Source organism: Fundidesulfovibrio sp. YSD1 (assembly GCF_055397115.1).
Genome location: NZ_AP043666.1, coordinates 1,227,140 through 1,673,660, shown reverse-complemented (window position 1 = coordinate 1,673,660; position 446,521 = coordinate 1,227,140). Strand labels below are relative to the sequence as shown.

Sequence of the window (446,521 nt, the reverse complement as noted above, 5' to 3'; positions counted from 1 at the left end):
TCCTCGTCGCGGGCGATGTACTTGAGGTACGTGTTGCCTATGAGCAGGTCCACGGGCTCCTGCTTGATCCACTGGTGCAGGATGAACATGTCGCCCGGGCACTTCACCTTGGTCACGCCCTCGGCCGGGGTGCCCTTGATTATCTCGCGGATGGCGCGCTCGAACTTGTTGCCGGGCGTTCCGGAGACCAGGTAGGCCGGGATCATGTCCAGCTCGACGAGCAGCTTGGTCAGGCCGATGAGCTGGTCGGGGTCGCCGGCCAGGGCCACGCGCTTGCCGTGGAAGTACTGGTGGTAGTCGCTGATCACGTCCACCAGCTGGCCGCGCTCGAAGTCGATGGAGGCGGGCACGGGCTTGCCCGAGAGCTTGGACAGGGCCATGACGTAGGCGTCCGTGTCCTCGAGGCCGAAGGGCAGGCCCAGGATCTCGCAGGGCACCTTGTGCTCCGAGTCCAGGTACTTGGCGGCCTGGGCCGTGGCCCAGCGGCCGAGGCCGATGGTGCCCACGGAGTCGCCTGAGGAGATGATGTCCTCCACGCGGGCGCCGCCCGCCGGGAACATCTCGTACTTGCCGGTCAGGGGCGCGTTGAGCACGCCGGAGGTGTCCGGGAACACGATGGCCGGGACGCCCATCATCTGGGCAAGGCGCTTGATCTCGGCCATGTCCGAGGGCTCGCAAAACCCGGGGATGACGTTGACCTTGCCGTTCTTCACCCCGGTGGACTTGGCCAGGTTCTTCACCATGCCGTTGACCATGTTGGAGAAGCCCGTGACGTGCGAACCCACGTAGGAGGGGGTGTTGCAGTAGATCACGTGCTTGCCCGCGGGCACCTTGCCTTCCTGGCGGGCCTTCTCCACGATCTGGGTCATGTCGTCGCCGATGGTCTCGGAGAGGCAGGTGGTGTGCACGGCGATCAGGTCCGGCTCGTACACGGAGAAGATGTTCTGGATGGCGGTGAGCAGGTTGGCCTGCCCGCCGAACACCGAGGAGCCTTCCGTGAAGGAGCTGGTGGCGGCCGGGACGGGCTCCTTGGTGTGCCTGGTCAGCGCGGAGCGGTGGTAGGCGCAGCAGCCCTGTGAGCCGTGGGAGTGGGGCAGGCATCCGTGGATGCCGAGCGCCGCGTACATCGCGCCCACGGGCTGGCAGGTCTTGGCCGGGTTGATGGAGAGGGCCTGCCGCTCCACCGTTATTTCAGCGGGGGTGTGCCTTAAGAGTGCCATGACGTATTCCTCCTAGCCGGCCACGAAGCAGGCGGTGAGTTCGGGGTCGTTGGCGTGCCAGGGGGCCTTCACCTTCGACCAGACCTTGGAATTCACCATCCTGTCGATATCCTTGTAGTAGTTGATCGCGCCCTTGAACCCGGCGTAGGGGCCGCCGTAGTCGTAGGAGTGAAGCTGCTTGAGCGGCACGCCCATCTTCTGCACGGAGTACTTCTCCTTGATGCCGGCGCAGAAGATGTCGGGCTTGTACATCTCGATGAGCTTGTCGGCCTCGAACTGGTTGAGGTCGTCGATGATCAGGGTCTTCTTGGGCATGTCGGCGATCAGGCCTTCGTACTCCTTGAACTTCCAGCCGGACGCCTCGCGGGCCTTGATCTCGTCCTCGGTCAGGCGGGCCTTGTACTTCTCGGGGTCGGCCTCGATCTCCAGTTCCTCGATGTTGCGCGAGTCGGCGTCCACCTTGATGGTGGGGATGACGTGGCGGCCTTCGTAGTCGTCGCGGTGGGCGAACTCGTATCCGGCGGCCAGGGTGGTCATGCCGAGCTCGGTGAAGAGCTCCTGGTAGTGGTGCGCGCGCGACCCGCCCACGAAGAGCATGGCGGTCTTGCCGGCGGTGCGCGGCTTGATGTCGGCCAGGGCGGCCTCCACCTCGGGCATCTCCTCGGCGATGACCTCCTCCACGCGCTTGATGAGCTCCTCGTCGCCGAAGTGGTTGGCGATGCGGCGAAGCGACTTGGCCGTGGCGTTGGCGCCGATGAAGTTCACCTTGATCCAGGGGATGCCGTACTTGGTCTCCAGCATGTCCGCCACGTAGTTGATGGAGCGGTGGCACATGACGCAGGAGAGGTCGGCCAGCTGGGCGGCGGCGAAGTCGTTGTAGGTCGAGTTGCCGGAGAAGGTGGCGTTCAGGGTGATGCCGCACTTCTCCAGGATACGCTCGATCTCGAAGGCGTCGCCGCCGATGTTGTACTCGCCCAGCATGTTGATGGTGTACTTGCCCGAGCGCACCGGCGTGTCGGAGGTGCCCACCACCTCGGTGAAGATCTTGTTGTTGGCGATGTGGTGGCCCGCCGACTGGGACACTCCCTTGTAGCCCTCGCAGGAGAAGCCGAAGATGCTGATGCCGAGCTTGGCCTTCATCTCGCGGGCCACGGCGTGCACGTCGTCGCCGATGAGGCCCACGGGGCAGGTGGCGAAGATGGCGATGGCCTTGGGCTTGAAGATGTCGTAGGCCTCCTGGATGGCGATCTTGAGCTTCTTCTCGCCGCCGAAGATGATGTCCTCGTCCTGCATGTCCGTGGAGAACGCGTAGGGGATGAAGTTCTCGGCGCCCGGGGCCGAGGCGTCGGTCTGGTTGCGCCTGGTCAGCCAGGAGTAGAAGCCGCAGCCGATGGGTCCGTGCGTGATGTTGATGATGTCGCGCGTGGGACCCAGGATGACGCCCTTGCAGCCTGCGTAGGTGCATCCGCGCATGGTGATGATGCCGGGAACGGTGCGCACGTTGGAAAGGATCTCGCGGTCCTCCATGCCCTCCTGTTCCTTGATGTATATCTGCTGGGAGCGCTTGCGGCCGACCTTGGGCGGATACTTGGCCAGAAGCTCCTTCTTGGCCTCTTCCGGATCGACGTCCGGCATGGTCAAGGGATCTTTGATTGGGGCGTCCATGATGCTTTCCTCTCTACAAGCCGTTTATTCGATGGCGCAGGCGCCGGTTTCGCCGGTGCGGACCCTGACGGAGTCGCCGAGGGGCAGCACGAAGATCTTCCCGTCGCCGGGCTTGCCGGTCTTGTTGGCGGCGCTGATGGCCTCGACCACCGTGGCCACCTTCTCGTCGGGCACCACCACGGTGACCATGCGCTTGGCGAAGAGCTTACCCTTGCTTCCCAGGACCTCGGCGGCCTCCTGGTTGCCCGCGGCCGCCGCGGCGGCCACTTCCGCGTTGACCAGGCCCTTGCCCCGGCCCCAGGCCTCGTGGGCGAAGAAGGCGGCGATTCCGGCGTCGGTCAGGGCCTTCTTGGTCTGGTTCATCTTGTTCATGCGAACGACGGCGATGACTTCCTTCATGGCCTGGCCTCCCCGATGGAGGAGAGGTCGGTCTCCTTCACGCCGGAGCTGATGGTGTACATCTCCTCGACGGGGGAGACGAAGATCTTGCCGTCGCCGAAGTTGCCCTTGCCGCCGGTGCGCGCGGCGTCCACGATGGTCTTGACCACGAACTCCTTGTCCTTCTCGGACACGACGGTCATGATCTGGACCTTGGGGATCTCGTCGTAGGTCACTTCGCCGATTTTGATGCCGCGCTGCTTGCCGCGCCCGGCCACCGCGAGCTTGGTCGCGGCGGGGAAGCCCGCTTCCATGAGGGCGGCCATCACGTCGTCGGCCTTCTCGGGGCGGACGATGGAACGGATCATGATGAGGGACATGCGTGTATCTCCTGGATTCTCTTGTTGTTGCGCGAAGGCCTAGTTGGCGATGCCGTACTTCACGAGCAGGGCTTCCAGCTCGTCGATGGGCAGCGGCGTGGGGATGACGAACTTCTGGTTCTCCTGGATCTTGGAGGCCAGGGTCAGGTACTCGTTGGCCTGCGGGTGCTCGGGAGAGAAGTCGATGACGGTCTTGCGGTTGAGCTCGGCGCGCTGCACCTGGTTCTCGCGGGGCACGAAGTGGATCATCTGGGTGCCAAGGCGCTCGGCCAGGGCGTTGATCAGGTCCTCCTCGCGGTCGACCTTGCGGGAGTTGCAGATCAGTCCGCCCAGGCGCACGCCGCCGCCCTCGGCGAACTTGACGATGCCCTTGCAGATGTTGTTGGCCGCGTACATGGCCATCATCTCGCCGGACACGACGATGTAGATCTCCTGGGCCTTGCCTTCGCGGATGGGCATGGCGAAGCCGCCGCAGACCACGTCGCCCAGGACGTCGTAGAAGACGTAGTCCAGGTTCTTGTCGTCCTTGTAGGCGCCAAGCTGCTCGAGCAGGTTGATGGAGGTGATGATGCCGCGTCCGGCGCAGCCCACGCCGGGCTCGGGGCCGCCGGATTCGGTGCACATGGTGCCCTTGAAGCCGGGCTTCAGGATGTCCTCGAGTTCGACGTCCTCGCCTTCCTCGCGCAGGGTGTCGAGCACGGTCTTCTGCTGCAGGCCGCCCAGGAGCAGGCGGGTGGAGTCGGCCTTGGGGTCGCAGCCCACGACCATGACCTTCTTGCCCAGGGTGGCGAGTCCGGCCACGGTGTTCTGGGTGGTGGTGGACTTGCCGATGCCGCCCTTGCCGTAAATAGCGATCTTTCTCATTGTCATGCCTCCGAACGGGGATTGGGTTCGCGTTATGTACGGAGGTCAAGGCAAGGGGCGTGCCAGAATGAGCTAAATTTACCAAAAATGGCAAAAATCGTGATTTTGCGCGGACTGGCGGGGGGCGCCCGGGACGCCGGGGGCAGGTGTCCGGCTTCGTGACGACACAGATGCTACACGATTGGCTACAAAAATGTTTCCCTTTTTGTAAGCCCATTTGCCGCGCGAGTGCTGCATCCGTGAAGGCCCGCGCCGGGGCCTGTCGACAATCACGGGCAAAGGGGATACAGCGCGGCCTTCGGGCCGTAAGCCAACGCTCAGGCCCCTCGCGGACGCTCCAGGCGCCCGGCTCGGCCGGCCCCGCCTGACCTCAGGGGATGTCCTAATCCTAAAGAAAGCGGGAGAGAGCCTATCATGATGGTCCTGTATTTTCTCCTCTACGCGCTGGCGGGCGCGGCCGCCGGAATCCTGGCCGGGCTTCTGGGCGTGGGCGGCGGCATCGTCATCGTGCCGGTGCTGACTGTCCTCTTCGCGTGGCAGGGGCTGCCCCCGGAGTACATGATGCAGATGGCCCTGGGCACGTCCCTGGCCTCGATCATGTTCACCTCCGTCTCCAGCATGCGCGCCCACCACAAGCACGGGGCCGTGCGCTGGAACATCGTCTGGCTGATCACCCCGGGCATCGTGCTGGGCACCCTGGCCGGGTCCAAGCTGGCGGCCTGGCTCTCCTCGGGCTTCCTCAAGGGCTTCTTCGTCTGCTTCCTCTACTACGTGGCCCTGCAGATGTTCCTGAACTTCAAGCCCAAACCCACCCGCGAGATTCCGGGCATCGGGCCCATGACCGGCGTGGGCGGCTTCATCGGCGTCATCTCCGCTCTGGTGGGCATCGGCGGCGGCACGCTCACCGTGCCCTTCATGACTTTCTGCAACGTGCCCATGCACCAGGCCGTGGGCACGGGCGCGGCCATCGGCTTCCCCATTGCCGTGGCCGGGACCGTGGGCTACATCTTCGGTGGCATGGGCAAGGCCGGGCTGCCGGACATGACCCTGGGCTTCATCTACCTGCCCGCCATGGTCGGGCTGGTGATCTGCAGCATGCTCACCGCGCCCACCGGGGCCAAGATCGCGCACAAGCTTCCCGTGCCCATGCTCAAGAAGGTCTTCGCGGGCTTTCTGCTGATAATGGCCACGAGAATGCTTTTCCAGATTCTGTAATCCTGTTAGGCTTCGGGGAAGAAAGCTGGAGTTGTACATGAAGCCTTCTTCCCCGAATCTTCCCTCCGACTTCTCCTGCGAGTGCGCCCTGCGCCTGTTCGAGGCCCTCATGGACCTCTGCGGCGAGGGCGTGGCCGTGGTCTCCCCCCGCGGCGAGATAGAGCGCGTGAACAAGGCCTTCACGGCCATCACGGGCTACGAGCCCGCCGAGGCCCTGGGCGCCAACCCGCGCATCCTCAAGTCCGACCGCCACGATAGGGCCTTCTACGAGGCCATGTGGGCCTCGATACTCGAAACCGGCGGCTGGGAAGGCGAGATCTGGAACCGCCGCAAGTCCGGCGAGGCCTACCCGGAGCGGCTTCGCATCCGCGCCGTGCGCGACGCCTCCGGGGCCGTGGCGCGCTACGTCTCGGTCTTCAGGGACCTAAGCGACGTGGAGCGCCTGAAGCAGTCGATCCTGGACGACGCCTACCAGGACGCCCTGACCGGCCTGCCCAACCGCCACCTCTTCCAGGACCGCCTAGGCGTGGCCCTCAGGCGCGTGCGCCAGGAGGGCGGGATACTGGGCGTGGTCTGCCTGGACCTAGACCGCTTCAAGTCCGTCAACGACAGCCTGGGCCACGTGGCGGGCGACATCGCCCTCACCGAGGTGGCAGCGCGCCTGGCCAGGCTCCTGCGCCAGGGCGACACGCTCTCGCGCTTCGACGGCGACTCCTTCTTCATGATGCTCACCGGGTTGCGCGACCCCGAGGACGCGGCCCACGTGGCCGGGCGCGTGCTGGCCTGCCTCGCGGAGCCCTTGGAGATACAGGGCCGCGAGGTGCACATCGGCGCGAGCCTGGGCATCACCATCGCCCCTGCCGACGGCGGGGAGCCCGCCGACCTGATGCGCAACGCCGAGATGGCCATGTACCGCTCCAAGGAGGCCGGGCGAAACAACTTCAGCTTCTTCACCGAGGAGCTCGGCAGCCGCGTGCTCAAGGGCCTGCAGATGGAGAACGACCTGCGCAAGGCCTTGTCGCGCGGGGAGTTCCTGCTGCACTACCAGCCGCGCGTGGACGTGCTCTCGGGCAAGGTGGCGGGCATGGAGGCCCTGGTGCGCTGGGCGGGCGCGGACGGGCGTCTGGTGCCCCCGGCGGAGTTCATCCCCCTGGCCGAGGAGGCCGGGCTCATCTCGCGCCTGGGCTCCTGGGTGATCGAGGAGGCCTGCCGCCAGACCAGGCAGTGGGCCGACGAGGGCCTGGAGGGGCTCAGGGTCTCCGTGAACTTCTCCCCCAGGCAGTTCGAGCACCCGGGCCTGGCGGATCACGTGGCCGGGATCCTTACGCGCACGGGCCTGGCCCCGGAGTTCTTCGAGGTGGAAGTCACCGAGAGCGTGTTCATCAAGGGCTTCGAGCTGGCCCGCGAGGCCCTGCTCAAGCTCACGGCGCTCGGCGTGAGCGTGGCCCTGGACGACTTCGGCACGGGCTACTCCTCGCTGGCGTACCTGAAGCGCCTGCCCATCTCCACGCTCAAGATCGACAAGTCCTTCGTGGCGGGCCTGCCCCAGGACAAGGATGACGCGGCCATCGTCACCTCCATCGTGTCCATCGCCAACACCCTCTCGCTGGAGGTGGTGGCCGAGGGCGTTGAGACCGAGGCCCAGCTGGAGTTCCTGCGCTCGCTGGGCTGCTGCGGCGGCTTCCAGGGCTACCTCTTCTCGAGGCCCGTGCCCGCGCACGAGTTCGCCGCGCTGGTGGCGCGCGGCGGCGTGGCCAAGGCCAGGGCCTGCCGCCCGTGAGGATCATCGACTCCACCCTGCGCGAGGGCGAGCAGTGCTTCGGCGTGTACCTCTCCCCGGAGGCCAGGCGCGACGTGCTCGCGCGCCTGGTGCGCCTGGGCGTGGACGAGGCCGAGCTCGGCGTGGCCGGGCGCGACGCCTCCCTGGCCGCGCTGGTGGCGCACGCCCGGGAACTTGCCGGGGACGGGCCCACGCGCTTCTCGGTCTGGGCCGCCTGCCGCGAAGACACCATCCGCGCCGGGGCGGCCCTCGGCGCGCACTGGCTGCACATCGGCCTGCCCGCGTCCGGGGCGCACATGCGAAAGCGCCTCGGGCTCTCCCCGGACGAAACCCTCGACCACCTGCGCCGCCACGTGGAGCTGGCCCTCCGGGCCGGGGCCGGGCTGGTGTCGCTTGGCCTGGAGGACGCCTCGCGCGCGGACCCGGACTTCCTTCTGCGCGCGGCCCTGGCTGCCCAGTCCGCCGGGGCCTCGCGGGTGCGCCTGTCCGACACGGTGGGGCTGTGGAACCCTTCGGGAGTGGCCGGGCTCGTCTCGCGGCTGAAATCCGCCCTGGACATCGCCGTGGGCGTGCACTGCCACAACGATTTCGGCATGGCCACGGCCAACGCCCTCTCCGGGCTCATGGCCGGGGCCGACTACGCCGACGCCTCGGTGCTGGGGCTCGGCGAGCGCGCCGGGCTCTCGGCCCTGGAGGAGCTCGCGGCCTACCTGCATTTCCGCCTGGGCGCGCCCTACCGCGTGGAGGAGCTCCCCGGGCTGTGCCGCGCCGTGGCCTCCGCCGCCGGGATGGACATCCCGCCGCGCAAGCCCGTGGCCGGTTCCGGCCAGTTCGCCTGCGAGACGGGCCTGCACGTGCACGGCCTGGCCCGCGATCCCTCCCTGTTCGAGCCTTACGACCCGGCCAGCCTGGGCTTCACGCGCGTCACGGCCCTGGGCGGGAAGAGCGGGCGCGCCGCCGTGGCCGCAAAGCTCGCGCAGATGGGCCAGGACCCGGCCTCGCGCGACCTGGAGGCCCTCACCAGGAAGGTGAGGCAGCGCTCCGAGGCGCTGGGCAGGCCGCTCACCGACGAGGAGGCGGGGGAGCTGCTGGCTGGGGCGTGACCCGCCGTGATCCTCCCCGGAACGGCCGTCCCGCAATCCGGACTTGTCCGTTTTTCCGGACGGGGCGGCGGCCAGCCTCCCCTTGACCCGCCCCGGACGCCTTGCTAGCTAAAAGGCGTCTAACCGCTCGATTTGCCAGCCTGCCCGCGTTTTTCTTCCTCCCGGCATCTTTTTTTGCGCGCTCTGGCCTGGAAGCTGGTTTTGTCCGGAAAATCAGGCTATCTTATGCACACGAAGCAACTCATCTGCTTGGAATTGATGATGATCAACGTTTTTCGCTTTCTGGCACGGTCCTTGTTAGGGTCCTCGATCCAGCCTTGCCGGGGTTTTGCCCCGGCCGGGCGCGAACTTCCGTGTGAACGCTCATGACAACCCCCGCCATGCCGGAGGCCGCAAACCCCTCCGGAACACCATACCTATACCGACAAGACCCGGCAGGGGCCGCCTCCGCGCGCACCCGCCGGCAGCACGTTTCCCTGGCCGCCACCCGGCCGCATCCCAGGTTCACCCTCTCGTCCGGCGGCATCCTTCCCTTCCCGCCGGCGCGTTCCACCACCCCCTATTCTCCAGGAGACACGCATGGCTAAGAATCTCTACATCATCGCCACCGAAGCCCGCAGCGGCAAATCCGCCATCTGCCTCGGCGTGATGCAGCTTCTGCTCAAGGACTTCCAGCGCGTCGCCTTCTTCAGGCCGATCATCTCCGGTTCCGCCCAGGGCAAGAAGGACCACGACATCAACCTGATCCTCTCGCAGTTCTACCTGAACATGCGCTACGAGGACACCTTCGTCTACACCCTGGACCAGGCCCGGGACATGATCAACCAGGGCAAGCACACGGTGATGCTCGAGAACATCCTGGCCAAGTTCAAGGAACTGGAGTCGCGCTACGACTTCGTGCTCTGCGAGGGCACCGACTTCGTGGGCACGGACTCGGCCTTCGAGTTCGACATCAACGCCGAGATCGCGGCCAACCTGGGCTGCCCGGTGATCCTGGTGGCCAACGGCCACGACAAGCCCGCGGACAAGCTGGTGGCCGCCACCCAGATCGCCATCGACACCTTCCAGGAAAAGAACCTGGACATCTTCGCCACCATCGTGAACCGCGTGGGCCCGGGCATCGAGCAGAGGGTGCTCGACGGGCTGACCTGCAAGTACATCGGCGGCCAGGACTGCCTGACCTACGCCATCCCCGAGGAAGCCACCCTTGGCAAGCCCACCGTGGGCGACGTGTCCAAGTGGCTGGGCGCGCAGGTGCTCTACGGAGCGGACCTCATGGACACCCCCATCGACGACTACATCGTGGCGGCCATGCAGGTGGGCAACTTCCTGGACTACATCAAGAAGGGCGCGCTGGTGATCACCCCCGGCGACCGCGCCGACGTGGTGCTCGGCTGCTACGCCTCGCGGCTCTCCAGCGCCTACCAGGACGTGGCGGGCATCGTGCTCACCGGCGGGCTCGAACCCCACGTGAACATCAAGAAGCTCATCGAGGGCTGGACCGGCGTGCCCCTGCCGGTGCTCCTGGCCGAGGGCCACACCTACAAGGTGGCGCGCATCCTCATGGACCTGTACGGGCGCATCGAGGCCGACGACCAGAAGAAGATCGCCACGGCCCTGGGCACCTTCGAGGCCCACGTGAAGGGCGACGACTTCCGCGCCCGCCTGGAGGCCAAGCGCTCCTCCAAGATCACGCCCAAGATGTTCGAGTACAGCCTCATCGACAAGGCCAAGCACCAGAAGCAGCACATCGTCCTGCCCGAGGGCACCAGCGGCCGCATCCTGCGCGCCGCCGACATCCTGCTGCGGCGCGGCGTGGCCGACCTCTCCATCCTGGGCAAGGAGGACGAGGTCGGGACGCTCATCAGCCAGCTGGGCCTGGACCTCTCGGGCGCGAAGATCATCGACCCTGCCAAGGCTCCCCACTACGAGGAGTACTGGAAGACCTACTACGAGATGCGCAAGGCCAAGGGCGTCACCGAGGAGATGGCCCGCGACCAGATGCTCTCGCCCACCTACTTCGGCACGATGATGGTGCAGATGGGCCACGCCAGCGGCATGGTCTCCGGCTCCATCACCACCACCCAGGAGACGATCCGCCCGGCCCTGCAGATCATCAAGACCAAGCCCGGCATGTCCATCGTCAGCTCGGTGTTCCTCATGTGCCTCTCCGACCGCGTGCTGGTCTTCGGCGACTGCGCCGTGAACCCCAACCCCAACGCCCAGCAGCTGGCGGAAATCGCCATCCAGTCCGCGCACACGGCCATGGCCTTCGGCGTGGAGCCGCGCATCGCCATGCTCTCCTACTCCACGGGAGCCTCGGGCTCGGGCGCGGAGGTGGACAAGGTCCGCGAGGCCACCAAGATCGCCAAGGAGATGCACCCCGAGTTCAAGCTCGAGGGCCCGCTCCAGTACGACGCGGCCATCGACCCCGAGGTGGCGGCGCTCAAGATGCCCGGCTCGGAAGTGGCGGGCAAGGCCACCGTGTTCATCTTCCCGGACCTGAACACCGGCAACAACACCTACAAGGCCGTTCAGCGCGCCGCCCAGGCCGTGGCCATCGGCCCGGTGCTTCAGGGCCTGAACAAGCCCGTGAACGACCTCTCCCGCGGCTGCACCGTGGAAGACATCGTCAATACCGTCGCAATCACCGCCATCCAGGCGCAACACTAATATAGCGTAAGGAGACGTCCCCCAATGAAGGTACTCGTTCTCAACTGCGGCAGCTCGTCGCTGAAATACCAGCTCATCGACATGGACTCCGACGCGGTGCTCTGCTCCGGCCTGGCCGAGCGCATCGGCGAGTCCATGGGCAAGATCACCCACAAGACCTACCCCGGCGCGGGCAACCAGCAGGTCATCACCGTGGAGGAGCCCTTCGCGGACCACACCGTGGCCCTGGGCCGCTGCGCCGGGCTGATCACCGGCGGCGAGGCCCCCGTGGCCGCCCCGGCCGAGATCGGCGCCATCGGCCACCGCGTGGTGCACGGCGGCGAGGCCTTCCGCCAGCCCACGGTCATCACCAAGGACGTGGTGGAGACCATCAAGAAGTTCTGCGCCCTGGCCCCGTTGCACAACCCCGCCGGGCTCATGGGCATCGAGGCCGCCACCAAGCTCTTCCCGGGCGTGGCCCAGGTGGCCGTGTTCGACACCGCCTTCCACGGCACCATCCCGGATTACGCCTACCTCTTCGCCATCCCCTACGGGCTCTACGAGGAACTGGGCATCCGCCGCTACGGCTTCCACGGCACCTCCCACGGGTACGTGGCCAAGAAGCTGGCCCAGGTGATCGGCAAGCCCGCCGACAAGACCAGCTGCGTCACCGTGCACCTGGGCAACGGCTGCTCCATGGCCGCCGTGAAGAACGGCCAGTGCGTGGACACCTCCATGGGCCTGACCCCGCTCATGGGCCTGATGATGGGCACCCGCTCCGGCGACGTGGACCCCTCCCTGCACGCCTTCCTGGCCGCCAACAAGGGCATGACCATCGACCAGGTGGACACCCTGCTGAATAAGCAGAGCGGCCTCAAGGGCATCTGCGGGCTCAACGACATGCGCGACATCCACGCCGCGCGCGAATCCGGCGACACCAAGGCCGAACTGGCCCTCAAGATGTTCTGCTACCGCGTGAAGCACTACATCGGCGCGTACCTGGCCGCCCTCGACGGCTGCGACGCCGTGGTCTTCACCGCCGGCATCGGCGAGAACGACCCGGACGTGCGCCAGTACAGCTGCGACACCCTGGGCGGCGTGGGCGTGAAGATCGACCGCGACCGCAACTACGGGTTCAAGCGCGGCCAGATCACCAAGATCTCCACCGACGATTCCCCGGTGGCCGTGTACATCATCCCCACCAACGAAGAACTCGAAATCGCCACTCAGACCTATTCGCTGGTCAACGGCAAGTAGTCTTTACAAGCGGACACGTTCGTGATGAAAAAGGGGAGCCATTGGATTGGCTCCCTTTTTTATGGTTCGCGGCCCGCGAGCAGTACCGGTGAAAGATATGTGCCCACTTTCCGTGATTGCAGGAGCGGCCCTGGCCGCATCGGGATACGACGCCCAGGACGCGCCCGTCTGGGACGAGGATCTGCGCCTGGCTTACCTGAGGAGGATGAACATGTCCGAGTCCGAGCAGTTGCGCATCCACCTGAAGAACACCTTCCCGGCGTTCTCCGCCGAGGCGGTGGAGGACCTGGCCGCGAAGATCGAGACCGTGCGCGAGAACTACAAGTTCCGCTACGGCAAGCTCATGGATTACGCGAATTTCTTCTCCGGCGTGCTCATAAACGTGGAACTGGAGAACCACAGCTCCTTCCCCAGGGCCGTGGAGCTCGAGGACATCGCCACGGGCAAGCCGCTCGGGCGCGTCTTCTTCAACCCCTGGCAGCGCAAGACCGTGACCATCGCGGCCTTGTGCGGCGGGTTCGGGCGCCTGCGCTACAAGACCCCCAAGATGGAGGCCTTCGTGGAGACCCCCTTCCTCCAGGAGGGCGAGGTCTACCGCTTCACCCACGCCAGGGCCAACATCGCCGGTCCCCACGCCTAGGGGCCGGACTGGGCGTTTTTCGTTCCGCCCGCGCGCACGCCCGGCGTGCGCGCGGGCGGTTCTTCATTGTCCGGGCCGTCGCCCCGCGGGGATTGTGCGCCCCGGCCGTTCATGGCATTGACTTTCATCCCCGCAAGAGAAAGCAGCAGGAGGTCCCGCCAGTGCCCGACCCCAAGCCCGCCTACGAGATCGCGGACAAGCAGAGCATCGTCATGACCCCGGACGTGCGCGCCACGGTCATGACCCTGGACCCGGGCCAGGAAATCCCCTGGCACTCCCACACCAAGGTCACGGACACGTCCTTTTGCCTCGAAGGGCGCATCGAGATCACCTTCAAGGGCCCCGACGAGGCCATGATGCTGCCGCCCGGCCAATGGGTGAGCATCCCCCCCGGGCGCCTGCACCGCGTGCGCTGCCTGGGGCCCAACCAGGGCAGGGTGCTCCTGGTCCAGGGCGTGGGCGCCTACGACTTCGTGCCCGCGTGATGCGGCCGCGCTGGAGATTGCTGAACAAAAATTCATTTTGGCCCCCGGGCCGGGTGCGGTAGAAATCCCGGTCGCGCTTTTCGCGCAAAAGGCCGCACGCACGGGGGATCGGCCGCGCCGGGCCGCGTCTTGCGGCCCGCGGCGGCGTGTTTATCTTTCTCGCGCAAGGTTCGAAGGAGCACTCATGTTCTGGAAGAAGGACAAGCCCAAACAGGCCCATCCCGGTTTCCCCGGCCTGCCCGAGCCGTTGCGCCTGGGCGCGATCCTGGCCCTGGAGCCGGGCGAGGCCCTGCGCTACGAAGGGCTCGACCTGGCCCTGCCCCTGCCCAGGGGCGAGATGGTGGTGGAGGCCGTGTCCTCCATGGAGCTCTTCGGGCTCAAGGTCAGCCGGGCCTACGTCAAGACCGGGGACCGCCAGGCCCTGTTCCAGTTCCACCAGCAGAAGGACGGCACGCTCTTGGACGTGAACTGCTTCCAGGTCTATCAGGAGATCTTCCCTGCCTCCGAGGCCGACTGGGACGCCTGGCTGGGGGAGAACGGCCTGATAGGCGGCCCGGACCTGACCACGCCCTCGGGCGTGACCTACGCGCGCGACTGGGGCGACGGGGCCAGGGCCGAGCCCGTGGAGGCCCTGGAGCGGGTCTTCACCGCCCAGGACGCCGCGCCCATCGAAGTGCGCCACCAGATGATGCTCTATCGCCGCGAGATCGGCGAGGACCAGGAGTTCATGCTCGTGAGCGCCGACGAGGAGCCCGGGCAGGCCCTGATCCGCTGCCTGGCCGGGGTGGTCATGACCCCCCAGGCCCTGAAGATTTACTGACCAACGCGCGCGGGACCGGGCTGCGAGCCCGGCCCGCGCGGCAAGACACGGCCGGACGCGCCCAGGCGGCACACGCCGCGCGCCCGGCAGGGAGACACGCCATGCGCGCGCGTTCGTTGCTTGCAGTCGCGGCGGTGCTGCTTCTGATCCTGGCCCCGGCCCTGGAGGCCTCGGCCGCCAAGAGGGGAGGGGGCTCCTTCTCCGGGGGCGGCTCGCGTTCCGGCTCGTCCGGCTGGTCCAGTTCCACCAGGCCCTCGCAGCCTTCCGCGCCGTCTTCGGGCAGCGCCTCGGGCTGGTCGTCGGGCACGTCCAAGCCGTCCCAGCCCGCGACGACGCCCTCGGCCCAGGGCGCTCCGGCCCAGAGCCAGGGGGCGGGCCCGGGCTGGTCCAACTCCACGGGGGCCGCGTCCTCCCAGGCGTCCAGGCCGGCCGGGACCTCGGCCTTCTCGTCCTCGGGCGCGGACGCGGCCAAGCGCCAGGCGGCCACCACCTCCTACCAGGGCTACCAGGGGCTGTACTCCAAGCCCGGCAACCCGGTGAGCCCGGGCCAGGTCGGCACCAGCAAGCCCATCCTGAACCAGAGCCGCACGTTCGGCTCCTACCAGGACTACAACAGATACCGGGACAACTACTACTCCGGGCGCGGCTGGTCCGCTCCGGGCTACGCCTACCGCAGCTTCTCGGGCTTCGGCATGTGGGACGCCATGTTCATGTGGTTCATGCTCTCCAACCTGACCTCGGGCGCGGGCTTCTTCCACAACCACCAGGCCGACCCCGGCGTGCAGGCCTTCAAGCAGGAGGCGGCCAAGCTGGCCGAGTCCAACGCGGACCTCAAGAAGCAGCTGGACGACATGAACGCCAAGCTCGACCAGATGAAGAAAGACGGCGTGCCCGTGGACCCCTCGGCCATGCCCAAGGACGTTGACCCCGACATCGCCCTGGCCCAGCCCAAGATCGAGGAGCAGGGCGGCTCTTCCTCCTCGCTGCTGGGGCCCGTGGCCGCGGTGGTGCTCCTGGGCGGAGCCGCGTACCTCTTTTTCAACCGCAGACGACACGCCTAGCGCCGGGCGGCGCCAGGCCGGTCCGTGACGACGGAGGCCGGGCGCTTCGGCCGCGCGGCAAGGGAGACCTGAACGATGCTCAATTTCGTGAAGCACTTTTTCGTGAAGAAGGCCCAGGAGGCCCAGTCCGGTTTCGTGAAGATGCTCGTGGAGTTCGACCCCTCCACGGCCTCCGAGGCCGAGATCGGCGAACTCGACGAGGCCCTGACCAAGCTCACCCGGCAGATGCTCGAGGCCAAGCAGGCCTGGGAGCGCGAGGACCGCGAGGCCAGGGAGATCCAGAAGAACTACGACCTGCGCCTGGCCGCGGCCGAGCGCCTCCAGGCCAAGGCCGAGTCCGCCGCGCCCGAGGAGAAGGCCCAGGTGGAGGCCAGCCTGGCCGCGCTCCTGGGAGAGCTCGAGAAGATGATCCCGGAGATCGACCGCGAACTCAGGGAGGCCAATGAGGCCAAGGTCTACTACGACGAACTGGCCCAGGCCGTGAAGGACGCCTCCGAGCGGCTGAAAACCGCCCGCGAGCGCCTGTCCGAGGCCAAGCGCCGCATGGACGTGGCCAAGGTGCGCATGGAGCGCGCCAAGGAGCAGGAGGAGCGCTCCAAGGTCGTGGCCGGGATCAAGCTCCAGGCCAACAACCTGGGCACCGCCTTCGACGCCATGACCAAGAAGGCCCAGGAGATGGAGACCCAGGCGGAGGTGCACACCCAGAAGAGCCAGCTTCTGGCCCCGCCCAAGAGCGAGGACCCCTACCTGGCCCAGGCCCTCAAGGAGGCCGCGGGCGTCGAGGCCGAGCCCCGGCAGAGCCTGGCCGACAGGCTGGCCGCGCTGAAGAAGAAATAGCCCCGCGCCCTTGATGCCGCACAGACCGGGACCGGAGAATGCTCCGGTCCCTTTTTTTGTGCTGGAAACCTCGCTCGCTCCCTTCCAGAGTGCAAAAAAAGCGGACAAAAGCCCCTCGCCGTGCTATGGGGATTCCCATCCCCCGGGCCAGCGAGCCTTTCCGGCTGCGCCCAAGTCGCCCATGAGGGAACAAGGACAAAAATCATCTTTTTTGATCGCCGTGTGACGCAGGTCACATCGACATTATCCGGCAGGCCCTAAAGGTGTCCTCAACGAAGGCGCAAGCCAACCAACCCCGAGGGAGGATGATCATGAATATGTTCTGTTACCAGTGCGAGCAGACCATGCACGGCAAAGGCTGCGACAAGATCGGCGTCTGCAGCAAGGACGAGACCACTTCGAACCTTCAGGACCTCCTGGTCTACGCCCTGCGCGGCCTGTGCCTGGTGGCCGAGGAAGGCCGCAAGGTCGGCGTCGTGGACGTGGAAGCCGACCGGCACGTGCCCGCCATGCTCTTCTCCACCCTGACCAACGTCAACTTCGACCCCGAGCGCTTCCAGGCCTGGATCGGCCAGACCGTGAAGCTGCGCGAGGCCCTCAAGGCCAAGGTCAAGGCCGCCGGCGGGACCATCCCCACCCACGCCTCCGTGACCTTCGCCCCGGCCGCCGATCTGGCCGGCCTGATCGCCCAGGCCTCCGAAGGCAAGGGCGGCATGAAGGACAACCCCGACACCGACCCCGACGTCGTGTCGCTTCAGCATATGGTCCTCTTCGGCCTGAAGGGCCTCTCGGCCTACGCCGACCACGCCCGCATCCTGGGCGTCGAGGACAAGGAAATCTACGACTACATCCACGAGGCCATGGCCGCCGCCACCAAGCCCGGCCTGGGCATGGACTGGTGGTTCGACGCCTGCATCCGCGCGGGCCAGGCCAACCTGAAGGCCATGGAAGTGCTCGACAAGGCCAACACCGAGACCTACGGCCACCCCGTGCCCACCGCCGTGCCCCTGGGCCACGTGAAGGGGAAGGCCATCCTGATCACCGGCCATGACCTGAAGGACCTCGAGGAACTCCTCAAGCAGACCGAAGGCAAGGGCATCTCCGTCTACACCCACGGCGAGATGCTGCCCGCCCACGGCTACCCCAAGCTCAAGGAGAAGTACCCCCACCTCTACGGCCACTACGGCACGGCCTGGCAGAACCAGCAGAAGGAGTTCGCCCAGTTCCCCGGCGCGATCCTCTTCACCACCAACTGCCTGATGAAGCCCGCCCAGTCCTACAAGGACAACGTCTTCACCCACGGCCTGGTCGGCTTCCCCGACGTCAAGCACGTGGAGGGCTACGACTTCTCGGCCGTCATCGCGCACGCGCTCAAGCTGCCCGGCTTCGCCGAGGACGCCCCGGGCAAGCAGGTGCTCACCGGGTTCGCCCGCAACGCGGTGCTGGGCGTGGCCGACAAGGTCATCGACGCAGTGAAGGCCGGAGCCATCCGCCGCTTCTTCCTGGTGGCGGGCTGCGACGGCGCCAAGCCCGGCCGCAACTACTACACCGAGTTCGTGGAGAAGCTGCCCAAGGACACCGTGGTCCTGACCCTGGCCTGCGGCAAGTTCCGCTTCTTCGACAAGGACCTGGGCGACATCGGCGGCATCCCGCGCCTTCTGGACATGGGCCAGTGCAACGACGCCTACTCCGCCATCCAGGTGGCCGTGGCCCTGGCCAAGGCCTTCGACTGCGGCGTCAACGACCTGCCCCTGTCCATGGTCCTCTCCTGGTACGAGCAGAAGGCCGTGGCCATCCTGCTCACCCTGGTGGCCTTGGGTATCAAGGACATCCGCCTCGGACCCTCCCTGCCCGCGTTCGTCACCCCCAACGTGCTCAAGGTCCTGGTGGACAAGCTGAACATCATGCCCATCACCACCCCGGACCAGGACATCAAAGCCATCCTCGGCTAATAACGCTCGACAATACGGCATCCCATCCTCACCACACGGGCGGCCGTCGCGAAAGCGGCGGCCGTTCGCGTTTTTCGCGCCCTGGATGGGGAAAAGCGGCCTTGCCAAATTGTAAAGAATGCGGTTTATGTCTTATTGAATGGACCCGGCCAGAACGCCCCCCGACCCGGCGGCAGTACCAGGCGCAATCCCGCAGGCACGGACGCTGCTCTGGGGGTTCGCGTCCATCCTCGCCCTGGCCGCGGTGTCCTACCTGGCCGTCATCGCCTACTCCTACAGCCTGGCGGACAAGGCCGGGCTCCTTTACGTTCATCCCTTCACCGTGTCCGTGGCCATCAAGCGCGTCGAGCTGGACTCCGCCAAGCTGCGCCTGGCCATGAAGGACGCAACCCTGGCCGAATCCCCCGGGGAGCTCGAGGCCGCCCTGGAGGACGCACGCAGGCGCGAAGCCGCCATCGCCTCGAGCCTGGCCACGGTCCGGGAGCGCTACCTGGGCCCGCCCTCCGACGTGGACCGCCTGGCAACCGCGCTGGACAGCTGGAAGGCCGCCCGGGAGGAGGTCCTCTCTCTCGCGCGCCAGGGCAGGGGGGCCGAGGCGGCGCGCATCACCAAGGGGGTGAGCGCGGACCGTTTCGCTCAGGTGGAGGAGGCCGCCGCGGTCATCGCCGAATTCGCCGGGAACAAGGCGCTTTTTTTCATGAACCAGGCGGGCGAGGTCACCTGGGAGGTGATCCGGGTCGTGGCCGTCTCGGGGACGCTCCTGGTCATCGCGGGCGGGGCGATCGCGGCGCGGGCCGTGCGCTCGCTCAGGCGCGCGCAGTCGGAGGTGGACAAGAGCAGGTCCCTCGTCCAGAACATCATCGACTCCATGCCCTCCGTGGTTGTCGGGGTGGACGCCGATGGCCGCGTGACGCACCTGAACCGCGAGGCCGGGCGCAGGCTCGGCGAGGGCGCTCCCAGCCCCCTGGGCGAGCCCCTGGAGCGCGCCTTCCCCGGGTACGCCGGGCACATGGGCGCGGTTCGCAAGGCCATGGAGGAGCGCGCCCCGGTCCACCTCGAGAGGCTTCCGGCCATGGAGGGCGGCCGCGCGCGCTACCGGGACGTGCTCGTCTACCCGCTGGTGGCCAACGGGGTCGACGGCGCGGTGCTGCGCGTCGACGACGTCACCAGGCGGGCGCGCCTGGAGGAGATGGTGGCCCAGTCCGAGAAGATGCTCGTGGTGGGCGGCCTAGCCGCGGGCATGGCCCACGAGATCAACAACCCGCTCGGCGTGATCCTCCAGTCCATCCAGATGCTCTGCCTGCGCATGGACCCGGAAATGGAGAAGAACCGCGAGGCGGCCCGGGAATGCGGCTGCGACCTGGGCGCGCTTGGGTGCTACTTCGAGGATCGCCGCATCAGGGATTTTCTGGAGAACATCCGCGAGGCCGGGGTGCGCGCTGCGCGCATCGTGGCGGACATGCTCGAGTTCAGCAACCTGAGCGACCAGGACAAGACCGCCGTGGACCTGGCTCCCGTGCTGGACAAGGCCCTGGAGCTGGCCGCCAGCGATTGCGGCCTCAAGGGCGCGGTCGACTTCAAGGCCATCGCCGTCACAAGGGAGTACGCTCCTGACGTCCCGCCCGCCCTGTGCTCGCCCAAGCAGATCAGGCAGGTGGCCGTGAACCTCATCAAGAACGCCGCCCAGTCCGTGACGCAGCCGCGCGACGGCGCCCCCGCCCCCGCCCCGGCCATGGCCCTGCGCCTGCGCACGGAGGGAGCCATGGTCGCCTTCGAGGTGGAGGACAACGGCCCCGGCATGGATGATGGCGTGCGCAGGCGAGTGTTCGAGCCGTTCTTCACCACCCGCGCGCCCGGAGGCGGCGCGGGCATGGGGCTCTCGGTCTGCTACTTCACGGTGGTCAACAACCACGGGGGGAGCATCTCCGTGGATTCCTCGCCCGGCAAGGGCGCGCGCTTCACCGTGACCCTCCCCGCCGCCTAGGTCCGCAAACTTTTTTCGCGAAAAACCGCTCATTGTGACGTGCGTCAAAGGCGCTGCCCGAAAGCGGCGTTACTTTGCCTTCAGCAACGAGCGGAGGAACCAACATGAAGATCATGCGCAAGATAGTGGAAATCGACGAGGAACTGTGCAACGGCTGCGGCGAATGCCTGCCCAACTGCGCCGAGGGGGCCATCTCCATCGTGGATGGCAAGGCCAAGCTCAAGGCCGACAAGCTCTGTGACGGGCTGGGCGCCTGCCTGGGCCACTGCCCCATGGACGCCATCAGGATCGTCGAGCGCGAGGCCGAGGAATTCGACGAGGAAGCCGTGCACCACGAGCTGGAGGCCATGAAGAAGCCCGAGCCCGCTCCCCTGGGCTGCGGCTGCCCCGGCTCCAACATGATGACCATGAAGCGCCCCGCCGCTGGCGGCGGCTGCCCGGGTTCGCGCGCCGCCAGTCTGGAGAAGTCCGCGCAGCCCAAGGCCGGGCCCGCGCCCGCCGGCGAATCCTTCCTCGGCCACTGGCCGGTGAAGCTGCGCCTGGTTCCGCCCGAGGCCCCCTTCCTGCGCGGCGCCGAGGTGATCATCGCGGCGGATTGCGCCCCCGTGGCCCTGCCCGATTTCAACGCCAGGCTGGCCGGCAAGGTGGTCATGATCGCCTGCCCGAAGTTCGACGACCCCCAGCCCTATTTCCAGAAGCTGGTGCAGATGTTCAAGAATTCCGGGGTCAAGAAGGTCCAGGTGCTGCGCATGGAAGTGCCCTGCTGCACCGGGCTGTCCTCCCTGGTGCACCAGGCCGCCGAGTACGCCGGGACGGGCGTGCCGGTGGAGGACCTCGTGGTCACCAGGATGGGAGAAGTGAAGGCCCCGGGGAGCTTCCTGTAGAACCGGCGGGGCGGGGCTCTGCTGCGCGCCCCGCGAGGAGCGGTGCCTGCCCCTGGGCCCGGCGAGAGCTTCGCGGGCATCACCGCCCACTTGAAATATGGCCGCCCTTCTGGCCGGAAGCGCGCTTCCGGCAAGAGGGGCGGCCTGTTATGTCGCAACCGGTGCTCGACGCGAAGCTACTGGGGGTGCAGGGGCATCATGCCCTGCCGGGTCCTGGGCAGATCCCTGGCAGAGGCAGGACAGCGTCCTGCCGGGAGAAGCTTGCTGGGCTCAGTGCTCGGTGCAGGAAGGCGCGGAGTCGACCGAGGAGACCACGCGGTTCTTGCCGTCCCTCTTGGCCTGGTAGAGGGCGTTGTCAACGCGGCGGATGAAGTTCTGGATTGATTCGTCCAGGGCGTACTGGGCCACGCCCAGGCTGACCGTGATCTGCCTGCCGATGCCGAAGTCCGCGCAGGCGATGGCCTGGCCCAGCTTGGCCGCGCAACTGAACGCGCCCTCGGCGTCGGTCTGGGGCATGATGATCATGAACTCCTCGCCCCCGAAGCGGCAGACCACGTCGGTCACGCGCACGCACGCGCCGATGCGCCGGGCCATTTCCACCAGCACGGCGTCGCCGGTCTGGTGGCCGAAGGTGTCGTTGACGGACTTGAAGTCGTCGATGTCCAGCATCACCAGGCACAACTCCGTGCCGTAGCGCCTGGCGCGGTTTGTCTCGCGGGAGAGTTCCGTCTCCAGGGCCTGCCTGTTGCCCACCCCGGTGAGGAAATCCCGCCCGGCCAGCTGGTAGAAGCGCTCGCGCTCGGCCTCGATGCGCGAGATGTCCGTGAAGGTGAGCAGGTGCTGGTCCGTGCCGTCGATGCGCACCGGGTCGAGCCGGAGCAGGAAGCGGCTGGGGCGGCCGTTTCGCACGTGGCCGTTGCCCGCCAGGATGAACTCGCGCCCGATGTGGCGCTTGAGCCAGGATTCGATGTCCTGCGGCAGCGAGGTCATGGCCATGCCGTGGCGCAGAGCCAGGGCGAAGTGGCTGCGCAGAAAGGGGCTCAGGTCCTGGCCTTCGGCGGCCCGGGCCGGAAGGATGGACTTGGGGTCGTTGAAGTAGAGGATGCCCTTGCCGTCGGTGAGCAGGTAGCAGTTGGGGATGTGCGACAAGAGCCCGCTGGAGATGGCCCGGCGGTAGGCGTCGCGCCTGCGCTTGGTGATGTCGGCCGCGGCGCGGCCGAGCCCGGAGATGATGTCGGAGGCGCGGAAGGGCTTCTTGATGAAGAGGTTCACGCCCAGTTCGATGGCGTCGAGGTAGGATTCCTCCTCGCCGAAGCCCGAGGCCACGATGACGAAAGGGTCGCCCCCGTCCTGCCTGACGGCGCGGATCATGGCGAGCCCGTCCATGACGGGCATGCGGATGTCGGTGACGATGACGTCGGGGGAGAGCTGGCGGAAGCAGTCCAGCCCGCCGGACCCGTTGTCCGCCTGGATCACCTGCGCGACCTTGTCCTCAAGGGCCAGGGCAAGGCTCAGGCGGGAAGGGGTGTCGTCCTCGACGATCAGTACCCGGAGGTTGTGCAGGCCGTTTTCCGTCATCGGCTGGATCACTTCATACGAACTTGTCCGGAAGATTGCCGAGGCGGCAGCAAGTGTCAAGGGCTGCGGGGGAAATAGGGCTTCCCTTAGAAAAAAAGAAGCTATTGCGCGAGGATGCCTTGCTCGTAACCCGTTTCGGCAACACCTCGGACAAAGGCTGCCCCCAGTTTGCCGAAGTACTCCTCGAGCCTGGACTGGGATTTCTTGGGCCCCTTGATGAGCCTGGGGTCCTTCCGGGTTATGCCGGAGAGCTTCTTGAGCTCCTCCAGGGCGTCCTCCTGGCTGCCGATCTTGTCCACGAGGCCCAGGGTCAGGGCGTTGGCCGCGGTCATGGCCTTGCCCTGCAGTGCGTTTATGTCCGCCGGGTTCAGGTTGCGCGACTGGGCCACGTCGGCCACGAAGATGTCGCGCAGGTCCGTGATGAGCTCCTGGAGGTAGGCCTTGTCCTCCTCGGTCATCTCGCGGAAGGGCGAGCCCGCGTCCTTGAGCCTGCCGGTGGTGAAGCTGTTGAAGGTGAAGCCCAGCTTCTCGGAGGCCTCGCGCACGTTGGGGAACATGCTGCGCACGCCGATGGACCCGGTGATGGAGCCTGGCAGGGCGTAGATAACCTTGGCCGGGCAGGCCGCGTAATAGCCGCCGCTGGCGGCCACCGAGCCGAAGGAGGCCACCACGGGCTTCTTCTCGGCGAGCTTCTTCACCGCGCGGTAGATCTCCTGGGAGGGGCCGAAGCCTCCGCCCCCGGAGTTCACGCGCAGGAGCACGCCCTTGACCGAGGAATCCTCGCGCAGCCTGCGCAGGAAGTCCACCATGCGCCCCGAGGAGTCGATGGACCCGTCCAGGTAGGCCACGCCCAAGGCCTGGGAATCGGGCAGGTGGATGGCGATCTCCTCACCGTCGAAGGAGGAGTAAGTGAAAAAGGCCATGGCCCCCGCTGTGAGGGCCATGGCCGACAAAAGCACGCCGAAGACGAACAGCACCGGGTGGCGCTGCCTGAAACCCTTCTTCGGCTGTATTTCCTCGTTACTGCTGAGCATCCTCTTGCTTCTGGCGCAGAAGGTCGCCCAGTCCGACGCCCACTTCGGGGCCGGAGGAGCGGTATTCCTTGGCCTTGCGCTTCTCCTCGTCGTCCTTGAGGGCCTTGATGGAGAGGCCCAGGCGACGCTCGTCGGCGCTCACGTGGATCACGCGGGCTTCGATCTGGTCGCTTTCCTTGTACAGCTCGGCCGGGGTCTTCACCTTCTTGCGGCTGATCTCGGAGACGTGGACCAGGCCTTCGATGCCTTCCTCCACCTCGACGAACAGGCCGAAGTCGGTGATGTTGGTCACGGTTCCCTTGACCATGGAGCCCACGGGGTAGCGGGCCGGCACGTCGTGCCAGGGGTCATCGGAGAGCTGCTTGATGCCCAGGGTGAACTTCTCGGACTGCTTGTCCACGGTGAGCACCTTGGCGCGCACCACGTCGCCGACCTTGTAAAGCTCGCCGGGGTGGCGGACCTTCTTGGTCCAGGAGATGTCCGAGACGTGGATGAGGCCGTCGATGCCGTCCTCGATGCCGATGAAGATGCCGAACTCGGTGATGTTCTTCACCGTGCCTTCGAGCACCGCGCCCTCGGGGTAGCGGTCGGCCACGAGATCCCACGGGTTGGGCTTCACCTGCTTCATGCCCAGGCTGATGCGCTTCTTGTCGGGGTCGACGCCAAGCACCACCACCTCGACCTCGTCGCCTAGGTGAACCATCTGGGACGGGTGACGCAGCTTGCGGGTCCAGCTCATCTCGGAGATGTGCACCAGGCCCTCGACGCCGGGCTCGAGCTCCACGAACGCGCCGTAGTCCACAAGGTTGGTCACCTTGCCGGACATGCGGCTGCCCACGGGGTACTTGTCGGCGATGTTCTGCCAGGGGTCCGGGGTGAGCTGCTTCATGCCCAGGGAGACCTTCTGCTTGTCGCGGTCGAAGGAGAGCACCTTGAGCTGCAGTTCGTCGCCCAGTCCGACCATCTCCTTGGGGTGCTTCACGCGCTTCCAGGACATGTCGGTGATGTGCATCAGGCCGTCCAGGCCGCCCAGGTCGACGAACACGCCGTACTCGGTGATGTTCTTGACGCGGCCGGTGACTTCCTGGCCTTCCTCGAGGGTGGTGAGCAGGTCGCGGCGCAGGGACTCGCGGCGCTCTTCGAGCAGCACGCGCCTGGACACGATCACGTTGGAGCGGCGGCGGTTGATCTTCAGGACGCGGAATTCGAATTCCTTGCCCACCAGGGCGTCCATGTCGGGCACGGGGCGCAGGTCCACGTGGGAGCCGGGCAGGAAGGCTTCGACGCCCCCCAGGTCCACGGTGTAGCCGCCCTTGATGCGCCGCATGATGCGGCCCTTGATGATGTCGTCTTTCTCTTGGAGGTCTTCAAGCTTGTCGAAAAGCTGCATCCGTTTGGCGCGGTCGCGCGAGAGCTGGATGGTGCCCTCGGACTCGTTCTTGCCCACGACGTAGACGTCGATTTCGTCGCCCACGCCCACGGTTACGTTGCCCTCGGCGTCGGTGAATTCCGACACCGGGATCTGGCCCTCCGACTTGAAGTTCACGTCGACCAGGATGTGTTCCTTGCCGACGCGCACCACCACGCCTTTGGTGATGACGCCCTCTTCGAGATCCCCGAAATCTTCGTTCAGGTAGTTCTCGAGGGCGGCCTCGAAGTTGACCTCCATGTCGGTGGGGGTAGAGGATTGAGACTGTTCGTTGTTGACCATGACTTGGTTGACCTCCAACAGGATATTCCCTCGCGAAAGGATTAAGTCCCGTACCCGAAAAGGCCATAGCTGACAACAGCTAATTGCCCGGACCTCAGGCTCGGGAATCCTCGTTTGAGATTTTTTGCACAAGGACGCGGTCCACCCTCCGGCCGTCCATGTCCACCACCTCGAAGCGGTGCCCGGAGTGCTCGAAGCCGTCCGCCACGGACGGGATGCGCCCCATGCGCGAGAGAACGAACCCGGCCAGGGTCTGGAAGTCTCCTTCCGGCGCGTCCCGGCCGATGAGGTCGAAGACCTCGCCCACCGGGGTCATGCCGTCGATCAGCCAGGAGCCGTCGGCGCGCCGGGCGATGCGCGGCTCCACGCCCTCGGCGGGCAGGGTGATCTCGCCCACGATGGCCCTCAGCACGTCGGTGAAGGTCACGAGCCCCTCCACGTCGCCGAACTCGTCCACCACGATGGCCAGGCTCTGGCCAGAAATCTTCAGCTGCTCCAGGAGCTTGAAGGTGGTGGTGGTCTCCAGCACGTGGGGCGGCTGGATGAGCACGGGCAGGATCTCCAGGGCGTTCTCGCAGACGTTCACGGCAAGGAGGTCCTTGGCCTCGGCCACGCCGAGCAGGTTCTCCAGGCGGCCGCGCACCACGGGGAAGCGGTTGAAGGGCGTGGCGCGGACGGTCTCGCGGATGGCGTCCGGGTGCTCCACGTCCAGGCTGACGATGCGCGAGCGGTGGGTCATGAGCGTGCCCACGGGCCGGTCGCCCAGGCGCATCACGCGCTCCACCATGTCGCGCTCGGCCTCCTCGAGCACACCCGCCGAGGCGGCCTGGCGCACGAGGATGCGGATCTCCTCCTCGGTCACGCTCGATTCCGCCTCGCCCTTGACGCCGAGGAGCCCCAGCACCAGGCGCGTGGACGCCGACAGAAACCAGGCCAGGGGCGCGGCGGCCTTCAGCAGCACGGCCATGGGCCGGGCCACAAGCCTGGCGATGGCCTCGGGCCTGGCGATGGCCAGGCGCTTGGGCACCAGCTCCCCGGCGATGAGCGAGACGAAGGTGATGCCCGCCACCACCAGGCCGAACCCGGCGGGCTTGGCATAGGGCGCGAGCAGGGGGATGCCCGAGAACCAGGCGGTGACGTACTGGGCCAGGGAGGCCTCGCCGTAGGCGCCCGAGAGGATGGTCAGGAGCGTGATGCCGATCTGGAGCGTGGCGAGGAAGCCTTCGGGGTTCTCGGTCAACTCGAGGGCGGCCTTCGCACCGGCGTCGCCCTTGGCGGCCATGCCCGAAAGCCTGCTCTTGCGAGAGGTGACCACGGCCATCTCGGCGGCGGCGAAAAATCCGTTGAGCAGGATCAGCGCGAAAACGAGGCAAGCCTGGAGGATGAATTCAACGAACATGATGACCCAGTTGATACGTTCACCCGGGCCGTGATGCAAGGGCGATCACGTTCGCGCGGCGGCTGGACAGCCGCTGGCGCCATCGTGTAACCATCGGGACAAATGCGAAAAAAGGAGCGGGCATGCCTGAGAAGCCGAAAGCATTCACCCTGGAGGAACTCGCCAAGTACGACGGAAAAGACGGCCGTCCCGCCTACGTGGCGGCGGGCGGCAAGGTCTACGACGTCTCGGTCTCCAAGCTCTGGAAGTCCGGCAGGCACATGAACCGCCACGACGCGGGGTTCGAGCTCTCGGGCGACCTGGAGCAGGCCCCCCACGGCCTGGACCGCCTGGAGCGCTACCCCCAGGTGGGCGTGGTGCACGAGTCCTGCGCCGTGGAGCGCAAGGATGGCAAAGGCTCGGAGTTGCCGTGGCTTTTGCGCAAGAATCCCTTCCTGCGCCGCCATCCCCACCCCATGACCGTGCACTTCCCCATCGCTTTCGCCACGGGCGCGGCCATGTTCACGTTCTTCCACGTGCTCTTCGGCTGGGCGCTCGCGGAGGCGGCGGTGCACGCCATGAACATCGCCGGCGTGCTGTTCACGCCCGTGGCGGTGCTCACGGGCCTGGCCACCTGGAAGTACAACTACGCCATGAGCCCCATGACCCCTGTGAGGATCAAGCTCTACCTGAGCCCGGTGCTCATGGCCCAGTTCGTGGCCGGGGTGGTCTGGTGGCTGGCGGACCCGGGCGTGATGACCGGGCCCAGCGCCGGGGCGTTCGCGTGGCTGGAGTTCTCCATGCTGCCCGTGATGGGGGTGATCGGCTGGTTCGGGGCCGGGCTCACCTTCCCGATCCACGAGTAGAGGAAAACGGAACCGGGGAGGCGCCGCCTCCCCGGACCCCTCCGGCAGGGGGGGGACGCCCCTGCACCCGCTTTAGCTTCGCGCCGTTCACCGCTTGTATGAAAATCGGCCGCCCTCGCGGCTGGAATCACGCTTCCAGCCGCGAGGGCGGCCAAATTTCATGTCCGGGGTGAAACCCGCGAAGCTGTTGCCGGGTCGAGGGGGAGGCACTCCCCCTCGCGGGTGCAGGGCAGAGCCCTGCATGGTTCGAGCTCTTAAGCCCTGCCTGTCTTCTCCGGCGAGAATAATTCTCGTCAGGCCATGGCGCGCTTCATGCGCTCCCTGGCCTCCTCCTCGCTCAGGCCGCGTCCGGCCGCGATCACGGCCAGGTTCTCCTCGGCGTCGGAGCCGCGCAAATACAGCGCCTCCACGGGCGGCGGGGCGTAGCTCGCGGCCAGGGCCGCCGCGAGGAGCGCCTCGGGCGAGGGGTTCTCGACGTCCAGCCGCCTGGCCCGGCCCAGGTCCGCGAAGGCCTCGGGGTTGCGGCGAAGGCCCGTGCCCAGCACCACGACATCCGCCTCCAGCGAGCGCGCGACGATGGCCTCCCGGGCCTTCCCGGCGTCGATGTCCGACGCCTTCGAGGCCCCCGAAGGCCCGAACCCCTGGTGGTACACCTGGCCGCGGCGCGAATGCGTGACCACGTGGACCTCCGCCCCGTCCGCGTCGGGGGCGCTGGCGGCCAGGAGCGGCAGGTAGTCGATCCCGGCCATGGGCAGGCCGCGCCCCAGGCACAGCCCGTGGCAGAAGGCCAGGCCCAGGCGCACGCCCGTGAAGCTGCCCGGCCCGCGCACGCAGGCCACGGCCGTGACCGCTCCGCCGTGGCGGGCGATCATGGCCTGGGCCGTGGGGGCCATGACCTCGTTCATGCGCCCCTGGCAGAACTCCGTGACGCTCTCGAGGACGGCCCCGTCGCGGGCGAGCAGGAGCTGGAGCGCCTCCTCGGCCGTGTTCACCGCCAGGATCATTTGATGGCGCCGCCGGTGACGATGCGGATGATGTCGTTGGCCGTGGCCGTGAGCATGAGCGCCATGAGCAGCACGAAGCCGATCTTTGTCGTCAGCCCTCGCACGCGCTCGGGGATGGGGCGGCGCAGGACGGTCTCCAGCGAGTAGAAGAGGATGTGCCCGCCGTCGAGCACGGGGATGGGCAGGAGGTTCAGGATGGCCAGGTTCACGCTGATCATGGCCGTGAGCGTCACCAGGTGCGCGAGCCCCTGCTCGGACTGCTTGCCCACGAGCTCCGCGATCATGATCGGCCCTCCGATGGAGGACATGGGCACCACGCCCGCCACCAGCTTCCAGAACACCTGGCCCGTGAGCGAGGTGACCTCCCAGGTCTGGCGGAGCCCTTCTCTGAGCGAGGCCAGCGGCCCCAGGGGGATGTTGATGGTCTCCTGGGGCGAGCGGATGCCCAGGATGGGCTTCTTTATGTCCTCGCCGAAGATGTTCTTCTGGCCCACCAGGTCCGGCGAGACGGTGAGGGTCAGGTCCTCTCCGTCACGGCGCAGGGAGAGCTCCATGGGCTTGCCCTTGCTGGCCTCCACCTTGGCCTGGAGCTCGCTGAAATAGGCGATGGGGGAGCCGTCCACGGCGAGCACCGCGTCCCCGGGCTTGAGCCCGGCGCGCGCGGCCGCGCTCTCCTGGGTCACCTCGCCCACTGCGGCGGGCACCTCGAAGCGGCCGTGGGCCATGAACATCGAGGAGTAGAGCGCCCAGGCCAGGAAGAGGTTGAAGAACGGCCCGGCCGCCACCACGAGCATGCGCTGCCAGGAGGGGCGGCGGATGAACCACGTCTCGGGCGCGAACCCCTGGGTGGTGTCGTCATCCTCGGTGTCCTGGGCGACGAGTTGCACGTAGCCGCCCAGGGGGACGGCGCAGACGCGGTATTCGGTGGGTCCGGCGGTGAAGGAGGCGAGCTTGGGCCCGAAGCCCAGGGAGAAGACGCGCACGCCCATTCCGAAGAAGCGCGCCACCAGGAAGTGGCCGAGTTCGTGTATGAAGATGAGCACGCCGATGACGACGACGAACGAGACAGCTTTGCCGAGGAAATCGATCATGTGGCTCCCGTGAGGTATTCCGCCACGGTTTGCCGCGTGGCCCGGTCAACTTCCATAATGGTCATGAAATCCGGGTCGTCCAGGGGCTGCTGGTTGTCCAGCGCCCAGGCCACGGCCCGGGGGATGTCCATGAACCCGATGCGGTCCTTGAGGAAAAGGTCCACGGCCACCTCGTTGGCCGCGTTGAGCGCCACGCAGTGGCCCGGCCCTTCGGCGGCGGCCTTGCGGGCCAGGTCCAGGCAGGGGAAGTCCCGCGTGCGGGGGCGCTCGAAGCTCAATGTGCCGAGCGCGGCCAGGTCCAGGGGCTCGATGCGCAGAGGCAGCCTCGCAGGGTAGCACAGGCAGTAGGCGATGGCTATGCGCATGTCCGGCTGGCCCATCTGGGCCAGGAGCGAGCCGTCGCGGTAGGCGGCCAGGGAGTGCACGATGGACTGCGGGTGCACGAGCACCTCCACGCGCTCCTGGGGCAGGCCGTAGAGCTGGCAGGCCTCGATGACCTCCAGGCCCTTGTTCATGAGCGTGGCCGAGTCGATGCTGATCTTGGCGCCCATGGACCAGTTGGGGTGCTTGAGCGCCTGGGAGGCCGTGGCCGCGGCCAGGTCCGCCGCGGCCCAGGAGCGGAACGGGCCGCCGGACGCGGTGAGGATCAGGTGGTCCACGTCCTCGCCCCGGTGCCCGGCCAGGGCCTGGAACAGGGCGTTGTGCTCGGAGTCCACGGGCAGGATCACGGCCCCGGACTCGCGGCAGGCCCGGCGGATCAGGTGCCCGGCCAGCACGAGCGATTCCTTGTTGGCCAGGGCGATGACCTTGCCGGACTGGGCGGCCGCCAGCGTGGGGGGCAGCCCTGCCGCGCCCACGATGGCCGAGAGCACCACGCGCGATTCCGGCAGCGCGGCCAGGGTCACGTAGGCTCCCGGCCCCCAGAGGATTTCGGGCGAGTACCCGGACGGAAGCAAGGCCTTGATGGCTTTCGCGCCGGACTCGTCCAGCACGGCCAGGCAGCGCGGCCTGAAGCGCGCGGCCTGCTCGGCCAGCTTCTCCACGTTGCGGCCCCCGGCCAGGGCCGTGACCTCGAATTGTCCGGGGTGGTCGGCGGCCACCGCCAGGGCGGACTGGCCGATGGAGCCCGTGGAGCCCAGCACGCACAGCCCGCGCGGGAAGGGCGGCAGGGTCTTCGCTCCGGGGAGTGAGGAGATGTAGTCTATCATAGGTAGTGCGTCACGGTTCTGGCCAGGGCGTAGATGAGCACGGCCGGGATGAGCCCGTCGATGCGGTCCAGGATGCCGCCGTGGCCGGGCAGGAGCGCGCCCGAGTCCTTGATCCCGGCGGCGCGCTTGAGGGCGGATTCCATGAAGTCGCCCAGTTGCGATCCCACGGAGAGGAGCGCCCCCAGGAGGGCGAACGCCCCGGGGGAGGCCTTGCCCCAGGCGAGCCCGGCGGCCAGGCACACGGCCACGGAGGCCGCGAGCCCGCCCGCGCTGCCCGCCCAGGTCTTCTTGGGCGAGACCTGCGGCCAGATCTTGGGGCCGCCCACGGCGTGCCCGGCGTAGTAGGCCCCGGTGTCCGTGGCCATGACCGAGGCCAGCACCAGGGCGGTCTCGCCCGGGCCGAACCCGGTCAAGAACTGCAGGCTGGCCGGGACGTAGAGCAGCGACGCCGCCAGGCCCCAGCGCGGCCTGGTGTCGCCGGGCAGCCACAGCCTGAGGATCTCCTCCAGCCAGAACGCGCCCAGGGGCACGGCCAGCGCGGCCCCGGGGCCGTGGGCGAAGCCCAGCCAGACCGTGAGCGCGCCCAGGCCCAGCCCCAGGACGCGGGCGGCCGGGCCCGGGCAGGGGAAGAACCCGTAGAACTCCCACAGCCCGGCCAGGGACGCGGCCAGCACCAGGAAGAATATCCACCAGCCGCCGAGGAGGAGGCAGGCCGCGAGCAGCGGCAGGCCGATGGCCGCCGTCAGGACTCGCGAGCGGTGCGCGCTTGCCGCCATCAGGCGCCCGGCCCGTAGACTTTCTCGGGATCGAAGACCATGGGCGAGCACTCGCGGGCTTCGCCGTCCGGTCCGACTTCATTATAGAAGCAGGAGCGCCTGCCCGTGTGGCAGGCCGCGCCGCCCACCTGCTCGATCAGGAGGACAACGGCGTCGCGGTCGCAGTCCAGGCGGATCGACTTGACCTTCTGCACGTGGCCGGAGGTGCCGCCCTTGTGCCAGAGCTTGCCCCGGCTGCGGCTCCAGTAGTGGGCCTCGCCGGTCTCCAGGGTCTTCTCCCAGGCCAGTTCGTTCATGTAGGCCAGCATGAGCACCTCCTTGCTGGCCTCGTCCTGCGCGACGGCGGGGACGAGCCCGCCGCACTTGTCGAAATCGGGTTTGAGCATCACCTGTCCTTTGGAATGAAAAGCTGCCGCACCCTAATTGCCGCCCACGGGCAGGGTCAAGACCGGCGTGGCCTTGGGAGGGTCGGCGGACTGGAGCGCGAAGAGGTTGAGCATGAGCTGGAGGACCTCCTTGGAGCGGGTGTCCTCGCGCCTGACGGAGTACCACCAGCCGTCGTGCTGCACGGACACGTAGGCCCCGGAGGGCCGCTCGCGGGAGGAGCGGACGTCCATGACGTCGGCGGCCTGGGGGCGCAGGTCGAAGGCGGCCCTCTTCGAGACCAGCTCCCGGGGGGCGTCGATCCCGGCGGCCAGGAGCTCCATGGCCCGCAGGCAGTTGCGCAGGCGCAGCTGCATGAGCGTGAGCCCGCCCTGGCCGTCCTCCTGGGCGGCCAGCTCGTGCTCCTTCACGGGCACGAGGCGCAGCCGCGCAACGTTGTGGCCGTGGCGGGTGGGCTGGGGGCGGATGTCCGTGCCGGTGAGCTCGGAGACGCGCGCGGCCTCGCGGTCGTCCTTGAAGCGCATGGTCATCACGGTGAGGTTGGGCTTGTCCTTGCCCGGGGACACGGTGACGATGTCCAGGCGGCCCTGGTCGTCCATCTCCGCGATGATCCGCGTCAGTTCCAGGAAGTCGGCGTGCTCCTTGGGGAAGAAGCCGGTGCGCGCGTCGTAGGTGTGGTCGAGCTCGCCGATGCGGCTGACCAGCACGCGCATGAGGTATTCGATGTCCCAGCCCGCCCGGTAGAGCACGACGAAGCGCTCGAAGTCGAGCTCCGCCAGGAACTGCTGGGCGTAGGTCTGGCCCTGGTAGGGCGTGTAGGTCACGGTGGGCGAGTCCGAGAACTGGGCCGTGACGCCCGGCGCGTAGGAGTAGTAGATCGAGCGCAGGAAGTCCCGCTGGTCCGGGAACGTGCCCGTGGCGGTGCCGGAGATGTTGTAGTTGAAGCTGGAGGCGATGGAGCCCACCTGGAGGAAGAGGGGCTGCTCGAAATACTTCATGCGCACCAGGTTCAGGAGCATCTCCTCGTTGGAGGAGCGCTGCACCGCGACGTTGTAGTCCATGCGCGTGGCCGGCAGCCTGGCGGGGCCGAGGGAGCAGCCGGAGGCCAGCGCCGCCAGCAGGGCCAGCGACAGGGCGGAGAAAAAGGATGTTTTCATGGAGATCCCGGAGGGCGGCGTTCCGGGGGTAATAGCCGCGAAGCCCGGGCTGGGCAAGCGGCGCCGTGGCCCCTCGCCGGGGGATTTCCTTTTCGGCCGGGACGGAGTAGGAGTGCGCCTGGACAGCGGCCCGGCTTGGGCGAGAAAAAAGATCGTACAAATATGCACAAGCCGGGAAAGCCAGCGACGGCGCGGTGTTCCAGGCTGACGCCGGGCCGGGAAGTCCTTAAAAATCCTTACGGTAGGCACATGGCGCGTTGACGGAAAGGTTGCGCGTGTGCTAGGCCAGCCGCACTTGTGAAGCAAAGCACGAGTGCCGCGGCTGACGGGCGAAAAGCCTGGGAGGTGCGGGTGTTCTTTAAGAACCGGGACAAAGGGACCTGGGACGGCATCGAGAAGGCCGCCACCATGGGCACGAACTTCGTGGCCCACACCGTGGTCGGCCTGGTGATCGGATACTACTGCGACAAGTGGTTCCACACCCAGCCGTGGGGCCTGATCTTCTGGCTGCTCATGGGCATCGTCGCGGGATTCCGCGCCATGTACCGGGACGCCATGAAGATGAGCAGGACCCAGTCCCTGAACACGACCCAGGCCGGCAAGGCCGGGGAGGAAAGCCGGGAGGGCGCGAAAGCCGGGGACGGCGGCAAGCCGGGCGAGGGCAAGGAGGGCAAGACCGATGCGTGAGCGTCTGGACCCCATCCTGATCCGCCTGGGCTTCCATCACCCCGACGGACGCGTGCTCGTGCGCGACCAGATAGTGATGGCCGTGGTCACGAGCATGGCCGCCCTGTCGCTCTCGGAGCTTTCCGACTGGGGCTTGGCCTACAGCTGCGGCGCGCTTCTGATCACGCTCAACTTCTGGTGGATCGTGAAGTTCGCCCAGGGGCTGCTCCTCAGTCCGGCCGGCATGGTCGGGGGAGCGTTCTTCCGGTTCTATCTGCGCCTGGGGGTGACTGCCGCCGGGCTGTACGCGATGATCGTGGCGGCCGAATGGCCGGTGTGGGCGATTCTGGCCGGCATGTCCACGGTGATGGTGACGATTTTGGTGTGGGGGGCCCTCAAGAGGGCCGGGTCTAACAGCGCGAAGGAGGCCTAGGAACATGGCTGGCGGGTTGGAACATCCGGTATTGTTTTTGGAGTTGGCGGCCAAAGGGGCGGGGCTTCACATCCCCAACGAGGTTCTTTTCTCCTGGCTGGCCATTGCCGTGCTGGTGACCCTCGGGCTCATGACATCCGCGAGCCTGAAGATGGTCCCCTCGGGCCTGCAGAACTTCTTCGAGTTCGTCATCGGGGGGCTTGAGAACTTCATAGTGGAAACCATGGGCGAGGACGGCCGCAAGGTCACCCCGATCCTCGTGGCCATCTTCCTCTACATCCTGACCTGCAACTTCATGGGCCTGGTGCCCGGGTTCGACTCGGCCACCAACAGCGTGAACCACAACGCAGCCATGGCCCTGTTCGTCTTCATCTACTACAACTACTGGGGCATCAGGAACTGGGGCCCCGGCTACGTGAAGCACTTCATGGGCCCCATGCCGGCCCTGGCCCCCATGATGCTCATCCTCGAGATCATGAGCCACTTGGCCAGGCCGCTGTCGCTCACCCTGCGTCTGTTCGGCAACATCCGCGGCGAGGAACTGGTCCTTATTCTTCTGTTCATGCTGGCGCCCATCGCCTCCACGTTCCCGATCTACTTCCTCTTCGCGCTGGCCGACTTCATCCAGGCCTTCGTGTTCTTCATGCTCTCGCTGGTCTACCTGAAGGGAGCCTTCGAACACGCCCACTAAACCGGGGGAAATGGTCATTTGACCAAACAACATACCACAATGAGGAGATTCTCCATGCGTAAGACTCTGTTCACCGTCCTGAACACCATCGCCTTCCTTGGCCTGGCCTCCCTCGCTTTCGCCGCCGAGGGCGGTTCCAGCGTCAACGCCATGGCCGCCTGGGGCTCCGCCGTGGGCATGGGCCTGGCCGCTCTGGGCTGCGGCATCGGTCAGGGCATCGGCGTGAAGGGCGCTTGCGAAGGCATGGCCCGCAACCCCGAGATCGGCGGCAAGCTGACCACCACCCTGATCCTGGGCCTGGCCTTCATCGAGTCCCTGGCCATTTACGCCCTGGTCGTCTGCCTGATCCTCATGTTCGTGAAGCCCCTCGCCTAAGCACGAAGCGTACACCGGGAGGCCCAGCCGGGCCTCCCGGATTTTTTTTCACCCGGGCAGCCACTGCCCTCACCACGCGAAGATCCACATGCCCTTGAAAAGCGAGCACATACCCCGCGCCACTATTCAAAGGCTGGCCCTGTACGTGCAGGTCCTCGAGACCTTCCGCCGCGAAGGCTCCGAAGTCCTCTCCTCCGAAGTGCTGGCCAAGGCCTGCAACGTGAACCCTTCCCAGATCCGCAAGGACCTCGCCTACTTCGGCGAGTTCGGCGTGCGCGGGGTGGGCTACTACGTGCAGGACCTGATCACCTCCATCAAGCAGGCCCTGGGCGTTGACCGCGTCTGGAAGGCCGCGCTGGTGGGCGTGGGCAACCTGGGCAAGGCGCTCCTGCGCCACCAGGACTTCCCGCGCAGGGGCTTCCACATCGTGGGCGCGTTCGACTGCGACCCCTTCAAGATCGGTGAGGAAGTCTCGGGCCTGGAAGTCATCTGCTCGCGCCGCTTGAAGGAGAAGGTCGAGGAGCTGGGCATCGAGATCGGGCTCATCACCACCCCGCCCGAGCGCGCCCAGCGCGCCGCCAACTACCTAGTGGACGCGGGCGTGCGCGGCATCATCACCTACGCGCCCGCGCGCATCAACGTGCCCGACAACGTCTACGTCGAGTACGTCGACTTCTTCCACCACCTCTACGCCGTGGCCTTCAACCTGACCCTGGACAACGAGAGCCGCTGACGGCATCCTCCCCGCACACGGGGAGGCAGGCGCACCCGCGCCAGGTCCGGCCGCCGGCCCGGCCCCAGGCCCGCCCCGCAAGCCGCGCGCGTGAGGGAACATGGGAAGCCCCGCCGTCCTGCTCACCGACTTCGGCCTCGAAGACCCCTACGTGGGCCAGATGAAAGGCGTCCTCGCCGCGCTCGCGCCCGGAGCCCGGGTCATCGACCTTTGCCACGGCGTGCGCCCCTTCGACGTTCTCCAGGCATCCTTCTTCCTCGACTCCAGCCGCGCGCATTTCGCCCCGGGCAGCGTGTTCGTCTGCGTGGTGGACCCGGGCGTGGGAGGGGAGCGGCGCCTGGTGCTGCTCGAGAAGTTCCGGCAGATTTTCCTGGCCCCGGACAACGGGCTCCTCTCGCTCGTCCTGGCCCAGGACGGGCCGTGCCGGACGCGCGACGTGACACCGGCCGGACGGTTGGCGAGCACAGGCACATTCCACGGCCGCGACATCCTTGCGCCCCTGGCCGCCAGGCTCCTCACGGGTGACGAACCCGAAGACCTCGGGGCGGAAGTGAATCCGGAAAGCCTCACCCGCCTGCCCGGGGCCGCGCCCGAACGGGATGGCCCGACGCTCCGGGCTGTGGTCCTGCATGTGGACCGCTTCGGCAACTGCATCCTGAACCTGGACACCGCGCGCTTCGGCCCGTCCGTATTCGCGTCCGGGGGCTGCGCCATGGCCTCGCCGGAGCGGATGCCCGTCATGCCAGCTACGACCTACGAAAAGCTCGCCCAGGGGCAACTGGGGCTCATCGCGGGCAGCCAGGGCTACCTTGAGCTGGCCATGGACCGGGCTTCGGCGGCAGACGCCCTGGGGCTCGCCCCAGGCGACGCGGTGTCGCTTGTCCTGGAGGGACGGTGAGGCCCGCCATGTTCGACGGCTTCTTCGCCGCGCTCTCCTTCCTCACCCGCCTGGGGCCGCCGCGCATCGTGCCGGCAGACGTGTTCCCGAGAACCTTGCCGTGGTTTCCGTTGGTGGGCCTCGTGGTCGGCGCGTTGGCGGTGCTTCCGTGCGCGCTGGGGCTCTTCGGGGAGTACCCGCAGCTTCAGGGCTGGGTGATCGTCGGGGCGTCGCTCTGGCTCACGCGCGGACTGCACGCCGACGGGCTGGCCGACATCGCCGACGCCTGGGGCAGCGGCGCCGCCGGGGAGCGCTTCTGGGCCATACTGAAAGACAGCCGGGCCGGGCCGTTCGGCGTGCTCGGGCTCGTCATGGGCCTGGGCGGGCAGGTGCTGGCCTTCGGCCTGCTGGCCGGGCAGGGACGCCTTGGCGCCGCGTGCTGGTGCTTTGCCCTGGGCAGGCTCGCCGGGCTGGCAGCGCTCGCCGTATGCCGTGAGCGGGCCAGGCCCGGCCTGAGCGCGCTTTTTGCGCCCGGGGCCACCCGGGGCGCGCTCGCGCTGGCCGCGTGCGTCACGGCCGTTGCCGGGCTCGTGCTGGACTCGCCCTTTGGGATGTTGAAGGGCGCGCTGGCCGCCGCAGTGGCCGTGTGGCTGCTGGCCCGCCTGAGCGCGAAGAAAAAAGGCTTCAACGGGGATTTCATGGGCGCGGCCATCGTGCTGGGCGAGCTTGCCGGAGCGCTCGGAGCGTTGGCGTAGGAACAGGAGCGGGGCGCTGCCCCGGACCCCGGCGGCGGCTTCGCGGGCTTCACCCAAAATGAAAGCGCTGGGAGCAGGCTTGCCTGCTCCCAGCGCTTTTTGACGTATGGGGAAGTCCTACGCGTCCTGGAAGCGTACCGGCAAGGCCTGGGCCAGGGCGTCGCGCACGGCCTTCTGGGCCTTGTCCACGTCCTTGTCGGTCAGGGTGCGCTCAGGGTGGCGGTAGACCATGCGGAAGGTCGCGTTCTTCTCGGCCGCGCCTTCTGGCTCGTAGATATCCTGCACGGACACGTCCTCGAAGATCTTGCCCTTCTGCTCGCGCACGAAGGCCAGCACCTCGGCCACCGAGAGCGTGGCGGGCATGACCAGGGTCATGTCGCGCCAGGAGGGCGGGAACTTGGGCAGGCCCTTGAACTTCACGGAGCGCTTGGAGTGCAGGTTCATGAGGGCCTCGGCGTCGAGTTCCGCCACCCAGAGGGCGAAGCGGGCCTCGAAGCTGTCGGCCACGTCGGGCAGCACGCGCCCGAGAACGCCCAGGGGCTTGCCCGCGAGCGTGACCTCCACGCAGGGTGAGAGCCAGGGATGGTCCTTGCGGACGGCGAAGGCCGCCTCGGGCAGCCCAAGGCTGGCGAGCAGGTGCTCAACCAGGCCCTTGATGTCGGAGTAGTCGGCCTTCTCCTCGGGCCAGGGAAACGAGCCGAAGCGCGCGCCGTGCAGGGCGACGCAGAGGCGGTGGCGCTCGCGCACCGTGGTCTCGCTGGCCGGGTCGGCGCTGAAGACCTTGGCCACCTCGAAGAGCTTGAGCGACACGTTGCCCTGGTTCAGGTTGTGGCGCACGGCCTTGAAGAGCCCGGGGGCCAGCTCGGTGCGCATCACGTTCTGGTCCTCGGAGAGCGGATTGGCCACGGGCACGCGGCCCTCCCCGGGCAGGCCCAGGAGGTCCAGCTCATGCTGGCCCACGAAGGAGTAGCTGACCACCTCGCGCAGTCCCGCGCCGCAGGCCCAGGCCTTGAGGCGGCGCAGGAAGGGCACCTCCGCACCAAGCTTGTCGGGCACTTCCAGGGACTTGAGCATCTTGGGCATGGCCGCCGGGATGCGGTCCATGCCGTGCACGCGGGCCACCTCCTCGATGAGGTCCACCTCGCGCTCCAGGTCGAGCCTGGCCGGGGGCGGGGTGACGGTCCAGGAGTCGGCGGCCTTCTGGGCCACGTCGCAGCCCAGGCCCTGGAGGGTCTTGCGGCAGAACTCGCCGGTGAGCTCGATGCCCAGAAGCGCGTTGGCGCGCGAGGGTCTGAAGTCCACGGGCGAGGGCTTCCAGGGCTTGGGCTCGGCCTCGGCAAAGCCCGGCAGCACGCGCCCGCCCGAGACCATGGCCATGAGCGCGGCGGCGCGGTTCATGGCGAAGAGCGACCCGGGCTGGTCGATGCCGCGCTCGTAGCGGTAGGAGGATTCGCTGGAGAGCCCGAGGCGGCGCGCGGTCTTGCGGATGGTGGGCGGGTTGAACACTGCGCACTCCAGCAGCACTTCGCTGGTGCGCGCGGAGACCTCGGTGTTCTCGCCGCCCATGACGCCGGCCAGGGCCACGGGCTTGGCCGAGTCCTTGATCAGCAGGTCGCGTCCGGTGAGCACGCGTTCCTGGCCGTCCAGGGTGGTGAATTTCTGGCCCTCGGCCGCGCGGCTCACCTCGATGAAGTCCCCGGCCAGCAGGGCCTTGTCGAAGGCGTGCAGGGGCTGGCCGAGTTCCAGCATGACGTAGTTGGTCACGTCCACGATGTTGTTCACCGGGCGCTGGCCCATGGCCGTGAGGCGGTAACGCATCCAGGCCGGGCTGGGGCCGATCTCGACGCCCTTGATGATGCGCGCGCGGTACACGGGGCAGAACTCGGGCTCGGGGATGCGGATGGACACGAGCGAGGAGGCCTCGGGGCCCGATTCGCTGACCTGCACTTTGGGCATGGTCAGGGGCAGGCCGAAGGCCAGGGCGGCCTCGCGCGCAAGGCCGAGGATGGACAGGCAGTCCGCCCGGTTGGGCGTGATGCCGATCTCCAGGACCACGTCGTCCAGGTTCAGGGCCTGGGCGAGCGTTGCGCCCACCGCGGGCGAGCCGTCAAGGGCCAGGATGCCCTCGGACTTCTCGGCAAGGCCCAGCTCGGACTCGGAGCAGATCATGCCGAAGGACTCGACGCCGCGAATCTTGCTTTTCTTGATGGTCAGCCCGCCGGGAAGGACCGTGCCGATCCTGGCCACGGGCACGAACTGCCCGGCGGCCACGTTGGGCGCGCCGCAGACGATGCTCAGGGGGGCCTCGCCGCCCACGTCCACGGTGCAGACCGAGAGCTTGTCGGCGTCGGGGTGGCTTTCGCGCGTGAGCACGCGCCCCACCACCACGTCGGCGCAGGCAGCGAAGGGCCGGGTGATCCCCTCGACCTCGAGGCCGAGCATGGTCAGCCTGTCGGCCAGGTTCTCGATGGAGCCCTCGAAGGGCACGAATTCGCGCAGCCAGTTGAGAGACAGGAGCATGGAAGTGCCTCCGGAGTCCGGAGCGCATGGCCCGCCGGGCTCCTCAAGATGGGCTGTCGCCCGATTCTAAGCGAACTGGGCCAGGAAGCGGACGTCGTTCTCGAAAAAGAGCCGCAGGTCCCCGACACCGTACTTGAGCATGGTCACGCGCTCGACGCCCATGCCGAAGGCGAAGCCGGAATGGACCTCGGGGTCGATGTCCACGGCCGCGAGCACGTTGGGGTCGATCATGCCGCAGCCTAGGATCTCCACCCAGCCGGTGGACTTGCAAACGCGGCAGGTCTCGCCCTTCACGTGGCCCTTGCCCTCGCACATCACGCAGGAGATATCCACTTCGGCGCTGGGCTCGGTGAAGGGGAAGAAGCTCGGGCGGAAACGCACCAGGGTTTCGGGGCCGAAGATGCGGTGCACGAAGAAGGTGAGCGTGCCGCGCAGGTCGGCCATGGTCACGCCCTTGTCCACGAGGAAGCCCTCGATCTGATGGAACATGGGGGAGTGGGTCAGGTCCGAGTCGCGGCGGTAGACCTTGCCGGGCGCGATGGCGGCCACGGGGGGCTTGCGCGAGAGCAGGGTGCGCACCTGCAGGGGCGAGGTGTGCGTGCGCAGGAGCACGTTGTCGCCGATGTACAGGGTGTCCTGCATGTCCCGGGCGGGGTGCTCGGGCGGGAAGTTCAGGGCCTCGAAGTTGTAGAAGTCGGTCTCGATCTCGGGGCCGGTGACCACCTCGAAACCCATGCCGGAAAACGCCTGGCAGATCTCCTCGGTGACGATGGAGAGCGGGTGCAGCCCTCCCACGGAGGGGGTGCGGCCGGGCAGCGCCGGGTCGAACCCGGCGAGCATGGCCTCCTCCTGGGCGCGCTTCAGGGCTTCCAGGCGCAGGGTGTGGCGGGCAGTGAGCTCCTCCTTGACGGAGTTGGCGGCCTGCCCAGCCTGGCGCTTGCCCTCTGCGTCCAGGCCCGGAAGCCTGGACATGATCTGGGCGAGCCTGCCCTTGCGCCCGAGAAAGGCCACGCGCAGGTCCTCCAGGGCCTCGAAAGAGGCCGCCTGGCCGAGGGCGTTTGTCGCTTCCCCGGCCAGGGCGGTCAATTCCTCGATCAAAGCCTCGGCAGGGTTCACGCGGAGACCTTGGCCTTGGCCATCTCGACCAGCTTGGCGAAGTCGGCCTTCTGGGTCACGGCCATGTCGGCCAGGACCTTGCGGTCGAGGTCGATGCCGGCCAGGGTCAGGCCGTGCATGAAGTTGCCATAGCTCATGCCGTTCTCGCGGGCGCCGGCGTTGATGCGCATGATCCACAGCTTGCGGAACTCGCGCTTCTTGGTCTTGCGGTCGCGATAGGCGTAGGCCATGGCGCGTTCGACGTTCTCACGGGCGGTCTCGTAGAGCACCGAACGGGCGCCGACGAAGCCCTTGGCCAGCTTCAGATACTTTTTGTGCCGCTTGTGGGCGGCCTGTCCGCGTTTGACACGCATGGGATGTCCTCCTGGTGTGAGGCGCAAGCCCCTGGCGGCCGCTTACAAGGCGGCCGCCAGGGGGCGCTTCAGAAAACTGTGGTCTGGCCCGGGCCTAGGCGTAGGGCAGCAGGCGGCGCACGGCGCCTTCGTTGGCCGAATCCACGATGGCGGAAGACGACAGGGCGCGTTTGCGCTTGGCGCTCTTCTTGGTCAGGATGTGGCGCTTGTTCTGGCGGCGGCGGCGGAACTTGCCGGTGCCGGTGGTCTCGAAGCGCTTGGCCGCGCTCTTGTTGGTCTTGATCTTGGGCATGTCGTCCTCCTGAAAATGCAACCCGTCCCGGGATTCCCGGAACGGGCCGCGGGCCTTGGCCCGCATGAAAAAGTGCTCGGCGCTACGGCTTCTTCAGCTTGAGCGAGGGGGCGAGCATCATGTTCATGATGCGTCCCTCGAACCTCGGCTCCTGTTCCACCTTCACGAGGTCTCCCAGGTCCGTGACGATGCGGGCGAGGATGTTCGCCCCACGGTCCTTGTGGACGACTTCGCGCCCGCGGAAGAACACCGAGACCTTGCAACGGTCGCCCTCCTCGAGGAAGCGGCGAATGTGCTTGAGCTTGGTCTGGTAGTCATGCTCGTCGGTCTTGGGCCGGACCTTGATTTCCTTGACGAGGATGACCGTGGCCTTCTTCCGGGCTTCCTGCTGTTTTTTCTGCTGCTGATACTTGAACTTGCCGTAGTCCATGATCCGGCAGACAGGGGGATCCGCGGCGGCGGCCACCTCGACCAGGTCCAGGCCCTTTTCCTGGGCCAGGCGCAGGGCCTCGCTGGTGGGCAGGATGCCCAATTGCGAGCCGTCGTCGGCGATCACCCGCACTTCGCGGGCGCGGATCTGCTGATTGCAGCGGGCGGTGTCACTGGCAGAAGATATAGCGCATTCCTCCTCGTTTGAACGGGGCCTGGCAGTCGTCCAGGATCATCTGGACCACCTCGTCCACTCCCTTGGGTCCCATGTTCTCGCCAGAGCGTAGGCGCACATTCACGCCGCCCTGTTCGAGCTCCTGATCCCCTATGACGAGCATGTAGGGGACCTTCTCCATTTGCGCCTCGCGGACCTTGTACCCGAGCTTCTCGTTGCGGGTGTCGGCCTCGGCGCGGATGCCTGCTTCGCGCAGGCGCTCAAGAACGAAATTCGCGTGCACGTCGTGCGCGTCCGTGACGGTGAGGATGCGTGCCTGCACCGGGGCGAGCCACGTGGGAAAGGCTCCGGCGGTGTGCTCGATGAGCACGCCCAGGAACCGCTCCACGGCGCCCAAGACGACGCGGTGCAACATCACAGGCCGGTGGCGCTCCCCATCCGTTCCCGTGTAGGACAGGTCGAAGCGTTCCGGCAAGGTGAAATCGCACTGTATTGTGGCGCACTGCCAACGGCGGTCTAAGGCATCCTTGAGTTTGATGTCAATCTTGGGGCCGTAGAAAGCTCCGTCGCCCTCGTTCACCGTGAAGGGCATCCCGATGGCCTCCATGGCCTTGACCAGCGAGGTCGTGGCCAGTTCCCAGGCCTCGTCGGAGCCGATGGACTTCTCGGGCCGGGTGGAGAGCTGGGCCTCGAACTCGAAGCCGAAGATGTCCACCACGTCCTTGACGAAGTTGATGATTCCGATGATCTCGTCCTGCAGCTGGTCCGGGCGGCAGATGATGTGCGCGTCGTCCTGGGTGAACTGGCGCACGCGCAGAAGCCCGTGCAGCACGCCGGATTTTTCGTGGCGGTGCACCACGCCCAGCTCGAAATAGCGCTGGGGCAGGTCGCGGTAGGAGCGCAGCCGCGACTTGTAGATGAGCATGTGCGACAGGCAGTTCATGGGCTTGATGCCGTAGGCCTGCTCGTCGATCTCGGTGAAATACATGTTCTCGCGGTAGTTCTCGTAGTGCCCCGAGCGCTCCCAGAGGTCGCGCTTGAGGATCTGCGGGCCCTGCACGATGGAGTAGCCCCGGCGCAGGTGCTCCTTGCGCTCGAAGTCCTCCAGGATGGTGCGCACCAGCGCCCCCTTGGGGTGCCAGATCACCATGCCCGCGCCGGCCTCCTCGGAGAAGCTGAACAGGTCCAGCTGGGTGCCCAGGCGGCGGTGGTCGCGCTTCTTGGCTTCCTCCAGGCGGTGCAGGTAGGCCTTGAGCTCCTTGGGGTCGGCGAAGGCCGCGCCGTAGATGCGCGAGAGCATGGGGCGCTTCTCGTCGCCGCGCCAGTAGGCCCCGGCCACGTGGGTCAGCTTGAAGGCCTTGAGGAAGCCTGTGCTCGGCACGTGCGGGCCGCGGCAGAGGTCGGTGAAGGCCCCCTGCGTGTACAGCGAGACGGTGTCGGCCGGGATGTCCGCCAGCACCTCCAGCTTGTACTCCTCGCCCATGTCCTTGAAGACCTTCTCGGCCTCGGGCTTGGAGACCACGCGGCAGGCGAACGGCAGGTTGGCGGCCGCGATCTTCTCCATCTCCGCCTGGATGGCCTCCAGGTCGTCGGGGGTGAAGGGGCGCTCGAAGGCGAAATCGTAGTAGAAGCCGTTCTCGATGGCCGGGCCGATGGTCACCTGGGCCGTGGGGAAGAGCTTCTTCACGGCCTCGGCCAGCACGTGGGCGGCGGAGTGGCGGATGACGTCCACTCCCTCGGGAGTGTCGGGAGTGAGGGGAGTGAGCTCCGCGCAGCTCTCGGGAAGAGGGGCGTAAAGATCCAGCAGCGCCTCGCCGCAGCGGGCGACAACTGTGTTCTTGTAGGCCTTGCCGGAGAGGGCCTTGGCGAGCACTTCCCCCACGGGCTGGCCGGCCTGGGCCTCGACCGTCTGATCACCGACGCGTACGTTCACGGGTCGCTCCCTCGCACGTCAAAAAAAGGGAGGCTGGGCCTCCCTTTGGGGTCTAAGGTGGTAGGACCGAGGAGATTTGAACTCCTGACCCCTTGCGTGTCAAGCAAGTGCTCTCCCCCTGAGCTACGGTCCTACGCCGTCAAAAGGAAGATGGCTTTTATGCCGGGATCGCGGGGGTGTCAAGCGCTAATCGAGATTATTCAGGCGAATCCCGCCGCGCCTAGGCGGCTGCGCCCACGGGGCCCAGGGGCAGGCTCACGGTCACGGCGCAGCCCTTGCCCGGCGCGCTCTCCATCCTGATGTCGCCCCCGTGGTCGTGCATGATCCTGTAGCAGACCGGCAACCCAAGGCCCGTGCCGTGCTCCTTGGTGGTGTAGAAGGGCTCGAAGGCCTTCCTGGCCAGGTCCTCGGGCAGGCCCGGGCCGTTGTCGCGCACCTCCACCTCGACCTTGCCCGCTCCCGCCCGGCTGGTGACGGTCACCTGGCCGCCGGTGGTCATGGCCTCGGCCGCGTTCTTGACCAGGTTGATGAGCACCTGGCGCATCTGGTTCGGGTCGTGAGCCACGGGCGGCAGGGCCTCGTCGAGGTCCATCCTGATCGTCACGCCGCGCCCGGCCAGGGCGGCCTCCAGGAGACGGGCCGTGTCGCGGATGGTGGCGTTCAGGTCCTCGGAGGTCTTCTTGGGCGCGGCCGGACGGGTGAAGTCGCGCACTTCCACCAGCATGCTCTCCAGGCGCTTGGCCTCCTCCTCGATGAGCGCGAGCTTCGTGGCCTCCTTGCATTCCCCGGGCAGAGCCTTGCGCACCTGCCTGGCGAAGCCGCCGATGATCATGAGCGGATTCTTGATCTCGTGGGAGATGTGCGCCGCTGCCTCGCCGATGGCCGCGAAGCGCTCGGAGCGGATCAGGCGCTCCTGGGTTTCGATCAACTCCTGGAGGTTCTTGCGGATCTTGTCCCGGGCCTCGCGCAACTCCGCCGTGCGGGCCTCCACCTCGGCCTTGAGCGTGGCGGACCAGCGGAAGGCGAAATAGACCGTCACGGCCAGGCCCATGAAGACCACGGCCTGGAAGCCGGCCACCATGAGCATCTCGCGTAGCGCGGCCTTGGCGATGATGCCCTCCACCTCGTCCACGGGCGCCACCACGGCCACGCCCCAGAACACCGGCGGGTTCTGCTCCACGGCGATGCCCGCCCGGGTGAAGGCGATGAGCTTCTTGACCTCGCCTGTCATCCCCCGGTGCCAGCCGGAGACGTACCAGTCCACGCCTTCCTTGCCCGAGAGCATCATCTCGCGCATGATCGCGTTGATGCGCCCGAAGTCCACGGTGGGGTCGCGGCGCTCGCGCACGGCGAAGGCGTCCTTGGCGATGAAGTCCTCCACGTGGTGGTCCAGGAAGAAGCCGCGCTGGTCGAGCACCCAGGCGTAGCCGGTCTGGCCGGAGCTCACGTTGTGGGCGTAGCGCCAGGACACGGCCAGGGCGTCCACCACCAGGAAGATGATCCCCGGCTGGCCGGACGCCTCCTGCCCGACCGGCCAGAGCCTGGCGGCCATGCGCAGGATGGTCTTGCCCGCGAAGGGCCCGCCGGTGGGGGCCTCGGTCGCCCCGGCCAGTACCGCGTGGCCCGCGTCCGCGCTGCGGGCCCAGTCCAAAAACGGGCCGTAGTCCAGGACCAGGGGGTGGCGGACGGGTCCGTCGGCGTCGTAGAGGGTCACCTCGCCGCTGCCGGGCGGCACGTAGCCTATGGCCAGGACCTCGCTCTGCCGCAGGATCTCCTGGAAGGAGGGCAGGGCGCTGCCCGGGGCGTCCATCAGCGCGGGGTGCTTGCGCCAGATGTTGGTCAGCTCCAAAAGGCTCGCGCGCAGGAAGGCGAAGTGCTGCTCGATGTCCTGGGCCACCTTCTGGGCCAGGATGAGCTGCTGGCGGTTGAACTGCTCCGTGGCCACGGCCGCCAGTTCGCCCTGGGCGCGCTGCCCCAGCTGCCACATGACCACGCCCATGAGGATGAGCGCGGCGGTGGCCAGGATGACGAACTTGCGGGTCATGGCTGCGTCCTGCGAGGGTGAAGGGATTCGCGGCCATGGTTATCCTAGTTGGGCGTCCTGGGCAACCGTTCGGAACGCTTCCGCATTTGCCGGGCCTTGCTGGAGCGCGCGGGCAGGCGTAGAAGGGAGGGCGCAGGAGGCGGAACATGGCGAAAACTGACGCGTTGGCGGCCCTCGCGGGCATGGCGTTCTACATACTGGCGCTCACCTGGCTGTGAGCGCGGGCAGGAGGGGGAGCATGCGCAGGATCATGCTGGCGTGCGCGGCCGCGCTCGTGCTTGGCGGCTGCGGTGGCAGGCAGATGTACAAGAGCCCGGACAAAAGCGCGGTCCAGGAGGAGCGGGACTACGCCGAGTGCGACTGGGAGGCCTCCAAGGCCACGGCCGGGCTCGCGGACTCGAGCGAGATGCGCGACCGCGTGCAGGCGCTCGTCGACAAGTGCATGCGCGCCCGGGGCTACGCCCCCAAATAGGCCGCCTCGGGCCGGGCGCCTGAACGGCTCGTTGCCCCCGACGCGGGAGTGGCCCGCGCGGGCGCGGCGTGCCCCTGCCGCGTCGCGGTCCTTCCGTCCGATCTTCGCCTTGGCCGCGAAGCCCTGCCCGCGCGTCTCCTGATATTTCTCCACGCGTCCCCGCGCCCTACGGGCCGGCGTCCCCGGGCGCGTGGCCCCTCCGCTTTCGAAGGCTTTACTCTTCCGGATGATGCGGATACCAGAAATGGTACGGCTAACCGAAATGGTCCGGCATGAAATCGTATGTGCCGTTCGGCGGGAGTGTTGCGCCATGAGACGATATGCCTGGACGATCCTGGCCTTGGCGGCCCTGGCCTGCGCCGGGGGAGTCTGGCTCGTCCGCCCGGGCTCAGTCCGGCCCGTGACCATCGGCATCGTCCAGTTCATGGCCAACGACGCCGACACGGTGGAGGGCTTCAAGGAGGGCCTCGCCGCCCTGGGCTACGTCCAGGGCGCGAACGTGCGCTACGTGGCCCCGCCGCCCGCCTCCTCCAGGGAGGAACTCGCCGCGCGGCTCTCCGAGGTCCTGGCCGCGAAGCCGGACCTGCTCTTCGTCAGCTCCACCCCGGCGGCCCTGGCGGCGCGCAAGGCCACCGAGGGCATGGGCCTGCCCGTGGTCTTCGCGCCGGTGAACGACCCCGTGGCCTCGGGCGTTGTGAAGAACCCCCAGCGCCCCGAGGCGAACCTCACGGGCGTGCGCCTGGCCCCCAGCGACGGCAGGCGGCTGCAGTCGCTCCTCTCCATCAAGCCCTCGGTGCGCGCCGTGTGCGTGCCCTTCGACGCCAAGGACGAGAGCGCGCGGGAATCCCTGCGCCGCATCCAGGAGGCGGCCGCAAGCCTCGGGGTGGACATCCTGGCCAGGCCCATCGGCGAGGACAGGGCGGAAGAGGCCCTGGCCGGTCTCGTGCCGCCCGGCGCGGACGCGGTTTTCCTGCCGCGCGACGGGCTGGCCATGTCGCTTTTCCGGGAGTTTTCGCGTATCGCGGAGATGCGGGGCATCCCCATGAGCACCCCCAGGCTCGACCAGGTGGAGAAGGGCGTGCTCACGGGTTACGGCTTCGCTGGGCGCGAGGTGGGCCGGCAGGCGGCGGGCATGGCCCAGAGGCTTTTATCAGGCGAGCCCGTCTCCGGCGTGCCGGTGGAGATCGCCCAGGACTACCTGTTCATCAACCTCGGGACGGCGCGAGCGTTGGGCATGGACGTGCCCGAGCAGGGCCTGCGCCAGGCCCGCTACGTCTTCAGGCCGGGGAAATAGCATGGCCGTTTGCGGAAGGCCGGTGCCGACACCAGGGACAAAGCGCGCGGCTGGAGGCCGGGCCCCATGATGCGCCTGGGCAGGCTCCTGACCCTGTTTCTGTACTTCCTGGCCCTGGGGCCCCTGGTCGCGCTGGTTGGCGTGCTCGGCTTCACGGCCTACGAGAGCCAACTGGAGCGCGAATTCCGCTACGCCCAGAGCCTGGCCGCCAACGCGGGCCTGCGCGCCGAGCGCCTGCTGGGCGGCGTGGCCGACGACGTGCGCGCCGTGGACCGCTTCCAGATGTTCTTCTCCCTGCCGCGCGAGCGCCAGCGCGAGGTGCTCTCGGAACTGATGGCCATCGACTGGAGCATCCGGGACCTGGCCCTGGCCGACGCGGACGGCCGCCAGCTCGTGCGCCTGTCCATGTTCAGCGCCCACTCGCCCGACGAGCCCGGGGACTTCTCCTCGGACGCGCTCTTCCGGCAGGCCATGGATTCCGAGGGGGCGGTGTTCGGCGAGGTCTGGATCGACCCGGACCTGGGCGAGCCGCTCATGCCCATGGCCGTGGCCATGCCCAACCGCGCCTCCGGCGGCGTGCACGGGGTGATCCTCTGCACGTTGCGCCTGGCCTTCCTCTTCGACCTGGTCAAGGAACTCTCCGACCCGCCCGCCGTGCGCATCCTCCTGACTCTGGCGGACGGACGCGTGGTGGCCGCCCCGGAATTCTCCACCGTGCTCTCCGGGGTGCGCCTGGCCCCGGGAGGCAAGGCCTCCCTGGTGCAGGGCTCGGACGGGGGAGCGGTCATCGCGGCCTCGCGCCACGTGGAGCTGGGCGGGCGCAGCCTGATGGCCGTGGCCGAGTTGGACGCGGAGCAGGCCATGCAGCCGTTCTTCAACACCGTCAAGGTGTTCGCCGCGGTGTTCGCCGCCGCGCTGGCCCTGGCCGCGCTTCTGGCGCACCTGTGCCGCTCGCGCATCGTGGAGCCCATCCGCAGCCTCACTGCCGCGGCCCAGGCCATCCGCAACGGGGACCTCACGGCCAAGGCGAGCGGCGAGGGCTTCGCCGAGACCCGCGAGTTGGCCGAGACCTTCAACGCCATGACCGGGAGGCTTCTGGGCTCCATGCGCGAGCTCACCGCCGAGGCCGCCTCGCGCGAGAAGGCCCAGTTCGAGCTCCAGCAGAGCCGGGAGCGCCTGGGCCTGGCCCTCGAGGCCGTGAGCGACGGCCTGTGGGACTGGCGGCTGGACACGGGCGAGGTCTACTTCAGCCCCAGGTGGTACACCATGCTGGGCTACGCGCCCGGGGAGCTCGGCCCCGCCTACGAAACCTGGCGCGGCCTGCTCCACCCGGATGACGCGGCCAGGACCGAGGCCCTGGTCCTGGAGCACGTGGCCTCGGGGGAGCCTTTCGTTACAGAGGCCCGGATGCGTTGCGCGGACGGTTCCTGGAAGTGGGTCCTGATGCGCGGGAGGGTCGTGGAGCGCGGCCCGGACGGGTCGCCGCGGCGCATGGTGGGCACCCACGCGGACATCACCGAGCGCAAGCGCATGCAGGAAGTCATGGTCCAGACCGAGAAGATGATGAGCGTGGGGGGGCTCGCGGCGGGCATGGCCCACGAGATCAACAACCCGCTCTCCGGGATCATGCAGAGCGCCCAGGTGATCAAGGCCAGGCTGGAATCCGATTCCGACGTCAACCGCCGGGCGGCCCAGGAGACCGGCTGCGAGCTCGAGCCCATGCGCCGCTTCCTGGCCAGGCGCAACATCCCCGCGCTGGTGGAGTCCATCCGCGAGGCGTCGGTGCGCGCCGGGCGCATCGTGTCCAGCATGCTGGAGTTCAGCCGCAAGAGCGAATCCTCCAACGCGCCCTCCGATCTGGGCGACGTGCTGGACAGGGCCGTGGAGCTGTGCTCCACCGACTACGACCTGCGCAAGCGCTACGACTTCAGGCACATCCGCATCATCCGCGACTACGACCGGGAGCTTCCCGCGGTGCGCTGCTCGCGCACGCAGATCGAGCAGGTGTCCTTGAACCTCCTGCGCAACGCGGCCCAGGCCACGGCCAAGGGGTCAAGCGACGGGGAGAAACCCTGGATCCGCCTGAGCACCCGCTCCGAGGGCGGCATGGCCGTGATCGAGGTGGAGGACAACGGCCCCGGAATGGACGAGGAGGTGCGCCGCAAGGCCTTCGAGCCGTTCTTCACCACCAAGCCCGTGGGCGAGGGCACGGGCCTGGGCCTTTCCGTGTCCTACTTCATCGTGGTCAACAACCACTCGGGCACTTTCGAGGTCGAATCCCCCGCGGGCAAGGGCGCGAAGTTCACCATCCGGCTGCCCTTCTGAGCGCCGCCTCCCGGATTTCGGCCTAGGCCTGTTTTTCCTCCAGCTCGGCCCAGCGCGCGTAGAGCGCGTCCACGCGGGCCTGGGCCTCTTGCTGCCGGGCCAGGCGCGCGGTGAGCTCCGCCGGGTCCGAGGCCACGGCAGGGTCCTCCAGTTCGGTCCCGCGCAACGCAAGCTCCTGCTCCGCCTCCAGGATGAGCCCTTCCATCTGGTCCCACTCGCGCTGCTCCTTGTAGGTGAGCTTTTTGGCCTGCCCGGCGCGCTCCTGCCTGGGCTGGCGGGGCGTGGCCTCGCGCCGCTGGGCCTTGGCCGCCTGCTCCTCGCGCCCCTGGGCGGCGCGGAACTCCTCCCACTGGGCGTAGTCCGCGAAGGCCACGGCCCCGCCTGACCCGTCCAGGCCCAGGAGCACCGTGGACACGGTGTCCAGGAGGTAGCGGTCGTGGGTCACCAGGACCACGGCCCCGGGGAACTCGCCCAGGCTCTCCTCCAGCACCTCCAGGGTGGGGATGTCCAGGTCGTTGGTGGGTTCGTCCAGGATGAGCACGTCGGCGGGCCTGAGCATGAGCCTGGCGATGAGGAGCCTGGCCTGCTCCCCGCCCGAGAGGAGCCCCACGGGCAGGTCCAGCTGCTCGGGCCGGAAGAGGAAGCGCTTGGCCCAGGAGGCCACGTGCAGGGAGCGCCCCTGGTAGACCACGGCGTCGCCGTGGGGGGCGAAGGCCCGGCGCAGGCTCTCTTCCGGGTCCAGCTGCTCGCGGTTCTGGCCGAAATAGGCCAGGGCCAGCCCGGGCGCGCGGGAGACGCTCCCCGCGTCGGGCTTCTCCTCGCCCGCGAGCACGCGAAGAAGCGTGCTCTTGCCGCTGCCGTTGGCCCCCACCACGCCGAGCTTCAGGCCCGGAGAGAGCACGAGGTCCAGGTCCGTGAACAGCGCATGGCCGCCCACGGACTTGCAAAGCCCCTCCGCCGTGACCAGCCGCTTGGTCTGGCGGGCCGTGCCCGCGAAGTCGATCCCGGCGCGGCCGCGCTGGGCGTTGCGCTCGCGGGTGGCGTCCAGCTCGCGCATGAGCCGCCCGGCCTCCTCGATGCGGCCCTTGGCCTTGGTGGTGCGGGCCTTGGCCCCCCGGCGCAGCCACTCCACCTCGCGGCGCACCTTGGAGGCCAGGGCCTGCTCGAGCCCGGCCTGGGCCGCCAGGAACTCCTCGCGTTTCTCGAGGAACACGCTGTAGGGGCCGTCCACGCTCAGGAAACCGCCCGGGTAGGCCTTGTCCAGCTCCACGGTGCGGTTGGTGACGTTCTCCAAAAAGCAGCGGTCGTGGCTTATGAGCACGAAGGAGAACCGGGCCTGGGACAGAAGCTTCTCGAGCCAGAGCACGGAGTCCAGGTCCAGGTGGTTGGTGGGCTCGTCGAGCAGCAGCACGTCGGGCTCGGTGACCAGGGCGCGGGCCAGGGCCAGGCGCTTGGTCCAGCCGCCGGAGAGCCCGGACGCGGGCTGGGCGAAGTCGGTGAACCCGGCCCTGCTCAGGGCCTCGCCCACGCGCGCGTACACCTCGGACTCGCCGAGCCCGTGCCCGATGAGCGGGCGCAGCGGAGCGGCCACGGCCTGCTCCACGCTCACGCCCTCGGGGAACTCGTCGCGCTGGGCCATGTAGGAGAGCCTGGCCTGCTTGCGCAGGGTGCGCTCGCCGGAGTCGGGATTTTCGATGCCCGCCAGGATGCGCATCAGGGTGGACTTGCCCGAGCCGTTGGCCCCGATCAGGCCCACGCGCTCGCCCTGGCCCACGGTGATGCCGATGCCGGAGAAGAGGGTGCGCGCGCCGTAGGACTTGGCCGCGTCCTTGAGGGTGACGATGGTGCTCATGGGCGCAAGCACTTAGGGCATCGCGGCCCCGGCGTCAAAGAGCGGCTCGGGCGGCGTCCAGGGCCGAAGCGACCTCGGCCGCGAGCACTTCCGCCAGGGCCGCGTCCGCCTCGCGGCAGGCCTTCTCGAAGGCGGAGGCGGGCTTCACCAGCCCGGCCAGCTCCAGGCCCATGGCCGTGCCCTTGATATCGTGCGCCGCCATGGCCGCGCCCGGCAGGTCCCCGGCGGCGAGGCGCTCGCGGGCCAGGGCCAGCCGGGCGTCGATGTAGGCCACGGCCTCGGGCAGCAGGGCCGCCATGGCCAGCGCGGGCCTGGGGGCCGCGCCGCAGTGGCGCGTCACGGCCTCGGCCAGGGCGTCGAGCTTCACGGGCTTGGAGAGGTAGTCGGTCATGCCCGCGGCGATGAAGCGCTCCCTGTCCCCGGCCATGGCGTAAGCCGTGAGGGCGATCACCGGGGTCCTGGCCGCGCGCTCCCCGCAGGCGCCCTCGCGCAGCCTGCGCACTGTCTCCACGCCGTCCAGGCCCGGCATCTGCACGTCCATGAGCACGAGGTCGAAGGGCTCGCGCGCGAGCAGGTCCAGGGCCTCGCGGCCGTCCCGGGCCGTGGCCACGCCGTGGCCCATGGCCGTGAGCGACTGCTCGAACACGTGGCGGTTGACCGGGTTGTCCTCGGCCACCAGCACCCGGCGCGGCGCGGGGCTCTCGCCGCATCGCGGCGCCTCGGGCGCGGCCTCCCCGGGGGAGGCCCGCTCCACGCCGAAACGGGCCGTGAAGTGAAAGGAGCTGCCCTTGCCCGGTTCGCTCTCCACCCAGACGCGCCCGCCCATGAGCGCGGTGAGCTCCCGGCAGATGGCCAGGCCCAGGCCCACGCCCTGGTGCGTCTTGGAAAAGGTGGAGTCGGCCTGGCGGAAGCAGTCGAACACGGCCGCGTGCAACTCCGGAGGGATGCCTATGCCCGTGTCCGACACGGTGATGCGCAACTCCACCCGGCCCTCGGCGTCCTCGGGCGCGGCCTCGGCCCGCACGCGCACGAAGCCCATCCGCGTGAACTTCACCGCGTTGCCCACCAGGTTGCCGAGCACCTGGCCCAGGCGCACGGGGTCGCCCCGCAAGAGCCTGGGCACGTTTTCGGCCACGTCGATGTTCAGGTCCACGTCCTTGCCGCGCAGGGCCAGGCGGTGGGCGTCCAGGGTCTTCTCCAGAACCTGCCGGGGCTCGAAGGGCAAGTCCTCCAGGGCCAGCTTGCCCGCCTCGATGCGCGAGATGTCCAGCACGTCGCCCACGATGGCCAGGAGCAGGCGGGCGGAGTCCTCGATCATGCCCAGGTTGGCCTCGACCTTCTCCGGGTCGCGCACGCGCCTGCACAGCTCGGTGAGCCCCAGGATGGCGGTCAGGGGCGTGCGGATCTCGTGGCTCATGTTGGCCAAAAAATCGCTCTTGGAGCGGCTGGCGGCCTGGGCCTCCTGGTTGGCCCGGCGCAGGAGCTCCTCGTCGAGCTTGCGGTCGGAGATGTCCTGGAGGGAGCCGAAGATGCGCACGCACCTGCCGTCCTGGAAGACGGGCCGCCCGATGACGCGCACCCAGATGGGGCGGCGCTTGAGGGTGAACCCCTGGAGCTCCAGGTCGAAGGGCTTGCCGTGCGAGACGGCCGCGCCCATGGCCAGGGCGAGCCTTTCGCGGTCTTCGGGCGGGTAGTAGTCCAGGTGCTCGCCGGGCCCAGGGGGCTCGCCGCCCTCGTGCTCCAGGATGTGGTAGAGTTCCCGGGTCCAGGCTCCCTTGCCGGTGGCGAGGTCGTGCTCCCAGCCGCCCACGCGGGCCATCCTGCCGATCTCGTGCAGCAGTTCCTCGCCGCGCCTGCGCGCCTCCTCGGCCTGATCCCGCTCGGCCACTAGCCCGCGCAGGGCGTCGGCCTCGGCGGCGCGCAGGCGCATCCCGTGGAGGACCTGGGAAAACCAGGAGAGGGCCACGCAGGAGAGCACGAACACGCCCATGGCCAGCCAGTCCTCCCGGACGAAGAGGAAGGGCTGGCCCATGGTCTGCAGCCAGATGGCGGCCAGGGCGGAAGCGGCCGTGGCGATGAGCCCGCTGGCCGAGCCGCCCAGCAGCGCCGCGAACATCACGGCCGGGAAGAACGTGACGTAGGGTATGCGGGGGCCCAGCTGGCCCAGGAAGGCGATGCGCACGACGGCCGCCGCCGCGACGGCAAGCAAGGCGAGGGAAAGCTGCGGCCAGAAGGTGTCGACTGGGTAGGAGCGGGTCATGATGCCCTCTTCGCTTGAAGCGGCGTGCCCCGGAATGTACCCCAGGCGCGCCCGGCGGTCCAGTGGCCCCGGGCATGGAAAAAGGCCGCCCGCGCGTGATGCGCGGGCGGCCCTTGCGTTCAGGAAAGGCGTGTTCCGGCTAGGCGGCCTTGCGCCTGCGCGCGCCCCAGAGCCCGGCCAGGCTCGCGCCGGTGAGCAGCAGGGTGGCGGGCTCGGGGGTGGGCACGGTGCCCACGTTGTCCCAGTACACGTCGAAGGACTGCCCGAAGTTGTAGGAGTTCAGGATGATGTTGCCGAAGGTGCCGTCCTGCCAGGGGTCGGCGAAGGCGTAGAGCAGCACGTCGTCAACGTAGTAGTCCATGCTGCCGCCGGAGTAGCGCATGGTGATGTTGTGCCAGGCGTCCTCGGAGTAGCCGGTGCCCAGGGTGATCCAGCCGCCGTTGTAGTAGTCGAAGGCGTAAAAGCCGGCGGCCACGGATGCGCTGCTGCGCCAGGCCACGATGGGGTAACCGGCCACGGCGTTCAGGGAGTCGAAGGTGGTGGCCCAGATGCCCACGTTGGCGTCGCCCCAGGAGGAATCGACGTACAGGTCGGCCGTGACGCCCAGCTTAAATATGTCGGCGTTCACATCGATTTTTTTGCCCTGGTAGTTGTAGAAGCTGTCGGCTCCGGCATCGGCTCCGTTTATGCCGATGCGCAGGCGGTTGTCGCCGTCGAACATGGCGGTCTCGAACACGGCCGGGGCCTTGCGGTCGGTGTACCAGGCTGAAAGATCAGGGTTGTTGAAGTCGATGGTGGCGGCGAAGGCGTTTCCGAGGAAGGCGAGCGAAAGCAGCATCGAGAAGAAAATCCGTTTCATTTCCATACTCTCCCGGTATATTGATTTGTATGACCAGGAAATCGAATAAGCAATAAGCATGCCTCGCTATCAGCTCAGAATCTCATGTGAAATTTCACGCAAACAATGCTTTTGTAAGGAACTCCGACGGGAGGATTTAAGAAATGTTTACAACTGGTTGCGGAGGATGATCGTCGAGGGCTTCGTTTCCCTCGATCCCGAGGGGTCGAAGCCGGGGCGGGGAGCTTGCATTTCCCGGGGGGCGGGAATATTGCGCCCTTCGCTCGAGCAGAAGAATTGAGGGGAAGCCAGCCATGTCCACCGGCAACGGAGCCGCAAACCAGGGCCTTTTCCTTGGCGTCGCCGCCGCCACGCTCTGGGGGATGTCCTTCGTGATCCCGGCCATGCTGCCGGGGTGGAGCTCGCTGGAGATCACCCTGGGCCGCTACTTTTCTTACGCCGCCCTTTCCGTCGTGCTCTACCGTCGCGGCAGGCGCTGCGGCTTCCCGCCGCTCGGCTGGGCCGTGTGGCGCTCCGCCTTCTTCCTGGGGCTCTCCGGCTACATGCTGGCCTACCTGCTGCTGGTGGAGTCCATCCAGCTCATCGGCCCGGCCGTGCCCGCCCTGATCATGGGCACGAGCCCGGTCAGCGTGGCGCTCTACGGAAACCTGCGCCGCCGCGAATACCCCTTCCTCCGGCTCGCCGTGCCGCTGGCGCTCATCTTCGCGGGCCTGGCCGCGCTGAACGTGGCCCGGCACGGCCTGCACCTGGCCTCGGGGGAGGCTTCCGCCGCCCCGGTGCTCCTGGGGCTCGGGCTGTCGCTTGCGTCCCTGGGCTGCCTGACCTGGTACCTGGTGGCGAACCTGATGTTCCTCAAGGACCACCCCGAGATCCGGCCCATTCACTGGGCCAGCGTGGTGGGCATCGTGCTGGGGCTCATGTCCGCCGCGCTCCTGCCGGTGGCGCTTGCGAGCGCGCCGCCTCCCGGCCCGCGCGACCTCGCGGCTTTCGTCGCAGGTTCGCTGGTGCTGGGGCTCGTGGCGTCCTGGGGCGGGGGCGCGCTCTGGAACCGCGCCTGCGCCATGCTCCCGGCTTCGCTTGCCGGGCAGCTGATCGTCTTCTGGCCCCTCTCCGGGCTCGCCCTGGCCTACCTTCTGGAGGGCCGCCTGCCGGGCCTGGCGGAAACGGCCGGCATCGCCCTGACCCTGGCCGGCGTCGTCCTGGGCATCCGCCGCTCGCGCGCCTGAGGTGGCGGGGCGCGGGGCCTACCAGTCCGAGGCCTCGTCCTTTCCGTAGGAGACGACCCTGCCGTCCACGAGCACCACGCGGTAGCGCTCGGCGACGACGTTGAACGGCCAGTCCACCGCAGCGTAATACAGGGTCTCGGTGTCCTTGTCGTAGCTCACGCTGCTGGGCTTGCCCAGGGCGTCGACCACTTCCTGCTTGCTCATCCCGGGCTCCAGCGCGGCCATCCTGCTGGCGGGCTTGGCGCAGGCCGACAGCGACAGCGCGAGAAGCAGCGTTGCGAGCACATGCCATTTCTTCATGACCACCCCTTTAAAACGTCCCCGGTTTCTCTTGCGCCCTGTTCCGGCCGGGCCGGGAGAGGCGTCCTGCGGGCCTCTTCCAGTGGCGGCCCATGGAAATGACCGGCCGCGCGCCGGACTTGATCAATGGAATAGCCCCTGGCGGCGGCGCGACTCAAAAGAGGACCGCAAGCGGTTGCATCCAGCTAGATGGCATCTAGCAAAGGCTTCAGGGCGCATCAAGATGCGCGGGGTGGAGAAACAGAAGAAGGCCCGGAGAGTGAAGAGGGTTTCAGGCGGATGCGCGTCCGGGCGTCACGGACTCTGATCCTGAAGCGAAGCGCCCCATCGCGCTGTACCAAGCGGGGAGAAGTGTCCACACGCCCCTCAGTGGGCAGGGGCGAGCGCGGTTGTGGACCACCAATGTGTACCACCGCTGATGATTCAGGCCGTCAGAGCCACTCTTGAAGAGGTTCCGGCCTTCAAAAACAAGGAAGGCCGGGCATTTCTGCCCAGCCTTTTGCTTCCTTGGTGCCGAAGAGAGGACTCGAACCTCCACGGAGTTGCCCCCACTAGACCCTGAACCTAGCGTGTCTACCAATTCCACCACTTCGGCGCGGGAAGAGACATCTATCTCGGGTGGGGGTGGTTGGCAAGAACTTTTTTTGATTTCTTGAAAATTTTCCTTTCTTGAAGCTCGGGGCGCTTTGGAGTAACCACCAGCGGGTCATTAGCCCACCTCAGGAACCTCCAATGATCGTAGCCCGAACTTTCGACGAACTCGAAGGCGTCCTCAACGGCAGCTGCCTGACCATCGGCAACTTCGACGGCGTGCACCTGGCGCACCAGAAGCTTCTCGGCCGCGTGCGCGAGCGCGCCAAGGCATTGAACGTGGTCAGCCTGGCCGTCACCTTCGAGCCGCACCCGCGCGCGGTGCTCCTGGGCAAGAACGTGCCCCCGCGCCTGACCACCCCGGACGTCAAGCTGGAACTCATCGCCGAGACCGGCATCGAGGCCTGTCTGGTGCTGCCCTTCACCCGCGCCTTCGCCTCCATCGAGCCAGAGGACTTCGTGCGCGACTGCCTGCTGCGCGATTTGGGCATGCGCGAGCTCATCGTCGGGCACGACTGGGCCTTCGGCAAGGGCCGCAAGGGCGACTTCGAGACCCTGAGCGCCATCGGGCGCGACGCGGGCTTCATGGTCGAGCGCCTGGCCCCGGTGCTGGTGGAGGACGCCGTGGTCAGCTCCACGCGCATCCGCGACATGCTCACCGCGGGCGACGTCTGGGACGCGAGGCCGCTTCTTGGGCGCTTCCACAAGGTGCGCGGCGAGGTGATCCACGGCGCGGACCGGGGCGGGAAGCTTCTTGGCTTCCCCACGGCCAACATCGGAGCCACGGACCAGCTCCTGCCCAAGTCCGGCGTCTACGCCGTGTGGCTGAGCAGGAGCGGGCAGAACTGGGCGGGCGTGGCCAACATCGGCGTGAACCCCACCTTCGGCGGAGACCGCCTGAGCGTGGAGGCGCACATCTTCGACTACTCCGGCGACCTCTACGGCAAGGTGGTGGACCTGCACTTCGTGCAGAGGCTGCGCAGCGAGAGAAAGTTCTCGGGGGTGGAGGAACTCAAGGCGCGCATCGCCGAGGACGTGAAGATCGCCCGGCGCGTGCTGGCCGAGCCCGAGGCCATGCTCTAGGACCGGCGCTGGCTAACGCACCACGAACCAGAATATCACCGTTCCCAAAAGCGCCACGGGCAGGTAGCTGGCACGGCCGAAGAGCTTCGAGGCGCTTTCGCGCGTGGGCTTGGTCCCGAGCTCGCGCGCGGGCAGGGCCGTGAGCCAGCCCACCAGCGCGGCCCCGGCCAGAGCCAGCCACCAGGGCATCTTCGCGGGCGAGAGCGAAAGAATCGCCCAGGCGAGCGCCGTGGCCCCGGCGAGCGTCCAGAAGCTCACTTTGGCCGCGCGCGCGGTGCCCAGCACCACGCACATTGTCCTGGCCCCCTGCCTGCGGTCCAACTCCAGGTCGAACCAGTCCGCCGGGATGTTCTGCCCGCCGATCTCCCACAGAAACGTCATGGCGAAGAGCATGGCCGGAAACCACGCCGGCGCGGCCGGGTCCACGGCCAGCACCGCCGCCACCCCCCCCAGCGACTTGACCACCCCGTTCACCAGCGCCCGCAGGTGCGTGACCTTGAGCAGCAGGCAGTAGGCGGCCTCCAGCGCGCACCCTGCGGCCAGCAGGACCGCGCACGCCGGGTTGAGCGCCCAGGCCCCGGCCAGGGCGGCCACGGCCCAGAAGGCGGTCCAGGCCACGGCCTGGCGCTTGGTGATGAGCCCCATGGCCAGGGGATGGCGCGCGTAGACCGCGTCCAGGTAGCCCGAGGTGTCCTCGCGGCCCTCCAGGAAGTTGGCCCGGTCCGTGCGGTAGTCGGCCAGGTCGTTCACGGCGTAGACAGCCGTGTAGCCCGCGAACACCGTGAAGAGCCCGAGCAGCGTGACGCTCGCGGGCGGGAACGCGCCCAGCCACAGAAGCGCGGCCGCCACGGGCATGGCCATGTCCAGAAGTCCGTGCGGAGTGCGCGACAGGGCCAGAAACGGCTTGAGGCGGTCGAATGCCCCCGTGGCCGGGGACGCGGCGAAAGGCATGAAGGCTCCTTACCCCTGGTGTTCCTGTTCGTGCTCGTAGGCCGCCTGGCCCCTGAACACCCGGTACTGATAGATGGTGTAGCCCACGATCACCGGCAGGGTCACGCCGAAGCCGATGAGCATGATCTCGAGGGACCCGGCGGCGGCCGAGGCCGTGAGCGGCGTGAGTCCGGGCTCGGCGAACCCGGGGCGCAGGGCCAGAAGCCAGGCCACCATGGCCAGAAGCGCGTGTGCGGCCACGGGGAGGAAGAACTTCCGGCCCGAATCCATGGCCGTCACCGACCAGGAGAGAAGCCCCGCCGCCACCACGGCCAGGGCCAGGGGCAGCGTCCCGGATACGGGCGTCTTGAAGGCAAGCATGGCCTGGAAGACCACGCTGCCGAGCGCGCACAGCATGGCGGCCTGGCGCTGGCGGAAACCCTCCACGTTGGAGGCGGCCCAGCCCGCCCCGAGCACGCCCACCAGGCAGGCCATGGCCAGCGCGCCCAAAAGCGCCCCGGACCCGGCCCAGGCGAAGGGCGTCAGGAACGTGGTGTGGCCCTCCTGGGGGACGCCCTGGATGACGGCCCCGAGCATGGCCCCCTGGGCCAGGGCCGTGGCCAGGCTGCCGAGCCCGAACAGGTTGGACCAGAAGCGCTTGTCCTTGGCCTGGGCGTGGTATTCCAGGCCCACGCCGCGCGCCATGAGCGCGAGCAGAAGAAACGCGGCCGGGACGTAGAGGCTAGAAAGCAGCATCCCGTAGGCCTTGGGGAAGGCCCCGAAGAGCACGCCTCCGGTCACCACCAGCCAGGTTTGGTTGGCGTGCCACACGCCCTCGATGGAGGCCATCATGGCCTCGCGCCGGGATTCGTCCTTCTCCATGAGGCACATGATCCCGACACCCAGGTCGAACCCGTCCAGGATGACGGTCGCGGCCAGGGTCACGGCCAAAAACCACAGCCAGGTTTCCGCGAGCAGGGCGTGGTCCATGGCTAGCCTCCTTGCTTCCCGGAATTGGCGGGGTTGGCGGAGGGGGCCATCCCCGGGGGCGCGAGCGTCAGGTCGGGCCCCTTGGAGAGGATCAGCCAGTAGAACCACGCGGCTGCCAGGGGCAGCAGGGTGTAGACCACCGTGTACATGCCGAGCGTGCCCCACACGGCCTGGGCGGGCAGGATGGACGCACCGTCCTGGGTGCGCAGCCAGCCGTAGATCACCCAGGGCTGGCGGCCCACCTCGCGGGTGACCCAGCCCATCTCCGTGGCCACGTAGCCCATGGGGGCCATGGCCAGCCAGACGCCGAGAAGCAGCTTCTCGCGCGGCGCGCGCTCGGGCGTGAGCCAACCCTTGCGCCAGGCCCAGAGCGTGACGAGCATCACCCCGACCATGGCGAAGCCGATGCCCACCATCGCGCGGAACGTGTAGAAGGGAATGACGATGGGCGGGCGCTGGTCCTTGGGGAAGTCCTTGAGGCCGGGCACGGTGCCCGTGGGGTCGTGGGTGATGAGCAGCGAGAGCACGTAGGGCACGCGGATTTCGAAGATGTTGCGCTCGCCCTCTGCGTCGGGCCAGGCGATCATGTTCCAGGCCGCGCCCTCGCCCGGCTTGTTGGTCTCCCAGTGGGACTCGATGGCCGCCACCTTGGCGGGTTGATACTTGCCGATGTGCACGCCCGAGGTGTCGCCCAGAAGCGCCTGAAGGGGCGTGACCACCACGGCCATCACCAGGGCCAGCTTGAAGGAGCGCAAGAAGAACGCCGTGTGCCGCCCGCGCCAGATGTAATAGGCCGAGATGCCGCCCACCAGGAACAGGCTCGTCTCCAGGCAGGCCACCCACATGTGGCTGAACGAAATTATGGTGTCCGGGTTGAACACCGCGCCCCAGAAGCTCTCCAGGTGGAACACCCCGGCCTCGAAGCGCCCGCCCGCCGGGGTCTGCATCCAGGAGTTGGCGGCCATGATCCAGAAGGCCGACAGCGAGGCCGCGAAGCACACCAGGATGGTGGAGGCGAAGTGGGCCTTCGGCCCCACGCGCTTCCAGCCGAAGAGCATGATGGAGAGGAACGCCGACTCCAGCATGAAGGCCATGGCCCCCTCGAAGGAGAGCACCTGGCCGAAGAAGTTTCCGGCGGCCACAGAGAACGGCGCCCAGTTGGTGCCGAACTGGAACTCCAGCGGGATGCCGCTGACCACGCCCACGGCGAAGCCCACCGCGAAGATGCGCGACCAGAACCGGAAGTGCCGGTAGTAGTCCGCCTCGCCGGTCTTCAGCCACATGGCCTCCAGCGCCACCAGGAACACCGAGAGCCCGATGGTGGTCAGCGGCCAGATGATGTGGAACATGGTCGTGGCCGCGAACTGGAGCCTGGAGAGGAAAATCGGGTCCGAAAGGGCCTCAATCATGCGTCCCCCCTTTTGACGGCCACGCCCAGCATGGTCAGGCGCGACTCGTGGTGCCCGGGCAGCAGCACCAGGCCGTTGTCGGCCAGCGCCCGCTTGAATTCCGGGGCCTGGAACCTGTCGTGCTCGGGGTGGGCCACCACGTGCTTGAGGAGCGCCCCGGCGTAGAGCCCGGCGAAGATCTCCTCGATGTAGAAGGCCCCACCGGGCCTGAGCACCCGCGCCACCTCGGAGAGGCCTTTGCGCCAGTCCTCCAGGTGGTGGATGATGCCGAAGTTGAACACGGCGTCGAAGCTCGAATCGGGATAGGGCAGGCTCTGGGCGTCGCCCTCCACCACCGTGGCGACGGTCCCGGCCAGGCGCTTGCGCGCGAGCTTCAGCATGGCCGGATCGGGGTCCAGGGCGGCGAGCGAACGCGGGGCGAAGTACTCCATGATCAGGAGCGCGCCCGCCCCGTTGCCGCAGCCGACCTCCAGCGCGTCGCCGCCCGGGGCCATGCGCCGCATGCCCCGCCAGCGCTGCGCCTGGCCGCGCTGGATGAACCGGCGCACGAAGGAGTTGCAGAAGAAACGTTCGGGCCAGTTTACCAGCATGGGGTGCTCCCCGATATGAAACTACGCGTGACCATTACACAAGTCTAATGACCCGGGGCCGGGCGGGTGTCAAGGAACAAAGGCGGGCTGTCAGGCTTTGCGGCCCCGAGTTGACGCACCGCGTGAAGACCCCTAGAAGCCATGGGATACGCATCAGGACAAGGTTGGATCACCGCATGGCCACGCAGGCCGCCACCACCGGCGAGCACCTCATCGACCGCATCAACGAACTCGCGGGCACCGCCCGTCTGGACGAATTCGCCCTGCGGCGCGTCGAACGCGACGCCGAAAAACTCATGGCCGCGGACGAGGTCTACGCCCGCGTCGTCCTGGGCGCGGCCGCCTGCCTGCGCCGCGACGAGCGCGGGATGCACGCGCACCACCGCCGGGCCATCGAACTGGGCGGCGGGGGCTTCGCCCATTACCAGTACGTGGTTTCGCTTACCCGCATGGGCCTTCTGAGCGACGCCCTCGCCTGCGCGGAGCAGGGCGCCGCCATGGCCCCCACCTTCCGGCCGCTTCTGGAGTCGGCCATCAGCCTGGCCCTGAACCTGGGGCTCAAGGGAAAGGCCAGGGCCTTTCTCGAAAAATGGCGCGGGCTGAGCCCGGGCGAGCCCGCTTACGTTTCCGAGGAGGAAATCGAGAGTTGTCTCGGCGAGTTACGCCCGGACGTCTCCGGCATGATCGAGGACATGCTCGTCGAGCGCAGGGACGTATGGGCGGCGCTGGCCAAACTCTGACCGTCGAGGAAATTCGCACCGTGAACCGTCGCCTCGTCGAGGAGCACGGCGGCGCGGGCGTCGGGTTCGTCAATCCGGGATCGCTCGAGTTCGCGCTCGAAGAGATTCAGGGAACCTGCTTCGGCAGGGACATCTGCCCCACGGTTTTCGACAAGGCCGCCACGCTGGGCTGGCGCATCATCAGGGGACACGTTTTCACCGACGCAAACAAGCGCACCGGGATGATGACGACCCTGCTTTTCCTGCGTTTGAACGGCGTGGAGGTCTCGGCGGATGGTCCGGCCCTGATCCGGACGGGCCTCGCCATCGCCGAAGGCGTCATGGGGATCGCCGAGTTCGCGCATTTCCTGCGTGAGCACTCCCGCAATCCGGTCTAGCCCGGCTTGCGGCCCCTGTGGATCCTGGCGATGCCGCCGGTGAGGGGCGTCTGCCCGACCCCGGTGAAGCCCGCGCGCCTGATCTCCTCCGAGAACTCCTCCGGCCCCGGAAAGGCGTACACCGATTCCATCAGATAGGAGTAGGCGTAGTCCGTGCGCGAGAGCCAGTTGCCGAAGGGCGGCAGCACGTGGTCGAAGTAGAGCTTGTAGAGAAAACGCAGCGCGGGGTTGTCCGGCAGGGAGAACTCCATCACGTAGAGCTCCCCCCCGGGCTTCAGCACCCGGTAGAACTCCCCCAGGGCCACATCGCGCTCCAGGACGTTGCGGATGCCGAAGGAGATGGTCACCGCGTCCGCGCAGGCGTCCGGCAGGGGCAGGGCGCGCGCGTCCCCGGCGGCCATGCCGATGCGGCGCGAGAGGCCGTGTTTCTTGATCTTGCCCAGCCCCACCTCGAGCATGGCCGGGGTGAAATCCACGCCCGTGACGTAGGCCCCGGGGCGCTGCCGGGCGATCTCCATGGCCACCTCGGCCGTGCCCACGGCCACGTCCACCACGTGCAGCGGGCGGCCCTGCGGGAGCATCCGCGCGAGCTTCCTGCGCCAGAGCACGTCGATGCGCAGGGAGAGCATGCTGTTTTGCATGTCGTAGCCCCGGGCGATGGTGCCGAACATCCGCCTGACTTCGAAATCGCGCATGGGAGTCCCTTGGAAACTAGTGAAAAACGAGGATGCCTCCGGCGGCCAGGGGGAGTGCCTCCCTCTGGACCCGGCAATGGCTTCGCGCCGGTCACCGGTGGTCCTTGAATCAACCGGTCCAGGGGGGCGGTGAACCCCGCGAAGCTACCCGCCGGGGTGCGGGGCGGCGCCCCGCTCCTCTTCAGCCCGCCAGGGCCACCAGGTCGTAGGTTTTGGCCTCTTCCACCACGGCCTTGACCAAGGCTCCGGGCTTGACCCCGGGGCCCGAGACGTACGTCACGCCGTCGATCTCCGGCGACTGGAACCACGTCCGGCCCACGTGCAGGCCCGGCCATTCCGCGTGGGCCGAGTCCACGAGCACGTCAAGCTCCTTGCCCGCGAACCCGGAGAGCCATTCCTCGGAGATTTCGGCCTGCGCGGCCATCACGGCCTCGCGCCGCGACTGGCGGGTCTTCGCGCCAACCTGCCCGTCCATGGCCGCGGCCGGGGTGCCCTCCTCGGCCTGGAAGGCGAACACGCCCAGGTGCTGGAAGCGCACCTCGCGCACGAAATTCATGAGGTAATTGAAGTGCGTGCGCGTCTCGCCCGGATAGCCCACGATCAGGCTGGTGCGGATGGCCGCCTCGGGGAAGCGCGAGCGCACCAGGTCGATCACCCTGCGCGGGTCCTTGGCGAAGGGCCTGCCCATGGATTTGAGGATGTCCGGGTGCGCATGCTGCAGGGGGATGTCGAAATAGGGCACGAAGGGCGGCCCGGCGTCCTTGAGAAAATCCAGGAGTTCGGCGTCGAGCCCGGCGGGGTAGAGGTAGAGGAGCCGCAGGCGCTCGAGCCCGCGCAGGGGCAGGAGGGTTTCCAGGAGGCCGCGCAGGTCGGCGGGGTTCTCCAGGTCGCGCCCGTAAGCCGTCAGGTCCTGGGCCACCAGGATGATCTCCTTGCGGCCGGTGGCCAGGATGTCCCGGGCCTCTTGGGCCAGCTCGGCCACGCCCCGGCTTTTCAGCCTGCCCCTGATGGAAGGGATGGTGCAGAAGCGGCAGGCGTGGCGGCAGCCCTCGCTGATTTTCAGGTAGGCGTAGCTGGGCGGGCTGGAGAAAAGCCTGGCCGGGGCGGCGCTCGGCGTGCGCGAAAGCGCCTGGGCGATCTTGGAGGGCCAGTCGGGCAGCTCGTGGGTGGAGAGCCAGAGGTCCACCTCGGGCAGCCCGGACTTGAGTTCTTCGCCGTAGCGGCTCACCAGGCAGCCCGCCACCACCAGCAGGGGCTTGGGGGCGAGCCCGCGCAGGGCCGCGGCCGCGTCCAGGATCTCCCCGAGGGATTCCTCCACGGCCGGGCGGATGAAGCCGCAGGTGTTCACGAGCACCACGGCGGCGTCCTCGGGGCGGTCCACGGGCTTGGCCTTTCCGGGCAGCCCGCCCAGCAGGTACTCGGAATCGACGAGGTTCTTGGGGCAGCCCAGGGAGATGGTGTAGACGGGTATGGTCGTGGTTCTTGCGGTCATGGGAAGCGCACGCTATCAGGAATCACCCGAAAGACAAATCCCCCGAGAGGCACTTCAGATGACTTGGCGCGCTATCCTGCTCGCATTGCTCCTCGTATTGCCCGCCGCCCCGGCCCGCGCCGAGGAGCAGCCGCAGCAGCAGTCCGACGGCTGGAAGCTCATGCTCCAGCGCAACTACGAGGAACTCCAGTACCAGATCGACTACGTGGACGGCGTGTCCCAGACCCTGCCCGGCATGGTCAAGCAGACCCGGCAGGACCTGGCCTCGCTGCGCAAGAAGCTCGACGAGCTCATGGTGCTCGCCCGCGTTTCGGGCTCGAGCCCCACGGAGCTTCGCGCCGTGCTGGCCGGGCTCGAGATACTGCGCGGCCACGTGGAGGCCGTGACCCAGCCCTTCGCCAAGGCCGACACCGACCTCAGGCACTTCCAGGAGCGCCTGACCGAGGTGGAGGGCGAGTTCTCCCGCCAGGCCGACTCGGGCCACACCCAGGAAGTGAACAAGGCCATGGGCGACTTTCTGGGCGACCTGCGCAAGCTCAAGGGCAAGCTCGGGCGCGTGAAGACCGTGCTGGACCAGGGCCTAAGCCCCACCAAGGACCTCCAGGGCAGCATCGGCAAGCTCTCCCAGACCATCACCGAGCGCATCCCCCGCGCCTGGAAGGACTACTACCTGACCCAGGGCAAGGGCTTCCTCTCCGCCGGGGCCTGGCAGGAGGCAGCCCAGCGCATCACCGACCTGCCCAAGCTCCTGGGCACGTACCTGGCGCTGTTCGACTCCGGCGGCGGATCGCTCAGGGACCTGCTCATTCGCCTGACCGGGCTCTTCGCGGTGCTCTTCGCGGCCTCGGCCGTGGCGCTCAAGCGCCTGGAAAAGGCGTTGCCGGGCTTCCGCGTGACCAGGCCCCTGGCCGGGCTCGCCTGGGTTGGCCTGGGCGCGGCCGTGATGTGGGCCACGTCGGGGCCCGCCTACGTGCTGGTGCGCGCCGAGACCAGCACCCTGGCCGAGATCTTCCTGGCGCGCGGAGTGCTCGGGCTGTCGTGGTTCCTGCGCGGCGTGGCCTCGGGCCAGGCCCAGGACGCCGGGATGCGCGCCAACCCCGTGGCCGGGGCCTGGTGGCTGTTCGCGGCGGCCGGGTTCCTGCAGGTCCCCTGGCTGCCCGAGGCGCTGCGCGGCGCGGTCTGGGTGCTCACGCTCTTCATCGCCGGATGGGTCATCCGCAGCCGCCCGGCCCCGGGCGAGGAGGGGGGCGTGGTGGCGAGGATCGCGCGCATGGGCGGCTGGTTCTACCCGCTTCTGTGCCTGCCCGCGCTGCTGGGTTGGGTGAACATGACGCTTCTGGCCGTCATGGCCTGGTTTCTCATGCTGGTGTTCCTCCAGGCCGGGCTCGCGCTCTACGGCCTGGTGGCCCGCGTGGTGGAGAGGCCCGCGCCCGACCTGACGGCCGAGGCCCTGCGCTGCCTGGCCGGGTCCCTGGCCCTGCCGCTCACGGTGCTGGCCATGGCCGCGGCGTTTCTCTTCTGGCTGTCCATGGCCATGGGCGGGCGCAGCGTGTTTCTTTCGCTGGTCGGCGCGGACCTGGGCGAGGAGGGCCTGCGCCTGGACCTGACCGGCGTGGCCGCCCTGTACATCGGCTTCCACCTGGCGCGCGGGGCCTCGCGCGTGGCCGCCAGGCTGATCACCGAGCTGCCCGCCCGGCGGCCCGACCTGGAGCGCGGCATCGTGAACCTCCTGGAGACGGTCAGCGCCTACGTGATCTGGGGCGTGTACGCGCTCTTCTGCCTGCGCCTGGTGGGCGCGAGCTTCACGAGCCTGGCCGTGGTGGCGGGCGGCCTGTCCGTGGGCATCGGCTTCGGCATGCAGAACGTGATCAACAACTTCATCTCCGGGCTCATCCTGCTCTTCGGGCGCTCGGTGCAGGCGGGCGACGTGCTCCAGATCGGCGATATCTGGGGCGTGGTGCAGCGGGTGAACATCCGCAACACCATCGTGCAGACCTTCGACAACGCCACGCTCTTCGTGCCCAACTCGGACTTGATCGCCCAGAAGATCGTCAACTGGTCCCACAAGGACCGCCGCGTGCGCCGCACCCTGACCGTGGGCGTGGCCTACGGCTCGGACATAAGGCAGGTGACGGAGCTCCTGACGCAGGCCGCGACCTCGCACCCGCACGTGCTGGCCGACCCCAAGCCCGGCGTGCAGTTCACAGCCTTCGGCGAGGCCACGCTCAACTTCAAGCTGCTCTTCTGGGTGGACGACCTGGACAACGCGGGGAAGACGTCCTCCGACGTGCACCTGGCCGTGGAAAGGCTCTTCCGCGAGAACGGCGTGGAGATCCCCTACGTGAAGCGGTGAGCCGCGCGCGAAGCGAGGCGGGCCGGGCAATTTCCCTTTGACTCCCATTGGGAAGAAGGTAGACACGAGCCATGGACAGCGACCCCCCGCGCCACAAGGACAGAGTCTGCGCACTGAGCCTGGCCCAGGAGAGGAACCTGCTCTCCTCGGTCATCGACCAGATCCCCGACGACATCGTCATCCTGGACGCGTCCTCGCGCGTGGTGGACATCAACCGCGCGGCCATGGACCGCCTGGGCGGCAACCGGGAGGACTTCCTGGGCCGGACCTGCTGGGAGTCGCTCACCGGGTTCAAGGGCGTCTGCGAGCCCCGGGAGGACGTCTCCACCTGGGAGAACGTGCGCGAAAAGGACAGGACCGAGCAGGTCCAGACCTCCGTGGACGAGGCCGGGCGGGTGCGCTACTTCCGGGTCTACACCTACCCGGTGGCGGACGAGGCCGGAGAGGTGACCCACGTGGTGGTGCTCAGGCGCGACATCACCCAGGGCGCGTACATGGAGCGCCGCCTCCAGCAGGCCGAGAAGCTGGCCGCAGTGGGCGAACTCTCCACCTACGTGGCCCACGAGATACGAAACCCCATGTTCGCCATCGCGGGCTTCGCCAACTCGCTTTTGCGTTCCGGGTCGCTGGACGAGAAGAGCCGGGAAAAGGTCTCCATCATCCTGGAGGAGTCCAACAGGCTCGACAAGATACTGAAAAGCCTGCTCAACTTTTCACGCCCCACCCAGGGCGCCGAGGGCCGCGTGGACGTGGGCCTCGTGGCCCGGCAGACCATGGAGCTCATGGCGCTCGGGTGCCAGAAGCAGGGCATCGAGGTCTCGGTGGACGCGGCCCAGGGCTTGCCCCTGGGCAAGGGCGACCCGGAACTCATCAAGCAGTGCATCATCAACATGGTGAAAAACGCCATGGAGGCCATGCCCGACGGCGGCAGGCTCACGCTGCGCTGCTTCGCCAGGGGCGAGAAGGCGGTGATCGAACTGGCCGACACCGGCAAGGGCATCCCCCCGGAAAACCTGGATCAGGTGTTCAACCCCTTCTTCTCCACCAAGGACAAGGGGGCCGGGCTGGGGCTCGCCATGACGAAAAAGATCCTGGACGAGGCCGGGGGCTCGGTGGAGCTCGAGAGCGAGCAGGGCAGGGGCACCACCGTGCGCCTTGTGCTGCCGCCCATGATCGCGGCCGATGAAACAGCAATGGACGCCCAGGCGGCCCCGCGCCACGACGCCAGATGGAGAGCGGGAGCCGGGGGCGGCAACAAGGAGGGAGAGTGACGCGCGTCGTACTGGCCACACGCAACCAGGGCAAGGTTCGCGAGCTTCAGGCCATGCTCGAGGGCAACGGCATAGAGGTAGTGGGCCTGGAGGAGTTCCCCCAGGTCGGCGAGATCGAGGAGACCGGCTCCACGTTCGAGGAGAACGCGGCCATCAAGGCCCGCACCGTGAGCGAAGCCACCGGGCTCATCGCCCTGGCCGACGATTCGGGGCTCTGCGTGGACGCCCTGGACGGCGAGCCCGGGGTGCGCTCCGCGCGCTACTCCGGCGAGAACGCCACGGACGCCTCCAACAACGAGAAGCTCCTGGAGGCCATGCGCGACGTGCCCGACGACAAGCGCGCGTGCAAGTTCATCTCCGCCATCGTGGCCCACGCCCCGGACGGCCACCAGCTGGTCTTCCACGGCCTGTGGCTCGGCCGCGTGGCCAGGGAGCCCAAGGGCGGGAACGGCTTCGGGTACGACCCCCTATTCTTCGACCCCGAGCTGAAGCTCACCGCCGCCGAGATGGCCCCGGAGCAGAAGAACTTCCGCAGCCACCGTGGCCGCGCCGTGCGCGAGCTGGTCAAGTACCTGCCGGGCTTCGTGGAGAAGGTGCGCCAGGAGGCGGACCTCACGCCCGAGGAGCTCGAGATGCGCGAGTCGCTCTCGGGCGTGAAGGGCTGGCTCAAGTTCCTGTGCCTGGCCATGATGATCCTGGTGCCCCTGGTGTCGGCGGCCATCGTCTCGCGCAACCTGCGCTTCATGGAGGCCCTGGAAGGCCCCAACGCCCCGGCGCGCGAGGTGGCGGCCGAGGTGGCCAAGGCGCTCACGCTCGAGAACGTGCTGACCGTGGCCGTGGGCTTCCTCATCTTCTGGGGCGGCATCGGCCTGTACCGGCGCAAGCGCCGCGCGGTGCTCCTGGCCAAGATCGCCTGGCTGTGCGTGCCCCTGGCCAGCGCCGTGGAGTACGCGGCCACCATGTTCCTCGCCTATCCGCCCGACGTGCTCAAGATGGCCCAGACGTCCGTGACCGCCAACGCCCTGCCCGGGCTGGTGATCGCCTCGGCCGCGGTGACCTACCTGACCTTCTCCAGGCGGGTCAGGGCCACGTACTTCCTGGACGGGGCGTGAGGCCCAGGCGCCCGGGCGCTCCATGAACCCTTTCGGCGGCGCGGCCGGACCGGGGGCTTCGCCTGAAGAGGGCGGCCCCCGGGGCGCGGCCCTGGTGTTCTCCCTGGCGCTCCTGGCCGCGCTGCCCCTGGGCCTGTGCTGGCAGGCGGGCCGCCACTACTGGTACTGGCGCACGCTGGACCCGCAGGCCCTGCTCGCCGGGGCCTACGGGCCGGAGACCGCCAGGGTGTTCGCCAGGATCGCCTTCTTCGCCGTGACGGCCGGGTGCTCCCTGGCGTCCGGCGTCATGCTCCTGCGGGGCAGGCGCGCCGGGCTCTTCTTCGCCAAGCTGACCTTCCTCGCGCTCATGGCCGAGGCCCTGGCCCATCCGCTGCTCATCTACCTGCTGCCCTATCCGGAACTGGCCCGGGACGTGGTGCTCGAGCACGCGGGCGGGCTGGTCTCGCCGGTCATGTTCGCCAGGGCCGCGGCCTGGGGGGCTTGCCTGGCCTACGCCTGCGCCTCGCGGGAGCTGGCCCGGGCGGCCGCGCGCTGACGGCCTCGCCGGGCCTGCGCGCTTGACACCCGGGCTTCTTTGCGGAAACTGACGATAGCCGTTTTTGACAACCTTAGGAAAAGGATCATCCATGTGCGGCATCATCGGCTATAGCGGGCACCGCCCGGCGGTCCCAGTGATCATCGAGGGGCTCAAGCGCCTGGAATACCGGGGGTACGACTCCGCTGGGGTGGCCTACGTGCAGCAGCGCGAACTCAAGGTCGTGCGCGCCGAGGGCAAGCTGGTCAACCTGGAGAACAAGCTGGCCGGGATGCCCGTGCACACGGCCACCTCGGGCATGGGCCACACCCGCTGGGCCACCCACGGCCTGCCCGTGGAGCGCAACGCCCACCCCCACGTGGACGCGGCCGGAAAGGTGGCCCTGGTGCACAACGGCATCATCGAGAACTACCAGGATCTGCGCGACGAGCTCAAGGCCAAGGGCGTCTCCTTCGCCTCCGAGACCGACACCGAGGTCCTGGCCCAGCTGGTCGGGGCCTACCTGGCCGAGGACGGCAAGCTGGACAGGGCCGTGTCCAGGGCCCTCGGGCGCGTGGACGGCTCCTACGCCATCTGCGTGGTGTCGCTCGAGCACCCGGGGCTTCTCTACGCGGCGCGCAAGTCCTCGCCCCTGGTCATGGGCGTGGGCGTTGGCGAGAACTTCGTGGCCTCGGACATCCCGGCCTTCCTGCCCTACACCCGCGAGGTGGTCTTCCTGGAGGACGGCGAGATGGTGCGCATCGACGCCAACTCCTGGGCCGTGATGGACGCCGCCACCCTGGAGCCGCTCGCGAAGGCCCCCCAGCACATCACCTGGGACGTGCAGGCCGCGCAGAAGGGCGGCTACAAGCACTTCATGCTCAAGGAGATCTTCGAGCAGCCCCGCGTGATCACCGACTGCCTGGCCGGGCGAGTGGACCACAAGACCGGCAAGGCGCACCTTTCGGAGCTGGACGGCGTGGCCCCGCCGGAGCGGCTCTACATCGTGGCCTGCGGCACCAGCTACCACGCCGGGCTGTGGGGCATGTACCTGCTCGAGACCTGGGCCAAGATCCCCACCCGCGTGGAGATCGCCTCCGAGTTCCGCTACCGCGACCCGATCCTCGGGCCGGGCGACACCGTGCTGGCCATCTCCCAGTCCGGCGAGACCGCCGACACCCTGGCCGGGATGCGCCTGGCCAAGGAGCGCGGGGCCAAGGTCATCGGGCTGTGCAACGTGGTGGGCTCCAGCGTCTCGCGCGAGTCCGGCCACGTGATCTACACCCAGGCGGGCCCGGAGATGAGCGTGGCCTCCACCAAGGCCATGTGCTCGCAGCTCACGCTCCTGACCCTGCTCGCCCTGCACTGGGGCCAGCAGAAGGGCGTGCTGCCCACGGACGTGCGCGCCAATTGCCTGAAGTCGCTGGAGCGCCTGCCGGACATCCTCACGGCGGAGCTGCCGCGCATGCGCCTGCGCGCGGCCGAGCTGGCACGCGCCTACTCCGAGGCCGAGAGCTTCCTCTACCTGGGGCGCGGCGTGTGCTTCCCCCTGGCCCTGGAGGGCGCGCTCAAGCTCAAGGAGATCAGCTACATCCACGCCGAGGGCTACGCCTCGGGCGAGATGAAGCACGGCCCCATCGCGCTCATCGACCCCAAGTTCCCCACCTTCGCCCTGGCCCCCTGCGACGAGCTCTACCCCAAGGTGAAGTCCAACCTCCAGGAGGTCCAGGCGCGCGGCGGCAAGATCATCAGCCTCACCCACGCCTCGCAGGACCTGCGCGTGGACCACGTCTGGGAGGTGCCCGACGTGTGGGGCCCCATGAACACGTTCATGATGCTGCCCGCGCTGCAGCTCTTCGCCTACGAGATGGCCGACTACCTGGGCAAGGACGTGGACCAGCCGCGCAACCTGGCCAAGTCCGTGACCGTGGAGTAGCCCGGCGTGACGTTCAAGGCCCTCCTGGCCGCCTTGCTGCTTCTGGCGCTGGCCTGCGCGCTCCCCGCCGGGGGCGCGCGGGCCGCCGACCCGCCCCAGCCCCCCAAGGCCAAGGACGCCAAGCCCGCGAAATCCGCCCCGGCCAGGCCCGCGCCAGCCGCGAAGCCCGAGGCCAAGGCCCCGGCGGCCGTGAAAAAGCCCGTGGTCACGGAGGTGCAGGTCTATTCCGGCCGGGACTACTCGCGCATCGTGGTGGTGCTCTCCGGCCAGGCCCAGCACCGCTGGCAGGTGCTGCCCCAGGGCGACTCGCCCCAGCGCCTTCTGTACGTGGACCTGGACGGCGTGGTCATCCGCCAGGGCGCGCAAAGCCGCTTCGACGTCCAGGGCGACGTGGCCCGCAAGGTGCGCCTGAGCTACTTCAAGCCCGACGTGGCCCGGCTGGTGGTCGAAGTGGAGAACCTGAAGAGCCAGAACGTCTTCGTCCTGGAGAACCCCTACCGCGTGGTCATCGACGTGCAGGGCGAGGCCGCGAAGAAGCCTGCCGCCAAGGCTCCCGCCCAACTCCAGCCTCCCGCCAAGACCCAGGCAGGCGCGGGCAAGGCCCCGGCCCCCCAGGCGGCGAAGCCCGCGGCCGGGGAGCCCCAGGAAAAGCCCGGCGCGCCGGGCGTGCGCCTGGACACCCCGGGCAAGCGCAAGATGGCCGGGCAACTGGCCGAGCAGCTCGGGCTCACGGTGCGCACCGTGATGGTCGACGCCGGGCACGGCGGCAAGGACTCCGGCGCGCGCGGCGCTTTCGGGCTGTGGGAAAAAAACGTCAACCTGCGCGTGGCCAGGCTTCTCGGCAGCCATCTGGAGAAGATGGGCTTCGAGGTGCTCTACACCCGCACCACGGACAAGTACGTGCCCCTGGAGGTGCGCACGGCCATGGCCAACGCGCGCAAGGCCGACCTGTTCGTGTCCATCCACTGCAACGCCCACGGCGACCCCGGGTCCACCGGCATGGAAACCTACTCGCTCAACCTGGCCTCCACGCCCGACGAGGTGCGCGTGGCCGCGCGCGAGAACTCCGTGGACCCCAAGCGCATCTCCGAGATGCAGAAGATCCTGGACGAGCTCATGCACGCCTCCAAGTTGAGCGAGTCACGCGAGTTCGCCAAGCAGGCCCACGCCGCCACGCTGGCCCAGGCCCGCAAGAGCATCACCCTGCGCGACCGGGGCGTGCACGAGGCGCCCTTCTACGTGCTCCTGGGCGCCAAGATGCCCGCCATCCTCGTGGAGATCGGCTACATCACCAACCCGGCCGAGGCCCAGAAGCTAAACGACGAGAAGTACCTGGACGCCCTGGCCAGGGGTGTCGCCGAGGGCGTGGCGGCCTACAAGGTCCGCCTGGAACGCTTCGTCAGGAACTGAAGGGGATTGCCGCCATGCGTTTCCGCCGTCCGTCTCTCCTGGCCGCGGTGTTGGCCGTTGCCTGCCTGGCCGCCGCGCCGGCCTTCGCCCAGCTCTTCACCTGGACCGACGAGAAGGGCGTGGTGCACATGACCGACCGCAAGAACGCCGTCCCGGCCAAGCACGCGGGCCAGATCAGGGAGCTCGCGCAGCCCGGGGCCCCGGACCAGGCCTCCTCGTCCGGAAGCCGCGGCGAGAGGGTGCGCAACATGATCGCGGCCTCGCGCGAGAACTTCCGCCTGGGCGAATTGCGCCAGATCGCCCAGGAGTACCGCAGCACGCACACCTACTCCACGCTGGACTACTTCGTGTGCATCGACATGGCCCTGGAGATGCACAACATCCTGAAGACGCGGAACTTCTCGCCCAAGGTCGTGGCCGGAACCACCAAGAAGGACCTGGCGGGCATGCCGCCCGAGAAGATGATGGGAACCTTCGACCACGCCTGGGTGATCGTGGAACTCTCCCCCGGGGTGAACGCGGCCGTGGAGACCACCGCCGGGATCGTGGTGGACGAGAAGGTCCCCAACTTCGAATACTACTACCAGGGCCTCGTCTTCACCGACCCCCGCCAGGCCAAGGACACGGACATCCTCATCCGCAGCGTCAACCAGGACTGCGCCCAGGCCAAGGAACTGCTGGAACAGTGGAACCAGCGCTACGCGGGCAGGGCCACCACCCGCGACGGCCTGGAGGCCAAGGGCCGCATGGAGTCCAAGATGGCCGAATGCGCCGGGACGAAGCTGAAGTATCTGGACCTCATCAAGAAGCAGTTCGCCAGGCTTTATTGACGCGCTCGCGGGGCATCGCCCCGGCAGGGCTCCGTCCTCCTGTATCTGCCAGGGCTCTGCCCTGGACCCGTGAGGGCTCCGCCCTCAACCCGCTGGGGGCGGATGCCTGCCCCCAGACCCCGGCGGTTCGCTTCGCGGGCTTCACCGGGGACCCCGCACAGGGGCGCGGGGGAGGGAGCCGCTGGGACCGCAAGCGGAGAGGGTTAAATTTCAAACAATTCGAATGCCCCGTGATCCGCGCTGGCGCGGATCACGGGGCATTCGAATATTGCCGGTCAAGAACATGCGCCGGGTGACGCCCGCGAAGCTATAGCGGGTGCAGGGGGATCATCCCCCTGCCGGGAGAGGTCCGGAGAGGGCAGCGCCCTCTCCGGGAAAAGCCTTCCGGCCTAGTTCCCCGCGCCGTTCGCCTTCATGTGTTCGAGCATGATCCGCCTGACCTCGCGGATGGCCAGGGGGTGTTCGTGCGCGCCGTGCCCGGACTTCACGATCAGTTCCGTCTGGGCCCCGTCCAGGTGCGAGCTGACGTAGGGCACGATGCCGTCGGTGCCGCCGGTTCTTCCGGCGGCCTTTTCGTCGCCGATGATGGAATGGAAGGGCACGGCCATGGGCAGCGCGGTCTGCGCCAAGAGGACCGGGTTCTTGGGCGAGAGGTTGTCTATGCCCGTGGGCAGGGCGGACTGCGGCACCTGCTGACCGGCCTGGGCCAGGGAATGGAGCACCGCGAAACCGGCCTTGGCCACGGTCAGGGGCAGGGTGACCAGGGCGCTGCCGATGCGCCCGATGGTGTCCAGGGCCATGGCCGAGCCCCGATGCGGTGTGCTTATGAACACCACCTCGGTCACGTATGGCAGGGGCTTGAAGAAGAACGTGCGCGTGAGCAGCGCATGCACGTCGGGCGAGATGTCCAGCTTCTCCAGGGGCACCTTGGAGAACGCCCCCCAGAGCGCGCCGCCGGAGTCCTGGACCATGGAGCGCGTCAGCAGCCCGCCCATGCTGTGCCCCACGATGAGCATGTTGTTGAAGGCCGGGTTGGTCCCTTCCGGGTCCAGGGCGGCGCGGGCGGCCTCCAGCGACTGGCGCAGGTTCATGGCCGAGTAGAGCACCGGGTTGCCCGTGGGGTAGGAGAAGAACCAGAACTGGTAGCGCTCGCGCAGCGCCGGGTCGCCCATGAGCCCGTTGAGCATGGGCAGCCACGTCCTGGGCGAGCTTATGAGCCCGTGCACGAAGACCACGGGGATCTTGTCCTTCTGGTAGGGCTGGAGCATCATCAGGCCTTCGCTGGCCTTGAGCGCGTCCGGGTCCATGAGCCCCTTGACGGGCTGGGGCGGCGGGGAGTGCGCGGCCAGGTAGGCCAGGGGCGTGGTGGTGTCGGACTCCAGGGGCACCTTCATGCCGTCGACCTCGACGAGGCTCGTGCGCATGGGGTCGTAGATTTCCAGGTGACCGGCGTAGGCGCGCCGCCCGGGCTGTCCGTCCAGGGGCGTGGTGTCGATGCGCAGGAAGAACGTGGCCGCCATGGCCTGGCGGATGCGCGGCAGGAAGCGCTCCTCGGGCCGGGTGGCGTCCGCCGGCTTGGGGTCGCGCTCCACGATGAGCGGCACGCCGAGCCCGGGCACCGCGTAGGTGACGTCCAGGCCGGACACGGCGAACTCGTAGGCCAGCAGGTAGCCGCCGATCTCCTCAGGGGAGAAGGGCAGGCCGCTGGTGCGCTGCTTGAGCACCAGGTCCGAGGCCGCGCCCGGGAGGCGTTCGTCCGGGTTGAAGCGGAGATCCTTTTTCCTGGCGTAAAGCAGGTAGCGCGCGAGCGAGCGGTTGTAGAACTCCGAGGCGATGCGCGTGTGCGGGCGAAGCGAGTCCTTGGGCGGCGCGGCCTTGGGGTCGAAGAGGAACAGGTAGGCGTAGAGCGCGCAGGAAAGGTCGTACGCGGCCGCCTTGTCCGGGGCCGGGCCCGAGCGCTTGGCCTGGAGGTGGGCCAGCTCCATGAGCGCGAACAGGGTGCCGAGCCCCGGGTCCGAGTGGTATTTCGCGTCCAGGCGGGTTATGAGCCCCTCCGGGTCGGACTCCCACTGGGCGGTGAGGTCGCGGTCCTTGAGGAAGGCCAGGGTGCGGTCGCTGGGGCGCGAGGAGTTGATGGCCGTGCGGTCCAGGGAGTCGAAGCGCTGGGAAACGGGCACGGGCTTGAGCGTGACCGTGGCGCAGCCGGAGAGCGCCAGCGCCAACAGAACCATGGCCGCCAGCAGGGCGGGGGAAAGCCGGACGCGCACGCAGGGGCTAGCGGGAAGAATTGATCTTGCCAAGCAGGTGTTTCTCCATTTCCCTGCCTTCGCGCCGAAGCCTTATGAGCTCGGCCTCCAGCACTTTGAGCTTGGCGGCCGTGGACTCGTCGGCGCGTTTGAGCTCCTCGATCTCGGCCCTGGCGCGGGCCAGCTCGGCCGTGAGCGCGGCGGAATCGCCGCAGGCCGGGAGCTCGCGCGCGTGGGGGGCCGCCGCCATGTCGAAGAGCCCCTGGAGCTTCACGGCCAGGGCCTCGGCCATGGCAGTGCCGATGCGCACGGCCAACTCCTCGCCCGGGGAGCCCGGCTGGTGCGCGGGGGGCTGGGGCGTTGCGGGGCGTTTGCCTGCGGACGCCGGGGCGTTGGCGGACCGGGCCAGTTCGTCCTTGGCGTCGGCCACGGAGAGCCCGGATTCGAGCAGGGCCCCGATGGCCCGGAAGACCTCCACCGCCTCGGCCGGAAAACGCTTGCCCCGGCCCTGGCCCACGCTCGGCAGAAAGGGCTCGAAGCGGTTCTTCCAGTAGTGCAGCGTGGATTCGGGAAGGTCCAAGAGTTTGGCGATGGCCGAGATGGAGTAGAGCTTGGCGTGTGTCACGGGCGCTTCCTGGTTTGCGTCCGTGACAAGTAGTGCGCGGCCGGGGCCTTCGTCAACATGCGCCGGGAGCGGGCGCGAACGTTCACCGGACCGTAACCGGCCCGCTACACGGCGCGGGTAGGCAGCAGGCGCGGAACTCCACACCAATCCGGAGGCAGCCATGAAGAGTCCCGATCCGGCCAGACGCGCCGATCTTTTCTCCCTCGGGTCCAGGGTGGCCAACCCCCTGGCCCGGACCGTGCTCAAGGCCGTGGCCAAGCCCCTGGGCAAGGCCCTGGCCCTGGACGCCATCGCGAAGGGCTACAGCGCCCTGCCCTCGGGCGTGCCCGCCTGCGAATTCCTCGACCGCGCCATCGGCGCTTTCGGCTTCAAGTGCGACATCGCCGCCGGCGAGCTCGAGCACATCCCGGCGCAAGGACCCGTGGTGGTGGTGGCCAACCACCCCTTCGGGGCCATGGAGGGCCTGCTTTTGGCCCAGATGCTCTGCAAGGTGCGCCCGGACGCGAAGATCATGGCCAACTACCTGCTGGGCCGCGTGGAGGAATTGCGCGAGCTGTTCATCCTGGTGGACCCCTTCGGCGCGTCCGGGTCGCTTGCGCGAAACATCGCGCCCATGCGCGAGAGCGTGGCCTGGCTGCGCGCGGGCGGCTGCCTGGGCGTCTTCCCGGCCGGGGAGGTGGCCCACTTCACGGTGCGCGAGCGCCGCGTGGCCGAGCCCGAGTGGAGCCCGTCCATCGCGCGCATCATCGCCTCCTGCAAGGCCACGGTGGTGCCCGTGCACTTCTCCGGGGCCAACGGCCCGGTGTTCCACCTGGCCGGGCTCGTGCACCCGAGGCTTCGCACCATGCTTCTGGGGCGCGAGTTCGTGAACAAGGCCCGCAAGACCGTGGAGGTGCGCATCGGCCGCCCCATCGACCCATCCAGGCTCGATGGCTTGAGCGACCGGCAGACGGCCGGGTACCTGCGCCTGCACACCGAGGTGCTGGGCGGCGCGGGCTCCGGGCGCGTCCCGGCGCGCTTCGCGTCGCGTCCGGCCAGGCGGCAGGAGGCCCTGGCCTGCGCGCAGGACCCGGGCCTGATGCAGGGGGAGATCTCCGCGCTGCCCGAGGCGAGCCTTCTGCTCGCCAGCGGCGAGTTCGAGGTGCGCGAGGCGCGCTCGCCCCAGATTCCCCTGGTGCTGAGGGAGATCGGCACGCTACGCGAGCTGACCTTCCGCAAGGTGGGCGAGGGCACGGGCAAGTCCTTGGACCTGGACGGCTTCGATTCGCGCTACTCCCACGTGTTCATCTGGAACCGCGGGCAGCGCGAGGTGGTCGGGGCCTACCGCCTGGGTCGCACGGACGAGATACTGGAGCGCTTCGGCCCGGAGGGGCTCTACGCGGCCACGCTTTTCAAGTTCAAGCCGGGTTTCCTGCGCGAGCTCGGCCCGGCCCTGGAGATGGGCCGCTCCTTCGTGCGCCCGGAGTACCAGAAGAGCTACAACGCGCTCCTGCTGCTCTGGCGCGGCATCGGCACGGTGGTGGCCCGCGAGCCGCGCTACCGCAGGCTTTTTGGCCCCGTGAGCATCACCAACGAGTACCAGGCCGCCTCCAGGCACCTGATCGCCGGGTACTTCGAGTCCAGCAGCGAGAGGCCCGCGCTCTCCAGGCTGGTCAAGCCGCGCACGCCCCTTCGCGGCGCGGGCTGGCTCAAGCGCGCGGCGCGCTCGCTGGTCACGGACGTGGAGCGCCTGTCGGAGCTGGTCAGCGCCGTGGAGGCCGACCGCAAGGGCATCCCCGTGCTCCTGCGCCAGTACCTGAAGCTCGGCGGCAAGCTCCTGGCCTTCAACGTGGACCCGGACTTCAGCGACGCCCTGGACGGGCTCATGGTGGTGGACCTCCTGGAGACAGACCGCAGACAGCTCGAGCGCTACCTGGGCAAGGAAGGCCTGGCCGGGTTCCTGGAGCACCACCTGGGCGGCTACAAGAGGAGTGCTTGATTGACGTTTTCGTAAATTAACCTTGCGGCGGGAGCCGGGTGTCCGAAGGGGCTCCCGGCGTTTTTTTGTACTGTTATTTCACCAAGAAAGAGTTTTTGACGATAATCGGGATTGCGTGATTACAATTTTGTAGTTACTGTTCGGACGTGGAAGGGGGCGAGCGCCGCGAAAAGCTGCCCGCGCCGACCGCATGGAACACGCCATGAACAATGTTTGTCAGCTCGAACTCAAGGTACTTTACGAAATTGCGCAAATCATCGGTCAGGCCCTGGACCTGGACCAGACCGTGGGCGACATTCTTCGTATCCTTTCGGAAACGTTGGAGATGAAACGCTCTACCGTGACGCTCCTCGACGAGGAGACCAGCGTGCTGACCATCCGCGCCTCCCACGGCCTGACCGCCGAGGAGAAAAAACGCGGGGTCTACCGCCTCGACGAGGGCGTCACCGGCCGCATCTTCCAGACGGGCAAGCCCTTCGTGGTGCCGGACATCGCCAAGGAGCCCCTGTTCCTGGACCGCACACAGTCCCGAAGCCTCGAGCGCGGGCGCATCGCCTTCCTGGGCGTGCCCATCCTGCTCAAGGGCCAGGCCGTGGGCGTGCTCGCCGTGGACCGCCTCTTCGGCGACGACGTCTCCTTCGAGGAGGACGTGCGCTTCCTTTCCATCGTGGCCGCGCTCATCGCCCAGTTCCTCCAGCTGGGCAAGACCGTGCGCGCCCGCGAGGAGGGCCTGCGCCGCGAAAACCTGTCGCTGCGCTTCAAGCTCTCCAAGAGCTACCACCGCTTCTTCATCGTGGGCCAGAGCCAGCCCATGGTGCGCGTGCACCAGATGATCGAGAAGGTCGCGCCCACCAGGGCCACGGTGCTCCTCCTGGGCGAGTCCGGTACGGGCAAGACCCTCACCGCGCGCATGATCCACGAGCTCTCCGACCGCGCAAAGTACCCCTTCATCAAGGTCAACTGCGCGGCCATCCCCGAAAACCTCCTCGAATCCGAGCTCTTCGGCTACGAGAAGGGCGCGTTCACCGGAGCCGCCGCGCCCAAGCCCGGCCGCTTCGAGGAGGCCGACAAGGGCACCATCTTCCTGGACGAAATAGGCGAGCTCTCCGCCGGAATCCAGGCCAAGCTCTTGCGCTTCCTCCAGGAGCGCGAGTTCGAGCGCCTGGGCGGCACCAAGACCCGCAAGGTGGACGTGCGCATCATCGCCGCCACCAACCGCGACCTGGCCGAGGCCGTCACCGTGGGCGAGTTCCGCGAGGACCTCTACTACAGGCTGAACGTCTTCCCCGTGCTCGTGCCCTCCCTGCGCGAACGCCGCGAGGACATCCCGGCGCTGCTCAACCACTTCCTGGACAAGCTCTCGCGCGAGTACGGGCGCAGGCTCTCCTTCTCCCCCCGCGCCCTGGACGCGCTGGTCAAGTACGACTGGCCCGGCAACGTGCGCGAGATGGAAAACCTGGTGGAGCGCCTCTCCATCATGGTGGAGGACGAACGCATCGACCTGGGCGACATCCCGCCGTACTTCTTCTCGGCCGGCAAGCCCGCCGCCCACGTGCCCCTGGACGGGCAGGGCAGCCTCAAGGACATGGAGAAACGCGAGGTGCTGGCCGCGCTGGAGCGCCACAACTGGATCCAGTCGCGCGCGGCGCGCGAACTGGGGCTCACGCTCCGGCAGATGGGCTACAGGATCAAGAAATTCGGGCTGGAGACGCTGGTCAACGAGAAGAAAGGCCGCGAACCCGGATTGGAACTCAACTAGCCGAGAGGCTGAAACCGGAGAGGGCGCTGCCCTCTCCGGGCCTCTCCCGCCAGGGGCAGTGCCTGCCCCTGGCCCCGGCAACAGCTTCGCGGGCTTCACCGACGGCCCGGGCCCGCCAGGCGCGGGAGATGCCGCCGGGACCGCGCCCAAGGCGGCGCTTGACCCGGCGGACCGCCGTCGCCGCAAGCGGCGAAGGGCTGGATTCATTAAGCGATTCAACGGCCAGGTGTCCGCCGTCGCGGCTATCCGGCGTAGTCGGGATTCTTTTCCTTCTTCTCGCGCTTCTCATGACCGGCTTCCCCGGCGGTATCGGTAGCTTCGGCCACTTCGACTGCTTCGGTCGGCGCGGGCGCGCTTGCCGTCCCTGGACTCCTTCCTCGGTTCTCCCAGCCTTTTCTCAGCCTTCTTCACGAACTTGGCCAGGGCCTTGTTCACGGCGGTGTCCACGTCGAGGCGTTTGTCGTATTGTCTCGCCTCTGTTTTCAAGGCTTCGAAGGGTTCGGAAATGTCAGCATAAACGTTGAAAATCATGCGATTGATTTCTCTGTCTTGTTTGAACACGGGCACGTTCCCCTCCGGAATGCTGTACACTTTCTGTACGGATTCTTGCGCGGAACAAGGGCGCGCGCAAAGGGGGCGTAACGCTTGACGCGCCGGGCGCGCGGGGTCATCCCATGGCCCACGGAGGACAGCGATGAACAACACGGTGGATATGATCTTCAAGGCCGCGCTGCTGGCCCTGCTGGCGGTCTTCGTGTGGCTCTACGCCCTTGGGCGCGACAACGGCCGCTACGCCTACTTCCGGGAAGGGGAGCTGGAGTTCGTGCTCGATACGGCCACGGGCGTGGTCTACCAGGGCGGCTACGCCATGAACCACCTCACGGGCGCGGAAGGCCCGGTGAAGAAGTAGCGCGGCGTGGAAAGGGCAGGAAAAAGGGCGCCCGGAGCCGCAAGCTCCGGGCGCCCGGGAAGGCGCTTGGCGGCGAAGGGCTACTGGTAGTTGGAGATGCGCCAGGTGCCGTCGGCCTGGCGGCAGGCCGTGCCCCGGCCCACTTCCTTCTTGCCGTCGATGTAGATGGTCTGGGTGAACTCGCGGCACGGGGTCCCGCTGGGTTCGTAGTAGGTCCTCTCCGGCGTGACCGTGGCCGTGGAGTTGGTGTTGGGGTTCTTCCAGGTCGCGGCCCTGCGGTCGGGGTTGTTCTCGAAGGCGTAGGCGGCCTGCTTGCGGTCGTAGTCGTCCCACAGGCTGCCCAGGTAGCCGCCCACGGCGCCGCCGATGATCACGCCCGCGATGGTGCCCAGCACCCGGGCCGTGGGGTCGGACCCGCCGATGGCCTGGCCCGCGATGGCGCCGCCCACGGCGCCGCCCACCATGCCCACGTCGCGCTTGCGGATGGTGTTGTCCTCGGCGCAGGCGGCCAGGAAGGAAACTGCCAGAACGAGGCAAATGATCTGACGAAATATCATGTTTTCTCCTCTCATTTAGGCACGGCGTAGCGTGCGGGAAGCAAATTTCGAAACCTGGTTACACGATTTGCGCGCCTGTCCGCAAGGCCGGGCGACGCTTCATGCCTGTCCCGCCGGTGTCCGCGCGGGCGCGAAGGCCCGGAACACGCGGAAGAGAAGCAACGGCCGTGCCAGGAATCAGGGCTTCACGCAGACCGCGCACTTCTTCAGGAAGCGCGCCGGATTGTAGCTCATCTTGGCCTTGCGCAGGCCTTCGTCGCCCAGGTCCTGCTCGCGGTCGACCCACTGGTAGGCCTGGCCCTGGTTCTCCAGAAACATCTGGTTGATGGCCTGGTACACGCCCTTGAACCCGGTGTGGCCCTTTTCGAAGTGGATCACCAGCATGGACTCGTCCAACGGCTCGGCCACGGTGTAGGCGATCATGCGTCCGTCCACGCGGATGGCCCCGCCCAACAGGTTCGGCAACCGGTCCCAGTCCTTGACCACGCGGGAGATGGCCCGGTTCTCGGCGCGCAGGGTGGCGTCGCCCTCGGCCTCGCGCCACAGGCTCCACTCCAGCTGCATCTCCAGCACTTCCTCGATGCAGTCGGCGGTCAGGGGCCGGTAGTCGAAGGAATAGTTCTTGGAGAACTGGGAGACCAGGTTCTTCTTCTTGTGGAAGCGGTTGCCCGAGAGTTTGGTCAGCTCTTCCACGGAGTAGACGTAGTCCCAGTGCTCGCGCGCTTCCTTGATCTCCACGCGCCCCGGCAGGGCCGCGGCCCAGAGCTCGGCCAGGCGTTCGGGCACGCGGGTGAGCAGGCCGCCCTGGGTGAGCGTGGGGCACGTGCTCCAGTCCACGGTTTCCCACGGGCCCACGGGCGACCAGTAGACGATCTCGGGCCTGGTCTGGCGGATCCACACGTGGGAATCGCCGAAGGACCATTCCAGCCCGTATTCCTCGCACCAGCCCCACAGGTTGGCGAAGGAGTAGTCCGACACCTTCTGCGGACAGGCCGCCAGGCGGGCCAGGTACTCCTCGCGGCAGTCGAGCGAGAGGGGCTTGAAGTCTTTTTTCACTTTCCGTTCCTGGATTTGATCATGGAAAAACGGGACCAATCCCTGAAATGGTACATCCACAGCAACGCCGCGGCCTGGAACATCTGGGAGACGAGCATGGAGAGCCACACGCCTTCCGCGTCGCCCCACGCCTTCCACCCGAGCCACCACGCCACGGGCAGGCGCACGATCCAGATGGACACGCCGAAGACCATGAGGTTGTACACCGTGGCCCCGGCTCCGGTCAAAGCCCCGGCGAGGATCATGCTCGTGCAGGTGAAGGGGATGGCCAGCAGGTTGTAGCGCAGGTAGCTGGCTGTCTGGGCGGCCACGGCCGGGTCCGGGGCGAAGGCGCGCGAGAGCTCCGGCAAAAAGGGCCAGAGGCTGGCGGCCATGACGGTCATGAGCGTGATCCCGAGCCCCCAGACGCGGTAGCCCATGCGCTTGGCCTCCTCCTTGTGGCCCGCGCCCAGGGCGTGGCCCACCAGGATGGACGCCGAGAGGTTGAAGGCGAACGCGGGCAGGAACACGCCCGACTCCACGCGCGAACCCGCCGCGAAGGCGGCCAAAGCCTCCACCCCGCCGTGGGGCAGCCCGCCCGCGATGGCCAGGAGCACCAGGTAGCCCGTGTGCCAGACCACCTGCATGAGCCCGGCGGGCCAGGCCACGCGGAACACGTAGCGCCAGGCCACGCGCGCCCAGCGCAGCGGGGGCAGCATCCCCCAGGTGATCAGCCCGGCCCGGGCCAGGAGCAGGAGGTTCAGCGCGAGCCCGCCGGTCATGGACCAGAACGTGGCCCAGGCCACGCCCATGTAGCCCATTTGAGGCATGCCCCACCACCCGAGCCCCAGCCCGAAGTTGAGCACGGCGTTTACCACGCAACTCAAGCCCACGGCGTAGAGCGGGGCCATGACCATCTTGTGCGAGCGCAGCACCGCGTTGGTGATCAGGAAGAGGTAGTTGATGGGCAAGAGCCACAGGAAGATCGTCAGGATGCCCCTGGCGGGTTCGTATATCTCCTTGGGAACGTTGAGGAGCGTCAGGAAGGCGTCCTTGAACCCGAGCCCGGCCACGAGGATCACCCCGGAGAGGAGCGCCCCGGAAACGAGCACGAGCCCCCCGAAGCGCGCGGCGCGAAGCGTTCGCCCGGCCCCCAGCGACTGGCTGAGCGCCGCCACGGAGCCGTTGGCCACGGCGATGGCCACTGTGAGGAAGAAGAACAGGGCCTGGCTGACCAGGCCCATGGCGGCCTGCGCTTCCTTGCCGATCAGGCCGCAGACGTACACGTCCGCCACGCCGATCAGGAACTGGAAGGCCATCATGAGCATCTGCGGCCAGGTGAGCCGCCAGATGGAGCGGTAGGGGGTTTGGAGGTCCAGGTTCATGGGCGTCCAAGGGGTACGTAAGCGGTTGGTTTCGGTCAACAGGGATTGTGCGGCGGTTTCGTTTATGTTAGCCAAGGCACAAATATGTTAGGTTGTGCATAGAGGGAGCGCTATGGAACAGGTCAATCCCACGCTCAGGCTTCACCTGTGGCTGGAAACGCCGGGGGGGATGCTCCTGGGGCTCGGCCGCGCGGAGCTTCTGATGCGCATCCAGGAGACGGGGTCGCTCAACCAGGCGGCCAAGGCCATGGGCATGTCCTACCGGGCGGCCTGGGGCAGGCTCAAGGCCAGCGAGGCCATGGCCGGGGAAGCGCTGGTGGAGAAGTCCAGGGGCCAGCGGGGGTTCGTGCTCACGGAACTGGGGCAGCAGCTGGCGACGGCCTTCAAGCAGTGGCACGCCGACGTGGAGACGTACGCGCTCAGGCGGGCGGAGGAGGCGTTCCCCTGGCCCGTGAGACCTTTCGCGGAAGGCACAGGAGGGAGCGATGCTCATGGATAAGAAGGTCTGCGGGCTGACCCGCGAGGAGTACATCGACCGGATCACCGCGTTCCACAACTATCCCGCCCCGGGCCTCCTCGTCGGCGGCTTCATGGTGGACGCGGCCAGGCGCGGCCTGCCCGAGGACACCCTCTTCGAGGCCCTTTGCGAAACCCAGGCCTGCCTGCCCGACGCAGTGCAGCTCTTCACCCCCTGCACCGTGGGCAACGGCTGGCTGCGCATCAAGGACATCGGCCGCTACGCGCTCTCGCTCTACGACAAGTACACGGGCCAGGGCTTCCGCGTGGTCCTGGACCCGGCCAAGTTCGGCCCCTTCCCGGAAATTGCGGGCTGGTTTTTGAAGCGCAAGCCCAAGCAGGAGCAGGACACCGACCGCCTGCGCGAGGAGATCTTCGAGGCGGGCGAGGCAATCCTCACCGTGCGCGAGGTGCAACTCTCGCCCGCGTGGCTGGGCAAGCGCTCCAAGGGCTCCATCGCGGTCTGCCCGGCCTGCGGCGAGGCCTATCCGGCCAAGCACGGAGGCGTGTGCCTGGGCTGCAGGGGCGAGGACCTCTTCGTGAGGAGTTCGCAGGCCCCGCGCCTCACCGCCGTGCCCGTGGAGGAGGCCCTGGGCAGGCGCGCCCTGCACGACATGACCCAGGTGGACCCTGGCCGCTCCAAGGACGCGGCCTTTGTCCGGGGCCAGGTGTTCAAGACCGAGGACCTCTGCCGCCTGCAGCGCATGGGCCGCATGGAGGTCTACGTGGAGGGCGGCGGCCAGGACGGCCCGGGCGAGGGCTTCGTGCACGAGGACGACGCGGCCACGGCCCTGGCCAAGGCCCTGTGCGCCACCGGGGGGCTCGAGCCCGCCGGGGCCCCGCGCGAGGGCAAGATCACCCTCCTGGCCGCGCGGGACGGCCTGCTCACCGTGGACGTGGACCGCCTGGCGGCGCTGAACGCCCTGACCGACGTGGCCCTGTCCGTGCGCCACGACGGCAGCCGCGTGGCCTCGGGCGAAGCCGTGGGCGGCGTGCGCGCCATCCCGCTCTACCTCGGGCGAGACGTCATGGACGACGCCCTGGGCCTTGCCTGCGACACCCCGCTGGTGGACGTCAAACCCTTCAGGACCGCACGCGCGGGCGCGCTCATCACCGGCACCGAGGTCTTCACCGGGCTCATCGAGGACAAGTTCGCCCCGGTGCTGGCGGGCAAGCTCGAAGCCCTCGGCTCGAAGCTCGTGGAGACGCGCTTCGCCCCGGATCAGGCCGGCGCCATCGCAGCGGGCGTGCGCGAGCTTTTGGACGCCGGGTGCGACCTGATCCTGACCACGGCGGGCATGAGCGTGGACCCCGGCGACGTGACCCGCCAGGGGCTTTACGACGCGGGGCTTGCCGACGCGCTCTTCGGCATGCCCGTGCTGCCCGGCAACATGGCCCTGGTGGGCCGCCTGGGCGAGGTGCCGGTGATCGGAGTGCCCGCGTGCGCGCTCTTCCACAAGATCACCAGCCTGGACCTGCTTCTGCCGCGCGTGCTGGCGGGCGTGCCCGTGACGCGAGCGATGCTCGCGCGCATGGGCCACGGGGGCTTCTGCATGAACTGCAAGCGCTGCACCTTCCCGCACTGCCCCTTCGGCAAGTAGCTCGTTCCGCGATGACCGGCAAAGAACCCGGGGCTGGCCTGTCCGCCCCGGTTTTTTTTCGCCCGCAAACCTGAACTGGGCGCGGGCCGCCCAGGCGCATTGCCGATAATCCCTCGAGCGGCTAGAGTGCGGGCCTGGGACCACGCCATGCACGCATCCTCGCCGCACCGCGCCACGGGGGCTCGCCCGTGCTCTTGAGCCTGAAGATCGCCATCCAGGCCCTGGCCACGCACAAGCTGCGCACGGCCCTGGCCATGCTGGGCGTGTTTCTGGGGGCGCTCGCGCTCACGGGTGTGCGCCACGTGTCCAAGGCCATGGTCCGCCAGGCCGAGATCGAGGTGGAGCGCCTCGGCCCCAACCTCTTCGCGGCCATGGCCGGGCAGGTGCGCTTTTCGCGCGGGGGCGGGGCGCGCGCGGCAGGCGGGGCCAACACCTTCCAATACGAGGACGCCCTGGCGCTGATGCGCTCCGTGCCCGGGGTGGTCAAGGCCGTGCCCGTGATCCTCCGGACCATGCCGGTGCGCCACGGCAACATCAAGATCCCCTCCCAGATGGTGGCCACCTGGGCCGACTATCCCTTGGTGCGCAACTTCAACCCCGAGCTCGGGCGCTTCTTCACCCCAGAGGAGGAGCGCGAGCGCGCCAAGGTCGTGGTGCTGGGGCTGAAGATCGCCCAGCGCCTCTTCGAGGACCCTCGGAAGGCGGTGGGCCAGGTGGTGTACGTCTTCCGCTCCGGGCTCACGGTGGTGGGCGTGATGGAGGAGAAAGGCTCGGACATCTCCGGCACGGACCAGGACGAGCAGATCTTCGTGCCGCTCTCCACCTACATGCGCCGCCTGGCCAACCAGACCTGGGTCACGGGCGTGTTCATGCAGATGGCCGACGGCACGGACTTCAACCAGACCAAGGCCTCGGCCACGGCCATCCTGCGCGAGCGGCACAAGATCACGAACGGCAAGCGCGACGACTTCTCCGTGCTCACGGCCGAGGACACCATGCAACTCAAGCAGCAGGCCCTGGACCTGGTGGACGTGCTCGGGCTCATAAGCTCGAGCCTGTCCTTCGCCGTGGGGGGGCTGGGCATCCTCTCCATCATGGTGCTTCTGGTGCGGGCGAGAAGGCTCGAGATCGGGGTCAGGCGGGCCATGGGGGCCAAAAAGCGCGACATCGTGCGCCAGTTTTTGCTGGAGGCCGGGCTCATGAGCGCGGCGGGCGGCGGTGCCGGGGTGGTCGTGGCCCTTGGGCTTCTCACCGTGGTCTACGCCCTGGGCGGCTTTCCCTACGTTTACGACGGCTGGCTCATCGCCCAGGCCCTGGCCGGGTCCGCGCTTTTGGGCCTGGCTGCCGGAGCCTACCCGGCCTGGCAGGCGGCCAACGTGGAAGTGCTCCAGGTGCTGCGCAACAGGGAGTAGCTGCCCGCCAGCAGGCTTTTGGGGCGGCCGCTAGGGCCTGCGCTTCACGGCCTCGATCTTCCAGCGCTCGAAGCCGAGCTCGGGCTTGAGCGAGGCCGTGTGCAGTTCGAACACGGCCATGAGCCTGCGGATGAGCCCCTGGAGTCCGAAAAGCGAGGGCTTGTCCGGGGGCGTGCGCAAAAAGGCCTCGACCACGTCCATGAGCTTGCCCTGGGTCTCGATGTCCAGGCCCCGGTACTGCCTGAACGAGGCCAGGGCCAACCCCGAATCCACCACGAATTCCACGCTGGGCAGGGCCGCGCCCTGGCGCAGCATGTGCGCGGTCTGCTTGAAGCGCGCGTCGATGTCCTCGCCCTGGGGGCCGGGGGCGGCTTCCATGAGCAGGTGCTGCACGTACCAGTCCAGGGCCGCCTCGAAGAGCGGGGCGTAGGTGTTTCTGAGCGCCGGGTCCGTGCCCTTGACGAAGGCCGGGCGGGAGAACTGCGGGTGCACGCGCTCGGCCAGCAGGGCGTGCCCCAGCTCGTGCACGTAGCGCCCGAAGGACGGCTCGCGCCCGGAGCCCTCCCTGGGCCAGAGCACCACGTGCTTCTTGCGCGCCGGGTCGGTGTGCACCTCGAAGAGGTCGTGCATGTATTCCTCTTCCACGGGCCACTCGAACCGGGCCAAAAGCCCGTCCATGATCTCCTTGCGCTCCCCGGCCGTGACGCTCTGCCTGGCGGCCATGCTCGATCCTCCTTTCAGACGAGGTGGTCGCCCGCGCGCACCCCGTGCTCGCGGTGGTCCATGATGCAGGCCACTTCCACCGGGCGGGCCGGGGCCGGGCCGTCGCTGCCGGAGAGGTCCAGGGGCACGGGGTGGATGGGGCGCATCTTCTCGTCGAAGGCCACCACCACCTTGGGCCGAAGCGGGCTCGCCGGGTTGGATTCGCTGACGAAGGCATGCTCGCCCGTGCTCAGGCGCACCAGGCTTCCGGCCGGGTAGACCCCAAGGCACTTGATGAAGCGCTCCAGCAGCCCGGGCTCGAAGTCGCGCCCGCGCAGGGCGAAGACCACGCTCATGGCCTTGTCCGGGAGCATGCGCTTCTTGTAAGGCCGCTCCTGGGTCAGGGCGTCGAAAACGTCGGAGATGGCCAGGATGCGCCCCAGGAAGCTCTGCTCCTGGCCCCTGAGCCCGCGCGGGTAGCCCGAGCCGTCGAAGCGCTCGTGGTGCTCGGACATGGCTCGCAGCACGTGGGCCGAGAGGGTCATGGCAGCCGAGACCACCGAGCAGCTCTCGATGGGGTGGCGCTTCAGGCGCTGGTACTCCTCACTGGTCAGGCTGCCGGGCTTTTCCAGCAGGTCCTTGGGGGAGAGCGCCTTGCCCACGTCGTGCAGCAGCCCGGCCACGGCCAGCTCGCTCACCAGCGTGCGGTCCAGGCCGAGGTAGTCGCCGAAGGCCGCTGCCAGAACGGCCACGCCCACGCCGTGGCGGATGTGGTACCCGCCGGCGTCGTGCAGCCTGGTCAGGCAGACCAGGGCGTCGCGGTTTCTGGTGACGCTGGAGGCGATGTCGCGGCCCGCGTCCAGGCAGGCCTGGGCGCCCATGGGCACGCCCGAGGCCACGGCCTCCATGGCGTACTTCACGGCCCTGATGGAGCGCGCGTGGACGGCCTGGGCCTGCTTGAGTTCCTGGGACAGGGGCGAGCCCTTGTTGGTGGGCATCTCCGAGGGGTCGGCCAGCAGGGCCTCGGCCATGGCCCGCTCCACCTCGTCGCGGTCGTAGATGCGCACGCACCCGGCGTCGGTCTCCACGAAGGCCTCGGCGAAACCGTCGCCCCGGATGCGCCTGATCTGCTCCTCGGACTCGATGGAGCCTTCCACGCCGTAAAGGTAGGGGTGGTCGAGCCAGGAGAGGCCCGTGTCCACCACGCGCATGCCGACCTGGAGGTCGTAGACGCGGATTCTCTTGAGCATGTGCCTCCGGGCGCGGGCACGGCCCGCTGCCCGGCGGGGGTGTCCGGCCCGGGCAGGATACAACCATCGAGGAGGCCAGCGCAAGGCGCGCGCGTCGGGGATGCGTCAAGAGGGCGGCTGGTGGGGCAAAAAAGGTTCATCGCGGAATTCCGTGCTGAACCAAGAATTGTGGGATGTCCGGGATGGGCAGCGGAAGGATGCCGGGAAGTCCCAAGAGGCCCGCGGGGCTGGGTATATTCACAGGATCCTGTGACTGTCCCTGGCTGTTCCTGCGTCAACCCGCGCGTCAGCACATATCCAAACAGAACAATAGTGATCAATGCCCGGGAAGTAAAATTTATCTTTCAAGAATCAGGGATGTTACAAACCGTCCATCGTCTCTGAAGGTGATTATTCAAAGTTATGAAATAATTTTCCTTGCCAAACCCGTACTGAAGTACGTAATAAAAGCGCATCACTTCAACAGGCCTACATCTTATTGACTCTTGGACCTTCGCGTTGGCTAAGCTCCACTTCACCAAGACGACCGCCTATTACCTCTAGGAGCTATCCACATGTCCAAGAAAATTTACGTCGGCAACCTTCCCTTTTCTACCTATGACGATGAAATCCGCAACCTGTTCGGTGCCCACGGCGAAGTACTGTCCGTAAGCCTCATTACCGACCGCGAGACGGGCCGCCTGCGCGGATTTGGGTTCGTGGAGATGCACGACGATGGTGCCCTTGCCGCCATCCAGGCTTTGAACGGCTCCGCCCTCGGGGGGCGCAACCTCAGGGTCAACGAAGCTGAAGACAGGCCCCGGGCCCCTCGTAGCAATGCCTTTGATGGACATGCCCGGCACACCTGGTAGAATTGGTCAGACCGTTTTAGAAGGCCTCGTCCTGTGAAGGGCGGGGCCTTTTTCATTGGTCATGCGAAATTCCGGGAAACGCTGCCCTGATTTTGAGGAAGAAATAGGCGTCATCCCGGACGCCGTAGGCCATGCGCTTGATCACCTTGATTTTGTTGTTGCCCCCCTCCAAGAGGCTGGTGTGCAGCCGGTGGCGGCAGTGAGCCAGGATGCCGGGGACGTATGGCTTGAGTCTCTTGGCGAAGCGGAGTAGCGGCTGGATTCCGCTTCGCATGGCCCGCCGGTGCCAGTCCTCCCAGAAGCGTTTCGCCGCCTTCGGGTAGTGGAAGTCCCTGGGCTGCTTCAGGTCCTCCTTGAGCACGTAAACCTTCATCAGGTTCTGGTTGGCGTCGAGCAGATCGTGGAGCCAGATCCTGTCGGCCACGCTCCCGATATCGCGCCTGTTTCGGAGCGGCAGCCAGCGCGAGCCCTCGATCACCTCGCGCGCCTGGCTGTCGCCCTCGGCACGCTTGGCTTCGGCGCGACGGACCGGGTCGATGACTTCGCGGCCGTATTTCACCACCCAGACTTCGGCTTGCGGTCCCTTTTCACCAGCCTCGAAACGCTGGATGGTCCCGACGCGATACCCAGCCCAGCCGCCCAGGTGCCGGGTAATCTCTGGTCCGGACAATGGCGCCTCCCAGCATCTCTCGATTGGCCTCGTAACTATCGAGAAATGGGAGGGTTACCGTTGTCTCAACTCACTCTTCCTTCCCGGATGAACCCCAAAAAAAAGCCCCCCGAAGGGGGGGCTGGAGGGGAGGAGCCTCCAGCCCCGGGGTGGCTCTGAGGGGCCCTATGGCCCACGCGAACGGACTTATTCCCAGGAAATGGTCAGCGTGCGCCTGCCCCATTGGCGTGCGCCCGTGTTGTCGTTGCCGAAGTAGATGTCGATGGACTTGGAGTGGCGGGGGGACATCAGGTCCATGACCTTGAAGTCGCCCAGCCCGGAGATGTTGACGGTTTTATCCAGGCTCAGGCCATGCTCCTCGATCAGGTCGGGGGAGATGGCGATGGCGCTGGCCTCGGGGGTGAGGAATTCCCCGTTGGCGGCCCTTGGCAACGATTTGCCCGATTTGCCGACGCTCCTGGCCGTGTAGGCCATGGCGGTCACTTCGAGTTTTTTGGAACGCTTGGGAGCGGCAAAGAGCTTGTCGGGGGAGCAAGACAGGGTGGCGGGGTCTTGCTCCACCAGGCAAGCCTGCTTCTTGGCGCAGCCCGGAAGGAAGGCGAAACCCAAGAGCAGGGCGAGATGAGCCCACGAAAAAGAAGAGGAAGAAGACTTTTTTGTGGATGCGCTCAGAGTGTTGGTGTACACTGTCGCTTTTCGCATGACACGGTCACTAGCAGGCCCCACGCGATGCGACAAGGCCGGGGCGGAAAAGATGGACAACATTTCATCTTTTCCGCCCCGGCCTTCAGTGCGGTTTCCGGAAACCGTTATTCGAATCTTCCCGCCAGCTTGCGCCCGCATTCAGGGCACTGGCCCGCGCGCGCGGCCTCGCCCAGGACCTCGAACCCGAAACGCTCCACGGCCTTGGCCCCGCAGCCGGGGCAGATGGTGGAGTTGTGCGAGTTGCCCGGAAGATTGCCCACGTAAACGTAGTCGAGCCCGGCCTCGCGCCCGATGTTCCAGGCCTTTTCCAGCGTCTCCGGCGGGGTGGGGGGCCTGTCCTGCATCTTGAAGTCCGGGTGGAAGCGCGAGATGTGCCAGGGCGTGTCCCGGCCGAGCTCGCCGGCGATGAACGCGGCCATGGCCTTGAGCTCCCCGTCGGAGTCGTTGAGCCCGGGGATGAGCAGGGTGGTCACCTCCAGCCACCAGCCCATGGGTCGCATGCGCGCGAGGTTCTTCTTCACCGGCTCCAGGCGGGCGCCGCAGACGTCCTCGTAGAATTGCGGGTTGAAGCCCTTGAGGTCGATGTTGGCCGCGTCGATGAGCCCGGCCAACTCGTCCAGGCACTCGGGCGACATGAACCCGTTGGAGACCATGATGTTTTTCAGCCCCTCGCGCTTGGCGGCCAGGGCCGTGTCGTACATGAGCTCGAAAAAGATCGTGGGCTCGGAGTACGTGTAGGAGATGGAGCGGCAGCCCGATTCCAGGGCCGCGCGCACCAAAAATTCCGGCCCGGCCTGCTGGCCCTGGATGTCCCGGCCCTGCCTGGGCGGCTGGGAGAGCGAGTAGTTCTGGCAGAAGGAGCACTCCAGGTTGCAGCCCATGGTGCCGAGGGAGAAGGTGCGCGTGCCGGGCAGGAAGTGATAGAGCGGCTTTTTCTCCACCGGGTCGATGTTCACGGCCGCCACCTTGTCGTAGACCAGGGTGAAGAGTTCGCCCCCCGCGTTTTCGCGCACGCCGCACTTGCCGCGTTTGCCCGGCTCGACGATGCAGAAGTGCGAGCACAGGCGGCAATGGACCTTGCCGTCCTTCAACGGTTTCCAGAGTCTGGCTGGATGCATGGCGTGCGCCTCCCTGCTGGCTGGTTGTTCCCCCCTCGGGCGCGCGTCCCGGCTTATTGCCTGTACGGCGTGGGGCGCGGCGGCTGGGGCTTCTGCCCGGGCTCTTGGGGCGGCCTGGGCGGGTAGGGCCCGGGCGGCACGGGCCGCCTTCCGTTCTGGTCCACCTCGGGGGTGACGATGATCGGCCCAAGGTAGGGCACTGCCTGTTGCTGCTGGCTGGGCTGGGGCTCCACGGAGATGGTGTTGTCGCCCTTTTCGTCCGTGCCGATGCGGATGCCGCTCCCCGCGCCGGGCGTGCCCATGGTGTTGTCGCGGCGCTCGCCCTCCCCGCCGTCGTCCTGGGCCGGGGCGCTCCCGGCCGGAATCGCGAGCGCGCACAGGAGGATGAAGGCCAGGGTGGTTTTCGGAATCGAGGACATGCCGATCTCCTTGTATTTGGCGGCGGGAAGGCTTAAGAAGGCGCAATCAGTACACAGGGAGCATCATTCATATGAACGACCGCGCCGAGGCTTACCGCCGCGCCGGGGTGGACATCGCCGCTGCGGGCGATCTGGTGAACCGCATCAAACCGCTCGCGCAGGCCACGTTCAACAAGGGCGTCATTACCGATATAGGCGGTTTCGGCGGCCTTTTCAAACTCGATCTGCAGGATTTCGAAGAGCCCGTGCTCGTCTCCTCCACCGACGGGGTGGGCACCAAGCTTTTGCTCTCCTTCGAGATGGACGGGCACTCCACCGTGGGCATCGACCTGGTGGCCATGAGCGTCAACGACATCCTGGTCCAGGGGGCCAAGCCGCTCTTTTTCCTCGACTACTTCGCCACAGGCAAGCTCGACGTGGACGTGGCCGAGCGCGTGATCAAGGGCGTGGCCCACGGCTGCTCCGAGGCCGGGTGCGCGCTCCTTGGCGGCGAGACCGCCGAGATGCCCGACTTCTATCCCCCCGGGCACTACGACCTGGCGGGCTTCTGCGTTGGCGTGGTGGACAACACCAAGATCGTGGACGGTTCCTCCATAGGCATCGGGGACTCGGTCATCGGCATCAAGTCCTCGGGCCCGCACTCCAACGGCTATTCCCTGGTCCGCAAGATCCTGGCCGAGAGCGGGCTTCGCCCCAACGACCTGCTGCCCGGCGCGGCCCGGACCGTGGCCGAGGCCCTGCTCGCGCCCACGCGCATCTACGTGAAAAGCGTGCTCAATCTGCTGCGCGACTTCCAGATCAAGGGCATGGTGCACGTCACCGGCGGGGGCTTCTACGAGAACATCCCGCGCATCCTGCCGCGCGGCGTGGCCGCCCACGTGTCCATGGACAGGTGGCAGGTGCCCCCGGTGTTCGAGTGGCTCAAGCAGGCCGGGAACCTCGGCTGGGAGGAGATGCTCCAGACGTTCAACTGCGGGGTGGGCTTCATCCTGGTGGTGGACAAGGAGCAGACCGACGACGTGCTGGCGCGGCTGCTCGCCCTGCACGAGCAGGCCTGGCACATCGGGGAGATCGTCAAGCTGGCCAGCCCCGAGGACGAGCGCGTCATCGTGGACACCCCGGGCGCGCAGGCCGCCTGCCCGCCCCCGGCGCAGGACTAGGCCCGGTCGGACCGGAACATCCTCTTGAAAAGAAAAGGCCCCCTCGAGGGGGCTTTTTTGTTGCCGAAGCCTACGCCTGCCGCTCCACCCAGGGGTTGAAGTAGCCGTACTTCAGCCAGGGGCAGCGCTTGCGCAGCCGCTTCATGAAGTTCCCGAGCCCCATGCTGGCCCCGAAGCCCACGCCCGAGCCCGTGACGATGCCCGCGTAGAGGTCCGGGTCCAGGTTCAGGTTGCGCAACTGGATGAAGTCCGCCTTGGTGGATTCCACCAGCGAGCCCAGCGCTTCCAGTTCCTCCTCGGTGTCGCTCACGCCCGGGTGGTAGAGGAAATTGAGGCTCACGAAGAGCCCGGCCTCCTTGGCCCTGGCCACGGTCTCGGCCACCTGGGCGAAGCCGTAGCCCTGCGGGCGGGTGTAGGCCTCGTAGAGCGGGGCGCGCGCGCTGACCATGCTCACGCGCATGGAGTCGAACCCGGCCTCGCGCAGGCTCTCCACCGTGTCCGGCAGGCTGCCGTTGGTGTTCACGTTCACCGTGCCCACGCCCCCGCGCGAGCGGTAGAGCCGGGCGGCCTCGGCCAAAAGCGCGGCCTCGGTCAGGGGCTCGCCCTCGCAGCCCTGGCCGAAGCTCAGGATGGGGCGCTCCTCGCGCTCGGAATGCGCGAGCATCACTTCGCAGACCTCCTCGGCCGTGGGCCTGAAGGGGATGCGGTTCTGGGTGGAGGGAAACCCGCTCTCCTCGGGCTGGAGGCTCAGGCAGCCCACGCAGCGCGCGTTACAGGAGCGCGACGTGGGCAGCGGGGCCTCGAAGCGGCCCAGGGCCAGGTTGCGCGCGGCCGGGCAGCAGTAGGTCAGGGCGCAGCCCGCCAGGTGGCTCACCAGGCGGTTCTTGGGGAAACGCGCCATGAGGGCCTTGGCCCCGGCGGTGATGCGCTTTTTCGGGACGTGCGAGAAGACCTGGCGCTGGTCCTGGTCCACGCGCTTGGCGCAGACGTAGAAGCGGTCCCCGATCATGCCCACGGCGCCGTAGGCGAAGAGCGGCAGCACCGGGGCGCCGGGCCTGGCGCGGTAGGCCGTGGTGCCCGAGAGGGTGTGGCCCGGGGAGACGAAGGCGGCCACGGCCACTTCCTCCATTTCCTCGACCTCGCCCGTCTCCGGGTCCAGGCCCAGGGCGGAGCGCGCGGGCAAGAGAAAAAGCTCGCTTTCCGGCGGCAGGGGGATCAGTTCGTCCGGGCGCGGCAGGCCCAGCTGGTCGCCCCGGCGCACGAGCATGTCCAGCTCCGGGTGGTCGTAGACGTTGCCGGACGAGTCGGCGAAGACGAGCTTGGGGCGCGGTTTTTCCGTGGTAGCCATTGGTGCCTCCTGGCCGCGACTGTGTAGCCTGAAAAGGGGTGCGAAGAGAAGAAGGGCGGGCTTGCCTGTCCCGCGGCCCGGCGCAACGCAAAAAAGGGCCGTTCCGCGAGGAACGGCCCTTGGGTATCTTCCCGGGGAGGCGATTAACGCTTCGAGTACTGGAAGCGGGCGCGGGCGGCGCGCTGGCCGTACTTCTTGCGTTCCTTGGCGCGGGCGTCGCGGGTGAGCAGGCCGGCCTTCTTCAGGGCGGCGCGCAGCTCGGGGTCGACCTGCAGCAGGGCGCGGGAAATGCCGTGGCGCAGGGCCTCGGCCTGTCCGGAGATGCCGCCGCCGTCCAGGGTGGCGTTCACGTCGAAGCGGCCCTGGGTCTTGGTGAGGACGAAGGGCTGGCGGACGATCACCTGCAGGGTGCTGCGGGGAAAGTATTCGTCCACGGGGCGTCCGTTGACGAGGATCTGGCCGGTTCCGGGCAGCAGGCGGGTGCGGGCCACGGAGGTCTTGCGGCGTCCGGTTCCGTAGAAGTGGTCGGTGCTCATGTTCTCTCCCGTAGATTAGGCCAGGGGCTTGGGCTGCTGGGCGGTGTGCGGATGCTCGCCGCCGGCGTACACCTTGAGCTTCTTGAGCATCTGGCGGCCCAGGCGGTTTTTCGGCAGCATGCCCTTGACGGCCTTGATCAGCACCTGGTCGGGCTTCTTGTCCATCATGTCGCGCATGACGGTTTCCTTGAGGCCGCCGATCCAGCCGCTGTGGCGATAATACATCTTCTGGTCGAGCTTGCGGCCGGTGATCTTGACCTTTTCGGCGTTGACCACCACCACGAAGTCGCCCGCGTCCATGTGGGGGGCGAATTCGGGCTTGTGCTTGCCGCGCAGGCGCTGCGCGATCTGGCTGGCCAGGCGGCCCAGAACCTTGTCGGCGGCGTCCACGATCACCCAATCACGGGTGATGTCCTTGCTGCTCGGGCTATATGTCTTCATGACGAAATGTCCTCCGTGCGAATGGGAAGACGAGTCCTTTACGGACTTGCGTCTTGTGTGTCAAGCCCTCTTCGCGCTTTTTTCGCTTCTTGAGCTTTGTCCGGGGCGGGGGTAGTTACACGTCATGAGTAGCGTGCGCAAGAGCCTTTTGCAGCTGATTTTCTCCGGGTCCTCCATGAAGCGCTGGAACGACAAGCTCCGTCCGGCCGAGCTCATGGAGGTGGACAAGCAGGCGCACAAGATGATGGTGGCCTGGGTGCTCTTCCTGCTCAACTCAAGGAGCCTGTCCCCTGTGGAGCGCGCGGAACTCGGCGGGCGCATCGTGGAGGGCGGGGTCTTCGACTACCTCTACAGGCTGGTGATCACCGACATCAAGCCCCCCGTCTTCTACAAGATCAAGGAGAACCCCGACCACTACCGCAGGCTCACCGACTGGGTGCTCTCCGAGCTCGAACCCAGGGTGCGCAGCCTTGGCGAGCCCTTCTGGCAGCGCATGTGCGCCTACCTGCGCCACACCGGGGAGGACACCCCGGACAGGCGCATCCTGGCGGCCGCGCACCTCTACGCCTCGGGCTGGGAGTTCAACCTGATCAAGGCCATGAACCGCCAGGACACCGAGCTCATGGACATCGAGGACTCCTTCCGGGGCGGGCTGGAGCGCCACGCGGACCTGGAGGGAGTGACCCAGCTCAAGGAGGGGCTCTTCGGGCAGTCGCGCACGCCCGTCGGCCACTTCGCCCAGGTCTGCGGCCAATTGCGCTTCCAGAAGCGCTGGTCCCAGACCCCGCGCATCCCAGAGACCAGCGTGCTCGGGCACATGTTCATCGTGGCCTGCTACGCCTACTTCTTCTCCATCACCGTGGAGGCCTGCCCCCAGCGCGCCCAGAACAACTTCTTCGCCGGGCTCTTCCACGACCTGCCCGAACTCCTCACCCGCGACATCATTTCCCCGGTGAAACAGTCCGTGGAGCGCCTGAGCGACCTTATAAAGGAATACGAGGAGAAGGAGCTCGAGCGCATGATCCTGGCCCCCCTGGTCCGGGGCGGCCACCAGGAGATCGCGGACCGGCTCTCGTTCTTCTTGGGGCTTTCGGTGGGCTCGGAGTTCTACGCCTGCGCCACCGTGGACGGGCTCACGCGCAAGGTGGACTCCATGGAGCTCCAGGAACGCTACAACTCGGACGAGTTCGACCCCAAGGACGGCGAGCTCCTGAAGACCTGCGACTCCCTGGCCGCCTTCCTGGAGGCCTACACCGCGCTCAGGAACGGCATCGCCTCGGACCAGCTCCAGCAGGGGCTGTGGCGCATCCGGAGCAAGTACGCCTCCTCGGTGCTTTTGGGCCGGGTGCACGTGGGCGCGCTGCTGGCCGACTTCGACTAGCGCGGCGTCCAGAAAATGAGTGCACGTTTGTCTTGTGAATAACGGTCCGAAATAATTATTTTTACCCCTGAAAAACATGTTCATGTTTTTCAGGGGCGCGACACTAGACCTGCGAGAGGATCTCCTCGATCTCGCCCAGGTTCTCCACCAGCTTCACCATCACCGAAGCGACGATCTCCGGTGTCAGCCCCAGGCGCTCGAAGGTCTTCTGGCAGACCTCGTAGCGCAACCCGTCCACGCCCTGGCCGATGCCCGCCATGGTGGCCAGCACCCGGCCCGCGTGCACCAGGTCGATGGCCTCGCCGCTCACGGGCGCGGCGCAGGGGTCCAGGTGCCAGCGCACGCACTCCACGATGTTCTCGGGCATGTCCCAGTGCCGGAGGAGTTCCGCGCCCAGTTCGGCGTGGTCGATCTCCATCAGGCGGCGCTCGGCCTGCTCGAAGGGGATGTTCTCCCGCTCGGCCATGGACAGGACCACCGAGAGGTCGACCTCCAGGAAGCGGCCCAGGACCACCTTGCCGATGTTGGACAGAAGCCCGGCCGTGAAGGTGTGGTCCGGGGCTTGGCGGCCGGTCTCCTTGGCCAGAAGCTCGGCGGCAAGGCCCACGGCGATGGAGTGGCGCAGAAGCTCGCCCTCGCCCAGGCCGTAGCCCGTCACCGCGCCCCTGGCGTTGGGCGCCACGCCCGAGGCGATCACCAGCTGGACCACGCGGCGCGTGCCCAGCCTGAAGAGCGCCTCGCGCACCGAGGTCACCTTGCCCCCGCCGCCGAAGAAGCTGGAATTGGCCATGCGCAGCACGTTCACCGTGAGCCCCGGGTCGTACTCGATGAGCGAGGCCAGGACGTTCAGGTCCGCGTCGGGCTTGGACAGGTAGGACATGATCCGAAGCACCGGGGCCGGCATCTGGGGCAGGGCCTTGGCCTGGGAGATGATCTGTTCACGGCGCATCACAGTTCCCACTCCTTTCCCTGTGACGAGATCACCAGCTTGCCGGTGTCCATGTGCAGGGCCATGGTCCTGGGGATGGAGCCTCCCACGTCCTTGGCCGCGAGGCTCACCCCGTTGCGCTCGAAGAGCGCCTCGAGCATGGCCAGGTTCTGGGCTCCGGTGTCGAACTGGTTGGTCACGTTGAGCATCCGGCCGCAGCCCGCGGCGCGGAAGACGAGGCCTGGCTTGCTGCAACCCATGGCCACCATCTTGCGGATCATCATGGGCACGCCCACGTTGACGTACATGAAGGGGTTTTTCACGTCCTGGCTGGTCGCCTTGGGCAGCAGGCAGTGGATGAGCCCGCCCACGCCCGCCTGGGGGTCCCACGCGGCGAGCCCCAGGCAGGAGCCCAGGGAGTGGGTGATGAGCATCTCGCCCGGCTTGCGCGAGATCTTCATGTCGGAAATGCCGACGGTGACGCGTATTTTCACGATCGAAGCCTCTCGGCCCTTTTCAATCAGGCCTTATCCTTATAGAAGTACAGAAAATGCGCCCGGCGGTAAAGACTCGCCGGAAAAAGGGATGCCCGATGCTGTTGCGTGAAAGAGCCTGGGATGTGATGCGCACCGACATGGTCGAGGTGCGCGAGACGGACAGCCTGCGCGACGTGGCCCTGCGCCTGCGCAAGGTCATGAAGGACCACCCGGACCGCGCCTGCGCCGTGGTGCTCTCGCCCGAGGGCGAGTTCAGGGGGGTGGTCACGGCCTGGTGGCTGCTGCTCTACATGGAGCAGTGCGCCCTGGAGGACTCGCTCAAGCTCAAGGTGACCGAGGACTTCGACGAGACCTTCAAGACCATCTGCCGCAAGTGCTTCTCTCGCGCCGCCGGAGGCGTGGTGGAGCGCGACGTGCCCCTGGTCCGGCCCCAGGACCCGCTGCCCGTGGTGCTCGAAGCCATGCTCGAGACCAGGCGGCGCTGGGCCGTGGTCATCGAGGGCGGAAAGGTGCTCGGCGTCATCGCGGCCGAGGACCTGTTCCTGCAGATGGACTGGGAGCACCTGGAAATCTAGCCGCGAGCCCCGCGGCCCGTCGCCAGCGGCATGCCCGCCGGGGGACGGTCCGGGAAGGCGCGAGAGATCGGGCCCTGGGCGCGCCGCGCACGCGCCGGGGCCTTTTTTTGTCCGGGCCGCGCGGCCCGGGCGCCTACATCTGCTTGGTGTTCAACAGATACTGCGCCAGCTGCTTGGTGAACCTGGGGTCGTACTTGGCGTCGGAGCCCAGGAGCCCGGCCGCTGTCTTGGGGTCCATGGCCTTGGCGTAAGGCCGGTCCGTGATCATGGCGCAGAAGGAGTCCACCACGGCCGCGAGCAGCCCCGGCTCGGAGAGGTCCGCGCCGGTGAGCTTCTGCGGGTAGCCGCCCCCGCCCATGCGTTCGTGGTGCTGGAGCACGCACTGCTCCACCTCGGGGAACTTGAGGTCCAGCTTGGAGAGCATCTCGATGCCCATGAGCGGGTGCTTGAGTATTTTCTGGCGTTCCTCGGCGGTGAGGGTCTGGGTCTTGTCGCGCAGGAACTGCGGGATCTTGCTCATGCCCACGTCGTGCAGGAAGAGCCCCAGGGCCATGCGGTCGAAGGTCTGGCGGCTCTTGGGCCCGGCCTTGAACTCCTCGGGCAGGGTCTGCGCGTAGACCTGCATGCCCACCAGCCCGCAGTTGACGCTGTGGTTGGCCAGGGTGTGCTTCTGGTGCACGCGCCTGGACAGGGCCTTTGTCCGGCTGAGGTCCTGCCAGAGGTACTCGGTGAGCACCATCAGGTCGCTTGAGAGCTTGTCCGCCACGGCCTTCACGGGCTGGTCCAGGAATTCCTCCATGCGCCGGGTCAGCGCGGCCTGGAAGATGTCCGCAGTCTCGGTCTCGGTGAGGTGGCGGTCCATGAGGACCAGGTCCAGCTGGTAGGAGATGTGCTTGACGTAGACCGGGTGGTCGGCGCGCGAGACGAAGGCCAGGCCATCCTGGACCATGGCCTCGAGTTCCTCGATCTGCTCCTTGGAGAGCCGGTCGCCCACCTTGTAGTAGGGCATGAGCCGGACCACGTCCTCCTTGAGCTTGAAGATGCTGAGCGGCGGCCTGAACTTGTTGAAGCTCTGGAGAATGTCCGGGCTTATCTGGTAGTACTCCTCCTCCAGGTCCTCGAAGGCTTGGTTCTTTGGCTTTTCGCTCATAATCACCAGTTGGTTGAGGCCTCGCCGCGCAAAACCCGGGCTTCAGGGGGGTGTTACCCGTCCCCGGGCGTGCTGACAAGGCCTGCCCGTCTTTTTCTCCCGGCCGGGCGGGGCGTCCCGGCGCCCTGCCAGGGGGAATCCTCCCCCTGCCGCCCGGCTTGCGTTTTTTCCCACCGCCGGGTGGTGGCAAGGACCTTGCCGGGCCTTTTTCACCACCTCTGGACAGGTCCTGTGCAACCGTTCGTTTTAACGTGTATTTTCCACCTGCCCCCGGCCTTTGCCCTGCTCGACGAGTGTTTGCTCCCACTTGTTCCCCGTTTTTTTTCCCTAGGGAAGCCGAGCGTTTCCCCTTTTCACTTGACATGAGGAGGGGATTGTTTGAGAGGCAGTGGGAAAGAGTGGTAATGAGTGGTAGAAAGTGTGAGGATGGTGATGTTCCGAGGCCACACCGAACGAAACCTCGACCCCAAGGGTCGCCTGATGCTCCCCCCGGAATTCCGGGAGGAGGTGCTCAGGTACTCCCCTGAGGGCAAGCTGATGCTCACCAACTTCGACGGTTGCGTGGTGGGCTACCCCATGCCCGAGTGGGAGGCAATCGAGGAATCGTTCCGCAAGGTCAACATCCTGGACTCGCGCCTTCGCAACCTTCAACGCTTCATCATCTCCGGCGCTGTCGAGGTGGTGCTCGACAAGCAGGGGCGCATCCTCGTGCCGCCCTACCTGCGCGGCTACGCCAAGCTGGACAAGGACTGCGTCCTGGCCGGCGTGGGGGCCAAGTTCGAGCTCTGGGACAAGGACATCTTCGAGGCCCGCCGCAGGGTGACCGAAGAAAATCTCGACATGGACATGGCCGCTTTGGCCCAATCCGGCATCGAGTTGAAGCTCTAGGGGACCGGCGTGCAGAACGATCCCCGGCACCTTCCAGTCATGTCCAGGGAAGTGTGCGAACTGCTGGCCCCGAGGCCTGGGTTTCGCATGCTGGACGCCACCCTGGGGCTCGGCGGCCACAGCCTGGCCGTCCTGTCCCGGACGGAGGGCAAGGTGGAGATACTGGGGCTCGACCGCGACCAGACCGCCATCGACCGCGCCACCGCGAACCTGGGGGCGTACCCCGGCGCCTTGACCGCGATGCGCATGCGCTTCTCCGCTTTCGAGTCGGCCCTGGAAGAGGCGGGCTGGGACGGCGTGGACATGGCCCTGGCCGACCTGGGCGTCTCCTCGCCGCAGCTCGACGAGCCCGAACGGGGCTTCAGCTTCATCGCCGACGGGCCCCTGGACATGCGCATGGGCCCCGAGGACGGCCTGGAGCCCGCCGAGAACATCGTCAACCGCTGGAGCTTCGAGCGCCTGCGCGACCTCATCCGCGACCTGGGCGAGGAGCCGCAGGCCGGGCGCATCGCCAGGGCCATCGTGAACGAGCGCGAGAAGAAGCCCATCACCGGCACGCTGGAGCTGGCCTCCCTTGTGGAGCGGGCCTACCCGGCCAAGTGGCGGGCCACCGCGCGCAACCACCCGGCCACCAGGACCTTCCAGGCCCTGCGCATGGCCGTGAATCAGGAACTCGAAGAGCTCAAGGAATTCTTGGAAAGGATAGTGGACCATCTGAACCCCGGCGGCCGCGTGGCCGTCATCTCCTTCCACTCCCTGGAGGACCGCCTGGTAAAGACGGCCTTCAAGCGCGAGGCCTCCGGGTGCCTGTGTCCGCCCCAACAGCTCTACTGCACCTGCGGGCACTCCCCGCGCGTGCGCATCCTGACCAAGAAGCCCCTGACCGCCTCCCCCGAGGAGATCGCCCTGAACCCGCGCTCGCGCAGCGCCAAGCTGCGCGCCGCCGAGCGTCTCGGCGGGGAGGCCCCGTGAAGGGCGTCACCCGCGAGTGGGCCATCACCCTGGCGTTCTGCCTGTTCACCCTGCTGGCCCTGGGGCTCGGCATCACGTGGGTGAACATCGAGCGCGTGGACATGGCCTACGAGCTCAAGCGCCTCCAGACCGAGATCGACTCCCAGGAGGCGCTCATCTCCAAGCTGGAAGTGGAGCGCAACACGCTGCTCACCCCCGAGCGCCTGCGCGTGCTGGCCGTGCAGTACGGCCTCTCCCAGGCCAGGCCCGGGCAGATCAGGCGGCTCTCAACCGCCGGTGACGAGCTGCCCTCGCCCGTGATCAAGTCCGTGCCCGTGCCGGAAAAGCCCCAGAAGAAGTCCGACCCGGCCAAGGACGGGGGCAAGGCCGCGAAAAAGCCCGCCCAGAAGGACGCGGACGGCAAGCAGTCCAAGGCCAAGGCCGAGGCGGGCGCCGACGGCAAGGCCCCGTCCAAGGCCCGCGACGACTCTTCCAAGCCCCAGAAGCGCGCCCCCGTGCCCTACGAATCCGAGCCTTCCAAGGCCAAGCCCAAGGCGCAGGGAGCCCAAGCCCCGCGCGCGGCCGGGAGGCTCGCATGAGCGGCCGGGGACAGAAACAGATCAGGGACTTCAGCAGGCTGCGCCTTATTTTCGTGTGCGGCGTGTTCTTCCTGTTCTGGGCCAGCCTCTGGGTGCGCGCGGGCTACCTGCAGATCGTGCAGGGCCCCGAGCTCGCGGAGAAGGCCCTGCGCCAGCACCTGGCCTCCGAGTACGACCGGGGCAGGCGCGGCTCCATCCTGGACCGCAACGGCCAGCTTCTGGCCAAGTCCGTGGAGTTCACGGCCGTTTCGGCCAACCCGCGCGAGGTGGGAAAGCCCGACGAGGCCGCGCAGCAGCTCTCCAAGGTCCTGGGCGTGCCCGCCAAGGACCTCCACCGCAAGCTCTCCAGCCACTCCAACTTCGTCTACCTGGCCAGGCGCGTGAACGACCGCGTGGCCGCCCAGGTCAAGGCGCTCAAGCTGCCGGGCATCACCCTGGCCTCGGAGTACGGCCGCTCCTACCCCAACAAGCACATGGCCGGGCAGCTCCTGGGCTTCGTGGGCTACGACGACCAGGGCCTGGAAGGGCTCGAGAAGTATTTCGAGCCCATGCTCGCGGGCAAGAAGGCCAAGTACGTGGTCCAGCGCGACGCCTCGGGCCGCAAGCTCTACCTGGACGCCCAGGGCCGCGAGATGTCCAACGCCGACGGCGCGGACGTCACCCTGACCATCGACTCGCAGATCCAGTTCTTCGCCGAGGAGGCCCTGGCCAAGGCCGTCACCGAGAACAAGGCCAAGGCGGGCATCTGCATCGTGGTGCACGTCAAGAGCGCGGAGATACTGGCCTGGGCCAACTACCCCTTCTTCAACCCCAACCTGGGCAACGACGGCGACCCCAAGGCCGGGCGCAACAGGCTGGCCCTGGACGTGCTGGAGCCGGGCTCCACCATGAAGCCCCTGCTCGTGGCGGCCGCGCTCCAGGAGAAGGTGGTCAAGCCGGACACGCTCTACAATTGCGAAAACGGGAAGTGGAACTTCTTCAACATCGCGGTGATCCGCGACACCCACCCGTACGACATCCTCCCCGTGAACAAGATCGTGCGCTGGTCCTCCAACATCGGCGCGGCCAAGATCGGGATGGACCTGGGCGCTCCCAGGCTTTATTCCTATTTCGAGAAGTTCGGATTCGGCCAGCCCACGGGCCTGCCCCTTCCCGGCGAAGCCAAGGGGCTCCTGCGCCCCCTCAACGCCTGGAGCAAGCTCGACCTCGCCACCAACTCCTTCGGCCAGGGCATCGGCGTCACCCCCGTGCAGCTGGCCCAGGCCTTCCACATCCTGGCCAACGGCGGCGTGAAGAAGCCGCTCAGGCTCGTGCTCGAACCCGCCCAGGACAGCGCCTTCTGGCCCGAGACCCGCGTCATCGACTCCAAGGTCACCCACACCGTGCAGCTCATGATGCGCGAGGTGGTGGAGGAGGAGAAGGGCACGGGCGTCAAGGCGCGCATCGAGGGCCTGGAGCTCGGCGGCAAGACCGGCACCGCCCAGAAGGCCAAGGCCACGGGCGGCTACGGCGACAAGTACCTGGCCGACTTCGTGGGCTTCATCCCGGCGGTGGACCCCGAATACATGGTCCTGGTCATGGTGGACGAGCCCGAGCCCAACCACTACGGCGGCGTGGTGGCCGCCCCGGCCGTGCGCGAGGTGGCGCTCAAGAGCCTCTCCTACCTGGGCAGGCTCCCCGAGACCGTGCGCATGGCCCAGGCCCAGCCCGCACCGGCCCCTCAGCATCCGGCGCAGCCCTCCGACGTGGGCGAGATTTTGGGCGTGGCCTTCCCGCCCATGGACTTGGCCGTGAACGGCGCGGAAGTGCCCAACCTCGTTGGCATGCCCCTGCGCAAGGCCGCCGAGATACTGGCGGGCAAGGGCGTGATCCCCACGCTCAAGGGCAACGGCCTCGTGGTGGGCAAGCAGAATCCGGCACCGGGAACTCCCTGGAACAACGTGGAGAAGGAACCTTTCACCCTGTGGCTGGCCAAGGCTTCGTAAGACGATGGACAAAGGCGTGATCAACAATCCCAAGGCGTGGGAAGAGCTTCTGGCCCGCGCGGCCGGGGGGCTCGAGGTGCGCACGGACTCGCGCGCGGTCAACCCGGGCGAGATCTTCGTGGCCATCCCCGGCACCAAGAGCGACGGCGCGCGCTTCGTGCCCATGGCCCTGGAGCGCGGGGCCGCCTACGTGGTGGCCTCGGCCTCCGCCGGGCTCGGGCCTGTTTCCGGCGCGGCGCTCGTCACCTGCGACGACCCCAGGGCCGCACTGGGCGAGCTGGCCGCGGCCCGCTTCGGCACCGCCTCGCTTCCCTTCCCGCTCTGCGGCGTCACCGGCACCAACGGCAAGACCACCGTGGCCTATCTGGTGGAGCACCTGATCCGCGAGAACGGCGGCCGCGCCGGTGTGCTCGGCACCGTGGAATACCGCTGGCCCGGCCACGCCGAGGAGGCCAGCCTGACCACGCCGGACTGCCTCAAGGTGCACTCCATGCTCTCGGCCATGGCCGCCGCCGGGGTCACGGGCGCGGTGATGGAAGCCTCCAGCCACGCCCTGGACCAGGGGCGCGTGGCGGGCCTGGCCTTCGACGCGGCCGTGTTGACCAACGTCACCCAGGACCACCTGGACTACCACGGCGGCATGGACGACTACTTCGCGGCCAAGCGCCTGCTCTTCACGCACTACCTGAAGGACCCGGCCGGGGCCGTGATCAACTTCGACGACCCGCGCGGCCGCGAGCTCCTGGACGCCATGCCCGAGGCCGTGGGTTACGGCCTGGGCGACGAGGGCGTTCCCGCGCACGCGCTTCGCGGGCGCATCCTCTCCCAGAGCGGGCAGGGCATGGAACTGGAGGTGAGCTTCGCCGGGCGCACCTGGCGGCTGAGCTCCCCCCTGGCGGGCGCGCACAACGCCTCCAACCTGCTGGCGGCCCAGGGCGCGGCCCTGCGCATGGGCATGGTCCCGGAGCAGATGGCCGTCCTGGCCGGCTGCGCGGGCGCTCCGGGCAGGCTCGAGCGCGTGCCCAACGACCGGGGGCTCGACGTCTTCGTGGACTACGCCCACACCCCGGACGCCCTGGAGAACGTGCTCAAGGCCCTGCGCGCGGTGGGTTTCGGCAAGGTGGCGGCCGTGTTCGGCTGCGGAGGCAACCGCGACCGGGCCAAGCGCCCCCTGATGGCCGCAGCCGTGGCCAAGTGGGCCGACGTGGCCGTGCTCACCTCGGACAACCCCCGCCACGAGGACCCGCTGGCCATCATGGACGACGCCCGCCCGGGACTGGCCGGGGCGAAAAAAATCATCGAGCACCCGGACCGCCGCGAGGCCATCGCCCTGGCGCTCAAGGAGATCAAGCCCGGCGACGCGCTGCTCGTCGCGGGCAAGGGCCACGAGGCCTACCAGCAGATCGGCGACGTGAAGCACCCGTTCAACGACGTGCAGGTGGTCAAGGAGCTTCTGGCATGAAGCTGACCGTCTCCGAGATCATGGCCGCCACGCAGGCCCGGGGCGACATCCGGCAATACGCCTCGGTCGAGCTGTCTTGCGTCGCCGCGGACAGCCGCGAGGCCCGGCCCGGCGCGCTCTTCTGCTGCCTGCCCGGCTCCAGGGCCGACGGGCACGACTTCGCGGCCAAGGCCGTGGAGGCCGGGGCCGGGGCGGTGCTGGCCGGCCGCGAGTTGCCCGAGGTCGCCGGGCGCGCGCCGGTGCTGGTGGTGGACGACGTGCTCGCGGCCATGGGCCTGCTGGCCCGGTTCTGGCGCAGGCGCACCAGGGCCGTGGTGGCCGCGCTCTCGGGCTCGGCGGGCAAGACCACGGCCAAGGAACTTCTGGCCTCCATCGTCGGCCGCATGGCCCCCTCCATCAAGAATCCCGGGAATTACAACAACCAGCTCGGCCTGCCGCTCTCCATGCTGGCCGCCTCCGAGGAACACCGCGTCTGGGTGCTGGAGCTCGGCATCAGCCGCCAGGGCGACATGGAGGAGCTGGGGGCCATCTGCGAGCCGGACCTGGCCGTGGTGCACAACATCGGCCCCGCGCACCTCGAGGGCCTGGGCGACCTGGCCGGAGTCGGCCGGGCCAAGGCCGCGCTCTTCGGCTTCGTGCGCCAGGGCGGGGTGGCCCTGGCGAGCGCCGACTACCCCGAGCTGTGGGAGGCCGCGCGCGCCGTGCGCCCGGACGTGCTGGCCATGTCCGTGCAGGACCCCACCGCCCCCTTCCATTGCCGCTACCTCGGGTGCGGCGCGGACGGGCGCGGGCTCTACCACCTGGTGCTCCAGGGCGAGGCCATGGACGTGGTGTTGCCCTGCCAGGGCGGGCACCTGGCCGAGAACGTGCTCGCTGCCGCCGCGGCGGCCAACGTGCTGGGCGCCACGCCCGAGCAGATCGCGGCCGGGCTCTCCGAGGCCGTGCTTCCGGCCCGGCGCTTCGACGTGAGCGACGAGGGCGGCTACACCGTCATCGACGACACCTACAACGCCAACCCGCTCTCCATGAAGGCCGCCGTGGACGCGGCGCGCGACATCGCCGGGGGCAGGCCCCTGGTGCTGGTGCTCGGGGAGATGGGCGAGCTCGGCGAGCACTCCGGCCCGGCCCACGAGGAGCTCGGGCGCTGCATCGCCGAGGGCGGCTGCGACGTGGTCTTCTTCAAGGGCTCCAAGGCTTCCCAGGTGGAGAAGGGGCTGCGCGCGGCCGGTTACGGCGGCGGCTTCCACGAGGTGGCCACGCCCGAGGACTTCGCCGGGCGCGTCGAGGAGTCCGGCCTGAAGGAGGGCGCGGTGCTCTTCAAGGGCTCACGCTCCCAGCGCATGGAGGAGTTCCTGGAGAGCTTCCGGGCCAGGCTCAGGGAGGGCAAAAGGTGATCTACCACATCCTCGTGCCCTTCGCCGCGCAGCTGACGCTCCTGAACGTCTTCCGCTACATCACGTTCCGCTCCATCGCGGCGTTCTCCACGGCGCTCGTCATCTCCATCGTGTTCGGGCCCAGGGTCATCCGCTGGCTGACCGCGCTCAAGTGCGGCCAGTACATCCACGAGGACGTGAAGGCCCACCAGTGCAAGGCCGGCACGCCCACCATGGGCGGGCTGCTCATGGGCATGGCCATCGCGGGCTCGGTGCTGCTCTGGGCGGATTTGACCAACGAATACGTCTGGATGACGCTCCTGGTGTTTTTGGGCTTCGGCGCCGTGGGCATGGCCGACGACTACCTGAAGGTGGTCAAGAAGCAGAACAAGGGCCTCTCGGCCAGAGGCAAGATCATCGGCCAGGTGGGCATCGCGGCCGTGGCCGTGGGCATCCTCATGGCCGACCCGGACTTCTCCACGCGCCTGGCCGTGCCCTTCTTCAAGAACGTCCAGCCGGACCTGGGCCTCTTCTACCTGCCCTTCGCGGTGCTGGTGATCGTGGGGGCCTCCAACGGCGTGAACCTCACCGACGGCCTGGACGGACTGGCCATCGGCCCCACGGTGGTGGCGGCGGGCATGTTCGCCCTGTTCGTGTACGTGGCGGGCCACGCGCAGATCGCGCGCTACCTCCAGGTGATGCCCGTCTCGGGCGTGGGCGAGGTCACGGTGTTCTGCGCGGCCATGGTCGGCGCGGGGCTCGGGTTCCTGTGGTTCAACGCCTACCCGGCCCAGGTGTTCATGGGCGACGTGGGCTCGCTGTCGCTCGGCGGGGCGCTCGGCTTCCTGGCCGTGGTCTGCAAGCAGGAACTGGTGCTCCTGATAGTCGGCGGCGTGTTCGTGCTGGAAACCCTCTCGGTGATCCTCCAGGTGGGCTACTTCAAGTTCTCCGGCGGCAAGCGCATCTTCAAGATGGCCCCGCTGCACCATCATTTCGAGCTCAAGGGCATACCGGAATCCAAGATCATCATCCGGTTCTGGATCCTCTCCATCCTCCTGGCCTTCGTGGCCTTGAGCACGCTGAAGCTGAGGTAGGCATGCAGGCGCTGGTGCACGGGAAACAGCTGGCCGGACACAAGGCCGTGGTGGTGGGTGCGGCCGTCTCCGGGCTCGCCGCCGCCAGGCTCCTGGCCGCGCTGGGCGCCGAGGTCCGCCTGCTGGACCGCAACCCCGAGGCGTTGGACGCCAAGGGCCGCGAGGAGATGGCTTCCTTCGGCGTGAGGATGGAGTTCGGGCCGCACAAGAAGGCCCACTTCGCGGGCGCGCAGCTGGTGGTGCTCTCGCCCGGCGTCCCCGTGGCCAAGCTCAAGGAATTTCTCGCCGCCTGCCCCGAGGCCCAGGTGATGGGCGAACTGGAGCTTGCCTCCTGGTTCACCCAGGAGCCCATCCTGGCCGTGACCGGCACCAACGGCAAGACCACCACGACGACGCTCATCGGCCACATCCTGGAACAGGCGGGCAAGGGCGTGTTCGTGGGCGGCAACATCGGCACGCCCCTGTCCTCCCACGTCCTCTCCGGGGAGCGGCGCGACGTGGCGGTGCTAGAGGTGTCGAGCTTCCAGCTCCAGAACGTGTCGAGCTTCCATCCCAGGGTCGGGGTGCTGCTCAACTTCTCTGCCAACCACCTGGACTACCACGCCGACGAGGAGGAGTACCTCCAGGCCAAGCTGAACCTTTTCGCCCGGATGACGGAAAACGACCTGGCCATCCTGCCCCTGGAGATGAAGGACGCCCTGGAAGCCAGGAATTTCACCAAGGCCCGGCGCGTGTACTTCACGGCCTCGGCCCGCTTCAAGGAGCACAACCTCCCGGGCGCGCACAACAGGGCCAACATGGAGGCCGCCTGGCTGGCCTGCAAGGCCTTCGGCGTCACCGACGAGCAGGCCGCCGCGGCCATCGCCTCCTTCAACCCGCTGCCGCACCGCATCCAGAGGATCGGGGAAAAGGGCGGGGTGACGTTCGTGGACGACTCCAAGGCCACCACCGTGGAGGCCATGCGCGCGGCCATCGAGACCTTCGACGCGCCGGTGCGCCTGCTGGCCGGGGGCGTGTTCAAGGGCGGCGACCTCGAGGGACTGATCCCGCTGCTCAAGTCCAAGGTGGCCCAGGTGGGCCTGTTCGGGGCCAACCGCGAGGTCTTCGAGAAGGCCTGGGCGGGCCAGATCCCGCTCTTCTGGGAACCCACCCTGGAGGGGGCCGTGGTCAGGCTGTACCGCGAGGCCTCGCCCGGGGACGTGATCCTTCTCTCGCCCGCCACCGCGAGCTTCGACCTCTACAGCGACTACAAGGCCAGGGGCCGCGACTTCGCGCGCATCATGCAGGGGCTGCCGGACGACAGGGAGGCCAGGCAATGAGCGTCTCCCAGGCCCACGTCCCCGCGTCCGCCCAGCCCCTGGCGGCCAAGAACGGCTTCGACTGGTGGCTGGCCGCCGTGGCCGTGCTCCTGGCCGCGCTCGGCGTGATCATGGTGCTCTCGGCCTCCGGGATCATGGCCGAGCGCATGGTCCACAACAAATACTTCTTCTTCAAGAAGCAGGCGCTCTTCTTCGGCCTGGGCGTGCTGATCATGTTCGCGGTGGCCTGGATGCCCAGGAAGATCCTCTACGGTCCGGTGTACCTCTGGCTCTTTCTGGTGCTTGGGCTCCTCGCGCTCACGCTCATCCCGCCGTTCTCGGTGAAGGCGGGCGGCGCGCGGCGCTGGATGAACCTCGGGCCCATGGTCCTGCAGCCCCTGGAGCTGGCCAAGGTGGTGCTGGTGTTCTACCTGGCCTACTTCTACTCCAGCAAGCAGGCCCTGGTGAAATCGTTCTCCGTGGGCTTCATTCCGCCGGTGGTGGTCACCGGGATGCTCGGGCTCGTGATGCTCATGCAGCCGGACTTCGGCGGCGCGGTGTTCATGGGCATGCTCTTCTTCCTGATGAGCCTGGTGGGCGGCACGCGCATCATCTACCTGGCAGTTTCCGGGCTCTTCGGCGCGGCGGCCGGGGCGCTCCTGGTGATGAACTCGCCCTACCGCTTCAAGCGCTGGTTCGCCTTCCTCGATCCCTTCCAGGACCCGCAGGGCACCGGCTACCAGCTGGTGCAGTCCTTCTACGCCTTCGGCTCGGGCCAGATCACGGGCGTCGGCTTCGGCTCGGGCAAGCAGAAGCTCTTCTACCTGCCCGAGGCCCATACCGACTTCATCATGGCAGTCACCGGCGAGGAACTCGGGTTCATCGGCGTCTCCGTGGTGCTCTCGCTGGTGGGCATGCTCATGTGGCGCTCCTTCCGGGTGGCCCTGGCCCAGGACGACCTGCGCGACCGCTTCACGGCCTACGGCATGACCCTGGTGCTGGGCATCGGCTTTTTGCTCAACCTGGCCGTGGTCACGGGCTGCGTGCCGCCCAAGGGCGTGGCCATGCCTTTCCTCTCCTACGGCGGGTCGAGCCTGATGAGCGCGTTCTTGTGCGTGGGCATCCTGCTGAACCTCTCGAGGGGGAAGACGCGGTGAAGCGGGCCATGTTCACCACCGGCGGCACGGGAGGCCACATTTTTCCGGCCCTGGCCGTGGCTGCCGAGCTTCGCGCCATGCACCCGGGCGTGGAAGTGCTCTTCGTGGGCGGCGAAGGCCCCGAGGGCAGGCTCGCGCGCGAGGCCGGGCTCGAATTTCGCGGGCTGCCGGTGCGCGGCGTGCTCGGGCGCGGGATCAAGTCCGTGCCCGCCGTGGCGCGCATGGCCGCGAGCCTTTTCTCGGCCCTGGGGATCGTCAGGAGCTTCAAGCCCCAGGTGGTGGCGGGCTTCGGCGGCTACGCCGGGTTCTGCCCGGTGCTGGCGGGCTGGATGCTCCGGGTGCCCACGGCCGTGCACGAGCAGAACAGCGTTCCAGGGGCCACCAACCGCATCCTGGGCCGCGTGGCCGACAGGGTGCTCGTGACCTACCCCGACGAGTCGGGGTCGTTTTCCTCCGGCAAGGTTCTCCTGACGGGCAACCCTGTCAGGCCGGAGATCGCCGGCTTCGTCAGGACCGGACCCTCGCGGGTGGTGCCAAGAAGGGTCCTCGTCCTGGGCGGCAGCCAGGGGGCCAAGGCCGTCAACCGGGTGGTGGTGACGGCCTGGCCCCGTCTGGCGGAGGCCGGATTCGAACTGTGGCATCAGACCGGAAGCAGCGACTACGAGTCCGTGGCCAACCTGTACCGGGGAATGCCGGGCGTGCGCGTGGAGCCCTTCATCACTGACATGGCCGGGGCGTACTCCTGGGCCGGGCTGGTGATCGGCCGGGCCGGGGCCTCCACCCTGGCGGAGCTGGCCTGCATGGGCCTGCCCTCGGTGCTGGTGCCTTTTCCGCACGCCACCCACGACCACCAGGGCGTGAACGCCTCCTACATGGAGCGCGCGGGCGCGGCCGTGGTGGTCAGGGAAAAGGACTTCAACGGCAAGATGCTCGCGGAGCTGGTGCTGGACCTCTTCGCGCGGGAAGCGAAGCTCCGGGCCATGGGCGAGGCCGCCCTGTCCCAGGCCAGGCCGGACGCGGCGAAGGTCATCGCCGCCGAGTTGACCAGGCTGGCCGCGTAACGACCAAGACAACGGGAAAAGGAACCGAGAGTGGGCGACCAGGAAATCAGGATGTATCCGGCGCGCGGCATGCGCACACAGGTGAGCAAGATCCACATGGTGGGAATCGGCGGTTCGGGCATGTCCGGCATCGCCGAGGTGCTCCTGAACCTCGGGTACACGGTTACCGGGTCGGACATGGCCCTCTCGGACACGGTCAAGCGCCTGAAGCGCCTGGGCGCGGACATCTCCATCGGCCACGGCCGGGAGAACCTGGGCCACGCCGACGTGGTGGTCAAGTCCACGGCCATCACCGAGTCCAACCCGGAGATCGAGGAAGCCCGCCTGCGCGGCGTGCCCGTGATCCCCAGGGCCGAGATGCTCGCCGAGCTCATGCGCCTGCGCGCGGGCATCGCCGTGGCCGGAACCCACGGCAAGACCACCACGACCTCGCTTCTGGCCACCATCTTCTCCGAGGCCGGGCTCGACCCCACCGTGATCATCGGCGGGCGCCTGAACGCCATGGGCGCCAACGCGCGCCTGGGCGAGGGCCAGTACCTGATCGCCGAGGCCGACGAGTCCGACGGCTCGTTCCTCTGCCTGTCGCCGGTGATGACCATCGTGACCAACGTGGACGCCGACCACCTGGACTTCTACCGGGGCGGCATCGACGAGATCGACGCCAGCTTCGTGCGCTTCTGCAACTCCATCCCCTTCTACGGCGTGAACGTGGTCTGTCTGGACGACCCGGGCGTGAAGCGCATCCTGCAAAGGGTCAACCGCCCGGTGCTGACCTACGGCGTGTCCGACCCCAAGGCCCGGCTCAAGGGCAGGGTGCTGGAATCCGGGGCGGTCTCGCGCTTCGAGGTCAGCTTCGACGGCGCGCACTGGGGCGAGGTCACGCTCAACCACCCCGGGCGCCACAACGTGTTGAACGCCCTGGCCGCCATCGGCGTGGCCATCGAGGCCGGGCTGCCCACCGAGGCCGTGATGCGCGCCCTCTCGGGCTTCGCGGGCGTGGGCAGGCGCTTCGAGAAGAAGGGCGAGCGCGACGGGGTGATGGTCATCGACGACTACGGGCACCACCCGGCCGAGATCAAGGCCACCCTGGCCACGGCCCGCTCCTGCTACCCGGACCGCCGTCTGGTGGTGCTCTTCCAGCCCCACCGCTTCACGCGCACCCAGGCCCTGTTCGGCGACTTCTGCAAGTCCTTCGAGGACGTGGACGAGCTCGTGCTCACCGAGATCTACCCGGCCTCGGAAAAGCCCATCCCGGGCGTCTCGGGCCAGAGCCTGGCCCAGGGCATCCGGCAGGTCTCCAGGACGAAAGTGACTTTCGTTCCCGATTTCGAGACCGCCCTGAGCACGCTTACCGTGCTGCTGCGCCCCGGCGACCTGCTGGTGACCCTGGGCGCGGGCAGCGTGTGGAAGGTGGGCGTGGATTACCTGGAGGGGGGCCGTGGCCATTAGCCTGCTGCCGGGACCCAAATTCTCCGAGCGCACCACGCTGCGCCTCGGGGGACGCGCGCGCTGCGAAGTCGCGCTCGAAACAGCCGCGGACGCGGACGGGCTGGCCGAGGCGTTGCGCGCCCAGGACGCCAGGCCTTTCGCCCTGGGCTGGGGCAGCAACCTGCTGGCGGTTGACGGCGAGATCGGCCTGGCCGTGGTCAGCCTGGCCCCGCAGGGCCCGGAAGTGGTCGAGGACGCCCAGTGCTGCGGCTCGGGAAGCGAAGGGCGCGTCACCGTGCGCGCGGGCGGCGGGCTCATGCTGCCCAAGCTCGTGAACTGGGCGGCCAAGGCGGGCCTCTCGGGGCTCGAGAGCCTGGCCGGGATTCCCGGCACCGTGGGCGGGGCCGTGGCCATGAACGCGGGCAGCTACGGCTCGGACACGGCCGGGCTTCTGACCCGGGTGCGCATCTGGGACGAGGCGGACGGGCTTCGCTGGATCGGCCCGGGGCAGTGGTCGGCCGGGTACAGGAAGTTTTCGCCAGAAGGCGCGGCAGGCTTCTGGCTGGCCCTGGAGGCGGAGCTCAGCCTCGCGGCCGCGAGCCCGGAGGCCGTGCGCAAGGCGGTGGACGAGACGCTCGCCCGCAAGAAGGCTACCCAGCCCGTGAGCGCGGCCACATGCGGGTGCGTGTTCAAGAACCCCGAAGGGGCCAGCGCGGGCAGGATGCTCGACGAACTCGGCTTCAAGGGCAAAAGCCTGGGCGGGATGTGCTTCTCGCCCATGCACGCGAATTTCCTGGTGAACGAGGGCCGGGGCACGGCCAAGGCCGCCCTGGAACTCGTCGCCAAGGCGCGCGAAGCGGTGAAGGCGGCTTTCGGCGTGGACCTGGAACTTGAAGTGAGGGTGGTCCAATGAGCGGTTCCTCCCGCGGCTCCTCCAGGCTCGGGGTCGGCTCCTCGCGCAACCGCAACGCGCACTCCTACGGCGGCGGCGCGGACCGGCGCTCCAGGGTCGTCTCGGCGCGTTCCGGCGGGCGCGAGAGCCGCCTGCCCCTGGCCAAGGTCAAGGTGAACCGCAGCAAGGGGCCGAGCTTCGACGTGGCGGGCAAGATCTCGCTCATCGGCGGGCTCTTCACCAGGCTGTGCTCGCTGGTGCTGGCCTGCGTGGTGCTGGTGGCCGTGTCCGTGGGGCTTTTGGCCGGGTACCGCTGGCTGACCACCATCGACTACTTCACCATCCGCGACATGCAGATCACGGGCGTGAGCCGGATGAGCCGCGACGACGTGCTGGCCCAGGCGGAGCTGAAGGCGGGCATGAACCTGCTGGCCGTGAACATGGAGAACGTGGAGGCCATGCTCACGCGCAACCCCTGGATCGAATCGGCCCAGGTGACGCGGGTTTTGCCCGACACGCTGAAGATCAGGGTCGTGGAGCGAGCGCCCAGCTACCTCGTCCAGTACGAGGATTCGCTCTGCTACGCCGACTCCGAGGGCCGGATCATCGACACCGTGAAGGCGGACCAGTTCGTGTCCCTGCCCCAGGTGGAGGTGGAATCCGGGATGGAGCGGCACCTGCCGCTTTTGGACGACCTGCGCAAGGCCATCGCGGCCAGCCAGACCCCGTTCGCCCTGGAGCAGGTGGCCTGGATCAGGCTCTCCTGGAGATACGGCCTGGAAGTGCGGCTCATGGACCGCAACGTGCTGGTCTGCGTGGGCGTGGACGACTGGAAGAACAATCTGGCCCACATGGGGCTGGTGTGGGCCAACCTGGCCAAGCGCGGGGAGCTCGACCTCACGGCGATCATCTCCGCGCAGAACAACAAAGTCTGGGTGGAAAAGCACGGCTGAACCCCGGACCGTGCAGGACCGTGCCGGCAGGCGGACGCGCCGGACAAAGCCCGGGACCAAACAGCCTCAAGAGGGAAGGACACGAGGGGGACTCGCAATGGCCAAGGCTTCTGAACTCATCGTCGGACTGGACATAGGCACCACCAAGATATGCGCCGTGGTGGGAGAGCTCTCGCCGGAAGGCGTGGACGTGGTGGGCATCGGCGCCGCTCCGTCCACGGGCCTGCGCAAGGGCGTGGTGGTCAACATCGAACAGACGGTGGCCTCCATCAAGCGCGCCCTGGAAGAGGCCGAGCTGATGGCCGGCTGCGAGATCCGCACGGTCTACGCGGGCATCGCCGGAAGCCACATCAAGGGCTTCAACTCCCACGGCGTCATCGCCGTCAAGGGCGGCGAGGTGACCCAGAAGGACGTGGAGCGCGTGCTGGACGCGGCCAAGGCCGTGGCCATCCCGCTGGACCGCGAGGTCATCCACATCCTGCCCCAGGAGTACATCGTGGACGACCAGCGCGGCATCGCGGACCCGCTGGGCATGGCCGGGGTGCGCCTGGAGGTGAAGGTGCACATCGTCACCGGAGCGGTGACCAGCGCCCAGAACATCATCCGCAGCTGCCACCGCGCGGGCCTGGACGTGGCCGACATCGTGCTGGAGGCCCTGGCCTCGGCCAAGGCGGTGCTGACCGAGGAGGAGCGCGAGATCGGCGTGGCCCTGGTGGACCTGGGAGGGGGCACCACGGACCTGGCCGTTTTCTCCAACGACTCCATCAAGCACACCTCGGTCCTGGCGCTTGGCGGCAACAACCTGACCAACGACATCGCCTTCGGCCTGCGCACGCCCATGGCCAGCGCGGAGAAGATCAAGATCAAGTACGGCTGCGCGCTCTCGGACCTGGTGCGCAAGGACGAGGTAATCGAGGTGATCAGCGTGGGCGGGCGCGAGCCGAGAAGGCTCTCGCGCCAAGTGCTCTCGGAGATCTGCGAGCCGCGAATCGAGGAGATGCTGGCCCTGGTGGACCAGGAGCTCATCAAGTCCGGGCTCAAGAACTCCATCGCGGCGGGCGTGGTGCTCACGGGCGGCACGGCTTTGATCGAGGGCATCCAGGAGCTCGGAGAGCAGATTTTCAACCTGCCGACCCGCGTGGGCTACCCCATGCGCGTGGGCGGCCTCAAGGACGTGGTGAACAGCCCGATGTACGCCACGGCCGTGGGGCTTCTGATGTACGGCGCGGAAAAGGAAGGCACGGACAAGCGCTTCCGGATCCGCTCCGACGAAAAGGTCTTCAACCGCATCCTGGGCCGCATGCGGAAGTGGTTCGTGGATGTGAAGTAGGAAAGAGGCAGAGGTTATGTTCATTCAGGGGGATCTGTTGAAAGAGCAAGGAGAAGGGAGCATGGACATCTACGACATCGATTTCGAATCCAACGCGCGCATAAAAGTGGTGGGTGTGGGCGGCGGCGGCGGCAACGCGGTGAACAACATGATCTGCTCCGCCCTGCGCGGCGTGACGTTCATCACCGCCAACACCGACATCCAGGCGCTCAACAAGTCCAAGGCCGAGTTCAAGATCCAGCTGGGCGACAAGCTGACCAAGGGCCTGGGCGCGGGCGCCAACCCGGATTGCGGCCGCGACGCGGCGCTCGAATCCATCGACCAGATCCGCAAGTCCATCTCCGACGCGGACATGGTCTTCGTCACCGCCGGCATGGGCGGCGGCACGGGCACGGGCGCGGCCCCGGTCATCGCCCAGGCCGCCAAGGAAGCGGGCGCGCTCACCGTGGGCGTGGTCACCAAGCCCTTCTATTTCGAGGGCCGCAAACGCCTGAACGCCGCCGAGAAGGGCATCGCCGCGCTGCGCGAGCAGGTGGATTCCATCATCACCATCCCCAACGACCGCCTGCTGACGCTCGCCTCCAAGAAGGCCACCTTCATGGAGATGCTCAAGAAAGCCGACGAGATCCTCTACTACGCCGTGAAGGGCATCTCCGACCTGATCATGGTGCCGGGCCTCATCAACCTTGACTTCGCCGACGTGAAGGCCGTGATGAGCGAGATGGGCCTGGCCATGATGGGCTTCGGCGTGGCCCGGGGCGAGAACCGCGCCAAGGAGGCCGCCCAGAAGGCCATCACCAGCCCCCTGCTGGAGGACATCACCATCGACGGGGCCAAGGGCGTGCTCATGAACATCACCTGCTCGCCCGACCTGACCATCGAGGAAGTGGACGAGGCCGCCTCCACCATCACCGAGGCCGTGTCCGACGAGGCCAAGGTGTTCTTCGGCACCGTGTTCGACGAGAACGCGGGCGACGAGATCCGCATCACGGTCATCGCCACTGGCATCGCCACGGCCGAGGAGATGGCCCGCGGCCAGGGCCTCGGCGGCAAGGTCAGCGTGCACCCCGCCGTGGCCCAGGCCGTCGCCCACCACGCCCAGCCCCAGGCTGCCGCCCCGGCCCCGCAGCAGGAACCCGCGCCCAGGCCCCAGGAGCCCCGCCAGGACATCAGGCAGGAGATCCGCCACGACCGCCCGCACGAGTCCCAGCCCGGCGGCGCCGTGAGCACCCGCACCGAGCGGATCATGGCCTCGCGCCACAACGACCTGACCATCCCGGCCTACCTGCGCCGTGGCCGCAAGGGCTCCCCCGACCCGGCGGGCATTGCCCAGTACAAGACGCACACCCCCGGCTCCGAGGACTTCGTGTTCGACGAGGACGAGTTCGAGGTGCCCGCGTTCATCAGGATGCAGGCCGACTAGGACGTAAGATAGTTTCCCGTTGCCTGCGGCCCGAAAGTCTGAAAATGTCGGATGAGGCCGTGGACGCCCCCGGCCTGGGTGGAAGGAAAAACAGTGCGGAAATCCCCCTGGAACGCGTTCCCGGGGTTGCAAAATGTGCCTCTGGGAGACACCTTGAGGAGGTGAGCTTAAAAACACGCATCGTCCATTTCGACGGCCAAGCGCCTGATCTGCCGGACCCCGGCGGCAGGCTCCCGGTTGCGCTCGCCTTCCCTGGTAATCCCCGTGCGGCCCTCTCCGCGCTCGGGTGGCAGGCGGTGTACCGGCTGGCCGGGCAAAGCCCCTGGCTTGTGGTGGAGCGGTTCTTTCTTTCCGCAGGAAAGACCGTTCCGAGGTCCCAGGATTCGTCCTCCCCCCTGGACGCATTTCCCTTGGCGGCCTTCTCCCTGGGGTTCGAACTGGACGCGGCGGTGTTGACGCAGGCTCTCGAAGCCTCTGGTGTCCCTCTCCTTGCGAGCCAGCGGCCCGGTTATCCCATCCTAGTGGGAGGCGGGCCGCTGGCCTTTTTGAACCCCGCTCCCCTGGCCCCGGTGCTGGACGCCTGGTTCGTGGGCGAGGCCGAGGCGGGCTTCGTCCCGGCCCTGGAGCGGGCGGCGGAAATGGTGCTCGCAGGCGCCGCCAAGGCCGACGTGCTGGACGCCCTGGCCTCGCTGCCCGGATTCTACGTGCCCGGGCGAAGCGCGCTTCCCGTGGCGCGCGTGCGCGCGCAGGGAGGGCGCGTTCTGGCCGACCCGGCCTGCTCGAGCTTCGTGAGCCACGAGGCCGAATTCAAGGACACCCTGCTTTTGGAGGTCAACCGGGGCTGCCCGCACTCCTGCCGCTTCTGCGCGGCCGGTTTCGTCTACCGCCCGCCCAGGCAGGCCACCCTGGAAGACCTCAAGGACATCGTGTCCCAGACCAGGCCCAAGAAGGTCGGGCTCGTGGGCACGGCGCTGACCGACTGGCCCGATCTGGGCGTGTTCCTCTCCTGGCTGGTGGGCGAGAAGACCAAGTTCACACTTTCATCGGTGCGCGCCGACGGCGTGACCGAGGAACTCTTGGGCATCCTGCGAAACGCGGGGCTTCGCACCCTGACCATGGCCCTGGAGGGCCCGAGCGCGCGCATCAGGGCGAAGATCAACAAGAACCTGGACGAGGACGAGTTTTTGCGCGCCGTGGAGCTGGCCGCCAAGCGCGGGGTGAACCACCTGAAGACCTACCTGATAGCGGGCTGGCCGGGCGAGGAGGACGCGGACTACGAGGAGCTCTCGCGCTTCCTGGCCGAGGTCTGCAAGGCGGGCAAGGTGGGCGGGGGCAAGAAAGGCATCGGGCACATGACGCTCGGCGTCAATCCGCTGGTGCCCAAGCCCTGGACGCCCATGCAGTGGGCCCCCATGGCCTCCGAGGCGGCGCTGGAGGAGCGCCTGGCGTCCATGGCGGCCATGGTCAAGCCGCTTCGCGGGGTGCGCCTGGAGGGCGAGAAGCCCTTCTGGGCCAGAGTGCAGGGGCTCTTCGCCAGGGGCGGGGAGGAACTGGCGGAATTGGCGATAGAGGCCGGCAGGCACGGCTGGCGCAAGGCCATGGAGGCCTGGAGGGGCGACTGGGCCCGGGAGCTCGAGCGCGAGCGCGGCCGCGACGAGGCTTTCCCCTGGGAGTGCGTGGATGTGGGCGTGGGGCGCGAGGCCCTGTGGCGCGAGTGGGAGCGCTACAAGGCCGGAAAGCTGACGCCCAAGTGCCCGCCCTCCGGCTGCGGCCGTTGCGAGGCCTGCGGGGACGGCGCGCCGTCCCCGGACGAATGAGCCCGGGCCGCTAGGCCTGGGCCTCCTTGCGGGCCTGCTCCTGGGCGAAGCCCACGAGGTTGGGGATGTCCAGGATCACGGAGACGCCGCCGTCGCCGTTGACAGTGGTCCCGGAGATGAAGCGCACGGACTTGAACACGTCGGCCAGGGGCTTGATCACGGCCTGCTGCTGGCCCACCACCGCATCCACGGCCAGCCCGATCATCTTTCCGTCCACGCCGGTGATGACCACCCGCTCGTACCCGGGCTGCTCGCCCGGCACCTCCAGGAGCCTGCGCACGCTCACGCACGGGATCATCCCGCCCCGGTGCTCGATGGAGCCCACCGTGGGCGGCGCGCCGTCCACGTCGCGCTCCTGGCAGGCCTCGATGTCCGCCAGGGGCAGCACGAAGAGCTCCCTGCCCACGCGCACCTGGAGCCCGTCGACGATGGCCAGGGTCAAGGGCAGGCGGATGGTCAGGCGGGTGCCCTTGCCCACGGCGCTGTCGATCTCCACGGAGCCGCGCAGGGCCTCGATGTTGCGCTTGACCACGTCCATGCCCACCCCGCGCCCGGAGACGCTGGTGACGGAGCGCGCCGTGGAGAAGCCCGGGGTGAAGATGAGCCCCAGCACGTCCTTGTCCGCCATCTCCTCGCCCGGGGAGATGATGCCCTTCTCCACGGCCTTTTCCTTGATCCTGGCCGGGTCGATTCCCTTGCCGTCGTCGGTGATGGTGATGAGGATGTTGCCGCCCGAGTGCGCCGCGTCCAGCACGATGGAGCCGCGCTCGGGCTTGCCCGCCAGGGCGCGCTCGGCGGGAGGCTCCAGGCCGTGGTCGATGCTGTTTCGCAGGATGTGCACCAGGGGGTCCTTCAACTGGTCGATGACGTTCTTGTCGAGCTCGGTCTGGGCCCCCAGGCCCTCGAACGCGGCGGACTTGCCCACGGTCTCGCACAGGTCGCGCACGAGGCGGCGCAGGGTGCCGTAGATGGACCCGATGGGGATCATGCGGATGCCCAGGGTGTGGTCGCGCATCTCCGAGACCAGGCGCTGCAGGTCCTCGGCTATGGAGCGCAGGGAGGAACCGCCGGAGACGGACGCGGCCTGGCTCAGGCGCGACTGCACGATCACCAACTCGCCCACCAGGTTGACCATCCTGTCCAGGCGGGCCGAATCCACGCGGATGCTGGCCTGGGAGGCCTGCCCGGGCTGGGCGGCCGCCTGGGCCCCCGGGGGCGGCGAGGCGCGCAGGCTGACCTTGGCGGCGATCCACTGGGCGAGCTCGTCGCGGACGAAATCGAAGGGCCTGTCCGCGCAGGCGTCGATCATGGCCGTGAGCTGGGGGATGTCCGAGGAGCGGATGGGGCCCGGGCTTATCTGGGCGATCTCGAGTCCGCCCTCGTCGGCCACGAAGATGAACACGTCCCTGGCCGCGTCCTCGCCCTTGTCAGTGACCAAGAGGACGTCCCACCAGACGTAGGACGTGTGCGGGTCAAGCTCCTCGATGGCGGGCACGTCCCCGGTCCGGCTCGACACCCACATCCTGCCCAGGCCGCCCAGCTCCTCGAGGAGCCGCAGGGGGTCGTTGCCCGAGAGGAAGGTGCCCGGAGAGGGCTTGTAGCGCAGAAGGAACGTGGCCTCCCGCCCGGGCTGGGTCGTGTCCTGGCTCGAAGGCCCCGCCTGGAGCCCGGGCCCGCCGGGCGTTTTCAGGTGGCGGGCGAAGCGTTCCATGAGCTCGTCGGAGGCCGCCACCAGGTCCGGCCCGGGCTCGGGCGCGGCCAGGAGCCGGGTGATGTGGTCCTTGGCCGCGAGGGCCAGGCCGAGCAGGGTGGAGTCGAGCACGATCTCGCCCGCGCGGGCCTTGTCGAACACGGTCTCCACCTCGTGGGCGAAGCGGGCCAGTTCGTCGTGGCCGAACATGGCCCCGGAGCCCTTGATGGTGTGGATGCTGCGGAAGAATGTGGCGATGTGCTCCACGCTGGAGGGGTCGTTCTCCAGTTCCAGGAGCGCGATCTCCATGGCGGACAGCAGTTCCTCGGCCTCCTCCTTGAAGAGCGACGCGGCGTCCATGCTCATGAGGAAGCCCCCTCCGGGGAGGCCAGCCCGGGAAGGCCGCAGCGGCCGGCGGCCTCGGCCAGGCCTGGCGGCAGGTTGGGGACGAGCGAGAGCCCGGCGGCCTGGCACGCCGGGCTTTTGCGCAAGGCCAGGATCAGCTGGCAGAACGACATGTCGATCCTCGTGACCGACGAGAAGTCGAGCTCCACGGGCCCGCCTTCCCGTATCGCGGCCAGAAGCCCGTCCCGCAGCTCCTCGGCGCGGGCCACGGTGCAGTCTCCCTCGAAGCGTATGCGCACGCGCTCACTCCCTTCCGGCCGTGGGCCGGCGGCCGTCATTCCGCGCCGGGGCCTTCGCCCAGCGCCCGGCTGACCTCGCCGATCGCGATCAGGTCCTCGGCGCCGAGCACCTTGGCGATGTCCAGGACGAGCAGGAACCTGCCGCCCACCTTGCCGATGCCGCGCAGGAAGTCGGTGTTCACCGAGGCCCCCATGGACGGCGGCGGCGCGATGGCGTCGGGTTCGAGCTCCAGGACCTCCTTGACGGAGTCGGCGATGGCCCCGAGCACCATCAGTCCGTCTCCCTTGGGGATCTCCACGATGATGATGCGCGTGTGCACCGTGTGCGCGGCCTCTTCCATGCCGAAGCGCAGGCGCAGGTCCACCACGGGCACGGCGGCCCCGCGCACGTTGACCACTCCCCGGATGGAGGGCGGGGTGTGGGGGATGCGGGTTATCTCGGTCATGTCCAGGATTTCCCGGACCACGCCGATGTCCAGGGCGAACATGTCCTTGCCCAGGGTGAAGGTCAGGAAACGGTTCGATAGGGTCAGCTGGTTGTCTGCCATGGCGGTACTCCAGGATGACGCGCTAGAAGCGCTCGAAGTTGTCGTCCTGGTCGTCGTGCTGGCCCATGGCCAGTTCGACGCCGCCGGACTTCCTGCGCTCGGCCGGGGCCGAGGGCCGCGCGGGCTGGGCCATTGCGTCGCGGCGCGCGCGCCCCTGGGGCAGGGCGCGGGTGCGGGTCCTGGTTCCGGCGTCGTCGATGCGGAAGTAGGAGATCAGGCTCTGGAGCTGCTGAGCCTGGGAGGAGAGCTCCTCCGAGGTGGAGGCCAGCTCCTCCGAGGCCGAGGCGTTCTGCTGCACCACCTGGTCGAGCTGCTGCAGGGCCTTGTTCACCTGGGTCGCGCCCGCGTTCTGCTCGTTGCTGGCGGCGGTGATCTCCTGCACGAGCTCCGAGGTGCGCTGGATGTCCGGCACCAGCTTGCCCAAGAGTTCGCCCGCGCGCTCCGCAACGGCCGTGCTGCTGGCGGAGAGCTCGTTGATCTCGGCCGCGGCCTGCTGGCTGCGCTCGGCCAGCTTGCGCACCTCGGCGGCCACCACGGCGAAGCCCTTGCCGTGCTCGCCCGCGCGCGCGGCCTCGATGGCCGCGTTCAGGGCCAAGAGGTCGGTCTGGCGGGCGATCTCCTCGATGATGGAGATCTTCTGGGCGATCTCCTTCATGGCGCCCACGGTCTTGCCCATGGCGTCCCCGGATTCGCGCGCGTCCTGGGCGGCCTTGGAGGCGATGGCCTCGGTCTGGCGGGCGTTGTCGGCGTTCTGGCTGATGCTGGAGGCCATCTCCTCCATGGACGCGGAGGACTCCTCCAGGGCCGCGGCCTGCTCGGTGGTGGCCTGGGAGAGGTTCTGGGAGGAGGAGCTCATCTGCTCGCTGCCCGTGGCCACGTTCTCGGCCGAGGAGTTCACCTCGGAGACGATCTCGGAGAGCTTGGCCACCATGGCGCGCAGGGACATGAGCATGGTGTCCTTTTCGGAACGCGGGGTCACCTGCACGGTGAGGTCGCCGCCCGCGATGCGCTCCATCAGGTCCGCCACCTTCTTCTCGGCGTCGGCCACGCCGCGCATGGCGTCGGCCAGGATTCCCACCTCGTCCTTCTGGACCACGTCCAGCTGCTGCCCCAGGTCGCCCTGGGCGAGGTGGTGGGCGAAGCTCACGCCCTTGGTGATGGGCCGGGTGATGTGCAGGGTCAGCAAAACGCCGATGGCCAGGGCGAGCACCACGCAGACCGAGCCCGTGGTCAGGATGATGCCCCTGGTCCTCTCGGCCTGGGCCAGGGCGGCCTTGGTGTATTCGCTGGCGGCCTTATCGTTGAGCGCGGAGATGTCCTCGATGGCCTTCTCAACCGCCCGGTAGGTCTCGCGGGCTTGGCCCATGGATATGCGCATGGCGGCGTCGTGTTCGCCCTTGCGCACCAGGCCGATGATCTCCTGGTCGTCCTTCTTCCACTTGTCCCAGGCGGAGACGAACGTCTTCCAGAGCAGCTCCTCGTCCTTGTCGCGCGGGGTGGCCTCGTACATCTTCCAGCCGCGCTCGGCCTCCTTGTGGTTGCCCTCCCACTGGGTGAGCTGGCTCTGGAGCTCCTTGGGGTCGCCGGAAATCTCCTTGATCAGAAGCGAGCGTTCGCGGGTCTGCAGGGACGACTGGGCGTTGTTCAAGATGCCCAGGCCCATGACGCTGGGCAGCCTGTTGAGGGCCACGTCGCGCAGGGCCTCGTCCGTGGCGCTGATGCCCGAATAGGCCACGTAGCCCAGGATAGCCGTGAGCAAGGCGATGGTGGCGAATCCGCCGGTGAGCTTGAAGCCGAGCTTGATGTTCTTCATACGTCCTCACTTCCTCAAGACATGTTCCCAGTGGGCGCGGCCCTCATCCGCGCAGTCCGTGGCCGCCGCACGGCAGCGGGGAACAGGCCCCGCTCTCATGCCCGATATCGAATATGGTATTGAAACGACTAAAAATTGTACAGCAAAGATTACAGCAATGATATGTAAGGCCAATCCTTGGTGTTCCGGTTTCCGTCGAAGGTTCGGGGGGCCGGAACAGCCGGGCTCGCGGCCGGGAAGGATGCCCGGGCCTCTCGAGGCCTCGGCGGGGCACGTCGGGAAATGGACTTCAGGATAGCACATCCGGGGCGAAGCGCCAGCGGGAAAACGTTTTCCCGGGGGCCGAGGCGGCGTGAAAATGGGAAGATATCGTTACCGGCGTGGAAACATTCGTAACCGGCTCCGGGGCGTCCCGTGGAAACACCTCGAAATCGTTGGCCAACGATTTTGGCACGTTCCGTGATGTAGGCGGGCAGGAGGTGTGCAGTCATGAAACACCTGATACTCGCGGCCGTCATGGTGGCGGTCATGGCCTCGCAGGCGAACGCCTATTCTTCGGGCCTGTCCTGGGGGTTCAACGTCTCTGTCGGCAACCCCGCCCCCCCGCCGCCGCCCAGGGTGTACGTGCGGGAGTACTACCCGCCGCCTCCGCCGCCAGCGGTGGTCGTGGTGCCTCCGCCGCCCCCGCCTGCCTACGTGTACGAGTACAAACCCTGGCACAAGCACAAGCGGCACCCGCACTACTATCGCGGCTGGTAGAAAAAAGGCCGGGAGGCCCTCGCCTCCCGGCCGCCTGCTTCTCAGCCCGGCTTGCGGTCGATGCCCGTGACCACGAAGACCCTGGCCGGGGCGTCCTGCCTGCCCTGCTCCATGGGGTCCTCAGGCCCGGCCTGGCGCACGATCTCCTTGATCTCCTTGGCCGCGGCCAGGCGCACCTTCTCGTCGTCCGCCTCCAGGAGGCTCTCCAGCACGTCCAGGACCTTCTCGCCCAGAAGCCTCGAGGCCCTGGCCCCGGCGTTGCCCCCGGCGGGCGTTTTCTTCGCGCGCGCCATGGGCCCTCACTTCACGGCCTGGCGCACCAGCTTCTCCCAGGCCGCCACGCAAAGCCACACCAGCCCGCCGCCCACCAGGGAGGTGAGCACCGCGCTCACCACCTGGCTGCGCAGGGAGAACGCCCCGCGCAGGAGTTGGTGGTGCCTGGAGTGCTCGTGCGGGGCCAGGTCGCACGACGAGCAGCAGCCCGGGCGCATCAGCCCTTCTTCCAGGGCCTCGCGAAGGGCGTCCTTGATGAGCGGTTTGAGCTCCTCGCCCACGGGCCCTACCTGACGGGCTCGGAGGTGAAGACGCGCAGCGCCGCGTTGGCAACGGCCAGGATGCCGGCCTGGAGCGCCGGGTCCATCGCGGACTTGCCCACCCCGGCCTGGACACCGAGCGCGGCGATGGCCGCGAAGTTGGTCCAGAGCGTCTTCGAGGCGTACCACTTCTTGGTTTTCATTTCCTTCTCCCGTGAGACTTGCGCCACTTCCACGGGGGCACCGGGCGCTCCCCGGCCCAGAGGCCGAGCTTCCTGGCCTTGGCAAAGGCCTGGGCCAGCTGGAGCCCGTAGCAGTCGCGGCAGTATTTCGTGTAGACCCAGGCGTGCCCGCTCTTCACCATCAGGGCGTTGAGCTCCGTGCCGTCGGGCAGCAGGACCACGCCGACCACGCGGCCGTAGTCGTCCCTGTCCTTCTTTTCCACGCGCACGGTCCTGCCCTGGGCGTGGGAGGCCAGGAAGTCCCTGGCGTCCTCGCCCCCCGGCTGGGAGAGTTCGGGCGCGTCAATTCCGAAGAGGCGCACGCGCTTGCCCGACACGGTCACCGTGTCGCCGTCGTGCACGCCGGACACGGTACCGGTGAAGGCCCATGCCTGGGCGGCCATTGCCGTCACGATCAGAAACGAAACCAGCGTCTTCTTCATTCGGGCCATTTTCCGCCAAGGGCCTTGGCGATCTTGTCCACGTAGGACTTGTTGACGAAACGCCCCTGGCCGTCCAGGCGCGCGCTGCCCGCGTTGTAGGCCGCGACCACGCCCGGCCAGCCGTGTCGGGCGTGCTCGCGCCCGCGCAGCCTGGCCAGGAGCCTGCACCCGTATTCCAGGTTCAGGGCCGGGTCCGCCAGTTCCGCCAGGAAAGGACCCGTGAAGCCGAGCCCGCGAGCCGTGGCCCCCATCACCTGCATGAGCCCCCACGAGAACGCCCGGGCCCTGCGCTCGGTCTCCCGCGAGCACGGGGGCGCGGCGCGCACGGACGCGTCGTCCTTGACGTAGCGTTCGTAGAAACCCGGTTCATGGCGGAAGGCCCACGCGTCGCCTCCCGACTCCACCTTCACCACCGCCGCCACGAGGTTTGCCGGAAGGCCGTGCCTTCCCGCGGCGTCCGCGATGAGCGTCTGATGCTCCATGTCGCCTCCCGGCTCAAGCGTTCTTTCCACGGACCGGCCGCGCGAGTCGGCTCGAGGCTTGCGGGTCCGTCCGGGCCGCGTCCGTGGATGGAGGGCATGGTACGCAAAAGCGCGCGCGCGAAAAGGGTACATGGGGCCATGGCCCCATGTACCCGGGGGAGGGTCAGGATTCGTCGCCGGGTTTGTCCGGGGAGAGGGGCAGGGCGATGGTGAAGGTCGCTCCCTGCCCGGGGGCCGAGTCCACCGTGAGGGTCCCGCCGTGGTTCCCGGTGACGATGTGGTAGGCGATGGGCAGGCCCAGGCCCGTGCCCTGCTCCGGGCCCTTGGTGGTGAAGAGCGGTTCGAAGGCCTTGCGCCGCACCGCCTCGTCCATGCCCGGCCCGTTGTCCTGGATCTGGAGCACGGCCAGGCCGCCCTGGCAGCGGATGCGCAGGGTGATGCGCGGCGGGTCCGCCCCGGGGGAGCCGTCCAGGGCGTGGGCCGCGTTCTGGAGGAGGTTGAACACCACCTGTTCGATCTCCGAGGGCGAGCAGGGCACAGGGGGCATGTCCGGCTGGTAGTCCCGCACCAGTTCGACGCGCCTGAAGTCGTACTTCTTCTTCAGGTCGTAGTCGGCCGAGGCGATCTCCACTGCGTTGTCCACGATCTCGGGCAGGCTCGCCGGGACCTTGTCCGGCGAACCCTTGCGCGCGAAGCCCAGCATGTTGCGCACGATGCGCGCGGCCCTCTCGCCGGACTGGGAGATGATGTCCAGGCATTCAGGGATGTTGCGCTGTATGAGGTAGGCCTGGAGTTGCTCCATGGAGAATCCGGCCCGGCTGGCGGCCTCCTGGTTGGGCTTGATCCCCGGGTCGAGCCTGCGGCGCAGATTCTGGGCGGACTGGAGGATGCCCGCCAGGGGGTTGTTGATCTCGTGGGCCATGCCCCCGGCCAGGCTGCCCATGGAGCGCATCTTCTCGGTCTGCATCATGATCTCTTCCATGTGCACGCGCCTGGTCACGTCGTCCATGCGCAGCACCACGCCCTCCGTGCCGTTGGCCACGAGCGGGTAGGCCAGCACGTCCAGGTAGAGCGTCCCGTCCTCCTGGGCCATGGCCTGCTTCTCGAGCACGGCCGTGCGTTTCTGGCTGAGCAAGGACTCGATGCCCTCCATGCGCGCCGCGAACCAGGGGAAGGCCTGTTCGAGGGTCTTGCCCAGCGCTTCCGGGGCTCCGTGCCCGCTCAACTCCTCCGCCGCGCGGTTCCAGTGGGTCACCAGGCCCTGGCGGTCGATGCCCACCACGGCCGAGGGCATGGACTCCAGGATGTTCGCCAGCATGCTCCGTGTCTTGCGCAGCTCCTCCCTCGTGGCCTCGGCGCGCCTGCGCGAGCGGTGCAGGCTCTCGGTCAACGCGCTGATCATGGCTCCGGAGGCGAGCATCACCGCCACCTGAATGATGTTCTTGGGGTCGGAGAGCGACAGGGCGAACAGGGGAGGCATGAGGAAGTAGTTGGCCAGCAAGGTGGCGAGCGCCGTGGCGAAGAGCCCCGGCCCAAGCCCGCCGGCGTAGGCCGAGACGATGACCGGCATCGTGTAGAGCACGAGCATGGTTTCTTCCCCGGCGGCGAACCCCAGGGCGTACCGGGCGAGCAGGGCGGCCAGGCAGAGTGCGGCGGCCAGGGCGTAGCACGCCCAGGGCCTGCGCGCGGGCGCGTGGGCCTCGCGGTCGGGGCCGCCTTCCCCCGGAGAGGGGGGATTGGCGCCGCTGCCTGAAATGACCGGAAGCATCGCGCGTCCTCCGTGTTTTGGCGGTCCGGCCGCGAACATGCGGCGCGAAGAGTGCTGATGACTCGATAGCCGCCTCCGCGCGGATTATCAAACCCGGATGGAAGCCCCGGCCAGGCGGCGGCGGGGCGGGCGCGGCTCGCGAGGAAGGGCCGGCAAAGTTCCGGGGGGCTTCTGGCCTGCCGGGGCGGCCTGTGTTACAGTCTTGCAAGAGAAAAAGCCCCGCAAAGGACGACACCGATGGGAAAGCTGAGAGACCTGCGCAAGGCCGTGCTGGAGGCCCTGACCGCCGAACCCTGGCCCTCGGGCCTGGAGGCCCTGGACGCGCACCCGCCCAAGGCGCTCATGGGCCCCTTGTTCGCCTGCCTGCTGGAGCCGGATGCGCTCACGCGCTGGCGCGCGGCCACGGCCTTCGGCCGGTCCATGGCCCGGTTGTTCGGGCAGAAGCCCGAGGACGCCCGCCAGCTCATGCGCCAGCTGATGTGGCGGCTCAACGAGGAGTCCGGCAACATCGCCTGGGGCATCCCCGAGGCCTTCGGCGAGACCCTGGCCGCCGAGCCCGCCCTGGCGCGCGAATACCACCGCGTGCTGGCCTCCTACATCCACGAGCGCGACTGCCCCACGGGCGACACCTTCATCGACCACTGCCCCCTGCGCCGGGGCGTGTACTGGGCCCTGGCCAGGGTGGCCGAGGCCAGCCCGGGGCTCGCGCTCCCGGCCCTGCCGGACCTCGTCCTGACCCTGTCGGCCGAGGACGGCGAGAGCCGGGGCCTGGCCGCCCTGGCCGTGGGCAGGCTCTTGCCCGTCACCGGAGAACAGGCCCCTGCCGCCAGGGAGGCGCTTTCGCGCCTGGCCGGGGACGCGGAGCGCTTCGAGCTCTACCGGGACGGGCGCCTGGGCACGGTCACGGTGGGGATGGTGGCCACGGAAGCCTTGGGACAGGTCCCTTGACTATTTTTCAAGAATAATTACTAATCAAGTCATGGTACGAATTTTATTCGCGATCCCAGCGTCAAGGAGACACCATGGCTGATCTCAAGAGCTTCAAGGAATACGAGGTGGACTGGAACATGACCCCGGAGGCGGCCGTGACCCTGTACCTCGAGTGGGGCAACAACTGCTGGCTGAACGAATTCAAGCCGGTGCGACACCGCAGCGATTCCACCACCTATTTCGTGGTGAACACCTGGGAGCGAGAGCCCAAGCTCACCCTCATCAGGCGCACCTGCGACGAGGCGCGCGAACTGGCGGAGCTCACGCTGCCCGAGGGCCTGGGCAGGAAGTTCCTGGAGCACGTGGGCAACAACAAGGGTGTGTACGAACCCACCCCCGAGATCAAGGAATGGCTCAAGGCCCAGATGAGCAACTGACGACACGCGGCGCAACGAGCGTGAAGGCCGGGAGACCGGCCTTTTTTGTTGCCCATGCCGGATGATGGGGGTAGCTTCGCTCCGTCCGGTTCCGCAGTATAGAAGACCCGGTCGGAGGATGGGATGGAGGCAGCGGGCATCCTCGTCGTGGAGGACGAACGCATCATAGCCCTGGATCTGCGCAGCAAGCTCGTCCGGCTGGGCTATCGCGTGCTGGGCATGGCCCACACCGGGGGCGACGCGGTCAGGATGGCCGGGGAGCTCACTCCCGACATCGTGCTCATGGACATCATCCTCGACGGGGACATGGACGGCATCGAGGCCGCCAGGCAGATCCGCCTGGACAGGCCCGTGCCCGTGGTCTTCGTCTCCGCCTGCAACGACTCCTCCACCATGGACCGCGCCGTGCTTCTGGGCTGCGGCGGATTCGTCTCCAAGCCGGTGGATTCCCGCGAACTGGCCTCCTGCATCGAGAAAGCCCTGGCCGGAGCCCAGGGATGCGCCTGACGGTCCTCTCCGACATCCACGCGAACCTGGAGGCGCTCGAGGCCGTGCTGGAAGACGCGGCCCGGGTCGCGCCGGGCTGCCCCGTGGTCTGCCTGGGCGACCTGATCGGCTACGGGGCCGACCCGGACGCCGTGGTCTGCCTGGCCAGGAGCCAGGGCTTCACCTCGGTCATGGGCAACCACGAGATGGGCGCCACGCAGCCGCGCACGCGCAAGCGCTTCAACCCCCAGGCCTGGGAGGCAGTGCGCTGGGCGGCCGACAGGCTCTCGCCGGACAACCTGGCCTGGATCGCCGGGCTGCCGAAATTCCTTTCCCTGCATGGCTGCCGCTTCGTGCACGGGCTGCCGCCCGACGAGGTGGACACCTACCTCTTCCAGGCCTCGGCCGAACGCGTGGTCCAGGCCATGAACGCCCTGCCCGAGGACGTGGCCTTCGTGGGCCACACGCACCAGTTGCGCCTGGTTGCCGTGAAGGACGGCGCGCTCATGGGCTCCAAGCTGCCCGAGGGCGGCACGGTCCTGCCCCGGGACGCCCGGCACCTGGTCAATGCCGGGGCCGTGGGCCAGCCGCGCGACGGCAACCCCAAGGCCAAGTACTGCGTCTACGACACGGGTTCGCGCGTGCTCACCGTGCGCCACGTGGCCTACGACAACGCGGCCGCCGCCCGGAAGATACTCGCTTCGGGCCAGCCCGCCGTCTTTGCCGAGCGCCTGGGCGGGATCGCGCCGTGAAGAAGGTCGGGCGCTACGAGGTGCTGGGCCTTTTGGGGCGCGGCGGCATGGGCGCGGTGTACAAGGTGGCCATGCCCGTCACGGGCAAGATCGTGGCGCTCAAGCTCCTCTCGCCCAACCCCTTGCTCAAGACGCTCCTGGGCCGCGAGGAGATCGAGCGGCGCTTCATGGCCGAGGCCCACGCCCTGGGGGGGCTGAGCCACCCCCACGTGGCCGCCGTCTGGGACTTCGGCCGGGCGGGCAGGCGGCCCTACTTCGTGATGGAATATTTCTGCCGGGACCTGGGCCAGGTGATCGGCGAAACCGCGCGCGTGGAGGCCCCCACCAGGCCCCTGCCCCTGCCCAGGGCCGCGAGCTACGCCCTCCAGATCCTCTCGGGCCTCTCCAGGCTGCACTTCGCGGGCATCGTGCACCGCGACATCAAGCCCTTCAACCTGCTTCTGACCGACGAAGACCAGATAAAAATCACCGATTTCGGCCTCTCCAAGGTGCGCGGCGGATTCATGGCCATGGTCCCCGGGCTCAAGGTGGGCACGCCCGGCTACGCGGCCCCGGAGCAGGAGAGCGACCCGGACTCGGCCGGGCCGCGCGCGGACCTCTACTCCGCGGGCGTGTGCTTCTACCGCATGCTCTCGGGCGCGGTCCCGCCCTGGCCGCTTGCGGGCCAGGCGCTCCCGAGCGCCTTCTCCAGGGACCTGGACGGGGCCTGGGACGACTTCTTCCTGCGCGCGCTCGACCCGGACCCCCGGGCAAGGCACCGCGACGCGGACGCCATGGCCGCCGAACTGCGCGTGCTCCTGGCCGACTGGAGGCGCAGGCTGGAGCGGGCCTGCTCCCTGGAGGAAGAGGACGGCCCGGCGCCGCCGTGCCCGGCAGCGCCCGCCCGGCCCAGGCCCTGGCCGGTGAAGTCCCCGGTGAAGTCCTCGCGGGAGTTTCTCGGCCTGGACGCCCTGTACAGGCCCCGCTGCTACCGCGAGCCCGCGCTCGCGGTTTCGGGGGCGGTGGTGGAGGACCGCGCCGCCGGGCTCTGCTGGCAAGCCGGGGGCAGCCGGTATCCGCTGACGTGGTGGGAGGCCCACGAGTACGTGGCCTGGCTGCACGCCACGCGCTTCGCCGGGCTTTCGGGCTGGCGGCTGCCCACCGTGGACGAACTGGGCTGCGTGCTCTCGCCGCCGCCCCAGTTCACCGGGCACTGCGCGCCCTCCGTGTTCGACCCCGGGCAGCGCCTGCTCTGGAGCGCGGACCGGCGGGCCTTCACCCAGGCCTGGTTCGCGGACGTGGAGCAGGGGGCCTTCTCCTGGGCGGACATGACCTGCCGCCGCAGCGTGCGGGCCGTGCTCACCCTGCCAGGCCCCGCCTGATCCGGATTTTCCGGACCGGCCGCGCGCGGGGCCTACGGCTGATTGACAGGCGTATACGTTCGACATATCAGCATGAAACTCTATTTGATCGCATTCCTTGTTTGTCGGGCGGGGGGGCCTTGCAGCGCGGGAGGCGTGCGTGGACAAGTACGCTGAGGTCTTCAGGGAGCTTCCGCTGCCTGCGGTGCTCCTGCACGATGGGACCATGCGCGAAAGCGCCAACGAGGCGTTCGAGAGCGCCTTCGTGGACCAGGGCCTGGACGGGTGCGTCCTTTCCGCCCTGGGCCATGACCTGCGCCGTTTCTGGACCGAGGGGGCCAGGCGCGGCACGGTGGAGAAGAACATCGCCGTCTCGGGCAGCGGGGTGAAGACCTTCAGGGTGCGCCTCTCCCGGCTGGCCTTTTGCGGCAGGGACTACGCCCTGGCCCTGTTCACGGACATCACCGACCGCCGCAAGCAGCTGGAGGAGATGAGCAGGCTCGCCTCCATCGTGGACAGCACCGACGACGCCATCCTGAGCGTCTCGCCGGACCGCAAGGTGCTCTCCTGGAACCCCGGGGCCGAGAAGATCTACGGCTACTGCGCCCCGGCCATCATGCACACGTCCGTGATGAAGATCTTTCCGGACTCCACGGCCGCCGAGGCCGAGGAACTCTTCCGCCGGGCCTGCGCGGGAGAATCCTTCTCCCGCTTCGAGACCATCAACTGCCACGAGGACGGGCACGTCTTCCCCGTGTCCATGACCCTCTCCCCGCTGAGGCGCGCGGACGCGGTGGCGGGCGTGACCATCATCGCCCGGGACATCTCCTCGCGCCGCCAGGCCGAGGAGCAGCTCCTGGCCAGCCACCGCCAACTCCAGAACCTGATGCACGAGACCGTGGAGTCGCTCTCCACGGCCCACGAGAAGCGCGACCTCTACACGGCCGGGCACCAGCGCACCGTCTCCACCCTGGGCTGCCTGGTGGCCGACGAGATGAACCTCTCCCACGACCGCATGGAGGGCATCCGCATCGCCGGGCTTCTGCACGACATCGGCAAGGTCTGCATCCCCATGGCCATCCTGGCCAAGCCCGCCAAGCTCTCCGAGGAGGAGATGGCGCTCATGCGCAAGCACCCTGAGGCGGGCTTCGAGATCGTAAAAAACATCCCCTTCCAGTGGCCCGTGAAGCAGACCATCCTCCAGCACCACGAGCGCATGGACGGCTCGGGCTACCCGCTCGGGCTCAAGGGCGCGGACGTGTGCATCGAGGCCAGGATACTGGCCGTGGCCGACGTGCTGGAGGCCATGAGCTCCCACAGGCCCTACCGCGCGGCGCTCGGGCTCGATGCCGCGCTCTGCGAGATAGCGTCCAACGCCGGCGTGCTCTACGACGCGGAGGTCTGCCGGGCGGTGAAGAAGGTCTTCGAAGGCGGAGCGCTGGCGATCCAGGGCGGCAGGCTGGTCTGCGCGCTCCGGGGCTAGTGGGCGTCCACGAAATGAATGCGCATTCATTTTGTGGATAATGATTTGAAATGATTATTTTTATCCTTGAAGAACATGTTCATGTCCTTCAAGGGCGCGACACGAGCTGCTTCTTCAGATGATCCGGGCGTTACCCAGCACGAACACTAGGCGCTTGTACAAGACGGGGTCGAACGCGCCCTTCATGTCCTCGCGCATTATGGAGAGCGCCTTGTAGGGAGTGAGCGCCTTGGCGTAGGGCCTGTCCGAGGTGAGCGCGTCGTAGACGTCGCACAGGGCCAGCACCCGGGCGTAGACCGGGATGGCTTCGCCCGCGATGCCGCCGGGGTAGCCCGCGCCATCGAAGCGCTCGTGGTGGAAGAGGATGGCGTTGGTGGCCACGTGGCTGATGGGCATGGTGGCGCAGATGCCCAGGGCGCGCACCGGGTGGGTCTTCATGACCTCCCACTCGGCCTGGTTGAGCGGGCCGCCCTTGTTCACGATGGCGTCCGGGATCTGGGTCTTGCCGATGTCGTGCAGGGCCGCGCCGAGGCCCGCCTCGAAGAGCGTGGTCTGGTCCATGCCCTGGAGGCTCTGGAGCACGGAGATGGTCAGCACCATCACGTTCAGCGAGTGGCTGTAGGCGTGGTACTTGTGCGAGAGGAACTCCGAGAGGCTCTTCAGCGACTCCTCCTTGGAGAGCAGCGCGATGCCGCGCTTCACCAGGGTCTGCATGGCCTGGTAGGTCTTCTCGTCCAGGCCGCGCGGCAGCTTGCTGGCGAAGCTCTGTTTGAGCATGCCCGAGGAGATCTGGTAGAAGAGCTTGGAGCGCTCCTCTATGGGCAGCTTGTCGTTTAAGAGCATCCCCCCCAGGTTCTTGGCCAGGTAGCTCTCGTAGTCGAAGCGCTGGTCCTTGCGGATGTAGAACTCGGTCACGTCCAGCAGGTCCTTGAGCTTGGGCTCGATGACGAAGCTCTCGCCCTTCTTGGCGTAGAGCACGAACCCGGGGCCGCGCTGGAGGTAGAGGTCGAACTGCCCGGCCGTGCCCGGCAGGATGGTCGTGGGGTGGATGGGGAAGTAGTCCTCCGAACGCTGGGAGACCTTTCCCGCCACAGGCGACTGGGGGGCGTTCACTGCTCTTCCCCCTCCCGGCCGGGTTGGGCCGGGCCGTTCACGGGGCAGGCCTCCCCGGCCGCCGGGGGGGCGCTCAGCTGGAACTTCTGCCCGGTCAGGCGCTTGAGCAGGAATCTCTCCGGGTCGTAGCCGCCGAGCTTGGAGAGTTCGATCTCCGCCCTGGCGGCCATCTTGTGCCCGCCCGCGCAGCCGAAGGGCGCGAACCAGGCCTGGGCCTTTTTGCCGATGTCGCGCCGGAGCCCGTCCGAGCGCATCACCGCGATGAGCCTGCCGCCGTAGACCCCGGCGATGCAGTTCCAGGAAAGCCCGTGCACGCGCAGGAAGAAGTCCGCCAGGATCACCAGCACGTCCGGATTCTCCACCTTGCCCACGTAGGCCAGAAGCCCCTCGCGGCCCACGGGGCGCATGCGCGAGAAGGCCTTGGAGAAATATTTCAGCCATTTGCGGTGGAAGTCCGCGTGGGCGATGCGCCGCAGGAGCATCTTGTCCGCGAACTTGGTCAGGTAGCTGAAGGCCTTCACGTCCACGTCGAAGAAGTGGCGCTCGAAGGAGCCAGTGTCGGTCTTGATGCCGTAGAGCAGGGCCGTGGCCAGGAACTTCCCGGGCTTGATCCCCAGGTTGTAGAGGTACTCGGTCAACAGGCTCGAGCACGCACCGTAGCCCGTGGGCACGTCCAGGTAGTCGGCCTGCGGGGGCTGGGCCGGGTCCACGGGGTGGTGGTCCAGGATCACGCTGTAGCGCACGGCCGGGAAGTCCGTGCTGTGGTGCGGCTGGGAATCCACCATGGCGAAGCGCTGGCAGCAGCCCGTGAGCTCCGGCGTCACGCGGATGAGCGGGATGCGCAGGGTGCGGATCATGGCCAGGTTGTCCGGCCGGGAGATGTCGTTGGTGTGGGCGATGTCGGCCAGGCCCCCGCGCGAGCGGATGATCTGGCGCAGGGCCATTGACGAGCCCAGGGCGTCGGGGTCCGCGCTGATGACGATCAGCCAGCGCTCGTGCGGGACGATGAGCCGGGTGAGGTTCTCCAGCTTCTCGGTGAGCACCCGAAATAAGGCCATTGTCCCCTCACTTGAGCGTTATGGGCAGCCCGGCCACCACCAGGCGCACGTCGCCGGCCAGCGAGGCCGCGCGCTGGTTGAGCGCGCCCATGGCCCTGGCGAAACGCCTGGCCAGGCTGGTGGCCGCCACCGGGCCGAGCCCCACCTCGCAGCTGACCAGCACCACCCTGGGCGAATCCGGCCCGCCGAAGGGCGCGAGGCTCGCGGCAAGGTCCCCGGTGCGGTCCAGGCCCTCTTCCATGCAGGTGAAGAGCCAGAAGTCCAGGCTGTCCACCAGCACGTTGCGCCCTGCGGCGAAGGCCTCGCCCAGGGCCTCGGGCAGGTCCGCGCCCGGTTCGGCCACGGGCACGGCCGGGTCCCGCTTCAGGCGGTGGTCGAGGATCTGCCGCCTGAAGGAGGCGTCCCTGGCCAACCCCATGGCCAGGACCACGCCCTCGCCCGGGGCCTGGCGAAAGAGCTCCCAGGCCAGGTCGGACTTGCCGGATTTCTCGCCCCCGAGGACCAGGGTGATCATTCCGGGAGCCTCCAGTTGCGGGATAATTCGTAAAATGCTTTCAGGCTTTCGCGCAAGTCCGATTCGGCGAAAACCTCGAAAAGCACGGGGGTTTCGGGGCCGACGGACTCCATGACGCGTTTCAGCGTCGCGCGTTGCCCGGGCGAGAGCTGCGTGAGCGGCAGGTGCTCGTGGTCGTCCACCACGATGCCCGGGGCGTAGCAGTGCACCAGCTCCACCCGGGCGAAGAACCCGGGCGCGTCCAGGAGCCAGTGCTGGCTAAAGGCCATCAGGTGCCCCACGTCCAGGCACACGGGCAGGTCCAGGGCCTCGATCACGGGCCAGTGGTCGCGCAGGTCCCGGCCAGGGACGTTCTCCACCAGGAGCCGCCAGCCCGGGGCGTCGCCGCGCCAGAGCCTGGCCAGGTCCTCCAGGACGCGCGGGTCGGCGGGCGGGTGCAGCACGCCGCCCCAGGGGGCCAGTGGCGAGGCCAGGTCCATGAGCCTTCGCAGGATGTCCCAGCAGTGGGCCGCGCCCTTGGGCCAGGGCAGGTCCAAGGGCAGGTGCGCGTGGGTTGCGAGCCCGGGCCGGGCCTCGAATTCGCCCGGATCGTAGGCCAGGGACTCCGCGTGGCGGTAGAAGAGCAGGGCGGCCTGCTTGATGGGCAGGTCCCAGGCCGCTATCTTTTGCAGATTTTTTTTCAGGGTCTTTGGCCAGAGCCAGCTGGTGGCCGCAAGAGGCCATGTAAACGTCTGCTTGTGCATTTGTTCACTTGCATGCGAAAGTTACATTTGCTAGTCGGAAGCCGTCCGGGGTGTCGGGCCGCGCAGGCTTTGCCGCGCCCCGGGCGAAAGCGCATTTCCCGGGGGGGACAAGCTCGTGAGCCGCTTTCGAAACGCCTTTCACCACGTCTTCAATCCGCTGCACGTTTATTGCCGCCTGAAGGACATTGGGCTGCCCATGCCCATGGCCCGCAGGATGTGCCGAGTGTACGAACGCTTCGTCTTCCGCCTGCTGCCGTAAGGCCCGCGCCTTTTTCCTTCGCCCTTTTTTCTGCCCGCTTTCGCGCCCGCTGTCGATGGGTGGCGAGTCGCCATGCGTTCGCGTTTGGCGGCGCGGATTTGGCCGCGACGACTTGGGCTGACGGAGGGGAGGAGGCGCGTGCCGGAATCGGGGGGGCTAGTGCTTGTCGAGAATCCAGCCTAAAAACCGGTAGAGAATGCTCAGGATGCAGTCCATGGCAATGTTGAGGATCAGATGTATCTTGTTTGAGTTTTTCTCGTTGTCCGGCATGGCAGGCCCTTTTGGGTGGGTCGGGAGCGACGCTGGGATCAGTCGAGCATGTTACCGAAAAAACGGTAGAGTATGCTGAGGACGGTGATCACGATGATGTTGATGATCAGATAGGCCATGGCCGATGTTTTCTTCCTGGACGACATGCGATCCCCGGCGTCGCCCGTGGCGGCTGTTGTTCACGAAGACCGGCTGCTCGCCAAGGCGGCCTAGTTTTTATCGAATATCCAGCCGAAGAAATGATAGGGCGCCGTGAAAACGGCGCAGGCTATCAGGTTCAAAGTGACAAACGTACTGAGAAGGCAACGCGGGATGCGTTTTAACGATGAATGCAGCCAACAACAGCTCATTTGTCGAGAACCCAGGAGAAAACCCTGTAGAGTATGGTGAAGACGATTCCGGCGATGATGTTCAATATGAGGTATTCCGTCGTCGAGCGTTTCCTTTTGAAAGACATGGACTGCTCCGTGAAGTTGTGCGTGGCGGCGTCTTGCGAATCTCTGCCGCTTTTGCCCGCGTGATCGGGGCGTGAGCGCGAAAACTGAAACTGATTTCGCTCGGATGATACGCCCGAGCGAAATCAATTCTCTTGTTGCCATGCCGCTTCTACGAATGCAACCTGGAGATTCGGTGCTTGGCAGCCTGAGCGTGCCGCCAGGTTGGCTCCGGGATCAGCGATCACTTGGTTCGTTGGTCATGCCAGTCTATCACGCTGTCGATTGCGAGGTTTCTGCCGGCCTTGGACACAGCTGCCCCGACTCGAGCAGCAATGTTCCCGCTTGCCGTAAAGCCCCCAATGAGTATGGAGGCCGGATCGAAAAACGGTTCGATCAATCCCGGCTCCTGTGGCCTCAGCCTTTGGCCATCCCACCATTCCCGGTGCTCGTCCCTGTCCCATCTGCCCAGCAGGCCCGGCGAGGGCGTGCCCGCTCCGCTGCCTTCTCCGCATTGCCGCCGCGCGTGTGCCCGGGTTCGTCGTCGGTCCAGCGATACTCGGGATGCGTGGTGTCGCCTGTGCGTTCGCTCATTTGCTCCTCCTTCAGCTCAAACCGGACGCGGCCCCGGCCGCTCCGGTCGAGATGATCCTGGCTCCCGTGGCCAGGGTGTTGTTGGCCGTGTCGTCGCAGGCCTTGAACTCGGGGCGCGCCTTCAGGAGCCAGTCCAGCTGGTCGCGGTCCATGTTCATGGCGTGCACGTCGGGCGCGAAGTCCCCGCGCGGCATGTACACCGGGATCACGGCCGCCACGCGGCAGTCCTTGAAGAACCCCCGCTGGTCGCGGGGCAGGGAGCGCAGGAACTTGTTCAGCGCCAGGATGGCCAGATTGTCCTGGGTGGCCTCGGCCTTGAGTTCCTCTTCCGTGAACGATATGCGGTGCCCTATCATCGGTTACCCCGAAGAAAGGGGCGGGCCTCCCGGCCCGCCCCGGTTGAACGCGCGCTAGTCCGTGGCGCACTTGCCGCACTTGGCCGCGGACTTCTCGTTGTGCATCACGAACGTGGCCTCCACGATGGACTGGCACTTCACCGAGTCGCCGGACTGGGCCAGCTCCACGCACTTGAAGGGCCGCAGGAAGGCCATGGAGCAGCGGTCCGGGTCGTAGACGTAGACGCGATCGTACTTGACGCCCTCGTCCTCGTCCTTGGCCAGGTAGCGGTCGATGGTCACCTTCATGCGCCCGAACGGGGTCTCCAGGACCATCACGGCCATGACCAGGGTCTGCTCCGAGGCGTTGGTGTTCACGGTGATGCGCCCGGCCTGGTTCCAGTTGGCCACCTTGCGCGCCTGCACCGGGCCGACCAGGATCACGCCCGGGTCGCCCCCGGCCTCGTAGCAGGCCTGGGACATCTCCAGGAGCTTGGCCTCGGTGAAGTCGTTGCCCGGGCCGTAGTCCTCGAAGGAGGCGTCGTTGGTGGCCACGAAGCCTTCCAGGCCCTTCATCTGCCGGGCCGCGCCCGCGTCCCCCGCGCTGGCCGAGGCGTTGTTCAGGGCGGCGTATTCCAGCTCGGTGTTTAAGTACTTGAGGCTCTTGTCGGCCTCGTAGCGGCGCAGGCGTTCGCGGCCCACCGGGGTTACGGCGTCCAGGGTGCCGGAAATCTTGAAGGTGTCCTCCAGGATCTGGCAGTAGTTGGACAGGCGCGCCGGGGCCACGCGGGGGGTGGCCACGGCGTCCGCGCCTTCGATGGCCTTGTTGTTCCCCGTGGGGGTCTTCAGTTCGTCCTCCAGCCACTCGTGCAGGACGTTCTTGGCCCGCAGGGTCTTGATGGAGGAGATGAAGGGGGTCTTGTGGGGCGTGATGGTCTGGATCACGTTCTCCAGGTCCTCGAAGATGGTGTCCTTCATCTCGCGCACTCCGGCCCCGGAGTTGGAATAGTAGGACGTGAGGGCGTCGGCCATTGAGGTTGTTCCTCCTTTCAGTGGTTAAGGGGTGACGCGGGGGCTAGACCCCGCAGAGCTCCAGGTAGCGCAGCAGGTCGCCCTCGCGGGCCCCGCCCGAGCGCACGCGCTTGACCAGGGCCGCGCGCTCGGCCGCGCGCCCGCCCCCGGCCGGGAGGTCGTCCATGACCCCGGCCGACTCCAGCACCGGGGCGCTCATCCGCCCGGACACGGCGCGGCGGATGCGCTGGCGCGGGTCCTCACCGCCGCCTTCGGCTTCCGGGCCGGAGGCGGCGGCGCCCTGCGCGCGCATGAGCGCCGAGAGCCCCTCGCGGAGATACGTGTAGAGTTCAAGGAACGCGCCGGGCGTGCGCTCCACCGCCTGGGCATAGGCTTGACGTATCTTTGGCGGCAGAGAATTTATATACTGGGCCAGCCTGTCTGCGACCATGGCGAACATGGGGTCGCCGACCTCCAACGTGGCCAAGAGCACCTGGTTGTTGGCCTCCTTGCGCCGGGCGCCACGCAGGCGCGCGGCCTGGATCAGGCGCTGGCGGTCACGCAGCATGGCCTCCCAGTGCGCGGCGGCCATGGGGTCCCGCGGGCCGGGCCCGGGCGGGATGTCCGGGATGCCGTCGCCGTCCAGGTCGATGCCCTCCAGGTGCTCCATCATGCCCGGGCGCGCCCGGAGCTGCGCCACGACCGCCTGGAAAGGAAGGGGCGCACCGCCGGAGCCGGGCACGGGGCCGGGGGGCGCGCCAGGGGCCTGGTGCTGGCCGGGCATGAAGCCCTGGCCGCCGGGCTGAAACCCGTCGTTGGCGAGGCCCATGGCCTGCTCGTAGCGCCTTCGCTTCAGGGCCAGCTCGTCCGGCGCTCCCATGGCGGCCGGTCCTGCGGGGCCTGTCTGGTTGGGGTGGTACATTCGGGGTCCTCCTTGAGGTGGATTGTGCCCGGCGCGGCAGCGCCAAGGTGGTCCGGATTGTATGCGGGCGGATTTTTATTTCATCCCACATAGGGGCATGGGGCTATTTGGTCGCGCGGAGGGAATCGAGGAGTCGAGAAGCGGGAAAAAGGGGGAGAGGAAGCGGGGCGGAGTGGCGATGAAGCACAGGATGATGGTCAAGCCCGTGGTGATTGAGTGGTACAAGGCAATGATTTGCTACTCCTTGGCCTTATGCTTCATGTCGGCAGTGGGGATAAAATGGTGATGGTGTTTTTAAGCCTGCCGCTGTTTGGCCAGCGGCAGGCTTGTTGTTAGGGCAAAGACGGCGCGTCGCCGTTGATTCTGTCCAGATCCTCTCCCGGACGCAGCCCTCGGGTGCCGGGTAAGGCCAAGGGGGCCACCCCCGGCCGCTCATACCCTGCCGCGTTCCAGGCCCACTCCGCATATCCTTATGTGGGCAAACGGCAAAAAAAAACGGCCGCACGAATGCGGCCGCTCCACGTTGCTGAATGCTCCCGGGCCTCAAGCTCGGGCCTTGCGTCACTTCTTGAATTTCCCCGTGATCTTGCCCATGGCCAGGATGTGGCCCTCCACGGCCAGCAGGAACTCCTGCTTGGTCGCGGCCTCGGGCAGGTTCAGTGCCGTGTCCAGGGCGAACACCTCGATGGCGTAGCGTCTGGTGACTCCCGAAGGCGGGCACGGCCCGGTGTAGCCGGTCCTGCCGTTGGGGCCCGCCAACTGCACGCCGCCGTTCTTCATCTGCCGGGCCTTGGGCTGGTTCTCGGCGATGGTCACGCCGGGCGCGGCAGGGATGTCGCAGGCCATCCACAGGGCTGCCCCGCCCTTGGGCGAGTCGAGCTCGGTCATGATCAGCGCGAGCGTCCTGGCTTCCGAGGGCACCCCGGAGACCACCAGCGGCGGCGAGTGCTCGCCGCCCTCGCATCCGGCCGTGCGCGGCATGCGGTCCTGGTCCTTGAAGGCGGGGCTGGTGACCGCGAGGGCCTGCGCCCGGGCGTGCGCGGGCATTCCCGCGAGGGCCAGGAGAGCCATGAGAACCAGCCGTGCCGCGAAGTTCACGCGCGCCTCCATGTTGCGGGTGCCCGTGGGGAAAGGCCGCCCCCTACGCCTCCCAGCGCCATTTGTAGGCCTGGACCGTGTTGGACAGGAGCATGGCGATGGTCATGGGGCCGATGCCGCCGGGCACGGGCGTGATGGCCGAGGCCACGTCCTTGACGTTTTCAAAGTCCACGTCGCCGCAAAGGCCTTCGTCGGTGCGGTTGATGCCCACGTCGATGACCACGGCCCCGGGCTTGACCATGTCCCTGGTGACGAACTTCGGCTTGCCGATGGCGGCCACCAGGATGTCCGCGCTCCGGCATTCGCCGGGCAGGTCCGGGGTGCGCGAGTGGCAGATGGTCACGGTGGCGTTGGCCATGGGCTCGGCCCTGGCGAGCATCACGGCCATGGGCTTGCCCACGATGTTGGAGCGCCCGATGACCACGGCCTTCTTGCCCGCGCAGGAGATGCCGTAGTGCTTGAGGATGCGCATGACGCCGGCGGGCGTGCAGGGCTCCAGGCAGGGCAGGCCGATGACCAGCTTGCCCACGTTCATGGGGTGGAAGCCGTCCACGTCCTTTTCGGGCTCGATGCGCGCCTGGATGGCCAGGAGGTCCAGGTGGCGCGGCAGGGGGGCCTGCACGAGGATTCCGTCGATATCGGGGTCGTTGTTCAGGCCGCAGACGAGGGCCTGGAGCTCGGCCTGGGTGATGTCGGGGCTGACGCGGTGCGCGGTGGAGGTGATGCCCGCTTCGGCGCAGGCCTTCTCCTTGTTGCGCACGTAGATCTGCGACGCGGGGTCCTCGCCGACGAGGACCACGGCGAGGTGCGGGGGACGGCCGATGGACTTGGCCAGTTCCACGACTTCGGCGGCGAGTTCCTGGCGGATGGAAAGCGCGGTGGCCTTTCCGTCGAGAATCTGCATTCCGGTACCTCTCAGGGGTCGTCTCGCCGGACGCCGGGAGCGGGGCTGGGCGTGCCGGCAGGCACTCCCATAGGGCAAAGCGCCCCGCAATGCAAACCGGCGGGACGCCTGCGCTTTAGATGCGCATCACGGTGCGCGCGGTGCGGGAGAGGAGCTTGCGGCGCTCGGCGGGCGGCAGGGTGCCCGCGTAACGCTCCAGGGCGTCCAGGAAGCAGGCCACGGCCTCCTCGGGCGTCTCCCCCAGGCCCTGGCAGGACTCGAAGCCCCGGCAGCGCGCGAAATAGCCTATTTCGTTTCGGGTGACCTCTACGTCGAAGCCGTCTCTCGGAGGGGGAACGCCGGTGCTGGTCATGGGTTCATCCTATGCCCGATCAAGGGGCGGTTGTCCAACGCTTTGGCGGCGGCCTGGTCGCGGGCGCAAAAAAGGGCCGGGGGATCGCCCCGGCCCGGACGGTTTCAGCCCGCGATGGGCACGCGCGTGGGACGCGAGCCCGGGGCCTTGGGCACGGTGATCTTCAGCACGCCCTTGTCGAAGCTCGCGCGGGCCTCCTCGGCGTTGACCTCGCCGGGCAGGGCCATGGAGCGGGAGAAGGAGCCGTAGCGGATCTCGCGGGAGATCACGTTCTCGCCCTCCTTGTCCTCTTTTTCCTCGCGCTTCTGGCCCCTGATGGTCAGCACGCCGTTCTCCAGGGTCAGCTCCACGTCCTTGGGGTCGATCCCGGGCAGTTCGGCGCAAACCGTGACCTCCGCGTCGCTCTCCTTCACGTCCACCGAAGGGAAGGCCTCGCCCTGCGCCCAGGGCAGGCCGCCGAGCGGTTCGCGCATCATGGCCTGCATGGCCTCGAAGGGGCCGGCGGCCCTTCCGGGCTGCCCGCCGCCGCGCTGGGCCGGGAAGAAACGTTCGAACATGGTGTCCTCCTTCGGGTGCGGCGCGTCCCGCCCTGGCCGAAAGCCCGTCCGGCCCAGCGGCCGCGCCGCGCCAGTCTTGCTTTGCCGCGCGCCTTCCTGAAGGCCCTGGCGCGTCAGCCCATCTGGATGTCGATCTTGCGCGGCTGGGCCCTCTCCGCCTTGGGCAGGTGCAGTTCCAGCACGCCGTTTTTCAGTGACGCCTTGATGCGCGCCTTGTCCACGATGTGCGACACGGTGAACCCGCGATAGTATTCCCCGTTGCCGAACTCCACGTGGATGAGCTTCTCCCCGTCGGGCGTGGGGTAGTCCGTGCGGGCGCTCACCTTGATCTCGTCCTCGTTGAGGTCGATGACCAGGGCCTCCTTGGAGACGCCGGGCATGTCCATGTAGATGAAGAAGCCTTCCTCGGTCTCCACGATGTCCGTGGCGGGCTTGACGCGGGGCAGCCCCTTCTCCTCGGTCTTGGTGATCTCGTTCATGGCTTTGCTTTCCTCCGCGATCAGGCGATGTCGATGGAGATCTTCTTGGGCCTGGAGGCCTCGGCCTTGGGGATGACCACTTCCAGCAGGCCGTCCTTCATCTTCGCCGTGACCTTCTCCCGGTCGATCAGGGAGTGGATGTTGATCACGCGCTGGAACGCGCCCGTGGGGCGCTCCTGCCGGTAGTACTTGCCCTTGGCCACCTTGCGCTCGCCCTTGAGCACGAGCGAGGAGTCGGTGAGGGAGAGGTCGATCTCCGAGATGTCGAGCCCGGGCAGCTCGCAGCGCACCACGATTCGCTCCTGGTCCTCGGAGACGTTCACCGGCGGATAGGCGTAGGGCCGCTGGGAGATGGACATGCCGGGGGACCAGAAGGCCTCGAAGATCCGGTCGAGGGGCGTGGCCTGCCCGAAAAACGGACTGAAATCGATGACCATGGCGTATGTCCTCCTTGGGAGTGATGGCGAAGTTTACAATAATCACGGGCCGGTAAGGGTCAAGCCCGGCCGGGGGAAAATTCGATCCCATAACCGTATACGGCCGCGCCTTCGCACAGTCAACCAAGGTCCGGGAGCGCGCCCGGGGCCTCGGCGCGCCCCTCGCCACCTTGACAGGAGGCTTTGGCTGTTTAAGGTATCCAGTTGCTTACGACCACAAAGGAGATGCCCATGCCCCTTTACGAATACCAGTGCGGGTCCTGCGGCTGCCGCTTCGAGGAGCTCGTGTCCGCTTCGGATCCAAAGGCCCCAGCCTGCCCGGCCTGCAAGTCCGCCGACGTGGCGCGCATCCTCTCGCCCGTGTGCGGGCGCACCGAGGACAAGGCCGCGGGCGGCGGCTTCGCCCCCGGCCCCTTCCCCACGAACCTGGGCGGCGGCTGCGGCTCGGGCGGCTTCAGTTGAGGCTAGAGCCAGGCGCGGCCGTGAGCCGCGCGTAGCCAAACGAAATCAAAGATCCTACGAGAGGTTCAGAAATGTCCGACAGCGCGAAGGCCCGGAAGCTCGAATTCAAGGCAGACATCGTCAAGCTTCTCGATATCATCACGCATTCCGTCTACACCAACAGGGAGATCTTCCTGCGCGAGCTGGCGTCCAACGCCTCCGACGCCCTGGAGAAGCTTCGCTTCGAGCAGAGCAAGGGAACGGAACTGGCCGGGGGCGAAACGCCGCTCGAAATCCGCATCGACACCGACAAGGACAACGCCGTCCTGACCGTCACGGACACCGGCATCGGCATGACCGAGGTGGAGCTCGTGGAGAACATCGGCTCCATCGCCCACTCCGGGTCCGAGGACTTCCTCAAGGCCCTGGGCCAGGACGCCTCCAAGGCCAGCTCCATCATCGGCCGCTTCGGCGTGGGCTTCTATTCGGTGTTCATGGCCGCCAGGAAGGTGGTGCTGACCACCCGTTCGGCCAGGCCCGGCGAGGGGGCCTGGGTCTGGGTGTCCGACGGGCTGGGCGGGTACGAGCTCTACGAGGCCGAAGGCGACGTGCCGCGCGGCACCTCCATCGAGATACATCTCAAGGACGACGCCAAGGAGTTCGCGGACCCCGAGACCGTGAAGGACGTCATCAACCGCCACTCCCACTTCGTGTCCTTCCCCATCCTGGTGGACGGCGCGCGGGTGAACACCGTGCCCGCCGTGTGGCGCGAGCCCAAGAGCTCGGTCACGGCCGAGCAGTACAAGGAATTCTTCACCTTCCTCACCCACGACCCCGACGCCCCGCTGGAGACCGTGCACATGAACGTGGACGCCCCGGTGCAGTTCTCCGCGCTGGTGTTCGTGCCCGCGCACGCCGACGAGTTCATGGGCATGCAGAAGCTGGAGCGCGGGCTCGACCTCTACGTGCGCCGGGTGCTCATCGTCCGGGACTGCGTGGAGCTTCTGCCCGAGTACCTGCGCTTCTGCCGGGGCGTGGTGGACACCGAGGATTTGCCGCTGAACATCTCGCGCGAGACGCTCCAGGAGAACGCGGTACTCCGGCGCATCTCCCACGCCGTGACCAAGGAGATCCTCTCCAGGCTGCGCAAGAAGGCCGCCTCGGACCCGGACGCCTACGCCGCGCTCTGGAAGGAGCACGGCAAGATCTTCAAGCTGGGCTACTCCGATTATCTCAACCGCGAGGCCTTCGCCGAGCTTTTGCGCTTCGACTCCTCGGCCATGGACGCCCCGGGCAAGCTCACGGGCCTGGCCGACTACATAAGCCGCGCCCGCGACGGCCAGAAGACCGTCTACTACGTCTCCGGCCCCGGCCGGGAGGCCATGGAGCTGAACCCGCACCTGGAGATGTTTCGGCGCAAGGGCATCGAGGTGCTCTATCTCTACGAGCCCATCGACGAGTTCGTGCTGGAGAACCTGGGCTCCTTCAAGGAGTTCTCGTTCAAGTCCGCCGAGCAGGCCCAGGCCAAGGACCTGGCCGCCTTCGAGGACGCCGTGCCCGGCGCCGAGGCGGCCGCGCCCCTGACCGAGGAGCAGGCGAAGGCCTTCGCGGGCCTGCTCGCGCGCATGAAGGAGGTCCTGGGCGAGAGGGTCACCGAGGTGCGCGGGTCCGAGCGCCTGAAGACCAGCCCCTCCTGCCTGGTGTCCGCCGACGGGGGCATGAGCTCCCAGATGCAGCGCATCATGCGCATGATGGCCAAGGACGAGTCCGTGCCGGCCAAGATCATGGAGGTCAACCCGGACCATCCGCTCACGCGCAACCTGATCGCCATCTTCCAGGCCGACCCAGCCGACCCGTTCCTGGGCCAGGCCGCCGAGCAGCTCTACGAGTCGGCGCTCCTGCTGGAAGGCTACCTGTCCGACCCGCACAAGATGGTCTCGCGCGTCAACGCCATCCTGGAGCAGGCCAGCGGCTGGTACGCCGGGCTCAGGAAGGGCGCGGGCGGCGGGACCGTGCACTGATCCGGTCCTCGCCGTGGAACAACGCAAAGGCCGGTCCCGACAGGGGCCGGCCTTTTTTGAGGTTCGCTAGCGGAGCCGGGTGTCCGAGGAGGGGGGGCCTCCCTGGACCCGCAACCAAGCGCTACGGCTTTCACCCGGTCGCGACGGTTCCGCGGGCCTCGGCCTTGACCATGAGCAACTCCCGGCGTATCTGACTGGAATCCTGAAAGGACTTCAACCGCTGGACCCGACATGGAAAAAAAGCATCAGTTCACCATCTGGTACGTCATCGCGGCCATCTGGGCCCTGGTCTTCATCCAGGACTACTATTCGCGGGCCTACGGCCCCAAGCCCCTGGCCTACTCGGACTTTTTGAAGGAGCTCAAGGCCGGACATGTGACCGAGCTGGCCATCGGCCAGGGCTCCATCCAGGGCAAGATGAAGGTGGTCAAGGACGGCGAGGAGACCGAGCAACGCTTCATCGCCCTGCGCGTGGACCCGGAGCTCTCGGCGGAGCTCTCCAAGTACAACGTGGACTTCAGGGCCCTGCCCGAATCCACCTTCCTGCGCGACCTCATGAGCTGGGTGCTGCCCGCGCTCATCTTCTTCGGCATCTGGTTCCTGCTCATGCGCCGCTTCAACCCCCAGGACCAGCTCCTGGGCGTGGGGCGCAGCAAGGCCAAGATCGTGGCCGAGTCCGAGATGGACACCCGCTTCGAGGACGTGGCCGGGTGCGACGAGGCCAAGGAGGAGCTCAAGGAGATCATCGACTTCCTGAAGGAGCCCGGGCGCTTCGAGAACCTGGGCGGGCGCATGCCCAAGGGCGTGCTGCTGGTTGGGCCTCCGGGCACGGGCAAGACGCTCCTGGCCCGGGCCGTGGCGGGCGAGGCCGGGGTGCCGTTCTTCTCAATCTCCGGCTCGGAGTTCGTGGAGCTCTTCGTGGGCGTGGGCGCGTCGCGCGTGCGCGAGCTCTTCACCCAGGCCAGGGAGAAGGCCCCCTGCATCATCTTCATCGACGAACTCGACGCCATCGGCAAGGCGCGCGGCGTCAACGTGATCGGCGGCCACGACGAGCGCGAGCAGACCCTGAACCAGCTGCTCGTGGAGATGGACGGCTTCGACCCGCGCGTCGGCGTGGTGATCATGGCCGCCACCAACCGGCCGGAAACCCTGGACCCCGCGCTTCTGCGCGCCGGGCGCTTCGACCGCCAGGTGCTGGTGGACCGCCCGGACGTCAACGGACGCCTGGCCATCCTCCACGTGCACGCCAAGAAGGTGAAGCTGTCCCCCGAGGTGGACCTCAAGGTCATCGCCCAGAAGACCCCGGGCTTCTCCGGCGCGGACCTGGCCAACATCATAAACGAAGGGGCCCTGCTGGCGGCCAGGCGGCGCAAGGAGTCCGTGGAGATGGCGGACCTCAACGAGGCCGTGGACCGCGTGATCGCCGGGCTCGAGAAGAAGAACCGCGTGATCAACCCCAAGGAGAAGCAGATCGTGGCCTACCACGAGACCGGCCACGCCCTGGTGGCGGCCTTCACCCCGGGGTCGGACAAGGTCTCCAAGATCTCCATCGTGCCGCGCGGGCTGGGCGCCCTGGGCTACACCCAGCAGCTGCCCACCGAGGACCGCTACCTCATGACCAGGGGCGAGCTCCTGGGCAAGATCGACGTGCTCCTGGGCGGGCGCGTGGCCGAGGAGATCGTGTTCGGCGAGGTCTCCACCGGGGCCCACAACGACCTGCAGCGCGCCACCGACATCGCCCGGGCCATGGTCTCCGAGTACGGCATGGGCGACACCCTCGGGCTCTCCACCTACCCCAGGCAGGCCCGGCCCATGTTCCTGAGCCCCGAGCAGGCCCCGCTGGCCTCCAAGGAGTACAGCGAGTCCACCGCGGCCAAGCTGGACGGCGAGGTGAAGGGCATCCTGGAAGAGGCCCGCGAGCGCGTGCGCGGCATCCTCGAAGGCAGGCGCGAGCAGTTGGAGAACGTGGCCCAGGAGCTTTTGAAAAAGGAAGTGCTGGATTCGGCCGACTTCGAGCGGCTGATCGGCAAGGCGGCCTAGGGCGTTCGCGTCCTGGCCGGGAGCTGCCTCCCGGCCAGGACGCCTTGACGCGAAAACCTCGCGGCCCTACTTGAGCGTGCAGTGACCCTCGCCGAAATCCTAGACATCCTCATGCACCTGGAGGACCACCTCCTGGCGCTCAACCAGGCCTACGGCATGTGGGTCTACGCGCTGCTCTTCGCCGTGATCTTCGCCGAGACCGGGCTCGTGATCGCCACGGCCCTGCCCTCGGACACGGTGCTCTTCGCCGTGGGGGCCATGGCCGCCAACGGCACCGGGCTCGACCTCTGGGGCACGCTGGCCGTGGGGCTCGCCGGGGCCTTTTTGGGCGACACCGTGGATTTCTCCATCGGGCGCTGGCTGGGCGCGCACGTGCTGGCCGGGCGCAAGATCCCCTTCATATCGGATGAGTCTATCAGGCAGGCCCACGACTTCTACGAGCGCCACGGCGGCGCGGCGCTGGTGGCCGCGCGTTTCGTGCCGGTGCTGCGCTCCCTGGCCCCGCTGGTGGGCGGGGTGGTGCGCATGGAGTGGGCGGAGTTCCTCAAGTTCAACGCCCTGGGCAAGGCCGTGTGGACCCCGCTCTACCTCTTCGGCGGCTACTTCTTCGGCCGGATTCCCTGGGTGCGCGACAACTTCGGGGTGGCCATCTTCTTCGCCCTGGGCGCGCCGCTTCTGGGCGTGGTGGCCAGGTTGGTCTACGTGAGCGTGGTCAAGGGGCGCTGAGCGGGCATTTCTCCCCGGCCTTCAGCACCCTGCGCCCGGGCCAGACAGACCCGGCCACGCAGCATCCCCCCATCAGGAGCACCGCCGTGGGCGCGCCCAGCCAGTGGGCCAGGCTCCCGGCCATGAGCGAGCCGAACGGCCCCATGCCCATGTAGAGCGTGGAAAACACCGACATCACCCGGCCGCGCAGCCTGTCCGGCGTGCAGAGCTGGACCATGGTGTTGCAGCTGGCCACCAGGACCATCAGGCAGAACCCGCACGGGGCGAGCAGCAAAACCGCCGCCCAGAAGGTGGGGGCCATGGCGAAGAAGATCAGGCACGCCCCCAGCCCGGCCATGCTCCAGACCACGATGGAGCGCAGCCCCCGGGCCTCCTTGCGCGAGGCCATGGCCAGGGCCCCGGCCATGCTCCCGAAGCCCGAGGCTGCCGTGAGCATGCCGAGCCCCTCGGGCCCCCGGGCGAAGACCTCCCCCGCGAACACGGGCATGATGACCAGCGTGGACATGCCCATCAGGCTGGCGATCACCAGCACACCAAGGACAGCCCGCACGACGTGCGTGCCCCAGGCGAAGGCCAGGCCCTCGCGCACGTGGCTGGCCAGGCCCACGCCGACGGCAAGGGCCTTGGCGGGGCGGTCGAAGCGCATGGCCGCAAGGCTCGCCAGCACCGCCAGGAAGCTCGCGGCGTTGAGCGCGAAGCACATCCCCTCCCCGATGAGCGGCAGGAGCGCCCCGGCCACGGCCGGGCCGAGCACGCGCGCCAGGTGGAAGCTCGTGGAATTGAGCCCGATGGCGTTGTGCAGGTCCTCGCGGCCCACCATCTCCACCAGGAAGGACTGGCGCGTGGGCACCTCCACGGCGTTCACCAACCCCAGGCAGGCGGCCAGGGCAATGACCTGCCAGACCTGGATGGAGCCGGACAGGGTCAGCCAGGCCAGCACCACGGACTGGACCATGGCCGCGGCCTGCACGGCGAGCAGGATGGAGCGCTTGGGGAAGCGGTCGGCCAGCGCGCCGCCGACGAGGCTGAAGAGGAACACGGGCAGAAGCCCGGCGAAGCCCACCAGCCCGAGCGCCATGCTCGACCCGGTGAGGCGGTACACGAGCCAGCCCTGGGCCGTGCTCTGCATCCACGTGCCCGAGAGCGAAGCCAGCTGGCCCCAGAAGAAAAGGCGGTAGTTGCGGTGCCGGAAGGACCGCAGAATGGGGTGTTTCGTCACGGCGACGAATCGTAGGAGCGGGGTGGCCGCTAGTCAAGCGAAGCGAAGCGCGCCCCCGTGCGTCATTGCGCCAAGGCGTTGCTCATGCGCACGATGCGCCCTTCAAGCGCGGGCGAGAGCGGCGGATGGGTGGCCACGTAGTCGGCGAAGGCGTCGCTCACGGGCTTGCCGAAGGCGTAGACCCGCTTGGCCGCGTCCTTGAGCATGGTGAAGCCGTCCCCGCCCTTGAGCAGGAAGCCCGTGGAGGCCATGGGGTAGGTTTTGTCTGGCTGGAGCGGTTCGTACCCGCCGTCGGGCGTGGCGACCTCCACGCGCAGGATGCGCTGCCCGGCGGGCTTGCGCGGGTCGAAGGAGTACTTGAGGCCCGAAACCTGGAGGAACCTCCCCGTGCCCGAGCCTCCCGGGTCCGCGACCATGCTCGCCCCGTGCTCCAGCACGGCCAGCAGGTCCTTCCCCGCGATCTCGAACGTGGCCACGTTGTCCGCGAAGGGATAGACCGTGAGCAGGTCCCCAAGTGTCACGTCGCCCGCCCTCAGCCCCGAGCGGACGGACCCGCCGTTGACGAAGGCCGCGCGCACGCCCTGGGCCTTGGCCGAGAAGCGGATGGCGTCGGCCAGGGTGTCGCCCAGGGCGCACTCGCCGAAGCGGCAGTCCGGCATGAGGGCCTCCGTGGCCTTGCCCAGGGGCTGGCCCAGGATGGGCTTCATCTCCTCCTGCCAGGCCTGGGCCCTGGCCTTGAGGGCCGGATCCTGCGGCCTGGAGGAGTCGAGCAGCAGGGGCGCGCCCGCCCAGGCCCTGGCAACGCCCTTGGCGTCGAAGTCCACGCTGAGCTGGCCCAGGTACTTGCCCCAGGCCTCGGCCTGCACCACCAGCACCGGCGCGCCCGAGGGCGAGGCCACCACCGTGGGGTAGGGCCCGGCGGCCTTGGGGTCGGTGCTCGAGAGCAGGGTGTGGCTGTGCCCGCCCACGATCACGTCGATGCCGTCCACCGTGGCCGCCAGCTGCCTGTCGCGGTCGTAGCCCACGTGGGTGACGGCGATCACGATGTCCGCGCCCAGGGCGTGCAGGGCCTTCACGGCCGCGGCCAGGGGCTCCTCGGCCTTGCCGAAGGCCACGTTCGGGCCGGGATTGGCGAGGCTGGCCGTGTCCTCGTTGGCGACGCCCACCAGGCCGACCTTGCGCTGGCCCACGGCGAGCACGGTCCAGGGCTTGAGGCGCGCCTTGAGGGCCGGGTCGTTCCCTGCGTCCACGTTGGCCGCCAGCATGGGCGCGGCGAGGCCGTTCAAAAACGTCTCCTCCAGCACCTTGGGGCCGTCGTCGAACTCGTGGTTGCCCAGTGTCGCGGCGTTGTAGCGCAGGGCGTTCATGCACTCGCGGCTGGGGATTCCCTTGAGCAGTGTGTAGAAGAGCGTGCCCTGGAACTGGTCCCCGGCGTCCAGGAGCAGCGTGTTGCCGCCCTGCTTGCGCGCGGCCTCCACTGCCGAGGCGATGCGCGGGTAGCCGCCGAAGCACTGGCCCTTGGCCGACTCCTCGGCCGTGCAGGTCTGGCCCAGGGCGTTGAACTCGGCGATGCGCGCGTGGATGTCGTTGGTGTGCAGGATGGTCAGCCGGTAGGGCTTCTGCTCGGCCGCCAGGGGCTGCCCGGCCAGGACGAGCACGGCGGCCAGGGCCGCAAGAATCCGGACGAACGCCATGTTCGCCTCCGTTCGAGGGTGTTGGAAGCCCGCCCGGGTACGCCCGGGGAGGGGCGGGCCTGCCGCGCGCTAGGCGCGCCTGGTGAACGATCCCCCGGCGGCCTCGACTTCCTTGAGCGCGTGCGCGGCCATGTCGTCCAGCCTTCCGGCCAGGTGCTCCGAGATCTCCACGGCCATGGACTGGTAGTCGTAGGGTTCGATGCCGATGACCACGGCGTCCGGGCGGTTGCCCAGGAGGTCGCAGTAGATGAGCGAATCCACCAGGTCGGTCTGGTGCATGGAGTCCTTGAAGGCCAGGGACTTGCGCAGGTCGTCGCCGGTGCAGCGGTAGATGGTGCCGGGCTCCTGGCCGCCCAGGACCGCGTCCAGGATGATGGCCGTGTCGCACTCGAGCAGGGCGTCCATGAGCCGCATGCCGAGCGTGCCGCCGTCCATGAGCGTCACGTTGGGCGAGAACGCGTATTCGCTCTCCAGCTTCTCCACGCACCTTACCCCCACGCCCTCGTCGGTGTAGAGGATGTTGCCCACCCCGAGAACCAGAACCCTGCGCTCCTCGCCCATGCTGCCCCCTGGCTGAAAGATGGGCGCATAATGCCCGGCAAACGCCCGTCCCGCAAGCCCGTACACGCGGCCCGGGGCGTGTTGACTTGGGGGCCGGAACATGCCCATATAGCATCTGCCGAACAAAGTTCGGCGCTTGCGTCAGGCGATATCGGCATCCGACAGCAAAGGAGCGCGCACATGGGCGAGGACGGCAAGCCCCTCTCGTACTGGGAGGAGGACGGGCGCAGGGTGCTCTTCATCACCTACAAGGGCGACTGCCGCTACGTGCGGGTGAAGAAGGGCGACAGGTTCGAGGACAGGCTCTTCCTCACGCGCACCATCTCGGACGCGCTCTATTGCGTGCTCCCGGGCGACATCCTGCAGTTCCTGCCCGGCAAGTACTGGCCGCCCATCCTCTACGACGAGGACTCCGGGACGCCCCCGGCGTGCCGCCCGGTGAAGTTCTACGAGCTTCACGGCAAGCCCGACGTGCCCATCACCATCAGGGGCCTGGGCGCGGCCACGGTGCTGGACGGCGGCCTGGGCGGGGTGCCGCACGACTCCATGCTCCCGGAAATGAAGCACTTCGCGTTTTTCAAGCTCAAGGACTGCTCCTGGATCGAGTTCGAGAACTTCCACGTGGAAAGCTGCTGGCCGAGCTTCCTCTACATCGAGGATTCGTCCTACGTGACCCTGCGCGGCGTCACGGCCAAGGACAGCCGCTACCTGGCCTACGCGCGCGGCCGGGGCAGCCACCACATCCTCATGGAGGACAACCACTGGCGCCAGGACCCCACGGGCTCGGTCTGGCGCGACATCCTGTGGCTGGACTCCAAGCGCAAGCGCTACTTCTACTACAACGGCGGGCTCTTCGGCAGCCTGTCCATCCCGGGCAGCGTGGTGGTGCGCGGCAACACGGTCTGCGACGCGTTCAACGGCCTGCGCATGAAGGCGGACAAGAAGCCCGCCTATCCGCAGAACCACAACGTGGAGATCTACGGCAACCACATGCTGCGCATCCGCGACAACCCCGTGGAGCCCGAGCGCGCGGCCACCAACTGGTGGGTGCACCACAACCGCATCCACAACGCCCACGCCTGGTTCTCCCTGGACGAGGTGGGCGGCGGGTTCTGGTACTACTTCGCCAACACCGGCTGGATCACGGACAAGCCCGGCACCCCGCTGGACCCCAACCGGGGCGGGAAGGTCTACAAGTACGACAAGGACGGGGACATGCCGGGCAAGCCCGTGTTCTTCTTCAACAACAGCTGGTGGTTGTGCAACTCCATGATCAAGGAGGGGGCGACCACCTACCTTAAGCACCGCAACAACGCCGTGCTCTTCCGCGAGGCCCTGGCCGACCCTGTGCCCCAGGACGGGCGCGCAGCCTGCGCCCTGCCCGAGGCCGTGCGCCACCCCTTCCCGGACGGCTGCCACGGGGCGGACCGCTTCGTGGGCGACGGGTTCATGCCGGACGGCTGGAAGCCGGAGGTGAGCTTCGATTGCGACCTGTGCAACCTGCCTTGGCCGAAAAAGATCAGGGACAACCGCCAGGAGGCCCACGGGCGTGTGGAGCCGGAGGCGGAGTTCGTGGACGCCGACCAGGGCGACCTGCGCCTGGCGGGCGGGCCTCCCACGGGCTGCGAGGTGGTGCTCGAGCCCGGGAAAGACTGGCCCGGGACCGAGCGCTGGTCCTCGGGGCCCGGGACACCCATCGGGGCCTTCGATCCGGACGGCGGCTTGGTGGAGGGGCCGTACTTCCAGTTCCTGGCCACCGAAGGCGAGAAGGATTACGTGGAGATGCCCCGGCTGGTGCGCTTCTCGCTGGACAACGGGGTGCTGAGAATGACGTTCTCCACGCCCCTGCGGGAGGGCGGGCCGGTCAGGCTGCGCGTTCGCGCCGGAAGGGGCGCAGGCAAGGTCAAGGCCTGGGTGGCGGCCGATGTGGAAGGCAGCGCGCTCACGCTCGAGCTGCCCAAGGAGTTCGAGGGTAAGGAAATCAGGCAGGTGCTCATCCCGGACACGCTCGAGGGGGCCAACGGGCAGTACGCCACGCTGTGGTCCAGCGTGTTTGCGGGGCTCGGTTTCTACCGGGCCGGGCGCGACCCCGCGCCCGTGCCGCCGGAACCGGTCTGCTTCTGCGACTGCGGCAACGAGGACTAGGCTCGCCCCGCGAGCCGGGCCGCTTGCCCTGACGACAGTTCCACATCGTCCATGGCGTCTCCGGTGACGAGCGATATCTTGCCGTTGGGGCTCCGGTAGTAGGCTTTGCTGTTGTGACTGAAGTAGTCGCCCTTGTTGAAGCTGAGAATCTGCACGTACTGTCCCATTGTAATTGGTCCAAAGAGGGAGATGCACTTCTTAGGATGTCTCCAGAAGGGCGACAATGATTGCCGAGACGATGAAGAGGTTATGATCATTTAGAGATTACGAGGCCTGTGGAGTGTACTTTACGTGGTGTCTTGATTTCCAAGACCCTATGCACGCGTTCGCTTTTTCCGCGTCGCGACTGTCGCCAATGAGAATTCCACGGTCGCAGTATATCTGCCACTGGCCTCGAAGGTCTTCCAGATTTTCGGCCCAGTAAAGAGCTTTTTCCCAGTGTTTATTTGCCGCAGCAAAACGGCCGTGCTGCCATTCGCTAACGGCCTCCAGGTTGTGCAATTCAGGGAGAATAAACTTGAATTTTTTTCCTCTGGAAAGAAGATCCGAGCAGGTATGAGTATGTTTCAAGTGCTTTGTGATGTGGTCATTGCTTTTTTTAAGCCACGCAAGGCCTTTAATGTATTTCAAGCAAAAAGCGATCATGGTTTGTCCTTTTACGTCATTGTTCAAAATCAATTCTGCTGATTCGTTCATGCAATGCATAAGTTCGTCAGGTTGGTTTATTGCTATGAGGCAGTCAATCATGTGGGAAGAGTTCCAGAGTGCGACGTAATGGTTGCGTACTGCAGTCAGGTAGGCATTGGAGTTCCGAAAACAAACGAGGGCAGCACTCCAGTCGCCTGAGAGTTTAGAGTGGATCCCCTCTCCGGTGAGGCCGTAAGCCATGAGCTGCCGGTCGCCACTGTCGATGCCCTGCTGGTACATGTTCTGGCATGTTTCCCTGGCATTCTCCAAGTAGCCAAGATGATACAGTACGTTTGAGGCCCGACCCACAGACACTCCCCACTCTTGCAGGCGACCGCTCGCCCAGGCACGTTTTTGAGCAGTCTGGTAGCAGTCCAAGGCCTCGTTCCAGCGACAATCATACTCATGGAACACCCCTTGGCACATGGTCGCCAAGGCTATGACACCGTCTTCGCCCACTTCTTTCGCGAGATCATTGGCCCGTTTCAGGAAAAATGTGGCGAGTCGGTGATTTCTGAGAATCGTGAACACCAAGCCTAAGCTCGAAAAGCTGCGCACCAGGCTGGGTTTGTTGTTGTATTTTAGGAGTATTCTTGTTCCGCGCAGGGTTTCATAGAAATATTGCTTTGCGTCAAGATAAAAATAAATCCAACATAATGCTTCCTGGATGAGGTGGGTCTCAGTCAGCAACCTTGATCTGTTGATGTCGGAGTTGAAATCTTTAGCCCGGACAAAACAGAAATGCAGAAACAGTCTACATATCTCGATTCCGATTTGTATGTCGAGACGTCTTCCGCTGAGTGGCACACCAAGGCCGATATGCTTTTTCGCCGTTTCAAGATGATCCATCGCGGCAGCATACTCGCCGCATCGGAAAAGGGACTCACCGATTTTTCTGTAAAATCTGGCGAGTTCAATGGAGTCGAGCTTGCTTGAAAAAGAATCGAGATACAGCTTGAGTGCTGACTTGTATATCGCAGTTGATGAGGAATCATTGGCGAATCGCGCCGTGAAGTCGCCTAAACTTTCAAGATAGTATTGAGCTTTTTCCCAATTCTCCGCGCGCGTGAAATGGTAGGCCAAGACGCCAAGAGAAGGCTTGGTCGCCTGTCCCTCAGGCGACTCCAAAAAGAAGCCAATCCTATTGTGAATCTCTTTTCGAACGCTGAGAAGCTGATGCTCATAGAGAACGGAATGCACGATAGGACTTTTGAAATAATACTCCTTCGTGTTGATCGCAGGGTTCGCGAGAAGGATGTCCATGAACTCGAGTTCGTGGATTTCCTCTTCGAGGGTAAGGTCATCCTTGAGTATGGCCACAAGAACGAGATAAGGGAATGATCTTCCGATGATAGCCGCATGTCGCAGAACGCCCTTTTTATGTCCATCGAGACGATCCACCTGGGATGTAATCACTCGCTGGATGTCCGCTGTCAGGGACAAGGTGTCCAAAGCTCCTTCGACCAGACGCCATTCGCCGTTTACCAACAGGAGGTTTCCCGTTCCGGTCAAGTATTCAAGAAGATTGTCCAAGAGATACGGATTGCCTGAGCTGAACTCCTTCAATCTCAAGAGTGAGCCAGGCTCCAAAAGCATGTTTCCCAGGCGCTCCCGGCAGAAGATCTGGAGTTCTTGGTCGGAAAACGCCCCGAGGGTGACGTGCCAATGTTTCGCATCTGACTGTGCCCGATAGCGTTCCAGCATGGAATCTAGATAAGGATTCTTGTCATGCCTGCAGGTGCAAAGAACCAAGATCGGAAGGCGAGGGGTTATGGTGAGCACGTGAAGCAGAACCCGGCAGCTTCCCTCGTCGAGCCATTGGGCATTGTCCAAGATTATGAGCAAGGGCTTGCTTTGGATGGCTTGTTTGAAGAAATGCCGAACACCTTTCAGGAAGAGAGGGCCGCTGTCTGACTCTACAAGTCCGTTCAACCGCTTCCGATCGATTTGAGAGCTTAGGGCCAGGAATTCCTTGAGAAGAGACTCTTCTAGGGCCAACTGAGGCCCCATCAATTCGGAGAGCCGGTCGCCAGCATTTGCGACCCTCCCGCTCGTGGCATCCTGCGGCTCCACCATGGCGAGGATTTGTTCAATGATAGCCCTCAAGGGAGCGTATGGGGTGGTGCCGGAATCGGCTTGGGAGGCGGCGGTCACTGTGGTTATTCCCCTGGAACGGGCTCGGCCTTCCGCCCACTCTAGAAGCGTTGTTTTGCCCGACAACGCACCCCCTCGAATTTCCACGATCCCGCTATTGCCGCTTTGAAGCTCGTGCAGGGCGTTCTCCAGGATGTCTTTCTGGGCGACGCGTCCAATCATCTGGCGCGACGATGCCTGCTTTGGCTTGCGATCGAGCGCGTATTTCAGGGAATATGCGACGAACCCCTCGGGAACGCCCTTGAGTTGCAACCCTTCGACAACATCGAATGCGAAGTATGTGTTCGTTTCGCTATGGGTTTGTGGGCCAACGAGTATTTGACCCGGCTTGCTCGCCCCCTCGAGCCTGGATGCGATGTTAACCGTCTCTCCAAGGACGGTATAGCTCTTGGATCGCGAACCAACGAACCCGGCCACCACCAAGCCGGTGTTGATGCCAATGTGCACGTCCAAGGCAATGTCTTCATACAAGGGCTGCTCGCGCATGGATTTGCGAATAGCCAGGGCGGCAGTGAGCGCCCGCTTGGGATCATCCACGTTGGCGGTAGGCGCACCGAAAAGCGCCATCACCCCATCGCCGATTATCTTGTCGATTACTCCCCCCTCTTTTTCGATGATGGGGATGATCCTTTGGATGTAGGCGTTGAGTAGATTGCTGAGCGCTTCCGGGTCCATCTTCAGGGATAGGCTGGTGAATCCGGCCAGGTCCACGAACATCACCGTGATGATTCGCCGTTCGGACAACTCGGCGACGTTTTGTTGAGCTTCTGGCATCTTGAGTGGAGCGTTGTCGCCGATCATCACATGAAGAATTTGAGATAGAGTCCCAGGCTGGGGCCACTCACATCTACCTGGACGTGTTTTGGCTGGACCTGCTGCGAGGGCAGCCCCTGTACGGATGTGATGGACGCCACGGGCGCGCTGCCAGAAAATGTGCACCAAGAATAGCGGGCGATCATGTTCAGAGCTAGGTTTCTGGTCAGTAAAATGTCGGCCCCTAGTTGCACTCCTGCCGAAGGCTTGACGTCGGAAAAAGAGGAGCGGGAGTGGTTGTTGAACAATAATCCAGGACTATAGGCGGATACGTCTGTATCCGAGGAAAAAGTATTCACGCCGCAGCTTACAGCGAATGTGGCCACGAAGCGACGAAAGGTCAGAAAATCTATCAGAAGTAATAACTCATGGCCTTGGTAGCGGTAGACCTGCTCGAAATGCATCCCCAGGGCCGAGTAGGGTGTTATCCCTCTGGACTGGCTGATGGGGCCCTGCGCGCTCGAGAACATGTACCCCGCCCACAGTCTGCCATCAAAAAAAGGTAGACGTCTTTGCAACCCGGCTGCGAAGTTGCCCGTGAGAGTGCCCACCCAGTTGGGCAGCGTTCCAACATTGGCGCCGGATAAAGCAAGTTGCCGCTGGATCACCTTGATATCATGGTTGGCGCTGGCCAAATTGGGCCAGGTTCGAGCGGCGCCGAAAATCAGGCACCAGTCGGCGTCCCGATTGATGGGGCTCTCCTGCGCTTCCGAAGGGCGTGCTGAAAGAAAGACAGAGAAGAGGCTCAGCCAGACCAAATACACAACAGTCGAAACTGAGCATGGATGCGACGCAGTCATTCCCATCCCCAACCTACACCGTTAGTAAAACGACATTAGTATTGGAAAATCCGACGACTGCCTACAATGCGTAGTACATAAACTGACAACGATTATTTTGTAAACAACGTTTTTGTGAACTCCCTTCAAACCGAGAAGGCTGGCGCGTAGCCGGATTCCTGCATGAAATGCCGGCACATCTTGGCGTACACTTCCGGGGGGGGGGCGGTTCCTCTGTTCCACCACGGCCCGGCCGATCCGCACATTCTGAATCTTCGAATGGGGCCCTCGTGTAAGGGCTTCATTCTGTAACAAGCCAAAAACAAAAGGGGCCGCTTTCGCGGCCCCTTTGATTTGGCGTTTCAGTTCAGTCTTACAGCACCTTGAAGCTGAGCACTTCGTTGGACTCGGGCTCGATCACGTGCACGCCGCAGGCGATGCAGGGGTCGAACGAGTGCACGGTGCGCAGGATTTCGACCGGGCGCTTGGGATCGGCGATGGGGGTGCCAACCAGGGCCTCTTCCACGGGGGAGAGCTTGCCGGCGGCGCAGCGGGGTCCGAGGCTCCAGGTGGAGGGCACGACCAACTGGAAGTTGTTGATCTTGCCGCCCTTGATGTCGATCCAGTGCGACAGGGCGCCGCGCGGGGCATCGACGAAGCCAACGCCCTGGGCGGAGTCGGGCATCTTCCAGTCCTGGTAGAGCTTGGTGTTGCCCTTCTTCACGTTCTCGGCCAGCTTCTTCACCCAGCCTTCGATCTCGGTGGCGATGACGGCGGTCTCGATGCCGCGGGCAGCGGTGCGGCCCAGGGTGGAGAACAGCGCCGTGGGCTGCACGCCGAGCTTCTTGCAGACCATGTCCACGGTCTTGACGGTGGCCTTGTGGCCCTTGGCGTACGCCACGAGCACCTTGGCCAGGGGGCCGGTCTCCATGGGCTCGCCCATGTAGCGGGGGGCCTTCATCCAGGAGTAGCGGTCCTTGTCGTCCAGGTTGGTGTACTGGGGATCGGTGACGCCCTCGTAGGGGTGCTTGGCGTCGGCGCCCTTGTACCAGGAGTGGGCCACGTGCTCCAGGATCTGCTTCTGGTCCACCGGCTTCACGCCCTTGAGGTCGCGCTTCATGATCACGCCCGCGGGGAAGTAGCGGTCGTCCATGCCGAACTCGCTCTTGGTGGGGAACTCGCCGAAGCAGAGGAAGTTGGAGGTGCCGCCGATGCCGGCCCAGTCTTTGTAGTAGGAGGCCACGGTCAAGAGGTCGGGGATGTAGACCTCGTCAACGAACTTCTTCACTTCCTTGAAGAGGTTCATGTACTCGGCGATGCGCTCGGGGCGCAGGGCGTCGTAGTTGGTGCAGCCGCCCACGACGGTGAACTGGGTGTGGGGGTTCTTGGCGCCGAAGATGGCCATGGCGCGGGCCGCCTTGACCTGGAGGCGCAGGGCCTCGAGGTAGTGGGCGGTGGCGATCAGGTTCACCTCGGGGGGCAGGTAGTAGGCCTGGTGCCCGCCCAGGAAGTAGGCGTTGGTGAAGATGCCCAGCTGGCCGGAATCGACCAGGGCCTTGACCTTGTCCTGCACGGCCTTGAGGTCGGCGGCGGAGGTCTTGCGGGGCGAGATGGAGTTGGCGATCTGGGCGGCCTTGTTGGGGTCGGCCTTCAGGGCGGCGGTGACGTCCACCCAGTCCAGGGCGTGCAGGTGGTAGAAGTGCACGATGTGGTCGTGCAGGTACTGGGAAGCCATGACCAGGTTGCGCATGATCGTGGCGTTCTCGGGGACCTTCACGCCCACGGCGTTGTCCACGGCGCGGGTGGAGGCCAGGGCGTGCACGTAGGTGCACACGCCGCAGGAGCGCTGGGTGAAGTGCTGGGCGTCGCGGGGGTCGCGGCCCTTGAGGATGATTTCCAGGCCCCTGAAGAGCTGCGAGGAGCTCCAGGCGTTCTTGATCTTTCCGCCCTCGACCTCGACCACGATGCGCAGGTGACCCTCGATGCGGGTGACGGGGTCGACCACTACCGGGCCGGTGAAGGTGCTCTGGGGCGTTTTCATGATCTGAGGCTTGCTGTCAGCCATGTCGTTCCTCCGTGAGGTGTGCTGCGGTTCGAGCTAGATGCGGTCCAGACTAACGGCCGACGTAGAAGGGGGCCATGGAATCCCAGAAGTTCGGCTCGGAGCAGCCGATGCAGGGATGTCCGGCCTTGACGGGCCAGTTGGTCGAGTTGAAGAGCACCTTCGGGCAGTTGTTGAAGGTCTCGGGACCGCGGCAGCCAAGCTCGTACAGGCAGTAGCCCTTCTTGGCTTCCTCGGAATCGAAGCTCTTGGCGAACTTGCCTTCGTCGAAGAATTTCACGCGCTCGCACTGGTCGTGCACGGACTTGCCGAAGAAGGCCTTGGGGCGGTTCAGCGAGTCGAGCTCGATCTTTTCGCCCTTGAGGAACATGACCACCGCGCCCACGAAGTTGACGGGGTTGGGCGGGCAGCCGGCGATGTTGATGACGTCCTTGCGGTCCAGGGCCTTGGCGATGGAGACCGCCTCGGTGGGGTTGGGCTTGGCGGCCTGGACGCCGCCGAAGGTGGCGCAGGTGCCCATGGCGATGATCGCCTTGGCCTTGGGAGCGCACTCCTTCACGATGTCCAGCATGGTCTTGCCCGCGACCTTCCCGTAGATGCCGCCGTCCTTCATGGGGATGGCGCCCTCGCAGACGAGCACGTAGCCGTCGGGCGAGGAGATGGCCTTGTGCAGAGCGTCCTCCGCGGCGTCGCCGGCGGCGGCCATGATGGTCTCATGGTAGTCGAGGCTGATGGTGTCGAGGATGAGCTCGTCGATGAAGGGCTGATAGGTGCGCAGCACCGCTTCGGAGCAGCCGGTGCACTCCGCGCCGTGCAGGTAGACGACGCTGGGGCGCTTCTTGGCGGTCAGAGCGGCCGCGACTTCGGCCGCCGCGCCGGGGCCCATGCCAAGAGCGGTGGCGACCGCCGCGCAGAATTTCATGAAGTCGCGGCGGGAGACGCCCTTTTGTTCCAAGCGTTTTTCGGCGTCGTCCTTGGCAAGACCAATGGATACGCGCATACGGACCTCCCAAATCGTTACAGGTTGGCTGGCCGGTTTGTTGCGGACCACAAAGCCGGGCGGCTTCCCCCACAGATGCCGTCCGACGAAGATCCTACGCTCAGGGACCTGACACTTCCAGGTTGGGCAATACCTTAACAGAGCTGGAAGATGTTTTCCAGTGGAAATTGTGACTTGGAGCACAAGAGGCTCCCCGGCTGATGCGGTAAGGCCGCAAAAGGACTCCGGGGGGAATGCTGCACCGCCGGAAGGTGATGTTGCGAACGAATAGTGCTATTATTTTGATATTTGTGTTACATGTTCGTGAAAAAAATCCCGGAAAGGGAGGGGCTACAACAGGCGCACTTCCAGCATGGTCAGGTCGTCGTCCAGGACGTCGCGGCCGCGCAGGGCCCTGGCGTGCGACAGCACCTCCTCCAGGCTCGGGCCGCCCTCGGCCGAACGGGCCGAGACGTGCTCCCGGAACTCCTCGAAGGACCACATGCCCCCGTCGCCCCGGCGGATCTCGTAGGCCCCGTCCGAGACCACCAGCAGCCTGGCCGGGCCGGGCACCTCCACGCTGGCCTCCTTGTAGCTGGCCTGGGGCATGGCCCCGATGAAGATGCTCTGGCAGCGCAGCTCCTCCACGTCGCCCGGGCCGCGCACCAGAAGCGGCGGGGGGTGTCCGGCCGAGGAGAAGCGCAGCGTGCGCGAGCGCAGGTCGAACACGCCGTAGAAGATGGTGAAGTACAGGTCGTTCTGGGTCGCCATCTGGAACACCGCGTTGAGCCCGGCCATGACCTGCCCGGGCGAGGAGAAGTCCACCCCCGGCAGGGTCTGGGACCTGAGCACGTTGAGCGCGGACACGGAGAGCAGCGCGGGGCCCACGCCGTGGTCGCACACGTCCAGCAGGTAGAAGGCGAAGCGCTGCTCGTCGATCCAGTGGTAGCCCAGAGCGTCGCCCCCGAGTTGGGCCGAGGGCTCGAAGATCCAGCGGGCGCGCACGGGGCCTTCCTCGATGGGCGGGGGCAGGAGGTTGCGCACGTAGCGGGCGGCCTGGTCCAGCTGGCGGGCCAGCTCGCGGTAGGCGCGGTCGCGCTCGAGTAGCCGGGTGTAGCCCTGGGAGTGGTAGCGCAGCCTGGCCACCAGTTCCAGGCGGTCGGGCAGCTTCACCAGGTAGTCGTTGGCCCCGGCCGCGAAGGCCCTGGCCTTGGTCTCGGGCTCCTCCTTGGTGGAGAGCACGATGAGCGGCAGGTCCTTGAGCCTGGGGTGGGCGCGGAAGTAGCGCACCAGGGTCAGCCCGTCGATCTCGGGCATGACCAGGTCCAGGAGAACCACCGTGGGCGGAGACTCCAGGGCCGCCGAGAGGGCCTGGGCCGGGTCCTGCACGGAGCGGAAGAGAATGTCCTCCTCCGGAGCAAGCATGCGCCTGACGGCCTCGGCCACCATGGCCTGGTCGTCCACGAGCAGCACGCTCACGCCGGGTGCGGCGGGGTTTGGGGCCTGGGTCATGGCTTTGGCAGGTGCTTGGCGGCCTGGGCCGCGATGGCATCCAGGGGCAGCACGAGGCTTGCCGCGCCCAGGTCCCGGGCGGCCTTGGGCATGCCGTAGACCACGCTGGTTTCCTGGTCCTGGGCGATGGTGAACCACCCGGCGTTTTTCAGCGCCAGAAGCCCCCTGGCTCCGTCGCTGCCCATGCCCGTGAGCAGCACGGCAACGCCAGGGGCCACGGGCGACTCGGCCAGGCTCTCGAAGAGCACGTCCACCGAGGGCTTGTAGGGCGTGCCCCGGGGGTCGGGCGAGTAGCTCAGGGTGCGAACGGGCGTGACCACCAGGTGCTCGTTGCCCTTGGGCAGGTAGACGCGCCCCGGCTTCAGGCGGTCGCCGGGTTCGGCCAGGGCCACCTTGAGCGTGGTCTGGCGCGCGAGCCACTGGGCGAAGTTGTTGGTGAAGGAGCCGTCCAGGTGCTGGACCACCAGCACGGCGGCGTGAAGGCCGGGGGGCAGGCCCGCGAGCACCTTGGCCACGGCGGACGGGCCGCCTGTGGAGGCCCCGATGGCCAGCACCGGGGTGCGCGTGCAGCAGGAATATTCCATCATGGTTCGCCTATGAGGTCGCGCACTGCGTCCAGGAGGGCTTCGTCACGGAAGCCGGATTTCGCGAGGTAGTAATCGGCCCCTGCCTCGAGCCCGGCCATGCGGTCCTCCTGCCGGTCCTTGTAGGAGACTATGAGCACGGGCGTGCGGGCAAGCGCCGGATCGGCCTTCACGCGCCTGGTCAGCTCGATGCCGGTCATGCGCGGCATGTCAACGTCGGTGACGATCAGGTCGAAGCCGCCCATGCGCGCGAGCGCCAGGCCCTCCATGCCGTCCACGGCGGTGCGCACGTCGTAGCCGCGCCCGGAGAGGAGCTGACGCTCCACCTCGCGCACGGTGAGCGAGTCGTCCACCACCAGCACCCGCCTGGGCGAGCGCTCCGGTTCCGGGCCGGTGCCAGTGCGCACCCTGTCCGGGCGTCCGGCCTCGAGCATGCCCTCGATGGAGCGCGAGAGGTCCGCGTCGTCCAGGATGAGCACGGGCGCGCCGTCGTCCAGGATGGAGGCGGCCGAGACGTTGGGCACCTTGCCCAGGCGCGCGTCCAGCGGATGGACCACCAGGTCGCGCTCGCCCAGGAAGGCGTCCACGGCCAGGCCGAAGCGGCCCTGGGCCCCCTCGAGCACCACCACGCAAAGGGTTTCCCCTGCCGGAGCGGCCGCGCCGGGCCGTCCGAGCAGCTGAGCGGCCGGGACCAGGCCCACGTTGGCCCCATCCAGGGCGAGAAACTGCCTGCCCTCGATCTCGAGCACGTCGCCGGGCTCGGCCGAGGCCACGCGCCCGATGCGCGAGAGCGCCAGGGCGTAGGGCTCGCCCGCGACCTGGAAAACCATGGCCCGGACCACGGAGCGGCTCACGGGCAGTTTGAGCGTGAACGCGGTCCCCTTGCCGGGCGAGGACTCCACGCGCACCGTGCCGCCCACCTCCTGGAGCATGGTCTTGACCACGTCCAGGCCCACGCCGCGCCCCGAGACCTGGGTCACGGAGGCGGCGGTGGTGAAGCCGGGCAGAAACAGGAATTCGAAAAGCTCCTCGTCGCTCAGGCGCGCGGCCATGTCCCCGGCCGCGAGGCCCCTGGCGGCCACCTGGGCGCGCAGGGCCTCGGGGTCCAGGCCGCGCCCGTCGTCGGCGAAACGCACCTCCAGGTGCCCGGCCACGTGCCTGGCCGAAAGCGTGATGCGCCCCTTTTCCGGCTTGCCCGCCAGGGCGCGCTCGCCCGGCGCCTCCAGGCCGTGGTCCAGGGCGTTTCGGGCCAGGTGCATAAGCGGGGCCTCCAGGCGGTCCAGGATGTCGCGGTCCACGGCCGTGCGCGAGCCCTCCAGGCTCAGGCGGGCCTTCTTGCCGAGCTCCCGGGAGAGGTCGCGCACGAGCCTGGGCAGGGGGCGCGCGCCTTCGCCGAAGGGGCGCATCCTGCCGCCCAGCACCTGGGCGTAGAGCCGGTCCGAGAGGAGCTCCATGCGCTGGGTCAGCCCGTCCAGGACCTGGATGGTCCGGCCGTGCTCCTCTGCCGCCGACTTGAGCAGGGCCATGGCGCTCTCGAGCCTCTCCCGGGGCTCCTGGCCCGCGAGGCACGCCCGCATTCCCGAGAGCAGGTCGGAGAGGTCCAGAAGCGCGCGCCTGCCGTCGCGCACGCGCCCGAACACGCGCCCCAGCGCCCCGGCCTCCACCACGCACTGCCCGGCCAGGCCCATGAGCCTGTCCAGGAGCCCGGCGGCCAGGCGCACCTCGCCCTCGGCGCGTTCCCGCGAGCCGCCGGGAGAGCCGTCTTCTTGGGCCGCGTCCGCTGGCGAGGCCGGGGCTGCCACGTCCGGGGAGGTGTCAGGCGCGTCGCGGCGCGCCTGCGCCGGGAGGGCCCTCAGCCGGGCTTCCAGGCCCGCCGCCTGCTCCTGGGTCCGGGCGGAGAGGGCGGGCAGGTCGGCGGGGGCGGCGCGGGCCAGCAGGCCCAGGTGGTCGTTGGCGGCCAGCAGGGCGTCCACGTGCTGGGCCGAGAGAGTGAGCGCGCCCTTCTGGGCCGCCTCGAAGACGTCCTCCATGGAGTGGGCCAGGCCCACGACCTGGGCGAGGCCCACGATGCGCGCCGCGCCCTTGATGGAGTGGGCCGCGCGCATGAGCGTCTCCAGGCGCGATGGGTCCGGGCCGTCCTCCAGGCCCACCAGGCCATCCTCGATGATCTGGCGGTTGGAGGCGAGCTCCATGGAGAAGAGCTCCAGCAGGGAGAGTTCAGCCAGTTCCCGGCTCATGGGCGCAGGCTCGCAAGGAGCGCGAGCCCCAGTTTTTCCTCGTCCGCCACCCCGGCCAGGCGGCCCTCCATCATGGTCATGGCCGAGACCACCTGCCCGGCGGAGCGCGCCAGGGTGTCCGGCGGGGACGAGAGCTCGGCCGGGTCGAAGCCGCAGGTGCCGAAGGCCTCGTCCACCTTGAGCACGAAGCGGCCGTGGGCCGTGACCACGGCTATGAACCTGGGGCTCGCCGGGCCTTGGCCGGGCTGGGCCCCGACCAGTTCGGCCAGGCTCACGCAGGGGGCCAGCTCGCCGTCCACGTTGCAAAGCCCCAGGAAGGCCCTCCCCGAGAGGTAGGGCACGCTGTGCACCGGCCCGGCGGGCAGGGCCGCGTCCACCATGGAGGTGGGGATGCCGATCCATTCGACCCCGGCGCGCACCAAAAGCGCGGCCGTGCGCGGCGCGTGGCGCGCGGGTTTGGGCGCGGCGGCCTGGGCCGTCCATTCCAAGAGGGTTGCCTCGTCCACGGGGCGGTCGAAGAGCGTCGTGGAATCACGAAGTTTCTGCGTCACGAGCGGGCCTCCTCGGCGCGGCGGACGCGCCCGGCCAGCAGGAGGGCCTCGTCCCGGCGGCCCTCGGCCCGGGCCATGAGCTCCAGGTGCGTAAGCGACTCCACGTGCCCCGGGTCCAGGTAGACCGCCCGCCTGAACGCGTCGCGCGCGGGCTCCGCGTTGCCACTGGCCAGGAGGGCCGCGCCCTTGAGGTGATAGAGCGCCGCGCTGGCGCAGCCGGATTCGATCGCGGCGTCGATCACGTTCAGGGCCTCGTCGATGCGCCCGGCGTCGGCCAGAGACCTGGCCTTGGCCACGGCGTCATCCTGGCGGGCCGGAAGCGCGTCAACTGCGCCAGGCGCTGGCGGCTGGGCGCAGTTCGCGGCCGGGGCGGGCTCCACTACGGGCGGGCGCTCGGGCTGGGCCGCCGGGGGCTCCGGGGCGGCCACGGCGCGCGGATACGGGGGCAGGCCCAGGGCCGTGAACGCGGCGGCCTCGGCCGGGCTGGTGAAGAGCGCGCCCTCCGGGGCCAGGAGCCTGCCCAGGTTGTCGGCCAGGCGCTCCCTGGCCCAGGCGTTCAGGTAGATGAGCAGGTGGCGGCAGAACACGGCCTGGTAGGGGGCCTCGCCGGCCAGGAAGTCCCCCGCCAGGGCGTCGGCCTCGAAGAAGCGGATGCGCGAGAGCACGGCCGGGTCCAGGGCGACCCCGCCTGCGTCCTCGAAAAAGGGCGGGCCGGGCGTTTCCTGGCCGCCGCGCAGGCAGGAGGGGCCGAAGCGCCCCAGCCGGGCCAGGGCCAGGGCCTCCGGGTTCGCGTCCACCGCGTCCACGGTGAAGTCGCCCAGGCCAAGCCCGGCGCGGACGAGGGTGGCCGCCACGGACGCGGGCTCCTCGCCGGTGGCGCAGGGCACGCAGAGCACGCGCACGGGGGGGCTCAGCCCCACGGCCAGGCGGGCGAGGCCCGCGAAGGCCTCGGGGTCGCGCAGAAGCCACGTCTCCTGCACCACGGCCCGCCCCGCCAGCAGGCGGCGCTCGTGTGCGTCGCGGGCCAGCAGGGCCAGGTAGGCGGCCTCGTCCAGGCCCAGGCGGGCCCGGCCCAGGGCCAGGGCCTTGCGCAGGTTCTCCTCGCCCACGGCCGGCACGTCCAGGCCAGCCAGCGACGCGGCCAGAAAGAGCGCGTTCACGCGGCCTCCGCGGCGGCCTTGAGGCTCGCGGCAAGTTCGGGTGGGATCACCTTGGAGAGCTCCAGCACCTCGATCATCCCGCCGTCCGGCAGGGTGGCCACGCCGCTGACCCAGGGCGCGGCCGGGGCCCCGGGGGCCTTGAGCCCGGCCGGGTCCAGGTCGATGGTCTTGAGCGCGCGCTCGGCCATGAACCCGGCCGTGAGCCCGGGGTCGGCCGTGGCCACCAGGATGCGCGTGGAGGCGTGGGGCCTGGAGCGCCGCCCGGCCAGAAGCGCCGTGAGGTCGGCCACGGGCAGGCTCGCGCCCCGGTAGTTCATGACGCCCGCCACGTAGTCCGGCGCGCCGGGCAGGGGAGAGACGCGCACCAGGGGCACGATCTCCTCCACGCCGCGCGCGGCCAGGGCGAAGCGGGTCCCGGCGGCCCTGAAGGTCACGAAGAGCATCTAGCCCCCCTGGCGGCTGGTCTCGAAGCGCACGAGCAGGTCCTTGAGCCCGGCCGCCGTGGCGGTCAGGTCCTCGGCGGCCTGCCGGAACTCGGCCAGAGAGTCGCGGGTCTGCCCGGCGTTGTCGGCCAGTTGGGTGATGACCACGCTGATCTGGTCCGCGCCCTCGGCCTGCAGGCGCATGCCGTCGGTGGCGCTGTGCACGCGCGGGGTGAGCTCCTCGCCGGACTCGATGATCCGGCCGAGCTTGGCGTTGACCCCGCGCGAGGTATCGGCTGCCTGGAGGGTCAGGGCGGTGAAGCCGTCCATGGCCGCGCCGCCCGCCTGCACCGAGGCCTGCATGTCGCGCACGGTGCGCTCGATGTCCAGGGCGGCGGAGGCGGTCTGGTCGGCTAGGCGGCGGATCTCCCTGGCCACCACGGCGAAGCCCGGCCCGAACTCCCCGGCCTTCTCGGCCTCGATGGCCGCGTTGAGCGAAAGAAGGTTGGTCTGGGCCGCCACCTTGCCGATGGTGGTGAGCAGCTGGCCGATGCCCGTGGCCTTCTCGCGGATGAGCGAGAGCTTGCCCGCCATCTCGCGGCTCGCGCCCGAGAGGTCCTCCATGGCCTGGCCCATGAGCGCCAGACTCTCGCGGCCCTCGCTGGCCAGTTCCGAGGAGCGGTTGGCCACGGAGAGGGCCTCGGTCATGGTGTCGGCCAGCTCCCGGGCCGTGGCGGAGATCTCTTTGCTGGTGGCCCCCACCTCCACGGTGGAAGCGGCCTGCTGCGTGGCCGCCGCCTCCAGCTGGCGGGCCGTGGCCGCGATGCGCCCGGCCGAGGCCTGGAGGCCCGCTCCCGTCTCGTTCACCGCTCCCAGGAGTTCCTCCAGGCCGTGGATCATCACGGCCACGGCCGAGAAGAGCTGGTTGGTCTCGGAGCGCGAGCGGCTTCCGGCCAGCACGCGCTCGCGCGTGCAGCTGCCCGAGGGGCAGGCATGTTCGAGCATCCTGGCCGCCTGGGCCAGTCGGCCCTCGGCGATGGAGGTGGCGATGCGGGCCACGCGGGCCAGGGGCCGCGTGATGGAGATGACCACGGTCCAGGCCAGCAGGGCGGTGATGACGATGGCGGCCAGGCTCACGCCCAGGGCCACGCCCATGCGCAGCTTGAGCCCGTGCAGGCGCGAGTCGAGAAGCTCTCTGAAGACCGCGTCGCAGCGGTCCCAGAGCTCCGCCCCGGCGGCCCTGGCCTGGATGGTGGCCTGCGCGTACTGCTCCAGGCTTACCTTGCCCTCCTTCTTCGCGATGGACCGGCTGAGTTCCAGGAAGGCGCGGCAGGCGTCGGCGTAGGCCTGCACGGCCGGAGGCAGCGCGGCCAGACGGTCGCCGCCCATGGCGCGCTGGGCCTTGGCGATCTTGTCCAGAATGCGCTCCACCACGGTCTGCTCCCAGGTGGCGGCCGTGAGTTCCATGCGCGCGATCTCGGCCTCGGACCCGGGCATGCCGGCCAGGGCGACGCAGCCGGTGGCCGCGAGCATGCCCAGGCGCTCCTGGGCGCGGGGGATGTCGAAGATGAGCAGGTACATCAGGTAGTAGGTGGAGAGCTCCGGGTCCAGCACCAACTGGGCCGAGTCGGCCACGTAGCCGCTCAGTTCGAAGATCAGCTTGTTGAGCGCGGCGTGCTGCTCGATGGCCTGGCGCGGCGTGGCCGGGGCCTGGCGCAGGAGCGTCTCGACCTTGGCCTGGAAGGCCTGGGGGGCCAGGGAGGACAGGCCCAGGGGGCCGAGCTTCTCCGGGTTCAGGCCCAGCAGGCGCTCGTCCTTGGCCATCCTGTCCGTCATGGCGCGCAGGATATCCCTGGCGGAGGCCCTGAGCTCGTCGCGCCGGGAGGCGGTGTCCTGGCCCGCGAAGCCGGTCAGGGTGAGCAGGAGGTGGTCGGCCGTGAGCTCGGTCAGGTCCTCCATCGGGTCCATCACCTCGATGCCCGCGCGTTCGACCTTGGCCAGCCGGATGTCCTTGGCCATCTGCCCCAGAAGCAGGAAGAGCAGCAGGGCCAGGGGGATCAGAAAACACAGTCCGCAAAGGCCGAGCTTGGAGCTCAGCTTGAGGTCGCGCCACCAGGAGATCATGAGGCCTGATCCTTTTCTTGTCGTGTTTGCCCGGCGGGAGCCTCGCCCGCCAGGGAGCGGGCCAGGCCCGCGAACTCGGAGAGCGAGGCGGAGGCGAAACGGGCCAGCTCGCGCACCTGCTCGAGCTCCGGGGAAACCTTGCGCGACCCGTCCACGGCCGCGCCCAGGGCCTGCCCGAGCACTTCGAGCACCCGGGAGGCTTCGGCGCAAGTCTGCCGGGCCTCGGCCAGGCGGGCTTCGCCCACGGAGGCCTCCCTGGCGAAGCTGTCCATCTCCATGACCTCGGAAGCCACGGCCTGGCGCATGCGCGCCACCAGCCGCTCGATGTCCTCCGCGCTGGTGGCGGCGGTGTCGGCCAGCCTGCGCACCTCGCGGGCCACCACGGCGAAGCCTCGGCCGTGCTCGCCCGCCTTCTGGGCCTCGATGGAGGCGTTCAGCGAAAGGAGGTTGGTCTGCTCCGCTATCTGGGACATGCCCGCCACCAGGGCCTGGGCCTGCTCGGCGGTGTCGGAGATGACGGTGAGCTTGGCCGATGCGCTGGACGCCTGGCCCAGGATGCGCTCCATGGCCGCGCCCAGCCCGGAGAGGGATTCCGCGCAGGACGCCAGGGCCTGGCCCATGCGCCCGGCAGGGGCCTGGGCCTCCTCGGCGGCCTTGGCCGCTGCCTCGGACCGCGCCCTCGCCGCCTGGGCGCGCGCGGCCATCTCCTGCACGAGTTCCCCGGGTTGCGAGGCAGCGTCGGCCAAGAGCTGGGCCTTGCGCCCGAGCTCCCGCGACGGGTCCGGCGCGTATGCGGCCTCGACCTCGGCCTTGTCCCCCAAGGGAAGCGGCGCTGCCCCGGGCTCTGCCTCGTCCGCGTCGGGCCGGTCCGGCCCGGGCGCGCAGGACAAGACCCCGGCGGCCGCGCCCAGGAGGGCGCACAGGGCCGCGCCGCCCAGGGTGGAGGCCACGGGGGCGGGCGCGCCCAGGACGGCGTCGAAGAGCACCCAGACCGCCGAGGTCATGAGCGCCGCCAGGGTGCATGCCAGGGCCACTCGGGCTGCGGGGGTGGCGAACATGCTCCCTGATACCCCATCATCCGGGCGGGGCGCAACACGGCGATGGTTGTAGGCAGGCCTGAAAAGGAGTATCGGGAAGAAAGATGTCCAACGGCTCCCTCCCCACCTTCCACGCCCCGGCCGAGCGCGCGGGCCTGCAGCGGGTGGCCGCGCAGCACGGCTCGCTCAGGGGGCACTTCATCGCCCAGACCCTGGACGCCCTGCCCGTGTTGACGCTGGTGCTCAACGACAGGCGCCAGATCGTGCTGGCCAACGCCCAGACGCTCAAGTCCGCCAGGGCCAGCATGGACGACGTGCTGGGCAAGCGGCCCGGGGAAGCCTTCGGGTGCATCCACTCCACGGCCGGGCCCGGCGGCTGCGGCACGTCGGAGTTCTGCACGCGCTGCGGCGCGGTGCGCGCCATCCTCATGGGCCTGGAAGGAAACAGGAACGTCCAGGAATGCGACATGCTGCGCATGGGCGAGCACGGGGTGGAGGCCCTGGACCTCCAGGTCAGCTCCTCGCCGGTGGTGGTCGAGGGCGAATCCTACGTGCTCTTCTGCATCCAGGACCAGAGCGACCTGAAGCGCCGCCGCACCCTGGAGCGCCTGTTCTTCCACGACATGCTGAACACCGTGGGCGGCCTGCGCGGGCTCATGGACATCCTGCGTTCGGAGCTGCCGGAGCGCCACCGCGCCGACGCGGACTTCATCCTGTACGCGCTCTCCCATCTGGTTGACGAGCTTCTGAACCAGAAGGACCTGCTCGCGGCCGAGAACAACGAGCTCACCCCCGTGTTCGTCACCCTGCGCTCGGGCGAGGCGCTCTCCATGGCGGCCAGGCTGGGCGAGAGCCTGCCCCAGGCCAGGGACAGGCTCGTGCGCGTCGTCGAGGGCAGCGCGGAGATCGAGTTCGTCAGCGACATGAACCTGGTCCGGCGGGTGCTCGGCAACATGGTCAAGAACGCCCTGGAGGCCTCCCGGGCGGGCGAGGAGGTCGCGCTCTCCTGCGAGGGCGTTCCGGGCGGCCTGCGCTTCTGCGTCTCCAACCCGGCCGTGATGAGCGAGGACGTGCGCCTCAAGGTGTTCAAGCGCAACTTCTCCACCAAGGGCCTGGGCCGGGGCCTGGGCACCTACGGCATGAAGCTTTTGACCGAACGCTACCTGGGCGGCACCGTGGGCTTCACCACGGGCGAGCCCGGCGGCACCGTCTTCGTCCTGACCCTGCCCCTGGCCCCCGAAAGAGCCCGGACGCCGGGCGCGCGCTCCTGAGCAAGTGATCAAGTCCCTCACCCTCGTGGATTTCATGGCCCACGCCCGCACCACCCTGGAGCTGGCTCCGGGGCTCAACGTGCTCTGCGGCCCCAACAACTCCGGCAAGTCCGCCGTGGTGGAGGCCCTGCGCTGCCTCGTGACCAACCCGTCCCCGCGCCACGTGATCCGCCACGGGGCCAGCGAGGCCCGGGTGGAGGCGGAGCTCGAAAACGGCTGGCGCGTGTGCTGGGTCCGGCGCAAGGCCTACGCGATCTACGAGGTCCTCGCGCCCGGGGCCGAAGAGCCCGAGGTTTTCGCCAAGCTCGGCAAGAGCGGCGTGCCCGAGGAGGTGGCGAAGCTCCTGAAGCTGGCCCCGGTGAGCTTCGAGAAGGGCCAGGAGGTGGACGTACACCTGGGCGACCAGCGCCACCCCATCTTCCTCCTCGACCAGCCCGGGTCGCTGCTGGCGGATTTTCTGGCCTCCTCCACGGAGAGCGCCCACCTCATGGCCATGCAGGACCTGCTGCGCGACAAGGTCCGCCGCGCCAAGGCCGGGATCAAGGGCCTGGAGGACGCCGTGGCCCGGGCCGAAACCGGGCTCGACCGGCTGGAAGGCCTCCCGGCTCACTCCCTGGAGATCGAGGCCCTGCGCGAGCGCGGGGCTGAGATCGAGCGCGCGGCCAGGGCCGTCCCCAGGCTTTCGGGGCTCTGCGGCCGCCTGGAGTCCCAGGCCGCCTCGGCGCGCGCCCTGAAGCGGCGGGCCGAGGTCCTGGCGGAACTTTCGCCCGCGCCGCGCACAAGGCCCTGCGCCGCGCTCGCCAGGACGCTCTCCTCCATGGAGGCGCTCAAGGTCAGGGCGGACGCGGCCAGAGCCAGCGCCGTGGCGCTCGGCGGGCTGGAAACCCCGCCCGCGACCGGCCGCTCGTCAAGCCTGGCCCAGCGCATCGGCAGGCTTCTTCGCGCGGCCAGCCTCAAGGATGCGGCCTCGCGCAGGCTTTGCGCCCTCGAAGCCCTCGAAGCGCCGCCCGCGCCCAAGGACGCCTCGCGCCTGGCCGGGCTGCTTTCGCGCATGGAGGCGCTGGGCGCGCGCGTGGAAAACGGCCGGGCCTGGATGGAGAAGCGCGCAAAGGAACTCGAGGACATGGAGGCGCGCATCGCCGCCCGCCTCGAGGAGGTGGGCGAGTGCCCGCTTTGCGGCCAGAACCTGGACGCCGGGCGCTTCCTGGCCAGGAAGGGGGGCGGGCGTGGAGCTTCCTAGGATCGAGGCCGAGGGGCTCTTCATCGTGCCCGACGCCCACGTGGCGGCAACGCCCCCGGGCCAGCGCCTGGAGGGCTACCGCGAGCAGGTGCTGGCCAAGGTGGCGGCCTGCCTGGACAAGGCCGCCGAGCTCAGGCTGCACCCCTTCTTCCCCGGGGACCTCTTCCACTGGCCCAGGGAGAACCCCAACAGCCTGGTGGTGGAGCTCATCGAGCTCTTCAGGCCCCACAAGCCCACGGTGCTGGTGGGCAACCACGACAAGTGCCTGGCCCGCTTCACCCGGGACGTGTCGCTGGCCGTGCTGGACGCGGCCGGGGTGATCCGGCTGGCGGACGAGCCGGGCCCGTGCCTGCGCCTGGAGACGCCCCGGGGCCCCGTGCTGGTGGGCGGCTCGCCGGACGGCTCGCCCCTGCCCAGGCACGTGGAGCGCGGGGACGCGGTGGAGACGGTCTGGTTCTCGCACCACTCCATCAGCTTCCCGGACTTTCTGGACAGGATGATCGCCCCCAGGGAGATACCCGGGCTGGACTGGCTGATAAACGGCCACATCCACCGCCCGCAGCCCACGGTGGTCAAGGGGGGCACGCGCTGGTGCAACCCGGGCAACATCACCCGCCTGACCTTCACGGCGCGAACCAAGGAGCGCGTCCCGGCGGCCTCCATCTGGCGTCCCGGCATGGAGGAGCTCGAGCGCTGGCCCGTGCCCGCGCTGCCCTTCGGGCAGGTCTTCCCGGACCAGCCCTTCGCCCCGGAGCCCGGCCCCGAGGAGCGCAAGTCGCTCTTCCTCAAGGGCCTGGAGCGCCTGGCCTGGCGGCGCACCCAGGAAGGGCTGGGGCTTCGGGAATTCTTGTCCGCGAATCTCAATCCCGAGAGCCCGGAGACGGGGCTCATCTGGGAACTCTACGAGGAGGTGGCCGGTGGCAAGGACCGCCCACGACGACCCTGACGCGGCCCTGGAGCGCGAACTCGCGCACCTGAAGGCCGAGTACGACAAGCTGCGCGAGGAGAAGGTCCGCGCGGAACAGACGCTCGCGCACCTGGAGGCCGAACTGGAGGAGCTTCGCCGCGAGGCCAAGGAGGAGTACGGCACGGCGGACACGGCCGAGCTCAAGGCCAGGCTCGCGGCCATGCGCGAGGAGAACGGCCGCATGGTGGCCGGGTACCGCGAGCACATCGCCAAGATCCGCGAGGGGCTTTCCGCCCTGGAGAGCGGCCTGGAGGACGCGGGCGCGTAAGGCCCCGCAAGGACTCCGCCATGACCGGAACCGCCGCCCCCGAATCCCTCTCCGCCCTGCGCGGCGAACTCGACGGCCTGGAGCGCCGCGCCGGACGCCTGGAGGGCCTCGCGGAATCGCTCTCGCGCGACCACCAGCGCGCCCGCCGCGAGCTCGCCTCACTGCGCGCCTTCCTGGACGCCGCGCCGCTAGCTCTCGCGCGCCTGGAGGAACTCTCGCGCGACCTGTTCGGGGAGCTCATGGAGGAGGTGGAGGCCAACCTGACCCACGCCGTGCGCGAGATCCTGGGCCAGGACCGCAAGGTGGTCAGCCGCCGGGAGATCAAGGGCGGCAAGTTCCACATCAACCTGGAGATGGAGCAGCAGGGCCAGCCCGAGGACATCCTGCGCGGTCAGGGCGGGTCGGTCTGCAACATCCTGTCCGTGGGGCTCAGGCTCGTGGGGCTCGCGCAGCTCGACCCGGAGAGCCACCGGCGCTTCCTGGTGCTCGACGAGCAGGACTGCTGGCTCAAGCCCGAGCTCGTGCCCAAGTTCGCCGGGCTCATCGCGGCCATAGGCGAGAAGCTCTCGCTCCAGGTGCTCTACATCAGCCACCACCCGGTTGACGCCTTCCACATCCACGCCGGGCGGGTGTTCATGCTCTCGCCCAGCCGCGAGACCGGGGTGAAGGTGACGGTGCTGGCCGAGAAACCCGGGCTTTCGCCCGAGCCGGAACTACAGGCCGGGGCCGACGACCCGACCGAGGAGAGCTGAACCCCGCCAGCCGCCGAAAAAAGCCGGTCCCGGCGGGCTCTCGGGGCGGCCGCTATGTCCAGAGGCCCTGGGCCCTACGCCTTTCCTTCAAGGCTTCCAGCACCGCGTAGGGCACCTGGAGCTTGCCCTTGCCCACGCCCAGCCTGATGCCCGGCTTGACCGAGCCGTGGAAGTCCGACCCGCCGCACACGCCCATGCCCAGCCGTTCGGCCAGGGCCAGGTATTCGCGCGTGCGGATTGGCGAGTGGTCGGTGTAGTAGGCCTCGATGGAGTCCACGCCCGCTTCCTTGTAGCGGCGGGCCAGGTTCTCCATGTCCCGGCCCGTTGCCCCCAGCAGGTACGGGTGCGCCAGGGCCACCGTGGCTCCCTGCGCGCCCAGGGCCTGGGCCGCCGTGGCCAGCGAGAGCTGGCGCTTGGGCGCGAAGGCCCGGCCCTGCCGGCCCAGGTACTGGCGGAAGGCGGCGTCGTAGTCCGAGACCACGCCCCGGTCCACGAGGATCTTGGCGATGTGCGGCCTGCCCACCGTGCCCCGGGCCAACCCCTCCACCTCGGCGTACTCGATGGGGATGCCGAGGGCCGTGAGCTTTTCCACGATGATCTTGTTTCGGTCCTCGCGGTCGCGCCTGAGCGTTTCGAGCATGCGCGAAAGCTCCTCCCCGCCGGGGCGCACCCAGAGCCCGAGCACGTGCAGTTCCCTGGGGCCGTCGGTCACCGAGAGCTCGCACCCGGGGATCACCTCGATGCCCTCCTCCCGCCCTGCTTCCAGGGCCTCCTCCAGGCCGCCGAGGGTGTCGTGGTCGGTCAGGGCCACGGCGGCCAGCCCGGCGCGGGCGGCCGCGCGCACCACCCCGCCGGGGGAGAGCTCGCCGTCCGAGGCGTTGGAGTGCGTGTGCAGGTCGATCAGGCGCATACCGTGACGGTAGGGGCCGGGCGGCCCTGCGTCAACGCAAGTCTTGAGGCCTCCTGAAAGCTCGCGTATAGGGGCAGGAAACCAAACCGGAGGACTTTGATGCCCATCGCAGCCGAACTGCTCGAAATCCTTGCCTGCCCCAAATGCAAGGGCGACATCGCCCCCACGCCCGAGGGCGACGGCCTCGCCTGCCCCAAGTGCGGCGTGGTCTACCCCGTGCGCGAGGACATCCCCATCATGCTCGTCGACGAAGCCGTGGAGCTCGCGCGTTGGCAGGCCGGGGAGCGCCAGGCCAAGCCCTAGGAGCTTGACACAAGGCCCCGAATGCTTAAGTACCCTGAACGCTGAACCAATCCGGCGCGATTCGAGGTGACCGAACATGGCCAAGCTGAACTGGAACCCGTGGATGGGCCTGGCTGACATGAAGGCCGAACTGGAGCGCGTGATGACCGAGGCCGCCCGCAGGGGGCGCGCCCCGAGCGCCGTGTCCGACAAGGCCTACTTCTGGGCTCCCTCCGCCGACGTCCTGGAGACCGCCGACGCCTTCGTGATCACCGTGGAACTGCCCGGGGTGGAACGCGACGACGTGGCCGTGGAAGTCAAGACCCGCACGCTGTGGGTCTACGGCGAGCGGCGCTTCGTAAAGCTCTGCGAGGGTGAGGGCGTGTACCATTCGCTGGAGCGCTCCTACGGCCCGTTCGCCAGGCGCTTCAACCTGCCCAAGGGCGTGGACCGGGGCGCGGTGCGGGCCGTGTTCAAGAACGGCCTCCTGGAGATCACCCTGCCCAAGGAATGCCAGGAGGCGCGCTGCAGGCGCATCCAGATCTTCTGAAGCCACCCGACTACGTATTCATCGGAGGGATGACCACATGACCAGTCAGATCAAGACCGGCCTTCTGCTCGGCTTGCTCACCGCCTTGCTCGTTCTGCTCGGGCAGGCCATGGGCGGCAAGACCGGCCTCGTGATCGCACTCGTTTTCGCCGTCGTCATGAACGTCGGCAGCTACTGGTTCTCGGACAGGATAGTCCTGTCCATGTACCGGGCGCGGGAACTTTCCGAGGCCGACGCGCCGGGGCTCTTCGACCTCGTGCGCCAATTGACCCAGCGCGCCGGGATGCCCATGCCCAAGATCTACCTGGTGCCGCAGGAACAGCCCAACGCCTTCGCCACCGGGCGAAACCCGGCCAACGCGGCCGTGGCCGTCACCGAGGGCCTTTTGCGCCTGGTCTCCACCGAAGAACTGGCGGGCGTGCTGGCCCACGAGGTGGCGCACATAAAAAACCGTGACATCCTGGTGCAGACCGTGGCCGCCGTTGTGGGCGGAGCCATCACCGGCATCGCCAATATGCTCCAGTGGGGCGCGATCTTCGGCATGGGGCGTTCAAGCGACGAGGAGGGCGGCGGCATGGGGGCCTTCGGGGCCATCGCCATGGCCATCGTGGCGCCCATCGCGGCCATGCTCATCCAGATGGCCATCTCGCGCTCGCGCGAGTACCTGGCCGACGAGACGGGCGCCGCGCTGGCGGGCAACCCCCTGCCCCTGGCCGGGGCGCTGAAAAAGCTCGACGACTACGCGCACAACGTGCCCATGCAGGGCGCGAACCCGGCCACGGAGAACATGTTCATCGTCAGCCCCCTGAGCGGCGGCGGAGTGACCAGCCTGTTCTCCACTCACCCGCCCATCGAAGAGCGCATCAGGCGGCTTCGGGCCATGGCCGGATACTAAGACCCGGAGGCGGGGCTCCGCCCCGCGCCCCGGCAGGACTCCGTCCTGCACCTGCCAGGGGCAGTGCCTGCCCCTGGACCCGGCGGCAGCTTCGCGGGTTTCACCCCGAGCCTGAAAATCAAACGGGAGGAGCGCCTTGGCGCTCCTCCCGTTTCGTTTACGCGTTGCCGGTGAATCCCGCGAAGCTGAAGGGGATTCCAAAGGGACATCGTCCCTTTGGCCGCCGGAGGCATCTTCCCTCTTCTCTTACAGTTGCAGGAAATAATCGCTGCCGCACACGGGGCAGCAGGTTTCCTTGGAGGCCAGAAAACCGCAGGAGGCGCACTTCTTTTCGGCCTTGGGCAGGGCGGGGTTGTGTTCGCCGCACATGCGGCAGTGCGTGAACTCGGGGTCGTTGGACGCGTTGCACTTGGGGCAGAGCCATTCCTTGCCGCTGTCGCTCATGGAGGACCTCCGGTTGGGATGGAAATTGCCCCATCCTACCCCAGGACGCGCTCCGCAACAACGGCCAAGTTGGCGCTCAGCTCCCGGCCCCGGCCTGGGCGGCCAGGGGGAAGTGCCTGCGCACGATCCCGCCCGAGGCCTTGATGCGCTCCACCCGGTAGAGCTCCTGGAGGTACTGCCAGACCATGTCCAGGGGCACGTGGGAGCGCAGGTACTCCTCGCAGCGCGAGAAGCTGTAGTGGTGGGCCACGGCCCGGCTGACCACGGCGCACTTCCATTTGCGCGCGTGCATCACGGCGTTGATGGTCATCTCGTCGGAGCAGGGCGAGCCCAGCACGCGCTGCGTGGGCAGGGGCAGGACGGCCTCCATCAGGCGGCGGTCGTAGGCCACGCAGTTGATGGTGGCGAAGCCGGGGTAGTAGTAGGGCCTGGGGTTCGAGGCCAGCCAGGAGTCCGTGAACTCCGCGTTCACGACCTTCTCCCACATCCAGCGGTGGTAGACCCAGTTCTCCTCCACCACGTCGCCCTCGTACATGGCCCGCTCGGCCGGGTATTCGGCCTTGAGGAACCGCTCCAGGGCGAAGCGTCCCGGGGGGCTCACCGGGGCCAGGGCGCTGACGATGGGGATGTCGCGGCTCGGGAGGTGGAAGCGGTAGCCTTCCAGCAGGTGTTCGAGCCACAGGGGCGTGACGAACACGTCCTCGTCCATCTTGACGATCACGTCGTCGATGTGGCGGGCGAGGATTTCGTTCTGCACGGCGTTCACGGCCGGGACGAGCCCGCGCGGCGAGCAGTGGATGACCTCCACGTTGTCGCGGGTGTGCATGAACTTGTGCAGGATGGCCGCGTGGTCGGGGCTGACCGCGTTGGCGATGGCGTAGATCTTCTTGAACCTGGCGAGGTTGGTGAAGCGCTCCAGACTGCGCAGGCAGAGCAGGAGGCAATCGATCCTGTGCGAGGTGAGAAGCATCAGAACGGGACGTATCGGGGTGCGGTTTTGCCGCAATGTGACGATCTTGCTCATCTCTTTGCCTATCCTTGGCGCTTTAGGGTGGAATCCACCTGACTCCGCCTATCTTATCGGATCAACAGGGGGGCGACTTTAGGGCGGCCCGGAAAAAAACTTTTCGGGGCATGATTTCATTTTTCCGGGCTTGCTCCCCCTGCGCTTGACAGGGCTTCGGTTCCGAGGCTAAGGCTTTGCCCATATGGAGCCCGGCGTCCGGCTGGGTGTTCCAATTTATTGAAATTTAATAGGTTTTCAGGGTGCGTTCCCAGCCTGAAGGACGCATCCTCGGACAGGGAATCAACAATCCAAACGCGAGAGTGGAGGTTAGGACCATGGGTTACAAGGTCACCGTCGATGAAGAAAAGTGCGTCGGCGACGGCGAATGCGTGGACGTCTGCCCCGTTGAAGTTTACGAGCTCCAGGACGGCAAGGCCGTCGTGATCAACGAGGAAGAGTGCCTGGGCTGCGAATCCTGCGTGGAAGTCTGCGACCAGGACGCCATCACCGTCGAGGAAGAATAATTCCTTTGCCCGGTTGAATTAAGCAGGCGGGAGCGGCCCTTCGGGGTCCGCTCCCGCCTGTGTTTTCCCCTTGCCCCCTGGCGGGCGGGGCTTATATCTCTGGCTGCCGCATCCCGCGGCGGGGGAATTTACGTGATAGACGCTGACCTTTCCGACGTTTTCGCCAGGTACGAAGCCCTGTTGGCCGAGGTCGACGCGGTTTTCGACAAGGTCAAGGCCGCCTGCCCCGGGCAGGTGCGCTGCGAAGTGTCCTGCGCCGACTGCTGCCACGCGCCCTTCGACGTGACGCTCGTGGAGGCCATGCACCTGAACCGGCGCTTCAACGAGCTCCATCCCAAGGGCGACAGCCGCTACCGCTTCGTGGAGGCCGCCAACCGCTCCGACCGCGAGCACTACCGGCTCAAGCACAAGGCCTGGAAGGCCCACAAGGCGGGCGTTCCCGACGAGAAGATCGTCGAGGACTTCGCGCGCGAGCGCATTCGCTGCGCCCTGCTGGAGGACGGCGACCGCTGCGCCATGTACGATTTCAGGCCCGTGACCTGCCGCCTCTACGGCGCGCCGCTCAACGTGGGCGGCACCATGCGCGTGTGCGGCAAGTCCGGGTTCGAGCCAGGCGGCAAGTATCCGGCCGTGAACATCGCCAAGATCCAGGAGCGCCTGGCCGGGCTCTCCGCCGAGATCGCGCAGCGCATGGGCGCCAAGCACGACTACCTGGCCGAGATGCTCGTGCCCGTGTCCATGGCCATGCTCCTCAAATACGACGAGGAGTTCTTCGGGCTCAAAGAGGCCAGGGAAGACTAGCCGTGCTGCCCAAGGCTCTCACACCCGAGGAAGAGGCCCAGAAGCGCGCCATCTACGAGAAGATCGCTCCGAGGCGGCGCAAGTTCATCGACAAGATGGGCTACGACAACTGGGACCCCTTCCAGAAGCCCTTCGACCCCATCGACATCCGCATCGACTCCAGCAAGCGCACCTCGCAGCAGCTCATGCGCGAGTTCCTGCAGTCCATCGCCCCGGGCACGCCCGTGACCACGGACTACTCCCAGGGCGCTTGGGAGCTGTGCGTGGGCGTGGTCAACGGCGCGGAGCGCTTCAAGGGCATGTTCGATTTCGTCCTGTGGTACGCGAAGCTCCTCGAAGAGGAGGGGCGCATGGAAGAGTACAAGGAAACCAAACGATTGGGGTGACACCATGGCCGTAAAAGCCGAGAACATCGACGACTACATTGCCGGACTCGAGGCAAAGCTGGAAAAAAACGACCAGTGCGCCACCTCCCACTACAACCTCGGCGTGGCCTACCTCTCCAAGCGCCGCTTCGAGGAGGCCAAGACGAGCTTCCTGCGCGCGGCCGAGCGCTCCCCCGCCATGGCCGAAGCCTATGTGCAGCTGGGCGGGCTGGCCATGAACGACGGCGACATCGAGGGCTGCCTGCGCATGAACCAGGCCGCGGTGAAGGCCCGCGCCCGCTTCGCCGTGCCCCACGCCAACGTGGGCTTCTGCCTGCTCCAGCTGGGAGAGGTCGAGGAGGCCATCAAGGCCCTGCGCAAGGCCGTGAAGCTCGATTCCCAGTTCGTGCAGGCCTTCGGCACCCTGGGCAGCGCCCTGTACATGACCGGCGAGGTTGACGAATCCATCGAGATGAGCAAGCGCGCCGTGGAACTGCACCCCAAGTTCGGCCCGGCCTGGAACAACCTGGCCCTGGCCTACCTGGAGAAGGGCGACGCAGAGCAGGCCATGAACTGCGTGAAGCAGGCCCGCGACTGCAACTACGACGTGCCCGCCGGGCTGGTGGCCGAGATCGAGGCCGCGCTCAAGGCGTAGGGAAGACGCCTCCGGCGGCCAAAGGGACGATGTCCCTTTGGAATCCCCTTCAGCTTCGCGGGATTCACCGGAGACGCTCAAAATCAGCGGGAGGCAGCGCCAAGGCGCTGCCTCCCGTTTCTATTTCAGGCCCAGGGTGAAACCCGCGAAGCTATTTGCGGGCCCAGGGGGGCCAAGCCCCCCTGGTGGGTGCAGGGCAAAGCCCTGCCGGCGCGCGGGGCGGAGCCCCGCTTCAGGTCTTCAGATTCGCGCCGCGCCTCAGCGCGCTCCCAGGTGCTCCTTGACCCGGCGGACCTCGTCTCGCAGTTCGCGCATCCCCGCCTCGATGACGTCGAGCTTTTCGGAGAGCTTTTCGATCTTTTTGACGATCTTGTCGGTTTCGTAGCTGTCGCGGGTCTCCTTGATCAGGTGCTTCTGGGCGATGTCCGCGTCGTGTGCCATGACGTGCTCCTTGGTTGGCGCCATGGGGCGCAGTTTGGCTTTCGCCTGTTATCCTTTATATATAAGAGCAAAATAGCCGGGCGTTGTCCACCCGAAAAGAGGGGGCGGACCGCCCTTCGCGGGCTGGAAGGCCGCTCGCGTTCCCCCTGACGAAACGCCTTGCCAACGCCTTAAGCCGGTACTAAGTAATCTTGCTTTCCCATCATAGACCGCAGGTATCTTCATCCCATGCCAGAAAAACAGCCACATATATCGATCCCTCTTGGACGCCTGGTGCCGCGCGTGCTGGGCGTGCGCGAGGCCGAGTTCAAGGCCTGGCCCGAGGACATCCAGGAGCTCGCCGTGTCCCTGGCCAGCGAGCTCTTCCTGGTGCGCTACAACCCGTTCATCGATTCGGGCGACGTGCGCGAATCCGTCGAGAAGCGCCTCACCCAGTCCACCACCATGCTCACCCCGGAGTACTTCCGCCAGCTCTCCAAGGCCGTGAAGGACTTCTGGGACGGCTACGACGCCGACACCGAATTCCGCGAGGAGCTCAAGGCCAAGGTCAGCCAGTTCCTGGACGACAAGGCCATCCTGGACGGGCCGCACAACCTGGTGGAGTGCTCCACGGACGCCACCGACCTGCGCATGGAGCTGCCGCTCATGGTGCTCGCGCCGGAGAAGTCCGAGCACGTGCGGCGCATCATGCAGCTGGCGGGAGAGATGGGCTTCGCCGTGATCCCGCGCGGCGGCGGCTCGGGCTGCACGGGCGGGGCCGTGCCCGCCAGGCGGCGCACGGTGGTGCTCTCGCTGACCAGGCTGAAGAAGATCCTCTCGGTGAACCCCAAGGACCTGACCATCTGCCTGGAGGCGGGCGTGATCACGCTCCAGGCCACGCGCGCGGCCTCCGAGGCCGGGATGCTGCTCACCGTGGACCCGGCGTCCAAGGCGGCCAGCTCCATCGGCGGCAACATATCCGAGAACGCGGGCGGCCCGTACGCCTTCGAGTACGGCACCACGCTCGACAACCTGCTCTCCTACAAGATGGTCACGCCCAGGGCGCGCGTGATCGAGGTGCGCCGGGTGGACCACCCGCGCCACAAGATCCTGGAGCACGAGACCGCCGTGTTCGAGGTGGTGGGCGAGGACGACCAGGTGCTGGACACCGTGCGCCTGCCCGGCAGCGAGATCAGGGGCCCGGGGCTCGGCAAGGACGTCTCCAACAAGTACCTGGGCGGCCTGCCCGGGATGCAGAAGGAAGGCGTTGACGGCGTGATCACCGAGGCGTGCTTCATCTGCTACGAGAAGCTCGCCCACTCCAAGGTGCTGGTGCTCGAATTCTTCGGGCGCTCCATGCACAACGCCATGCTGACCATCCAGGGCGTGGTGGCCCTGCGCGACCGCATCCGCCAGGAAGGCGACCTGGTGAAGATCTCGGCCCTGGAGGAGTTCAACTCCAAGTACGTCAAGGCCATCGAGTACAAGAAGAAGTCCGCCACCTACGAGGGCGACCCCATAAGCGTGCTCACGCTCCAGCTGGACGGCGACGACCTGCCCGCCCTGGAGAAGGCCGTGGCCGACATCGTGGCCATCGCCCAGCTGCACGAGGGCGTGGACGCCTTCGTGGCCCGCGACGAGAAGGAGGCCGAGCTCTTCTGGGAGGACCGCCACAAGCTCTCGGCCATCGCCAAGCGCACCTCGGGCTTCAAGATCAACGAGGACATCGTCATCCCCCTGGACGTGATCCCCGAGTTCTCCGACTTCCTGGAGGAGCTCAACCTGAACTACCTGGCCAAGGCCTACCGCAAGGCCCTCCAGGAGGTCACGAGGCTCCCGGGCTTCCCGGACTCGGACGAGTTCGTGTCCATGGAGATGCAGTTCGCGGCCGAGATCCTGCGCGGCATCCGCACCGCCCAGGAGCTCAACGACCAGGAGCTGGAGGTCCAGGCCTACTACTTCTTCACGGACCTGAAGACCCGCTACCCCAAGCTCTACGGCGAGATCGAGGCCATCTACCAGGACATGCTGGCCCGGCGCATCATCGTGGCCAACCACATGCACGCGGGCGACGGCAACTGCCACGTGAACCTGCCCGTGAACTCCAACGACCCCGAGATGCTCTCCCAGGCCCACGAGGCCGCGGACCGCGTGTTCGAGAAGGTCATGGAACTCGGCGGCGCGGTGTCGGGCGAGCACGGCATCGGCATCACCAAGATCGCGTTCCTGCCCGAGGACAAGATCACCGCGCTGCGCGCCTACAAGGAGCAGGTGGACCCGGACAACATCCTCAACCCGGGCAAGCTGGTCACGCGCAGCCTGGACTGCGAACCCTACACGTTCTCGTTCAACAGGCTCATCCGCGACATCAGGAAGACCGCGCTTCCCGACAAGGACAAGCTCACCGACCTCTTGACCAACATCCAGGTCTGCACCCGCTGCGGCAAGTGCAAGCAGGTCTGCCCCATGTACAACCCGGAGCGCGGGCTCATCTACCATCCGCGCAACAAAAACATCAGCCTGGGCGCCATCATCGAGGCGATCTACTACTCCCAGGTGCACCACGGCAGGCCCTCGCCCAAGCTTCTGGACAGCCTGCGCAAGATGACCGAGCGCTGCACCACCTGCGGCAAGTGCACGGCCGCCTGCCCGGTGAAGATCAAGACCGCGGGGGCCATGCTCGACATGCGCGCCTTCATCGAGGAGAAGGGCGCGGGAGGCCACCCGCTCAAGACCAAGGTGCTGCACTACATCGCCGAGAAGCCCGAGGAGCGCGCCCCGTCCATGGCCAAGATGGCCGCCTGGGGCCAGATGGCGGGCAACCACCTGGTGGGGCTCATCCCCGGCCCCTGGCGCTCGCGCTTCGCGAGCCCCCTGCTGCACGGCTCCGGCCCGGTGACGGGTTTCAAGAACCTGGCCGACGCCCTGGACCTGGAAAAGGGCGGCATCTTCGTGCCCGAGCGGCCCACGGGCGAGTCCGTGTTCTACTTTCCGGGCTGCGGCGCGGCGCTCTTCTGGCGCACCATCGCCATGGGGGCCATCCACCTGATGCTGCGCGCGGGCGTCTCCGTGGTCATCCCGGAGCGGCACATGTGCTGCGGCTACCCGCTCTTGTCGTCCGGCTACCAGGACGCCTACCGCAAGAACCGCGCGCGCAACATCGAGGCCATCGGCGAGATCTTCGTCAAGGCCGACAACGAGGGCGTGAAGCCCCAGGCCGTGCTCACCGCCTGCGGCACCTGCCGCGAGGCCCTCTCGGGCTACGAGACCGAGGTGATCGCGGGCGGGAGCATCCCGCACTTCGACGTGGTGCAGTACCTCATCTCGCGCCTGCCCGAGCGCGCCCGCGAGGGGATGGACCCGGCCGCCAGGCTCGTCTACCACGCGGCCTGCCACGCCGAGTGGGAGGGCGTGCCCCTGGCCAAGGCCACCGAGACCTACCGCCAGGCCCTGGCCTCGCTCACTGGCTCGCGCGTGGACGTCTCCCCCGGGTGCTGCGGCGAATCGGGCCTCGGGGCCATGACCAGCCCGGACATCTACAACCGCATCCGCCACCGCAAGCAGGAGCAGCTGCACAAGGACCTGGGCGACGCCTCGAGCGAATCCCAGCCCGTGCTGGTGGGCTGCCCCTCGTGCAAGATCGGCATCAAGCGCTGCCTGTTGCGCATGGGCCGCAAGCAGAGCGTGTACCACACGCTCGAATACCTGGCCGCGGTGTGGGAAGGCCCCAAGTGGAAGCGCACCTTCCGCAAGGCCCTGGCCCACGCCCGCCAGGAGGGGCGCAAGCGCGTGGTGGCCTACGCCGAGGCGGCCACGGCCAAGGCGTGAGGATTTGCCCATGAAGGTGCTGGCCGTGGACTTCGGGCTTAGGCGCGTGGGGCTGGCCGTGTCCGACCCCGGCGGGTCCATGGCCTTTCCCCTGCGCACGGTGGAGCGCACGGAAAAGGGCGGCCGCGCGGCGCTCTTCGCCGAGCTTCTGGACGTCATCCGGGGCGAGGGCGCCCAGGAAGTAGTGGTGGGCTTTCCCGCCCCGGCCGAGGGCCAGGACAGCCTGACCGCGCGCCAGGCCGCCAACTTCGCCGAAAGCCTGGCCAGGCGCGTGGCCGTGCCCGTGAAGCTCGTGGACGAGACGCTCTCCAGCGAGGAGGCCATGAGTGAATTGCGCGAGGCCGGAAGGTCCGGCCGGGAGCGGCTCAAGCAGGCGCTGGACCAGCAGGCCGCCGTGCTGATACTGCGCACCTACCTCGACCATCCGGGCCTTGCCCGCGTGGTGGAGGTACGCCACGCCTCGCGCGGCGAGTGAGCCCCCCGGAGAAGACGAACGATGATCAAGCGCATCCTGGCCGTGCTGGCCCTCCTCGTGCTCGTTGGCGGGGGCTATGTGGCGTGGCGCGGCCATTCCTTCCTGACCACCTCCCCGGAGACCCCCGGCCGCGAAATCACCGTGACCTTGGAGCAGGGCATGGGCTTCGAGCAGATCGCCGGGCTCCTCTACAAGCAGGGCGCGATCACCGACCCCCTGGCCTTCAAGCTCCTGGCGCGCTACACCGGCCAGGACGCCAGGCTCAAGGCCGGGGAATACCTGCTGAGCACCGGCTACACCCCGCAGAAGGTCCTGGATATGCTGGTCAGCGGCCAGGCCATCCTCTACAAGGTGGCCGTGCCCGAAGGCCTGACCCTGCGCCAGATCGCGAAGATAGTGGAGCAGGCCGGGCTGGGCAGCGTCGAGAGCTTCGAGAAGGCCGCCCGGGACAAGGAACTTTTGGCGCGCTTCGGCGTCCCGTCCGAGAGCGCCGAGGGCTTCCTCTTCCCCGAGACCTACCTCTTCACCAGAAAGCCCGGCAACGACGCCAGGCAGGTGGTGGAGGCCATGCTCTCGCAGTTCGCCAAGGCCGTGGCCAAGGTTTGGCCCCAGGGCGCGCTTCAGGGCAGGGAACTCTTCGAGGCCGTGGTGCTCGCCTCCATCGTGGAGAAGGAGACCGGCCAGAACGGCGAGCGCGGGCGTATCGCCGGGGTGTTCGCCAACCGGCTGCAGAAGAAGATGCTCCTGCAGACCGACCCGACGATCATCTACGGCCTGGGCGAGAAGTTCGACGGCAACCTGAAGCGCTCGCACCTGGACGACCCCAAGAACCCCTACAACACCTACCAGCACCCGGGCCTGCCGCCCGGGCCCATCTGCAACCCGGGCCTGGAGGCGCTCAAGGCGGCTGCCTCGCCCGAGGAGCACGCCTACCTGTATTTCGTCTCCAGAAACGACGGCACGCACCACTTCTCCAAGACCCTGGAGGAGCACAACGCGGCCGTGGCCAAATACCAGCTGCGCCGGGGCAAGTAGGCGCACGGGCCACAGGCCCGGCGCGATCCCGGGTCCACCCCTTCGAGAGCAACTCATCCAGGGGAGGGTCCGCGCGTGGCGGCGCGATCCCCAAAATTTCCGGACCAGCTTTCGTTCTTCCGTTCGCCGCAGGCCTGTCCGCGCGATCCCCAGGCAATCGGCCTGCTCGCGGCCATCCCTCGGGCGGCCCGTGCGAGCCCGCGCGATCTTCTCCTCTCCGTTTTTCCCGGCGTTTTCGCAGTCTTTTGCGCGCGGCCGGTAACGCCTGGGCGCCACGCCGCGTCCTCTCCCGAGGGGCCGCGCTAAGAAACCCGGCGGGCTGGCGGGGACTGTTCCACGGCCGACGCGGGGACTTCCTGCAGGCTGCAGCGGACGCTCCGGGCGCTCTTCGCTGTTGCCGGCCGGGAAATTCGCGTCCTTCTTTGTTATGAAGGCGTCCTAATGAACTGCGTGGAAGCAATTCGAGCCTCCATCCCCGTCAGGGCGGATCGCCGCATGCTTCTCCCGCGGGTCGTTGTTTTTGGCATGCTCCGTCTGGAGACAACGATACGGATCGATACAAGTGTTTTTCCTGCCGATGCAGTTCGTGTTCCAGTGCAGGGGGGCGGCTTGCAAAAAAACATGGGATTGGGGTAGTCATGCCGGAAAAACAAGTAGATGCATTCGTTCGCCGCTTTGCGGCAACGTCTGGATTCCTGTCGGGCAGCATGTCATGAACCTTGCCTCCGGAGAACTTGTGCAGCCAGCTGGCGGAACTGACGCGGCAGGAACCGCGTCGTTGTCCCACGCCGCCTGGAGCGCGCGGGACGCGGCCGCGTTGGCGCTCGTCTGCGCCTGTTGCCTGCTGGTCTACGCCCCGGTCCTGGGCTCGTTCTACGTCGGCGACGACTTCAGCCTGTACAGCAGCCTGCTCAACTACGACGCCTACACCTCGATCTTTCTGGCCAAGCCGCATTTCCGGCCCCTGGGCATGGCCATCTTCTTTTTCGAGGGCCGCCTGCTCGTGCCCCAGTGGAGCGGGCTGTCCCACGGGTTCAACCTGGCCCTGCACGCGGCCAACGCGACGCTCGCCTACGTGATCCTGTCCAGGCGCCTGCGCTACGGGTTCGCCGCGAGCCTCATGCTCTCGCTCCTCTACGCCGTCATGCCCACGCACGTGGAGGCCGTGTCCTGGCTGGCCGCGCGCTTCGACCTGCTGGCCACCTTCTTCGCCTTTTCGGCCGCCCTCTGCTTCTTCAGGCATGTGGAGACCGGAAGCCGCCTGCCCCTGGCAGGGTACGCCGCGTTCTTCCTCTGCTCGCTTCTGAGCAAGGAGATGGCCATCCTGCTGCCCGTGTCGCTGTTCTGCCTCTGTCTCTACCACAGGCCCCCTGCCGGGCGGCGCCGCTTCGCGGCCCTGGCCTGCGCCTCGGCGGCGGTGGTCCTGGCCTACCTGGCCCTGCGCCACGCGCTCATGGGTGGGCTCGGCGGCTACGCCATGAGCTCCTTGCCCGGGGTCGCGGCCGTGCCCGTGGCCAGAAAGGTGGTCATGTCGTTCGTGAAGCCCCTGACCGGCGTGGTCGGGGCCGGGGGCGAGCACCTGTTCTGGTGGGCGGCGTTCGCGCTGCTGCCCGCCTTTCTCCTGGCGTGCTTCTGGAGGATGCGCAGGCTCTGCTGGCTGATGGCCGCGTTCGTGGCGGCCGCGCTGCTCGCCTACCTGCTGCCCGCGCGCATGCACAGCATCGAGGGTGGGCGCTACTATTACTATCCTGGCTTCTTCCTGGCGATCCTGCTCTGGGAGTCGCTCGGGCGCTTCGCCACGGCCCGCAACGTGATTCTTGGGCTCCTGATCGTCCACTGCGCGGCCTCGGCCTGGGCCGACGCCCGCACCTGGACCAACGTGAGCCTCGTGTCCAGGCATATAGTCGAAGGGTTCTCAGGCAACCCCGCCAGCGACGTGGACCTGCTCAACTGCCCCGACGCCGTGGAGGGGGTGGTGGTCTGCCGCTCGGGCTTCATCGCGGCGGGCGACTTCCTGCCGGGGCGGCCCATGCCGCGCATCAACGTGCTGGCCACCCAGAACTGGGACGGCCGGGCCGGGCGGCCGCAGGCTCTCCCGGCCTCGCCCGGCAAGGTCCTGGTGGATTTCGACAGCGACTACAGGGAGCTCAAGCCCGGCTCGCGCCTGCCCGGCGTGGAAGGGACGAGCTACCAGAAGGCGGACGGACGCGCCTACGTGGTGGAGTTCGAGGGGCAGCGGCGCTTTCCCCGCTACGTGATCGAACCCGACGGGACGCCGCGCTGCGTGGACGCCTGCCCATGACGCAGGCGAGGGACATGCTCGGCCTGCTGCGGCCCCACCAGTGGATCAAGAACGGATTCGTCCTGCTGCCGCCGTTCTTCGCCTTCAAGATCGCGGACCCGCAGTATATCCTGCCCCTGGCCGCCGCCCTGGCGGGTTTCTGCCTGGTCAGCGGCGCGGCGTACATCCACAACGACATCCACGACCTGGAGTACGACTCCAGGCACCCCACGAAGAGGTTCAGGCCCCTGGCCAGCGGGCGCGTGAGCGTGGCCCTGGCCCGGCGGGTGATGGCCTGGGCCTGTCTGGCCGGGCTCGCGGCCGGGGCCCTGGCCGGGCTCAAGGTGTTCGGCGTGCTCGTGGCCTACGGCGTGCTGAACGTGCTCTATTCGCGCAGCTTCAAGCACGTGGCCGTGCTGGACGTCTGCTGCATCGCCGCGGGCTTCGTGCTGCGCGTGTTCGCCGGGGCGTTCGCGGCCTGCGTGACGGCCAGCCACTGGATAGTGCTCATGACCTTCCTGCTGGCCATGTTCCTGGCCCTGGCCAAGAGGCGCTTCGAGGCGGGGCTGGCCGTGCAGGGCAACGCGTCCAGGAAGTGCATCGACGGCTACACGGTCGAGTTCGCCTCGGCGGCCATGGTGCTCATGGCCGGGGTGACCATCGTCAGCTACATCATGTACACGGTGGCTCCGGCCACGGTGCAGTATTACGGCAGCGACGACGTCTACCTGACGTCCTTCTTCATCATCCTGGGCATCCTGCGCTACATGCAGCTGTCCTTCGTGGGCGGAGGAGGCGCAAGCCCCTCCTCGGTGCTCCTCAAGGACAGGTTCCTGCAGGCCACCATTGCGGGATGGCTCGCGATGCTGGGGTTTCTCCTCTACTTTTGAACGAGCGCGCGGCCCGGCCGCGCCTATCGGAGCGCGACATGCATTTGTCCGGATGGGGCCGCTACCCCGTGGTGCGGGCCAGGGCCGCATCTTTTTCCTCCACCGGGGAGCTCGCCGCCAGGTTGGCCCCCGGCGGCCCCGCGATACCCTACGGCCTCGGGCGCAGCTACGGCGACAGCGCCCTGGGCGGCGACGTCCTTCTCACCAGGCGCTTGTCCTGCATCCTGGATTTCGACCCGCAAGCCGGGGAGGTCACCTGCGAGGCCGGGGTCAGCCTGGCCGAACTGGTGGACGCCTTCCTGCCCAAGGGCTGGTTCCTGGCCGTGACGCCGGGCACGCGCCACGTCACCGTGGGCGGGGCCATCGCCAGCGACGTGCACGGCAAGAACCATCACGTGGCCGGCTGCTTCTCGGAGGGCGTGCTCTGGCTGGAGCTCATGCTCCCGGACGGGCGGGTCGTGCGCTGCTCGGCCACGCAGAACGAGAGGCTCTTCCGGGCCACCTGCGGGGGCATGGGGCTCACGGGCGTGATCGTGGCCGCGAGGCTGCGCCTCGCGCGCGTGACCAGCTCCGTGATCGAGCAGAAGACCATCAAGGCCGCAAACCTTGAGGACATCTTCGCGCTCTTCGACCGCTACGCCTCCTACACGTACTCCGTGGCCTGGATCGACTGCCTGGCCAAGGGAGAGGCGCTGGGGCGCTCGCTCCTCATGGTGGGCGAGCACGCCCCGGACGGCGGGCTCGAGCTCCTGCGCGAGGCCCGGCTCGGCGTGCCCGTGGACATGCCCTCCTGCACGCTGAACAGCCTGAGCGTGAAGCTTTTCAACGCCCTCTACTACGGGCGCGTGCGCGGCAGGGAGGCCGACGCCCGGGTGGGGCTGGGGAGCTTCTTCTACCCCCTGGACGCGGTGCGGGGCTGGAACCGGGTCTACGGCAAGCGCGGGTTCACCCAGTACCAGTTCGTGCTGCCCCTGGAGTCGAGCCTCGCCGGGATGCGCCGCGTGCTCGAGGAGATATCGGCCGCCGGGATGGGCTCCTTCCTGGCCGTGCTCAAGCTCTTCGGCGGCGAGAACGGGAACATGCTCTCGTTTCCGCGCGAGGGCTACACCCTGGCCCTGGACTTCAGGATCGAGCCCCGGCTTTTCGGGCTGCTCGACCGCCTGGACGCCGTGGTGCTCGACCACGGGGGGCGGCTCTACCTGACCAAGGACGTGCGCATGAGCCCGGAGACCTTCCGCAAGGGCTACCCGAGGCTTGGCGAGTTCATGGAGCTGCGCCGCGAGATGGGCTTTGATCGGCATTTCCAGTCACTGCAATCAACACGCCTGGAGTACTGACATGAACGTCCTCGTCCTCGGCGGCACCTCCGAGATCGGCCTGGCCATCGCCCACGCCTTCGCCAAAGAACACGGCGCGAGCGTCACCCTGGCCTCGCGCGACATGGAGGCGCTCGGCAGGCTCGCCCGCGACCTGGAGATCAGGCACGGCGTCAACGCCCGGGCCGCGTACTTCGACGCGCTCGACTACGCCTCGCACAAGGGCTTTTACGACTCGCTCCCGGAGCGGCCTGACGTGGTCGTGGCCGCCTTCGGGTTCCTGGGCGAGCAGGAGTCCGCCCAGTCGGACTTCGCCCAGGCCCGCCTGATCCTGGAAACCAACTACCTGGGCATGGCGAGCATCCTGGAGATCGTGGCCGCGGACTTCGAGGCCCGCAAGGGCGGGACCATCATCGGGCTCAGTTCCGTGGCCGGTCTTCGCGGCAGGCGCTCCAACTACCACTACGGGGCGGCCAAGGCCGCGCTGACCACGCTCCTCTCGGGGCTCCGGCACCGGCTGCACGCCTCGGGCGCGCGCGTGGTCACGGTGCTGCCCGGCTTCGTGCGCACGCGCATGACCGAGGGCCTGGACCTGCCCGAGAAGCTCACTTCCGACCCCGGGGACGTGGCCGCCGACGTGATGGCCGCGTTCGAGAAGAAGAGGGCGGTGGTCTACAGCCGGTGGTACTGGCGGCTGATCATGCTCGTGGTGCGCTTCCTGCCGGAATTCCTCTTCGTGCGCACGAAGCTCTAGCAGGGCGCCGAATCCTTCCGAATCCGTCCGATCCGCTCTTCCCTCTGGCAACAGGCCGGGAAATCCCGTATGGGAGTCCCGAGAACCCTGGAAGGAGAAACCTATGCGAATCGGACTGGCCGGGCTCGGCAGAATGGGCATGAACATGGTCCGCCGCCTGTTGCAGGGCGGCCACGAGGTCGTCGCCTACAACCGCACCCCCGCCAAGGTGGACGAGATCGCGGCAGAGGGGGCCGTGGCGGCCTATTCCCTGGCCGAGTTCGTCTCCAAGCTGCCCGCGCCGCGCGTGGTCTGGCTGATGCTCCCGGCCGGAACGGTCACCGAGGAGCACATCGAGGAATTGAAGCCCCTGCTCGCCCCGGGCGACATCCTGGTGGAGGGCGGCAACTCCCGCTTCACCGACGACCTGCGCCGCGCCCCGGAACTGGGGAAGCTCGGCGTCACCTACGTGGACGCGGGCGTGTCCGGCGGCATCTGGGGGCTCAAGGTGGGCTACTGCACCATGGTGGGCGGCCCGGAAGAGGCTTTCAGGCGCATCGAGCCCCTGCTCGCCACCCTGGCCCCGCCCGAGGGCTACATGCACTGCGGCCCCGTGGGCTCGGGCCACTACGTGAAGATGGTGCACAACGCCATCGAGTACGGCATGATGCAGGCCTACGCCGAGGGCTTCGCCCTGCTGGACGCCAGCCGCTACTCGAAAGGCCTCGATTTCGCCAAGCTCTCGCACCTGTGGAACCAGGGCAGCGTGGTGCGCTCCTGGCTTCTTGAGCTCTGCGAGGACATGTTCGCCAAGGACCCGCGCCTGGACGCCCTCAAGGCATACGTGGACGATTCGGGCGAGGGCCGCTGGAGCGTGCAGGAGGCCGTGGACAACGCCGTGCCCGCGCCGGTCCTGACGCTGGCGCTCATGGAGCGCTTCCGCTCGCGCAAGGAGAACGACTTCGGCGACCGCGTGCTGGCGGGCCTGCGCAACGAGTTCGGCGGACACGCCGTGGTCCGCAAGGAGAAGTAGCCGTGCCCCTGCCAGAGACGGCTCTGGACATCGGCGGCGAGTGCAGGATCACCGAGCGGCCCCAGGACTGTTGCATCATCATCTTCGGGGCCTCGGGCGACCTCTCCCTGCGCAAGCTCTTTCCCGCCCTGGCCAGGCTCTTCGTGGCCGGGGACATGCCCGAGAACTTCGCCATCGTGGGCGCGGCGCGCACCCAGATGAGCGGCGACCAGTTCCGCGAGAAGGTGCGCCAGTGGATGAGCGAGTCCGGCGAGCCCGCCGGTCTCGACTGGAACGCCTTCGCCTCGCGCATCCACTACCTGCCCATGGACTACGGCGACCTCTCCGGCCACCAGAACCTCGCCCGCGTGCTCGAGGGCCTGGAAAAGACCCAGGGCCTGCCCGGAAACCGCATGTTCTACCTGGCCATCCCGCCCACGCTCTACGAGACCGTGGCCGAGATGCTGGGCGCGGCCGGGCTGGCCGACGGAGGCGGGCCCGGAACCTGGACCAGGATAGTGGTGGAGAAGCCCTTCGGCCGGGACCTCGAGTCCTCCCGCAAGCTCGATGAGGCCATGCACCACTTCTTCCGCGAGGAGCAGGTCTTCCGCATCGACCACTACCTGGCCAAGGAGACCGTGCAGAACGTCCTGCTGTTCCGCTTCGCCAACGCGGTGTTCGAGCCGGTCTGGAACCGCAACTACGTGGACTACGTCTCCGTGGTGGCCGCCGAGGAGCTCGGCGTCGAGCACCGCGCCGGGTACTACGAGGAGGCGGGCGTGCTGCGCGACATGTTCCAGAACCACATGCTCCAGCTCCTCTCGCTGGTGGCCATGGAGCCGCCCTCGGTGTTCCGCGCCCGCGAGGTGCTCGACGAGAAGACCAAGCTCTTCAAGAGCCTGAGGCCCTTCGACCCGGCCAAGGGCTTCGGCCAGCTGGTGCTCGGCCAGTACGCGGCCAGCGAGGACGGCAGGCTGCCCGCCTACCGCGACGAGCCCGGCGTGGCCCCGGGCTCGGTCACGCCCACGTTCGCCATGCTCAAGAGCTACGTGGACAACTGGCGCTGGCAGGGCGTGCCCTTCTACATCTGCTCGGGCAAGCGCCTGGCCCAGAAGGTCACGCGCATGGTGGTGCAGTTCAAGGAGGTGCCGCACTCCATCTACCGCGATCTCATCGGCGAGCACGTCACGGCCAACAGGCTGCTCATGGAGGTCTACCCCAACGAGTCCATCGACCTGACGCTCCAGGCCAAGAAGTCCGGCGAGGGCTTCTGCCTGCGCACGGCGTCCATGAGCTTCAACTTCAAGGAGGGCTTCTCGGGCGCGCCCGTGGACTCCTACGAGAAGGTCATCCTGGACTGCATGCTGGGCGACCACATGCTCTTCTGGCGCCAGGACGGCGTGGAGCTGGCCTGGAGCTACCTGACCCCGCTTTTGGACATGTGCGGCGACTCGGCCGAGATGGAGCGCAACCTGAACTTCTACCCGGCGGGCAGCTGGGGGCCGCGCGACGCCAAGATGGTGCACCTCAACTACCTGAAGGACGTGATCTTCCGTGACCGCCGCAAGTCTTGAAACATTCCCGGACCTGGAGGCGGCCAGCGCCCGCGCCGCGAGCCTGGCCGCCAGGGCCGCGCGCATGGGCGCGCGCGACAGGGGCCGCTTCGCATTGGCCCTGTCCGGCGGGTCCACCCCCGGGCGCTTCTTCGAGCTCCTGGCCGAGGAGGACCTGCCCTGGGACGTGGGCCACGTGTTCTGGGCGGACGAGCGCCTGGTCCCCAGGCAGTCGCCCGAGAGCAACTACCACTTGGCCAGGGAGCATCTGCTCTCGCGCGTCGCCGTGCCCGAGGCCAACGTGCACCCCATGTGGGGCGGCTCCGGGAGCGCGGAGGAGGGGGCCAGGGAGTACGAGGCCGTGTTGCGGGATTTCTTCGGGCCGGGAGCGCTCCCGGCCTTCGACGCGGTGCACCTGGGCATGGGCGGGGACGGGCACGTGGCCTCGCTCTTTCCCGGGCAGCCCGGGCTGGAAGAGGAGCACAGGTGGGTGCTGCCCGTCAGCTACGAGCACGCAAGCCCCCCGGTGCCGCGCCTGACCTTGACCCTGCCCGCGCTCAACGCGGCCAGGCTGGTGCTCTTTCTGGTTTCGGGGCCGGACAAGGCCGGGCTGGCCCAATTGATCGCCTCGGGCGGGGGCAGGGGATTCCCCGCGGCGCTGGTGCGCCCAGCCCTCCCCCCGGTCTGGCTGGCCGCCGGGTGAGGCGCGGGCGGAGTCCCTACAGCGCCAGCTGCTCCTTGACGCGGCACACGCCGCACACGTCCTGGGAGGAGGGGAAGCCGCAGGAGGCGCACTCCTTGAGCGGGTCGGCGTCCTTGGTGATGGCCTGGAAGGCGGGCTTCCCGTTTCGCAGGAAGTGCTCGTAGAACTGCATTTTCATGCCCGGGCTGCGCTCCTCCAGGCCGGCCAGGAGCTTCTTGTGGCCCGTGAAGCTCGCGCCGGCCGAGTAGGGGCAGGCCGCGAGCACGTGGTCGATGCCGTTAAAGAAGCACCATACGGCGGTCTCGTACTCGGTCAGGCGGCAAAGCGGCTTGATCTTCTTCACGAAGCGGCCCTCGGCGGGCATCACGGGGCCCTGGCCCGCAAGGTAGGCCCTGTCCCAGCGCAGGGTGTTGGCGAAGAGCCTGGCCACCTCGTCGTCCAGGTTGTGGCCCGTGGCCAGCACGTCGAAGCCGTTCTCGAAGGCGAAGCGGTTGAACCAGTAGCGCTTGATCTTGCCGCACATGGAGCAGATCGGGCGGTTGATGCGCTTTTTCACCTCCGGGATGGGCAGGCCCTTGGAGGCCGTCTCCAACACCGTGAGCTTGATGCCGTGCTTGGCGCAGAAGGCCTCCACCGTGCTCCTGGCGTTCTCCGAGGACACGGGGATGGCCAGGTCGATGTGCAGGGCCATGACGTTGTATTCGAGCATGCTGAGCGCCAGCAAAAGCCCCAGCGAGTCCTTGCCTCCGGACACGGCCAGGAGCAGCCTGTCGTCCCGGGTGAGCTGCTTGTGCTCGTGGATTCCCCGCTCCACCTGGCGCAGGAAGTAGGTCTTGAAGCAATCGGGGCAGAAGCCGGTATGGTGGCTGGGCAGGGCGACCTGCGCGGGTTCGCTGCAACGGCGGCACTTCACGGCGTCATCCCCTGGAGACCACGTGGCGGATGCGGATGTCCGCCTGGTGGCCGATGGTGCGGTCCTGGGTGAGGAGCTCCGAGCCCCGGATGACGAGCACCTCGGTGTGCTTGAGCCCCAGCTTGTTGAGCAGCTGCATGACGGTGTTGATCTGGCGGAACTCGCGGGTTTCGCCGGTGGATTCGATGACTACGTTGACCATGGGCCGTTCTCCTACCCTGGCGGGCGGGTAAGGGCAAGTGGGGGCGCGGCCCAGGAAACGTGTTGACCGGGCGCGCGAATTTGAGCATACCATTGAGGCGTAAGAGCGCTCCCGCGCGAATTTCCGGAGGTTTCCATGAGTTCGAAGAAGGTCCTGGTGGTGGACGACGAGAAGCACATCCGGATGCTCTATCAGGAAGAGCTGGAAGGCGAAGGCTACGTGGTGGCCACCTCCGACGGAGAAGAGCCCATCCTGGCCGTGCTCGAACGCGAGAAGCCCGCCGTGGTCGTGCTGGACATCAAGCTCGGGCCCAACCGCTCCGGGCTCGACCTGCTCCAGGAGATCCGCGGCAAGGACCAGAGCATCCCCGTCATCCTCTCCACGGCGTACGACTCCTTCCAGCACGACCTCAAGTCCATCGCGGCGGACTACTACGTGGTCAAGTCCGTGGACCTGACGGAGCTCAAGTCCAAGGTGGCCCTGGCCCTGAGCAAGGCCGCCAACTGAGCCTGACGCGGGAGAACCCCGCCCCTCGCGCGCGGCCCGGCCAACGGCCGCGCGCACTTGCCCTGACCGGGCCTTCGTGCTAGCCCTCTCGCCCATGTTCGAAGACGTAAGCCAGTTCCTGGTGAAGCTGGCCATCTACGCCCCGCCCATGCTCATGGCCGTTACCTTCCACGAGGTCTCCCACGGCGCGGCGGCCGCCCTCCTGGGCGACCCCACCGCCAGGCTCATGGGCCGTTTGACGCTCAACCCGCTCAAGCACCTGGATCCGTTGGGGCTTTTGGCCTTCGTGCTCACCCAAATGATCGGCTGGGCCAAGCCCGTGCCCGTGGACGGCCGCTATTTCAAGAACCCCCGCATGGGCATGGCCCTGGTCTCAGCCGCCGGGCCGGCGTCCAACTTCGTGCTCGCCGTGCTCTCGGCGCTGCTCCTGAACGGGCTCGAGTTCGCAGCCAGGTACGCGGGCGGGTCGCCCCTGGCGGCCATGGTGCTGGTGCCGCTCATCTACATGACCATCGCCAGCGTGCAGGTGAACATCGCCCTGGGCGTGTTCAACCTGCTGCCCATCCCGCCCCTGGACGGCGGGCACCTGCTCATGGGCGTCCTGCCCAGGCGCATGGCCTGGCAGCTCTCCAAGCTGGAGCGCTGGGGGTTCGTCCTCGTGATCCTGCTGGCGATCTCGGGCGTGCTCGGGCGATTCCTGGGCCCCGTGGTGTCGTACCTGTACAACCTTCTGATCTAGCGAGCCGACATGACCGCCAACAACCGCATCGTTTCGGGCATGCGTCCCACCGGACCCCTGCACCTTGGCCACTACTTCGGGGTGCTGGTGAACTGGATCGAGTTCCAGAAGAACCACGATTGCTTCTATTTCGTGGCCGACTGGCACGCCCTGACCACCGAATACGCCGACCCGCGCAAGATCAGGGACTTCATGCCCGAACTCGTGAAGGACTGGGTGGCCTCCGGGCTCGACCCCAACCGCTGCGTGATGTTCAGGCAGTCCGCCGTGAAGGAGCACGCCGAGCTCAACCTGCTGCTCTCCATGATCACCCCGGTGAGCTGGCTGGAGCGCAACCCCACCTACAAGGACGTGCGCGACCAGCTCGACGCGGCCAAGGACCTCTCCACCTTCGGCTTTCTGGGCTACCCCGTGCTCATGGCCTCGGACATCCTGATCTACAACCCCAAGTGGGTGCCCGTGGGGCACGACCAGCTGCCCCACCTGGAGCTGACCCGCGAGATCGCCAGGCGCGCCAACCACCTCTGGGGCGAGATCTTCGTGGAGCCCGAGGCCAAGCTGACCCAGGCCCCCAAGCTGCCGGGGCTCGACGGGCGCAAGATGTCCAAGAGCTACGGCAACGCCATCTACCTGGGCGAGGACCCGGAGGCCATCCGCAAGAAGGTCACGGGCATGGTCACCTGCGCCAAGCGCATGCGCCTGAAGGACCCGGGCGAGCCCGACGAGTGCAACCTGTTCCCCTACCACGAGCTCCTCACTCCGGCGGCCGAGGTGGCGGAGATCGCCTGCGCCTGCCGCGCGGCCACCATGGGCTGCGGCGACTGCAAGAAGAAGATGTTCGCCAACCTGCTGGCCTACCTCGAGCCCATGCAGGCCCGCCGCCGCGAGTTCGACAAGGACCCGGACCTGGCCTGGGATATCCTGAAGGACGGCGAGGAAAAGGCCCGCGAGGCCGCACGCGCCACGCTGGAGGTGGTGAAGGGGAAGCTCAACTTCCTGAGCTGAGAAGCACGTTTTCGCACCAGCGCGCCAAAAACGGGGCGGGCAGCCATGGCTGCCCGCCCCGTCTTGCTTGCGCGCGGCCTCTGGCGGCTACTTCTCCTCAAGCGGGATGTTGATCTCCGTCAGCAGTTCCTCGGGCGCGACCTTGGTGCAGTCGTTCAGGTAGACCTCGTACCCGGGCCGAAGCGACGCCTCCCTGCCGGACTGCGGCAGCCAGACCCCGTAGAGCCACATGTAGGTCTTCATGAGCTCCTCGTAGGGGCCCTTGTGCACCACCACGGCGTAGTCCCCGCCCGGTATCTCGGCGACGATGGCCTCGCCCGAGGCCTCGAAACCCGGCCCCACGGTGACGCAGGCGTCGTAGCGGATCAGCTCCGGCGCGGTGGTGCTCGGGTCGTCGTGGCCGATGCCTATGAAGCTCGCTCCCGGCGCGAACACGCCCTTGTCCATGCCCCACTCCATGAGCCGCCTCCAGGCCTCGGCCGAAGACTGAATGTACGGCCCCGTGGCCCGGACGCAGGCCACGCGCAAGGGGTTCTTTCTGGTGATGGTCACGTCCACGGCTATGGCTCCTGTTTGATGGTGGTTGAGGAAATCCTCGGGAAAGGGGAAGAGCCTGGCCACTTCGGCCTTGCGCCGCCTGCGCGAGAGTTCCCGGAAGGCGCTCGGGTTCTCGCCATAGTGGGTCTTGAAGGCGCGGCTGAAGGCCTCGGGGGCCTCGTAGCCCGCCTCCAGCCCGGCCTCGGTCACGCTCATGGAGGTGAACTCCAGGCGGTAGGCGGCCCTGGTCAGGCGCAGGCGTCGGATGTGCGCGCCGATGGTCTCGCCGGTCATGCCCAGGAATATCCGGTGGAAATGGTACGGCGAGAACCCGGCGATGCGAGCCAAGGCCTCCAGGCCCAGCGGGCCGTCCAGGTTCTCCTGGATGTGGGCCAGCACGGTGAGCATGCGGCGGCGGTAGCTCTTTTCGGTCCCATTCATGAAGCCCCACTAACAGATCGCGCCGGGGCGCGCATGATGATTTTTGCCCTTGCCCGGTGGATGTGAAAATCATCTTCACGGCTTCACACGCGCCCGGCTTCGGGGCTATGCCGGGCCATGTCCACCGATCCCCATGCCCACGCCGCCCGGGAGAAGCGCGGGGCGGCCATGTCCTCGCTGATCGCGGCGGTGTTCCTCACCGGGCTCAAGCTCGCGGTGGGGCTCTCCACCAACTCCCTGGGCATCCTCTCCGAGGCGGCCCATTCCGCCCTGGACCTGCTGGCCGCGGCCGTGACCTTCTTCGCGGTCACCTATTCCTCGCAGCCGGCCGACGAGCGCCACCCCTACGGCCACGGCAAGGCCGAGAACCTCTCCGCCCTGGTGGAGACGCTTCTGCTTCTGGTCACCTGCCTGTTCATCGCCCGCGAGTCCGTGGACAGGCTCCTCTTCAACCCCGAGGCCGTGCGCGTCACGTGGTGGAGCTTCGGGGTCATGGCGGTGTCCATCGCCATCGACATCTCGCGCTCGCGCATGCTCAGGCGCATGGCCGAAAAGCACCGGAGCCAGGCCCTGGAGGCCGACGCGCTGCACTTCTCCACGGACATCTGGTCCTCTGCGGTGGTCATCGGCGGGCTCGGGTGCGTCTGGTTGGGCGGGATGCTGCCGGAAGGTTCGGGGGCGCGCCTGGCGCTTGAGCGCGCAGACGCCGTGGCCGCGCTCGGCGTGTGCGTGATCGTGCTCAAGGTCAGCCTGCGGCTCGGGCGAGAGGCCGTGGACGTGCTCCTGGACGGCGGCTCGTCGAGCGTGGTCCAGGAGATCCGCGCCGCCGTGGAGGAGGTGCCCGGCGTGCGCGGAGTGGGGCAGGTGCGCGCCAGGGTCTCGGGGCCGTCGGCCTTCGTGGACGTGAGCCTGGACATCCCCAGGGTGGCCAGCTTCGAGGAGGCCCACAGGATCGGGGCCGAGGCCGAGGAGGCGGTGAAGCTCGCGCTGCCCGGCGCGGACGTGATGGTGCGCCTTCTGCCCTCGGCCGAAGAGGACGCCGGGCTCTTCGAGCTGGTCCGGGGCATCGCCGCGCGCCACGCCCTGCCCGTGCACGGGCTGCGCGCGCACCGCTCGCCCGGCGGCCTGCACCTTGAGATGCACGTGGAGGTGCCCGAGGCCTTGACCCTGGCCACGGCGCACGAGCGCGTGACGCAGTTCGAGGATGCCCTGAAGGCGGCCTTGCCCGAGCCGGTGGCCGTGGTCACGCACATCGAGCCCGTGGACGGCGTGCGCCTGGGAGGCGCGCAGGAGGACAACTCCGGGCGCATCCGGGACGAGGTGCGCGCGCTCGTCTCCCGCGAGGGCGGGGTGAGCGACTGTCACGGCGTGAGCGTGCTGCTCGTGGACGGGGCCTATTCCGTGAGCTTCCACTGCCGCATGGACCCGGCCACGCCCATAGCCGAGGCCCACGCCATGACCGCCAGGCTCGAGAGCCTGGTGCGCGCGCACGTGCCGGACGTCGGGCGCGTGGTGATCCACGTGGAGCCGGAGGGCCAGGCAGCCCCCGGGGGCTATCCCCCGGGCGGGCCGTAGGCCTCAGCGCCGGAAAGACACTTCAGGCGGCGCGTCCGGCGAGGTCCACAGCGCCGTGATCGCGCCGCGCTCGGCCGTCTGCTCCACCCGTGCACCGGCCCGTTCGAGCCCTTCCACCACCTCGCGCGCGGGAAAGCCGTAGCGGTTGCCCACGGCGCAGCTGACGAAGGCCCACTTCGCGCCCGCCTGGGCGTAGAACCCGGGCGCGAGCGCGGTCCTGCTGCCGTGGTGGGGCACGGCCAGGACGTCCGCCGCGAGCCCGGCCCCGGACGGGCCGAGCGCCGCGAGCATGTCGCGGCCCGCGTCCCCGGGCAGCACGGCCAGCCCCCGGCCGCGCCAGACCAGGCGCAGCACCAGCGACGCGTCGTTGCCGCGAAGCGGCGAGCCCTCAGGCGGGGAGAACACCTCGAACCAGAGCCCGTCGCCAAGGTCCACGCGCTTGCCGGCCCGCCAAGTCAGCGGGGTCAGCCCGCTCTTGCCGAGCGCGGCCGTGAAATCCCCGAATTTCGGCAGCTCGCCGTTTCCGGCCAGCAATCCCACGTCGAAGGTCTCGAGCAGGTAGGCGAGCCCGCCCGTGTGGTCGCGGTCCGGGTGCGACATGACCACGCCCGAAAGCGCGGGAGCCCGCCCCCACGTGAGCGTGGGGGCCAGCACGGCCCGGCCCAGGTCGAAGGTGTCGGACGAGCTGCCCCCGCCGTCCACCAGCCAGCGCCGCCCGCCCTTGGCCTCCACGAGCACGGCCTGGCCCTGGCCCACGTCGAGCATGGTCAGGCGCACAGCGTCGCGGCCGTCCTCCCAGGCCCGCCAGAGCCACGGCCCGGTTATCAGCGCCGCGCACAGGCAAAGCCAGGCCAGCCGCCCGCGGGCCCGCATCCCCGCGCACCAGGGAAGGAACCCCAGCAGCAGGTAGAACCCCAGCACCTCGGGCTGCATGGGCCGGCGCACCGGGTGCACCGTGAGCCAGCCGCGCGCGTCCATGGCTTCGAGGCTCGCGAGCATCATGGCGCAGACCTTGCCGGACAGGGCGAGAAGGGTCTTTCCCGCGTCCGGAAGCCAGGTCACGGTGAGCGCGCCCAGGTAGGCCAACGGCTGCGCGGCCCACTCCACCACGGGCACCCAGAGCAGGTTCAGGTAGAGGTGCGGGCTGGCCTCGCCGAACACCGAGAGCTGCACCGGCAGCACGGAGAGCTGCGCGGCCAGTGTCACCGCGATCCAGCCCGGGACGATCACGGCCGCGAGCCTCCAGGCCCCGGGCGCGCGGATGCGCTTGAGGAGCGGGGAAGCCAGCGGCAGAAGCAGGACCATCCCGGCCACGGCGCAGGCCGAGAGCTGAAGGCCCACGTCGAACACGCACAGGGGGTTCAGGAGAAACATGGCCGCCAGGGCGTAGAAGAGCCCGTCCAGGAGCACGTTGGAACGCCCGAGCATGAGGAGCGCGCCCCAGGCCGCGAACATGAGCGCCGCGCGCGTGAGCGACGGCTCGAAGCGCCCGAGCCAGAGGTAGCCGAGCACCAGGGGAGCCGAGAGGATCACGGCCAGCTTGGGCCGTGGCAGGCGAAGGTAGAGCCCGGGCCACGCGAGCCCGGCCGCCCACGCGGCCAGCCAGCCCATGGCCGCCACCGCCGCCAGGTTCATGCCCGAGACGGCCAGGAGGTGCGAAAGCGACGCCCGGCGCACGCGGTCCAGGTCATCGGTGGAGATGGCGTAGCGCTCGCCCGTGACGAGCCCGAGCACCACCCCGGCGGCGGACCCGCCGCCCGCGCCGGAGAGGATGGCCTCGCGAAGCCTCATGCGCCACTGTTGCACGGCGCTGGCCGGGGCCTCCTCGGCCACGCGCACGGCCTTTGGGCCGCGCGTGTACACGCGGTGGAACACCCCGCGCACGCGCCAGCGCCAGGCCCAGTCGGTCCCGCCCGGGTTGTCGAAGCCGCCCGTGGGCAGGGGCCTCGCCGCGAGCGTGACGCGCGAGCCCGGCGTGGGCCTCACGGCCGGGTCCTGCCAGGTCCAGACCGTGAGGCCCTCGAGGCTTTCGGGCGGTTTCCCGGCAGGGGCGAAGGACGCGCCCTCGAGGATCACCTCCAGCCTGTTGCCGGGTTTTTCCTCCACCGAGGCGACCTGCGCCGTGAGCTCCACGGCCGCGCGGGGGCCGGGCAAATCGGGACGATCAGGGAGGGAAGGCAGCCGGGCGTGGGCGTAGGCGTACCCGGCCAGGGCCGCCAGCACGAAGAACGCCGCGCGCGGGACGGTCCTGCCGGACAGGCGGTTGCACAGGAGCGTCAGGAGGGCGGCGAACCCGCCGGTGAGCGGGTCGTGCACGGCCCAGGCCCCGCAGGCGCAGGCCAAAAAGAGCGCCTGCCAGGGCAGGATGCCCGGCGCGGCGCGCTGGCCGCCCCCGGGGGCGCGCGCGTTCGCGCCGGTCATGCGGCCCGGGCGCGGGCGGCAAGGCCCGGGGCCAGGGCGGCTACTCCCTGGCCCGCTTGATGCGCGCGCCCAGGGCCTGGAGCTTCACCTCCATGGCCTCGTAGCCGCGATCCAGGTGGTAGATGCGCTGCACCTCGGTGGTGCCGTGCGCGGCCAGGCCGGCCAGCACCAGCGAGGCGCTGGCGCGCAGGTCCGAGGCCATCACGGGCGCGCCGGTCAGGCGCGGCACGCCGCGCACGAAGGCGCTCTGGCCGCTGACCTTGACCCTGGCCCCCAGGCGCATGAGTTCCTGCACGTGCATGAAGCGGTTCTCGAAGATGGTCTCGCGGATGGTCCCGGCCCCGGAGGACACGCACATGAGCGCCATGACCTGGGCCTGCATGTCCGTGGGGAAGCCGGGGTAGGGCAGGGTGGTCACGTCCACGCAGGCGAGTTCCCCGCCGCGCCGGGCCACCACGCCGTCCGGGGTCTCGTCGATCACCGCGCCCATCTCCCGGAGCTTGGCGAACACGGCGTCCAGGGCGTCGCAGGGGCAGTTCTCCAGGGTGAGCTCCCCGCCGGTCATGGCCGCGGCCACCAGGTAGGTCCCGGCCTCGATGCGGTCGGACATGATCGGGTATTCGCAGCCGGAAAGCGAACTCACGCCCTCGATCCTGATCACCGGCGTGCCGTGGCCCGTGATCTTCGCCCCGCAGGCGATGAGGAAGTTGGCCAGGTCCACCACCTCGGGTTCGCGCGCGGCGTTCTCGAGGATGGTTTCGCCCTCGGCCAGGGCTGCGGCCATGAGCAGGTTCTCGGTGCCGCCCACGGTGACCTGGTCGAAGACGATCTTGGCCCCGTGCAGGCCGCTGGTCTTGCCCGCGATGTAGCCCGAATCCAGGTCGAAGCGCGCGCCCATCTTCTCGAGCGCGGTCAGGTGCAGGTTCACGGGCCTGGCCCCGATGGCGCAGCCCCCGGGCAGGGCCACGCGGCCCTCGCCCAGCCTCGCCAAAAGCGGCCCCAGGCAGAGCACCGAGGCGCGCATGGTCTTGACCAGGTCGTAGGGGGCCTCGGGGTTCAGGGCCTCGGCCGGGTTGACCACGGCCGCGCCGTCCTGGAAGTTGGCTTCCAGGCCCAGGATGTTCAGGAGCTTCAGCGTGGTGTGTATGTCGCGAAGGTTGGGGACGTTGCGGTAGGTGACGGGGGTGTCCAGCAGGATCGAGGCCATGAGGATGGGCAGGGCCGCGTTCTTGGAGCCGGAGACCCGGACGCGTCCGCGCAGGGGCAGTCCGCCTTCGATGATCAGTTTGTCCATGGGGTTCCTCGGGGTTTCGTTGCAAGGCCACCCGGTTCTAGCCCGAAGACCGCCCGGGCTCAAGAGACCAAAAAAGCTACTTGACCAGCCAGGCCCGCTCGGGTATTGCTTCCCGTCCGACGGTGGCTGTAGCTCAGTTGGCAGAGCACCAGGTTGTGGCCCTGGGAGCCGTGGGTTCAAGTCCCATCAGCCACCCCATCGTCGATCCGGATGCCGGGAAGTTCGCTTCCCGGCATTTTTGTTTGACACGGACCGCTTCCGCGGTGGAGAAAATGGCCATCCGGGGCCTGCGGCGAAAGCCGCCAAGGGGGGGCTTGCGGGGGACGACCGGCCCCCGCCGAGGAGGACCTGACGGTGGACAGACTGGAGATCCTCGCCCGGGCATGGCACGTGGGCGCGAACGTCGAAGGCCTGGACAAGACCGAGGCCATCCGCGCCATCCAACGAGCCGAGGGCTTCGAGGCCTGTTTCGGCTGCGACTGCTGGGACACCTGCGGCCAGGACGGCTGCGCCTTCAGGGATGACTGCCTGCGGACGGGCGTCATCGAGGACCCCTGCCAGGTGGTGGCCTGCGAAGTGCCCGGGAAAAAGGAAAGCTGACCCCGGACGCCGTTCCCGGCGTTTTCCCTTTGCATTCGCTGGACTTCTTGCGTATTGCTTGCGCGCCTTGTTCACTGCCACAGGGCGGCGGGGCCGAAAGTACGCGGAAAGCGTCCTTCCCGCCGCCCATTAAACTCTCCTCCTTCCTCCGTTCCTTTCAGCGAAACACAGAAACCATGCGCCTTCGCGGGCTTTCGCGCGTGCCGGTGTGGCCTTTTTCCCGCGCCTGAAGTATGGATTGTTCCATGCGCCCCATCACCACCTCCGTTTTCGAGCTCCTGAAGATCGGCCCCGGCCCGTCCAGCTCACACACCATCGGCCCCATGCTCGCCTGCCGCGAGTTCGTGGAGCAGGCCGCCAGGCTCTCGACCGACACCCTGGCCCAGGCCGACAGGGTGGAGGTGCGCCTCTACGGGTCGCTGGCCGCCACCGGCAGGGGCCACGGCACGGTGCGCGCCGTGCTGGCCGGGCTTTTGGGCAACCACCCCGAGACCTGCGCCCCGGACGTGCTCGACGCCCTGAGCGGCTTCGGCACCGGCTACGCCACCGTGGCCGGGCACAAGGTGGTCATCGGCGAGGACCTGGTCATATTCGACCAGCTCGAGCTGCCCAAGCACCACCCCAACACCATCCGCATGTACCTGAAGGACGAAGGCGGGCGGGTGCTCTTCGAGCGCGAGGCCTACTCCGTGGGCGGCGGCTTCATCGAATGGCTGGGCCAGGAGCCGCCGCAACGGCCCCAGCCCGCCTACCCCTATTCCACCATGCGCGAGTTTCTGGAGGTGATGGAACGCACGGGCCTTGGCCTGCCCGAGGTGATGATCGCCAACGAGTCCTCCCTGACCGGGCTTTCGGCCTCGGCCATAGGCGAGAAGCTCGAACACGTGATGCGCGTGATGGAAGACGCCGTGGAGCGCGGCCTGGAAACCTCCGGAACGCTGCCCGGCCCGCTCGGGCTCAACCGCAAGGCCAAGGCCCTCTTCGAGCGCTACCGCCAGGACCCCCAGATGCAGGACAGGCCCATCCTGGCCCTGTGCGCCTGCGCCTTCGCCGCGGCCGAGGAGAACGCCAGCGGCCACACCATCGTCACCGCGCCCACGGCTGGCGGCTCCGGCGTGGTGCCAGCCGTGCTCTACGTGACCAAGAACCTGCGCCCCACCGCCGGGGTGTTCCGCAAGGCCCTGCGCGAGGGCCTGCTGGCCGCCGCCCTGGTGGGCATGCTGGCCAAGCACAACGCCTCGGTCAGCGGGGCCGAGGTGGGCTGCCAGGGCGAGGTGGGCGTGGCCTCGGCCATGGCCGCCGCCTTCCTGGCCCAGGTGTACGGGCACCCGGGCCGCGTGGTGGAGAACGCCGCCGAAACGGCCCTGGAGCACCACCTGGGCCTGACCTGCGACCCGGTGCAGGGCTACGTGCAGATCCCCTGCATCGAAAGAAACGCCATGGGCGCGGTGAAGGCCTACGCCGCCTACCAGATTGCCGCCGCCGAGGTGCCCGGGCACCACATGGTCGGCCTGGACCAGGCCATCACGGCCATGGCCCAGACCGGGCGCGACATGTGCTCCAAATACAAGGAGACAGCCCAGGGAGGCCTGGCCGCCTGCGTCTGAGTCGCGCCCAATCCCTCCGCCCTGGGTTCCCCGCCGACCCGGCAAAGTAACACTTCCGCCTCCCGGGCTTCATGGGGCCGTGCTGGCCCTCGGGGCCGCCGTCGCCGCAAGCGGCTCAAGGGGGCTTCGATTATTTCAAGTGGGTGGTGATGCCCGCGAAGCTATCGCCGGGTGCAGGGGGAGGCATTCCCCCTGCCGGGAGAGATCTGGAGAGGGCAGCGCCCTCTCCAGTTCTTCTTCTATTATTTCTTGCCGGGAAGAAGCTTCGAGATCCCTGCCGCCGTGGCGTCCAGCCAGGCGGACGCCTTCACGCTGAAGTACCATCCCAGCACGGCGAGCGCCGCGAACTTCCACCACGGCCCGAACGAGGCCACGGCCACGTCCAGCCAGCTCAAGACGGGCTGGTGCAGCAGGTAGATGGCGTAGGACGCGCCCGAGAGCCAGAGCACCTTGGGGTTTGCGCCCAGGGTGGAGCTCAGCGGAAGCGCGAAGAGCGCGACGAAGACCGCCAGCGTCCAGGCCACGCTCGCGAACCACGGCGTGGGCAGGCCCAGGAGCGTGACGGCCAGGCACAGCGCGCAGGCCCCGAAGATGAGCCCGCCGAGCTTGGCGTCCACGATCCAGACGCGCCCCGGGCGCTCCTTCCACAGTTCGGCCATCCACATGCCGATGAGGAACTCCGGCAGGCGCGAGGGCAGGTTGAAGGTGGAGAGGAACGCGAGGCTGCCGCCCCAGCCGTCGGGCGAGGTCCGGCCCCAGATCTTGATCGCCTCGGTGAGGGTCCAGGCGATGATCGCGGCCCCGATGGTCAGCCTGGCGGGGCCGTACTTGCGGTAGTATTTGAGGATGAGCGGCCAGGCCAGGGTGAACTGGAACAAAAGCCCCAGCCACCAGTAGGCCGCCGTGTTGGACATGAACGACTGGTAGCGCAGCGGGTCCAGGAAGAAGAGGTGCGCGAGCGCCGGGGTCAGCCAGGCCGAGGCGTCCGTGACGCGGTAGACCACGGCGTTGCCCAGGATCACCAGCAGCACGGCGACGTAGTAGTGCGGGCAGAGCCTTGCGAGGCGTTTGGGCAGAAAATCCTTGAGGTGCGGGATGGGCGCGGGGTTTTGCCCCACGAAGGGCATGGCCAAGAGGAAGCTGGTCATCACGTTGAAGACCACCACGCCCAGGGCCATGTCCATGAAGGCCTGGCCGATCAGGGTGTTGGCGTAGCCGTCGCGCAGGGGGCCGATGCCCTGGAAGAGGTGGTGCAGGAAGATGCCGATCATGGCGATGGCGCGGATGAAATGCAGCTGGGGGATGTCCTTCTTCATGATTCCTCCGTGTTGTCGAGGGGTCACGTAGCCTGAAGCGGGCCGTGGCCGCAACAGGGGAAGGACGGCGGGGAGGCGGGCTATTCGAAGCGGATGACCACGAGGGTCAGGTCGTCCTCCTGGACGCCTTCGCCCAGGTGTTCGCGCCAGTCGGCGGTGATGGCCTCGAGGATCTGCTGGGCGGGCTTGGCGGCGTTGGCGCGGATCACCTGGCGCAGGCGGTCCTTGCCGTACATGGAGCCGTCGGGCGCGAAGCCTTCCCAGAGCCCGTCCGTGGCCAGCACGGCCACCTGGCCCGAAGGCCACGAGGGGAGGCGGCTGGTCAGGTAGGCGCTCTCCGGGTCCACGGCCAGGGGCAGGCCCCGGCCCTTGAGCTCGGAGAAGGAATCGGTCTCGGGATCGTAGAGGATGACCGGGTCGTGGCCCGCGCGCACCCACTCCAGGCGGCGCTGGCGGGGGTCGATGACCAGCATGAAGAGCGTGATGAAGTGCCCGCTGCCCGCCACGTCGCGCGAGAGGTGGCGGTTGAGCGTGGTCACGATGCGCGAGGTGTCAGAGAGGCAGAGCGCCGCTTGGCGCAGGAAGCCCCGCGCCGAGGCCATGAGCAGCGCCGAATCCACTCCGTGCCCGGAAACGTCCGCCACCACCACGGCCAGGGTGTCCCCGGCCAACTCCAGGAAGTCGTAGTAGTCCCCCCCGGTCTGGCCCGAGTAGACGGCAGTGCCCGCGATGTCCAGGCCCGTGCGTTCGGGCACGAGCCCGGGAAGGAGGCTTTTCTGGACGGCCTGGGCCTGGGCCAGGGCCTGGAGGAGCTCCGTGCGGTGCCTGAGCCCCACGATCATGGAGTTGGTGCGCGCCGCGATCACCCCGAACTCGTCGGCCGTGGCCACGGGGATGAAGCGCTGCAGTTCGCCCCGGCTGACCGCCTCCAGCACCACGGTCTGCTCGGACAGGAGCCTGCGCAGATTCTCGGAGTAGCGCAGGATGAGGATGCCCACGGCGGCTATCAGCACCCCCGTGACGTAGATGACCTCAAGGGTCACGGAGCGCTTGGCCTCGGCCAGGGCCGCGCGGTCGTAGGCGTGCCCGGCCAGCCAGTCCACGCCGTTTATCAGGATCACCAAAAGCAGCGAGGAGACGATCACCGCCGAGCCCAGGGCCACGGAGGCGAACTTGCGCGTGAGCGGGCGCACGGACTCGGGCGGGTGCCGCCAGCTCTTGGTGCAGGCCCGGTCGATGATGGCGCGCTGGCGCGTGATGGCCGCGTCCATGGACAGGAAGAACGCGGCCGAGGCCATGCCGATGACGAGCTTCACCCCGCTGGACGGCGGGATGTCCATGACCAGCGTATTGAACGCGGCGGCCAGCGCGCCCGCGCCCAGGCCAAGGGCGAAGTCGAGCAGGAACTGCACCCTGGGCTGGTCGAAGATGTCGCGCGACTCGACCAGGGATCTTTCCAAGAGGGGCCTGGCCGCGAGGAAAACCGCGAACGCGCCCGCGATGATCGCCCCCAGCGTCACGGGGGGCAGGGCTTCCATGAAGGGTCAGACGCGCCCGCCGTAAAGGGCCAGCAGCGCCGAGGCCAGCAGGGTCCCCAGCCAGAGGCGGAGGTAGGCTTTGCCGTTCATGCACCCCTTCTATCGCAGACCGGGCCGGGGGGGAATAGCGGGCGTGGCGGAGAGGGCTTCGTCCCCCCTCTCACCTGCCTGAACGCGCAAAAGCCCGTGGCGATTGCCTTCCCCCATGATGTGGGCTACTTCCAGGCATCTTCGCGGAGGATACCCCAAGCGTGAACACACTTTTCAGGCTCCTGCCGTCCATGGACCGCATCCTCTCGAGCCTGGAGGGCGTCCCCGGCCTCTCGGGAGCCCCCAGGCCCCTCGTGCGCGAGGCCGCCCAGGCCTTTCTGGACGGGCTGCGCGAGGAGATCAGGGCAGGGCTCGTCACCGATCCGGCGACGCTCTCCTGGGAGACGCTCTCGCCGCGCATCGCCTGCTTCGCAGTGGCCTACGCGCGCCCGCGCTTCCGCAGGGTCCTGAACGCCACGGGCGTGGTGGTGCACACCAATCTGGGGCGCTCCGTGCTGCCCCCCTGCGCCGTGGACGCCGTGGTCCAGGCCTGCCTCAATTATTCCAACCTGGAGTTCGACCTCGCAACCGGTAGGCGCGGCAGCCGCTACAGCCACGTGGAGCGCCTGCTCCGCACCCTCACCGGGGCCGAGGCGGCCATAGTGGTCAACAACAACGCGGCGGCGGTGCTCCTGGTGCTGGAGAGCCTTTGCAAGGGCCGGGAGGTGATCGTCTCGCGCGGGCAGCTGGTGGAGATCGGCGGGTCCTTCCGTGTGCCCGAGGTCATGGCCAAGAGCGGCGCGACGCTCCGGGAGGTCGGGGCAACCAACCGCACCCACCTGCGCGACTACGAGTCGGCCATCGGGCCGGACACGGCCGCGCTCATGCGCGTGCACACCTCGAATTTCCGCATGATCGGCTTCACCAAGGAGGTCCCCCTGGAGAAGCTGGCCGAGCTCGGGCGCGAGCGCGGCCTGCCCGTGATCGAGGACCTGGGCAGCGGCACCCTGCACGACTTCTCCCGCGACGGCCTGCACGGCGAGCCCACGGTGCGGGACGTGGTGGAGGCAGGGGCGGACGTGGTCACCTTCTCGGGCGACAAGATGCTCGGCGGCCCCCAGGCCGGGGTGATCGTGGGCAGGCGCGAGTACATCGACGCGATCCGCGCCAACCAGCTCAACCGCGCGCTGCGCATCGACAAGATGACGCTGGCGGCCCTGGAGGCCGTGCTCAGGCTCTACCTCGAGCCCGAGCGGGCGGCCGTGGAGATCCCCACCCTGGCCATGATCCGCGCCACCCGGGGCGAGCTCGACCTCAAGGCCAGGCGGCTGGCCTCGGTCCTGCGCAGGGCCGTGGGCGCGCACTTCGAGGTGTCGCTCAGGCCCGGGGTGTCGCGCGTGGGAGGCGGGGCCTTTCCCGAGCGGGACTTGCCCACCCGGCTCGTGTGCTTATCTGCCAAGGATGCGCGCCTGGCCCCGGACGAGCTGCGCGCGAGGCTCCTCTCCACGGACCCGCCCCTGGTGGGCCGAGTGGAGGAGGGCTGGTTCGTCCTGGACCCGCGCACGCTCTCGAAAGACGAATTTCCCCTGGCGGCGAGGGCCCTGGCCCAGGCCGCCGGGGGCGGACCCTGCTGACAAGCGGCCCCGACGCGGCGCGGCCCGCCCGGCGCTGAACATACTTCCTGCCAAGGAGGCGAGATGAACTGTCTGGAACACGAATCGAAGAGCTGCTGGGAGGTCTACTCGTCCAGCGAGGACCGCAAGGCCATGGACGACCTGGCCGCGCGCTACGTGGATTTCCTCAGCCGCTGCAAGACCGAGCGCGAGACCATCGCCTACGTGCGCGAGCGCCTGCTGGCGGCCGGGTTCGCCGAGAGCGCGGACGGCGAGTTCTCCTCGGGCGACTGCTTCAAGATATTCAAGGGCAAGACCATCTTCATCGCGCGCAAGGGCGCGAAACCCCTGTCCGAGGGCTTCCGCCTGCTCGGCGCGCACGCCGACACCCCCCGCCTGGACTTCAAGCAGCGCCCCCTCTACGAGGACTGCAACGTCTCCCAGGCCAAGACCCACTACTACGGCGGCATTCGCAAGCACCAGTGGCTGGCCAGGCCCCTGGCCCTGCACGGCGTGGTGGCCAAGACCGACGGCACGGTCATCGACATCGTCATCGGCGAGGACGAGAACGACCCGGTCTTCACCATCCCGGACCTCCTGCCGCACCTGGCCTACAAGCAGATGGAGCAGAAGGTCTCCGAGGCGTTCGAGGCCGAGAAGCTGAACATCATCCTGGGGCACGCGCCCTCGGACGCGGAGATCGAGGCCAAGAAGAACGACTCCAAGGCCTGCGTGAAGGGCAAGGTGCTCAGCCTGCTCAACGAGCGCTACGGCATCAGCGAGACCGACCTCTACTCCGCCGAGATCCAGGCCGTCCCGGCCGGGAAGGCCCGCTTCGTGGGCCTGGACGGCTCGCTCATCGGCGGCTTCGGCCACGACGACCGCCTCTGCGTGTTCTCCTGCCTGGAGGCGCTGCTCGCGGCCGACAAGCCCGAGCACACCCAGATCGTGCTCTTCTGGGACAAGGAGGAGATCGGCTCCGAGGGCGCGACCAGCGCCAGGTCCATGTTCTTCGAGTACTGCCTGGAGGACCTGATAGCGGCCTGGGAGCCGGGTGCCAGGCTCTCGCGCGTGCTGGACGCGTCCAAGGCCGTGTCCGCCGACGTCAACGCCGCCCTGGACCCGGACTACCAGGACGTGCACGAGAAGCTGAACGCCTGCCTGCTGGGCCACGGCCCCACGTTCAACAAGTTCACCGGCCACAGGGGCAAGGTGGGCGCGAGCGACGCGCACTTCGAGTACGTGGCCTGGATCAGGGGCGTCATGGACAGGGCGGGCGTGCCCTGGCAGATGGCGGAGCTGGGCAAGGTGGACCTGGGCGGCGGGGGCACCGTGGCCAAGTTCCTGGCGGTCTACGGCATGGACATCATCGACTTCGGGCCGCCCGTGCTGTCCATGCACAGCCCCTTCGAGCTGTGCTCCAAGGCGGACCTCTACGCTTCCATGCTCGCCTACAAGGCGTTCCTGTTGAGCTAAGCGCCGCAATCCCCCGCCCGCGCGCCTTCCCCTCCCGGGGCGGGCGCGCGGGCGGCTCGTTCACTCTACAGAAGAGCGGGAGAATTCCATGCCGGTGATCATGGGCACGGCCGGGCACATCGACCACGGCAAGACCACCCTCGTCAAGGCGCTCACGGGCATCGACTGCGACCGCCTGGCCGAGGAGAAGAAGCGCGGCATCACCATCGAGCTGGGCTTCGCCTTCCTGGACCTGCCGGGCGGGACGCGGGTCGGCGTGGTGGACGTGCCGGGCCACGAGCGGTTCGTGAAGAACATGGTGGCCGGGGCCGCCGGAATCGACTTCGTGGTCCTGGTGATCGCGGCGGACGAGGGCGTCATGCCCCAGACCCGCGAGCACCTGGAAATCTGCTCGCTCCTGGGCATCAAGTCCGGGCTCGTGGCCCTGACCAAGGTGGACATGGTGGACGAGGACTGGCTGGGGCTCGTCACCGAGGACGTGCGGGCCTTCCTGGCCGGGAGCTTCCTGGCCGACGCGCCCATGCTGCCCGTGTCCGCGCACACGGGCCAGGGCCTGGACGAGTTGCGCGCCCAGGTCTCGGCCATGGCCGGGGAGTTTCGCCAGGGCAGGCGTTCGGACCTGGCCCGGCTGCCCATCGACCGCGTGTTCACCATGAAGGGCCACGGCACGGTGGTCACGGGCACGCTCATCGCGGGCAGGCTCAAGGCGGGCGACGAGGCCGTGCTCTATCCCTCGGGCAGGCCCACCAAGGTGCGCAGCCTCCAGGTGCACGGCGGCCCGGCCGAGGCGGCCCAGGCCGGGCAGCGCACCGCGGCCAACGTCATGGGCCTGGAGGTGGAGGAGGTGGAGCGCGGCGAGGTGCTGGCCCACCCGGGTACGCTTTTTCCCTCCCTGGCCTGGAACCTGGAGGTCACCTGCCTGGCCTCTTCGCCAAGGGCCCTGCGCCACCGCGCCGAGGTGCACTTCCACCACGGCACGCGCGAGGTCATGGCCAGGCTCTACTTCCTGGACCGCGACAAGCTGGAGCCCGGCCAGACCGCGCTGTGCCAGGCGCGCTTCCACTCGCCCATGGCCGGCGTGTCCGGGGACCGCTGCGTCATGCGCGCGTTCTCGCCGCTGCGCACCGTGGCGGGCGGGGTGATCCTCTCGCCGCTTGGCGGGCGCGTGAAGCGAAACGGCCCGGAGCTCCCCGACATCGCTGCCCTGTCCTCGGCCACGCCAGAGGACGCGGTGCGCCTGCACCTGAAGCTTCGCGGCAAGGCGGGGGCGAGCTTCGCGGAGCTCCTGGTGCTCACCGGGCTCGAGACCCGGGAGCTGGAGAAGGTCCTCCAGGCGTTTTCCGGCAAGGGGCAGGCCAGCCTCTGGGACAAGGACGCCAGGCAATGGCTGTCGGGCGAATCCCTGGAGGCCATGAGCGAGAGCCTCTGCGTCCACATGGCCGCCTTCCACAAGCGCGAGCCGCTCAAGCAGGGCGTGGCGCGCGGCGAACTGGCCTCCACGTGGGGCAGGGAGCTTCCGGCCAAGCTCGTGCATTTCGTCACCGAGCGCCTGATCAAGGGCGGCAGGCTCGCCCAGGAGCAGGAGCTCATCCGCCTGCCCGCGCACAAGGTCAGCCTGGCTTCCGACCAGGCGGACCTGCGCTCCAGGATTCTTCGAATCTACGAGGTCGGCGGGCTCACCCCGCCCAATCTCAAGGACGTGATGGACGAGCTGAAGCTCGACTTCAAGCAGGCCCAGCCCGTGTACAAGCTTTTGCAGGACGAGGGCATGCTCTCGCGGGTCAAGGAGGAGATGTACTTCTCCTGCGCGGCCCTGGAGGCGCTCAAGGAGCGCGTGCGGCAGTACTTCGAATCCGCGCCGGAGCTCGGCCCGCAGGAATTCCGCGAGCTTACCGGGCTTTCGCGCAAGTTCGTCATCCCGCTGCTCGAATACCTGGACAAGGAGAAGGTGACCATCCGGGTGGGCGACAAGCGCGTGCCCCGGGCGCGGTGAGCCGCGAATGCGGGGTTGATTTTTTCCGGCAGGGGGCTAAACCCCGAAAGCCCCTTCGGGGGCGGCAACCTCTTTCAAGGAGTCTTCCATGGCCCGCAAAGCCCTGCTCTTCTCGCTAGCCCTCATCCTGGCCCTGGCCGCCCCCGCCTGGGCCCAGAAGAAGTCCGACCCCAAGGCCCCCGTGGCCGTGGGCGGCCAGCAGTCCACCGTGAGCAACTTCGGCCAGCGCTGGACCGCCATGACCGACAAGGAGCGCGACATGTTCCTCGAGGGCATGGCCACGGCCCTGCGCATGGTCTGCACCACCGCCGTGTTCACCGCCGAGCCCAAGCCCAAGGACATGAACGAGGCCAACAAGCGCTTCATGGAATGCTTCAGCGCCCAGTTCCCCTACAAGCCCTGGGACATCAAGAACGCCATGAACGCCCTCTACCAGGACAAGGCCAACAACATCGTGCCCTACGACATCATGTACGGCATGGCCCTGCTCAAGGTGAAGGGCGATCCTTACGAGGAAAACCTCGCCAAGCTGCGCCAGGACCTCAACAAGCGCGGCGCGAAGTAGCCGAAGGGCCACGGACCGGGGAATGGGTGCATTGAGCCTCAAGGTGGGCCAGACCCTGGGGATACGCCCCGAGGGCGAGGGCCCGGCCCCGGTGCTGGCCGGGGGCGGCTTCGACGTGTTCTTCTTCTACGGGGGCCTAAGCGGCGCCGAGGTGCGCGGGTTCGCCACGGGCGCGCTGACCTGCGGCGTCTACGTGGAGGACGCCATCCCCGTGCTGGTCCTGGACATCGAGGGCTTCGGCGGGCTCGAGGTGGCCTTCAACATCTTCGCCGAACCCGAGGACAAGCGCCGGGCCTTCTTCGAGGCCCCGCCCACGCTGGGCGAGGCCAACATCGTGCTCTGCGGCCACCCGGAGTCGGTGGTCCTGGCCGTGCGCGCCATCAGGCCGGGGCCCTTTCTCGTCTCCGAGATCAAGAAGGCCTGCCTGGACCAGCTCTGCCTCTACCGGGACATCACCCACTGCTTCCGGGCCATGAGCCGCCTCTACGATCAGATCGACCCGGAGGACATGCGCGGGCGGGTGCTGATGCGCCCCGCGTGACGCCCGCCCCGTTCATCGCGGCAACAAGGACAGCCGCGCCCAGGCCCCGCATCGCGGGCCCGGGCGCGGCTTTCATTTTCCGGTCCGTCCGAGGCGGGGCTAGTTGCCGCCGTAGGCCTTTTCCTGGGCGGTCAGGGCCTCGCTCATCACGTCCAGGTTCACCTTCTGCTCCACGGCCTTCTTGAGCAGCTCGGCGAGCTTCGCCTTGTATTCGGCCGAGGCCTTGTCCATGGGGCCGTTCTCCAGCGCGTGGATCTCGTCCATGGTGGCGCGGTAGGCCTTGCGCTCCGCGCGCAGCTCCTTTTCGATCTGCTCGGGCACCATCGAGGTGTAGTCGTACTTGTCCGCCAGGGCGTTCCCGGCGGTCAGGGTCAGGAAAACGAAAGCAGCCGTGGCCAGCACTCTCGTTGAAAGCGTCATGTGGGTTTCCTCCGCATTGGCAAGGGATACGGCAAGATAGCAGCAAACCGCCCCGCAGGACAACGCGTTTCTTGGCTGCGCCCGGCCGTTGATTTCATGAAATGGCGTAACCGCTCCGCCCGCTTGGCGGACGTACACGCCGGGGCGCGCCCGCCCGTTCCGGGCCCGGCCGCGCGACGCGGGGTGGCATGGGCCTTGCTTAGTGTGGAAAGCTAACGAACGTGCGTAGGCGGCCATTCGGGTTGCCACATCCGCATGGCGGTGATATTGTAATGAGGATACTGTTTTTCCAGAGCATTCGCTTTCCGGCCGCTGGCCGGGAGCGCGGGAGGCCCTCATGATCCGAGCCGTGATAATCGCCGCGCTGCTTCTCTCGGGCTTCCTGCCCGTCCAGGCCGACGCGGCGCTGGCCCAGAAACGCGTCACGAGCGACCAGTTGCTGAAACTCCAGAACAGGATGGATGCCCAGCGCGACGCCTACTACCGCTTCGAGCAGGCCGAGAAGGAGGCCCTGGCCGAAGGCGCGTCCGACAAGGCCGCGCTCTACCGGCAGGCCAAGGTCAAGGCCCACGAGGCATACACCGACCTGAACGGGCAGTTCGAGAAGGCCCAGGCCCAAAAAGGGGAGTCCGACCGGCGGGCGGCCGGAACGCCCGTGGACAGCCGCTAGGGCTTCGCAAACCGGTTTTCGGCATGGCCGGGGGCGTTTTTTACGGCGCCTCCGGCTTTTTTTGCGCCTTTTTTGTGACCTGGATCACATTTTTGCTGCATGTTTGCGCTACAAAGGTAAGAATAAATACACCACTCAAGCGCCCGGCGGGCCGGGCAAGCACGCAGGAGGAAGCCGCATGAGCAATTCGCCGCCGAAACGTTCAGGTACAACCAACTGGTTCGCCGTGGCCATGGTCCTACTGGTGGTCCTGGTGCTGGGCGCGGGCGGCGCCTACACCATGCAGGCCACGGACCAGGCCGCCTTCTGTTCCGGCTGCCACAGCATGGACACCTCGTTCTGGACGTACAAGAACTCCGGCCACGCCAAGCTCGCCTGCAACGACTGCCACGCCCCGGCCAACATCGCGGCCAAGATCCCCTTCAAGGCGGTGGCGGGCACCAACGACGTCTGGAGCACCGTGACCAAGAACATCCCGGATGTGATCCACGCCAACAAGCAGCACAAGGAAGTCATCCAGGCCAATTGCGTGCGTTGCCACGCCGCCACCATCGAGACGGTGGCCATGGACTCCAAGCCCTACTGCGTGGACTGCCACCGCTCGGTCCCGCACAAGTCCCGCACCCCCATCTCCACAAGGAAGGTCGCCGATGGCTAAGAAAACGTTCCTTTTCGCCCTGATCGCGGCAATGGGCCTTGGCGCCCTCCTCGCAGGATGCAGCCAGCAGGCCGAAGGCCCCAAGGCCCCCGTCTACAAGACCGGCCTGGCCTCCGAAGAGACCAAGAACTCCGCCTTCGAGAAGCTCTTCCCGGCCCAGACGCTCACCTATCAGCGCAACCAGAAGGACGACGTCCAGCAGTTGACCGACTACGGCGGCCCCGTGCCCTGGAACAAGAACGACAACGTGAACCCGCCGCCCAAGGGTAACCCCAAGGCCGCGCAGCCCTACCTGAAGAACCTCTGGCTGGGCTACCCCTTCAGCCTTGAATACCGCAAGGCGCGCGGGCACACCTACGGCATCGAGGACGTGACCACCACGGACCGCATCAACCAGTACTCCGACAAGGCCGGGCTGCCCACCACCTGCTGGAACTGCAAGACCAACAAGATGGCCACCTGGCACAAGGAATACGGCGACAAGCTCTGGTCCATGGAATTCTCGGACTTCCGCGCCAAGACCGACCCCAAGGAAGACACCATCGGCTGCGCCTACTGCCACGACCCGGCGGACATGAAGCTGCGCATCTCCTCCGTGCCGCTCAAGGAGACCCTGGAGAAGGTCGGCTTCGACCTCGCCAAGGCCGACCGCAACCAGATGCGCACCCTGGTCTGCGCCCAGTGCCACGTGGAATACTATTTCCAGGAGGCCAAGTTCGGCCCGGCCAAGAAGCCCGTGTTCCCCTGGACCACCGGCGCCACGCCCGACAAGCCGTTCGGCGGCGTGGACCCCGAGAACATGTACGAATACTACAAGGACCACGGCGTCGTGGAGATGAAGGGCATGGACGGCTGGTTCGCCGACTGGACGCACCCCGTGTCCAAGACCCCCATGCTGAAGACCCAGCACCCCGAGTTCGAGACCTTCATCAACGGCACCCACGGGGCCGCCGGCGTGGCCTGCGCGGACTGCCACATGGCCTACACGCGCTCCGTGGACCCGGACAAGAAGAAGATCAGCAACCACCAGTGGACCTCGCCGCTCCTGAACATCGAGGGCACCTGCAAGCAGTGCCACCAGGACAAGACCCCCGAGTTCCTCAAGTCGCGCGTGCTCTTCACCCAGACCAAGGTGCACGACCAGCTGCTCAAGGCGCAGGACGTCTCGGTGCGCGCCCACGAGGCCGTGCGCCAGGCGGGCGAGTACAAGGGCGAGAAGAGCGCCAACTACGACGCCCTGATGCTCCAGGCCAAGGAGAACGTGCGCCACGGCCAGTGGATGTGGGACTACGTGTCCGCCGAGAACTCCATGGGCTTCCACAACCCCACCAAGGCCCTGGACACCCTGGCCCGCTCGCAGGAGTACAGCCGCCGCGCCGTGGACCTGGCCATGCAGGCCACCAACTTCGGCATCGGCAAGACCATGGAGGCCGACACCAAGACCCTGGTGCCGCCCATCCTGGAGTGGAGCCGCGAGATGCAGATGAACCCCGAGAACCTGAAGAAGTACGTCTGGACCACCTACTTGACGCCTTTCCCCAAGGCCGAGAAGATGTGGGACGGCGTGAAGAAGATCAGCAAGTAGCAGGGGAAGGGAACCGGAGAGGGCGCCGCCCTCTCCGGACCTCTCCCGCCAGGGAACTTCGTTCCCTGGACCCGTTATAGCTTCGCGTCGATCACCGGATGCAACGAAATGGGCCGCCCGGCTGTCTGGAAGCACGCTTCCAGACAGCCGGGCGGCCATATTTCAAGGTGACTGGTGAAACCCGCGAAGCTATCGCCGGGTGCGGGGCAGAGCCCTGCATTCTGGCATCAAGGCCTTTCAAGCCAGCCGGGGTGCAGCGCGTAGGCCTCGGCCAGCAGGTAGAGCGAGCCGCAGACCAGCACCACGCCGCCGTGGGCGCTGGCCTGCGCGAGCGCCTGGGCCGCGTCCGCGACGGGCCTGGCCCTGGGGCCGAGCCGCGCGGCGAGGTCTTCGGGCGCGAGCGCGCGCCCCGGCGCGTCCAGGCCGGGCACGAGGATGGGGCCGCCGGTGAGGCCCGAGGCCAGAGGCAGCATGGCGGGGAGGTCCTTGTCGGCCAGGCAGGCGAAGACCATGGCCGAGGGGCGGATGGAGAGGGCGTCCAGGGCCTGCTTCAGGCACTCGAGTCCGGGCTGGTTGTGCGCGCCGTCCAGCACGAAGCCGGGCAGGCCGTTCGCCGGGGGCACGATCTGGAGCCTGCCCGGGATGAAGGCCTCGCGCGCGGCGTTCTCCACGGCCAGGGCGCTTCCGGGCAGGCCCTGGGAGTGCGCGAGAAGCTGCCAGGCGCAGGCCGCGAGCTGGAAGTTTTGGCGCTGGTGCGGGCCGGGCATGGCCGGGGCGGGCAGGGCCAGGGCCTCGATGGGTGGCGGCGGATACCCGGGAGGCAGGGCCAGGGGCACGGGCCTGGCCGTGGCGTCGCCGCCCGGCACGGCGTAGAGCGCGGCCCCGGCCTTGCGTGCGGCCTGGACCAGAATGGCCCGGGCCTCGGGGAGTTGCGCGGCGGTCACGGCCTCCAGGCCCTTGCGCAGGGCTCCGGCCTTGTCCCGGGCGATGTCGCCCAGGGTGGGGCCCAGCACCGAGGTGTGGTCCAGCCCGATGGGCGTGAATGCCGCCACGTGGTGGGTCATGGCGTTGGTGGCGTCGTGTGCCGCGCCGAGCCCGGCCTCCCACACGCAGGCCTGGCAACCGTGCTCACGCAAAAGCCAGGCGGCCATCACGGTGATCAGCTCGAAGTAGGTGAGCCTGCGCCGGTCCGACACGTCCGCCGAGACGCGAAGCACCACCTCGGCCGCCTGGGTCCAGGCCTCCTCGGGCAGCTGGCGGCCGTTCACCAGAACGCGCTCGCGCGGGCTCAGGAAATGCGGAGATGTGTAGAGCCCGGTCACGAGCCCGGACTGCTTGAGGATCTCGGCCAGGAACGTGGACGTGGAGCCCTTTCCGTTGGTTCCCACCACGAGCGCGCCCGGGCAGGAGGGCTCGGCGAGGCCCAGGGCGACCAGGGCCGCGCGCACGCGCGAGAGCCCCAGGTCCATGTGGAACATGCCCAGGGAGTCGAGGTAGGCCTGGAAGGCCTCGAAATCCGCGAACCTAGAAATCGAAGACCTCGCCTTCGCGCATCAGGTGGTAGGAGTAGCCGTCCAGGGCCAGTTGCAGCTCTTCCTGGATCTGCTCGGAGAAGGGCGACTTCATGTGGTATATGAAGACCTTGGGACGGTAGGGCAGGCGGTCGAGCTCCATGCGCAGGAGCCTCGGGGTCAGGTGTCTGGACACCGAGGCCAGCTGTTCCAGCCGGTTGGGGAAGGAGGCTTCGGTGATGATGTTGCGCACCGGGGTTTCGAGCGCGGCCAAGTGCTCCCACCAGGCCGGGCACGGGCCGGTGTCGCCGGTGTAGGCCAGGGCCTCCGGGTTGCCCGCCTCGCGGATCACGTAGCCGCTGGCGAACCTGGAGTGGTTCACGGGGTGGTTGGTGATGGTCAGGCCGTTCACGTGCACGGTGGCCCCGGGGGACATGGGCATGTAGGTGAGCACGGGCGAATCGGCCGGAATGACCGTGAAGTCCGGCCAGATGGTGTCGTTGAGCAGGTGCGTGGAGATGGCGTCCACCACCTCGGGCAGGGCCCGGATGTTCACGGGCGGGCGTTTGTGGCTGCTTGAGAACTCGATGAGGTTGTCGGCCAGAAACAGGATGTCCTTGATGTGGTCCAGGTGCGAGTGGGTGACGAAGATGTCCGTGACGTTGGCCTGCTCGTCAAGCGAAAGGCTCGAGGTGACCGAGCCCGCGTCCAGGAGGATGTGCCCGTTGAGGAGAAAGGAAGTGAGATTGTGGCCGGGCAGGTCCGAACCCGAGCAGCCGAGCACGCGCAGCTTCATGGTGTCTCCGGTCGAGGCTGGTCTCGGGAGTCAGTGGCCCCAAGGCGTTGATATGTCAAGCACGGGCCAGGCGGTCCTTGACCGGAACAGGGCCTTGGGCTTAGGAGGATTGCCCGCGCGCCAGTAGCTCAGGCGGATAGAGCAGCTGCCTTCTAAGCAGCCGGCCGGGGGTTCGAGTCCTCCCTGGCGCGCCAGAGATTTCGAAAGGGGTCAGACCGTACGGTTTGGCCCCTTTTCTATTCAGCGCCGGCCCTACCGGATAACCTTGACCAACTCCTCCGCCACTTCCTTGGCCAGGCGTTCCACCAACCTTCCCTGGGCCGCCACCAGGGCGGCGTGGTCCGGACCCGTGCAGGGCTCGCGCAGCGCGGAGCTCTTCCAGGCCACGTTTCGGCCGTCCTTGTCCGTGATGGACCAGTTGGCCTGCAGGAGGGCGTCCTTGCCGAGCGTCCCGTCGAAGGAGCGCACCTGCACCGCCACCTGGTAGTCCGGGGACGTCCCGCCGGGGAAGGGGTAGTCCACCACCGGCCGCGCGCAGACCTGGCGCGTGAGGGCGTCGGTGAAGGCGCGGGAGAAGTTGGCCTGCACGGGCTCGATCCACTGGTCGAACTCGGCCAGGAGCATGCGGTTGCCCTCGCCCCGGGTCACGATCTGGGACCTGTCCAGGTAGGCGGCGATGTCCACGGGGCCGATGCCCAGGCTGCGGCAGGGCCCGGCTGGCTTTTCGGCCTGCGCCGGGCCGTCGGCCGAGAGCGAGTAGAAGCGGGTCGGGGCGCTCTTGCCGCACCCGCCGAGAAGCGGGAGCGCAAGCGCCAGGCAGGCGAGGGCGAAGAAGGAAATCCGCGTGTTCCGGGGCATTGTCTATCTCCTGTTGCCGCCCTTGCCCTGGATGAGGGCTTCGGGATGGCGCTCGAGGTAATCCGCCAGGCTTCTGATGGATTTGGCCGCCTGGGCCAGTTCGGCGAGGGCCTTGTTGAGTTCGACCACGGTGATGGAATCCGGGCTGACCACCTTCTGGAACTTGGAGAGCGCGTTCTTGCCGTCGGCCACGGCACCGTCCACGGAGTCCAGGGTCTTGCGGGTGGAGGCGGCGAGCCTGTCCGTGCGCTGGTCCAGGTTCACGGCCAGGTCGTTGTAGCTGCGCACGGCCTGCTCCAGGTTCTTGGTCAGGCCGTCCACGCGGGTGCGCAGGTCGTCCACCAGCTGCGTCCCGGAGGTCAGGGCCGTGTCGATCTTGGCCGGGATCTTGGCCGTCTCCGGCGCGTTGACCAGGCGTTCCACGCCGTTGACCGCGCTCAGCAGATGGGCCACCAGCTCCTCGAGGGGCAGTGATTTCAGCGTCTGGGCCAGCTTCTCGAACTCCGAGGGGATGGTGGGGATCTCTATGCCCTCGTCGCCGCCGTGCAGCGTCACGGGCGTGTCCGGGCGCATGTCCAGGGACACGGCCAGCTGGCCGGTGACGAAGCTCTGGGTGACCAGCTGGGCGCGCAGGCCCTTCTCGATCAAGGCCTGCATGAGCTCCTTGGGGTTCTCGCTACGCACCTGGAGGAGCGTGTCCGTGCCCCTGTTCTTGATGTTCACCCTGCCGCCCACGATCTCCACCACCACCGGGATGGAGAAGTCGAGCCCCGTGGAGTCCGCCTCGATGCGCACCTCCTTGACCGCCCCGATGGGCACGCCCCGGAAGATCACGGGGGAGCCCACCTCCAGGCCGGAGACGGAGCCGCCGAAGAACATGATGGCCGTCAGCTTCTTGGTGAAGAACATCCCAGAGCCGAAGGCGGCCAGGGCGCCCACGGCCAGGAGCGCCGCGCCGATCACGAACAGGCCGATGATGGTTTTATTCGATTTCGCGCTCACGCCCGGGGCTCCTCGTGTTTGTGCACGCAGATGCGTTCGGTGGTCACGGCCTTACTCCTCTCCCCTGGTCAGGAAGTGGCGCAGGGCCGGGTCCTGGGAGGTTTTCAGAAGGTGGCTGGGGTTGCCGCTGGCGGTCATGGTCCTGGTGCCGACGTCGAGGAACACCGAGTTGGAGCCGATGGCGAAGATGCTGGCCAGCTCGTGGGTGACCACCACGAAGGTGGCCTTCAGGCTGTCGCGTAGCTCCAGGATCAGGTCGTCAAGCAGCCGGGCGCTCACCGGATCGAGCCCGGCCGAGGGCTCGTCGAAGAAGAGGATGTCCGGGTCCAGGGCCATGGCCCGGGCCAGGCCCGCGCGCTTGCACATGCCGCCGCTGATCTGGGAGGGGTAGTAGTCCTCGAACCCGGCCAGGCCCACCAGGGCCAGCTTGAAGGAGGCCATGTCGCGTATCTCGGCGTCGGAGAGCTTGGTGTACTGCTTGAGCGGCAGGGAGATGTTCTCGGCCAGGGTCATGGAACTGAAGAGCGCGCCGCTCTGGAAGAGAAGCCCGGTGCGGCGCAGCAGGCGCGTCCGTTCGGCTTCGCCTGAGTCCCAGAGGCTCTCCCTGCCCCAGTAGAGCACCTTGCCCCTGGCGGGCTCCTTGAGCCCCACCAGCACGCGCAGCAGCGTGCTCTTGCCGCAGCCGCTGCCGCCCATGATGATGAACACGTCGCCCTTGTTCACGGTGAAGTCGAGCCCGCGCATGAGCACGAAATCCCCGTAGGCCATGGTCAGGTCCTTGATCACGAGGGCCGGGGCCTGGGCGTCGGTCTCTTCCATTTTCGCCTCAGATGCCCAGGATGTTGCACAGCCAGGTGAGGACCGCCGTGGCGATGACGATGCTCAGGATGCCCGTGACCACGGCCGAGGTGGTTGCCTGGCCCACGGCCATGGCGCTGCGGCCGCAGCGCATGCCCCGGTAGCACCCGGCCAGGGCCACCAGCACGCCGAACACCGCGCTGTGGGCCAGCCCGATCCAGAAGTTGGCCAGGGGCACGGAGTGGAAGGTCTGGCTCAGGTAGAGCTCCGGGTTGAGCCCCAGCATGGCCACGCCCACCACGAATCCGCCCAGCACGCCCATCAGGTCGGCGTAGACGCAAAGAAGCGGCATCATGAGCACCAGGGCCAGCATCCGGGGCATCACGAGAAATTCCACCGGGGAGAAGCCCAGGGTGCGAAGCGCGTCGATCTCCTCGTTGACCTGCATGGTGCCCAGTTCCGCCGCGAAGGCGGCCCCGGTGCGCCCGGCCATGATGATGCCTGTCATGATCGCCCCCATGACCCGGACCATGGCGATGCCCACGATGGTGGAGACGTAGACCTGGGCCCCGAACTGAAGCAACTGGATGGAGGCCACGAAGGCCAGGATCAGGCCCACGAGCAGGCTGATGAGCGAGACGATGGGCAGGGCGTCCACGCCCACCTGGCGGATGAGCAGCGCGAGCCCCGAGGCCTGGAACACGGCCCGGCCGCGCGCGAGGTTCACGCAGGCCAGGGCCACCTCGCCCACGAACTCCAAAAGGTCGGGCACGCCGCGCCACGCCTCGATGCACCAGCCTCCAAGGCGCGCCAGGATGGGCTCGCGCGCCTTGGCCGAGGCCTGGCCGCCGCGTTCGGGCACCTTTTCGGCGAGATCGAGGAGCGCGCGGGCCCCCTCGGGCAGGCCGGACAGGTCGGCCGGGACGGAGTTGGCCCGGGCCAGGGCCAGAAGCGAGCGGCAGAAGGTCAGCAGGCGGCTGTCCCATCCGGCGAGGCCCGACGTGTCGAAGCGCAGCCCGGAAGGCCGGGGGGAGGCGTTGAGCAGCCGGACGGCCTCCGAGGCGTCCGGACCGGGGGACCTCATCCCCCAGGAGCCCGAGAGGGTCACGAGCACGCCGCCCTGGCTCGCGGCGGCGCGCACCCCGGCTGTTCCGGGTTCCGGTGTCTTGGAGGTCATGGTTTTTCGCTAACGCAAAAAGCCCTGCAATGGAACACGCCGTCCGGGCCTGCCCGCGCTCAGGACGCCCCCACGCGGTCCCCGGCCACGCCGTAGCGTTCCAGGAAGCGCTTCTCGGATACGGAATCCCCGATCAGGACGAGCTCGCTGCCCGCCTCGAGCGCGGTCTGCGGGTCCGGGCCCAGGGCCATGGCAGCGCCCGCGCGCACCCCCACCACGTTGCAGCCCGTCTCCTGGCGGATGCCGCTTTCGGCCAGGGACTTCCCGGCCAGGGCGGCGGGCAGGGGGGCGCGGAAGAGGTTCAGCCCTTCGGTGAGCATGAGCACCATCCCGGGGCTCAACAGGTTGAGCACCGTGGTGGCCACCAGCGAGGAGTGCGACATCACCAGGTTCGCCCCGGCCGTGTACATGATGCCCACGTTGCGGTCCAAGGTGGCGCGGCTGATGATCTGGACGTCCGGGCGCAGCCTGCGGCAGTAGATGGTCAGGTAGATGTTCAGATCGTCGTCGTGGGTGGTGACGAAGACCGTGGAGGCCGTCTCGATCCCGGCGCGCTCCAGCACCTCCCGGTCCGCGGCGCTGCCGATGACGGCGCGCTCTTCGAGGTTGCCGAGCTTGGCGTTCTTTTCGACGATGGCGTAGCCCACGCCCTGCTCGCGCAGCTGCTCGGCCACGGCCATGCCCACGCGCCCTCCGCCCAGGATCACCGCCCCGCCCCGAACGGCCTGCGGCTTGCCCGCGAGGCGCTCGAAGGCCCGCAAGTGGTCCTCCGACCCGCCGAGCACCAGCACGGCGGAATCCGAAAGCGGCGCGTCCGGGTCCGCCACGGAGAACCTGCCCTTCTCCCACAGCCCGAGCACGTTCACGCCGGTGGCGCTCCTGAGCGCGCACTGGCGCAGGGTCCTGCCCCCGAGGTCGGTCCACTGCACGGGGATCTCGGCCACAAGCAGGCTGTCGAATCGGCCGATGACGTTTGAGAGCAGGCCGTCGCCCAGGATGCGCCGGGCCAGGGTGTGGCCCAGAAGCCTGGTGAACGCGAAGACGCGGGTGCTCCCGGCCAGGGAGAGGATGTCCACGGATTCGTCCTGGTCGGCCTTGCATACCACGGGGACGTCCGGGCTCACCTCGCGCAGGGTGAAGGCGATGTTGGTGTTGCGCACGTCGCTGTCCAGGGCCACCACCATGGCCGCCTGGTCCACGCGTAGCGCCCGGTAGGTCCGGGGGTCGTCGTGGTCGCCCAGCACGGCGGGGTAGCCCATGTCGTGCAGCTCGGTGGTGCGCTGCACGTCGGGGCAGAGCACGGCGTGCTCGCGCCCGTACTGCCCGAGCCGGGCGGAGAGGTTCAGGGCGGTGGGGTCGCTGCCCACGATGATCACGTGGCCGCGCGTCTCCGGGGGCAGCTCGCGCGGGATGCGGGCCTTGGCCTGGGCCTCCAGCCAGGGGGCGTAGAAGAACTGGATGAAGGTGAAGGGCAGCATCACCAGCAGGAAGACCACGCCCGAGGTGAGCACTACGATGGAAAAGAGCCTGCCCAGGTCGGAGGAAAAGGTGATGTCGCCGAAGCCCAGCGTGGACATGACCGTGAGCGTCCAATAGAAGCCCGTGATCCAGGAGTGCTGTTTGCCCTCCAGATTCATCAAGACGTGGAAAAGCACGCTGTAGAGCGCGATCACGGCCATGAGCATCAGGATGAACTTCATCAGGTAGCGCATGTTCTGGCGGGCGGTGCGGCTCTTCATTACGAACGCCAGCTGCGCGGGGAGAAACTTCATGCGGGGCCCTTCACGCCGTAAACGGCGGCGGTTGGTTTCATTGGACTTATGAAGAATGGTACAGGCGGGGGAGGGGCGAGGCAAGCCCCGGGGAACGCCCGGGAAATGGGGCTCGCGGACCGGAGAGGATGGAAGGCCGCCTCGCGCGTCAGGCCCGCCCGCGCGGCATGCTCCAGGGATATTCCGGCGTCTCCTCGCGCCCGTCGCGCGCTCGCCTCGCTTTCATCCCAATACTGAAGGAAAGTACTCTGAATTTTTCAGCAATCATTCTTTGTTGGACGGGATAAGAGGTTTTGTTGGCGAAGTATAAAATATCTTGACACTGCTTGTTATATATTTCACAATTCAATTACGCTTGCTCTTGTAATTCAAGAGGTTGCAACGCTTTCGCCTTGGCACGGTCCCTGCTTTTTCAGAAGCGAGGGCCACGCCGCGAACCCGGCGGGCGCGAGAGCGAAAGGCTGAGGAAACAGGACCCCAGGACGCATTTCACCCGTAACATGGAGGCAGGAATGAAAGTCAAAGACGCCATGTCCACCAGGATCATGTACGTGAAGAAGGACGCCACCGCCGCCCAGGCCATGAGGCTCATGGCCGAGAACAACATGCGCCGCCTCATGGTGAAGATAGACGACGCGGGCAATTACGGCGCGGTCACCGTGCGCGACATGATCTCCAAGATCATCGCCGCCGGGGCCGATCCCGAGAAGACCCCGGTCGAGACGATCATGAACGTTTCCCTGGTCTCCGTGAAGCCCACCGACGAGCTTCAGGCCGCCGCCAAGATCATGGACCAGTACAACATAGCGGGCATGCCCGTGTTCGACGGCAAGACCCTCGTGGGCGTGATCACCATGTGGGACATCCTGATCGCCCTGGGCGTGCACGGGAAGGCGTCTTAGGCGGTTTAGCGCCGCCACGGTTTTTCACAACACGGCCGGCTGCCCGCGAGGTGCGGGCGGACGGCCCAGGGAGGTCGCATGACAGCCAACGCCAACGACAACATTCACTTGGTCAAGCCGCTGGAGCGGTTCTCGGCCAAGTCCGTATACGGCAGCACGTTCTGCAAACGCCCCATCGACGTGCAGATCGCGGTCGACGGAGGAACCATAACCGACATCGGCGGGCAGACCGAATGCCCCTACAGCCAGCAGTGGCTGGGCGCGCTGTTCGCCAAGGTCAAGGGCCTGGACGTGGACTCGGCCTGGGACGTCTCCAGCGACGACCTGCGCTCGAGCATCGTGCCGCCCGAGCACCCGGAGGACTGCGTGGACTGCGACGTCTACGTGGTGGCGGCCTTCAGGCTCGCCCTGCGCAACTGGGAAAAGAAGGTCTGATCCGCACCGAGCGGGGCGTCCGGGCGCGCGTGGGGCGGGCCTGAACGCCCGGAGGCGATCATGGCGAGGCCTTGGCCTCGCGCAGCGTGGAAGGGGGGCCGGTCCCGTGACCGGCCCCCCTTGCGTTTTCCGGGTTCGGGGCGCTCGGCGGGCGCGAAAAAAGCCCCCCGGCACGGGGCCGGGGGGCTTGGTTTCCGTATCGCCGCGCGCCTATTCCTGGGCCGGGGTCTCGGCCTCGGAGAAGGCGGCGCTCAGGCTCGTGAGCTCCTCCTCCGAGAAGACCTTGTCGATGTCCAGGAGGATGATGAAGGCGTCGCCGTGCTTGCCGATGCCCCTGATGAAGTCCGCCTTGATGGACGTGCCCATCCTGGGCGCGGGCTCGATGTCCTTGGGCTCGATGTCCATGACCTCCTTGACCGAGTCGGCCAGGGCCCCGAGCACGGTCTCCTCGCCGCCCAGCTGCACCTCCACGATGATGATGCAGGTGTTCACCGTGCGCTCGGTGGCGGGCATGCCGAACTTCAGGCGCACGTCCACCACGGGCACGGCCCGGCCGCGCAGGTTGATCACTCCCCGGATGTACTCCGGCGTGCGCGGCACCTTAGTAATTGCCGTGTATTCCAGCACTTCCCGCACGGAAGCGATGTCCAGGGCGAAGACCTCCTCGCCCAGGGTGAACGTCAGGAACTGGTTGGTGCTCTCGCTCACGGTCCGCTCCTCGGGCTAGAATTTCTCGAAGTCGTCGTCGGAAGCGGCGCCGCCCATGTCCAGCACCACGCCCTTGCCCGGCTTGGAAGGCTTGTGCGGGGCCGGCGAAGCCTTGTGGGCGTGCCCGGAGCCGTGGGGCAGCGCCTTGGGGGCCTGCCTGCGGGAGGCGGAGGCGCCCTTGAGCTTGAAGAAGGTCACGGTGGCCAGCAGCTGCTCGGCCTGGCTGGAGAGCTCCTCGGCGGTGGAGGCCATCTCCTCGGATGCGGAGGCGTTCTGCTGGATGACCTGGTCGAGTTGCTGCACGGCCTTGTTGATCTGGTCCGCGCCCGCGTTCTGCTCGCGGGTGGCGGCGGCGATCTCCTGCACGAGCTCCGCGGTCTTCTTGATGTCCGGGACGATGGCCGTGAGCATGCGCCCGGCCTTCTCGGCCACGGCCACGGACTCCGAGGACAGCGAGGATATCTCCGAGGCCGCGTGCCCGGAGCGCTCTGCCAGCTTGCGCACCTCGGCGGCCACCACGGCGAAGCCCTTGCCGTGCTCGCCCGCGCGGGCGGCCTCGATGGCCGCGTTCAGGGCCAGCAGGTTGGTCTGGCGGGCGATCTCCTCGATGATGGAGATCTTCTCCGCGATCTGCTTCATGGCCCCCACGGTCTGGGTCACGGCCTGACCGCCTTCCTCGGCGTCCTTGGCGGCCTTCAGGGCCATGGCCTCGGTCTGCACGGCGTTGTCCGCGTTCTGCTGGATGTTGGAGGCCATCTCCTCCATGGAGGAGGAGACCTCCTCCACGCTGGCGGCCTGCTCGCTGGCGCCCTGGGAGAGCGACTCGGACGTGGCGGAGAGCTGCTGGGAGCCTGCGGCCACGTTGTTGGCCCCTTCCACCACCTCGCCCATGACCTCGTTGAGCTTCCTGGTCATCTGGCGCAGGGCGTCGGCCAGCATGCCGACCTCGTCCTTCTGGTTCACGTCGAGTTCGAGGGTCATGTCGCCCTCGCTCATGTGCTGGGCGAAGCTCACACCCTGGATCACCGGGCCGGTGATGCCCCTGGTGATGAAGAAGGCCACGGCCACGCCGATGACCAGGGCCAGCGCCAGGCCCACGGTGACCATGGTGGAGGCCGACGCCAGGCTCTCGGACGCATGGGTGGTGACGGTCTGGGTTTCCTTCACGCCCGACTGGGAGGTTTCCATGGCCGCCTTGAGCAGGCCGTCGGCGGCCTCGGAGCGCTTCTTGGCCAGCTCGGCCAGCGTGGCCATGTTCTTGACGATGCCCTGCATGGCCTCGCGGTACATGTCGGCGCCGCGCTTGACCTCGGCCAGCTGGCGGATGTTGACGTCGGCGCGCACGGTGGCCTTGAGCTTCTCGAGCGCGGCGTTGATGGCCTCGAAATTCTTCATGGCCTCGTCGAGCAGCTTGGGGTCGCGCAGCAGCTGGGCCTTGAGGTTGATCACGCGCACGGCGTTGCCCAGGTTGGTGATCTCGGCGATCCAGTCGAGCTTGTCGGTGCGCTCCTTGAGCTTGGCGGGCTCGAGCTTGGCCTCGATCTCCTTGTTCATGGCCTCGACCATGCTGTTCTGGAACTCGGCGCTGCTCTTGACGAAGAGCGCCGCAGCTTCGTCGGTGGCCTTGCGCCCGGCTTCCATGGCCTTGTCCGCGTCCCGGGTCTGCCCGGCCATGCGCCGGTATTCGGCCAGGGCCTGCGAGGCCCGCTCGGCGTTGTCCTTGAGCTGCGTGAGCCCCGGGTGCTTCTGGGCCAGCTCCCTGGCTTCCTTGAGGTAGCGCTCCACGTCGGCCAGGGACTTGCTGGCCGACTCCCAGTACTGGTCTTCGCCCGTGAAGCCGTAGGAGCGCATGTCCAGCATGGCCTGCAGGGCGCTACGCTCCACGTTGTTGGCCACGAGGACCTGCGGCGCGATCTCCACGGCCAGGCGGTCCGCCTGGCGTCCCACCGAGAGCATGTTCATCATGGCCAGGCCGCCGAGCACGGCCGTGATCAGGATCAGTATGCCGAAACCGAGGCCGATCTTCACTCCGAGCTTCAAATTCTTCATGCCACGCCTCCGGATGGTATTGGCCCGTCACCAACGGGCGAAACCGTATTGCTTGTCGTTTTGCAGGTCAGCCTGCAGGTGAGCATGGCCTTGGCCTCCTCGCGCAGTCCGGCCAGGGAGCCGTCCTCGGCGTGAAGGCATCCGGCCCCCCAGAGCATGGACCAGACGAGCGAGGCGACCCCGTGGGGGTCGACGTCCGCGAATACGCCCTGGTCTATGCCGTCTTGGAGGCTGTTCACCATGAGACTGATATACCGATCCCTGACGAGGAACAAGTCCGCGTTGGGAAAATAGGCCAGGTCGAGGGAGGAAAACGGGTCGAGCCGGGTCAGGAAGGCCAGGCTGTCGCGGTCGCGCGCGGAGAAATCGAAGAACGCGTCCACGAACAGGTGCAGGGCGCCCAGCGGGGAGCGCGCGCCGCGCATGGACTCTCGGCTTTCCCGGTAGAGCTTGTAGATGATGTCCCGGGCCAGGATGAACAGCAGGTTCTTCTTGGTCTTGAAGTGGTAGATCACCGTGCCGGCCGCTATGCCCGCCTGGTCCGCGATCTCCTGGATGGACACGCCCGCGATGCCCTTCTCGGCGAACAGTTTGGTCGCCGCCGAAAGAATGCTGTTCACGGTGTGTTCGCTCACGGTGCCCTCTTGACTGAATGTTCATTCAGGGAATGACACGCCGGAAAGGTTCTGGCAACGCAAAAATGGCTTTCAACCAAGAAGATGCGCAAAATCAACGGGAAAAATTTTGGGCGCGGGCCGGGCGGGCCTGCGGGGCGCAGGGGCCGATCAGGGGACGATGCGCTCGAGATACGGGGTGCGCTTGAGCGCCGCCGTGAAGAGGGTCGAGAGCGTGAACACGGCCGCGCCCAGGAGCAGCGGGCCCACCCAGGGGTTCACGGTGTTCCAGTCGAGGCCCTGGCCGGGTGCGAAGAACAGGGGGAGCTGCCCGGTGAGCAGCATGAGCGCCAAAAAATGCGTCAGGAAGATGCCGTAGCTGAGCGAACTGAGCTCCTGGATGAAGCGGGCGCGCCTGCGCTCCGACCCGGGCTTCCAGTCCTTGAGGAAGAGGAAGGCCGAGGCGGCCATCACGGCGGCCAGGGGCTGCTGGTAGCTGAAGAAGGTGTTGCGCAGCATGGAGGGGTCGCGCAGGGCCGCGTACTCGCCCATGGTGGACGCCGCCGCGCAGGCCGCGAAGGCCAGTACCAGGGTCAGCTTGCCCCCGGGCACGCGCACGTCCGTGGTGTTCAGCAGGTGTCCCAGGACGAAGTGCCCGAAATAATAAGGGATGATCGCCCCGCTGAAGAAGGTGTTCAGCTCCTGGGCCCAGATCAGGCGCGTGGCGAAGTTGAGGGTGCTGGCCCCGAACACGATGCACACGAAGACCACGGCGGGCCCCTTGTCGCGCCCGGAAAAGGCCGGGCGGATGAAGGGCAGCATCAGGTAGACGCCCGCGATCATGTAGAGGAACCACAGCGGCCCGGCCCACATGCCGGTCAGGAAGCGCTTGAGGAAGGAGCCGAGGTGCGGGGTCACCCCCTGCTGGTAGCAGGTGAGCAGGTAGTAGATCACGGACCAGGCCAGAAGCGGCAGGGCGATCTTCACGAAGCGCCTGCCGTAGAACGCCTTGAGGCTCATGGGCCTTGTGTCGCCGAGCATCAGCGCGCCGCTTATCATGAGAAGCGCGGGGACGCAGAAGAGCGACAGCGCCGAATAGCCCACCCCGGCCCAGACGGCCTGGTCGGTGGGGCCGCCCATCAGCGGCGAGGACGAATGCATGAACACCACCCCGGCGATGGACAGGCAGCGCAGCAGGTCCAGGTACAGGCAGCGCCCGGGGCGGCCCGGCGCGGCGGCGGTGTTCGGCGCGGCTTGAGGCATGGCGGGGCAAGTAAGCCATGCCGGGGCGGATTGCAACGGTCGCGGCAGGGATCACCGCGTTCGCCCGAGCCCGATCCTCCACGCGGCCGCCGAGGCGGCCAAAAGGGCCGCCGCGCCAGTGGCGAAGGCCCCGGCGCTGCCCGCGAGCGCCGCGGCGAAACCCGTCGCGAGGGGACCCGCGCTGTGGCCGATGTCCATGATCGAGCCCAGAAGGCCCATGGCCGCGCCCCGGTTCTCCCGGCGCGAGAGGTCCGCCACGTAGGCAGCCGAGGCCGAGGTGGCCACGGACAGGGCCAGCCCGAGGACCACCGACAGGGCGAAAAGCCAGGCCAGGCCCCCGGCCAGGGGCAGGGCCGCGCAGGCCGCGGCCATGAGCGCCGCGCCCGCGAGCATCTGCCCGGCCCTGCCGTGGCGGTCGGAGAAGCGCCCGAAAAAAGGCTTGGTGAGCGCCACCGTGACGATCTGCGCCGAAAAAAGCGCGCCCGTGACCCAGGCCGGGTGGCCGCGCTCCTGGGCGAGCACCGGCAGGAAGGCCTCGAAGCTGCCGTAGGCGAAGAGCATGCCCGCCTCCAGCAGGCACCCCGCCTTGATGCCCGGGCTTGCGGCCAGCTGGCGCAGGCTCTCGCGCACGGGCATCCGGCAGGATTTCGCGGCCGGGCGCTCCCCGGACGGGGGCAGCCGCCAGGCCAGGGCCATGGCCCCGACGCCGGCCAGGGCGCACACGCCGTACACGGCCCCGAACCCGCCCCACAGGGCCGCCCCGCCGATCATGGGGGCCAGGAAGCGCCCGGCCATTGTGGCGGAGGAGAACGCGCCCAGGCGCTCCCCGCGCGAGGCGTCGAAGGCGTCGGCCACGGCCGCCTGGGCCACGGGCATGAACACCCCGGTGGCCAGGCCGTGGTAGAACCGGGCCAGGCCCAGGCCCCACACGCCCTCCACCAGCAGGTAGGCCAGGGGCGCGGTGGCGAAGACCACCGAGGAGCCCAGGAGCATCCTGCGCCTGCCGAACACGTCCGAGCACAATCCGCCCGGGATGCCCGCCAGCACGCCCGCCAGGGGCGAGAGCGCCGAGACGAGCCCGATGCCCTCCGGCCCGGCCCCCAGGCTCGTCGCGAAGAGCGGCAGCACCGGGTTCTTGGCCATGGTGGTGGAGAGGATGGCCAAAAAACCGGCCGCGCACAGGAGCCTAAACGGGGACGCCGCCATGCCGCGCCGCCCGGATCAGGCCCTGAATCTCGCGGTGGTACCCGAAATACCGGGCCATGGTCGCCTCGTTCTTGCCGTACTTGGGGTAGGCCTTGAGGATCTCCTCGAAGCGCTCCTCGGCCTCGGCCGGGCCGCGCAGGGCGGCCATGCCTTCGGTGATGATGTCCACCAGCCGGTCGGCGTAGATGATCACGCGCTCCTCCAGGCGCTCGAGCGCGTAGTCCTTCACGGGCAGGCCGAGCTCCACGGCCTCCTCCGGGCTGAGCCCGCCCCGGATGTGCTTCTCCATGACCGCGCAGACCTCGGGCGGAAGGCCGAGCTCGCGCCCCATTTTGGCGCCGATGAGCCCATGCTCGATGGCGTGGGTTGCCACCTTGCCCAGGTCGTGGAAGAGCGCGCCGCGCGCCACCAGTTCCATGTCCAGGGGCGCGCCCGTGCGCCGGGCCACGTCCAGGGCCAGCTCGGCCACGGCCACCGAGTGCGCCAGGTCCTCCTCGTTCATGCCTTGGGAGCGCAGGAGCGCCACGTCGCCGGGATTGATCTCAGGATGCATGCGCGCCCTCCTTGGGGACGTTTCTCAAGAAGACCGGGATGGCGAGGATCAGCACCCCGGCCATCAGGGGGAAGCTCACCGCGTATCCCATCCAGCCCACCAGAAGTCCAGCCAGGATGGGGCCGGAGGCGTGGCCCACGTCGAAGATCGTGCCGAAGGCGCCCATGGCCGAGCCGAAGTGGCGCTCGCGGCAGAGGTCCGCCACAAGCGCGGCCGAGGAGGACGTCACCAGGGCTTCGCCCAGCCCGAAGACCAGGCAGGCGCACAGAAGGCCCAAAAAGCCGCCCATGAAGGGCACGGCCGAGAAACCCGCCGCGCACAGCGCGAGCCCGGCCACGATGGGCGCCCTGCGTCCGTGGGTGTCCGAGGTGCGCCCCAGAAGGGGCTTGGCGAGCATGGTCACCACGATCTGCGAGCCCCAGAGCAGGCCCGCCTGGAACTCCGAAAGCCCGGCGACCTTCACGGCGTATACCGGCAGGAAGGCCTCGAGCGCGCCCATGGTCATGTTCTGCACGCCCTCCATGGACGAGGCGGCCACGATGCGCCTGTCCGAGAGCACCTCTCGGATGCCCCCGCCGAAGCGCCTGAAGCGCTCGCCCAGGCCAAGACCGTGCTCCACGCGCTCCTCGATGCCCAGGGTGCGCAGGCCCAGGATGAGCGCGGCCATGCCGGACACCGCCGAGAGCGCGAAGACGGCCTGGAACTGCCACATCACCGGTCCGCCCGCATGGCCCGCGTCCAGCACCAGCCCGCCGATGGGCGCGCCCAGGAGCGACCCGATGATGCCCACGGAGGAGAACCACGAGAGCATCTCGCCCTTGCGGCCGCCCGCCACGTCCGCGACCACGGCCATGGCCACCGGGCCGTACACGGCCGTTGCCAGCCCGTGCAGGAAGCGCACGGCGATGAGCGCCTGGTAGGAATCGATCAGGAAGTATGCCAGGGGCATCACGCCGAACACGGCGAGACCGGCCAGCATGGTGCGCCTGCGCCCGATCACGTCCGAAAGGGCTCCGGCGGGCAGCTTGAAGAAGATGCCCGTCACCGTGGAGACGCCCACGGCCAGGCCGATGGCCTCGGGGCCAGCGCCCAGAAACAGCGCGAAGAGCGGCAGCACCGGGTTTCGCGCCAGGGCGTAGGAGAAGCGGGCCAGAAAGCCCACCGTGCAGAGGTTCTTGAACGCGTCCATTCTCTTTTGTGCCTTAGTGCTTGGGGACCGAGCGGTCGAAGAAGATGGACTTGCCGTAGAAGCCCACGGGGATGCCCATGGCCACGCCCGCGTCGATGTAGCCGAGCGCCCTGGCGGCCGCGCCCACGCGCTGCTGCACGCGGTTGTCCAGGTTGAGCAGGCTGGCGGTCTTGGCGGCGGAGACCAGGGCGGCCCCGATGTCCATCATGCGCATCATGCAGTGCGGGCCGTCGTAGCCCATGGCCTTGTCCGTGACCTCTCGCCCGGCCTCGAACTCGCGGCAGGTGGCGTAGCCGCATGCCCCGCAGTCGTACCCGGCGGCCAGGGACTTGCCCAGGCCCACCAGCACCAGGGCCTGGCAGTTCTCGATGTTGGCGGCGTCGCGCAGCCAGTAGGCCTCGTTGGTGCTTTTCGGGGCGTACTCGCGCATGGCCTGGCCGATACGCTTGAGGTCTTCGTCGCGGCTGACCACGGCGATCTCCAGAAAGTCCTTCCCGCCCGCCTTGGGCGCGGTCCTGGCGGAAGCGGCCATGAGGTTGGCCACCTGAATGGCGATGTCTTTCATTGCTGTTCTCCTTGGTTTTGCTTGGTCGCGGCCAACAGCGCGTCGAAGAGCTCGAGCGCCGCCGCCGTACGGGTGTTCGCGTCCGTGTGCAGGGCGCACAGGCCGTCCAGGATCAGCTTCACCCCGGCCGCCTCGGGCGGGCCGGAGTGCGCCCCGTCCAGGTCGATGGCCCGGATGATGGCGCGCAGGCGCTCGGGCACGGCCGAACCCAGCGAGAAGGCCGCGCACATCACCTCGAACGTGGTGAACGGCCCCACGTGCGTGAACTCGGCCTCGGCCATGTCGAAGCGCACGGCCCCGTCCCTTTGGGGCGCGCGCGCTTCGCCCGTGAACTCCACGGCCGCCCCGGGATCGACGAAGCGGCGCACCAGCCAGAACGAGGCCAGCCTGTCGATGTAGGGGTTGTCGCGCGTGACCCAGGCCTTGCCCTGGTAGTCGGCGGCGGAAACGGGCGGGACCCCCGGGGCCCGGGAGCCGTCCGGTTCGCCGGCCAGCCCGGAGAGGATGCGCCCCAGCTCTTCAAGGAGCGCCAAGGCGCGTTGGCCGCGTCCGGAGGGAAAATAGTCGATGGCGCGCAGGGTTTCGGCGCGGCGCGAGAGCTTGCGGCGCGCCTGCTCCAGGGCGGCGGCGTCCGTGGCGGGGGGGGCGGACTTCCTGGAGCGCCCGGCCGGACGGGCCTTGCCGGCGGCCGCGTCGCGCGCATGGTCCAGGAGCGGCTGGAGTTCGTCCTCCAGGGCCTGCCAGTCCGCGTCGCGGGCGCGGGTGAAGAGCGCGGCCATCTCGCCTGCGGTCACGTTGGCCGGGGGGCCTGCCTCGAGAAAGAGGGCTTCGCCGCCCATCTCCTCCACCTCGCGGGCCAGCCAGGTGAGTTGTTCGGCCAGGTCCGCGCGGGCGGGCAGGGCGTAGAGGGTGGATTTGACGATCACCGCGCCGAGGCCCGTGAGGCGTCGCCAGGCGCGCATGCGGCCCGCCTGGTTCTTGGCCGGGAGCGTGAAGGAGAAGAGGAGCCAGGAAGGTTGTTCGTTGTTCATATGACATATAATGTCACAGTTATAACATCTGTCAAGCGGCCCGGTTTGAAGATGGTGGTTTCGCCCGTGCGCCGCTCCGGCGTCAGGGCTCCCGCGCCAAGGGCTAGGACCGATTTGAAGACGATCCGTCGCCCTCGGCGCGAGAATCCCTGCCGCCGGGGCGGCGCACGGGCTTGAACGCGCGGACGGGGAAAAAGGGGCGGGGAAGGGCGCGAAGCTAAAGGCCGGGGTCCGGGGGCAGGCATCTGCCCCCGGCGGGAGAGGTCCATCGAGGGCGGAGCCCTCGAAGGGAAGCGTCTAGAACTTGTACCGGAAGCCCAGGGAGAACTTCCAGGTGTCGCCGCCCTTGGAGGCGTTGACCAGCCTGCGCCCCCAGACCGAACTGTCGAATTCGCCGTGGGCCCAGCCGGTTTCGAGAATGAGCGCCAGGTTCTTGTAGACGTTGTATTGGCTGTCGAGGTTCACGGCCAGGATGTGCTCGGTGGTGGCCAGCTCGCGCCCCATCTGGAAGTAGTTGCCGTAGCCCCAGAGCGCGACGCCCGTGCGCAGGGCGCGCGGCGCGTTCAGGCCCTTGGCGAAGGTGAAGGTCAGGCGGCTGGTCAGGTCGTCGATGAAGGAGACGTTGTCCAGGCTGGCCATGATGCCCCAGGCGCCCAGGTAGTCCACGCCGATGAAGCCGCGCGAGAACTCCTGGGTGCAGTCGAACAGGAAGGAGTTGCCCATGCCCCAGGCGCTGGTGACCACGGGCATGCGCTCGGAGCCGTTGCGCGTGGAGGAGTCCTCGCCGGTGGCGTACCAGAAGGCCAGGCGCGGGGTGAGCATGGAGAGCCCGGTGTACTCGGCGGCCACGTCCAGGAACAGGCCGCCCCGGTGGTTCTTGGAGCGCTCCGAGGCCTGGCCCTGGCCGTAGATCACGTCCGCGTAGAACTTGAAGGGGTCGAGCGCGGTGAGCGCGAAGCTGCCGCCCAGCCACCAGTAGGCGCTCTGGGCCTGGCGCTGCCCGGCAGGGGCCAGGGCGCTCCCGGCGGCGTAGAGGTTGCTGGCCAGGGTCTGGTTGGCTCCGGCCCCGCCGGTGCCCACGGCGGCGAAGTTGCCGCTGTTCCCGGCCACGCCGATCATGGCCCAGGGCGTGGCCGAGAAGCCCTCCACGGTCACGGGCAGGGCCAGCATGTAGGCGTCGAACTCGTCGGCCACCTGGGTGGTGGTGGGGTCGAAGTCGCGGTTGGCGTCGATGAAGCGGTAGAAGGCGGCCACCACGGAGAAGGCGTCGTCCACCACGGGGATGGAGACCACGGCCCCGGGGCCGCGTATGCCGCCGAGCACCGGGTTGGCCGAGAGGATCTCGCCGGACACGGGCAGGTTGATGTCCTGCTGGCCGATGGTGAACTCGATGTCCGTGCCGGGCCACTTGAACTGAAGGTAGGCCTGGTAGATGTCGATGGACACGGCCGGGTTGTCCACCGTGTAGGTGCCGAAGCCCCAGGGCGTGTTGTTCACGCGGATGCCCAGGCGGAACTTGAGGCCTTCGTTCGCGATGAAGTCCGTGCGCAGGCGGAAGCGCTGCCACACGGTGAAGGGGTCGGCGGTGCGGGTGGCGGCCCCGTTCCAGCCGGTGAAGTAGGTCTTGGACCAGTAGGTGCCGTGCACGCGGGCGTCGCCGGTCATGACCACTTCCGTGGCTGCGCTGGCGGCTGTGGCGGCGAGCAAGAGGGCAATCAGGACGAACAGTGCGGGCAGACGCTTCGTGTGCAAGGCGGCCTCCGGATCGGGAATTGGCGCGGGGCGCGCTCGCGCCCCGGCCGCCTTGGGGTACAGTTCTTAGGGGTGCGAATCAACCTCGTTTTCGCCGGCCTCGAGGATTTCCAGGGCCGGGGCCTTCTCGATGATGCCGTGCTCGGCCAGGCAGTCGAAGAAGCGCGACAGGCCCTCGCGCTCCTCGGGGCCAAGGTCGTAGCTCAGTCGGTCGAAGTAGCGCCTGATCTCGGAGCGCCTGAGCTGGGCGTAGCGTAGCGCGGCTAGGGTGGCCATCTCCTCGATGGCCGCCACGCCCGCGCGCTTGGCCCGGCGCAGGAGCGCGGCGGCCTGGGCCATGGCCTCGGGGTTGGCCTGGGCGGATTCGCGCCTGGCCACCCAGACGCCGAAGACGAAGGGCAGGCCGGTCCAGTCGCGCCAGACCTCGCCCAGGTCCAGCTGGAAGGGGAAGCGGCGGTCGGTGCGCAGGGCCAGGGCCTCGTCGCCGATGGCCAGGGCGGCGGGCTCGCTCGCGCCCTCGGCCATGGCCTGGCGCACGGAGCCCGTGGCCGCGCGGAAGCGGGGCGTCAGGCCGTAGACGCGCTCCAGTACCACGCGCAGGAGCGCGGCCGAGGTGTGGGTCTCGGCGGTCACCAGGATGCTGCGCTCGCCCAGCTTCTCGATGGGGATGGTGCTCAAGAGCAGCACGCTCTTCACCGGCCCCCGGCTGCCGATGGCCAGGTCCGGGAGCATGACGTAGCGCTCCGGGTTGCGGGCGTACTCGATGGAGGAGCACGAGGCCAAATCCAGCGCGCCCTGGCGGATGAGGTCGTTCAGGCGCGCGGGCGGGCCGTACTCCATCTCGAACGCGTGCTTGATCCAGCCCGCCTCCAGGGGATGATAGATGGGCAGGACGTTCAGGTAGCTGATGCGCCCGAGGCGCAGGGCCGGGGCGTTCATGAGCCTTCCACCAGGGAGTAGTCCATGGCCCGGCGTTTGGGCGTGAAGCCCGCGTCCGCGATGGCCCGGCGCACGCCGGGCTCGTCCATGCGGAAGCGCACCCCGGCCGCGGCCACCACGTTCTCCTCGATCATGGTGGAGCCGAAGTCGTTGGCCCCGTACCACAGCGAAACCTGGGCGATCTCGCGGCCCATGGTCACCCAGGAGGCCTGGAGGTTGGCGAAGTTGTCGAGCATCAGCCGCGACACCGCGAGCACGCGCAAATACTCCTGCGGGGAGCACTTGCGCCCGCCGAGCGCCGTGTTCTCGGGCTGGAAGCCCCAGGGGATGAAGGCGGTGAAGCCGCGCGTCTCGTCCTGGAGGGCGCGCAGGGCGGTCATGTGTTCGATGCGCTCGGCCCAGGTCTCCACGTGGCCGAACATCATGGTGGCCGTGGTCTTGAGCCCCTGCTTGTGGGCCTGGCGCATCACGTCCAGCCATTCGGCCGTGCTGCACTTGGCCGGGGCCACGCTGGCGCGCACGCGGTCCGAGAGAATCTCGGCCCCGCCGCCCGGGATGGAGGCCAGGCCCGCGTCCTTGAGCCTGGCGATCACCTGGGCCGGGGTGATCCCGGCGAGCTTGGCGAAATAGACGATCTCGGGCGGCGAGAAGGCGTGCACGTGCACGCTGGGGAACTTCTCGCGCACGAAGCGCAGCAGGCCCTCGTAGTACTCCACGCCCATCTCGGGGTTGTGCCCGCCCTGCAGGAGGATCTGCCTGCCGCCCAGCGCAAGGGTCTCCTCGATCTTGCGGGAGAGCTCCTCCCGCGTGAGCACGTAGCCCCCGGCCTGGCCCGGGGCCTTGAAGAAGGCGCAGAAGCGGCAGCCGCACTCGCAGATGTTGGTGGAGTTCACGTTGCGGTCCACCACGTAGGTCACGGCCATGGCCGGGTGGCGGTCCATGCGCGCGCGGTGGGCCAGGCTGCCGAGCAGGGGCAGGCTGGCGTTCTCGGCCAGGGCCAGGCCGTCCTCGGCGTCCAGGCGCTGGCCCTTGCGGGCCTTGGCCGCCACTTCGAGCATGCGGGCGTGATCAAACATGGGGGGCCTCCCTGAAGAGCCCGTCGCGGCGCACGGGGGTGAAGCCGCCGGCGCGGATGGCCTGCTCCAACTCGGCCGTGGTCAGGGCCTGGGCCGAGGCGCTTCCGGCCTCGTGCCCGATCTTTTCCTCCACCACGGTGCCGTCCAGGTCGTCGGCGCCCCAGGAGAGGCAGAGCTGCGACAACGAAAGCCCGAGCATCACCCAGTAGGCCTTGATGTGCGCGATGTTGTCGAGCATCAGCCTGGCCACGGCCATGGTGCGCAGCACGTCCATGACCGAGGGGCCATGGGCTTCCTCGCCCAGCGGGTTGTTGCCGGGCAGGTAGGGCAGGGGGATGAAGCAGACGAAGCCGCCGGTCTCGTCCTGCTGGCGGCGCAGGGCGTCCATGTGCTCCAGGCGGTGGCGCGTGGTCTCCAGGTGGCCGAAGAGCATGGTGGCGTTGGAGCGAAGCCCGGCGCGGTGGGCCTCGGCCATCACGGAAAGCCAGCGCTCCCCGCCGATCTTCTCCGGGCAGAGCGTGCGGCGCGGCGCTTCCGCGAAGATCTCGGCCCCGCCTCCGGGCAGCATGTCCACCCCGGCGGCCTTGAGCCGCGCGAGCACCTCGGCGACGTCCACCCCGGCGAGCCTGGCCAGGTGGTCCACCTCCACGGCGGTGAGGGCCTTGATGGAGGCCTTGGGGTAGGCTGCGCGCACGCGCGCGGCCAGGTCCTCGTAGTAGTCGATGCCCAGCGCCGGGTGGCAGCCGCCCACGATGTGCACCTCGTCCAGGGGGCCGGCCGCCGTGAGCTTGGCCAGGGCCTCCTCTGGCGTGAGCACGTAGGCCCCGTCGGCGCCCTCGTCGCGGCGGTAGGCGCAGAAGCGGCAACGGTTCACGCAGACGTTGGTGGGGTTGATGTGGCGGTTGACCACGTAGTGCACGCGCGACCCGTGCAGGCGGGCGCGCACGTGCGCGGCCATGGCCGCGGGCACGTGCGGGTCCGGGCAGTCATAGAGGGCCTGGCCCTCGTCGATGCTCAGGCGCTTGCCCGCCAGGACCTTGTCCAGCACGGTCTCGAGCCCGAGAGAGGTGATGTGGCGTCTATCCAAGTCTGAATCCTCCAGCCAGCATGGCGGCCAGGCTTTTCGCGGCCCGGCGCGCGGATTCGGGGTCGTTGAGGGAGAGGTTAAGGCCCGTGTCCATCCAGGGCTCGGCCTGGGCCTGGACGAAGCGGTCCAGCACGCAGTCCAGCACGAACACGGCGAGCTTCACGTCCAGGTGCGGGGGCAATTCGCCCGAGGCCTTGGCCTGCTCGATCACGGGGGTGAGGAACCGGGCCGAGAGAGCGCGCACCTGGCCCAGAAAGCGCCTGCGCATGGGGAAGTCGCCCCCGGCGAGCATCTTGAGGTAGATGCGGTAGATCTCCGGATGGGAGCGCACGAAGTCCGTGCCGACGGTCAGGATGCGCTCCAGGCGTTCGGCCAGGGGCCGCCCCATGGTCTCGTCGCGGGCCTGGCGCAAGAATCCCGCGAAGCGCTCCACCGCGCCGTCGAACACGCGCGCGAAGAGCCCGTCCTTGCTGCCGAAATACTTGAACAGCGAGCCCTTGGCGATGCCCAGGCGCGCGGCCAGGCGGTTCATGCTCGCACCGGCGAACCCGTGCTCCGCGAACTCGCCCCTGGCCTCGTCGAGCACGCGGCGCTGCTTGTCGGGCGGGATGTTGTTGAAGGTGGTGCTTGCTTCCATGGCGTCTCCCGGCTAGGATGACCGGGTGGTCACCGATACCCTCCCCAACGCTTCGCGTCAACTGAGTCTGGGCATCTCGCCCTGCCCCAACGACACCTTCATCTTCCACGCCCTGGTTCACGGGAGAGCCCCGAAGGACCCTGGCTTCACGCTTTCCGGCGTGACCCTGGCCGACGTGGAGGAGCTGAACTCCCTGGCGGCCGCAGGCGGACCGGACGTGGTCAAGATCTCCATGGCCGCAGCCGCGCGGGCCTCGCGCCACTACCGGCTCCTGCCCTGCGGCGGAGCCCTGGGGCGCGGCTGCGGGCCGCTTCTGGTGGCGCGCGCCGGGCGCGGGGGGGAGGCGTTCCGGACGCTGGCCCTGCCCGGGGCCATGACCACGGCCGCGCTCTTGGCCGGGCTTGCCGGCGTGCCGGGCAAGCGCGCGCAGCTGCGCTACGACGAGGTCATGCCCGCCGTGGCCAGGGGAGAGGCGGACGCGGGCGTGGTGATCCACGAGGGGCGCTTCACCTACGCCGCGCTGGGCCTTGAGCTGGTGATGGACTTCGGCGAGTGGTGGGAGGGTACCTTCGGCCTGCCCCTGCCGCTCGGCGTCATCGCCGTGAAGAGGAGCCTGGGCGAGGGCGTGGCCCGCGACGTGGCCCGGGCCATCCGGGCGAGCCTGCGCCACGCCTGGGACAACCCGCAAGACAGCGCGGCCTACGTGGCGTCGAACGCCCAGGAGCTTTCCCCCGAGGTCACGGCCGCGCACATCGAGACGTTCGTCACGCCGTTTTCCATGGACGTGGGCGAAGAAGGGCGCAAGGCCATCGAGGCCCTGGCCCGCGAGGCCTTCCGCCAGGCCGGCGAGCCCGTGCCGGGCGACCTGTTCTGGGACGCCTAGGCCGTCTCGCTGACGATGCGGCCCTGGGGCGCCTCGGGCGCGGGAGCCGCGCGCATGTCCGCCGGGAGGTCGCCCGCGCCGGGCGGGGCCTGCGCGGGCGGCGCGTTCTGGCCCATGGCGGCCAGGATCGCGGACGGGCTGTCCGGCCCGCCCCGCGCGATGGCCTCCTCCTGGCCCTCGGGCACGGGTTGCCGGAAGGAGCGCATGGATTCGAGGATGCTCGCCGGGCTGTCCGGGTCCGGCGGGCCGGAGGCGGCCTTTTCCAGGCGCGCGCGGTCCATGTTGCTCGGGCGCTCGGGGTGGTTGGCGGGCTTTTCGTACACGAGCCCCGAGACGTGGGCCTGGGACTCCAGCCGCTGCTCCTTGCGCATCTCGCGCGCGGGCTGGGCGCCCGCGTATTTGAAGAAATGCCTGTCGCCCAGCTTCATCCCGAAAGCCCTCCGAGCGCCGCGTCCGCTCTGGAAACCACGGCCGAAAACGCGTAGAACGCCCATGTCCGGCCCCTCTCCGCCGGGCCGCGAGACGCGTATACTCCACCGGCCCGGGGCTGTGAAGCCTTCGCGCCAAGCAAGACGAGGTGACGACGATGAGCCTGATAAAGGAAGGGGCCAAGGCCCCGGATTTCACCCTGACCGCGGCCCTGCCCGGCGGCGGCGAGGAGAGCGTGAGCCTGTCCGCGCTGGCGGGCAAGTGGGCGGTGGTCTACATCTACCCCAAGGACTCCACCCCCGGCTGCACCACGGAGGCCCTGGAGTTCACCGGCCTGGCGAGCGAGTTCGAGGCCGCCGGGGCCAAGGTCTACGGGCTCTCCAGGGATTCGCTCAAGTCCCACCACGGGTTTTCGGCCAAGCAGTCGCTCGGGGTGCCGCTTTTGTCCGACCCGTCCGTGGAGACGGTGAAGGCCCTTGGCGGCTGGGGGGAGAAGAAGGTCTGCGGCAAGACGTGCGAGGGCGTGCTGCGCTCCACGCTGCTCATCGCCCCGGACGGCACCGTGGCCAGGCACTGGCCCAAGGCCCCGAGCAAGGGCCACGCCCGGGAAGTGCTGGAGGCGCTCAAGGAGCTGGCCGGGAAATAGCGCCAGCCCGGCAAGGGCCGTCAGGCCTTGGAGGCGGGCGCGATGGGCAGGGACTCGTCCTTGGCCCTGGCCTGCCAGGCGTCCTTCACGGCCTGGCAGTCCTGCCTGGAAAGTGTGCGCTCCACGAGGGCGAAGTAGCGCGACCTGAACACCACGAGGTCGTGGTAGCTTTCGGCCTTGCCTATCAGGGCCAGGTAGAATTGCGCGTCTTGCTGGTCGTCCATGGCCCGGCGTCTACCCGATGCGCGGGCCCAAGGCAACAGCGCGGCCCGAAGGTCTTGAAGTGCGGAGCTTTCTTGAGTAGGCTGCCCCTCCGGTATCGATGGCGGCAAGGTGGGCGTACTTTCTTGTTTCCCTTATTCAATCGGCGGATGGACATGCATATCCCGCGAATCATTGCCGCGCTGGCCTTTTTCATTCTTCTGCCTGCCGCGGCTTCGGCCCAGCAACTCTACGTGGCCGAGGTGCAGGAGATCACCGTCCGCACCGGACCGTCCCTCGAGAACAAGATCGTCCAGCTGGTCAAGAGCGGCTCGCGCCTGGACAAGGTCAAGGAGGAGGGAGACTGGGTCCTCGTCCGCACGGACACCGGCAAGGAAGGCTGGGTGCTCAAGCGCTACCTGACCACGGACGTGCCCGTGCGCGTGAAGTTCGACGAGTTCAAGGTCAAGAACGCCGAGATGATCGACAAGGCCGGCAAGGTGGAGGCCATCGTGGGCAAGTTCGAGGAGGACAACAAAACCCTCCAGCAGAAGCTCGCCGCCTCCCAGGCCGATTTCGCCAAGGTCAAGGGCGAGTACGAGGCGCTCCAGCGCGCCAACGCCGACGTGGCCGAGATGACCAAGAACTTCCGCGACCTCAAGGCCGCCACCGAGGCCGCCCGCCAGGAGATCGAGCAACTCAAGCGCAAGAACGAGTCCCTCCAGGACCTCTCGGACGTGAAGTGGTTCCTGGCCGGGGCCGGGGTGCTCTTCGCGGGCTGGCTGTTCGGCTACCTCTTGGGGCGCAGCGCCCGCAAGAAGGCCAACCGGATGTACCTGTAGCGCCACTCCCTCACGCTGCTCCATTGCATGCTCGGCCCGCCGGAAACGGCGGGCCTTTTCTTTTCCGGCGCGCGGCTTCGGGCAGCCCGCCTCAGAGCATTCCCCGAATCAGCGACAGCAAAAACAGCGCGATGAAGATGTAGAAGAGGATCTTGGCGATCCCCGACGCGGTCCGGGCGATTCCGGAGAGGCCGAGCGCCCCGGCCAGGAGCGCGAGCACCAGGAAGGCGAGGGTCCAGGACAGCATGGAGGCCTCCTTTCAAGGGACGGATGCCGGGAAACGGTTTTCCAGCATGCACCTTAAAAGCCTCGGGCGTTCCTGGCAAGCGGAAGCGTTTTTTCGCGCGGGCGTCCCGGGGCGGTGTGGGGCCGCCCCGGGACCGTGGAAGGGGGATGGAGGGACGTAAAAGGGATCAGCCGTCCTTGCGGACCTTGGAGGGGGCCGGCCTGCGCTCGCGCGCGGGCTCCAGCGAGAGCTCGGAGCACCACATGTTGCGCGAGCGGCCGGGGAAAAGTTCGAAAAGCCAGTGCAGGCCCACTATGGCCAGTAGCGTCGTTATGAGCACCCAGTCGTTCATTTCGCGTACCTCCCTGATGGGACGGGCGGCTCGGCCGCCTGAATCAGAAAAGGCAACATGCGTGCCAGAGGCGTCGTGTGCGCCATCGTGCCGGAATCGCTGGGTAAGGCTTGGAAGGGTAGAAAGGGGCTATGCTACAATAATGTAGATTGTTGGTTGAAGTTACAATTTTGAACGGGCTTGCCGTTGCCCTTGAGGGCCTTGAGCACCACCAGGGTCAGGTCGTCCTGGCGCGGGCAGCGGCCCAGGAAGCCCTGAACGTCGGCAAGCGCGGCCTCGACGATGTCCCGGGCGTGCAGGCTGGCGTGTGAGGCCACCACGTCCTTCAGCCGCTCCTTGCCGTACATGCGCCCGCTTGCGTCGCGGCATTCCCAGATGCCGTCCGTGCCCAGCACCACCACCTCGCCCGCCTCGAAGCCCTGCCTGCGGCCCTGCTCGTAGCCCCAGCAGGGCTCTATGCCGAGCGGGATGCCCCTGACGTCGAGCTCGCCGAAGGCCTTGGCCGAGGGGCTGTAGACCAGGGCCGGGTCGTGCCCGGCCTTGACCCAGGTCATCGTCTGGCTGGCCGGGTCCACGGCCAGCCAGAAGAGCGTCATGAACCGGCCGGACTGTCCGGTGTCGTGGGCCATGAGGCGGTTGACGTCCTGGGCCATCTCCCAGAGCTGGCCCGGGGCCGAGGCGCGCGCGCGGATGAACGCCCGGGCGCTGGCCATGAGCAGCGCGGCCGGGATGCCGTGCCCGCTCACGTCGCCCACGGCCACGGCGAAGCCGCCGGTCTGCGGGTCGGGGTGGGGCAGGTAATCGTAGTAGTCGCCGCCCGTGGAGTCGCAGGAGATGGTCGCCCCCGCCAGCTCGAACCCCGGCACGCACGGCGAGGCGTGGGGCAGGAAGTCGCGCTGGATGCTGGCGGCTATGGAGAGCTCGAACTCGATGCGCTGCTTGGCCAGCATGGCCTGGTGCAGCCGGGCGTTCTCGATGGCGATGGCGGCCTGGGCCGCGATGATGGTGAAGAGCTCGAGGTCCTCCTCGGTGAAGGGGCCGCCGCAGTTCTTGTTCATGAGCGAGGCCACGCCGATGGTGCGGTTCTTCACGGCCAGGGGCACGCACATGATGGTGCGGGTGCGGTAGCCGGTGCGCCGGTCCACCTCGGGGTTGAAGCGGGCGTCCGCGTAGGCGTCGGGCACCAGGGCGGGCCTGGCGTTCACCTGCACCCACCCGGCCACGCCCTCGCCCCGGGCCAGCACGTGGCCCTTGGGCAGCTTGTCCGCCACCGGGCCCTGGGCCACGGTGAAGACAAGGTCGCCCGTGTCCTGGTCCGTGAGCAGGAGCGAGCAGGTCTCCGCGTCCAGGGCCTGGCGCGAGGCGGTCATGATGCGCTCCAGCACGTCGTCCACGTCGATGGAGGAGCTTATCAGCGCGCACAACTCGAAGCAGCGGCGCAGCGACTCCACGCGCTCGCGCAACCGGGCGGTGTCAGGATCGTCCTGGGATGGCGGCATGAGCGATTCATGCACGGATTCGGGTTTCGTTGCAAGCGCTTGGCGCGCGAGGCGGGCTCCCCGGAATATGCCCGGGGAGCCCGCGCGCTCACAGCACCCGGCTCCCGGCTTCCTTCCCTCCGTCGGGGAAGAGGCTGGCCCGGGCCTCCTCTCCGGCCCGGACCACGGATTCGAGCGCGGACACCAGTTCCTCCAGGGCCTCGAGCCCGGCTTTCAGCCGCGCGAAGCGCCCGGCGTCGCGGGACGGGAGCGCCAGGATGGCCTCGCGCCCGGAGGCGAGCCTCTCGCCGATCACCTCGCGCACCGCGTCGCAGGCGAGCAGGCGCCCCACCTCCTCGCCCTTGGTGGCCGCGCGCTCCAGCTCTTCCCTGCCGTGCCCGCTCACAGGCCGCCTCCGGCCGCGCCCAGGGCGGGGCCACCGCCCGGGCCTTTTACCGCGCGCACGGGCGCGTGGCCGGTGATGGGGCCGGGCGTGGGCGCGCCCCCGCCGAACCTGGCCGGAGCCTTGTCCTGCCCCTTGGCCCGGGCGGCCCCAAGCTGCCTGGCGTGCTCGCCCAGGGCCTGCTCCAGGCCCTTGCAGCGGCCCTGGGCCTCCTCCAGCTGGCGCTTGAGCCCGGCCACGGCGTCCATGCGCTCCTCGTCCATCAGGTACTCGGACACGTCCACGTCCAGGAAGTCGAACTTGGCCTTGATGGCCTTGACCACGCCCTTGGGCTCGCAGACGCCGAGCTCCAGCCCTGGCTTCAGCATCACCTTGACCAACTCGTCCATGAGCCTGGCGTTCTGCATGCGCTCCTGCGGCCCCACACCCACGTCCACGGACACGGTGTACTCGCCCATGACGTCGTCGGGCATGAGGGACACGTCCTCGCCCACGATGCGCCGGTCGTCCTCGGGCGGGTAGAGCCTGATCACGTCCAGCACCCGGCCCAGGATGCGCCTGAAAGACCTGGCGATGCGCCTGGCGTAGAGCTTCTGGCGCTGCATCCCGGCGGAGAGGCGCATCTGCATCCCGGCGGCCGTGGAGTTGAGCGCGTTGTTGTCCAGGCCCTGCATGTTCTCGTTCACCCCGGACTCCTTGGCCACCTCCTGGAGCGTGAGCTGGAAGGCGTTGACCAGCATGGGGTCGGCCGGGGCCGGTGCCACCTCCTGCACGGTGCCCAGCGAGGGCACCAGGGACACGTCGCCCGGGCCCATGGCGGAGAGTATGGCGCGCGCCCGGGCGTCGGTGGTCAAGAAGCCCCGGTAGGTGCTCATGGCCGCCGCGTCCTGGATGTTGCGCAACAGGTTGGTGAGCACGCGCTGGCGGTGGTCCAGCACGGCGGCGATGGGGCGGCCGAGCTGCTTGTGGGGCTCCTTGTAGACGAAGCCAAGCTCGAAGGGCGGGCCGCCGTAGGGGTTCTCCACCGGGCCGCGCAGCACGGCGTCGCCGCAGATGGTGACCACGCAGGGTTTCAAAAGCTTCGTCTCGTCCAGGGCCAGGCGCACGTAGCACTCCCAGACCAGCACCTCGTTCTGGCCGAGCCCCGGGCCCCGGGCCTGGTCGCGGCCCTCGGGCGCGGACACGCCGTCCACCTCGTGCAGGGTGCGCAGCTCGGAGCCGGTCTCCAGGGCCTCCTCCCTGGCCCGGGCGTGTGCGCTTGCTGCCTCGAAGCTGCCCTTGCGGTAGATCCCGGCCATCTCCTGGCGGCGGACGTGGTCCAGGTCGCGCCGGACCACGTGGGCCACGAAGGGGTTCTTGGCCAGGTCCGGGTAGCCGGGCAGCATGTAGAGCTCGCCCGGGGGCACCACCTCCAGGTGGAAGCCCTTGTAGCGCGGCCTCCTGCGCACGGCCTTGGCCCCGCGAAGCCCGGCCTCCTCCCGCCCCGTGAGCGGGTCCGTCCTGGTGAAGGGCTTGCCGCCGCGTATGTCCACGATGGCCTCGTCGGCCTTGGCCAGGGCCTCGATCTCGGCCACGGTCATCCCGGGCAGCAGTTCCGTGGTCAGGTCGAAGTCGTCGCGGTGGGTGATCTTCATCACGCCGTAGTGGTTCACCAGGCAGTCGTGGATGAAGTCTTCCACAAGCTGCTCGCCGTCCAGCTGGTTGAAGAGCTTGTGGCGCACGTAGCGCTTGAGCCGCTCCGAGCCGTCAGAGGCGTCGCGCCGCTCCTCGGGGCCGCCCGAGGCCACGGGGGAGAAGGCGAAGAAGTCGCCCGTGAACACCTCCACCAGGCCGGGCTTCATCCACTCCACCACGGAGAAGATGGTCGGGTGCACCGTGCGCGACCAGCCCGGGCGCTCGTTGCCGTAGGGCTCGGCCCGGTAGAGCCTGTAGTTCTTCTCGCGCTCGGCCGAGAGCTCGGCCTGGTAGGCCCGGGCCTTGTCCATGTCCTGCTTGAGCAGGGACAGAAGTTCCTTGTCGTCCATTGCGGTGAGGCCTCCCTAGAGGAATCGCGAGGGCCCCGGGGCCTCGCTGGCGATGAGGTTGTCGTCCGCCGCCCGGAAGCGGTCGGCGTGGGCCATGGTCAGCACGAAGGCGTCGGCCAGGTTGGGGGAGGGCACGCCCCGGCGCTTGAGCTCGTCCTTGCCCTCCACCTTGATCCGGCCCGTGGGCAGGTGGGAGTAGCGCGGGGAGGAGAGCTCCGCCGCGAGCTTGCCGGAGAGTTCGATGGCCGAGTCGATGCAGGTGGCGCGCGAGGCGAAGAACTCGCGCGCCTTCCACCAGAGCTCGTCGCGGCGGCGGTTGAAGCGCTCCGATGAGGACGCGCTCTCGGCCACGTTCACTGCCGTGACCGGCAAGCCCCAGCCCGAGAGCGTGTGGGCCACGCCCGCGCCCCAGCCCACGGCGTCCACGTAGAGGGCCTCGGGCCTGAAGTCCTGGAAGCGCTCGCGCGCAAGCCCAGCGATGGCCAGGGTGTCGTCCGAGCGGAACTCCTCGGCGTGCACCACCTTGCCGCCCAGGCGCACCACGATGGCGGACGGGTCCCCGCCCAGGCTCATGCCCACGTCCAGGCCCATGACCGGGGCCGCGTCGCGGTAGCCCACGGCGCGGTCCATGGCGTCCAGGACAATCGAGAGCGGCACGAGCGAGTCCTCGCCGGTGACGTCGAAGTCGCACTCGTATTCCTGGCGGTATTGGGCCTCGCTCATCTGCGAGCGCGCGGACTGCGCCTCGCCGGGGGGCAGGATGCCCGTGAGGCTCGCGGGGAAGCGGGCCGCGTACCAGCCCGGGTTTTTCAGCGCCGCCTGGTAGAGCTCGAAGAAGTGGTTGTGGCCGCGCGGGGTGCCGATGAAGATGGCGAAGCCGCGCCTGTCGGAGAGCGCCGGGCGGATCACGGCGGGGTAGGCCTCGGGCCTGAAGTCGGCGTATTCGTCCAGGACCACGCCGTCCAGGTAGAGCCCGCGCAGGCTGTCGGGGTTGTCGGCCCCGTGCAGGCTGATGCGCGAGCCGTTCTCGAAGTCCACGCGAAGCTCGGCCTCGCTGTTCTTCGCCCCGGGGATCTTCAGGGCGTAGCGCTTGAGGTAGTCCCAGGCCACGCGCTTGGCCTGGTTGAGGGTTGGGGCCACGTAGGCCAGGCGCAGGTCCGGGGGGCCCTCGCGGTGCGCCGCGTCGATGAGCGCGTTGACGCAGAGCACGGTCTTGCCGAAGCGGCGGTGGCACACGAGCACCGAGAAGCGCGCGAGCCCGGCGTGGATCTCGCGCTGGAAGCGGTGCGGCTCGTAGCCGGTGTGGATGGTGACGTCCTGGTTCATGGACCAGGCATTGTAGCCGGGAAACCGGCCGCGTCACCCCATATGGGGGCATGGCGCTATATGGTCGCCCGGGCCGCCGGAAGGCCTCCAGCGGCCCGGGCGCGGGGTCAGGCCAGCCAGCCCCGCCTGGTCACGGTGGCCGGGGAGATGGCCGAGTAGGTGGCCAGCAGGTTGTTCTCCAGGTCCTGCAGGAGCCTCGAGTCCATGCTCACGTCCATCTCGTCGATGTTTTTCAGCCGCAGGGCCGCGTACTCGGCCACGATGTCGTCGAGCTTGCCGCCGTAGGGCGTGGGCGCGCCCGGGTCCAGCCCGGCGGTGTCCACCAGGGGCCAGTAGACGAGCGTCATGGGGTAGGGCGACTGGGGGACGCCAGCCAGATGCAGGCTGTCGCCCCGGATCAGCCAGGCCGAGCACTCCGGGGGGGAGCCGAGGGCCGCCCAGGCGTCCTCGCTCTGCTTCACGGGTCTGACCCCCGAGCCGTCCCGGTACAGGCCGTGGTCGGCCATGAAGTCGCCGGGCAGGGGGTATTCCCCGCGCCCGGGTTCGGTGTGGAACGTGTGCACTGCCCGGCCGAGCTCGACGTCGTTCCTGTGCAGCACGTGGCAGAGCCTGCGGTAGCCCTTGCCCAGGGCCTTCAGGATCTGCGCGTCGCTCCAGCGCGTCTTGAGCTCGTCGGACATCTCCAGGCGGACTTCGTCCATGAGTTCGCCGACCGTCACGGTGCCTCCTTCGCCAGGGAGGCCGGTGTTGTAGCGCGTCCCGCCCGGTCCGGCAGCCCACATGGGGCTATCTGGACAAGAATGACAAAAAATTTACCCGCCATCCTTTGACGGAGCCCCGCACAAGGTCTACACTTTCCGTCTACAATACCCGTGATTGGAGTACCCGATATGAACGTTTCTATCCTTATCGATGGCAGCTTTTTCTGGATGAAGCATCTTGAAGCCCGGCTGGGCCAGCCTCCTTCGGCGGAATCAGTCAAGCTGGCCTGCGAATTGATCATGGATGATCCCGAATTCGAGAGCGACAAGCTTTTCCGCGCATACTATTACGATTCCCCTCCTTATGGCGGAAGAGCCGTACACCCCATCTCGCAGCGCGAAATAGAGTTTTCCTCAACCGAACAGTACCGCATCAAGAACGAATATCTCACCCAGCTGCAGCGCATGCCGCGCATGGCCCTCCGGCTGGGGTCGCTGGCCATGCAGGGCTGGAAGCTGAACAAGAAGAACATGCGCTCCATCATGGAGAACCTGAGCCAGCAGCGCCCCCTCCAGCCTCAGGACGTGTCCATCAACCTGGTGCAGAAGGAGGTGGACATGCTCATGGGCCTGGACATCGCCTGGCTGGCCGCCCGCAGCGGCACGGTGGACAAGATCGTGCTGCTCACCGGCGACGCGGACATGATCCCGGCCATGAACTTCGCCCGCGAACACGGCCTGCTCGTTTTCGTGGCCAAGTTCGGCTACTACCTCTCGGACAAGCTGCGCGAGCACGCGGACGGCGTGGTGGAGTTCAACCTGCCCGCGCCGGAGCGCAGCCACACACCGCACGCCAGGGTGGTCTCCATGCCCGGGCAGGAAGCCCCGGTCCCCGATGCCCCGGCGGAGGAGGACCTGGCGGCCGCCCCCGACGAACACCTCTACGAGTAGGGCCCCGAGACCCTGGCGCCCATGCCTTCGTCCGGCGCGTCCATTCCGGCCACGGGCCAGGAGGCCTGCTTCGGCGGGCTCGGGCTCGTGGCCGATTGCCGCGGTTCCGGCCAGGACGGGGAACTCCGCCCTGGCCGGAGGTGGCCCGAGCCGCGCTTCGAGGTGTCTGGCGGCGTGGTCCTGGACCGGCTGACCGGCCTGGAGTGGGTCCGGGACGCGTCCGTTGCCCCTTGGCCCATGGCCTGGGACGAGGCCAAAGCCTGGGCGGTCGGGGCCGCCCGCTCCCGGCTGCTCGGCCGCGACGGCTGGCGGCTGCCCACGCGCCGTGAGCTCCTGTACCTCACCTGCCCGGCCCTTGCCCGCCCGGCCCTGCCGCCGGGGCACCCCTTCGTGAACGTCTTCCAGCACTGGCACTGGACCGCCACCGCGAGCGCGGCCGCGCCCGGGCACGCCTGGCGCGTGCACCTGGAGGGCGGGCGGATGTTTCCCGGCCCGGCTGGGGCCGCGCATATGGTTCTGCCCGTGCGCGGAACGTGGCGCGGCCTGCCGGAGTCGCCCGGCCAGGCCCTGGCCCTTGGGGTTGCCTGGCCCGAGCCGCGTTTCGAGGTGTCCGGGGCGGAGGCCCTGGACAGGCTCACGGGCATGGCCTGGCTGGCCGGAGCCCTGCCGAGGTCAGGCGGGGCCGCGTCGTGGGAGGAGGCCTTGGACCAGGCCCGCAGGCTCGGCGGCGGGTGGCGGCTGCCCACGATCTACGAACTCGAGGGTTTGACGGACGCCTCGCGCGCCTGGCCCGCGCTCTCGCCCGGCCATCCCTTCGGGGAGGGCCTCGACGGGGCGTGGTCTTCCACGAGCAGCGGCTACGATCCTGCCTGGGCCTGGGTGCTCTACTTCGGCAAGGGAGCGGTGGGGGTCGGGCACAAACCTGGAAAACATTTCAAATTCTTGTTGACGAAGGGGCTTTGAATCAGTAGAGACATTCTTCTTGACAGCGCGAGGCCGTGCGGGTAAACGGTTCCTCCGCTCGCGCGGATGGGCCGTTAACTCAGTCGGTAGAGTACCTGCCTTTTAAGCAGAGAGCCGCAGGTTCGAATCCTGCACGGCCCACCAACAGCGCGTCCCCATCGTCTAGTGGCCTAGGACGGCGGCCTCTCACGCCGCTAACAGGGGTTCAAATCCCCTTGGGGACGCCACTGATCCTCAACGCGGTAACTGCCAGCAAAAGCAGGTAGTTACCGCGTTTTCCTGTTTTCTCTTCCTGTCAGGCCGTCCAGTTCCTCTTTCCCCTCCTGCCTGGTCAAGCTGCCCCGTCGGCAGCCAGCACCAGGGCGGCTTTCTTACTCCTCTCACGTTCTCCTCTCAACCCTCCTGCGTGGGGGTGGCGCGTTCGCGCTTCGGGAGGGTTTCATGACGGAACCAGTTGAATACGTTCTCCTTGTTTCAGACAACAGCTATGTCCGGCTTTTCAAAAAAGTCCGCGTCCAGCTTCACGGTATGGACCTGGAAGAAGCGTTCCACCTGCTCAAAACAGGCGGCCATCTGTCGAGCGTCTGGACCCTGGAAGACTTTCTCAGCACCGTTCGGAGTGGAGGGCTGCCCGGACTGGAGCCGATCCCCGCCCCCGTTCACGTCCAGAAGGAAGGCATGATCCCCTTTGCCTTTGGGGATGAGCTGGTGCGGGCAAAACTCGATGGCGATGGGGCTCCTTGGTTCGTGGCCAAGGATATCTGCCGTGTCCTGGACATTTCAAATCACAACGACGCCCTGGCCGCTTTGGATGATGACGAAAAGGGGGTCGCTATTACCGACCCCCTTTCGCCCGGAGGGGCGCAACAAGTCCGCACCGTCTCCGAATCCGGCCTCTATGTGCTGATTTTCCGCAGCCGCAAACCCGAAGCCAAGGCGTTTCGTCGTTGGGTCACGGGCGAAGTTCTTCCTTCGATCCGCCGGACAGGTTCCTATCGCCGTTCGTTGGCTCTCCGCTCTCCGGAGGAAGGGGCTGATGATGCTTCGTGACTTGAGGATTTCGGAAATGAACTCCGAAGAGCGAGAGAACTTCAGGCTTTGGGTTGAAAATCTCGAGTGCTGGTTTGTGAATTCATCTGGAGAAATTGTAAAGGCCAAGAATTTAACTGAGGCCATAACTGATTCGCAAAAAACTCACTACGCTTTTAATTGTGGATTGTGGCATGTTAAGCACGGAAACGTCAAAGAACTATTACTTGAAATTTTAAAAATTGAATGTGCTCAAGGGAGAAACCTCACGTTTGATATATATGAAGAGTTTTCGTTTGCGTATGTAGATATATTTCCGATTACAAGGCGGCTCTATGAGTATTCATTATTGTGTCAAGGCGAAAAGCCTGAGTACAATTTTGTTGATAATTGTGCAGACCTTGTGCGTCAGCCATCAAAGAGTACGCGACGTCTTAGATTAATTGAAATGCTTAGGTCGATGGGGGCTCTTGATGAATAGCCCCAGCATGTGCCTGCTCAAAGAAAACATGTTTCACCTCGATTGGTTAGTATGTTTTCGAGATACTCAAAGTGAAATGCCTTCCCTTTTACGCGTGCCTCTTGGCATTTGGATGTCAGCATTTGCCGAAGAGTCTTTCCACGAAATTTCGCTGTGTTCCTTATGGCCTTATTCAGGCTGCACACAGCCGACTCTGATGGCAGCCCCCCCGGATCGTTTTGAAGCGAGTCCCGCACGGAAAACAAGTATCCAGTCCGCTCTTCTTCCCAAAAGTAAAAAAGCAGGGAGACGGCAGCAATCATCTCGCGGTTGCCGGACTTCCTCTGAATGTCAGGTCTTAGCCCATCATCAGGGTTGGCGGTCTGGCTATCCGTCTGGCCAGAGAATAGGTCGAGAGGGTCAAAATACCGAGGGGTGCCGACGTCTTTGCCTAGGGCCGCGCTCGTCTCTCGCAGTGCTTCGCCACAGCCAGGCCCTGCATAAAAGTAGCCCAGGTCTTTACCGTCCTTGCCGTAGCGGAACCGGTAGTATTTGCCCGCCAGGGGGTTCTTGCAGCAACACGTTACCTGTGCGCCTGGGGGCAACGCTGAATAAAAAACGCAGCGGGCTGAATACTCCCGCACGAATTGCATCTTCGCTTCAATGCCTCGCAGTGAATAGGGCGCAGCCATGTCTCCCTCCCGTTGAGTGCCTGTTTCCGGCGTCTCATATCCCAGTTCATGGAAAAGGCAATGAAACTGGGTCTGTCGGTGGCAGGGCTTACGGGGGCGTCAAACTCTCAAAGCGAAACCGCCCGGTCTCCCGGGCGGTCGGTCGGGCGTGGTGGCTCGGCCCTGATGAGCAGCCGCTCATGGCAATCATTGAACGGCCCAAAAAGCAAAACCCTCAGCTGGAACTGAGGGTTTGCGGCAAAATCCCAAAATCCAAATCCCAAAAGGCAACCGTGTGGTGCGGAGCCATCCAAACAGGTGGTTTTTCCATACCCCGCAAGCAGTGCGCTGTCAACGGTGCCACGGGATTTTGCTGCCTTTTTTGCTGGCCCTCAAGAGGACAGAAAAATGGAAGCGACTCTCAATGCTTACGCGTGGCGAGGAAAGATACTTCCGGATGTCATCCTCCGGCGCACAGACCTTACCATGGGAGCAAAGGTTCTCTATGCGCTCCTGCGCGACAGCGCGGGGCGCAAAGATCATTGTTGGCCGTCGCAGGCATACCTTGCCGCATCGCTCCGGCAGACGGTGCGGAGCATTCAGAACCACCTCAAGCGCCTGGTCGAGCTGGGGCTGGTGGCCATCAAAAAACGACCCTGGCGCGGAAACGTCTATTACATTCTGGACCCGCAAGCCGCCTCTTCGGACCCGACTCCGGCCGTGCCAGTGGAACCGTCAAAGCGCCAGGCCAAAGCTCACTCTCCGGCCAAGCCGTCCAGCTCGTCAGCGCCGTACAGCCGTCAAAAGGCGGATTCAGCCTTCGAGCGCCTTTGGTCTGCCTACCCGCGATCAGAGGCCCGGAAGCCCGCTATGCGGCTTTGGCATCGTCTTTCGCGTGCCGGAGTTGCTCCTCCGGTGGAGGAGCTGGTGGCAAGCATCAAAGAGCATGAGGAGCGCAATCCGCGCTGGAAGCGAGGTTACGCACCATTCCTCGTGACCTGGCTCAAGGATCGTCGTTGGGAAGACCCTCTCCCGGACGTGGACCAGGTTCAGGCCGTCCCGGAGCGGGAAAAAGCAGTTGGACTCCAAAGGGAAGGGACTCGGCCGGAGCCGATCCAACTCCCCGAGGCTGCGAGCAAACGCCTGCGAGAAGCGTTGTCGCTCTGGCGATGCAGCCTGAACGATGCAGAAGCAGCTATGGTCAGGGCTTTGTGGAGTATTTTGTACAATAAAAATCGGCTCCCATCTTCAAAAAAGATTGTGGAAGCGCAGTCAGCTCGTGTCAGCTTCCCGGCTTGGCTGAGCAACTACTATCGACGCGGGTATTAGCGATGACCACGGATGATGAAGATCGTAAGACGCTGGCAGAGTTTTCAACTCAACGCGGCGCTGCTTACAGGCTTGTTTTGGCTCAGAAAGAGGACATTGTCAGATGGATGGACGAAGGATGGTCAGCAAAGGCGATTTATCACTTGTTGAAAACAAAAGGGATGACGACTGTTTCATATGTAACATTTAGAAGAGCTGTTACTAAGTTTCTTGCGCAGGATTCAAGTAAGGCGAATCAAAATGATGTGCATAAAGTGAATAAAGCAAATGGGGCTGACTCAAGGAACAAGCGCCCGCGACCGCATGAAGTGAATCGTGAGTCACAGCCGAAGAAATTTATGACAATGACTGGAATGGATCACATTGGACTCAATAAAAAGGACGATTAAATGGCAACATTACATTTCGTAATGCAGGGTAAGGGGGGCGTGGGGAAGTCGTTCGTGGCTTCCACGTTGTTGCAGTACTTCATCGAATCCGGACTCAATGCCCGTGGCATTGACGCAGACGCCGCCAACAACACTTTCGGGAGTTACCGCGAGCTTGACGTGGTGGTCCTGCCGCTGGTCGCCGAGGGCAGCAGGATCGAGCCCACCGAGTTCGACCGCATTGCCGACATCGCGGCGGCCATGCCCGAGGAGGGCCACTTGGTCATCGACACCGGCTCCTCGGCTTACCGCCAGCTCTGCGAGTATCTTCTTGATGTCAAGGCATTCGCGGCCGAAGGCGTCTACCGCGAATACGGCCATGCCATCGTGATCCACACTGTTGTTGCTGGCGGCGGCGGGCTTTCCGACAGCCTGGACGGTGTGAACGACATCATCTTCAACTTCAAGAGCCTCCCGATTTACGAAGGAGAGGTCTCGGATGGCGACGCACCCACGTTCGTATTCGAGAGAGGCGCGGAGCAGTACCACCGCCAGTTGCTTTCAGGCGTTCCGCTGGTCGTCTGGCTCAACCCCAAGGACGGCAGAATTCAGATCGAGGGGAAGAGCTTCTTCGATTTCTCGATCTACCAGAAGTTCATGCAGGCCATCGACGCAGTGATTTCCTTGCCGGTCCACGACGCAGCGACCTTCGGCAAAGACATTTCCGAAATGCTGACCAGGCGCGAAACGTTCGACGCCGCCATCAGCAGCAGTTCCAGGCCGATCATGACCAGGCATCGTCTCAAGCGTTACTGGAGCGAAATCACGACGGAACTGGCGCTGGCCAACGTCATCTCCATCGGAGAAATGCAGTGACCACTTCGGACACCACGGAAGCTGTCCAGTCCGTGCCTGCGACTGGCCTGAGCATCGAAGAGGTGCGAACCATTTTGCACCGTGAGGCCGGGGTCTCCATCTCCAAGGATGACCCGCTCTGCCTTTTGGTTCCGATCCTCAACGCCTACATGTCCGAATTCGAGAAGTTTGCGGGGAAGCACCGTGACGGATTTTCTGTGTACCTCAACAGCGAAGGAACAAAGTTCCTGGATCAGGCGCGAGAGGCTGCGGACACTCTGACAAAAGGCGTGTCGCAGTCGTCGGTTTCCGAGATCAAGGAGATTTTCCAGGGCGTCAACAAGAGCCTCCTCAATTTCCAAAGCAACATGCGCTGGCTCACCATCGTCGTGGTCTGTGTCTCCCTGGCGAACGTCCTGGCAGTCATCCTGAGCAACTTCGTGAGGCATTGATGAGCAGTACAACAGCGTCGGAAGTTGTACCCGACGCCTTTGCCACCGAAGCGGAACGCGAGGTCCACGAGAAGCGCATGGTCAGCCTCCGGGCCTCCATGGGAGCCACGGCCCTCGGCGCGCTCCAGGACCCGACGGTGCTGGAAATCATGCTCAACCCGGACGGCAAGCTCTGGGTCGAGAAGTTCGGCGCGCCCATGGCGCACGTCGGGCGGATCGACACCTACAAGGGGCGGCGCATCCTCTCGCTGGTGGCCGCCGCCCTGAATACCGTCATCACCCGGGAAGAGCCCGTGGTCGAGGGCGAATTCCCCCTGGACGGCTCTCGCTTCGAGGGCATGGACGCCCCCATTGTGACCGGTCCTGCCTTCGCCATCCGGAAAAAGGCGGCCAAGGTCTTCACCCTGGACGAATACGTGAGCGCCGGGGTCTTCCCGGCCCGGCTCAAAGAGTTCTTCGAGGAGGCCATCACTCGCCGCCAAAACATCCTGGTGGCCGGGGGCACGGGCTCAGGCAAGACGACGCTCACCAACAGCCTCATTGAAACGATCTCGCGGCTGTGCCCTCACGACCGGATCATCACTATGGAGGACACGCGGGAACTCGTGGTGAAGAGCCTCAACCGGGTGGAGTTCCGGACAACGGACTTCGTGAAGTACGAAAAGCTGCTCAAGACGACTTTGCGCCTCCGGCCTGACCGCATCATCGTCGGCGAGGTTCGTGACGGCTCCGCTCATGATCTCCTGAAAAGTTGGAACACCGGCCATGATGGCGGTCTCGGGACACTGCATTCCAACAGTGCGTTCGAGACTTTCCAGCGCCTGCGCGACCTGGTTGCTGAACGTGTCGTCTCGCCGATGCATTCTCTTATCGGTCAAGCTGTGGACGTTATCATCTTCATTTCAAAGACAGAGGAGGGGCGGCGAGTTACGGAAGTGTTGAAAGTCAACGGCTATGATGAGGTAAAGCAACTTTACGATGTTGAGTATATATACCGCTATCGTAAGGCGTGCGTTCAAGAAGGAAATTGGTGGAAAAAATACAGCAACAAAGAGAAGGAGGCCGCGTAATGCGACTGAGCAAAAGTGTCACGTCGGTTGTCTGTCTGGGCCTGGTGCTGGTCCTTTGTCCCGAAGCCTCCGCCTCCGGCGGAATCGAGCAGTTCGCGTCGCCGCTGGAAAAGGTAGTGGGAACGATCACCGGCCCGGCCGGACGCTGGATTTCCATCGCCGCCATGGCCCTGTGCGGCGTGATCTACATCTTCAACAAGGACGATCTCTCGGGCGGCTTCAAGCTGCTCATCGGCGTGGTTTTCGGCATCTCGTTCATCGCCTTCGCCGCTGGCATTGTCGATGCCCTGTTCTCGTTCAGTGGCGCGGTCATCTCGTAAGGAAGGAATGACATGGAAGAATCGATCCTCACGGCAATTCAAAGCCTTACGCGGACCGCTGCGGGCATTCCTGGTGGCCTGGAGGCCATGAAGGCGGCAATGGCAAGTGTCCAGGAAACTCAGACAGCTCAAGTCGGTTGGGGCTCCGGCGAAATATTACCTCAAGAAGGACAGCGGCTTGGCGAAAACCAGGAGGCCGTATCTTCCGAGACGTCCGAGACGGTTGAAGAGATGGAACCCGCGTCTGGTGACTTCGAGGCGGGGTTCGGGTCCGACCTGGCGGGAATGCCGGAAGATACGGCCGAACCGGAGGTAACGGCCGATCAAGGCCAGGCGGAAGAGGAAGGCCCCTCTTTGGTGCCTGACAGTGGCAGGTATCCGGCCGAACGCATCCTCACAGGCGAGGTTCCCGAGGATGCCGTCCACGATCTCATGGGGAGATGGAAATCCGGCCTGGTGGGCACGGCATCCGAGGTGCAACCGGCCGAAGACAACGCTCCTGCCGTAGGGGAAACTCCGATCCCGGACCTCGCGGACAGCCTGGATTCGGCCGGAGACGTGCTTGATCGCGCGCTTTCCGAGATTCGGATGATGATGGACCAGGTCAAGTTCTCCCGAGGCGTGGACCCCGACCAGGTCGAACAGTTGATGCAGGAGATCGCGGCCACGCGCGAGGGCGTCCTCGCGCTTGACGCCGTGGTGACGGAACTCCTCGGTGAGGTCCGGACCGGCCAAGTTGCCCTGGAAGCCATGAAATCCGCCATGCCGGACTCGTCGGCCCTGAACGAGTTGCACGGCCAGGTCATCGAGCAGCACCGTAGCCTTGAAGCTGGGCTGACTCAGTTCGTGCGCGAAACCCAAGAAGTCTGCTCCAAGGGGAACGCTGACCTTGGGAACTTCTTGGGCGCGGAGCTGGCCAAGCTTCACCAACCTCTCGCCGCCTCGCAAGAGGCCATGGGCCAGCTCGTCAACTCAGTTTCCGGCATCGAGGGCATGAAATCGAAGCTGGTCCAGACTTGGCGCATTTCGGTCTTCTGGCTGGCCGTTGTGGTCATCTACATCCTGATCCGTAGCGGTCTGAGCTTCTTGGGGTAGCCATGAGGACATACCCCATCTTTCAGTCGTTGCACCGGCATAACCACATCATGGGAGCCGAGCGGGAGCTGGTGCTCCTCAATGTGCTGTTCTCATTCCTCGTCGGGGTCGGAGGGCTCACGGCCCTTTCAGGACTGGTCGCCGTCGTCTTTTACGTCGTCACGATCTTTGTACTCAGGAAGATGGCCAAAGCCGATCCGATCATGAGCAAAGTGTGGTTTCGCCACATGAAGCTCCAGCTCGTGTACCCCGCTAAATCCGGCATCTGGAGAAGGCAGTAATGCTCAACTTGCGAAACTTCCGTCCGCAGACTCGGGGATTTTCGGACCTGCTGCCCTATGCGCTGCTTTGCGCGCCCGGCGTGGTGCTCTGCAAGGACGGTACGCTCATAGCCGGGTTCACGGCCAGGGGCCAGGACACGGCTTCCAGCACCGCAGACGAGCTGGCGTACGTCTCCATGCAGTTCAACAACGCGGTCAAGCTTCTTGGATCAGGCTGGATGATCCAGACTGATGCCGTCCGGACCAACTATCACGCCTATCCTCCTCGTGAGGCGAGCCATTTCCCGGACCCTATTTCGCAGCTCATCGACGATGAACGTCGTGCCTTCTTCAGCGACGACCTCTGCTTCCGTACAAAGACAGTCATACTGCTCAGCTACAAGATACCTTTCGGCGGCGACAAGGTTGCATCACTGGCGCAAACAGGCCTTCACCAAACAAACGTGTTGGAACGGGCAATCAACACATTCCAAAACACCATCGCGGAATTAGACGATGCTCTCACATCGGTGCTCAAGCTTCGTCGTCTCGACGATTACAGCGTGTTCGACGAAGACGGCACGGAGCATCTGTACAGTTCTCTTTTGTCTCATATCCAGCTTTGTCTCACTGGAGTGGAACACCCTGTGCGTGTTCCAAAGGTTCCGATGTATCTGGATGCTCTTCTTGGCTCCGAGGATTTCATCGCTGGCCTTTCTCCCCGAATCGGAAATCAGCACATCGCTGTTCTGAGCATCGACGGATTTCCGCAAGAGAGCTGGCCAGCCATGTTGTCGTCCCTGGACGGTCTCAGGCTCCAGTATCGCTACTCGACCAGGTTCATCTGCATGGACCAGTTGGAGGCGACGAAAGAAATCGACTCCTACCGCAAGGGCTGGCAGCAGAAGGTTTTCCGGTTCCTCGACAAGTTCTTCAACAATCCCAATCCCCGCGCGAACCGAGACGCAGCTCTAATGGTCGAAGACGCTGAGCAGGCTCTTGTGGATGTCCAGGGCGGGCGAGTGGGCGCGGGGTTCCTTACCTCCTGCATCGTTCTGTTGCACGAGGACAAAGAAGTTCTGCGCGAGTGGGCACGCGAGTTGCGCCGGACGATCCTGGCTCTGGGCTTCGGCTGCCGGATTGAGACGATCAACGCGGTGGAGGCCTGGCTCGGAACTCACCCGGGCAACTGGTTCGCCAACCTGCGCCGCCCCATCGTCAACACGCTCAACCTGGCGGACCTGCTGCCCCTGGCCAGCGTGTGGACGGGCGAGCAGTATTGTCCCTGTCCTTTCTACCCCGAGGCCTCCCCGCCCCTCATGGTGTGCACCACGGACGGGTCCACGCCGTTCTGGTTCAACCTGCACGTGCGCGACCTAGGGCACACCGCGATCCTCGGACCCACGGGCTCCGGCAAGTCAACCTTGCTGGCCACCATCGCCGTCCAGGCCCGGCGCTACGCCAACGCCCAAATCTACGCATTCGACAAGGGCATGAGCATGTACGCCACCTGCAAGGGCACAGGCGGGACCCATTACGAAATCGGAGCTGGAAAGGCCCTGTCGTTCGCCCCTCTGCGTCACATTGACGACCCTTCGGACATGGCCTGGGCCGAAGAGTGGATCGCCACGCTCCTGGAACTCCAGCGCATCACTGTGACCCCCGGCAACCGCGTGGCCATACACAACGCAATGGTCCAGCTCCGTGCAGACTCCCCGGAATTCCGGAGCCTCAGCCATTTCAAGGACGCCGTGCAGGATCACCGAATCAAGGAAGGGCTGACACACTACACAATCGAGGGAGCCATGGGCAGCCTCCTCGATGCGTCGGCAGACTCGTTCGGCGTTTCCAGGTTCATGGTCTTCGAGATCGAGGATCTGATGAGCCTCGGCCCCAAGAACACCGTCCCGGTCCTGCTCTATCTTTTCAGGTTCATCGAACGCTCCCTCAAAGGCCAACCCTCGTTCATCTTCTTTGATGAGGCGTGGATTATGTTCGCCGATCCCACTGCCAAGGCCAAGATGAAGGAATACTTCAAGGTGGCCAGGAAGAAGAACTGCGTAATCATCCTGGCGACCCAAAGCATCACAGACGTGGTGAACGGCGGAATGATGGACGTGGTTGTCGATTCATGTCCGACCAAAATCTATCTGGCTGACCAAACCGCCCGGCAAGAGTCCCGTGCCGAAATGTACAGAAAATTCGGTCTCAATGACCGTCAGGTTGAAATCCTCGCCTCTGCCACGCCACAGCGCGACTACTACATGGATACGCCCATTGGTCGCAGGCTCATCCAGTTGAAGTTGCAAGCCAAGACACTCGCTTTCGTTGGAGTAAGTGATCCCGAGAGCATTGCCAGGATTAAAGAGCTTGAAACTATCAACGGTGCCGACGGGTGGCAGTTGGAATGGTTGCGTGAACGGGCAGCGTCCTAATGGAAACGTAACGCTACACAGGAGGAAGTGATGAAGACTATTTTTTTAGCGATTCTTTTTCTTGTCATTATGTCGATGAACAACCAGAGCAATGCACAAGTTGTTTGGTGCTCTAACTGTAGTGAACAATTCACACAAGCTCTTGATCGTGTCACGAATCTTGAGAAGCTGAAGGAAGTGTACACTCAGGTTGCCGAGGCTTTGAAACAGACGGAGCAACAAATACAGCTCGTAATGACCACGTTCGACCAATACCAGAACATGCTTCAGAACACCATGAGACTCCCTAGCAAGATCATCGGCCAGGTCAAGGGCGAATTCAGCAAGCTCATGTCACTGACAAAAGAGTTGGATGTCCTGCGTGGCGACGCTTCAGGCCTGAGCCAGATTTACCGTGCAGTCTACACCGGCCGGAGCACCCTGGAAGGCGTGGCCAAGCTTGCGGATGCACCCAAGCAGTACCGGGAGATGTTCAAAAAGATGGCGGAAGAACTGGACCGGTCGCAAGAGGCCGCGTTCCAGGCTTCGGGGAAACATATTCAGGATTTGGAAGAGAAGGCCGCCGAACTGGATTCCCAGCTCGACGACCTTCTTGAGACGCCCGAGGGCCAGATGCAGGCGATCCAGTCGGGCAATCAGATTGCCGCAATGCAGCTTCAAGAAATGCAGAAGCTCCGGTCGCTCCTTGCTGTTGTCTCTCAGCCTGACATCCAGAAGCAGGCTTATGAAAGCAAGAGGCAGCAAGTCAAAGACGAACAAAATGCAAAGGCGCTGGAAAGCCTGAAAAGAGTCGAAGAAGAATCAATAAATAAGACTCAATTTTAGAATTTTGTCTTATTCATTTTCTCTTTTTCAACTCGCTCTAATGATTCAAGTGATTTTTTATTTTGTTCTTCTTGAATGGCTGTTTTCTTTGCGGCTGCTCGGCATTCTTGAAGTTCTGCGTTGAGGGTAGCGTTGGTCTTCGTCAACTCGTTAATCTTTGCTGAATCGTTGCACGCTGACAGCGAGACTGCAAGAACAAGGAAGAGAGACATGAAGAACGTAGTGCGCATCACATACTCCTTTGTGGTTGTGTTGGCATTATCTACAATAATCATGTTTGCCATGCAAGGGGATTCTGTTGCGCAGACTGCTTCCGGGAAGTCGATCATAGGCCAGATAGTCGGAAAATATGAGCAGGCAACGCAACAGTGGGTCGAGCCATTAAAAAACGCAGCACTTTCATTGTTTAAACTGTGCGTTCTTCTTAGTGTTGCTTTACTTGGTGTCAACGTTGCTCTCAATCGCGACGATATACCAAGTATTCTAAAGCAATTTATGATGATGATCATTACTGTCGGCTTCTTTCTCTGGTGTTTGCAAAATTATGAAGAATGGACAAGCGGAATTATTAAAGGCCTTCCTTCTCTTGCAAAGAATACAGCTTCATTCGACATCGAAGACCCTGTGGAGATTGGAATCAAAATGGTCACGCTTTCTTTTAAGAACTTTTCAGCTTGGGACATTGGAGAAGGAATTGCAAATGTAGTAATGTGTTCATTGTGTCTAGTTTGTCTTGCATTAATAACTGGCATGTTGATTCTTGTGAAATGTGAGGCTTACGTCGGAGTCGCTGCCGCTGTGCTTCTGATGGGTCTTGGCGGTAGCACGCTATTCAAAAACTATGCAGTTAACGTGATTCGCTATGTCTTTGCGACAGGGTTCAAACTGCTCACGATGACGCTAGTAGCGGGTATTGGGGTGCAGTTTATCACCAGCATGAACATGGACAGTCTTGCTATCGGCGACTTGGTTGCCAACGTCGCAGCCGTCTTGATCCTCCTCCTCTTGACCAAGGAAGTGCCCGCCATCGTCTCCGGCATCATCTCCGGCTCCAACGTGAGCAGCGGCCTCGGCGGCATGGGCAGCGGCCTGGCTGGCATGGCCGGTGGCCTGATTGGCGGAGCTGCCGGGGCTGCCCTGGGCACTGCCCAGACCGCGCGAAACCTTGGCACGGCCGCCAAGGTGGCGGGAGCCTCTGGTGGGGGGCTCGGTTCTGTAGGCAAGGCAATGTGGGACGCCCACCAGGCGGCCCGGCAGCAGCCCCAGGGCAAATTCAGCCACGCCGAAAGCATGGGCGTCCACCTCAAGTCGCGGCTCCAGGAGATGAAGATGAAGCAGTCCAAGCCCCAAGGCGGTTCTGGAGACGCCAATGGAGGAGGCGGGGGAGTCGAGGGCGGGTCGGGTGTATAGGCCGCCGCAGGCCGTAGGGCGAAAGCACGAAAAGACGAAAGCAAGATTCGGATCGGAGAATCACAATGCGAATGAACAAAGTGTGTCTGGCCGGGCATCTGGGCATTGATCCGGTGATCATCCCAATGCCGTCCGGCACTCCTGCCGTGGAGTTCACGTTGGCCACAGACGAATCCTACAAGGATCGTGAAGGAAACAAGGTGAGCCGCACTGAATGGCATCGGATCAAAATCTACGGGCGAGCGGCGGAATACACCTTCTCCCACATCTACAAAGGCTCCCACGTCTACATCGAAGGGTCGCTCCGGACCCGCTCCTGGGAGGACAAGAAGACCGGCCGGAAACGCTATTTTACAGAGGTTGTTGTGAGCGGCCCCCGCGACAGCATCCAACTCCTCGGAAAGCGCGAACCCAAACAGGCCGAACATGCCGAGCCCGCTCCATCGGCAGAAGACCTCGGACCTGCTTTCCCGTCAGCAGATGTTCCGTTCTGACGGAAGATGTAGAGCACAATCTGAAAGCACAGTGAGATGCACATGAAGTTTTGGAAGTCGAAAAAGGACTTGCGAGGAAGAAACTTTGAGCCAAGTGAGAGCGCCCAGCAAACGTTGAAGTCCTCATACTTCAGCGGGCGTGAGGAATGGCTCGAACGATATGGCAATTACATCAAACGTGAAAGAAGGTGGCAGGTGGTCGCCATCGTGTGTCTGTGTATCACGACAATTGCCGTTGCAGGCAATGTGATCCAGGCCACGCAAAACAAGATCGTCCCCTACGTGGTTGAAGTGGACAGCTTAGGCAAGGTCGCAGCTGTTGAGCGGGCCGCAGCGCCGTCGGCCACGCCCACCCGCGTGATCCAGGCGGAACTGGCCACTTTCGTGAGCAACTGGCGGACGGTGACGGCGGACCTCGACCTCCAAAAACGGATGTTGGAACGGCTCCAGTATGCCGTGGCAGGAGCGGCAAAAGGCCAGATGCGTGAATGGTACGCGGCGAACAACCCATTTGAACGCGCTAAAAACATGCTTGTCCAGGTGGACATCAAGAGCCTGCCCTCTCCGGTGAGCGCCAATTCCTGGCGCGTGGAGTGGATCGAGACGACCCGGAATCACGCAGGCGTGATGATGAACCAGGGGATGTTCCAGGCAACCTTGGCGGTCCAAATCGAGCCCCCCACCACGGATGCCGCAGTGTTGAAGAACCCAGGCGGCGTCTACGTCACCTCCATGTCCTCGTCCACAATCATGGAACCAAAGAAATAGGACTCTGAGATGTACAAGCACCTTCTTTCCGCGCTGATACTCGCTCTGGCCCTGCCGCTTCCGGCGGTTGCGCAGCAGGCTCCCGCTCCCGGCCCGGACCAGGCCAAAGCCTCGACCGCACAGACTGCGGGGCAGAGCGCCACGGCTCCGAAGGTCAAATCCATGAGCGCCGCAAATGCTTCCGAACCCGTGGGCGAGCGTCCGGACATGGACATGGAAGCTTTGCTCACCAAGGGCGGCAAGAAGGGCAGGGTATCAGACCCGCTCCCTCCCTCGGACTACCTTAGCCGATCCTCGATCCCTCTGACGGCCAAGGAGCGCCAGGCGCTCAAGTTGGCCGAAGCCTGGGAGACCCAGAGTGCTCCGCCGATCTCGGCCAACGGAAAGGTGATGTACACCTACGGTGCCTCTTACCCGACGGTCATTGGAGTGCCGAACCTCATCTGCGACATCGAGCTGCAACCTGGTGAGAACGTCAATGAGGTCGTGATCGGCGACTCGGCGCGCTGGATCGCGGACACGGCGCGATCCGGAAACACGACCCACGTGCTGGTCAAGCCGGTGGACGCCGGGCTCATGACGAGCGCCGTCATCACCACGGACCGCAGAGTCTACCACCTCAAGCTCATAAGCCAGCGGGCGGGCCTGACCCCTTACGTGGGGTTCCTCTACCCCGAAGACTCGGGCGGATCAGGCACGGGCTTGCGCCAGAAACTTTCCGACGCCAAGGAGGCCCGCGAAAGGGAACAGCGCATGAAAGCGCTGGAGCCCGAGCCTTCGGACCCGAGCAAGCTCAACTTTGATTATCAAATAAAGGGCGACACATCGTGGAAGCCTCTTCAGGTCTACGATGACGGCCGTCAGACCTACATCAACTTTCCGTCCTCGATCCAGTCGGGTGATGCCCCGGTTCTGTTGGTCCGGAGCGGCGGACAGGACACCCTGGCCAACTTCCGAATGAAAGGCACGTCCATGGTTGTGGATGGTGTGTTCGCCGAAATGTCCCTGCTTTCGGGCGTGGGGATGAAGCAACAGCGCATCACTGTCAAAGCCGCGAAGAAGTGAGGTTTTCGATGCGCAACATCATCCCCATTCTGCTCCTTGTGCTGCTCCAAGGGTGCTCGATGCATTCCCGGAATCGTGACGATCATCACGGGCTGCCGGTGTACGACGGCGTGAGCGCGGCCTATCCCGGCGTGTCCTACGCCCTGGCCAGCGCGGCCGCCGAAGAACTGGCACGCCGGTATACTCCGGCGCAAACGACTCTGGGCGTCGGAACCGACGCCACGGATTTCAACCGCGACCTTCGGGCCGCCCTGCGCGCCCTGGACTTTTCCGTGGTCCCCTCCGGCTCACTTCAGGTCGGGTACACGCTGGACCTCATCAAGGATCAGGTGCCGCCCACCTGCTACCTCCAGGTCCGGACCTCCGAGGGTGAAGCCTTCGGAATAGTCCGAGAGCTGTCCGCCTATTCCGCGCCTGCTGCTTTGGAGTCGCCTCCTACACCCTCGTCGTCGGAAACACGGCCACTCGAATCCAAGACGCTGCCGGACGAACCTGCCGCGGCGAGCCCCCCGGCTTCGCCAGGCGTACCCACCGAGGCCACTGACATCCCGGTCCCCGTTTCGCCAAGGGCCGTGAGCACTCCCGCAGAGCAGAAATCCACGCACGCCACCCCCATGGCCACGGTCCGGGTCAAGAGTTCGGCGTCGCGCTACGCTAAGAGCAAGCGGATTGCGGTTGCGGATTTTTGCCGATGGAACCAGGTCCGGCCGGAGACGGTGCTGGAGCCAGGTCGCAAGGTCTTTGTGCAGAGTCCTGACCCGGCCTTGAGCACGGTTGCCCCGCAGGAAACCAATCGTGACCGGCCTTCCAAGCCTTTGGTCGAATCCAATTCCCGGGGGCAGTCTCCGGCGGGCGCTCTTGCCCCCGCTGCTCCCGTCGCCCTGTCCGTCCCTCCCAAACCGGCAGACCCGGTTCCGGCTGCAACTCCGGCCGGGTCTGCCCCATCTGGGCCGTCTCCTGTTCAGGATGCGCTTGCAGAGCTGTCCGGCTCCAAAGTGGAAGAGCCAAAGACTGCCGTTCCCGAGGAACCGGACCCGTGGAGGATCAGCCCTGGGAGCCTGCACGGTCAAATTCAAGGTTGGGCCATTAGGGCTAACTACCGGGTAATTTGGCGCGCCTCGTGCGACCTCGAAATGCAATCAACAGCTTCGTTCAATGGCTCGTTCGTTGATGCGATTCGACAACTGTTCTCCAGTCTGCACCGAAGCGGTTTTCCGCTCCGAGTTACGGTCTTCAAGGGCAACAAGGTTCTAGAAGTTGCTGAGGACTAACAGTATGTTTTTATGGTCATGTCACTCGGATAGTTTTTTGAAAAAATATCGATGCATTCCAATCAATTTATCATCGTGGTCACTTGTGTTTGTGCTGCGGTTGAGATTGTACGCAATAACGAGGTTTGATGCGACCACTGCTCGCGCAGCCATGCGAATTTCATTCTTGAGTTCTTGGAACTGCTTTTCGTCCACTTCGAATCTCCTCCCGGGCGGGGGCAAAAGGGTGAGCATGAGTAAGCTCTTTGTACAGAGAGGAGTGACTGAACACAACACGGCCATCAGTCGTAAAGAAGGAGAAGGACAAGTGACGTTGAATCGGAAATTGATGCCGGTGCTGGTCGTGCTGATCTTGGCGCTGGCCATGGGGGGCTGCGCGGACATGAAGAAGCTGGACAAGTCCGTCCGTGAAGTCGAGCAACAAGGCGAGAAGTGGAAAGATCAAAGCCGGTCCAGGACGGTGGAGGTCACGGATGAGCCCTACTTGGGTGCTCAGTCTGTGCCGCTGAATTCCATGGTCAGCCCAATCCTCAACCGCCAAGTGACGTTCAAGCGCAGGGGCAGCTTGTCAACTGTGGCCACGGCCATCGGCGAACTCGTGGGCATCCCGGTCCAGGTCTATCTTGATGAGGATTCCAAGGCTCCTCTGGCTAAGCCTGAACCCCGCCAACCGCAACCCCAGCCCCAGACCCAACAGCCCGCGCCAGCAGAGATCGACGCCAAGCTGGAGGCGCTGCTCGAAGGGGGATCGGGGGGCTCCAGCTCCAGCACCGCCCCGTATCTGTCCGGACAAATCTCTGTGTCCTATGAGGGCGCGCTGAAGGGTCTCCTGGATCATGTGGCCGTCCTCTCAGGCTTCGGCTGGGACTATGACGCAGGGAAGAACCAGGTCGTATTCGCCAAGACCCTCGTGAAGACATTCGTGATCCAGGGCGCTCCGGGCAAGGTCTCTTACGACAATCGGTTGACGAACAAATCCAAAGAATTGAGCGCAGCCACGGTTGGGCTCGGAAGCAGCGTCGGCCAGACGGTGCAAAACGCGGATACGTCCACCCAGACTGCGCAAAGCAACACCACCACGCTGTCTTTCGATGTCTGGGGGGACACGGAAAAAGCGGTCAAGGCGCTCCTGTCGCCGAAGGGGAATGTGGTCATCAACCAGGTGGCTGGTACTCTCACGGTCCGCGACACGCCGCAGGCTCTTCGGCAGGTTTCGGCTTACATCGACGACGTGAACGCCCGCATCTCGCGCCAGGTCGCCCTTACGATTCAGGTCTGGCAGCTCACGGTCACGGATTCCCTTGATGGCTCGGTGAACCTGCAAGCCATTTTTGAGAACAACGACATCAAGGTCGTCGCGGGAAGTCTTGTCGCGGGCGGCGACATAAGCACGGCGGCGGCAACCATCGTCTCCGGCAAGCTCAAGGGCTCCACCGCAGTTCTGAAGGCTCTCAAGCAATGGGGGAAGGCCTCCCAGGTCACGTCGGCCGGTGGCTTGGCCATGAGCAATCAGCCGATCCCTGCCATGGCCATCGAGCGCCACGCGTACTTGGCTGGCGTGGGCACGTCCCAGACCACGGTGGCCAACACCACCATGGTTCAGCCGGGTGAGGTGACGACCGGGTTTTCGATGACGGTCATACCTCACATCCTGGATCAGCGCCGTGTAATTCTGCAATACAACGTCAATATATCCAGTCTCGACAGCATGCAGGAGTTCAAGACTGCGGACGTGACGGTTCAGCTTCCGCAGGTATCCACCCAAGCTTTTGCCCAGCGTGCGGCGCTGAAAATGGGGCAAACGCTCGTCCTGTCCGGCTTCGAGAAAGAGAAACGGGGCGCAAAGAACCAGCTCGGCATCATCACTGGCGGACGTCAGTCCGACTACGGCAAGACACTGCTGGTCATCACCATTTCCGTGGAATCCGGCGAGGTATGATATGCGCCGGGTTGTGATCGGCAAGGCCCATTTCGCCGTCGGGCTGCAATGGGGGCTGGGCAGTTCCAGACTCACGCTCGCGGATTTGCGCCAGGAAGCCAAGCGCATGGACCCGGATTTCAATGTGCTGGCCTTCCGTCAGCGGCAACACGGTTTTGGTGCCGCCGTAAATGTCCAGGGGTGGCGACAAGTGCGTGCCCTGGCCGCGTCTATTCAGATTCCTTCGCCATCGTTCCTCGGCCTCTTTCGACTGGAGGATGCTGATGGTCCGTTTTGGTGGATGTACGCCACGTCGCAGTCCTTGATTGTCGGCATGGGAGATCGCGTATTCACCTCCCGCCAGGAGGCGGAAGCCGCGATCCTGTCTCTCCGTGGCCTCATGGACACGGATTTCGAGGACCGGATCGTCTGTGAAACGCTGGATGAAAGCGTGGCCTGGCTCACGCCTCTCCTGGACTCGTGGCTGCGCGCGCGCCTCTCCTCTCGTAGAAGCCCGGCCTTGGTGCCTCTGTATCCCCAGCCAGAACGCCGCAGGACGCTGATCCTTGCAGCCGGACTCGTCGCTGGGCTCCTTGGCGGAGGTTACGCTGTCAAAGCTATCCTCGATCACCAGGCGGAACAGAAGCGCGTCGACGCGATCCGGCTTGCCCAGCAAAACAAGGAGCAACAGCGCAGGGAACTCCAAGCCAATCCAGAGAAAGTATTTCCCCGGCCGTGGCACGACGCGCCTGACGTTGACGGAACTCTACGCCAAGCGCTGGCCGAGATGCTGGCCCTCCCCACTGTGGTCTCCGGCTGGGAGTTGGAGGGCGTGCATTGGGAGGGCTCATCCCTCGTGTTGTCCTGGGGTTACCGTCCAGGCGCAAGTTACGTTCGCCTGCCGATGGCTGCCCGGGTGGACACGCCCCAAAGGTCAACCTCTCGTCTGGCGCTTCCGGCGGTTAAGCGCTCTCCAGGTTCTTCATCGACTCTTCTTTCGCGTCAGGATTGCACGAGACTGTTTTATCAGGCTGTGCAAGCGATTGGTTGTCGTTTGAAGCTCTCTTTCAATCCTCCGGAAAAGCGCGTCATTGATAATGTTGAAGTGGTGGCGCCCTGGATTTCTGGTCAGTGGGAATTCAACTCAATACCCGCCGCCGTGATTGCTGACGCCTCATTCCCTGATGTTTTCACGACCATGCCTGGCATGATCCTCACGCGGATCGAGTTAAGCAAAGACGTTTGGACGATGAAAGGAGCAATTTATGCTGTTGAATCAGGCTCGAAATAAGGGAAAACAGCTCTTCTTCGTTCTGGGAGGAGTTCTGTCAGCCGTGTCGCTGGCCTTCATGGCTTCGCGGCTTGACTTCTGGCCGCCTGGCACTCCCTCCGCGTCCGCGTCTCCGCCCTCCGTCAAGGTGGCGAGGAACTCTCCTGAGCCGAGAGCGAAGCCGGTTCCGGCCGCCCCTGAAAGCAAACCGAAACCGGCTGGCGAGCCCATCAAGGGCGCGCCGTTTCCCGTGCCGGATCAGAGCGCCGGAAACCTGGCCGTCCTGACATCGCTCAGGGCCGAGCTGGAGGAAACCAAACTCCGCACGGCCATTGCCCAGGAGAAGGAAAAGCAGATCAGCAAGGCTCCTGTCGCTGTCCTTACCCCGCCACCTGCTGTTCAGGGGACTCCGCCGCCTGCCAGGACACCGGAAAAACAACGGGAAACGGCCCCCGTCGTTGTGTCTGTCCAAGGTGTTGACGGCTCAACCACCGCCACGATTCGGGCTAGGGGCAAGCTCACCACGGTCAAGGTGGGCGAGAGCTTCGGTGGCGGCATTGTGAGCAGCATAACCCGCGACGGTGTAGCCGTGAAAACTGGCAAGTCCGTCATCACCTACCGCTTTGAGTAGGAGCATCGTGATGGAACGTCCTATTCTTTCCGATACGTCCAACTTCCTGCCTTTCATACCGGACAAGATCAAGCAGCGTGTGGCTCTTGTTAACGGGATTTTACACCTCTCCAACGAACTCAAGGGCAACCTGGAGATGGTTTCCATGGTGGAAACCATGCGGCGCAGAGGCGTTACTGAATACAAGTTTCATCACCCTGATGATTTCGATAAAAAATTCTCTCATCGAGTTGCAAAGGAGGCGACGAAGAATGAAGTGCAGGCCTATGCTGCTGATCTAATCAAGAAGGCGCGTCAAAGTGACGCCTCCGATATTCATATAATCGATTACGGAAGTTATACGATTGTACAATTCCGTGTTCTTGGGCTTTTGGAAGACTATACGCAGCTCGGGGAGAAGTTTGGAAAGACTTTGATCTCGACGATCTATCAATCCCTAGCCATGGGCGACTCGGCCTCGTTCTATCGCACTGACCGCCAGGACGGCAGGATTCATGACAAAAAGTATTTGCCTCCAAGTGTGCATTCGGTTCGCGTGCACTGCGAACCTATTGAGTGTTCGCAAGGTGAGGACGGTCTTGGAACGTCCATGGCGCTTCGCCTGCTTTACGATGGAACAACGGCGTCGGGGACGCTCACCGAGCGACTGACAACGCTTGGGTACATGCCGGATCAGTGCAGGATTCTGGAAACGCAGGCCAGGCGCACCGGCCTGCACATAATCTCCGGTCCTACTGGCTCCGGCAAAAGCACCGCGCTCAAGCACGTGATGGAGTCGCTGGTGGCAAATAGCCCCGGCCGCTCGTACTACTCCATCGAAGACCCGCCGGAAGTGCCGATGAAGGGCGTGCGCCAAGTCCGCGTGGGCACGAACAGCAAGCTTTCCCGGTCGGAGAACTACTCGGATGCGGTTGCAGGCTCAATGCGCGGCGACCCCGACACCATCATGATTGGTGAGATTCGGTACGTCGAGGCCGCGACAGCCGCCATCGAAATATCGCTCACGAGCCATGCCTGTTGGACCACGCTCCACGCCAGCGATGCCCTGGGCATCGTCACGCGCCTGGCCAGCCTCATGGCCAAGGACTTCGCCAACCCGCTGGACCACATCTGCCACGACAACGTGCTTGCGAGCCTTGTGTATCAGCGCCTTTTGCCCGTGCTGTGCCCGGAGTGCAAAATCAAGTTGTTCTCGCTGACGCGCGAGACGCTTGGGAGGCACATCGATTCTGATGTTCTGACGCGCCTCTCGTCAGTCTGTGATGACATGGATGCCGTGCACGTTCGCGGCCCTGGCTGCGAAAAGTGCAAACAGCGTGGCGTTGTGAGCCGGACTGTGGCTGCGGAAGTGATCGACATGGATCAGGAGATGCTTCGACGGCTGAGGAAAGGCCAATACACCGAAGCCTCGGACTACTGGCTCAACGACAAGGGCGGCACGACATACCTGAACAATGCTGTCACGCTCATCCAGAATGGCACGGTTGACCCCGCCATGGCGGAGGAGCAGCTCGGCGTCCCGCTCAACTTCCACAAGACCTATCGAGTTCGCAAATGATGACGTTCATTTCGCGAGAAGGCCTGGCTGAATTCCTTGCCCAAATGTCGTTTGGCAGCCGTGTGCGCGAACGCACCTGGCGCAAGCTCTCAGCGCAAATCCGCCACGGCATGAGCCTGTCCCAAAGTCTCCAGCAAATGGAGCGCCGCGCGCTGGATCGCCGCTCGCCGTCTGCCCTTGTGTTCACGCGGGTACTTGAGACTTATGACCGTGGACATAATCTCGGGGTCTCGCTCGCCGGGTACGCCAGTCCCGAGGAGGTCATGCTCATTTCGGGAGGCCAGCACTCCGGGCGGCTCTCCGAAGGTCTGGACCTGGCTGCGCTGCTGCTCGCGTCTAGACGAGGGATCGCCCAGTCTGTCTTGAGCGCTCTGGCTTATCCCTGCCTGCTTTTTGGCATGGTCCTGGTCCTGCTTGTCGTGGTGTCCGTGGTGGTTATGCCGAAGTTGGCCGTGCTTTCCGACCCTACGTCCTGGACCGGAGCGGCCGCCCTGTTCTACGCCGTCACGGATTTTGTCGCTTCACCCTTGGGTGTGGCCACGCTGATCTCTTTCCTCGCTCTTGTCCTCGCCGCCCTTGCGACCCTGCCTGCCTGGACGGGCAAAGGGCGACACCTGGTCGAATCCCTGCCGCCTTGGTCTATTTACCGGCTGACCGTTGGTACTGTGTGGCTCTTCACGTTGTCCACGCTCATGCGCGCGGGAATGCAGCTGTCTCATATCATGGAGGCAATGATTAACTCCAAAAGTGTGTCTCCATATCTTCGTGAAAGACTTGTTGCAATTCAAGAGCATGTTGGTCTTGGAAAAAATCTTGGAGAAAGCATGTATGATGCTGGATTTGAGTTTCCAGACCGTGATTTGATTGATGATATGCGCGTCTATTCAGGGCTTCCTGCTTTTCATGAAAACATCCACGATCTTGCTAAGGAGTGGATGTCAGATGGTGTTGAGCAGGTTCGACGCCGGTCAAAGATTTTGAACTTTGTCGCAATAATCATGCTCACTGGAATTGTCGTCGCTATCGTTGTGTCCATTAGTTCACTTCAATCTCAACTTCTTCCGACTGGAGTATGAACCATGACGTTGATTGAAACCCTCGGCAGTCTGCTCATCGTGCTCATCGTCATCGCCAGTGCGGCCTTGGGCCTGAATTCAGCCTTCTCCAGCTCCAAGCTGGCGGACATGGAGCAGGGCATTGTGACAATGCGGATGCAGGTCCAGCATATGTACTCGGGCTCCAGTGACTATTCGGGTCTGGACAACGCCTTGGCTCTCAAGGCGGGCGTGGTGCCCAAGCAGTTCGTGAAGGGCAATACCATCAAGAATCCGTTCGGTGGCGACGTGACCATTTCGCCTTCGCCAGACAATTCCGCCTTCTCGATCCAGCTCACCAAAGTGCCGCAGGAGCAATGCACCAAGCTGGCACGGTTTCAGACGGACGCTTGGCTGTCGGTGGACATCAACGGGACCACCATCGACACGTCCACGGGCACGGTGGCGGACATCATCGCCAACATCACCAACAACAACACGATCACGTTCACAGCCAGATAGGGCGAAAGGCTGAAAGAGCGAAAAGAAGAAATAGCGAAAGCAAGAAAGAACGAAGGCGAGGAAACGCGATGCCGCTCTCTGACCTGGTTTTTTCCGACTTGATACTTCTCCCGGACGGAACGGCCACTCTCAAGGGATGCCCTGGCCACGGCCAGCAGCTCATACCTGTGCCGGCCAAGTTCCTGCCCGAGGTCAAGGATCTTCCCCGGCTTCTGCTCAAGGCCGTGGAAGAGCGGCGTACAGTGGACCCAACGATTGATTCACGCCCGGAGGCGGCGACACTTCGGTACGAGCACAATGGCGTGTTCTACCGCGTCGCTGACCTCCAGGATGTGGACTCAGGGCGGACCTGGTTCCTGCGCCGGATACCGTCCAAGGTTCCTGCCTTGACCAGCCTGGGTCTGCCTAAGTTCCTGGTTGAGTGGTTGCTGCGTCCCGAACAACGCCAGGGACTCATCCTCATCGCCGGTGCCCAGGCCTCAGGTAAGACCACGACCGCGAGTGCGCTTGTGGCGGAGAGACTGACCCTGCACGGTGGCCACGCCGTGACCTACGAAAACCCTGCCGAACACATCCTGGGCGGAAGGTACGGTTCACACGGCCTCTGCTTCCAGTCCGAGATTCACGGCGAGCAGGAGCTTGCCTCGAAGATCGAGAGAAGCCACCGTTTCGGCTCGCCCAACATCATTTTTATCGGAGAAATCCGCACGAAACACGCTGCGGTCGAATCGCTCCGGATCGCCCTCGGCTCCAAGCAGCAGCTCGTCATTGCCACGATCCACGGTTTTAGCTTGATCGCGGCCCTGGAGCGCCTGGTCAATTGGGCCAGGGAGATAGACGCAAACGCCCCCGAGAACCTGGCTTCCGCGCTCCTCGCCGTGATCTTTCAGGACTTGGAGGCGGAGCCGAGATTCGAGAAGGTGCCTCAATCCCTTCTGGTGCCGTTCACTTCTGAGCACATGCCCATTCGCGCGAAAATACGTGAAAATCAGCTCTGCGCATTGCAAGAAGAGCTTCGTGCGCAACGCAACAACATGCTGCATGGGCTGATAAAGTTATGAAAATCCTTTCAGTGCTAGCATTCTTGTTGGGTGTACTGGCCCTTATCCAGTTTGTTCCGCGTGATCCGGTTGATGCGCAAAAGGGTAAGGCTGTCGCGCTCAATTATGCCGTGTATCGCAATGCAGTATTTCGGTTCGTGTACCCCAACAACCGTACCCCCGGCGACATCGCTTTGGCATCCCTGTCCCTGCCTGGAGGTTGGAACCCAATGAGGCCATGGTCCGCGCGCATCGATAACCAGCGTCTCTATGTCTGGGGGCCTGCCACGGCTGATGAGATCGCGGCGGCGCAGGACTTGTTCTGGGGAAGCTTGGCGGTTGGACGTGCGGAAAGCGGCCGTCTGGAGCCGAGTTATGGAGGTGTAACGCCTGTGCCCGCCTTCGTTCCCAATGGTAGTCTCGTCAGTATTGTGAGCACGGAGTAACCCATGAAGCTCATCGAAGTTGTTGGTGCTCTCATCATCATGATGTTGTTGCTGCCCATCTTGGCCAACCTGTGGATGCAGGGCTCGGATGAAATGGCAAAACGACAGGCAGCCGACCAACTGGCCGTGGTCAGCAAAGCGGCCGCCGGGTACACCCGCAAGCACCAGGCCACGCTTGTGACTCAGACAACGGCCAGTAGCGGGCCGGTTATCGATACGACGGCCCTGATTGTCGAAAACCTGCTGCCGGTCGGCTTTGCAGGACGCAACGTGTGGGGCCAGACTTACCAGATATACTTCCGCCAACCGTCCTCAAATACCCTTCAGGCCGTGGTGCTTACCACGGGAGGTCAGGGAGCCACCCCACGCGCTCCACGCTTTGCCTCCGCCCTGGTGCCCTCAGCCGCCGCCATGGTCGGCGGCTCCGGTGGCTTCATCCCCACCGGCGACGTGCCCGGCCAGTCCTCCAACGTCCTCCAAGGAGCATTCGGCGGCTGGTCGCTGGACTTGGCCAGCGTGGGCATTCCCTCCCCGGGCGCTGGCCATCTCGGTTCGCTCTCCACTTTCGATTCGAGCAGCCTCGGGCAGGACTTTCTCTATCGGGTCGGCGTCCCTGGCCACCCGGAGCTGAACCAGATGCAGACTGACATCGACATGACGGACCACTCGATCCGGAACCTGCACGAGGCGCAGTTCACTCCCCGCCCGCTGACCACGGAGGCGTGCGACTCAGACACGGAAGGACGGCTGTTTCTTGATGCGGAGCAAGGTTTCTATGTCTGCCGGAACGGCAAGATGGAGATCGTGGCGGACAGCGGCAACTCGATGTTGCTCAAGAACGCGTTCCTGGCAGTGGACGGTCAGGTGGTGGACAAGCCGGTCTGCGCTTCTGGCTCCAGCACCGTCCCCCAGATTTTCGTAAGTCCCACGCTAGCAGCCGCAGGTGCGGATGCACCGCCGATTACAGCATTCCAGGCCTGGGCCACGGACATGAGCGCCACGCAATGGCAAGTCCACCTGCGACTGCTCACCACGGATGACAACCTGGGCTGGGTCAACCCAGCCCCCAACTTCGGACGCATTCTGGTCTACACCACATGCGCCAAAGGACCGTAGCCATGCCCCGCGATTCACACGATCCCGATGGCTTTGAAGCGCCCCAGAGGATGCGCCGGTTGCCGATCTACCTTGGCCTTGGGGGTGCGGCTCTGCTTGTTGCCATCCTTATCTGGTCGGTGAACTTCTCCGGGACCAAAAAAACCGAAGACGCTCCGAAGGTCCAGGCGGTGGCCAAGGACTCCAAGCCGCTCATCGAGGGCAACGTTGGCCCGGGCTTGGCCGTGGCTCCACCCGTCGAGCCTGCGCCGTCCACGCCGCCACCACAACCAATTGTGGTCGTCACGAGCCCCGAATCACCGGAGTTGACTCGGGAACGTGACGAACTGCGCCGTCGCCGTCACCAGGCGGCCTTGAACGCCCTCTCATCGCCGCTGGTCATCCGCAAGGGCGGCAAGGCGGATGAGTCTTCGCAGTCTTCCAAGGCTGGCTCCTCGGCTGCTCTCGCCCCGGACGGTGCGCGGCGCGACAAGGACCATCCTTTGCCGTCGTCGCTCGCGGACCTCGCGGGACAGCTCCCTGGCAGGGAAGGGGCATATGACCCGGCTGCGGACAGGGATAAGGAGAACTTTTTCGGCCGGGCGGGCGCTAAAGGCGGCGATGCTCAATGGCAGGCCTCCGGGACACGGATCGCTGGCCAACGCTTCGAGGTCAAAACGGGATCGGTGATCCCTGCCACGATGATCGGAGGAATCAACTCCGATCTGCCCGGGCAGATCATCGCTCAGGTCAGCCGCAACGTCTACGACACGGCCGATGGCCGGTATCTTCTCATCCCTCAAGGGGCCAAGCTCTTTGGTATCTATGACTCCAGGATCATCTACGGCCAGTCCAGGGTGCTCGTGGCCTGGAACCGGATCATCTTCCCCGATGGTTCGGCCATCACCCTGGACGCCATGCCCGGGACCGATGGCGCGGGCTATTCCGGATTTAATGACGAGGTGGACAATCATTACTTCCGGATTTTTTCCAACGCCTTGCTCATGACTCTCATCACCGGCGGCACGTCCTGGGCTGTCGATACTGTCACTCCGCAATCTGGCAGTTCCGGCGCTACCCTGGCGAGCAACGCCTCGCCTTCGATGCAGCAGCAGATGGCTTCCAGCTTGGCCACGCAACTGGGCCAGGTCGCGGCCCAGACCCTCACCAAGAACATCAACATCAAGCCCACGCTGGAGATTAGGCCGGGCTACTCGTTCAACGTCGTGGTCACGAAAGACCTGGTGTTTGGGGGTCCGTATGCGGGGCGATAAAGAGTACGGGCTCGGCGGCGTCAAGCGCCGCCCCTCACCCTTCCGCTGGTTCTACCTGGCGTTCATGGTGCTCCTGGCCGTGGCCAGCTTCAGCTACGCCACGCAGCGCGTGGCCATCTATTTCGCCTACCACCAGGGCCTTGGCCAGCATCTCTTCATCGGCTGGGGCCTCGCCTGGTACTCCCCCTTCAAGGTCCTGGACTGGACAAACTTGGCCCGCGAACACGAGGCCGTGCGCCAGGCCATCTTCCAGGCCCAAATGCTGTTCATTGTCCCGCAACTGGTGATCCTCGGCCTGGCAAAGCTCCTCGGCCGATCCCTCAAAGGACGGGATGACCTCCACGGCTCCGCCCGTTGGGCCAGGGAAGAGGACATTCGGGAATCCGGCCTCCTAAACGGCAAGGGCATGTACATCGGGGGCTGGGTCAAGCGGATGGTCGGACCGGCAGTGCTCGTCTGCTGGCTCCTCGGCCGCCCGGTCGAACGGCAGCACTACCTCAGGCACAACGGCGCGGAACACGTCCTCGTCTACGCGCCCACCCGCTCAGGCAAGGGCGTCGGCATCATCATCCCAACCTTGTTGGCCTGGGACGGCTCCACGTGCGTCCTGGACATCAAGGGCGAAAACTGGGCCTTGACTTCAGGCTATCGGAAGTCCCTGGGGCACAAAGTACTCAGGTTCGATCCAACCGATTCCACGGGCAGCTCCGTCCGTTTCAATCCTTTCACTGAAATCCGGCTGGATACTCTGTCTGCGATCCCCGATGTCCAAAATGCGGCCATCATGATTGTTGACCCTGAGGGCAAGGGACTCCAAGACCACTGGGCCAAGGCGGGCTTTGCCTTCATCGCCGGAGCCCTCATGCATTGCATGGTCATGATTCGCTACACGCAGCAACGCATCGCGAATCTATATGATCTCGCCAACATGTTGGCGGATGAGTCCAAGCCGATCACGACCCTCTTTGAGGAAATGCTGCTCACCCCGCATCAAGAGTGGATGCAAGAATGCTTTCCCAACGGGTCCACCGGTGCGGACAAAATTCACGCCTTTATTGCCAGCTCAGCGCGCGAGATGCTGAACAAGCCGGAAAATGAAAGGGGTAGTGTCGTGTCCACTGCCCTGGTCAACCTAGCTCCCTACCGCGATCCCGTGGTGGCAGCGAACACGGAATGCTCTGACTTCCGCGTTGACGACTTTTTGAACCATGAATCCCCACTCAGCCTGTATCTTGTGGTGAGTCCGGCAGACATCAATCGTGTCCGGCCACTGCTCCGTCTTATTCTCAACACTATAATTTCCCGCATCTGCGAACGCATGGAATTTAAAGGCGGTGTGCAAGTCGCTCCGAAGCGTCGCCTGCTTATGCTGCTCGACGAATTCACATCAATCGGCAAGATGGAGATCATCGAGAAATCCATCGCCTTCGCCGCCGGATACGGCATCAACTACATGCTCATCATTCAAGACGTGGAACAGCTCTCCTCTGTCTACGGCAAGGAGAACGGCATCCGTGGAAACTGCCATATTCGCGTGGCCTACGCTCCGAACACGCTGCCTACGGCCAAGGAACTTTCGGAAATGACGGGCAAGACCACGGTTGTTGACCGTAAAACCTCGCTGTCCGAGGGCCGGGGCCTACTCAAATCAGCTTCGGTGAGCGTGTCGGAGACTGCTCGGCCATTGCTGACCCCCGACGAATGCATGCGTCTGCCCGGCCTGCAAAAGGACTCTCAAGGCCGCGCAGTTGAGCCAGGCGACATGCTCATTTTTGTGGCAGGTCGCCCGCCGATCTACGGCAAACAAGTCATGTATTTCCTGGACCCGGTGTTTTCCGCCCGGGCAAAGATCGCGTCCCCGGCGCAGTCCGACACGACCGTCGAAAATCCGATTCCCAGGGGGCACGCTTCCAAGCCCTATCACCCTCCCATCCCTTCTTACACGCAAGGGTACACTGAGTTCTTGGCCGCCAGGGCGGGCAAGAAGGAGACCCTGCAATGATGCGAGCTGTGGCAATCCTTGGGCTTGGCCTTCTCGTTTTTGTGGGGGCGCTCTTCCAGATGGGCATCCGATTCAACCTCACGCCCTCGATGCCCAAAGGCATCTACCGCCTGGCGGAGGTACAGCGCATTGAGCGCGGTGATCTGGTCAGCCTGTGCCTCTCTGGGGCGTTTTCGAGCCTTGCCTTGGAACGCGGCTATCTGCGGCCCGGGAGCTGCCCGGACGGCAGCGCGCCGCTCCTCAAGATCGTCGCCGGTCTGCCGGGCGACGTGGTGGACCTCGGCCCGGACGGCATCCGGATCAACGGTCAGTTGCAGCCGGGCAGCCAGGCTCAGACGTTCGACCGCGAGCACCGTCCCATGCCGGTAGCCCGGGACCTGGTCCCTGGGCGCATTGTGCCCGAGGGGGCGGTACTGGTCCTTTCAGATCAGCATTCAGGGGGCTTCGACGGTAGGTATTTCGGTCTGGCCCCCATGACCGCGCTCCGCAAGGTGGAAGCTGTCAGAGTTTTTACTCCAAAAGGAGAAGACCCGTGAGTGACGAAAAATCAGTTGGCCTTGGACACGAGCGGGGGATCACCGCCAAGGCGCATACCGACCGCGCGCTTCAGGACAGCGAGGATTGGCGGGCCGCGAAGTCGGGCGATTCGATTGCTGCCCTGCGGGTCGTGGAATCCGTCTGGACTCCGGATCGGACAAAGACCCTGGCCGCCCGCTTGGACCCGGCCAAGGAAACGCTCTTCATCTCCGTGCCGAGTACGACCAGGCGTAATGAACTGCCGAAGGTGCTCGGACGGTATTTGGCTCAACAGTTGGGCGGCGTGTTCGAGGAAGGGGATATCTATTATAAGCCCAAGCATGAAGCCCCTGTGAAGGGAATTTCACCCCGGGAACGCCCGTTCGCCATTCGAAACTATCATCCTGACGAGCAGGATTCCCTCTGGAAATCCGCCCAGGGCCGGAATGTGGTGGTAACTGAAGATGTGTTCACCACCGGGGCCTCTGCCAAGGCCTTCGTGCGGGCGCTCAACGAATCCGGGGTACATGTGGACAGCGTGGCCGGGATTATGGGGGACGCCCGGCTGGACCCTGAGCCTCAATTGGTCAGCAAGCTGGCCAGAACGCTTCGTCACGCCGGAATCGGCGTGAAGGCCAAAGACCTCGCCGCGCTCTTGTCCAAGGGCGAGGTGAATGTTATTATCCAAAATATTCATGAAGCGAGGACCGACCATGAGCGACACGAACTTGCCCGAAACCTACAAGGGCTACTCGACGAAAGAACTCCTGGCCTTCTGGGATCGCTACTGCGAGGGCAAGGAGCGGGCAGCTCCCGTGGAGAAGATACTGGCAATGCACGACCTGCTGAAAGAGTACAAGATCGCGCCAGTATTCAGGAATCCGGGCGCGGTGAGCTACATCAAAACGCCGGAATCCACGGCGGCGTAACCTCTCATCCCGATTCCACTTCCCTGAATCGCCCCGGCCTTCATCCCCAGGCCGGGGCCTTTGACCTCCCCCTTTCGAAAAAACACCTTCCCAAATCCCCGCCCCTCGCGGAGCCCCTGCGGCAAAGCGCGCGGAACTTCCTGGAGGCCGACAAGGCCTATCGGGCGTCTTTTCGCATGTCCCGCGACAAGGTGGCGGAGAGCATGGCCACCACCCAAAAAGCCAAAGAAGAGGCGCGTGAGCACTTCGTGGATGAAGCTTTGCGCTTCATCGGTTCCTACGGCGTTGAAGCCTTCTGGAGCCAGGTGAATGCCATCGCGGGTCCGAAGGCCGCCGAATTGGTCAATGAAATCTCGCAGAGCAGGGGCTTGGGCCTGGCCAAAGACAAGGGTCTGGAACTGTCCCTGACAACTCTGAGGGAAGAGCAAGGCAACTGAACCGTAAAACCAGAGGAGGCATTTTATGGGCAATCAATTTCGTCTCGATATTCCGCAGGAAACGCTTCTACGTGACATAAGAAGCACCCTCTTTCAGTTCCAAAATCAGTTCCAACATTTGGAAACACTCCCGGACAATGTTGGATTCATGGTCACGGCTCTCGATGACAAGGTGTCCGTCACCGTGACGGACATTCATTCAAGGCATTTAATCCCGCTGCCCAGGAACTGACCGAACAAGGCAGCAAGCTCCTCGATTCGGTCAATGCCATTCTCACAAAAGAATTCCCTGGCGAGGAGTTCACCGTTCAGCTTCAGGAATCGCCTTTCGCGGAATCCCTCCGTCAAAGCACCCTGGCCTGTCTGGCTGCTGAGCAGGAATATCAAGCGTCATTCGGTGGTTCGCGTGAACGGGTGTTGGAGCAAATCACGTGCGCTCAGAAATCCGTGACGAAGGCGAAGGAGAATTTCGGTCATGACGCAGAGCGGTTCATTTATGAACATGGGAAAAGAAATTTTTGCTCTGTGGTCGCCGAGGTCGCAGGGGAATCCAGGCTGGCCGATGAATACTTGCTCGCCCAAAACCGGGCCAAGGACCAGAGCCGCGAGTTGTCTCGGTAACAACTTAAGCCTCGGCCTATCAGTGCCGGAAAGAGAGGAATGATGGACAAGGAGTATTTGCAATCAGCGGCCCGGGCCGTTGAAGCCCAGTGCCTCAATAATCCGGTGCTCGGCATCCCGGTCGATCCCGAAGTGGCGGAATTCATGGGCGCGTTCCAGGAGCAGGCGGTCACCCTGGACGATCTGGACGCCATGCTCTTCGACGAAGGGGCTGACGGCCATGGCTGTTGAGGCGGTTGCCCACAAACCGCTCCACGAGGTGTTCGCCGAACAGATCATCGAGGACCTCAAGCTGGGCGTGGCCCCCTGGCAAAAGCCCTGGCTGCCGGGGCAGCTCTATCCCCCAATGAACCCCGTGTCCGGAACGGTGTACAGCGGCATCAACCGGTTGATGCTCTCGCGCAAGGGGTATGCCGATCCACGGTGGATGACCCTGCGGCAGGCGAACTCGATAGACTGCCGAGTCCGCAAGGGGGAGAAGTCCCAGCCTATCGTTTTCTGGCAGTTCACCAAGGATGTCCCTGCCACGGATGACCAGGGCAAGCCCATCCTGGATGCCGACGGCAAGCAGGTCATGGAGACGGTCCAGTTGGCCAGGCCCATTGTCCGGTTCTCGTCGGTCTTCCATGTCAGCCAGCTCGAAGGGAACGTTCCGCCACTGGACGTCTCGACGCTCGTCCGGAGCTGGGACGCGAACCTGAAGGCCGAAGCCATCCTGGCGAATTCCGGCGCGGTTATCAAACACAACCAGCGCAGTCGGGCCTTCTACAGCCCGGCCAAGGACGAAATATGCCTTCCCCCCATGGAGCAGTTTCCCACGCCCGGGAACTACTATTCCACCGCGCTGCATGAGCTTGGCCACTGGACAGGGCATGAGTCGCGCATGGCGCGCGAATTCGGCCCCTTCGGGTCCGAGGTCTACGCCAGGGAGGAACTGAGGGCGGAGATCGCATCCTGGATGCTCGGCCAGGATTTGGGCATCGGCTACGACCCTGGCCAGCACCTTTCCTACGTGAATTCGTGGATCAAGGTGCTGGAGCAGGACCCCTATGAAATCGTCCGGGCGTGCCGGGACGCAGAAAAGATCAAACAATACGTTCTCGATATGGAACTAAAGCAGGAACTTACCCACGAGGTGTCGGCCCCGGCCCCGGACAACGAAACGCCTGAGATCGCCAAGGAAAAGACCTACCTCCGCGTGCCTTTCAAGGAAAAGAACCTTGCGCGAACTGCCGGGGCCAAGTGGGATGCCAAGGCCAAGCTCTGGTTTGCGCCAGTGGGCGCGAACCTGGCAAAGTTGCAAGCCTGGCGCACGGCAAAGGCTCCCGAACCCGCCCACACCATGGACCCCCAGCAAGAGTTCGCTGAAGCCCTGCGCGCGGCCGGGCTCGATCTGGGCGGGCAACCTCCCGTCATGGACGGCAAAATGCACCGGGTGCCTACCCTGGACGGAAAGTCGGGCTCCCTGGACGGCGCGTATGTCGGCCACCTCGATGGCCATCCGGCGGGCTGGTATGAGAACCACAAAACCGGCGAAGAAGCCAAATGGAAGGCCACTGGCCATACCCTGACGGAGGAACAAAAGACCACGCTTCGAGTGGAGGCCGCCGAACGCGCCCAGCTGCGCGAGAATGAGCAGCGTGCCGAACAGGATCGCGTCGCGCGTGAATGCGCGGTGTCGTTTGCCGAACGGCACCTTGCGTCGGGCGAGCACTCTTACTTGGCCAAGAAGGGCATCCCGCCTCTTGGTGACATCAAGGAGTCCCGGACAGGGGAAGTCCTGCTGGTGCCTCTGTACAATGCCGCTGGCGAGTTGCGGAACGTCCAGGAGATCGCTCCCGACGGCGGCAAGCGCTTCCAGGCGGGCGGAGAGAAGAAGGGCTGCTTCTTCATGATCGACTCGGTCCATTCTGGAAGATTAGGGACGGGCGAACTGCTGCTTGCCGAGGGCTATGCCACCGGCGTCAGCCTGCACATGGCCACGGGCCTGCCGGTGGCCGTGGCCTTCGACGCGGGCAACCTGGAGCCCGTGGCCAAAACACTGCGGGAGAAATTCCCCGAGGCGAAAATCGCCATCTGCGCGGACAACGACCTCTGGACAACTAGACCCAACGGGAAACCCTGGAATCCTGGAGCCGAATTTGCCTCACAAGCGGCTCAGGCCGTCGGCGGGTGTTGGGTCGCCCCTGCATTCACGCAGGAGGAGCTGGAAGCACGACCGACCGACTTCAACGACTTGCATCGTGCGCGCGGCCTGGAGGCGGTCAAACAGCAAGTGAGCCAGGTCCTCCAAAACCAGAAATGCCAAGGGATTGAACGATGACCCTGGAGAGCCCGACCGTGCGGGTGGTTTGTGCATTGCTCCTGCTGGTGCTGACTTCCGGGCGGGCGATGGCGACGTCGGAAGAGGAGCTTCACGCGCTCTTCGACGTGCCTTGCGAGCGCTACGGCGTTCCGAAGCCGCTGGCCATGGCCATCGCTCGCAAAGAAAGCGCCATGTCGCCCTGGATCATGAACGTCGAGGGGCGCACCGTCCGAAACAACACCAGGGAAGAGGCTCTTGCTCTCAGCCGGGCGGCACTGCGGCTCGGGCTCTCCTTCGACATCGGCGTCATGCAAGTCAATTCGCAGTGGCTCAGGCGGTACAATCTGCCTTTGGAAGCTGTCATGGACCCACGCGGCAATATCCAGGTCGGCACGTGGATTCTCGGTCAGGAAATCAAGCGCCACGGCCTCACCTGGAGGGCCGTGGCCGCTTACCACACGCCCAACACTGATTCCGAGCGTGGCCGTGCCTACGCGGAGGACGTGATTCGCCGCATCTTCGGCCGGGCGACTCCGGCTGCGTCAGTGGACCGGCCATCCGCAAGCAGAGAGTCGGCTCTGGGCCGGGACAAAGCGGCGGCGTCTCCCATGTTGGTGAAGCGGTATCGAGTGGTCAGCAACGATTGAAGAGGTGCAGTATGAAGCTCTTGATTGTCGAATCTCCCGGTAAGGTGTCCAAGCTCAAAGGCTTCCTCGGACAGGGCTGGGATGTCCTGGCCAGCGTCGGCCACGTGCGCGACCTCCCCGAAAAGGAAATCGGGGTGGGCGCGCCTGACTTCCGCCCCACCTACACCCCGACAGAACGCGGCAGGTCGGTGCTGGCCAGGCTGACCAAGGCCGTGAAGGCAGCCGACGAAGTGTACCTGGCCACGGACCCCGACCGTGAAGGTGAGGCCATTGCCTGGCATCTCAAGGACGCCCTCAAGCTCCAGAACGAACGGCGCGTGACCTACACCGAAATCACGGAAAAGGCGGTCAAGGCGGCAGTGGCAAAACCCCGTCACCTGGATATGAACCTGGTCGCCGCGCAGGAGGCCCGCCGCGTGCTGGATCGTCTCGTGGGCTACCTGGTTCCCCGTCCCCTGGGGAACCTCCTGGGGGGCAAGCGACCCGCCGGGCGCGTGCAAACCCCAGCGTTGCGGTTGATCGTCGAGCGCGAGCGCGACATCCGGGACCATCGCGTCACCACGCATTTCGGCGTGGAGCTGGTCTTCGACACCCTGCCCAACATTTCCCAGGGCTGGAAGGCCATCTGGATGGTCAAGGAGTGGCTGCCCGAGGGCCAGGAATACATCCTGGACAAGGAGCTGGCCACCAAGATCGCGGCCGTCCGGCGGGTGGTCGTGCTCTCATGCAAGGACTCCAAAAGCAGCTCGGCCCCTCCTGCCCCGTTCACCACCTCCACTCTGCAACAGGCCGCCTCGAACGCGCTCAAGCTCTCACCCAAGGAGACCATGGGTGCGGCGCAGAAACTCTATGAGGGCGGGCATATCACCTACATGCGCACCGACTCGCCCAACCTGAGCGTTGAGGCTGTTGCCGAAATCCAGGAATTTTGCCGAAGCCAGGGTTGGCCAATCGTGACCAAGCCACGCTCCTGGAAGAGCAAGTCCGGCGCGCAGGAAGCCCACGAGGCCATTCGGCCCACGCACGTCGAGGTGGCGGTCGCGGGCGAAACCGACACCGAGAAGGCCTTGTACGACTTGATCCGGCGGCGGACCCTGGCCAGCCAGCTCGAAGACGCACTTTTCGCCGTCCGCGAGGTTGTGCTCCAGGGGGAAGCGGTGAGCGGCAAAACGCCCGTGTTCGAGGCGAGGGGGCGGACCCTGCTCAAGCCAGGCTGGAAGGTGGTCATGGCCACGGACCAGGCCGATGAATCCGAAGAGGAGCCGGAGAACCCGGTCCCCTCCCTCAAGGAGGGTGGGCAGCTCGCCGTCAAGGAGGGTCTGGTCCTGACCAAGAAGACCAAGCCCCGTCCGAGGTACACGGAAGCCGCCCTGGTGAAGGCCCTTGAGAACAGCGGCATTGGCCGTCCATCGACCTATGCGGCCATCTTAGCCAAGCTCGTGGACCACGGGTATGTCCGTCTCGAAAAGCGCGTCCTGGTGCCTACACCCGAAGGGGAGGCCGTGATTGGCGCGTTGGTCGGCAAGTTCGCCTTCCTGGAGTACGCCTTCACCCAGGGCATGGAAGAGGATCTGGACGCTGTTGCCGAGGGCAAGGCCAAGTACCTCGATACCGTGCGGAAGTTCTACGGCTCCTTCGAGATGGAGCTCCGGGCGTTCCAGGCTGCCCTTCCAAGCTTCCCGTGTCCTGACTGCGGGAAGCCCCTGGTCCACCGGGTCAAGGCCGGTCCCAAGGGGTATGATTTTTGGGGCTGTTCGGGCTACCCGGACTGCACGGCCAACTTCTTTCCGGACGGCGACAAGCCCGGGCGGCGCAAGGAGAAGCAGGGAAAACCCTCTCTCAGCGAGCACAAGTGTCCGGACTGCGGCAAGGCTTTGGTCCACCGGGTTAAGAACGGCGACGGCGGATACAACTTCTGGGGCTGTTCGGGTTTTTCCCGAGAAGGGAATAGCTGCCGTGCTACCTTCAATGACGCAGGGGGCAAGCCTGGCTCCCGCCAGGAGGCTCGGAAATGATGTTGCGATTTCACCTGCTGTTGTTATTGGCCATGCTGATCGTCCTCCCTAAGTCTGTCTTGGCCGCCGATGCCACAAGTTTTGATCCATCCTCGGTCACGATTAACAGCCAAAGCACTATTGCCGTTGGGACGGTCATCGCTTGGCCTGCAGGCTCAAACCCCTCTGACATGCCCAAATGGCTGGAGTGCAACGGCCAAGTGGTCCCCGCTGGTGCTCTGTATGATCGCCTCCGATCTGTCTTGGGGTCAAACAATGTCCCGAATTACAACGATCAATTTCTACGTGGCACGGGCGTTGCGGGCCAGGTCGGTCAACAAGTTTCGGATACGATTGCGAGTCATGCCGTGCTCATACCCGGACAGGTTGCTCCTGTTTCTGGGAGTTTGGCCTCTACTGCCATCACAGGAACTGCGTCCTCTCAGCAATTCAATTGGTCTGGGAATGTCGGATTCAACTATCAGGCTACTGCTTCTTCTCAGTCCTTAGTTGTTGGCGCAGCGCAGAACCACATTTTGGTTTGGACGTCGTACAATAACGACAATTTCACGGCACGGGGAACAACGGATAACTTTACTGTAAGTGGCTGGACAGGAGGTGGATCAATTTTCGGTTCCTTGGCAAATGGTTCAGTTTCTGGTTTTGCAAGCGTTGCCGCGCAAACGGGCAACTACACTGGAGGAGCTGAGACTGCACCACGTCATGTCAAGGTCCGTTATCTTATCCGTGCTATCCAGTAGTTTGGTGAAGGAGTTTCATTGTATGCTCGCGTACACAATTCAGCGCACTTTGCGGGATGGATTTCCAAGGCTCGATGATCTCAAGGTCGGACAAAGTTTCGTTCTTTTTGAGCTGCTTGAAGATAAGTCTCTTCGGGTTGCTGAACTCCCGCTTGTCGTTGATTAATACATATGCACTGCGTTGCAATTCGCGCCCCCGTGGAGGGGGCGACCCTGCCGCTGCTCGTGGCTTTCAGTCTGTGTTCTGGTTGCAATTCGCGCCCCCGTGGAGGGGGCGACAGCAGCGTGTTGTACGCGGCTCCGTTGGCCGCATGGTTGCAATTCGCGCCCCCGTGGAGGGGGCGACCGTTTGCCTCGGGTACCTGTTCGGAGACAGCGGGGTTGCAATTCGCGCCCCCGTGGAGGGGGCGACCGGCCGCGGTAGAACAGTTTCCGGTGTTCCATGAGTTGCAATTCGCGCCCCCGTGGAGGGGGCGACAGGATGGTGAGGGGCCTTATGAGACGCGCCTTGGTTGCAATTCGCGCCCCCGTGGAGGGGGCGACCGCGAACTACGCGGAGCGGAGCCAGGCCACGCGGTTGCAATTCGCGCCCCCGTGGAGGGGGCGACGACGCGGAGGAGTTTCCCCGCGCCGTGAGCAGGCGCGTTGCAATTCGCGCCCCCGTGGAGGGGGCGACGCATCCACAGGTCATCCAGCATTTCCTTACGAGTTGCAATTCGCGCCCCCGTGGAGGGGGCGACTCCTTGGCCACCTCCTGGAGGGTGAGCTCGAACGCGTTGCAATTCGCGCCCCCGTGGAGGGGGCGACGCCGTGGGCATGACCTCAACAAACTTGTTCAGTTCGGTTGCAATTCGCGCCCCCGTGGAGGGGGCGACAGTTCCGGGGGGAGAGCCGCCTGTCCCCGGCCATGTTGCAATTCGCGCCCCCGTGGAGGGGGCGACGCTGGACCATAACTCGACTGAGGAGGGGCCTCTGGTTGCAATTCGCGCCCCCGTGGAGGGGGCGACGTCCCTTCGTTTCCATCCCCGCAACGAAATTCGTAGTTGCAATTCGCGCCCCCGTGGAGGGGGCGACATACATGCTCAAACGGGCGGGAGTCCTGAGCATGGTTGCAATTCGCGCCCCCGTGGAGGGGGCGACGAGTGCGGGACGTTTCGAGTACGTGGTAAATGCCGGTTGCAATTCGCGCCCCCGTGGAGGGGGCGACTTTCAAATCGCGTATTGAATCCAAGTTATCCAAGTTGCAATTCGCGCCCCCGTGGAGGGGGCGACCGGGAGGCCGTGGCAGCCGATGGCGCGGTCGTAGGTTGCAATTCGCGCCCCCGTGGAGGGGGCGACTCCTGCGCAGACCACAGCGCGGTAGCCCTGGGCCTGTTGCAATTCGCGCCCCCGTGGAGGGGGCGACGCACACCGGGCAGTGGTAGACGCGGCATCCGGCGTTGCAATTCGCGCCCCCGTGGAGGGGGCGACCCAGGCCGAGGGCCGTGAGCAGGCAGGCGAGCCAGTTGCAATTCGCGCCCCCGTGGAGGGGGCGACCAGCCACGAAACGGGCGGATTTCGTCGTCTTGAGGTTGCAATTCGCGCCCCCGTGGAGGGGGCGACGCAGGAGCGCGATGACCGCGTGGACGCGCCTGGTTGCAATTCGCGCCCCCGTGGAGGGGGCGACACGGTGCAGGGCGCAGAAGAGCAGGCCGTCGCCGTTGCAATTCGCGCCCCCGTGGAGGGGGCGACTCATGACCGGATACGCCCTCAACGTCTGGGCGGAGTTGCAATTCGCGCCCCCGTGGAGGGGGCGACTTTGGGAAGGGGGAAGGCTTCGCATCCTGGACAGGTTGCAATTCGCGCCCCCGTGGAGGGGGCGACAAGGGGGATAGGCTCGTCCGGGCCGAAGTCTTCCGGTTGCAATTCGCGCCCCCGTGGAGGGGGCGACAAACCGAGTGATCGAGGTGGTGAATGCCATACAGTTGCAATTCGCGCCCCCGTGGAGGGGGCGACGCGCTGCTGTTGGCGATTCTCCCGGACATGGAAAGTTGCAATTCGCGCCCCCGTGGAGGGGGCGACCACGCCGTCGGTCTGGCGGACCCACAGGTCAGAAGTTGCAATTCGCGCCCCCGTGGAGGGGGCGACTGTACTCCGTGGGCATCATGCTCAGGATGGAGAGGTTGCAATTCGCGCCCCCGTGGAGGGGGCGACGGAACCGTCGCGGCTGCGCGCTTGGCTATTACGCGGTTGCAATTCGCGCCCCCGTGGAGGGGGCGACAGTGGGCTGGATTGGGGCTGATGCCAGGGAGAGTTGCAATTCGCGCCCCCGTGGAGGGGGCGACTTTCCCAGGTCATCCGACTGCGGATTGACATAGGTTGCAATTCGCGCCCCCGTGGAGGGGGCGACTGTCCCAGTCTTCGCGCTGGAGCGTAGCGTTACGGTTGCAATTCGCGCCCCCGTGGAGGGGGCGACGTCACCAGGCCCGGTGCGCTCGAGGTAAGCCTGGTTGCAATTCGCGCCCCCGTGGAGGGGGCGACGTAGTAGCGGCGCAGCAGGGCCTGCTCCATGGAGTTGCAATTCGCGCCCCCGTGGAGGGGGCGACGCGCCAGCTTCGAGAGGTCCGTGAGCACCTGGGCGTTGCAATTCGCGCCCCCGTGGAGGGGGCGACGTGGTGACCCCGGAGGCCCCGGAGAGTTCCATGGTTGCAATTCGCGCCCCCGTGGAGGGGGCGACCAGTCGGGGTCCGTAAGGAAAAGGAGCACTTCATAGTTGCAATTCGCGCCCCCGTGGAGGGGGCGACTGGAGCGGTCGCGGTCGTCTGCGGCCATGTAGGAGTTGCAATTCGCGCCCCCGTGGAGGGGGCGACAAAGATGCCCTCCGGAAGCTGGACGCCTGGAGCGTTGCAATTCGCGCCCCCGTGGAGGGGGCGACGCACGAGCCGGACCATCCCGCCGAGCGAGGCCGAGTTGCAATTCGCGCCCCCGTGGAGGGGGCGACTCACGGCGTTGTCCAAGCCAGCGTTCAGAGCCATGTTGCAATTCGCGCCCCCGTGGAGGGGGCGACGCGCCAAGCTGCTGAGCCGCCGTGTTTTCGCCCAGTTGCAATTCGCGCCCCCGTGGAGGGGGCGACGTCAACGGCCATAAACTCGGGATTTCGCCTCAGGTTGCAATTCGCGCCCCCGTGGAGGGGGCGACCGGTATCGTTTCAATCCGCTGTGGCTCTACAGCGGGAGGCGGTTTTCCGAGCATTGTCTCCACGCCAACCCCGGATTTGGCCTCACAGCAAATTCATATTCGATTATCAAAGAAATTCAAATCATTCCATCTGCGGGCATCTCCCAGCACTTTATGCTCACCGGGGGTTCGCGCATCCCTCAAATCACCAACGGGCCTGCCTGGTCGTAGTCTTTCCGAACCCCGGAATGTTCTACACGCCGCTCCCAGTTGGCTCCGAGAAAATAGAAACGCAAACTGTCTTTCTCTGGGTCGATGGCATCCGTCAGACGCGCCCGTAGGAACTCCCACTGTGCGGGGTCCACCAAACACTCAAAGACCGAAAACTGCACCCGCACTCCCCGGTTCTGACAAAGCTTCGCAACCTTGCGAAGGCGCTTCGCCCCCCCGGGTTCGGAAGTGCATACGTCGTAGCTCACCACAACCAGCATTTCCCCTCCTACCGCCAAGCATAGGGCACATAGGCTGCCACATCACCACGGAGAACTCGTGCCAGCAATTGGGCCTGAACAAAGGGCACAAGCCCTAGCGGCATGGCCTCCCCAACATAGGGGTGTTTGATCTCCAGCATTTTCCTACGCTGATAAGCGATGACGAAATCGCGCCGGGACTGGTCCGTAAGCCTTGCCTCGCCCGTGGGAAGCACATCAAGATCACCTGCTTGTATCTGGCCCCGGTTGATCAAGGCCAGGACGAGCCGATCCACCATGACCACCCGAAACTCTTCCATGATGTCCAGCGCCAAGCCTGGGCGTCCAGGCCTGTCCGCGTGGAGGAAGCCAACCTGAGGATCAAGCCCGACACTGGATACTGCTGCGGCAACGTCATGCGCCAGGAGCGCATAACCAAATGACAGCAATGAGTTGACCCTGCCGATCGACGGCCTGCGGCTGCGCCCAACGAACTTAAAATCAGGATCGGAATTTATGATGAAGCATTCAAATACCCCGAAATAGCGCGCGGCTGCTTCGCCTTCGACCGCTCGCAAGGCGTTGAGCCCCCCGGCCGCAATGCGGGGAGAGTCCATGTCTTGCGCAAGGCCGGAAAGTGCATCAGCAGCCTCGTCCAGCGCCTGCGACCCTGCCGGGCTTGAATGACGCCGGTCCCTGGCCCCGCGCCTTAAGGCCACCCGCTGATTGGCCAGCTTGCCAAGCACCACTGAGCGCGCCAGGGCGAATCCCTGTGAGGCATCGTCGGAGGCGCGATACTGTGCGCGCCGCAGGTGGACGTTGCCGCTCACGGGAGCCACGATGCGCGCGCGATAGCGGCCCTGCGGAGAGAGAAGGCTGACAGGCACCCCGGTTTCGCACAGCGCTCCTGCCAGGGGCGTGGACATGCCCACGCGCCCGAAGCAGACAATGCTCTCCAGTGTATGAATGGGCACGCGCAGGCTCGGTTTATCGGGAGGTTCAACCACGATAGCTTCTCCCTCTTTGGACAGGCGGGTTCCTTCCGTGAGCAGATACAAAACATTCCCGAGTTTGCGCATCATAATCCCCTGTCGCTGTGTTCTTCATCGCCCAGAGGGGCGTCGGGCTTGGCCAGAGCGGCCAAGGCGGCCAGCGTCGCCTTCTCTCCAGGCAGCTTGGGCAGACAATGCGCCAGGAGGGAGCAGCCCCTGCACAATCGTGAAGCGAAACGGGCTTTAAGAACACTGGCTTGCGTGAGCATCTGTCTGATCTCCGAAACGCTTCGCTCGACCAGTTCGCGAAGGGAAGCGTCGAACGCGACGGGAATACGCCGCCTCACGGCCTCGTACCAGATGGCCCCTTCCGGTATGGAAAGCCCCAACATCTCCTCCAGGCACATGGCCTGGGCGCAGAGCTGGGCCAGATCAAGCCGCCTTTCCGGCGCAGGAGTCACTCCATCCGGGCCATGCTTGGGCTTGCCGACCTTCACTTCAACCGGCACTACCCGTCCGTCGGCGTGGAACTCGACCACGTCCGCAACGCCAGCCATCCCCAGCCGCTGGCAGCAAAGTCTCAGCCCGTATTCCCTTCGGACGCCGGGACGCGAGATGCCATGTTCGTGATGGACGGATTCGTGGCGCACCCGCCCCTTCGCAGTCGCGCGGTTTTCGCTCCAGCAGCGCTCAATGTGGATGAGTCCGCACTGGCGAGGGCAGTAAAGCCAGTGCTGAATGGCTGACAACGTTACTTCCGGAGTTTGCTCCACGGCGTCCAACCTTCCTTGGGCCGGTTCGTCCGGTTCCCGACGGGCAGAAGACCTGCTTCATGGTCGAGCAAGGGAGACGCCGAAGTGCGGCGTCTCCCTCAAATCACATAGTGGACTGGCCGTGCCTGGCTAAACCACTTCCAGCAGCTCCACGCCGGTCGGCAGGCCCTGGCGGTTCACCTGGATGGAATAGTCCGAGAAACTCCGCGCCGGGCTGTCCTGTCCGTTGACGCGTTGGTGGGTGACAAGATCGAACAGGGCATGGGCCGGGGCATCGCCCAGGACGCTCTGATGGCGGAAGACCAGCAGTTTACGTACGCTCATGAGTCCCCTGGCGGCGCTGCGGTCGTGCTCGAACATGTTGGTCAGGGCCTCCAGCAGGAGTTCCATGTCCGTTTCGGTAAAGCCGGTCTTGGCGGCCAGCGCGGCGGAAATGAACCCGTGCGCGCGGTAGAGACCGTAGGGCAGCACGGACTTACGGCCCATGGTGCGTTCCTTCTCAAGATCCTTGGCGTTGGTGACGGCGCACCGGGTCATGGAAATGTCGAGCGGGACAACGGGGTCCACGCTGCGGGCGAAGGCCAGTTGAACCGGGCCGCGAACCTGGCCGCAGTTGACCTCCGTGGTCATCACCGCCCCGAAGGCGCGGATGTCGAAGAACTGCCTACACATCCAGTCGGTCAGCGCCTTGGCTTTTCCAGCCTCTTTGGGGAGCTTCTTGGATTCGGCCTTCAGTCCCTGGGCTTCGTAGGCCATCTGGTGGTTGTCGTTGAGAACGGCTTTCTCCGTGACGTAGATGGCGTGAGGTGGCTTGAAATCGTGCTTGAGAGCCACATAGTTGCGCAACTTGCGCTTGAGGCAGACGTCGGTCACCAACCCGTGATTGGTCTCCGGGTCCAGCCGGGGCAGGTTGCCAGCGTCGGGGTCGCCGTTGGGGTTGCCGTTCTCGACGTCGAAATAGAGGATGAACTCATGGCGCTTGCTCAAAATGGACTCGTTCATGCTGATGCTCCTTGAGAAATGGCGTATTACGACGGCCTATGCCTGGGTTTCTTCCGGGGACTGCGCGGTGTCCTTTTTGGTGAAGAAGACCTTGCGCTGATGATAATAGCCGATGGCGAAGCGCCCCTGGCCGGGCAGGTCCAGGTGCCTGGGAAAACCGGGGCAGCCGCCAGGCATGGCGTCGAGTATTTCCTGGACAAGGGTTTCCCGGACTATGCGCAGGCCAGGCTTGTCATCGAGCTTGCCGAGGTGGTGGCGCAACCTGGACAAAAGCTGCGGGAACACTGTGGCGGGAGTGGAACTGGCCGCCCCGTAGAAGCGATCGGCGATGGAAGCGTTCAACTGGCCCAGGGCGTCGCGCTGGATATGCTCCAACGTGGCAAAGAGCCTGCCCAGCAGATAGCCGGGTTCACGGCAGGTTTCGTCCAAGCTCACGGTGAGTCCCTCCTTGTTGATGCACTGTGGCAGACGCCGCAACACGGCCTTGATCAGGGCCACGCGGGCGCGGGTTCTTCCTTCGTAGACTTTCTCCCTGTCCGGGTGGAAGCCCTCCGCACGCAGACGGCCAAGCGCCAGCGGAAGCAAGGCCAATGGATACTGTCCCCCCATAGTCACGGCCCGCACCAACGGCTCGGAAAAATGGGCCGGGATGTTCTTCTCATCGCCTCGAACCGCCAGCGCTTTGAGGAGCTGAAACGGGGCATATCGCTCCGGCTCGGCCTCGAAGCTCTTTTCCAGGTCCATGTCGGCGTGATGGGCGGCCACGTGCCGGGCCACCTCACCGACAGTGGATTCCAGCCAGAGTTTTACGGCCAAGCGGGCAGCGTTGGGCGCGAGGCCCAAGAGGTAGAAAGGAGTCTCTGGGTCGCCCAATTCCGGGGCTGGTCTTCCCCGGACAAGCGCCCGGAGTGTGGATTCCACCTTGTTGGCCAGTTGTTGGTCCTGTGCCTCGTCTCCGCCTTCCATCCGCACGCCGAACAGGGCCGAGTAGATGTCTTCGCCGGGACTTGGCTTGTCGGTCCAGAACACCAGGGTCATGGTTTCGCCGAAATCGACCTTGCGCCGGGAGCCCTGGGCCAGCAGGTAGTTGAGGGCAGTTGTGTAGGCCCTGGCTGCATCCGAAGAAACAGGCGCATTGAGATTTTGTTTCTTGCCGTAGGAGCAAAAAGCGGGAGCATTGTAGCTGACCAAACTGGCTCCTGCCGTCTGTGCTCCCCTGACCCCTTTGATTGCTCCATGAAGGACGGCGGGATCGCATTGTTCACCTGTAACCAGACACATCGATTTTGTCCGGGCATCTTCCATGGGGGTCATGCGTTCAGCCCAAAGCTTCCTGGCTGCGTCCCGGGAATGAACAAACCCCTCGCTGCCTTCAAGGACGAACACAAGATTGCCCTGGCCCAGATCGGGCCAGTGAGGGAGATTCTGGGCTTGAGCGGGATCAAAATTGCGGGTGAAAGCCAGCACGGCGCGCACCCCCTCATCATCCACATCTCCGGCCACGTCTGCGCTGAACGCAACGAATGCCTCACGGCATTTGGCCGTACGTGCTTCGTTGTCGTCCTCCGGGATTGCCCCCAACACATAACGGGCCGCATCCCACAGGAAGTTGGCTTTGATTCCGCTCCCCTTCTTTTCACCCAATGAAGGGACCACCACCGTTCTGGGCTTGGGCGTCTTCCCGGTCGTGTCGCGCAAATCCCGCACGGGTGGGTCGGCCAGGGTTCCGTCCAGGCGGAGCACCAGGGCGAACGACGCCTTTTCCGGGGCAAATCCGGGCTCGGCCACTCCGGAATCCGGATCATCCAGCAGCCGCTGGTACAGGTCAACCAACCGGGTAAGGATCATTGGCGGACCTCCTGGCTGCCAGGCGGCGGCACATCGATAACGCCATCCATCATCCTAGCCCTGAAGAAGGAGGCCTGCGCGTCACGCTCGAAGTCGATGTCGTGAAGCATCCAGCCCAGATCGCGTTCAGGCTTCCCCTGGTAGAACGAGGCAGGCATGTCCCCATCCACGGGCGAAAGCGCCGCCGGGAATTCCCGGCAGCCGAGATAGGGCTGGCAGAAGTGCCGTCCTTCGCGCAGGCGTCGATTGAACTGGTCCAGATGCTTGCCGGGGTTGGGCGCATCAAGGCCGGTCTCCTCGAAGCGGGCCTCGATCACGTAATCCACATCGCGCAAGAGCAGCGCCGCGCGTTGCATCCTGTCGTCGTCGCTCACCAGCTGCATGACGTTCCCGGTTTGCATTGCCTGCTGCACGGTGCGCGGCGAAATGGTCGAGGCAACCTCGTTTCGCCGGATGCCGATCAGCCTGATTTCGGACAGCACATGAATGCGGGTGACGATCCAGCGGATGGCCGGTTTCCAATACACCGCCGACAAAAGGCCCCGCGCGGCGGTCGGAGTGATCGCATCATAGGAGACGCGCTCCACCTTCATCTCCGGCCTGCTGAAGCAGGCCAAGTCTCCTTTGGCCCTCAATCGCACGCCATAGGCCATATCTCCTCCTTAGCGAACTGGTTGTTCAATCACGTTGCGGTGGATTGAACCGCTCCCGCGATGGCTTCACACCACATATTGGTCCACATCGAGGCCGTCTCCTTCCAGGGTCAGGCCAAGGCCTCCCCGGTCGTAACGGTGAAGATCGACAAGCACTCCTGACTGGCCGGGTAGAATCTCCCTCACGATGCCGGAGCGAACCATCTCCCGGAATATGGTGCGGGGAACATCCACGGCCAGACGCCCAGCCCGCCGAGCGAGACCGCGCAACATGCCGAGATGCTGTCGGGGATTTTTCAGTGCGCTCTCGAAGACTTCGAGCAGCCGGACGGCTTCCTCATCGACCGGGACGAAAACTGTCGGATAGTCGGAGTCGATCATCCTGTATTTTGCCGCAATGTCTTCAAAGGGGAAATCCCAGGACTGTGAAGCTGCTAGGATGGAAGGCACGATCTTCGAGATATCCAGGCGTTCATGCCCAGCAAGCCAGTAAATCTCACGGAAATAGCTGTTTATGGCCTCAGGACAGAAGGGGTCAGCAGTGAAACGGTTAAGGATCGACCTGCCAGCATCTGCCGCTGCCGCCCTCTCGCCGCGCAAAGGCCGACCCACAAGAGTGAACACCGTCAACTGCCCCTTGCCGGATAGTTTGCCTTCTCGGTTGCAGCGTCCCGCTGCCTGGGCAAGAGAATCAAGCCCCGCCATGGACCGGAAAACCCTCGGGAAATCCACGTCCACGCCAGCCTCCACGAGGGTCGTTGCCACCAGTCGGCAGGGACGGCCAGTCTTGAGGCGCTGCCGGACCCGCCGCAGCACGTCTTCGCGATCCAAGGCGCAAAGGTTGCGAGACAGGTGGAATATGTCTTCAGTGTCCATCGAGAGCCCGCGCAACGTGGAAAAAACCTCCGCAGCCTGCGTCCGCGTGTCCACGATGGCCAAGACCTTGGGAGACTCGGTCAAGGCTTCAGCCAGTTCTTCCGTTGTCAGCTCACCACGCTGGACCAATTCAACCCGGGACAGGGCCTCGAACAGGGTTCCGGGATCGGTTACGATCTCCCGGGCAGGGGGAAGCCCGTCGAAGCTGTCACGCTTCTCCAGGGCTGGCTGTGTGGCGGTGCAGAGAACGACGCTTGCCCCGGCCGCCAACAGGCACTCCAGGGCGCGAAGCGTCGGAAGCAGGAGCCCTCTCGGCAGGCATTGGGCTTCATCAAGTATGACGACGGCGTTTGCGAGGTTGTGGATCTTGCGGCAGCGGGAGGGTTTGTTTGAAAAGAGCGACTCGAAGAGCTGCACATTGGTGGTTACCACGATCGTGGCGTCATAATTTTCCGAAGCAAGGCGTGCGCCTAGGCTGTCTGCATCCGGGTCACGCAAGGACTGGTGCTCGACGACCACGTCCGGGCCGCATCCGGTCAAAGCGCCCCTGAAAACCGAGGCGGTCTGTTCCACAATGCTGTTGAACGGGATGGCATACACTACCCTGCTCAGCCCATTGATCTTGGCGTGCCGCAGGGCAAAGGCCAACGAAGAGAGGGTCTTGCCTCCGCCCGTGGGGACAGTCAGCGAAAAAAGACCGGGGGAAGATTCGGCGGTCGAGAGGCAATCGCGCAGCACCTGGCTGCGCACCAAGTTCACCTTCGAGGGAATGGCTCCTGCAACCAGCGACTCCAGATGACGTGCAAGAGTTTCGTCGAGCAGGTCTAGGGATGGCCCCGCAGGGCGCGCAGCGGCACGCGTGGGGTCCATGAATTGTTCGGTGTCCAAGAAATCCGCGTCCACAAGGCATGAGAACAACAGACGGACAAAGAAGCAGGCCCGAGAAACAATATCTTTCTGTGTACTTGCTTGCAGAAATTGGGGTGGTTGCCCCGGCAGCCGTTCCAGAGGCAGTCTGGCCAAGGCAAAAGCCTGCTCCGCCCAGGAATAAGGCGGCCAATCCGAATCTGGCCGCTGAGTAACATCGGTTGGAATGAATGGCGTAAGCTGCCCCTCCAATGAGGAGCCATCCTGAAGGCCGTTGGGAAGGCCGCCATGGTGTCCGGCCACGGCGAAGGCTACAAGTTTGGCCAGCATTCGTCTCGCGGCCTGGCTTTGAACAGGATGTGCCGGATCGTCAGCCAATGCCAGAAGTACACTGGCCGATGCCTTCTTGTGGTCCACTTTGCTTGGGCGCTTACCGGCGGCGGATGCGCAAAGGTAAGCTTGCCAGCGTGGATTGGATTTTAGCAGATCATGTGCCAAGCCTGCGAGGCGGCCCCAATCCTGGGCGTTGAACTTGGCGGAGAAAGTGGCAGTGAGCGTAGAGACGTTTCGCAAATGTTGCGCCAGACTTTGCCACTCCTCTTGTGATCCTCCGGCAGTGTGTGCAAAAAGAGGCGTTTCGATAGTGATCCTCCTTGCTGCAACATGTTGATATCGTACATTAACCCAGGATGGTGGCAAGGTAGGAAAACTGGAATCAAATGATGTTGAGGTTTTTGAAGCGAAGAATGCAGCCAAGTGGCAATAATGATAGGTGTTTACTATGAATTCCCGGTTCAGAAATTCGGCGAGGGGTGAAATCATTTTGCGCCAAGTGAATACACTTGAGCAAGGCGTGGAGTTGCATATGTTCATTGTCTTTTCATCGGATAGTGGCGCGCTCCCGCCAGGCCAGGCCATCAAGCGGCAATTGGTGGACCAGGACCTGGTCCTTAACTGGACCCTCGGCCCCATGAAGCATGTCTAGGGGGTGTCATGGAATTTCAACTCGAAAATCCTTACGATCCAGCGGTAATCGAAGCTCCAAATCCGGCTGTGGCCGTAGCTGCCGCCATGGCCATGGGCGGGTCAAGATTTTCGATCCGCGATCCGGACACGGGCCGCAGGTGGCCCAATGGGGAAGCGCCGGACACCTGGTTCGAGCATGAGACCGGACTTCTCTGTGGAACGTTCCTTGAGGGCAATCGCACGGCCGTAGCTGTGGCTTTAGAAAGTGTGCGCCTCGTGGGGCCGCGATCTTGCCCAGCCGTGGACGTGCCCGGGCGTGCGCGGTATTTCGCCCGAGGCTTGAGACAGGCTCCCAGTAAATCCCAACCAAGCGGTGCCTAATCTTGCCAAAGTCCCATCGCTTCCAGCAATGCTTCTGCCTCTGCTCCCCGCTTAAGCGCATCTATCGCCTCGGGCGAGACGTGGATCAAGATCGCCTCGAAAGCCTTCCTCGTCATCTTTGCCGCCTTCCACGGTCGCGTGGCTAGGTAGCGGGTCTTTGGAATGCCCAAGACCTCCCAGGCCTTGGGTGCTGGGGCTATCAGTGTCTGACACTCGGGACAGACGTTATGAGGCTTCCCGGCCGAATCCTCGATTGCCAGGGCTGGCCCGACGTATGGGCAGGCGGAGCACTTCATTATGCGTTCAAAGTGGTAATTTTTTTACGCGACGGAGCGTTGTGTTTTCGGCACGTTAGCTTCAACGCTCACTTGGTATACGAATGCTGGCCAGCTCCTGCAGGGCCTTTTCAGCGAATAATTCTTCCCACTCAATGGCACAATTACGAGTCCTGGGCGCAAAGTTTTCCCACCCAATCATCCCACCCGCGACAGCCAATCTTTATCGCCAATTCAGGAGACGGGATGAATTCCCGGCAATGTCCCGGTTTGGTCGCATGGATTCGGCAGGTGTAAATACTGCCTTTCTTCCGAAGCCATGGACACCGGTCCGCCATTTCTCCACGGCGACCATCTTTGGTAATTTTGAACCACATCTCACGAACTAATACTTTGTCCTTTACGATTATTGGTTCAATTCGAACAAGGATGTCGTGGCGTTGCTCTTTATTCCATCGTTTCCAGTCTTCATCACTGCAACTTGTTTGGCTCGCTCCAACAAGGTTGAGGCAACAATTTCCACATTGGCGGCATTCAAATGTATCTCGCATTGTTCCCCCTTGGCGCTGGCTGCTGCTCCAGTCCGTCTAACCTAGTCACAACCTGTGCGAGCTTTGCTGCGGCCTGCTAGCTGAATCCGTTGCGTTCGACGGAGCCGGGCCGTGTACACGGACGACTTTGGGTCATCCCGAATTTGGAGGTCCCTTTCGGGTAGGTGGTCCTGCTGCATTGGTGCTTTATCCCTCTCATGTGACATCCTGCGTTCTGTCCGTGGTAGGCTGACTAAGTGTCTGTTTGAACGTCAGAACAATTTTGTAGTCGCATTTATTCATACACTTTCGGTAAATCTTTTTCCCCTTTGGAGTACCCTCGTGACCACAACACTTGATACTCCCCGACTTTTCACATGTATTAGTGTTGACCATGTCATGCAATATCCAGCCAATTTCAAAACCTCCCCCATAGCACTTGCTGTTTCGACAGCCAATAAACTCGCCCACGTGTTTTTTGTCTGTTGTTACAAATGATCCATATTGCTCATCATCTTTTGGAAAACCACCGACAAATGATATGGTGTATTCAATGCGGATCGTATCTATGGTCGGGTAAGCGCGTTCAAACGTGGTTGCCTCGCCGAAGACATATAATCCGTCATTCACAAAATCTTGAGCTGTAAGCCGCCTGTTCTTGTCACTCATATCGTGCTCCTTCTAAGCCCTGGTGGTTCCAGCACCATCTAGAAAACTCACTCGAATGGTACCCTTTGAAAAAGGATATATCTTGCTGACGACAATCATTACTATCAATACTCTTTCTCCCCATCAGGTTGTCTCGTGCTCTTGGCTTTTCGTGCTATCGTGCTTGATTCTTTTCTTCCCAAGCATCAAGTGCTTGGCGCAGAAGTTCATTCAACTTCAACCCTGCCTCTGCCGCGCGCATCTTGAACCTTCGGCGGAACTCAGCATCCACCTTGAAATTTAGTGGCGAGGAGGACCCCGAAGGAGTATGTTCCGATTCCATCTGCCGGGGGGTAGCGCCAGGGGCTACAGTTGCTTGACCTTTGGTGGCCACCAGTCCGGCGGACAAGGGAGCGGGTTTCTTGGCCATGACTTGTCCTCTTGTTATCTTGTTTTCTTTTTTTCGTTTATTCGTGCTTTACAGAACCGCCAAAGCTCCGCCATCTCCGCCGCTGCCCGTCCGCGCGGGTCGATCTCCATGACCGTGCGGCCATCCACCATCGACGAGGCGTAATCGACGCGGTCAACGATGATCGAGGACGCAACAACTCCATGCTCGGACAAAGCGGCCATGGCCTGCACGGTCAGCCTGGAATTGGTCTTCGCCTGAGTCAAGGCGAAGGCGAACGGGCGGCCCGCGCCTGCGGCCAGTTCCACTGTGGACCCCACGGCCCGAAGGTCGTGTGGGCTCGGCCTGGTCGGTATCAACACGAAGTCCGCCAGGGCGACAACCGCACGGATCGCCTCGGTGATGGCCGGAGGGGTGTCGATAAAGGCATATCGGAACTTGGCCTTGGCCAAGGCCTCCAGTTTGTCTGAAAGCTCCTTCAAAGTCGTGGGCGCGTAGGCGGGCGTTTCCGCCGCACGACCGTTCCACCACGCCGCAAGAGAGGCCTGGGGGTCAGTGTCGATGAGTACGGAAGGGCCGTCCCCGGCCTTCTCAGCCATCACAGCCAGGTGAGCGGCCAGGGTGGTTTTTCCCGCGCCACCTTTCTGGCTAGCAAGAACTATGGTTCTCATTCTTTCTTTCCTTCTTGCGTTCGGGATATTTTCTTCCCGTGGCGTCTTCCGGGTTCTGGGCGATCAGCAGAGTGACCCCGTGCGGATCATCCTGAATGCCAACGAAATGGACGCACTCTGCGGAGTTGTCCAAGGTCCGGAAATAAGCTGTGACCTCCGTTAGTGCTTTCGTTTAAGCACGAAAGCACTATTGCACGAACCGAAAAAGAACGCAAGCACGAAAGAACGAAATCTGCCATGTTCGAAGAGTAGCCCTGACCCGAGCGGTTTTCGGCTTGCCTGCGCTGGCTATCACACGAAAAAATTTCGTGTGTCTCAAAAGAAGTCAAATTTACATATCAATCTGTTTTTACTGTATTTTGCTGGATGGTTTTGATTTGAGCCAGGTGAAAAAGGTTCGCTCGGAATTAATCTTAAAAGAAGAAAAGAAATAATACCCCCTTGCCCCCACGACCGAAGTTTGGTGCCAGGTTTTCGATTTCTCCCCCCTCCCAACCCCCCTCTAAGAGAAAGGCAAGCAAGGATGACCGGCTATGCGCTTCGCGCATGATGCCGGATCATCCAAAGGCAGGCAGCCAGCAGCCTAATGGATGACCGCCTGGCGGCTCGAAGACTCGCACCATGGCGGCTCATCCAAGGCATTTTACGCCAAAAGGAAGAGGAGGAGATTGCGCCAGGAGGCCCCAGGATGCGTTCTGATGGAAAAAGCGAGAGATGGACAGGAGAGTGGGCTAAAAAGGGCTATGCGGGCCTGTGGAGCTGTTCGGGGGATAGGAAGAAAAGGTATTAACGTTCCAGGCCCCGTTCCTTGATCCGCTCCCTCGGCCAATCCCTCGGAATGAACCGGAGAACATTTCCGTCCAGCCCGACCGCCTTGCCCCATTTCGCCTGTGCCAGTTGCAAGGCTGCCCCGCGCGCCTGGTCGTCGTTCATCGAAAACAGGATTTGGCGGCCATCGTCACGGACCATTCCTCCCCCCTGGAGTCGGATCATCACCACGCCCCGGGCGTCGATCTCGCTCGTGAAGCCGCCGAAAACCGTCGGGCCACCCGGTCGCACGCCCTCCAGTTCGGCTAGCTCGCGCGCCTTGGCCAGCACCAAGAGCCCTTGGCGGCCTCGGTTGCTCAAACCGTCTTCCTCCAAAAGCTCTCGCTGCTTGCGCGCCCACTTCTCCTTCACGATCAAGTCTTGGCTTGGGTCCGGAGCGCCGTCTTCAAGGGGCATGTCCTGGCCATCTTTTGATCTGAGTATCCCCAGGGCGGTTGCATGTCCCTGGGAAGCCTGCCACCGGAGGAAGTCTGTCCAAGACGAGTAGGGCGTCTGCTCCCTGACATCCTTCTGGCTCGCCCGGGCGGCCTGCTGGATCGCTAATCGTTCCTCAGCCTCACGAAGCTTGGCTTCCTTGAGCAATCGTCTTCGCTCCCGGCCGATGAATTTTTCCTTGATTTCTCGCCTCTGGGCTTCCCACCGCTCGCTCAAGGCCGCGATCTTCGCCTTTCGCTGGTGGGAGATAGCATCCAGGGCGGCCAACCAGGTCTCCCGCCCAGCCTGATACTCCCGAAACAGCTCGCCGCGTTCCGCGCCTCGATGTAGCGGTTTGGCTCTGTACTGCTCGTCCCCCGGCTTGAGGCTCCTGCCCACCGGCGAGACGTAAGGGCCGAATCGCCGGGTCAGCTTGGTCATGGACATTTCGCGGGCCACCGCGCTGGCCTTCACGTTGTAGCGCTCGTTATGGACATCCTGAAAAACTAAGCCGTTGCCGTGGGGTGTGAGCCGCATCCCAAACCTGGCCAGCTCGCCGTGAAGATCTTCCCAGCTTGAAACGTGGTCCAGGGCCTCCAGGATAATCCCACGTCGCTCTTTGGCGTACCGCTCGAAACTTTCCTGGCCAGTGTGCGCCTCCACCATGGCCGCCAGGTCATGGAGCTGCGGGCCGTCCTTCTGAACTCCCCGGCCGTTGTCGATAGCCAGGCCGAAGCGTCTCTCCAGATCACGGCAAACCAGGTCGCGCTTGTGGAAGTCTCGGAAGGGCTCATGCCGTGTCAATCTCTCCGGGTGGATCATGTTGTAGGCCACGTGCATGTGGAGATTGTTCGTGTTCTTGTGGACACCGCAATGGCGCTGGTGCTCGGCGAACCCTAGAGCCTTGGCGAATTCTTCCTCGATGGCCTTGAACACCTCCGGGGTGAGTCTGGCCTCGTCTTCCGGCCGAAAGCTCACGATAAGATGGTAGGTCTTTTCCTTGGTGCTCCGCCTGTTCATGGCCTGTGTGTCCAAGGCCTCTTGGATGCCCTGGGCATAGTCTTCGCCCAGGCATCCGGCGCACCAGCTCATGAACGATTTCTCGTTTTGATGGTCGGCCGCCGCGATGTAGCGGGCCAAGCGCCGGTAATTATCGTTCTCCGGCTGCTGAGGAACACGACGGCTAATCATGTTTTACGCCAAAGGAAGAAGTAAAATGCGAGCAATGACGGTCTTTAGTTCACTTTGCCTGAACTCGATTTCACGGAGGATGCGCCGAACATCCTGATGCAGGGCAACAAGTGGCCCCTGCTTCTCGGAGAGGCATAGCTTGAAGAGGCCACCCAACCGCCCGAGGTCGGCTTGCGTCTTCATAAGGTCCCGCCGGGTGTGTTGCTTCTCCAGGCTGGGAGTGGGCTGCCCCAGGCAGATGCGTTTGATGTAAGTGGACCTGGTGAGCCCGGCCCGCTCGGCGTGGGCAGAGATTACCGCGTGCTCCTGGGTGTTGACGTAGCAGACTAGCTTTAGCTTTTTTGACGGCATTTCACTGCTCCTAGCGTTGAGCCGAAGGCGAATAAGCCAGCCCCGCAGGGCAGGCAGGTTGTGAGGTGTATACACCTCACCTGTCCTGCTTTCAGACTTACGGATTCAGTCGTGCTTCGTTTCGGATCAAAACTCGTCCCATCAGTCAAGTTTCACAGATTTTCGGAAAATTTCGCAAATTATCACGAGGGATCGCATTAAGTCATAAAAGAGCGGCCAAAGCATTCATGTTTTCAAATGAGTGCTGGATAGAATCCTTTGGACTCCAAAAAAGGATGATCGGCAGGAAACGAAAAAAATCCCATTTATCTTGACAAGAAGCGGGGGGGCAAAATAGAGGCTTCCAAGGGACAGTCCCCCAAAAGCCTCAATTTTTTGCTAGTCTGTAAGATTTTCAAGGCTTTTGACGGCTGTTACTCCTTGGGCTGGAGCTAGGTGAGCGTACCGCATAGTCATCTGGAGCGTGCGATGTCCAAGGAGTTGGCCCACGACTGCTAGCGGAATGCCGTGTTGCACCATCCAGCTCGCAAACGTGTGCCGCAACGTATGAAACACGACTCGTTGACGCCGGTCTGTTGTGTTTTTGTTTAGGCCGCAGGCCTCGACTGCGCGACGGAATATTCTTGTTGCATACTGTATTTGTCTCCCTTGGTCTGTGAAAATGTATTCGCCGCGAATTTTTGCCCTGTTCTTGAGCACGGCTGACGCAACCTTGTTCAGCGGGATGGTCCTGTTCTCACTGTTTTTTGTGTCCAGGACATGAAGTAAGCCGTTCCGCTGGTCGTAATGACAGGGCCGAAGACGGAATAGCTCTCCGGATCGCAGGCCAGTGTGCAGTGCGAACAGTGTGATTTCGTGCCAAAGCTCGGATTGAGTCGAAAGTTGGAAGAGCAACCGTTTGGCTTCGTCTGGGGTTAAGAAGCGCACCCTCCGGTTGTCGAATTTCGGCATGTCAAATGAGGGGAGGCGTTCATTCGTTAGCCCCCATTCGACTGCTCTTTGTAAAACTCGTCTCAACAACGACATGCAGTGCATGATTGTTTGAGGGCTGAGCCGTTTATGTGTTAATGCGATTCGGAACTCCAAGAGGGATTTGGCTGTGATGTCTTGAATGGTGCAGTCTGGCCCGAAATGGGTTAGTACATGTAAATTCCAACGCCCCGTCTCGACGCTGCGTGAACGCTTTGAGGAGTTGGAAAGTACAAGTTGGGAATACAGATTCCACGCCTCTGAGATTGACGCCATACCACTACTCCTTTATGATGAAGTTTCAAGGTTATGGCAAAGAGACAGATGGAAGGACAGAAGTAAGGGAATACAGGACAAGCGATGATTACACCCGTGACGGCGGCCTCTCACGCCGCTAACAGGGGTTCAAATCCCCTTGGGGACGCCACTCAAACAAATCGCGGTAAGTGTCTGACAGCACTTACCGCGTTTTCGTTTTTCCGCCTTTCGCCTTCGGGCAAGTCCCCTCCGGCTGCTATCCGCCGCACTTGCCCAACAGCGACAACTGCCTGGCGATGATCGCGTCCTCGAGTTGCAGCACCCGGCGAAGCTCCACGGTGTTGCCCTTGAAGATCTTGCGCAGCCCCAGGAGCGTCCCCAGCCTGCCGCGCCTGCACTCGTTGGTCAGCTCCATGGCTTCGCGCTCCAGGTCGGCCACGGGGATGACGCTGTCAACCAGCCCCAGGTCGAACGCCTCCTCGGCGGTAATGCGTTCGCGCAGGAGCACCTCGAAGGCCTGGTCGAAGCCGATCAGGCGGGGCATGAAGTACCCGCAGGCCTTGCTGATCACGCCGTGCTTCATGTTCGTGTTGGTGAACAGCGTGCCCGTGGTGACGATCCTGTAGTCGAAGGCCAGGCTGATGTTCAGGTTGAAGAACGAGATGTTGCCGGAGCCCGCGTACACTGTGGTGTGCTTCATCTCCGCGAGCGCGATCACCAACTCGTTCACCACGCTGGTGAGCCTGTTGAGCAGTTTGTTGTCCCTTCCCGGTTCCGCGGCCTTGCGGAGGAAGTCCGCGCTCTCCCCGTGGGCGTCGTCCTCCGAGCCGTTGAACAGCAGCATGGTGTCGAAGAGCTTGCTGCGTATCGACTGGGCCAGGAACTCGTGGAACACGAAGACCTGGTCGATCTCGTCGACCATTTTTATGAACTGCTTCTTCTGGTTGATGACGAGCACGTTGCCCTCGATGCGCGACGAGAACATGGTGTTGTCGATCTTGAAGTCGCTTGCGTAACTCATGGGCGTGCCTCCTGAAGGGATCGGCGTTGTGAGCCATCGGTGCTGGAAATTTGTTAGATTGCTAATATTTAGTTTGCTAGCGTTTGTCAACCCCGCCAGGTCCGGGGCATTTTGGCGTTGCTGTCCTCCGGGTGCAATGTTAAGCAAAATCAAGCAGTACGTCTTTCTCTGGAGTCTGACGTGCACGTCCGGGCCGACAAGTTTTTCCCGCCCCAGGTGGACACCCCCCGATTCCTTTTCCGGGAGCGGGTGGTTGGCGGACTGCTCCTGCGTTGCGGCCCGCGCAAGCCGCTCATCGTCTTCGAGGCCCAGGCGGGCCAGGGCAAGACCACGGTCATCAGGCAGTTCCTCGACCGCAAGGCCTGGGCCTCGGCCTGGTTCCAGACCGGCCCCGAGGACGCGGACCCGGCCTTCTTCCTGCTGGCCGTCCAGGCCTGCCTGGCGCGGGCGCTGCCGGGCTGCCCCCAGGCCCTGAGCCGGGCGGGGCTCACCGGCGGCGGCATCGTCCCGGCGGATCTCCCCAAGCGCATCGACCTGCTCCTGAACACGCTGCGGTGCTGCCTGAAGCACGACCTGTACCTGGTTTTCGACGATCTGCACAACCTGCTGGCCTCGGAGCCCAGCCTGTTCATCCTGGACTACCTGGTGCGGAACGCCCCGCCGCGTCTGCACTTCATCCTCTCCTCGCGCGAGCCCCTGCCCCTGAAATCCCTGCAACCTACGCCCGGCGGGCGCGGCCGCGTAGCCGTGGGCAACAGGGACCTGGCCCTGGACGAGAACGAGGTGGCGGATTTCTTCCAGCACGTGCTGGGCCTCTCCCCGCCGCAGGACGCCGTCCGGCGCGTGTCCTCCAGCACGGACGGCTGGGTCATGGGGGTGCTGCTGCTCGGGCTCCAGATGGCGCAGCGCCACGGCGACCCTCTGGGCGCATGGGGCGCCCTGGACGGCGAGGCGGACATGGTCGGCTACTTCCGGCGCACGGTCTTCGCCACCCTGGAGCCGGAGCTGCACAGGCCCCTGTCCGTGCTGTCGCTCCTCGAGGAGATCCCGGTGGAGCTGGCCCTGAGCCTGACCGGCGAGCCCTCCATGGGCGATGCCCTGGCCAGGCTCGCCCGCCGCAACGTCTTCATCCGCCGTCTGGACAAGGACTCGACCATCTACGGCCTGCACCACCTCTTCCGGCAATTCCTGCGCGAAAAGGCACGGGCCGAGATGAGCCGGGAGGAACTCAGGCGGGTGGCGCGGGAGGCCGGGCTCTTCTTCGCGGCGCGCGGAAACCCTGGCAGGGCGCTCAGCTACCTGCTTCAGGCCGGGGACTACGCGGGCATGGAGGAGGTGCTGCGCGAAAGCGGCACGGCCATGCTGGCCGCCAACCAGACCGCCACCCTGGCCTCGGTGATCGGCGAGGTTCCGGAAGCGGAGCTCTCCGGGCTGGGCTGGGCCGGGTTCTACCTGGCCCTGGCGCACCTGGATTTCGCCCCGGCCAAGGCCTTGCCGCTCCTCTCGAGGGCGCTGGAGGCCTTCTCGGCCAGGGGCGACGAGCGCGGAGAGTTGCTCTGCCTCGCGCACATCATCTCCATCCACATCACCACCACCGGGCACTACCGCGAGGGCGAGGGACTGCTGGCCCGGGCCGAGGCGCTTTTCTCGCGCCTGTCCGGCGCGCTGGACGCTCCCTCCACGGTGCTGCTGGCGGGCAGCCTGGCCACGGGGCGCTGCATCTTCCTGGCCGACACAGCCACGGCCACGCGCTACGCGGAGCTGGCCCTCACCCTGGCCAGGCGGGAGGGGCTGGTCAATTTCGAGGCGGGGCTGCTCATGGTCATGGGCTACATCCACATCTTCGCGGGCCGCCTCTCGCTGTCCCGCCAGTGGCTGGAGCAGGCTTCCGAGATCGCGCAGCGCCCGGAGGTGGGTTCGTTCAACAGGCTGGCCATCCGGATGATGCTCTTCAACTTCCTCTTCCACGACGGGGAGTTCGCGGACTACTTCGACCAGAAGGACAGGCTCGTCGCGGACATGGGCAATACCCTCTTCTCGCAGTCCATCGCCGGGCCGTTCTGCTTCGTCTGGGAGATGGACATAGCCATCAACCAGGGCCGCTTCGAGCACGCCCTGGACCTTGGCGACCTGGCCCTCCAGACGCCTCTCGGCCCGCACCTGCGCAGCCAGGTGCTGCAACTTAAGGGGGTGGCCCTGGCGCTCTCCGGCCAGCGCGGCGAGGCCCTGGAGGCGGCCCGGGAGTCCGCCGTGCTGCGCGGCCAGGCGGGCGGGCTCTACTTCGTGGCCGCGAGCAAGCTGATCGCGGGCCTGACCATGGGCTTGTGCGGGCGCGCAGCCGAGGGAATCGAGGAGATCACCCGGGGCATCGGGCTGGCCAGGCGCATGCCCACGGCCTACCTCGAATCCTGCGGGCTCATGCACCGGGGCTGGATCAACCTGCGCGAAGGGGACCGCGCCGCCGCCCGCGAGGACATCGGGGCAGGGCTCGGGCTCATGCGCCGCAACGGCTACCGGCATTTCTGGGCCTGGGCTCCCCAGGCCGTCAGGCAGACCCTGGGCTTCGCCGTGGCCCAGGGCGTGGAGGCGGCCTACGCCCGGGCCCTGGCCGGAAGCCGGGCGGCCCTGGCCCTCGGGGACGACGGCGAAGAGGTCGAGCTGCTTGAATTCCGCACCCTGGGCGGGTTCACCATTCTTTACCGGGGCGCGCCGCTCCTGCCCGCCGAGGCCCTGACCCCGGCGCAGCGGGAGCTTCTCTGCCTGCTGCTGGCCTCGCCCGGGCTCAAGCTCAGCCAGGACACGGCCCAACTCCATTTCTGGCCCGACAGCCCGCCCCGGGCGGCCAAGGCCAAGTTCGACACCATGGTCTCGCGCCTGCGCAAGACCCTGGCCGAAGCCCTGCCCGGCGGCGTGGCCCACTGCTACCTCAACCGGGACAGGGGCATCCTCTGGTTGGCCAACTGCCGGGTGGACGCCCTGGACTTCCTGGCCGCCGCCAACAAGGGCATGGAGCATCTGCGCCTGCAGGAACACTGGCAGGCGGGCAACGCCTTCACCCGGGCCGAGGCTTTGTGGCAGGGGGAATTCGCGGCCGGCATCACCGGAGACGACCGGGTGCGCGCCCTTCGCGACGGCCTGGCCTCCGCCCTGACGCGGGCGGCCCTGGCCTGGTGCTTCCGGCTGGCCGGGGCGGGGCGCATGCGGTCCGCGCTGGGCCTGGCCGAAAAGGCCCTCGGCGCGGACCCGCTGAACGACTCCCTCTGGGCGCTCCTCTACCGCCTGCACGGCAGGCGCTCCGCCATCGGGGCCCGGCAGGTGCTGGAGCGCTTCGCCAAGCTCCTTCGCGCCGAGGACTACCCCGAGGGCGAGATCGCGGCCATGCTCAAGGCCGTGGCGTGCGCGCCCCCGGACTCCTTGCCCTGCTGATCCGCCAGGCGCGGCCCTTGAATCCTGGTTCTTCTGTAGGTCGCTGTAATATTTGTATTTAATTTTGATCCACGTTTTTCTTTCCACCCTCCCGCCGGTAAGGAAAATGTCAGGGGCCCCTTGCTAGCCTGCGCGCGTCAGAGCGGTTTCCGGCTCCGCGCCGGGCTTGCGTACCCACGGCCCGCCGCCCAGTAACGAGCAAAAGCAGTGCGGGCGTACATCATGCGTGAAATTCTTCCGGTCCTGTTCGCGGTTGCGGCGTTGGTCCTCGCGTTCCTCTTCGTCCGGCGGCGCTTCCAGCCGAGGCTGCCGAAGCGCCAGGGTGTGTCGATCGATTTCGACACCTACAAATACCGGGAAGAGAGCGAACGCCAGGTCCGCAACGGCTGGTAGCCCCCCGTCAACGTTCCCCGACGCATCCGGGCCCCGGATGATTCCGTCAATGTGCGGCGCAAGCCGCGAGGAGGTCGCATGTCCGGTTTGGTCGTGAGTCACGAGGCCAGGCAATCGCTTCCCGCAAAGCCCATGGGCGGCGTGCGCGCGGCGCTCCTGCGCGCCAAGGGGCTCGCCTGGCGGCGCGACGCAGCCGGGGCCGGGCCGGGCCGGGTCCTCGCCCGCCGCGCGGAGGGGGGCGCCCCCTTCGAGCCGCCGAGCGTATTCTTGCTCAAGCGTCAGTTCGACCTGGTGGAGAACGAGCCCTTCCGCGCGGGGCTGGCCAGGGGCATGGTGATGGGCAGGCTCATGAACATGGCCTGGTTGCTCGCGCGCATCAGCCGGGCGCGAAACGTCAGGGAGACCGGGGTGCTCGCGCAGGAGGTGCGCGGCTGGGCCGAGGTGGCGGGCGACGCCACGGACCTGCTCACGCTGCGCGGCGTGGCCGGGGAGGCCGGGGCGCGCTACTACCTTGGGCTTCGCCACGGCCTGTCCGAGGGTCACGGCTTCACCCGCCGCGACCGGCGCATCGGGGCCGACCCGGTGAACGTGGTGATCTCGCTCCTCTGCATGTTCGCGGCCAGGCAGGCCTTCGCGGCGCTCAAGTCCGCGGGCCTGGACCCCCGCCCCGGGGTCCTGCACGACCTGGACGACGCCCGCCCGGCCCTGGCCCTGGACCTGGCCGGGGAGTTCACGCCCCTGGTGGCGGACAGGCTGGCCCTGTCGCTCTTCAACCAGGGCGTGGTCGGCCGGGGTGACTTCCTGCCGGGGCTCGCCGGGATGTTCCCGGAGTGGGGCGCAAGCCCCGAGAGGCTCACGCCCGCAGCGCTGCGGCGGGTGTCCAGGGCCTTCGAACGCAGGATGGAGACGCCGATGCTCACGGGCTGCGGGGGCGAGCGCATGAGCCCCCGCCAGGCCATGGCCTCCCAGGCCAGGCAGCTGCGCCGGGCCATGGAGGGGGACATCCGGCTCTACCGGCCCATGGTCCTGGAGTGAGGCGGGGGGAGGCAGCCCAGCGCACTCATTTCAGGGTCATCAGCGCGCCGCTGCCGTGGATGAAGCGGATGTCGAAGAGCCTTGCGTACTCGTCGCCGTCGAAGGGGTAGATGCGGGCGTTCACCAGGATCATGGACGCGCCGTAGCCGCGCAGCACCTCCGCCAGACGTTCCTGGGGCAGCAGGCGCATGGGGTCCTCGGGCCGGGTCATGTGCGTGTAGCGCCCGGGGCCGACCCAGTCGCCCACCACCAGCCCCTTGAAGAAGTACACCCCGTTCTCGAAGCCCATCTGGACCATGCGCGGCCCGAACTGGGGGATGAGCGTGTTGGCCACGTGATAGTGCAGGTAGCCCTGCTGGACGTGCAGATCGATGTTCCAGGTGAGCACGTGCCGCCTGGCGTCGCCGTAGCCTTGCCAGGCCAGCGGCGCGAGCGCAGCCAGGCAGGCCGCCGAGGCGAGCGCCGGGCTTGGGAGCCTCGGCCAGCGAGCCGCGAGCGGGCGCGTGAAGCGGTTGGCCACGAGCCCCCAGGCGAAGTGCGCGGCGAGCAGGCTGCCCGGGGCGTACACCGGGGCAAGGTAGCGCGCCACCTGCGAGGAGTAGAGCCAGAAGAGGAAGCACGCGGCGAAAAAGAACCTGAGCGTGTTCAGCGCGCGCTGGCCCCTGCGCGCGCCAAGAAGCGACAGGAGCGCCAGGGCGAACACCGACACCCCGGCCTTAAGGAGCGCGGGCCAGAGCGCGAGCAGGCCTCCGGGCACGCCGTGGGTGGCCTGCTCGGCCTTCACGCCGGCCAGGTCGTCCGCGCTCCAGAGGTAGTAGCCGAAGAAATCCCCGCCCAGAGGCGTCAGCGGGTCGCCCGCGATGATCGCGTTGCGCGCGTACCACCAGCACCCGGCGGCCAACGCCGCCAGCAGGAAGGGCAGCGCGGCCTTGCGCTCCCGGCCCAGGGCCAGGATGAAGAGCGCGACGACGGCCATCACCGCGATCCCGGAATACTTGGCGCCCATGGCCATGCCCGCGAAAAGCCCGGCGGTCAGGATCCAGCCCTTTCCGCCCTTTTCCATTGCCTGCCAGACGGCCACGGCCAGGACCGCGGCCCAGCAGAAGAGCGAGAAGCCGCTGTCCACGTAGGCGTAGCCCAGAAACTGGGTGACCGGCTTGAGCGAAAAAAGCGCCAGCACCGCGAGCCAGCCCGGCAGAACGGACCCGCGCAGCCAGATCCCCGCGCCCACGAGCCCGAGAGAGGCGACGAAGAGCGGCGCGGTGGCGATCATCTGCGCCAGGATGTCCCCGCCGAGCATCAGCCCGAGCGCGAGGAGCAGGTTCACGTTGTGCGAAAACAGCGGGAAGCGCAGGTACTCGTTCACGGCCAGGCCGTGGTGCTCCAGGTAGAAGCGGGCCACGGGCAGGTGGTAGCTGGTGTCGTCCCAGCTTCCGGGGGCCTTCACCGCGGCGAAGGCCAGGACGAGGAACAGGCACGCGGCGCAGAGAAGGTCGAGGGCTCCGGCTGGTCCGGGCCGTTTGGGGGCTTCCGTCCCGGGCAGGCGCGCGAGGGTGAGGGCCGAGGCCCCGGCCAGGATGAGCCCGGCCGCGCCCACGCCCAAGGGGGTGAGCATCCCCGTGGCGCTCAGGGCGAAGAGCGCGCAGACAGTCGCGGACATCCCGGCCGTGATCGCGAAGAACCAGCGCAGCCAGGGGTTGGCGGCACCGTCTGGGGGGGCGTCCCAGAGTTTCAGCAGGCGCGCGAGGGCGTGGCCGCACAGGGCGCAGAAAAGCGTGAACGCGGCCAGCGTGAGCGTGCCGGTGAGGATATGGAGGTTGGTGACGTTCTGCATCCGGCCTGCCTCGCCTGGGACCTTCGGCGCTCGAAGGCACCGGGTGGTCCGCCGGACGGGAATCTATCCGCGAGCGGCCACGGCCTGTCAACCCGGCGAGGGCCGGCTGGCCCGCGTTCGAGCGGCGAGGCCTATCCGGCCAGGCTCAGGAGGCGGTCGGCCAGGAGAGCGGGCGCGAGCCTGCGCTTCATGGAGGCGGACACGGCCACCTCGCCGCGCTCGTCCATGGGCTCGCTCTCGTGGGCCGCGTTCAGGGCCAGTTCGAAGGCCTCGCGCAGAAGCTCGAAGGACTCCTCCACCTCGGGGTAGAGGTTGTCCTCGCGCCAGGGCAGGCGAAGCGCCTGGCCGTGCTTGCCGCGCGCATGCCCCGGGGTCTCGAGCCGGTAGCGTCCGGCCGGGGCGGCCCCGGCGCGCTCGAACTCGTGGGGGTAGCAGTGGGGCTGCCAGGAGGAGGGCGGCTCCGGGATGGTCGACTCCACCCGGACCATGGGCAGGGCCAGGGCCTTCTCGAACCCCTCCAGCACCACCTGGTAGGTGAGCACGGGGCGCAGGTTGCCGCGTTTTTTTTCGATGTTCCAGGTGATGCGCATAGTTTGCTCCTTCAGCGCAGGCGCAGGACTTCCCCGAAGGGCGGCTGGCCCTGGGCGCGCCCGGGCACGGCCCAGAGCACGGGGTAGGCCGGAGGTTCGGGGTAGCGGTCGCATTCGAGGTCGGTCAGGTAGATCAGGCAGGCCGGGCGCGCGCCGTCGTCCTCCACGCGCGCGAACACGGGGCGGTAGTCGGTCCCGCCGCCGCCCTGGGGGGCCGGGGCGTCCAGGCGGTCCGCCCGGGTGAGCACCACGGGCTCGCCCGCTTGGGCGTCGCAGCAGTAGAGGAAGAGCCTCGTGTCGCAGGCCGCGAGCACGGCTTCGAACTCCGAAAAGAACGCGCGCAGGAGCCCGTCGTCCACCGAGCCCGAGGTGTCCACGGCCAGGATGACGTCGCCGAGGGCTATGGCGCGCGGCGAGGGCAGGCAGAGCCCGGCGTGGGCGTGGCGACGGCTGAGCGGGGACCAGCTGTAGTCGTTCACGGCGCGCTCCAGCACGAAGCGCCTGAGCAGTTCGGCCCAGTCCAGGCAGGGGCTGGAAAGCTCGCCCAGCAGGCGGATGAGCCCGGCGGGCAAGTCGCCCATGTCGGCGCTGGCGCGCAAGGACTGGCTCACGTCCTGGCGCACCTTGGCGGCAAGGTCGTTTCGCGTGGACGGGGACGGATCGCCCGAAAGCCCGGGATGGTCGCGCACTTCGCCAGCCAGGGGCGCGTCCTCGCCGCCGGAGGCTCCCTGGCCTTGCCCCGCGCCCGAGGCCTGGGCCTTGCGCCTGTCCTCGCCCTGGCCGTCGCCGCCCGGGGCGCTGGACGAAGGCCTTGCCTGGGCCGCCTCCACGGGCGCGCCCTTGTCCTGCGTTCCTTTCGCGTCGCCGCCGAACTCTTGCGGGGTGGCGTCCCCGCCGCCGCCCAGGCCGTCGCCTTTCTCGTCCAGGCTCCCAAGCAGCGCGGCGTAGACCGCCTCGGCGGGTTTCCCGCGCTGGGCCTTGTCCACGGGGTAGCCCCCGGGCAGGGTGAACCCCGCGTCTTTCAAGAGGCCGTTGATGGCCAGGTCGCAGGCGCGGTTCCACAGGCCGGGGTCGCGCTCTCCCCGGCGCAGGTGGTGCTCGCAGGCCAGGTGCAGGATGGCGTGGGCCAGCATGGCCGCGATCTCGTGTTCGTCGCGGCCGGAAAGCGCGCGCGGGTTGAAGCCGAGGGTCACGCCGTCGGTCCAGAGGTCGGCGCAGTTCTCGTCGCGCACGAAATCAAGGCGCAGGGCCATGGACCCGAAAAAGGGGTGGCCCAGCAGAAGCTCGGCCCTGGCCCGGGTGAGGGCCAGTTCGGCGCGGCCCGGCCCCGTCACGCGAAGACCTCGGCGTTGTCGCGCGCCCAGGCCGCGAAGGCCTCTGTGCGGGCTGTCTCCCGGTCGTTGCGCACGGCGTCGCGCATGAGCAGCACGCCGAACTCCACGGGCAGGCGCGAGGCGTAGCGCGCCAGCGCGGGCATGGTGGCCGGGCTCGCCCTGCGGCCCAGGGCCTCGCAGATGGCGTAGGCCACGGCCGGGTCGGAGGGGGCCGGGGCCGTGTCCGGCGAGGCCAGCACGGCGTCGGTGTCGGGGAGTTCCCGGAAGGCCTTGAGGAAGGCCGCGAATTCGAGCGCCGCGCCGTCGCCCACGGCCCCGCGCAGAAGCTCGGCCTCCACGCAGGGGTCGGGCGCGGCCCCGATCATGGCCGAGACGAACTCCCACGAGCGCGGCGTGGGGAAGGAGCGCGCGGCGCGGGCAGGGTCGAAGTCGTGCAGCAGGGTCGGGCGGAAGCGCAAAAAGGCGATCACCTCCGGGCGGATGCCCGCACTCGCGGCCCAGGCCGCCCAGTCGTCCAGGTCGGGTTCGAACTCCAGGTGCACGAAGCGGTTGGCCAAGGCCGTGGGCATGCGGTGCGTCACGGCGCGGTCCTGGTCGCGGTTTCCGGCCGCGAGCACGCTCCAGCCCTCGGGCAGGCGGTATTCGCCCAGGCAGCGGTCCAGGATGAGCTGGTAGCAGGCCGCTTGGACAAGCGGCGGGGCCGTGTTCAGCTCATCCAGAAAGAGCACGCCCCGGCCCGAGGCGGGCAGGAAAGCGGGCGGCCGCCAGTGGGTGCGGCCGTCGGCCTCGGGGAAGGGCAGGCCGCGCAGGTCCACGGGGTCCAAAAGCACGGCGCGGATGTCCAGGAGGTCGAGGCCGAGGGCTCGGGCGGTCTGGGCCACTATCTGGCTCTTGCCTACGCCCGGCGGTCCCCAGAGGAACGCGGGCTGGCGGATGGGGATCAGGGTCTTCAGGGCCGATGCGATCTGGGACGGGGTCACGTCTTGGAAGCCTCCGGGAAAGATGCCCGTATGCGGGTGGCCTACTGATAATGATATTGAAAATCATTGTCAACAAAACGCCGCGAAGCTTCCAGTGAAAGACTCGCGGCTGAAACGGGTCCCGGAAACGAAGTCCCCTGGCGGGAGAGGCTTGGGAAGGGCAGCGCCCTCTCCGATTCATTTCTTGGATTTCCCCCGCTTCCCCGGGCCCGCAAGCGGGGGATTGCGGGCACCGGGGGGCAAGGAGGTCGTGAGGTGATGCGACCGTATGTTGCGTATTACGTATTATTAAAATGTAACACAGTCAATACGCAAAAAGGCCCGGCGCGAAGTTCGCAAAGTCGCGCCGGGCCTGCTCCGATCCGATCCCCTTACTTGTTCCCGGGCTTTTCCTCACCGGCGCGCCACTCGCTGTGGTGCTCCCTGGCCCAGGCCCGGCTGACCTTGCCGTCCACCAGCACGCGCCAGGTGCCGGGGTTGGCGATGGTGCCCAGGTAGGCATGGGCCAGCACGCAGGCCACGAAGAGCACGCCGCATACGCCGTGCGCGGCCGAGAGCACGAGCGCCGTGTTCGCGCCCAGGGACTCCTTCCAGATGAGCGGCGCGCCCGTGGCGGCCATGGCCAGGGTCAGGGCGAGCGAGAGCCAGAAGAAGACCTTCTGCCCCGCGTTCAGCCGTCCGGCAGGGGCGTGCGCCGCGCCCTCTCGCTTGCCCAGGTAGCCGCCGCGCAGGGCGAACCACTTGGAGTCGTACTTCGTGAAGCGCGCGTCGCGCCACCAGAGGGCCAGGCTGGCGAGCCCTGCCGCCGTGAACACGAATCCGGCCGCCCAGTGCCACGCGGCGGCGGCCTTGTAGGAGCCGAAGAGCGCGGCCGCCAGGGTGGAGTTGTTCACAAAGAACACGTACCCGGTCACGGCCAGCACGGCGAAGCTCGCCATGCGGGCCAGGTGCGTCCAGCGCTCGGAGAGGCTGAAGCGTTCGATCTCGCCGGGCTCGTGGCGCATGTCCAGGCCCTTGGGGCCCTGGCCGGTGTAGTGCAGCGTGAGCATAAACGCGACGATAAGGATCATCCAGCTGCCGTAGGGCACGATGGCGGCCTGATAGGCGTTCTGCACGGCCAGCGCGCCCTGGCCGATGCCGAGGAGCTTCGCGTTGGTGGTGCGCACGGGCTTGCCGTCCGGGCCGAACATGTCCGTGACCATGCGCCCGGCGAACATGTTGCCGGTGTCCGAGTGGCAGTCGCGGCAGCCGCCGGAGCCCAGGGCCAGCTTGGCCGGGGCCACGTTGTGGTTGATGTTGAAGCCCTCGCCGTGCCCGACCCAGGTGTCGTCCTTGCGGGTGACCACCTTGCCGTCCGGGCCGAGCGTGTGGATCTCGCCGCCCTTGTGGTAGACGGGCGCGACGGCCTTGAAGCGCTGGTTGCCCTCCAGGGCCTTGGAAAGGGCCGCGAGCATCACGGCGATGTCCTCGGGCGTGTGCAGCTCGGGCTTGTTCGGGGCCTTGGCGTCCTTGATTCGCGGCGCGGCCAGGTCCCAGCCCTTCTTGAGCTCGCGCATGAAGAGCGGGTAGTACGCGCCGTCGGCGTCGCGGTTGGTCCAGGTGACCACCAGGAGCGGGTTCACGGGCGTGATCTGCCCGCGCTTGACCAACTGCTGGCGCGGCTCCCACTTGAACTCGGCCCCCATGGCCTTGGCCCCGATCTTGGGGTAGTTGACCATGTTGCCCGTGGTCACGTCGAAGCCCTCGCCCCCGGCCCTGGACAGGAAGGGGATGTGGCAGCCTTCGCAGGCGATCTTCTCCAGGTGGCTGGGGCGCACGCCTGCGTGTTCGGGCCTGGGCGCGCCCATGTAGCCGGTGGTGTGGCAGTCCGCGCACTTGCGCATGGTGTTGTCCAGGTCGTCGCGCACCGTGGACACGTTCTCCTCGCCCTTGGCGAAGTTGTGGTCCTTGCCGCCCGGGTGGCAGCTCACGCAGGACATGCCGCGCAGGTTGTGCACGTCGTGGTTCACGCGGTCGTCCCAGGAGAAGCCGCGCTTCTTCATGTCGGACATGCCGTGGCAGAACACGCAGTTCTCGCTGGGCGGGGTGTCGGTGAGGGGGACGACCGCCTTGCCGTCCTGGTTGAACAGGCGCAGGTTGTAGGCGACCTTGGGGTCCTGGCCCTCGTCCACGAAACCAGAGACGAGCCCGAGCCCGGAGGCGGCGGTGGCCGCCCAACGGAAGTTTAGCTTTTTCAGCTGCTTGTTGCGCTCCTTAAAGTCGTAGCCAGGCAGGTGGCAGATGAAGCAGTCGGCCTCCACCACGCCGGTCTTGTCCCAGCGGCTCTTGAAGTAGTCGCCGTCCAGGGTCGCGGCCAGTGCGGGGTCGCCCTTGAGGCGCGCGTCGTAGCGCTTGCCGTCGCGGTCGAACTCCAGCCCGCCGCCGCCCGGGTGGCAGCCGCCGCAGCCGGGCACGCCCATGTTCTTCTCGTCCTTCTCGCCCGCCGCCGCGAACATGAAGGGGGTCATGTCGATCTGGTCGGGGTTGTCGTTGCGCTTCTTCGCCAACTGGCGAAAGGAGGGCGGTCAGAACTTGCCCATCATGCCCGGGGAGAGCACCCAGGGCTTGTCCTTGCCGAAGTCGTCGCGGACCATGTCCCAGCCCTGCTGGAAGTGGTAGCCCTTGGTCACGGTGTCGTAGTCGTGGCAGCCCTGGGCTCCGCAGGTCTGCCGGGTGGAGACGGGCTTGTCGGCGTTCTCGCCCGTCACGGGGTTGATCACTGAGCCGTCCTCGGCGCGCAGGAAGAACGGCGGGCAGGCAGACTTGGCCCATGCTGCCGTGGAGAGCGCGCAGACGATCACCAACGCGAAAATCACCCTTGCCGCGAACATCGCATCACCTCCCTTGCATTGCAGCCGCCCTGCGGGGGCGGCGTCCGGTCAAGGCCGCCAGGGCCGCGATACCGAGCGCCATGGCCGCGCCCAGGTGGGTCCAGTCGATGAGCATCACCGCCGTGGGCGAAAAGCTCACGTCGGGCAGGTTCTTGAGTACGCGCACGGCCCCGGTGACGACGAGCGCCGCCAGGATGGCCAGGCGCGCGCGCCCCAGGCTCGCGGCCTCCCCCAGGAAGACGCGCCGGGCGAGCCAGAAGAGCAGCGCGGCCGCGCCCAGGTAGTGCAGGCGGTGGGTGAAGAAGTAGTCGGCCGTCCAGGCCAGGCCCGGAACGTCCGCGATGTAGTAGCGCTTGAAGATGGGCATCTGGGCGATGCCCGATACGGCCAGAACCGCGACCGTCCAGCGGTAGATCGAAAGCCTAGTCATGGCGGGCCTCCCCGTTCCTGAAGACCTTGCGCGCACCCTTGAGGAAGGCCGAGGCCGCCCCGGCCAGCGGGGCCAGCATCACGGCCCAGGCCAGCGTGTTGGACCCGGCCATCACGTCGGCGGCCTTGGCCAGGTCCGGCTTTCCCGGCCCCGTGGCCTTGGCCCGGGCCAGGGCGTCATTCAATTTCTCGAAGGGCACGGGCGAGAGGTAGACGGTGTTGGTGCCGCCGTTCTCCTCCAGGCCGTAGAGGTAGCCTCCGCCGTCCTTGGCCGCCTTCTTCGCCATGGCCACGATCCCGGCGCGCGGGCCGATAACCTGCACGCCCTGCGGGCAGGCCTCGATGCAGGCGGGCGCCCCGCCCTTGGCCACGCGCTCCTTGCAGCGGTCGCACTTGTACATCACGCCGTTGCCCGCCATGGACGGCAAGAGGTCCAGGTAGAGGCCCACGCCGGTCTGGCGCTGGGGGATGGACCAGGGGCAGACGTCGCGGCACTTGGCCCCGCCCAGGCAGATGTCCGCGTTGATGGCCACGATGCCGTTGGCCTGCTTGGCGGCCGCGCCCCAGGGACAGAGGTTGGCGCAGGGCGGGTTGACGCAGTGCATGCAGCGCCTGGGCACGTGCACCTCGCGTCCGTCGACGCTGGCGCTCTGGATGTAGAGCCAGTTGTAGGGGGTCAGGCGGTCGTCCACGCCGCGCTTGTCCGAGAAGTCCTCGGCCTTGACGCGCGGCGGGTACATCCTGGGAAAGGGCTTGGCCGGGCCGGGGAACTTGGCCTTGTTGGCCTCCCGGCAGCCTTCCACGCACGCGCCGCAGCCGATGCACTTGCTTAAGTCCAGAAAGGTGGCCAGTTCCTGGCCGGTTTCGGGCAGGGCCGCCGCACGGGAGCGCTCCGGGAGAAGCGCGGCCGCGCCGCCCAGGCCCAGGGCCTTGAACAGCGTCCTGCGGGAGAACGTCGCTTTGGGGTCGATGGAGGTGAGCATGCTCCGGATGAGCAGGGACCGTGCCTGTGCACAACCGCTCGGAAAGACATGCGAAGACCTGCGCGTCCTTGCTATTTTTGGTGTATATGCATACACATGTGATTATGCATATGCATAACAAGCCGGAGAGAGAGGGCGCATGGACATAAGCGCACACTGGCAGGACATCTGCCACGCCATCCAGGAGGGCGTCTTCCTGGTGGACCCCACGGGGCGCATCGTCATGGTCAACGACGCCATGGCCAGGCTCACCGGGTTCAGCCGCGAGGAGTTGACGGGCAGGAGCTGCAAGATTTTCGATTGCGACGCCTGCGAGGCCAGCCGCCGCAAGAGCGGGGAGAGTTGGTGCGAGCTCTTCGCCGGGCGGCCTTCCAGGCCGAGGCGCTGCCTGATCGTGCGCAAGGACGGGCTGCGCGTGCCGGTGTTCAAGAACCAGTCGCTGATCCGCGACTCGGAGGGCAAGGTCATCGGCGCGGTGGAGAGCGTGATGGACCTAAGCGAGCTCGACCGCCTGGAGGGCAAGGTGGTGGAGCTCTCGCGCCTTTTGGGCGAGCCGGACGCGTTTTATGGCATGGTCGGGCACTCGCCCGTGATGCGCGGGCTCTTCGAGGTGCTGGAAAAGGCCGCGCGCTCTGGCCTGCCCGTGCTTCTCCTGGGCGAGTCCGGCACGGGCAAGGAGCTGGCGGCCAGGGCCATCCACGAGCTCGGCGGGCGCGCGGGAGGCCCCTTCGTGCAGCTCAACTGCGCCGCGCTCAACGAGTCGCTTCTCGAGAGCGAACTCTTCGGGCACGCGCGCGGGGCCTTCACCGGCGCGCTGCGCCACAGGCGCGGCCGCTTCGAGGAGGCCCACGGCGGGGACATCTTCCTGGACGAGATAGGCGACGCGCCGCTCTCCATCCAGACCAAGCTTTTGCGCGTGCTGGAGACAAAGACCATCGAGCGCGTGGGAGAGAACAGGCCCGTGCCCGTGGACGTGCGGCTGATCGCGGCCACGCACCAGGACCTGCGCGCGCTCATGGCCGAGGGCCGCTTCCGGCAGGACTTCTACTACCGCGTGGGCGTGATCCCCGTTGAGTTGCCGCCGCTTCGCGCGCGCATGGAGGACGTGCCCCTGCTCGCCGCGCACTTTTTGCGCCAGATCGCCCAGCGCACGGGCAGGCCCGAGGCGGCCGTGTCGCCGGGCGCCATGCGCGTGCTCACGGGGCATCCGTGGCCGGGCAACGTGCGCGAGCTGAAAAGCGCCCTGGAGTACGCGGCCATGCTGGCCGACTCCGGCAGGATCGAGGAGTGCCACCTGCCCGCGTCGCTGAGCGGGCAGGCGGGAGCCTGCCCAGGGCCCGGGGCGTTTTCGCAACCGGCGCTGCCGCAGGACGAGAAGGCAGCGCTCGTGGAGGCCCTGCGCCAGGCGGGCGGCAACAAGAGCAGGGCCGCGCGCATCCTCGGCGTGACCAGGCTCACCGTGGCCAACCGGATGCGCAAACACGGCGTGGCCTGCGACAAGGTGGTGTCGGGCTAGCGGCTCAGATATCGCAGGCCTTGCGCATGATGCGCAGCACCGTGGCGTCCACGGCGGAGAAGCCCATGGTGCACAGCTCGCCCACCGAGGCGGTGTTGGCCGAGAACTCCGGGCCGATCACTCCCTCCTGGCCCGTGATCCTGAAGCCCTTGAGCGCGAGCATGGCCGCCGAGTGGGCCTCGGCTGCGGCCGTGGCCACCTTGAGCGCGCAGGAGGCCTTGGCCCCGTCGCAGATCATGCCCGTGAGCGCGGCCATGACGTAGCCCGCCGCGGCCTCGGCCTGGGCCGCGTCGCCCCCGGCCAGGCGCACCAGCGCGGCCGAGGCTCCGGCCCCGGCGGCCACGGTGCAGCCGCACACCGGGGTCAGCCTGCCGGTCTTGACCTTGATGGCCCCGGTCACCAGGTGGCTGAGCGCCAGCGACTGCGCCAGGGCGTCGTCCGCGCAGCCCCACTCCATGGCGGCCAGGGCGGGCGGGATGATGGCCGTGAGCCCGTGGTTGCCGCTCCCGGCGCTGCTCATCACGGGCATGTCGCCCCCGGCCATGCGCACGTCGGCCGCTGCGGCCGCGAAAGCCTTCACGCGCATGCCGAGCCCCTCCGAGCCGAAAAGCGAATAGAGCCCGTGGCCGACGCCGAGCCCCCACGGTCGTTCGATGCCCTGGCGGGCCACGCCCATGTTCATGCGCGCGCCCTCGAGCATGAAGGCGCGCACGTCCTCGCCGACCTCGGAGGCCGCGCGCCACAACCCGGCGAAGTCCAGCCGGGCCAGGTCGCGCAGGTAGGCGGGCACGCCGGACTGGGACTCGCCCTCGTCGCTTTCGCGCACCGTGCGCCCGTCTCGGCGCACCTCCACCACGTTGTCGTGCCGGTGGGCCACGATGGCCGTGACGCTGCCGCCCTGGCGCAGAAGCTCCACCTCCACGTAGACGCTTGGCACCTCGGGCAGCACCTCCTGGGTCACGCGCCCGGCCTCGAGCAAGGCCCGGGCCTGCCCGACGGCCTGGGCGTCCAGGTTGGCGAGCGTCTGCATCGGGCTCTCCGGGTCGCCCTTCAGCGCGCCCAGCGCGGCGGCCAGCAGGTTGCCCTTGAGCCCGCCCGTGCCGGGGATGCCCACGCTCGCCCCGTTCTTGAACACGTTGGAGGACAGGCGCAGATGGATGTGCCTGGGCGCGCCCTCCATCTGGCTGGCGGCTACGGCCGCGGCGTAGGCCACCGCGCCGGGCTCGGTGCAGCCGAGGGCGGGTTTGACTTCGTGGCGGAAGAAGCTGTCGAGGTCCATGTCGGGGCTCCTGAGGCCGGATTGCGCCGTGCGCGCGGGCTTTCGCCTACCGCAAGGCGCTCGCCCCGTCCAGAAAATCGCCTGTCCGGACATGCGGCGTTGCCTCCGTGGCGCATCCGGTTTAAAGGGTGGCATGCATTCAAAACCGGTCCTGCGCGTGGCGCTTGCCCTGCTGGCCGTGTGCGCGGCGCTGCTGGCGGCCCCGTGCGCGCCCAGGGCGCAGGACGCCAAGGATTCCTCCGAAGCCAGGCAGGACAAGCCCAAGCTGCGCTACGCCGTGAGCTTCACGGGCGTGGCGGACAAGGCCCTCGCGGACCTGCTCGCCTCTGTCTCCACCACGGCCTCCATGGCGGACAAGCCCGTGGACAACCTCTTCCTCCTGCGCGGGCGAGCCCGGGGCGACCTGGACAAGCTGAAGAAGGCCATGGCTTCCCGGGGCTATTTCGCGGCCCGGGCCAGCGTGAACGTGGACGAGGCCGCGACCCCGGTGCGCGTGGTCTTCGACGTGGAGCCCGGGGACGCGTTCATCCTCAAATGGGTGGACGTGGAGCTCTCCGCCGAATCCGAGCCCGTGCGCTTCCCCCTGCCCGAAGCCGCCGCCCTGGGCCTGACCCTGGACCAGCCCGGGATTTCCAAGGACATCGTGGCCGCCGAGGGCAAGCTCACGTCCTACTTCCGCAACAAGGGCCACCCCTTCGCGGTGGTGGCCCGGCGCAAGGCCGTGGCGGACTTCAAGGAACACACCCTGCACGTGACCTACGTCGTCACGCCGGGGCCCTACGCCGTGTTCGGGCGCACGGAGTTCAAGGGCCTGAAGGACGTCAAGGAGGACCTGCTCACCCCGCTCATCCCCTGGAAGGAGGGCGACGAGTACCGCCAGGACCAAGTGGACCTTTTCGAGCAGCGCCTGGCCGACCTGGGGCTCTTCGCCAAGGCCTCGGCCGCGCCGGGCAAGAAGCTGGAGGACCGGGACAAGGCCGTGATCGAGGCCTCGGTCACGGAGCGCAAGCAGCGCACCTTCAAGGGCGGCCTGACCTACAACACCGACGACGGCCCGGGCGCGCGCGTCTCCTGGGAGCACCGCAACCTCTTCGGGCGCGGCGAGCGGCTGCGCCTGCACGCGGCGGTATCGCAGGTGAGCAAGGTGCTGGAGGCCAAGTTCGAGAACCCCTTCTTCCTGGACCAGAAGCAGCGCCTGCTGGCCGGGGTGCGGATCGCCGACGAGGACACCAAGGCCTTCCACGGCCAGAACGCCACGGCCGAGGTCAAGGTGTCGCGCAAGCTGGGCGAGCACGTCACGGCCGAAGCGGGAGTGGGCTACCGCTCGAGCCTGGTCTACGACGACGCGGCGAACCCGGACGCCAGCAACACGCGTTACAACCTGGCCTCCATCCCCCTGGGGCTCGCGCTGGACACCCGCGACGACGCGCTGGACCCCACCAAAGGCCTGCTCGCCTCGGCCACGGTCACGCCGCACATCGGCGTGAGCGGCGACAACCTCAATTTCGTCAAGGCCCTGCTCGCGGGCTCGTTCTATTTGAGCTTCACGGAGAAATCCCGGGTGGTCCTGGCCGCGCGGGCCTCGGCGGGCAGCATAAGCGGCGTGTCCGCCTCCAAGCTCGTGCCGCCGGACGTGCGCTTCTACGCGGGCGGCAGCGGCTCCATTCGCGGCTACGCCTACCAGACCGTGGGCCCCCTGCGCGGGGACAAGCCCCTGGGCGGGCGCTCGATCTTCGACTTCGGGGCCGAGCTACGCGTGCGCCTGACCGAAATGTTCGGGCTCGTGGCCTTCCTGGACGGCGGCAACACCTACGAGACCGTCTACCCGGACCCGGGCAAGGGCATACTTGCTGGCGCGGGACTGGGCCTGCGCGTGTTCACGCCCATCGGGCCCTTCCGGGTGGACGTGGCCACGCCGCTCTACCGCAGGGACAAGGTGGACGACGTTTTCCAGCTCTACATAAGCATCGGCCAGGCCTTCTGAGGCGGGGAACGCATGAAGCTTCGCATCGGAAAAAAGGAGCTTTTGAAGGCGCTCAAGTGGGCGGGCTGGGGCCTTGGAGGGCTCGTCGCGCTCCTCGCGCTGGCCTTCGCGGGCCTGCAGACGCCCTGGGCCAAGCGCGCCGGGGCCGACGCGCTGGCCGGGCTTCTTGATCGCGAACTGGGCTGGAAGGCCGAGATTGGCGGGGTGGAGGGATTCCTGCCCCTGAGCCTGCGCGTGGCCTCGCTTCGCCTGGCGGACGCCCAGGGACCCTGGCTTGCGCTCGACGGGTTGGAAGTCTCCCTGACCCCCTGGCCCTTCGGGGAGGGCGCCGCCACCGCGGGCGTGCGCATCGGGCGCGTGGACCTCTCCCGCGCCCCGGTACTGCCGCCGGACCAGGGGCCGCCGCCCGAGCCCTCGCGTCCCCTGGCCTTCCTGGATTCCCTGGCCCCTGTGCCCGTGGAGGCGAGGGCGAGCCTGGAGATCGTGCAATTTCACCTCGGCAAGGCCCTCGCCGGGGTCGAACTCTCGGGCAACGCGTCGCTCCTGGCCTCGGCCAAGGGCGGGGGCGTGAACGCCCGGGTTGGCTGCGAGCTTTCCGGCCAAGCGCCCACTCGGTTGGACCTGGTGGCCGGGCTCGACCCGGTGGCGCGCTCCGCCACGCTCAGCGTCAACCTCAAGGAGGCCCCCAACGGGCTGGCGGCCACCCTGGCCGGGCTCAAGGACGCCGGGGAGCTCGCCGCGTCGGTGGAGGGCGGCGGCCCGCTCTCGGACTGGAAGGCCGCGCTGGCGGTCCGCCTGGCCGGAAGCGACGCCCTCGCCGGGACGCTCGGCGCGGGGCTGGGAGCGACCTCGGCCGACGACGCGCGCTTCACGCTCTCGCTCACGGCAGCTCCCGCGCTCCTGCCGCTTCCCGCCGAGGCGCGCGAGGCCCTGGGGGACAAGCCCTCCGTGGCCTTCGCGGGCATGCTCGTCTCCAAGGGGCTGCCGGGCGTGGAGTGGCGGCTCCTGATCGAGAGCCTCACCCTTGAGGCCAAGGCCGCGAGCGCCCGCGTCACGGGCGACACCGGCCCCATGGGTTTGGCCCCCAGGCTTTCCTTCGAGGCCCGCACCTCGGGCCAAGCCGGCGCGGGGCTGCCCGAGGCCCTGGCCAAGGCCCCGGTGGCCGTGGAGGGCGCCCTGGAGGCGGACGTGGACTCGCAGGGGCCGCTCACGGCCAGCCTCAAGGTGTCCTCCAGGGACCTGGGCGCGGTGCTCGCCCCCCTGGGCGTGGACCTGGGCGGGGCGGCGGGCGTCTCGCTTTCGGCCAAGGGAAACCTGAAATCACAGGATTTTTCTGCCACCCTGACCACCGGCCTCACGGGCCTTGCCCCCGGCAAGGCAGGGCTCGGCCAGGCGATCGGCCGCGCGCTCGGGGCCGAGGCCGCGCTTCGCCTGGAAGCCGGGCTCACCGGCGGGCGCGAGGCGAAACTGGCCTCGCTCGAATTTACCAGCTCGGGCGTGCGCCTCTCGGCCTCGGGCGCGGCCGACATCGAGACCATGGCCCTGGACGTGCGCGCCGAGGCCCAGGCCCCGGACCTTTCGGCGTTCTCGCTTTTGGCCGGGAGCGAGCTTTCGGGCTCGGCCACCGTGAAGGTGGCGGCCGCTGGCCCGGCGAAAACGCCCAAGGTTGAGCTCAACGTGGCGGCGTCCAGGCTGGCCGTGGACGCCACGCGCCTGGATTCGGCCGTGCTCGATCTGACCACCGCGCCGTCCGGGAAGGCCCTCACGGGCAAGCTGGCGGCCACGGCCGAGCGCCAGGGCGGCAAGCTCGCGCTGTCCACGGCCTTCGGCTTGGAGGGGAACAAGCTCTCGCTCACCGGCCTGCGCGCCTCGGGGCCCGGGCTCGAGGCCTCCGGGGCCGTGGACGCGGACATCGCCCGTCCGCTGGCCAGCGGCGCGCTCAAGGCCTCGGCGGACCTTGCAAAGCTGGGGGCGTTTCTCGGGCGCAAGATGGCCGGACGGACCACGCTTGATTTGAATCTCGCCGCGTCCGGGCCGCGCCAGGACGTGAGCGCGCGCGTGGAGGCCGCCGGGGTCGCCGTGGCCGACGCCTCGGTGGGCCGGGCCGCGCTCGAGTGTTCGCTCACCGACGTGCTGGCCGCCCCCAAGGGCGCGCTTTCCGCCACCGCCGCGAACGTGCGCGCGGGCGCGGCCATGGTGGACAAGGCCGAGGCGCGCGTGAGCGGCGACGGCCGCGAGGCCGCCTTCCAGGTTTCGGCCTCGGGCACGATCCAGGAGCGCTTCGAGGCCGCCCTGGCCGGGAGCTTCGCCCAGGCCCCCGGCGGGGGCAGGCTCTCGCTCGCCAAACTGGACGCCAAGGCCTACGGGGCGACGCTTGCGCTCGCGCGCCCTGTCACGGCCTCCTTCGCGCCGGGCAAGGCGAGCCTGGAGGACCTGGCGCTCTCCCTGGACAAGGCCTCCATCACCGCCTCGGGCAGGCTCGCGGCGGGCAGGGTGGAGGGCTCGGCCCGGGTGGACTCCTTCCCCCTGGCGCTTCTGGAGAAGGCCGGGCTGCCCGCGCTCACGGGCACGGCCCAGGCCCAGGTGGACCTGTCCGGGGCGGCGAAGTCCCCTCAGGTGGCGGCCCAGGCCAAGGTGGAGAACGTGCTCGCCCCGGCCCGGGAGGGCGCGGCCGCGCCGCCGCTCTCCCTGAGCGCCCGGGCGGAGATCTCCTCCGGCAAGCTGGACGCCGCCTGCCAGCTCTCCGCCGGGCCGGGCGCGCGCCTGGACGCCACGGCCGCGCTGCCCGTGAAGTTCTCCCTCGAACCCTTCGCCTTCGTGATCCCGCCTGCCGCGCCCCTGGACGCCACGCTCAAGGGCGGGGTGGACCTGGCCCAGGCCGCCGCGCTCTCCGGGGACGAATCCTTGAGCCTCAAGGGCAGCCTCAAGGCGGACTTCACGGCAACGGGCCGCCTGGACGCCCCGCAGCTCTCGGGCGCGGCCACCCTGGAGGGCGGCGAAGCGGCCTACGCCCTCACCGGCACCTTCCTGCGCGAGATCGCCCTGGACCTGCGCGCCCAGGGCGCGGCCGTGACCATCGAGCGCTTCTCGGCCAGGGACGCCGGGCAGGGCAGCTTCAGCCTGACCGGCAAGGCCGACGCGGCCCCGGGCTCGGGCAACCCCTTCGAGGCGGCCGTGCGCATCGACAAGTTCACGCCCGTGCGCATGGACCTGGCCACGGCCACCCTGTCGGCCAACGTCGACGTCAAGGGCGGCGCGAGCGGGGCCAAGGCCGTGGGGACCGTGAACGTGGGGCCGGTGGAGGTGAACCTGCCCGACCGCGTGCCGCCCGACGCCACGCCCATAGAGGTGGAGCGCGCCGGGGCGAAAAAGCCAGCTGCGCCCGCCGGGCCGGCGAGCCAGCCGTTTCGGACCGAACTCGACGTGGCCGTGGACTTCCCGGGCCGGGTGTTCGTGCGCGGGCTCGGGCTCGACTCCATGTGGGCCGGCGCGCTTCGCGTGCGCGGGGACGCGGCCGCGCCCGAGATCGAGGGCGGCATCCGCATCGTGCGCGGCCAGCTGGACTTCTTCGGCAAGAACCTGAACCTGGCCCGGGGCGAGGTGACCTTCCACGGCGCCACCCCGCCGGTGCCCATGCTGGACATGGAAGCCCAGACCAAGGCAGGGGACATCACGGCGAGCATCCTGGTCACGGGTCCGGCGGCCAAGCCCAACATCACCTTCGCCTCGGACCCGGCCGTGCCGCGCGACGAGATACTGGCCCGGGTGCTCTTCGGCCAGAGCGTCTCCTCGCTCACGCCGCCCCAGGCGCTCCAGCTGGCCCAGGCCGTGGCCACGCTCTCCGGCGCGGGCGGGTCGCTGGACGTGCTGGGCAAGACGCGAAAGCTCGCCGGGCTCGACTACCTGGGGGTCAAGTCCTCGGGCCAGGGCATCGGCCAAAGCTCGGTGGCGGCGGGCAAGTACATCGCCGACGGCGTGTACGTGGAGGCCAGCCAGGGCCTGGGCGCGCAGAGCGGGGCCGTGTCCGTGGAGATCGACGTGACCAAGAACATCACCGTGGAATCGCGCATGGGCCTGGACTCCAAGACGGGCGTGGGCGTGAACTGGAAGTTCGACTACTGACGCCCCGAGGCCTCGGTCCCCGGGCGTTCGCAATCCAAAACGGAAGAGGTATGCCGATGAGACGACTGTTTTCGCTGTTCGTTTTCTCCGCTTTCACCCTGGCGCTCTGCGCGGGCGGCCCCGCCGGGGCGACCTGGGCCGCCGGAGGCAAGAGCTACGTGAAGCTCGCCACCACCAAGGGCGACATCGTCCTGGAGCTGGACGGCGACAAGGCCCCGGAAACGGTGGAGAACTTCCTGAGCTACGTGAAGGCGGGCTACTACGACGGCCTGATCTTCCACCGGGTGATCGACGGCTTCATGATCCAGGGCGGAGGCATGGACAAGTCCATGGAGCCCAGGCAGACGCGTGGCCCCATCAAGAACGAGGCCGCCAACGGGCTCAAGAACGAGGCCTACACCGTGGCCATGGCCCGCACCGGCGACCCCCACTCGGCCACCGGGCAGTTCTTCATCAACGTGAAAAACAACACCGGGCTGAACCACACCGGCCAGACCCCCGCGGGCTGGGGCTACGCCGTGTTCGGCAAGGTGGTGGAGGGCAAGGAGGTGGTGGACGCCATCAAGGCCGTGCCCACCACGACCAAGGGCCCCTACGCCGACGTGCCGCGCGAGCCCGTGGAGATCCTGAAGGCCCAGGTGATCGAGCGGTAAGGGACGCCAGCCGCACGCCGGACGCGACCGCGCCCGGCGGCCCCTCTCAACAATCCGTCCGCCCGGCCCCCGGCCGGGCGGTGTTTCGAGGAGGCCTCATGCACGTCTCGGAGATGATGCGCACGGACCTGGTGACCGTGGCCCCGGACACCCCCTTTGAAAAGCTCTTGTGGCTGCAGGCGTGCAAGCCCATGCGCCAGGTCTACGTGGTGGACGGGCAGGGCAGGATGCAGGGCATGCTCACGAGCTACGACCTGCTCTCGGCCATGGCCCCCTTCTACGTGGACTCCAACCTGGCCCGGGCACTGGCCGACGACGTGGCCGTGATCCGGCGCGCCTTCGAGGCCAGCTCCGGCAAGACCGCCCGGGACGTCATGGTCACGGAGGTCCTCTCGCTGAAACCCACGGACACCTTCCTCGAGGCAGACCTGCTCATCCGCGAGAAGGGCGGCAACGCGCTGCCCGTGCTGGACGGCGAGGGCAGGCTGCTGGGCGAGGTCACGCGCAAGGCGATCCTGCGCTACATCGCGCTTCACGTCCTGGGGCTCGACTGCGGCGGGGAGGGGAGATAGGTGTTCTGGATCGCAACGGGAATTTTCGTCACCTGCTACGCGGTCATCGTTTCCGAGAAAATCCACAAGACCAAGGTCGCGCTCTTCGGCGCGGCGCTCACGCTCGTCCTCAAGGTGCTCACCCAGCACGACGCCCTGCACGACATGGACACGGGCGTGGACTGGAACGTCATCTTCCTGCTCATCTCCATGATGATCATCGTGAACATCATGACCAAGACCGGCGTGTTCCAGTACGTGGCCGTGAAGGCGGCCAAGCTGGGCAGGGGCGATCCCTTCAGGATCATGGCCATCTTTGCCGTGGTCACGGCCCTGGCCTCGGCCTTCCTGGACAACGTGACCACCGTGCTGCTCCTGGCCCCGGTGACGCTGCTCATCGCCCAGGAGCTCGAGGTCGATCCCGTGCCCTACCTGATCACCGAGGCCCTGGCCTCCAACATCGGGGGCACGGCCACGCTCATAGGCGATCCGCCCAACATCATGATCGCCTCGAAGGCCGGGTTCACGTTCATGGACTTCATCTACCACCTCACCCCGGCGATCATCGTGATCATGGCCGTGTGGATGCTCGCGTGGAAGATCGTCTTCGGCCGCAGGCTCAGGGTGCGCGAGGAGCTCAAGGAGCGCGTCATGTCCATGGACGAGGGCGCGCTCATCAGGGACCCGGCGCTGCTGAAGAAGTCCGGCTCGGTGCTTACGCTGACCATCCTGGGCTTCGTGCTGCACGGGGCGCTGGGCTACGAGCCCGCCACGGTGGCGCTCATGGGCGCGGCCACGCTGCTCCTGGTCTCCGGCGAGGACCCGCACCGCGCCCTGGCCGAGGTGGAGTGGTCCACGATCTTCTTCTTCATCGGGCTCTTCATCATCATCGGCGGCACGGTGAAAGTGGGGCTCATCGAGATGATGAGCCAGAAGATGATCGACCTCACCGGCCCGACCAGGGACGACATGTTCGTGCTCTCCATGGTCATGGTCTGGTTTTCGGCCTTCGCCTCGGCCATCGTGGACAACATCCCCTTCGTGGCCACCATGAACCCCCTGCTGGCGGGCATGGCGGACAAGGTGCTCGGCGGTTCGGGCGTCGAGGCGCTCAAGCACCCGACCATGCTGCCCGTGTGGTGGTCGCTGGCCCTGGGCGCGTGCCTGGGCGGCAACGGCACGGCCATCGGGGCCTCGGCCAACGTCATCGTGGTGGGCATGAGCGAGAAGGCCGGGCACAAGATCACCTTCGTGCGCTTCATGAAGTACGGCATCCCGGTGATGCTGCTCACCGTGGCGCTGTCCATGGCCTACGTCTGGCTGCGCTACTACGTGCTGGGCTGGTAGGGGGGAGCCGGGGCGGGAGGAAACGCGAAACCCCGGCCCGGCCGGGGTTTTCGCCGCGTTGGCGGGAAGGCGGGCGCGCCGGGCTTCAGACGGCGCAGAGCCCCACGCTCCTGATGATGGCGTCGTAGACACCGGCCGCGTCGATCACGCCGATGGTGGCGTCGCCGTCGGTTACGAGCAGGTAGTCCCGCCTGCGCAGCACCATGAGGTCCATGGCCACGTCCAGGGAGGCGGAGGCGTCCACGGTCTCCTCCTTGTCCGGGCGGCGCAGCAGGCTCCCCACGGTGGCGGCGGAGGCCACGGCGGAGATGGCCTCCAGGGATTCGTGGATCAGCTTGTAGCGCTCCACGAACATCTCCAGCAGGCCCGGGCTGACGCCCTTGTCCTCCACGTCGGAGAAGAAGCCCTCCTGGGCGTACTTGGGGTTCAGCCCGCAGAGCAGGTCCACCATGCCGAGCACCCCGGCGACCTGGCCGGAATCGTCGCGGACCGCCACCAGCAAGGGCACGGGGGCGTTCATGGCGCTTCGCTTGAGCGCCTCGGCCGCGTCCAGAAGGCACGTCTTCATCCCCACGGAAGGCAGATCCCCGGCGGGGGTCATTATCTTCGTCACCGGCGTGGTCTGCATGCTTGGTCCTCCTGGCGGGCCGTTTCCACCTGGACTACCCCAGCGCGCCTGCCCGAGGCAAGAGCGCCCGGCACTTTCGGGTTGCCCGCCCGCTCGGGCGTGCTGTACCCTGCGCCGAGCAAGACGCGCCAGCAAGGAGCAACCATGACCCGCGCACTCCGCACAATCCTCGTCCTGGCGGCCCTGGCCCTGAGCCTCCCGGCCGCGCTCCACGCCGCCGAAGGGCTCTCGCGCGGCCAGACCCTCTACGTGCCGTGCTATTCGCACATCTACCACGGCATCAAGACCCGGCCCATCGACCTGACCATCACGCTCTCGGTGCGCAACACCGACCCCGCGCGCGCCGTGACCCTGACCTCCGTGGACTACCACGACACCACGGGCAAGCTGGTGAAGCGCCACCTGGACGCGCCCATGCGCCTGGAACCCCTGATGACGGCCGAGTTCATCGTGGGCCAGACCGACACCTCGGGCGGCTCCGGGGCGAACTTCATGGTGCGCTGGCAGGCCGAAACCCCTGCCAGCCCCGTTTTCGTGGAGGCCGTGATGATCGGCACCAGCGCCCAGCAGGGCATCTCCTTCACCAGCCAGGGCCGCGTCGTGCCCGAGAAGTGAGCAATCGCCCCGCCCCCGGGCGGACATGCAGACGCGAAAGGCGCTCCCCGGGGAGCGCCTTTCTTTTTCCGGCGGCGCCGGGCCCTCAACGCACGGCCTTCAGGTCGAAGGCGGCGATGGCGTAGAGCACGGGCACCATGAGGAGCGTCACGAAAGTGGCCACTGCGAGCCCGCCGATCTGGGCGTAGCACAGGGGCTCCCAGAGCGGGCCGCCGTTTTTCGCCAGGGGGAAGAGCGCGGTGACCGTGGCGCCCACGGTGATCAGCACGGGGCGAAGCCGCAGGATGCCCGCGTCCAGGATGGCCTGGCGCAGGGGCTCGCCCTCCTTGAGCTTCTCCTCGATGAAGTCGAAGAGCACGATCACGTGGCTGACGATGACCCCGATCAGGCTCGCGATGCCCAGAAAGGCCATGAACCCGAAGGGCTGGCCCATGATCGAGAGCGAGGCGAAGGCCCCGGCCATGCCGTAGGGGATGGCCCCGAACACCAAAAGCGGCTTCACCGCGTTCTTGAACTGAAACAGAAGCGCCAGGTAGATCATGGCCACGGACACGCCCATGACCATGGCCATCTCCGCGAATCCCTTGACCTGCTCCTCGTATTCCCCGCCGATGACCAGCTGGTAGCCGGGCGGCAGGTCCTTGCGCAGGGCCTCGATGGCGGGCATGGCCGCCGCGACCACCTCCGAGGCAAGCACGCCCGGCAGGGGGAAGCAGGAGACGGTCACGGTTCGGAAGTGGTTGCGCCTGGCCACGCGCTCCGGGTCCATGCCCCAGGAGACGTCCGCCACCTGGGTCAGGGGCAGCTTGTGCCCGGCGTTCTGGGGGTAGACGTAGAGGTTGGCTATGTCCGAGAGCTTGGAGCGCTCCTCGGCGCGCAGCCTGAGCGACACCGGCGTCAAGAGCCTGCCCTCGCGCAGGGTGGTCACGGCGAGCCCGTTCAGGGCCAGCGAGGTGGAGCGCGAGATGTCCTGGTTGGAAGCCCCGGACAGGGCGGCCTTGTCCGGGTCGATGTTCAGGCGCGCGGCGAAGCGGTAGCCGCCCCAGTTGTCGCTGACGCGGTCCGCCGTGTCCATGGCCAGAAACACCCGCTTCATGCGTTCGGCGAGTTCGCGCAGCGCGGCCCCGTCCTCGCCGGAGATGCGCACCTGCACGGGGATGCCCACGGGCGGGCCGCTCTCAAGGCGGCGCACGTCCACGCGCGCGCCCGGGATTTCGCGGCGCAGGGCCTCCTGCAGGGGGTCGCAGAAGCGCTCCGTGACCTCCTTGTCGCGCACCTCCACCAGTATCTGCGCGTAGTTGGGCATCTTGAGCTCCGGCGTCACCGAGAACCAGAAGCGCGGGCCTCCGCCGCCGATGAAGGTGGTCAGGGACCTGAGCGGGTCGGCGTGGGCCTTGTCGGATTCGCCGAAGCGCGTGGCCTCGCGCAGCACGGCCTGTTCCACCTCGGCCGCTGTCCTGGCGGTGAGGTCGATGGGCGCGTCCTCGGGCAGGGTCACGTCCACGTAGGAGAGGTAGGAGCGGTCGATGGGGAAGAACATGGGCTTGAGCAGGCTCTTGGCCCAGAACCCGGCGGCCAGAAGGACCAGCGACGCGGCGAAGGCCTTCCAGCGGTTGTCGATGAGCCAGCCGCCCAGGCGGTAGTAGAACCTGGCGAAGCCCTTCGAGGGGTCGGGCTTGGCGTTCTCGGGCCTGAGCAGGTAGTAGCCCAAAAGCGGGATGAAGCTCATGGACACGACGCGCGAGGCCACCAGCGAGCAGGTGACCACCACGGGCAGGCTGTAGAGGAAGCGGCCCTTGTCGCCCGAGAGCAGCAGGAAGGGCAGGTAGGCCACGATGTTGGTGATGGTGGCGTAGAGGATGGCCTTGGCCAGGCGGGTGGGGCCGGTCCAGGCCGCCCTGTCGCGCGGTATCCCCGCCGAGAGGTCGCGCTTGATGGCGTCGCCCGCCACCACGGGATCGTCCACCAGAAGCCCCAGGGCGATGATCAGCGAGGCGATGGAGATCTGCTGGAGGTCAATGCCCAGCATGTGCATCATGCCGAAGGTCATGGCCAGGGTGATGGGGATTGAGAGCGCCATGAGCAGCGCCGAGCGCCACTCCCTGAAGCCGATGGCCGCCACCAGCACCACCAGGGCCACGGCCTCGTAGAGGCTGTTCATGAACAGGTCCACGCTCTGCGTGACCTGCCTGGGCTGGTCGGACGTGCGCGCCACGATCAGGTCCTCGGGCAGGCGCTCGGCGGCGAGCTTCAGGGCCTGGTCCACGGCCTGGGAGAAGCGCGCGATCTGCTCGCCCGAGCGCATGGTCACGGCCAGGGTCACGGCCTTGGCCGTGCGCCAACGGCCGGAGGCGTCGCGCCCGGTGAAGCGGTTCACGGTGTCCGGGGGCGTCTCGTGGGCGCGCTCGATGTCCACCAGGTCGCGCAGGTAGAGGCCCTCGGCTATGAGCGTGGCCCCGAGCTCGCGCTCGGAGGAGTACTCGCCCGTGGGGTCCAGGGCCACGTTGCGCCCGGCGAAGTCGGCCACGCCGCCGCTGGGCACGATGTTGCGGCCAGCGAAGGCGTCGCGGATGCGCCAGGGCTGTATGCCGTAGGCGGCCAGGCGCTCCTGGGAGTAGTCCAGGTGGATGGTTTCCGGGCGCACCCCCCAGCGCGTGACCTTGGCCACCTCGGGCACGGCGCGCAGGGTGCGGGCCAGCGCCTCCGAGAATTCCTCCAGGTCCTTGTTGCCGTACTTGTCCCCGGCCTCGCGCTCGAACACGGCGCGCGCCTCGCCCGGGTCCGCGAGCACGATGGGCGGCCAGATGTCCGGGTGCAGTTCGGAGTGCCTGATGTCCGAGTAGGCGAACTCCATGGCCAGCGAGCGCAGCTCGCCCGGCGTCATGGCCGTGGCCGCGTCCAGCACCACCATGCCCGGCTCCGAGGCCGAGCGCGCCTCCGACACGCCGGGCAGGGCGCGCACGTGGGCCGTGAACAGGCCGAGCTTGCGCTCCACCTGGGCCTGGGGAACCCCGGCGGGAACCACCAGGGCCAGGGAGAGGCGCGCGCCCGCGTCGCCGCCGCGCAGGCTCCGGATGAGCCTGGCGGCCTGGTCCGCCCGGACGGCGGCCTCGGCGGGCGTGGCCCTGGGCGAGGCCACGGTGAGCATGAGCGTTGCCGTGTCGCCGAAATCCTTGAGGAAGACCGCCGGGCCCGCCCCGTCGGGCAGGTTCTTGATGGAGGCGAGCTTCAGGTTGATGTCGTCCAGCACCTCGGCGGTCTGGGCGATCTCGTCGCGCAGCTTCACGCGCACCACCGACATGCCCGTGCGGCTCACGGACTCGATGCGGTCCACCTTGTCGTTCTCGGCCACGCGCTCCTCGATGACGCGCGTGACCAGCTCCTCCACCTTTTCCGCGCGCACCCCGGGCCAGGAGCAGAGCACCGCGCACACGCGCACGGGGATCTCCGGGTCCTTGCGCTGGGGCATCTTCACGTAGCCGAACACGCCCCAGGCCAGCACGGCCACGAGCAGCACCCAGGACACGTGGCGGTGCTCCACGAAGAAGCGCGAGAGGTTGCGTTTGTCCTGCACGTCGGACATGGCCTGCTCCTAGCGGATCACGCGCACTTCCTGGCCGTCCGCGGCCAGGGTGGTGCCCCGGGTGATCACCTGCTCGCCCGGGATCAGACCGGCCAGGATGGTGACCATGTCCCCCGCGACCCCGGCCACGGTGACGCTTCGCACCCTGGCGAAGGTCCGGCCGTCCTTCTCGCTCAGCACGTGGACCACGAAGTCCCCTCCCTGGCCCGGCCTGGCCAGGGCGTGCAGGGGCACGGCCGCCAGGGCCTGGGAGCGCGAGCGCCCGCCCAGCGACACCGAGGCCACCATGCCGTCCTTCAGGGCCTGGCCCGGGTTGGGGATGGTCAGTTCCACGTCGAAGGTGCGGCTCTTGGGGTCGGCCGAGGGCGAGACCGCCGTGACCGTCCCCGTGAACTCGCGGCCGGGCAGGGCGTCCACGGCCACGGCCAGGGCGTCGCCCGGGCGCACGCGCGCTATGTCCTGGTCGGGCAGGCCGAACACGGCCTTGACGCTCGATATGTCGGCCAGCAGGAAGGCCACGCTGCCCTGGTTCACCAGGGAGCCACGCTCCACGTCGCGGCGCACCACCACCGCGTCCAGGGGCGAGGCCAGCGCGCTGTCGCGCAGGTTGATCTCGGCCTGTTCGAGCGCGGCGCGGGCCTGGTCGGCCTTGGCCTGGGCCACGCCCAGGCGCTCCTGGGTGCGGTCGAACTCGCTTCGCGAGATCACCTGGCCCGCGATGAGCTTGGCGTTGCGCTCCTGGTCGCGCCTGGCCAGGGCCAGCGAGGCCTGCGCCTCCTCCAGGGTGGAGCGGGCCTGGGCCAGCCTGGCCTTGTAGTCCGCGTCGCGCAGGCGGGTGAGCACCTGGCCCCGGGACACGGGGCTGCCCTTGTCCAGGGCCCTGGGGTCGATGAACTCCACGTAGCCCGGCACCTTGAAGGCCAGGCTGACCTGCTCGCGCGCGGCGAGCACCGCCGAGTAGCGGCTGGCCTGGGCGGACTGTCCCGCTTGTCCCGCTTGGCCCCCGTGGCCGCCCGGAGCGGCAACGGCGGCCACGGGCTGCACCGTGACGGGCAGCGGGGGCTTCTCCGGGGTGCGCTCTCGGGCGCAGGCAACGCACAGGGCCAGGGCGGCCAGGGTGGAGAGGACGAGCAGTGCGCGGCGAATCTGGCGTGTCATATTTGTTCCCCTTCCTGCCGGAGGCGGCCCAGGTTCTGGCGCACGGCCTCGAGCCCGGCCAGGGAGAACGCGGCGATGTGTTCGGCCAGGCGGTCCACGTCGGCCTGGTCGTAGGTCATCTCGGGATATATGAGCGCGATCATGGAGCGGTTCTGGCCGTGGAAGAGCGTCTGCCCGGCGAGGGAGCCCGCGCAGTGGCGCACGGTCTCGTCCGGAGCGGGGCCGACCAGTTCGCGGATCAGGCCTTCGAGCTCGTCCCTGATGGGGAGCATGAAGCGCTCTACCAGGGGCGTGAGCGCCGGGCTCGGGTTGCTGAACTCCAGCCAGAAGAGCCTGCTCATGCGCGCGAACTCGGGATCGCCCGGAAAGCTCAGGCGCAGGAGGTTGCGGATGAAGCGCGCCAGGCGCAGCTGGGGCGTGGGAAGCTCGTCCAGGCCTTCCTGGGTGGGGTAGCGCTCGTGGCAGGTGCTCATGATGTTCTCGAGCACCGCCGCGTGCAGGGCGTCCTTGGAGCCGAAGTGGTAGTTCACGGCGGCCACGTTGGCCTCCGCCCTGGCGCAGATGTCACGGATGGTCGCCGCCTGGTGGCCCTTCTCCAGGAAGACGTCCATGGCCGCCTCCATGATGCGGGTGCGCGTGTCGCCCTGATCCATGTCAAACCTCGTTTCAATCATCGATTCAAACATTGTTTAACAAGGGGGACGGCAACGGTCAAGCGCTTTCGACGCGCGCGTCCGGGCGTTGGCATTTCGGGCGCGCGGGGCTATGCTGCCCGGCGCATGACAATCGAATCCTTCTGGCACCTCATCGTCTGGCCTCTGCTTAAGCTCCTGGCCTCGCTCAGCGTGAGCCTCCTGGTGGCCAACCTCATCGAGACGCTGAATTGGACGCGCCTGCTGGCCCGGTTCGCAAAGCCTCTCACGCGCGCCGGGCACATGCAGGACGTGGTGGGCGCGAGCTTCTCCCTGGCGTTTTTTTCCGGCATGGCCGCCAACACCATGCTGGCCGAGGCCCACCAGCAGGGCAGGCTCACGGACCGCGAGCTGGTTCTGGCCAACCTCTTCAACTCGCTGCCGACCTACTTCCTGCACCTGCCGACCATGCTCTTCGTGGCCACGCCCTTCCTCGGCCCGGCGGCGGCCGTGTACGTGGGCCTGACCTTCGGCGCGGCGGTGCTGCGCTCGCTCTTGATCGTGCTGGCCGGGCGCTGCCTGCTGCCCGCGCGGGAAGAGGGCTGCCTGGAGTGCCAGCTGCCGGACAGGGGGCCCACCTGGCGCGAGGCCCTGGCCAAGAGTTGGCGGCGCTTCAAGAAGCGCATCGCCAAGATCTGCCTGATCACGGCGCCCATCTACGCGGCCATGGTCCTGCTCAACTCGTGGGGGTTCTTCGCGCAGGCGGAGCGTTTCATCGGGCAGTACCTGTCCTTCATGGACTGGCTCTCGCCCAAGGCCGCGTCCATCGTGGTCTTCGGCATGGCCGCCGAGTTCACCGCCGGGCTGGCCGCGGCCGGGGCGCTTCTCCAGGGCGGGGAGCTGCCCATGAAGGAGGTTGTCCTGGCGCTCCTGGTGGGCAACCTGCTCTCCACGCCCATGCGCGCCTTCCGCCACCAGTTCCCGTACTATGCGGGCATCTTCAAGCCCGCCCTGGCCATGAAGCTCATCGTGCACAACCAGGCCTTCCGGGCGGTGAGCCTCGTGGCCGCCGCCGTGGCCTTCCACTTCCTGACCTAGGGCCGCCCCGGTCGTCAGATCGTCCGGCCGGCGAAACCCAGCCAGCGCGAGCGCTTGCGCGCCGTACCCTGGACCAGGCCCGAGCGCACGGCCTCGGCCAGCCTGAGCACCGGCCGGGAGGGTTCGGCGCAGGCCAGGGCGAGGATGATGGACGTCACCGGCAGGGGCGGAAAGCCCTGCCCGGGGCCAAGCACCAGCGCGCCGTCCGGCACGGAGCTCAGGCCCAGGGGCGCCACCGCCAGCCCGGCCTCCACCGCCGCCAGCACGCCCGTGACGCTCGGGCTCGTGTAGCAGATGCGGTAGGCGCGCCCGGCCTGCTCCAGGCTGTCCAGCGCCCACTGCCTGAAGCGGCACTTCTTGTCGAACACGGCCAGGGGCAGCGGGTCCTTCTCGTGGGCCGCGTGCCTGGCCGAGGATACCCACACCAGCGGGTCGCGGTCCACCACCCTGCCGTAGGGGCCCGGGGATTCGCCCGAATGCACCGCCAGGTCCAGTTCGCCGGACTGGAGCATCCTGACGAGCGTCCGGCTGCAATCGCAGCGCACCTCCACCTGCACGCGCGGGTGGTCCGCGCCGAAGTTCTCCAACACCGGGGGCAGGTAGAAGGGCGCGTAGTCGTCCAGCACGCCCAGCCTGACCTTGCCGGTCATGTCCGGTTCGATGAGCGCGGACACGGCCTCGTCGTGCAGCTTCACCATGCGCCGGGCGTAGGGCAGAAGCGACTCCCCGGCCGGGGTCAGGGCCAGCTCGCGCCCGCTGCGGTCGAAGAGTGGCTGCCCGGCCTGCTCCTCCAGGCGCTTCATCTGCTGGCTCACGGCGGACTGGGTGCGGCCCACGTCCTGCCCGGCCAGGGTGAAGCTCTTCAGGTCCACGGCGCGCACGAAGGTCTTGAGGAAATCCACGGGAAGGTTCATCGGCTCCTCGCAGCAGCCGCGCTTATGCGGAGCATTAATGCAATTCGTTTGTCTTATGTCTGCGTTTGGCGTTTCCTTGGCCGCAAGTCAACGGTCAAGGAGGGCGGAATGGGCGCACTGGCAAGGCTTGCGGCGGGGATGTGGCGCCGGCTCGGCGAGGCGCGGGCGCGCCGGGAACTGGAGCGGCAGCTTCAGAACCTGAGCCCGCATCTGCTCGCGGACATCGGCCTGCGGCCGGAGGACGTGCGGCTGATCGTCGAAGGTGGGCTGCCCCGGAGGCGGCCAGGCATGGCCGGGGCTTCGGCCCGGAAACCACGCGCGGGCCGGGCCGGGCTCTTCAATCCGTGCCCGCTTTGCGGTAGGGGCGGGGAGGCGGCCTGACGCGGCCGCGAGGAGGCATGGGCATGGATTCGCAGGATTCTCACGCGCAGGCGGCCCGGGCGCTCGGCAGGCTCGAAGCCATGGGCAGCGAGCATGACCGCGCCGGGATGGCCCGTTTCGGCATCAACACCGCCCGGGCCCTGGGCGTCTCCATGGCCTCCATGCGCCCGCTCGCGCGCGAGATCGGGCGCGACTCCGGGGTTGCCCGCGCGCTCTGGGAAACCGGCGTGCACGAGGCGCGCATCCTGGCCTGTCTGGTCTTCAACCCTCGCGAGGCCACCCGGGAGGAACTTTCGGCCATGGTGCTGGAGCTTGATTCCTGGGACCTGACGGACCAGTTCTGCAACAAGCTCGCGGTCAAGACGCCCTTCGCCTGGGAGCTCGCTGCGGTCTGGGCCGCGCACCCGGGCGAGTTCGCGCGCCGCGCCGGGTATTCGCTCATGGCCCAGTTGGCCGTGCACGCCAAGGACGCGCCGGACGCGGATTTCGCGCCGCTCCTGGAACTCGTGCGCGAGGCGGCCCGCGACGAGCGCAACTTCGTGAAGAAGGCCGTGAACTGGGCCCTGCGCCAGATCGGCAAGCGAAGCCCGGGGCTGCGCGAGCGGGCCATCGCCACGGCCCGGGAGCTTCTTGGCCTGGAAGGCAAGGCCGCGCGCTGGATCGCCCGGGACGCCCTGCGCGAACTGGAGGGGAAGGCTCGATAGTCGCGGCTCAAGCCCTGTTTCTTCTCCCGGCTGTTTACGTCCGGCCCGATTTGTTGGAAAAGGGACCTGCCAGGGGGGCGGGTCTTCCTGTGCGGTGTTCCCTCCCAGCCGGAAGACCCTGAACGGAGCCTACATGGGAACCATCTTGGCGGGCTTGAAGGCGCTTGTTTTCCCGGCGTGCGCCGCAAAGGGCGAATCCAAAGAGGAACTGGCCGGGATATTCCGCCAGAAGTACAATCATTTCCAATCGCTGCTGGAGTCGAACACCGAGCTTCTGAAGATCTTCTCCGAGCTCGAGGTCATGCGCGAGGGCCGCGAGGTCTTCGGCGTGTCCTTCATCAAGACGCGCGCCAGCCGTGCCGTGTTCCACGCCCTGCGCATGGTCCAGAGTTTCGAGCGCCTTTCGAACCGCCGCCTTCCCGAGCTCGCCGCGCTTGTGGAGCGCCTGCGCGACGAGGCCAAGGACGTGCTCGCCGAGCGCAGGAGCTCGGGCGAGGGCGCGCTGATCCTGGACATGGCCGAGGTCACGGCCGGGATGGTGGACGAGGTGGGCGGCAAGAGCGCCAACCTGGGCGAGGTGGCCAACCGCGTGGGCCTGCCCGTGCCCGCCGGGTTCACGGTGACCACCACCGCGTTTCGCCGCTTCTTCGATTCGACGGGCCTGGGCGAGGAGATCGACAGCATCCGCCTGCGCCTGGATCCGGCCGACCCCGTGTCCCTGCGCGAGACCAGCGAGGCCATCCAGGCCGCCATCCTGCGCACGCCCCTGCCCGAAGAGCTCACCCAGTCCCTGGACGAGGCCCTGGGCCGCCTGGCCCTGGCCGCCGGGAAGCCGCGCGGGGAGCTGCGCCTGGCCGTGCGCAGCTCGGCCATCGGCGAGGACGGCGAGCTCTCCTTCGCCGGGCAGTACCTCTCCATGTTGGGCGTGGTCCCGGACCGCCTGGCCGAGTCCTACAAGTACGTGGCCGCGAGCCTGTTCACCCCCAGGGCCATCTCCTACAGGCTCTTGAAGGGCGTGCCCAGCGAGACCGTGGCCATGAGCGCGGCCTGCATCCTCATGGCCGAAGCCCGCGCGGCGGGCGTGATGTTCACGCGCGAGCCCGCGGACCCGTCGTCCGGCAGGATACTCGTCAACGCCGTCTGGGGGCTCGGGCCCTACGCCGTGGACGGGGTGATCACCCCGGACACCTACCTCGTGGACCGCGAGAGCCTGGACATCGTCTCCACGCAGGTGCCCGAAAAGACGCGCATGCTGACCGCCCTGGCCTCGGGCGGGCTGGCCGAGGCCCCGGTGCCCGAGGAGCTCCGTCGCGAGCCGTGCCTCTCCCCCCGCCAGGCGCGCCAGCTGGCCTCCTGGGGGCTCAAGCTCGAGGAGCACTACGGCAAGCCCCAGGACGTGGAGTGGGCCGTGGACGAGAAGGGCCGCTTCACCGTGCTCCAGTCGCGCCAGCTCACGGCCCTGACGCGCTGCGAGGCCAGGTCCGGGCCGCCCGTGCCCGGCTTCGAGGTGCTGGCCGAGGGCGGGCAGGCAGCCTGCGGCGGGGCCGGGGCCGGGCCCGCGCACCATGTGCGCACCGGCGACGACCTGGAGAACTTCCCGGACGGCGGCGTGCTCGTGGCCGCGCACTCCTCGCCCAAGTTCATGCTGGTCATGCGCCGGGCCTCGGCCATCGTCACGGAACACGGCAGCGTCACCGGGCACATGGCCTCGCTGGTGCGCGAGTTCTCCGTGCCAGCGCTGCTTGGCGTCAAGGACGCGCTGAGGCTCCTCCCCCAGGGACAGGAGGTCACCGTGGACGCCGCGTGTGCGCGCGTCTACCGGGGCCGCGTGAACTCCCTGCTGGCCTCTGCCGCGCCGCGCGCCACCATGATGACCGGCACCCCGGTGCACCAGATGCTCGTGCGCGTGGCCGCGCTCATGACCCCGCTCAACCTGCTCGACCCCAAGGCCCCGGACTTCAAGCCCTCCGGCTGCCGCACCCTGCACGACCTGACCAGGCTCCTGCACGAGTGGTCCTACGGCGAGATGTTCACCATAAGCGACCTGGCCTCGGGCAAGAGCGGCATGGCCGTGCGCCTGGACGCCGTCACCGGGCTCGACCTGCACATCATAGACCTTGGCGGCGGCATATCGCCCGAAGCCGGGGGCAAGGCCCGGGTGACGCCGGAGGAGATAGTGTCCCGGCCGTTCAGGGCGCTTCTCTCCGGGCTCGTGCTGGACCCCTCGCGCATGGCCCCCAGACCCGTGAACGTGGGCGGGTTCCTCTCGGTGATGAGCGAACAGATGATCGCCCAGCCCAAGGCCGGGAGCGAGCGCTTCGGGGACAAGTCCTACGCCGTGATCTCGGACAAGTACCTGAACTTCAGCTCCCGCGTGGGCTACCACTACGGCGTGCTGGACTGCTACTGCGGCCAGACCGTGAACAAGAACTACATCACCTTCTCCTTCAAGGGCGGGGCCGCCGACGACGTGAAGCGCTCGCGCCGCGCCCGGGCCATCGCGCTGATACTCGAGCGCCTGGGCTTCGCCGTGGAGGCCGCCGGGGACAGGGTTGCCGGGCGCTACCAGAAGTTCAGCCCCGAGGTCATCGAGGAGATGCTCTCCACCATGGGCAGGCTTCTGCAATTCACCCGCCAGGCGGACATGCTCATGGTCAGCGAGCAGAGCGTGGCCATGATGGCCGACTGCTTCCTGGCCGGGGCCGACTGCTTCGACCCCAGGGTGCTGGCGGATTTCAGGGGAAGCGGGGAGGGGGGAGAGGGAAAGGCAGGATGAAGAGGGAAGAGTTTTAAGATGCCTCCGGCGCACCAGGGGGGGGTGCCTCACCCTGGACCCGGCAACGGCTTCGCGCCGTTCTGTACCGGCGTGGACGGGGCGGTCAGCGGGGCCCGGCCAGCCTGGCCCGGTCGCAGGCCGCGCGGATGGCCCCGGCCAGCTCGTCCAGCGGGCAGGGCTTGAGCAGCAGGTCCGCCGCGCCCCGGGAGATCATCTCGGTGGCGATGTCCATGGACGCGTGCCCCGTGAGCACCAGCACCTCGGTCTCGGGCCGGACGGCCTTGAGCGCGGGCAGGGCCTCGTTGCCCGGCATGTCCGGCATCTTCACGTCCAGGACGATCACGTCGTAGGGCGTGGCCTTGAGCATCTCCACGGCCTCGCGCCCGCCCGGCGCGGAGTCCGCCTTCATGCCCTGAAGGGCCAGAAGCCTGCACAGGGTTTCCCTGAAGCGGTCCTCGTCGTCCACGACCAGCACGCGGATGGTGTCGGGCATCTTGCTGCCTCCGGCAAAAATGGCGCGCGGGCGCTAAGGGCCGCGCGCGGACACAGCCTACCCGCAACACTGCCCGCAGGTCCAGGGCTGCGCGCCCCCCGGGCGTCATTTCACCATGACGTTGAGGCGATTCAGGGCGTCCAGGATCGGCCCGAAAAAGTAGATGCCCTTGCTGTCCGTGCGCGCAAGCGTCGAGATGCCCGCCACCGCTCCGCTCTTGTCCACCAGCGGGCCGCCGCTGTTGCCGGGGTTGATGGCGGCGTCGGATTGCAGCCATGTTTCGCCGCTCATCTCCCTGACGCTGCTGAAGATGCCCTTGGTCACGGTGCCGGCGAGGTTGATGTCCCGCGGCGAGCCCACGGCGAAGACCTCGTCGCCGACCTCCAGGGGCCTTTCCCGCAGCGCGAGCGGGGGCAGGTTCAGGGCCGGGGCGGAAATCAGGGCCACGTCCCTGCTCGCGTCGCGCCTGAGCACGGTCCCGTCCACCTTCCTGCCGTCGGACGTGACCAGGCGCACATCCTCGCCATCCGTCACCACGTGCCGGTTGGTGACCACCAGCCCGTCCCTGGACACCACGAATCCCGAACCGTGGCCGCTCCCGGCCTGGACCGTGACCACGCTCTTCTTCACGTCCGCCAGGGACCTGGTAGCGCCCTTGCCCCCCACCCGTTCGAGGAAGATGGCCTCCTTCCCGGCTCCCGCGTCGTCCCGGGGGCCCTTTTCTGGCTGGTCCAGGGAGACAATGGCCAGGAAGTTCTTGTCCGACAGCAGGGCCTTGATGGCGTTCTGGAAGGCCGCATAGATGCTCTCGTTGGGGTTGCCCCCCGAGAAGTCGACGTTGGCGCTGCCCGTGACGGTCTTCTTGTACAGGATCTTCTTGTCCCGCGCGTCGTAGACCTGCCATTCCATGGTCAGCGAGGTGGAGGATTTGCCGTTGTTCCAGTTGCCGAAAACCCCACCGGCCTGGGAATAGCAGATGTCGTTGGTGACGGCGGTGACGAGCGCGCCCACGAGGTATTCGGCCTTGCCCATGTCGCTCTCGAAGAGGTTGTCGGGGTTGCCGACCACGTTGTAGCCGTTGCCCTTGAGCTCGTCGTAGAAGATGCCCGAGAGCTCGTCGTCGCTCACGCCGTACCGCCCGGACCGCCAGTTCACGCTGCCGTAGTGCGCGCAGAACACGCCCATGGAGATGTTGCCGATGTGCGAGCCGCGAGGCACCTTCACGATCATGCGCGTGAGCCCCAGGTTCTTCGTGCGTTTGCCCACGGGGACTTCGATGGATTGATGGTCGGTGACCTGCACCTTGTTGAACCCGCAGCCCGAGGCGGCGAGGGCCAAAAGTGCGCACAACAGCAGAATGGTGCGGTTCTTGACGCTGAGCCTCGCCATCGGTGCCTCCGGAAACAGGGCTTCGTGAAAGGGATGGCCGCCTACGGCTGACACTCATGCCTGGCGGCCAATTGGTTCGGTGCAAGGTATATTGTTCAGGACGGGCCTGTCAAATCGCGGGGTTGGGAAGGGAGCGGGCCGATTCCGCCCGCTCCCCGCGCCCAAGGCTCAGAAGAAGCCGCCCGCCAGGCGCGAACCGGCTGAAAGAAGCCCGCCGAACGCCCCCGCCCCCGGGAGCATGCCCACCAGGCCTCCGGCCAGGCCTCCCACGGAGGAAACCAGCCCGCCCAGGCCCGAACCCTGGTCCGAGGCGGTGGCCTGCTCCTTGAGGAGCTTCTTTTCGTAGCGCTCGATCTCCGGGTCCACATGGCCCCAGATGCCGTAGATGCGCTCCCAGGCAGCGTCGTTCTGGGCGGTCTCCCATTGCAGGCGCTGCATGTCCCACTCCTGGCGGCTCTGGGCCAGGGAATTCTCGAAGTCCGCCTGGCGCGTGGCCATCAGGTCGCTCCAGTCGCGCTCGGCCGTGCTTGCGTTCCAGGCCCACTGGTTGGCCTGGGCGTTCTCGCGCTGGGAGAGTTCGTTGCGGTGCTGGTTGTCGGCCAGGCCAGCCTGCCAGGCCTGCATGCGCTGCCCTTGGGCGAACTGCTGGTCCTGGGCCTGGGCCTGGTAGCGCTGGGCGGCGGCGTTGGCCGCATTGGAGGTCAGCGCGTCCAGGTAGGTCCGGTTGGCCTGGCCGTCCATCTGCCGGGTGAACTGGCTGGAGCCGTACATGCCGCGCGCCGTGGACACGTCCGCGAGCTCGCGCCGGGCCGACTCGTAGGCGTTCTTCGCGGCCTGCTCCCCCGGGGAGCGCAGGCTCATCTCCAGGCGGTCGTAGTCGCCGCCCTGGAGGCCCTTGTACTCGGGCGCGGGCTGGGAGGATGCGCCGTAGGAATAGGCCTTGTATTCCGGCGCGTTCCACTGCGTGGAGGCCGGGGCCTTGGCCTTGTTGCCCCACCACTGGGAGTCGTCCAGGTAGGAGGCGGGCTTGTAGGCGTCCACGCCGTTCTGCGAGGCGACGACGTGGGAGGTGAACAGTCCGAAGGTGGACGGGCCTTGGTAACTCATGGTCTGGTCTCCTTGATTTTGTTCTATCCGGCCGCGTGGGAGATCTCGGCCAGGCAGTGCCTGAGCCGGACGCGGCCGCTTGAGGTGGTGACCTGGAAGGACATGGCGCTGTCACGGAACCGCGCCTGGCTGGTGCGTTGCGTCTCGGCGGGCGATCCCAGGGGCTGCGAGGCCGAGGCGAGCGGCCCGGAGGCGTCCGAGAGCCTGCCCAGGCCCGGGTTGGCGTCCCAGGAGAGGAGCGTCACCGGGCTGACCCGGTCCGAGCCCAGCACCTGGAGCCTGCCCGAACCCGGGGTCACGGCCTCGAAGCTCAGGCGGGCCCTGCGCAGGACCATCCCGCCGTTTCCGGAGAACACCCGGCTGCGCGCCATGCCCCGGATGTCCGCGAACACGCCGTCTTCCACCTCGTCGCGCGATTCGCCGGGCCCCAGCCGGTAGAGCCTGCCGTTCTGGCCCGCCAGAAACACGCGCTCGCCCGCCTGGCAGGCCGTTGCGAGGAACAGGCCCTGGAAATCCAGCACGGTCCAGGCCTGGTTGTGCGGGTGGAAGGCCAGCACGCGGCTGTCGCCCTGGATGAAGGCCAGCATCACCGCGAACCGGGGCAGAAAGCGCAGCTCGCCCACGTGCTTGCCCCCGAGGACCGGGTTCACCGGCCTGCCCGCGCCGCCCACCTGGATGTCGCCGTACTGCTGCACCCCGGCCAGGTCCATGATGCCGCCGGGGCCCGCGAAGAAGAGGTTGTTGCCCACGAACTCCACGGCGTGGCCGCCGTGCGCGGTGAGGTTGCGCGAGAGCTCCGAGACGCTCCACTCCGAGGGCGGCCCCGAGGTCTGCACGCGCATGACGCGCTTGCCCGAGTCGCCTGACTTGAACACGATGAGGTCCTGCCCGATCACGCCGAACCCGGTGACCCTGAGCCCTTCGCCGTAGCCCGCGCGCAGGAAGGCCGCGCCGCCCTGGGCGATGTCCCAGTCCGTCTCGTCGCAGGGGCCGCAGAAGGCCACGCCGTCAAGGTCGGAGGCGGAGTTGGCGGCCAGGCGCCCGCCGATCTCGGCCAGGGCCGTGGACGAGGGCGAGCCCTCGAGCGCGGCCACTTCCCGGCCGTCCCAGGCGCGAAGCGAGGGGCCGCCGTCCGCGATCACGAGCCTGCCGTGGAACGTGGCCAAGGACGGGGTGAGGCCCGGCTGGGCCAGCCCGGTTATGTGCTCCCAGGCGGCTTCGCCGCCCGATTCGTCCAGCCGGTAGAGGTTGCCGCCCGAGGTGGCGGCCACCAGCACGCCGCTTAAGTCGCCCTGCTCGAACCAGTGCAGCCTGAGGATGCCCGAGCCGTCGGGAACCGGCCCGGCCGCGCACACCAGGCCCGGCCTGGTGGACAGCACCGAGCGGGCGTCCTCGTAGTACATGTTGATGACGCCCGAGAGCTGGTTGTCAGCCAGGGAGTCGGGGTTGTCGGCCAGGTTGAGCCCGCCGTCGAAGGCGACGCGGGTCCTGCCCGGCATGCCGTGTTTCGCCGATGATTTCGCCACATGCGCTCCTTGCCAGGGTGCGGGCGATTATCTCCGGACGCGGACGGGCGTAAACCCATATGGGGCTATGTGGGCGGGGGAGGGGAAAAAAGCTCAGGCGCGCTTGCGCGCCACGCGCGAAAGCAGGCGGTCGAGCTCGGAGAGCTCCAGGGGCTTGCCCAGGTGCGCGTCCATGCCCGCCTCGGCGCAGCAGTCGCCGCCGTCCTCCTGGGCGTGCGCCGTGAGCGCGGCCACGGTAACGCCGCGGGCCTCCTCTCCGGCCTCGCCGGCGCGGATGGCCCGGGTGGCCTCCAGGCCGTCCATCACGGGCATGCGCACGTCCATGAGCACCAGGTCGAAGCGCTGGCGGGCGAGGGCCTCCAGGGCCTCGAGCCCGTTGGCGGCCACGTGGGCCTCGTGGCCCCGGTTGGCCAGGGCCTTGACGATGACCATCTGGTTCACGCGCTCGTCGTCGGCCACAAGCACGCGAAGCCGCCGCGCGGGCGACGCGTCTTCGCCCTCGATGGCCAGGCTGGGCGGCTCCACGGGGATGCGCACGGTGACCGACGTGCCCCTTCCCGGGGCGCTCGCCAGCGACACCCTGCCGCCCATGGCCTCCACCATGCGCTTGACGATGGACAGGCCCAGGCCCACCCCCCCGGAGGAGGAGCGTGCCGAGGGCGAAAGCTGGGTGTAGGATTCGAACACGGCCTCGCGCTTGTCCTCGGGGATGCCGGGCCCCGAGTCCTCCACGGTGAGCGTGAGCGTCGCTTCCTCGATGCCAAGGCTCACGCGCACGAAGCCCTGGTCCGTGTACTTCACGGCGTTGCCCGCCAGGTTCAGCGCGATCTGGGTGATCCTGGCCGGGTCGCTGCGCGCTGCGAGCCTTGGGGCCCCGCACTCAAGCGACAGGCCCTTGGACTGGGCCGTGACCGAGAGCACCGAGGACACGGCCCGGGCGATGTCGCGCAGGTCGAAATCCTCCTTGGCGATGCTGAAGCTGCCAGACTCCATGCGCGAGACGTCCAGGAGGTCGTCGATGAGCCTGGTGAGAAGCCGCCCCGAGCCCAGGGCCATGTCCACGGATTCGGCCTGGGACGGGTCCAGGCGGCCCTCGTGAAGGATCTGCAGGTGGCCCAGCACGGAGTTGAGCGGGGTGAGGATGTCGTGGCTGACCGCGGCCAGGAAGTCGCTCTTGGCCCGGGTGGCCTCCTCGGCCGTGGCGCGGGCCTCGAGCAACTCGCCCTCCAGGGTCTTCTGGGCCGTGATGTCCACGGCCAGACCCAGCGAGAGCGGCTCGCCGTCCTCGCCCTGGAAGGGCACGGCGTTGATCAGGAACACGCGCCCGTCCGGCAGGTGGCATTCGCGCCGCTCGGCCAGGCCGGATTCGTGCACGAGGCGCGTGGGGCACTCGAAGCACGGGCAGGCGCCCTTCCTCTTTTCCGCGTGCTCGCAGAAGCAGCTGCGGGTCCCCCCGGTCATGGCGTCGTAGGCGGCGTTTGTGGCCGCCAGGGACATGTCCGCGCGAAGCGCCCAGACCGGGCCGGGCACGGTGTCCAGAAGCGTGCGCAGGCGCTTGCGCTCCCGGGCCCGGGCGTGCTCGTGGGAGAGGCTTTCGGTCTTGTCCCAGAAGACCATGACCACCTCGCCCTCCGAGATGCGCCTGATGGACACGTCCACGTGCACCTTGGAGCCGTCCCTGCGCTTGAGCACACGCGAGAGCGAGACGTTCTCGCCCGAGAGGGCCTCCTTGAGCATGAAGGGCTGGCGTTCGAGGTCCTTGAGGCAGATGAGGCGGCGGTAGTCCTGACCGGTCAGTTCGGCCTCCTCGTAGCCGAGCAGGGAGCAGAAGGCGGGGTTGGCGGCCGTGACGCGGAAATCCGAGTCCATCAGGGCGATGCCCTGTCCGGACTGCTCGAAGACGGCGCGGTAACGAGCGCCGGAAGCGTCGTCCTGGGCTGGCTCCGGTGGAGCGGGTTGGTGGTCGGATCGCCGGTACGTCATGGTGGCCCCCAATCCAGGACAATATTGCGGTGCGGTCGGTTTGACAAGGCCGAACGAAAAAAAACAAACAGCCCGGAGCGGTTGGCGCATGGGCGCGTTGTCTTCGCCCGGCCGAGGAGAGGCTTGCGGCAGGCCGGTGGCCTCTTCGGCCAAGGCGTTGCCGCTTCCCCGGTCAGGTCCGCTTTCGGCCGGAGAGCAGAAAAGCCCCGACCTCGTGGACCACGTCGCGGTCCGGGTAGGCTTCGGGGCGCGGCGCGATGTTCCAGGGCCACGCTTCGGCCGGGGCGGGGAGCGTCGCCCCGAGCAGGGGGTCGAGGACCTCGCCGCCGGTTTTCCAGGCCGTGTCCGTGATGAGCAGCGACGTGCCGGGCAGGGAATGCAGCCAGTCGATGTGCGCCTGGACGACCGCCCGCGAGAATTCCCGGACGAGGCCGGGGGAAAACCCCCTCGCGCACAGCGCCCCGGCCGGGGCCAGGGCCAGTTGCGAGAGGACGTTGGCCGAGACGGTCAGGTCCGGGCGCAGGCCCGCGAGGATTCCCGGCGGGGCGGGACGCGGCGGCGGCCCCTCGGCGCGGGCCTCGAGCACCCCTGCGAGGACGCCGCTCACGTCCACGGTGACCATGCGCACGTTGCGCAGGCGCAGGGCGCGCAGCCTGGCGGGCAGCGGGTGCACCACGTCGGCCAGGACCACTTCCTTGAACAGGCGCGAGAGCTCGACCAGGGGCACGTCCAGGAGCGCCCCGGAGCCCAGCACCAGGGCCGTGTCCCGCCCGGGGCAGGACGTCGCGGCCCGGATGATCGCCGCGCGGCAGTTCTCCAGGTGCGGCCTCCAGGCTTCCCGGCAACGGCCGTGCCTGGCGCGGATGGCCACGGCCTCCTTGAGGAGCCCCAGCCTGCGCGCCTCGGGCGGGCAGGGCGTGAGCAGGTATTCGATCAGTTCCTTGAGCACGCTCAGGCCGGTCCCAGCTCCCGGAGCCCGGTATCCAGGCCGTCGCCGCGCAGTTGGCCGATGACGCGCTCCAGAGCGCCGCTCTGGCCCTCGAGCTCTCGCAGGATGTCCTCGGCCCGGGTCATGCCGTCGGCGATGCGCCCGGCCAGGGCGCGGATCTCGTCCACGGAGCGGTTGATCTGCTCGCTCGCCGCCGACTGCTGTTCGCTTGCAGTGGCGATGGAGCGCACCTGGTCCGAGGCTGTCTCCACCAGGGAGACGATCTCGGCCAGGGCCCCGCCGGAGGTGCGGGCCAGGCCGCTGGCCTGGGTGGCGGCCCCGGCCATGCGCTCCACGCGGCGCACGTTCTCCAGGGTGCCGTCCTGGATGGCGGTGATGGTCGCGCCCACTTCCTTGGTGGCGGTCATGGTCTTCTCGGCGAGCTTGCGCACCTCGTCGGCCACCACGGCGAAACCCCGGCCGTGCTCGCCCGCGCGCGCGGCCTCGATGGCCGCGTTCAGCGCCAGGAGGTTGGTCTGGTCCGCGATGTCGGAGATGGTGGTCATCACCTGGTCCACGGCCTTGGTCTGCTGGGCCAGGCCGTCCATGGCCCGCTTGAGCTCCGTCGCCAGTTCGTCCACGCCGGAGATGGCCCTCACGGCCTCCTCCACCAGGTTGCGCCCGTCCTTGGCCTTCTCGCTGGCCGTGCCGGTCTGCCCGGCCGCAGACTGCGCGCTCCTGGCCACCTCGAGGATGGTGGCGTTCATCTGCTCCATGGCCGTGGCGGTCTGGGCGGTGCGGTCCTGCTGTTGCTGGGCGTCGCCCACGGCCTCGTCCATCTGGCGGGTCAGGCTGCCGGAGGACTCGTTCACGCCGAGCACCACGCCGTCGAGCAGCGAAGCCGCCTCCATGAGCCCCTCCAGGCGGGAGCGCTCAGCCTTGCAGCCCGCTTCCTCGGCCTGGCGCAAGGCCTCCTTGGCCTGGGTGGCGGCCGCCTGGGCCTGGGCCTCCTTGTCAGCGATGCTGGCCAGGTTGGCCTTGAGCGTGGCCACCATCCCGCCCAGGGTTTCGGAGAGCTCGCGCAGTTCCACGCAGCTCGTCTCGGTCTCGAGCCTGCGCTCGAGGTCGCCCCCGGCCACGGACTTGGCGAAGCCCAGGCAGCGCGTGAGCGGCCCGGTGACCACCTTGGCCGACAGGAGCCAGATGGCCAGGGTCAACACCACGGTGATGGCGGCCGCCAGCAGGGCCTGCATGTTGATGGAGCTGCGCACCTGGGCGTGCATGTCCTCCATGGGGGCCATGACGAGGAACGTCCAGCCAGTGAAGGAGTCCTTGCGCACGGCGGCCAGGCGGCCCTCCCCGGTGGTGAGCAGGGCCGAGTCGCCCACGGCCAGGGCCTGCTGCATGAACGCGGTCTTGGAGGAGTCGGCCTTGAGCAGCTGCTCCTTGTCCGGGTGGGCGATGGCGTTGCCCCCCGAGTCCTTGGATTCGTAGATGAGCACGCGCCCGGTGGAGCCGATGCGCGTCTCGGACATCTCGCCCGTGAGCGAGTCGAGCCCGATGGCCGCGGTGAGCACGCCGATGAGGGCGCCCTCAGCCGATTTCACGGGCACGGCCACCACCAGCACGGGCTTGTTGGATATGCGGCTCATGAGCGCCTTGGAGATGAAGAAGTCCTTGCCGCCCCCGGCCACGGCCTTGAAGTAGTCCCGGTCGGCCATGTTGGACTTGGCCACCGGCCCGGGCAGGCTCGAGCCGACCAGGTCGCCCTTCAGGTTGTAGAGGCTCACGTAGTCGATGCCCAGGCTCTTCATGCCGGACACCGTGACGCTCATGCGCTTCTGGAAGCCCTCCTGGTCGGATGCGCCGATGGCCGTGGCCTTGACCACGGCGATGTCCGTCCAGGTGCGCAGGGCCTCGGTCTTCAGGAGCATGGACTGGGAGACGTCGCGCACCAGCACCTGGGCGATGATGGGCAGGTCGGAACTGAGCATGGCCACGGCGGAGTCGCGCGTGCCGCCGGCCCCCAGCCAGACGAGCCCGGCAAGCCCGGCGGTGACCACGAAGAGGACGGGGGCAAGGAAAGCGGCCTTGAGAGTCAGCCTCATGATGAACCTCCACTATAGACGAGACACGGTTGCCGGCAGTGGGCACGGCCGCAAGTCAAGCTCAAGCGGAACGCAGCGGCTGGCAGGGGAGGATTCTCCTCGCGTTTGAAAGGCCGCAATGCCGACGTATGGGAGTACGGGCGACAGCGGGCGAGTCAGGCCGAACGATACAGGAGGGAAACGAATCCTTCAAGTTCAAAAAGAAAAAGCAGCGTGCTTGCGCCGATTGAGAATAGAATTTCCACTCTTGGCGGCAAAAATTTGCCGCTGTGGCGGGTCATAATTAACCACAACGGTCTGAAAAGATGTCCTGGGATGTATCTTGCCGGATTGACGCAGCCGAAAACAGGGCGTGGACGGCCCCGTGCCGGTATTTCGCGTTGCCGCGCTCGCGAAGCGGATGCAGGGAGACTGTTGACCGACGTGCGGCAGGAACGCCGCAGCATCAGGCAACAGCGTGGAAAGGCGCGAGCACGCGCCAAATGCGGCGCGCTGCTTCGGCAGGGCAGGCCCTCGGCGGCGCGGGGCCGAAAAGAAACGGGCGGGACGTTTCCGCCCCGCCCGTCATCGGCTACAGTTCGTTGGGCAGTTCCTTGAGCTGCTCGTAGGTGAACACCGGCCCGTCCACGCAGACGTACTTCGTGCCGATGTTGCACCTTCCGCAGATGCCCACCCCGCACTTCATGCGCTTCTCCAGGGTGGTGATGATGGCGGAATCCTCGAAGCCGAGCTTTTTCAGCGCCTGGAGCGTGAACTTGATCATGATCGGCGGCCCGCAGGTCACCGCAACGGTGTTCTCCGGAGACGGGTTCATCTCCAGGAGCACGTTGGGGATGAGCCCCACCTTGTGCTCCCAGCCCTCGGCCTCGCGGTCGATGGTCAGCACGGTGTTCATGTCCTTGCGCGAGGTCCAGTCGGGCAGGTCGTACTTGAAGGCCATGTCCTCGGGGCTGCGCGCGCCGTAGAGCAGGGAGATGTCCCCGTAGTCGGCGCGGTTGTCCAGCATGTAGAGCAGCAGCGTGCGCAGCGGGGCCATGCCGATGCCGCCGCCCACGAAGACCACGTTCTTGCCCTTCATGGACTCGTAGGGGAACCAGTTGCCGAGGGGAGCGCGCACGCCGATCTGGTCGCCCGCCGAGAGCGAGTGCAGCCGGGAGGTCACCTCGCCCGCCATCATCACCGTGAACTGGAGGTAGTCCATGCGCGTGGGCGGCGAGTTGATCACGAAGGTGGATTCGCCCACGCCGAAGATGGAGAGCTGCCCCACCTGGCCGGGCTGGAAGCTGAACGCGGCCATGCGCTCGGGGTTGTTCAGCCTGACGCGGAAGGTCTTGATGGCCGGGGTTTCCGGGAAGGTCTCCACCACGGTGGCGATCTCGGGGAGGTAGGGGTTCTGAATGCTTGTCATGGCGTGCTCCCTACTTCTTTTCCGGAGTGGACGCGGGGCGCTCCACTGCCTGGCGGACGATTTCGCGGATGTCCACGCTCACCGGGCACAACGCGATGCAGCGCCCGCAGCCGCAGCAGGCGAACACGCCGCCGTGGATGTCCGGATAGTAGCTGAACTTGTGGCCGACGCGGTTTTTCAGCCTGTGGGCCTTGGTGGGCCTGGGGTTGTGGCCGCTGGCCTCCAGGGTGAACTGGAAGGACATGCAGTTGTCCCAGGTGCGGATGCGCTCGCCCTTCATGCCCGCGCGCTCGTCGGTGATGTTGAAGCAGTAGCAGGTGGGGCAGAGGTAGGTGCAGGCCCCGCAGCTTACGCACTTGGCCGAGAGGTCCTCCCAGAAGGCGGCGTCGTCGAACTTCTCGACGAGCTTGACCGGGGCCGCCTCGGGGCTCCAGGCCTCGCCCAGGGACTCGCGCGCGGCCTCGTGCAGGGCTTTCGCCTCGGCTTCAAGGCCCGCGCCGTCCGCCAGCAGGGCGCTTTCGAGCAGCGCGGCCCCGCGCTCCGAGGCCTGCTCCAGCAGGTAGCCCCCGGAAACGGGCGTGGCCAGCACGTCAGAGCCCGACTTGTCCGACGGGGAACTGCCCACCCAGTGGCAGAAGCACGAGTTGTCCGGCTCGTCGCAGGCCAGCGTCACGAAGAGCGTGTTATCGCGCCTGGCCTGGTAGTAGACGTCCGTCACCTTGGGCGTGACGTAGACGCGGTCGAAGATGAGAAACCCCCGGGCGTCGCAGGGGCGCGCGCCGAACACCACGGTGGGCGGGGCGTCCACCGTGGGCGCGATTTCGAGGGAGACCTTGGCCAGGTCCTCGGGGTCCTTGACGTAGGTGAAGCCGAGAAGCCGCTCCGAGGCCGGGAACACCGACGCCTTGGGCGGGGTGTCGGCCTTGCGCGAGAGCACCAGGGCCGCGTCCTGGCCGAAGGGCCTGAAGACCACGGCGTCGCGCTCCTTGACCGGGACCAGTACGCGGCGCGAGGCGGCCAGTTCGGCCAGCCAAGCGTTCAGCTTGTCCGCAGGGAGAAACTTGGCAGCCATCACCAGCCCCTCTCGTTTATTTTGTCTTCCTCGACCTTGAAGGACAGAAGCGGCGGCTTGGCCTGCGGGTCGGTCCCCGCGCGGTAGTCGAAGAGTTCATGGATGTCCTTGGCCAGCCTGCGCTTGAGCACCATGAGCGGGATGTCCACGGGGCAGGCCCGCTCGCACTCGCCGCATTCGGTGCAGCGCCCGGCCAGGTGCATGGCGTGGATCATCTGGAAGAAGAGCTTCTCCTCCAGGCCGTCGCGCTGGCTGACCCAGTTCGGCTCGCGGGTCTGGGCGATGCAGTGGTCGCGGCAGACGCACAGGGGGCAGGCGTTGCGGCAGGCGTAGCAGCGCAGGCAGCGCTCCATCTGCTCGCGCCAGAACTCCATGCGCTCCTCCAGGGTGAGCTTTTCGAAGGCGGCCACGTCGGAGAAGTCGTCCTTGTCGGAGCGGCCCACGGGCTGGCCCGCGAACTCGTCGTGGATCACGGCGTCGTGCTCGCGGCAGCGCCCGCACTTGTCGGCCAGCACCTCGGCCATATCGAGGACGGTCTCGCCCTTGGGCGTGGACGCCGTGAGCTTTCCGTTCTCGATCCTGGCCCCGCGCACGCGCCCGATGTCCACGCCCTTGGCGGCGAGCGCGCGCTTGAGCTTGTTCAAGTCCGCCACGCCCTCGCAGGGCACGCCGAAGACCACCACGTTCTCGCGGTGTATGAGCTTTTCCTGCAGAAGTTCCACCACCGAGCGGCTGTCGCAGCCCTTGACCACCACGCCGATGCGTTTGCCGCCGCCGTAGCGGGTCAGGTAGGTGGAGAGGTTGTGCACGCACAGGGGGTCGAAGCGCAGCTTCTCCACGTCGGCCTCGGTGCGCACGAACAGCGGGGTGCGGTGCAGGGCGTCGAAGCCCTCGCCCCAGCCGATGACCAGGTCCAGGTCGGGAAGCCGCCGGGCCACGGCGGCCTTGAGTTCTGTAAGAACGCTCATGTGCTACTCCGCGTTAAGCGCCGCGAGCGGCGAGCCGATGGAGCAGGCCTTTGCCAGGGCCTGGCGTCCGATACGCTGGATGGGCCCCAGGGCGTGGATCTGCGCGGTAAAGGTGGTGACCACGTGCTGCCAGCGCTGGCCCTCCGAGGCCGAGACCCAGGTGTAGGCGAAGCGGCCCGGGTCGATGCCGATCACGGGCAAAAAACGCCCGAGCACCTCCAGGCGCCGCCGGGCGTAGTAGTTGCCCTCGGCGTAGTGGCAGTCGCGCGGGTGGCAGCCGGAGACGAGCACGCCGTCGGCCCCGCCGATCAGGGTCTTGAGCACGAACAGCGGGTCGATGCGCCCGGAGCAGGGCATGCGCACGATGCGCAGGTCCGTGGGCTGGGTGAAGCGGCCCACGCCCGCCGTGTCCGCGCCGCCGTAGGAGCACCAGTTGCAGAGGAAGCCGACGATTCGCAGTTCCTTGTCCATGGCCTAGGCCTCCTCGAACTCGTCCATGAGCAGGGCGTTGACCTCCGCCAGGATCTGGTTGTCGGTGAAGTTCTGGAGCTGGATGGCTCCCTGGCGGCAGGTGGAGGTGCAGATGCCGCAGCCCTGGCACACGGTCTCGATGACCTGGGCCTTGATCTCGCCCCGGACCTCGACCTCCTTGATGGCCCCGAACGGGCAGGTCATGGCGCACTTCATGCATCCCACGCAGCGCTTGGGGTCCACCTTGGAGACCTGCGGATCGCTTTGCAGCTGGTCTTTGGCGAAGAGCCCAAGCACCTTGGCCGCGGCCGCGCTGCCCTGGGCCACGGAGGACGGGATGTCCTTGGGCCCCTGGGAGCACCCGGCCAGGTACACGCCCGCCGTGTTGGTCTCCACGGGTTTCAGCTTCGGGTGGCCTTCCATGAAGAAGCCGTAGGAATCGTAGGAGATGCGAAGCTTCTCGGCCAGCCCAGGCGAGCCCTTGGCGCCTTCCGCGCCCACGGCCAGGACCACCAGGTCCGCCTCGATCTCCACCTGGGTCCCGGCCAGGGTGTCTGCCCCGCGAACCACCATCTTGCCGCCCTTGGGGTAGACCATGGACACGCGGCCGCGCACGTACTGCGTGCCGTACTCCTCCATGGCCCGGCGGGTGAACTCGTCGTACATCTTCCCGGGCGCGCGGATGTCCATGTAGAAGACGAAGGATTCGCTGTCCGGGATGTGGTCCTTGGTCAGGATGGCCTGCTTGGCCGTGTACATGCAGCAAAAGCCCGTGCAGTAGGGCCTGCCCACGGACTTGTCGCGCGAGCCCACGCACTGGATGAAGACCACGGTCTTCGGCTCCTTGCCGTCCGAGGGGCGCTTCACGTGCCCGCCCGTGGGGCCGGAGGCCGAGAGCAGGCGCTCGTACTGGAGCGAGGTGATCACGTCCGGGTAGCGCCCGGCCCCGTACTGGCCGTACACGGTCCAGTCCATGAGGTCGTAGCCCGTGGCGGCCACGATGGCCCCCACCTCCTCCGTGACCATCTCGTCCTGCTGCTCGTAGTCCACGGCCTTCACCGGGCAGATCTTGGCGCACACGCCGCACTTGCCGGTCTTGAACCTGATGCAGGAGGACGGATCGATGGAGGCCTTCTTGGGGATGGCCTGGGGGAAGGGGATGTTGATGGCCGTGGTGGGGCCCACGAATTCGTTGAAGGAGTCCGGGCTCTTCTTGGCCGGGCACTTCTCCATGCAGGCCCCGCAGCCCGTGCAGTCCTTCCAGTTCACGTAGGTGGCCTTCTTGCGCACCTGCACCTGGAAGTTGCCCACGTAGCCCGCGACTTCCTCCACCTCGGAACTGGCGTGGAGGGTGATGTTCGGGTGCTGGGCCACGTCCACCATCCTTGGGCCCAGGATGCAGCTGGAGCAGTCCACGGTGGGGAAGGTCTTGTCGAGCTTGGCCATCTTGCCGCCGATGGAGGAGGTCTTCTCCACCAGCACCACTTCGAGCCCGCCCTCGGCGCAGTCCAGCGCGGCCTGGATGCCGGCCACGCCGCCGCCGATGATCATCACCCGCTTGTTCACCGGGAAGGTCTTGGGGAAGAGCGGCCTGTTCTGCGCGAGCTTGGCCACGGCCATCTTCACCAGGTCGAAGGCCTTGCGCGTGTTGGCGATCTTGTCCTTGCCGATCCAGGAGACGTGCTCGCGGATGTTGGCCATCTCGAACATGTACGGGTTGAGGCCAGCCCTCGCCACGGTGCGCATGAAGGTGGGGCCGTGCATGCGCGGCGTGCACGAGGCCACCACCGCGCCGTCCAGGCCCTTCTCCTTGATGGCCTTGATGATGCCTTCCTGACCCGGCTCGGAGCAGGCGTACATGGTGTCCGAGGCGAAGGCCACCTCGGGCAGGGCCTTGGCCATCTCGGCCACGCGGGCCACGTCCACGGTGCCAGCGATGTTCGAGCCGCAGTGGCAGACGAAAACGCCTATCTTCATGAGGCCACCCCCGCCCGGGCCAGGACCTTGCGCGGGCTCACGGCCAGCTTGCCCAGTCCGAGCGTCTTTTCGTCGATCCCCAGGGCCAGGCCCAGGAGCTGGGTGAAGTAGAACACGGGGATCTCGTGGTTGGTGTCGTTGGCGGAGTTGATCTGGCCCTGGCGCAGGTCCAGGTTCATCTGGCACAGCGGGCAGGCCGTGACCATGGCCGCGGCCGCGTTCACGGCGGCCAGGTCCAGGAGCTTGCCGGACATGCGTTCCACCATGTCCTGGCGGGCCACGCCGAAGGAGGCCCCGCAGCACTCCACCTTGAGCGCGAAGGGGGCCACGTCCGCGCCCACGGCCTCCAGGAGCCGGTCCATGGCCACGGGGTTCTCCGGGTCGTCGAAGTCCATGACCTCGGCCGGGCGGTTCATCAGGCAGCCGTAATAGGGCGCGACCCTGAGGCCCTCCAGGCGCTTGAACACCTTGGGCCGAAGGCCGTCCGGGCCTATGTCCTCGTAGATGGCCTGGAGCACGGACTTCACCGGCAGGGTATTGCTCACGGGCTTTTCCAGGAGCTTGGACACGTCGGCCGCGAAATCGGGCTTTTTCAGCTTGTGGGCGGCGGTCTTCAGGTTGGTCAGGCAGCTGGGGCAGGGAGTGAGGATGGCCGTGGCCCCCTCCACCAGCTCGGCCTGGGCCAGGTTGCGCGCGGCCAGGGCGCAGGAGAGGCGGTGGTCCACGGTGTGGGCCGGGGAGGAGCCGCAGCAGCTCCAGTCCGGGATCTCCACCAGCTCGATGCCTAGGGCCTCGCACACGGCCCGGGTGGAGGTCTCGTACTCCAGGGACGTGCCCTGGCCGGAGCAGCCGGGGTAGTAGGCGTAGCGCAGTGGGGTGCTCATTTGCCGAACTCCTCCCTGAAGCGCTCGAAGATGCGCGCGATGGCCCCGGGATTCTTGACCTTGTGGGCCACCGGGGAAAGCTTGCCCTTGGGCAGGATCTTGGGGGCCAGGTCGATGCCGGTCCAGACCCTGCCGGTCTTCAGGGCGTAGCTGGCCAGGATGCCCATCTCGAAGGCGCGGCCGTTTTTCTCCACCGAGGCCAGGAAGCTGTCGGTGAAGGCCTTGACCGCGTATTCCGTCGAGTGGCCCTCGCGCCGGGACATGTGCCTGAGCACGTCCATGACGTGGGCCACGTCTATCTTGTTGGGGCAGCGCACCGAGCAGGAGTTGCAACTGGCGCACAGCCAGATGGAGCGGCAGGAGAGCAGCTCCCGCTTGCGGCCCTGCTGGAGGAACCGCATGACCGTGTGCACGGGGACGTCGTAGACGAAGTTGCAGGGGCAGCCCGCCGTGCAGTTTCCGCATTGGTAGCAGTTGGCCGCGATCTGGCCGGACTGCTTTTCCACCTGGGCGATGAAATCCCTGTCGCGGGATTCCGGAAGGGTAATGGCGTTCATGGCCGAGTCAACCTTGGCTGTAGGGTGTGGCGCTGGCGCTCTGTGCCTGGGGATGTGGGGCGTGCTAGTTACAGGCTTGCGAAATGCTCCGCAAGTCCTTTCAGCGGAACGGCCCTGGCCGGGCCGTTACGCCGGGCGCACCCCGCGCGCGAGGCCGGGTGGGCGGGACGGCCCCTTGGAAACGCCTGGCTCGGACCGAAGGCGCGCCGGCGGACCACCCGCCGAAAGCGCCGTTCGCACTCGCCCGCTCGCAAATATCCGAGCCGGGCGGTCCGAAGAGGCCGTCCCGAATCCCTTCACGCCAGAAGCCTCCGCGCGATCTCCTTGGCCGCGCGCCGCCCCGCGCCCATGGCCGAGATGACCGTGGCCGCGCCGGTGACGATGTCGCCCCCGGCGTACACGCCGGGAATGGAGGTTTCGCCCGTGGCTTCATCGACGGTGATGTAGCCCCATTTGTTGAGCTCGAGCCCCGGGGTGGACTGGGCCATGAGGGGGTTGGACCCCGTGCCCACGGCGATGACCGCCATGTCGCAGGGGATCTCGCAGAATTCCCCGTCGCAGGCGATGGGGCTGCACCTGCCCGACTCGTCGGGCTCGCCCAGGCGCATCTTCTGGAGCACCAGGGCGGTGAGCCAGCCGTTCTCGTCGCCCTTGAGCTCCACCGGGGCGTGCAGGCAGAAGAGCTCGATGCCCTCCTCCTTGGCGTGGTGCAGCTCTTCCAGGCGTGCGGGCATCTCGTTCTCGGTGCGCCGGTAGACGATCATCACGCGCTCCGCGCCCAGGCGCTTGGCCGTCCTGGCCGCGTCCATGGCCACGTTGCCCGCGCCGAACACGGCCACGTTGCGGCCCGTGTAGGCCGGCGTGTCGGAGCGCGGGAAGTCGTAGGCGCGGCCCAGGTTCACGCGCGTCAGGTACTCGTTGGCCGAGAACACGCCGATCAGGTTCTCGCCCGGCACGCGCAGGAACTTGGGCAGCCCGGCCCCCACGCCGATGAACACGGCCTGGAAGCCCTGCTCCTTGAGGTCGGCCACGGTGATGGTCTTGCCGCCGACCCAGTTGGTGTGGAACTCCACGCCCTGGGCCTGCATGGCCTCGATCTCCTTGCGCACGATGGCCTTGGGCAGCCTGAACTCGGGGATGCCGTAGACGAGCACCCCGCCCAGCTCGTGCAGGGCCTCGTACACGTGCACCTTGATGCCCTTGGCCGAGAGGTACCCGGCCACGGTCAGGCTCGCCGGGCCGGCCCCGATGCAGGCCACCTTCAGATCCTCGCGCAGCATGGAGCAGGCGTGGGCGCCCGTGAGCTGCTCGCAGGCGTCGGAGGCCATGAACGTGTCCGCCACGTAGCGCTCGAGGCGGCCGATGGCCACGGGCTCGCCCTTCTTGCCCAGGATGCACGAGCCCTCGCACTGGGTCTCCTGCGGGCAGACCCGGCCGCACACGGCGGGGAGCGAGTTGGTCTCGCGCAGCACCCGGTAGGCGCCCTCCAGGTCGTTCTCCACCACCTTGGCGATGAAGCCGGGGATGTCGATCTCCACCGGGCAGCCCTTGCGGCACAGGGGCTTCTTGCACTGGATGCAGCGCCTGGCCTCGGCGAGGGCCAGTTCCGGCGTGTAGCCCAGGGTCACCTCGGAGAAGTTGCGCACGCGCTCTCCGGCCGGCTGCTCCGGCATGGGCGTGCGGGGGACGGCCTTGCCTCTCTTCTTCTCAGTGGGAGCATGTGCAGACATGGTCCCTCCTGAAGGCGTCGTAGGACATTTGCTCCATGGCCTTGAAGGCCTTGAGCCTGCTGGAGAGCTCATTGAAATCAACGAGCTGGCCGTCGAACTCGGGGCCGTCCACGCAGGCGAACTTGGTCTTGCCGCCCACGCTCACGCGGCAGGCCCCGCACATGCCGATGCCGTCCACCATGATGGAGTTGAGGCTCACGGTGGTGGGCGTGCCGAAGGGCTTGGTGGTGCGGGCCACGGCGGCCATCATGGGCACGGGGCCCACGGCCACCACCTCGCCCACGGTCGGGTCGGCCTTGAGGCGCTCCTCCAGGAGTTCCGTGACCAGGCCCCTGCGCCCGTAGGAGCCGTCGTCCGTGGAGACGAGCACCTCGGGGCAGAAGCGCTTGAGTTCCTGCTCGAAGAGCAGCAGGTCCTTGGTGCGCGCGCCGATGATGGCGATGACGTGGTTTCCGGCCATGTGGTGCCCCTTGGCGATGTGGTGCATGGCCGCGATGCCCGTGCCGCCGCCCACGCAGATCACGGGGCCGTTCAATTTGTGGATGTCGGTGTCCTTGCCCAGGGGGCCGCACAGGTCCAGTATCTCGTCGCCCTCCTTGAGGGTTTCGAGGTGGGCCGTGGTCTTGCCCAGGACGAGGTAGACGATGGTGATGGTTCCGGCCTTGGCGTCCGTGTCCGCGATGGTCAGCGGGATGCGCTCGCCGCTTTCGCATACTCGGAGGATGACGAAATTTCCCGGCCTGGCCTTTGCCGCGATGTGCGGGGCGTCCAGGACCAGCTCGCTGGTCTGGCCGGGGATGAGGCTTCTTTTCTTGATGATCCTGCTAGGCATGTCACCCTCCCTGAACATGGTGACGCTAGAGGGTCTCCGGTGACTCCGGGTCGTTCCGCCCCTAATTCCTCCTAAAATAGGAGGAATTTCCGATTTACTCCACGCGTTCACCTGACGGCACTTCCCCATCTGCGCCATCGGAATCGCTCCTCCGGCGGTCCTGGACAGGGATGGTGTTGGCGGCGCGGGGGGGCGTCCTCCCAAACGCGTCCCCCGCGCGCACCCGGCGGCTTGAAACCCGGTCAGCTGTTCCCCGAAGGCGATACGTGCCTGCCAGCCAGCCTCGGAGGATGGGGTTCAAGCCTTCCCGCGGAGGGGCGACGTCTCGCCCGCCCGCGGGAAGACCGGTCCGCCGGGTTGGCGGAGGCGGACCGGTCCCCGTATCCGGCTAGCCCGCCAAGGCAGCCTCCAGGTTGGGCGTGGTGTAGAGCTCCCCGTCGTGGCAATCGTTGATCACCAGGAGCGGGAAGTTCTCCACGGTCAGCTCGCGGATGGCCTCGGGGCCCAGGTCGTCGTAGGCGATGACCTTGGCTCCCTTGATGGCCTGGGACAGAAGCGCGCCCGCGCCGCCGGTGGCGCCGAAGTAGGCGGCCTTGTGCTTGATCATTGCGTCGCGCACCTCTCGGGAGCGGCGGCCCTTGCCGATGGTGCCCTTGAGCCCCAGGCCGTGCAGGCGGGGGGCGTAGGTGTCCATGCGGTAGGACGTGGTGGGCCCGGCCGAGCCGATGGGGCGTCCCGGGGGCGCGGGGCTCGGCCCCACGTAGTAGATGAGCGCGCCCTTGAGGTCGAAGGGCAGGGGGTCGCCCTTGTCCAGGGTGTCCACCAGGCGCTTGTGCGCGGCGTCGCGGCCCGTGTAGATGGTGCCGGTGATGTACACCACGTCGCCGGACTTCAGCTTCTCGATGTCGGCGTCGGTCAGCGGGGTCTTCAGATGATGTTCGGCCATTAGAGCACCACCTCCTTGTGCCTGGCGGAGTGGCACTGGATGTTCACGGCCAGGGGCAGGCTGGCCAGGTGACAGGGGGCCACGGCGATCTTCACGGCCAGGCAGGTGTTCTTGCCGCCCAGGCCCATGGGCCCGACGTTGAGCTTGTTGATGGCGGCCAGCACCTCTTCCTCCAGTTTGGCGACCTCGGGATCGGCGTGCTTGTCGTCGATCTCGCGCAGGAGCGCCTTCTTGGAGTTGATGGCCGCCAGCTCGAAGTTGCCGCCGATGCCCACGCCCACCAGGATCGGGGGGCAGGGGTTGGGGCCGGCCTCGGCCACGCGGTTGATGATGAACTCGCGCAGGCCCTTCCATCCGGCCGCCGGGGGGAACATCATCACGCGGCTCATGTTCTCGGAGCCGCCGCCCTTGGCCATCATCCAGATCTTGATCTTGTCGCCGGGGACCAGGTCGAAGTGGATGATCGCGGGGCCGTTGTCGCCGGTGTTCTTGCGGGTGAAGGGGTCGCAGGAGGATTTACGCAGGTAGCCTTCCTGGTAGCCCTTGACCATGCCCTCGTTGATGGCCTGGCGGATGCCCATGCCCTCCACGCGGGCCTCCTCGCCCATCTCCACGAAGAACACGGCGAGGCCGCAGTCCTGGCAGAGGGGCAGGCCGGTGTCCTTGGACATCTCGGCGTTCTCGATCAACTGGCGGAAGACTTCCTTGGCCGCCGGGTTCTCTTCCTCTTCCTGGCCTTTCCTGAACGAGGCCATCACGTCCTCGGGCAGTTCGCGGTTGGCGGAGATGCACATCTCCGCAACCTTGTCGATGACCGTCTGCGCTGGAATCGTACGCATCGCTTCTCCCTTTTTCGGGGGCCGGGGAGGGGGGAGTTCCCCCTCCCCAGTCCGGGGATTAATCCCCGCCGGACCCCGGGGGTGGTGTGTTCTCCCCCGGTTCCCCCTTGGTTCATGGCTTTCGGACGGGCGTCCCGTTGGCAGTGGTGAGACCCGTGAAGCCTGGTGAAGCCTGGGCTACAACTTGATGTCCTTCCTCAGGAAGCTGGGCAGGATGTTGTTGACGGCGGCGAAGGCCATCTTCTTGCGCAGCTTGCCGAGCACGTCTTGCAGGGGCAGGTACTTGGGGCAGACGTCCTGGCAGGCCAAGAGGCCCATGCAGCCGAAGATGCCCTCGTCGGTGCCGATGATGTCGAAGTACTCCTTCTCGGTGCGCTCGTCGCGGGGGTCCAGCATGAAGCGGGCCACGCGGTTCAGCGTGGTGGCGCCCAGGAAGTCCTCGCGCATGAGCGCCGTGCCGCAGGCGGCCACGCAGCAGCCGCACTCAACGCAGCGGTCGAGCTCGTAGATGGCCTCGGCCACGGCGTTGTCCATGCGCTCTTCCTGCGCGGCCGGGTCGAAGACCTTCTTGGTGTGGCACCAGGACTCGATCTTCTTGTACATGGCCCTGAACCAGGTGCCCGTGTCCACGGAGAGGTCGCCCACCAGCTTGAAGATCGGCAGGGGCATGAGCGTGATCTCTTCGGGCAGGTCCTTGGTCTTGGTGTGGCAGGCCAGGCCCGGGCGGCCGTTGATGACCATGCCGCACGCGCCGCAGATGCCCGCGCGGCAGCAGAAGTCGAACTGCAGCGAGGGGTCCTGCTCTTCGCGCAGGCGGTTCAGCACGATGAAGAGCGTCATGGATTCGGTCTCGTCGATCGTGTAGGCCTGCATGTGCGGGACCGAGTTGGGGTCCTGCGGATTGTACCGGAATATGTTGAATTTCAGCATTCTGGCCATTTCGTATGCTCCTCTTCCCTAGGCCTTCTTGTTCTTGGGCGTCGCCTCGGGCGCGGGCTCAAGGGGGATGATCTTGCCGCCGCCGTAGCCGCGCTCGCCAGGGGGAATCTCGAACACCTTGGTGGCGGGCTCGTAGTTGAGGGTCGGCACCACGTCATCGGGTTTGGCCCAGGTGGCCAGGGTGCGGTTCAGCCAGTCGCGGTCGTTGCGCTCGGGGAAGTCCTCGCGGGTGTGCGCGCCGCGCGATTCGGTGCGGTTCAGGGCGGCGAAGCACACGCACTGGGCGAGCTTGACCTGGCCCTCGATCTTGAGCGCCAGGGAGAGCTCCTGGTTGGCGCCCAGGCCGTTGGACTTGAGCCCCACCTTGCGCGCGCGGGCCAGGATCTCGGTGAGCTTGTCCACGCTCTCCTGGAGGTCCGTACCGTTGCGGAAGATGCCCGCGCCCTTCATGATGGTGTCGAACATGGCGTTGCGCACGCCGTAGACGTTCTCGCGTCCGTTGGACCCGTGGATGAGCGCCTTGATGCGGTCTTCCTGCTTGCGGTAGGCGTCGCGCATGCACTCGGTCTTGAAGGTGGTCTCGGTGCCGGAGAGGAACTCCACCACCTTGCCGCCCACGTGCATGCCGGCCACCACGGTCTCGGCCAGGGAGTTGCCGCCCAGGCGGTTGAAGCCGTGCATGTCCCAGCAGGCGGCCTCGCCCGCGGAGAACAGGCCCTTCAGGCCGTAGGCCGCGCCGTCGGAGTTGGTGCGCACGCCGGCCATGGAGTAGTGCTGGGTGGGGCGCACGGGGATGAGCTGGTGCACGGGGTCCACGCCCAGGAAGGATTCGCAGATCTCCTGCACCTCGCGCAGCTTGGTGGAGATGTGCTTCTCGCCCAGGTGGCGGATGTCCAGCCAGAGGTGGTCGCCGTAGGGGCTCTTGACGCCCAGGCCCTTGCGCATGTGCTCGGTCATGCGGCGGCTGACCACGTCGCGCGAGGCCAGCTCGGCCTTCTCGGGCTCGTAGTCGGGCATGAAGCGGTACTGGTTCACGTCCAGGAGCGTTCCGCCGTCGCCGCGGCAGCCCTCGGTGACCAGGATGTCCGTGGGCACGATGCCCGTGGGGTGGAACTGGATGGCCTCGGGGTTGCCGATGGGCACCACGCCGGTGTCCAGGGCGATGATGTGGCCGCCGCCGTCGCAGATCACGGCGTTGGTGGACTCGCGGTAGATGCGCCCGAAGCCGCCGGTGGCGATCAGCGTGGCGCGCGAGAGGTAGGCCTTGAGCTCGCCGGTCTTCAGGCAGCGCACGATGGCGCCCATGCAGGTCTCGCCGTCGTGGATCAGCGCGATGGCCTCGGCCTTGTCGTGGACCTCCACGCCCATCTGGGCGGCGCGGTTGTCCAGGGTGTAGAGCACGGCGTGGCCGGTGCCGTCCGAGGTGTAGCAGGTACGCCACTTGGCCGTGCCGCCGAAGCTGCGCGAGTGGATCAGGCCCTCGTTCTCGGGCTTCTCGTAGGCGGTGAAGGGCTTGCCGCCCTTGTAGTAGGTCTGCTCGCCGGGCACCACGCGGTTCCAGGGCACGCCCCAGAAGGCCATCTGGCGCATGGCGATGGGCGCGGTGTCCGCGAAGATGCGCGCGCATTCCTGGTCCGCGCCCCAGTCGGAGCCCTTCACGGTGTCGGCGAAGTGCACGTCCGGGGAGTCGCCCTCGCCCATGGCCGAGTTGCCCAGCGCCGCCTGCATGCCGCCCTGGGCGGCCGAGGAGTGCGAGCGCCTGGCGGGCACCAGCGAGAGGCAGATGACGGAGAAGCCGTTGTCCGCGGCCTCGATGGCCACGCGCTCACCGGCCAAGCCGGCTCCGATGCACAGAAGGTCGGTTTGGAAGATTTGCATGGCGTTATCCTTATTTGATGGCGAGGAACATGAAACGCAACAGGGTGATGACGCCGATGCCGATCATGATGGCCGTGAGCAGGTTCTCCTTCTTCTTGAAGCCGAACCGTCCCTTGGAGTCGATCACGCCCCACTTCACCAGGATGCGGTAGAAGCCGATGCCCACGTGCAGCTCCACCATGGGCAGGAGCACCAGGTAGAAGAGCATCCACCAGCCGCCCTGGATGCGCGCGGCGGACTTCTGCGCGGTGATGGGCAGGTCGGTGAGCACCACCCACATGTGGATGGAGCCCATGATCAGGATGATCATGGCGGTCACGGCCTGGACCACCCACATCCAGGTGTCCGCGTGGCGCATGCGCCTGGCGTTCTGGAGCATGAGGCCCTGCTCCTTGGAGGCGAAGGGGATCTTGCGCGCTGCCAGCACGAAGTGCAGCAAAAACACCGCGAAGATCACGGGGCCGCCGACCTGCGCCATGCCGGTGATCTCGAAGAAGTGCGCGATGGCGTTCATGACGCCGGGGCCGATGATGACGCTGGACACCAGGAAAAGGTGCGCCCACATGAACAGGACCAGGCTGGCGCCCGAAAGCATCTGGAGCCAGTCCAGATAGGCGGCGCACTTGCAGCTGGCCACGGGTTTGTGGGTGGCGATGGACGGAATCGACATTACATCCTCCCAATCTGTTTTTGGCTTTCCGGGGTGACAGGGAACAGGTTCCACAGACGGCCGCTCGGCGAGGCGAAGGCCTCGGCCTGTCCGCCGCGGCCGGGCACGGGCAAGGAAGGGGAATCCATCACAACGCTTCGGACGAAGGACCTCGGGCAGGGCGCCCCGTGCGAGCGGCGCGGACCGCGAAGAGCCGCGCTCTCGCGGTGCTTCGTGGCCGTGCGCCTAGCGGGCGCGTTCGAAACCAGGCGGGTCATTCTTCGTCAACTCCTTGAATGCAAACTGAGGATCGCGCTGCGTTAAAAAAGGAAACGATGGTCGCGCATCGGCCGCGTTTACCGGAGCGGCCCGCCGGGGTGTCCTGTGATGTTTCGCCTGGGTCTTTCCGCCTCCTCTTCGGCCCTGCGCACGGTTGGGTGAGGACCTGGGAGTTTCAGTATCACATGATATGCGACAGACATAAGGGCAATATGCGTGCCAGAGCGGCCCCTGTGGGCATTAAAAATTTATCATGTGTGAAATAGAGGTGTTGTGAACGCTCTTCGGAGCCGTGAAGTGGGTGTGCACCCGTGTGAAGTGTGGCATTGTGGTGTGGCGTGGCGCCACATATGTGTGGCGCATGCCACACGTCGTTGTGCCATTGCCAGGGGAAGCGAGAGAACGGAGCGGCGGGTCGGAAAACAAAAGGCCCCCCGTTTCCGGGGGGCCTTGCCGCGCCGCCTCGCGGCGGCGAAGCATGGAAGACGGATCAGGACTTGGCCTGGCTCGCGGCCGCCTCGGTGGACTGCTCGGCGATGAGCACGTCCTCGGGGTCGTCCGCGTAGTCGTCGCTCAGGTCTCCGTCGAGCACCTTCTGGAGCTTGCGCTCGTCGAGCGCGCCCTCCCACTTGGCGACCACCAGGGTGGCCACGCCGTTGCCGATCAGGTTGGTGATGGCGCGGGCTTCGGACATGAAGCGGTCCACGCCCAGAAGCAGCGTGAGCGAGGCCACCGGGATGGTGCCGAGCGACTGCAGCGTGGCCGCCAGGGTGATGAAGCCGCCGCCCGTGACCGCGGCCGCGCCCTTGGAGGTGAGCAGCAGGATGAACATGATGTAGAGCTCGTCGCCCATGGTCAGCGGGGTCTGGGTGGCCTGGGCCAGGAAGATCGCGGCCATGGTCAGGTAGATGCAGGTGCCGTCGAGGTTGAACGAGTAGCCCATGGGCAGGGTCAGGCCCACCACGGACTGGTTCGCGCCCGCGTTCTCCATCTTGGCCATCATGCGCGGCAGGGCCGCCTCGGAGGAGGAGGTGCCGAGCACCAGGAGGATCTCCTCGGAGATGTACTTGAGGTACTTCCACAGGGAGAAGCCGGCCATCTTGCACACGGCCCAGAGCACGATGAAGATGAAGCCGATGCAGGTGATGTACACGCCCGCCATGAGCTTGAGCAGGGCCAGCAGGGCGTCGTGGCCTTGCGACGCCACCACGAAGGCGATGGCGCCGAATGCGCCGAGCGGCGCGAAGTACATTATGTAATGGACTACCTTGAACATTCCTCGCGAGAACTCGTCGATGAACTTGACAACGGTCCGCGCTCGGTCTCCCAGGGCCGAGCAAGCAATGCCGAAGAGGATGGAGAAGAAGAGCACCTGGAGGATCTCGCCCTTGGCGAAGGCGTCCACCACCGAGCTTGGGATGATGTTCATCAGGAAGTCGGTGGTGCTGGTGACCTTGGCGGTCTGGCCCGCGTAGGCCTCGACCTTCTTCACCTCGGCCGCGTTGGACTGCATCTTCTTGGCGTAATCGTCCAGGCCCACGCCGGGCTGCATGACGTTCACGACCACCAGGCCGATGGCCAGGGCGAAGAGCGTCATGGTCCAGAAGTAGACCATGGCCTTGAGGCCCACGCGGCCGACCTTGGTCATGTCGCCCATCTTGGCGATGCCGGTGACGACGGTACAGAAAATGATGGGGGCGATGATCATCTTGACCATCTTGATGAAGGCCTTGCCGAAGGGCTCCATCTTGGCGGCGAAGGCCTTGGTCTCGGGGATCAGGCCGATGATGATGCCGACCGCGATGCCGAAGAGAACCCAGAAGTAAAGCGTTTTGTAGATCTTCTTGCCTGCCATTTAACCTCTCCTGGATCGTGCTGCGTATGCTGGTTTCCGGTGAAACTTGACCGGGCCCTGATGCGGGTTGCCGGGCGCGCGAGACGAAGCCGTTAAGAAACCTCCTTTATTCAGGAGACGGCAGGGAGAGACCGTCGCCGGAGCCAAATGTTTAACACAGGATAGGCCGTCTATTCCGGAACGTCGGCCCTGGCTTCAGGGCGTCTCGATCCGGGTTGCCTTCTCCTCCTTGGCGCGGCTGGCAGGTACGTGCCTGGGGGGCTGAACGCGTGGGTCAATGCTCGTCAGGGGCGAAGCCCCGCAAACCTGATGGCTTTTCGAATGAGAACGCCTCCCTTTCATGCCGCCCGCGCCGGGAGGCGCTGGCGGGTTGGCGAACCTGACGAAAAACGCGTGGGATGTCCTCCCCGGGGGGAGGCCGCCGCGCCGGGGCGCGACGGGCGAGGCCGGGACGGCCGCCATCTTGCGGAGCCGCTGGGAGAAGCGGCTCCATGGCTTGATCCCTCGCCTAGCGGTTAGAAGGTTACCACCAAATTCTGAGACTATCCACAAGAAAATGGACGCGGCGTGCTGAACGGGCCGTCGCGGCGGCTACTGGATGGAGTGCTTCTCCATGTTGCGGTAGAGCGTGCGGCGGTCCACGCCCAGGAGCCTGGCGGCCTTGGCGCGGTTGTTGGCCGCGCGCTCCAGGGCCTCGATGATGTCCTCGCGCGAGAGGCCCCGGTGGTAGCCCCCGCCGGGAGCCTGCGCCGGGGCGGCTTGGTGCGCGCGCGCGGGCTGGGCGGACGCCTGGGAGTCGCGCCCTTCGAGCTCGGGGGGCAGGTGCGACGTCCCGATCTCGCCGCCGGGGCAGAGAATGCAGGCGTGCTCAAGGGCGTAGCGCAGTTCGCGCACGTTGCCGGGCCAGCGGTAGGTCATGAAGATGCGCATCACGTCGTCGCCCACCTTGGAGATGTGCTTGCCGAAGCCCGCGCGGAAAAGCCCCAGGAAGTGCTCGCACAGGAGCGGGATGTCCTCGGTGCGCTCGCGCAGGGGCGGCAGGTGGATGACCATGACCTTCAGGCGGTAGTAGAGGTCCTCGCGGAAGAGCCCCTGGCGGATCTTCTCCTGCATGTCCACGTTGGTGGCCGCGATGACGCGCACATTGGCCCGGCGCGTCTTGGAGTCGCCCACGCGCTCGAACTCCTTGCGCTCGAGCACGCGCAGGAGGTTCAGCTGGATGCGCGGGGAGATGTCGCCGATCTCGTCCAGGAAGATCGTCCCGCCCTCGGCCGCCTCGAAGCGCCCGAGCTTGTCGCGGATGGCCCCGGTGAAGGCCCCGCGCACGTGCCCGAAGAGCTCGCTCTCCAGAAGGCTCTCGGAGAGCGCCGAGCAGTTCACCTTGATGAGCGGCCCCTTGGCCCTGGGGCCGCCGTAGTGCAGGGCCTCGGCCACCAGCTCCTTGCCCGTGCCGGATTCGCCCGTGACCAGCACCGTGGAGTCCACCTCGGAGAGCTGGTCCAGCACGGAGTAGATGGAGCGCATGGCCTTGGACTTGCCGATGAGCCCCCGGTGGCCGTGCAGGTCGGTGAGGCGCTTCTCCAGGTCGGCCAGGCGGGTGATGTCGCGGATCACCAGCACCGCGCCCACGAAGTTGTTCTCCGGGTCCAGGAGCGGGGAGGAGTTGATCACCACGGTCTGGCCCGGGCGGTTGCCCTTGCACTCGACCCTGTACTCGAGCACGGGCTCGCGGGTCTTGAGCGTGGTGGAGAGCACCTCGAAGCAGGCCCGCTTGCAGTGCCCGCCCACCAGGTGCAGGTGCTTGCCGTGGCTGGTCTCGCCGCCGATGCAGCACAGCTCCGAGAGCGCGCGGTTGGTCTGGAGCACGTTCATCTCCGTGTCCACCACGATGAGCGCGTCCGGGATGGAGCGGAACACGGCCTCCAGGTTCAGGCGCAGGCGCTCCTTCTCGTCCATCACTTTTCTCAGTGCGCGCTCCGAGAGCACGCGCTCGGTGATGTCGCGGCCCACGGACTGGTACTCGGCCAGCCTGCCGTGCTGGTCGAACAGGGCGTGGTCGTAGCGTTGCAGCCAGCGCTCCTCGCCCCCCGGCATGGTCAGGCGGTACTCGATGGCCCCCACGGGCTGGGCCTGGCTCAGGGACCTCAGGTGCTGGTCCAGGCGCTCGCGCTCCTCGGGGGAGAGCCCGGGCTGGAGCGCCGCGCCGATGAGCTCCTCCTTGGACTTGCCGAAATAGCGCGCCGTGGCCGCGTTGGCGAAGGTGACGGCCCCGTCCGGGCGGTGGCGCCAGACCAGCTCGGTCTGGTCCTCGACGATGGCCCGGTAGCGCGCCTCGCTGGATTCCAGGGCCTCCTTGATCAGCCTGCGCGCCGTGACGTCGGTCAGGTAGCCCACGATCTCGGCCGGGCGGCCCAACTCGTCCAGCACCAGGCGGAACTGGTCGCGTATCCAGCGCGTCAGGCCCTGGGCGTTGGTGAAGCGGTACTCGCGCGTGCCTTGGCCCATGGCCAGCTGGAGCCTGAGTTCGGCCTCAACGGCCGGTGCGTCGTCCGGGTTCACGCGCGAGAGCCAGAACCCGGGGTCGCGCAGGAAGTCCTCGGGATGGAACCCTGTCAGGTCCTCCACGTTGTCGGAGACGAAGGTCAGCTCCAGGTCGCCCACGGGCCTTCTGGAGTAGATCACCGCAGGCGAGCTGGTGAGCAGGGCCTTGAGCCTGGCCTGGGCCCTGGCCAGCTGCTCCTCGGCCATCTTGCGCTCGGTGATGTCCTGGACCATGGGCATGTAGTAGCTGGGCCTGCCCATGGCGTCGCGCAACAGGCCCGCCGAGAGCTGCACCCAGACCACGCTGCCGTCCTTGGCCACGTAGCGCTTGTCGAGCTCGTAGTGGTCCACCTCGCCGCTTCTGAGGCGGGCGGCGCGGGCCTGGGCCGCGTCCACGTCATCGGGGTGGGAGAGCATGATGATGGGCTTGCCCAGAAGCTCGCTCTCCTCGTAGCCGGTGATGCGGCAAAAGGCCTCGTTGGCGCGCAAAAAGGTCCAGTCCAGCGAGAGGATGGCCGCGCCGATGGGGGACTGGTCGAAGGTGCGCCTGAACTTCTCCTCGGATTCGCGCAGCTCCATCCCCATCTTGAGCAGGGCCTCCTCGGCCATCTTGCGCTCGGTGATGTCGATGTTCAGCCCTTCGATGTAGAGGAGCCTGCCGTTGTGGTCGCGCACCTGCCGGGCGCTGGTGTTGATCCAGCGCACGCCGCCGTCCTTGCGCCGGAAACGGGTCTCGAAGCCGGTGATGCGGCCGTGAGCCTCGAGCTGGGCGATGAGGTAGTCGCGGTCGGCGGGGTCCACGTAGAGCTGGGAGCGCAGGTCGGTGAGCGAGCTTATGAGCTCCTCGGGCGTGTCGTAGCCCAGAATGTCGCACAGGGCCGGGTTGACCGCGACGAAGCGGCCGTCGGCCGTGGACTGGAAGACGCCCTCCACGGCGTTGCGGAAGAAGGACTTGTATTTGCGCTCCGCGTGCTTGAGCGGGGTGAGGTCCGTGAAGGTGAGGATGCTCATGAGGCCCAGGGGGCCTTCCATGGGCTGGGCCGCGATGAGCACGGGCAGCCTGGCCCCCCCGGCGGCCTGGAGCGTGCGCTCCTGCGGGGGCAGGGGCCTGGTGAGGTCCAGCGGCGGGGCGTCCTCGGGCTCGCAGAGGCATTCCAGGCCGTGGCACTCCTTGCCCACGATGTCGCCCTCGCTGCGCCCGAGAAGCTCCAGCGCCTTGGGATTGGCGTGGACGATCACCTGGGTCCTCGCGTTCACCACGAGGATGCCTGCGTCGATGGCTTCCAATAGGTCGAGGTTGTGCGTCAGCGACATGCGGGTACTCCGGTCAGGATCGTTAAGTCGCAATGCGCGCGCTGGCAAGAGCCTTTGACATCCGGGGGGCTCTGCGTCACATCCCCTTGAGGCAACAGGAGGAACGCATGGGAAAGGCAGTCGCCGCGCTGGCCGTCTTGCTCGCGCTCGCGGGTCCGGCCCTTGGGGCGGGCATCGACCGCAAGGCCTGGGACGAGGTGCTTTCGGGCATAACGCTCGACGCGGACCGCAGGGCGCAGGAGGTGGCCTCGGTGCGCAAGGATCTGCCGCAGCTGCGCCAAAAGGCCTCCCAGGCGCTCTTCGAGGCCGACAGGCAGCTCACCCAGGCCCAGCTCCTGCGCGCGGTGGCGGGCGAGTCCCCCTGGGCGCTGCGCACGCTGCTCACGCATTACGGAAGCATCGAGCGCGTCCTTGAGCACGGCTCCCAGGAGTTGGGCCTCGCCGCCGAGCACCTGGCGCGCATCAAGGAGGAGAACGCCACCCTGCGCGTCATCCGCAAGCGCGGCGCGGACGTGGACTACAACGACCCCACCGTGGAGGCCCTGAAGGCCCCCTCCGGGAAGATGGAGGCGGTCAAGACCGAGGTGGACGCGCTCAAGGCCGAGATCGACTCCACCCTGTCGCTGTTCGACGACCTGGCGGCCTCCATCGAGGACGCCAGGGCGCACCTGCGCGAGGACTACGTCCGGGTCTTCAAGGAACACTTCTTCGGCCACGTGCGCCCGCCCCTGGACGTCTACGGCCTGGCCCTGCTGGAGAGCCGCGCCGTGGACTGGGCCAGCGACTTTCCCCGGTTCGCCCGCTCCGTGGCGGCCTGGACGGACTGGGCCGGACTGGCCCTGGCCTGGGCGCTTTTCTGGCTGGCCCTGTTTTCGGCGGCACGCCTGGCGGCCAAACGGCTGGGAGCCTGGGAGCCCGTGCGCTCCGGCGCGGGCTGGGGGCTCTTGAGCCTGGGGATCGCCGGGTACGCCGCCACCTACGCCGTGCCCTTCACGGGCAGCCACATGCTCAACCTGCTCATGGTCCTGGCCGGGCTTCAGGGCGCCGTGATCCTCGTGCGCAGGCACCTGCCCCCGGGGGCGCTCGAGTTTTTCCTGTTGCTCTACGCCGCCGGGACCCTGGCCGAGGTGCTCGACCTGCCCGCCGAGATGGTCTGCGTGTACTGGCCGCCGGTGATGGCCCTGGCCGCCCTGGACCGATGGCGGCGCGGCAGGAAAAGGGCCGCCGCGCTCCTGGCCCTGTCCGGGGCCGTGGCCTTGTCCGGGTACGGCCCCCTGGCCGTGAACGCGGTCCAGGCCTGGTTTCTCTTCAGGCTCACGGTGGCCGTGTCCCGGGCGCTGCGCGAGGTCATGGCCGCGCGCGGCGGGGTGTGGACGTCCTACGTGCACCCGCTGGCGGTCACGGTCCTGTCCGTGGCCTACGTGGCCTGGGTGATGCTCTTCATGGGCGGCCCGGGGTTCGTGGACTACGTCTTCACCCTGGAGCTGAAGCTCGGGCGCGTGAGCCTGACGCTGGACGCAGTGGCCTTCATGGCCCTGATGTTCTTCGCGGCCAGGCTCGCGCTGGCCTGGCTCAAGATCGCCCTGGAGCGGGCCACCGTGGGCGGCAAGACCCTGGACCCTGCGCTGGCGCACACGCTCTCCACCCTGGCCTCCTACGTCACCTGGGTGGGTTACCTGCTGGGCGTGCTCTCGGTGCTGGGCCTGCCGCTCACGGGCGTGACCTGGATCGCCTCCGGGCTTTCCGTGGGCGTGGGCTTCGGGCTCAAGGACATCATCAACAACTTCGTCTCCGGCCTGATCATCCTCTTCGGGGGCTCCATCAAGAAGGGCGACGTGGTCCAGACCGGCAAAACGCTCGGCGAGGTGACCAACGTCAGCGTGCGCAACACCACGGTGCGCACCCTGGACAACTCCATGGTCATCATCCCCAACTCGAGCTTTTTGCGCGGCGAGATCATCAACTGGAGCTACCAGGACAAGCGCATCCGCCTGACCATCCACGTGAGCGTGGCCCCGGGCACCAAGGTGAAGAAGGTGCGCAAGATACTTGCGGCCGTGGCCGCCAAGAACGACCTCGTGCTCAAGGACCCGGCCCCGTCCGTGGTGCTCAGGCAGCTCGGGCGCTACGGCCTGGACTTCGAGCTCTACGTGTGGATCCAGGACTTCCGCGACAAGTTCAAGGTGGAGTCCGACCTGGCCGCCGCAGTGGACCAGGAGCTCCAGGAGAACAAGATCACCGTGGCCTTCCAGGGCATCAAGGTCAAATACAAGCCCAAGGGCTCCGAGGAGGCACAGCGCGAGGCCGCGCGCGAGGCCCTCAGGGAGAAGCGGCGCAAGGTCTTCTCGCTGGTCAGGCAGCTTCGGGGCGTGCACGTGCGCTCCAGGTGGGGCATGGCCGCCCCCCGGGCGGAGAGCGAGGAATCCTAGGGCCGGGCCGGGCGCGGAGACTTTTTCCCTCCCGGTGTAACCGGCCCCCGCACGGCCGCGACATACCCGGCGGAGGTTGGCGTGGGAACGAATCCCCCGGGCGACGCGCAGGCCGTGCGGCGCGTCCTGGACGGCGACACGGAGGCGTTCGAGGTGCTGGTGCGCGCGCATCAGGAGCATCTCTTCAGGCTGTTGTCGCGCCACCTGCCCCACTGCGAGGTGGGGGAGGCCGCCCAGGAGGCCTTCCTGGACGCCTTCCAGAACCTCTCGAAACTCAAGGACCACACGCGCTTCAAGTCCTGGCTGTCCTCCATCGCGCTCAGGCGGGCCGCGGACTTCTGGCGCGAGAAATCGCGGCGCGGGGAGCGCGGCGTGGACTTCTCCAGCCCCGAGGAGATGGCCTGGCTGGAGGATGTGATGCAGGAGGACTCCACCTCCCGCTTCGAGCAGCTCACCGAGCGCCGCGAGGCGGCCAGGCTGGTGGAGACGCTGCTCGAGGGCCTGAGCCCCGAGGACCGCATCGCCGTGGAGCTCTTCTACGCCGAGGAGTACGGCGTGGCCGAGATCGCGGACATGCTGGGCTGGGGCGAATCGAAAGTGAAGGTGCGGCTGCACCGCGCCAGGAAGAAGATGGCCCGCAAGTACGAAAGCCTCGCGGGCCGGGGAGAGTGACCATGAACGCCAGATTGGACCGCATCTGCGCCAAGGCCGTGGCCGCCAGGCCCGTGGCCGCCGTGCCGCCCGGCTTCGCCGGGAGGGTCATGGCCCACGTGCGCGAGCGCGCGGCCGAGGCTCTGGACGGCTGGTTCGTGCGCCGGGTGGCCATGCCCATCATGGCCGGGGGCGGCGCCGCCTCGCTGGGCCTGGGCCTGGCCTGGATGTGGCTTGTGCAGGCCGGGTACGCGGCCGAGGCCTCGGCGCTGCTCACGGGCAACGCCCTGGCGGGGTTCTAGGGGCCGGGCATGAACAAGCGAAAACTCGTCCTCGCGGCGGCGGGCATCTTCCTCGCGGGCCTGATCACCGGCGGCGTGGGCATGGGCGCGTACGTCAAGTACAGGTTCTCGCCCGCCCTGCGCATCGAGAAGGTCGGCCCGGCCGGGTTCTTCATGGAACGCCTGGACCACGCCCTGGACCTCTCCGGCAGCCAGCGCCAGGCCATCCTGCCCATCGTGGAGGACGTGCTGGCAAAGCTGCGCGAGGTGCGCGAGCCCTGCATGCAGGCCGAGGACGCCATCATGGGCGACGGGGCGAAACGCATCGCGCAGCTCCTGGACGAAGGACAGAAGCGCAAGCTCGACCAGTTCCTGGAGAAGACCCGCAAGTTCAGGGGCAAGTTCTTCGGCCCCTGGCCAAGGCTTCAGCCTCCTCCGCCCCCGCCCGGGGAGCCTGGCCTTTTCCCGCCGCCTCCTCCGCCTCCGCCCGGCAACTGAGGCGGCGCGGTGCGCTCCCGGCGAGGCCCACGGCTCCCGGGACCGGACACGATCCCTTTGCGAAAGCCCCCGCGAGGGGCTTTCGCGTTTCCCGGGCATTTGACGGCCGCCATGATTTCGGTCAGCATCCCGCTGAAATCGTTTCCTCGTTACAGGCGGTCCGCATGACGAAGCTCCCGGTCTTTCGCACCATTGGGCAGGGCATGGCCGTTTTCGGCCTGCACTTCGGCAAGCTCTTCAAGTGGGCGCTCGTCCCGCTCTTCCTGGGCGGCGGCGTGCTCGGCGCGGCGCTGGGCCTGGCCGCGTGGCGCGGGGGCCTGGGGGGCGGCCTGAACCCCTGGCTGGCCCCGGTTGCCGTGGCCGCGCTGTTCGCGCTCCAGACCTTCGTCCCCTTCGCCATCAGGGTCAATCAGCTGGCCGTGCTGGGGCGCGTGGAGAACTCCGGGTACGTGGAGATGATCTTCGCCCCCAGGAGCTTGCGGTACATGGGCTACGCCGTGATCGTGACGCTCATCATGGCGGCCGGCACGCTCATCTCCGTGGCCCCCCTGGTCGCCTACTACGCCATGAAGCTCGCGGGCGGGCCGGTGGTCTCGTTCGCGGCGTTCGCCGTGCTCCTCGTCTCCTTCTTCGTCCTCACCTCCCCGCTGAACCTGATCCTGCCCGCCGTCTCCGTGGAGCGCGAGCCCTCCCTGAACAAGGCCTACAACCTGGGCGCGCGCAACAAGCTGCGGCTCATCCTGGCGATCTTTCTGAGCACGGCCCTCTTCACCGTGCTCACGCAGGCCGTGGAGCTGGGGGCCCGGGCCCTCGGCGGCAAGGACGGCGAGACGCTGACCGTGCTGGTGGCGCTGCCCCTGCAGATATTTTTGGGCTTCTTCAGCTACGTGACGTCAGTGGCCGTGCCCGCCGTGGCCTACCGCGTGCTCTCCGGGCTGCCCGAGCCGGGGGCCGAGCCTGCCCCGGCCGCGCAGGGCCCGGTCTTCCCGCCAGCCCCCGGCGTGGCGGGGGAGGCCGCCGCGCAAACGCGGGAAGAGGCCGCCAAGGAGGGAGCGGAGAGTGCCCCGGCCGCGCAGCCCGGCCAGCCTGAAGCGCAGGCCCCGGCGGCGGACGCGCCCGGCGTCCAGGAGCCTGCCCCGGCCGAGGCCCCCGGGGAAGAGGCTTCGGCCGTGGAGCAGGAACAGGCCGCGAAACCCGCGCAGCCCGATCTTCAACCCGGTTCGAAGCCGGAACCTGCATCGGAGCCTCGGCCGTCCACCGAGCCCGAACCCGAACCGGCCGGGCCTTCGGCCGAGCCTTCGGCCGAGCCCGTCAAGCCCGCGCAGGCCGACCCCCCGCGTGCGGCCCAGCGCCAGGTGGGGGACAGGGTCTCGGCCGCGGTCACGGCCGCCGTGGAACGGATGGAGTCCGAAACCGGCAAGGACCCTTCCCCCAAGCAATGACAACGGGCGTCCGGGCCAGGGCGCGATTTCGGTTGACGCCGTGGCCCCCGGGTGCAACTAATCCCTGGCCTCGAAGCCCGCCCTCGCAGCGGCGGGCCGTGGCGCTTCATCTCCCGAGGAGTCATGACCATGTCCTTTTCGCCGCAAGGCGTCGGGGGGGCGGCCCCCCTTGGCTTCGCCGTACCCGTCCTGGCCGCGCCGGAGGCCTCCCGTGGCTGAGCGCGACCACGACCCCCTCCGCTTCTCCCCGTTTTCCGTGGTGGCCGCGAGCCTGGGCTTCGTGGCGGCCAACCTGCGCGACATCGCGCGCTGGTCGCTGGCCCCGCTGCTCTACGGCCTGGCCTTCCATTTCTTCCGCCCCGGCGTGCCCGAGCCGGGCCAGGACACGCCCTTCCCGCTGGGGACGCTCCTGCTTTTGGGGTTCGTTCTCCTGTGGATCAGGGTGCCCCTCGAGGTGCGCCTGATCCGCAAGGTGCTCCTGGACGAGACTCCGGGCCAGTTCTACGGGCTGGAGCTCATCGAGAAGCGCACCTGGGCCTACGCCTGGGCCTACCTGCGGGTGATGCTCCTGGTCATCGGCGTGCTGGGGCCGGTGCTGATCCTGGCCTCGGTGCTCCTGGGCGAGCTTCTGGGCAAGCAGGGCCCGGCCCTGGAGGGGCTCGCGGCGGCCGCCCCGGTGATCGGCTCCTTCGTGCTCCTGGCGGGGGTCTACGCCGTGCTCGCCCCGAGGATCATCCTGGCCTTCCCGGACGTGGCCCTGGGCGGGCAGGGGCTCCTCTTCAACACGGGCAGGCTGGGGGAGCTGGGCGCGCGCGTGCGCTGGCGCATGGTGGCCGTGATGGCCATGGTCTGGGCCCCGGAGCACTGCCTGAACGTGATCGGCTACACGGCGGGCGGCAGCGAATGGTGGAAGGCCGTGGCGGGCGAGTGGTGGTTCGCGGGCCTGAGCTTCCTCCTGGGCTTTTCCACCATGATCCTCTCCTGCGTGGCCGGGGCCATCGTCTTCGGCCGCGTGGCCCAGGCGCTGCGGGAAGAGGCGCGGGACTCTTGACGCCCGGGGGCGGACCCCGGGCCGAAACCAGGCGCCTGCCCGTGTTCGGCGTCTTCGCCGAGGCGCTGGCGCTCATGGCCAGGCACTCCGGCAGGCTCCTCGGCTGGTCGGTCTATCCGGGCGCGGCCGGCGTCGCCATGGCGGGCGCGGCCTTCGTCCCGCTCCCCCTCCCGGCCGCGATCGCCCTGGGGCTGATCCTGGCCGCCTCCACGTTCATGGCCTCGTGCGCCTTTTCGGTGCGCGTGCACAGGCTCATCCTGCTCCCCCTTCATCCTTCCCGGTCCTTTCCGGCCCTGTTCCTGGACGGGCTCACATGGCGCTACGCCGGCGAGGCGACGTGCGTGGCCGTGGCGGCGCTCTTCCCGGCCGCCCTGGGGGTCGCGGGCGCGGTGTTTCTCGGCGAGGCCCTGGGGCTCCCCCCGGGCTGGCTCTTCGTGCTCGAGGCCCTGCTGCCCCTGGCCGCCTCGCAGGCCCTGCTGGCCGGTTGGCAGCTCATCGGGCTCACGTCAGTCTCGGTGCGCGACGCCCTGCGCGTCGCGGCCAAGCCCTCCCCGGCCGAGGGCTTCCGCTGGCGGCTGGCCGGGGCGGCCCTGCTCAACTGCGGCTTCGCCGTGGGCGTGAGCCTCTTCGCCGGGTGGCTGGTGGGCACGGCCTTCCCGGACCAGGACCTGGCCCCCCTGGAGCTTTTCACCCTGGCCGTGGGCCTGCCCGTGCAACTGGCCTTCTTCTCCTGCCTCCAGGCCGCCTGCTTCAGGCGGCTCGTGCCCGAAGCCTCCCCGGCCGCCTGACCCTCCCCGTTTTTTTCGCCCGTCCGCCCACATGGGGCTATGTGGGGTGAATTCCTTTCGCGCCTGCGTATCATCGCTCGCACCTGGCAAGGAGCGAGCATGGCATACACGCGAACAACGGTCATAGACGCCACGCCCTCGGGCGATTCGGTCAAGCAGGCCGTCCTGGACCTGGACGCCGACCTGACCGGGGCGTTCACCGGCCTCAACCAGCTTCAGGCCGCCCTGGCCGTGAAGATCAACCAGTCGGAATACGACCAGCCCGGCGGAGTGCCCAGGCTGAACGCCTCGGGGCGCGTGCGGCGCGACCAGCTCCCGGAGGTCAACGCGGACGTGCCCTTGGGCATGATCGCGGCCTTCGGCGCGGAGTCGCTTCCCGCCGGGTGCAGCTGGCTCGAGTGCAACGGGGCCGAGCTGCCCGTGGCCGACTACCAAGCCCTCTACGCGGCCATCGGCAACGCTTTCGGCCTGGCCGCCAACCCCGTGAACTTCAAGCTCCCGGACCTGCGCGGGGCCTTTTTGCGCGGCTGGGACCACGGCCGGGGCAAGGACCCGGACGCGGCCGCGCGCACGGGCGGCGACCACGTGGGCTCCTCCCAGGGCGACCTGACGCGCAAGCACTGCCATCCCCTGGGCGGGGCCATGGGCGTAAGCGCGGGTTCGCTCACGGCTGTGAGCTGCCTGGACTGGGACAACTCGGCAACCAACTTCTACACCGGCGACTTCGCGCGGGCCACGGACAAGAACCTGGGCTCCCTGGACGCGCACGCGTCCACGGCTCCGGGCCGGGGCGGCGAGACCCGCCCGGCCAACACCGCCGTTCTTTTCGCCATCAAATGGAGGTGAGGCGATGATCCTCTACTGCTACGACGAATCCGGGGCCTACACCGGCCCCGTGTCCCCCGCGCTCTCCCCGGCGCGGCCCTTCGTGAACGGCGCGCCCAACTACCTGCGCCCGGCGCGCTCGACGCCGAAACCCCCTCCGGCCGCCGGGCCCGGGCAGGCGGCCGTGTTCGACGGCTCGGCCTGGGCCCTGGTGGACGACCACCGGGGCAGGACGGCCTGGTGCGTGCGCACGCGCGCGCCCCGCGAGGTGGCGGCGCTCGGGCCGCTGGGCGAAGGCCTGACGCTCGCCGAGCCCCCCTCGGCCCTGCACGCCTGGGACGGGCAGGGCTGGGCGGAAGACCCCGCCCTGGCGCTCGCCTCGGTGCGCGCCGAGCGCGACGCCAGGCTCGCGGCCAGCGACTGGACCCAGATGCCCGACAGCCCGCTCGGCGAGCCCGAACGGGCCGCCTGGGCCGCCTACCGCCAGGCCCTGCGCGGCCATCCCCAGGGGTGGTCCAGGGGCAAGCCCTGGCCTGCCAGGCCCGGGGAGTAAGGCCATGGCGTACCGCTACGACCTCAAGATCGACCAGGGCGCGACGCTCGTTCTGGACATCGAGTGCCAGGACGGCCTGGGCAACCCCATGGACCTGACCGGCTACTCGGCGGCCGCGCAGATCCGCCACCGCCACTCGGACCCCGAACCGGCGGCCGTGTTCGACGTAACCGTGGAGCCATCCTCCGGCACGGTCTCGCTCTGCCTGGAAGCGGCGCGCACGGCCGGGCTCGCGCGGCCCCAGGGCGTGTGGGACTGCGAGCTCACCGCGCCTGGCGGGGTGGTCCAGCGCCTGGCCGAGGGCAAGGTGAGCGTCTCCCAGGAGGTGACCAGATGAGCCCCACCGCAGGCAAGATCGTGCTCAGGTCCCCCAGGACCGTGGGCCAGATCGGCGAGTACAGCGCCCTGACCCTTTGCCGGGACCACGCGCGGGCCAGCGGCGAAGCGGCGGACGCGGCCCGGGAGGGCGCGGCCACGGCGCAATTGCACGCCAGCGTGGCCCTGGCCGCCAGGGAGGCCCTCTACGCGGCCGCAGGGGCGGTCAAGGCCAGCTCCACGGACCTGGTCCCGGCGAGCCTCGACGAGACGCTCGCCGTGGCCGCCCCCCTGGCCAAGGCCGTGGCCGACCCGGGCGAGAACGAGCGGATCGAGCTCTCGGTGTCGGTCATGGCCGGGGCGGGCGCCGGGGAGGACGGCGCGCCCGGCGTGGTGCCCCGGCCCCTGGCCGGAGACCAGGGGGCTTTCCTGCGCGGGGACGGAACCTGGAAACTCCTGGAGCGCGCGGACGCGGGCATGGCCTCGGTGGAGGACTCCTGGACCGAGCTGGCCGGGCCCGTGGAGGTGCTCTCCCCCCGGGTGCTGCGCGTGCCCGGAAACCGGCTGGACGCGGCGCTCCCCGGGGGCGTCGCGGGCCGGGCCGTCCGGGCGGGAGGCCCCGGGGGCGTATTCGGCGTGGTGGCGGGAGCCGCCTTTGACGAAGCCTCGGGGCGGACCACCGTCGTCGTGGAGGGTCCCGGCCTGGAGCCCGGGTGCGCCCCGGTCGAACTGGGCCAGGACCCGCGAAACGCGCCGGACCCGCCGGACGCGGGGGCCTCGCTCTTTCTGGCCGCCAACTTCAACTGCCTGCTCTACTAGGAGGGCCTCATGACGACCGGAAGAAACAACGCACCGGGAGGGCCGTGCTGATGGCCAACGTCTTTTCCTTCAAGGGCGCGAAAGGCGGCCCTGTCCAGCCGTGGTCCGTGGTCCTGCCCGGGGGCAGAAACCTCCGCGAGCTCTACGCCTCGCGCGGGGACGCGTTGTTCGTGGGCGCGCACACGCTCGCCGCCAGGCTGGACGGCCCCGAGGCCGTCTACCGCTTCCGCAACCTGACCATCGGCGACGGGGTCACGCCCTCATCGCTCACGGCCTCGCAGCGCTGCAAGGGGCTCACGCTGATCGTGGACGGCACCCTTACGGTCAAGGCGGGCGCGCGCCTGCACATGACCGGGCAGGGCGCGCGCGTGGACCGCGCGGACGACCCGCGCTTTCCCTTCAACGACTTCAAGGTGCCGGACAAGATCAAGCTGTCCTCCGACAGCCTGGACCGGGACACGGCCATGGAGCTGTTCAAGTCCCTGGGCGCGGCCCCGTGGGACCGTGGCTTCTGGGACGCGGACGGCGGCTCCACCGCCCTGCGCTGCGCCGTGACCGAACCCGGCGGGGTGGTGCTCATGGCGGCCGGGGGCGGGGGCGGCGGCGGGATCGCCAAGAGCGTCACCGCCGACGCCGAGGCCGAAGGCAACCCCGGTTCCGCCGGAACCGGAGGGGGCATGGGCGGCGGCGGTTCCGGGGCGGTGAAGACCGCCGGGGCGGCCTCCACCGTGGCCTCGGGCTACGGCGGCGCGGGCTGCCCCTACGGCGGGGGCAGCGGCAGCGGCGGGGCCGAGAACTCCAGCGCCAAGGGTTGGGGCGTGGTCAACGCCGTGGGCCGCCAGCCCGGCCCCTATTGCGGGTTCGGCGGGCCCGGCGGGGTCAAGTACCCGTTCGGCATGACCGGTTACGAGTACGGCGTGAGCGGCTCGGGTGGCTCGGGCGGGGCCGGCAATCCCGGCGGGCAGCCCGTGCCGGGCTACGGCTTGGCCGGAGGAAACGGCGTGGGAGGCAAGCTCGTGCTGATCGTTCACGGAGACGTGGTGGTGGAGGGCGGCGGCGTGATCGAGGCCAACGGCGTGGCCTCCCAGGGGGCGGCCACGGCCGCGCCCAACGGGGGCGGCTCCGGCGGCGGGCACGTGAGCATCGTCCACGCAGGCGCGCTCGCCGTGAGCGGCACGGTCCAGGCCGCAGGAGGCAGCGGCGGGAGCAACGCGGCTTTCAAGAAGGGCGGCGACGGCGGCGCCGGCTCCGTGGTGACCAAAACATTCGCCCAGATGGGCTGGTAGGAGGCCCCACACATGCAGATGATCATCCTGCACAGCGCCCTGGTCGAGGCCTCGCGCGCCTTGATGGAGGAACTGGGGGGAGAGCCCTCCGCCGCCGACGTGACCCTGGCCCGCGACGGCGCCGAGGTTCGCGTGGTCTCCAAACACGCCCTGGCCGTGGGCCTCTGCCCGGCGTTCACGGCATACCCGGCCGTGGCCGTGCCCGGCGAGGGCGGGGCCGTGCGGGTCAAGTCCCCCGTCTCGTCCTGGGCGCAGTGCCTGGCCTTCGCGGGCGAGGAGCCCGAACCCGAGGCGCAGCGGCCCCCGAGCGGGCTGACCAGGCTCGAATTCCTGGACCGCTTCACGGACGAGGAGAAGCTGGCGCTCAAGAACCTGGAGGACACGGACGTCTTCGTGGCCCTGTTCTGGGAGCAGTTCCGCGCGGCCCAGTCCATCGACCTGGGCGACCTGCGGACCGTCCAGGCCGTGGAATACCTGGGCGCGCAGGGCCACATCTCCCCTGAGCGCGCGGGCGAGATCCTCGGCCGCTAAAGGCACTGACGGCAAACAACCAAAAAAAGGAGAAATATCAATGGCCCAGAAGCCTCTCTTCCCTTGCGCCCCGGTGGATTTCGGGGTGAAGCTCGCCAATTCCGACGGCACGGGCGTCAAGGACCTCGTGGCCGCCTCCGGCGACGGGGTGATGATCGGGTGCATCCGCGCGTGCAGCGACTGCGCCTCGGACGTGACGCTCCAGTTCTCGCGCACGGTGGCGGGCGTGGACCACGTCATCGGCGAGGCCCAGGTCCCGGCCGGGTCCGGCACCAACGGCTCGGCGGGCTGGGTGGACGTGCTGGTCGCGCTCTACAAGGGCGAGGCCATGAACCTGCCCGGCGGGTCCCGGCTCAGGCTCAAGGCCAAGACCGCCGTGCCCGAGGGCAGGACCGTGGACGTGGTGGCCGAGGGCGGGCGGTTCTAGCTCGCCGATCGAGGCGGGGCGCAGCCCCGCCTCCTCTCAGTCCAGAAGCGCCAGGGCCTTGTCCGCCAAGGCCGGGGCCAGGGCCATGGAGCTGGTGAAGGCCGGGGAGATGGCGTTCAGCACGTGCAGCTCCGCCTCGCCTGATTCCGTGAGGAAATCCATCACCAGGGAGTTCGTGCGCACGTCGATCAACTGCGGCCGGATGCCCGCCTTGGGGCTTGGCAGCACGTCGCGCTCTCGCAGGCCGTGCACCAGCCTGGCCGCGTCCGCGAAGAAGTGCCGGAAGAAGTACTTGCGCGGCTCGGTCAGGGCCACGCGGCGAAACACGGGGTTCACGGCGAAGAGCTTGGCGTCGCGCCAGAGGATCTCCGGGGCTTCGGCGCCGAGGCCTTCGAGCAACCCGTAGTTCTCGCGCCCGAAGGCCGGGATGGCCGTGGGGCCGATGTACACCTCGCCGTGGGCCGAGCGCGTGAAGTGCACGCCCAGAAAAGGCGTGTCCGGGTCGGGCGCGGGGTAGACGCTGCCGCGCACGAGGCCCGCCGCCTCCGGGGCCAGCTTGCGGTAGACGCCCTTGAAGGGCACCAGCACGTAGTCACGCCCCAGGCCGAAGGCGTGGGCCAGCTTGTCCGCGTGGGCCCCGGCCGCGTTGACGAAGACTCCGTACTCCACGGGCCCCGCGCTGGTGGCCAGCGTCCTGGAGCCTGCCGGCCCGGTGGCCGTTACTCCGAAGCGCAGGCGCACCCTGCCCGTGGCCTCCAGGTCCGCGCGCAGGCGCTCGAGCACGGCCCTGGGGTCCACCACGGCCGTGAGCGGCGAGTGGATGGCCAGGCCCATGGTCCTGGCGTTGGGTTCGACCTCGCGCAGGTTCTTCTCGTCCAGGAGCTCCACGCGCGCCCCGGCCCCCACGGCGCGGGCGTAGAGCGCGCGCAGGGTTCGGGCCTGGGCCTCGGTGGCGGCCACGATCACCTTGCCCGATTCCAGCAGGGGCAGCCCGCCTTCCCGGCAGTAGCGGCGCATGAGCAGGTTGCCCGCCAGGCAGGTGGCGGCCCTGGCCGTGCCCGGGGCGTAGTAGATGCCCGCGTGCAGCACCCCGGAGTTTCGCCCCGAGGCGTGCCTGCCCGGCCTGTCCTCCTTGTCGAGCACCAGGACGTCGAGGCCCCGCCCGGCCAGCTCCCTGGCCAGGGTCAGGCCCACGATCCCCGCTCCCGCGATGACGGCTTGCGCGTGTTCCATGCCCGGATTGTGTTGGCCCGTGGGGAAAAAATCAAGCGCGGCCGGGGGGGATTTCCGAAAGCCGGCTTTTGGTGCTATGCGTGGCCCATGCCTTTCACTCCGGAATTTCTCTCCTTCGTGGACCGCCTGGGCTCGCGCCCCGGTTTGTCCGGGCTCGGGCGCGGCCTGTGCGCGGCCGCGCTGGCCCTTCTGCACGCCGTGCTTTTGGTGGCGCTCGCGGGCATGGCCGTCCTGCCGCACGTGGCGGACAGGTTCCTGCGCCTGGAAGCCTCGAGGTCCCTGGGCAGGGGCGTCTCGGCGGAGTCGATCCGCTTCAACCCCTTCACCTTCGAACTCTTCGTCACCGGGTTCTCGGTGGCGGACAAGGACGGCCCCGGGCAACTGGCCGGGTTCTCGCGCCTGGAACTGGACGTGGACCCCTCGGCGCTCCTGGCCAGGCGGTTCACGCTGAGGCGCCTTGTCCTCCAGGACCCCGCGCTGCATCTCTCTCGCGACGCCTCCGGGCGCTCCAACCTGGCCGACCTCTTCCCGGACCCCCCCGCCCAGGAATCCTCCGGCAGCCTGAACCTGGCCGTGCTGCCGCCGCACCTGCGCTTCTCACTGAGCGGCGTGCGCATCACCGGCGGCAGCGTGTCCTTCGACGACGCGGTCACCGGCAACCGCCACGAGGCCCGGGATTTGAGCTTCACCATCGACTCCCTGGCCAGCGACAGGCCCGGTCTCAACGAATTCTTCACCACCCAGGGGCAGCTCAACGAATCGAGCCTGACGCTCACGGTCAAGGGCTCGCTGGCCGGCCCCGTTACCGAGCTCGAAGCCCGGCTCGACCTCAAGGACGTGGTCTTCAGACACTACACGCCCTACCTGCTGCCGCTCAAGCGGCCCCTGGACATGCGCGTGGAGCAGGCCGGGGCCAGGCTGCGCGCCGTGCTGCCCGGCGACGGGGCGGGCTCGCCCCGCCTGGAGGGCGCGGCCAGGGTCTCGGGCATGTCGCTGGAGGACCAGGGCGGGCGCGTGGCCGGGTTCGAATACCTGGAGGTGCAGGGCTTCTCGGCGGACCTGGCCTCCGGAGGGGCCGGGGTGGAGCGCGTGGAGCTCGCGGCCCCCTTCCTCAGGGTGACGCGCTCCGAGGCGGGCGCGATCAGCCTCCTGGAGCTTCTGGAGTCGGAGCCGGTCAAGGCCCCCGGGCCCGCGCAACCCGGCAGGCGGCCCGCGTTCACCGTGGGCGAGGTGCGCGTGACGGGCGGGCGCGTGGAGGCCAAGGACCGGGGATCGGGCATCGAGACGGCGCTGGAGCGCGTGGAGGTGAGCCTCGCGGCGCTCGACCTGGCGGCCTCGCGCTTCGAATCCCTGCGCGCCGAGGCCAGGGGCGACCGCTTCGAGCGCGTGACCCTGACCTCCCGGGGCGGCTACGCCCCGGTGGCCATCGTCGTGGAGGGCTCCGTGGAGGGCGTGGACCTCTCCAAGCCGCTGCCCGTGATGGAGCGCTTCTGGCCCGGCATGAAGCCCTCGGGGCTGGCCTCCTGCTCCTTCGGCCTGGACATCGGCGAGGAGGGCGGCTTGATCCGCCCCAGGATCAAGGCCGACCTGGAGGTCCGCGACCTGCGCGTGCAGGCCGCCGGGATGTCCCGCCCGCTGGCGGCGGCGTCGCGCCTGGGGGTCAAGTCCGCCTCGGTGGACCCGGCCTCGCGCAAGGTATCGGTGGAGCTCGTGTCCTTCGAAGGCGGCGGGGCCTACCTGGAGCGCTCCGTCGCCGGGACCCTCGCCGGGCTGCCGCCCGTGCCCGCCAAGGGCGAGGAGGCCGGGGCCAGGCCCTGGGACGTGAGCGTGGCCAAGGCCCAGCTGGCGAAATTTTCCGTGGAGTACCGCGACGCCAAGGCCGGGGCCGGGCTCAAGGCCGACCTGGACGACGTGACCCTGGCCAACGCCTCCTCGGACCTCACGCGCCCCGTGACCGTGTCCGCCAAGGGCCGCGCGGGCCAGTCGGCAGCGTTCGACGTGTCCGGCGAGGTCCGCCCCGGCGGGCTGGACATGGCGCTCAAGCTCTCCCTCAGGGGCCTGCCCCTGACGGAGCTGGCCAAACTCGGCCCGCCGCTTCCCGTGCGGCTCCTCTCGGGCGAGGCCAGCCTGTCTGGACAGCTCTCGGCCTCGCTGGGCAAGGGCGGGCTCGCGGGGTCCTTCACCGGGGACGCGGGCGCGGCGCTCCTCAGGCTGGCCAGGCCCGGCGAGGACAGGCCCTTCTGCTCGGCCACGGCCGTGGAGGCCAGGCAGGTGCGCGTGAACCTCTCCCCCCTGGAGTTCTCGGCCGCGAGCCTGCTCGTGGACGAACCCTGGATCGGGCTGGCCCTGGACGGCCAGGGCAGGCCCGTGGCCCCGCTTGCGTTGGCGGCCTCGGGCGAGTCCAAGGCCCCCGCCCCAGCGCCAGCCTGGCGCCTGGAGCGCCTGGACGTGCGCCGGGGCTGGGTGGAGGTGGCCGGGCCGGACTTCAACCCGCACCTGTCCGTGCTGCTCTCGGGCATCGAGGCCTCGCTTTCGGGCGCGCGCGCCGGGCAGGCCGCGGGCTTCAGCCTGGAGATGGCCGCCGGGCACACCGGCAGGCTCTCGGCCAAGGGCGAGGCCGGATGGGTGGACGGGGCCGCGCTCCTGGACTTCAAGGCCACGCTCAAGAACATGGACCTGGGCGAGTTCTCGCCGCTTTGCCGCAGGCTCACCGGCTTTCCCATCATGCGCGGCATGCTGGGCCTGGTCCTGGACTACAAGGCAACTCCCAAGGCCCTGGACCTGAAGAACAAGATCGTGGTCACGGGCATGCGCCTGGGCTCCAAGTCGCCCGACGCGCTCATGAAGGACGTGCCCCTGGACCTGGCCGTGAGCCTGCTCACGGACGCCAAGGGCGTCATCGACCTGGACATCCCGGTCACGGGCGACCCGGCCCGGGCCAGGGCGGACCTGAAGGACGTCATCTCCACGGCCATGGCCGGGGCCTTCGCCAAGGTGCTCTTCTCTCCCCTGGCCTTCCTCAACGTGCGCGGCGGCGAGGGCCAGGCCGTGTACGCGCCCTTCGCGCCCGGCTCGGCCGACCTGACTGACGACGCCCGCAAGAACCTGGCCTCCCTGGCCGAGGCCGTGGCCTCGCGGCCGAGGCTCAGCCTCGAGGTGGCCGCCTACGTCGACCCGGCCTCGGAGGCCCAGGCCGTGGCCAAGGCCCTCTCGAGCCCGCCTGGCGCGCTGTCCGGCAAGACGGCCATGCTCGCGCGCCCCGGCGTCTCGGCCCCGGGGGAGCCCGTGGAGCCCGGGCCGTCGGACTGGGCGAGGCTCGCCCGCCTGCGTCAGGACGCCGTGCTGGAGTTCCTGACCGGGGCCGGAAAGCTGCCCCAGGAGCGCGTCTTCCCCCTGGCCGTGGACACGGGCAAGCCGCCCGAGGCCAAGGGCCAGCCCGGGCACCGCGCCGAGGTGCGCCTGCGCTACTGAAGCCCGGGGCCGTTCCCATCCGGGCCGTGGTCTGCTACTGAAGGACCATGGCCCATCTGGTGTACTCCTTCGCCGTGTTCGACACCTGCCTCGTGCGCCTGCACGCGAGGCCCCTGGACCAGCTCTTCGCCCTGGCCGCGCTGACCCTGCCCCCGCCCTCCAGCCGCGAGGACCGGCACGAGTTCGTGCGCATGCGCCTGCGCGCCGAGGACGAAGCCCGCAAGGGGCCCAACCTCGAGGCCGCCTCCCTGGGCATGGTCTACGAGCGCTTCCCCAGGGACAACCCCTGGGGCCTCGACCCCGAGGCGCTCTACGCCACGGAGCTCAAATCCGCCCTGGCCGACGCCAGACCCGTGCCCGAGGTGCTGGAGCGCGTGCGCGCCCACCTGCGCCGGGGCGAGCGCGTGGTCTACGTCACGGACTCCATCCTGCCCGGGCCGTCCTTGCGCAGGCTCATGGAGACCCACGGCTTCGCGGGCGAGGTCTACGCCGCCGGGGAACTCGGCAAGCGAAAGAGCACGGGCTCGCTCTACCGGCACGTGCTGGCCGCCGAGCAGGTGGAGCCGGGCCGGATGCTGCACGCCGGGGCGGACCAGCGTCTGGACGTGGCCGCGCCCAGGTCCGTGGGCATAGCCGTCCAGCCCTTTCCCCAGGCCAGGCTCACCCCCCACGAGGAGCACCTTCTGAGCCTGCACCGGGCCTGCAACACCGAGTATTCGCGCACCGTGGCCGCCGGACGCCTGGCCAGGCTGCGCGCCCCGGTGGAGGAGCCCATGGGGCACCTGCGCGACTTCGCCGCCACCGTGGCCGCGCCCGTGCTCACGGCCTTCGCGGCCTGGGCCATGGCCGAGGCCAAGGAGCGCGGGGCGGCGAGGCTCTATTTCCTGGCCCGCGAGGGGGAATTGCCCTGCCGCCTGGCCCGGGTGCTGCGCTCGGCCGGGGGAGGCCCGGAGCCCCGCTACCTGATGGGCTCGCTGGCCGCCTGGACCGCGCCCCTGGCCGCCGGAGTCGGGCGGACCGACCTGGACTGGCTGGCCGCCGAGGGCCAGTCCCGCCGCCCGGCGGACCTCCTGGCCAGGCTCTCGCTCACGGCCGAGGAGCTTCTCTCGGCCTGCGGGCGCAGCATGCCCGCGCTTCTTTCGGACAAGCCCCTGGACGCCCAGGGCCTGGACGGGCTCTGGGAGCTTCTGGACTCGGCCGAGGCCAGGCGGCTTCTCGCCAGCAAGGCCGCCAAGGCGCGCGAGCTGGCGCTCGGCTACCTGGAGGCCCAGGGCGCATTGGACGAGCCCGTGCTCTGCGTGGCGGACATGGGCTGGACGCTCTCGACGCAGCGCTCGCTCAGGATGATCCTGGCCGAGCGCGGGGTGGAGGTGGAGGGCTGGTACTTCGGGCTTGGCGGGGGCAGGCTCGGGCGCATGGAGGCGGGCGCGCACCACGCCATGTTCCTGGAGCGCGCGGGCCAGGCCACGCCGGGGTCCCTGGAAACGGTGCTGTTCAAGAACATCCGGCTCATCGAGCGGGCCTTCTCGCGCAGCGGCCACGGCAGGGTCACGGGCTACGAGCGCCGCGAGGGCGAAATCCGCCCCGTGACGGGGCCTGCGCCGACGGGGCTCGAACACACGGCCGAGTTGCGCGAGACGGCGCTGGCCTACGCGCGCGCCGTCACGGAGCGCGGCTGGGGCGAGGAGTCCCTGCACGCCCTGCTGGACACTGCGCGCGAGTCCCTGCGCCACTTCCTGGTGGACCCGGACAACCCGCTGGCCCGGGCCGTGGCCTCGCTGCCGGGCCAGGAGGCCGGGGAGCGCCCCGTGCTTCGCCGCCTGGGCCTGGGCGACGCGGCCAGGGCCTGGCTGGCCAGCCTGGGGCTCGGCATGCCGCCTCGCAAGCCGCCCTTGTGGGTGGAGGGATCGGCCGCGCTCTCGGCCGCGTGGCTCAGGCCCTACCTGCGAAGGCCAAGGCTCCTGTCTTTGCTGCGAGAGCACTTCGGCTAGCGTGGCGTCTGCCGGTCATGCCGGGCTCCGCGCCTTCCACGTCCAGATTGATCAGGTCCACGCACCCAAGCCCTTCGCTCCCGGCGTAATCGTCCAGGGTCAGGGTCTCCACGCCGGGCAGGTTCAGCCTGCGGCGGCAGAGCCTGCCGCGCTCGCCCGTGCCGAACACCGCGAGCTTTGGGGCAGGTCCTTCTCGAAAGGTTGAAGGCCAGGGCCTGTACGGCGGTGAAGATGCCCTCGAACAGGGTTCTCCAGGCGGGCAGGGGTGTTTCAGGTGCGTATGCGCCTGTGCTGGTCGAGCAGGATGGCCAGGAGTTCCGAGCACATGCGCTCCATGTAGGAGGAGTGGTACTTGGCCGCCTCCAGGCGCTCTCCGAGGGACCCGGCCTGGAAGAACCCCGCGTGGAAGCGGGCGTTGTCGAAATCCGCGAAACGCTGGAGCATGAAGGACGTGTTGTCCAGGTCGCTCTGGGCCACGTAGGCCACGGCGGACTGAAAATCCGCCGGCGCGCCACGCGCCGTGACCTGCTTGTGCTTCCAGCGGGCCATTTCCTGGCGGATGAAATCCAGCACGCGCTCCCGCCTGTCCGTGAAATCCGAACGCTTGAGGCCGGCCAGGGCCGTTGCGAGCCCGGGCGCCGGGGGCAGCTCGGGGGCGGGGTCGAAGGCGATGCCCGGGCCCGTCAGGATGCTCTGGGGGCAGAGGTTCACCACTTCGAGCGAGGCCTGGCGGATGCGGTCCGCGAACCAGCGCGCCGCGTCCAGAAAGTTGAGCGTGGTGAACGCGCGCGAGCCCTCGGCGGTCGTGACCGGGTAGAGCTCGGGCCAGCGGTGCTCGAGGGCCGAGTCGTCGAGGCCGGAGGCGTGGTGCTCGTGCTGGCTCCCGGCCGCGTAGTTCAGGCGGTAGGGGTCCGGCGAGGAGAGCTGCACCCCGGCCAGCACTGCCTTTACGCAGCCCAGGTACTCCGCCAGGGAGAACGCCGTGGTGATCACGGACCCGTGCAGCATGAGCGAATCGCGCCTGGGGAAGGGCTGGCCCGGGAAGTTGCCGAAGAAGCGCACGCCCTCGAAGCTGCCGGAGCCCGTGGTCGAGAGGCAGTGCGCCACCAGGGTGACGTCCGGCAGCGGCCCGAGCCCGGCCAGGGTGGGCTCCGAGCCCACGGAAGTGTCGTTGATGACGGCGAAATGCGGCCTGATCCCCGCGGCCAGCAGGGGCTTGAGCGCGCTGTTCACGGCGATGACGACGGCCCGGTCGCGGTTCTCGCGGATGAAATCGAGGCTCGCCCCAAGCGCGGGCCCGGCCGCGCAGAGGATGGCCGCGTGCCCGGTGAGCGCGCCCAGGAGGTCCTGGAGCACGCCGCCCTTCAGGCAGGGCTCCAGGTTCTCGTAGAGGTGCTTGTAGCGGTCGTAGACCGCGTCGCGCCGCATGGGCCTTATGGGCATGCCCCGGATGTTGTCCTGGCCCTCCAGGTTGTAGATCACGTTGCGGTAGTGGAAGAGCTCCACCAGCTCCTCCACGCGCGCCACGTACCCGGGCATGGCCTCGGGCAGCCCCTCGGCCGCGAAGAAGAGCGGGTAGCCCAGCTCGCAGAGGCTTTCCGGCAGCATGGAAAGCAGCGGCACGTCGAGGCCGTCCACGTCGCCGCCCACCAGGAACACGCCCTTGCCCGCGAGGTCGCGCGGCTTGAAGCGGCCGCAGAAGGCCTCAAGGCGCGCGACGCTGGGCTCGAAGACCAGGCAGGCCGCGCCCGGGCGGTTCATGGCCGCGCGGAGTTCCGGGGTGTCGTGCGCGCCCAGCATGACGATCAGGCGCGTGCGGGAGTGGGCTTCGTCCAGGGTCAGGCCGTCGCCCGGCGAGGCGAAGACCACCGGCGACTCCGGCCCGGCGAAGGGGCGGGCCAGCCTGGGGTCGCAGTAGTCCCAGAGGTGGGCGTGGCGGTGGTAGGCGTGGCGGGCCGGGTCCGCCGGGGGGAGCTTCTCGGCCGGGGCGTCGGCGCCGGCTGCGGCCACGAGGCCCAGCTCCTGGTACACGGCGAGTGTCTTCATCGGTTCGACGCTATCCCAACCGCCTGATTTCGGCAACATGTTGCCTTTTCGGTTTGCTTCTTGCATCATTTTGGGGGCGGCAACATCGGCCGCGCACACAGCAACGGAAGGCCCATGAAAGTCTCGGTGATAGTACCAGCCTACAACCAGGCGCGCTACCTGCGCGCGTGTCTCGACTCCATCTGGTTCCAGGACCACCCGGAGATCGAGATCGTCGTGGTGGACGACGGCTCAACGGACGACACCGCCTCCGTGCTCGAGGCCTACCAGGCGAGCATTGCCTCGGACACGGCCTCCTACGCGAGCTTCTACGATCCCGGGGCCGACGTCTTGGAGCGCGTGCGCCATCCGCGCTACCCGTCCGAGGGGCGCGCACTGCGCGTGCTGCGCCACGAGCGCAACCAGGGCCTGGCCGCCACGCTGAACGACGGCTTCCGCGCCGCCACGGGCGAGGCCTGCACCTACGTGCCCTCGGACGACTGGTGCATGCCCTCCATGTTCTCGGAGCTCGTCCGCGCCCTCCTGGAGACCCCGGCGGACTTCGCCTACGCGGACATGCTGGTGGTCGACGACTCCTTCCAGGTGGTGCGCCGCTTCGACCTGCCGGACTACGGCTTCGAGCGCTCCTTCGCGGACTGGTACCTCTGCGGCGACGCCAAGCTCTACCGCCGCGATCTGCACGACCGCTTCGGCTACTACGACGAATCCCTTCTGGCCCACGACCACGAACTCTTCCTGCGCTTCGCCCTGGGCGGCGCGCGCTTCACCCACGTGCCCAAGGCCCTCTTCGCCAAGCGCGACCACGCGGGCGGCCGCGAGGTGGACATCCACGCCCCGGGCAACTGGGCCCGGCTGATCGGCGAATCAAAGAAGCTGGTGCTTAAGGCCAGGCAGGCCCTGGCCGGGGAGGGCAGGTGAACGCGGTCTACCTGCACGAACCCGGGACTCTCAGCCCGCGCGGCATCCTGGACGTGGGCATCAAGTGCCCGCACTCCTGCCGCTTCTGCTACTACAGCTATCACGACGGCTCGGACGACCAGTTCGGGGCCCTGCGCCGCGCGGCCTTCCGCTCCGGCGCGGACTGCAAGGCCATCATGGACGGGTTGGCGGACCAGGGGCTCGCCTTCGCGGACATCACCGGCGGCGAGCCCTGCGCGCACCCGGACATGGCCGGAATCGTGGCCCACGCCACTTCCCGGGGGCTCCGCACGCGCGTCATCACCCTGGGCCAGCTGCTGACAGGCAGGGACAGGCTCCTGGACAGGCTCCTGGAGGCCGGGCTCACCGACGCGCTCTTTTCCATGCACGCCGAGAACGAGGACGACTTCAAGCGCTTCACGGGCGGCTCCTGGAAGAGGCTTCTGGGCGTCATGGAGAACCTGGACGCGCGCGCCTTCCCCTACGGGGCCAACACCGTGATCTTCGAGGGCAACCGCGAGCGCCTGGAGGACCTGGCGCGCGAGTCGGCCCGGCACGCGGTGTACGTGCACAACTTCATCATCTTCAACGCCTACCACGAGTGGAACACGGCCAACCGCGTGGCCGGCGTGCAGGCCCGCTTCTCGGACGTGGCTCCGGTCATCGAGCGCGCCGTTGGGGTGCTCGACCGGGCGGGCATCGCCGTGAACCTGCGCTACGTACCCCTGTGCGTGTTCCCGGGGCTTGCGCGCCACGTGGTGGGCGTTCTGGGCCTGCCCTACGACCCCTTCGAGTGGCGCAACCGGGCCTGCAACCCGGAGAAGAGCCCGGAGTTCTGCTCGTCCGTGATCCCCATCCCGGCATCCGGCGTGCGCGAGCAGTTCGCGCTGCGCCCGGGAGAAGGCAGGACCGGCGCGGGCGTCGAGTACGTGGCCATGCGCGGGGACAAATTCAAGCTCTTCCCCCCGGCCTGCGCAAAATGCGCGGCCATGGAGGCCTGCGACGGCATGGACCCGAAATACCTGGAGCTGCACGGCGCGGGCGAGCTCAGGCCCTTCGCCCGGGCCAGGCTCGAGGGGCCGCTTCTGGCCGAGCGCCTGGAGTACGCCCCGGCGCACAGGGTCAAGGCCGGGCAGTTCGGCCTGGCCGTGCGGCCATCCTGGAAGAAAGAGAGCGTCAAGGACGTGTCATGACGGAGAAAGTCAGCTTCTACATCCCCTGCTACAACGCCGAACCCTACCTGGAGCGGGTCCTGGCCGCCGTGATGGCCCAAAGCCATCCCATCGAGGAAGTGATCGTGGTGGACGACGGCTCCACGGACCGCACGGCGGAACTGGCCGAATCCATTGGGGAAAATTCGCGCTACCCCCTGCGCGTGGTGCGCCACCCGCGCAACCTGGGCCTGGCGTGCGCGCGCAATACGGGCGTGCGCGAGGCTGCCTGCGAGTTGGTTGCCTCGGTGGATTCCGACGCGGCCCCGGCCCCGGGGTGGCTCTCGGCGCTCATGCGCGAGATGACCCCCGAGGTCTCGGGAGTGGGCGGGCAACTGGTGGAATTCTACCAGGAGGAACTGGCGGACCGCTGGCGCGCGCACCACATGCTCCAGCGCCGCGGGCCCGGGCGCATCTACCGCCCGCCCTTCGTGTGGGGCTCCAACTCGCTCTTCCGCAAGAACGCCATCGAGGCGGCCGGGTTCTACAACGAGCGCTGCCGCACCAACGCCGAGGACGTGAAGCTCTGCGAGGCCATCCGCGACACGCACGTGCTCGTCTACACCGCGAGCGCCGTGTGCATGCACCTTAGGCGCGACAGCGTGCGGACGCTCATGCGCAATTACTGGAAGTGGTACTATTACGGCTGCTTCAAGGCCCCGAGCCTGCGCGAGGCGTGGGCCTCGAACCGCCGCAACGTCAGGCGCGCCATGGACGGCTTCTGGCAGGACCTGACGCAAGGCGATTTCCCCATGGCCGCCCTGAGCCTGGCCATGGTGCCCTACACCTGCCTGCGCGACTGGCTGGACCTCTTCAAGCGGCGTCGCGAAACCTGCTGAACGGACCGCGCATGAACACGCCTGAGATCCTGCACTTCCAGGTCACGGAGCGCTGCAACCTGGCCTGCCCGGGCTGCTACCTTCCCGAGCGCGCGGGCAAGGGGGCTTCGCCGGAGCTCGCCTCGAGGCGCGTGTTCGAGCCGTTGGCCCGGGCCGGGGTGCGCCAGGCCACGCTCACGGGCGGCGAGCCGCTGGTGCATCCGAAGTTCATCGAGATTTGCGCCGAGGCCTGCCGGGTTTTTGACGGCGTGCAGGTGGTGACCAACGGCCTGCTCCTGGATGTGGAATCCTTCAAGCGCCTGCGCGACGCCGGGGTGAATTCCATAAGGGTGTCGCTGGACGGGGCGGCCGCGGCCACGCACGACAGGCTGCGCGGCCTGGACGGGGCCTTCGGCCGCACCGTGGCCAACCTGCGGGCCATCACGGCCCTGGCCGAGGACGAGCGCGGGGGCGTGGACCTCGGGGCCATCGCTACTTTGAGCCCGGCCAACGTGGGCGAGATGGCGGCCATCGCGGACCTCGCCCGGGACATCGGCCTGGGCCATCTGCTGGTGCAGCCCTTCCACCCCTTCGCCATGGCCTATCCGCCCACGGGAGCGCCCCAGCCCAGGCCCGAGGCCTCGCCGGAATTTGTGGCGAAGCTCGACGCGCAGGTGGCCGCGCTCGGCGAAATCAAGGCCGCCCGGCCCGATTTCATCGACAACGGCTTCGAGATGCTCTCGGCCCTGCGCGACTTCCACGTGCGTCCGGGCGGGCCGAAACAGGTCTGCGGCGCGGACCGCTTCGTGTTCGTGAACTCCCTTCTCCAGGTGCGCGGCTGCCTGTTTTGCCAGCCTTTGGCGAGCTTGGCGCAACAGACTCCGGACGAGGTGTTTTCCGGCAAGCCCTGGCGCGATTTCCAGGCCTTCCGGCGCTCCTGCTCGCTGTGCCTGATGGGCTGCCAGTTCCGGGGCAAGGCCCGCCGCCTGGCGGACCAGGGCTTCGCGCTCTGGAACGCGGGCAGGCGCGAGGCCGCCGGGCGGCTCTTCGAGGCATCGCTCAAGCGGGAGAAATCCGTGGACGCTCTCCAGGGACTCGGGCTCTCGCTCAAGGAGCTCGGCCAGCCGGGCCGCGCCGAGGCCTGCTTCCGCGAGGTGCTGGCCATGCGCCCGGCGCACCCGTTCGCGCTTATCGACCTGGGCGATTGCCTGCGCAGGCAGGGCCGCCACCAGGAGGCTGTGGACGTTCTTGGCGAGGCCGTGCGGCTGGGGCGGGGCTCGGCCCGGGTGCGCCACCAGTACGGGGTCGCGCTCATGGCCCTGGGCCGCCACGGCGAAGCCTTGGACCAGATAATGCATGCGCAGCGCCAGATGCCGGGCCACGCCTGGGTGCGCTTCGACGTGGGCATGGCCCTTTGCGCCCTGGGGCGCGCGGGAGAGGCGCTCGAGCATTTCCGGGCGGCCATGGACCTGGACCCGGGCGTGCCGTGGTTCCCCTACCGCCTGGGCCTGACCCTGGCCGGGCTCGGCAGGGAGGCGGAGGCGCTCGACCATCTGGCCCGGGCCGTGGCCGTGGCTCCGGGCGAGGCCAGGCCGAACCTCGAACTTGGCAGGCTGCTCGGCCGCATGGGCAGGCCCGGGGCGCAGGCCTATCTGCGCGAGGCCGCCCGCATAGACCCTGGGCTTTTCGCCAGGGAATTTCCCGAAGGGAGCGCTGATGCGTTTTGACAAGAAATTCTGGAAGACCAAGGTGCTCTTCCGCATCGACGAGTGGGCCTCGGTGGCGCTCAACGTGGCGCTGGTGGCCCTGGCCGTCGCCGCCGGGGCGGGCGTTCGGCTCTACCGGCTGGCCAGGCGCTCCGGGCCGCCCAGGATCACCAAGGCGGTCTTCCTCTCCTGCGAGGGCCACAAGGTGGCCCCCACGCGCGTGCGCTGCTACCACTACGCCGAGGTGCTGCGCCGCCAGGGTGTGGACGCCGAGGTCTTCGCCTACTGGGACGAGTTTTCCCGCCTGGCCCACTTTCCCTTCCCGTTCAGGCGTATCTGGGAGGTGGAGAAGTTCTGCTGCAACGTGGCCGCGCTGGCGAAGCTCCTGAAGCTCGGGCCCGTGGTGGTCTTCGAGCAGCGCCCCAACTACGATTTCATCGTGCCCCTGTGCATGAGGATCATAAACGGCTCGCGCATCGTCATGGACATCGACGACTGGACGCTCAGCTACCGGGCCTTCTGCTTCCCCATGCGCCTGGAGGTCCGGCACATGCTGCCCTTCTTCGGGCTCATGAGCGCCACCTGCGTGGTCTCCAGCAGGCGGCTGCGCGAGCGCCTCTCGCGCCACTTCCGCGACACGCCGCTCTTGCCCACCTACGTGGACCACAAGCGCTTCACCCCGCCCGACACGCCCAGGCCCCAGGGCCCGGTGACGTTCTCCTGGGTGGGAACAATCTTCCAGGACTTCACCTACGACAACGTGATGTTCATGATCGAGGCCTTCGCCAAGGCCTGCGACATCCTGGGCGACCGCCAGGGCCTGGCCCTGGATATCGTGGGCGGCGGGGATTATTTCAAGCGCGTGCAGGAGCGCGTGGCCACGGACTTCGCGGGCTACCCGGTGCGCGTGCGGCCCTGGATGGCCCCGGAGGAGATGCCCGCGTACCTGCGCTCCATCGACGTGGGCCTCTACTGCCTGATCGACCCCTCGCTCTTCCACGAGAGCAAGAGCCCGACCAAGATCTTCGAATACTACGCCTGCGCCAAGCCCGTGGTCTCGACGGTGTTCGGCGAGGCCCAGTACTTCGTGGAGGACGGCCGCACCGGCTACCTGGCCGAGGGCGTGGAAGCCTACGCAAAGGCCTTGGCCCGCATCTCTTCGCTGAGCCAGGCGGAGCGCGAGGCCATGGGCGCGCGCGGCCGCGAGCTCGTGGAGCGCGAGTGGAACATGGAGGCCGCCTGCGAGCGCCTGAAGACGATTCTTTTCAATGAGAGCCCCTGCCGGGCCGCCCGGCCGGAAAACGCCCCCCGTGGGGAAGGATCGCCGCGCGCGGCGGTCAAGGAGAGCTGACATGAAGGTGTTTCTCGCCAACGCCCCCTGGAAGAAGCCCGGATTCTACGGCGTGCGCGCCGGTTCGCGCTGGCCGCATTTCGAGAAAGAGGGCTGCTCCTACATGCCCTTCCCCTTTTTCCTGGCCTACGCGGCCGCGCTCCTGCGCGACAACGGCTTCGAGGTGGCCCTCACGGACGCCATCGCCGAGGACCTGGGCGACGAGGCCTTCTTCGCGCGCCTGAAGGCCGCCGCGCCGGACGTGGTGTTCTTCGAGGTCTCCACGGCCTCGCTGAACACCGACATGCGCGTCCTGGAAAAGGCCAGGGAGATGCTGGGCAAGGGCGTGCGCATCGTATTGGGCGGCGCGCACTTCGGGCTCGGCTCCCCGGAATTCCTGGAGAAGCACGCCCACGCGGACTTCACCCTCTCGGGCGAGTACGAGTTCAACCTGCTGGACCTGCTCTCAAGGCTTCGCGAAGGCAAGGACGTGTCGGACGTGCCCGGGCTCGGTTTTCGGGGTGAGGGCGGCGCGGTCACGGTGAACAAGCCCGCGCCCAAGCTGCGCGACCTGGACGACTACCCCTGGCCCGCGCGCGAGCTTCTGCCCATGGAGCGCTACTGCGACCGGCCCGGCGGCATCCCGGCCCCGTCGCTCCAGGTGATAGCCTCGCGCGGCTGCCCGTTCGGCTGCATCTTTTGCGCCTGGCCGCAGTTGATGTACGGGGGCAACTCCTACCGCACCCGCTCGCCCAGGGACGTGGTGGACGAGATCGAGGATTGCGTGAAGCGCCACGGCTTCAAGTCCTTCTACTTCGACGACGACACTTTCAACATCGGCAAGCCGCGGATCCTGGAGCTGGCCCGGGAGATCAAGGAGCGCAAGCTGAACCTGCCCTGGGCCATCATGGCCAGGGCCGACCAGATGGACCGCGAGATCCTGACCGCCCTCAAGGAGGCCGGGCTCGTCGCGCTCAAGTACGGGGTGGAGTCGGGCTCGCAGGATCTGCTCAAGGCCGCGTGCAAGGGCCTGGACCTGGCCAAGGTGGCCGAGACCGTGCGCATCACCAAGGAGCTGGGCATCTCCTACCACCTGACCTTCATGTTCGGCCTGCCCGGGGAGACCGCCGAGACCGCGCGCCAGACCGTGGAGACCGCCCTGGCGCTGGACCCGGACAGCCTGCAATTCTCCATCGCCACGCCGTTCCCGGGCAGCCGCTTCCACAGGGACCTGATCGAGCGCGGGCACCTGCTCTCCACCAATTACGACGACTACGACGGCTACCACAACTCCGTGGTGCGCACCGACGCGCTCACGGCCGAGGACCTGGTGCGCATCCGCGACGAGGCCGAGAACGCCTGGCGGGAGCACAGGGCGGCCAAGGCGGCCGCCGCCAACATGTGAGGGGGCGCGCATGTTTGGCGCGTCCATAGGCCGCGCGGGGCCGCTTCGGGTCGTGTTCGCCTCGCACACGGCCAACACGGGCTGCGGGGCCGAGAACGTGCTCATGGGGCTCGTGTCCGAGCTGGACAGGGGCCGCGTGGAGCCCGTGGTCCTGGTCCCGGAGGAGGGCGGCCCCATGGAGGCCGTGCTCGCCCGGGCCGGGGTGGAGGTCAGGCGCGCGCCCATGCGCTGGTGGATCGGCTCGCCCGAACAGCTGGCCCGCTTTCCCGAGGGTTTCGAGGCCCGCGTGCGAGCCGTGCGCGCGGTGCTCAAAGAGATCGCCCCGGACCTGGTGGTCACCAACACCTGCGTGATCCGCGAGGCCGCCGAGGCGGCCCGCCTGGAAGGGCTGGCCCACGTCTGGTACTCCCACGAGATGCTCTCGCGCGACCCGTGGCTCGTCGCGCCCCAGGGCGCGTCCCGGGCCTACGCGGACATCGCCGGGCTGTCGCGCGCGGTGCTCTGCGTGTCCCAGGCGTGCAGGGAGGAGTTCCTCGCGGCCGCCCCCGGGGTCGAGCCGTCGCTGGTGGAGGTGGCGCACACGGGCATCCCGGCCATCGGACCCGGAGACGACGGAGCCGCGCGGCGAAAGCTCCTCGATGCGGCCGGTTTTCCGCCGCAGGCCGTGGTGGCCTGCTTCGTGGGCGTGCTCTCCAAGCGCAAGGGCGTGCCGGAGCTGGCCGAGTGCGCGGTGCGCCTGGCAGGCGAGAACCCGCTCCTGCGCTTCGTGCTGGTCGGCCCCGACGGCGGGGCGGCGGACGCCTTCAAGGCGCGCGTGGAGGGCACTGCGGCGCAGGCCGGCTGCGCCTGGATAGGGGCGCGGCCGGACCCCATGGATTTCATGCGCGGGGCGGACATGCTCGTGTTGCCCTCGCTCTCCGACCCCTTCCCCCTGGTGGTCCAGGAGGCCATGCATCTGGCCAGGCCGGTGGTGGCCACGGCCTCGGGCGGGGCGTCGGAGCTCGTCCTTGACGGCGTCACCGGGGTTCTCACGCCCGTAGGCGAGGTGGACGCCCTGGCCTCGGCCGTGGCCCGCCTGGCCGGGGACTCGGCGCTCCGCCGGGCCATGGGCGAGGCCGGGCGGGAGAGGATACGAAGCGTTTTCTCGCGCGAAGGGTATCTGGACAAGATGGCCCGGCTCTTCGAGCGGGCCGCGCAAGGCAGACAAGCAGGGGGAGCCCGGTGAAGCACGCCTATCTGACCATCAACAGCGCCAACTACATCCCGCGCGCCACGGCGCTCATGGAGTCGATCAAGGCGCAGGACCCGGGCGCGCACGCACACGTGGTGCTCTCCGAGGGCGACGCCGCGTGCGCCCTGGTCAAGGACGTGCCCGGGGTGCGCCTCTGGCCCGCCTCGGCGCTGGGCGTCGAGGGGCTCGGGCAGATGAGCTTCTATTACGACATCACCGAGTTCAACACCGCGCTCAAGCCTTCGGCCATCCTGGCCCTGTTCGAAGAGGGCTACGACGCCGTGACCTACTTCGACCCGGACATCGAGGTCTTCTCGTCCACGAAGCCCCTTGAGGAGCTGCTTTCGCGTTACGAGCTGCTGCTCACCCCGCACATCTCCTCCCCGGCCGAGGAGGACGGGCTCTTCCCCTCGGTGCAGGCCTGCATCCACGCGGGCCAGTTCAACCTGGGCTTCATCTCCGTGCGCGACACCCCGCAGGTGCGCGCCTTCCTGCACTGGTGGGTCAGGCGGCTCAGGGAGAGCTGCCTGATGGAGCCAAACTACTGGCTCTTCGTGGACCAGTTCTGGGCCTCTGCCGGGCCGTCCTTCGTGGACGAGACGCGCGTCGTCCGCAGCGAGGCCTGGAACATGGCCTACTGGAACTACGGCCACCGCACGCTCAGGCGCGAGAACGGCCGCTTCGTCACCGGCGACGGCCCCCTGTTCTTCTTCCACTACAGCGGCTACGATTTCTCCCAGCCTTCCAGGCTGTCGCGCTTCACCGAGCGCCAGGCCGCCGTGGAGCCGGGCTCGGACCTGGACGCGCTGCTCTCGGGCTACCGGGCCAGGGTGGCCCGGCAGGCCGAACTCCATCCGTACGGGCACATCCCCTATTCGCACGGGGCCTACGCGGACGGAACGCCCGTGAGCGCCAAGGCCAGGCGGCGCTTCCTGGCCCTGTCCCCGTCCGAGCGCGAAGCGTTGGGCGACCCCTTCGCCTGCCCGGACAGGCTCGAGGAAGGCCGGCAGGGCTGATTGGAACGGGAAATGCATTGATTTGACGGGTATTGTCGAGTCCGTATCAGGAGGAAGCGGGTCATGCCCCGTCAGGAAGTTTTGAGCATCATCCCCGCGCGCGGAGGCTCCAAGGGCCTGCCGCGCAAGAACATCCTCGATCTGGGCGGCAAGCCGCTCATAGCCTGGACCATCGAGGCGGCCAGGGCCTGCCCGGCGATCACGCGGGTGGTGGTCTCCACCGACGACCCCGAGATCGCCGACGCCGCCAGGGCTTACGGCGCGGAAGTGCCTTTCCTGCGCCCGAGCGAACTGGCCACGGACACCTCCATGCTCGACGACGTGTTCAGCCATACCCTTGACGCCCTCAAGGCCGAATCCTACGAGCCGGGCGCCATCGTGGCCATGTATCCCACCAGCCCGTTCAGGTCGCGCCACATGGTCGAGACGCTGGTCGCCAAGGTTTTGAACGGCTACCGCAGCGCCATCACCGTGCGCCCCATCCCCGCCAACGGCATAGGCTTTTTGCGCCTGGACGGCTCCGGGCGCATCGTCTCCGATTTTCCGGTGAACCGGCCCAAGGGGGCGGCCTCCACCTACTACCGCAGCTACGGCCTGATGCACGCCCACAACCTGACGGACAAGTTCGCGGCGCACGGCGTGTACCTCTACAAGGTCACGGACCCGGTGCAGCTCGTGGACATCGACACCATCGGCGACATGGGCATCGCCCGCGCAGTGCTGGACACGGGGCAGTTCAAGGGGCTCTTGTCGTGAGGGTCGTCCTGCTGGCCTGCCTTCCGGAATCCTTCCCCGACGCGTCCGGCCCCGGTGCGTCCGGGCGCATGGAGACGCTTGGGCGCAACCTGGACATGGTCGCGGCCCTGCCCGAAGGCCGCGCCCTGGCGGTCCTGGGCGACGAGAAACTGGCGGAACTCGCCGTGTCGCGGGGCCTCGAGCACGTGGTGGCCGCGTTCCGCCGCGCACCGCAGCCCGACGACCTCTTGCCCGCCGGGTGCCTGGAAGCGCTGGAGCTCTTGTCTTCCCGGGGCATGGTCGCGCCCGGGGAGCCCGTGCTCGTGCTGGACGGCTTCGCGCTGAACCTCTTCGCCGGGACGCTCCTGAAGGCCGTCCGGCGGCACGAAGGCTCGGACCAGGCTCTGCTGCTCTCGGTGGCCAACTGCCGCGACAACCCCATCCAGTGCGACGCCTACCACTCCATCCTGGCCTTGAACGTCGTGAGCCCTCTGGAGGGCCAGGCCAGCGACGGATTTCCCTTCGACTGGGCAGCGTACGGCTACGCGCACTGCGCCCCCGGAACCCTTTTCCACATCCCCGGAGAGGACTCTCCCGCAGGCCCGGGCGAGCCGGTGGTGTGGGAAGGGCCCATCCCCGGGCACGGGCTCGCCCTGCTGCTGGACGGCCCGGACAGCGCCAGGCGCGCGGTCCCCGACGGGATGGCCCGGGATCTGCCGGGGCGGCTCGTTGCGGTCGCCGCCCTGCCCGGGGAGACCTCCACGGATTTCCTGGTGCTGCGGGACGCCGGGGGCGAGCGCCTGTACTTCTCCCGGGCGCTTCGCGTCCCGGGCGCGAAGCTGCACCTGCGCCCCCTGGACGAACCTTCCCTGGACGCGGCCCTTTTCAGCGGCGGCGAGCTTCACGACCTGGACGCCGTCCCGGATGCGGAGGGCGCGGCCCGGGGCCTGTGCGGCCCCCTGGCCCTGGGCCACGCCGTGGACGCGCCGCTGGCCGCCGTGGTGCTCGTCCCGGCCGAGGAGGGCGCGGCGGACATCCGCGAGGCCCTGGTGCTGGAGAGCGGCCTGTGGAGCTACGACGGAGCGCGCCAGAGGCGCCATCTCGCGAGGACCGGCCAGCCCGTGCAGGGCAGGCAGGACTTCCCCGACTATTTCTGCCCGTGCCCGGCCCTGGCCGTGGGCTCCCCCCGCGACCTGGCCCGGGCCAAGGAGCTCATCCTGGCCGGACAGGCCCAGGGCTTCGTGATCGACGAGCCCGACCCGCTGCTGCGCGGGCTCATGGACCGCATGGCCCCGGGCGGCGAGGGGGCGTCATGATTTCGACCCTCGGCGGCAAGCTCCAGGAGGTCCTCGAACTTCTCTCCTCGGCCAGGGCCGCCCTGGACGCGCGCGACCCCCGCCTGGCGCTGGGGCGCCTGGAACGCTTCGAGGACGCTTTCGCGGCCCTGCGCGGGCTGGCCGTGCGCGGCGAGCCGCTGATGCGCTTCCTGCTCGCGGGGATCCGCCGCGAGCAGGCCGGACAGGAGCAGGGCGCGGGCCAAGGGCCTGCGCTCAGCCTGCACGTGGCCGCCGACAAGCTCGTGCTCGCCTTCCACCAGACCGCGGCGTTCGAGTCGCGCGCCAGGCGGCTGAAGGCGGCCGCCCTGGAGATGGCGGCCGCGCAGGCGCTGGAGCAGGGGGGGCAGGAGGGCCGCGCGCTGTGGGGCGAGGCCGTGCGCCGCTCCCCGTTGTCGCCCGCGCTCCTTGAGCTGCAAGGCCGGTTCGGGCTGGCCTGGCCCCCGGGCGTCCCCGGGCTCTCGGCCGGGCCGCTGGACAGGCAGTCCTTCGACCCGGGCCTGAGCAGCATCCTGCCGTGGAAGGGCGGCATGCTGGCCGCCACCCGGCACAGGAACGCGCAGGGCCATTACGTGGACGCGCGGATCGAATGGATCGGCCCGGACGGCTCGCGCGAGCCCGTGCCCATGGAGCGCGCCATCGACCTGCGCCCGCTGCCCGGCGGGGTGAACCCCTATCTCAGCATGGCCGCGCACCCGGACGGCGAAAGGGTCGTCTTCCCGGAATTCGTCTCGGATCAGGCCGTCTCCCTGTCCTGCCTGCACGTGGGGAGCGGGCGCGTGCGGCGCTTCGGCGAGGCGGCGGTCCCGGCCGTGGAATATCCCTTCAACGTGGTTTCCTCGGGCGAAAGGGTCTGGCGCGTCTGCGTTTTTTCCGGAAGAATCGAGGAATTCGACGCCGGGGGCGCGGTGGCCGCCGGGCTGCTGGGCGCGAGCGCCGTTCCGGGCGCGCACGCCGTGCTGCCCCTTGCGGACGGCTCCAGGCTGCTGGCCTGCTCCACCGGCAAGGTGCGGCGCAAGTACGGCCGGTTCCTCGGCTGTTCCCCCGGGAAGGACTCCTGGCTCTGGCGCTGGGACCCGGCCGCCGGGAGCGCTTCCGCGCTGCCCAGCCCGGCCGGGCTGCCCAGGTCGCCCAGGTACGTTTTTGCGTGGGGCGGCAACCTGGTGTTCTGTTGCGACGACACCGTGGAGGTGTTCGACCGCGGCATGGAGCACGTCCTGTCGCTCGACCTGCGGGAACACGTTCTCGCGGCCCTGGGGCCGGAAGGCGGCGCGGCGGCGCTCGATTCGCTGCTGTGCTGCATGGACGGCCCCACGCTCAGCTTCGCGGCCGCGTCCGTGGTGTCCTGCCTGGGCTCGGTCACCTTCGAACCGGAAAACAACGGGTGAGCATATGTACTACGCCATAGCAGCCGTGCTGGCCGCCGCCGTGGCCGCCGCCGTGTACGCGGGGCTCAGGCAGCGCAAGCGCAAGAAGAAGGCCGATGAGATCTATCCCCTGTGGTAGGAGCGCCCGCCGGGGCGCGAAAGGGGGGCGCTGATGCCCGTGGCCAAAGGCTTGCGGCCGTTGCGCTTCCTTGCGCTGGCCTGCGTCTGCGCGGCGGGCGCCTACGCGTTCTTCGGCCCGGGCGCCTTGGGCTGGGCGCTTCTTTGCGCGGCCTGCCTGGAAGGGTTCTTCCTGGTCATGTACGCCGTGGCCGACGGCGGGCTCGTGCCCATCCGCCGCAAGCTCTGGGACGAGAACCCCAACATGTACGCGGCCGACGGCAAGGAGGCCACCACCCTCTTCGACCGTTTCATGCCGCACCCGCACCTGGGGCACGTGAACCACGACAACCCCCCGGCAGGGCGCGCCCCGGCCACGGGAGGGATGCTGCGCGTCAACTCCGAGGGGTTCATCGGCCCCGAGTTTCCGGCCGCGCGCCCCGAGGACGAGTTCGTGATCATGGTCAGCGGCGGCTCCGTGGCCGAGCGCTTCGCCCAGGACCACCACTCGCCGGGCGGGGTCGTCCCGCCCATGCTGGAGGCGCTGCTCAACGAGCGCTATCTCCCGCCGGACGGAAAAAAACGTTTCAGGGTGCTGAACGGCGCGGTGGGCGGCTGGAAACAGCCCCAGCAACTGGCCATGCTCTGCCTGCACGCGCATCTGGCGCACGCCTTCGTGACCCTCGAGGGCTACAACGAGACCATGGCCAGCATCCTGGGCGTCGCTGGCCGGGGGCTCCGCTTCGAGTACCCGTGGCTGAACCTCTACGGCGTGGACAGGAGCCCCGCGCGCAAGTTCGCCCTGCGCGCCATGCGCCGCGTGCACGCCGCCATGCTGGAAGACCTGCTGCTCTCGCGCTCGCGCCTGGCCTACTGGCTCTCGGTGCGCCTGCGGGGCGCGCTGGAATCCTGGGCCGAGCGCAGGGAGCGCGAGGCGGACGCCATGCCCACCACCTTCGACAGCCTCTTCGCCAAGCCCCCCGGATCGGATGACGACCCGCTGGCCTGGGCCGCCGGGCGCTACGCCTGCCACTTGCGCTCCATGGGCGCGGTGGCGAGGGAGCACGGCGTGCGCCTGGCCGTGTTCATGCAGCCCTGCGCCGCGATCTCGAAGGAGCTGACCCCGGAGGAGAAGGCCCTGTGCGGGCGCTCCGGCCACGAGGAGGCCTACAGGATGATGGAGCGCGCCGTGCTGGACCAGGACGGCCGGGGCATGAACGCCGCGAGCCTTCTGGACGTGTTCTCGGGGGTTTCCGAGAGCGTGTACATCGACGACGCCCACTTCAACCCGCCGCGCCTGGACCAGTACGGCCGGGGGCTGGGGCACCGGCTCGTGGCCGAGGCCATGGCCGCGCGCCTGGCCGGGTGGTGGGGCCTGACGCCGCGCGAGGGCGCGCGGGAAGGGGCGTGAGGGCCATGTTCGTCACGCGACCCGCGTGCCCGCTCTGCCAGGGCGAACCCAGCGCCGAGCTCTACCGCAGGCCCTTCGGCGACCCGGCCGTGGCCGCGAGCCTGGCCGCCCTGTTCCCGAGGCCCACCTTCGTGCGCGAAGCCCTGGAGCGCGACTATGTGGTGCTCTGCTGCGACGCCTGCGGGTTCGCCTGGCAGAAGCACATCCTGGACGGACCCAGCGTGGAGCGCCTCTACGAGGAGGGCATCGACCACGACGCGGCCCTGGCCAAGACCGACCTGGCTTCCATGGAGGTCCGGCTCAGGGTGCTCGCGTCCGTGCTGCTCATTCCGGCGCTCCTGCCCGCCGGGCGCGCCCGCGACGCGCGCGTGCTCGATTTCGGCATGGGCTACGGCCACTGGCTGCGCCTGGCCCTGTCCCTGGGCCTGGACGCCGAGGGCGTGGAGATATCGCGGCGCAAGGTGGAGCACGCCAAAAGTTTCGGCTGTAAGGTCTTCGAGGGCCTCGATCAGGCGCGCGGCCCCTACCACGCCGTGCACGCCAACCAGGTGCTCGAGCACGTGGACGATCCCCGGGCGGTCCTGCGTCAACTGGCAGCGCGGCTGGCTCCCGGCGGGATTCTCCTCCTGAGCGTGCCCGACGCGGGCCCCGAGATCGAGGCCATGCGCCAGGGCCGATGGACCCCGGGCAAGGGGGCGGTGCACCCCATGGACCACATCAACGGCTTCACGTTCGAGGGATTTTTGCGTTTGCTTGCCAGCGAGGGCTTCTCCCTGGCCTCCCCGGTGGGGGTGAGGGAGCTTCTGTCCGGCTCGACGCGGCTCACGCTCGCCCAGGATTCCCTCGACCACCTCCCCTGGGTGCTGACCAGGGACGCGGGAGGCAGGCCATGAGCGCCGCAAACGGGCCGCCGCCGCACATCGACCCCGAGGCCTGGTGGAAGTTCCGCAGGCCCAGGTGCTGGTCCAACCAGGAGCTGCGCCGCTTCGCTCCGCTTTTCGGGGGGCGCGTGGCCAACGTGAGCGGGTGGCTGGACGAGGACAAGGAGGGCGGGCGCTACCGGGATTACTTCACGGGGGCCTCGTCCTACGTGGTCACCAACCACGAGTGCGGGGAGCGGGGCTTCCAGGGCCAGCCGGGCGAGCTGACGCTCGACCTCTCGGCCGACCTGCCCCCGGGCTTCGCGGGCATGGCCGACGTGGCCTTCAGCCACACCGTGCTCGAGCACATCTACGATTTCCGCAAGGCCTTCGCCAACCTCTGCCTGCTGTCCACGGACGCGGTCATCGCCGTGGTGCCCTACATCCAGCAGCTGCACCACGGCGCGGGCTACTGCGACTACTGGCGCTTCACCCCCTTCGCCATGCGCGGGCTCTACGAGGAGAACGGGCTGACGGCCAGGTACGTCTCGGCCAACGGCGCGGACCCGGGCTCGGTCTACCTCTTCTGCGTCGGCTACCGGAACCGGCGCTGGGACGATCTGGTGCCCAGCCGCTTCGACCTGTACATCGACCCGGACAAGGGCGGCGGCTTCGGCAACGTCATCGGCGGCCAGGCCGTGCGCTGCGGCTGACGCGGCCCGGCTGACCAATACTGGAGAGCTATTCGTGAGGATCTTCCTGATCGAGCCGTGCACCTGGGAGAGCACCGCCAAGGGGTTCAAGATATCGCTCGGGCTCGCGTACCTCGCCGCCTACCTCAAGGGGCTCGGGCACGAGGTGGGCGGGCTCAACCTGAACTACCCCTTCGAGCGCGTGCCCCTGCGCTACCTGAAGACCGACCCCCAGGCCATGGAGCTCATCGAGGGCTTTCGGCCCGACGTGGTGGGTTTCAGCTGCTATTCGCACACGCGCCACAACGTCTACCACTGGGCCAGAGCCGTGAAGGAGCGCCTGCCCGGGGTCAGGGTGGTGCTCGGCGGGGCGCACGCGTCGTTCCAGTACGAGGAGATATTGCGCGCCCGCGAGCAGGTGGACTTCATCATCCGGGGCGAGGGCGAATTGGCCTTTGCCGAACTGATGGAGCACCTGGCCGGGGCCAGGCCCGCCTCCGAGGTCGCCAACCTCTGCTGGCGGGAATCGGGCGAGGTGCGCGCCGCCACGCGCCAGGCCGCGCCGCTGGATCTGGACGAGCTGCCCTTCCCGGACAGGGAATACGTGCACGACGCCCAGGCCATGCTCGACTGCTCCGTGCCCATCGACCTGCGCTACGATCTCTTCCCCTCGCCGCAGGTGCACGTGCTCACCAGCAGGGGCTGCCCGGTGCGCTGCAAGTTCTGCTGCTCCTCGCACTTCTGGGGGGCCAGGGTGCGCTTCCGCTCGCCGCGCCTGGTGGTGGAGGAGCTCAAGCAGATCCGGAACCGCTGGCCCGACGTGCGCAGCCTAGCCTTCCACGACGACACCATGACCGTGAAGCGCTCCCACGTGGAGGAGATCTGCCAGCTCATGATCGATGAGCGGCTGGACATGCGCTGGGTGGCCTGGACGCGCATGGACGCCGTGCGCCCCGAGACCGTGCGGCTCATGCGCCGGGCCGGGTGCGTCATGCTCAAGTCCGGTATGGAATCCGGCTCGCAGCGCGTGCTCGACCTCCTGGGCAAGAAGGTGGACGTGCCCCTGGCCCGCGAAGGCGTGCGGATCATCGAGGAGGAGGGCGTTTGCGGCTCCTACAACTTCCTGCTCTCCTACCCCGGGGAGAGCGGGGCCGAGGCCATGGAGACCGTGCGCTTCATCCGCGACAACAACATCCCGGCCAAGGAAGCCCGCATGGGCATGGCCACTGTGTTCTTCCCGGGCACTGAGCTGACCGAACAGTACGTCGGGGAGGTCGGCCGGTTCGACTGGGACTCCCCGCCGCCGCTCGTGCGCAGGGAGTTCGTGGAGGACCCGGCGGGCAACCCCCTCTATCCGGTGCGCGGGCTGCCCGTGGAGCTCCAGCGCGCCATCCGCCGGGCCGTGCGCGCCCCGCGCCTGACCGAGAAGGACCTCTCCTGGCCCCCGGAGCGCGAGGACGCCCTGCCGGAGTGGCGCGACCGCAACTATCCGGCCATCCAGGACCGGCAGTTCGCGCTCGTGCGCCAACTCCTGGACGGGCTGGGCGCGCGGGGCGGCAAGGCGCTTTTGATCGGCGACGGGAGCATGGATTTTTCCCTGGCGGAACTGGCGCGGTCCAGGGGAGTCGAGATCGAGCACGTGGGCTTCGACCTGGAAAAGTACCCCGGGTACCGGTTCCCGGGGCCGCTGCCCTACGCCGACGGGACGTTCTCCACGGTGATCGCGCGCAACATGCTCGTGCGCGCCGGGTGGGAGCTCCTCTCCCGGGAGGTGGCCCGGGTGCTCTCGCCCCAAGGGCAGGCGCACTTCATCGAAGTGAACAAGGCGGGCTGGCGCACCCGGCTGCGCTTTCTGCTGACCGGAGCGACCTTCGAGACCTTCGAGGACGTCTGGCCCATCGCCTTCGGGCTGCTAAAAAAGCGCCTGGGCGGCTTCGGCCTGGAGTTCGAGGTCCCCGCCGGAGCGCAGCTGCGCGGGTTCTACCATCTCACCGCGAGGCGTCCGGCGCCGGCGGGCAAGGAAACAAGGGTACCCGGCAATGGATAAGATCGATCCGCTGGACAAATACAGGGATTTCGTCCTGGCGCTCCTGCCCGAGAATGCAGGGCTGCACCTGTACGGGGCGTGCGCCACGGCGGCGGACGTCGCGGCCGCGCTGGCCCATTTCCGCCCGGACCTCCGCATCGTGGGCGTGATGGACGACCACCGGTCCGGGGAGTTCCTCGGCCACCCGGTCCTCGATCCCGCCACGGTCCGTCCGGGGCAGGACGAGCACGTGCTGGTGGCCTGCCCCGAGGTCCAGGCGCGGGACGCCCTTCTGCGCTACGAGGAAGCCGGGACGGAGCACGTCTGGTACATCCCCTCCGACTACCGCTTTTTCCTGATGGCGGCCATGCAGATGATATCCGGGGACGACTTCCGCGACGACCAGCGCATGAGGCAGATTGTCCTGGAACGGAAGTTCGAATCCATCGACTCGCACTACGCCTTCTTCCCGTTCGTGAATGTGCAGCGCACCATCTGCGAGGTGCATCGCGAACTGAGCGACCTCGTGTTCGAGGGCGTCACGGACAAGGCGTTGCTCGACAGGATGCTGCCCCTCATCCACGAGGCCACCGTCATGGGCAAGAAGATGGACAAGAAGCTCAGGCAGTACCGCTACGATTGGGACGATTCGTTCTGGGAGCGGAGCAAGTACGACATGGTCGAGAAGTACAAAGTCCGCCTCGGCCGCTACCTGGAACGCATCGGCGCGGCCGCCAAGTGAACCGGATGCGCGCCTTCTACCTTTCAGCCGGGAATTTTCCCTCCATCGCGGCGAACACCATCCAGATCGCCAAGATGTGCTGCGCCTTCAGCCGCTGGCTCCCGGAGATGCGCATGGTGGCCCTGACCGGGACAGAGGCGCTCTTCGAGGGCGCCCCGCCGGATCTTCAGGCCCTCTACGGGCTCTCCAGGCCCCTCGAGGTGGACTACCTGCCGCTTCTGCCCGGGCGCGGCCACGGGCTCTTCGAGCACGACTACCGCCCCCCCGCCTGGTTCTACCACCTGGCCGCCCAGTACGCCTCCTGGCAGGGCGCGGAGCTTGTCGTCACCCGGCGGCCCGAGACCGCGCTCACGGCCATCGCCCTGGGCATCGACACCATCTTCGAGAGCCACGCTCCCTGGAGCTACTTCCCGCACGTGCACCCGCACACGGCCAGGTTCGCCTCGCCGCACCTGAAGGCCGTGGTGGTGGTGGCCGACAGCCTGGCGCGCGACCACATGGCTGCCGGGCTGCCCGGGGACAGGATAGTGGTGGAGCAGGACGGCGTGGACCTGGGCCAGTACCCCGAAGGGGCGGACCGCCAGGCCCTGCGCGCGAGCCTCGGCTGGGACGACCGCTTCACGGTGGTCTACACCGGGCACCTGCTGGCCGAGCGCGGCATGGAGACGGCCTTCGCGGCCGCGCGCCTGGTTCCGGAAGCGCGCTTCGTGTTCGCCGGAGGCTGGCCCGAGGACGTGGCGCGCTGCCGAGAGAGCGCGCGCGGCATCGACAACGCGGAATTCACGGGATTTCTCGACCATCCCCGCGTGGCGGCCCACCAGATGGCCGCGGACGCGCTGCTCATGCAGTACAGCCTGGACGCCCACCACGCGGACCGCTGCTCGCCGCTCAAGCTCTTCGAGTACATGGGCGCGGCCAGGCCCATCGTTGCCACGGACATGCCCTGCCTGCGCTTTCTGATGCGCCACGGGGAGAACTGCCTGCTCGCGCCCTCGGGCGACGCCGAGGCCCTGGCGCGGGCCGTGCGCGCGCTCATGGCCGACAGGGAGATGGGCGAGCGCCTGGCCCGCGCGGCCCGCGCCGAGGTGGCGCACTACGACTGGGAACTCAGGGCCAGGCGCATCCTGGACCTGGCCCTCAAGGAGGAACGCTGATGCCAGCAATCGCCGCGCTTTTCGGCCCAGGACCCGATCCCCGGGCAGCCGCGAGGCTTGACGGGGCGGCCCGGGCCATGGACCGCCTGGGCCGGGGAACGGTGCTTCGCGTGGACGCGGCCAACGGCGGCGCGCGCGCGGTCTGCCGCCGGGGCCGCCTGCCCGGCGCGGACGTCTGGGCGGACGAGGCCTCGGGGCTCGTGGTGGCCATGGACGGCGAGTGCTACGGCCCGGCCCCTGGCGCGGGGGCGCACGCGCGCAAGGTGCTCGGGGGAGCGCCCCTGGCGCGCGGCGCGGCCGCCGTGGGCGAACTCTACCGGGAGCTCGGCCCGGGCTTCGCGGCCGAGATGGAAGGGGCCTTCGCGGTGGTCGTGCTGGACCGGAAGGCCAACGAGGTCCACGCCTTCACGGACCGCTTCGGCCTGCGTCCCCTGGCCTACCGCGTGCAGGAAGGCGCGATCTTCCTGGCCAGCACCCTGGCCGCGTTCACCCGGGCCTGGCCCGAGCGCGGCCACGGCATCGACTGGACGGCCCTGGCGGACTGGCTGAGTTTCGAGCACATCCTCGGCGAGAAGACGCTTCTGGACGGGGTGCGGCTTCTGCCCAACGCGGGGCGGCTTCGCTTCAAGGCCGGGGACCGGGCGGCGGACGTGGGCGAGTACTGGAGCCTGGCTTCCAGCGAGCCCCGGCACGACCTGCCCTTCGACCAGGCCGTGACCGGCGCGGGCGAGCTTTTCGCCAGGGCCGTGGAGCGCCTCTGCGCCGACGGCGCGCGCGCGGGCGTGTACATGACCAGCGGCCTGGACAGCCGGGCCATCGGCGGCTTCCTGGCCCGCGTCCAGCCGGGCTTCCCGTCCTTCACCTACGGGCTCCAGGGCTGCCGGGACATGGTCTGGGGCGAGGAGCTGGCCCGGATGCTGGGTTCAGCCCATCACCCCTTCCCCATGGACGACTCCTCCTGGCTCTTCGACATGGCCGGGACGTTCGTGGGGCGCACCGAATCCTTCGTGAACATCCTGCACTCCCACGGGGTGCACACCTACGAGGCCGCGTCCGGCCACATGGACGTGCACCTTAGCGGCTACGGCGGGGGCTCCTTCTACGGGGGCGACACCACCAACACGGCCATGCTCGCGGCAAGGACCCCCGCGCAGGCCTGCGAGATGCTCTACAAGGGCTACGTCAATTCCCTGGGCAACGTACTGCGCTCTCCCATGGAGCGCTTCCACCTGCTGACCCCCGGGGTCAGGCGGGAGATGTCCTGGGCGGCCGAGGCCTCCTTCGAGGCGGAGTATTCCCGCTACGCCGGGCTTCGCCCGGACATCACCGGCGACGCCTTCACCCTGGGCAACCGCTACAAGAAGATGTTCGCCTACATGATCGCCATGGAGCGCGAGTTCTTCGAGGACCGCTCGCCCTTCATGGACTACGCGCTCATGGACTTCCTGTTCTCTCTGCCCACCGGCGTGCGCACGCAGCGCAAACTCCAGATCGGGCTCCTGGACGCCATGCTCCCGGAGCTCCGGGCCGTGCCCTGGCAGGTGAGCTGCAAATGCCCCACGCTCCTGCCCGACCCGCCCGCGCATTTGCGCGACCGCCGCGACGACCCCATGCCCACCGAGCCCGGGCGCGACTACCCCAGGTGGGTTCTGAACCACGGCATGGGCTGGCTCGAAAACCTGCTGGACAGCGACGTGCTGGAAGCCAGGGGAATCTTCTCGCGGCCCTACGTGTGCGAAATGGTGGCCAGGGTGCCCTGGGCCGCGCGCGAATTGCCCTACCAGGAGCGGCGAAACGTCTCCTACAGCCTGTGCGCCGTGGCCACGTTCGAGCTCATGTGCAGGCAGGTGCTGGACCCCGCGCAGGGGGACGCCCCGTGAGCAGCCGGGCGTCCATGGCCCTCTTCTTCACCCGGGGCATGTCCCTGGCCGGGTGGGACGCGGCCGGCATGCTCAGCCGCGAGACCGCGCTCTACCGCAGGCACCTGGAGGCCGGGCGGCGGGTGGCGCTCGTCACCTACGGCGGACCCGGGGAAAGGGAAATCGCGGAGCGCGTGCTGCCCGGGGCCGTGGTCTGCTGCAACGAGGGAGGCCTGCCCCTGGACGACTACGCCGCGAACCTCGCGGGCATTCACGCCCGTGAGCTCTCCCGGGTGGACGTGTTCAAGACCAACCAGGTCTCGGGATCGCGCGAGGCCCTGGACGCGGCGCGCGCCCTCGGCAAGCCCCTGGCCGCTCGCTGCGGCTATCTGCTCTCGGATTTCGCGGCGCGCATGCACGGCCGGGATTCCCGCGAGGCCCGAGAGGCGCTGGCTGTGGAGGCCCAGGTGTTCTCCCGGGCCGGGGCCGTGGTGGTGGCCACCCGGGACATGGCCCGGGACGTGCTCTCCCGCGTGCCCGGGGCCAGGGTGGAGGTGGTGCCCAATTACGTCTCCCCCGAGTTTTTCGTCGAACACGGGCGCGAACCGGAGTTCGACGTCTGCTTCGTGGGCAGGCTTGCCCCGCAGAAGAACGTCCTGGCCCTCCTGGAGGCCCTGGAGGGCCTGAACCTCTCCTGCCTGCTGGTGGGCGACGGCGAATTGCGCGACGAGGTGCGCGAGCGGGCGGGCGCCCTTGGGCCGCGCGTGCGCTGGGAGGCGCGGGTGCCCCACGAGCGTCTTGCCGGCTGCATGAGCTCGGCCAGGCTCTACGCGCAGCCCTCGCACTTCGAGGGCCACCCCAAGACGATTCTGGAGGCCATGTTCCTCGGCAGGCCCGTGCTCGCGGCGGATGCCCCGGGCGTCACGGATTTGATCGAGGAGAGCGGCGGGGGCTGGCTCTGCGGACGCTCGTCCGGGGAGATCAGGCAGGCTCTCGAGCAGGCCCTGTCGTCCCCCGAAGAGCTCGCCCGGCGCGGCAGGCTCGCGGCCCGGTTCGCCAGGGAGCGCTTCAGCCTGGACGCCGTGGCCCCGCTGGACGCGGCCGTGCTGGACCGTTTGGCGGAGGGCGAAAAGGAGGGCGGCGATGGGCGCTGAGGGCGCGAAGGGCTCACGCGTCCTGTGCGTGCGCGAGCCCGAGCACTACGCTGATTTCCAGCGTTTCGAGTCCGTGCGGCGCTGGGCCGAAGGCGCAGGCCTGACGGTCACGGCCGTGGGGCTCGAGGGCCTGGCGGCCATGGGCGAGCCCGCGTGGCGCGAGACCGCACTGGCCTGGGCCCCGTTCAAGCACACGGACAGCCCGGCCATCCACATGGAGCGCTGCCTGGCCATGCGGGCCATCCCCGAAGGCGTGCCAATCGTCCTGGACATGGACAACCCGGATTCGCTGCTGCCCGCGGTCAGGCAGCACCTCGCCGGGCGGCCCCTGGCCTGCCGGGCCGTGCGCGACCTCCCGCCGGACCCGGTCTTCTCGCTCACCGTGCCCTACTGCAACCACCCGGCCCGGGTGGAGCCCGCGCCGGTGCGCGACGTGGTCATGCTCGACGTGCACAAGTGGGAGCCCCTCTCCTGCCAGCTCCAGACCCTGGCCCTGCTGGACTGGTTCGGCGGCCGCCACGCCCGGGCCTGCGAGGCCGCCGAGGTGGCGGTCAAATATTTCCTCACGTCGTTCACGCCCATAGAGCCCTACCTCGAGGCCATGGAGGGCCTGCGCGCCAAGCGCTTCGGGCTCTCGGGGCCGGTGGGCGCGCTCGCGGTGCGCGACAACCTGGTCCCGCCCGCGCCCACGCGCGAGGATTTCCTCGCCGTCCTGGCCAGGACGCGGCTTTTCGTCACCATCCACAACAACCTCTCGGACATGCTCCTGTGCGAGGCACTGGCCAACGACATCCCCACGCTGATCCTCGGGGCCTCGGCTTTCGACCCTCCGGCCCGGGAGCTGGACGTCTGGGGGCTGGGCGGCGAGCCGCTGGCCCGCTGGGGCAGGGGCGTGATCGAGGCCCAGCCGGACCTGCGCTCGCCGGACATGGGCTGGCTCGCGGCGAGCGACACGCGCGCCGGGGGCTTCGAGGTGCTTTCCGGGGCATTCCTGGACACCTGGGACAGGCTCTGGCGCTGGGCTTGCAGGCGCTAGCGCACGAGAAACCCCGCCGCGCCTCGAGCGCCGGGCGGCCGACACATCTTCAAGGAACACGCATGGACGACTACTACTGGGGCAGATACGTGGACACGGTCAGGGAATTCTACGAGGCCGCAAGGCTTCACGAGCTTCCGGGCCTGCCTCCGTCCGAGGGGAGGCCCCCCCTCATCGCCAGGCTCATGGGCACGGGCACGGCCGAGGCCCTCTACCTGCTGGACGCGCTGCACAAAAGCCTCCACCTGGAGGGCGACGTCTGCGAGTTCGGCGTCTGCCAGGGGGCCACGTCCGCGCTCCTGGCTCACGAGATCATGGCCACGGACAAGCGCCTGTGGCTGTTCGACTCCTTCAAGGGCCTGCCCAGGCCCACGGACAAGGACGTGCTCATCGACGACATCTTCAACCTGGGCAGCATGGAGCGCTACGAGGGCGAGATGTCCTGCCCGGTCACGGAGGTGCGCAAGCGCCTGAAGGATGTGGCCTTCCCCGAGGAGCGCGCCGTCATCGTGGAGGGCTTCATCGAGGACGTGCTGGGCAAGGCGGCCATGCCGGAAAAGGTCTGCCTCGCCTACGTGGATTTCGACTTCTACGCGCCCATCTCCCTGGCCCTGGGCTTCCTGGACGGTGTGCTCGCGCCGGGCGGGCGCGTGCTGGTGGACGACTACGGGTTCTTCTCCGCCGGGGCCAAGACCGCCGTGGACGAATTTTTGGCCGCGCGGCCCGGGCGCTACGGTTTCACGTTGCCGCGCGGGTACGCGGGCAGGTTCTGCATCCTCGAGAAGGCCGGGCGGGAATGAGGGTCTGGTACGACGGCGTGATCTGGTCGCGCCAGGCCCTGGGGGGCGTGAACCGCTACTTCGCGCGGATCATCGACGGCCTCCCGGAGGACGTGCTCCCCGTGCTCACCGTGGAGCGCCGCCGCGACGTCAATTTCCCGTCGAATCCGCGCCTCACGGTGCTGGACACTCCCAGGAGCGGGCCCGGATGCGTCGAACGGGTGGACTGCGACGTGTTCCACCCCACGTACTTCGAGACGCTCTGCCACGGGGGCAGCGTCCTGCGCTCGGGCGCGCCAGTCGCGCTCACCGTGCACGACGCCCTGCACGAGCTCTATCCGGAATTGGCCGATCCGGGCGGGGAGCAGCGGGCCTGGAAGAAGGCCCTGATCCCGCACGCGGACCACGTGATCTGCGTCTCGCACAACACGAAAAAGGACGTGATGGAGATTTTCGGCGTGCCAGGCGAGCGCATCAGCGTGGTGCACCACGCCTCGGACCTGCGCGCGGACATGGCCGGGGACGCGCCCGACCTGCGCGAGCGGCCGTATTTCCTCTACGTGGGCCACCGCTACTGCTACAAGAACGTGCCCAGGCTGCTCGGAGCCTTCGCGGCCCTGCGCTCGAAATGGCCCGACGTGGAGCTGCGCTTCACGGGCGCCCCCTTCGGCGAGGCCGAGAAGCGGCTGATCCTGGAACTCGGGCTGCAAGGGGCCGCGCGCGTGGAGGGCTGCGTGCCGGACGGGCGGCTGGCTGCGCTCTACCGCAACGCAGTGGCCCTGGTGTACCCCTCGCTCTACGAGGGCTTCGGCATCCCGCTCCTGGAAGCCATGGCCTGCGAGTGCCCGGTGGCGGCGTCCGACACGTCGAGCATCCCGGAGGTGGCCGGGGACGCGGCCCTGCTCTTCGACCCCACGGACACCGAGGCTATGGCGCACGTCATGGAACGGCTCCTGGAGGACAGGGAGCTTCGCGCCTCCATGATCGCCAGGGGCAGGGAGCGGGCCGCCGGGTTCACCTGGGAGAAATCCGTGGCCGCCACGGTGGAGGTCTACCGCGCCCTGGCCGCCAAAGGGGCGGGGAAGTGATCGCCTTCCTGGGCAACTGCCAGGTCCAGGGCCTGGCCAAGGAGCCCGTGTTCGCGGGGCTTGGCGTCAAGTGGCTGCTCTGGCGCACTCCCGCGCTTTTCGGCGGGCCGGGCTTCGCGGCCGCGCGCGAGGCGCTCGTGGCCGCCCACGGCCGCGACTGCGCGTCGGCGCTTGAAAAGAGCGGCATCGTCACCTCGCACCCGAGCCTGGGCGACCTCGAGGCCCTGGCCCCCGAGGCCGTCGTTGTGAACATGTTCCACGAATCCCCGGCCCTCGAGGACCGGGCGACCGGCGCGGTCTACAACGTGCTGGACTGCTCGCAACTGCGCTCGGAGTTCTCCCCGGTGCGGGCCTGGCTCCAGGAAAGGTGCGCTCCGCTGGAGTTCGACCCGGACTCCTACCCGGAGCGCTTCGCGGAGTTCACCCTGGCGCTGCGTGAGAAGCTGCGCTGCCCGGTGGTGGTGATCCTGAGGCTCACGCACCACAACTTCTTCTCGCCGCCCCCGGCGTGCATGCTGGCAGGGTGGGAGCGCTTCGGGCAGCGCGCAAGGCAGGCCGTGCAGGCCCATGCATCGGCCGACCCCATGATCCGCCTGGTGGACATGGACATGGTCGCCGTTGACGCCTGGAGCGAGCGCCAAAGCCAGGACGACGTCTCCCGGGCCTTCGTGCCCGGGCCCGCGCGCTGCGGGCAGGGCCTGGAATTCGACGTGCGGCGCGACCTCGAGCACCTGGCCCCGGGCATGCTCGATCGCACGGCGCACGCCGTGCTGGCGGCGCTACGCGGCGAGGGAGACGGCCCGCGTGTGCGCGTCCCGGCCTCGTGGTCCGAGCCCGCCGGGCAGTACGCACCCGCCTCACCCGAGGAGTTGGCGCGGCTTTTGGAAGAGCCCGTGACGCAGCGCCAGCAGCGCGCGCTCCTGGAGCTCTTGTCCCTGGAACCGGCGCAAGCCGGGGCGATCCTCAGGCGCGCCCTGCCCGGGCTCGCGACGGACCACGACACGTTTTCCATCCTCGCCTGCAACCTGGCGCTCCTTCCTGGCGAGGTGGCGCGGGAGCTTCTGGACATCGCCCTGGACGCTGGCGGGCACACCCTTTCGGGCGCGCCCTGGCGGCTGTGCAGGGCGAGCCTGGCGGGCAAGTTTGTCGAGCTCTCGGGGCTCCTGGCGGACGCGGGCGACGCGGCGAGGGCCGGGCACCTCGCCCGGCTGGCCCTGGCGGCTCTGCCGTCCGGTGAGGCTGACGTTGCCTTGGCCCGCGCGCTTTTGCGCGGCGGAAAGCGGGATGAGGCCCTCGCCGTGGCCGGGCAGGCGGTCAGGGGAGGGGCCTTGGACGAGGATTCGGCGGTTGAGCTCGCCGGGCTGCTGGCCCAGGCGGGAGAGCCCGGCCCGGCCCTGGAGGCGCTTGCCCCGCACGAGGCCTCGGCCGGTGGCAGGGCGCTCCGGGCCGGTGTGGCCATCCTGCGCTCGCTGGGGCAGGGGGAGGGTGCGCTCTCCAGGCTCGACGCGGCCGAGGCCGCGCGCGGGCAGGACGCGCCCGGGTGGCTCCTGCGCGAGCGCGTGGCCACGCTCTACGCCATGGGCAGGCGCGAGGAGGCCTTGAGCCTGCTCGAAAGAGCGGACGAAATCACGCCAGCCCTCGCGCCGCTTGAGCACCTGCTGAAGCCAGCGCCAGCCGTGCCCGGGCGCGCGCTGGTGGTCAGGGCCGGGCCGCTGGTGGCGGCCGACCGGGCTGTCGAGCTTCTTGCGGGCCTTGGCTGGCGGGTGGAGGTGCTCTGCGGGGAGGAGTCGCTTGCGCATTTCCGGTCCCTGCCCGGGGTGTCCGCCTGCCACGGCTACGGCAGCGGGCGCTACAGCCACACCGCGCGCGCCCGGGAGCTGACGCCCGGCGTGTTCGCCTCGCCCTACGACCTGGCCGTGCTGGTCGCCTCGGTCTGGGACCCCGAGGACTACAGGCATTTCCTGGCCCTGATGCGCGAGATTCCGGCAAAGCGCCGTGCGGTCTATCTCTTCGACCAGCTCTGGAGCGCCGAGGCCCGGAATCGCCTGCTGCACGCGCCCTTCGGGGAGGAGCCCGCATGACCCCGGCCGTCACCGTGCTCATGAGCGCGCACGCCGGTGGGGACTACTTCCGGCAGGCGCTCGGGAGCGTCCTCGCCCAGGACTTCGGGGATTTCGAGCTCGTGCTCATTGACGACGCCTCGGCGGACGACATCCGGGGAGAGGTGGAGCGGTTGCGCGACCCGCGCGTGGTCTACCGGCGAAACGAAGTGAACCTGGGCCTGACCCGCTCGCTGAACCTGGGCCTGGGCCTGGCCCGGGCTCCCCTGGTGGCGCGCATGGACGCCGACGACGTCTGCTTGGCGCACCGGCTGGGCGAGCAGGCGCGTTTCATGCGCGAAAACCCGGGCGTGGGCCTTCTGGGCGGGCAGGCGGACTGCATCGACGCCCACGGCAACGTGGTCTTCCGGGAGCGCCACCCCACGGACGAAGCACTTCTGCGCTGGCTCATGCACTTCATCAACCCCTTCTGGCACCCGGCGGCCATGATGCGCACGGAACTTCTGCGCGAAGTCGGCGGCTACGACGAGTCGCTGCCCTGCGCCCAGGACTTCGACCTCTTCCGCAGGCTCGCGGCCGTGGCCCCCGTGGCCCAGGGCAAGGACCCGGTGCTGCTCTACCGCATCCACGAAGCGAGCGTCAGCGGGGGCCGCGCGGCAGAGCAGGACGCCTGCGCGCTGCGCGTCATCGGGCAGGCCCTGCAAGGCCTGCTCGGGCGAAGGCCCGGCGAGAAAGAGGTCAGGGGAGCGCGCGAGATACTCATCCGCCTGCCCGTGGCCCACGCGGACCGGCGAAGCGTGGCGCTTTTGCGCGAGAGCCTGGACGCGTTCGCCGCGCGCGAGGCCCTCGGCCCGGAAAAGCTCGCGCTGCTGCGCGCCAGGCTGGGCGCGGACCTCGAGCACCTGGCGGCGCGCTGCCCGACCGCGAGGCGATGGACGGCGGAAACATCCTCCGAAAAGGAAAGCCGGTAGAACATGACGCAAGCAAACGACCACGGGCAAGGTTGGTGCGTGATCACCACCATCCAGGCCCCTACCGCGTGCGTGGCCGCGCTGGCCGGGACGCTTCACGCCCAGGGCATGACGCTCCTGGCCGCGGGCGACAGGAGGGGCCCGGAGCGCTTCGACATCCCCGGAGCCCGGTTCTTCCCCCTCGACGAGCAGAAGGCCTCGGGCTTCGCCCTGGCCGCGCTGCTGCCCGAGAACCACTACACGCGCAAGAACCTGGGCTACCTGGAGGCCATCCGCTCCGGGGCGGCCTTCCTCTACGAGACCGACGACGACAACCGCCCGGCCCCGGGCTGGGCGCCCAGGACCCTGGACGCGCGGGCGTTGGCCTGCCGGGGCCAGGGCTGGGTGAACGTGTACGCGCATTTCGGCGGCGGCCACGTCTGGCCGCGCGGCCTGCCCCTGGAAGCCGCGCGCCTGGCCCCCGAGCCGGACGGGCGGCCCCTCGCCGGCGTATCGCCCGTGCAGCAGGGCTTGGCCGACGGCTCGCCCGACGTGGACGCCATCTGGCGGATGCTCTACGGCCAGGACACGGCCTTCGACCAAAAGCCGTCCCTGCGCCTGGCCCCCGGGCTCTGGTGCCCGTTCAACAGCCAGAACACCTGGTGGTGGCCCGAGGCCTATCCGCTCCTCTACCTGCCCAGCCACTGCGGGTTCAGGATGACCGACATCTGGCGCTCCTTCGTGGCCCAGCGCTGCCTGTGGGCCATGGGCCGGGAGCTGGTGTTCCACGGGGCGGACGTGGTCCAGGAGCGCAACCTCCACGACCTGCGCAAGGATTTCGCGGACGAGGTGGCCGGGCACATGCACAACGGCCGCATCGCCGCCGTGCTGCAAGCGCTCGACCTGCCCGGCGGGGCGGACCAGGCCGGGGGCAACCTGCGGCGCTGCTACGAGGCCCTGGCCAGCGAGGGGATCATCCCCGGGGCCGAGCTTCCCCTGGTGGACGCCTGGCTTGCGGACCTGGACGCACTGGCGGTATCGCACACGACAACGACAACACGAGAGTGAGCACCATGACCACCGGCAAGTACGATCCGCTGAGAGACGACGCGCGCTTCAACGCCCTCCTGGCCGCCCTGGTGGAGAAGACCCCCTGGGACGACGCCTTCTGGCGCGGCCACAAGACCTACGGAGTGTACCAGCTCCTTCGCCAGGCGCTTCTCGTGCCCGGCGACTGCTTCGAGTTCGGCTGCCACAGGGGCTACTCCGCCTCCATGCTGGCGGAGATGATCGAGCAGACCGGCGTGGACAAGCGCATCCACCTGTTCGACACCTTCAGCGGCATGCCGCACTCCGACCCGGAGTACGACAACTTCTACAAGAAGGGCGACTTCGCGGACACCTCGCTGGACCTCATCAAGTCCACCCTGGCCCCCTGGGACAAGAGCGGGCGTTTCGTCTACGTGCCGGGGGACATCTGCGAGACGGTCCTCAACTACGCGGCCGCCCCTGCCTGCTACCTGCGCATCGACGTGGACCTCTGGCGGCCGAGCAAGGCCATCCTGGAGGCCAAGTTCGACTCGCTGAACACCGGCGGCATCGTCTACCTGGACGACTACGTGGGCGACAAGACCCTGGGCGAGCGCAAGGCCGTGGACGACTTTCTGGCCGACCGCCCGGAAAAGGTTTTCTACATGCTCGGCGAGAGGGCCTACATCATCAAGGGCACCCCGTAGAATCCAGCTTTGCGCGCGCGGGGCGGCCAGGCCGAGGCCCCCGCGCGCCGCTTGACTTTTCCCGCCCGTGCGAACACATCCCCCGGGGAGATGGAGCACCCCATGCGCAACGCTTTTTTCATCGCGGCGCTGTCCTGCCTGCTCGCGGCCGCTTCCGGCTGCGCGGGCGGTGGCCAGGCCGCAAATGCCCCGCAGGCTTCAAGGCCCGCAAGCCCGGCGTCCAGCCCCGAGACCATGAACTGGGCCTTCGCGCCCAAGGCCCTGGAGATAACCTTCGTCTCCGACCCCTTCCTCAACGAGTACGAGGGCGCGGCGCATTCGCTCACCGCGTGCATCTACCAACTGGAGGACCCCGAGGACTTCGGGAAGCTCGCGGCCAGCGCGCCGGGCGTGTCGAAGCTCCTGGACTGCGGCGGCGCGGGAGTGGCGGGCGTCGTGGCCGCCAGGCGCGTCACCGTGCAGCCCGGGCGCAACGAGACCGTGGTGCTGGACAGGGGCGAGAAGGCCCGTTTCGTGGCCGTGGCCTGCGGCTACTACGACCTGAACCAGGGCGCGGTGACCCAGGTCTACGAGATTCCGGTGAGCGCGGACACCTCGGGCTGGCTCTGGTGGAAGGAGACCTCCTACCAGCCCGCCAAGCTGGCCCGGAAGATCATCCTGGGCAGGGCCGGGATGCTGCCCGCCGCCCCCTAGCGCGGCATTCTTCGAACATATCCCCGGTTGTTTCGAGCACGCCTCACCAGTGCCGGTCCCTGGGTCGCGGCCCGGCCCGGGAGCGGGCGGAGTTACATTTTTCGGCCCCAGGCCTACCATTTTGTAAGTTCTTACGGCGTTTTCGAACGCGCAATATCCTGAAATAGCGTATAAAGCCTGTTGGCAGGCTCCTTGCTTTCCCCGCAGGGATGAGCCAACTCGTCCTCATACACGGGGCCTTCACCGGAGGCTGGATCTGGCGGCGCACCGCACGCGCGTTGTCCCGCCTGGGGCTCGAGGCGTCGCGCCCCACGCTCACCGGTTGCGGGGAGCGCTCCCACCTCTTGCGGCCCGAGACCTCCCTGGCCATGCACGTGGAGGACGTGGCCCAGCTCCTTTTCCACGAGGACCTGGAGCGCCCGGTGCTGGTTGGGCACGGCTACGGAGGCATGATCGCGGCGGCCGTGGCCCACAGGCACGGCGGCAAGGTGGGTGGCGTTGTCCACCTGGACTCCGTGGTGCCCGAGCGGGGCGCGTCGTTTCTCTCCGCACTGGGCAAGGCTGGCGCGCGCACCGGGTCGGACTGGCTCTTGCCCCCGCCCACGGCCGAGGGCTTCGGCATCGAATGCCGGGAGCTGGCGCGCTGGTTCTCCGTGCGCCTGCAACCTTTCCCCCGGGCCTGCCTGGAGGCCCCGTACCCCTACGGCAGGCGCGACCGCGAGTTGCCCTGCGTCTACATCCGCACCACGAGCCCTTCTGGGGCCGCGCCGGACCCGGCCTTCAAGGCCCAGGCCGCCAGGGCCGCGCTTTTCAAGGCGCGCCTGGCGGAATTGCCCACCGGGCCGCTGCCCATGCTCACCAACCCCGGCAAGCTGGCCAAGGTCCTGGCCGCCGCCGTGGAGGAGATGCGCCTGCCTCCCGCCCGGGACGTCCCGCCCGTTTCCCGCTCCACCCGCCAAAGGAGGTGCGTCCGCAATGACCTCGACGCATGACGAGCCCACGCAGTCCGGCATGAAAAGGTTCCTGATCCTGCTCGCGCTCCTGGCCGCGGTGGCCCTGGCCTTCGGCACGGCCGTGCGCGGCCCCGGCGCGCACGGCGACGCCGCGCCGATGCAGGCAGTGCAGAGGCAATGATCGCGGGCTTCGGCCGCCCGGGGCCGTAAAGGAACTGTTTTCCTGACGCCGGGGCATCCATGGGTGCCCGGCGGTTGGTTGGCGCGAAAGAAGAAGGCCGCGCGGACGGCAGGGTGCCCGGCGCGGCCTTGAGTTGCTGTTAGGCCGTGCGGTCGTAGACCGGTGCGCCGGGAGCGTTGGTCTTCACCCAGTCGACACCCCGGTCGCGGTTGTAGGCGGTGTCGTACCCTTCGCTTTTCCCGATGATCTCGCCGTTCGCCGCTTTCAGGCGGAAACGGTGCTTGCCGGCGACATCAGTGAAACCTTCGTACCGGTTGTCGAACGGCGCGTTGGTCTTGACGGATGCGAGGCCGGTCAACGCGCTCTGTTTTGTCGTATAGGTCTCACTGGACGTGAGAACCGGTTCATGGTTGTCCCCCTTGAGGTTGAACATGTACTGCCCGTTACTTGTCTTTTTCACTTCGTAATATCCCGACATTCCTTTCTCCTTTAGTTGACCATTCGTTGTTGACCCTGCCAGTCTCCCCCCCCAGATAATGCCTAGAAGCGGGGTGTCAACTTTATTTGTACTTTTGAAAACAAATATCGTACAATGTGAGTGAACAAGGTGCAGATACAGCATCTCGTGGCGATCATTTGATCCGATCTGGAAATGGAGCAGGGGAGGGGTGAAAAAGCTCTGCCCAGAGGAACTGCGGATTTTCCTTCGACTTTGTCGAGGCCAGTGCCAACGCTCTTTGTCCGGGCGGACCGCATCCGCGAATCGCGTCGCGTCCAGAAAAGAAAGGGAGTGAAAGGGCGTGGCGTACGCGAAAACGCGTCGTCTGCCCTGTGAGGGGAAAGCGCCGGGCGGATCGCCCGGCCCCTGAATCAAGTCAGCTCTTGTCCACCAGCAGCGCCTGGGGCGCGTCGGCCTTCAGCGCCGCGATGGCCCTGCCGAGCCCTTCCGGGGTGGGGTAGCGCCCGCTGGTGCCCAGCACTTCGCCCCGGTCCCCCATGAAGTGGAAGAAGAACCGCCCCTGGCCGTCCCGGGACACGGCGTAGCTGCCGTCGTCCGGCACGCAGCCGCGCAACGCCCGCGCGTCCTCCATGGCCCTGTCCCTGCTGTCCCTCGGCTCGCCGGAAAGCAGGCACTCGCCTTCGCCGCTGAGGAACTGGAACTGGTAGTGGCCCTGTCTGGTCGTTCTTATGATGATGCTTCCGGTCGCGCGCACATCCATGGACATATTCTTCCTAGGAAGTCTGAATTGGAATCGTAAGCCAAACATACATGGTTGCGCATAATCCGTAAAGAAAAGGTTCGTTGAAATAAATTTTGCATATAATTACGCCTGCGCGCATCAAGCCCGGCCCGCGCCCCGCGATTGCATTTCGGCGAGGATGGGCTAGAATTAGGGGCAAGCCTTGCCTCTCCGAACGCAATCCTCAAACACACGAACGGTGCCCCTCGAATGGCTGATTTCGTCCACCTGCACTGCCACACGGAATATTCCCTGCTGGACGGGGCCATCCGCATAGGCGACCTGGTCAAGCGCGCGGGGCAGTTCGGCTGCCCGGCCGCCGCCATCACCGACCACGGCAACATGCACGGCGCCCTGGTCTTCTACGAGTACTGCAAGAAAGCCGGGATCAAGCCCATCGTCGGCTGCGAGCTGTACGTGGCCAAGGGCTCCCGCGCGGAGAAGAACGCGCGCTCCCCGCGCGACGCGGGCTACCACCTGGTGCTCCTGGCCCAGAACGCCACGGGCTTCCGCAACCTGCTCAAGCTCTCCACCGAGGGCTACCTCACGGGCTTCCACTACAAGCCGCGCGTGGACAAGGCCCTGCTCGAGGCCCACAGCGAGGGCGTCATCGCCCTGTCCGCCTGCCTGAAGGGCGAGATCCACCAGGCGCTCCTCAAGGAGGGCATGGACGCGGGCCGCGAGATGGCGCGCCAGTACATGTCGCTCTTCCCGGACCGGCTCTACATGGAGATCCAGGCCAACGACCTGCCCGAGCAGGCCCAGCTGAACAAGCTGGTGGTGGAGCTGGCCCACGAGATGAAGCTGCCCCTGGTGGCCACCAACGACTGCCACTACCTGAACGCCGACGACGCCTCGGCCCACGACGTGCTCCTGTGCATCCAGACCCAGGCCCAGGTGGACGACGTGAAGCGCATGCGCTTCACCACGCAACAGCTCTACTACCGCTCCCCCGAGGAGATGGCCGAGGCCTTCAAGGACACCCCGGAGGCCGTGACCAACACCTGCGAGATCGCGGACCGCATCGACCTGGAGCTGGACCTCAAGACCTACCACTTCCCGGTCTACGAGGTGCCCCAGGGCATGTCCCTGGCCGAGGAGATGGCCCAGATGGCCCGCGAGGGCCTGAAGCGCAGGCTTGCGGCCATGGAGGGCATGACCCCCGAGCGCGAGAAGCTCTACTGGGAGCGCCTGGAGTACGAGCTGGACGTGATCATCCGGATGGACTTTCCGGGGTACTTCCTCATCGTGCAGGACTTCATCAACTGGGCGAAATCACAGGGCATCCCTGTGGGGCCGGGGCGCGGCTCGGCGGCTGGCTCGCTGGTGGCGTACTCGCTTCGCATCACCAACCTGGACCCGCTGCCCTACGACCTGCTCTTCGAGCGCTTCCTGAACATCGAGCGCATCTCCATGCCCGATATCGACGTGGACTTCTGCGAACGCAGGCGCACGGAGGTGATCCGCTACGTCTCGGAGAAGTACGGGCGCGACTCGGTGGCCCAGATCACCACCTTCGGCACCATGAAGGCCAAGGCCGTGGTGCGCGACGTGGGCCGGGCGCTGGGCATGCAGTTCGGCGAGACCGACCGCATCGCCAAGCTCATCCCCGAAGACCTGAAGATGACCATCGACAAGGCCCTGGAAAAGGAGCCGGAGCTGGCCGTCATGGTGGAGCAGGACCCCAGGGTCGCGCGGCTCATCGACGTCTCGCGCAGGCTCGAGGGCCTCTCGCGCCACGCCTCCACCCACGCGGCGGGCGTGGTCATCTCGGACAAGCCCATGACCGAGTACGTGCCGCTCTACCAGGGCAAGAACCAGGAAATCGTCACCCAGTGGGACATGAAGCGGGTGGAGAAGATCGGCCTGGTCAAGTTCGACTTCCTGGGCCTCAAGACCATGACCGTGATCCAGGACGCCCTGGAGATCATCCGCGAGATGGGCCCCGAGCCGCCCGACCTGGACAACCTGCCGCTGACCGACGCGGCCACCTACGAACTCTTCTCGCGCGGGGACACCGACGGCATCTTCCAGGTGGAATCCGACGGCATGCGCAAGTACTTGAGGCAGCTCAAGCCCAACTGCTTCGAGGACATCATCGCCATGCTCGCGCTCTACCGGCCGGGGCCCCTGGGCTCGGGCATGGTCCAGGAGTTCATCGACCGCAAGCACGGCATCGTGGAGGTCAAATACCCCCACCCCGACCTGGAGCCGGTGCTCAAGCCCACCTACGGCGTCATCGTCTACCAGGAGCAGGTGATGCAGATCGCCCAGGTGCTCTCGGGCTACTCCCTGGGCGAGGGCGACCTTCTGCGGCGGGCCATGGGCAAGAAGATCCCGGAGGAGATGGCCAAGCAGCGCACGCGCTTCCTGGAGGGCACGCAGAAGAAGGGCATTCCGGACGCCCAGGCCAACGAGATCTTCGACCTGATGGAGAAGTTCGCGGAGTACGGGTTCAACAAGTCCCACTCGGCGGCCTACGCGCTCATCTCCTACCACACGGCCTATCTCAAGACGCACTTCCCCGTGGCCTTCATGGCCGCACTGATCACGAGCGACATCGAAAACCAGGACAAGGTGCTCAAATACATCTCGGACTGCTCGGACAAGGGCATCGAGGTGCTTCCGCCGGACGTGAACCTCTCCATGCGCCACTTCAGCGTGCGCGGGGAGAAGATCGTCTACGGCCTGGCCGGGGTGAAGAACGTGGGCACCGAGGCGATAAACGAACTCGTGCGCGAGCGCGAGGAGAACGGCCCCTTCGAGAGCCTCTACGACCTCTGCTCGCGCGTGAACCTGCGCAAGCTGACCAAGCGGGTGCTGGAGTTCCTCATCAAGGCCGGGGCCATGGACTCCTTCCAGGCCCCGCGCGCGGCTCTGCTGGCGGGCCTCGACAAGGCCGTGGCCCAGGGCCAGAAGCGCGCGGAGGAGAAAAACTCCGGCCAGCTCTCGCTCATGAGCCTGGCCCCCGCGCCCAAGAGCAAGACCACGGGCATCGGCCTCAACTGCGAGGAGGCGGGCGTGCCCGAGTGGGGCCACGAGGAGCTCATGGCCAAGGAGAAGGAGGCCATCGGCTTCTACCTCACCAGCCACCCGCTCAAGGCTTACGCGAGAGACCTCAGGCGCATCGGCGTGAAGACGCTCTCCGAGTGCAAGGGCTACGCGCCCGAGAGCGAGGTGCGCGTGGCCGCCATCGTGACCACCAAGAAGGAGCACATCACCAAGAAGGGCGACCGCATGGCCTTCTGCGGCATCGAGGACATCGCGGCCGACGGCGAGGCCATCTTCTTCCCCGAGGCCTTCGCCAAGTGCCGCGAGCTCCTGGCCGGGGACCAGCCCCTGCTCATCACCGGCAAGATCGCCAAGGAGAACGACGAGCAGGCCGACGGCCAGGCCAAGCTCAAGCTCATCGTTGCCTCGGCCAGGGTGCTCGTGGAGGCCGTGGCTGCCGAGGACGAGCCCGTGGAGGTGCGCGTGGAGGCCAAGAACTGCCGCACCCTTGCGGGACTCAAGGAAATCTTTAATAAGTATCCGGGTCCGGCCAAGGTCAGGCTGCGCCTGGTCTACGAGGACCTGGAGTGCCTGGCCGGGCTTTCCGACGAGACATCCGTCGGCCCGTGCCCGGAATTCTGGCAGGCCGTGGACGACTGCCTGCTCAAGGCCGCCGAGAGCGCGGCATAGAAGGACGCACCATGAACACGAAACCCACCGCCGAACGCCAGACCCCGAGGCGAGGCATCTTCCGGCTGACCATAACCGACGACTTCTCCTCCTCCCACTGCCTGCGCAACTACCAGGGGCCGTGCGAGGCCCTGCACGGCCACAACTTCCTGGTGGAGGCCGTGTTCGAGGGCGAGCGCCTGACGCAGGACACGGAAATGCTCATGGACTTCAAGGACCTGAAGGCGTTCCTCACGCAGGTGCTGGACAAGCTCGACCACACGCACCTGAACAACCTGCCCTATTTCACCAGGCGCAACCCCACCGCCGAGAACCTGGCCCGCTACATCTACTGGGAGCTGGCCAGGCTCATGGAGGGCCAGCCCGCCAGGGTCCACGAGGTGAGCGTCTTCGAGAAGTCCACCAGCAAGGCGACCTACTTCGAGGTGTCATGAGGCTTCTGGTGCAGCGCGTCTCTAGAGCCTCGGTGGACGTGGGCGGCCAGCGCGCCGCCGGGACGGGCCCGGGCGTTCTCGTGCTCGCCGGGTTCGGCCCGGACGACGGCGCGGACGCGCCCTCTCGCGCGTGGTGGCGGGCCATGGTGGAGAAGCTGCCCAGGCTCAGGGTCTTTCCCGACGAGGCCGGGAAGATGAACAGGAGCCTTGAGGACACCGGCGGCGAGGTGCTCCTGGTGTCGCAGTTCACGCTCTACGCCGACTGCCGCAAGGGCCTTCGGCCCTCGTTCTCCCGCGCGGCCGAGCCCGGGCTTGCCCGCGAGCTCTTCGAGAAGCTGCGCGCCGACCTGGATGCCCTGCTGCCGGGACGCGTGCGCACCGGCGTGTTCGGGGCGGACATGGACGTGTCGCTCGTCAACCAGGGGCCCGTGACCCTCATGCTCGACAGCGCGGACTTCGCCTGATGGCCGCCACCGAGGACATCCGCGTCCTTGTGGTGGACGACTCCAAGACGGTGCTGCGCCTGCTGACTTACATCCTGGGCCAGCAGTACATCCTGCACGCCGTGGAGGACGGCCAGGAGGCCATCGAGGCCCACGCCTCCTTCAAGCCCGACATCATCATCCTGGACATGAACATGCCCCTCAAGTCCGGGCTGGAGGTCATGCAGCACGTGCGCGTGGCCGCCCAGGACCACGAGGTGCAGATCATCGTGCTCACGGCGCAGGACACCAAGGCCCTCAAGGCCAGGGCCTTCGCGGCCGGGGCCAACGACTTCCTGGGCAAGCCCTTCGACCGCGAGGAACTCCTGGCCCGGGTGGGCGCGGCCGCCAGGCAGGTCAGCCTGACGCGCAGGCTGCGCAAGGCCTACGAGCGCATCAGCCGCGAGATCGACCTTGTGGCCGGGTTGCAGCGGCGGCTCCTGCCGGACTGCTCGCCCGTGCTGGGCGAGACCACCGTGGAGTGCTTCTACCGCCCTTCGGGCCGCGCCTCGGGCGACTACTACGACTTCTTCACCCTGCCCGACGGCACCATCCGCGCGGTCATGGCCGACGTCTCGGGCCACGGCGCGCGGGCGGCCTTCCTCATGGCCGTGGTGCGCACGCTGGTGCGCGTGTCCCAGACGCACTACCTCTCGCTCTCCGAGACGCTTTCGCTGGCGAGCCACCACCTGCTCTCGAGCATCGGCGAGGAGCCCGACTTCGTCACCCTGGCCGCGGCCGACATCGACCCCGAGGCCATGACCATCACCTACGCCAACGCCGGGCACTGCCCGCCGCTTCTCTACAGCGCGGGGGAGTTCCATTGGCTCGAGCCCACGTGTTCCGTGCTCGGGTTCTTCGACCAGCAGTTCTCAACGCGCACGGTGAGCTTCGAGAAGCCCGCCGGGCTCTTCTTCTTCACCGACGGCTGGTACGAGTGGCGCGGGCTTGACGGCGGCATCTTCGGGCTGGAGAACTTCAAGTCCCTGGCCGAGCGCCTGGTGGCCGGGGGC

Annotated in this window: 408 protein-coding genes, 6 tRNA genes, 1 other RNA gene and 1 CRISPR repeat array (2 of these 416 cut by a window edge); of the genes, 221 read left to right on the top strand and 194 right to left on the bottom strand. The window is 67.3% G+C overall.

Annotation, left to right across the window (positions count from 1 at the left end):
• The 5 genes in view from nifK to nifH are tightly spaced (at most 39 nt apart) and all read right to left on the bottom strand, a layout consistent with a single transcriptional unit that may run on beyond the window.
• A protein-coding gene (nifK, locus tag ACZ5V4_RS07855; RefSeq protein WP_464317624.1) for a nitrogenase molybdenum-iron protein subunit beta crosses the window boundary here: on the bottom strand, positions 1-1,220 show its 5' portion. The gene continues 169 nt to the left of window position 1, outside the view; the window shows 1,220 of its 1,389 coding nt (coding positions 1-1,220); it begins with the start codon at positions 1,218-1,220; its stop codon lies off the left edge, out of view.
• Between the two features lie 12 nt (positions 1,221-1,232).
• Entirely contained in the window at positions 1,233-2,885 is a 1,653-nt protein-coding gene (gene nifD / locus ACZ5V4_RS07850; protein WP_464317623.1) for a nitrogenase molybdenum-iron protein alpha chain, read from the bottom strand.
• 24 nt (positions 2,886-2,909) lie between these two features.
• A complete protein-coding gene (locus ACZ5V4_RS07845; protein WP_464317622.1) occupies positions 2,910-3,284 on the bottom strand; it encodes a P-II family nitrogen regulator in 375 nt (124 codons plus the stop codon).
• A complete protein-coding gene (locus ACZ5V4_RS07840) occupies positions 3,281-3,643 on the bottom strand; it encodes a P-II family nitrogen regulator (RefSeq protein WP_464317621.1) in 363 nt (120 codons plus the stop codon). The genes ACZ5V4_RS07845 and ACZ5V4_RS07840 overlap by 4 nt, the downstream gene beginning before the upstream one ends.
• A 39-nt stretch (positions 3,644-3,682) precedes the next feature.
• Positions 3,683-4,507 carry a nitrogenase iron protein gene (gene nifH, locus ACZ5V4_RS07835; RefSeq protein WP_464317620.1) on the bottom strand — a complete coding sequence of 275 codons (825 nt, stop codon included), beginning with the start codon at positions 4,505-4,507 and terminating at the stop codon, positions 3,683-3,685.
• A gap of 417 nt (positions 4,508-4,924) precedes the next feature.
• Between nifH and ACZ5V4_RS07830 the strand changes: the two genes are divergently transcribed.
• The 13 genes from ACZ5V4_RS07830 (at position 4,925) to ACZ5V4_RS07770 (ending at position 21,177) form a co-directional block, all read left to right on the top strand.
• Positions 4,925-5,722: a sulfite exporter TauE/SafE family protein gene (locus ACZ5V4_RS07830; RefSeq protein WP_464317820.1), complete on the top strand. Its 798-nt coding sequence runs from the start codon at positions 4,925-4,927 to the stop codon at positions 5,720-5,722.
• A gap of 37 nt (positions 5,723-5,759) precedes the next feature.
• Positions 5,760-7,502, top strand: coding sequence for a putative bifunctional diguanylate cyclase/phosphodiesterase (locus ACZ5V4_RS07825; RefSeq protein WP_464317619.1), 1,743 nt, complete (start codon positions 5,760-5,762; stop codon positions 7,500-7,502).
• Positions 7,499-8,605 (top strand): LeuA family protein, encoded by a 1,107-nt coding sequence (locus ACZ5V4_RS07820; RefSeq protein WP_464317618.1) that lies wholly within the window; start codon positions 7,499-7,501, stop codon positions 8,603-8,605. Before ACZ5V4_RS07825 ends, ACZ5V4_RS07820 begins: the two co-directional genes overlap by 4 nt.
• Positions 8,606-9,184: 579 nt before the next feature.
• Entirely contained in the window at positions 9,185-11,278 is a 2,094-nt protein-coding gene (gene pta / locus ACZ5V4_RS07815) for a phosphate acetyltransferase (RefSeq protein WP_464317617.1), read from the top strand.
• A gap of 24 nt (positions 11,279-11,302) precedes the next feature.
• Entirely contained in the window at positions 11,303-12,514 is a 1,212-nt protein-coding gene (locus tag ACZ5V4_RS07810) for an acetate/propionate family kinase (RefSeq protein ID WP_464317616.1), read from the top strand.
• A 97-nt stretch (positions 12,515-12,611) separates the two neighbouring features.
• On the top strand, positions 12,612-13,154 hold the full coding sequence (locus tag ACZ5V4_RS07805) for a hypothetical protein (RefSeq protein WP_464317615.1): 543 nt from the start codon (positions 12,612-12,614) through the stop codon (positions 13,152-13,154).
• Positions 13,155-13,315: 161 nt separating this feature from the next.
• On the top strand, positions 13,316-13,639 hold the full coding sequence (locus ACZ5V4_RS07800; RefSeq protein WP_464317614.1) for a cupin domain-containing protein: 324 nt from the start codon (positions 13,316-13,318) through the stop codon (positions 13,637-13,639).
• 184 nt (positions 13,640-13,823) lie between these two features.
• Complete coding sequence (locus ACZ5V4_RS07795) at positions 13,824-14,459, top strand: DUF2491 family protein (RefSeq protein ID WP_464317613.1); 636 nt, start codon at positions 13,824-13,826, stop codon at positions 14,457-14,459.
• Between the two features lie 101 nt (positions 14,460-14,560).
• Positions 14,561-15,520, top strand: coding sequence for a hypothetical protein (locus tag ACZ5V4_RS07790; protein WP_464317612.1), 960 nt, complete (start codon positions 14,561-14,563; stop codon positions 15,518-15,520).
• A 75-nt stretch (positions 15,521-15,595) separates the two neighbouring features.
• Positions 15,596-16,357, top strand: coding sequence for a hypothetical protein (locus ACZ5V4_RS07785; protein WP_464317611.1), 762 nt, complete (start codon positions 15,596-15,598; stop codon positions 16,355-16,357).
• A gap of 317 nt (positions 16,358-16,674) precedes the next feature.
• A complete protein-coding gene (gene hcp, locus ACZ5V4_RS07780; protein WP_464317819.1) occupies positions 16,675-18,309 on the top strand; it encodes a hydroxylamine reductase in 1,635 nt (544 codons plus the stop codon).
• A 139-nt stretch (positions 18,310-18,448) separates the two neighbouring features.
• On the top strand, positions 18,449-20,293 hold the full coding sequence (locus ACZ5V4_RS07775; protein WP_464317610.1) for an ATP-binding protein: 1,845 nt from the start codon (positions 18,449-18,451) through the stop codon (positions 20,291-20,293).
• A gap of 104 nt (positions 20,294-20,397) precedes the next feature.
• Entirely contained in the window at positions 20,398-21,177 is a 780-nt protein-coding gene (locus ACZ5V4_RS07770; RefSeq protein WP_464317609.1) for an ATP-binding protein, read from the top strand.
• A 270-nt stretch (positions 21,178-21,447) separates the two neighbouring features.
• Here the strand turns inward: ACZ5V4_RS07770 and ACZ5V4_RS07765 are convergent, their stop codons facing one another.
• The 4 genes from ACZ5V4_RS07765 to ACZ5V4_RS07750 form a co-directional block, all read right to left on the bottom strand.
• Entirely contained in the window at positions 21,448-22,755 is a 1,308-nt protein-coding gene (locus ACZ5V4_RS07765) for a diguanylate cyclase (protein WP_464317608.1), read from the bottom strand.
• A 101-nt stretch (positions 22,756-22,856) separates the two neighbouring features.
• The gene (sppA, locus tag ACZ5V4_RS07760; RefSeq protein ID WP_464317607.1) at positions 22,857-23,789 is read right to left on the bottom strand and encodes a signal peptide peptidase SppA; all 933 of its coding nucleotides are present in this window, start codon (positions 23,787-23,789) and stop codon (positions 22,857-22,859) included.
• Positions 23,776-25,500, bottom strand: a complete 1,725-nt coding sequence (locus ACZ5V4_RS07755) for a 30S ribosomal protein S1 (protein WP_464317606.1) — start codon at positions 25,498-25,500, stop codon at positions 23,776-23,778. Before ACZ5V4_RS07755 ends, sppA begins: the two co-directional genes overlap by 14 nt.
• A gap of 94 nt (positions 25,501-25,594) precedes the next feature.
• Entirely contained in the window at positions 25,595-26,899 is a 1,305-nt protein-coding gene (locus ACZ5V4_RS07750) for a hemolysin family protein (RefSeq protein ID WP_464317605.1), read from the bottom strand.
• A 122-nt stretch (positions 26,900-27,021) separates the two neighbouring features.
• Between ACZ5V4_RS07750 and ACZ5V4_RS07745 the strand changes: the two genes are divergently transcribed.
• On the top strand, positions 27,022-27,744 hold the full coding sequence (locus ACZ5V4_RS07745; RefSeq protein WP_464317604.1) for a DUF2231 domain-containing protein: 723 nt from the start codon (positions 27,022-27,024) through the stop codon (positions 27,742-27,744).
• Between the two features lie 293 nt (positions 27,745-28,037).
• Here ACZ5V4_RS07745 and tsaB read toward each other — a convergent pair whose 3' ends face one another.
• The 6 genes from tsaB to ACZ5V4_RS07715 are packed head-to-tail and all read right to left on the bottom strand — an operon-like array spanning position 28,038 to position 33,364.
• Positions 28,038-28,748 (bottom strand): tRNA (adenosine(37)-N6)-threonylcarbamoyltransferase complex dimerization subunit type 1 TsaB, encoded by a 711-nt coding sequence (gene tsaB / locus ACZ5V4_RS07740; RefSeq protein WP_464317603.1) that lies wholly within the window; start codon positions 28,746-28,748, stop codon positions 28,038-28,040.
• A complete protein-coding gene (rseP, locus tag ACZ5V4_RS07735; protein ID WP_464317602.1) occupies positions 28,745-29,839 on the bottom strand; it encodes an RIP metalloprotease RseP in 1,095 nt (364 codons plus the stop codon). The genes tsaB and rseP overlap by 4 nt, the downstream gene beginning before the upstream one ends.
• Entirely contained in the window at positions 29,836-31,047 is a 1,212-nt protein-coding gene (locus tag ACZ5V4_RS07730) for a 1-deoxy-D-xylulose-5-phosphate reductoisomerase (protein WP_464317601.1), read from the bottom strand. The genes rseP and ACZ5V4_RS07730 overlap by 4 nt, the downstream gene beginning before the upstream one ends.
• Positions 31,044-31,823, bottom strand: coding sequence for a phosphatidate cytidylyltransferase (locus tag ACZ5V4_RS07725; protein WP_464317600.1), 780 nt, complete (start codon positions 31,821-31,823; stop codon positions 31,044-31,046). The genes ACZ5V4_RS07730 and ACZ5V4_RS07725 overlap by 4 nt, the downstream gene beginning before the upstream one ends.
• A complete protein-coding gene (gene hisI / locus ACZ5V4_RS07720; RefSeq protein ID WP_464317599.1) occupies positions 31,823-32,209 on the bottom strand; it encodes a phosphoribosyl-AMP cyclohydrolase in 387 nt (128 codons plus the stop codon). Before hisI ends, ACZ5V4_RS07725 begins: the two co-directional genes overlap by 1 nt.
• A gap of 33 nt (positions 32,210-32,242) precedes the next feature.
• The gene (locus ACZ5V4_RS07715; protein WP_464317598.1) at positions 32,243-33,364 is read right to left on the bottom strand and encodes a hypothetical protein; all 1,122 of its coding nucleotides are present in this window, start codon (positions 33,362-33,364) and stop codon (positions 32,243-32,245) included.
• A gap of 351 nt (positions 33,365-33,715) precedes the next feature.
• Between ACZ5V4_RS07715 and ACZ5V4_RS07710 the strand changes: the two genes are divergently transcribed.
• From ACZ5V4_RS07710 to ACZ5V4_RS07680, 7 genes are all read left to right on the top strand, one after another.
• On the top strand, positions 33,716-34,051 hold the full coding sequence (locus ACZ5V4_RS07710) for an AtpZ/AtpI family protein (protein ID WP_464317597.1): 336 nt from the start codon (positions 33,716-33,718) through the stop codon (positions 34,049-34,051).
• Positions 34,044-34,463 (top strand): ATP synthase subunit I, encoded by a 420-nt coding sequence (locus ACZ5V4_RS07705; protein WP_464317596.1) that lies wholly within the window; start codon positions 34,044-34,046, stop codon positions 34,461-34,463. Before ACZ5V4_RS07710 ends, ACZ5V4_RS07705 begins: the two co-directional genes overlap by 8 nt.
• Positions 34,464-34,467: 4 nt before the next feature.
• Entirely contained in the window at positions 34,468-35,154 is a 687-nt protein-coding gene (gene atpB / locus ACZ5V4_RS07700; RefSeq protein WP_464317595.1) for a F0F1 ATP synthase subunit A, read from the top strand.
• 54 nt (positions 35,155-35,208) lie between these two features.
• Positions 35,209-35,529: an ATP synthase F0 subunit C gene (gene atpE / locus ACZ5V4_RS07695; RefSeq protein WP_464317594.1), complete on the top strand. Its 321-nt coding sequence runs from the start codon at positions 35,209-35,211 to the stop codon at positions 35,527-35,529.
• 88 nt (positions 35,530-35,617) lie between these two features.
• Positions 35,618-36,262 carry a redox-sensing transcriptional repressor Rex gene (locus ACZ5V4_RS07690; RefSeq protein WP_464317593.1) on the top strand — a complete coding sequence of 215 codons (645 nt, stop codon included), beginning with the start codon at positions 35,618-35,620 and terminating at the stop codon, positions 36,260-36,262.
• Between the two features lie 100 nt (positions 36,263-36,362).
• Positions 36,363-37,160: an SAM hydrolase/SAM-dependent halogenase family protein gene (locus tag ACZ5V4_RS07685; protein ID WP_464317592.1), complete on the top strand. Its 798-nt coding sequence runs from the start codon at positions 36,363-36,365 to the stop codon at positions 37,158-37,160.
• Entirely contained in the window at positions 37,157-37,894 is a 738-nt protein-coding gene (locus ACZ5V4_RS07680; RefSeq protein WP_464317591.1) for an adenosylcobinamide-GDP ribazoletransferase, read from the top strand. The genes ACZ5V4_RS07685 and ACZ5V4_RS07680 overlap by 4 nt, the downstream gene beginning before the upstream one ends.
• A gap of 117 nt (positions 37,895-38,011) precedes the next feature.
• On the opposite strand, the gene pheT is transcribed toward ACZ5V4_RS07680, so the two are convergent.
• From pheT to ACZ5V4_RS07640, 8 genes are all read right to left on the bottom strand, one after another.
• The gene (pheT, locus tag ACZ5V4_RS07675; RefSeq protein ID WP_464317590.1) at positions 38,012-40,414 is read right to left on the bottom strand and encodes a phenylalanine--tRNA ligase subunit beta; all 2,403 of its coding nucleotides are present in this window, start codon (positions 40,412-40,414) and stop codon (positions 38,012-38,014) included.
• A gap of 66 nt (positions 40,415-40,480) precedes the next feature.
• Positions 40,481-41,530 carry a phenylalanine--tRNA ligase subunit alpha gene (gene pheS / locus ACZ5V4_RS07670; protein WP_464317589.1) on the bottom strand — a complete coding sequence of 350 codons (1,050 nt, stop codon included), beginning with the start codon at positions 41,528-41,530 and terminating at the stop codon, positions 40,481-40,483.
• The gene (gene rplT, locus ACZ5V4_RS07665) at positions 41,527-41,883 is read right to left on the bottom strand and encodes a 50S ribosomal protein L20 (protein WP_464317588.1); all 357 of its coding nucleotides are present in this window, start codon (positions 41,881-41,883) and stop codon (positions 41,527-41,529) included. Before rplT ends, pheS begins: the two co-directional genes overlap by 4 nt.
• 94 nt (positions 41,884-41,977) lie before the next feature.
• Positions 41,978-42,175, bottom strand: coding sequence for a 50S ribosomal protein L35 (gene rpmI, locus ACZ5V4_RS07660; RefSeq protein WP_464317587.1), 198 nt, complete (start codon positions 42,173-42,175; stop codon positions 41,978-41,980).
• A gap of 82 nt (positions 42,176-42,257) precedes the next feature.
• Positions 42,258-42,791 carry a translation initiation factor IF-3 gene (infC, locus tag ACZ5V4_RS07655; protein ID WP_464317818.1) on the bottom strand — a complete coding sequence of 178 codons (534 nt, stop codon included), beginning with the start codon at positions 42,789-42,791 and terminating at the stop codon, positions 42,258-42,260.
• Entirely contained in the window at positions 42,775-44,712 is a 1,938-nt protein-coding gene (gene thrS / locus ACZ5V4_RS07650; protein WP_464317586.1) for a threonine--tRNA ligase, read from the bottom strand. The genes infC and thrS overlap by 17 nt, the downstream gene beginning before the upstream one ends.
• 58 nt (positions 44,713-44,770) lie before the next feature.
• Positions 44,771-44,845: transfer RNA gene (locus ACZ5V4_RS07645), tRNA-Val, on the bottom strand.
• An 87-nt stretch (positions 44,846-44,932) separates the two neighbouring features.
• Positions 44,933-46,756, bottom strand: a complete 1,824-nt coding sequence (locus ACZ5V4_RS07640; RefSeq protein WP_464317585.1) for an ATP-binding protein — start codon at positions 46,754-46,756, stop codon at positions 44,933-44,935.
• A gap of 238 nt (positions 46,757-46,994) precedes the next feature.
• On the opposite strand from ACZ5V4_RS07640, the gene ACZ5V4_RS07635 reads away from it, so the two are divergent.
• The 3 genes from ACZ5V4_RS07635 (at position 46,995) to ACZ5V4_RS07625 (ending at position 50,847) form a co-directional block, all read left to right on the top strand.
• Positions 46,995-47,228, top strand: coding sequence for a hypothetical protein (locus tag ACZ5V4_RS07635; protein ID WP_464317584.1), 234 nt, complete (start codon positions 46,995-46,997; stop codon positions 47,226-47,228).
• 310 nt (positions 47,229-47,538) lie between these two features.
• On the top strand, positions 47,539-48,522 hold the full coding sequence (locus ACZ5V4_RS07630) for an ABC transporter substrate-binding protein (RefSeq protein WP_464317583.1): 984 nt from the start codon (positions 47,539-47,541) through the stop codon (positions 48,520-48,522).
• Positions 48,523-48,588: 66 nt separating this feature from the next.
• A complete protein-coding gene (locus ACZ5V4_RS07625) occupies positions 48,589-50,847 on the top strand; it encodes a PAS domain-containing protein (protein WP_464317582.1) in 2,259 nt (752 codons plus the stop codon).
• A gap of 22 nt (positions 50,848-50,869) precedes the next feature.
• On the opposite strand, the gene ACZ5V4_RS07620 is transcribed toward ACZ5V4_RS07625, so the two are convergent.
• The 3 genes from ACZ5V4_RS07620 to ACZ5V4_RS07610 all read right to left on the bottom strand — a co-directional run bounded on the left by ACZ5V4_RS07620 (position 50,870) and on the right by ACZ5V4_RS07610 (position 55,818).
• A complete protein-coding gene (locus tag ACZ5V4_RS07620; RefSeq protein WP_464317581.1) occupies positions 50,870-52,699 on the bottom strand; it encodes an ABC-F family ATP-binding cassette domain-containing protein in 1,830 nt (609 codons plus the stop codon).
• 34 nt (positions 52,700-52,733) lie between these two features.
• Positions 52,734-54,959, bottom strand: a complete 2,226-nt coding sequence (locus ACZ5V4_RS07615; protein WP_464317580.1) for an ATP-binding protein — start codon at positions 54,957-54,959, stop codon at positions 52,734-52,736.
• 139 nt (positions 54,960-55,098) lie between these two features.
• Positions 55,099-55,818 (bottom strand): PEP-CTERM sorting domain-containing protein, encoded by a 720-nt coding sequence (locus tag ACZ5V4_RS07610; RefSeq protein WP_464317579.1) that lies wholly within the window; start codon positions 55,816-55,818, stop codon positions 55,099-55,101.
• Between the two features lie 293 nt (positions 55,819-56,111).
• Here ACZ5V4_RS07610 and ACZ5V4_RS07605 point away from each other — a divergent pair, with 293 nt between their 5' ends.
• Entirely contained in the window at positions 56,112-57,044 is a 933-nt protein-coding gene (locus ACZ5V4_RS07605) for a DMT family transporter (protein WP_464317578.1), read from the top strand.
• A gap of 18 nt (positions 57,045-57,062) precedes the next feature.
• Here the strand turns inward: ACZ5V4_RS07605 and bamE are convergent, their stop codons facing one another.
• On the bottom strand, positions 57,063-57,344 hold the full coding sequence (gene bamE / locus ACZ5V4_RS07600) for an outer membrane protein assembly factor BamE domain-containing protein (RefSeq protein ID WP_464317577.1): 282 nt from the start codon (positions 57,342-57,344) through the stop codon (positions 57,063-57,065).
• Between the two features lie 508 nt (positions 57,345-57,852).
• A tRNA-Leu gene (locus ACZ5V4_RS07595) sits at positions 57,853-57,939 on the bottom strand.
• 137 nt (positions 57,940-58,076) lie between these two features.
• Here ACZ5V4_RS07595 and ACZ5V4_RS07590 point away from each other — a divergent pair.
• Positions 58,077-59,018 (top strand): bifunctional riboflavin kinase/FAD synthetase, encoded by a 942-nt coding sequence (locus ACZ5V4_RS07590; RefSeq protein ID WP_464317576.1) that lies wholly within the window; start codon positions 58,077-58,079, stop codon positions 59,016-59,018.
• 12 nt (positions 59,019-59,030) lie between these two features.
• Here the strand turns inward: ACZ5V4_RS07590 and ACZ5V4_RS07585 are convergent, their stop codons facing one another.
• Genes ACZ5V4_RS07585 through ACZ5V4_RS07570 form a run of 4 tightly spaced genes read right to left on the bottom strand, consistent with a single transcriptional unit; the run spans position 59,031 to position 62,937 of the window.
• Positions 59,031-59,969, bottom strand: a complete 939-nt coding sequence (locus ACZ5V4_RS07585; protein WP_464317575.1) for a UbiA family prenyltransferase — start codon at positions 59,967-59,969, stop codon at positions 59,031-59,033.
• A 9-nt stretch (positions 59,970-59,978) separates the two neighbouring features.
• Entirely contained in the window at positions 59,979-60,938 is a 960-nt protein-coding gene (locus tag ACZ5V4_RS07580; protein WP_464317574.1) for a cytochrome d ubiquinol oxidase subunit II, read from the bottom strand.
• A 2-nt stretch (positions 60,939-60,940) separates the two neighbouring features.
• Complete coding sequence (locus tag ACZ5V4_RS07575; protein ID WP_464317573.1) at positions 60,941-62,347, bottom strand: cytochrome ubiquinol oxidase subunit I; 1,407 nt, start codon at positions 62,345-62,347, stop codon at positions 60,941-60,943.
• Positions 62,344-62,937, bottom strand: coding sequence for a class I SAM-dependent methyltransferase (locus ACZ5V4_RS07570; RefSeq protein WP_464317572.1), 594 nt, complete (start codon positions 62,935-62,937; stop codon positions 62,344-62,346). The genes ACZ5V4_RS07575 and ACZ5V4_RS07570 overlap by 4 nt, the downstream gene beginning before the upstream one ends.
• A 176-nt stretch (positions 62,938-63,113) precedes the next feature.
• On the opposite strand from ACZ5V4_RS07570, the gene ACZ5V4_RS07565 reads away from it, so the two are divergent.
• Both ACZ5V4_RS07565 and ACZ5V4_RS07560 read left to right on the top strand, forming a co-directional pair.
• The gene (locus tag ACZ5V4_RS07565) at positions 63,114-63,677 is read left to right on the top strand and encodes a hypothetical protein (protein ID WP_464317571.1); all 564 of its coding nucleotides are present in this window, start codon (positions 63,114-63,116) and stop codon (positions 63,675-63,677) included.
• A 20-nt stretch (positions 63,678-63,697) separates the two neighbouring features.
• The gene (locus tag ACZ5V4_RS07560; RefSeq protein WP_464317570.1) at positions 63,698-64,054 is read left to right on the top strand and encodes a type II toxin-antitoxin system death-on-curing family toxin; all 357 of its coding nucleotides are present in this window, start codon (positions 63,698-63,700) and stop codon (positions 64,052-64,054) included.
• Here the strand turns inward: ACZ5V4_RS07560 and ACZ5V4_RS07555 are convergent.
• Together ACZ5V4_RS07555 and rimO are read right to left on the bottom strand one after the other, a co-directional pair.
• Positions 64,051-64,749 carry a ubiquinone/menaquinone biosynthesis methyltransferase gene (locus tag ACZ5V4_RS07555; RefSeq protein WP_464317569.1) on the bottom strand — a complete coding sequence of 233 codons (699 nt, stop codon included), beginning with the start codon at positions 64,747-64,749 and terminating at the stop codon, positions 64,051-64,053. The genes ACZ5V4_RS07560 and ACZ5V4_RS07555 overlap by 4 nt on opposite strands.
• Before the next feature lie 181 nt (positions 64,750-64,930).
• A complete protein-coding gene (rimO, locus tag ACZ5V4_RS07550; protein WP_464317568.1) occupies positions 64,931-66,241 on the bottom strand; it encodes a 30S ribosomal protein S12 methylthiotransferase RimO in 1,311 nt (436 codons plus the stop codon).
• A 58-nt stretch (positions 66,242-66,299) separates the two neighbouring features.
• Here rimO and ACZ5V4_RS07545 point away from each other — a divergent pair, with 58 nt between their 5' ends.
• The 7 genes from ACZ5V4_RS07545 (at position 66,300) to ACZ5V4_RS07515 (ending at position 75,667) form a co-directional block, all read left to right on the top strand.
• A complete protein-coding gene (locus ACZ5V4_RS07545) occupies positions 66,300-68,594 on the top strand; it encodes a mechanosensitive ion channel domain-containing protein (RefSeq protein WP_464317567.1) in 2,295 nt (764 codons plus the stop codon).
• 71 nt (positions 68,595-68,665) lie between these two features.
• The gene (locus ACZ5V4_RS07540; protein ID WP_464317566.1) at positions 68,666-69,865 is read left to right on the top strand and encodes a two-component system sensor histidine kinase NtrB; all 1,200 of its coding nucleotides are present in this window, start codon (positions 68,666-68,668) and stop codon (positions 69,863-69,865) included.
• Entirely contained in the window at positions 69,862-70,977 is a 1,116-nt protein-coding gene (locus ACZ5V4_RS07535) for an XTP/dITP diphosphatase (protein WP_464317565.1), read from the top strand. Before ACZ5V4_RS07540 ends, ACZ5V4_RS07535 begins: the two co-directional genes overlap by 4 nt.
• A 22-nt stretch (positions 70,978-70,999) precedes the next feature.
• Positions 71,000-71,512 carry a hypothetical protein gene (locus ACZ5V4_RS07530; protein WP_464317564.1) on the top strand — a complete coding sequence of 171 codons (513 nt, stop codon included), beginning with the start codon at positions 71,000-71,002 and terminating at the stop codon, positions 71,510-71,512.
• A 91-nt stretch (positions 71,513-71,603) separates the two neighbouring features.
• The gene (glmS, locus tag ACZ5V4_RS07525) at positions 71,604-73,427 is read left to right on the top strand and encodes a glutamine--fructose-6-phosphate transaminase (isomerizing) (protein WP_464317563.1); all 1,824 of its coding nucleotides are present in this window, start codon (positions 71,604-71,606) and stop codon (positions 73,425-73,427) included.
• Between the two features lie 6 nt (positions 73,428-73,433).
• Complete coding sequence (locus tag ACZ5V4_RS07520; RefSeq protein WP_464317562.1) at positions 73,434-74,837, top strand: N-acetylmuramoyl-L-alanine amidase; 1,404 nt, start codon at positions 73,434-73,436, stop codon at positions 74,835-74,837.
• Between the two features lie 14 nt (positions 74,838-74,851).
• Complete coding sequence (locus ACZ5V4_RS07515; protein WP_464317561.1) at positions 74,852-75,667, top strand: DUF4124 domain-containing protein; 816 nt, start codon at positions 74,852-74,854, stop codon at positions 75,665-75,667.
• Between the two features lie 389 nt (positions 75,668-76,056).
• Here the strand turns inward: ACZ5V4_RS07515 and ACZ5V4_RS07510 are convergent, their stop codons facing one another.
• Positions 76,057-77,898, bottom strand: coding sequence for an esterase/lipase family protein (locus ACZ5V4_RS07510; protein ID WP_464317560.1), 1,842 nt, complete (start codon positions 77,896-77,898; stop codon positions 76,057-76,059).
• Positions 77,899-77,941: 43 nt separating this feature from the next.
• Positions 77,942-78,538, bottom strand: coding sequence for a helix-turn-helix domain-containing protein (locus tag ACZ5V4_RS07505; protein ID WP_464317559.1), 597 nt, complete (start codon positions 78,536-78,538; stop codon positions 77,942-77,944).
• Positions 78,539-78,698: 160 nt separating this feature from the next.
• Between ACZ5V4_RS07505 and ACZ5V4_RS07500 the strand changes: the two genes are divergently transcribed.
• Together ACZ5V4_RS07500 and ACZ5V4_RS07495 are read left to right on the top strand one after the other, a co-directional pair.
• Positions 78,699-80,516 carry a lysophospholipid acyltransferase family protein gene (locus ACZ5V4_RS07500; RefSeq protein ID WP_464317558.1) on the top strand — a complete coding sequence of 606 codons (1,818 nt, stop codon included), beginning with the start codon at positions 78,699-78,701 and terminating at the stop codon, positions 80,514-80,516.
• Between the two features lie 202 nt (positions 80,517-80,718).
• Positions 80,719-82,275, top strand: a complete 1,557-nt coding sequence (locus ACZ5V4_RS07495; protein WP_464317557.1) for a sigma 54-interacting transcriptional regulator — start codon at positions 80,719-80,721, stop codon at positions 82,273-82,275.
• A gap of 285 nt (positions 82,276-82,560) precedes the next feature.
• Here the strand turns inward: ACZ5V4_RS07495 and ACZ5V4_RS07490 are convergent, their stop codons facing one another.
• Entirely contained in the window at positions 82,561-82,842 is a 282-nt protein-coding gene (locus tag ACZ5V4_RS07490) for a hypothetical protein (RefSeq protein ID WP_464317556.1), read from the bottom strand.
• Between the two features lie 127 nt (positions 82,843-82,969).
• On the opposite strand from ACZ5V4_RS07490, the gene ACZ5V4_RS07485 reads away from it, so the two are divergent.
• Positions 82,970-83,185 (top strand): hypothetical protein, encoded by a 216-nt coding sequence (locus ACZ5V4_RS07485; RefSeq protein ID WP_464317555.1) that lies wholly within the window; start codon positions 82,970-82,972, stop codon positions 83,183-83,185.
• Positions 83,186-83,265: 80 nt separating this feature from the next.
• Here ACZ5V4_RS07485 and ACZ5V4_RS07480 read toward each other — a convergent pair whose 3' ends face one another.
• The 3 genes from ACZ5V4_RS07480 to ACZ5V4_RS07470 all read right to left on the bottom strand — a co-directional run bounded on the left by ACZ5V4_RS07480 (position 83,266) and on the right by ACZ5V4_RS07470 (position 86,162).
• Positions 83,266-83,742 carry an RT0821/Lpp0805 family surface protein gene (locus tag ACZ5V4_RS07480; protein WP_464317554.1) on the bottom strand — a complete coding sequence of 159 codons (477 nt, stop codon included), beginning with the start codon at positions 83,740-83,742 and terminating at the stop codon, positions 83,266-83,268.
• A gap of 177 nt (positions 83,743-83,919) precedes the next feature.
• Positions 83,920-84,798, bottom strand: a complete 879-nt coding sequence (locus ACZ5V4_RS07475; protein ID WP_464317553.1) for a DUF2156 domain-containing protein — start codon at positions 84,796-84,798, stop codon at positions 83,920-83,922.
• A complete protein-coding gene (locus ACZ5V4_RS07470; protein ID WP_464317552.1) occupies positions 84,795-86,162 on the bottom strand; it encodes an MATE family efflux transporter in 1,368 nt (455 codons plus the stop codon). Before ACZ5V4_RS07470 ends, ACZ5V4_RS07475 begins: the two co-directional genes overlap by 4 nt.
• Positions 86,163-86,274: 112 nt before the next feature.
• Between ACZ5V4_RS07470 and ACZ5V4_RS07465 the strand changes: the two genes are divergently transcribed.
• The 3 genes from ACZ5V4_RS07465 (at position 86,275) to ACZ5V4_RS07455 (ending at position 89,691) form a co-directional block, all read left to right on the top strand.
• Positions 86,275-86,661 (top strand): winged helix-turn-helix domain-containing protein, encoded by a 387-nt coding sequence (locus ACZ5V4_RS07465; RefSeq protein WP_464317551.1) that lies wholly within the window; start codon positions 86,275-86,277, stop codon positions 86,659-86,661.
• Positions 86,648-88,279 (top strand): FmdE family protein, encoded by a 1,632-nt coding sequence (locus ACZ5V4_RS07460; RefSeq protein ID WP_464317550.1) that lies wholly within the window; start codon positions 86,648-86,650, stop codon positions 88,277-88,279. The genes ACZ5V4_RS07465 and ACZ5V4_RS07460 overlap by 14 nt, the downstream gene beginning before the upstream one ends.
• A gap of 188 nt (positions 88,280-88,467) precedes the next feature.
• On the top strand, positions 88,468-89,691 hold the full coding sequence (locus ACZ5V4_RS07455) for an ABC transporter permease (protein ID WP_464317549.1): 1,224 nt from the start codon (positions 88,468-88,470) through the stop codon (positions 89,689-89,691).
• 30 nt (positions 89,692-89,721) lie between these two features.
• Here the strand turns inward: ACZ5V4_RS07455 and ACZ5V4_RS07450 are convergent, their stop codons facing one another.
• Both ACZ5V4_RS07450 and ACZ5V4_RS07445 read right to left on the bottom strand, forming a co-directional pair.
• The gene (locus ACZ5V4_RS07450; protein ID WP_464317548.1) at positions 89,722-90,414 is read right to left on the bottom strand and encodes a hypothetical protein; all 693 of its coding nucleotides are present in this window, start codon (positions 90,412-90,414) and stop codon (positions 89,722-89,724) included.
• A 14-nt stretch (positions 90,415-90,428) separates the two neighbouring features.
• Entirely contained in the window at positions 90,429-91,643 is a 1,215-nt protein-coding gene (locus ACZ5V4_RS07445; protein ID WP_464317547.1) for an HD-GYP domain-containing protein, read from the bottom strand.
• A 554-nt stretch (positions 91,644-92,197) separates the two neighbouring features.
• On the opposite strand from ACZ5V4_RS07445, the gene ACZ5V4_RS07440 reads away from it, so the two are divergent.
• Positions 92,198-92,494, top strand: coding sequence for an RNA recognition motif domain-containing protein (locus ACZ5V4_RS07440; protein ID WP_464317546.1), 297 nt, complete (start codon positions 92,198-92,200; stop codon positions 92,492-92,494).
• 52 nt (positions 92,495-92,546) lie between these two features.
• On the opposite strand, the gene ACZ5V4_RS07435 is transcribed toward ACZ5V4_RS07440, so the two are convergent.
• From ACZ5V4_RS07435 to ACZ5V4_RS07420, 4 genes are all read right to left on the bottom strand, one after another.
• The gene (locus ACZ5V4_RS07435) at positions 92,547-93,164 is read right to left on the bottom strand and encodes a transposase (RefSeq protein ID WP_464317545.1); all 618 of its coding nucleotides are present in this window, start codon (positions 93,162-93,164) and stop codon (positions 92,547-92,549) included.
• A 186-nt stretch (positions 93,165-93,350) separates the two neighbouring features.
• Entirely contained in the window at positions 93,351-93,725 is a 375-nt protein-coding gene (locus ACZ5V4_RS07430; RefSeq protein WP_464317544.1) for a 3D domain-containing protein, read from the bottom strand.
• A gap of 248 nt (positions 93,726-93,973) precedes the next feature.
• Complete coding sequence (gene amrS, locus ACZ5V4_RS07425) at positions 93,974-94,987, bottom strand: AmmeMemoRadiSam system radical SAM enzyme (RefSeq protein WP_464317543.1); 1,014 nt, start codon at positions 94,985-94,987, stop codon at positions 93,974-93,976.
• A 53-nt stretch (positions 94,988-95,040) separates the two neighbouring features.
• Positions 95,041-95,406: a hypothetical protein gene (locus ACZ5V4_RS07420; RefSeq protein WP_464317542.1), complete on the bottom strand. Its 366-nt coding sequence runs from the start codon at positions 95,404-95,406 to the stop codon at positions 95,041-95,043.
• A 71-nt stretch (positions 95,407-95,477) separates the two neighbouring features.
• Here ACZ5V4_RS07420 and purM point away from each other — a divergent pair, with 71 nt between their 5' ends.
• The gene (purM, locus tag ACZ5V4_RS07415) at positions 95,478-96,566 is read left to right on the top strand and encodes a phosphoribosylformylglycinamidine cyclo-ligase (RefSeq protein ID WP_464317541.1); all 1,089 of its coding nucleotides are present in this window, start codon (positions 95,478-95,480) and stop codon (positions 96,564-96,566) included.
• Positions 96,567-96,636: 70 nt separating this feature from the next.
• Here the strand turns inward: purM and ACZ5V4_RS07410 are convergent, their stop codons facing one another.
• The 3 genes from ACZ5V4_RS07410 to rplM form a co-directional block, all read right to left on the bottom strand.
• Entirely contained in the window at positions 96,637-97,914 is a 1,278-nt protein-coding gene (locus ACZ5V4_RS07410) for a radical SAM family protein (protein ID WP_464317540.1), read from the bottom strand.
• A 143-nt stretch (positions 97,915-98,057) separates the two neighbouring features.
• On the bottom strand, positions 98,058-98,450 hold the full coding sequence (gene rpsI, locus ACZ5V4_RS07405) for a 30S ribosomal protein S9 (protein WP_464317539.1): 393 nt from the start codon (positions 98,448-98,450) through the stop codon (positions 98,058-98,060).
• A gap of 15 nt (positions 98,451-98,465) precedes the next feature.
• Positions 98,466-98,891: a 50S ribosomal protein L13 gene (gene rplM / locus ACZ5V4_RS07400; RefSeq protein WP_464317538.1), complete on the bottom strand. Its 426-nt coding sequence runs from the start codon at positions 98,889-98,891 to the stop codon at positions 98,466-98,468.
• A gap of 124 nt (positions 98,892-99,015) precedes the next feature.
• Between rplM and ACZ5V4_RS07395 the strand changes: the two genes are divergently transcribed.
• A complete protein-coding gene (locus ACZ5V4_RS07395) occupies positions 99,016-100,272 on the top strand; it encodes an HD domain-containing protein (protein WP_464317537.1) in 1,257 nt (418 codons plus the stop codon).
• Between the two features lie 103 nt (positions 100,273-100,375).
• On the opposite strand, the gene ACZ5V4_RS07390 is transcribed toward ACZ5V4_RS07395, so the two are convergent.
• Together ACZ5V4_RS07390 and ACZ5V4_RS07385 are read right to left on the bottom strand one after the other, a co-directional pair.
• Positions 100,376-101,221 (bottom strand): HDOD domain-containing protein, encoded by an 846-nt coding sequence (locus ACZ5V4_RS07390; RefSeq protein ID WP_464317536.1) that lies wholly within the window; start codon positions 101,219-101,221, stop codon positions 100,376-100,378.
• Complete coding sequence (locus tag ACZ5V4_RS07385) at positions 101,221-101,694, bottom strand: chemotaxis protein CheD (protein WP_464317535.1); 474 nt, start codon at positions 101,692-101,694, stop codon at positions 101,221-101,223. Before ACZ5V4_RS07385 ends, ACZ5V4_RS07390 begins: the two co-directional genes overlap by 1 nt.
• Before the next feature lie 128 nt (positions 101,695-101,822).
• Here ACZ5V4_RS07385 and ACZ5V4_RS07380 point away from each other — a divergent pair, with 128 nt between their 5' ends.
• Entirely contained in the window at positions 101,823-102,272 is a 450-nt protein-coding gene (locus ACZ5V4_RS07380; RefSeq protein ID WP_464317817.1) for a CBS domain-containing protein, read from the top strand.
• Between the two features lie 133 nt (positions 102,273-102,405).
• Here ACZ5V4_RS07380 and ACZ5V4_RS07375 read toward each other — a convergent pair whose 3' ends face one another.
• Positions 102,406-103,422, bottom strand: coding sequence for an HD-GYP domain-containing protein (locus ACZ5V4_RS07375; RefSeq protein WP_464317534.1), 1,017 nt, complete (start codon positions 103,420-103,422; stop codon positions 102,406-102,408).
• A 429-nt stretch (positions 103,423-103,851) separates the two neighbouring features.
• Here ACZ5V4_RS07375 and mraZ point away from each other — a divergent pair, with 429 nt between their 5' ends.
• From mraZ to ACZ5V4_RS07295, 16 genes are all read left to right on the top strand, one after another.
• Positions 103,852-104,310, top strand: a complete 459-nt coding sequence (gene mraZ / locus ACZ5V4_RS07370; RefSeq protein ID WP_464317816.1) for a division/cell wall cluster transcriptional repressor MraZ — start codon at positions 103,852-103,854, stop codon at positions 104,308-104,310.
• Positions 104,311-104,319: 9 nt separating this feature from the next.
• Positions 104,320-105,282 (top strand): 16S rRNA (cytosine(1402)-N(4))-methyltransferase RsmH, encoded by a 963-nt coding sequence (gene rsmH, locus ACZ5V4_RS07365; protein WP_464317533.1) that lies wholly within the window; start codon positions 104,320-104,322, stop codon positions 105,280-105,282.
• The gene (locus ACZ5V4_RS07360; protein ID WP_464317532.1) at positions 105,279-105,860 is read left to right on the top strand and encodes a hypothetical protein; all 582 of its coding nucleotides are present in this window, start codon (positions 105,279-105,281) and stop codon (positions 105,858-105,860) included. Before rsmH ends, ACZ5V4_RS07360 begins: the two co-directional genes overlap by 4 nt.
• Positions 105,857-107,845, top strand: coding sequence for a penicillin-binding transpeptidase domain-containing protein (locus ACZ5V4_RS07355; protein WP_464317531.1), 1,989 nt, complete (start codon positions 105,857-105,859; stop codon positions 107,843-107,845). Before ACZ5V4_RS07360 ends, ACZ5V4_RS07355 begins: the two co-directional genes overlap by 4 nt.
• A 4-nt stretch (positions 107,846-107,849) precedes the next feature.
• On the top strand, positions 107,850-109,307 hold the full coding sequence (locus ACZ5V4_RS07350; protein ID WP_464317530.1) for a UDP-N-acetylmuramoyl-L-alanyl-D-glutamate--2,6-diaminopimelate ligase: 1,458 nt from the start codon (positions 107,850-107,852) through the stop codon (positions 109,305-109,307).
• Positions 109,304-110,701, top strand: coding sequence for a UDP-N-acetylmuramoyl-tripeptide--D-alanyl-D-alanine ligase (locus ACZ5V4_RS07345; RefSeq protein WP_464317529.1), 1,398 nt, complete (start codon positions 109,304-109,306; stop codon positions 110,699-110,701). Before ACZ5V4_RS07350 ends, ACZ5V4_RS07345 begins: the two co-directional genes overlap by 4 nt.
• The gene (gene mraY / locus ACZ5V4_RS07340) at positions 110,698-111,774 is read left to right on the top strand and encodes a phospho-N-acetylmuramoyl-pentapeptide-transferase (RefSeq protein ID WP_464317528.1); all 1,077 of its coding nucleotides are present in this window, start codon (positions 110,698-110,700) and stop codon (positions 111,772-111,774) included. Before ACZ5V4_RS07345 ends, mraY begins: the two co-directional genes overlap by 4 nt.
• 2 nt (positions 111,775-111,776) lie before the next feature.
• Entirely contained in the window at positions 111,777-113,093 is a 1,317-nt protein-coding gene (gene murD / locus ACZ5V4_RS07335) for a UDP-N-acetylmuramoyl-L-alanine--D-glutamate ligase (protein ID WP_464317527.1), read from the top strand.
• Positions 113,090-114,229, top strand: a complete 1,140-nt coding sequence (gene ftsW, locus ACZ5V4_RS07330) for a putative lipid II flippase FtsW (protein WP_464317526.1) — start codon at positions 113,090-113,092, stop codon at positions 114,227-114,229. Before murD ends, ftsW begins: the two co-directional genes overlap by 4 nt.
• 8 nt (positions 114,230-114,237) lie before the next feature.
• Positions 114,238-115,290, top strand: a complete 1,053-nt coding sequence (gene murG / locus ACZ5V4_RS07325) for an undecaprenyldiphospho-muramoylpentapeptide beta-N-acetylglucosaminyltransferase (protein WP_464317525.1) — start codon at positions 114,238-114,240, stop codon at positions 115,288-115,290.
• A 69-nt stretch (positions 115,291-115,359) separates the two neighbouring features.
• Positions 115,360-116,739 (top strand): UDP-N-acetylmuramate--L-alanine ligase, encoded by a 1,380-nt coding sequence (gene murC / locus ACZ5V4_RS07320; RefSeq protein WP_464317815.1) that lies wholly within the window; start codon positions 115,360-115,362, stop codon positions 116,737-116,739.
• Positions 116,729-117,631, top strand: a complete 903-nt coding sequence (murB, locus tag ACZ5V4_RS07315) for a UDP-N-acetylmuramate dehydrogenase (RefSeq protein WP_464317524.1) — start codon at positions 116,729-116,731, stop codon at positions 117,629-117,631. The genes murC and murB overlap by 11 nt, the downstream gene beginning before the upstream one ends.
• Positions 117,628-118,563 carry a cell division protein FtsQ/DivIB gene (locus ACZ5V4_RS07310; RefSeq protein ID WP_464317523.1) on the top strand — a complete coding sequence of 312 codons (936 nt, stop codon included), beginning with the start codon at positions 117,628-117,630 and terminating at the stop codon, positions 118,561-118,563. The genes murB and ACZ5V4_RS07310 overlap by 4 nt, the downstream gene beginning before the upstream one ends.
• 97 nt (positions 118,564-118,660) lie before the next feature.
• Positions 118,661-119,893: a cell division protein FtsA gene (gene ftsA, locus ACZ5V4_RS07305; protein WP_464317522.1), complete on the top strand. Its 1,233-nt coding sequence runs from the start codon at positions 118,661-118,663 to the stop codon at positions 119,891-119,893.
• Positions 119,894-119,954: 61 nt separating this feature from the next.
• On the top strand, positions 119,955-121,316 hold the full coding sequence (gene ftsZ, locus ACZ5V4_RS07300) for a cell division protein FtsZ (RefSeq protein ID WP_464317521.1): 1,362 nt from the start codon (positions 119,955-119,957) through the stop codon (positions 121,314-121,316).
• Positions 121,317-121,477: 161 nt separating this feature from the next.
• A complete protein-coding gene (locus tag ACZ5V4_RS07295; RefSeq protein ID WP_464317520.1) occupies positions 121,478-123,133 on the top strand; it encodes a radical SAM protein in 1,656 nt (551 codons plus the stop codon).
• A 10-nt stretch (positions 123,134-123,143) separates the two neighbouring features.
• Here ACZ5V4_RS07295 and ACZ5V4_RS07290 read toward each other — a convergent pair whose 3' ends face one another.
• The 4 genes from ACZ5V4_RS07290 to ACZ5V4_RS07275 are packed head-to-tail and all read right to left on the bottom strand — an operon-like array spanning position 123,144 to position 127,828.
• Complete coding sequence (locus ACZ5V4_RS07290; protein ID WP_464317519.1) at positions 123,144-125,189, bottom strand: chemotaxis protein CheA; 2,046 nt, start codon at positions 125,187-125,189, stop codon at positions 123,144-123,146.
• Positions 125,186-125,467: an STAS domain-containing protein gene (locus ACZ5V4_RS07285; protein WP_464317518.1), complete on the bottom strand. Its 282-nt coding sequence runs from the start codon at positions 125,465-125,467 to the stop codon at positions 125,186-125,188. Before ACZ5V4_RS07285 ends, ACZ5V4_RS07290 begins: the two co-directional genes overlap by 4 nt.
• Positions 125,468-125,502: 35 nt before the next feature.
• The gene (locus tag ACZ5V4_RS07280; protein ID WP_464317517.1) at positions 125,503-126,015 is read right to left on the bottom strand and encodes a chemotaxis protein CheW; all 513 of its coding nucleotides are present in this window, start codon (positions 126,013-126,015) and stop codon (positions 125,503-125,505) included.
• 22 nt (positions 126,016-126,037) lie between these two features.
• Positions 126,038-127,828 (bottom strand): methyl-accepting chemotaxis protein, encoded by a 1,791-nt coding sequence (locus ACZ5V4_RS07275; RefSeq protein ID WP_464317516.1) that lies wholly within the window; start codon positions 127,826-127,828, stop codon positions 126,038-126,040.
• A gap of 489 nt (positions 127,829-128,317) precedes the next feature.
• Here ACZ5V4_RS07275 and ACZ5V4_RS07270 point away from each other — a divergent pair, with 489 nt between their 5' ends.
• Positions 128,318-128,587 (top strand): hypothetical protein, encoded by a 270-nt coding sequence (locus ACZ5V4_RS07270; protein WP_464317515.1) that lies wholly within the window; start codon positions 128,318-128,320, stop codon positions 128,585-128,587.
• A gap of 41 nt (positions 128,588-128,628) precedes the next feature.
• Here the strand turns inward: ACZ5V4_RS07270 and ACZ5V4_RS07265 are convergent, their stop codons facing one another.
• The 6 genes from ACZ5V4_RS07265 to ACZ5V4_RS07240 all read right to left on the bottom strand — a co-directional run bounded on the left by ACZ5V4_RS07265 (position 128,629) and on the right by ACZ5V4_RS07240 (position 132,034).
• Positions 128,629-128,880 carry a hypothetical protein gene (locus ACZ5V4_RS07265; RefSeq protein ID WP_464317514.1) on the bottom strand — a complete coding sequence of 84 codons (252 nt, stop codon included), beginning with the start codon at positions 128,878-128,880 and terminating at the stop codon, positions 128,629-128,631.
• Positions 128,881-128,886: 6 nt separating this feature from the next.
• A complete protein-coding gene (locus ACZ5V4_RS07260; protein ID WP_464317513.1) occupies positions 128,887-129,141 on the bottom strand; it encodes a hypothetical protein in 255 nt (84 codons plus the stop codon).
• Positions 129,142-129,146: 5 nt separating this feature from the next.
• Positions 129,147-129,323 carry a hypothetical protein gene (locus ACZ5V4_RS07255; RefSeq protein ID WP_464317512.1) on the bottom strand — a complete coding sequence of 59 codons (177 nt, stop codon included), beginning with the start codon at positions 129,321-129,323 and terminating at the stop codon, positions 129,147-129,149.
• Positions 129,320-129,784 (bottom strand): thermonuclease family protein, encoded by a 465-nt coding sequence (locus ACZ5V4_RS07250; RefSeq protein WP_464317511.1) that lies wholly within the window; start codon positions 129,782-129,784, stop codon positions 129,320-129,322. The genes ACZ5V4_RS07255 and ACZ5V4_RS07250 overlap by 4 nt, the downstream gene beginning before the upstream one ends.
• On the bottom strand, positions 129,781-130,266 hold the full coding sequence (locus ACZ5V4_RS07245) for a transglycosylase SLT domain-containing protein (RefSeq protein WP_464317510.1): 486 nt from the start codon (positions 130,264-130,266) through the stop codon (positions 129,781-129,783). The genes ACZ5V4_RS07250 and ACZ5V4_RS07245 overlap by 4 nt, the downstream gene beginning before the upstream one ends.
• Before the next feature lie 163 nt (positions 130,267-130,429).
• Positions 130,430-132,034 carry an ATP-binding protein gene (locus ACZ5V4_RS07240; protein WP_464317509.1) on the bottom strand — a complete coding sequence of 535 codons (1,605 nt, stop codon included), beginning with the start codon at positions 132,032-132,034 and terminating at the stop codon, positions 130,430-130,432.
• 237 nt (positions 132,035-132,271) lie between these two features.
• Between ACZ5V4_RS07240 and ACZ5V4_RS07235 the strand changes: the two genes are divergently transcribed.
• The 6 genes from ACZ5V4_RS07235 to ACZ5V4_RS07210 all read left to right on the top strand — a co-directional run bounded on the left by ACZ5V4_RS07235 (position 132,272) and on the right by ACZ5V4_RS07210 (position 137,462).
• On the top strand, positions 132,272-132,982 hold the full coding sequence (locus ACZ5V4_RS07235) for a DVU0298 family protein (protein ID WP_464317508.1): 711 nt from the start codon (positions 132,272-132,274) through the stop codon (positions 132,980-132,982).
• A gap of 74 nt (positions 132,983-133,056) precedes the next feature.
• Positions 133,057-133,401, top strand: coding sequence for a DVU0772 family protein (locus tag ACZ5V4_RS07230; protein ID WP_464317507.1), 345 nt, complete (start codon positions 133,057-133,059; stop codon positions 133,399-133,401).
• 123 nt (positions 133,402-133,524) lie between these two features.
• Positions 133,525-133,908: a response regulator gene (locus tag ACZ5V4_RS07225; protein WP_464317506.1), complete on the top strand. Its 384-nt coding sequence runs from the start codon at positions 133,525-133,527 to the stop codon at positions 133,906-133,908.
• Positions 133,899-134,639 (top strand): metallophosphoesterase family protein, encoded by a 741-nt coding sequence (locus ACZ5V4_RS07220; protein ID WP_464317505.1) that lies wholly within the window; start codon positions 133,899-133,901, stop codon positions 134,637-134,639. The genes ACZ5V4_RS07225 and ACZ5V4_RS07220 overlap by 10 nt, the downstream gene beginning before the upstream one ends.
• Positions 134,636-136,000, top strand: a complete 1,365-nt coding sequence (locus ACZ5V4_RS07215; protein ID WP_464317504.1) for a protein kinase domain-containing protein — start codon at positions 134,636-134,638, stop codon at positions 135,998-136,000. Before ACZ5V4_RS07220 ends, ACZ5V4_RS07215 begins: the two co-directional genes overlap by 4 nt.
• Positions 136,001-136,139: 139 nt before the next feature.
• A complete protein-coding gene (locus tag ACZ5V4_RS07210; protein WP_464317503.1) occupies positions 136,140-137,462 on the top strand; it encodes an HD domain-containing phosphohydrolase in 1,323 nt (440 codons plus the stop codon).
• Between the two features lie 114 nt (positions 137,463-137,576).
• Here the strand turns inward: ACZ5V4_RS07210 and ACZ5V4_RS07205 are convergent, their stop codons facing one another.
• Genes ACZ5V4_RS07205 through cbiR form a run of 4 tightly spaced genes read right to left on the bottom strand, consistent with a single transcriptional unit; the run spans position 137,577 to position 140,890 of the window.
• Positions 137,577-138,575 carry an HD-GYP domain-containing protein gene (locus tag ACZ5V4_RS07205; protein WP_464317502.1) on the bottom strand — a complete coding sequence of 333 codons (999 nt, stop codon included), beginning with the start codon at positions 138,573-138,575 and terminating at the stop codon, positions 137,577-137,579.
• Entirely contained in the window at positions 138,572-139,633 is a 1,062-nt protein-coding gene (locus tag ACZ5V4_RS07200; protein ID WP_464317501.1) for a DHH family phosphoesterase, read from the bottom strand. Before ACZ5V4_RS07200 ends, ACZ5V4_RS07205 begins: the two co-directional genes overlap by 4 nt.
• A gap of 7 nt (positions 139,634-139,640) precedes the next feature.
• Positions 139,641-140,147 (bottom strand): bifunctional adenosylcobinamide kinase/adenosylcobinamide-phosphate guanylyltransferase, encoded by a 507-nt coding sequence (locus ACZ5V4_RS07195; protein ID WP_464317500.1) that lies wholly within the window; start codon positions 140,145-140,147, stop codon positions 139,641-139,643.
• Positions 140,144-140,890 carry a cobamide remodeling phosphodiesterase CbiR gene (cbiR, locus tag ACZ5V4_RS07190; protein WP_464317499.1) on the bottom strand — a complete coding sequence of 249 codons (747 nt, stop codon included), beginning with the start codon at positions 140,888-140,890 and terminating at the stop codon, positions 140,144-140,146. Before cbiR ends, ACZ5V4_RS07195 begins: the two co-directional genes overlap by 4 nt.
• 115 nt (positions 140,891-141,005) lie before the next feature.
• Here cbiR and ACZ5V4_RS07185 point away from each other — a divergent pair, with 115 nt between their 5' ends.
• Both ACZ5V4_RS07185 and ACZ5V4_RS07180 read left to right on the top strand, forming a co-directional pair.
• The gene (locus ACZ5V4_RS07185) at positions 141,006-141,149 is read left to right on the top strand and encodes a hypothetical protein (protein WP_464317498.1); all 144 of its coding nucleotides are present in this window, start codon (positions 141,006-141,008) and stop codon (positions 141,147-141,149) included.
• Between the two features lie 595 nt (positions 141,150-141,744).
• Positions 141,745-141,951 carry a hypothetical protein gene (locus ACZ5V4_RS07180; protein WP_464317497.1) on the top strand — a complete coding sequence of 69 codons (207 nt, stop codon included), beginning with the start codon at positions 141,745-141,747 and terminating at the stop codon, positions 141,949-141,951.
• 507 nt (positions 141,952-142,458) lie between these two features.
• Here the strand turns inward: ACZ5V4_RS07180 and ACZ5V4_RS07175 are convergent.
• The 9 genes from ACZ5V4_RS07175 to ACZ5V4_RS07135 form a co-directional block, all read right to left on the bottom strand.
• Positions 142,459-142,803 carry a hypothetical protein gene (locus tag ACZ5V4_RS07175; protein WP_464317496.1) on the bottom strand — a complete coding sequence of 115 codons (345 nt, stop codon included), beginning with the start codon at positions 142,801-142,803 and terminating at the stop codon, positions 142,459-142,461.
• A gap of 54 nt (positions 142,804-142,857) precedes the next feature.
• Complete coding sequence (locus ACZ5V4_RS07170) at positions 142,858-143,814, bottom strand: SU10 major capsid protein (protein ID WP_464317495.1); 957 nt, start codon at positions 143,812-143,814, stop codon at positions 142,858-142,860.
• Between the two features lie 43 nt (positions 143,815-143,857).
• On the bottom strand, positions 143,858-144,715 hold the full coding sequence (locus ACZ5V4_RS07165; protein WP_464317494.1) for a hypothetical protein: 858 nt from the start codon (positions 144,713-144,715) through the stop codon (positions 143,858-143,860).
• A 561-nt stretch (positions 144,716-145,276) separates the two neighbouring features.
• Positions 145,277-145,813, bottom strand: a complete 537-nt coding sequence (locus tag ACZ5V4_RS07160; RefSeq protein WP_464317493.1) for a YbhB/YbcL family Raf kinase inhibitor-like protein — start codon at positions 145,811-145,813, stop codon at positions 145,277-145,279.
• Positions 145,814-145,856: 43 nt separating this feature from the next.
• On the bottom strand, positions 145,857-146,717 hold the full coding sequence (gene folD / locus ACZ5V4_RS07155) for a bifunctional methylenetetrahydrofolate dehydrogenase/methenyltetrahydrofolate cyclohydrolase FolD (protein WP_464317492.1): 861 nt from the start codon (positions 146,715-146,717) through the stop codon (positions 145,857-145,859).
• 115 nt (positions 146,718-146,832) lie between these two features.
• Complete coding sequence (locus ACZ5V4_RS07150; protein WP_464317491.1) at positions 146,833-147,069, bottom strand: hypothetical protein; 237 nt, start codon at positions 147,067-147,069, stop codon at positions 146,833-146,835.
• A gap of 104 nt (positions 147,070-147,173) precedes the next feature.
• Positions 147,174-147,626: an Hsp20/alpha crystallin family protein gene (locus ACZ5V4_RS07145; RefSeq protein ID WP_464317490.1), complete on the bottom strand. Its 453-nt coding sequence runs from the start codon at positions 147,624-147,626 to the stop codon at positions 147,174-147,176.
• A gap of 113 nt (positions 147,627-147,739) precedes the next feature.
• The gene (locus ACZ5V4_RS07140; RefSeq protein ID WP_464317489.1) at positions 147,740-148,105 is read right to left on the bottom strand and encodes an Hsp20/alpha crystallin family protein; all 366 of its coding nucleotides are present in this window, start codon (positions 148,103-148,105) and stop codon (positions 147,740-147,742) included.
• Positions 148,106-148,125: 20 nt separating this feature from the next.
• Entirely contained in the window at positions 148,126-148,542 is a 417-nt protein-coding gene (locus ACZ5V4_RS07135) for an Hsp20/alpha crystallin family protein (protein WP_464317488.1), read from the bottom strand.
• Between the two features lie 231 nt (positions 148,543-148,773).
• Between ACZ5V4_RS07135 and ACZ5V4_RS07130 the strand changes: the two genes are divergently transcribed.
• From ACZ5V4_RS07130 to ACZ5V4_RS07115, 4 genes are all read left to right on the top strand, one after another.
• Positions 148,774-149,004 carry an FmdB family zinc ribbon protein gene (locus tag ACZ5V4_RS07130; protein WP_464317487.1) on the top strand — a complete coding sequence of 77 codons (231 nt, stop codon included), beginning with the start codon at positions 148,774-148,776 and terminating at the stop codon, positions 149,002-149,004.
• Positions 149,005-149,075: 71 nt separating this feature from the next.
• Positions 149,076-151,004 (top strand): molecular chaperone HtpG, encoded by a 1,929-nt coding sequence (gene htpG / locus ACZ5V4_RS07125; RefSeq protein WP_464317486.1) that lies wholly within the window; start codon positions 149,076-149,078, stop codon positions 151,002-151,004.
• 231 nt (positions 151,005-151,235) lie between these two features.
• Positions 151,236-153,044, top strand: a complete 1,809-nt coding sequence (gene ftsH, locus ACZ5V4_RS07120; RefSeq protein ID WP_464317485.1) for an ATP-dependent zinc metalloprotease FtsH — start codon at positions 151,236-151,238, stop codon at positions 153,042-153,044.
• An 81-nt stretch (positions 153,045-153,125) separates the two neighbouring features.
• The gene (locus ACZ5V4_RS07115) at positions 153,126-153,770 is read left to right on the top strand and encodes a VTT domain-containing protein (protein WP_464317484.1); all 645 of its coding nucleotides are present in this window, start codon (positions 153,126-153,128) and stop codon (positions 153,768-153,770) included.
• On the opposite strand, the gene ACZ5V4_RS07110 is transcribed toward ACZ5V4_RS07115, so the two are convergent.
• The 3 genes from ACZ5V4_RS07110 to ACZ5V4_RS07100 form a co-directional block, all read right to left on the bottom strand.
• Positions 153,757-154,989: an MFS transporter gene (locus ACZ5V4_RS07110; protein WP_464317483.1), complete on the bottom strand. Its 1,233-nt coding sequence runs from the start codon at positions 154,987-154,989 to the stop codon at positions 153,757-153,759. The genes ACZ5V4_RS07115 and ACZ5V4_RS07110 overlap by 14 nt on opposite strands.
• 62 nt (positions 154,990-155,051) lie before the next feature.
• Positions 155,052-156,683: a bifunctional metallophosphatase/5'-nucleotidase gene (locus ACZ5V4_RS07105; RefSeq protein ID WP_464317482.1), complete on the bottom strand. Its 1,632-nt coding sequence runs from the start codon at positions 156,681-156,683 to the stop codon at positions 155,052-155,054.
• A 69-nt stretch (positions 156,684-156,752) separates the two neighbouring features.
• Positions 156,753-157,244 carry a HyaD/HybD family hydrogenase maturation endopeptidase gene (locus ACZ5V4_RS07100; protein ID WP_464317481.1) on the bottom strand — a complete coding sequence of 164 codons (492 nt, stop codon included), beginning with the start codon at positions 157,242-157,244 and terminating at the stop codon, positions 156,753-156,755.
• 180 nt (positions 157,245-157,424) lie between these two features.
• Between ACZ5V4_RS07100 and ACZ5V4_RS07095 the strand changes: the two genes are divergently transcribed.
• The gene (locus ACZ5V4_RS07095) at positions 157,425-159,389 is read left to right on the top strand and encodes a right-handed parallel beta-helix repeat-containing protein (RefSeq protein ID WP_464317480.1); all 1,965 of its coding nucleotides are present in this window, start codon (positions 157,425-157,427) and stop codon (positions 159,387-159,389) included.
• Here ACZ5V4_RS07095 and ACZ5V4_RS07090 read toward each other — a convergent pair.
• The 13 genes from ACZ5V4_RS07090 to ACZ5V4_RS07030 all read right to left on the bottom strand — a co-directional run bounded on the left by ACZ5V4_RS07090 (position 159,386) and on the right by ACZ5V4_RS07030 (position 176,511).
• A complete protein-coding gene (locus ACZ5V4_RS07090) occupies positions 159,386-159,556 on the bottom strand; it encodes a hypothetical protein (RefSeq protein WP_464317479.1) in 171 nt (56 codons plus the stop codon). The two genes, ACZ5V4_RS07095 and ACZ5V4_RS07090, sit on opposite strands and share 4 nt — an antisense overlap.
• Before the next feature lie 97 nt (positions 159,557-159,653).
• Positions 159,654-163,031 carry an ATP-binding protein gene (locus tag ACZ5V4_RS07085; protein WP_464317478.1) on the bottom strand — a complete coding sequence of 1,126 codons (3,378 nt, stop codon included), beginning with the start codon at positions 163,029-163,031 and terminating at the stop codon, positions 159,654-159,656.
• Positions 163,031-163,843 (bottom strand): hypothetical protein, encoded by an 813-nt coding sequence (locus ACZ5V4_RS07080; protein WP_464317477.1) that lies wholly within the window; start codon positions 163,841-163,843, stop codon positions 163,031-163,033. Before ACZ5V4_RS07080 ends, ACZ5V4_RS07085 begins: the two co-directional genes overlap by 1 nt.
• 352 nt (positions 163,844-164,195) lie before the next feature.
• Complete coding sequence (locus tag ACZ5V4_RS07075; protein WP_464317476.1) at positions 164,196-165,887, bottom strand: nickel-dependent hydrogenase large subunit; 1,692 nt, start codon at positions 165,885-165,887, stop codon at positions 164,196-164,198.
• 49 nt (positions 165,888-165,936) lie between these two features.
• A complete protein-coding gene (locus ACZ5V4_RS07070; protein ID WP_464317475.1) occupies positions 165,937-166,884 on the bottom strand; it encodes a hydrogenase small subunit in 948 nt (315 codons plus the stop codon).
• 330 nt (positions 166,885-167,214) lie between these two features.
• Positions 167,215-168,375, bottom strand: coding sequence for a SpoIIE family protein phosphatase (locus ACZ5V4_RS07065; RefSeq protein ID WP_464317474.1), 1,161 nt, complete (start codon positions 168,373-168,375; stop codon positions 167,215-167,217).
• Complete coding sequence (locus ACZ5V4_RS07060; protein ID WP_464317473.1) at positions 168,372-168,962, bottom strand: CheB methylesterase domain-containing protein; 591 nt, start codon at positions 168,960-168,962, stop codon at positions 168,372-168,374. Before ACZ5V4_RS07060 ends, ACZ5V4_RS07065 begins: the two co-directional genes overlap by 4 nt.
• The gene (locus ACZ5V4_RS07055; protein ID WP_464317472.1) at positions 168,959-171,196 is read right to left on the bottom strand and encodes a hybrid sensor histidine kinase/response regulator; all 2,238 of its coding nucleotides are present in this window, start codon (positions 171,194-171,196) and stop codon (positions 168,959-168,961) included. The genes ACZ5V4_RS07060 and ACZ5V4_RS07055 overlap by 4 nt, the downstream gene beginning before the upstream one ends.
• Positions 171,193-171,747: a chemotaxis protein CheW gene (locus ACZ5V4_RS07050; RefSeq protein ID WP_464317471.1), complete on the bottom strand. Its 555-nt coding sequence runs from the start codon at positions 171,745-171,747 to the stop codon at positions 171,193-171,195. Before ACZ5V4_RS07050 ends, ACZ5V4_RS07055 begins: the two co-directional genes overlap by 4 nt.
• Complete coding sequence (locus ACZ5V4_RS07045) at positions 171,744-172,907, bottom strand: CheR family methyltransferase (RefSeq protein WP_464317470.1); 1,164 nt, start codon at positions 172,905-172,907, stop codon at positions 171,744-171,746. The genes ACZ5V4_RS07050 and ACZ5V4_RS07045 overlap by 4 nt, the downstream gene beginning before the upstream one ends.
• Positions 172,904-173,350 carry a chemotaxis protein CheW gene (locus ACZ5V4_RS07040; protein WP_464317469.1) on the bottom strand — a complete coding sequence of 149 codons (447 nt, stop codon included), beginning with the start codon at positions 173,348-173,350 and terminating at the stop codon, positions 172,904-172,906. Before ACZ5V4_RS07040 ends, ACZ5V4_RS07045 begins: the two co-directional genes overlap by 4 nt.
• The gene (locus tag ACZ5V4_RS07035; RefSeq protein ID WP_464317468.1) at positions 173,351-175,453 is read right to left on the bottom strand and encodes a methyl-accepting chemotaxis protein; all 2,103 of its coding nucleotides are present in this window, start codon (positions 175,451-175,453) and stop codon (positions 173,351-173,353) included. It lies immediately after the preceding gene.
• Positions 175,450-176,511, bottom strand: a complete 1,062-nt coding sequence (locus ACZ5V4_RS07030; protein ID WP_464317467.1) for a methyl-accepting chemotaxis protein — start codon at positions 176,509-176,511, stop codon at positions 175,450-175,452. The genes ACZ5V4_RS07035 and ACZ5V4_RS07030 overlap by 4 nt, the downstream gene beginning before the upstream one ends.
• A gap of 83 nt (positions 176,512-176,594) precedes the next feature.
• Here ACZ5V4_RS07030 and ACZ5V4_RS07025 point away from each other — a divergent pair, with 83 nt between their 5' ends.
• The 5 genes from ACZ5V4_RS07025 to ACZ5V4_RS07005 are packed head-to-tail and all read left to right on the top strand — an operon-like array spanning position 176,595 to position 180,988.
• The gene (locus ACZ5V4_RS07025) at positions 176,595-177,761 is read left to right on the top strand and encodes a sensor histidine kinase (protein ID WP_464317466.1); all 1,167 of its coding nucleotides are present in this window, start codon (positions 176,595-176,597) and stop codon (positions 177,759-177,761) included.
• Positions 177,762-177,765: 4 nt separating this feature from the next.
• Positions 177,766-179,001: an AAA family ATPase gene (locus ACZ5V4_RS07020; protein ID WP_464317465.1), complete on the top strand. Its 1,236-nt coding sequence runs from the start codon at positions 177,766-177,768 to the stop codon at positions 178,999-179,001.
• A complete protein-coding gene (locus ACZ5V4_RS07015) occupies positions 178,988-179,947 on the top strand; it encodes a metallophosphoesterase (protein ID WP_464317464.1) in 960 nt (319 codons plus the stop codon). Before ACZ5V4_RS07020 ends, ACZ5V4_RS07015 begins: the two co-directional genes overlap by 14 nt.
• Entirely contained in the window at positions 179,919-180,236 is a 318-nt protein-coding gene (locus ACZ5V4_RS07010; protein ID WP_464317463.1) for a hypothetical protein, read from the top strand. Before ACZ5V4_RS07015 ends, ACZ5V4_RS07010 begins: the two co-directional genes overlap by 29 nt.
• Before the next feature lie 20 nt (positions 180,237-180,256).
• The gene (locus ACZ5V4_RS07005; protein WP_464317462.1) at positions 180,257-180,988 is read left to right on the top strand and encodes a hypothetical protein; all 732 of its coding nucleotides are present in this window, start codon (positions 180,257-180,259) and stop codon (positions 180,986-180,988) included.
• A gap of 52 nt (positions 180,989-181,040) precedes the next feature.
• Here ACZ5V4_RS07005 and ACZ5V4_RS07000 read toward each other — a convergent pair whose 3' ends face one another.
• On the bottom strand, positions 181,041-181,898 hold the full coding sequence (locus tag ACZ5V4_RS07000) for a PHP domain-containing protein (RefSeq protein WP_464317461.1): 858 nt from the start codon (positions 181,896-181,898) through the stop codon (positions 181,041-181,043).
• A gap of 99 nt (positions 181,899-181,997) precedes the next feature.
• Here ACZ5V4_RS07000 and ACZ5V4_RS06995 point away from each other — a divergent pair, with 99 nt between their 5' ends.
• The 3 genes from ACZ5V4_RS06995 to htpX all read left to right on the top strand — a co-directional run bounded on the left by ACZ5V4_RS06995 (position 181,998) and on the right by htpX (position 183,625).
• Positions 181,998-182,201 carry a Trm112 family protein gene (locus ACZ5V4_RS06995; RefSeq protein WP_464317460.1) on the top strand — a complete coding sequence of 68 codons (204 nt, stop codon included), beginning with the start codon at positions 181,998-182,000 and terminating at the stop codon, positions 182,199-182,201.
• Between the two features lie 76 nt (positions 182,202-182,277).
• On the top strand, positions 182,278-182,730 hold the full coding sequence (locus ACZ5V4_RS06990; RefSeq protein ID WP_464317459.1) for an Hsp20/alpha crystallin family protein: 453 nt from the start codon (positions 182,278-182,280) through the stop codon (positions 182,728-182,730).
• A 37-nt stretch (positions 182,731-182,767) separates the two neighbouring features.
• The gene (gene htpX, locus ACZ5V4_RS06985) at positions 182,768-183,625 is read left to right on the top strand and encodes a zinc metalloprotease HtpX (RefSeq protein ID WP_464317458.1); all 858 of its coding nucleotides are present in this window, start codon (positions 182,768-182,770) and stop codon (positions 183,623-183,625) included.
• 246 nt (positions 183,626-183,871) lie between these two features.
• Here htpX and ACZ5V4_RS06980 read toward each other — a convergent pair whose 3' ends face one another.
• Together ACZ5V4_RS06980 and ACZ5V4_RS06975 are read right to left on the bottom strand one after the other, a co-directional pair.
• Complete coding sequence (locus tag ACZ5V4_RS06980) at positions 183,872-184,069, bottom strand: hypothetical protein (RefSeq protein WP_464317457.1); 198 nt, start codon at positions 184,067-184,069, stop codon at positions 183,872-183,874.
• A 76-nt stretch (positions 184,070-184,145) separates the two neighbouring features.
• Complete coding sequence (locus tag ACZ5V4_RS06975; protein WP_464317456.1) at positions 184,146-185,093, bottom strand: glycosyltransferase family 2 protein; 948 nt, start codon at positions 185,091-185,093, stop codon at positions 184,146-184,148.
• A gap of 317 nt (positions 185,094-185,410) precedes the next feature.
• On the opposite strand from ACZ5V4_RS06975, the gene ACZ5V4_RS06970 reads away from it, so the two are divergent.
• The 4 genes from ACZ5V4_RS06970 (at position 185,411) to ACZ5V4_RS06955 (ending at position 187,420) form a co-directional block, all read left to right on the top strand.
• Entirely contained in the window at positions 185,411-185,599 is a 189-nt protein-coding gene (locus ACZ5V4_RS06970; protein WP_464317455.1) for a ferredoxin, read from the top strand.
• Positions 185,600-185,731: 132 nt separating this feature from the next.
• On the top strand, positions 185,732-186,400 hold the full coding sequence (locus ACZ5V4_RS06965) for a YkgJ family cysteine cluster protein (RefSeq protein WP_464317454.1): 669 nt from the start codon (positions 185,732-185,734) through the stop codon (positions 186,398-186,400).
• A gap of 2 nt (positions 186,401-186,402) precedes the next feature.
• Entirely contained in the window at positions 186,403-186,786 is a 384-nt protein-coding gene (locus tag ACZ5V4_RS06960; protein WP_464317453.1) for a hypothetical protein, read from the top strand.
• Positions 186,787-186,790: 4 nt separating this feature from the next.
• Complete coding sequence (locus ACZ5V4_RS06955; RefSeq protein ID WP_464317452.1) at positions 186,791-187,420, top strand: tetratricopeptide repeat protein; 630 nt, start codon at positions 186,791-186,793, stop codon at positions 187,418-187,420.
• Positions 187,421-187,678: 258 nt separating this feature from the next.
• On the opposite strand, the gene ACZ5V4_RS06950 is transcribed toward ACZ5V4_RS06955, so the two are convergent.
• Positions 187,679-187,861, bottom strand: a complete 183-nt coding sequence (locus ACZ5V4_RS06950; protein ID WP_464317451.1) for a hypothetical protein — start codon at positions 187,859-187,861, stop codon at positions 187,679-187,681.
• A 228-nt stretch (positions 187,862-188,089) separates the two neighbouring features.
• Here ACZ5V4_RS06950 and ACZ5V4_RS06945 point away from each other — a divergent pair, with 228 nt between their 5' ends.
• The 10 genes from ACZ5V4_RS06945 (at position 188,090) to pgl (ending at position 201,666) form a co-directional block, all read left to right on the top strand.
• On the top strand, positions 188,090-191,668 hold the full coding sequence (locus ACZ5V4_RS06945) for an FAD-binding and (Fe-S)-binding domain-containing protein (RefSeq protein WP_464317450.1): 3,579 nt from the start codon (positions 188,090-188,092) through the stop codon (positions 191,666-191,668).
• 10 nt (positions 191,669-191,678) lie between these two features.
• Positions 191,679-192,143, top strand: coding sequence for a Holliday junction resolvase RuvX (gene ruvX, locus ACZ5V4_RS06940; protein WP_464317449.1), 465 nt, complete (start codon positions 191,679-191,681; stop codon positions 192,141-192,143).
• A gap of 21 nt (positions 192,144-192,164) precedes the next feature.
• Positions 192,165-193,178 carry an endolytic transglycosylase MltG gene (gene mltG / locus ACZ5V4_RS06935; RefSeq protein WP_464317448.1) on the top strand — a complete coding sequence of 338 codons (1,014 nt, stop codon included), beginning with the start codon at positions 192,165-192,167 and terminating at the stop codon, positions 193,176-193,178.
• Positions 193,179-193,956: 778 nt separating this feature from the next.
• On the top strand, positions 193,957-195,480 hold the full coding sequence (locus tag ACZ5V4_RS06930) for a hypothetical protein (protein WP_464317447.1): 1,524 nt from the start codon (positions 193,957-193,959) through the stop codon (positions 195,478-195,480).
• A complete protein-coding gene (locus tag ACZ5V4_RS06925) occupies positions 195,477-196,349 on the top strand; it encodes a UbiA prenyltransferase family protein (RefSeq protein ID WP_464317446.1) in 873 nt (290 codons plus the stop codon). The genes ACZ5V4_RS06930 and ACZ5V4_RS06925 overlap by 4 nt, the downstream gene beginning before the upstream one ends.
• 38 nt (positions 196,350-196,387) lie before the next feature.
• Positions 196,388-197,686, top strand: a complete 1,299-nt coding sequence (locus ACZ5V4_RS06920; RefSeq protein WP_464317445.1) for an FAD-binding oxidoreductase — start codon at positions 196,388-196,390, stop codon at positions 197,684-197,686.
• A 1-nt stretch (position 197,687) separates the two neighbouring features.
• On the top strand, positions 197,688-198,419 hold the full coding sequence (locus ACZ5V4_RS06915; protein ID WP_464317444.1) for an SDR family oxidoreductase: 732 nt from the start codon (positions 197,688-197,690) through the stop codon (positions 198,417-198,419).
• A gap of 103 nt (positions 198,420-198,522) precedes the next feature.
• On the top strand, positions 198,523-199,431 hold the full coding sequence (gene gnd, locus ACZ5V4_RS06910) for a phosphogluconate dehydrogenase (NAD(+)-dependent, decarboxylating) (RefSeq protein ID WP_464317443.1): 909 nt from the start codon (positions 198,523-198,525) through the stop codon (positions 199,429-199,431).
• A 2-nt stretch (positions 199,432-199,433) separates the two neighbouring features.
• On the top strand, positions 199,434-200,984 hold the full coding sequence (zwf, locus tag ACZ5V4_RS06905; RefSeq protein ID WP_464317442.1) for a glucose-6-phosphate dehydrogenase: 1,551 nt from the start codon (positions 199,434-199,436) through the stop codon (positions 200,982-200,984).
• Entirely contained in the window at positions 200,965-201,666 is a 702-nt protein-coding gene (gene pgl / locus ACZ5V4_RS06900) for a 6-phosphogluconolactonase (RefSeq protein ID WP_464317441.1), read from the top strand. The genes zwf and pgl overlap by 20 nt, the downstream gene beginning before the upstream one ends.
• A gap of 16 nt (positions 201,667-201,682) precedes the next feature.
• Here pgl and ACZ5V4_RS06895 read toward each other — a convergent pair whose 3' ends face one another.
• Together ACZ5V4_RS06895 and ACZ5V4_RS06890 are read right to left on the bottom strand one after the other, a co-directional pair.
• On the bottom strand, positions 201,683-202,579 hold the full coding sequence (locus tag ACZ5V4_RS06895) for a TIGR00269 family protein (RefSeq protein ID WP_464317440.1): 897 nt from the start codon (positions 202,577-202,579) through the stop codon (positions 201,683-201,685).
• A 4-nt stretch (positions 202,580-202,583) separates the two neighbouring features.
• Positions 202,584-202,781, bottom strand: a complete 198-nt coding sequence (locus ACZ5V4_RS06890) for a hypothetical protein (RefSeq protein WP_464317439.1) — start codon at positions 202,779-202,781, stop codon at positions 202,584-202,586.
• Between the two features lie 135 nt (positions 202,782-202,916).
• Here ACZ5V4_RS06890 and ACZ5V4_RS06885 point away from each other — a divergent pair, with 135 nt between their 5' ends.
• The 3 genes from ACZ5V4_RS06885 (at position 202,917) to trpS (ending at position 205,032) form a co-directional block, all read left to right on the top strand.
• Positions 202,917-203,288, top strand: coding sequence for a response regulator (locus ACZ5V4_RS06885; RefSeq protein ID WP_464317438.1), 372 nt, complete (start codon positions 202,917-202,919; stop codon positions 203,286-203,288).
• Between the two features lie 94 nt (positions 203,289-203,382).
• Positions 203,383-204,027, top strand: coding sequence for a site-2 protease family protein (locus tag ACZ5V4_RS06880; protein ID WP_464317437.1), 645 nt, complete (start codon positions 203,383-203,385; stop codon positions 204,025-204,027).
• Positions 204,028-204,036: 9 nt separating this feature from the next.
• Entirely contained in the window at positions 204,037-205,032 is a 996-nt protein-coding gene (gene trpS, locus ACZ5V4_RS06875; protein ID WP_464317436.1) for a tryptophan--tRNA ligase, read from the top strand.
• 87 nt (positions 205,033-205,119) lie between these two features.
• Here trpS and ACZ5V4_RS06870 read toward each other — a convergent pair whose 3' ends face one another.
• The gene (locus ACZ5V4_RS06870) at positions 205,120-206,010 is read right to left on the bottom strand and encodes an AraC family transcriptional regulator (protein WP_464317435.1); all 891 of its coding nucleotides are present in this window, start codon (positions 206,008-206,010) and stop codon (positions 205,120-205,122) included.
• A gap of 117 nt (positions 206,011-206,127) precedes the next feature.
• Here ACZ5V4_RS06870 and ACZ5V4_RS06865 point away from each other — a divergent pair, with 117 nt between their 5' ends.
• A complete protein-coding gene (locus tag ACZ5V4_RS06865; protein ID WP_464317434.1) occupies positions 206,128-207,585 on the top strand; it encodes a cation diffusion facilitator family transporter in 1,458 nt (485 codons plus the stop codon).
• 3 nt (positions 207,586-207,588) lie between these two features.
• Here ACZ5V4_RS06865 and ACZ5V4_RS06860 read toward each other — a convergent pair whose 3' ends face one another.
• The gene (locus tag ACZ5V4_RS06860; protein ID WP_464317433.1) at positions 207,589-210,006 is read right to left on the bottom strand and encodes a DNA internalization-related competence protein ComEC/Rec2; all 2,418 of its coding nucleotides are present in this window, start codon (positions 210,004-210,006) and stop codon (positions 207,589-207,591) included.
• Positions 210,007-210,046: 40 nt separating this feature from the next.
• Positions 210,047-211,300 (bottom strand): UDP-N-acetylglucosamine 1-carboxyvinyltransferase, encoded by a 1,254-nt coding sequence (gene murA, locus ACZ5V4_RS06855; protein WP_464317432.1) that lies wholly within the window; start codon positions 211,298-211,300, stop codon positions 210,047-210,049.
• A 122-nt stretch (positions 211,301-211,422) separates the two neighbouring features.
• On the opposite strand from murA, the gene ACZ5V4_RS06850 reads away from it, so the two are divergent.
• The 3 genes from ACZ5V4_RS06850 (at position 211,423) to ACZ5V4_RS06840 (ending at position 213,507) form a co-directional block, all read left to right on the top strand.
• Positions 211,423-211,498: transfer RNA gene (locus ACZ5V4_RS06850), tRNA-His, on the top strand.
• Between the two features lie 156 nt (positions 211,499-211,654).
• Entirely contained in the window at positions 211,655-211,900 is a 246-nt protein-coding gene (locus ACZ5V4_RS06845) for a hypothetical protein (protein WP_464317431.1), read from the top strand.
• A 245-nt stretch (positions 211,901-212,145) separates the two neighbouring features.
• Complete coding sequence (locus tag ACZ5V4_RS06840) at positions 212,146-213,507, top strand: L-serine ammonia-lyase (RefSeq protein ID WP_464317430.1); 1,362 nt, start codon at positions 212,146-212,148, stop codon at positions 213,505-213,507.
• A gap of 242 nt (positions 213,508-213,749) precedes the next feature.
• Here the strand turns inward: ACZ5V4_RS06840 and ACZ5V4_RS06835 are convergent, their stop codons facing one another.
• Together ACZ5V4_RS06835 and ACZ5V4_RS06830 are read right to left on the bottom strand one after the other, a co-directional pair.
• Positions 213,750-214,823: an acyltransferase family protein gene (locus ACZ5V4_RS06835; protein WP_464317429.1), complete on the bottom strand. Its 1,074-nt coding sequence runs from the start codon at positions 214,821-214,823 to the stop codon at positions 213,750-213,752.
• 80 nt (positions 214,824-214,903) lie between these two features.
• The gene (locus tag ACZ5V4_RS06830) at positions 214,904-216,361 is read right to left on the bottom strand and encodes a PP2C family protein-serine/threonine phosphatase (RefSeq protein WP_464317428.1); all 1,458 of its coding nucleotides are present in this window, start codon (positions 216,359-216,361) and stop codon (positions 214,904-214,906) included.
• 251 nt (positions 216,362-216,612) lie between these two features.
• Between ACZ5V4_RS06830 and selA the strand changes: the two genes are divergently transcribed.
• From selA to ACZ5V4_RS06805, 5 genes are all read left to right on the top strand, one after another.
• Positions 216,613-218,025, top strand: coding sequence for an L-seryl-tRNA(Sec) selenium transferase (gene selA / locus ACZ5V4_RS06825; RefSeq protein ID WP_464317427.1), 1,413 nt, complete (start codon positions 216,613-216,615; stop codon positions 218,023-218,025).
• Between the two features lie 63 nt (positions 218,026-218,088).
• Complete coding sequence (locus tag ACZ5V4_RS06820; protein ID WP_464317426.1) at positions 218,089-219,480, top strand: aminopeptidase; 1,392 nt, start codon at positions 218,089-218,091, stop codon at positions 219,478-219,480.
• Positions 219,481-219,568: 88 nt separating this feature from the next.
• Positions 219,569-221,473 carry a selenocysteine-specific translation elongation factor gene (gene selB, locus ACZ5V4_RS06815; RefSeq protein ID WP_464317425.1) on the top strand — a complete coding sequence of 635 codons (1,905 nt, stop codon included), beginning with the start codon at positions 219,569-219,571 and terminating at the stop codon, positions 221,471-221,473.
• A gap of 88 nt (positions 221,474-221,561) precedes the next feature.
• Complete coding sequence (locus tag ACZ5V4_RS06810; RefSeq protein WP_464317424.1) at positions 221,562-222,038, top strand: hypothetical protein; 477 nt, start codon at positions 221,562-221,564, stop codon at positions 222,036-222,038.
• Positions 222,039-222,060: 22 nt separating this feature from the next.
• Positions 222,061-222,579, top strand: coding sequence for a hypothetical protein (locus ACZ5V4_RS06805; protein ID WP_464317423.1), 519 nt, complete (start codon positions 222,061-222,063; stop codon positions 222,577-222,579).
• A gap of 99 nt (positions 222,580-222,678) precedes the next feature.
• Here ACZ5V4_RS06805 and ACZ5V4_RS06800 read toward each other — a convergent pair whose 3' ends face one another.
• Positions 222,679-222,999, bottom strand: a complete 321-nt coding sequence (locus ACZ5V4_RS06800) for a hypothetical protein (RefSeq protein WP_464317422.1) — start codon at positions 222,997-222,999, stop codon at positions 222,679-222,681.
• 337 nt (positions 223,000-223,336) lie between these two features.
• On the opposite strand from ACZ5V4_RS06800, the gene ACZ5V4_RS06795 reads away from it, so the two are divergent.
• The 3 genes from ACZ5V4_RS06795 (at position 223,337) to ACZ5V4_RS06785 (ending at position 225,912) form a co-directional block, all read left to right on the top strand.
• The gene (locus ACZ5V4_RS06795; protein ID WP_464317421.1) at positions 223,337-223,669 is read left to right on the top strand and encodes a hypothetical protein; all 333 of its coding nucleotides are present in this window, start codon (positions 223,337-223,339) and stop codon (positions 223,667-223,669) included.
• Between the two features lie 178 nt (positions 223,670-223,847).
• Positions 223,848-224,327 (top strand): cytochrome c3 family protein, encoded by a 480-nt coding sequence (locus tag ACZ5V4_RS06790; protein WP_464317420.1) that lies wholly within the window; start codon positions 223,848-223,850, stop codon positions 224,325-224,327.
• Positions 224,320-225,912, top strand: a complete 1,593-nt coding sequence (locus ACZ5V4_RS06785) for an ammonia-forming cytochrome c nitrite reductase subunit c552 (RefSeq protein WP_464317419.1) — start codon at positions 224,320-224,322, stop codon at positions 225,910-225,912. Before ACZ5V4_RS06790 ends, ACZ5V4_RS06785 begins: the two co-directional genes overlap by 8 nt.
• 227 nt (positions 225,913-226,139) lie before the next feature.
• Here the strand turns inward: ACZ5V4_RS06785 and ACZ5V4_RS06780 are convergent, their stop codons facing one another.
• Together ACZ5V4_RS06780 and ACZ5V4_RS06775 are read right to left on the bottom strand one after the other, a co-directional pair.
• Positions 226,140-227,390 carry a bifunctional folylpolyglutamate synthase/dihydrofolate synthase gene (locus ACZ5V4_RS06780; protein ID WP_464317418.1) on the bottom strand — a complete coding sequence of 417 codons (1,251 nt, stop codon included), beginning with the start codon at positions 227,388-227,390 and terminating at the stop codon, positions 226,140-226,142.
• Positions 227,391-227,436: 46 nt separating this feature from the next.
• A complete protein-coding gene (locus ACZ5V4_RS06775; RefSeq protein ID WP_464317417.1) occupies positions 227,437-228,219 on the bottom strand; it encodes an MBL fold metallo-hydrolase in 783 nt (260 codons plus the stop codon).
• Between the two features lie 117 nt (positions 228,220-228,336).
• Between ACZ5V4_RS06775 and ACZ5V4_RS06770 the strand changes: the two genes are divergently transcribed.
• A tRNA-Arg gene (locus tag ACZ5V4_RS06770) sits at positions 228,337-228,413 on the top strand.
• A 58-nt stretch (positions 228,414-228,471) separates the two neighbouring features.
• On the opposite strand, the gene ACZ5V4_RS06765 is transcribed toward ACZ5V4_RS06770, so the two are convergent.
• The 5 genes from ACZ5V4_RS06765 to ACZ5V4_RS06745 are packed head-to-tail and all read right to left on the bottom strand — an operon-like array spanning position 228,472 to position 233,826.
• Positions 228,472-229,077: a PqiC family protein gene (locus tag ACZ5V4_RS06765; protein WP_464317416.1), complete on the bottom strand. Its 606-nt coding sequence runs from the start codon at positions 229,075-229,077 to the stop codon at positions 228,472-228,474.
• Positions 229,078-229,080: 3 nt separating this feature from the next.
• A complete protein-coding gene (locus tag ACZ5V4_RS06760) occupies positions 229,081-230,079 on the bottom strand; it encodes an MlaD family protein (RefSeq protein WP_464317415.1) in 999 nt (332 codons plus the stop codon).
• 51 nt (positions 230,080-230,130) lie between these two features.
• Positions 230,131-230,898: an ABC transporter ATP-binding protein gene (locus ACZ5V4_RS06755; RefSeq protein WP_464317414.1), complete on the bottom strand. Its 768-nt coding sequence runs from the start codon at positions 230,896-230,898 to the stop codon at positions 230,131-230,133.
• A 7-nt stretch (positions 230,899-230,905) separates the two neighbouring features.
• On the bottom strand, positions 230,906-232,054 hold the full coding sequence (locus ACZ5V4_RS06750) for an MlaE family ABC transporter permease (RefSeq protein WP_464317413.1): 1,149 nt from the start codon (positions 232,052-232,054) through the stop codon (positions 230,906-230,908).
• Positions 232,055-232,113: 59 nt separating this feature from the next.
• Positions 232,114-233,826: a potassium channel family protein gene (locus tag ACZ5V4_RS06745; RefSeq protein ID WP_464317412.1), complete on the bottom strand. Its 1,713-nt coding sequence runs from the start codon at positions 233,824-233,826 to the stop codon at positions 232,114-232,116.
• Between the two features lie 512 nt (positions 233,827-234,338).
• Here ACZ5V4_RS06745 and ACZ5V4_RS06740 point away from each other — a divergent pair.
• The gene (locus ACZ5V4_RS06740; protein ID WP_464317411.1) at positions 234,339-234,728 is read left to right on the top strand and encodes a CBS domain-containing protein; all 390 of its coding nucleotides are present in this window, start codon (positions 234,339-234,341) and stop codon (positions 234,726-234,728) included.
• Between the two features lie 78 nt (positions 234,729-234,806).
• The gene (locus ACZ5V4_RS06735) at positions 234,807-235,163 is read left to right on the top strand and encodes a hypothetical protein (protein ID WP_464317410.1); all 357 of its coding nucleotides are present in this window, start codon (positions 234,807-234,809) and stop codon (positions 235,161-235,163) included.
• Between the two features lie 210 nt (positions 235,164-235,373).
• Here ACZ5V4_RS06735 and ACZ5V4_RS06730 read toward each other — a convergent pair whose 3' ends face one another.
• The 14 genes from ACZ5V4_RS06730 to ACZ5V4_RS06665 form a co-directional block, all read right to left on the bottom strand.
• Positions 235,374-235,871, bottom strand: coding sequence for a chemotaxis protein CheW (locus ACZ5V4_RS06730; RefSeq protein WP_464317409.1), 498 nt, complete (start codon positions 235,869-235,871; stop codon positions 235,374-235,376).
• Between the two features lie 15 nt (positions 235,872-235,886).
• Positions 235,887-237,920: a HAMP domain-containing methyl-accepting chemotaxis protein gene (locus ACZ5V4_RS06725; RefSeq protein WP_464317408.1), complete on the bottom strand. Its 2,034-nt coding sequence runs from the start codon at positions 237,918-237,920 to the stop codon at positions 235,887-235,889.
• On the bottom strand, positions 237,917-238,555 hold the full coding sequence (locus ACZ5V4_RS06720) for a TetR/AcrR family transcriptional regulator (RefSeq protein WP_464317407.1): 639 nt from the start codon (positions 238,553-238,555) through the stop codon (positions 237,917-237,919). The genes ACZ5V4_RS06725 and ACZ5V4_RS06720 overlap by 4 nt, the downstream gene beginning before the upstream one ends.
• A gap of 150 nt (positions 238,556-238,705) precedes the next feature.
• Positions 238,706-239,797, bottom strand: coding sequence for an acyltransferase (locus tag ACZ5V4_RS06715; protein ID WP_464317406.1), 1,092 nt, complete (start codon positions 239,795-239,797; stop codon positions 238,706-238,708).
• A 51-nt stretch (positions 239,798-239,848) separates the two neighbouring features.
• Entirely contained in the window at positions 239,849-241,003 is a 1,155-nt protein-coding gene (locus ACZ5V4_RS06710) for an MFS transporter (protein WP_464317405.1), read from the bottom strand.
• Entirely contained in the window at positions 240,984-241,556 is a 573-nt protein-coding gene (locus ACZ5V4_RS06705) for an HDIG domain-containing metalloprotein (RefSeq protein WP_464317404.1), read from the bottom strand. The genes ACZ5V4_RS06710 and ACZ5V4_RS06705 overlap by 20 nt, the downstream gene beginning before the upstream one ends.
• A complete protein-coding gene (locus ACZ5V4_RS06700; RefSeq protein WP_464317403.1) occupies positions 241,546-242,745 on the bottom strand; it encodes an MFS transporter in 1,200 nt (399 codons plus the stop codon). The genes ACZ5V4_RS06705 and ACZ5V4_RS06700 overlap by 11 nt, the downstream gene beginning before the upstream one ends.
• A gap of 13 nt (positions 242,746-242,758) precedes the next feature.
• On the bottom strand, positions 242,759-243,310 hold the full coding sequence (locus tag ACZ5V4_RS06695) for a ferredoxin domain-containing protein (protein WP_464317402.1): 552 nt from the start codon (positions 243,308-243,310) through the stop codon (positions 242,759-242,761).
• The gene (locus tag ACZ5V4_RS06690) at positions 243,307-244,341 is read right to left on the bottom strand and encodes a chromate resistance protein ChrB domain-containing protein (RefSeq protein ID WP_464317401.1); all 1,035 of its coding nucleotides are present in this window, start codon (positions 244,339-244,341) and stop codon (positions 243,307-243,309) included. The genes ACZ5V4_RS06695 and ACZ5V4_RS06690 overlap by 4 nt, the downstream gene beginning before the upstream one ends.
• Before the next feature lie 297 nt (positions 244,342-244,638).
• On the bottom strand, positions 244,639-246,093 hold the full coding sequence (locus tag ACZ5V4_RS06685; RefSeq protein ID WP_464317400.1) for an outer membrane homotrimeric porin: 1,455 nt from the start codon (positions 246,091-246,093) through the stop codon (positions 244,639-244,641).
• Between the two features lie 66 nt (positions 246,094-246,159).
• A complete protein-coding gene (locus ACZ5V4_RS06680; RefSeq protein ID WP_464317399.1) occupies positions 246,160-247,032 on the bottom strand; it encodes a menaquinone biosynthetic enzyme MqnA/MqnD family protein in 873 nt (290 codons plus the stop codon).
• Positions 247,029-248,108, bottom strand: coding sequence for a cyclic dehypoxanthinyl futalosine synthase (gene mqnC / locus ACZ5V4_RS06675; RefSeq protein WP_464317398.1), 1,080 nt, complete (start codon positions 248,106-248,108; stop codon positions 247,029-247,031). Before mqnC ends, ACZ5V4_RS06680 begins: the two co-directional genes overlap by 4 nt.
• Entirely contained in the window at positions 248,101-249,195 is a 1,095-nt protein-coding gene (gene mqnE / locus ACZ5V4_RS06670) for an aminofutalosine synthase MqnE (RefSeq protein ID WP_464317397.1), read from the bottom strand. The genes mqnC and mqnE overlap by 8 nt, the downstream gene beginning before the upstream one ends.
• The gene (locus tag ACZ5V4_RS06665; RefSeq protein WP_464317396.1) at positions 249,188-249,832 is read right to left on the bottom strand and encodes a TetR/AcrR family transcriptional regulator; all 645 of its coding nucleotides are present in this window, start codon (positions 249,830-249,832) and stop codon (positions 249,188-249,190) included. Before ACZ5V4_RS06665 ends, mqnE begins: the two co-directional genes overlap by 8 nt.
• A gap of 25 nt (positions 249,833-249,857) precedes the next feature.
• Between ACZ5V4_RS06665 and ACZ5V4_RS06660 the strand changes: the two genes are divergently transcribed.
• Positions 249,858-250,715, top strand: coding sequence for a 1,4-dihydroxy-6-naphthoate synthase (locus ACZ5V4_RS06660; RefSeq protein WP_464317395.1), 858 nt, complete (start codon positions 249,858-249,860; stop codon positions 250,713-250,715).
• Here ACZ5V4_RS06660 and ACZ5V4_RS06655 read toward each other — a convergent pair.
• On the bottom strand, positions 250,712-251,143 hold the full coding sequence (locus ACZ5V4_RS06655; protein ID WP_464317394.1) for a hypothetical protein: 432 nt from the start codon (positions 251,141-251,143) through the stop codon (positions 250,712-250,714). The genes ACZ5V4_RS06660 and ACZ5V4_RS06655 overlap by 4 nt on opposite strands.
• A gap of 158 nt (positions 251,144-251,301) precedes the next feature.
• Here ACZ5V4_RS06655 and ACZ5V4_RS06650 point away from each other — a divergent pair, with 158 nt between their 5' ends.
• Positions 251,302-251,790, top strand: a complete 489-nt coding sequence (locus ACZ5V4_RS06650; protein ID WP_464317393.1) for a peroxiredoxin — start codon at positions 251,302-251,304, stop codon at positions 251,788-251,790.
• 20 nt (positions 251,791-251,810) lie between these two features.
• Here ACZ5V4_RS06650 and ACZ5V4_RS06645 read toward each other — a convergent pair whose 3' ends face one another.
• Positions 251,811-252,014 carry a hypothetical protein gene (locus ACZ5V4_RS06645; protein WP_464317392.1) on the bottom strand — a complete coding sequence of 68 codons (204 nt, stop codon included), beginning with the start codon at positions 252,012-252,014 and terminating at the stop codon, positions 251,811-251,813.
• A 153-nt stretch (positions 252,015-252,167) separates the two neighbouring features.
• Here ACZ5V4_RS06645 and ACZ5V4_RS06640 point away from each other — a divergent pair, with 153 nt between their 5' ends.
• The gene (locus ACZ5V4_RS06640) at positions 252,168-252,833 is read left to right on the top strand and encodes a TIGR04211 family SH3 domain-containing protein (RefSeq protein WP_464317391.1); all 666 of its coding nucleotides are present in this window, start codon (positions 252,168-252,170) and stop codon (positions 252,831-252,833) included.
• 91 nt (positions 252,834-252,924) lie between these two features.
• Here the strand turns inward: ACZ5V4_RS06640 and ACZ5V4_RS06635 are convergent, their stop codons facing one another.
• From ACZ5V4_RS06635 to ACZ5V4_RS06605, 7 genes are all read right to left on the bottom strand, one after another.
• Positions 252,925-253,080 (bottom strand): DUF1328 domain-containing protein, encoded by a 156-nt coding sequence (locus tag ACZ5V4_RS06635; RefSeq protein ID WP_464317390.1) that lies wholly within the window; start codon positions 253,078-253,080, stop codon positions 252,925-252,927.
• A 166-nt stretch (positions 253,081-253,246) separates the two neighbouring features.
• Positions 253,247-253,411, bottom strand: a complete 165-nt coding sequence (locus tag ACZ5V4_RS06630; protein WP_464317389.1) for a hypothetical protein — start codon at positions 253,409-253,411, stop codon at positions 253,247-253,249.
• A gap of 134 nt (positions 253,412-253,545) precedes the next feature.
• Entirely contained in the window at positions 253,546-254,910 is a 1,365-nt protein-coding gene (locus ACZ5V4_RS06625) for a PP2C family protein-serine/threonine phosphatase (protein WP_464317388.1), read from the bottom strand.
• 88 nt (positions 254,911-254,998) lie between these two features.
• Positions 254,999-255,295 (bottom strand): hypothetical protein, encoded by a 297-nt coding sequence (locus ACZ5V4_RS06620; protein ID WP_464317387.1) that lies wholly within the window; start codon positions 255,293-255,295, stop codon positions 254,999-255,001.
• Positions 255,292-257,316 (bottom strand): portal protein, encoded by a 2,025-nt coding sequence (locus ACZ5V4_RS06615; RefSeq protein ID WP_464317386.1) that lies wholly within the window; start codon positions 257,314-257,316, stop codon positions 255,292-255,294. The genes ACZ5V4_RS06620 and ACZ5V4_RS06615 overlap by 4 nt, the downstream gene beginning before the upstream one ends.
• Positions 257,317-257,331: 15 nt before the next feature.
• Positions 257,332-258,642, bottom strand: a complete 1,311-nt coding sequence (locus tag ACZ5V4_RS06610; RefSeq protein WP_464317385.1) for a terminase large subunit domain-containing protein — start codon at positions 258,640-258,642, stop codon at positions 257,332-257,334.
• A gap of 107 nt (positions 258,643-258,749) precedes the next feature.
• The gene (locus ACZ5V4_RS06605) at positions 258,750-259,361 is read right to left on the bottom strand and encodes a phage adaptor protein (protein WP_464317384.1); all 612 of its coding nucleotides are present in this window, start codon (positions 259,359-259,361) and stop codon (positions 258,750-258,752) included.
• 171 nt (positions 259,362-259,532) lie between these two features.
• On the opposite strand from ACZ5V4_RS06605, the gene ACZ5V4_RS06600 reads away from it, so the two are divergent.
• From ACZ5V4_RS06600 to ACZ5V4_RS06575, 6 genes are all read left to right on the top strand, one after another.
• Complete coding sequence (locus ACZ5V4_RS06600) at positions 259,533-260,294, top strand: NYN domain-containing protein (protein WP_464317383.1); 762 nt, start codon at positions 259,533-259,535, stop codon at positions 260,292-260,294.
• 21 nt (positions 260,295-260,315) lie between these two features.
• Positions 260,316-261,257 (top strand): Lcl C-terminal domain-containing protein, encoded by a 942-nt coding sequence (locus tag ACZ5V4_RS06595; RefSeq protein ID WP_464317382.1) that lies wholly within the window; start codon positions 260,316-260,318, stop codon positions 261,255-261,257.
• Positions 261,258-261,325: 68 nt separating this feature from the next.
• A tRNA-Lys gene (locus tag ACZ5V4_RS06590) sits at positions 261,326-261,401 on the top strand.
• Positions 261,402-261,408: 7 nt separating this feature from the next.
• A tRNA-Glu gene (locus ACZ5V4_RS06585) sits at positions 261,409-261,484 on the top strand.
• 214 nt (positions 261,485-261,698) lie between these two features.
• A complete protein-coding gene (locus tag ACZ5V4_RS06580) occupies positions 261,699-262,307 on the top strand; it encodes a BRO-N domain-containing protein (RefSeq protein ID WP_464317381.1) in 609 nt (202 codons plus the stop codon).
• Positions 262,294-262,767: a hypothetical protein gene (locus ACZ5V4_RS06575; RefSeq protein WP_464317380.1), complete on the top strand. Its 474-nt coding sequence runs from the start codon at positions 262,294-262,296 to the stop codon at positions 262,765-262,767. Before ACZ5V4_RS06580 ends, ACZ5V4_RS06575 begins: the two co-directional genes overlap by 14 nt.
• A gap of 17 nt (positions 262,768-262,784) precedes the next feature.
• Here the strand turns inward: ACZ5V4_RS06575 and ACZ5V4_RS06570 are convergent, their stop codons facing one another.
• Positions 262,785-263,438, bottom strand: coding sequence for a hypothetical protein (locus tag ACZ5V4_RS06570; RefSeq protein ID WP_464317379.1), 654 nt, complete (start codon positions 263,436-263,438; stop codon positions 262,785-262,787).
• 110 nt (positions 263,439-263,548) lie between these two features.
• Between ACZ5V4_RS06570 and ACZ5V4_RS06565 the strand changes: the two genes are divergently transcribed.
• The 11 genes from ACZ5V4_RS06565 to trbJ all read left to right on the top strand — a co-directional run bounded on the left by ACZ5V4_RS06565 (position 263,549) and on the right by trbJ (position 272,426).
• Positions 263,549-263,617: hammerhead ribozyme type II (locus ACZ5V4_RS06565), an RNA gene on the top strand.
• A gap of 208 nt (positions 263,618-263,825) precedes the next feature.
• Positions 263,826-264,746 (top strand): helix-turn-helix domain-containing protein, encoded by a 921-nt coding sequence (locus ACZ5V4_RS06560; protein WP_464317378.1) that lies wholly within the window; start codon positions 263,826-263,828, stop codon positions 264,744-264,746.
• A gap of 2 nt (positions 264,747-264,748) precedes the next feature.
• Entirely contained in the window at positions 264,749-265,135 is a 387-nt protein-coding gene (locus ACZ5V4_RS06555; RefSeq protein ID WP_464317377.1) for a TraK family protein, read from the top strand.
• On the top strand, positions 265,136-265,990 hold the full coding sequence (locus ACZ5V4_RS06550) for a nucleotide-binding protein (RefSeq protein WP_464317376.1): 855 nt from the start codon (positions 265,136-265,138) through the stop codon (positions 265,988-265,990).
• On the top strand, positions 265,987-266,421 hold the full coding sequence (locus ACZ5V4_RS06545) for a hypothetical protein (protein ID WP_464317375.1): 435 nt from the start codon (positions 265,987-265,989) through the stop codon (positions 266,419-266,421). Before ACZ5V4_RS06550 ends, ACZ5V4_RS06545 begins: the two co-directional genes overlap by 4 nt.
• Complete coding sequence (gene trbB, locus ACZ5V4_RS06540) at positions 266,421-267,491, top strand: P-type conjugative transfer ATPase TrbB (protein ID WP_464317374.1); 1,071 nt, start codon at positions 266,421-266,423, stop codon at positions 267,489-267,491. Before ACZ5V4_RS06545 ends, trbB begins: the two co-directional genes overlap by 1 nt.
• Positions 267,491-267,811, top strand: a complete 321-nt coding sequence (locus ACZ5V4_RS06535; RefSeq protein WP_464317373.1) for a TrbC/VirB2 family type IV secretion system protein — start codon at positions 267,491-267,493, stop codon at positions 267,809-267,811. Before trbB ends, ACZ5V4_RS06535 begins: the two co-directional genes overlap by 1 nt.
• A gap of 12 nt (positions 267,812-267,823) precedes the next feature.
• A complete protein-coding gene (locus ACZ5V4_RS06530) occupies positions 267,824-268,906 on the top strand; it encodes a hypothetical protein (RefSeq protein WP_464317372.1) in 1,083 nt (360 codons plus the stop codon).
• 2 nt (positions 268,907-268,908) lie between these two features.
• Positions 268,909-269,187, top strand: a complete 279-nt coding sequence (trbD, locus tag ACZ5V4_RS06525; protein WP_464317371.1) for a conjugal transfer protein TrbD — start codon at positions 268,909-268,911, stop codon at positions 269,185-269,187.
• Entirely contained in the window at positions 269,187-271,601 is a 2,415-nt protein-coding gene (locus ACZ5V4_RS06520) for a VirB4 family type IV secretion/conjugal transfer ATPase (protein ID WP_464317370.1), read from the top strand. The genes trbD and ACZ5V4_RS06520 overlap by 1 nt, the downstream gene beginning before the upstream one ends.
• A 30-nt stretch (positions 271,602-271,631) precedes the next feature.
• Complete coding sequence (gene trbJ, locus ACZ5V4_RS06515; RefSeq protein ID WP_464317369.1) at positions 271,632-272,426, top strand: P-type conjugative transfer protein TrbJ; 795 nt, start codon at positions 271,632-271,634, stop codon at positions 272,424-272,426.
• On the opposite strand, the gene ACZ5V4_RS06510 is transcribed toward trbJ, so the two are convergent.
• On the bottom strand, positions 272,423-272,656 hold the full coding sequence (locus tag ACZ5V4_RS06510; protein WP_464317368.1) for a hypothetical protein: 234 nt from the start codon (positions 272,654-272,656) through the stop codon (positions 272,423-272,425). The two genes, trbJ and ACZ5V4_RS06510, sit on opposite strands and share 4 nt — an antisense overlap.
• Here ACZ5V4_RS06510 and trbL point away from each other — a divergent pair.
• The 5 genes from trbL to ACZ5V4_RS06485 all read left to right on the top strand — a co-directional run bounded on the left by trbL (position 272,637) and on the right by ACZ5V4_RS06485 (position 277,434).
• The gene (gene trbL / locus ACZ5V4_RS06505) at positions 272,637-273,836 is read left to right on the top strand and encodes a P-type conjugative transfer protein TrbL (protein ID WP_464317367.1); all 1,200 of its coding nucleotides are present in this window, start codon (positions 272,637-272,639) and stop codon (positions 273,834-273,836) included. The genes ACZ5V4_RS06510 and trbL overlap by 20 nt on opposite strands.
• 65 nt (positions 273,837-273,901) lie before the next feature.
• Entirely contained in the window at positions 273,902-274,330 is a 429-nt protein-coding gene (locus ACZ5V4_RS06500; protein ID WP_464317366.1) for a single-stranded DNA-binding protein, read from the top strand.
• Between the two features lie 42 nt (positions 274,331-274,372).
• Positions 274,373-275,098, top strand: coding sequence for a VirB8/TrbF family protein (locus ACZ5V4_RS06495; RefSeq protein ID WP_464317365.1), 726 nt, complete (start codon positions 274,373-274,375; stop codon positions 275,096-275,098).
• A 9-nt stretch (positions 275,099-275,107) separates the two neighbouring features.
• Entirely contained in the window at positions 275,108-276,163 is a 1,056-nt protein-coding gene (trbG, locus tag ACZ5V4_RS06490; protein WP_464317364.1) for a P-type conjugative transfer protein TrbG, read from the top strand.
• A gap of 8 nt (positions 276,164-276,171) precedes the next feature.
• Positions 276,172-277,434, top strand: a complete 1,263-nt coding sequence (locus ACZ5V4_RS06485; RefSeq protein ID WP_464317363.1) for a toxin co-regulated pilus biosynthesis Q family protein — start codon at positions 276,172-276,174, stop codon at positions 277,432-277,434.
• 21 nt (positions 277,435-277,455) lie between these two features.
• Here the strand turns inward: ACZ5V4_RS06485 and ACZ5V4_RS06480 are convergent, their stop codons facing one another.
• Positions 277,456-277,629 carry a hypothetical protein gene (locus tag ACZ5V4_RS06480; protein WP_464317362.1) on the bottom strand — a complete coding sequence of 58 codons (174 nt, stop codon included), beginning with the start codon at positions 277,627-277,629 and terminating at the stop codon, positions 277,456-277,458.
• 37 nt (positions 277,630-277,666) lie between these two features.
• On the opposite strand from ACZ5V4_RS06480, the gene ACZ5V4_RS06475 reads away from it, so the two are divergent.
• From ACZ5V4_RS06475 to ACZ5V4_RS06415, 13 genes are all read left to right on the top strand, one after another.
• Positions 277,667-279,373: a pilus assembly protein gene (locus ACZ5V4_RS06475; RefSeq protein WP_464317361.1), complete on the top strand. Its 1,707-nt coding sequence runs from the start codon at positions 277,667-277,669 to the stop codon at positions 279,371-279,373.
• A 1-nt stretch (position 279,374) separates the two neighbouring features.
• Entirely contained in the window at positions 279,375-280,643 is a 1,269-nt protein-coding gene (gene pilO2, locus ACZ5V4_RS06470) for a type 4b pilus protein PilO2 (RefSeq protein ID WP_464317360.1), read from the top strand.
• Positions 280,618-281,253 (top strand): type IV pilus biogenesis protein PilP, encoded by a 636-nt coding sequence (gene pilP / locus ACZ5V4_RS06465; RefSeq protein WP_464317359.1) that lies wholly within the window; start codon positions 280,618-280,620, stop codon positions 281,251-281,253. Before pilO2 ends, pilP begins: the two co-directional genes overlap by 26 nt.
• Positions 281,254-281,263: 10 nt before the next feature.
• Positions 281,264-282,811 (top strand): GspE/PulE family protein, encoded by a 1,548-nt coding sequence (locus ACZ5V4_RS06460; protein ID WP_464317358.1) that lies wholly within the window; start codon positions 281,264-281,266, stop codon positions 282,809-282,811.
• Positions 282,808-283,887, top strand: a complete 1,080-nt coding sequence (locus tag ACZ5V4_RS06455) for a type II secretion system F family protein (RefSeq protein ID WP_464317357.1) — start codon at positions 282,808-282,810, stop codon at positions 283,885-283,887. Before ACZ5V4_RS06460 ends, ACZ5V4_RS06455 begins: the two co-directional genes overlap by 4 nt.
• 3 nt (positions 283,888-283,890) lie before the next feature.
• Positions 283,891-284,367, top strand: a complete 477-nt coding sequence (locus tag ACZ5V4_RS06450; RefSeq protein ID WP_464317356.1) for a type 4 pilus major pilin — start codon at positions 283,891-283,893, stop codon at positions 284,365-284,367.
• A gap of 68 nt (positions 284,368-284,435) precedes the next feature.
• A complete protein-coding gene (locus ACZ5V4_RS06445; RefSeq protein WP_464317355.1) occupies positions 284,436-285,428 on the top strand; it encodes an ATPase, T2SS/T4P/T4SS family in 993 nt (330 codons plus the stop codon).
• A complete protein-coding gene (pilM, locus tag ACZ5V4_RS06440) occupies positions 285,425-285,853 on the top strand; it encodes a type IV pilus biogenesis protein PilM (RefSeq protein ID WP_464317354.1) in 429 nt (142 codons plus the stop codon). The genes ACZ5V4_RS06445 and pilM overlap by 4 nt, the downstream gene beginning before the upstream one ends.
• 3 nt (positions 285,854-285,856) lie before the next feature.
• Positions 285,857-286,969: a shufflon system plasmid conjugative transfer pilus tip adhesin PilV gene (gene pilV / locus ACZ5V4_RS06435; protein WP_464317353.1), complete on the top strand. Its 1,113-nt coding sequence runs from the start codon at positions 285,857-285,859 to the stop codon at positions 286,967-286,969.
• A gap of 2 nt (positions 286,970-286,971) precedes the next feature.
• Positions 286,972-288,222 (top strand): TrbI/VirB10 family protein, encoded by a 1,251-nt coding sequence (locus ACZ5V4_RS06430; RefSeq protein ID WP_464317352.1) that lies wholly within the window; start codon positions 286,972-286,974, stop codon positions 288,220-288,222.
• Positions 288,209-290,224, top strand: a complete 2,016-nt coding sequence (locus ACZ5V4_RS06425; protein WP_464317351.1) for a type IV secretory system conjugative DNA transfer family protein — start codon at positions 288,209-288,211, stop codon at positions 290,222-290,224. Before ACZ5V4_RS06430 ends, ACZ5V4_RS06425 begins: the two co-directional genes overlap by 14 nt.
• Positions 290,221-290,760, top strand: a complete 540-nt coding sequence (traF, locus tag ACZ5V4_RS06420) for a conjugative transfer signal peptidase TraF (RefSeq protein ID WP_464317350.1) — start codon at positions 290,221-290,223, stop codon at positions 290,758-290,760. Before ACZ5V4_RS06425 ends, traF begins: the two co-directional genes overlap by 4 nt.
• Positions 290,757-292,106 carry a hypothetical protein gene (locus ACZ5V4_RS06415; protein WP_464317349.1) on the top strand — a complete coding sequence of 450 codons (1,350 nt, stop codon included), beginning with the start codon at positions 290,757-290,759 and terminating at the stop codon, positions 292,104-292,106. Before traF ends, ACZ5V4_RS06415 begins: the two co-directional genes overlap by 4 nt.
• Before the next feature lie 195 nt (positions 292,107-292,301).
• Here ACZ5V4_RS06415 and ACZ5V4_RS06410 read toward each other — a convergent pair whose 3' ends face one another.
• The gene (locus ACZ5V4_RS06410; protein WP_464317348.1) at positions 292,302-292,493 is read right to left on the bottom strand and encodes a hypothetical protein; all 192 of its coding nucleotides are present in this window, start codon (positions 292,491-292,493) and stop codon (positions 292,302-292,304) included.
• A 273-nt stretch (positions 292,494-292,766) separates the two neighbouring features.
• Here ACZ5V4_RS06410 and ACZ5V4_RS06405 point away from each other — a divergent pair, with 273 nt between their 5' ends.
• From ACZ5V4_RS06405 to ACZ5V4_RS06385, 5 genes are read left to right on the top strand one after another with little or no spacing between them, the layout of a single operon-like run.
• Complete coding sequence (locus tag ACZ5V4_RS06405; RefSeq protein ID WP_464317347.1) at positions 292,767-292,958, top strand: hypothetical protein; 192 nt, start codon at positions 292,767-292,769, stop codon at positions 292,956-292,958.
• Positions 292,948-295,050, top strand: a complete 2,103-nt coding sequence (locus ACZ5V4_RS06400; RefSeq protein WP_464317346.1) for a zincin-like metallopeptidase domain-containing protein — start codon at positions 292,948-292,950, stop codon at positions 295,048-295,050. Before ACZ5V4_RS06405 ends, ACZ5V4_RS06400 begins: the two co-directional genes overlap by 11 nt.
• Positions 295,047-295,679, top strand: a complete 633-nt coding sequence (locus ACZ5V4_RS06395; RefSeq protein ID WP_464317345.1) for a lytic transglycosylase domain-containing protein — start codon at positions 295,047-295,049, stop codon at positions 295,677-295,679. The genes ACZ5V4_RS06400 and ACZ5V4_RS06395 overlap by 4 nt, the downstream gene beginning before the upstream one ends.
• Positions 295,680-295,690: 11 nt before the next feature.
• Positions 295,691-297,694 carry a type I DNA topoisomerase gene (topA, locus tag ACZ5V4_RS06390; RefSeq protein ID WP_464317344.1) on the top strand — a complete coding sequence of 668 codons (2,004 nt, stop codon included), beginning with the start codon at positions 295,691-295,693 and terminating at the stop codon, positions 297,692-297,694.
• Complete coding sequence (locus tag ACZ5V4_RS06385; protein ID WP_464317343.1) at positions 297,691-298,434, top strand: phage tail protein; 744 nt, start codon at positions 297,691-297,693, stop codon at positions 298,432-298,434. Before topA ends, ACZ5V4_RS06385 begins: the two co-directional genes overlap by 4 nt.
• Before the next feature lie 180 nt (positions 298,435-298,614).
• Positions 298,615-301,611: direct repeats of the CRISPR family, unit length 32 nt; unit sequence GTTGCAATTCGCGCCCCCGTGGAGGGGGCGAC.
• A gap of 179 nt (positions 301,612-301,790) precedes the next feature.
• Here the strand turns inward: ACZ5V4_RS06385 and cas2 are convergent.
• The 15 genes from cas2 to ACZ5V4_RS06310 form a co-directional block, all read right to left on the bottom strand.
• On the bottom strand, positions 301,791-302,081 hold the full coding sequence (cas2, locus tag ACZ5V4_RS06380; RefSeq protein WP_464317342.1) for a CRISPR-associated endonuclease Cas2: 291 nt from the start codon (positions 302,079-302,081) through the stop codon (positions 301,791-301,793).
• Between the two features lie 8 nt (positions 302,082-302,089).
• The gene (gene cas1c, locus ACZ5V4_RS06375; protein ID WP_464317341.1) at positions 302,090-303,139 is read right to left on the bottom strand and encodes a type I-C CRISPR-associated endonuclease Cas1c; all 1,050 of its coding nucleotides are present in this window, start codon (positions 303,137-303,139) and stop codon (positions 302,090-302,092) included.
• Positions 303,139-303,825, bottom strand: a complete 687-nt coding sequence (cas4, locus tag ACZ5V4_RS06370; protein ID WP_464317814.1) for a CRISPR-associated protein Cas4 — start codon at positions 303,823-303,825, stop codon at positions 303,139-303,141. Before cas4 ends, cas1c begins: the two co-directional genes overlap by 1 nt.
• A gap of 129 nt (positions 303,826-303,954) precedes the next feature.
• The gene (gene cas7c / locus ACZ5V4_RS06365; RefSeq protein ID WP_464317340.1) at positions 303,955-304,827 is read right to left on the bottom strand and encodes a type I-C CRISPR-associated protein Cas7/Csd2; all 873 of its coding nucleotides are present in this window, start codon (positions 304,825-304,827) and stop codon (positions 303,955-303,957) included.
• 36 nt (positions 304,828-304,863) lie between these two features.
• Positions 304,864-306,675 carry a type I-C CRISPR-associated protein Cas8c/Csd1 gene (gene cas8c / locus ACZ5V4_RS06360; protein ID WP_464317339.1) on the bottom strand — a complete coding sequence of 604 codons (1,812 nt, stop codon included), beginning with the start codon at positions 306,673-306,675 and terminating at the stop codon, positions 304,864-304,866.
• Positions 306,672-307,328: a type I-C CRISPR-associated protein Cas5c gene (gene cas5c / locus ACZ5V4_RS06355; protein WP_464317338.1), complete on the bottom strand. Its 657-nt coding sequence runs from the start codon at positions 307,326-307,328 to the stop codon at positions 306,672-306,674. The genes cas8c and cas5c overlap by 4 nt, the downstream gene beginning before the upstream one ends.
• Before the next feature lie 66 nt (positions 307,329-307,394).
• Positions 307,395-309,944, bottom strand: coding sequence for a CRISPR-associated endonuclease Cas3'' (locus ACZ5V4_RS06350; RefSeq protein WP_464317337.1), 2,550 nt, complete (start codon positions 309,942-309,944; stop codon positions 307,395-307,397).
• 913 nt (positions 309,945-310,857) lie between these two features.
• Complete coding sequence (locus ACZ5V4_RS06345; protein ID WP_464317336.1) at positions 310,858-311,244, bottom strand: YkgJ family cysteine cluster protein; 387 nt, start codon at positions 311,242-311,244, stop codon at positions 310,858-310,860.
• A 195-nt stretch (positions 311,245-311,439) separates the two neighbouring features.
• Positions 311,440-311,892 (bottom strand): hypothetical protein, encoded by a 453-nt coding sequence (locus ACZ5V4_RS06340; RefSeq protein WP_464317335.1) that lies wholly within the window; start codon positions 311,890-311,892, stop codon positions 311,440-311,442.
• 154 nt (positions 311,893-312,046) lie between these two features.
• Positions 312,047-312,301, bottom strand: a complete 255-nt coding sequence (locus ACZ5V4_RS06335; RefSeq protein WP_464317334.1) for a ribbon-helix-helix protein — start codon at positions 312,299-312,301, stop codon at positions 312,047-312,049.
• 14 nt (positions 312,302-312,315) lie between these two features.
• On the bottom strand, positions 312,316-312,951 hold the full coding sequence (locus ACZ5V4_RS06330) for an AAA family ATPase (RefSeq protein ID WP_464317333.1): 636 nt from the start codon (positions 312,949-312,951) through the stop codon (positions 312,316-312,318).
• A gap of 786 nt (positions 312,952-313,737) precedes the next feature.
• The gene (gene traI / locus ACZ5V4_RS06325; protein WP_464317332.1) at positions 313,738-315,384 is read right to left on the bottom strand and encodes a TraI/MobA(P) family conjugative relaxase; all 1,647 of its coding nucleotides are present in this window, start codon (positions 315,382-315,384) and stop codon (positions 313,738-313,740) included.
• A 3-nt stretch (positions 315,385-315,387) separates the two neighbouring features.
• Complete coding sequence (locus ACZ5V4_RS06320; RefSeq protein WP_464317331.1) at positions 315,388-315,735, bottom strand: plasmid mobilization protein; 348 nt, start codon at positions 315,733-315,735, stop codon at positions 315,388-315,390.
• A gap of 378 nt (positions 315,736-316,113) precedes the next feature.
• Entirely contained in the window at positions 316,114-316,980 is an 867-nt protein-coding gene (locus ACZ5V4_RS06315) for a tyrosine-type recombinase/integrase (protein ID WP_464317330.1), read from the bottom strand.
• Positions 316,981-317,218: 238 nt separating this feature from the next.
• Entirely contained in the window at positions 317,219-317,983 is a 765-nt protein-coding gene (locus ACZ5V4_RS06310; RefSeq protein ID WP_464317329.1) for an enoyl-CoA hydratase/isomerase family protein, read from the bottom strand.
• A 180-nt stretch (positions 317,984-318,163) separates the two neighbouring features.
• On the opposite strand from ACZ5V4_RS06310, the gene ACZ5V4_RS06305 reads away from it, so the two are divergent.
• From ACZ5V4_RS06305 to cas1, 3 genes are all read left to right on the top strand, one after another.
• A complete protein-coding gene (locus ACZ5V4_RS06305; protein WP_464317328.1) occupies positions 318,164-321,409 on the top strand; it encodes a BTAD domain-containing putative transcriptional regulator in 3,246 nt (1,081 codons plus the stop codon).
• A gap of 222 nt (positions 321,410-321,631) precedes the next feature.
• Entirely contained in the window at positions 321,632-321,802 is a 171-nt protein-coding gene (locus ACZ5V4_RS06300) for a hypothetical protein (RefSeq protein WP_464317327.1), read from the top strand.
• A 78-nt stretch (positions 321,803-321,880) separates the two neighbouring features.
• Positions 321,881-322,837, top strand: a complete 957-nt coding sequence (gene cas1, locus ACZ5V4_RS06295; RefSeq protein WP_464317326.1) for a CRISPR-associated endonuclease Cas1 — start codon at positions 321,881-321,883, stop codon at positions 322,835-322,837.
• 25 nt (positions 322,838-322,862) lie between these two features.
• On the opposite strand, the gene ACZ5V4_RS06290 is transcribed toward cas1, so the two are convergent.
• From ACZ5V4_RS06290 to ACZ5V4_RS06255, 8 genes are all read right to left on the bottom strand, one after another.
• The gene (locus ACZ5V4_RS06290) at positions 322,863-324,671 is read right to left on the bottom strand and encodes a hypothetical protein (protein WP_464317325.1); all 1,809 of its coding nucleotides are present in this window, start codon (positions 324,669-324,671) and stop codon (positions 322,863-322,865) included.
• Between the two features lie 131 nt (positions 324,672-324,802).
• Positions 324,803-325,261, bottom strand: a complete 459-nt coding sequence (locus ACZ5V4_RS06285; RefSeq protein WP_464317324.1) for a hypothetical protein — start codon at positions 325,259-325,261, stop codon at positions 324,803-324,805.
• Positions 325,262-325,272: 11 nt separating this feature from the next.
• On the bottom strand, positions 325,273-326,595 hold the full coding sequence (locus tag ACZ5V4_RS06280; protein WP_464317323.1) for a vWA domain-containing protein: 1,323 nt from the start codon (positions 326,593-326,595) through the stop codon (positions 325,273-325,275).
• Positions 326,592-327,575, bottom strand: coding sequence for an AAA family ATPase (locus tag ACZ5V4_RS06275; RefSeq protein WP_464317322.1), 984 nt, complete (start codon positions 327,573-327,575; stop codon positions 326,592-326,594). The genes ACZ5V4_RS06280 and ACZ5V4_RS06275 overlap by 4 nt, the downstream gene beginning before the upstream one ends.
• Before the next feature lie 371 nt (positions 327,576-327,946).
• Positions 327,947-330,121: a cytochrome b/b6 domain-containing protein gene (locus ACZ5V4_RS06270; protein ID WP_464317321.1), complete on the bottom strand. Its 2,175-nt coding sequence runs from the start codon at positions 330,119-330,121 to the stop codon at positions 327,947-327,949.
• Positions 330,122-330,139: 18 nt separating this feature from the next.
• Positions 330,140-330,445, bottom strand: a complete 306-nt coding sequence (locus ACZ5V4_RS06265) for a hypothetical protein (protein WP_464317320.1) — start codon at positions 330,443-330,445, stop codon at positions 330,140-330,142.
• 4 nt (positions 330,446-330,449) lie between these two features.
• Entirely contained in the window at positions 330,450-330,875 is a 426-nt protein-coding gene (locus ACZ5V4_RS06260) for a hypothetical protein (protein WP_464317319.1), read from the bottom strand.
• Positions 330,868-331,857 carry a 4Fe-4S dicluster domain-containing protein gene (locus ACZ5V4_RS06255; protein WP_464317318.1) on the bottom strand — a complete coding sequence of 330 codons (990 nt, stop codon included), beginning with the start codon at positions 331,855-331,857 and terminating at the stop codon, positions 330,868-330,870. Before ACZ5V4_RS06255 ends, ACZ5V4_RS06260 begins: the two co-directional genes overlap by 8 nt.
• A 139-nt stretch (positions 331,858-331,996) precedes the next feature.
• Here ACZ5V4_RS06255 and ACZ5V4_RS06250 point away from each other — a divergent pair, with 139 nt between their 5' ends.
• Positions 331,997-333,373, top strand: coding sequence for a sigma-54 interaction domain-containing protein (locus ACZ5V4_RS06250; RefSeq protein WP_464317317.1), 1,377 nt, complete (start codon positions 331,997-331,999; stop codon positions 333,371-333,373).
• A 4-nt stretch (positions 333,374-333,377) separates the two neighbouring features.
• Here the strand turns inward: ACZ5V4_RS06250 and ACZ5V4_RS06245 are convergent, their stop codons facing one another.
• Entirely contained in the window at positions 333,378-334,652 is a 1,275-nt protein-coding gene (locus tag ACZ5V4_RS06245; RefSeq protein WP_464317316.1) for an L-serine ammonia-lyase, iron-sulfur-dependent, subunit alpha, read from the bottom strand.
• Between the two features lie 133 nt (positions 334,653-334,785).
• Between ACZ5V4_RS06245 and ACZ5V4_RS06240 the strand changes: the two genes are divergently transcribed.
• The 5 genes from ACZ5V4_RS06240 (at position 334,786) to ACZ5V4_RS06220 (ending at position 343,309) form a co-directional block, all read left to right on the top strand.
• Positions 334,786-336,636 carry an autotransporter assembly complex protein TamA gene (locus tag ACZ5V4_RS06240; protein WP_464317315.1) on the top strand — a complete coding sequence of 617 codons (1,851 nt, stop codon included), beginning with the start codon at positions 334,786-334,788 and terminating at the stop codon, positions 336,634-336,636.
• 12 nt (positions 336,637-336,648) lie between these two features.
• Positions 336,649-340,758 carry a translocation/assembly module TamB domain-containing protein gene (locus tag ACZ5V4_RS06235; RefSeq protein ID WP_464317314.1) on the top strand — a complete coding sequence of 1,370 codons (4,110 nt, stop codon included), beginning with the start codon at positions 336,649-336,651 and terminating at the stop codon, positions 340,756-340,758.
• 56 nt (positions 340,759-340,814) lie between these two features.
• On the top strand, positions 340,815-341,411 hold the full coding sequence (locus tag ACZ5V4_RS06230; protein ID WP_464317313.1) for a peptidylprolyl isomerase: 597 nt from the start codon (positions 340,815-340,817) through the stop codon (positions 341,409-341,411).
• A 98-nt stretch (positions 341,412-341,509) separates the two neighbouring features.
• Positions 341,510-341,983, top strand: a complete 474-nt coding sequence (locus tag ACZ5V4_RS06225) for a CBS domain-containing protein (protein WP_464317312.1) — start codon at positions 341,510-341,512, stop codon at positions 341,981-341,983.
• On the top strand, positions 341,984-343,309 hold the full coding sequence (locus ACZ5V4_RS06220) for an ArsB/NhaD family transporter (protein WP_464317311.1): 1,326 nt from the start codon (positions 341,984-341,986) through the stop codon (positions 343,307-343,309). It abuts the gene before it with no gap.
• A gap of 85 nt (positions 343,310-343,394) precedes the next feature.
• Here the strand turns inward: ACZ5V4_RS06220 and ACZ5V4_RS06215 are convergent, their stop codons facing one another.
• Entirely contained in the window at positions 343,395-343,937 is a 543-nt protein-coding gene (locus tag ACZ5V4_RS06215; protein ID WP_464317310.1) for a hypothetical protein, read from the bottom strand.
• 144 nt (positions 343,938-344,081) lie between these two features.
• Here ACZ5V4_RS06215 and ACZ5V4_RS06210 point away from each other — a divergent pair, with 144 nt between their 5' ends.
• Entirely contained in the window at positions 344,082-344,552 is a 471-nt protein-coding gene (locus ACZ5V4_RS06210) for a DUF3124 domain-containing protein (RefSeq protein ID WP_464317309.1), read from the top strand.
• 85 nt (positions 344,553-344,637) lie between these two features.
• Here ACZ5V4_RS06210 and ACZ5V4_RS06205 read toward each other — a convergent pair whose 3' ends face one another.
• The 3 genes from ACZ5V4_RS06205 to ACZ5V4_RS06195 are packed head-to-tail and all read right to left on the bottom strand — an operon-like array spanning position 344,638 to position 349,946.
• Positions 344,638-348,135, bottom strand: coding sequence for an efflux RND transporter permease subunit (locus tag ACZ5V4_RS06205; RefSeq protein ID WP_464317308.1), 3,498 nt, complete (start codon positions 348,133-348,135; stop codon positions 344,638-344,640).
• Positions 348,136-348,144: 9 nt separating this feature from the next.
• The gene (locus ACZ5V4_RS06200; RefSeq protein ID WP_464317307.1) at positions 348,145-349,293 is read right to left on the bottom strand and encodes an efflux RND transporter periplasmic adaptor subunit; all 1,149 of its coding nucleotides are present in this window, start codon (positions 349,291-349,293) and stop codon (positions 348,145-348,147) included.
• On the bottom strand, positions 349,290-349,946 hold the full coding sequence (locus ACZ5V4_RS06195) for a TetR/AcrR family transcriptional regulator (protein ID WP_464317306.1): 657 nt from the start codon (positions 349,944-349,946) through the stop codon (positions 349,290-349,292). Before ACZ5V4_RS06195 ends, ACZ5V4_RS06200 begins: the two co-directional genes overlap by 4 nt.
• A 126-nt stretch (positions 349,947-350,072) precedes the next feature.
• Here ACZ5V4_RS06195 and ACZ5V4_RS06190 point away from each other — a divergent pair, with 126 nt between their 5' ends.
• Positions 350,073-351,023, top strand: a complete 951-nt coding sequence (locus tag ACZ5V4_RS06190) for a hypothetical protein (protein ID WP_464317305.1) — start codon at positions 350,073-350,075, stop codon at positions 351,021-351,023.
• Between the two features lie 14 nt (positions 351,024-351,037).
• Here the strand turns inward: ACZ5V4_RS06190 and ACZ5V4_RS06185 are convergent, their stop codons facing one another.
• Positions 351,038-351,937 carry a LysR substrate-binding domain-containing protein gene (locus ACZ5V4_RS06185; protein ID WP_464317304.1) on the bottom strand — a complete coding sequence of 300 codons (900 nt, stop codon included), beginning with the start codon at positions 351,935-351,937 and terminating at the stop codon, positions 351,038-351,040.
• A 108-nt stretch (positions 351,938-352,045) separates the two neighbouring features.
• On the opposite strand from ACZ5V4_RS06185, the gene ACZ5V4_RS06180 reads away from it, so the two are divergent.
• The 3 genes from ACZ5V4_RS06180 (at position 352,046) to ACZ5V4_RS06170 (ending at position 355,798) form a co-directional block, all read left to right on the top strand.
• The gene (locus ACZ5V4_RS06180; RefSeq protein ID WP_464317303.1) at positions 352,046-352,318 is read left to right on the top strand and encodes a DUF1127 domain-containing protein; all 273 of its coding nucleotides are present in this window, start codon (positions 352,046-352,048) and stop codon (positions 352,316-352,318) included.
• Between the two features lie 23 nt (positions 352,319-352,341).
• The gene (locus ACZ5V4_RS06175) at positions 352,342-353,022 is read left to right on the top strand and encodes a DNA alkylation repair protein (protein ID WP_464317302.1); all 681 of its coding nucleotides are present in this window, start codon (positions 352,342-352,344) and stop codon (positions 353,020-353,022) included.
• Positions 353,023-353,155: 133 nt separating this feature from the next.
• Positions 353,156-355,798 carry a PEP/pyruvate-binding domain-containing protein gene (locus tag ACZ5V4_RS06170; protein WP_464317301.1) on the top strand — a complete coding sequence of 881 codons (2,643 nt, stop codon included), beginning with the start codon at positions 353,156-353,158 and terminating at the stop codon, positions 355,796-355,798.
• A gap of 103 nt (positions 355,799-355,901) precedes the next feature.
• On the opposite strand, the gene ACZ5V4_RS06165 is transcribed toward ACZ5V4_RS06170, so the two are convergent.
• The 23 genes from ACZ5V4_RS06165 to ACZ5V4_RS06055 all read right to left on the bottom strand — a co-directional run bounded on the left by ACZ5V4_RS06165 (position 355,902) and on the right by ACZ5V4_RS06055 (position 386,471).
• Positions 355,902-356,291 (bottom strand): response regulator, encoded by a 390-nt coding sequence (locus ACZ5V4_RS06165; RefSeq protein ID WP_464317300.1) that lies wholly within the window; start codon positions 356,289-356,291, stop codon positions 355,902-355,904.
• A 105-nt stretch (positions 356,292-356,396) separates the two neighbouring features.
• The gene (locus ACZ5V4_RS06160; RefSeq protein ID WP_464317299.1) at positions 356,397-357,680 is read right to left on the bottom strand and encodes a S1C family serine protease; all 1,284 of its coding nucleotides are present in this window, start codon (positions 357,678-357,680) and stop codon (positions 356,397-356,399) included.
• A gap of 168 nt (positions 357,681-357,848) precedes the next feature.
• The gene (locus tag ACZ5V4_RS06155; protein WP_464317298.1) at positions 357,849-358,787 is read right to left on the bottom strand and encodes a hypothetical protein; all 939 of its coding nucleotides are present in this window, start codon (positions 358,785-358,787) and stop codon (positions 357,849-357,851) included.
• A gap of 23 nt (positions 358,788-358,810) precedes the next feature.
• Entirely contained in the window at positions 358,811-360,313 is a 1,503-nt protein-coding gene (locus tag ACZ5V4_RS06150) for a hypothetical protein (RefSeq protein ID WP_464317297.1), read from the bottom strand.
• Between the two features lie 93 nt (positions 360,314-360,406).
• Complete coding sequence (locus ACZ5V4_RS06145; RefSeq protein WP_464317296.1) at positions 360,407-362,296, bottom strand: ATP-binding protein; 1,890 nt, start codon at positions 362,294-362,296, stop codon at positions 360,407-360,409.
• A 172-nt stretch (positions 362,297-362,468) separates the two neighbouring features.
• Positions 362,469-363,245, bottom strand: coding sequence for a hypothetical protein (locus ACZ5V4_RS06140; protein WP_464317295.1), 777 nt, complete (start codon positions 363,243-363,245; stop codon positions 362,469-362,471).
• Positions 363,246-363,247: 2 nt separating this feature from the next.
• Positions 363,248-365,332 carry a methyl-accepting chemotaxis protein gene (locus ACZ5V4_RS06135; RefSeq protein WP_464317294.1) on the bottom strand — a complete coding sequence of 695 codons (2,085 nt, stop codon included), beginning with the start codon at positions 365,330-365,332 and terminating at the stop codon, positions 363,248-363,250.
• A gap of 571 nt (positions 365,333-365,903) precedes the next feature.
• Positions 365,904-366,740 carry an FAD/NAD(P)-binding protein gene (locus tag ACZ5V4_RS06130; RefSeq protein WP_464317293.1) on the bottom strand — a complete coding sequence of 279 codons (837 nt, stop codon included), beginning with the start codon at positions 366,738-366,740 and terminating at the stop codon, positions 365,904-365,906.
• Between the two features lie 10 nt (positions 366,741-366,750).
• A complete protein-coding gene (locus ACZ5V4_RS06125) occupies positions 366,751-367,815 on the bottom strand; it encodes a 4Fe-4S dicluster domain-containing protein (protein ID WP_464317292.1) in 1,065 nt (354 codons plus the stop codon).
• The gene (locus ACZ5V4_RS06120; protein WP_464317291.1) at positions 367,812-368,780 is read right to left on the bottom strand and encodes a Coenzyme F420 hydrogenase/dehydrogenase, beta subunit C-terminal domain; all 969 of its coding nucleotides are present in this window, start codon (positions 368,778-368,780) and stop codon (positions 367,812-367,814) included. Before ACZ5V4_RS06120 ends, ACZ5V4_RS06125 begins: the two co-directional genes overlap by 4 nt.
• A gap of 3 nt (positions 368,781-368,783) precedes the next feature.
• Positions 368,784-369,251 carry a hydrogenase iron-sulfur subunit gene (locus tag ACZ5V4_RS06115; RefSeq protein ID WP_464317290.1) on the bottom strand — a complete coding sequence of 156 codons (468 nt, stop codon included), beginning with the start codon at positions 369,249-369,251 and terminating at the stop codon, positions 368,784-368,786.
• Positions 369,252-369,254: 3 nt separating this feature from the next.
• Positions 369,255-371,228: a 4Fe-4S binding protein gene (locus tag ACZ5V4_RS06110; protein ID WP_464317289.1), complete on the bottom strand. Its 1,974-nt coding sequence runs from the start codon at positions 371,226-371,228 to the stop codon at positions 369,255-369,257.
• Entirely contained in the window at positions 371,225-372,112 is an 888-nt protein-coding gene (locus ACZ5V4_RS06105) for a CoB--CoM heterodisulfide reductase iron-sulfur subunit B family protein (protein ID WP_464317288.1), read from the bottom strand. The genes ACZ5V4_RS06110 and ACZ5V4_RS06105 overlap by 4 nt, the downstream gene beginning before the upstream one ends.
• On the bottom strand, positions 372,109-372,669 hold the full coding sequence (locus ACZ5V4_RS06100) for a 4Fe-4S dicluster domain-containing protein (RefSeq protein WP_464317287.1): 561 nt from the start codon (positions 372,667-372,669) through the stop codon (positions 372,109-372,111). The genes ACZ5V4_RS06105 and ACZ5V4_RS06100 overlap by 4 nt, the downstream gene beginning before the upstream one ends.
• Positions 372,670-372,965: 296 nt before the next feature.
• The gene (gene gltA, locus ACZ5V4_RS06095; RefSeq protein WP_464317286.1) at positions 372,966-374,399 is read right to left on the bottom strand and encodes an NADPH-dependent glutamate synthase; all 1,434 of its coding nucleotides are present in this window, start codon (positions 374,397-374,399) and stop codon (positions 372,966-372,968) included.
• Positions 374,377-375,231: a sulfide/dihydroorotate dehydrogenase-like FAD/NAD-binding protein gene (locus ACZ5V4_RS06090; RefSeq protein ID WP_464317285.1), complete on the bottom strand. Its 855-nt coding sequence runs from the start codon at positions 375,229-375,231 to the stop codon at positions 374,377-374,379. The genes gltA and ACZ5V4_RS06090 overlap by 23 nt, the downstream gene beginning before the upstream one ends.
• Before the next feature lie 388 nt (positions 375,232-375,619).
• Entirely contained in the window at positions 375,620-376,177 is a 558-nt protein-coding gene (locus ACZ5V4_RS06085) for a Fe-S-containing hydro-lyase (RefSeq protein ID WP_300163155.1), read from the bottom strand.
• The gene (locus ACZ5V4_RS06080) at positions 376,177-377,016 is read right to left on the bottom strand and encodes a fumarate hydratase (RefSeq protein ID WP_464317284.1); all 840 of its coding nucleotides are present in this window, start codon (positions 377,014-377,016) and stop codon (positions 376,177-376,179) included. The genes ACZ5V4_RS06085 and ACZ5V4_RS06080 overlap by 1 nt, the downstream gene beginning before the upstream one ends.
• A 177-nt stretch (positions 377,017-377,193) precedes the next feature.
• Entirely contained in the window at positions 377,194-377,955 is a 762-nt protein-coding gene (locus ACZ5V4_RS06075; protein WP_464317283.1) for a fumarate reductase iron-sulfur subunit, read from the bottom strand.
• A gap of 18 nt (positions 377,956-377,973) precedes the next feature.
• Positions 377,974-379,833 (bottom strand): fumarate reductase flavoprotein subunit, encoded by a 1,860-nt coding sequence (locus tag ACZ5V4_RS06070; RefSeq protein WP_464317282.1) that lies wholly within the window; start codon positions 379,831-379,833, stop codon positions 377,974-377,976.
• 10 nt (positions 379,834-379,843) lie between these two features.
• Positions 379,844-380,503 (bottom strand): succinate dehydrogenase/fumarate reductase transmembrane subunit, encoded by a 660-nt coding sequence (locus ACZ5V4_RS06065; RefSeq protein WP_464317281.1) that lies wholly within the window; start codon positions 380,501-380,503, stop codon positions 379,844-379,846.
• Between the two features lie 748 nt (positions 380,504-381,251).
• On the bottom strand, positions 381,252-382,616 hold the full coding sequence (dctA, locus tag ACZ5V4_RS06060; RefSeq protein ID WP_464317280.1) for a C4-dicarboxylate transporter DctA: 1,365 nt from the start codon (positions 382,614-382,616) through the stop codon (positions 381,252-381,254).
• A gap of 591 nt (positions 382,617-383,207) precedes the next feature.
• Positions 383,208-386,471 carry a PAS domain S-box protein gene (locus ACZ5V4_RS06055; RefSeq protein WP_464317279.1) on the bottom strand — a complete coding sequence of 1,088 codons (3,264 nt, stop codon included), beginning with the start codon at positions 386,469-386,471 and terminating at the stop codon, positions 383,208-383,210.
• Positions 386,472-386,578: 107 nt separating this feature from the next.
• Between ACZ5V4_RS06055 and ACZ5V4_RS06050 the strand changes: the two genes are divergently transcribed.
• From ACZ5V4_RS06050 to ACZ5V4_RS05985, 14 genes are all read left to right on the top strand, one after another.
• Positions 386,579-388,900 carry a mechanosensitive ion channel domain-containing protein gene (locus tag ACZ5V4_RS06050; RefSeq protein ID WP_464317278.1) on the top strand — a complete coding sequence of 774 codons (2,322 nt, stop codon included), beginning with the start codon at positions 386,579-386,581 and terminating at the stop codon, positions 388,898-388,900.
• Positions 388,901-388,981: 81 nt separating this feature from the next.
• Positions 388,982-389,572, top strand: a complete 591-nt coding sequence (locus ACZ5V4_RS06045; protein ID WP_464317277.1) for an RNA polymerase sigma factor — start codon at positions 388,982-388,984, stop codon at positions 389,570-389,572.
• A gap of 2 nt (positions 389,573-389,574) precedes the next feature.
• Positions 389,575-389,853, top strand: coding sequence for a hypothetical protein (locus ACZ5V4_RS06040; protein ID WP_464317276.1), 279 nt, complete (start codon positions 389,575-389,577; stop codon positions 389,851-389,853).
• Between the two features lie 9 nt (positions 389,854-389,862).
• On the top strand, positions 389,863-390,330 hold the full coding sequence (locus ACZ5V4_RS06035) for a hypothetical protein (RefSeq protein WP_464317275.1): 468 nt from the start codon (positions 389,863-389,865) through the stop codon (positions 390,328-390,330).
• A 164-nt stretch (positions 390,331-390,494) separates the two neighbouring features.
• Positions 390,495-391,772, top strand: a complete 1,278-nt coding sequence (locus ACZ5V4_RS06030; RefSeq protein ID WP_464317274.1) for a hypothetical protein — start codon at positions 390,495-390,497, stop codon at positions 391,770-391,772.
• 211 nt (positions 391,773-391,983) lie between these two features.
• Positions 391,984-392,823: a hypothetical protein gene (locus tag ACZ5V4_RS06025; RefSeq protein ID WP_464317273.1), complete on the top strand. Its 840-nt coding sequence runs from the start codon at positions 391,984-391,986 to the stop codon at positions 392,821-392,823.
• Positions 392,824-392,864: 41 nt separating this feature from the next.
• Complete coding sequence (locus ACZ5V4_RS06020) at positions 392,865-393,611, top strand: hypothetical protein (protein ID WP_464317272.1); 747 nt, start codon at positions 392,865-392,867, stop codon at positions 393,609-393,611.
• A 99-nt stretch (positions 393,612-393,710) separates the two neighbouring features.
• Entirely contained in the window at positions 393,711-394,457 is a 747-nt protein-coding gene (locus tag ACZ5V4_RS06015; protein ID WP_464317271.1) for a phage tail protein, read from the top strand.
• A 4-nt stretch (positions 394,458-394,461) separates the two neighbouring features.
• The gene (locus ACZ5V4_RS06010) at positions 394,462-394,989 is read left to right on the top strand and encodes a tail fiber assembly protein (protein ID WP_464317270.1); all 528 of its coding nucleotides are present in this window, start codon (positions 394,462-394,464) and stop codon (positions 394,987-394,989) included.
• A 4-nt stretch (positions 394,990-394,993) separates the two neighbouring features.
• Positions 394,994-395,326, top strand: coding sequence for a hypothetical protein (locus ACZ5V4_RS06005; RefSeq protein WP_464317269.1), 333 nt, complete (start codon positions 394,994-394,996; stop codon positions 395,324-395,326).
• A complete protein-coding gene (locus ACZ5V4_RS06000) occupies positions 395,323-396,123 on the top strand; it encodes a hypothetical protein (protein WP_464317268.1) in 801 nt (266 codons plus the stop codon). The genes ACZ5V4_RS06005 and ACZ5V4_RS06000 overlap by 4 nt, the downstream gene beginning before the upstream one ends.
• A 50-nt stretch (positions 396,124-396,173) precedes the next feature.
• Positions 396,174-397,409 carry a hypothetical protein gene (locus ACZ5V4_RS05995; protein WP_464317267.1) on the top strand — a complete coding sequence of 412 codons (1,236 nt, stop codon included), beginning with the start codon at positions 396,174-396,176 and terminating at the stop codon, positions 397,407-397,409.
• 12 nt (positions 397,410-397,421) lie between these two features.
• Positions 397,422-397,940: a hypothetical protein gene (locus ACZ5V4_RS05990; RefSeq protein ID WP_464317266.1), complete on the top strand. Its 519-nt coding sequence runs from the start codon at positions 397,422-397,424 to the stop codon at positions 397,938-397,940.
• 40 nt (positions 397,941-397,980) lie between these two features.
• A complete protein-coding gene (locus ACZ5V4_RS05985; protein ID WP_464317265.1) occupies positions 397,981-398,367 on the top strand; it encodes a hypothetical protein in 387 nt (128 codons plus the stop codon).
• 36 nt (positions 398,368-398,403) lie between these two features.
• Here ACZ5V4_RS05985 and lhgO read toward each other — a convergent pair whose 3' ends face one another.
• Positions 398,404-399,600, bottom strand: coding sequence for an L-2-hydroxyglutarate oxidase (gene lhgO / locus ACZ5V4_RS05980; protein WP_464317264.1), 1,197 nt, complete (start codon positions 399,598-399,600; stop codon positions 398,404-398,406).
• Between the two features lie 87 nt (positions 399,601-399,687).
• Between lhgO and ACZ5V4_RS05975 the strand changes: the two genes are divergently transcribed.
• Both ACZ5V4_RS05975 and ACZ5V4_RS05970 read left to right on the top strand, forming a co-directional pair.
• Positions 399,688-403,071, top strand: coding sequence for a DUF748 domain-containing protein (locus tag ACZ5V4_RS05975; protein ID WP_464317263.1), 3,384 nt, complete (start codon positions 399,688-399,690; stop codon positions 403,069-403,071).
• Between the two features lie 47 nt (positions 403,072-403,118).
• Complete coding sequence (locus ACZ5V4_RS05970) at positions 403,119-405,062, top strand: hypothetical protein (protein WP_464317262.1); 1,944 nt, start codon at positions 403,119-403,121, stop codon at positions 405,060-405,062.
• Here the strand turns inward: ACZ5V4_RS05970 and ACZ5V4_RS05965 are convergent.
• Both ACZ5V4_RS05965 and ACZ5V4_RS05960 read right to left on the bottom strand, forming a co-directional pair.
• Complete coding sequence (locus tag ACZ5V4_RS05965) at positions 405,004-405,231, bottom strand: hypothetical protein (RefSeq protein ID WP_464317261.1); 228 nt, start codon at positions 405,229-405,231, stop codon at positions 405,004-405,006. The two genes, ACZ5V4_RS05970 and ACZ5V4_RS05965, sit on opposite strands and share 59 nt — an antisense overlap.
• A gap of 101 nt (positions 405,232-405,332) precedes the next feature.
• Positions 405,333-407,108: a 6-hydroxymethylpterin diphosphokinase MptE-like protein gene (locus ACZ5V4_RS05960; RefSeq protein WP_464317260.1), complete on the bottom strand. Its 1,776-nt coding sequence runs from the start codon at positions 407,106-407,108 to the stop codon at positions 405,333-405,335.
• 114 nt (positions 407,109-407,222) lie between these two features.
• On the opposite strand from ACZ5V4_RS05960, the gene ACZ5V4_RS05955 reads away from it, so the two are divergent.
• The 29 genes from ACZ5V4_RS05955 (at position 407,223) to ACZ5V4_RS05815 (ending at position 439,670) form a co-directional block, all read left to right on the top strand.
• Positions 407,223-408,026: a glycosyltransferase family 2 protein gene (locus ACZ5V4_RS05955; protein ID WP_464317259.1), complete on the top strand. Its 804-nt coding sequence runs from the start codon at positions 407,223-407,225 to the stop codon at positions 408,024-408,026.
• Positions 408,023-409,219 (top strand): radical SAM protein, encoded by a 1,197-nt coding sequence (locus ACZ5V4_RS05950; RefSeq protein WP_464317258.1) that lies wholly within the window; start codon positions 408,023-408,025, stop codon positions 409,217-409,219. The genes ACZ5V4_RS05955 and ACZ5V4_RS05950 overlap by 4 nt, the downstream gene beginning before the upstream one ends.
• Complete coding sequence (locus tag ACZ5V4_RS05945; RefSeq protein WP_464317257.1) at positions 409,216-410,076, top strand: glycosyltransferase family 2 protein; 861 nt, start codon at positions 409,216-409,218, stop codon at positions 410,074-410,076. Before ACZ5V4_RS05950 ends, ACZ5V4_RS05945 begins: the two co-directional genes overlap by 4 nt.
• An 11-nt stretch (positions 410,077-410,087) precedes the next feature.
• Positions 410,088-411,782, top strand: coding sequence for a radical SAM protein (locus tag ACZ5V4_RS05940; protein WP_464317256.1), 1,695 nt, complete (start codon positions 410,088-410,090; stop codon positions 411,780-411,782).
• Positions 411,772-413,112 carry a glycosyltransferase gene (locus tag ACZ5V4_RS05935; protein ID WP_464317255.1) on the top strand — a complete coding sequence of 447 codons (1,341 nt, stop codon included), beginning with the start codon at positions 411,772-411,774 and terminating at the stop codon, positions 413,110-413,112. The genes ACZ5V4_RS05940 and ACZ5V4_RS05935 overlap by 11 nt, the downstream gene beginning before the upstream one ends.
• A gap of 1 nt (position 413,113) precedes the next feature.
• Positions 413,114-414,496, top strand: a complete 1,383-nt coding sequence (locus ACZ5V4_RS05930; protein ID WP_464317254.1) for a B12-binding domain-containing radical SAM protein — start codon at positions 413,114-413,116, stop codon at positions 414,494-414,496.
• A gap of 10 nt (positions 414,497-414,506) precedes the next feature.
• Positions 414,507-415,721: a glycosyltransferase family 4 protein gene (locus tag ACZ5V4_RS05925; RefSeq protein ID WP_464317253.1), complete on the top strand. Its 1,215-nt coding sequence runs from the start codon at positions 414,507-414,509 to the stop codon at positions 415,719-415,721.
• Entirely contained in the window at positions 415,718-416,743 is a 1,026-nt protein-coding gene (locus tag ACZ5V4_RS05920; RefSeq protein ID WP_464317252.1) for a hypothetical protein, read from the top strand. The genes ACZ5V4_RS05925 and ACZ5V4_RS05920 overlap by 4 nt, the downstream gene beginning before the upstream one ends.
• 63 nt (positions 416,744-416,806) lie before the next feature.
• Entirely contained in the window at positions 416,807-417,499 is a 693-nt protein-coding gene (locus ACZ5V4_RS05915) for an acylneuraminate cytidylyltransferase family protein (RefSeq protein ID WP_464317251.1), read from the top strand.
• Complete coding sequence (locus ACZ5V4_RS05910; RefSeq protein WP_464317250.1) at positions 417,496-418,794, top strand: hypothetical protein; 1,299 nt, start codon at positions 417,496-417,498, stop codon at positions 418,792-418,794. Before ACZ5V4_RS05915 ends, ACZ5V4_RS05910 begins: the two co-directional genes overlap by 4 nt.
• On the top strand, positions 418,791-420,200 hold the full coding sequence (locus tag ACZ5V4_RS05905) for a hypothetical protein (RefSeq protein ID WP_464317249.1): 1,410 nt from the start codon (positions 418,791-418,793) through the stop codon (positions 420,198-420,200). Before ACZ5V4_RS05910 ends, ACZ5V4_RS05905 begins: the two co-directional genes overlap by 4 nt.
• Positions 420,201-420,351: 151 nt before the next feature.
• A complete protein-coding gene (locus ACZ5V4_RS05900; protein WP_464317248.1) occupies positions 420,352-421,707 on the top strand; it encodes a hypothetical protein in 1,356 nt (451 codons plus the stop codon).
• A 5-nt stretch (positions 421,708-421,712) separates the two neighbouring features.
• Positions 421,713-422,600 carry a class I SAM-dependent methyltransferase gene (locus ACZ5V4_RS05895; RefSeq protein ID WP_464317247.1) on the top strand — a complete coding sequence of 296 codons (888 nt, stop codon included), beginning with the start codon at positions 421,713-421,715 and terminating at the stop codon, positions 422,598-422,600.
• Positions 422,597-423,280, top strand: a complete 684-nt coding sequence (locus tag ACZ5V4_RS05890; RefSeq protein ID WP_464317246.1) for a hypothetical protein — start codon at positions 422,597-422,599, stop codon at positions 423,278-423,280. Before ACZ5V4_RS05895 ends, ACZ5V4_RS05890 begins: the two co-directional genes overlap by 4 nt.
• 34 nt (positions 423,281-423,314) lie before the next feature.
• Positions 423,315-425,306, top strand: coding sequence for a cobalamin-dependent protein (locus ACZ5V4_RS05885; RefSeq protein ID WP_464317245.1), 1,992 nt, complete (start codon positions 423,315-423,317; stop codon positions 425,304-425,306).
• Positions 425,299-426,027, top strand: coding sequence for a hypothetical protein (locus ACZ5V4_RS05880; protein WP_464317244.1), 729 nt, complete (start codon positions 425,299-425,301; stop codon positions 426,025-426,027). Before ACZ5V4_RS05885 ends, ACZ5V4_RS05880 begins: the two co-directional genes overlap by 8 nt.
• A gap of 5 nt (positions 426,028-426,032) precedes the next feature.
• The gene (locus ACZ5V4_RS05875; protein ID WP_464317243.1) at positions 426,033-427,181 is read left to right on the top strand and encodes a glycosyltransferase; all 1,149 of its coding nucleotides are present in this window, start codon (positions 426,033-426,035) and stop codon (positions 427,179-427,181) included.
• Positions 427,181-429,061: an asparagine synthase-related protein gene (locus ACZ5V4_RS05870; protein WP_464317242.1), complete on the top strand. Its 1,881-nt coding sequence runs from the start codon at positions 427,181-427,183 to the stop codon at positions 429,059-429,061. Before ACZ5V4_RS05875 ends, ACZ5V4_RS05870 begins: the two co-directional genes overlap by 1 nt.
• Complete coding sequence (locus tag ACZ5V4_RS05865) at positions 429,058-430,194, top strand: glycosyltransferase family 4 protein (protein ID WP_464317241.1); 1,137 nt, start codon at positions 429,058-429,060, stop codon at positions 430,192-430,194. The genes ACZ5V4_RS05870 and ACZ5V4_RS05865 overlap by 4 nt, the downstream gene beginning before the upstream one ends.
• The gene (locus ACZ5V4_RS05860; RefSeq protein ID WP_464317240.1) at positions 430,184-431,230 is read left to right on the top strand and encodes a hypothetical protein; all 1,047 of its coding nucleotides are present in this window, start codon (positions 430,184-430,186) and stop codon (positions 431,228-431,230) included. Before ACZ5V4_RS05865 ends, ACZ5V4_RS05860 begins: the two co-directional genes overlap by 11 nt.
• Positions 431,231-431,292: 62 nt before the next feature.
• On the top strand, positions 431,293-432,030 hold the full coding sequence (locus ACZ5V4_RS05855) for a TylF/MycF/NovP-related O-methyltransferase (protein ID WP_464317239.1): 738 nt from the start codon (positions 431,293-431,295) through the stop codon (positions 432,028-432,030).
• Positions 432,027-433,097, top strand: coding sequence for a glycosyltransferase family 4 protein (locus ACZ5V4_RS05850; RefSeq protein WP_464317238.1), 1,071 nt, complete (start codon positions 432,027-432,029; stop codon positions 433,095-433,097). The genes ACZ5V4_RS05855 and ACZ5V4_RS05850 overlap by 4 nt, the downstream gene beginning before the upstream one ends.
• A complete protein-coding gene (locus ACZ5V4_RS05845) occupies positions 433,094-435,178 on the top strand; it encodes a tetratricopeptide repeat protein (protein WP_464317237.1) in 2,085 nt (694 codons plus the stop codon). Before ACZ5V4_RS05850 ends, ACZ5V4_RS05845 begins: the two co-directional genes overlap by 4 nt.
• A complete protein-coding gene (locus ACZ5V4_RS05840) occupies positions 435,175-436,128 on the top strand; it encodes a glycosyltransferase (protein WP_464317236.1) in 954 nt (317 codons plus the stop codon). The genes ACZ5V4_RS05845 and ACZ5V4_RS05840 overlap by 4 nt, the downstream gene beginning before the upstream one ends.
• A 3-nt stretch (positions 436,129-436,131) precedes the next feature.
• Positions 436,132-437,175, top strand: coding sequence for an STELLO glycosyltransferase family protein (locus tag ACZ5V4_RS05835; protein ID WP_464317235.1), 1,044 nt, complete (start codon positions 436,132-436,134; stop codon positions 437,173-437,175).
• 5 nt (positions 437,176-437,180) lie between these two features.
• Complete coding sequence (locus tag ACZ5V4_RS05830; protein ID WP_464317813.1) at positions 437,181-437,843, top strand: TylF/MycF/NovP-related O-methyltransferase; 663 nt, start codon at positions 437,181-437,183, stop codon at positions 437,841-437,843.
• Between the two features lie 102 nt (positions 437,844-437,945).
• On the top strand, positions 437,946-438,536 hold the full coding sequence (locus ACZ5V4_RS05825; protein ID WP_464317234.1) for a type VI secretion lipoprotein TssJ: 591 nt from the start codon (positions 437,946-437,948) through the stop codon (positions 438,534-438,536).
• Between the two features lie 209 nt (positions 438,537-438,745).
• Complete coding sequence (locus ACZ5V4_RS05820) at positions 438,746-439,528, top strand: alpha/beta hydrolase (RefSeq protein WP_464317233.1); 783 nt, start codon at positions 438,746-438,748, stop codon at positions 439,526-439,528.
• Positions 439,512-439,670: a hypothetical protein gene (locus ACZ5V4_RS05815; RefSeq protein WP_464317232.1), complete on the top strand. Its 159-nt coding sequence runs from the start codon at positions 439,512-439,514 to the stop codon at positions 439,668-439,670. Before ACZ5V4_RS05820 ends, ACZ5V4_RS05815 begins: the two co-directional genes overlap by 17 nt.
• A gap of 139 nt (positions 439,671-439,809) precedes the next feature.
• Here the strand turns inward: ACZ5V4_RS05815 and ACZ5V4_RS05810 are convergent, their stop codons facing one another.
• Both ACZ5V4_RS05810 and ACZ5V4_RS05805 read right to left on the bottom strand, forming a co-directional pair.
• Complete coding sequence (locus tag ACZ5V4_RS05810) at positions 439,810-440,148, bottom strand: YegP family protein (protein WP_464317231.1); 339 nt, start codon at positions 440,146-440,148, stop codon at positions 439,810-439,812.
• Positions 440,149-440,545: 397 nt separating this feature from the next.
• The gene (locus tag ACZ5V4_RS05805; protein WP_464317230.1) at positions 440,546-440,890 is read right to left on the bottom strand and encodes a YegP family protein; all 345 of its coding nucleotides are present in this window, start codon (positions 440,888-440,890) and stop codon (positions 440,546-440,548) included.
• A gap of 231 nt (positions 440,891-441,121) precedes the next feature.
• On the opposite strand from ACZ5V4_RS05805, the gene dnaE reads away from it, so the two are divergent.
• The 4 genes in view from dnaE to ACZ5V4_RS05785 are tightly spaced (at most 11 nt apart) and all read left to right on the top strand, a layout consistent with a single transcriptional unit that may run on beyond the window.
• Positions 441,122-444,592 carry a DNA polymerase III subunit alpha gene (gene dnaE, locus ACZ5V4_RS05800; RefSeq protein ID WP_464317229.1) on the top strand — a complete coding sequence of 1,157 codons (3,471 nt, stop codon included), beginning with the start codon at positions 441,122-441,124 and terminating at the stop codon, positions 444,590-444,592.
• An 11-nt stretch (positions 444,593-444,603) separates the two neighbouring features.
• Positions 444,604-445,026 carry a 6-carboxytetrahydropterin synthase QueD gene (gene queD / locus ACZ5V4_RS05795; RefSeq protein ID WP_464317228.1) on the top strand — a complete coding sequence of 141 codons (423 nt, stop codon included), beginning with the start codon at positions 444,604-444,606 and terminating at the stop codon, positions 445,024-445,026.
• Positions 445,023-445,490 (top strand): D-aminoacyl-tRNA deacylase, encoded by a 468-nt coding sequence (gene dtd, locus ACZ5V4_RS05790; RefSeq protein ID WP_464317227.1) that lies wholly within the window; start codon positions 445,023-445,025, stop codon positions 445,488-445,490. The genes queD and dtd overlap by 4 nt, the downstream gene beginning before the upstream one ends.
• On the top strand, positions 445,490-446,521 hold the 5' portion of the coding sequence (locus ACZ5V4_RS05785) for a SpoIIE family protein phosphatase (protein ID WP_464317226.1). 516 nt of this gene lie beyond the right edge of the window; 1,032 of the gene's 1,548 nt are visible here — the first part of the coding sequence; the start codon lies at positions 445,490-445,492; its stop codon lies off the right edge, out of view. Before dtd ends, ACZ5V4_RS05785 begins: the two co-directional genes overlap by 1 nt.

Bases quoted from the DNA above. Each gene is read 5' to 3' on its own strand.
- ACZ5V4_RS05990 (WP_464317266.1), top strand. From the start codon at position 397,422: ATGCAGATGATCATCCTGCACAGCGCCCTGGTCGAGGCCTCGCGCGCC.
- ACZ5V4_RS06555 (WP_464317377.1), top strand. From the start codon at position 264,749: ATGACCACGGATGATGAAGATCGTAAGACGCTGGCAGAGTTTTCAACT.
- ACZ5V4_RS06485 (WP_464317363.1), top strand. From the start codon at position 276,172: ATGCGCAACATCATCCCCATTCTGCTCCTTGTGCTGCTCCAAGGGTGC.
- ACZ5V4_RS07470 (WP_464317552.1), bottom strand. From the start codon at position 86,162: ATGAACCTGGACCTCCAAACCCCCTACCGCTCCATCTGGCGGCTCACC.
- ACZ5V4_RS07640 (WP_464317585.1), bottom strand. From the start codon at position 46,756: ATGACCCGCAAGTTCGTCATCCTGGCCACCGCCGCGCTCATCCTCATG.
- ACZ5V4_RS06635 (WP_464317390.1), bottom strand. From the start codon at position 253,080: ATGCTGTCCTGGACCCTCGCCTTCCTGGTGCTCGCGCTCCTGGCCGGG.
- pilV (WP_464317353.1), top strand. From the start codon at position 285,857: ATGAAGCTCATCGAAGTTGTTGGTGCTCTCATCATCATGATGTTGTTG.
- ACZ5V4_RS06920 (WP_464317445.1), top strand. From the start codon at position 196,388: ATGCATTTGTCCGGATGGGGCCGCTACCCCGTGGTGCGGGCCAGGGCC.
- cas7c (WP_464317340.1), bottom strand. From the start codon at position 304,827: ATGAACGAGTCCATTTTGAGCAAGCGCCATGAGTTCATCCTCTATTTC.
- ACZ5V4_RS07830 (WP_464317820.1), top strand. From the start codon at position 4,925: ATGGTCCTGTATTTTCTCCTCTACGCGCTGGCGGGCGCGGCCGCCGGA.
- ACZ5V4_RS06990 (WP_464317459.1), top strand. From the start codon at position 182,278: ATGGCCAAGCTGAACTGGAACCCGTGGATGGGCCTGGCTGACATGAAG.
- ACZ5V4_RS06185 (WP_464317304.1), bottom strand. From the start codon at position 351,937: ATGAACCTTCCCGTGGATTTCCTCAAGACCTTCGTGCGCGCCGTGGAC.
- ACZ5V4_RS06695 (WP_464317402.1), bottom strand. From the start codon at position 243,310: ATGAAAGACATCGCCATTCAGGTGGCCAACCTCATGGCCGCTTCCGCC.
- ACZ5V4_RS05970 (WP_464317262.1), top strand. From the start codon at position 403,119: ATGGCCCATCTGGTGTACTCCTTCGCCGTGTTCGACACCTGCCTCGTG.
- ACZ5V4_RS05875 (WP_464317243.1), top strand. From the start codon at position 426,033: ATGCGCGCCTTCTACCTTTCAGCCGGGAATTTTCCCTCCATCGCGGCG.
- ACZ5V4_RS07220 (WP_464317505.1), top strand. From the start codon at position 133,899: ATGCGCCTGACGGTCCTCTCCGACATCCACGCGAACCTGGAGGCGCTC.
- ACZ5V4_RS06655 (WP_464317394.1), bottom strand. From the start codon at position 251,143: ATGAAGCTGGGCGACAGGCATTTCTTCAAATACGCGGGCGCCCAGCCC.
- ACZ5V4_RS07195 (WP_464317500.1), bottom strand. From the start codon at position 140,147: ATGATCACCCTGGTCCTCGGGGGCGAGAAATCCGGCAAGTCCGACCTG.
- ACZ5V4_RS06260 (WP_464317319.1), bottom strand. From the start codon at position 330,875: ATGACTAGGCTTTCGATCTACCGCTGGACGGTCGCGGTTCTGGCCGTA.
- ACZ5V4_RS07495 (WP_464317557.1), top strand. From the start codon at position 80,719: ATGAACAATGTTTGTCAGCTCGAACTCAAGGTACTTTACGAAATTGCG.
- ACZ5V4_RS07410 (WP_464317540.1), bottom strand. From the start codon at position 97,914: ATGGCTACCACGGAAAAACCGCGCCCCAAGCTCGTCTTCGCCGACTCG.
- trpS (WP_464317436.1), top strand. From the start codon at position 204,037: ATGACCGCCAACAACCGCATCGTTTCGGGCATGCGTCCCACCGGACCC.
- ACZ5V4_RS07180 (WP_464317497.1), top strand. From the start codon at position 141,745: ATGAATGCAGCCAACAACAGCTCATTTGTCGAGAACCCAGGAGAAAAC.
- ACZ5V4_RS06035 (WP_464317275.1), top strand. From the start codon at position 389,863: ATGAACAAGCGAAAACTCGTCCTCGCGGCGGCGGGCATCTTCCTCGCG.
- cbiR (WP_464317499.1), bottom strand. From the start codon at position 140,890: ATGCACAAGCAGACGTTTACATGGCCTCTTGCGGCCACCAGCTGGCTC.
- ACZ5V4_RS05820 (WP_464317233.1), top strand. From the start codon at position 438,746: ATGAGCCAACTCGTCCTCATACACGGGGCCTTCACCGGAGGCTGGATC.
- dtd (WP_464317227.1), top strand. From the start codon at position 445,023: ATGAGGCTTCTGGTGCAGCGCGTCTCTAGAGCCTCGGTGGACGTGGGC.
- ftsA (WP_464317522.1), top strand. From the start codon at position 118,661: ATGGCCAAGGCTTCTGAACTCATCGTCGGACTGGACATAGGCACCACC.
- murA (WP_464317432.1), bottom strand. From the start codon at position 211,300: ATGGACAAACTGATCATCGAAGGCGGACTGCCCCTGCGCGGACGCGTC.
- nifD (WP_464317623.1), bottom strand. From the start codon at position 2,885: ATGGACGCCCCAATCAAAGATCCCTTGACCATGCCGGACGTCGATCCG.
- ACZ5V4_RS07620 (WP_464317581.1), bottom strand. From the start codon at position 52,699: ATGAGCACCATCGTCACCCTCAAGGACGCGGCCAAGTCCTACGGCGCG.
- ACZ5V4_RS06715 (WP_464317406.1), bottom strand. From the start codon at position 239,797: ATGCCTCAAGCCGCGCCGAACACCGCCGCCGCGCCGGGCCGCCCCGGG.
- ACZ5V4_RS06615 (WP_464317386.1), bottom strand. From the start codon at position 257,316: ATGGACGACAAGGAACTTCTGTCCCTGCTCAAGCAGGACATGGACAAG.
- ACZ5V4_RS06050 (WP_464317278.1), top strand. From the start codon at position 386,579: ATGGGAAAGGCAGTCGCCGCGCTGGCCGTCTTGCTCGCGCTCGCGGGT.
- ACZ5V4_RS05860 (WP_464317240.1), top strand. From the start codon at position 430,184: ATGGGCGCTGAGGGCGCGAAGGGCTCACGCGTCCTGTGCGTGCGCGAG.
- glmS (WP_464317563.1), top strand. From the start codon at position 71,604: ATGTGCGGCATCATCGGCTATAGCGGGCACCGCCCGGCGGTCCCAGTG.
- ACZ5V4_RS06750 (WP_464317413.1), bottom strand. From the start codon at position 232,054: ATGACCTCCAAGACACCGGAACCCGGAACAGCCGGGGTGCGCGCCGCC.
- ACZ5V4_RS06885 (WP_464317438.1), top strand. From the start codon at position 202,917: ATGAGTTCGAAGAAGGTCCTGGTGGTGGACGACGAGAAGCACATCCGG.
- ftsZ (WP_464317521.1), top strand. From the start codon at position 119,955: ATGGACATCTACGACATCGATTTCGAATCCAACGCGCGCATAAAAGTG.
- ACZ5V4_RS06510 (WP_464317368.1), bottom strand. From the start codon at position 272,656: ATGCGCACTACGTTCTTCATGTCTCTCTTCCTTGTTCTTGCAGTCTCG.
- ACZ5V4_RS06175 (WP_464317302.1), top strand. From the start codon at position 352,342: ATGGATTCGCAGGATTCTCACGCGCAGGCGGCCCGGGCGCTCGGCAGG.
- ACZ5V4_RS05835 (WP_464317235.1), top strand. From the start codon at position 436,132: ATGACGCAAGCAAACGACCACGGGCAAGGTTGGTGCGTGATCACCACC.
- ACZ5V4_RS07570 (WP_464317572.1), bottom strand. From the start codon at position 62,937: ATGCTGGTAAACTGGCCCGAACGTTTCTTCTGCAACTCCTTCGTGCGC.
- ACZ5V4_RS07035 (WP_464317468.1), bottom strand. From the start codon at position 175,453: ATGATCTCCTGGTGGCGCGACCTCAAGCTGAGCTCCAAGCTCGGCCTT.
- ACZ5V4_RS06030 (WP_464317274.1), top strand. From the start codon at position 390,495: ATGACGAAGCTCCCGGTCTTTCGCACCATTGGGCAGGGCATGGCCGTT.
- ACZ5V4_RS05900 (WP_464317248.1), top strand. From the start codon at position 420,352: ATGCCCGTGGCCAAAGGCTTGCGGCCGTTGCGCTTCCTTGCGCTGGCC.
- ACZ5V4_RS06975 (WP_464317456.1), bottom strand. From the start codon at position 185,093: ATGAGCAAGATCGTCACATTGCGGCAAAACCGCACCCCGATACGTCCC.
- ACZ5V4_RS07805 (WP_464317615.1), top strand. From the start codon at position 12,612: ATGTGCCCACTTTCCGTGATTGCAGGAGCGGCCCTGGCCGCATCGGGA.
- ACZ5V4_RS07275 (WP_464317516.1), bottom strand. From the start codon at position 127,828: ATGAAGAACATCAAGCTCGGCTTCAAGCTCACCGGCGGATTCGCCACC.
- ACZ5V4_RS06250 (WP_464317317.1), top strand. From the start codon at position 331,997: ATGGACATAAGCGCACACTGGCAGGACATCTGCCACGCCATCCAGGAG.
- rimO (WP_464317568.1), bottom strand. From the start codon at position 66,241: ATGACCGCAAGAACCACGACCATACCCGTCTACACCATCTCCCTGGGC.
- ACZ5V4_RS05915 (WP_464317251.1), top strand. From the start codon at position 416,807: ATGCCCCGTCAGGAAGTTTTGAGCATCATCCCCGCGCGCGGAGGCTCC.
- ACZ5V4_RS06405 (WP_464317347.1), top strand. From the start codon at position 292,767: ATGATGGACAAGGAGTATTTGCAATCAGCGGCCCGGGCCGTTGAAGCC.
- ftsH (WP_464317485.1), top strand. From the start codon at position 151,236: ATGGAAAAAAAGCATCAGTTCACCATCTGGTACGTCATCGCGGCCATC.
- ACZ5V4_RS07590 (WP_464317576.1), top strand. From the start codon at position 58,077: ATGATCGTAGCCCGAACTTTCGACGAACTCGAAGGCGTCCTCAACGGC.
- ACZ5V4_RS07615 (WP_464317580.1), bottom strand. From the start codon at position 54,959: ATGACCCGCTCCTACCCAGTCGACACCTTCTGGCCGCAGCTTTCCCTC.
- ACZ5V4_RS06800 (WP_464317422.1), bottom strand. From the start codon at position 222,999: ATGACGCTTTCAACGAGAGTGCTGGCCACGGCTGCTTTCGTTTTCCTG.
- ACZ5V4_RS07705 (WP_464317596.1), top strand. From the start codon at position 34,044: ATGCGTGAGCGTCTGGACCCCATCCTGATCCGCCTGGGCTTCCATCAC.
- ACZ5V4_RS06610 (WP_464317385.1), bottom strand. From the start codon at position 258,642: ATGAACCAGGACGTCACCATCCACACCGGCTACGAGCCGCACCGCTTC.
- htpX (WP_464317458.1), top strand. From the start codon at position 182,768: ATGACCAGTCAGATCAAGACCGGCCTTCTGCTCGGCTTGCTCACCGCC.
- ACZ5V4_RS06765 (WP_464317416.1), bottom strand. From the start codon at position 229,077: ATGCCCCGGAACACGCGGATTTCCTTCTTCGCCCTCGCCTGCCTGGCG.
- ACZ5V4_RS06980 (WP_464317457.1), bottom strand. From the start codon at position 184,069: ATGAGCGACAGCGGCAAGGAATGGCTCTGCCCCAAGTGCAACGCGTCC.
- ACZ5V4_RS06395 (WP_464317345.1), top strand. From the start codon at position 295,047: ATGACCCTGGAGAGCCCGACCGTGCGGGTGGTTTGTGCATTGCTCCTG.
- ACZ5V4_RS06560 (WP_464317378.1), top strand. From the start codon at position 263,826: ATGGAAGCGACTCTCAATGCTTACGCGTGGCGAGGAAAGATACTTCCG.
- ACZ5V4_RS07245 (WP_464317510.1), bottom strand. From the start codon at position 130,266: ATGGAGCATCAGACGCTCATCGCGGACGCCGCGGGAAGGCACGGCCTT.
- dctA (WP_464317280.1), bottom strand. From the start codon at position 382,616: ATGGCAGGCAAGAAGATCTACAAAACGCTTTACTTCTGGGTTCTCTTC.
- cas1c (WP_464317341.1), bottom strand. From the start codon at position 303,139: ATGCGCAAACTCGGGAATGTTTTGTATCTGCTCACGGAAGGAACCCGC.
- trbG (WP_464317364.1), top strand. From the start codon at position 275,108: ATGTACAAGCACCTTCTTTCCGCGCTGATACTCGCTCTGGCCCTGCCG.
- rplT (WP_464317588.1), bottom strand. From the start codon at position 41,883: ATGCGTGTCAAACGCGGACAGGCCGCCCACAAGCGGCACAAAAAGTAT.
- ACZ5V4_RS06005 (WP_464317269.1), top strand. From the start codon at position 394,994: ATGGCGTACCGCTACGACCTCAAGATCGACCAGGGCGCGACGCTCGTT.
- ACZ5V4_RS06915 (WP_464317444.1), top strand. From the start codon at position 197,688: ATGAACGTCCTCGTCCTCGGCGGCACCTCCGAGATCGGCCTGGCCATC.
- ACZ5V4_RS05890 (WP_464317246.1), top strand. From the start codon at position 422,597: ATGAGCGCCGCAAACGGGCCGCCGCCGCACATCGACCCCGAGGCCTGG.
- ACZ5V4_RS06080 (WP_464317284.1), bottom strand. From the start codon at position 377,016: ATGCGTACGATTCCAGCGCAGACGGTCATCGACAAGGTTGCGGAGATG.
- ACZ5V4_RS07240 (WP_464317509.1), bottom strand. From the start codon at position 132,034: ATGCTTCCGGTCATTTCAGGCAGCGGCGCCAATCCCCCCTCTCCGGGG.
- ACZ5V4_RS06650 (WP_464317393.1), top strand. From the start codon at position 251,302: ATGAGCCTGATAAAGGAAGGGGCCAAGGCCCCGGATTTCACCCTGACC.
- ACZ5V4_RS06400 (WP_464317346.1), top strand. From the start codon at position 292,948: ATGGCTGTTGAGGCGGTTGCCCACAAACCGCTCCACGAGGTGTTCGCC.
- ACZ5V4_RS07105 (WP_464317482.1), bottom strand. From the start codon at position 156,683: ATGGCGTTCGTCCGGATTCTTGCGGCCCTGGCCGCCGTGCTCGTCCTG.
- ACZ5V4_RS07380 (WP_464317817.1), top strand. From the start codon at position 101,823: ATGCGCACCGACATGGTCGAGGTGCGCGAGACGGACAGCCTGCGCGAC.
- ACZ5V4_RS07530 (WP_464317564.1), top strand. From the start codon at position 71,000: ATGAACCCTTTCGGCGGCGCGGCCGGACCGGGGGCTTCGCCTGAAGAG.
- ACZ5V4_RS07510 (WP_464317560.1), bottom strand. From the start codon at position 77,898: ATGGTTCTGTTGGCGCTGGCGCTCTCCGGCTGCGCCACGGTCACGCTC.
- ACZ5V4_RS05805 (WP_464317230.1), bottom strand. From the start codon at position 440,890: ATGGATGTGCGCGCGACCGGAAGCATCATCATAAGAACGACCAGACAG.
- ACZ5V4_RS06945 (WP_464317450.1), top strand. From the start codon at position 188,090: ATGCCAGAAAAACAGCCACATATATCGATCCCTCTTGGACGCCTGGTG.
- ACZ5V4_RS06870 (WP_464317435.1), bottom strand. From the start codon at position 206,010: ATGAATGGGACCGAAAAGAGCTACCGCCGCCGCATGCTCACCGTGCTG.
- ACZ5V4_RS07790 (WP_464317612.1), top strand. From the start codon at position 14,561: ATGCGCGCGCGTTCGTTGCTTGCAGTCGCGGCGGTGCTGCTTCTGATC.
- ACZ5V4_RS07555 (WP_464317569.1), bottom strand. From the start codon at position 64,749: ATGCGCGATTTCGAAGTCAGGCGGATGTTCGGCACCATCGCCCGGGGC.
- ACZ5V4_RS06575 (WP_464317380.1), top strand. From the start codon at position 262,294: ATGATGCTTCGTGACTTGAGGATTTCGGAAATGAACTCCGAAGAGCGA.
- ACZ5V4_RS06245 (WP_464317316.1), bottom strand. From the start codon at position 334,652: ATGGACCTCGACAGCTTCTTCCGCCACGAAGTCAAACCCGCCCTCGGC.
- ACZ5V4_RS07355 (WP_464317531.1), top strand. From the start codon at position 105,857: ATGAGCGGCCGGGGACAGAAACAGATCAGGGACTTCAGCAGGCTGCGC.
- ACZ5V4_RS06195 (WP_464317306.1), bottom strand. From the start codon at position 349,946: ATGGATCAGGGCGACACGCGCACCCGCATCATGGAGGCGGCCATGGAC.
- ACZ5V4_RS06820 (WP_464317426.1), top strand. From the start codon at position 218,089: ATGAACTGTCTGGAACACGAATCGAAGAGCTGCTGGGAGGTCTACTCG.
- ACZ5V4_RS07395 (WP_464317537.1), top strand. From the start codon at position 99,016: ATGAGTAGCGTGCGCAAGAGCCTTTTGCAGCTGATTTTCTCCGGGTCC.
- ACZ5V4_RS06450 (WP_464317356.1), top strand. From the start codon at position 283,891: ATGACGTTGATTGAAACCCTCGGCAGTCTGCTCATCGTGCTCATCGTC.
- ACZ5V4_RS06085 (WP_300163155.1), bottom strand. From the start codon at position 376,177: ATGGCCGAACATCATCTGAAGACCCCGCTGACCGACGCCGACATCGAG.
- ACZ5V4_RS06055 (WP_464317279.1), bottom strand. From the start codon at position 386,471: ATGTCGCTGACGCACAACCTCGACCTATTGGAAGCCATCGACGCAGGC.
- ACZ5V4_RS06170 (WP_464317301.1), top strand. From the start codon at position 353,156: ATGGGAACCATCTTGGCGGGCTTGAAGGCGCTTGTTTTCCCGGCGTGC.
- rseP (WP_464317602.1), bottom strand. From the start codon at position 29,839: ATGATCGATTTCCTCGGCAAAGCTGTCTCGTTCGTCGTCGTCATCGGC.
- ACZ5V4_RS07610 (WP_464317579.1), bottom strand. From the start codon at position 55,818: ATGAAACGGATTTTCTTCTCGATGCTGCTTTCGCTCGCCTTCCTCGGA.
- pilP (WP_464317359.1), top strand. From the start codon at position 280,618: ATGCTGTTGAATCAGGCTCGAAATAAGGGAAAACAGCTCTTCTTCGTT.
- ACZ5V4_RS06880 (WP_464317437.1), top strand. From the start codon at position 203,383: ATGTTCGAAGACGTAAGCCAGTTCCTGGTGAAGCTGGCCATCTACGCC.
- atpE (WP_464317594.1), top strand. From the start codon at position 35,209: ATGCGTAAGACTCTGTTCACCGTCCTGAACACCATCGCCTTCCTTGGC.
- ACZ5V4_RS06835 (WP_464317429.1), bottom strand. From the start codon at position 214,823: ATGAAGAAGGACATCCCCCAGCTGCATTTCATCCGCGCCATCGCCATG.
- murD (WP_464317527.1), top strand. From the start codon at position 111,777: ATGCAGGCGCTGGTGCACGGGAAACAGCTGGCCGGACACAAGGCCGTG.
- trbB (WP_464317374.1), top strand. From the start codon at position 266,421: ATGAGCAGTACAACAGCGTCGGAAGTTGTACCCGACGCCTTTGCCACC.
- mltG (WP_464317448.1), top strand. From the start codon at position 192,165: ATGATCAAGCGCATCCTGGCCGTGCTGGCCCTCCTCGTGCTCGTTGGC.
- ACZ5V4_RS06155 (WP_464317298.1), bottom strand. From the start codon at position 358,787: ATGAGTTACCAAGGCCCGTCCACCTTCGGACTGTTCACCTCCCACGTC.
- ACZ5V4_RS06320 (WP_464317331.1), bottom strand. From the start codon at position 315,735: ATGCCGTCAAAAAAGCTAAAGCTAGTCTGCTACGTCAACACCCAGGAG.
- ACZ5V4_RS05840 (WP_464317236.1), top strand. From the start codon at position 435,175: ATGACCCCGGCCGTCACCGTGCTCATGAGCGCGCACGCCGGTGGGGAC.
- ACZ5V4_RS06520 (WP_464317370.1), top strand. From the start codon at position 269,187: ATGCTCAACTTGCGAAACTTCCGTCCGCAGACTCGGGGATTTTCGGAC.
- ACZ5V4_RS07025 (WP_464317466.1), top strand. From the start codon at position 176,595: ATGTCCAACGGCTCCCTCCCCACCTTCCACGCCCCGGCCGAGCGCGCG.
- lhgO (WP_464317264.1), bottom strand. From the start codon at position 399,600: ATGGAACACGCGCAAGCCGTCATCGCGGGAGCGGGGATCGTGGGCCTG.
- ACZ5V4_RS07765 (WP_464317608.1), bottom strand. From the start codon at position 22,755: ATGACGGAAAACGGCCTGCACAACCTCCGGGTACTGATCGTCGAGGAC.
- ACZ5V4_RS06840 (WP_464317430.1), top strand. From the start codon at position 212,146: ATGCGCCCCATCACCACCTCCGTTTTCGAGCTCCTGAAGATCGGCCCC.
- ACZ5V4_RS07500 (WP_464317558.1), top strand. From the start codon at position 78,699: ATGAAGAGTCCCGATCCGGCCAGACGCGCCGATCTTTTCTCCCTCGGG.
- ACZ5V4_RS07420 (WP_464317542.1), bottom strand. From the start codon at position 95,406: ATGTCCTCGATTCCGAAAACCACCCTGGCCTTCATCCTCCTGTGCGCG.
- ACZ5V4_RS07270 (WP_464317515.1), top strand. From the start codon at position 128,318: ATGAAACACCTGATACTCGCGGCCGTCATGGTGGCGGTCATGGCCTCG.
- ACZ5V4_RS07030 (WP_464317467.1), bottom strand. From the start codon at position 176,511: ATGTTCGCCACCCCCGCAGCCCGAGTGGCCCTGGCATGCACCCTGGCG.
- rplM (WP_464317538.1), bottom strand. From the start codon at position 98,891: ATGAAGACATATAGCCCGAGCAGCAAGGACATCACCCGTGATTGGGTG.
- ACZ5V4_RS06145 (WP_464317296.1), bottom strand. From the start codon at position 362,296: ATGACGTACCGGCGATCCGACCACCAACCCGCTCCACCGGAGCCAGCC.
- ACZ5V4_RS06065 (WP_464317281.1), bottom strand. From the start codon at position 380,503: ATGTCGATTCCGTCCATCGCCACCCACAAACCCGTGGCCAGCTGCAAG.
- ACZ5V4_RS07745 (WP_464317604.1), top strand. From the start codon at position 27,022: ATGCCTGAGAAGCCGAAAGCATTCACCCTGGAGGAACTCGCCAAGTAC.
- ACZ5V4_RS06530 (WP_464317372.1), top strand. From the start codon at position 267,824: ATGGAAGAATCGATCCTCACGGCAATTCAAAGCCTTACGCGGACCGCT.
- ACZ5V4_RS06455 (WP_464317357.1), top strand. From the start codon at position 282,808: ATGATGACGTTCATTTCGCGAGAAGGCCTGGCTGAATTCCTTGCCCAA.
- ACZ5V4_RS06700 (WP_464317403.1), bottom strand. From the start codon at position 242,745: ATGGACGCGTTCAAGAACCTCTGCACGGTGGGCTTTCTGGCCCGCTTC.
- ACZ5V4_RS05905 (WP_464317249.1), top strand. From the start codon at position 418,791: ATGATTTCGACCCTCGGCGGCAAGCTCCAGGAGGTCCTCGAACTTCTC.
- ACZ5V4_RS06000 (WP_464317268.1), top strand. From the start codon at position 395,323: ATGAGCCCCACCGCAGGCAAGATCGTGCTCAGGTCCCCCAGGACCGTG.
- ACZ5V4_RS06120 (WP_464317291.1), bottom strand. From the start codon at position 368,780: ATGAGCGTTCTTACAGAACTCAAGGCCGCCGTGGCCCGGCGGCTTCCC.
- ACZ5V4_RS06310 (WP_464317329.1), bottom strand. From the start codon at position 317,983: ATGAGTTACGCAAGCGACTTCAAGATCGACAACACCATGTTCTCGTCG.
- ACZ5V4_RS06735 (WP_464317410.1), top strand. From the start codon at position 234,807: ATGACAGCCAACGCCAACGACAACATTCACTTGGTCAAGCCGCTGGAG.
- ACZ5V4_RS06265 (WP_464317320.1), bottom strand. From the start codon at position 330,445: ATGTTCGCGGCAAGGGTGATTTTCGCGTTGGTGATCGTCTGCGCGCTC.
- ACZ5V4_RS06495 (WP_464317365.1), top strand. From the start codon at position 274,373: ATGAAGTTTTGGAAGTCGAAAAAGGACTTGCGAGGAAGAAACTTTGAG.
- ACZ5V4_RS06865 (WP_464317434.1), top strand. From the start codon at position 206,128: ATGTCCACCGATCCCCATGCCCACGCCGCCCGGGAGAAGCGCGGGGCG.
- ACZ5V4_RS05930 (WP_464317254.1), top strand. From the start codon at position 413,114: ATGAAGGTGTTTCTCGCCAACGCCCCCTGGAAGAAGCCCGGATTCTAC.
- mqnC (WP_464317398.1), bottom strand. From the start codon at position 248,108: ATGTTTGATCACGCCCGCATGCTCGAAGTGGCGGCCAAGGCCCGCAAG.
- ACZ5V4_RS06595 (WP_464317382.1), top strand. From the start codon at position 260,316: ATGCCTTCGTCCGGCGCGTCCATTCCGGCCACGGGCCAGGAGGCCTGC.
- ACZ5V4_RS05975 (WP_464317263.1), top strand. From the start codon at position 399,688: ATGCCTTTCACTCCGGAATTTCTCTCCTTCGTGGACCGCCTGGGCTCG.
- tsaB (WP_464317603.1), bottom strand. From the start codon at position 28,748: ATGATCCTGGCGGTGAACACGGCCGAGGAGGCGCTCCAGCTCCTGCTC.
- ACZ5V4_RS07840 (WP_464317621.1), bottom strand. From the start codon at position 3,643: ATGTCCCTCATCATGATCCGTTCCATCGTCCGCCCCGAGAAGGCCGAC.
- atpB (WP_464317595.1), top strand. From the start codon at position 34,468: ATGGCTGGCGGGTTGGAACATCCGGTATTGTTTTTGGAGTTGGCGGCC.
- ACZ5V4_RS07375 (WP_464317534.1), bottom strand. From the start codon at position 103,422: ATGAGCGAAAAGCCAAAGAACCAAGCCTTCGAGGACCTGGAGGAGGAG.
- purM (WP_464317541.1), top strand. From the start codon at position 95,478: ATGAACGACCGCGCCGAGGCTTACCGCCGCGCCGGGGTGGACATCGCC.
- ACZ5V4_RS05945 (WP_464317257.1), top strand. From the start codon at position 409,216: ATGACGGAGAAAGTCAGCTTCTACATCCCCTGCTACAACGCCGAACCC.
- ACZ5V4_RS07225 (WP_464317506.1), top strand. From the start codon at position 133,525: ATGGAGGCAGCGGGCATCCTCGTCGTGGAGGACGAACGCATCATAGCC.
- ACZ5V4_RS05935 (WP_464317255.1), top strand. From the start codon at position 411,772: ATGCGTTTTGACAAGAAATTCTGGAAGACCAAGGTGCTCTTCCGCATC.
- hisI (WP_464317599.1), bottom strand. From the start codon at position 32,209: ATGCTCAAACCCGATTTCGACAAGTGCGGCGGGCTCGTCCCCGCCGTC.
- ACZ5V4_RS07165 (WP_464317494.1), bottom strand. From the start codon at position 144,715: ATGTACCACCCCAACCAGACAGGCCCCGCAGGACCGGCCGCCATGGGA.
- ACZ5V4_RS06285 (WP_464317324.1), bottom strand. From the start codon at position 325,261: ATGCGCATCACCTGGAACATCGAAAAAAAACGCGGCAACCTGCGCCCC.
- ACZ5V4_RS07755 (WP_464317606.1), bottom strand. From the start codon at position 25,500: ATGGTCAACAACGAACAGTCTCAATCCTCTACCCCCACCGACATGGAG.
- ACZ5V4_RS06160 (WP_464317299.1), bottom strand. From the start codon at position 357,680: ATGGCGAGGCTCAGCGTCAAGAACCGCACCATTCTGCTGTTGTGCGCA.
- ACZ5V4_RS07685 (WP_464317592.1), top strand. From the start codon at position 36,363: ATGGGAAGCCCCGCCGTCCTGCTCACCGACTTCGGCCTCGAAGACCCC.
- ACZ5V4_RS07775 (WP_464317610.1), top strand. From the start codon at position 18,449: ATGGACCCGGCCAGAACGCCCCCCGACCCGGCGGCAGTACCAGGCGCA.
- ACZ5V4_RS06090 (WP_464317285.1), bottom strand. From the start codon at position 375,231: ATGCCTAGCAGGATCATCAAGAAAAGAAGCCTCATCCCCGGCCAGACC.
- ACZ5V4_RS05960 (WP_464317260.1), bottom strand. From the start codon at position 407,108: ATGAAGACACTCGCCGTGTACCAGGAGCTGGGCCTCGTGGCCGCAGCC.
- ACZ5V4_RS06180 (WP_464317303.1), top strand. From the start codon at position 352,046: ATGGGCGCACTGGCAAGGCTTGCGGCGGGGATGTGGCGCCGGCTCGGC.
- ACZ5V4_RS06205 (WP_464317308.1), bottom strand. From the start codon at position 348,135: ATGTCCGACGTGCAGGACAAACGCAACCTCTCGCGCTTCTTCGTGGAG.
- nifH (WP_464317620.1), bottom strand. From the start codon at position 4,507: ATGAGAAAGATCGCTATTTACGGCAAGGGCGGCATCGGCAAGTCCACC.
- topA (WP_464317344.1), top strand. From the start codon at position 295,691: ATGAAGCTCTTGATTGTCGAATCTCCCGGTAAGGTGTCCAAGCTCAAA.
- ACZ5V4_RS07065 (WP_464317474.1), bottom strand. From the start codon at position 168,375: ATGACCCAGGCCCCAAACCCCGCCGCACCCGGCGTGAGCGTGCTGCTC.
- ACZ5V4_RS06755 (WP_464317414.1), bottom strand. From the start codon at position 230,898: ATGGAAGAGACCGACGCCCAGGCCCCGGCCCTCGTGATCAAGGACCTG.
- ACZ5V4_RS06775 (WP_464317417.1), bottom strand. From the start codon at position 228,219: ATGAAGCTGCGCGTGCTCGGCTGCTCGGGTTCGGACCTGCCCGGCCAC.
- ACZ5V4_RS07450 (WP_464317548.1), bottom strand. From the start codon at position 90,414: ATGGCCGCCAGGCAGAGCGTCACGGCCGGGGAGCGCAAGGAGATCATG.
- ACZ5V4_RS06995 (WP_464317460.1), top strand. From the start codon at position 181,998: ATGCCCATCGCAGCCGAACTGCTCGAAATCCTTGCCTGCCCCAAATGC.
- ACZ5V4_RS05955 (WP_464317259.1), top strand. From the start codon at position 407,223: ATGAAAGTCTCGGTGATAGTACCAGCCTACAACCAGGCGCGCTACCTG.
- ACZ5V4_RS06925 (WP_464317446.1), top strand. From the start codon at position 195,477: ATGACGCAGGCGAGGGACATGCTCGGCCTGCTGCGGCCCCACCAGTGG.
- ACZ5V4_RS07145 (WP_464317490.1), bottom strand. From the start codon at position 147,626: ATGTTCGAACGTTTCTTCCCGGCCCAGCGCGGCGGCGGGCAGCCCGGA.
- ACZ5V4_RS06315 (WP_464317330.1), bottom strand. From the start codon at position 316,980: ATGGCGTCAATCTCAGAGGCGTGGAATCTGTATTCCCAACTTGTACTT.
- ACZ5V4_RS06345 (WP_464317336.1), bottom strand. From the start codon at position 311,244: ATGCGAGATACATTTGAATGCCGCCAATGTGGAAATTGTTGCCTCAAC.
- traI (WP_464317332.1), bottom strand. From the start codon at position 315,384: ATGATTAGCCGTCGTGTTCCTCAGCAGCCGGAGAACGATAATTACCGG.
- ACZ5V4_RS07825 (WP_464317619.1), top strand. From the start codon at position 5,760: ATGAAGCCTTCTTCCCCGAATCTTCCCTCCGACTTCTCCTGCGAGTGC.
- ACZ5V4_RS06040 (WP_464317276.1), top strand. From the start codon at position 389,575: ATGAACGCCAGATTGGACCGCATCTGCGCCAAGGCCGTGGCCGCCAGG.
- ACZ5V4_RS06640 (WP_464317391.1), top strand. From the start codon at position 252,168: ATGCATATCCCGCGAATCATTGCCGCGCTGGCCTTTTTCATTCTTCTG.
- ACZ5V4_RS06190 (WP_464317305.1), top strand. From the start codon at position 350,073: ATGACAATCGAATCCTTCTGGCACCTCATCGTCTGGCCTCTGCTTAAG.
- ACZ5V4_RS06015 (WP_464317271.1), top strand. From the start codon at position 393,711: ATGGCATACACGCGAACAACGGTCATAGACGCCACGCCCTCGGGCGAT.
- ACZ5V4_RS06335 (WP_464317334.1), bottom strand. From the start codon at position 312,301: ATGGCCAAGAAACCCGCTCCCTTGTCCGCCGGACTGGTGGCCACCAAA.
- ACZ5V4_RS07635 (WP_464317584.1), top strand. From the start codon at position 46,995: ATGCGCAGGATCATGCTGGCGTGCGCGGCCGCGCTCGTGCTTGGCGGC.
- ACZ5V4_RS07080 (WP_464317477.1), bottom strand. From the start codon at position 163,843: ATGACTGCGTCGCATCCATGCTCAGTTTCGACTGTTGTGTATTTGGTC.
- ACZ5V4_RS07350 (WP_464317530.1), top strand. From the start codon at position 107,850: ATGGACAAAGGCGTGATCAACAATCCCAAGGCGTGGGAAGAGCTTCTG.
- ACZ5V4_RS07070 (WP_464317475.1), bottom strand. From the start codon at position 166,884: ATGCGCGTATCCATTGGTCTTGCCAAGGACGACGCCGAAAAACGCTTG.
- ACZ5V4_RS07250 (WP_464317511.1), bottom strand. From the start codon at position 129,784: ATGAAGAAGACGCTGGTTTCGTTTCTGATCGTGACGGCAATGGCCGCC.
- ACZ5V4_RS07000 (WP_464317461.1), bottom strand. From the start codon at position 181,898: ATGCGCCTGATCGACCTGCACACGCACTCCAACGCCTCGGACGGCGAG.
- rpsI (WP_464317539.1), bottom strand. From the start codon at position 98,450: ATGAGCACCGACCACTTCTACGGAACCGGACGCCGCAAGACCTCCGTG.
- amrS (WP_464317543.1), bottom strand. From the start codon at position 94,987: ATGCATCCAGCCAGACTCTGGAAACCGTTGAAGGACGGCAAGGTCCAT.
- ACZ5V4_RS06970 (WP_464317455.1), top strand. From the start codon at position 185,411: ATGGGTTACAAGGTCACCGTCGATGAAGAAAAGTGCGTCGGCGACGGC.
- ACZ5V4_RS07310 (WP_464317523.1), top strand. From the start codon at position 117,628: ATGAGCGGTTCCTCCCGCGGCTCCTCCAGGCTCGGGGTCGGCTCCTCG.
- ACZ5V4_RS07040 (WP_464317469.1), bottom strand. From the start codon at position 173,350: ATGCTCTTCGTGACCTTCAGGGCCGCCGGGACCCGCTTCGCCCTGGCC.
- hcp (WP_464317819.1), top strand. From the start codon at position 16,675: ATGTTCTGTTACCAGTGCGAGCAGACCATGCACGGCAAAGGCTGCGAC.
- ACZ5V4_RS06300 (WP_464317327.1), top strand. From the start codon at position 321,632: ATGCGTGAAATTCTTCCGGTCCTGTTCGCGGTTGCGGCGTTGGTCCTC.
- trbJ (WP_464317369.1), top strand. From the start codon at position 271,632: ATGAAGACTATTTTTTTAGCGATTCTTTTTCTTGTCATTATGTCGATG.
- ACZ5V4_RS06110 (WP_464317289.1), bottom strand. From the start codon at position 371,228: ATGAAGATAGGCGTTTTCGTCTGCCACTGCGGCTCGAACATCGCTGGC.
- cas5c (WP_464317338.1), bottom strand. From the start codon at position 307,328: ATGGCCTATGGCGTGCGATTGAGGGCCAAAGGAGACTTGGCCTGCTTC.
- ACZ5V4_RS05810 (WP_464317231.1), bottom strand. From the start codon at position 440,148: ATGTCGGGATATTACGAAGTGAAAAAGACAAGTAACGGGCAGTACATG.
- ACZ5V4_RS07095 (WP_464317480.1), top strand. From the start codon at position 157,425: ATGGGCGAGGACGGCAAGCCCCTCTCGTACTGGGAGGAGGACGGGCGC.
- ACZ5V4_RS07585 (WP_464317575.1), bottom strand. From the start codon at position 59,969: ATGCCTTTCGCCGCGTCCCCGGCCACGGGGGCATTCGACCGCCTCAAG.
- ACZ5V4_RS06805 (WP_464317423.1), top strand. From the start codon at position 222,061: ATGGGTGCATTGAGCCTCAAGGTGGGCCAGACCCTGGGGATACGCCCC.
- ACZ5V4_RS07540 (WP_464317566.1), top strand. From the start codon at position 68,666: ATGGACAGCGACCCCCCGCGCCACAAGGACAGAGTCTGCGCACTGAGC.
- ACZ5V4_RS07715 (WP_464317598.1), bottom strand. From the start codon at position 33,364: ATGAAAACATCCTTTTTCTCCGCCCTGTCGCTGGCCCTGCTGGCGGCG.
- cas2 (WP_464317342.1), bottom strand. From the start codon at position 302,081: ATGCTGGTTGTGGTGAGCTACGACGTATGCACTTCCGAACCCGGGGGG.
- ACZ5V4_RS06630 (WP_464317389.1), bottom strand. From the start codon at position 253,411: ATGAACGACTGGGTGCTCATAACGACGCTACTGGCCATAGTGGGCCTG.
- ACZ5V4_RS06105 (WP_464317288.1), bottom strand. From the start codon at position 372,112: ATGAGCACCCCACTGCGCTACGCCTACTACCCCGGCTGCTCCGGCCAG.
- ACZ5V4_RS07480 (WP_464317554.1), bottom strand. From the start codon at position 83,742: ATGATATTTCGTCAGATCATTTGCCTCGTTCTGGCAGTTTCCTTCCTG.
- ACZ5V4_RS05815 (WP_464317232.1), top strand. From the start codon at position 439,512: ATGACCTCGACGCATGACGAGCCCACGCAGTCCGGCATGAAAAGGTTC.
- ACZ5V4_RS06425 (WP_464317351.1), top strand. From the start codon at position 288,209: ATGCGGGGCGATAAAGAGTACGGGCTCGGCGGCGTCAAGCGCCGCCCC.
- cas8c (WP_464317339.1), bottom strand. From the start codon at position 306,675: ATGATCCTTACCCGGTTGGTTGACCTGTACCAGCGGCTGCTGGATGAT.
- ftsW (WP_464317526.1), top strand. From the start codon at position 113,090: ATGAGCGTCTCCCAGGCCCACGTCCCCGCGTCCGCCCAGCCCCTGGCG.
- ACZ5V4_RS06070 (WP_464317282.1), bottom strand. From the start codon at position 379,833: ATGCAAATCTTCCAAACCGACCTTCTGTGCATCGGAGCCGGCTTGGCC.
- ACZ5V4_RS06445 (WP_464317355.1), top strand. From the start codon at position 284,436: ATGCCGCTCTCTGACCTGGTTTTTTCCGACTTGATACTTCTCCCGGAC.
- gltA (WP_464317286.1), bottom strand. From the start codon at position 374,399: ATGTCTGCACATGCTCCCACTGAGAAGAAGAGAGGCAAGGCCGTCCCC.
- ACZ5V4_RS07265 (WP_464317514.1), bottom strand. From the start codon at position 128,880: ATGGCGCGCGCGAAGAAAACGCCCGCCGGGGGCAACGCCGGGGCCAGG.
- ACZ5V4_RS06340 (WP_464317335.1), bottom strand. From the start codon at position 311,892: ATGAGTGACAAGAACAGGCGGCTTACAGCTCAAGATTTTGTGAATGAC.
- ACZ5V4_RS07785 (WP_464317611.1), top strand. From the start codon at position 15,596: ATGCTCAATTTCGTGAAGCACTTTTTCGTGAAGAAGGCCCAGGAGGCC.
- ACZ5V4_RS07130 (WP_464317487.1), top strand. From the start codon at position 148,774: ATGCCCCTTTACGAATACCAGTGCGGGTCCTGCGGCTGCCGCTTCGAG.
- pheT (WP_464317590.1), bottom strand. From the start codon at position 40,414: ATGCTCCTGTCTCTCAACTGGCTGCGCGAATTCGTGCCCTTCGAGGGC.
- ACZ5V4_RS06010 (WP_464317270.1), top strand. From the start codon at position 394,462: ATGATCCTCTACTGCTACGACGAATCCGGGGCCTACACCGGCCCCGTG.
- ACZ5V4_RS06950 (WP_464317451.1), bottom strand. From the start codon at position 187,861: ATGGCACACGACGCGGACATCGCCCAGAAGCACCTGATCAAGGAGACC.
- ACZ5V4_RS06690 (WP_464317401.1), bottom strand. From the start codon at position 244,341: ATGAACAACGAACAACCTTCCTGGCTCCTCTTCTCCTTCACGCTCCCG.
- ACZ5V4_RS07090 (WP_464317479.1), bottom strand. From the start codon at position 159,556: ATGGGACAGTACGTGCAGATTCTCAGCTTCAACAAGGGCGACTACTTC.
- ACZ5V4_RS06625 (WP_464317388.1), bottom strand. From the start codon at position 254,910: ATGCCGCCATCCCAGGACGATCCTGACACCGCCCGGTTGCGCGAGCGC.
- ACZ5V4_RS06785 (WP_464317419.1), top strand. From the start codon at position 224,320: ATGGCTAAGAAAACGTTCCTTTTCGCCCTGATCGCGGCAATGGGCCTT.
- ACZ5V4_RS07565 (WP_464317571.1), top strand. From the start codon at position 63,114: ATGGCCACGCAGGCCGCCACCACCGGCGAGCACCTCATCGACCGCATC.
- ACZ5V4_RS06680 (WP_464317399.1), bottom strand. From the start codon at position 247,032: ATGAACGCCCCGGCCCTGCGCCTCGGGCGCATCAGCTACCTGAACGTC.
- ACZ5V4_RS07545 (WP_464317567.1), top strand. From the start codon at position 66,300: ATGACTTGGCGCGCTATCCTGCTCGCATTGCTCCTCGTATTGCCCGCC.
- ACZ5V4_RS06165 (WP_464317300.1), bottom strand. From the start codon at position 356,291: ATGCCCGACACCATCCGCGTGCTGGTCGTGGACGACGAGGACCGCTTC.
- ACZ5V4_RS06740 (WP_464317411.1), top strand. From the start codon at position 234,339: ATGAAAGTCAAAGACGCCATGTCCACCAGGATCATGTACGTGAAGAAG.
- ACZ5V4_RS06135 (WP_464317294.1), bottom strand. From the start codon at position 365,332: ATGAGGCTGACTCTCAAGGCCGCTTTCCTTGCCCCCGTCCTCTTCGTG.
- rpmI (WP_464317587.1), bottom strand. From the start codon at position 42,175: ATGCCCAAGATCAAGACCAACAAGAGCGCGGCCAAGCGCTTCGAGACC.
- ACZ5V4_RS06460 (WP_464317358.1), top strand. From the start codon at position 281,264: ATGGAACGTCCTATTCTTTCCGATACGTCCAACTTCCTGCCTTTCATA.
- ACZ5V4_RS05830 (WP_464317813.1), top strand. From the start codon at position 437,181: ATGACCACCGGCAAGTACGATCCGCTGAGAGACGACGCGCGCTTCAAC.
- ACZ5V4_RS06725 (WP_464317408.1), bottom strand. From the start codon at position 237,920: ATGAAGAATTTGAAGCTCGGAGTGAAGATCGGCCTCGGTTTCGGCATA.
- ACZ5V4_RS06795 (WP_464317421.1), top strand. From the start codon at position 223,337: ATGATCCGAGCCGTGATAATCGCCGCGCTGCTTCTCTCGGGCTTCCTG.
- traF (WP_464317350.1), top strand. From the start codon at position 290,221: ATGATGCGAGCTGTGGCAATCCTTGGGCTTGGCCTTCTCGTTTTTGTG.
- ACZ5V4_RS06705 (WP_464317404.1), bottom strand. From the start codon at position 241,556: ATGCATCCTGAGATCAATCCCGGCGACGTGGCGCTCCTGCGCTCCCAA.
- cas1 (WP_464317326.1), top strand. From the start codon at position 321,881: ATGTCCGGTTTGGTCGTGAGTCACGAGGCCAGGCAATCGCTTCCCGCA.
- ACZ5V4_RS07575 (WP_464317573.1), bottom strand. From the start codon at position 62,347: ATGATTGAGGCCCTTTCGGACCCGATTTTCCTCTCCAGGCTCCAGTTC.
- pta (WP_464317617.1), top strand. From the start codon at position 9,185: ATGGCTAAGAATCTCTACATCATCGCCACCGAAGCCCGCAGCGGCAAA.
- ACZ5V4_RS07085 (WP_464317478.1), bottom strand. From the start codon at position 163,031: ATGATCGGCGACAACGCTCCACTCAAGATGCCAGAAGCTCAACAAAAC.
- ACZ5V4_RS06230 (WP_464317313.1), top strand. From the start codon at position 340,815: ATGAGACGACTGTTTTCGCTGTTCGTTTTCTCCGCTTTCACCCTGGCG.
- ACZ5V4_RS06570 (WP_464317379.1), bottom strand. From the start codon at position 263,438: ATGGCTGCGCCCTATTCACTGCGAGGCATTGAAGCGAAGATGCAATTC.
- ACZ5V4_RS06115 (WP_464317290.1), bottom strand. From the start codon at position 369,251: ATGGACAAGGAACTGCGAATCGTCGGCTTCCTCTGCAACTGGTGCTCC.
- ACZ5V4_RS07445 (WP_464317547.1), bottom strand. From the start codon at position 91,643: ATGCTCAAGAGAATCCGCGTCTACGACCTCCAGGTCGGCATGCGCGTG.
- ACZ5V4_RS05985 (WP_464317265.1), top strand. From the start codon at position 397,981: ATGGCCCAGAAGCCTCTCTTCCCTTGCGCCCCGGTGGATTTCGGGGTG.
- ACZ5V4_RS06780 (WP_464317418.1), bottom strand. From the start codon at position 227,390: ATGTTCCACATGGACCTGGGGCTCTCGCGCGTGCGCGCGGCCCTGGTC.
- pilO2 (WP_464317360.1), top strand. From the start codon at position 279,375: ATGCGCCGGGTTGTGATCGGCAAGGCCCATTTCGCCGTCGGGCTGCAA.
- ACZ5V4_RS05940 (WP_464317256.1), top strand. From the start codon at position 410,088: ATGAACACGCCTGAGATCCTGCACTTCCAGGTCACGGAGCGCTGCAAC.
- ACZ5V4_RS06225 (WP_464317312.1), top strand. From the start codon at position 341,510: ATGCACGTCTCGGAGATGATGCGCACGGACCTGGTGACCGTGGCCCCG.
- ACZ5V4_RS07810 (WP_464317616.1), top strand. From the start codon at position 11,303: ATGAAGGTACTCGTTCTCAACTGCGGCAGCTCGTCGCTGAAATACCAG.
- ACZ5V4_RS06830 (WP_464317428.1), bottom strand. From the start codon at position 216,361: ATGGAAGCCCTGCCCCCCGTGACGCTGGGGGCGATCATCGCGGGCGCG.
- htpG (WP_464317486.1), top strand. From the start codon at position 149,076: ATGTCCGACAGCGCGAAGGCCCGGAAGCTCGAATTCAAGGCAGACATC.
- ACZ5V4_RS07485 (WP_464317555.1), top strand. From the start codon at position 82,970: ATGAACAACACGGTGGATATGATCTTCAAGGCCGCGCTGCTGGCCCTG.
- ACZ5V4_RS07460 (WP_464317550.1), top strand. From the start codon at position 86,648: ATGCTCATGGATAAGAAGGTCTGCGGGCTGACCCGCGAGGAGTACATC.
- ACZ5V4_RS07770 (WP_464317609.1), top strand. From the start codon at position 20,398: ATGAAGATCATGCGCAAGATAGTGGAAATCGACGAGGAACTGTGCAAC.
- ACZ5V4_RS06215 (WP_464317310.1), bottom strand. From the start codon at position 343,937: ATGCAGACCACGCCGGTGACGAAGATAATGACCCCCGCCGGGGATCTG.
- ACZ5V4_RS06810 (WP_464317424.1), top strand. From the start codon at position 221,562: ATGGCCCGCAAAGCCCTGCTCTTCTCGCTAGCCCTCATCCTGGCCCTG.
- ACZ5V4_RS06550 (WP_464317376.1), top strand. From the start codon at position 265,136: ATGGCAACATTACATTTCGTAATGCAGGGTAAGGGGGGCGTGGGGAAG.
- dnaE (WP_464317229.1), top strand. From the start codon at position 441,122: ATGGCTGATTTCGTCCACCTGCACTGCCACACGGAATATTCCCTGCTG.
- ACZ5V4_RS07280 (WP_464317517.1), bottom strand. From the start codon at position 126,015: ATGGCAGACAACCAGCTGACCCTATCGAACCGTTTCCTGACCTTCACC.
- ACZ5V4_RS07725 (WP_464317600.1), bottom strand. From the start codon at position 31,823: ATGGCGGCAAGCGCGCACCGCTCGCGAGTCCTGACGGCGGCCATCGGC.
- ACZ5V4_RS05880 (WP_464317244.1), top strand. From the start codon at position 425,299: ATGGATAAGATCGATCCGCTGGACAAATACAGGGATTTCGTCCTGGCG.
- ACZ5V4_RS05895 (WP_464317247.1), top strand. From the start codon at position 421,713: ATGTTCGTCACGCGACCCGCGTGCCCGCTCTGCCAGGGCGAACCCAGC.
- ACZ5V4_RS06745 (WP_464317412.1), bottom strand. From the start codon at position 233,826: ATGAAGTTTCTCCCCGCGCAGCTGGCGTTCGTAATGAAGAGCCGCACC.
- ACZ5V4_RS07605 (WP_464317578.1), top strand. From the start codon at position 56,112: ATGTCCACCGGCAACGGAGCCGCAAACCAGGGCCTTTTCCTTGGCGTC.
- ACZ5V4_RS06890 (WP_464317439.1), bottom strand. From the start codon at position 202,781: ATGGTCAACGTAGTCATCGAATCCACCGGCGAAACCCGCGAGTTCCGC.
- ACZ5V4_RS05995 (WP_464317267.1), top strand. From the start codon at position 396,174: ATGGCCAACGTCTTTTCCTTCAAGGGCGCGAAAGGCGGCCCTGTCCAG.
- murG (WP_464317525.1), top strand. From the start codon at position 114,238: ATGTTCACCACCGGCGGCACGGGAGGCCACATTTTTCCGGCCCTGGCC.
- ACZ5V4_RS07255 (WP_464317512.1), bottom strand. From the start codon at position 129,323: ATGAAAACCAAGAAGTGGTACGCCTCGAAGACGCTCTGGACCAACTTC.
- ACZ5V4_RS06210 (WP_464317309.1), top strand. From the start codon at position 344,082: ATGACCCGCGCACTCCGCACAATCCTCGTCCTGGCGGCCCTGGCCCTG.
- ACZ5V4_RS06350 (WP_464317337.1), bottom strand. From the start codon at position 309,944: ATGAACATATGCAACTCCACGCCTTGCTCAAGTGTATTCACTTGGCGC.
- ACZ5V4_RS07630 (WP_464317583.1), top strand. From the start codon at position 47,539: ATGAGACGATATGCCTGGACGATCCTGGCCTTGGCGGCCCTGGCCTGC.
- ACZ5V4_RS06500 (WP_464317366.1), top strand. From the start codon at position 273,902: ATGCGAATGAACAAAGTGTGTCTGGCCGGGCATCTGGGCATTGATCCG.
- ACZ5V4_RS07515 (WP_464317561.1), top strand. From the start codon at position 74,852: ATGCGTTTCCGCCGTCCGTCTCTCCTGGCCGCGGTGTTGGCCGTTGCC.
- ACZ5V4_RS07150 (WP_464317491.1), bottom strand. From the start codon at position 147,069: ATGACCAGCACCGGCGTTCCCCCTCCGAGAGACGGCTTCGACGTAGAG.
- ACZ5V4_RS05855 (WP_464317239.1), top strand. From the start codon at position 431,293: ATGGACGACTACTACTGGGGCAGATACGTGGACACGGTCAGGGAATTC.
- bamE (WP_464317577.1), bottom strand. From the start codon at position 57,344: ATGAAGAAATGGCATGTGCTCGCAACGCTGCTTCTCGCGCTGTCGCTG.
- ACZ5V4_RS06860 (WP_464317433.1), bottom strand. From the start codon at position 210,006: ATGACCGGCGCGAACGCGCGCGCCCCCGGGGGCGGCCAGCGCGCCGCG.
- ACZ5V4_RS06290 (WP_464317325.1), bottom strand. From the start codon at position 324,671: ATGCAGAACGTCACCAACCTCCATATCCTCACCGGCACGCTCACGCTG.
- ACZ5V4_RS07170 (WP_464317495.1), bottom strand. From the start codon at position 143,814: ATGGCCGACGCCCTCACGTCCTACTATTCCAACTCCGGGGCCGGAGTG.
- ACZ5V4_RS07100 (WP_464317481.1), bottom strand. From the start codon at position 157,244: ATGGGCGAGGAGCGCAGGGTTCTGGTTCTCGGGGTGGGCAACATCCTC.
- ACZ5V4_RS07465 (WP_464317551.1), top strand. From the start codon at position 86,275: ATGGAACAGGTCAATCCCACGCTCAGGCTTCACCTGTGGCTGGAAACG.
- ACZ5V4_RS07230 (WP_464317507.1), top strand. From the start codon at position 133,057: ATGGCTGATCTCAAGAGCTTCAAGGAATACGAGGTGGACTGGAACATG.
- ACZ5V4_RS07200 (WP_464317501.1), bottom strand. From the start codon at position 139,633: ATGGCCTTATTTCGGGTGCTCACCGAGAAGCTGGAGAACCTCACCCGG.
- ACZ5V4_RS06240 (WP_464317315.1), top strand. From the start codon at position 334,786: ATGCATTCAAAACCGGTCCTGCGCGTGGCGCTTGCCCTGCTGGCCGTG.
- ACZ5V4_RS06200 (WP_464317307.1), bottom strand. From the start codon at position 349,293: ATGACACGCCAGATTCGCCGCGCACTGCTCGTCCTCTCCACCCTGGCC.
- ACZ5V4_RS07690 (WP_464317593.1), top strand. From the start codon at position 35,618: ATGCCCTTGAAAAGCGAGCACATACCCCGCGCCACTATTCAAAGGCTG.
- sppA (WP_464317607.1), bottom strand. From the start codon at position 23,789: ATGCTCAGCAGTAACGAGGAAATACAGCCGAAGAAGGGTTTCAGGCAG.
- ACZ5V4_RS07390 (WP_464317536.1), bottom strand. From the start codon at position 101,221: ATGCGCCGTGAACAGATCATCTCCCAGGCCAAGGCCCTGCCCCAGATG.
- ruvX (WP_464317449.1), top strand. From the start codon at position 191,679: ATGAAGGTGCTGGCCGTGGACTTCGGGCTTAGGCGCGTGGGGCTGGCC.
- ACZ5V4_RS06100 (WP_464317287.1), bottom strand. From the start codon at position 372,669: ATGAACGCCATTACCCTTCCGGAATCCCGCGACAGGGATTTCATCGCC.
- ACZ5V4_RS07625 (WP_464317582.1), top strand. From the start codon at position 48,589: ATGATGCGCCTGGGCAGGCTCCTGACCCTGTTTCTGTACTTCCTGGCC.
- selB (WP_464317425.1), top strand. From the start codon at position 219,569: ATGCCGGTGATCATGGGCACGGCCGGGCACATCGACCACGGCAAGACC.
- ACZ5V4_RS07845 (WP_464317622.1), bottom strand. From the start codon at position 3,284: ATGAAGGAAGTCATCGCCGTCGTTCGCATGAACAAGATGAACCAGACC.
- ACZ5V4_RS07290 (WP_464317519.1), bottom strand. From the start codon at position 125,189: ATGAGCATGGACGCCGCGTCGCTCTTCAAGGAGGAGGCCGAGGAACTG.
- ACZ5V4_RS05825 (WP_464317234.1), top strand. From the start codon at position 437,946: ATGCGCAACGCTTTTTTCATCGCGGCGCTGTCCTGCCTGCTCGCGGCC.
- ACZ5V4_RS05925 (WP_464317253.1), top strand. From the start codon at position 414,507: ATGTTTGGCGCGTCCATAGGCCGCGCGGGGCCGCTTCGGGTCGTGTTC.
- ACZ5V4_RS07580 (WP_464317574.1), bottom strand. From the start codon at position 60,938: ATGGACCACGCCCTGCTCGCGGAAACCTGGCTGTGGTTTTTGGCCGTG.
- ACZ5V4_RS07730 (WP_464317601.1), bottom strand. From the start codon at position 31,047: ATGATAGACTACATCTCCTCACTCCCCGGAGCGAAGACCCTGCCGCCC.
- trbL (WP_464317367.1), top strand. From the start codon at position 272,637: ATGAAGAACGTAGTGCGCATCACATACTCCTTTGTGGTTGTGTTGGCA.
- ACZ5V4_RS07075 (WP_464317476.1), bottom strand. From the start codon at position 165,887: ATGGCTGACAGCAAGCCTCAGATCATGAAAACGCCCCAGAGCACCTTC.
- pilM (WP_464317354.1), top strand. From the start codon at position 285,425: ATGAAAATCCTTTCAGTGCTAGCATTCTTGTTGGGTGTACTGGCCCTT.
- queD (WP_464317228.1), top strand. From the start codon at position 444,604: ATGAACACGAAACCCACCGCCGAACGCCAGACCCCGAGGCGAGGCATC.
- ACZ5V4_RS07140 (WP_464317489.1), bottom strand. From the start codon at position 148,105: ATGAACGAGATCACCAAGACCGAGGAGAAGGGGCTGCCCCGCGTCAAG.
- ACZ5V4_RS06385 (WP_464317343.1), top strand. From the start codon at position 297,691: ATGATGTTGCGATTTCACCTGCTGTTGTTATTGGCCATGCTGATCGTC.
- folD (WP_464317492.1), bottom strand. From the start codon at position 146,717: ATGCAGATTCTCGACGGAAAGGCCACCGCGCTTTCCATCCGCCAGGAA.
- ACZ5V4_RS05870 (WP_464317242.1), top strand. From the start codon at position 427,181: ATGCCAGCAATCGCCGCGCTTTTCGGCCCAGGACCCGATCCCCGGGCA.
- ACZ5V4_RS07345 (WP_464317529.1), top strand. From the start codon at position 109,304: ATGAAGCTGACCGTCTCCGAGATCATGGCCGCCACGCAGGCCCGGGGC.
- murC (WP_464317815.1), top strand. From the start codon at position 115,360: ATGCGCACACAGGTGAGCAAGATCCACATGGTGGGAATCGGCGGTTCG.
- ACZ5V4_RS07235 (WP_464317508.1), top strand. From the start codon at position 132,272: ATGGGAAAGCTGAGAGACCTGCGCAAGGCCGTGCTGGAGGCCCTGACC.
- trbD (WP_464317371.1), top strand. From the start codon at position 268,909: ATGAGGACATACCCCATCTTTCAGTCGTTGCACCGGCATAACCACATC.
- ACZ5V4_RS07055 (WP_464317472.1), bottom strand. From the start codon at position 171,196: ATGAGCCGGGAACTGGCTGAACTCTCCCTGCTGGAGCTCTTCTCCATG.
- ACZ5V4_RS06790 (WP_464317420.1), top strand. From the start codon at position 223,848: ATGAGCAATTCGCCGCCGAAACGTTCAGGTACAACCAACTGGTTCGCC.
- ACZ5V4_RS05850 (WP_464317238.1), top strand. From the start codon at position 432,027: ATGAGGGTCTGGTACGACGGCGTGATCTGGTCGCGCCAGGCCCTGGGG.
- ACZ5V4_RS07005 (WP_464317462.1), top strand. From the start codon at position 180,257: ATGACCGGAACCGCCGCCCCCGAATCCCTCTCCGCCCTGCGCGGCGAA.
- ACZ5V4_RS06255 (WP_464317318.1), bottom strand. From the start codon at position 331,857: ATGCTCACCTCCATCGACCCCAAAGCGACGTTCTCCCGCAGGACGCTG.
- ACZ5V4_RS06330 (WP_464317333.1), bottom strand. From the start codon at position 312,951: ATGAGAACCATAGTTCTTGCTAGCCAGAAAGGTGGCGCGGGAAAAACC.
- ACZ5V4_RS06645 (WP_464317392.1), bottom strand. From the start codon at position 252,014: ATGGACGACCAGCAAGACGCGCAATTCTACCTGGCCCTGATAGGCAAG.
- gnd (WP_464317443.1), top strand. From the start codon at position 198,523: ATGCGAATCGGACTGGCCGGGCTCGGCAGAATGGGCATGAACATGGTC.
- ACZ5V4_RS07135 (WP_464317488.1), bottom strand. From the start codon at position 148,542: ATGGTCATCGATTTCAGTCCGTTTTTCGGGCAGGCCACGCCCCTCGAC.
- ACZ5V4_RS06235 (WP_464317314.1), top strand. From the start codon at position 336,649: ATGAAGCTTCGCATCGGAAAAAAGGAGCTTTTGAAGGCGCTCAAGTGG.
- ACZ5V4_RS06075 (WP_464317283.1), bottom strand. From the start codon at position 377,955: ATGGCCAGAATGCTGAAATTCAACATATTCCGGTACAATCCGCAGGAC.
- ACZ5V4_RS06475 (WP_464317361.1), top strand. From the start codon at position 277,667: ATGAGTAAGCTCTTTGTACAGAGAGGAGTGACTGAACACAACACGGCC.
- ACZ5V4_RS07750 (WP_464317605.1), bottom strand. From the start codon at position 26,899: ATGTTCGTTGAATTCATCCTCCAGGCTTGCCTCGTTTTCGCGCTGATC.
- ACZ5V4_RS06955 (WP_464317452.1), top strand. From the start codon at position 186,791: ATGGCCGTAAAAGCCGAGAACATCGACGACTACATTGCCGGACTCGAG.
- ACZ5V4_RS07175 (WP_464317496.1), bottom strand. From the start codon at position 142,803: ATGATAGGGCACCGCATATCGTTCACGGAAGAGGAACTCAAGGCCGAG.
- ACZ5V4_RS06430 (WP_464317352.1), top strand. From the start codon at position 286,972: ATGCCCCGCGATTCACACGATCCCGATGGCTTTGAAGCGCCCCAGAGG.
- ACZ5V4_RS06580 (WP_464317381.1), top strand. From the start codon at position 261,699: ATGACGGAACCAGTTGAATACGTTCTCCTTGTTTCAGACAACAGCTAT.
- ACZ5V4_RS06130 (WP_464317293.1), bottom strand. From the start codon at position 366,740: ATGACAAGCATTCAGAACCCCTACCTCCCCGAGATCGCCACCGTGGTG.
- ACZ5V4_RS07795 (WP_464317613.1), top strand. From the start codon at position 13,824: ATGTTCTGGAAGAAGGACAAGCCCAAACAGGCCCATCCCGGTTTCCCC.
- ACZ5V4_RS06535 (WP_464317373.1), top strand. From the start codon at position 267,491: ATGCGACTGAGCAAAAGTGTCACGTCGGTTGTCTGTCTGGGCCTGGTG.
- ACZ5V4_RS06710 (WP_464317405.1), bottom strand. From the start codon at position 241,003: ATGGCGGCGTCCCCGTTTAGGCTCCTGTGCGCGGCCGGTTTTTTGGCC.
- ACZ5V4_RS07060 (WP_464317473.1), bottom strand. From the start codon at position 168,962: ATGATGGAATATTCCTGCTGCACGCGCACCCCGGTGCTGGCCATCGGG.
- ACZ5V4_RS06665 (WP_464317396.1), bottom strand. From the start codon at position 249,832: ATGGAAGCAAGCACCACCTTCAACAACATCCCGCCCGACAAGCAGCGC.
- ACZ5V4_RS07440 (WP_464317546.1), top strand. From the start codon at position 92,198: ATGTCCAAGAAAATTTACGTCGGCAACCTTCCCTTTTCTACCTATGAC.
- ACZ5V4_RS06600 (WP_464317383.1), top strand. From the start codon at position 259,533: ATGAACGTTTCTATCCTTATCGATGGCAGCTTTTTCTGGATGAAGCAT.